This is a genomic window from Pseudomonas salomonii, from assembly GCF_900107155.1.
Taxonomy (GTDB): domain Bacteria; phylum Pseudomonadota; class Gammaproteobacteria; order Pseudomonadales; family Pseudomonadaceae; genus Aquipseudomonas; species Aquipseudomonas salomonii.
The window spans coordinates 113,458-530,390 of sequence record NZ_FNOX01000004.1; the positions used below are offsets into that span (position 1 = coordinate 113,458).

General features: G+C 61.2%; 357 protein-coding genes, 2 tRNA genes, 7 pseudogenes and 1 riboswitch (1 of these 367 running past the window's edge). Of the genes and pseudogenes, 182 read left to right on the top strand and 184 right to left on the bottom strand.

All coding sequences use genetic code 11. The features are described from left to right. Positions 1 to 1,415: the 3' portion of an ArnT family glycosyltransferase gene (locus tag BLV67_RS10580; RefSeq protein ID WP_069786755.1), read on the top strand. The gene continues 193 nt to the left of window position 1, outside the view; 1,415 of the gene's 1,608 nt are visible here — the last part of the coding sequence; its start codon lies off the left edge, out of view; it ends in the stop codon at positions 1,413 to 1,415. Between the two features lie 8 nt (positions 1,416 to 1,423). Here BLV67_RS10580 and BLV67_RS10585 read toward each other — a convergent pair whose 3' ends face one another. From BLV67_RS10585 to BLV67_RS10640, 11 genes and pseudogenes are all read right to left on the bottom strand, one after another. Beyond that, positions 1,424 to 2,098, bottom strand: a complete 675-nt coding sequence (locus tag BLV67_RS10585; protein ID WP_069786756.1) for a hypothetical protein — start codon at positions 2,096 to 2,098, stop codon at positions 1,424 to 1,426. Between the two features lie 277 nt (positions 2,099 to 2,375). Next, complete coding sequence (locus tag BLV67_RS10590; protein WP_244160714.1) at positions 2,376 to 5,954, bottom strand: NACHT domain-containing protein; 3,579 nt, start codon at positions 5,952 to 5,954, stop codon at positions 2,376 to 2,378. A 1,011-nt stretch (positions 5,955 to 6,965) separates the two neighbouring features. Continuing rightward, entirely contained in the window at positions 6,966 to 7,442 is a 477-nt protein-coding gene (locus BLV67_RS10600; RefSeq protein WP_069786758.1) for a Rha family transcriptional regulator, read from the bottom strand. Continuing rightward, positions 7,439 to 7,744, bottom strand: a complete 306-nt coding sequence (locus tag BLV67_RS10605) for a helix-turn-helix domain-containing protein (RefSeq protein WP_069786759.1) — start codon at positions 7,742 to 7,744, stop codon at positions 7,439 to 7,441. The genes BLV67_RS10600 and BLV67_RS10605 overlap by 4 nt, the downstream gene beginning before the upstream one ends. Continuing rightward, positions 7,745 to 7,996 carry a helix-turn-helix transcriptional regulator gene (locus BLV67_RS10610; protein WP_083269344.1) on the bottom strand — a complete coding sequence of 84 codons (252 nt, stop codon included), beginning with the start codon at positions 7,994 to 7,996 and terminating at the stop codon, positions 7,745 to 7,747. Between the two features lie 114 nt (positions 7,997 to 8,110). After that, on the bottom strand, positions 8,111 to 9,106 hold the full coding sequence (locus BLV67_RS10615) for a hypothetical protein (RefSeq protein ID WP_069786760.1): 996 nt from the start codon (positions 9,104 to 9,106) through the stop codon (positions 8,111 to 8,113). A gap of 105 nt (positions 9,107 to 9,211) precedes the next feature. Further along, positions 9,212 to 10,309 (bottom strand): annotated as a pseudogene (locus BLV67_RS10620) (tyrosine-type recombinase/integrase). A gap of 196 nt (positions 10,310 to 10,505) precedes the next feature. Continuing rightward, a tRNA-Phe gene (locus BLV67_RS10625) sits at positions 10,506 to 10,581 on the bottom strand. A gap of 103 nt (positions 10,582 to 10,684) precedes the next feature. Beyond that, entirely contained in the window at positions 10,685 to 10,957 is a 273-nt protein-coding gene (locus BLV67_RS10630; RefSeq protein ID WP_056860676.1) for an oxidative damage protection protein, read from the bottom strand. Then, positions 10,954 to 12,021 (bottom strand): A/G-specific adenine glycosylase, encoded by a 1,068-nt coding sequence (gene mutY, locus BLV67_RS10635; protein WP_069786761.1) that lies wholly within the window; start codon positions 12,019 to 12,021, stop codon positions 10,954 to 10,956. Before mutY ends, BLV67_RS10630 begins: the two co-directional genes overlap by 4 nt. Next, positions 12,018 to 14,234, bottom strand: a complete 2,217-nt coding sequence (locus BLV67_RS10640) for an AsmA family protein (RefSeq protein WP_069786762.1) — start codon at positions 14,232 to 14,234, stop codon at positions 12,018 to 12,020. Before BLV67_RS10640 ends, mutY begins: the two co-directional genes overlap by 4 nt. A 326-nt stretch (positions 14,235 to 14,560) precedes the next feature. Here BLV67_RS10640 and BLV67_RS10645 point away from each other — a divergent pair, with 326 nt between their 5' ends. The 7 genes from BLV67_RS10645 to BLV67_RS10675 all read left to right on the top strand — a co-directional run bounded on the left by BLV67_RS10645 (position 14,561) and on the right by BLV67_RS10675 (position 20,357). Then, on the top strand, positions 14,561 to 16,222 hold the full coding sequence (locus BLV67_RS10645) for an OFA family MFS transporter (protein ID WP_065930809.1): 1,662 nt from the start codon (positions 14,561 to 14,563) through the stop codon (positions 16,220 to 16,222). A gap of 267 nt (positions 16,223 to 16,489) precedes the next feature. Further along, positions 16,490 to 17,083 carry an imidazoleglycerol-phosphate dehydratase HisB gene (hisB, locus tag BLV67_RS10650; protein WP_017138645.1) on the top strand — a complete coding sequence of 198 codons (594 nt, stop codon included), beginning with the start codon at positions 16,490 to 16,492 and terminating at the stop codon, positions 17,081 to 17,083. Continuing rightward, positions 17,083 to 17,721, top strand: coding sequence for an imidazole glycerol phosphate synthase subunit HisH (hisH, locus tag BLV67_RS10655; protein ID WP_069786763.1), 639 nt, complete (start codon positions 17,083 to 17,085; stop codon positions 17,719 to 17,721). The genes hisB and hisH overlap by 1 nt, the downstream gene beginning before the upstream one ends. Then, positions 17,721 to 17,978 carry a DUF2164 domain-containing protein gene (locus BLV67_RS10660; protein ID WP_005783916.1) on the top strand — a complete coding sequence of 86 codons (258 nt, stop codon included), beginning with the start codon at positions 17,721 to 17,723 and terminating at the stop codon, positions 17,976 to 17,978. The genes hisH and BLV67_RS10660 overlap by 1 nt, the downstream gene beginning before the upstream one ends. Positions 17,979 to 18,017: 39 nt before the next feature. Then, on the top strand, positions 18,018 to 18,755 hold the full coding sequence (hisA, locus tag BLV67_RS10665) for a 1-(5-phosphoribosyl)-5-[(5-phosphoribosylamino)methylideneamino]imidazole-4-carboxamide isomerase (RefSeq protein WP_008435688.1): 738 nt from the start codon (positions 18,018 to 18,020) through the stop codon (positions 18,753 to 18,755). A 9-nt stretch (positions 18,756 to 18,764) separates the two neighbouring features. Beyond that, entirely contained in the window at positions 18,765 to 19,535 is a 771-nt protein-coding gene (gene hisF / locus BLV67_RS10670) for an imidazole glycerol phosphate synthase subunit HisF (protein WP_065930807.1), read from the top strand. A 66-nt stretch (positions 19,536 to 19,601) separates the two neighbouring features. After that, complete coding sequence (locus BLV67_RS10675; protein ID WP_069786764.1) at positions 19,602 to 20,357, top strand: substrate-binding periplasmic protein; 756 nt, start codon at positions 19,602 to 19,604, stop codon at positions 20,355 to 20,357. Here BLV67_RS10675 and BLV67_RS10680 read toward each other — a convergent pair. From BLV67_RS10680 to gpmI, 5 genes are all read right to left on the bottom strand, one after another. Further along, the gene (locus tag BLV67_RS10680) at positions 20,310 to 21,599 is read right to left on the bottom strand and encodes a Vps62-related protein (protein ID WP_069786765.1); all 1,290 of its coding nucleotides are present in this window, start codon (positions 21,597 to 21,599) and stop codon (positions 20,310 to 20,312) included. The genes BLV67_RS10675 and BLV67_RS10680 overlap by 48 nt on opposite strands. Before the next feature lie 63 nt (positions 21,600 to 21,662). Next, complete coding sequence (locus BLV67_RS10685) at positions 21,663 to 22,448, bottom strand: divergent polysaccharide deacetylase family protein (RefSeq protein ID WP_069786766.1); 786 nt, start codon at positions 22,446 to 22,448, stop codon at positions 21,663 to 21,665. A gap of 1 nt (position 22,449) precedes the next feature. Further along, on the bottom strand, positions 22,450 to 23,757 hold the full coding sequence (locus tag BLV67_RS10690) for a S41 family peptidase (RefSeq protein ID WP_056860667.1): 1,308 nt from the start codon (positions 23,755 to 23,757) through the stop codon (positions 22,450 to 22,452). Positions 23,758 to 23,787: 30 nt separating this feature from the next. After that, a complete protein-coding gene (locus BLV67_RS10695) occupies positions 23,788 to 25,083 on the bottom strand; it encodes a murein hydrolase activator EnvC family protein (RefSeq protein WP_069786767.1) in 1,296 nt (431 codons plus the stop codon). Positions 25,084 to 25,308: 225 nt separating this feature from the next. Beyond that, positions 25,309 to 26,835, bottom strand: a complete 1,527-nt coding sequence (gpmI, locus tag BLV67_RS10700; protein ID WP_069786768.1) for a 2,3-bisphosphoglycerate-independent phosphoglycerate mutase — start codon at positions 26,833 to 26,835, stop codon at positions 25,309 to 25,311. A 151-nt stretch (positions 26,836 to 26,986) separates the two neighbouring features. Between gpmI and BLV67_RS10705 the strand changes: the two genes are divergently transcribed. Genes BLV67_RS10705 through secB form a run of 3 tightly spaced genes read left to right on the top strand, consistent with a single transcriptional unit; the run spans position 26,987 to position 28,178 of the window. Further along, complete coding sequence (locus tag BLV67_RS10705) at positions 26,987 to 27,400, top strand: rhodanese-like domain-containing protein (protein WP_017138635.1); 414 nt, start codon at positions 26,987 to 26,989, stop codon at positions 27,398 to 27,400. Between the two features lies 1 nt (position 27,401). Then, a complete protein-coding gene (gene grxC, locus BLV67_RS10710; RefSeq protein WP_065930800.1) occupies positions 27,402 to 27,656 on the top strand; it encodes a glutaredoxin 3 in 255 nt (84 codons plus the stop codon). Between the two features lie 42 nt (positions 27,657 to 27,698). Beyond that, positions 27,699 to 28,178 (top strand): protein-export chaperone SecB, encoded by a 480-nt coding sequence (secB, locus tag BLV67_RS10715; RefSeq protein ID WP_012721755.1) that lies wholly within the window; start codon positions 27,699 to 27,701, stop codon positions 28,176 to 28,178. A gap of 132 nt (positions 28,179 to 28,310) precedes the next feature. Here the strand turns inward: secB and BLV67_RS10720 are convergent, their stop codons facing one another. Then, on the bottom strand, positions 28,311 to 28,766 hold the full coding sequence (locus BLV67_RS10720) for a tRNA (cytidine(34)-2'-O)-methyltransferase (RefSeq protein WP_065930799.1): 456 nt from the start codon (positions 28,764 to 28,766) through the stop codon (positions 28,311 to 28,313). On the opposite strand from BLV67_RS10720, the gene BLV67_RS10725 reads away from it, so the two are divergent. Continuing rightward, positions 28,765 to 29,205, top strand: a complete 441-nt coding sequence (locus BLV67_RS10725; protein ID WP_065930798.1) for a hypothetical protein — start codon at positions 28,765 to 28,767, stop codon at positions 29,203 to 29,205. The genes BLV67_RS10720 and BLV67_RS10725 overlap by 2 nt on opposite strands. 538 nt (positions 29,206 to 29,743) lie before the next feature. Here the strand turns inward: BLV67_RS10725 and ntrC are convergent. From ntrC to BLV67_RS10740, 3 genes are all read right to left on the bottom strand, one after another. Continuing rightward, positions 29,744 to 31,180, bottom strand: a complete 1,437-nt coding sequence (gene ntrC, locus BLV67_RS10730) for a nitrogen regulation protein NR(I) (protein WP_017138632.1) — start codon at positions 31,178 to 31,180, stop codon at positions 29,744 to 29,746. Beyond that, the gene (gene glnL / locus BLV67_RS10735; RefSeq protein WP_017138631.1) at positions 31,177 to 32,262 is read right to left on the bottom strand and encodes a nitrogen regulation protein NR(II); all 1,086 of its coding nucleotides are present in this window, start codon (positions 32,260 to 32,262) and stop codon (positions 31,177 to 31,179) included. The genes ntrC and glnL overlap by 4 nt, the downstream gene beginning before the upstream one ends. Positions 32,263 to 32,649: 387 nt before the next feature. Further along, positions 32,650 to 33,186, bottom strand: a complete 537-nt coding sequence (locus BLV67_RS10740) for a chorismate mutase (RefSeq protein ID WP_069786769.1) — start codon at positions 33,184 to 33,186, stop codon at positions 32,650 to 32,652. 450 nt (positions 33,187 to 33,636) lie between these two features. Between BLV67_RS10740 and BLV67_RS10745 the strand changes: the two genes are divergently transcribed. Further along, positions 33,637 to 33,876: a DUF6124 family protein gene (locus tag BLV67_RS10745; RefSeq protein WP_069786770.1), complete on the top strand. Its 240-nt coding sequence runs from the start codon at positions 33,637 to 33,639 to the stop codon at positions 33,874 to 33,876. A gap of 69 nt (positions 33,877 to 33,945) precedes the next feature. On the opposite strand, the gene glnA is transcribed toward BLV67_RS10745, so the two are convergent. Beyond that, positions 33,946 to 35,352, bottom strand: coding sequence for a glutamate--ammonia ligase (gene glnA / locus BLV67_RS10750; RefSeq protein ID WP_065930795.1), 1,407 nt, complete (start codon positions 35,350 to 35,352; stop codon positions 33,946 to 33,948). A gap of 334 nt (positions 35,353 to 35,686) precedes the next feature. On the opposite strand from glnA, the gene thiI reads away from it, so the two are divergent. Next, positions 35,687 to 37,141, top strand: a complete 1,455-nt coding sequence (thiI, locus tag BLV67_RS10760) for a tRNA uracil 4-sulfurtransferase ThiI (protein WP_069786771.1) — start codon at positions 35,687 to 35,689, stop codon at positions 37,139 to 37,141. Between the two features lie 139 nt (positions 37,142 to 37,280). Next, the gene (typA, locus tag BLV67_RS10765; RefSeq protein ID WP_003217997.1) at positions 37,281 to 39,101 is read left to right on the top strand and encodes a translational GTPase TypA; all 1,821 of its coding nucleotides are present in this window, start codon (positions 37,281 to 37,283) and stop codon (positions 39,099 to 39,101) included. A 348-nt stretch (positions 39,102 to 39,449) separates the two neighbouring features. Here typA and BLV67_RS10780 read toward each other — a convergent pair whose 3' ends face one another. Then, positions 39,450 to 39,884 carry a YkgJ family cysteine cluster protein gene (locus tag BLV67_RS10780; protein ID WP_017138625.1) on the bottom strand — a complete coding sequence of 145 codons (435 nt, stop codon included), beginning with the start codon at positions 39,882 to 39,884 and terminating at the stop codon, positions 39,450 to 39,452. Positions 39,885 to 40,120: 236 nt separating this feature from the next. Here BLV67_RS10780 and BLV67_RS10785 point away from each other — a divergent pair, with 236 nt between their 5' ends. The 4 genes from BLV67_RS10785 to BLV67_RS10800 all read left to right on the top strand — a co-directional run bounded on the left by BLV67_RS10785 (position 40,121) and on the right by BLV67_RS10800 (position 48,716). Then, positions 40,121 to 42,571: a glycogen/starch/alpha-glucan phosphorylase gene (locus tag BLV67_RS10785; RefSeq protein WP_069786772.1), complete on the top strand. Its 2,451-nt coding sequence runs from the start codon at positions 40,121 to 40,123 to the stop codon at positions 42,569 to 42,571. Between the two features lie 170 nt (positions 42,572 to 42,741). Further along, positions 42,742 to 46,266 carry a DUF2339 domain-containing protein gene (locus BLV67_RS10790; protein WP_069786773.1) on the top strand — a complete coding sequence of 1,175 codons (3,525 nt, stop codon included), beginning with the start codon at positions 42,742 to 42,744 and terminating at the stop codon, positions 46,264 to 46,266. Beyond that, positions 46,266 to 47,609: a DUF3999 domain-containing protein gene (locus BLV67_RS10795; RefSeq protein WP_069786826.1), complete on the top strand. Its 1,344-nt coding sequence runs from the start codon at positions 46,266 to 46,268 to the stop codon at positions 47,607 to 47,609. Before BLV67_RS10790 ends, BLV67_RS10795 begins: the two co-directional genes overlap by 1 nt. Before the next feature lie 96 nt (positions 47,610 to 47,705). Further along, positions 47,706 to 48,716: a class 1 fructose-bisphosphatase gene (locus BLV67_RS10800; RefSeq protein WP_003237460.1), complete on the top strand. Its 1,011-nt coding sequence runs from the start codon at positions 47,706 to 47,708 to the stop codon at positions 48,714 to 48,716. Positions 48,717 to 48,773: 57 nt separating this feature from the next. On the opposite strand, the gene BLV67_RS10805 is transcribed toward BLV67_RS10800, so the two are convergent. After that, positions 48,774 to 49,097: a type II toxin-antitoxin system RelE/ParE family toxin gene (locus BLV67_RS10805; RefSeq protein ID WP_065930791.1), complete on the bottom strand. Its 324-nt coding sequence runs from the start codon at positions 49,095 to 49,097 to the stop codon at positions 48,774 to 48,776. Then, positions 49,094 to 49,366: a type II toxin-antitoxin system Phd/YefM family antitoxin gene (locus BLV67_RS10810; protein ID WP_065930790.1), complete on the bottom strand. Its 273-nt coding sequence runs from the start codon at positions 49,364 to 49,366 to the stop codon at positions 49,094 to 49,096. Before BLV67_RS10810 ends, BLV67_RS10805 begins: the two co-directional genes overlap by 4 nt. A gap of 221 nt (positions 49,367 to 49,587) precedes the next feature. Here BLV67_RS10810 and BLV67_RS10815 point away from each other — a divergent pair, with 221 nt between their 5' ends. Next, positions 49,588 to 49,842, top strand: coding sequence for a hypothetical protein (locus BLV67_RS10815; RefSeq protein ID WP_017849914.1), 255 nt, complete (start codon positions 49,588 to 49,590; stop codon positions 49,840 to 49,842). Between the two features lie 30 nt (positions 49,843 to 49,872). Further along, positions 49,873 to 50,442: a lipocalin family protein gene (locus BLV67_RS10820; RefSeq protein ID WP_028615380.1), complete on the top strand. Its 570-nt coding sequence runs from the start codon at positions 49,873 to 49,875 to the stop codon at positions 50,440 to 50,442. A gap of 118 nt (positions 50,443 to 50,560) precedes the next feature. On the opposite strand, the gene BLV67_RS10825 is transcribed toward BLV67_RS10820, so the two are convergent. After that, a complete protein-coding gene (locus BLV67_RS10825; protein ID WP_065930789.1) occupies positions 50,561 to 51,925 on the bottom strand; it encodes a formimidoylglutamate deiminase in 1,365 nt (454 codons plus the stop codon). A 147-nt stretch (positions 51,926 to 52,072) separates the two neighbouring features. On the opposite strand from BLV67_RS10825, the gene hutC reads away from it, so the two are divergent. The 22 genes and pseudogenes from hutC to BLV67_RS10935 all read left to right on the top strand — a co-directional run bounded on the left by hutC (position 52,073) and on the right by BLV67_RS10935 (position 78,588). Further along, complete coding sequence (gene hutC / locus BLV67_RS10830) at positions 52,073 to 52,783, top strand: histidine utilization repressor (RefSeq protein WP_017738808.1); 711 nt, start codon at positions 52,073 to 52,075, stop codon at positions 52,781 to 52,783. After that, the gene (locus BLV67_RS10835) at positions 52,780 to 53,340 is read left to right on the top strand and encodes a HutD/Ves family protein (RefSeq protein WP_069786774.1); all 561 of its coding nucleotides are present in this window, start codon (positions 52,780 to 52,782) and stop codon (positions 53,338 to 53,340) included. The genes hutC and BLV67_RS10835 overlap by 4 nt, the downstream gene beginning before the upstream one ends. Before the next feature lie 305 nt (positions 53,341 to 53,645). Further along, complete coding sequence (gene hutU / locus BLV67_RS10840; RefSeq protein ID WP_069786775.1) at positions 53,646 to 55,349, top strand: urocanate hydratase; 1,704 nt, start codon at positions 53,646 to 53,648, stop codon at positions 55,347 to 55,349. Between the two features lie 108 nt (positions 55,350 to 55,457). Further along, positions 55,458 to 56,903: a purine-cytosine permease family protein gene (locus tag BLV67_RS10845; protein WP_017138615.1), complete on the top strand. Its 1,446-nt coding sequence runs from the start codon at positions 55,458 to 55,460 to the stop codon at positions 56,901 to 56,903. A 69-nt stretch (positions 56,904 to 56,972) separates the two neighbouring features. Then, positions 56,973 to 57,938: an ABC transporter substrate-binding protein gene (locus BLV67_RS10850; protein WP_069786776.1), complete on the top strand. Its 966-nt coding sequence runs from the start codon at positions 56,973 to 56,975 to the stop codon at positions 57,936 to 57,938. A gap of 72 nt (positions 57,939 to 58,010) precedes the next feature. Continuing rightward, entirely contained in the window at positions 58,011 to 58,862 is an 852-nt protein-coding gene (locus tag BLV67_RS10855; RefSeq protein WP_017138613.1) for an ABC transporter permease, read from the top strand. Then, complete coding sequence (locus tag BLV67_RS10860; RefSeq protein ID WP_065930786.1) at positions 58,859 to 59,683, top strand: quaternary amine ABC transporter ATP-binding protein; 825 nt, start codon at positions 58,859 to 58,861, stop codon at positions 59,681 to 59,683. Before BLV67_RS10855 ends, BLV67_RS10860 begins: the two co-directional genes overlap by 4 nt. A gap of 131 nt (positions 59,684 to 59,814) precedes the next feature. After that, positions 59,815 to 61,338 carry an HAL/PAL/TAL family ammonia-lyase gene (locus tag BLV67_RS10865; protein ID WP_069786777.1) on the top strand — a complete coding sequence of 508 codons (1,524 nt, stop codon included), beginning with the start codon at positions 59,815 to 59,817 and terminating at the stop codon, positions 61,336 to 61,338. A gap of 18 nt (positions 61,339 to 61,356) precedes the next feature. After that, on the top strand, positions 61,357 to 62,895 hold the full coding sequence (hutH, locus tag BLV67_RS10870; protein WP_141722710.1) for a histidine ammonia-lyase: 1,539 nt from the start codon (positions 61,357 to 61,359) through the stop codon (positions 62,893 to 62,895). A 118-nt stretch (positions 62,896 to 63,013) separates the two neighbouring features. Continuing rightward, entirely contained in the window at positions 63,014 to 64,423 is a 1,410-nt protein-coding gene (locus BLV67_RS10875) for an amino acid permease (protein ID WP_065930784.1), read from the top strand. Positions 64,424 to 64,438: 15 nt separating this feature from the next. Then, positions 64,439 to 65,644: an imidazolonepropionase gene (hutI, locus tag BLV67_RS10880; RefSeq protein WP_069786778.1), complete on the top strand. Its 1,206-nt coding sequence runs from the start codon at positions 64,439 to 64,441 to the stop codon at positions 65,642 to 65,644. A gap of 11 nt (positions 65,645 to 65,655) precedes the next feature. After that, the gene (gene hutG, locus BLV67_RS10885; protein ID WP_069786779.1) at positions 65,656 to 66,456 is read left to right on the top strand and encodes an N-formylglutamate deformylase; all 801 of its coding nucleotides are present in this window, start codon (positions 65,656 to 65,658) and stop codon (positions 66,454 to 66,456) included. Between the two features lie 243 nt (positions 66,457 to 66,699). Further along, entirely contained in the window at positions 66,700 to 67,635 is a 936-nt protein-coding gene (locus BLV67_RS10890; protein WP_068931316.1) for a choline ABC transporter substrate-binding protein, read from the top strand. 92 nt (positions 67,636 to 67,727) lie between these two features. Then, positions 67,728 to 68,657 carry an alpha/beta hydrolase gene (locus BLV67_RS10895; RefSeq protein ID WP_069786780.1) on the top strand — a complete coding sequence of 310 codons (930 nt, stop codon included), beginning with the start codon at positions 67,728 to 67,730 and terminating at the stop codon, positions 68,655 to 68,657. A gap of 104 nt (positions 68,658 to 68,761) precedes the next feature. Continuing rightward, positions 68,762 to 69,733 (top strand): prolyl aminopeptidase, encoded by a 972-nt coding sequence (gene pip, locus BLV67_RS10900; RefSeq protein WP_056860643.1) that lies wholly within the window; start codon positions 68,762 to 68,764, stop codon positions 69,731 to 69,733. Next, complete coding sequence (dtd, locus tag BLV67_RS10905; RefSeq protein ID WP_065930779.1) at positions 69,730 to 70,167, top strand: D-aminoacyl-tRNA deacylase; 438 nt, start codon at positions 69,730 to 69,732, stop codon at positions 70,165 to 70,167. Before pip ends, dtd begins: the two co-directional genes overlap by 4 nt. Positions 70,168 to 70,491: 324 nt before the next feature. Continuing rightward, the gene (locus BLV67_RS10910; RefSeq protein ID WP_170875855.1) at positions 70,492 to 72,180 is read left to right on the top strand and encodes a glucan biosynthesis protein G; all 1,689 of its coding nucleotides are present in this window, start codon (positions 70,492 to 70,494) and stop codon (positions 72,178 to 72,180) included. Then, positions 72,173 to 74,817: pseudogene (gene mdoH / locus BLV67_RS10915) on the top strand (glucans biosynthesis glucosyltransferase MdoH). The gene BLV67_RS10910 and the pseudogene mdoH overlap by 8 nt, the downstream one beginning before the upstream one ends. Positions 74,818 to 74,928: 111 nt before the next feature. After that, positions 74,929 to 75,729: a transporter substrate-binding domain-containing protein gene (locus tag BLV67_RS10920; RefSeq protein WP_065930778.1), complete on the top strand. Its 801-nt coding sequence runs from the start codon at positions 74,929 to 74,931 to the stop codon at positions 75,727 to 75,729. 220 nt (positions 75,730 to 75,949) lie between these two features. Beyond that, positions 75,950 to 76,747 (top strand): transporter substrate-binding domain-containing protein, encoded by a 798-nt coding sequence (locus tag BLV67_RS10925; RefSeq protein WP_065930922.1) that lies wholly within the window; start codon positions 75,950 to 75,952, stop codon positions 76,745 to 76,747. Between the two features lie 154 nt (positions 76,748 to 76,901). Beyond that, on the top strand, positions 76,902 to 77,861 hold the full coding sequence (locus BLV67_RS10930; protein WP_065930777.1) for an amino acid ABC transporter permease: 960 nt from the start codon (positions 76,902 to 76,904) through the stop codon (positions 77,859 to 77,861). Continuing rightward, complete coding sequence (locus BLV67_RS10935) at positions 77,854 to 78,588, top strand: amino acid ABC transporter ATP-binding protein (protein ID WP_017138597.1); 735 nt, start codon at positions 77,854 to 77,856, stop codon at positions 78,586 to 78,588. Before BLV67_RS10930 ends, BLV67_RS10935 begins: the two co-directional genes overlap by 8 nt. Before the next feature lie 67 nt (positions 78,589 to 78,655). On the opposite strand, the gene BLV67_RS10940 is transcribed toward BLV67_RS10935, so the two are convergent. The 12 genes and pseudogenes from BLV67_RS10940 to ubiE form a co-directional block, all read right to left on the bottom strand. Then, on the bottom strand, positions 78,656 to 80,563 hold the full coding sequence (locus BLV67_RS10940; RefSeq protein ID WP_069786781.1) for a methyl-accepting chemotaxis protein: 1,908 nt from the start codon (positions 80,561 to 80,563) through the stop codon (positions 78,656 to 78,658). Positions 80,564 to 80,700: 137 nt separating this feature from the next. After that, entirely contained in the window at positions 80,701 to 81,573 is an 873-nt protein-coding gene (locus tag BLV67_RS33650) for a methyl-accepting chemotaxis protein (protein ID WP_425272305.1), read from the bottom strand. Beyond that, a pseudogene (locus BLV67_RS33655) lies at positions 81,559 to 82,617 on the bottom strand (methyl-accepting chemotaxis protein); the annotation flags it as partial. The pseudogene BLV67_RS33655 and the gene BLV67_RS33650, both read right to left, overlap by 15 nt. A 199-nt stretch (positions 82,618 to 82,816) precedes the next feature. Further along, the gene (locus BLV67_RS10950; protein ID WP_069786783.1) at positions 82,817 to 83,524 is read right to left on the bottom strand and encodes a 16S rRNA (uracil(1498)-N(3))-methyltransferase; all 708 of its coding nucleotides are present in this window, start codon (positions 83,522 to 83,524) and stop codon (positions 82,817 to 82,819) included. Continuing rightward, positions 83,521 to 84,312 (bottom strand): twin-arginine translocase subunit TatC, encoded by a 792-nt coding sequence (gene tatC, locus BLV67_RS10955; protein ID WP_056860635.1) that lies wholly within the window; start codon positions 84,310 to 84,312, stop codon positions 83,521 to 83,523. The genes BLV67_RS10950 and tatC overlap by 4 nt, the downstream gene beginning before the upstream one ends. Then, a complete protein-coding gene (gene tatB / locus BLV67_RS10960) occupies positions 84,309 to 84,710 on the bottom strand; it encodes a Sec-independent protein translocase protein TatB (RefSeq protein WP_069786784.1) in 402 nt (133 codons plus the stop codon). Before tatB ends, tatC begins: the two co-directional genes overlap by 4 nt. Before the next feature lie 10 nt (positions 84,711 to 84,720). Further along, positions 84,721 to 84,999 (bottom strand): twin-arginine translocase TatA/TatE family subunit, encoded by a 279-nt coding sequence (locus BLV67_RS10965; protein ID WP_056860633.1) that lies wholly within the window; start codon positions 84,997 to 84,999, stop codon positions 84,721 to 84,723. A 25-nt stretch (positions 85,000 to 85,024) separates the two neighbouring features. Continuing rightward, entirely contained in the window at positions 85,025 to 85,357 is a 333-nt protein-coding gene (locus BLV67_RS10970) for a phosphoribosyl-ATP diphosphatase (RefSeq protein WP_017138590.1), read from the bottom strand. Positions 85,358 to 85,359: 2 nt separating this feature from the next. Beyond that, positions 85,360 to 85,752, bottom strand: a complete 393-nt coding sequence (gene hisI / locus BLV67_RS10975) for a phosphoribosyl-AMP cyclohydrolase (RefSeq protein WP_065930771.1) — start codon at positions 85,750 to 85,752, stop codon at positions 85,360 to 85,362. A gap of 41 nt (positions 85,753 to 85,793) precedes the next feature. Continuing rightward, the gene (gene ubiB / locus BLV67_RS10980; RefSeq protein WP_065930770.1) at positions 85,794 to 87,398 is read right to left on the bottom strand and encodes a ubiquinone biosynthesis regulatory protein kinase UbiB; all 1,605 of its coding nucleotides are present in this window, start codon (positions 87,396 to 87,398) and stop codon (positions 85,794 to 85,796) included. Next, positions 87,395 to 88,018 (bottom strand): ubiquinone biosynthesis accessory factor UbiJ, encoded by a 624-nt coding sequence (locus BLV67_RS10985; protein WP_069786785.1) that lies wholly within the window; start codon positions 88,016 to 88,018, stop codon positions 87,395 to 87,397. The genes ubiB and BLV67_RS10985 overlap by 4 nt, the downstream gene beginning before the upstream one ends. Continuing rightward, positions 88,018 to 88,788: a bifunctional demethylmenaquinone methyltransferase/2-methoxy-6-polyprenyl-1,4-benzoquinol methylase UbiE gene (gene ubiE / locus BLV67_RS10990; protein WP_003171186.1), complete on the bottom strand. Its 771-nt coding sequence runs from the start codon at positions 88,786 to 88,788 to the stop codon at positions 88,018 to 88,020. The genes BLV67_RS10985 and ubiE overlap by 1 nt, the downstream gene beginning before the upstream one ends. A 145-nt stretch (positions 88,789 to 88,933) precedes the next feature. Here ubiE and BLV67_RS10995 point away from each other — a divergent pair, with 145 nt between their 5' ends. The 3 genes from BLV67_RS10995 to BLV67_RS11005 all read left to right on the top strand — a co-directional run bounded on the left by BLV67_RS10995 (position 88,934) and on the right by BLV67_RS11005 (position 90,721). Then, on the top strand, positions 88,934 to 89,209 hold the full coding sequence (locus tag BLV67_RS10995) for a polyhydroxyalkanoic acid system family protein (protein ID WP_017138585.1): 276 nt from the start codon (positions 88,934 to 88,936) through the stop codon (positions 89,207 to 89,209). Positions 89,210 to 89,314: 105 nt separating this feature from the next. Then, the gene (locus tag BLV67_RS11000; protein ID WP_065930768.1) at positions 89,315 to 89,737 is read left to right on the top strand and encodes a phasin family protein; all 423 of its coding nucleotides are present in this window, start codon (positions 89,315 to 89,317) and stop codon (positions 89,735 to 89,737) included. Between the two features lie 12 nt (positions 89,738 to 89,749). After that, positions 89,750 to 90,721: a phasin family protein gene (locus tag BLV67_RS11005; protein ID WP_069786786.1), complete on the top strand. Its 972-nt coding sequence runs from the start codon at positions 89,750 to 89,752 to the stop codon at positions 90,719 to 90,721. Between the two features lie 109 nt (positions 90,722 to 90,830). Here the strand turns inward: BLV67_RS11005 and BLV67_RS11010 are convergent, their stop codons facing one another. From BLV67_RS11010 to BLV67_RS11055, 10 genes are all read right to left on the bottom strand, one after another. Further along, positions 90,831 to 91,451 (bottom strand): TetR/AcrR family transcriptional regulator, encoded by a 621-nt coding sequence (locus tag BLV67_RS11010; protein ID WP_056860627.1) that lies wholly within the window; start codon positions 91,449 to 91,451, stop codon positions 90,831 to 90,833. A gap of 27 nt (positions 91,452 to 91,478) precedes the next feature. Then, on the bottom strand, positions 91,479 to 93,161 hold the full coding sequence (gene phaC / locus BLV67_RS11015; protein WP_069786787.1) for a class II poly(R)-hydroxyalkanoic acid synthase: 1,683 nt from the start codon (positions 93,159 to 93,161) through the stop codon (positions 91,479 to 91,481). 88 nt (positions 93,162 to 93,249) lie between these two features. Then, the gene (phaZ, locus tag BLV67_RS11020; protein WP_017138580.1) at positions 93,250 to 94,095 is read right to left on the bottom strand and encodes a poly(3-hydroxyalkanoate) depolymerase; all 846 of its coding nucleotides are present in this window, start codon (positions 94,093 to 94,095) and stop codon (positions 93,250 to 93,252) included. 175 nt (positions 94,096 to 94,270) lie between these two features. Further along, positions 94,271 to 95,950 carry a class II poly(R)-hydroxyalkanoic acid synthase gene (gene phaC, locus BLV67_RS11025; RefSeq protein WP_069786788.1) on the bottom strand — a complete coding sequence of 560 codons (1,680 nt, stop codon included), beginning with the start codon at positions 95,948 to 95,950 and terminating at the stop codon, positions 94,271 to 94,273. Positions 95,951 to 96,199: 249 nt separating this feature from the next. Further along, on the bottom strand, positions 96,200 to 96,577 hold the full coding sequence (locus BLV67_RS11030) for a gamma-butyrobetaine hydroxylase family protein (RefSeq protein ID WP_065930764.1): 378 nt from the start codon (positions 96,575 to 96,577) through the stop codon (positions 96,200 to 96,202). 148 nt (positions 96,578 to 96,725) lie between these two features. Then, positions 96,726 to 98,063: an ATP-dependent protease ATPase subunit HslU gene (gene hslU / locus BLV67_RS11035; protein WP_069786789.1), complete on the bottom strand. Its 1,338-nt coding sequence runs from the start codon at positions 98,061 to 98,063 to the stop codon at positions 96,726 to 96,728. A gap of 36 nt (positions 98,064 to 98,099) precedes the next feature. Next, the gene (gene hslV, locus BLV67_RS11040; RefSeq protein WP_010563201.1) at positions 98,100 to 98,630 is read right to left on the bottom strand and encodes an ATP-dependent protease subunit HslV; all 531 of its coding nucleotides are present in this window, start codon (positions 98,628 to 98,630) and stop codon (positions 98,100 to 98,102) included. Between the two features lie 233 nt (positions 98,631 to 98,863). Beyond that, positions 98,864 to 99,565, bottom strand: coding sequence for an SPOR domain-containing protein (locus BLV67_RS11045; protein ID WP_056860622.1), 702 nt, complete (start codon positions 99,563 to 99,565; stop codon positions 98,864 to 98,866). A gap of 1 nt (position 99,566) precedes the next feature. Beyond that, positions 99,567 to 101,303 carry an arginine--tRNA ligase gene (argS, locus tag BLV67_RS11050; protein ID WP_069786790.1) on the bottom strand — a complete coding sequence of 579 codons (1,737 nt, stop codon included), beginning with the start codon at positions 101,301 to 101,303 and terminating at the stop codon, positions 99,567 to 99,569. A gap of 204 nt (positions 101,304 to 101,507) precedes the next feature. Next, entirely contained in the window at positions 101,508 to 103,727 is a 2,220-nt protein-coding gene (locus BLV67_RS11055) for a primosomal protein N' (protein WP_065930762.1), read from the bottom strand. Between the two features lie 228 nt (positions 103,728 to 103,955). On the opposite strand from BLV67_RS11055, the gene rpmE reads away from it, so the two are divergent. Continuing rightward, complete coding sequence (rpmE, locus tag BLV67_RS11060) at positions 103,956 to 104,183, top strand: 50S ribosomal protein L31 (RefSeq protein ID WP_017138574.1); 228 nt, start codon at positions 103,956 to 103,958, stop codon at positions 104,181 to 104,183. Between the two features lie 286 nt (positions 104,184 to 104,469). Continuing rightward, entirely contained in the window at positions 104,470 to 105,738 is a 1,269-nt protein-coding gene (locus BLV67_RS11065) for a malic enzyme-like NAD(P)-binding protein (protein ID WP_056860619.1), read from the top strand. A gap of 213 nt (positions 105,739 to 105,951) precedes the next feature. Here the strand turns inward: BLV67_RS11065 and BLV67_RS11070 are convergent, their stop codons facing one another. Further along, positions 105,952 to 108,414, bottom strand: a complete 2,463-nt coding sequence (locus BLV67_RS11070; protein WP_371919070.1) for a penicillin-binding protein 1A — start codon at positions 108,412 to 108,414, stop codon at positions 105,952 to 105,954. Positions 108,415 to 108,633: 219 nt separating this feature from the next. Here BLV67_RS11070 and pilM point away from each other — a divergent pair, with 219 nt between their 5' ends. The 10 genes from pilM (at position 108,634) to hemE (ending at position 123,096) form a co-directional block, all read left to right on the top strand. Continuing rightward, entirely contained in the window at positions 108,634 to 109,290 is a 657-nt protein-coding gene (gene pilM / locus BLV67_RS11075; protein WP_065930760.1) for a type IV pilus biogenesis protein PilM, read from the top strand. Continuing rightward, entirely contained in the window at positions 109,287 to 109,838 is a 552-nt protein-coding gene (locus tag BLV67_RS11080) for a PilN domain-containing protein (protein ID WP_065930759.1), read from the top strand. Before pilM ends, BLV67_RS11080 begins: the two co-directional genes overlap by 4 nt. Beyond that, positions 109,835 to 110,836 (top strand): pilus assembly protein PilP, encoded by a 1,002-nt coding sequence (locus tag BLV67_RS11085; protein ID WP_069786791.1) that lies wholly within the window; start codon positions 109,835 to 109,837, stop codon positions 110,834 to 110,836. Before BLV67_RS11080 ends, BLV67_RS11085 begins: the two co-directional genes overlap by 4 nt. A 69-nt stretch (positions 110,837 to 110,905) precedes the next feature. Continuing rightward, complete coding sequence (locus BLV67_RS11090; RefSeq protein ID WP_069786792.1) at positions 110,906 to 112,234, top strand: type IV pilus secretin PilQ; 1,329 nt, start codon at positions 110,906 to 110,908, stop codon at positions 112,232 to 112,234. 4 nt (positions 112,235 to 112,238) lie between these two features. Then, positions 112,239 to 112,757 carry a shikimate kinase AroK gene (gene aroK, locus BLV67_RS11095; RefSeq protein ID WP_017138567.1) on the top strand — a complete coding sequence of 173 codons (519 nt, stop codon included), beginning with the start codon at positions 112,239 to 112,241 and terminating at the stop codon, positions 112,755 to 112,757. A 123-nt stretch (positions 112,758 to 112,880) separates the two neighbouring features. After that, a complete protein-coding gene (aroB, locus tag BLV67_RS11100) occupies positions 112,881 to 113,981 on the top strand; it encodes a 3-dehydroquinate synthase (RefSeq protein WP_017138566.1) in 1,101 nt (366 codons plus the stop codon). A gap of 10 nt (positions 113,982 to 113,991) precedes the next feature. Beyond that, entirely contained in the window at positions 113,992 to 115,560 is a 1,569-nt protein-coding gene (locus BLV67_RS11105; RefSeq protein WP_069786793.1) for an AAA family ATPase, read from the top strand. Positions 115,561 to 115,908: 348 nt separating this feature from the next. Then, a complete protein-coding gene (gene gltB, locus BLV67_RS11115; protein ID WP_065930755.1) occupies positions 115,909 to 120,354 on the top strand; it encodes a glutamate synthase large subunit in 4,446 nt (1,481 codons plus the stop codon). Between the two features lie 32 nt (positions 120,355 to 120,386). Then, the gene (locus BLV67_RS11120) at positions 120,387 to 121,805 is read left to right on the top strand and encodes an FAD-dependent oxidoreductase (protein WP_003187920.1); all 1,419 of its coding nucleotides are present in this window, start codon (positions 120,387 to 120,389) and stop codon (positions 121,803 to 121,805) included. 223 nt (positions 121,806 to 122,028) lie between these two features. Next, positions 122,029 to 123,096, top strand: coding sequence for a uroporphyrinogen decarboxylase (gene hemE, locus BLV67_RS11125; protein ID WP_069786794.1), 1,068 nt, complete (start codon positions 122,029 to 122,031; stop codon positions 123,094 to 123,096). 102 nt (positions 123,097 to 123,198) lie between these two features. On the opposite strand, the gene BLV67_RS11130 is transcribed toward hemE, so the two are convergent. Next, positions 123,199 to 124,425, bottom strand: coding sequence for an MFS transporter (locus BLV67_RS11130; RefSeq protein WP_425272306.1), 1,227 nt, complete (start codon positions 124,423 to 124,425; stop codon positions 123,199 to 123,201). A 172-nt stretch (positions 124,426 to 124,597) separates the two neighbouring features. On the opposite strand from BLV67_RS11130, the gene BLV67_RS11135 reads away from it, so the two are divergent. Then, a complete protein-coding gene (locus BLV67_RS11135; RefSeq protein WP_069786796.1) occupies positions 124,598 to 125,491 on the top strand; it encodes a LysR family transcriptional regulator in 894 nt (297 codons plus the stop codon). Between the two features lie 87 nt (positions 125,492 to 125,578). Beyond that, positions 125,579 to 125,974 (top strand): type II toxin-antitoxin system PemK/MazF family toxin, encoded by a 396-nt coding sequence (locus BLV67_RS11140; protein WP_069786797.1) that lies wholly within the window; start codon positions 125,579 to 125,581, stop codon positions 125,972 to 125,974. A 204-nt stretch (positions 125,975 to 126,178) separates the two neighbouring features. Here BLV67_RS11140 and BLV67_RS11145 read toward each other — a convergent pair whose 3' ends face one another. From BLV67_RS11145 to BLV67_RS11240, 20 genes are all read right to left on the bottom strand, one after another. After that, the gene (locus tag BLV67_RS11145; RefSeq protein ID WP_065930749.1) at positions 126,179 to 126,598 is read right to left on the bottom strand and encodes a hypothetical protein; all 420 of its coding nucleotides are present in this window, start codon (positions 126,596 to 126,598) and stop codon (positions 126,179 to 126,181) included. Between the two features lie 26 nt (positions 126,599 to 126,624). Further along, complete coding sequence (locus BLV67_RS11150; RefSeq protein ID WP_069786827.1) at positions 126,625 to 127,851, bottom strand: beta-ketoacyl-ACP synthase; 1,227 nt, start codon at positions 127,849 to 127,851, stop codon at positions 126,625 to 126,627. Continuing rightward, positions 127,851 to 128,579: a 3-oxoacyl-ACP reductase FabG gene (gene fabG / locus BLV67_RS11155; RefSeq protein ID WP_056860606.1), complete on the bottom strand. Its 729-nt coding sequence runs from the start codon at positions 128,577 to 128,579 to the stop codon at positions 127,851 to 127,853. The genes BLV67_RS11150 and fabG overlap by 1 nt, the downstream gene beginning before the upstream one ends. After that, positions 128,576 to 129,037 (bottom strand): hotdog family protein, encoded by a 462-nt coding sequence (locus BLV67_RS11160; protein ID WP_065930748.1) that lies wholly within the window; start codon positions 129,035 to 129,037, stop codon positions 128,576 to 128,578. Before BLV67_RS11160 ends, fabG begins: the two co-directional genes overlap by 4 nt. Beyond that, positions 129,034 to 130,200, bottom strand: coding sequence for a beta-ketoacyl-[acyl-carrier-protein] synthase family protein (locus BLV67_RS11165; RefSeq protein ID WP_069786798.1), 1,167 nt, complete (start codon positions 130,198 to 130,200; stop codon positions 129,034 to 129,036). Before BLV67_RS11165 ends, BLV67_RS11160 begins: the two co-directional genes overlap by 4 nt. Next, complete coding sequence (locus tag BLV67_RS11170) at positions 130,197 to 130,679, bottom strand: hypothetical protein (RefSeq protein ID WP_069786799.1); 483 nt, start codon at positions 130,677 to 130,679, stop codon at positions 130,197 to 130,199. Before BLV67_RS11170 ends, BLV67_RS11165 begins: the two co-directional genes overlap by 4 nt. Beyond that, positions 130,676 to 131,410, bottom strand: a complete 735-nt coding sequence (locus BLV67_RS11175; RefSeq protein WP_069786800.1) for a class I SAM-dependent methyltransferase — start codon at positions 131,408 to 131,410, stop codon at positions 130,676 to 130,678. Before BLV67_RS11175 ends, BLV67_RS11170 begins: the two co-directional genes overlap by 4 nt. Beyond that, a complete protein-coding gene (locus BLV67_RS11180; protein ID WP_074854462.1) occupies positions 131,407 to 132,654 on the bottom strand; it encodes an NAD(P)/FAD-dependent oxidoreductase in 1,248 nt (415 codons plus the stop codon). Before BLV67_RS11180 ends, BLV67_RS11175 begins: the two co-directional genes overlap by 4 nt. Before the next feature lie 33 nt (positions 132,655 to 132,687). Further along, positions 132,688 to 135,000, bottom strand: a complete 2,313-nt coding sequence (locus tag BLV67_RS11185; protein WP_069786801.1) for an MMPL family transporter — start codon at positions 134,998 to 135,000, stop codon at positions 132,688 to 132,690. Further along, positions 134,990 to 135,685: an outer membrane lipoprotein carrier protein LolA gene (locus tag BLV67_RS11190; protein ID WP_069786802.1), complete on the bottom strand. Its 696-nt coding sequence runs from the start codon at positions 135,683 to 135,685 to the stop codon at positions 134,990 to 134,992. Before BLV67_RS11190 ends, BLV67_RS11185 begins: the two co-directional genes overlap by 11 nt. Continuing rightward, the gene (locus tag BLV67_RS11195) at positions 135,682 to 136,107 is read right to left on the bottom strand and encodes an acyl-CoA thioesterase (protein ID WP_065930741.1); all 426 of its coding nucleotides are present in this window, start codon (positions 136,105 to 136,107) and stop codon (positions 135,682 to 135,684) included. Before BLV67_RS11195 ends, BLV67_RS11190 begins: the two co-directional genes overlap by 4 nt. After that, complete coding sequence (locus tag BLV67_RS11200) at positions 136,100 to 137,641, bottom strand: HAL/PAL/TAL family ammonia-lyase (RefSeq protein WP_069786803.1); 1,542 nt, start codon at positions 137,639 to 137,641, stop codon at positions 136,100 to 136,102. Before BLV67_RS11200 ends, BLV67_RS11195 begins: the two co-directional genes overlap by 8 nt. Further along, complete coding sequence (locus BLV67_RS11205; RefSeq protein WP_069786804.1) at positions 137,625 to 138,560, bottom strand: LpxL/LpxP family acyltransferase; 936 nt, start codon at positions 138,558 to 138,560, stop codon at positions 137,625 to 137,627. Before BLV67_RS11205 ends, BLV67_RS11200 begins: the two co-directional genes overlap by 17 nt. Next, on the bottom strand, positions 138,557 to 139,291 hold the full coding sequence (locus BLV67_RS11210) for a glycosyltransferase family 2 protein (RefSeq protein WP_069786805.1): 735 nt from the start codon (positions 139,289 to 139,291) through the stop codon (positions 138,557 to 138,559). Before BLV67_RS11210 ends, BLV67_RS11205 begins: the two co-directional genes overlap by 4 nt. 128 nt (positions 139,292 to 139,419) lie before the next feature. Beyond that, a complete protein-coding gene (locus BLV67_RS11215; RefSeq protein WP_069786806.1) occupies positions 139,420 to 141,090 on the bottom strand; it encodes an acyl-CoA synthetase family protein in 1,671 nt (556 codons plus the stop codon). Beyond that, positions 141,087 to 141,632 carry a COG4648 family protein gene (locus tag BLV67_RS11220; RefSeq protein WP_065930736.1) on the bottom strand — a complete coding sequence of 182 codons (546 nt, stop codon included), beginning with the start codon at positions 141,630 to 141,632 and terminating at the stop codon, positions 141,087 to 141,089. The genes BLV67_RS11215 and BLV67_RS11220 overlap by 4 nt, the downstream gene beginning before the upstream one ends. Further along, positions 141,629 to 141,883: an acyl carrier protein gene (locus BLV67_RS11225; RefSeq protein ID WP_003187949.1), complete on the bottom strand. Its 255-nt coding sequence runs from the start codon at positions 141,881 to 141,883 to the stop codon at positions 141,629 to 141,631. The genes BLV67_RS11220 and BLV67_RS11225 overlap by 4 nt, the downstream gene beginning before the upstream one ends. A gap of 9 nt (positions 141,884 to 141,892) precedes the next feature. Beyond that, on the bottom strand, positions 141,893 to 142,162 hold the full coding sequence (locus BLV67_RS11230; protein WP_069786807.1) for a phosphopantetheine-binding protein: 270 nt from the start codon (positions 142,160 to 142,162) through the stop codon (positions 141,893 to 141,895). Then, positions 142,140 to 142,952: a lysophospholipid acyltransferase family protein gene (locus BLV67_RS11235; protein ID WP_069786808.1), complete on the bottom strand. Its 813-nt coding sequence runs from the start codon at positions 142,950 to 142,952 to the stop codon at positions 142,140 to 142,142. The genes BLV67_RS11230 and BLV67_RS11235 overlap by 23 nt, the downstream gene beginning before the upstream one ends. Continuing rightward, positions 142,928 to 143,647, bottom strand: coding sequence for a beta-ketoacyl synthase chain length factor (locus BLV67_RS11240; protein ID WP_069786809.1), 720 nt, complete (start codon positions 143,645 to 143,647; stop codon positions 142,928 to 142,930). Before BLV67_RS11240 ends, BLV67_RS11235 begins: the two co-directional genes overlap by 25 nt. Positions 143,648 to 143,964: 317 nt before the next feature. On the opposite strand from BLV67_RS11240, the gene BLV67_RS11245 reads away from it, so the two are divergent. Together BLV67_RS11245 and BLV67_RS11250 are read left to right on the top strand one after the other, a co-directional pair. Further along, positions 143,965 to 144,735 (top strand): ParA family protein, encoded by a 771-nt coding sequence (locus BLV67_RS11245; RefSeq protein WP_017138539.1) that lies wholly within the window; start codon positions 143,965 to 143,967, stop codon positions 144,733 to 144,735. Between the two features lie 386 nt (positions 144,736 to 145,121). Next, positions 145,122 to 145,343, top strand: a complete 222-nt coding sequence (locus tag BLV67_RS11250) for a DUF6124 family protein (RefSeq protein ID WP_068937390.1) — start codon at positions 145,122 to 145,124, stop codon at positions 145,341 to 145,343. Positions 145,344 to 145,470: 127 nt separating this feature from the next. Here the strand turns inward: BLV67_RS11250 and trxC are convergent, their stop codons facing one another. Then, the gene (gene trxC, locus BLV67_RS11255; protein ID WP_069786810.1) at positions 145,471 to 145,905 is read right to left on the bottom strand and encodes a thioredoxin TrxC; all 435 of its coding nucleotides are present in this window, start codon (positions 145,903 to 145,905) and stop codon (positions 145,471 to 145,473) included. A gap of 235 nt (positions 145,906 to 146,140) precedes the next feature. Between trxC and BLV67_RS11260 the strand changes: the two genes are divergently transcribed. Then, on the top strand, positions 146,141 to 146,437 hold the full coding sequence (locus BLV67_RS11260) for a type II toxin-antitoxin system HigB family toxin (protein ID WP_069786811.1): 297 nt from the start codon (positions 146,141 to 146,143) through the stop codon (positions 146,435 to 146,437). Beyond that, a complete protein-coding gene (locus BLV67_RS11265) occupies positions 146,434 to 146,835 on the top strand; it encodes a helix-turn-helix domain-containing protein (RefSeq protein ID WP_065930729.1) in 402 nt (133 codons plus the stop codon). Before BLV67_RS11260 ends, BLV67_RS11265 begins: the two co-directional genes overlap by 4 nt. Before the next feature lie 134 nt (positions 146,836 to 146,969). Here BLV67_RS11265 and selO read toward each other — a convergent pair whose 3' ends face one another. The 5 genes and pseudogenes from selO to BLV67_RS33665 all read right to left on the bottom strand — a co-directional run. Further along, positions 146,970 to 148,433, bottom strand: coding sequence for a protein adenylyltransferase SelO (selO, locus tag BLV67_RS11270; RefSeq protein ID WP_069786812.1), 1,464 nt, complete (start codon positions 148,431 to 148,433; stop codon positions 146,970 to 146,972). A gap of 48 nt (positions 148,434 to 148,481) precedes the next feature. Further along, the gene (mscK, locus tag BLV67_RS11275; RefSeq protein WP_065930727.1) at positions 148,482 to 151,820 is read right to left on the bottom strand and encodes a mechanosensitive channel MscK; all 3,339 of its coding nucleotides are present in this window, start codon (positions 151,818 to 151,820) and stop codon (positions 148,482 to 148,484) included. A 56-nt stretch (positions 151,821 to 151,876) separates the two neighbouring features. Next, positions 151,877 to 153,619: a potassium/proton antiporter gene (locus BLV67_RS11280; RefSeq protein WP_058422393.1), complete on the bottom strand. Its 1,743-nt coding sequence runs from the start codon at positions 153,617 to 153,619 to the stop codon at positions 151,877 to 151,879. A gap of 173 nt (positions 153,620 to 153,792) precedes the next feature. Continuing rightward, complete coding sequence (locus BLV67_RS33660) at positions 153,793 to 154,665, bottom strand: methyl-accepting chemotaxis protein (protein WP_370694346.1); 873 nt, start codon at positions 154,663 to 154,665, stop codon at positions 153,793 to 153,795. Between the two features lie 30 nt (positions 154,666 to 154,695). Then, positions 154,696 to 155,472 (bottom strand): annotated as a pseudogene (locus BLV67_RS33665) (MCP four helix bundle domain-containing protein); the annotation flags it as partial. Between the two features lie 223 nt (positions 155,473 to 155,695). On the opposite strand from BLV67_RS33665, the gene BLV67_RS11290 reads away from it, so the two are divergent. Both BLV67_RS11290 and BLV67_RS11295 read left to right on the top strand, forming a co-directional pair. After that, on the top strand, positions 155,696 to 155,926 hold the full coding sequence (locus BLV67_RS11290) for a hypothetical protein (protein WP_017138532.1): 231 nt from the start codon (positions 155,696 to 155,698) through the stop codon (positions 155,924 to 155,926). Then, positions 155,923 to 156,216, top strand: coding sequence for a cell division protein ZapA (locus tag BLV67_RS11295; RefSeq protein ID WP_017138531.1), 294 nt, complete (start codon positions 155,923 to 155,925; stop codon positions 156,214 to 156,216). Before BLV67_RS11290 ends, BLV67_RS11295 begins: the two co-directional genes overlap by 4 nt. On the opposite strand, the gene BLV67_RS11300 is transcribed toward BLV67_RS11295, so the two are convergent. Both BLV67_RS11300 and putA read right to left on the bottom strand, forming a co-directional pair. Further along, positions 156,213 to 158,015 (bottom strand): acyl-CoA dehydrogenase, encoded by a 1,803-nt coding sequence (locus tag BLV67_RS11300; protein ID WP_069786813.1) that lies wholly within the window; start codon positions 158,013 to 158,015, stop codon positions 156,213 to 156,215. The two genes, BLV67_RS11295 and BLV67_RS11300, sit on opposite strands and share 4 nt — an antisense overlap. A gap of 230 nt (positions 158,016 to 158,245) precedes the next feature. Then, a complete protein-coding gene (gene putA, locus BLV67_RS11305) occupies positions 158,246 to 162,199 on the bottom strand; it encodes a trifunctional transcriptional regulator/proline dehydrogenase/L-glutamate gamma-semialdehyde dehydrogenase (protein ID WP_069786814.1) in 3,954 nt (1,317 codons plus the stop codon). Positions 162,200 to 162,280: 81 nt separating this feature from the next. Between putA and BLV67_RS32415 the strand changes: the two genes are divergently transcribed. After that, positions 162,281 to 162,598: a hypothetical protein gene (locus BLV67_RS32415; RefSeq protein WP_141722711.1), complete on the top strand. Its 318-nt coding sequence runs from the start codon at positions 162,281 to 162,283 to the stop codon at positions 162,596 to 162,598. 61 nt (positions 162,599 to 162,659) lie between these two features. Continuing rightward, entirely contained in the window at positions 162,660 to 164,144 is a 1,485-nt protein-coding gene (gene putP / locus BLV67_RS11310; protein ID WP_068931482.1) for a sodium/proline symporter PutP, read from the top strand. A 143-nt stretch (positions 164,145 to 164,287) separates the two neighbouring features. Here putP and BLV67_RS11315 read toward each other — a convergent pair. Beyond that, a pseudogene (locus BLV67_RS11315) lies at positions 164,288 to 164,530 on the bottom strand (DUF2165 family protein); the annotation flags it as partial. 188 nt (positions 164,531 to 164,718) lie between these two features. Between BLV67_RS11315 and BLV67_RS11320 the strand changes: the two are divergent. Both BLV67_RS11320 and BLV67_RS11325 read left to right on the top strand, forming a co-directional pair. Next, on the top strand, positions 164,719 to 166,722 hold the full coding sequence (locus tag BLV67_RS11320; protein WP_069786815.1) for a type VI secretion system Vgr family protein: 2,004 nt from the start codon (positions 164,719 to 164,721) through the stop codon (positions 166,720 to 166,722). 15 nt (positions 166,723 to 166,737) lie between these two features. Next, positions 166,738 to 167,463, top strand: a complete 726-nt coding sequence (locus BLV67_RS11325) for a DUF4123 domain-containing protein (RefSeq protein WP_065930721.1) — start codon at positions 166,738 to 166,740, stop codon at positions 167,461 to 167,463. Here BLV67_RS11325 and BLV67_RS11330 read toward each other — a convergent pair. After that, positions 167,449 to 168,726, bottom strand: coding sequence for an O-acetylhomoserine aminocarboxypropyltransferase/cysteine synthase family protein (locus BLV67_RS11330; protein WP_065930720.1), 1,278 nt, complete (start codon positions 168,724 to 168,726; stop codon positions 167,449 to 167,451). The two genes, BLV67_RS11325 and BLV67_RS11330, sit on opposite strands and share 15 nt — an antisense overlap. 250 nt (positions 168,727 to 168,976) lie before the next feature. On the opposite strand from BLV67_RS11330, the gene BLV67_RS11340 reads away from it, so the two are divergent. After that, positions 168,977 to 169,813 carry a 23S rRNA (adenine(2030)-N(6))-methyltransferase RlmJ gene (locus tag BLV67_RS11340; protein ID WP_017138523.1) on the top strand — a complete coding sequence of 279 codons (837 nt, stop codon included), beginning with the start codon at positions 168,977 to 168,979 and terminating at the stop codon, positions 169,811 to 169,813. A 138-nt stretch (positions 169,814 to 169,951) separates the two neighbouring features. Here BLV67_RS11340 and msrA read toward each other — a convergent pair whose 3' ends face one another. The 4 genes from msrA to aceE all read right to left on the bottom strand — a co-directional run bounded on the left by msrA (position 169,952) and on the right by aceE (position 177,975). Next, positions 169,952 to 170,599, bottom strand: a complete 648-nt coding sequence (gene msrA, locus BLV67_RS11345; RefSeq protein WP_056860574.1) for a peptide-methionine (S)-S-oxide reductase MsrA — start codon at positions 170,597 to 170,599, stop codon at positions 169,952 to 169,954. Between the two features lie 72 nt (positions 170,600 to 170,671). After that, positions 170,672 to 173,365 (bottom strand): putative bifunctional diguanylate cyclase/phosphodiesterase, encoded by a 2,694-nt coding sequence (locus BLV67_RS11350; protein ID WP_069786816.1) that lies wholly within the window; start codon positions 173,363 to 173,365, stop codon positions 170,672 to 170,674. Positions 173,366 to 173,671: 306 nt separating this feature from the next. Beyond that, positions 173,672 to 175,318, bottom strand: coding sequence for a dihydrolipoyllysine-residue acetyltransferase (aceF, locus tag BLV67_RS11355; protein WP_065930718.1), 1,647 nt, complete (start codon positions 175,316 to 175,318; stop codon positions 173,672 to 173,674). A gap of 11 nt (positions 175,319 to 175,329) precedes the next feature. Next, positions 175,330 to 177,975, bottom strand: a complete 2,646-nt coding sequence (gene aceE, locus BLV67_RS11360) for a pyruvate dehydrogenase (acetyl-transferring), homodimeric type (RefSeq protein ID WP_017138519.1) — start codon at positions 177,973 to 177,975, stop codon at positions 175,330 to 175,332. Between the two features lie 383 nt (positions 177,976 to 178,358). Between aceE and glnE the strand changes: the two genes are divergently transcribed. From glnE to BLV67_RS11400, 8 genes are all read left to right on the top strand, one after another. After that, positions 178,359 to 181,298: a bifunctional [glutamate--ammonia ligase]-adenylyl-L-tyrosine phosphorylase/[glutamate--ammonia-ligase] adenylyltransferase gene (gene glnE / locus BLV67_RS11365; protein ID WP_069786817.1), complete on the top strand. Its 2,940-nt coding sequence runs from the start codon at positions 178,359 to 178,361 to the stop codon at positions 181,296 to 181,298. A gap of 229 nt (positions 181,299 to 181,527) precedes the next feature. Then, a complete protein-coding gene (waaF, locus tag BLV67_RS11370) occupies positions 181,528 to 182,562 on the top strand; it encodes a lipopolysaccharide heptosyltransferase II (RefSeq protein WP_069786818.1) in 1,035 nt (344 codons plus the stop codon). A gap of 1 nt (position 182,563) precedes the next feature. Beyond that, complete coding sequence (gene waaC / locus BLV67_RS11375; RefSeq protein WP_069786819.1) at positions 182,564 to 183,625, top strand: lipopolysaccharide heptosyltransferase I; 1,062 nt, start codon at positions 182,564 to 182,566, stop codon at positions 183,623 to 183,625. Then, on the top strand, positions 183,625 to 184,749 hold the full coding sequence (locus BLV67_RS11380; protein WP_065930714.1) for a glycosyltransferase family 4 protein: 1,125 nt from the start codon (positions 183,625 to 183,627) through the stop codon (positions 184,747 to 184,749). The genes waaC and BLV67_RS11380 overlap by 1 nt, the downstream gene beginning before the upstream one ends. Further along, positions 184,746 to 185,552, top strand: coding sequence for a lipopolysaccharide core heptose(I) kinase RfaP (rfaP, locus tag BLV67_RS11385; RefSeq protein WP_069786820.1), 807 nt, complete (start codon positions 184,746 to 184,748; stop codon positions 185,550 to 185,552). Before BLV67_RS11380 ends, rfaP begins: the two co-directional genes overlap by 4 nt. Beyond that, on the top strand, positions 185,552 to 186,286 hold the full coding sequence (locus BLV67_RS11390; protein WP_056860566.1) for a lipopolysaccharide kinase InaA family protein: 735 nt from the start codon (positions 185,552 to 185,554) through the stop codon (positions 186,284 to 186,286). Before rfaP ends, BLV67_RS11390 begins: the two co-directional genes overlap by 1 nt. Continuing rightward, complete coding sequence (locus tag BLV67_RS11395; protein ID WP_056860565.1) at positions 186,283 to 187,035, top strand: lipopolysaccharide kinase InaA family protein; 753 nt, start codon at positions 186,283 to 186,285, stop codon at positions 187,033 to 187,035. The genes BLV67_RS11390 and BLV67_RS11395 overlap by 4 nt, the downstream gene beginning before the upstream one ends. Beyond that, the gene (locus BLV67_RS11400; protein WP_069786821.1) at positions 187,035 to 188,477 is read left to right on the top strand and encodes a lipopolysaccharide kinase InaA family protein; all 1,443 of its coding nucleotides are present in this window, start codon (positions 187,035 to 187,037) and stop codon (positions 188,475 to 188,477) included. The genes BLV67_RS11395 and BLV67_RS11400 overlap by 1 nt, the downstream gene beginning before the upstream one ends. A 122-nt stretch (positions 188,478 to 188,599) precedes the next feature. Here BLV67_RS11400 and BLV67_RS11405 read toward each other — a convergent pair whose 3' ends face one another. Further along, positions 188,600 to 190,699, bottom strand: a complete 2,100-nt coding sequence (locus BLV67_RS11405; RefSeq protein ID WP_074854464.1) for a TonB-dependent receptor family protein — start codon at positions 190,697 to 190,699, stop codon at positions 188,600 to 188,602. Between the two features lie 175 nt (positions 190,700 to 190,874). Here BLV67_RS11405 and BLV67_RS11410 point away from each other — a divergent pair, with 175 nt between their 5' ends. The 8 genes from BLV67_RS11410 (at position 190,875) to BLV67_RS11445 (ending at position 199,562) form a co-directional block, all read left to right on the top strand. Continuing rightward, positions 190,875 to 191,210 (top strand): YceK/YidQ family lipoprotein, encoded by a 336-nt coding sequence (locus BLV67_RS11410; protein WP_065930710.1) that lies wholly within the window; start codon positions 190,875 to 190,877, stop codon positions 191,208 to 191,210. A 197-nt stretch (positions 191,211 to 191,407) separates the two neighbouring features. Beyond that, positions 191,408 to 193,165 (top strand): carbamoyltransferase family protein, encoded by a 1,758-nt coding sequence (locus BLV67_RS11415; RefSeq protein ID WP_065930709.1) that lies wholly within the window; start codon positions 191,408 to 191,410, stop codon positions 193,163 to 193,165. After that, positions 193,149 to 194,279 (top strand): glycosyltransferase, encoded by a 1,131-nt coding sequence (locus BLV67_RS11420; protein WP_069786829.1) that lies wholly within the window; start codon positions 193,149 to 193,151, stop codon positions 194,277 to 194,279. The genes BLV67_RS11415 and BLV67_RS11420 overlap by 17 nt, the downstream gene beginning before the upstream one ends. Further along, positions 194,279 to 195,175, top strand: coding sequence for an antimicrobial resistance protein Mig-14 (locus BLV67_RS11425; RefSeq protein ID WP_069786830.1), 897 nt, complete (start codon positions 194,279 to 194,281; stop codon positions 195,173 to 195,175). Before BLV67_RS11420 ends, BLV67_RS11425 begins: the two co-directional genes overlap by 1 nt. After that, positions 195,172 to 196,587, top strand: a complete 1,416-nt coding sequence (locus BLV67_RS11430) for a PIG-L deacetylase family protein (RefSeq protein WP_069786831.1) — start codon at positions 195,172 to 195,174, stop codon at positions 196,585 to 196,587. The genes BLV67_RS11425 and BLV67_RS11430 overlap by 4 nt, the downstream gene beginning before the upstream one ends. 58 nt (positions 196,588 to 196,645) lie before the next feature. Further along, positions 196,646 to 197,530: a DUF6625 family protein gene (locus BLV67_RS11435; RefSeq protein ID WP_069786832.1), complete on the top strand. Its 885-nt coding sequence runs from the start codon at positions 196,646 to 196,648 to the stop codon at positions 197,528 to 197,530. Next, complete coding sequence (locus BLV67_RS11440) at positions 197,527 to 198,681, top strand: glycosyltransferase family 4 protein (RefSeq protein WP_069786833.1); 1,155 nt, start codon at positions 197,527 to 197,529, stop codon at positions 198,679 to 198,681. Before BLV67_RS11435 ends, BLV67_RS11440 begins: the two co-directional genes overlap by 4 nt. After that, positions 198,678 to 199,562, top strand: a complete 885-nt coding sequence (locus BLV67_RS11445; protein WP_069786834.1) for a glycosyltransferase — start codon at positions 198,678 to 198,680, stop codon at positions 199,560 to 199,562. The genes BLV67_RS11440 and BLV67_RS11445 overlap by 4 nt, the downstream gene beginning before the upstream one ends. A gap of 162 nt (positions 199,563 to 199,724) precedes the next feature. Here BLV67_RS11445 and BLV67_RS11450 read toward each other — a convergent pair whose 3' ends face one another. Then, complete coding sequence (locus tag BLV67_RS11450; RefSeq protein WP_069786835.1) at positions 199,725 to 201,599, bottom strand: O-antigen ligase family protein; 1,875 nt, start codon at positions 201,597 to 201,599, stop codon at positions 199,725 to 199,727. A gap of 159 nt (positions 201,600 to 201,758) precedes the next feature. Between BLV67_RS11450 and msbA the strand changes: the two genes are divergently transcribed. The 3 genes from msbA to BLV67_RS11465 all read left to right on the top strand — a co-directional run bounded on the left by msbA (position 201,759) and on the right by BLV67_RS11465 (position 206,144). Beyond that, on the top strand, positions 201,759 to 203,564 hold the full coding sequence (gene msbA, locus BLV67_RS11455) for a lipid A export permease/ATP-binding protein MsbA (RefSeq protein WP_017138499.1): 1,806 nt from the start codon (positions 201,759 to 201,761) through the stop codon (positions 203,562 to 203,564). Positions 203,565 to 203,791: 227 nt separating this feature from the next. Next, positions 203,792 to 205,216: a bifunctional D-glycero-beta-D-manno-heptose-7-phosphate kinase/D-glycero-beta-D-manno-heptose 1-phosphate adenylyltransferase HldE gene (gene hldE, locus BLV67_RS11460; protein WP_017138498.1), complete on the top strand. Its 1,425-nt coding sequence runs from the start codon at positions 203,792 to 203,794 to the stop codon at positions 205,214 to 205,216. Beyond that, positions 205,209 to 206,144, top strand: coding sequence for an NAD-dependent epimerase/dehydratase family protein (locus tag BLV67_RS11465; protein ID WP_069786836.1), 936 nt, complete (start codon positions 205,209 to 205,211; stop codon positions 206,142 to 206,144). Before hldE ends, BLV67_RS11465 begins: the two co-directional genes overlap by 8 nt. A gap of 72 nt (positions 206,145 to 206,216) precedes the next feature. Here the strand turns inward: BLV67_RS11465 and BLV67_RS11470 are convergent, their stop codons facing one another. Genes BLV67_RS11470 through BLV67_RS11485 form a run of 4 tightly spaced genes read right to left on the bottom strand, consistent with a single transcriptional unit; the run spans position 206,217 to position 209,593 of the window. Next, a complete protein-coding gene (locus tag BLV67_RS11470; RefSeq protein WP_056860552.1) occupies positions 206,217 to 207,176 on the bottom strand; it encodes a hypothetical protein in 960 nt (319 codons plus the stop codon). Between the two features lie 41 nt (positions 207,177 to 207,217). Then, a complete protein-coding gene (locus BLV67_RS11475) occupies positions 207,218 to 208,030 on the bottom strand; it encodes an aldo/keto reductase (RefSeq protein ID WP_069786837.1) in 813 nt (270 codons plus the stop codon). Continuing rightward, entirely contained in the window at positions 208,027 to 209,202 is a 1,176-nt protein-coding gene (locus BLV67_RS11480) for an NAD(P)/FAD-dependent oxidoreductase (protein WP_065930699.1), read from the bottom strand. Before BLV67_RS11480 ends, BLV67_RS11475 begins: the two co-directional genes overlap by 4 nt. A gap of 55 nt (positions 209,203 to 209,257) precedes the next feature. Then, the gene (locus tag BLV67_RS11485) at positions 209,258 to 209,593 is read right to left on the bottom strand and encodes a DMT family transporter (RefSeq protein WP_017138493.1); all 336 of its coding nucleotides are present in this window, start codon (positions 209,591 to 209,593) and stop codon (positions 209,258 to 209,260) included. 102 nt (positions 209,594 to 209,695) lie between these two features. Between BLV67_RS11485 and BLV67_RS11490 the strand changes: the two genes are divergently transcribed. Together BLV67_RS11490 and waaA are read left to right on the top strand one after the other, a co-directional pair. Then, positions 209,696 to 210,586 (top strand): LysR family transcriptional regulator, encoded by an 891-nt coding sequence (locus BLV67_RS11490; protein WP_056860549.1) that lies wholly within the window; start codon positions 209,696 to 209,698, stop codon positions 210,584 to 210,586. Positions 210,587 to 210,609: 23 nt separating this feature from the next. After that, positions 210,610 to 211,887, top strand: a complete 1,278-nt coding sequence (waaA, locus tag BLV67_RS11495) for a lipid IV(A) 3-deoxy-D-manno-octulosonic acid transferase (RefSeq protein ID WP_069786838.1) — start codon at positions 210,610 to 210,612, stop codon at positions 211,885 to 211,887. A gap of 137 nt (positions 211,888 to 212,024) precedes the next feature. On the opposite strand, the gene BLV67_RS11500 is transcribed toward waaA, so the two are convergent. After that, positions 212,025 to 213,464 (bottom strand): TolC family outer membrane protein, encoded by a 1,440-nt coding sequence (locus BLV67_RS11500; protein ID WP_065930696.1) that lies wholly within the window; start codon positions 213,462 to 213,464, stop codon positions 212,025 to 212,027. 196 nt (positions 213,465 to 213,660) lie between these two features. Further along, positions 213,661 to 213,766, top strand: a riboswitch (TPP riboswitch). A gap of 147 nt (positions 213,767 to 213,913) precedes the next feature. On the opposite strand from BLV67_RS11500, the gene thiC reads away from it, so the two are divergent. Continuing rightward, positions 213,914 to 215,803 (top strand): phosphomethylpyrimidine synthase ThiC, encoded by a 1,890-nt coding sequence (thiC, locus tag BLV67_RS11505; protein WP_065930695.1) that lies wholly within the window; start codon positions 213,914 to 213,916, stop codon positions 215,801 to 215,803. A 136-nt stretch (positions 215,804 to 215,939) separates the two neighbouring features. Further along, positions 215,940 to 217,229 (top strand): putative hydroxymethylpyrimidine transporter CytX, encoded by a 1,290-nt coding sequence (gene cytX, locus BLV67_RS11510; protein ID WP_069786839.1) that lies wholly within the window; start codon positions 215,940 to 215,942, stop codon positions 217,227 to 217,229. Here cytX and BLV67_RS11515 read toward each other — a convergent pair. Then, complete coding sequence (locus BLV67_RS11515; RefSeq protein ID WP_068931246.1) at positions 217,198 to 217,944, bottom strand: RsiV family protein; 747 nt, start codon at positions 217,942 to 217,944, stop codon at positions 217,198 to 217,200. The genes cytX and BLV67_RS11515 overlap by 32 nt on opposite strands. Before the next feature lie 194 nt (positions 217,945 to 218,138). Here BLV67_RS11515 and BLV67_RS11520 point away from each other — a divergent pair, with 194 nt between their 5' ends. The 9 genes from BLV67_RS11520 (at position 218,139) to BLV67_RS11560 (ending at position 227,532) form a co-directional block, all read left to right on the top strand. Continuing rightward, positions 218,139 to 218,756: an NUDIX domain-containing protein gene (locus BLV67_RS11520; protein WP_065930692.1), complete on the top strand. Its 618-nt coding sequence runs from the start codon at positions 218,139 to 218,141 to the stop codon at positions 218,754 to 218,756. Beyond that, complete coding sequence (locus BLV67_RS11525; RefSeq protein ID WP_017138485.1) at positions 218,747 to 219,196, top strand: DUF1249 domain-containing protein; 450 nt, start codon at positions 218,747 to 218,749, stop codon at positions 219,194 to 219,196. The genes BLV67_RS11520 and BLV67_RS11525 overlap by 10 nt, the downstream gene beginning before the upstream one ends. 86 nt (positions 219,197 to 219,282) lie before the next feature. Beyond that, entirely contained in the window at positions 219,283 to 220,098 is an 816-nt protein-coding gene (gene cpdA, locus BLV67_RS11530) for a 3',5'-cyclic-AMP phosphodiesterase (RefSeq protein WP_058422425.1), read from the top strand. A 204-nt stretch (positions 220,099 to 220,302) separates the two neighbouring features. Continuing rightward, a complete protein-coding gene (locus BLV67_RS11535; RefSeq protein WP_065930690.1) occupies positions 220,303 to 220,911 on the top strand; it encodes a YqiA/YcfP family alpha/beta fold hydrolase in 609 nt (202 codons plus the stop codon). A gap of 44 nt (positions 220,912 to 220,955) precedes the next feature. Continuing rightward, entirely contained in the window at positions 220,956 to 222,860 is a 1,905-nt protein-coding gene (gene parE / locus BLV67_RS11540) for a DNA topoisomerase IV subunit B (protein ID WP_069786840.1), read from the top strand. After that, positions 222,860 to 223,855, top strand: a complete 996-nt coding sequence (locus BLV67_RS11545; protein ID WP_065930688.1) for an esterase-like activity of phytase family protein — start codon at positions 222,860 to 222,862, stop codon at positions 223,853 to 223,855. Before parE ends, BLV67_RS11545 begins: the two co-directional genes overlap by 1 nt. Further along, a complete protein-coding gene (locus tag BLV67_RS11550; protein ID WP_065930687.1) occupies positions 223,852 to 224,373 on the top strand; it encodes a retropepsin-like aspartic protease family protein in 522 nt (173 codons plus the stop codon). Before BLV67_RS11545 ends, BLV67_RS11550 begins: the two co-directional genes overlap by 4 nt. Positions 224,374 to 224,383: 10 nt before the next feature. After that, a complete protein-coding gene (gene parC / locus BLV67_RS11555) occupies positions 224,384 to 226,648 on the top strand; it encodes a DNA topoisomerase IV subunit A (protein ID WP_069786841.1) in 2,265 nt (754 codons plus the stop codon). A gap of 176 nt (positions 226,649 to 226,824) precedes the next feature. Further along, positions 226,825 to 227,532 (top strand): PqiC family protein, encoded by a 708-nt coding sequence (locus BLV67_RS11560; protein WP_074854465.1) that lies wholly within the window; start codon positions 226,825 to 226,827, stop codon positions 227,530 to 227,532. Positions 227,533 to 227,699: 167 nt separating this feature from the next. On the opposite strand, the gene BLV67_RS11565 is transcribed toward BLV67_RS11560, so the two are convergent. Continuing rightward, positions 227,700 to 229,232, bottom strand: coding sequence for an AhpA/YtjB family protein (locus tag BLV67_RS11565; protein ID WP_069786842.1), 1,533 nt, complete (start codon positions 229,230 to 229,232; stop codon positions 227,700 to 227,702). A 133-nt stretch (positions 229,233 to 229,365) separates the two neighbouring features. On the opposite strand from BLV67_RS11565, the gene serB reads away from it, so the two are divergent. Then, complete coding sequence (serB, locus tag BLV67_RS11570; RefSeq protein ID WP_069786843.1) at positions 229,366 to 230,580, top strand: phosphoserine phosphatase SerB; 1,215 nt, start codon at positions 229,366 to 229,368, stop codon at positions 230,578 to 230,580. Between the two features lie 131 nt (positions 230,581 to 230,711). On the opposite strand, the gene asd is transcribed toward serB, so the two are convergent. The 3 genes from asd to BLV67_RS11585 are packed head-to-tail and all read right to left on the bottom strand — an operon-like array spanning position 230,712 to position 233,996. Next, complete coding sequence (gene asd / locus BLV67_RS11575) at positions 230,712 to 231,572, bottom strand: archaetidylserine decarboxylase (protein ID WP_056860536.1); 861 nt, start codon at positions 231,570 to 231,572, stop codon at positions 230,712 to 230,714. Positions 231,573 to 231,587: 15 nt separating this feature from the next. After that, positions 231,588 to 232,403, bottom strand: coding sequence for a thiosulfate sulfurtransferase (gene rhdA, locus BLV67_RS11580; RefSeq protein WP_069786844.1), 816 nt, complete (start codon positions 232,401 to 232,403; stop codon positions 231,588 to 231,590). A gap of 57 nt (positions 232,404 to 232,460) precedes the next feature. After that, complete coding sequence (locus tag BLV67_RS11585; RefSeq protein ID WP_069786845.1) at positions 232,461 to 233,996, bottom strand: HDOD domain-containing protein; 1,536 nt, start codon at positions 233,994 to 233,996, stop codon at positions 232,461 to 232,463. A 166-nt stretch (positions 233,997 to 234,162) separates the two neighbouring features. Between BLV67_RS11585 and motA the strand changes: the two genes are divergently transcribed. Then, a complete protein-coding gene (motA, locus tag BLV67_RS11590) occupies positions 234,163 to 235,014 on the top strand; it encodes a flagellar motor stator protein MotA (protein WP_017138472.1) in 852 nt (283 codons plus the stop codon). A 3-nt stretch (positions 235,015 to 235,017) separates the two neighbouring features. Beyond that, on the top strand, positions 235,018 to 236,043 hold the full coding sequence (motB, locus tag BLV67_RS11595; RefSeq protein ID WP_069786846.1) for a flagellar motor protein MotB: 1,026 nt from the start codon (positions 235,018 to 235,020) through the stop codon (positions 236,041 to 236,043). 49 nt (positions 236,044 to 236,092) lie between these two features. Here the strand turns inward: motB and rsgA are convergent, their stop codons facing one another. Then, positions 236,093 to 237,124 carry a small ribosomal subunit biogenesis GTPase RsgA gene (gene rsgA / locus BLV67_RS11600; RefSeq protein WP_003171340.1) on the bottom strand — a complete coding sequence of 344 codons (1,032 nt, stop codon included), beginning with the start codon at positions 237,122 to 237,124 and terminating at the stop codon, positions 236,093 to 236,095. Positions 237,125 to 237,231: 107 nt separating this feature from the next. Here rsgA and orn point away from each other — a divergent pair, with 107 nt between their 5' ends. Next, entirely contained in the window at positions 237,232 to 237,774 is a 543-nt protein-coding gene (gene orn, locus BLV67_RS11605) for an oligoribonuclease (RefSeq protein ID WP_056860533.1), read from the top strand. Between the two features lie 184 nt (positions 237,775 to 237,958). Continuing rightward, positions 237,959 to 238,573, top strand: a complete 615-nt coding sequence (locus tag BLV67_RS11610) for a trimeric intracellular cation channel family protein (protein ID WP_056860532.1) — start codon at positions 237,959 to 237,961, stop codon at positions 238,571 to 238,573. On the opposite strand, the gene queG is transcribed toward BLV67_RS11610, so the two are convergent. Then, a complete protein-coding gene (gene queG, locus BLV67_RS11615; RefSeq protein ID WP_069786847.1) occupies positions 238,570 to 239,634 on the bottom strand; it encodes a tRNA epoxyqueuosine(34) reductase QueG in 1,065 nt (354 codons plus the stop codon). The two genes, BLV67_RS11610 and queG, sit on opposite strands and share 4 nt — an antisense overlap. Before the next feature lie 63 nt (positions 239,635 to 239,697). Between queG and BLV67_RS11620 the strand changes: the two genes are divergently transcribed. The 12 genes from BLV67_RS11620 to BLV67_RS11675 all read left to right on the top strand — a co-directional run bounded on the left by BLV67_RS11620 (position 239,698) and on the right by BLV67_RS11675 (position 254,046). Continuing rightward, positions 239,698 to 240,558, top strand: coding sequence for an NAD(P)H-hydrate dehydratase (locus BLV67_RS11620; protein ID WP_069786848.1), 861 nt, complete (start codon positions 239,698 to 239,700; stop codon positions 240,556 to 240,558). After that, positions 240,546 to 241,016, top strand: a complete 471-nt coding sequence (gene tsaE / locus BLV67_RS11625) for a tRNA (adenosine(37)-N6)-threonylcarbamoyltransferase complex ATPase subunit type 1 TsaE (RefSeq protein ID WP_069786849.1) — start codon at positions 240,546 to 240,548, stop codon at positions 241,014 to 241,016. Before BLV67_RS11620 ends, tsaE begins: the two co-directional genes overlap by 13 nt. 17 nt (positions 241,017 to 241,033) lie before the next feature. Then, entirely contained in the window at positions 241,034 to 242,455 is a 1,422-nt protein-coding gene (locus tag BLV67_RS11630) for an N-acetylmuramoyl-L-alanine amidase (protein WP_056860529.1), read from the top strand. Next, positions 242,455 to 244,368 (top strand): DNA mismatch repair endonuclease MutL, encoded by a 1,914-nt coding sequence (gene mutL / locus BLV67_RS11635; RefSeq protein WP_058422430.1) that lies wholly within the window; start codon positions 242,455 to 242,457, stop codon positions 244,366 to 244,368. The genes BLV67_RS11630 and mutL overlap by 1 nt, the downstream gene beginning before the upstream one ends. Further along, positions 244,368 to 245,339 (top strand): tRNA (adenosine(37)-N6)-dimethylallyltransferase MiaA, encoded by a 972-nt coding sequence (miaA, locus tag BLV67_RS11640; protein WP_065930677.1) that lies wholly within the window; start codon positions 244,368 to 244,370, stop codon positions 245,337 to 245,339. Before mutL ends, miaA begins: the two co-directional genes overlap by 1 nt. 93 nt (positions 245,340 to 245,432) lie before the next feature. Then, a complete protein-coding gene (gene hfq, locus BLV67_RS11645; RefSeq protein ID WP_003188059.1) occupies positions 245,433 to 245,693 on the top strand; it encodes an RNA chaperone Hfq in 261 nt (86 codons plus the stop codon). Positions 245,694 to 245,705: 12 nt separating this feature from the next. Continuing rightward, a complete protein-coding gene (gene hflX / locus BLV67_RS11650) occupies positions 245,706 to 247,007 on the top strand; it encodes a ribosome rescue GTPase HflX (protein ID WP_017138462.1) in 1,302 nt (433 codons plus the stop codon). Positions 247,008 to 247,103: 96 nt separating this feature from the next. Further along, positions 247,104 to 248,282, top strand: a complete 1,179-nt coding sequence (gene hflK / locus BLV67_RS11655) for an FtsH protease activity modulator HflK (RefSeq protein WP_017138461.1) — start codon at positions 247,104 to 247,106, stop codon at positions 248,280 to 248,282. Next, on the top strand, positions 248,282 to 249,148 hold the full coding sequence (gene hflC / locus BLV67_RS11660; RefSeq protein ID WP_017138460.1) for a protease modulator HflC: 867 nt from the start codon (positions 248,282 to 248,284) through the stop codon (positions 249,146 to 249,148). The genes hflK and hflC overlap by 1 nt, the downstream gene beginning before the upstream one ends. Positions 249,149 to 249,440: 292 nt before the next feature. Beyond that, complete coding sequence (locus tag BLV67_RS11665) at positions 249,441 to 250,628, top strand: ATP phosphoribosyltransferase regulatory subunit (RefSeq protein WP_017138459.1); 1,188 nt, start codon at positions 249,441 to 249,443, stop codon at positions 250,626 to 250,628. A gap of 54 nt (positions 250,629 to 250,682) precedes the next feature. After that, complete coding sequence (locus BLV67_RS11670; protein ID WP_065930676.1) at positions 250,683 to 251,972, top strand: adenylosuccinate synthase; 1,290 nt, start codon at positions 250,683 to 250,685, stop codon at positions 251,970 to 251,972. Between the two features lie 139 nt (positions 251,973 to 252,111). Further along, entirely contained in the window at positions 252,112 to 254,046 is a 1,935-nt protein-coding gene (locus BLV67_RS11675; RefSeq protein WP_069786850.1) for a methyl-accepting chemotaxis protein, read from the top strand. Between the two features lie 108 nt (positions 254,047 to 254,154). Here the strand turns inward: BLV67_RS11675 and BLV67_RS11680 are convergent, their stop codons facing one another. The 3 genes from BLV67_RS11680 to BLV67_RS11690 form a co-directional block, all read right to left on the bottom strand. After that, the gene (locus tag BLV67_RS11680) at positions 254,155 to 255,708 is read right to left on the bottom strand and encodes an ABC transporter permease (RefSeq protein WP_065930674.1); all 1,554 of its coding nucleotides are present in this window, start codon (positions 255,706 to 255,708) and stop codon (positions 254,155 to 254,157) included. Beyond that, positions 255,708 to 256,733: an extracellular solute-binding protein gene (locus BLV67_RS11685; protein WP_065930673.1), complete on the bottom strand. Its 1,026-nt coding sequence runs from the start codon at positions 256,731 to 256,733 to the stop codon at positions 255,708 to 255,710. The genes BLV67_RS11680 and BLV67_RS11685 overlap by 1 nt, the downstream gene beginning before the upstream one ends. Positions 256,734 to 256,877: 144 nt before the next feature. Further along, a tRNA-Leu gene (locus BLV67_RS11690) sits at positions 256,878 to 256,964 on the bottom strand. 224 nt (positions 256,965 to 257,188) lie between these two features. Here BLV67_RS11690 and rnr point away from each other — a divergent pair. The 13 genes from rnr (at position 257,189) to BLV67_RS11755 (ending at position 275,578) form a co-directional block, all read left to right on the top strand. Next, complete coding sequence (gene rnr, locus BLV67_RS11695; RefSeq protein WP_065930672.1) at positions 257,189 to 259,825, top strand: ribonuclease R; 2,637 nt, start codon at positions 257,189 to 257,191, stop codon at positions 259,823 to 259,825. Continuing rightward, the gene (rlmB, locus tag BLV67_RS11700; protein WP_058422435.1) at positions 259,822 to 260,577 is read left to right on the top strand and encodes a 23S rRNA (guanosine(2251)-2'-O)-methyltransferase RlmB; all 756 of its coding nucleotides are present in this window, start codon (positions 259,822 to 259,824) and stop codon (positions 260,575 to 260,577) included. The genes rnr and rlmB overlap by 4 nt, the downstream gene beginning before the upstream one ends. A 309-nt stretch (positions 260,578 to 260,886) precedes the next feature. Next, positions 260,887 to 261,309, top strand: a complete 423-nt coding sequence (gene rpsF / locus BLV67_RS11705; protein ID WP_003217491.1) for a 30S ribosomal protein S6 — start codon at positions 260,887 to 260,889, stop codon at positions 261,307 to 261,309. Between the two features lie 28 nt (positions 261,310 to 261,337). Beyond that, positions 261,338 to 261,568 carry a 30S ribosomal protein S18 gene (rpsR, locus tag BLV67_RS11710; protein WP_002551829.1) on the top strand — a complete coding sequence of 77 codons (231 nt, stop codon included), beginning with the start codon at positions 261,338 to 261,340 and terminating at the stop codon, positions 261,566 to 261,568. Between the two features lie 36 nt (positions 261,569 to 261,604). Beyond that, on the top strand, positions 261,605 to 262,498 hold the full coding sequence (locus tag BLV67_RS11715; RefSeq protein ID WP_069786851.1) for a hypothetical protein: 894 nt from the start codon (positions 261,605 to 261,607) through the stop codon (positions 262,496 to 262,498). Positions 262,499 to 262,516: 18 nt separating this feature from the next. Beyond that, complete coding sequence (gene rplI, locus BLV67_RS11720) at positions 262,517 to 262,963, top strand: 50S ribosomal protein L9 (RefSeq protein WP_003171376.1); 447 nt, start codon at positions 262,517 to 262,519, stop codon at positions 262,961 to 262,963. Between the two features lie 110 nt (positions 262,964 to 263,073). Beyond that, positions 263,074 to 264,471 carry a replicative DNA helicase gene (gene dnaB, locus BLV67_RS11725; RefSeq protein ID WP_017138451.1) on the top strand — a complete coding sequence of 466 codons (1,398 nt, stop codon included), beginning with the start codon at positions 263,074 to 263,076 and terminating at the stop codon, positions 264,469 to 264,471. Positions 264,472 to 264,661: 190 nt separating this feature from the next. Continuing rightward, positions 264,662 to 266,965, top strand: coding sequence for a YgiQ family radical SAM protein (locus tag BLV67_RS11730; protein ID WP_017138450.1), 2,304 nt, complete (start codon positions 264,662 to 264,664; stop codon positions 266,963 to 266,965). A gap of 220 nt (positions 266,966 to 267,185) precedes the next feature. Then, positions 267,186 to 268,118 (top strand): Ssp4 family T6SS effector, encoded by a 933-nt coding sequence (gene ssp4, locus BLV67_RS11735; protein WP_069786852.1) that lies wholly within the window; start codon positions 267,186 to 267,188, stop codon positions 268,116 to 268,118. Then, positions 268,115 to 268,564, top strand: coding sequence for a hypothetical protein (locus tag BLV67_RS11740; protein ID WP_069786853.1), 450 nt, complete (start codon positions 268,115 to 268,117; stop codon positions 268,562 to 268,564). Before ssp4 ends, BLV67_RS11740 begins: the two co-directional genes overlap by 4 nt. A 187-nt stretch (positions 268,565 to 268,751) precedes the next feature. Then, positions 268,752 to 272,042: a transglutaminase family protein gene (locus tag BLV67_RS11745; RefSeq protein ID WP_069786854.1), complete on the top strand. Its 3,291-nt coding sequence runs from the start codon at positions 268,752 to 268,754 to the stop codon at positions 272,040 to 272,042. A gap of 159 nt (positions 272,043 to 272,201) precedes the next feature. Beyond that, a complete protein-coding gene (locus BLV67_RS11750) occupies positions 272,202 to 274,688 on the top strand; it encodes a circularly permuted type 2 ATP-grasp protein (RefSeq protein WP_069786855.1) in 2,487 nt (828 codons plus the stop codon). After that, entirely contained in the window at positions 274,688 to 275,578 is an 891-nt protein-coding gene (locus BLV67_RS11755) for a transglutaminase family protein (protein WP_065930663.1), read from the top strand. The genes BLV67_RS11750 and BLV67_RS11755 overlap by 1 nt, the downstream gene beginning before the upstream one ends. Positions 275,579 to 275,624: 46 nt before the next feature. Here BLV67_RS11755 and BLV67_RS11760 read toward each other — a convergent pair whose 3' ends face one another. Next, positions 275,625 to 275,807, bottom strand: coding sequence for a hypothetical protein (locus tag BLV67_RS11760; RefSeq protein ID WP_017138444.1), 183 nt, complete (start codon positions 275,805 to 275,807; stop codon positions 275,625 to 275,627). 333 nt (positions 275,808 to 276,140) lie between these two features. Between BLV67_RS11760 and azu the strand changes: the two genes are divergently transcribed. Then, entirely contained in the window at positions 276,141 to 276,587 is a 447-nt protein-coding gene (gene azu, locus BLV67_RS11765) for an azurin (RefSeq protein WP_069786856.1), read from the top strand. 136 nt (positions 276,588 to 276,723) lie between these two features. On the opposite strand, the gene nadE is transcribed toward azu, so the two are convergent. From nadE to BLV67_RS11780, 3 genes are all read right to left on the bottom strand, one after another. Beyond that, positions 276,724 to 277,551 (bottom strand): ammonia-dependent NAD(+) synthetase, encoded by an 828-nt coding sequence (nadE, locus tag BLV67_RS11770; RefSeq protein ID WP_065930662.1) that lies wholly within the window; start codon positions 277,549 to 277,551, stop codon positions 276,724 to 276,726. A 3-nt stretch (positions 277,552 to 277,554) separates the two neighbouring features. Then, positions 277,555 to 278,769, bottom strand: coding sequence for a nicotinate phosphoribosyltransferase (gene pncB, locus BLV67_RS11775; protein ID WP_017138441.1), 1,215 nt, complete (start codon positions 278,767 to 278,769; stop codon positions 277,555 to 277,557). 235 nt (positions 278,770 to 279,004) lie between these two features. Continuing rightward, positions 279,005 to 279,895, bottom strand: coding sequence for a LysR family transcriptional regulator (locus tag BLV67_RS11780; RefSeq protein WP_069786857.1), 891 nt, complete (start codon positions 279,893 to 279,895; stop codon positions 279,005 to 279,007). A 153-nt stretch (positions 279,896 to 280,048) separates the two neighbouring features. On the opposite strand from BLV67_RS11780, the gene amaB reads away from it, so the two are divergent. The 9 genes from amaB (at position 280,049) to BLV67_RS11830 (ending at position 291,128) form a co-directional block, all read left to right on the top strand. Then, the gene (gene amaB, locus BLV67_RS11785; RefSeq protein ID WP_069786858.1) at positions 280,049 to 281,539 is read left to right on the top strand and encodes an L-piperidine-6-carboxylate dehydrogenase; all 1,491 of its coding nucleotides are present in this window, start codon (positions 280,049 to 280,051) and stop codon (positions 281,537 to 281,539) included. A gap of 144 nt (positions 281,540 to 281,683) precedes the next feature. Continuing rightward, the gene (gene amaA, locus BLV67_RS11790) at positions 281,684 to 282,967 is read left to right on the top strand and encodes an L-pipecolate oxidase (RefSeq protein WP_069786859.1); all 1,284 of its coding nucleotides are present in this window, start codon (positions 281,684 to 281,686) and stop codon (positions 282,965 to 282,967) included. Between the two features lie 374 nt (positions 282,968 to 283,341). Then, a complete protein-coding gene (locus tag BLV67_RS11795) occupies positions 283,342 to 284,478 on the top strand; it encodes a branched-chain amino acid ABC transporter substrate-binding protein (RefSeq protein WP_065930657.1) in 1,137 nt (378 codons plus the stop codon). A 201-nt stretch (positions 284,479 to 284,679) separates the two neighbouring features. After that, positions 284,680 to 285,594, top strand: coding sequence for an ABC transporter permease subunit (locus BLV67_RS11800; RefSeq protein ID WP_017136076.1), 915 nt, complete (start codon positions 284,680 to 284,682; stop codon positions 285,592 to 285,594). Between the two features lie 2 nt (positions 285,595 to 285,596). Further along, on the top strand, positions 285,597 to 286,874 hold the full coding sequence (gene livM, locus BLV67_RS11805; RefSeq protein ID WP_065930656.1) for a high-affinity branched-chain amino acid ABC transporter permease LivM: 1,278 nt from the start codon (positions 285,597 to 285,599) through the stop codon (positions 286,872 to 286,874). Further along, on the top strand, positions 286,871 to 287,746 hold the full coding sequence (locus BLV67_RS11810) for an ABC transporter ATP-binding protein (protein ID WP_069786860.1): 876 nt from the start codon (positions 286,871 to 286,873) through the stop codon (positions 287,744 to 287,746). The genes livM and BLV67_RS11810 overlap by 4 nt, the downstream gene beginning before the upstream one ends. After that, positions 287,743 to 288,459 carry an ABC transporter ATP-binding protein gene (locus BLV67_RS11815; RefSeq protein WP_069786861.1) on the top strand — a complete coding sequence of 239 codons (717 nt, stop codon included), beginning with the start codon at positions 287,743 to 287,745 and terminating at the stop codon, positions 288,457 to 288,459. Before BLV67_RS11810 ends, BLV67_RS11815 begins: the two co-directional genes overlap by 4 nt. Before the next feature lie 811 nt (positions 288,460 to 289,270). Continuing rightward, positions 289,271 to 290,035 carry an SDR family oxidoreductase gene (locus BLV67_RS11825; RefSeq protein WP_056860507.1) on the top strand — a complete coding sequence of 255 codons (765 nt, stop codon included), beginning with the start codon at positions 289,271 to 289,273 and terminating at the stop codon, positions 290,033 to 290,035. Positions 290,036 to 290,222: 187 nt separating this feature from the next. Beyond that, positions 290,223 to 291,128 (top strand): cation diffusion facilitator family transporter, encoded by a 906-nt coding sequence (locus BLV67_RS11830; RefSeq protein WP_065930654.1) that lies wholly within the window; start codon positions 290,223 to 290,225, stop codon positions 291,126 to 291,128. A 110-nt stretch (positions 291,129 to 291,238) separates the two neighbouring features. Here BLV67_RS11830 and BLV67_RS11835 read toward each other — a convergent pair whose 3' ends face one another. From BLV67_RS11835 to ureE, 5 genes are all read right to left on the bottom strand, one after another. Next, positions 291,239 to 292,348, bottom strand: a complete 1,110-nt coding sequence (locus BLV67_RS11835; RefSeq protein ID WP_069786862.1) for an AGE family epimerase/isomerase — start codon at positions 292,346 to 292,348, stop codon at positions 291,239 to 291,241. A 184-nt stretch (positions 292,349 to 292,532) separates the two neighbouring features. Beyond that, the gene (locus BLV67_RS11845) at positions 292,533 to 293,105 is read right to left on the bottom strand and encodes a HupE/UreJ family protein (protein ID WP_069786863.1); all 573 of its coding nucleotides are present in this window, start codon (positions 293,103 to 293,105) and stop codon (positions 292,533 to 292,535) included. Positions 293,106 to 293,129: 24 nt separating this feature from the next. After that, positions 293,130 to 293,744, bottom strand: a complete 615-nt coding sequence (gene ureG, locus BLV67_RS11850; RefSeq protein ID WP_028615537.1) for an urease accessory protein UreG — start codon at positions 293,742 to 293,744, stop codon at positions 293,130 to 293,132. Positions 293,745 to 293,753: 9 nt separating this feature from the next. Next, complete coding sequence (locus BLV67_RS11855) at positions 293,754 to 294,428, bottom strand: urease accessory protein UreF (protein ID WP_065930651.1); 675 nt, start codon at positions 294,426 to 294,428, stop codon at positions 293,754 to 293,756. Then, entirely contained in the window at positions 294,425 to 294,925 is a 501-nt protein-coding gene (gene ureE, locus BLV67_RS11860) for an urease accessory protein UreE (RefSeq protein WP_017136794.1), read from the bottom strand. Before ureE ends, BLV67_RS11855 begins: the two co-directional genes overlap by 4 nt. A gap of 339 nt (positions 294,926 to 295,264) precedes the next feature. On the opposite strand from ureE, the gene BLV67_RS11865 reads away from it, so the two are divergent. Continuing rightward, positions 295,265 to 295,753, top strand: coding sequence for a C40 family peptidase (locus BLV67_RS11865; RefSeq protein WP_069786864.1), 489 nt, complete (start codon positions 295,265 to 295,267; stop codon positions 295,751 to 295,753). Positions 295,754 to 295,759: 6 nt separating this feature from the next. Here the strand turns inward: BLV67_RS11865 and BLV67_RS11870 are convergent, their stop codons facing one another. Then, positions 295,760 to 296,392, bottom strand: coding sequence for a TetR family transcriptional regulator (locus BLV67_RS11870; RefSeq protein WP_056860501.1), 633 nt, complete (start codon positions 296,390 to 296,392; stop codon positions 295,760 to 295,762). 154 nt (positions 296,393 to 296,546) lie between these two features. Beyond that, positions 296,547 to 296,957 (bottom strand): hypothetical protein, encoded by a 411-nt coding sequence (locus BLV67_RS11875; protein WP_065930649.1) that lies wholly within the window; start codon positions 296,955 to 296,957, stop codon positions 296,547 to 296,549. Between the two features lie 346 nt (positions 296,958 to 297,303). On the opposite strand from BLV67_RS11875, the gene BLV67_RS11880 reads away from it, so the two are divergent. Further along, the gene (locus BLV67_RS11880) at positions 297,304 to 299,370 is read left to right on the top strand and encodes an AsmA family protein (RefSeq protein WP_069786865.1); all 2,067 of its coding nucleotides are present in this window, start codon (positions 297,304 to 297,306) and stop codon (positions 299,368 to 299,370) included. A gap of 65 nt (positions 299,371 to 299,435) precedes the next feature. Here the strand turns inward: BLV67_RS11880 and BLV67_RS11885 are convergent, their stop codons facing one another. Further along, on the bottom strand, positions 299,436 to 299,966 hold the full coding sequence (locus BLV67_RS11885; RefSeq protein ID WP_017136789.1) for a ferritin-like domain-containing protein: 531 nt from the start codon (positions 299,964 to 299,966) through the stop codon (positions 299,436 to 299,438). A gap of 199 nt (positions 299,967 to 300,165) precedes the next feature. Between BLV67_RS11885 and BLV67_RS11890 the strand changes: the two genes are divergently transcribed. Further along, entirely contained in the window at positions 300,166 to 301,056 is an 891-nt protein-coding gene (locus BLV67_RS11890) for an esterase/lipase family protein (protein WP_065930647.1), read from the top strand. A gap of 113 nt (positions 301,057 to 301,169) precedes the next feature. On the opposite strand, the gene BLV67_RS11895 is transcribed toward BLV67_RS11890, so the two are convergent. Continuing rightward, on the bottom strand, positions 301,170 to 302,057 hold the full coding sequence (locus BLV67_RS11895) for a DMT family transporter (protein WP_069786866.1): 888 nt from the start codon (positions 302,055 to 302,057) through the stop codon (positions 301,170 to 301,172). A gap of 97 nt (positions 302,058 to 302,154) precedes the next feature. Between BLV67_RS11895 and BLV67_RS11900 the strand changes: the two genes are divergently transcribed. From BLV67_RS11900 to BLV67_RS11910, 3 genes are all read left to right on the top strand, one after another. Continuing rightward, a complete protein-coding gene (locus tag BLV67_RS11900) occupies positions 302,155 to 302,943 on the top strand; it encodes an AraC family transcriptional regulator (protein WP_065930645.1) in 789 nt (262 codons plus the stop codon). Between the two features lie 72 nt (positions 302,944 to 303,015). Continuing rightward, complete coding sequence (locus tag BLV67_RS11905) at positions 303,016 to 303,318, top strand: PsiF family protein (protein ID WP_065930644.1); 303 nt, start codon at positions 303,016 to 303,018, stop codon at positions 303,316 to 303,318. A 131-nt stretch (positions 303,319 to 303,449) separates the two neighbouring features. Beyond that, entirely contained in the window at positions 303,450 to 304,463 is a 1,014-nt protein-coding gene (locus BLV67_RS11910; protein ID WP_056860493.1) for an AI-2E family transporter, read from the top strand. Between the two features lie 123 nt (positions 304,464 to 304,586). On the opposite strand, the gene BLV67_RS11915 is transcribed toward BLV67_RS11910, so the two are convergent. Further along, on the bottom strand, positions 304,587 to 305,861 hold the full coding sequence (locus BLV67_RS11915) for an Hsp70 family protein (protein ID WP_017136783.1): 1,275 nt from the start codon (positions 305,859 to 305,861) through the stop codon (positions 304,587 to 304,589). Positions 305,862 to 306,099: 238 nt separating this feature from the next. On the opposite strand from BLV67_RS11915, the gene BLV67_RS11920 reads away from it, so the two are divergent. Beyond that, the gene (locus BLV67_RS11920; protein ID WP_069786867.1) at positions 306,100 to 307,038 is read left to right on the top strand and encodes a DnaJ C-terminal domain-containing protein; all 939 of its coding nucleotides are present in this window, start codon (positions 306,100 to 306,102) and stop codon (positions 307,036 to 307,038) included. Between the two features lie 81 nt (positions 307,039 to 307,119). Here BLV67_RS11920 and ureC read toward each other — a convergent pair whose 3' ends face one another. The 11 genes from ureC to urtA all read right to left on the bottom strand — a co-directional run bounded on the left by ureC (position 307,120) and on the right by urtA (position 317,263). Then, positions 307,120 to 308,820: an urease subunit alpha gene (ureC, locus tag BLV67_RS11925; protein ID WP_065930641.1), complete on the bottom strand. Its 1,701-nt coding sequence runs from the start codon at positions 308,818 to 308,820 to the stop codon at positions 307,120 to 307,122. A gap of 125 nt (positions 308,821 to 308,945) precedes the next feature. Continuing rightward, positions 308,946 to 309,254, bottom strand: a complete 309-nt coding sequence (locus tag BLV67_RS11930; RefSeq protein ID WP_069786868.1) for an urease subunit beta — start codon at positions 309,252 to 309,254, stop codon at positions 308,946 to 308,948. Beyond that, a complete protein-coding gene (locus BLV67_RS11935; RefSeq protein WP_065930639.1) occupies positions 309,251 to 309,784 on the bottom strand; it encodes a GNAT family N-acetyltransferase in 534 nt (177 codons plus the stop codon). The genes BLV67_RS11930 and BLV67_RS11935 overlap by 4 nt, the downstream gene beginning before the upstream one ends. Positions 309,785 to 309,789: 5 nt before the next feature. Then, positions 309,790 to 310,302 carry a GNAT family N-acetyltransferase gene (locus tag BLV67_RS11940; RefSeq protein ID WP_069786869.1) on the bottom strand — a complete coding sequence of 171 codons (513 nt, stop codon included), beginning with the start codon at positions 310,300 to 310,302 and terminating at the stop codon, positions 309,790 to 309,792. Between the two features lie 9 nt (positions 310,303 to 310,311). Then, complete coding sequence (gene ureA / locus BLV67_RS11945) at positions 310,312 to 310,614, bottom strand: urease subunit gamma (protein ID WP_032878149.1); 303 nt, start codon at positions 310,612 to 310,614, stop codon at positions 310,312 to 310,314. Between the two features lie 148 nt (positions 310,615 to 310,762). Continuing rightward, entirely contained in the window at positions 310,763 to 311,602 is an 840-nt protein-coding gene (locus BLV67_RS11950; RefSeq protein ID WP_069786870.1) for an urease accessory protein UreD, read from the bottom strand. A 31-nt stretch (positions 311,603 to 311,633) separates the two neighbouring features. Next, entirely contained in the window at positions 311,634 to 312,332 is a 699-nt protein-coding gene (gene urtE, locus BLV67_RS11955) for an urea ABC transporter ATP-binding subunit UrtE (protein ID WP_065930636.1), read from the bottom strand. A 139-nt stretch (positions 312,333 to 312,471) separates the two neighbouring features. Further along, the gene (gene urtD / locus BLV67_RS11960; RefSeq protein WP_162238858.1) at positions 312,472 to 313,305 is read right to left on the bottom strand and encodes an urea ABC transporter ATP-binding protein UrtD; all 834 of its coding nucleotides are present in this window, start codon (positions 313,303 to 313,305) and stop codon (positions 312,472 to 312,474) included. Further along, a complete protein-coding gene (urtC, locus tag BLV67_RS11965) occupies positions 313,302 to 314,369 on the bottom strand; it encodes an urea ABC transporter permease subunit UrtC (protein WP_056860481.1) in 1,068 nt (355 codons plus the stop codon). Before urtC ends, urtD begins: the two co-directional genes overlap by 4 nt. Then, positions 314,369 to 315,871, bottom strand: a complete 1,503-nt coding sequence (gene urtB / locus BLV67_RS11970) for an urea ABC transporter permease subunit UrtB (protein WP_069786871.1) — start codon at positions 315,869 to 315,871, stop codon at positions 314,369 to 314,371. Before urtB ends, urtC begins: the two co-directional genes overlap by 1 nt. Positions 315,872 to 315,997: 126 nt before the next feature. Beyond that, positions 315,998 to 317,263: an urea ABC transporter substrate-binding protein gene (gene urtA, locus BLV67_RS11975; RefSeq protein ID WP_056860479.1), complete on the bottom strand. Its 1,266-nt coding sequence runs from the start codon at positions 317,261 to 317,263 to the stop codon at positions 315,998 to 316,000. Between the two features lie 417 nt (positions 317,264 to 317,680). On the opposite strand from urtA, the gene BLV67_RS11980 reads away from it, so the two are divergent. Next, entirely contained in the window at positions 317,681 to 323,557 is a 5,877-nt protein-coding gene (locus BLV67_RS11980) for a DUF4329 domain-containing protein (protein ID WP_069786872.1), read from the top strand. Positions 323,558 to 323,559: 2 nt separating this feature from the next. Here BLV67_RS11980 and BLV67_RS11985 read toward each other — a convergent pair whose 3' ends face one another. The 11 genes and pseudogenes from BLV67_RS11985 to BLV67_RS33125 form a co-directional block, all read right to left on the bottom strand. After that, entirely contained in the window at positions 323,560 to 324,570 is a 1,011-nt protein-coding gene (locus BLV67_RS11985) for a FecCD family ABC transporter permease (RefSeq protein WP_069786873.1), read from the bottom strand. Next, positions 324,567 to 325,514, bottom strand: coding sequence for an ABC transporter substrate-binding protein (locus BLV67_RS11990; protein ID WP_069786874.1), 948 nt, complete (start codon positions 325,512 to 325,514; stop codon positions 324,567 to 324,569). Before BLV67_RS11990 ends, BLV67_RS11985 begins: the two co-directional genes overlap by 4 nt. Then, entirely contained in the window at positions 325,511 to 326,299 is a 789-nt protein-coding gene (locus BLV67_RS11995) for an ABC transporter ATP-binding protein (RefSeq protein ID WP_065930631.1), read from the bottom strand. Before BLV67_RS11995 ends, BLV67_RS11990 begins: the two co-directional genes overlap by 4 nt. Positions 326,300 to 326,351: 52 nt before the next feature. Beyond that, the gene (locus BLV67_RS12000) at positions 326,352 to 328,460 is read right to left on the bottom strand and encodes a TonB-dependent receptor (RefSeq protein WP_069786875.1); all 2,109 of its coding nucleotides are present in this window, start codon (positions 328,458 to 328,460) and stop codon (positions 326,352 to 326,354) included. A 153-nt stretch (positions 328,461 to 328,613) separates the two neighbouring features. Beyond that, positions 328,614 to 329,996: a PepSY-associated TM helix domain-containing protein gene (locus BLV67_RS12005; RefSeq protein WP_069786876.1), complete on the bottom strand. Its 1,383-nt coding sequence runs from the start codon at positions 329,994 to 329,996 to the stop codon at positions 328,614 to 328,616. Positions 329,997 to 330,112: 116 nt separating this feature from the next. Next, complete coding sequence (locus BLV67_RS12010) at positions 330,113 to 332,173, bottom strand: TonB-dependent copper receptor (protein ID WP_069786877.1); 2,061 nt, start codon at positions 332,171 to 332,173, stop codon at positions 330,113 to 330,115. 93 nt (positions 332,174 to 332,266) lie between these two features. Then, a complete protein-coding gene (locus tag BLV67_RS12015; protein WP_069786878.1) occupies positions 332,267 to 332,677 on the bottom strand; it encodes a DUF2946 domain-containing protein in 411 nt (136 codons plus the stop codon). 10 nt (positions 332,678 to 332,687) lie between these two features. Then, on the bottom strand, positions 332,688 to 333,170 hold the full coding sequence (locus BLV67_RS12020) for a copper chaperone PCu(A)C (protein WP_068931262.1): 483 nt from the start codon (positions 333,168 to 333,170) through the stop codon (positions 332,688 to 332,690). A gap of 46 nt (positions 333,171 to 333,216) precedes the next feature. Next, positions 333,217 to 333,612: a DUF2946 domain-containing protein gene (locus BLV67_RS12025; RefSeq protein ID WP_068931263.1), complete on the bottom strand. Its 396-nt coding sequence runs from the start codon at positions 333,610 to 333,612 to the stop codon at positions 333,217 to 333,219. A 96-nt stretch (positions 333,613 to 333,708) separates the two neighbouring features. Further along, the gene (locus BLV67_RS12030) at positions 333,709 to 333,996 is read right to left on the bottom strand and encodes an addiction module antidote protein (protein ID WP_069786879.1); all 288 of its coding nucleotides are present in this window, start codon (positions 333,994 to 333,996) and stop codon (positions 333,709 to 333,711) included. Next, positions 333,993 to 334,181 (bottom strand): annotated as a pseudogene (locus tag BLV67_RS33125) (type II toxin-antitoxin system RelE/ParE family toxin); the annotation flags it as partial. The gene BLV67_RS12030 and the pseudogene BLV67_RS33125, both read right to left, overlap by 4 nt. Before the next feature lie 435 nt (positions 334,182 to 334,616). Here BLV67_RS33125 and BLV67_RS12040 point away from each other — a divergent pair. Next, complete coding sequence (locus tag BLV67_RS12040) at positions 334,617 to 334,868, top strand: DUF6124 family protein (protein WP_069786881.1); 252 nt, start codon at positions 334,617 to 334,619, stop codon at positions 334,866 to 334,868. 55 nt (positions 334,869 to 334,923) lie between these two features. Here BLV67_RS12040 and BLV67_RS12045 read toward each other — a convergent pair whose 3' ends face one another. From BLV67_RS12045 to BLV67_RS12060, 4 genes are all read right to left on the bottom strand, one after another. After that, positions 334,924 to 335,412 carry a PIN domain-containing protein gene (locus BLV67_RS12045; RefSeq protein ID WP_069786882.1) on the bottom strand — a complete coding sequence of 163 codons (489 nt, stop codon included), beginning with the start codon at positions 335,410 to 335,412 and terminating at the stop codon, positions 334,924 to 334,926. Continuing rightward, the gene (locus BLV67_RS12050) at positions 335,409 to 335,687 is read right to left on the bottom strand and encodes a hypothetical protein (RefSeq protein WP_069786883.1); all 279 of its coding nucleotides are present in this window, start codon (positions 335,685 to 335,687) and stop codon (positions 335,409 to 335,411) included. Before BLV67_RS12050 ends, BLV67_RS12045 begins: the two co-directional genes overlap by 4 nt. A gap of 126 nt (positions 335,688 to 335,813) precedes the next feature. Continuing rightward, a complete protein-coding gene (locus BLV67_RS12055) occupies positions 335,814 to 336,539 on the bottom strand; it encodes a cobalt-precorrin-6A reductase (RefSeq protein WP_069786884.1) in 726 nt (241 codons plus the stop codon). Beyond that, positions 336,536 to 337,741, bottom strand: a complete 1,206-nt coding sequence (locus BLV67_RS12060) for a bifunctional cobalt-precorrin-7 (C(5))-methyltransferase/cobalt-precorrin-6B (C(15))-methyltransferase (RefSeq protein WP_069786885.1) — start codon at positions 337,739 to 337,741, stop codon at positions 336,536 to 336,538. Before BLV67_RS12060 ends, BLV67_RS12055 begins: the two co-directional genes overlap by 4 nt. A gap of 38 nt (positions 337,742 to 337,779) precedes the next feature. Between BLV67_RS12060 and cobG the strand changes: the two genes are divergently transcribed. The 5 genes from cobG to BLV67_RS12085 all read left to right on the top strand — a co-directional run bounded on the left by cobG (position 337,780) and on the right by BLV67_RS12085 (position 343,128). Then, positions 337,780 to 339,126, top strand: a complete 1,347-nt coding sequence (gene cobG / locus BLV67_RS12065) for a precorrin-3B synthase (RefSeq protein WP_069786886.1) — start codon at positions 337,780 to 337,782, stop codon at positions 339,124 to 339,126. Next, positions 339,119 to 339,745 carry a precorrin-8X methylmutase gene (locus BLV67_RS12070; RefSeq protein ID WP_069786887.1) on the top strand — a complete coding sequence of 209 codons (627 nt, stop codon included), beginning with the start codon at positions 339,119 to 339,121 and terminating at the stop codon, positions 339,743 to 339,745. The genes cobG and BLV67_RS12070 overlap by 8 nt, the downstream gene beginning before the upstream one ends. Further along, the gene (locus BLV67_RS12075) at positions 339,745 to 340,476 is read left to right on the top strand and encodes a precorrin-2 C(20)-methyltransferase (protein WP_065930618.1); all 732 of its coding nucleotides are present in this window, start codon (positions 339,745 to 339,747) and stop codon (positions 340,474 to 340,476) included. Before BLV67_RS12070 ends, BLV67_RS12075 begins: the two co-directional genes overlap by 1 nt. Continuing rightward, positions 340,476 to 342,113, top strand: a complete 1,638-nt coding sequence (gene cobJ, locus BLV67_RS12080; protein ID WP_065930617.1) for a precorrin-3B C(17)-methyltransferase — start codon at positions 340,476 to 340,478, stop codon at positions 342,111 to 342,113. The genes BLV67_RS12075 and cobJ overlap by 1 nt, the downstream gene beginning before the upstream one ends. Positions 342,114 to 342,351: 238 nt before the next feature. Then, positions 342,352 to 343,128, top strand: a complete 777-nt coding sequence (locus BLV67_RS12085; protein ID WP_069786888.1) for a hypothetical protein — start codon at positions 342,352 to 342,354, stop codon at positions 343,126 to 343,128. Here BLV67_RS12085 and BLV67_RS12090 read toward each other — a convergent pair. The 13 genes and pseudogenes from BLV67_RS12090 to BLV67_RS12150 form a co-directional block, all read right to left on the bottom strand. Then, positions 343,125 to 343,721, bottom strand: a complete 597-nt coding sequence (locus BLV67_RS12090) for a MarC family protein (protein ID WP_017136752.1) — start codon at positions 343,719 to 343,721, stop codon at positions 343,125 to 343,127. The genes BLV67_RS12085 and BLV67_RS12090 overlap by 4 nt on opposite strands. A gap of 122 nt (positions 343,722 to 343,843) precedes the next feature. Further along, positions 343,844 to 346,615, bottom strand: coding sequence for a hybrid sensor histidine kinase/response regulator (locus BLV67_RS12095; RefSeq protein WP_069786889.1), 2,772 nt, complete (start codon positions 346,613 to 346,615; stop codon positions 343,844 to 343,846). A 115-nt stretch (positions 346,616 to 346,730) separates the two neighbouring features. Further along, a complete protein-coding gene (gene purD, locus BLV67_RS12100; RefSeq protein ID WP_058419482.1) occupies positions 346,731 to 348,023 on the bottom strand; it encodes a phosphoribosylamine--glycine ligase in 1,293 nt (430 codons plus the stop codon). 125 nt (positions 348,024 to 348,148) lie between these two features. Then, positions 348,149 to 349,756 carry a bifunctional phosphoribosylaminoimidazolecarboxamide formyltransferase/IMP cyclohydrolase gene (purH, locus tag BLV67_RS12105; protein ID WP_065930614.1) on the bottom strand — a complete coding sequence of 536 codons (1,608 nt, stop codon included), beginning with the start codon at positions 349,754 to 349,756 and terminating at the stop codon, positions 348,149 to 348,151. Positions 349,757 to 349,837: 81 nt separating this feature from the next. After that, positions 349,838 to 350,158, bottom strand: coding sequence for a DNA-binding transcriptional regulator Fis (fis, locus tag BLV67_RS12110; protein WP_003221275.1), 321 nt, complete (start codon positions 350,156 to 350,158; stop codon positions 349,838 to 349,840). Next, the gene (gene dusB, locus BLV67_RS12115) at positions 350,155 to 351,168 is read right to left on the bottom strand and encodes a tRNA dihydrouridine synthase DusB (RefSeq protein WP_056860459.1); all 1,014 of its coding nucleotides are present in this window, start codon (positions 351,166 to 351,168) and stop codon (positions 350,155 to 350,157) included. Before dusB ends, fis begins: the two co-directional genes overlap by 4 nt. A 185-nt stretch (positions 351,169 to 351,353) precedes the next feature. After that, positions 351,354 to 352,562: a DUF3426 domain-containing protein gene (locus tag BLV67_RS12120; RefSeq protein ID WP_069786890.1), complete on the bottom strand. Its 1,209-nt coding sequence runs from the start codon at positions 352,560 to 352,562 to the stop codon at positions 351,354 to 351,356. A gap of 30 nt (positions 352,563 to 352,592) precedes the next feature. Continuing rightward, on the bottom strand, positions 352,593 to 353,471 hold the full coding sequence (prmA, locus tag BLV67_RS12125; protein WP_069786891.1) for a 50S ribosomal protein L11 methyltransferase: 879 nt from the start codon (positions 353,469 to 353,471) through the stop codon (positions 352,593 to 352,595). A gap of 304 nt (positions 353,472 to 353,775) precedes the next feature. After that, complete coding sequence (accC, locus tag BLV67_RS12130) at positions 353,776 to 355,137, bottom strand: acetyl-CoA carboxylase biotin carboxylase subunit (protein ID WP_017136745.1); 1,362 nt, start codon at positions 355,135 to 355,137, stop codon at positions 353,776 to 353,778. Positions 355,138 to 355,154: 17 nt separating this feature from the next. Continuing rightward, positions 355,155 to 355,613, bottom strand: a complete 459-nt coding sequence (gene accB / locus BLV67_RS12135) for an acetyl-CoA carboxylase biotin carboxyl carrier protein (RefSeq protein WP_065930611.1) — start codon at positions 355,611 to 355,613, stop codon at positions 355,155 to 355,157. Positions 355,614 to 355,637: 24 nt separating this feature from the next. Continuing rightward, the gene (gene aroQ, locus BLV67_RS12140) at positions 355,638 to 356,093 is read right to left on the bottom strand and encodes a type II 3-dehydroquinate dehydratase (protein WP_056860456.1); all 456 of its coding nucleotides are present in this window, start codon (positions 356,091 to 356,093) and stop codon (positions 355,638 to 355,640) included. Between the two features lie 272 nt (positions 356,094 to 356,365). After that, positions 356,366 to 356,881 (bottom strand): annotated as a pseudogene (locus tag BLV67_RS33670) (methyl-accepting chemotaxis protein); the annotation flags it as partial. A gap of 1,499 nt (positions 356,882 to 358,380) precedes the next feature. Next, positions 358,381 to 360,051 carry a response regulator gene (locus tag BLV67_RS12150; RefSeq protein ID WP_069786893.1) on the bottom strand — a complete coding sequence of 557 codons (1,671 nt, stop codon included), beginning with the start codon at positions 360,049 to 360,051 and terminating at the stop codon, positions 358,381 to 358,383. A 389-nt stretch (positions 360,052 to 360,440) separates the two neighbouring features. Here BLV67_RS12150 and BLV67_RS12155 point away from each other — a divergent pair, with 389 nt between their 5' ends. The 5 genes from BLV67_RS12155 (at position 360,441) to BLV67_RS12175 (ending at position 365,682) form a co-directional block, all read left to right on the top strand. After that, complete coding sequence (locus tag BLV67_RS12155; protein WP_407015981.1) at positions 360,441 to 361,418, top strand: DUF2333 family protein; 978 nt, start codon at positions 360,441 to 360,443, stop codon at positions 361,416 to 361,418. Between the two features lie 2 nt (positions 361,419 to 361,420). Next, positions 361,421 to 361,957, top strand: coding sequence for an NUDIX hydrolase (locus BLV67_RS12160; protein WP_065930608.1), 537 nt, complete (start codon positions 361,421 to 361,423; stop codon positions 361,955 to 361,957). A gap of 183 nt (positions 361,958 to 362,140) precedes the next feature. Then, positions 362,141 to 362,512 carry a translation initiation factor Sui1 gene (locus BLV67_RS12165; RefSeq protein ID WP_012722004.1) on the top strand — a complete coding sequence of 124 codons (372 nt, stop codon included), beginning with the start codon at positions 362,141 to 362,143 and terminating at the stop codon, positions 362,510 to 362,512. 212 nt (positions 362,513 to 362,724) lie between these two features. Beyond that, positions 362,725 to 364,638: an arginine decarboxylase gene (gene speA / locus BLV67_RS12170; RefSeq protein ID WP_056860452.1), complete on the top strand. Its 1,914-nt coding sequence runs from the start codon at positions 362,725 to 362,727 to the stop codon at positions 364,636 to 364,638. Between the two features lie 180 nt (positions 364,639 to 364,818). Then, complete coding sequence (locus BLV67_RS12175; protein ID WP_069786895.1) at positions 364,819 to 365,682, top strand: alpha/beta hydrolase; 864 nt, start codon at positions 364,819 to 364,821, stop codon at positions 365,680 to 365,682. A gap of 8 nt (positions 365,683 to 365,690) precedes the next feature. Here the strand turns inward: BLV67_RS12175 and BLV67_RS12180 are convergent, their stop codons facing one another. From BLV67_RS12180 to BLV67_RS12190, 3 genes are all read right to left on the bottom strand, one after another. Then, positions 365,691 to 366,119 (bottom strand): hypothetical protein, encoded by a 429-nt coding sequence (locus BLV67_RS12180; protein WP_069786896.1) that lies wholly within the window; start codon positions 366,117 to 366,119, stop codon positions 365,691 to 365,693. A 117-nt stretch (positions 366,120 to 366,236) separates the two neighbouring features. After that, positions 366,237 to 367,580 (bottom strand): MATE family efflux transporter, encoded by a 1,344-nt coding sequence (locus BLV67_RS12185; protein WP_069786897.1) that lies wholly within the window; start codon positions 367,578 to 367,580, stop codon positions 366,237 to 366,239. A gap of 3 nt (positions 367,581 to 367,583) precedes the next feature. Next, a complete protein-coding gene (locus BLV67_RS12190; RefSeq protein ID WP_017136733.1) occupies positions 367,584 to 367,877 on the bottom strand; it encodes a hypothetical protein in 294 nt (97 codons plus the stop codon). 154 nt (positions 367,878 to 368,031) lie between these two features. On the opposite strand from BLV67_RS12190, the gene BLV67_RS12195 reads away from it, so the two are divergent. The 5 genes from BLV67_RS12195 (at position 368,032) to BLV67_RS12215 (ending at position 372,487) form a co-directional block, all read left to right on the top strand. Further along, positions 368,032 to 368,340 carry a MazG-like family protein gene (locus BLV67_RS12195; RefSeq protein ID WP_065930604.1) on the top strand — a complete coding sequence of 103 codons (309 nt, stop codon included), beginning with the start codon at positions 368,032 to 368,034 and terminating at the stop codon, positions 368,338 to 368,340. Further along, complete coding sequence (locus tag BLV67_RS12200; protein WP_065930603.1) at positions 368,333 to 369,082, top strand: methyltransferase; 750 nt, start codon at positions 368,333 to 368,335, stop codon at positions 369,080 to 369,082. The genes BLV67_RS12195 and BLV67_RS12200 overlap by 8 nt, the downstream gene beginning before the upstream one ends. A gap of 24 nt (positions 369,083 to 369,106) precedes the next feature. Then, positions 369,107 to 369,709: a DUF4136 domain-containing protein gene (locus BLV67_RS12205; RefSeq protein ID WP_065930602.1), complete on the top strand. Its 603-nt coding sequence runs from the start codon at positions 369,107 to 369,109 to the stop codon at positions 369,707 to 369,709. Positions 369,710 to 369,754: 45 nt separating this feature from the next. After that, positions 369,755 to 370,312: a DUF4136 domain-containing protein gene (locus BLV67_RS12210; protein ID WP_069786898.1), complete on the top strand. Its 558-nt coding sequence runs from the start codon at positions 369,755 to 369,757 to the stop codon at positions 370,310 to 370,312. A gap of 198 nt (positions 370,313 to 370,510) precedes the next feature. Continuing rightward, the gene (locus BLV67_RS12215; RefSeq protein WP_069786899.1) at positions 370,511 to 372,487 is read left to right on the top strand and encodes a pilus assembly protein TadG-related protein; all 1,977 of its coding nucleotides are present in this window, start codon (positions 370,511 to 370,513) and stop codon (positions 372,485 to 372,487) included. Here BLV67_RS12215 and BLV67_RS12220 read toward each other — a convergent pair. Further along, positions 372,484 to 375,213 (bottom strand): PAS domain-containing sensor histidine kinase, encoded by a 2,730-nt coding sequence (locus tag BLV67_RS12220; RefSeq protein ID WP_069786900.1) that lies wholly within the window; start codon positions 375,211 to 375,213, stop codon positions 372,484 to 372,486. The genes BLV67_RS12215 and BLV67_RS12220 overlap by 4 nt on opposite strands. Next, the gene (locus tag BLV67_RS12225; protein WP_065930598.1) at positions 375,210 to 375,650 is read right to left on the bottom strand and encodes a TadE/TadG family type IV pilus assembly protein; all 441 of its coding nucleotides are present in this window, start codon (positions 375,648 to 375,650) and stop codon (positions 375,210 to 375,212) included. Before BLV67_RS12225 ends, BLV67_RS12220 begins: the two co-directional genes overlap by 4 nt. Positions 375,651 to 375,722: 72 nt before the next feature. Between BLV67_RS12225 and BLV67_RS12230 the strand changes: the two genes are divergently transcribed. Together BLV67_RS12230 and BLV67_RS12235 are read left to right on the top strand one after the other, a co-directional pair. Next, a complete protein-coding gene (locus BLV67_RS12230) occupies positions 375,723 to 376,196 on the top strand; it encodes a prepilin peptidase (RefSeq protein ID WP_069786901.1) in 474 nt (157 codons plus the stop codon). A gap of 126 nt (positions 376,197 to 376,322) precedes the next feature. After that, positions 376,323 to 377,105, top strand: coding sequence for a response regulator transcription factor (locus BLV67_RS12235; RefSeq protein WP_065930596.1), 783 nt, complete (start codon positions 376,323 to 376,325; stop codon positions 377,103 to 377,105). 67 nt (positions 377,106 to 377,172) lie between these two features. On the opposite strand, the gene BLV67_RS12240 is transcribed toward BLV67_RS12235, so the two are convergent. Genes BLV67_RS12240 through cpaB form a run of 8 tightly spaced genes read right to left on the bottom strand, consistent with a single transcriptional unit; the run spans position 377,173 to position 384,585 of the window. Continuing rightward, complete coding sequence (locus BLV67_RS12240; protein ID WP_069786902.1) at positions 377,173 to 377,442, bottom strand: DUF3613 domain-containing protein; 270 nt, start codon at positions 377,440 to 377,442, stop codon at positions 377,173 to 377,175. 2 nt (positions 377,443 to 377,444) lie between these two features. After that, positions 377,445 to 378,167: a tetratricopeptide repeat protein gene (locus tag BLV67_RS12245; protein WP_069786903.1), complete on the bottom strand. Its 723-nt coding sequence runs from the start codon at positions 378,165 to 378,167 to the stop codon at positions 377,445 to 377,447. Between the two features lie 10 nt (positions 378,168 to 378,177). Further along, the gene (locus tag BLV67_RS12250; RefSeq protein ID WP_083269349.1) at positions 378,178 to 379,071 is read right to left on the bottom strand and encodes a type II secretion system F family protein; all 894 of its coding nucleotides are present in this window, start codon (positions 379,069 to 379,071) and stop codon (positions 378,178 to 378,180) included. A gap of 1 nt (position 379,072) precedes the next feature. Then, positions 379,073 to 379,954, bottom strand: coding sequence for a type II secretion system F family protein (locus BLV67_RS12255; protein ID WP_065930918.1), 882 nt, complete (start codon positions 379,952 to 379,954; stop codon positions 379,073 to 379,075). 19 nt (positions 379,955 to 379,973) lie between these two features. Further along, entirely contained in the window at positions 379,974 to 381,236 is a 1,263-nt protein-coding gene (locus tag BLV67_RS12260) for a TadA family conjugal transfer-associated ATPase (RefSeq protein ID WP_065930593.1), read from the bottom strand. Then, positions 381,233 to 382,426: a CpaE/TadZ family protein gene (locus BLV67_RS12265; RefSeq protein ID WP_069786904.1), complete on the bottom strand. Its 1,194-nt coding sequence runs from the start codon at positions 382,424 to 382,426 to the stop codon at positions 381,233 to 381,235. Before BLV67_RS12265 ends, BLV67_RS12260 begins: the two co-directional genes overlap by 4 nt. Continuing rightward, positions 382,423 to 383,643: a type II and III secretion system protein family protein gene (locus BLV67_RS12270; RefSeq protein WP_069786905.1), complete on the bottom strand. Its 1,221-nt coding sequence runs from the start codon at positions 383,641 to 383,643 to the stop codon at positions 382,423 to 382,425. Before BLV67_RS12270 ends, BLV67_RS12265 begins: the two co-directional genes overlap by 4 nt. A gap of 15 nt (positions 383,644 to 383,658) precedes the next feature. After that, a complete protein-coding gene (gene cpaB / locus BLV67_RS12275; protein ID WP_069786906.1) occupies positions 383,659 to 384,585 on the bottom strand; it encodes a Flp pilus assembly protein CpaB in 927 nt (308 codons plus the stop codon). 330 nt (positions 384,586 to 384,915) lie between these two features. Here cpaB and BLV67_RS12280 point away from each other — a divergent pair, with 330 nt between their 5' ends. Next, positions 384,916 to 385,122: a Flp family type IVb pilin gene (locus BLV67_RS12280; protein WP_056860433.1), complete on the top strand. Its 207-nt coding sequence runs from the start codon at positions 384,916 to 384,918 to the stop codon at positions 385,120 to 385,122. A 59-nt stretch (positions 385,123 to 385,181) separates the two neighbouring features. Next, the gene (locus BLV67_RS12285) at positions 385,182 to 385,589 is read left to right on the top strand and encodes a response regulator (RefSeq protein WP_065930590.1); all 408 of its coding nucleotides are present in this window, start codon (positions 385,182 to 385,184) and stop codon (positions 385,587 to 385,589) included. Positions 385,590 to 385,716: 127 nt separating this feature from the next. Here the strand turns inward: BLV67_RS12285 and BLV67_RS12290 are convergent, their stop codons facing one another. The 4 genes from BLV67_RS12290 to BLV67_RS12305 all read right to left on the bottom strand — a co-directional run bounded on the left by BLV67_RS12290 (position 385,717) and on the right by BLV67_RS12305 (position 391,806). Continuing rightward, the gene (locus BLV67_RS12290; protein ID WP_058419454.1) at positions 385,717 to 387,399 is read right to left on the bottom strand and encodes a ShlB/FhaC/HecB family hemolysin secretion/activation protein; all 1,683 of its coding nucleotides are present in this window, start codon (positions 387,397 to 387,399) and stop codon (positions 385,717 to 385,719) included. A gap of 183 nt (positions 387,400 to 387,582) precedes the next feature. Beyond that, positions 387,583 to 389,310, bottom strand: coding sequence for a collagen-like triple helix repeat-containing protein (locus tag BLV67_RS12295; RefSeq protein ID WP_244160715.1), 1,728 nt, complete (start codon positions 389,308 to 389,310; stop codon positions 387,583 to 387,585). A gap of 301 nt (positions 389,311 to 389,611) precedes the next feature. Further along, a complete protein-coding gene (locus BLV67_RS12300; RefSeq protein WP_069786907.1) occupies positions 389,612 to 390,460 on the bottom strand; it encodes a MaoC family dehydratase in 849 nt (282 codons plus the stop codon). 2 nt (positions 390,461 to 390,462) lie between these two features. Further along, positions 390,463 to 391,806: a 3-oxoacyl-ACP reductase gene (locus BLV67_RS12305; protein WP_069786908.1), complete on the bottom strand. Its 1,344-nt coding sequence runs from the start codon at positions 391,804 to 391,806 to the stop codon at positions 390,463 to 390,465. Between the two features lie 114 nt (positions 391,807 to 391,920). Between BLV67_RS12305 and BLV67_RS12310 the strand changes: the two genes are divergently transcribed. Together BLV67_RS12310 and BLV67_RS12315 are read left to right on the top strand one after the other, a co-directional pair. Further along, a complete protein-coding gene (locus tag BLV67_RS12310; protein WP_069786909.1) occupies positions 391,921 to 393,198 on the top strand; it encodes an acetyl-CoA C-acetyltransferase in 1,278 nt (425 codons plus the stop codon). 134 nt (positions 393,199 to 393,332) lie between these two features. Next, positions 393,333 to 394,229: a PA4780 family RIO1-like protein kinase gene (locus BLV67_RS12315; protein WP_017134705.1), complete on the top strand. Its 897-nt coding sequence runs from the start codon at positions 393,333 to 393,335 to the stop codon at positions 394,227 to 394,229. 115 nt (positions 394,230 to 394,344) lie between these two features. Here BLV67_RS12315 and cueR read toward each other — a convergent pair whose 3' ends face one another. From cueR to BLV67_RS12330, 3 genes are all read right to left on the bottom strand, one after another. Then, complete coding sequence (gene cueR, locus BLV67_RS12320) at positions 394,345 to 394,746, bottom strand: Cu(I)-responsive transcriptional regulator (RefSeq protein ID WP_017134706.1); 402 nt, start codon at positions 394,744 to 394,746, stop codon at positions 394,345 to 394,347. Next, on the bottom strand, positions 394,743 to 396,959 hold the full coding sequence (locus BLV67_RS12325) for a heavy metal translocating P-type ATPase (RefSeq protein ID WP_069786910.1): 2,217 nt from the start codon (positions 396,957 to 396,959) through the stop codon (positions 394,743 to 394,745). The genes cueR and BLV67_RS12325 overlap by 4 nt, the downstream gene beginning before the upstream one ends. A gap of 65 nt (positions 396,960 to 397,024) precedes the next feature. Next, positions 397,025 to 397,405, bottom strand: a complete 381-nt coding sequence (locus BLV67_RS12330; protein WP_069786911.1) for a hypothetical protein — start codon at positions 397,403 to 397,405, stop codon at positions 397,025 to 397,027. A 147-nt stretch (positions 397,406 to 397,552) separates the two neighbouring features. Between BLV67_RS12330 and BLV67_RS12335 the strand changes: the two genes are divergently transcribed. Beyond that, positions 397,553 to 397,750 carry a heavy-metal-associated domain-containing protein gene (locus BLV67_RS12335; RefSeq protein ID WP_056860425.1) on the top strand — a complete coding sequence of 66 codons (198 nt, stop codon included), beginning with the start codon at positions 397,553 to 397,555 and terminating at the stop codon, positions 397,748 to 397,750. An 87-nt stretch (positions 397,751 to 397,837) separates the two neighbouring features. Beyond that, on the top strand, positions 397,838 to 399,031 hold the full coding sequence (locus BLV67_RS12340) for a multidrug effflux MFS transporter (protein WP_056860424.1): 1,194 nt from the start codon (positions 397,838 to 397,840) through the stop codon (positions 399,029 to 399,031). 8 nt (positions 399,032 to 399,039) lie between these two features. On the opposite strand, the gene BLV67_RS12345 is transcribed toward BLV67_RS12340, so the two are convergent. The 3 genes from BLV67_RS12345 to BLV67_RS12355 all read right to left on the bottom strand — a co-directional run bounded on the left by BLV67_RS12345 (position 399,040) and on the right by BLV67_RS12355 (position 400,700). Continuing rightward, complete coding sequence (locus tag BLV67_RS12345; RefSeq protein ID WP_017134711.1) at positions 399,040 to 399,222, bottom strand: hypothetical protein; 183 nt, start codon at positions 399,220 to 399,222, stop codon at positions 399,040 to 399,042. Between the two features lie 145 nt (positions 399,223 to 399,367). Then, positions 399,368 to 400,381, bottom strand: a complete 1,014-nt coding sequence (locus BLV67_RS12350) for a zinc-binding alcohol dehydrogenase family protein (RefSeq protein ID WP_069786912.1) — start codon at positions 400,379 to 400,381, stop codon at positions 399,368 to 399,370. Positions 400,382 to 400,406: 25 nt separating this feature from the next. Beyond that, positions 400,407 to 400,700, bottom strand: coding sequence for a putative quinol monooxygenase (locus BLV67_RS12355; RefSeq protein WP_069786913.1), 294 nt, complete (start codon positions 400,698 to 400,700; stop codon positions 400,407 to 400,409). Between the two features lie 118 nt (positions 400,701 to 400,818). Here BLV67_RS12355 and BLV67_RS12360 point away from each other — a divergent pair, with 118 nt between their 5' ends. From BLV67_RS12360 to BLV67_RS12370, 3 genes are all read left to right on the top strand, one after another. Next, positions 400,819 to 401,733, top strand: a complete 915-nt coding sequence (locus BLV67_RS12360; protein ID WP_017134714.1) for a LysR family transcriptional regulator — start codon at positions 400,819 to 400,821, stop codon at positions 401,731 to 401,733. A gap of 148 nt (positions 401,734 to 401,881) precedes the next feature. After that, the gene (locus tag BLV67_RS12365; protein WP_065930583.1) at positions 401,882 to 402,568 is read left to right on the top strand and encodes an ArsR/SmtB family transcription factor; all 687 of its coding nucleotides are present in this window, start codon (positions 401,882 to 401,884) and stop codon (positions 402,566 to 402,568) included. Between the two features lie 102 nt (positions 402,569 to 402,670). After that, positions 402,671 to 404,047 (top strand): MFS transporter, encoded by a 1,377-nt coding sequence (locus tag BLV67_RS12370; protein ID WP_069786914.1) that lies wholly within the window; start codon positions 402,671 to 402,673, stop codon positions 404,045 to 404,047. A 60-nt stretch (positions 404,048 to 404,107) separates the two neighbouring features. Here BLV67_RS12370 and BLV67_RS12375 read toward each other — a convergent pair whose 3' ends face one another. Beyond that, the gene (locus BLV67_RS12375; protein WP_017134717.1) at positions 404,108 to 405,061 is read right to left on the bottom strand and encodes an adenosine deaminase; all 954 of its coding nucleotides are present in this window, start codon (positions 405,059 to 405,061) and stop codon (positions 404,108 to 404,110) included. A 194-nt stretch (positions 405,062 to 405,255) separates the two neighbouring features. On the opposite strand from BLV67_RS12375, the gene BLV67_RS12380 reads away from it, so the two are divergent. Beyond that, on the top strand, positions 405,256 to 406,347 hold the full coding sequence (locus BLV67_RS12380) for a calcium:cation antiporter (protein WP_065930581.1): 1,092 nt from the start codon (positions 405,256 to 405,258) through the stop codon (positions 406,345 to 406,347). A 154-nt stretch (positions 406,348 to 406,501) separates the two neighbouring features. On the opposite strand, the gene BLV67_RS12385 is transcribed toward BLV67_RS12380, so the two are convergent. The 3 genes from BLV67_RS12385 to BLV67_RS12395 all read right to left on the bottom strand — a co-directional run bounded on the left by BLV67_RS12385 (position 406,502) and on the right by BLV67_RS12395 (position 409,110). Then, a complete protein-coding gene (locus BLV67_RS12385; protein WP_069786915.1) occupies positions 406,502 to 407,860 on the bottom strand; it encodes an 8-oxoguanine deaminase in 1,359 nt (452 codons plus the stop codon). A gap of 187 nt (positions 407,861 to 408,047) precedes the next feature. Further along, positions 408,048 to 408,734 (bottom strand): SDR family oxidoreductase, encoded by a 687-nt coding sequence (locus BLV67_RS12390; protein WP_069786916.1) that lies wholly within the window; start codon positions 408,732 to 408,734, stop codon positions 408,048 to 408,050. Between the two features lie 25 nt (positions 408,735 to 408,759). After that, positions 408,760 to 409,110, bottom strand: a complete 351-nt coding sequence (locus BLV67_RS12395; protein WP_069786917.1) for a MerR family transcriptional regulator — start codon at positions 409,108 to 409,110, stop codon at positions 408,760 to 408,762. Between the two features lie 83 nt (positions 409,111 to 409,193). On the opposite strand from BLV67_RS12395, the gene BLV67_RS12400 reads away from it, so the two are divergent. Then, the gene (locus BLV67_RS12400) at positions 409,194 to 409,610 is read left to right on the top strand and encodes a hypothetical protein (protein ID WP_069786918.1); all 417 of its coding nucleotides are present in this window, start codon (positions 409,194 to 409,196) and stop codon (positions 409,608 to 409,610) included. A gap of 66 nt (positions 409,611 to 409,676) precedes the next feature. Here BLV67_RS12400 and BLV67_RS12405 read toward each other — a convergent pair whose 3' ends face one another. The 4 genes from BLV67_RS12405 to BLV67_RS12420 form a co-directional block, all read right to left on the bottom strand. Next, positions 409,677 to 410,258, bottom strand: coding sequence for an IMPACT family protein (locus BLV67_RS12405; protein ID WP_065930576.1), 582 nt, complete (start codon positions 410,256 to 410,258; stop codon positions 409,677 to 409,679). 12 nt (positions 410,259 to 410,270) lie between these two features. Next, positions 410,271 to 410,930 carry a TetR/AcrR family transcriptional regulator gene (locus BLV67_RS12410; RefSeq protein ID WP_017134724.1) on the bottom strand — a complete coding sequence of 220 codons (660 nt, stop codon included), beginning with the start codon at positions 410,928 to 410,930 and terminating at the stop codon, positions 410,271 to 410,273. Between the two features lie 87 nt (positions 410,931 to 411,017). Next, positions 411,018 to 412,412 (bottom strand): uracil-xanthine permease family protein, encoded by a 1,395-nt coding sequence (locus BLV67_RS12415; RefSeq protein WP_069786923.1) that lies wholly within the window; start codon positions 412,410 to 412,412, stop codon positions 411,018 to 411,020. A gap of 88 nt (positions 412,413 to 412,500) precedes the next feature. Further along, positions 412,501 to 413,421 (bottom strand): LysR family transcriptional regulator, encoded by a 921-nt coding sequence (locus BLV67_RS12420; protein WP_065930574.1) that lies wholly within the window; start codon positions 413,419 to 413,421, stop codon positions 412,501 to 412,503. Between the two features lie 125 nt (positions 413,422 to 413,546). Between BLV67_RS12420 and aptA the strand changes: the two genes are divergently transcribed. Then, a complete protein-coding gene (aptA, locus tag BLV67_RS12425) occupies positions 413,547 to 414,896 on the top strand; it encodes an omega-aminotransferase AptA (RefSeq protein WP_069786919.1) in 1,350 nt (449 codons plus the stop codon). A 39-nt stretch (positions 414,897 to 414,935) separates the two neighbouring features. Then, positions 414,936 to 416,429, top strand: coding sequence for a CoA-acylating methylmalonate-semialdehyde dehydrogenase (locus BLV67_RS12430; RefSeq protein WP_069786920.1), 1,494 nt, complete (start codon positions 414,936 to 414,938; stop codon positions 416,427 to 416,429). Positions 416,430 to 416,933: the final 504 nt, after the last annotated feature.

Below are 416,933 nucleotides of genomic sequence, written 5' to 3' on the forward strand. Positions count from 1 at the left end.
CCGGCACTGCGACCTTTTTCAGCTTTGTGTTTGCCCGCCTGTTCGGTGCGCCGAACCACCTGGCCAACGTACTGCCGACGGCCCTCGCTGCGGCGGGCATGATCGCCCTGGTCTATCGCCTGCTGGCGCCGTTCAGTCGGCCCTGGGCATTGCTGACGGTGCTGCTCACGCTGCTCACCACCCAACTGCTCGATAAATCGCGCTCGGTCTGCCTGGACCTGATGGTCGCGCTGTTATGCGTAGGCAGCTTCTACCTGCTGCACACGGGCGAGCGTCTCGGCTCATGGCTTCGACAGTTGGCGGTATTCCCGCTGTTTGTGCTGGCCTTCGCGATTCGTGGGCCTTTGGGGCTTATCGAAGTCTGCGGCGTGGTCTGCGTTTACTGGGCGCTGGGCCGGCCGGGTGAGCGGGTCAAGCAGGTGCTGATCCACGGTTTTGTCGGGCTGGTGTTGCTGGGGGCCTGTTGGTGGGCATTGATGAAGCTGGCGCGGGTCAGCGGTGGCGATGCCTTTGCCGACGATGTGTTCAGGATGCAAGTCAGTGGGCGCCTCGATGAGTCCGGCGAGCCTTTCTACTTCTACTTCAAGTTGAGTTTGTACCGCTACTTCCCGGTGGTGCCGTTGGCCTTGGCGGCGATGATCGCGCTGCGGCATCGCTGGTCCGAGCGCTGGGGCAACGAAGACGTGCAAATGGTGGTGCGCTTGGCGGCCTGTGGCCTGATGATTTTGCTCGGGCTGTCGGTGCCGCACTTCAAGCGTGCTTACTACATTCTGCCGATGGTGCCGATGTTTGCCGCTGTCGCCGCCTATGGGCTGCTCCAGGCGCAAAACTGGTTCGTCGGTGTGCGCCGCTGCTACGAATGGCTTGTCGTGGCGCTACCCGCGTTGTGCGTGGTGGTGTTGTTTATCTGCCGGCACACCTGGCAGAAGCACGGTTACTGGCCCGACGTGTCGCTGCCGCCGTTGATCGGCGTGTGGGTGGTGCTGCAAGTGGCGGCGCTGATTGCCTGGCGTCGCCCGTTGCGCCTGGTATGGCTGAGTGTGATCGCCTTGGCGGCGCAATGGGTGCTGCTGGTGGTGGTGATCGACCCGGCCAAGGACCTGCAATATGACACCCGCAAGTTTGTCAGCCAGGTAGAGGCACTGCGCGCGTCGCAGCCGGGGCCATTGGTGTTTGTCGACCTTGGCCGCGACACCTGGGCAATCCGCTACATGATGAACCTGACGCACGATGAGCAGCCGCTGTTCGTCGCCGGTAACGAACCCGAGAAGCTCGCCACCTTGCCGCGCCCATCCTGGGTGCTGGTGCCGCGCAGAGAAGCAGCGCTGCTCAAGGGCACGCCGATGGAGCAGCAGGCACCAGACTTCGAAGGGCGGCTTAACGACAACCCGCTGATGGTGTTTCTACTGAAGTAGGCAGGCGCCTACTTGCACTGGTAGCCCTCGGGCATCGTCACGGTGTAGTTGCGCTGCACGCGGTCCTGGAAGTTGAGGTTCTGCAGGCCCTGTTCGACCAGGAAGGCTTCGATCTTGGCGGCCTGGCAATCTTCGTTGTAGGACATCACCCGCAACACGTACACCGCGCGTCGGCTTGCTTCGTCACGCGCGGTGGCGGTGAAGGTGGTGAGCGTGGTGTAGCCGGTGCGCTCCGAGGTGCCCACCGGGCCGTAGGTGGTGGTCGGCTTGCTGGTGCAGGTCAACTGGTCGGCTTTCTTTTTGTTCTTCTTGCACTCGGTGGTGGTGCTGGTGGGCACCTGGCCGTAATCGGTGGCGGTGTAGCGGTAAGTGACCTGCTTGCTGTCGACATCCAGGATGATGGTCATTTTGATCGGCCCATGGTTCTTGGGCAGGCTGGCATCGGTGTACACCTCGCGAAAGCCCTGGTCCTTCATGGCGCTGACCATGTCCCGCAGGTAGTAGCGGGCATTGAGCGTGTTTTGCGCACTGCCGCCCACGGACGTGGTCACCAGCACCAGCGCCTGTCGATCAAAGTGATAGTCCGGATCGGGTGTTGCGTTGATCGAGACATCCATTTGTGTGGCGCAGCCACTGAGCAACGCCGTCAGCAGCAACAGCGCGCAGAACAAGTACCGGTTCATCCAATAACTACCTTGCAACAGAAAATTCAGTAACAGCTAAACGATCGAGCAGCGGGATAAATAAGCCTCGGGTGTGGATCGGGCGGGGCGTTGGCTCGCGGCCACTAAATCGCAGGCAATAAAAAACCCCAAGGAATCATCTTCGCTTGGGGTTTTTCGGTATTAGTGGTGCCCAGAGACGGAATCGAACCGCCGACACGTTGCATCATCCACCAAGCCCAACATTTAAAGGAGATTGATGCCCCCTTTCGTCGGCTGAGTGTACCAGTATTATGTACTAGGCGGAGCGACTTTCAAGCCCCGGTGGTACTTGGCTCAATTTTTTGAGTACGTGGCTAGCTGCTTCTCGAATGTCCATATCATCATCAGACAGCAGCCGCATGCTCTCAGCTTGTATCAGTTCAACGGGAAGATATGCCGCGTTGAGAATTGGTAATGCGGCATATCGCACGCTTGCAATGTCGCTCAGAAGCAGTCGCATAACCTCGAGTGCTTCTGTATTTGAAAACAGCCCCTCCGTGATCACTGCTCTCAACAGTATTGGATCCAGCGCATTGAGCTCGGTTTCCTGAATTAGTAGCTTTCGTAATGGTGGTGACTCCGTGGCAGCCCTCAAGATAGGCTCTCTGGCCGCAGATCGAACATCAGAGCGGTCGTCCTTCGCCAAAATAATCAAGAACTCATGATCATCCGCGAACCACGTCGTAAGAATGCTGGCGAGTTTATCTCGAGGGCTATCAGGGATGACGCCGCCCTTCTTAGGGTACGGATCTTCCTTAGTCATCCACAGGGTGAAGTAGTCTCGCAGCTCTGTTGCAAGATCGGTGGTATACGGCAGCTTTGCTGCCAGCTCGGCTGCTGCGTTAGCGACATGCGCCAGATTGCACTCGAGGCCTCGTCTCGCGGCATTTAAGTGGCGTACATCAAATGGCGGCTCTAGGTGCTGATATAAATGGCGACATCCGGACGTGATTTCTCCCGTGCAAAGTCTCTTTAGAAGCATCGACTCTCCAGCTTTCTCTGGGAGCGAATGCGTAAGCACTGCAGCAAAGCGCAACGAAACGCCACGCCCATTTGTAACTAGCCGCTCAATCGCTTCAAGGAATTCAGGGCGGTCACGCAACTCGTACAGCAGTAGAGTGGCATTCAAGGGGAAGAATTCACCACCTCCAAGTATGACCTGCTCCAGTTCACGGACCCTTTCAACACCAATCAGAGCAGTTTCGAACTGCGGAGCTACGTCAACGCGAGGTAAATCAAATAGTCCTGTAAGTTCGTTGCAATCTGCATTAAGAATCCGCCCACGGCAGGCCCTTACCTGCAATATCAACCTTCTTAGATCCAAATCGGCAGCTTTAGCAACAGCGTGCATCACCATCCGCCTCAGCTGCAGCGCATCGTTTTCAGAGCATAAGTTCATAGCCTCTGCAGCGGGAGTCTCCCAAAATCTGCTCGCCGTGAGCAAGCCTCCCAACTCCCAGTATTGCGCTAGATCCTCGGCCACCGTTCCTTCGACGTACAGGGATGGATCATCGAGGACATCAAGAAAGTAACAGTCCCTCCGGATCCATTCTTCGCGATTCGGAGCAAGCCAATCTTTGTGTTTTGGCCATAAATTTTGTAACTCTAGAGGAGTATCGAACCCTATCTCTTCAAAGAGCGAGCTTAGTTTTCCGATCGTACTGACACTCAGCGAGCCCGTCTGTTGAGAAAACATGCCCCTCAATGTATCGAGCCCATCCGCATCCGGCCCTTTTTGTAGTATTCGTTTAGTCGCACTCAAAATAAGCTGTTGGCGCACTAGATTGCCATTTGCCCCTAGCCTAAGCCCCCCCCGATAGGACTGCCTTGGCATTAGGTCGCTCAGGTTTCGAAGGATAGCGACCAGCTCTGGAACTGGAAGGTCCTGTTCTTGGCTCACGCTAAGACATGCCCAGGCGACTAGCTTGCTCCAATTGTCTGTGTCCTCACGACGCTCAATCGCGCCGAGCCGCGCTACTTGCCAGTGCGCCTTCGCCATAATGCAAAGGGCTTCGCCCGCTGCAAATCGAGCTCTTGAGGCGTCGTCACCGACGATTTTCCAGCAACATGCCGCAAACCCATTTAACGTGTTGCCTGTGATCGTTACTCCCGATTGAACAACCAATTCCATAGCGTCATCCAGTCCGTGCCCTGCCTCCGGGTCGCCGTCCAGCGCGAGCTCAGTCCATACTTCCAAAATCAACGATGCCAATCCAAGATGACTTGCGAAGGAAAGCGCTTCTTTCCATTCGGTTGTCTGAATTGCACGCGCAACGAGCGTGCGCTGGCTTTCCTCGCTACTTTGAGAGATATACCGTGCCGCTGCGAACTCTCCAAATGTCTTGTGAACAAAGGTAATCGCCTCTTGAGTCAGGGTGCGCACTCGTTCCAAAACGCCCAGACACTCCCAATAGTGGCAACATTCACCGACCCTGGTTTTGCTGGCTAACAAAGTTGTGCCCATCTCCTCAGTCCACCATTTGGCACATCGCTTCAATGTATGGTCTGCGGGTTCGTTTCCGTAGGCCATTAGGGACCATCCTAATAGTTCAAGAAACCTTCTTCGTTCAGGCTCACTTGGGAGATGATCACCCATTCGGGGCGGCGGATGATCCTCAATCAGTTGGAAGAGCTGGCGATACAGGGCAGCTTTTCCACTCCCGGGATCAATACCCTTTGCAGACAACGCAGCTATCAGCGTGAGCATGAGCGGGCTGCGGGATGCAGCTCCTTGGATGCTTCTAGTCCGTAGTTGCTGCTTCGCCAGCGTGATTGCCTTCTCCCGTAATAGCTCGGTTGCAAATGGGATCGCCCGAAGGACTCGCGAGAGCGCCTGCTCTGCCTCTGTATCCTTCAGTGGCTGAAGTTCATAATGCCTCCAGTCCGAGATTTCGCCTGCTCTGTAACCGATCGGGCGGCTTGCGATCACAATCCGAGAGGTCGGATGGGCAATGGAGAAGGCATGCAATGCTGCGGTCACAAGCGGCTGCTGACTCCCGCACTCATCCAGCCCATCGCAAAGAATCACGGCGCCGTCTAAAGACGTCGACGATGCCCTAACTCCAGAGCCGCTCAAAGCTATGTTGACAAGGCTGTCTTCAAACCGGCGGCCCTCCCGCGTGACGAGTGCGACCACTTGTGGTAACCGCACAAGGAGAGTTAAAAATCCGTCCCTTGCGTACTCAAGCGCGAGCTTCTTCAGCAGTGTTGATTTGCCGATACCTGGACCACCCAGGACTACGCACTTGTTGACGAAGCGTCCGATCGTGTGCGAATCGAAGGACTGCTCAGACGAGTGCCTGTAAGAGTATTCGTGGTAGTGCTTGAGAGCCTTGTCCAAATCCTCATGCGCCGTCGGTCCACCCTTCAACAAATGGGCATCGAGAGAAAGCCAACACTCGTCGAACGAAACTCGACTATTCACCCCAAGTATGCTGATCTCCGCGTATGTCTTCTGGAGCCATTCTCTAACGCCTGCTTGGAGTTGTACGCGAGTCTCGATTTCACTCGTCTTCAGTGGAACGCCAGCGAGCGAAAGCTCTCGATATATCTGATCCGGTGTTGCCTTCCCCCGCACCCTGATAAGTTGCCGGCTGTATTCGACGAGCACCTTCCACGCCGCTTGGGGGTCTCGGGCGACGCGACCTAGTCGTTCGCTTGCGTTGGCTTCAGACTCTCGGTTGCTACTCACCGCACTCACAACCACGATGCGGAGGCGGCTGCAAATATGGTTGGTATCAAGTAATTTGGTGGTTAGCCGCGCAAAAAAATCGGAACCAATCCCTCGCAGCCCGTCAGATCGGCCTGTCCCCAAGCGAATGATGTCTTCTGACAAGGCTTCCCTAATCGTTCCGCTGCTATTGGGGCAGACCGCCAAAATGCCAGCATCTATGATCCCTGCGGAGATACCTTCAGCAAGCGACAGAAGAGCATCCCAAAGGTCATCGCCGCGGTGCAACCCACGCTTAGCCTGCAGCTCGACTCGCTCCCCACCCATTGTGAGGAACCGAATGTCGTCACCAGGTCCTCCAGTCTCAGCGTCTAGCTCCGAAGGCGTGTCGTGCAATATACCCTCGAGCCATCCTAAAGGCCGCTCGGCCACCAGGTGGGCCATGACGATCGCGCTCACTCGCCCTTGGAAATCTATTCCCCTCTCCCCGGCGCTACCTCCGACCGTACTCTTTGGGTTCTTGACACTTGGCATTCCCTTTTCCTTCTTTAAGCAATGGTAGGCGCCAACGCCATTGGCTGGGCGGTGAAAATGCGCTAGGTGATCAGATACTAGATTGCATGCTCAATTAGAATTGCTTGAAACATTGGTAGCAGTTGGAACAGTGCTCGACTTGGAGCAGTTTAAGCACTACGCAAGCTAGCGTAACAGTCTCACTCGCGGACCTAATTTTGATTCGGATACGCGAGAGGGCACTGAGCGAAAAGGAGTACGAATCTCCCCCGCGGCGCCCTCTGACACATTTATCAAACTCTTGATGAGGAGCGGGAGTTCATCTCTCGACGGGCTACAGACGCTCCCGCGGCACTCAAGGCCCGAGCAGATTCTGGTGATGCGCAGGCCCAGACCAAGGTGAAGCGTCGCTCACAGAGGCGTGCAGCGGCTCACGCTGTAGGCAATTCCGCCGCTGTACAGGGGGCGAAGGCCAAGGCGGATGGGTACGCCAGTACGATGGCGAATAACATCAAGGCCGCAATGTTCGATCAGTGCGCCTTTTGCTGATCGGGTTACCAAGCCCGGTCGCTGAATTTGCAGCGACGGACAGGCCATACCGATGAGCACGATTGCTTGCAACAAAACTTATCGACCGTTTATCGCTGATCATGAGCGTAGCTGTCATGGACGGAAGTCCTCCAAACCGAGGGGCAGCTTCAGTTGTTCCCTCAGATGGGCGACGTGCGCGTACACACCCGGCTTGTCATAGCGCCAGTGAGCCAGCCGGCGACCACTGTTGCTGGCTTCCTTCTTCCGGGCCTCCAATGTGTGGCAGGCGTGCCCAAACCGTGCTTCGCGGAAAGCCATGATTAGGCTCGCTTTCAGCGCCACAACGCGGTCGGTATTGCGGGTCAGAGACAGCAGGAAGAACGCTTGATCCTCATTGAGCAGGGCGTACTTGAGGTGCTTAGTACCGCGCTGCCCTGGCGCTTTCACTGCCTCCGTTTGAAACGCGAACAATCCGAACTCTTTGAATTTGTCGGTGTAGCGCTCGATCAGCGCGAGGGCGTTTTTGTGCTGATTGCCCAACTGCTCAGCGAGCTGCCGGCTGTCCACGCGGGGTTCGTCACCTACGCGGGTAAGCGGGATGATATTCATGCAGCCACCCTCGCAACTGGTTCAGCGATCAGTGTGTAAACGGCAACTCCGCGGTGGATGCGCCCCCACTCATCCGTCATCGTGATGCGGTTGGTGATGATCTTGTAGCCGGCATTGCGCAAGTCGCAGATACGGGCACCAGGACGGCAGATGTTTAGTTCGCGCATGATGGTGGACGTGTCAGCAGACCCCTTACGAAGGCGCGGAACAAGCCGTACTGGTTGGGCGTGGTTACTGGTATCGTAGAGGTGCGTTTTTTCTGGGCTGGCCTTATTGGGTTGGCCTTTTTTTTGGACGGTCATCTAAGCCTCCTCCGCTCGCAGAGCAATAAGAGATTCGCACCAATTGATAACCTCGGACTCAATCCGCACGGCCGACTTCGGCCCCAGCATTACCTGCTTAGGGAAGCGTCCAGCTGCAATACGACGATAGATCTCTGATGTGGAGAGAGTGGTCAGGGCTTTGACCTCGCTCAGATTGATGAAGCGTCGAGGCTGCTCCCTCGCTTGGGCGGGCTGTTCTGTTTTGCGAATAGGTTTGGCTTGAGTTGCCATCGTCTGCGCCTCCTAGGGCGTTGTTGGTAATCGACGATGCCAATGCTAGAAGGGGCTTTATCCACAGAAAATTAGGTGGATATTTTTAATCTGGTTATAAGTTTTATGCCTAGATTAATTTTTTGATTTTGGAGGGCGACCAGGCAGGCTTGCTCCGTCGGGAATCCCGGTCATTTGCTTCAGCCACCTCACGACAGTCGATGTAAGCTCAGGCATCACACCTGCATGCTCAGGCTCGTTGGCAATCATGTGAATCTTTATGAAGTCTGCCATATCGCCGATACGATAGTCCTTGAAGTCTGGAGACGCCCACAGCCGCGCTGCCATTTCATGCACCGCCACAATCGCACGCGCTTTAGCCGGTTGACGGCGCGGCCCCTTGGTTTGTTCGTTCGAAATCTCTAACTTTTCCTGCAGCTTTTGGATTTCTAATCTTTGGGACTGGATGGTTCGCTCTTTCGCAGAAAGCTCCATCATGCTTAGCCGATCTCTGGATTCCAAAACAGTTACTTCGGCATTTTTGGCGAGAGCGATAGTTTCAGCTTTTTCAGCCCGAGCTAATGCTATTTCCAACTCGATGGTGAGCTTGCTGGCTGACTCGTTTGCCTTTCTCTGATCATTTTGATGCTTGAGCCATTTGCGAAGTTTCTTATAGCCGTCTGCGCTCATCGGCGCAGGTTGGTCAACCCAACTAGCAGCCCGCCACGAATTGACCGCTTGGACGACCGAGAGTGTTTGGTTGGCTGCTGGCTCTCGTAGGGCAGAATTTATGGTCGCTGACTCCGACGCGGCTTCGAGCTGGCTAGATATCCAACTCCTCTCCACAAGAACTCGGCTAGATTCGATTACGCCGTTTTCAGTATGAAGCAGCACCGGAACGTGTTTGCCAGTTGCCGCCATGAGGTATTCGCCAATGTCCTGATATGTGAGGGCAATATCAGGGTTTGGCTTACCGTTCTCGATTACGCAAATAGTGACCTGGTTGAATTGAGATCCGGTGTCTAAAACCCCTAGCACCAGGCGCGCAAACCCCTCCAGCAGCGCTGGGCGCCCTGCTTTGATGGAAACGCAGGCTGCTTCAAGCGATATATATTCCTTGGGTGAAAGCATTCCGCGCCTCTGTCATCCCGTGCCACTAGTGGATAAAATCACAGTGCCAGAATCTTAACAGCAAATTCCAACCAGTCCTAAGCAAACCCGCCCTATGTCGGAACACTAAGCTTTGAGCTTAATACTCACGACATTGGCCCCTGCGCATAGCGCATCTATCGAGTCGGCTCATGACTGCATCATTTCCCTGCGCTGCTCTACATAGGCTGCATGGTTGTAGGTGCCTCGTATTTCGTCGGAATCACCATGGGCAAGCTGGCGCTCTATCCAATCTTTGTTGTGCCCACGGCCATTTAGCTCGGTGCTGAGCAAGTGGCGGTACCAGTGGCCGGTCTGACGTCCTTCATAGCCCATGAGGCGAAGCGCTTTGTTGACGGTGTTCTCACTCATAGGGCGCTGAGGGTTGGCGCCAGCAAAAACTAGCTCATATGGCCCGGTGACCTCTTGAAGCTGGCGCAAGATCGCAACAGCCTGGCGGGGCAGGGGGACGATGTGAGGACGGCGGGCTTTCATGCGTTCTGCTGGAATTGTCCAAGTGACGTGCCCCAGATCGAACTCTGCCCAACGGGCTTGGCAAAGTTCGCCTGGGCGAACGGCCGTGAGCGCCAGCAAGCGGCTGGCGTACCGGGTCAGCGAGTGGAGATTCGCCGCTTCGCACTTTGCCAGCAGCTCTGGGAGTTCAGCAAAGGTGACGTGCGGATGATGGCTGGCAGCCTTCGCAGGCGCTGCTACCACAGTCAGATCCGTAGCTGGATTGGCGTCTACGACCCCCTTGACCAGCCCGTACCTAGCCATTGACGGATCTTGCCAGCGGCATTGAGCGTGCCTCTTGCCTCACCTTACGCACCAGCTCTACCAGATCGGGCCGGGTGATCGCTTTTACAGGGCGAGAACCAATACCTGGAATCAAATCATTCTCCAGGTACAACTTGGCCTTGTAGGTTGTGCTTTCTGCTCGCCGGGGTCGGTGCCTTCAATCAGTAGCTGGCGTGCCCCATCGCGAAGCTGACGAGCCTTCAGTAGGGTGACTGCTGGGTATACGCCGAGCGCCAGCATCTTCGCGCTGCCATTGAAGCGGTAACGATAGCGCCACAGCGTGGAGCCGGTCGGGGTCACTTCTAGGCACAGGCCATTGGCGTCGGTCAGCCGGTACAGCTTGTCCTTCGGCTTGGCGGTACGGATGGTGGTATCTGAGAGTGTCACGCAGCCTCCTTGCAGGCCGCACCCGGCGGACGTATTGCCGTCCTAGTGTGAGTAGGTTTCTAGACCGAATTGGATCTACTCACATATGTTTGGGCTTACAAGGGAACGGTTGGGAACCGTAGAAAGCAAAAAACCCGCACTAGGCGGGTTTCTTGTGTGCTTTCAGGTGTGCTTGGCATCACCTGAAAACGAAAGGTGGTGCCCAGAGACGGAATCGAACCGCCGACACGGGGATTTTCAATCCCCTGCTCTACCGACTGAGCTATCTGGGCAACGGGGCGCATTAAACGGGTTTTTCAGGGGGTCGTCAAGCAAGTTTTCAAAAAATATTTAATTATTACCGTCGCTTACGTGCCGACCCCGGTTTTTGATCAATTATTGAGCAGGCGGCACGTAGCCGTCGGCCTTGGCGTAATCCTCGCCGGAAAAGAACTTGTCCATTTCGCCCGCCAGGTATTTACGGTCTTCGGCGTTCATCATGTTCAGGCGTTTTTCGTTGATCAGCAGGGTCTGGTGTTTCAGCCAGTCGCCCCAGGCCTGGGCGGAGATATGTTCGAAAATATCCTGGCCCTTGGCGCCTGGGTACGGAGGACGTTCCAGGCCTGGCAGTTCTTCTTTGTACTTGCGGCACATTACGGTGCGGGTCATGACGAAACTCCTGCGTTCAATACGTCGGCCGCGCGCTTCAGCAGTTTTTTCACCGGGGCGGCAAGGCCCAGGCGCGGCGGGGTGGCGAGGTTATACCAGAGCCAGTCGGCCTCGGCCACGTGATGGGCGGATTCCTCGACCTGCACCAGCCAGGGTTCGATGGCCAGCTGGAAGTGGCTGAAGGTGTGGATCAGCCCCGGCAGCGCCTGTTGTTCGCCCAGAGCCAGCGCGTGCTGGTTGGCGAGGTGTTCCAGGTCTTGCAGGTCATCAAGTTCCGGCAAGCTCCACAAACCGCCCCACAGGCCCGTGGACGGGCGACGGTAAAGCAGAATCGCGCCCTCGGCGTTGGCCAGCAGTGGCATCAGCGTGCGTTTTTGCGGGATGGTCTTGCGCGGCTTGGGGATCGGGTAACGCGTCTCCAGGCCGAGCATATGGGCTTCGCAGCCTTTTTCCAGCGGGCACAGCAGGCAGCTGGGCTTGCTGCGCGTGCAGAGCGTGGCGCCCATGTCCATCATTGCCTGGGTGTAGGCATTGACGCGATCGTGGGGCGTAAAGCGCTCAGCGGTGGCCCAGAGCTGTTTCGCGACCTTGGGTTCGCCGGGGTAGCCTTCTTGCGCGGTAAAGCGCGCCAGCACGCGTTTAACGTTGCCGTCGAGGATCGGCGCGCGCAGGCCCATGCTCAAGCTGGCGATGGCGCCGGCGGTTGAGAGGCCAATGCCGGGCAGCTCAGTGAGCTTTTGCACATCCTTGGGAAATTCGCCGCCGTATTCAGCGACCACGATTTTGGCAGTCTTCTGCAGGTTACGTGCACGGGTGTAATAACCCAGGCCCGTCCACAGGTGCAGCACTTCATCTTCCGGCGCGGCGGCCAGGGCTTCGACCGTCGGCAAGGAAGCCATGAACCGGTCGAAATAGTTGAGCACCGTGCTCACCTGGGTCTGTTGCAACATGATCTCCGAGACCCACACCCGGTAAGGCGTGATGCCCTGTTGCCAGGGCAGGTCATGGCGACCGTGGCGGTCGTACCAGTCCAGCACCGCCTGTGAAAACTGCTCGTTTCTCATCGTTTGAACAGGCCTTTAAGGGCGTCTTTAAGCTGCGGATTTACCTTGTCGAGCTTCTCTTCGATCTTATCGCTGAGCTTGTTGCCGGCCGCTTTGATGGCGACCTGGGTGAAGCCGTCCTTGTCCAGGCGGCAGGCCTTGGCGCCCAGTTCCAGCGGGCCACGGCAGCGCAGCGGCACTTCGATGTTCTGGAAGTTGGCGCCGACCTGGCAGGCCGGGTCCGGCACGTCGCGCTGGTCGCCTTCGACGATGATGCCGACGCGGTAGTCCATGCCCAGCACACGCAGGTCGACGTCACCGTTGCCGTTGACCGCCAGGCCCGGGATGCGCACTTTGAGGTCCGGGTTGCTCGCTACGCCGTTACGCAAGTTAAGTGTGCCGCGCAGCTCCTGGAACGGTGTGTCCTTGCCCTGTGGCGTGGTGCTCAGTGTTTTGCGATTGAGCAGCGCAATGCCGGTACACAGTTGCTGTTCAATGTTGGCGTTGAGCAGTGCGCCGTTAGTGATCACAAAGCTGGCGGTACCGTTGAGGCTGTCGATCAGCGCCTTTTGGCTGTTGCCACGGCCGCTGAGGTTGCTGTCGAGAGTGACCTGGCCTTTGACCGGCGGGTTTTGCCCCTGGGCTTGCAGGATGCGTTCAACCGGCACTTGCTTGATGTGGGTTTGCAGCGCCAGCAGCGGGATGTCCTGGCGCACATCGAGTGTGCCGTTGGCCTGGAAGGTGCCGTTGTAGAGGCCGCCGCTCAAAGTGTCGAGCTTGAGCTGGCCATCGGCGCCGGAGGCCTTGAGCGCTGCATTCTGGATCGGCAGCTTGCTTAAGGTCAGCTGCCCAAAGGCCAGGTCGGCGTTGACGTCCAGGGCGCGCAGGCGGGTCAGTGGCAGCAGTTTGTCGGTGCTCCACGCGCCTTTGGTCGGGGCTTCCGGCAATGGTGTGGTGCCACCTGCGGCCATGGCGCCGGCTTCGCTGTTCTGCACTTCGGCCTGGCGGGCGGCGGTTGCGCCTTTGGCCGATTCGGACTTGGCCGGCAGGTAGTTATCAGCGTTGAAGGTGTCGCCCTTGAGCTGCACGCGCAGGGCTTGCCTGGCAAAGTCATCCACGGCGATACGACCGGTGAAGGTGCTGCCGTCGAGTTTCAGGTTCAGGTCTTCCAGCGCCACGCTGGTCGGGGTGCCCTTGAGGCGGCTGACCAGCTCGACTTTGCTCAGGCTGCCGTCAGCCATGGGCGGCAGCGGGTGGCCGACGCTGTCGAGGAACTTGGCCAGGTCAAACTGGGCAATCGACAGCGCGCCGCTGACTTGCGGGGTTTTGTTCAGGTCATTGACCTTCAGTTCGCCCAAGGCGCGCAGTTGGTTGGCGGAGAGCTTGAGGTTGGTCCATTCGGCGATGTTGGCCGCCAGGTCCACCAGCAATTGGCCCTGGGTGGAGAAGGTCACGGTCTTGCCTTGCAGCGGCTCGCCGGTGGCTTCGCCGCTGAGTTTCATGTCTTCGAACTGGTAGCGTTGCAGGGCACGCTGGATACGCAGGTTGCCGTTCAGTTCGGTTTTGACACGCATCAGTGGCTGGTTGCTGCCCAGGAAGGCGGTGAGCTTGAGTGGAATGCTCGCGCCTTCGTGCACGGCGCCGGCGCTCAGTTGGATACTTTCGGCGCTGAACTGTTTGCCGGTCTGCTCATCGTTGTATTCAACGCGGGCGTTGTTGATGGTCAGGCTGTCGATGTCCAGGCGGATCGGCTTGGGCGGCTTTTCCGGTTCGGGCTCGGCCGGGGCTTGCGTTGGGGCAGGGGCGCCGGCGGCTTCGGCTGCATCCGGCACATTTTTGCCGATGTCTTCCCAGTTGCCATGGCCTTGCTTGTCACGGTTAAGGCGCAGGTTGAGGCCTTCGACACGCACATCGCTCATCTGCACTTCGCGGCGCAGCAGCGGCAGCACGCGCACCGACAGGCCGAGCATCTGCAAGTCGGCGAACGGTTGGGTCGGGTTGGTCATGGTCGCCACGCTGGCTTCATGCAGCTCAAGGCCCAGCCAGGGGAACAGGCTCCAGCCGATATCGCCATTGAGCGTCAGCTCGATGTGGGCCTTGTCGCGGGCAATCTGGCGAATCTCGTCTTTGTAGTCGTTGGGATCGAAGAGGTGGGTCAGGGCAAAGCCCAGGGCCACAATGATCAGCAACAGCCCGAGGAGTACCAGACCCAGGATTTTGCCGAACGCTTTCATGGGCGAGTCCTTGTATGTCGATTTCAAAATTTAGCCGCAGAGTATAACGCCCGAAGGCCTGCGTCAGTTCACGCATCGTTACATTGTATCTAGCACCGGCAAAGTCGGATTTTGCTGTCAAACACATCAGTTTGAGTAAAAAAGGTGATGTCAGTTTGGTTTTTCTGTCACCCACTGGTGCTAATCTTTGCGGGTTCGTCTGTCGTCTGCGACACAAAGTCGCGCTTAAAAGGAGCTTTACTCAACAACAACGGCCAACGCTCTGCGTGCAAGGTCGAGGGAGAGAGTGCCTGACGGACACATACTAATAACTGGGGGAAACACCAATGAGCACTAGCACTGCGGCCGGTAGTACTGCCGCACAGCCTGCGTTCCTGTCCAAGGAACGCATTATCGCCAAGCCTGGCTTCAACCGCTGGCTGGTTCCACCGGCCGCCCTGGCCATCCACCTCTGTATCGGCATGGCCTACGGGTTCTCGGTATTCTGGCTGCCGCTGTCCAAGGCACTGGGTATCACCGCACCGGTCGCCTGCGCGCCGGACATGAGCTTTATCGCGCAAGTCTTCTCGTCCCAGTGCGACTGGCCCATCTCCATGCTGGGCTGGATCTACACCCTGTTCTTCATCTTCCTGGGCTGCTCGGCGGCCATCTGGGGTGGCTGGCTGGAACATGCCGGGCCACGCAAAGCCGGTGTTGTCTCGGCTTTGTGCTGGTGCGGCGGCCTGTTGATCTCGGCGCTGGGGATTTATACCCACCAGATCTGGCTGATGTGGATCGGCTCCGGTGTGATTGGCGGTATCGGCCTGGGCCTGGGCTACATCTCGCCGGTGTCGACCCTGATCAAGTGGTTCCCGGACAAGCGCGGCATGGCTACCGGCATGGCGATCATGGGCTTCGGCGGTGGCGCGATGGTGGGTGCACCGTTGGCCGCAGCGCTGATGGGCCATTTCGCCTCGCCAACCAGCGTGGGTGTGTGGCAGAGCTTTGTGGTCATGGCCGTCATCTACTTCGTGTTCATGATTGGTGGCGCACTCTCGTACCGCGTGCCGCCGACCGGCTGGAAGCCTGAGGGCTGGACCGCCCCGGCGAAAAAAGCCAGCAACGCGATGATCACCCACCGCCACGTGCACGTGAACGTAGCGTGGAAAACCCCGCAATTCCGCCTGGTATGGCTGGTGCTGTGCCTGAACGTGTCCGCCGGTATCGGCATCCTCGGCATGGCGTCGCCGCTGCTGCAGGAAGTGTTCGGTGGCAAGTTGCTGGGTGTGGATGTGCCGTTTGGCCAGCTGGACGCAGGTCAACTGGCTTCCATTGCGGCCATCGCTGCAGGTTTCACCGGTCTGTTGAGCCTGTTCAACATCGGTGGCCGGTTTTTCTGGGCGTCGTTCTCCGACTACCTGGGCCGTAAAAACACCTACTTCGTGTTCTTCGCCCTGGGCTTTGCCCTGTACGCGCTAATCCCGAACCTGGGGCACCTGGGCAACGTGGCACTGTTTGTGGCGGCGTTCTGCATCATCCTGTCGATGTACGGCGGCGGTTTTGCGACCGTGCCTGCGTACCTGGCCGACCTGTTCGGCACCCAGATGGTCGGCGCGATCCACGGTCGTCTGTTGACCGCTTGGGCGGCGGCCGGCGTGCTGGGCCCGGTGTTGGTGAACTACCTTCGCGAATACCAGCTGAGCATCGGCGTTCCGCGCGCTGCGGCCTACGACATCACCTTGTACATCCTTGCAGGCCTGCTGGTGCTGGGTTTCCTCTGCAACCTGCTGGTGCGCCCGGTGGCCGACAAGTACTTCATGACCGACGCCGAGCTGGCTGCCGAACAGGCGCTGGGCCATGACAAAGGCGCTGATGCCAGCACTTCGCTGGAGTGGAAAGCGGCCCCTGGTACTGTGCCGATGGCGATTGCCGCCTGGCTGGTGGTAGGTATTCCGTTGGCGTGGGGTGTGTGGGTGACCCTGCAGAAGACAGCGGTGTTGTTCCACTAATCCCGCCTGATCGTTCCCACGCTCCCGCGTGGGAATGCAGGCTGTGACGCTCTGCGTCACCATGGCGCAAGGCTTCAGTCGAGCGTCGACAGCGGAACGCGGAGCGTCCCAAGCGGCATTCCCACGCAGAGCGTGGGAACGATCTTTGCGCACCATGCTGGGGCGCATTCATCAACTCGTCAGTCTTATCCCCTTCGATGTTTCTGTTTAGCGCCCGCACCCCTATAATGGCTGCCTTTTTCGCCCAATGATTTTGCGGAGCTGGTGATGGCCGAACGTAAGGTATCCGTCGAGCGCGACACTCTGGAAACCCAGATCAAAGCCTCGATCAACCTGGATGGCACCGGAAAGGCCCGATTTGATATCGGTGTCCCTTTTCTTGAGCACATGCTGGACCAGATCGCCCGTCACGGGCTGATCGACCTGGATATCGTCAGCAAGGGCGACCTGCATATCGACGACCACCACACGGTGGAAGACGTAGGCATCACCCTCGGCCAGGCATTTGCCAAGGCCATCGGCGACAAAAAAGGCATCCGTCGCTACGGCCATGCCTATGTCCCGCTGGACGAAGCGCTGTCGCGTGTAGTCATCGACTTCTCCGGCCGCCCGGGTCTGCAGATGCACGTGCCGTACACCCGCGCTACCGTGGGCGGCTTCGATGTCGACCTGTTCCAGGAGTTCTTCCAGGGCTTCGTCAACCACGCACTCGTCAGCCTGCACATCGACAACCTGCGCGGCACCAACACCCACCACCAGATCGAAACCGTGTTCAAGGCATTCGGCCGCGCACTGCGCATGGCCGTAGAGCTGGATGACCGCATGGCCGGGCAAATGCCATCGACCAAGGGCGTTCTGTAATGCAGACGGTCGCGGTTATCGATTACGGCATGGGTAACCTGCACTCGGTGGCCAAGGCGCTCGAGCACGTAGGCGCCGGCAAGGTGCTGATCACCAGCGATGCCAACGTGATTCGCGAAGCCGACCGCGTGGTGTTCCCCGGCGTCGGCGCGATTCGCGATTGCATGGCCGAGATCCGCCGCCTGGGCTTTGACAGCCTGGTGCGTGAAGTCAGCCAGGACCGCCCGTTCCTCGGCATCTGCGTGGGCATGCAAGCCTTGCTCGACAGCAGTGAAGAGAACGGCGGCGTCGACTGCATCGGCCTGTTCCCCGGCCAGGTGAAGTTCTTTGGTAAAGACCTGCACGAAGACGGCGAGCACTTGAAGGTGCCGCACATGGGTTGGAACGAAGTCAGCCAGACCGTCGAACACCCGCTGTGGCACGACATTCCGGACCTGGCGCGTTTCTACTTTGTGCACAGCTACTACATCAATGCCGGTAACCCGCGCCACGTGGTGGGCGGCGGGCATTATGGCGTCGATTTCGCCGCCGCGCTGGCCGACGGTTCGCGCTTTGCCGTGCAGTTCCACCCGGAGAAAAGCCATACCCATGGCCTGCAATTGCTGCAGAACTTCGCCGCGTGGGATGGTCGCTGGTAATGGCCAAGAAGCCGAAGCCGCCTATCTTGAACCTCACGCCCGAACAGGAGCGTGAGGCAACCGACAAGATCAAGCGTTTCATGGAGGACCGTTTCGAGCTTAAGTTGGGCTCGTTCGAGGTCGCCGAGATTCTTGAGCTGTTCACCACCGAAGTGGCGCCGCACTATTACAACAGGGCGATTTTCGATACGCAGACGCTCCTTAAAGAAAGGTTCGAAAGCATCGAAAGCGACCTGTGGTCGCTTGAGAAACCCTGATTTCCCAAGCATTGCTGAATATCGAATAAGGTTTGCCAGATGCTGATTATCCCCGCTATCGATCTCAAGGACGGCGCTTGTGTACGCCTGCGCCAAGGCCGCATGGAAGACTCCACCGTGTTCTCCGATGACCCGGTGAGCATGGCTGCCAAATGGGTAGAAGGGGGCTGCCGTCGTCTGCATCTGGTGGACTTGAACGGCGCCTTCGAAGGCCAGCCAGTCAATGGCGAAGTGGTGACCGCCATCGCCAAACGCTACCCGAACCTGCCGATCCAGATCGGCGGCGGCATTCGCTCCCTGGAAACCATCGAGCACTACGTCAAGGCTGGCGTGAGCTACGTGATCATCGGCACCAAAGCGGTGAAAGACCCGGCGTTTGTGGCAGAAGCCTGCCGTGCGTTTCCGGGCAAGGTGATTGTCGGCCTGGATGCCAAAGACGGCTTTGTCGCCACCGACGGTTGGGCTGAGATCAGCACCGTGCAGGTCATCGACCTGGCCAAGCAGTTCGAAGCCGACGGCGTGTCCGCCATCGTTTATACCGACATCGCCAAAGACGGCATGATGCAGGGCTGCAACGTGCCGTTCACCGCAGCGCTGGCCGCCGCGACCAGGATCCCGGTGATCGCCTCCGGTGGCATTCACAACCTGGGTGACATCAAGTCGCTGCTGGACGCCAAGGCGCCCGGCATCATCGGCGCCATCACCGGCCGCGCGATCTACGAAGGTACTTTGGACGTCGCCGAAGCCCAGGCTTACTGCGACGCCTACAACGGCTGAGGACTGACCATGGCGCTGGCCAAACGCATCATCCCTTGCCTGGACGTCGACAACGGTCGCGTGGTCAAGGGCGTCAAGTTCGAGAACATCCGCGACGCCGGCGACCCGGTGGAAATCGCCCGTCGCTATGATGAGCAAGGTGCCGACGAGATTACCTTTCTCGACATCACCGCCAGCGTCGACGGCCGCGACACCACCTTGCATACCGTCGAGCGCATGGCCAGCCAGGTGTTTATCCCGCTGACCGTGGGCGGTGGCGTGCGCACCGTGCAAGACATCCGCAACCTGCTCAATGCCGGTGCGGACAAGGTCTCGATCAACACCGCTGCCGTGTTCAACCCGGAGTTCGTCGGCGAAGCCGCGCAGCACTTCGGCTCGCAATGCATCGTGGTCGCCATCGACGCCAAGAAGGTTTCCGCGCCGGGCGAAACCCCGCGCTGGGAGATCTTCACCCACGGCGGTCGCAAGCCCACCGGCCTGGACGCGGTGGAATGGGCGATGAAGATGGAAGCCCTGGGCGCCGGTGAGATCCTGCTGACCAGCATGGACCAGGACGGCATGAAAAACGGTTTCGACCTGGGCGTGACCCGCGCCATCAGCGATGCGCTGGGCATTCCGGTGATCGCCTCCGGCGGCGTCGGCAACCTGCAGCACCTGGCCGACGGCGTGATCGAAGGCCATGCCAGCGCGGTGCTGGCGGCGAGCATTTTCCACTTTGGCGAATACACCGTGCCTGAGGCCAAAGCCTATATGGCCGCGCGCGGTATCGTCGTTCGCTAAACGCTGCTGGACACCCTGGCAGGCGCGGGGCACTCTCTGCGCTTGCCATGGATCCCGGTAGCCTTCATGTTCAAGACCCTTCTGCTTGCTCTCGCCAGTACGTCCATTCTGTTGACGGGCTCGGCTCACGCCGAAGAACCGTCCGACGCCTCCCTGGTGTTGCTGACGGAAAACTTCCCGCCTTACAACATGGCGAAAAACGGCAAGAACTTCGCCAAGGAAGAAAACATCGAGGGCATCGCCGTCGATATCGTGCGCGAGACGTTCAAGCGTGCGGGCATTTCCTACAATCTGACTTTGCGTTTTCCTTGGGAGCGCATCTACAAGCTCGCCCTGGAAAAGCCCGGTTACGGCGTCTTTGTGACGGCGCGTTTGCCGGACCGCGAAGCCCTGTTCAAATGGGTCGGCCCCATCGGCCCGGATGATTGGGTGATGCTGGCCAGGGCCGACAGCAAGATTGAGCTGACAGACCTTGAACAGGCCCATCGATACAAGATAGGCGCCTACAAAGGTGACGCCATTGCGCAGACCCTGGAAAAGCAGGGCCTTAACCCGATCGTTGCGCTGCGTGACCAGGACAACGCGCAAAAACTGGTAGATGGCCAGATCAACCTGTGGGCCACCGGCGATCCTGCGGGCCGTTATCTGGCTCGCCAGGTGGGGGTGACCCAACTGAAAACCGTGCTGCGCTTCAACAGTGCCCAGTTGTACCTGGCGCTGAATAAAGACGTGCCGGATGAGGTGGTGGCCAAGCTTCAGGCGGCACTCGACCAGTTACGGGATGAGGGTGGGGTCGATCAGATCATGGCCCGTTACCTCTAGCTCAGACTGCGCTTGGTGCGTTTGCGCCGCTGGCGGTGGTTCGTCAGGCAGCGGCTCGGCGTTTGGATAATCGCTCAGGTAGATGTTGTCACCATTGGTATAGCTGGCGGTGCTTGAAACCTGGCTACCGTCTTGTCGCAGCAGGCGGTATTCGCTGTGTAGAAGGTAAGCTGCAACGGCTTTCTTTGGCTGAACGTAGGTGATGATTTCCAGCGACGAAGCCTGGTCCCAGCCTTTGGCCGAACGTTGCGTGTGGGTGAAGTCGCGATCCAGGTGCGCCGAAAAATTCAACTCGCAAACCTGTTCGCCGCCTGGCCACTCTTTGCCCAGGTCGATGCTGGTGTTGGCCGCCAGAGCCTTGGCAGTCCCACCTGTTTCACCTTTTGCAGCCGTCCACATGAACGGCTGACGGGTCGCTTCGATGTTGTGCCCAAAACCTACACAAAGGTGGCGGTCTGCGCGTTCCAGGCGATAGGTCGGCGACGACTGAAACTGTTCAATCACGGTCAATTCCGGGTCTTTGACACAGAACCAGGGCAGCTCGCACGCCTGGGGCGTGTGGGCGGTTTCATCAGGTTCCGGGCGTTCGTACCCGCTGAGGGTCGGCGGTGGCAGGTCGTGCAACTGCGCTGTCAATGTCAGGCACAGCGAATAGGCCTCAAGGCTTGGCCTGGCATAGTTGCCAGTGCCGATGAAGGTGCCGGGGGCCAGGTATATTTCGCCGGCGGGTGCATCGGGAGGTGTCACCGACCAGAGGCTCAAATCGCTGGCGGCGCCGCTGCCTTTATCGTCCCAGATCAATTCGCCCGCTTGAGCGGCCATCACCAGGTCTTCTCGCACGCACCGCACGGCATGGCGTGAGGGTTTGTCGTAGTCCACGCCGTACACCAGCCCCATCGCCACATAGCCTTCCGGTGGCAGCGGGCGCCAGATGGACGCATTGCCCAGCGCTCCGGTGCCTTCATCCTGCCACACCAATTGATAATCGACGGGCGCACGCAGGGCTGTGCCATCGACCTTGTTCGCGTCGCTGACCACGGCGACAACGTTGGCGTGGTTGATATTGCGATAGTGGTTCACCGCAATATCACCCAAGGTAAAAAACGGGCTCAGGGCATCGGAGGCGGTGCTCGGCCGCCAGAGGCCGACGGCTTTGTGCGCGCCCGACCCTTTGTCGTTCCACAGTGGCAGAAACTCGCTGGTAAAGCTGATGAGCAGGTCATTGAATTGCAGAGGCTTCATGGAGGGCTCTCCAGTTGATGGGAGCATCAACTATCGAGCAGGGCAGTCAGTACCGAGCGGTAACTATCTACGCGCCGGAAGATACGTACCGTTTTTGCCGTGTGCCGCCATGGCTTGGTTGCTGCGCACACTGATCATCAACTTGATATCAATCCAGTCGATGCCCTGGGCCTTGAGCTTGGGCAACTCACGCTCCAGTACCGCCAGCGTTTGCGGGTAAGGGTGGCCGATCATCACCACCGAGCCCTGTTTGTGCGCCAGCTTGATCGCGGTTTGCAATTGCGTGGCAATCGCCGCCTCGGTGCGTTCGTCATCCAGGAACACATCCCGCGAGACATGCGCCAGGCCGATCTTCTGCGCCTCGGCGGCGGCGACGGTCTGTGCGCTGGTGCGGCTGTCGACAAAGAACTTGTTGCGCCGTTGCAGCTCGGCCATCAACCACGCCATCGCCGCTGGCTGGGCGGTCATGCGGCTGCCCATATGGTTGTTGATGCCGGCGGTGTAGGGCACGGCCTTGAAGGCGGCGTCCAGGCGCTTGCCGAGTTCTTCGATGGGCAGCTCGGGGTGCCAGGCGAACGGGCCGGTGGCTGGGTCCATGGGCATGTGCAGGATCACGACCTTGCCGGCCTTGTGCGCTTCACGGGCGAATTCGGCGGCGTGGGGCGTGTCGGGCATGATCGCCGTGGTCACCGGCCCTGGCAGGCCCAGCACGCGACGGTCCCGGGGCAGGTTTTGCCCCAGGTCGTCGATGATAAGGGTCAGGTAGGCCTTTTGCGGCTCGCCGGCAGGCGTCGCGTGGGCGACGCCTGCCAGGCTGAACAGCAGAGCGATGATCAGGGCAAAACGCATATCAACGGCTGCGCGTAATGCTCAGGCCTTTAAGCAGGCTGAGCGCCTGGGCCAGTTGGTAGTCGTCGTCCTGCGGCATCGGCTTGGCTTTGGTGCCACTGCCGGTCGGCTGGTCGGCGCCGCCGTTGCCATTGCCCAAGTGACCTTGCAGGTCGGCCTCTTTGTAGTACTCGCTGTCGACCTCGTTGGTAATCTTGGCCCGGCGCACCTCGATGTCCGGCACGATGCCCTGGGCCTGGATCGAGCGACCGTTCGGCGTGTAGTACAACGCCGTGGTGATCTTCAGGGCGCGGTCGTTGTTCAGCGGCAATACGGTTTGCACCGAGCCTTTGCCGAAGCTGGTGGTGCCCATCAGCACGCCGCGCTTCTGGTCTTGCAGGGCCCCGGCGACAATTTCCGACGCCGAAGCGCTGCCACCGTTGATCAGCACGGCCAGTGGCACGCCTTCGCTCAGGTCGTTGCCGGTGGCCGAGAAGCGCAACTCGGAGTTGGCGATACGGCCCTTGGTGTACACGATCAGGCCTTTGCTGATGAAGTGGTCGACCACTTCAACCGCCGACTGCAGCACGCCGCCTGGGTTGTTACGCAGGTCGAGCACGATGCCGTTGAGTTTCTTGCCGTTGTCTTTGCGCAGTTTGGCCAGGGCCTTGGCCACTTCGTCGCCGGTCTTGACCTGGAACTGGGTGATACGGATGTAACCGTAGCCCGACTCCAGCAACTGGCTCTTCACGCTCTTGACCGTGATGGTCGCGCGGGCCAGGGTCACGTCAAACGGGTTGCCGCCGTCGCGTACCAGGGTCAGGGTGATTTTCTGGCCGAGCTTGCCGCGCATCTTGTCGACGGCCTCGGTCATGGACTGGCCACGGGTCGGCTGGCCGTTGATCTTCACGATCAAGTCGCCGGCCTGAATGCCCGCCTTGGACGCAGGGGTGTCATCGATCGGCGAGACCACTTTGATCTGGCCATCTTCGGAACCGACTTCGATGCCCAGGCCGCCGAACTCACCGCTGGTGCTTTCCTGCAGCTCGGCAAAGTCTTCCGGCCCCAGGTAAGCGGAGTGCGGGTCGAGGTTGCTGAGCATGCCCTTGATGGCATTTTCCAGCAGGGTCTTGTCGTCTACGGGTTCGACATAGGCTGCCTTGATCCGGTCCATGACCTCGGCAAAGGTACGCAGCTCGTCCAGCGGCAGCGGCGCCTTGGTGGTCGCAGCGGTGGCGGCGGGTGCAGCCTGGTCGGCAAAAGCCAGAGGCGCGCCGATCACCAGGGCGATCGTCAGGGCCAGCGAAGTGAGGCGGGACAAATGCAGCATGTCGAACGAACTCCTAATGTAGGTGCAGCCCTATCCTTGGGAACGGCACCATTGTGCAGGGTCGCTCGGGCGGCCCTGCTGACGAATAGCGAAGTACAGCGCCGGGGTGTCCTGGCCGCCACTGTTACCGACAGTGGAGATGGATTCACCGGCTTTTACAACATCACCTGCCGACTTGAGTAATGTCTGATTGTGGCCGTAAAGGCTCAAATAGCCATTGCCGTGGTCAAGAATCACCAACAAACCGGCGCCGCGCAGCCAATCGGCAAACACCACACGCCCACCGTGAACGGCGTGGACCTGGCTGCCGGCGGCGGCGCTGATCATCACCCCATCCCACTTGGCGCGGGTGTCATCGCCACGGGTTTCACCAAAGCGCGCCAGTAGTCGACCATCAACGGGCCATGGAAGTTTTCCGCGGGCTGAAGCAAAAGGGCCGCCGAAGTTCTCGCCGGAGCTGGAAACCAGCGGCCCAGGCGCTGCGCGCGCCGGTTTACGCGGCGCTGGCGCGTCAGTGGTGGCGGCCAGCTCGGCTTCACGCTGGCGCTTTTTTTCCGCTTCCTGCTGGGCGATCAGCGCTTTTTGCCGCGCTTCTTCAGCCTCACGTGCCTGGCGCGCCAGGGTTTCTTCGATGGTTTTGAGCACTTTGCCCAGGTCAGCCTGGTCTTGCTCGCGGGCCTGGAGCTTGGCGTCGCGGGCTTTCACGTCATCATTGAGCTTGGCCAGGGCTTGCTGGCGTTCTTTGCGCACCTTGTCCAACTGGTCGCGCTGGGTGTCGAGGGCGGTTTTCTGATCAAGCAATTGCGACTGCTGGTCGGCGATTTCCTGCTCGACATTGGCCAACTGGCGCAGGGTTTCATTAAAACCCTTCAATTGCGCCAGGCGGGCCTTGCTCAGGTAGTCGTAATAGGTGAGGGTGCGCGCGAATTTCTCGGGGTTCTGCTGGTTGAGCAGCAGCTTGAGGTATTCCTGGCGGCCGCTCTGGTAGGCGGCGCGGGCCTGGATCGCGATCAGGCGTTGCTGTTCAACGCGTGCGCTCTGGAGTTTTTTTTTCTCAGCGTCGAGTCGCTCCAGTTCCGACTCGCTCTTCTTTAATTCTTTTTGTAGCTCCTGGACCTGCTTCTCGAGCTTGCCCATCTCGGTTTCCGTGCCGCGCAGGTCTTTCTGCACCCCGGATTTTTCTTCCTGGAGCTTGCCGAGCAGTTTTTTCAGCTCGGTAATGTCCTGACGCGTAGCGTCCAACTGTTGTTGGGTTTGTGCGCGCTCATCGGCAAACGCCGGTTGGAGCAAGCAGACTAGAGCGAGGGTAATCAAGGCGCGAAGCATAGAGGCGGGCGACACCAGGGAAAGGGACGGCCTAGTATGCCCGCCAAGCGCCGCAAAAAAAACGCCCAATTCGGGCTGGAGAGCAAGATATCTCACGGACGCCACATGCAGATGTGGGAGCTGGCTTGCCTGCGATAGCGGTGTGTCAGTGAACTGTGTAGTCGACTGGCAGAATGCTATCGCGGGCAAGCCCGCTCCCACACTGGTTTTGTGGTGAGGCTGGGATCAGACCAGAATCGAAGTACCGGTCATCTCTTTCGGTTTCTCCAGCCCCATCAGTTTCAGCATGGTCGGCGCCACGTCCGCCAGTACGCCGCCTTCGCGCACTTTAAGGTCACGCTTGCCGACATAGATGAACGGCACCGGCTCGGTGGTGTGGGCGGTGTGGGCTTGCCCGGTGGATTCGTCGGACATCTGCTCGCAGTTGCCGTGGTCGGCGGTGATCAGCGCTTCGCCGCCGACTTTCTCCAGGGCGTCGACGATGCGACCGACGCACAGGTCCAGGCATTCCACGGCTTTTACGGCCGCTTCCAGGTTGCCGCTGTGGCCGACCATGTCGCCGTTGGCGTAGTTGACCACGATCACGTCGTAACGCTGGTGTTCGATGGCATCGACGATTTTGTCAGTGACTTCCGGCGCGCTCATTTCCGGCTGCAGGTCGTAGGTGGCGACTTTTGGCGACGGGATCAGGATGCGTTCTTCACCCGGGAACGGCTCTTCGCGGCCACCGGAGAAGAAGAAGGTCACGTGGGCATATTTTTCGGTTTCGGCAATGCGCAGCTGAGTCTTGCCGTTTTTCGCCAAATAGTCGCCCAGCACGTTTTCCAGGCTGCCCGGCGCGAATGCCGAAGGGGCCGGGATGTTGGCGGCGTATTGGGTAAGCATGACGAACTCGGCTTTCGGCTGGCGTGCGCGCTCGAAGTCCTTGAAACCGGCGTCAACGAATACGTGGCTCAGCTCGCGCGCACGGTCGGCGCGGAAGTTCATGAACACCAGGGCGTCGCCGTCTTCGACTTTGACCGGCTCGCCGATGGTGGTGGCTTTGACGAATTCGTCGCTCTCGCCACGCGCATAGGCGGCTTCCAGACCTTCCTGGGCGGTGGCGGCGTGAAATTCGCCCTGGCCTTCCGCGATCAGGTTGTAGGCCTGGGCGACACGGTCCCAACGGTTGTCACGGTCCATGGCGAAGTAACGGCCGACCAGGCTGGCGATGCGGCCCTTGCCGAGGGCGGCGAAGGTGGCGTCGAGCAGTTCGATGGACGATTGCGCGCTTTTCGGCGGCGTATCGCGGCCGTCGAGGAAGGCGTGCAGGTAGATTTTTTCGGCGCCGCGCTTGAAGGCCAGTTCGGCCATGGCAACCAGGTGGTCCTGGTGGCTGTGTACACCGCCGTCGGACAACAGGCCCATAAAGTGCACGGCTTTGCCGGCGGCTACGGCTTTATCCACCGCCGCGCAGATGGTCGGGTTCTCGAAGAACTCGCCATCACGGATCGCTTTGGTCACGCGGGTGAAGTCCTGGTATACCACTCGTCCGGCGCCCAGGTTCATGTGGCCGACTTCGGAGTTGCCCATTTGGCCGTCCGGCAAGCCCACATCCATACCGGAACCGGAGATCAGGCCGTTGGGCACGGTGGCGGTCAGGCGGTCGAGTACCGGCTTCTTGGCCGAGTACACGGCGTTGTCGTGGTGGCTTTCACTGTGTCCAAAGCCATCGAGAATTATCAGGACCAAAGGTTTAGGCGTGGTAGTCATAGATCCTCTCGCGGCGCTAATAAAGGAAGACAATTGAAAAGGGAGTAGCAGTCTAAAGCGAAGTTCCGACCACGTCACCGCTTTACGGGGGTTGGCCGCCCCTGACGGCTGTGTATACTTACCGCCATTTTAACGCCCTGGAACCTCCTTGATGGTTGATCACCTGATTGCATTTGCCACTGCCCACTACCTGCTCGCGGGTGCCTTCGTCATCCTGCTGGCGCTGCTGATCGCTCATGAAATGAGTCGCGGTGGCCGCAGCCTGAGCACGTCGGAGCTGACCGCGCTGGTCAACAAGGATGAGGCCGTTGTCGTGGATATTCGCCCGGCCAAGGATTTCGCCGCCGGCCATATCGTCGGCGCCCTGAACATTCCGCAGGACAAGCTGATCGCCCGCTTGCCCGAGCTGGAAAAACACAAGGCCAAGACCATTATTCTGGTCGACGCCCAAGGCCAGCACGCCGGCACCCATGCCCGCGAGATGCTCAAAGCCGGTTTTACCGCCGCCAAACTGTCCGGCGGTATCGGCAGCTGGAAGGCCGATAACCTGCCGCTGGTGAAGTGATATGAGCCAGGTTGTCGTTTACTCCAGCGATTGGTGCCCTTACTGCATGCGGGCCAAGGCTCTGCTTGAGAAAAAGGGCGTTGCCTTCGAAGAGATCAAGGTCGACGGCAAACCCCAGGTGCGCGCCGAAATGGCCCAGAAAGCGGGACGCACGTCCGTGCCGCAGATCTGGATCGGCGACAAGCATGTCGGTGGGTGCGATGACCTGTTCGCTCTGGAGCGCGCCGGTAAACTCGATGCGCTGCTGCTCGTCTGACTCCTAAACCCTAAAAGACCCCAAGATCAAGAAGGATCTGCGATGACTGACCAACAGAACACCGAAGCAGCAGAAGCTCAAGGCCCACAGTTTTCGCTGCAGCGGATCTACGTGCGTGACCTGTCGTTCGAAGCGCCGAAAAGCCCGGCCATCTTCCGTCAGGAATGGACCCCAAGCGTTGCGCTGGACCTGAACACCCGTCAAAAGGCTCTGGAAGGCGACTTCCACGAAGTCGTGCTGACCTTGTCCGTGACTGTTAAGAACGGCGAAGAAGTAGCTTTCATCGCTGAAGTGCAACAGGCTGGTATCTTCCTGATCCAGGGCCTGGACGAAGCGTCCATGAGCCACACCCTGGGCGCGTTCTGCCCGAACATCCTGTTCCCGTATGCCCGTGAGACCCTGGACAGCCTGGTCACCCGTGGCTCGTTCCCTGCGCTGATGCTGGCGCCGGTGAACTTCGATGCCCTGTACGCGCAAGAGCTGCAGCGCATGCAACAGGAAGGTTCGTCGACTGTTCAGTAAGCTGTTCTGAGCAACGACACCGATCAAATGTGGGAGCGGGCTTGCTCGCGAATGCGGTACTTCAGTCGATATCTTCGTTGACTGACACTCCGCTTTCGCGAGCAAGCCCGCTCCCACATTTGTTATGCGGTGTTATTTAAAGCCGAGTTGGCGCCAGCCTTCATAGACAGCGACGGCCACGGTGTTGGACAGGTTCAAGCTGCGGCAACCCTCGCGCATCGGCAGGCGCAGACGATGGCCCTCAGGCAGTGCATCAAGCACCTCCGCCGGCAGGCCACGGCTTTCCGGGCCGAACAGGAAGGCGTCGCCTTCGGCAAAGCTGGCATCATGAAACGGCCGCGAGCCCTTGGTGGTGAACGCGAACAGCCGCGGGTGGCCCAAACTCTCCAGGCAGCTGGCGAGGTCGGCGTGGCGCTTGAGCGTGGCGTACTCGTGGTAGTCCAGCCCGGCGCGACGCAGGCGTTTGTCGTCCATGTCAAAGCCCAGCGGCTCGATCAAATGCAGGTGGCAGCCACTGTTGGCGCACAGCCTGATAACGTTGCCGGTATTCGGCGGAATTTCTGGTTGAAAAAGGATGACGTGAAACATGCACGGCTCCGAAGGCAAAGATGCGCTGCATTCTACCCCTGAAGACGACCCAAGGCCGAAGCTATTGCCACGGGTGATGGGCTCATTGGCAATTGTTGGTTTGATGATCGGGCTGATGATCGGCCGCCTGACCACGCCGGATCCGGTCGAACTGCAGCAGGTAGAAACAGCGGCAGACGGCGTGGTGGTGTGGTTCAACAGCGAACCCAAGCTGCACGGCGAACACGTCGACGGCACCGTTGCAGTGTTGTTCGACGCGCAAGGCAAGGCTGCCAGCGGGCAACTCAAGGTCAACGACAAGGACGTGAACTGGCGGGTTCGCAAAACCGATGGCGGCTTGCTGCTGAACCTGGTGGCGGCTCGGCCGTTGCGCGGGGAGTGGAAAGGCGAGAAGGCTGATGGCCGCTGGCGGCTGGAGATCCATCTCCAAGAGCAATAAAAGAGGGAGTTCCCGGCCTGCCTGTACCAGGGCTCCCAAAACGGGGTGAAGCCATGAAGGCTTCGGTGTTAAAGAGGGAATCCCCGGCCTGCCTGTACCGAGGTTCCCGAAACGGGTGTGGGGCGCGACGCGATGCGCATCAAGCACCCCAGGTGTAAAGAGGGGATTCTCGGCCTGCCTGTACCAAGGTCCCCGAAACTGGGTGATGTAAGGGTTATTGCAGGGCGCGTGCCAGAAGTTGAAATGTGCGCCAAAAAATTACGCCAGAAAGCGCAAAGCCCCGGAATACGGGGCTTTGGTGTTTTTGCGATTTGATGTTTTCTTGATTCGGCGGGTGTTTCAGGCTGGCTGGATGTGCGCGATGCTAGTTCATGGTGCATTGAAGCGGTGCACTCCACCTGATCGTTCCCACGCTCCGTGTGGGAATGCATCGTGTGACGCTCCGCGTCACCAGTGCACAGATCTGAACTTGCGGTGAGGCTCGGACGCGGAGCGTCCGGGGAGGCGTTCCCACGCCGAGCGTGGGAACGATCAGCAGTTAGGCTTCATCACCCTCATCATCATCCCCACCATCGACCTTCATGCCCAACTCCTTGATCTTGCGCGTCAAGGTATTGCGGCCCCAGCCCAGCAACACCGCGGCATCGCGACGGCGGCCGGCGGTGTGCTTCAGGGCAGTTTCGATCATGATCCGCTCGAACGCCGGCACGGCGCTGTCCAGCAGGTTCGACTGGCCGCGTGCCAAAGCCTGGTCGGCCCATTGGCGCAGCGCCTGCTCCCAGTTGGTCACCGGTGCCGAATCCTGCGGCAGGCTCAACAGCTCCGGCGGCAGGTCGCTGATGTGCACTTCGCGCCCGGACGCCATCACCGTGATCCAGCGGCAAGTGTTCTCCAACTGGCGCACGTTACCCGGCCACGGCAGGTTCTTGAGGTATTCCTCGGTCTCGCTTTTGAGCAGCTTCGGTTCCACCGCCAGTTCTTGCGCGGCGCGGCTGAGGAAGTGGCGGGCGAGGGTCGGGATGTCTTCGCGGCGATCGGACATCCGAGGGATGTGGATACGAATTACGTTGAGGCGGTGAAACAAGTCCTCACGGAATTTGCCCGCGTGTACCAACGTTTCCAGATTCTGGTGCGTCGCCGCAATGATGCGCACATCAACCTTGACCGGCGTGTGCCCGCCGACGCGGTAGAACTCACCGTCTGCCAATACGCGCAGCAAGCGTGTCTGGGTATCTGCCGGCATATCGCCGATTTCATCCAGGAACAGCGTGCCGCCGTCAGCCTGTTCGAAGCGCCCGCGACGCAGGTTGGCCGCGCCGGTGAACGCGCCTTTTTCATGACCGAACAGCTCGGACTCCATCAAGTCCTTCGGAATCGCCGCCATGTTCAGCGCGATAAACGGCGAGGCCGCCCGTGGGCTGTGACGGTGCAGCGCGTGCGCCACCAACTCTTTACCGGTGCCCGACTCGCCGTTGATCAACACGGTGATGTTGGAGTGGCTCAAACGCCCGATGGCGCGAAACACTTCCTGCATCGCCGGTGCCTCACCGATGATTTCCGGGGTGCGGGTCAGGGCCGGTGGGGCTTCCTGGCTTTGTTGTTCCTGAGCGTGCTGGTTGGCGCGCTTGACCAGCGCCACCGCCTCGTCCACATCGAACGGCTTGGGCAGGTATTCAAAGGCACCGCCCTGATACGACGCGACAGCGCTGTCCAGATCCGAGTGCGCGGTCATGATGATCACCGGCAAACGCGGGTGCTGCTCGCGGATGCGCGCCAGCAAGTCCAGGCCACTGGCGCCGGGCATGCGGATGTCGGAGATGATCACGTCCGGCTGCTGACGAGCCAGGCGGCTCATCACCCCGTCGGCGCTGTCGAAGCTCTGGGTAGTCATGCCTTCCTGTTGCAAGGCTTTCTCGAGGACCCAGCGGATAGAACGGTCGTCATCGACGATCCAGACAGTTTCACTACGGCTCATGTCGTGGGGGCTCCTTGTTCCAATGGCAGGAAGATCGAGAACGTGGTGTGGCCGGGATGGCTCTCACATTCGATCAGGCCCTGGTGCTGGCTGATGATGTTCTGGGTAATGGCCAGGCCCAGCCCGGTACCGTCCGGGCGGCCGCTGACCATGGGAAAGAAGATGGTTTCCTGCAGTTCCGCAGGAATGCCCGGGCCGTTGTCGATGATCTCGACCTTGGTCACCAGGCGATGGCGCACATGGCCGATGGTGAACTGGCGCAGGGCGCGGGTGCGCAGGCTGATGCGGCCCAGGCGCAGCTCGTTCTGACTGCTGATGGCCTGCATGGCGTTGCGCACGATATTGAGCACCGCCTGAATCATCTGCTCGCGGTCGATCAATACGTCGGGAATGCTTGGGTCGTAGTCGCGCACCAAGGTGATGCAGCCCTGGCTTTCGGCCTCGACCAACTGGCACACGCGCTCCAGCACTTCGTGCACGTTGGTCATCGCCAGGGACGGCAGCTTGTTGGAGCCGAGCATGCGGTCCACCAGGTTACGCAGGCGGTCGGCCTCCTCGATGATGACGTTGGTGTAGTCCTTGAGGTGTTCCTCCGGCAGCTCACGGGCCAGCAACTGCGCCGCGCCGCGAATGCCGCCGAGGGGGTTCTTGATCTCGTGGGCCAGGCCGCGCACCAGCATTTTGCTGGTTTCCTGCTTGGACAGCTGCGCTTCTTCTTTGGTGATGCGCAGCAGGCGGTCGCGCGGGTGCACTTCGAGCAACAGCAAGGTCGCGCCATTGCTCAGGATCGGGGTCACGGCGTAGTCGACCGTCAGGGTCTGGCCGGTGAGGGCGGTGAGCATCGCTTCGCGCTTGGTAAACGGGTGCGCCTGCTCCACGGCCTGGCGCAACGAACTCAAGGCCTCGGCCGACTCGGTGAACAATTCGCTGATGAACTGCCCATGGCTGCGCTGGCCGCTGATGGCCAGGAGCATCTCCGCCGCCGGGTTCATGTACTCAAGACGCAAGTCGTCATTGAGCAGGATGGTCGCGGTGGTCAGGTTGTCGAGTAACAAACGGTGCAGTGCATCGCTGATGGTCATCGGGACCTCTTTTGGAGCAAGGCGCGGGCTTGAGGCACACGCTGATACAAGGAAAATGCAAAAACCAAACCAAGGCTCCGAAAAGAAGCGTTAAACCCCTGAAATAAGGGTTTTAGGCGCGAAACTGTGGCGTTCTGCCAGCGTGATCGAGAAGAATCGAACCAAAATGGGCTGGATGGGTGGGAAGTGTGCAGGCTATCGCACCAATATAGTGCGATTTTGGAAAGTTTGTTCAGGAAGGCGCGGAAGGTACATCTGAATGCGCCCAATCCAAATGTGGGAGCGGGCTTGCTCGCGAAGGCGGTGTGTCAGTTAACACATGTATCGACTGATTCGCCGCCTTCGCGAGCAAGCCCGCTCCCACAGTTTTGATTGGGTTTGCAGGCTTTAACCTTTGAAGATGCACAGCTCGGCGGTGGCGCGGATCATTGCCAGTTGGCGCAGCGGATCATTCAGCGGCTCATGCACGGCGGTGGCCAACCACTGCGGGCACTGTGGATCGGTGCGCTGCGGGGTGAAGTCGGCCAGTTGCTGCAGGAGGGTTTTTTGCAGTTGGTCCAGTTGCGGCCGAATCTGCTTCACCAGATCCGGGCGCGGGTCGTCGGGGGCCTTGCCCTGGAACTGCCAGTCGGACAGGTGGGTGTATTGCACCAGCTTGTTGGCCTCGATCTGCGCCGAAAAAAACTGCTCGGCGGCAGCGGGGTCGAGTTTGTAGCTGGGGGCCTGGGCGGTGACGCTGGCGATCACCTCTTGTTCGCGCTTTTTGTCCTCTACGGGCTTGTGGCTGTCCCATTTGCTCAGGGCTACCTGGTCGGCAATCTCCAGGCGCTCGGCGATGCTGTTGAGCAAGGGCTCCAGAGTGGGCGGTGCCGCGTTGGCTGTGGCGCAGGCGAATAACAGGGCGAATGCAAATCTATGTTTCAACGTAGATCTCCTTGTGGGAGCGGGCTTGCTCGCGAAGGCGGTGTGTCAGTCACCCGATGCATTAACTGATACGCCGCTTTCGCGAGCAAGCCCGCTCCCACATTTTGATTGGGTTTGCAGATTTTGGGCAGTGTCAGCCAGAGGCTACCTTAACTTGCGTGCTTGCCTACAGGTGCGCCAGAATCCGCCGGCTTGTACGGCTGGCTTGTCGTCTCTAAGGTTGCTCGGTCGCTGCTCATCAGCGATCAGGTTTAGTAGCCTGGATTCGAATTGTAGGTCGTGCATTCTCCATCAATCAGATTTCCCAAATCTGTGCTTGATGGTGGCTGTGCGCAGGGCATCCTCGGATGCGCCGGGCTTCTACATTCACCGGTCTACTAACCTGCGCACAGCCGCCACCCTTTCGTTTAGTAGCGAAGCGAAGGCGGCCTCATTAGAGGAATGTAGAAAATGTTCAAACCAACGCCAAATCCGCCTCCGTCCGTCTTCACCATCGACCCTGGCAGCGACGACGAATCCCTGCTGATCAACAGCTTCGAAGCCTTTACCTCGGTCAGCACCTTGTTGCTTGATTTGTCCGAGGCCCTGGAAGGCAAGCACCGCGATACCGTCCTGGCGATTCACCAGCTCAGCGCCCTCGGCACCTTGATGGTGGGCAACATGCTCGACCGCCACGCCCCGGCTCGCTAAACGCCAGGCAAAAAAAGACCTCCCGAAGGAGGTCTTTTTCGTTACGCCACGTTAAGCGGCGCTACCGGATCAGCAGCTGTAGTACAGCTCGTATTCCAGTGGGTGTACGAAGGTGCGTACTTTGATTTCTTCTTCGCTTTTCAGCTCGATGTAAGCGTTGATGAAGTCGTCGCTGAATACGCCGCCTTTGGTCAGGAACGCACGGCCCTTGTCCAGCTCTTCCAGGGCTTCTTTCAGGCTGCCGCACACTTGTGGGATCTCTTTGGCCTCTTCAGGCGGCAGGTCGTACAAGTTTTTGTCGGCGGCGTCGCCTGGGTGGATCTTGTTCTGGATACCGTCCAGGCCAGCCATTACCAGCGCAGCGAAGGCCAGGTATGGGTTGGCTGCCGGGTCCGGGAAGCGAGCTTCGATACGGCGAGCGCGCGGGCTGGACACGTAAGGAATACGGATCGAAGCGGAACGGTTACGCGCCGAGTAGGCCAGCATTACCGGTGCTTCGAAACCTGGGACCAGACGCTTGTAGGAGTTGGTCGACGGGTTGGTGAAGCCGTTCAGGGCCTTACCGTGCTTGATGATACCGCCGATGAAGTACAGGGCAGTGTCGGACAGGCCGGCATAACCTTCGCCAGCGAAGGTGTTCTTGCCATCTTTGGCGATGGACAGGTGAACGTGCATACCCGAACCGTTATCGCCGTACAGAGGCTTAGGCATGAAGGTAGCGGTACGGCCGTAGGCATCCGCCACGTTGTGTACGCAGTACTTCAGGGTCTGAACTTCGTCAGCCTTGGCTACCAGGGTGTTGAACTTCACGCCGATTTCGTTCTGGCCGGCAGTCGCCACTTCGTGGTGGTGAACTTCGATGACCAGGCCCATTTCTTCCATGGCGTTGCACATGGAGGTACGGATTTCGTGGTCGTGGTCGAACGGCGGAACCGGGAAGTAACCCCCTTTGACGCCTGGACGGTGGCCTTTGTTGCCGCCTTCGATGTCCTGGTCAGACATCCACGAACCTTGTTCGGAGAAGATCTTGAACATGGAGCCGGAGATGTCGGACTTGAACTTGACCGAATCAAAGATGAAGAATTCCGGCTCCGGGCCTACGAATACGGTGTCGCCGATACCGGTCGACTTCAGGTACTCCTCGGCGCGCTTGGCGATCGCACGTGGGTCGCGGTCGTAGCCTTGCATGGTCGAAGGCTCGATCACGTCGCAGACAATGATCAGGGTTGGGTCTTCGGTGAACGGGTCGAGTACGGCAGTGCTGTCGTCCGGCATCAGGATCATGTCGGAAGCTTCGATGCCTTTCCAGCCGGCAATGGAGGAACCGTCGAACATTTTGCCTTCTTCGAAGAAAGCATCATCCAGCGCGTCGCGAGCCGGCATGGTCACGTGGTGCTGAGTACCTTTAGTGTCCGTGAAGCGCAGATCAATCCACTTAACGTCATGATCTTTGATGAGTTGAACCGACTTCGACATGGTGTCCTCCGGGTGGCTTCGGGCTGGGGTAGTGGAGTTAGCCCTTAGAATGTGGGTGATGCCGGCGCGAATACTCGACCAAGGCAACCTGCCTCACAAGAGAGCAAATTGCATGCCAGTGCGCCAACATGGCCTTTTTGCCTCAAAATGGCCCCTATAACGGTGCAATCCGCTGAAGCGGAATAAATAACGCACTGCAATGTAGCGTTAATTTGCGCAAATGACCCGTTTTGGTGCGTTGTATCTGTGATGCATATTAACTGGTTAAACCTTGAGCGATTTCCGCTATAATCCGCGCCCCCCTTTTTCAGCAGGCCCGGCGCGCGCTGTTTCCATGAAACTAATCGTAAAAGTCTTCCCCGAGATCACCATCAAAAGCCGACCGGTACGGACGCGTTTCATCCGTCAGTTGGCCAAGAACATCCGTGCCGTGCTCCGCGATCTGGACCCGGCTGTGGTGGTGAACGGCGTGTGGGACAACCTCGAGCTGGAAACCCGTATTACCGACGCCAAAGCCTTGAAGGACATGACCGAGCGCCTGAGCTGCATGCCGGGCATTGCGCATTTCCTGCAGGTGGATGAGTACCCGTTGGGCGACTTCGACGACATCACCGAAAAGTGCAAACAGCACTACGGTGAGTCGCTGGAAGGCAAGATCTTTTCGGTGCGCTGCAAGCGTGCCGGCAAGCACATCTTCAGCTCCATGGATGTGGAGAAATACGTCGGCAGCAAGCTGCGTCGCGAGTGCGGCGCCGCCGGAATTTCCCTCAAAGCGCCGCAAATTGAAGTGCGCATGGAAATTCGCGACCAACGGTTGTTTGTGATCCACAGCCAGCACAACAGCATCGGCGGCTACCCGCTGGGCGCACTGGAACAGACCCTGGTACTCATGTCCGGCGGTTTCGATTCCACGGTGGCGGCCTACCAGATCATGCGCCGCGGCCTGATGAGCCACTTCTGCTTTTTTAACCTGGGCGGGCGTGCACACGAATTGGGCGTGATGGAAGTCGCGCACTTTATCTGGAAGAAGTACGGCAGCTCCCAACGCGTGCTATTTGTAAGCGTGCCGTTCGAGGAAGTGCTGGGCGAAATTCTCGGCAAAGTCGATAACAGTCATATGGGCGTGGTATTGAAGCGTATGATGTTGCGCGCTGCGTCCCGAATCGCCGATCAGTTGCAGATCGACGCGTTGGTGACCGGTGAAGCGATCTCCCAGGTGTCCAGCCAGACGCTGCCAAACCTGTCGCTGATTGATTGCGTCACCGAGAAGCTGGTCTTGCGCCCGCTGATCGCCAGCCACAAGCAGGACATCATCGACCTGGCAGAAGAAATCGGCACGGCCGACTTTGCCAAGCACATGCCTGAATATTGCGGGGTCATTTCGGTGAACCCCAAGACCCACGCCAAGCGCAACCGCGTGGAGTATGAAGAACAACAGTTTGATATGGCGATTCTTGAGCGTGCGCTTGAGAACGCCAAACTGGTCCCGATCGATCGCGTCATCGATGAATTGGACCAGGATGTGCAAATCGAAGAAGTCAGCGAAGCCCTGGCCGGCCAGATCGTCGTCGACATCCGTCACCCGGATGCCGCCGAGGATGAGCCGCTGGAAATCGCTGGCATCGACGTGCAAGCGCTGCCGTTCTACGCATTGAACGCGCGCTTCAAGGAACTGGATAACAGCCGTCAGTACCTGCTGTATTGCGACAAAGGCGTGATGAGTCGCCTGCATGCCCACCATTTGCTCAGTGAGGGGTATGCCAATGTGCGCGTTTATCGACCGAGCTAAGAGCCCGGGGCTGTTTGCCTGTGGCCTGCGTCACCGGCCCCCCGACTCTGCCGTCAAGCTGTAACGGCAAGGCCTGACTCTACTGTTAATCGCTGCCACGACCTGTCAGCACACCGAATCCTCTGATCGAGATACACAAGTGATCGAAAATCTACGTAACATCGCCATCATTGCTCACGTTGACCATGGTAAAACCACCCTGGTAGACAAACTCCTGCGTCAATCCGGCACCCTGGAGCGCAACGAGCTCAACGACGAGCGCGTGATGGACTCCAACGACCAGGAAAAAGAGCGCGGTATTACCATCCTGGCTAAAAACACCGCTATCAACTGGAACGGCTACCACATCAACATCGTGGATACCCCGGGCCACGCCGACTTCGGCGGCGAAGTAGAACGCGTAATGTCGATGGTTGACTCCGTTCTGCTGCTGGTTGACGCCCAAGACGGCCCTATGCCGCAAACCCGTTTCGTGACCAAGAAGGCTTTCGAAGCCGGCCTGCGTCCGATCGTGTGCATCAACAAGGTTGACCGTCCAGGCGCGCGTCCGGACTGGGTTCTGGACCAGATCTTCGACCTGTTCGACAACCTGGGTGCTACCGAAGAACAGCTGGACTTCAAAGTGGTCTACGCCTCGGCCCTGAACGGCATTGCCGGTCTGGAACACACCGACATGGCTGAAGACATGACCCCGCTGTACCAGTCGATCGTCGACAACGTACCGGCACCAAAAGTTGACCGTGAAGGCCCGTTCCAGATGCAAATCTCGGCACTGGACTACAACAGCTTCCTGGGTGTTATCGGTGTTGGCCGTATCGCGCGTGGTAGCGTCAAGCCGAACACCCCAGTTGTCGCCATCGGCGCCGACGGCAAGAAGCGTAACGGTCGTATCCTCAAGCTGATGGGTCACCACGGTCTGCACCGTATCGACGTTGAAGAAGCGTTCGCTGGCGACATCGTGTGCGTGAGCGGTATGGACTCGCTGTTCATCTCCGACACCCTGTGCCAGCCGGACAACGTTGAGGCGATGAAGCCTCTGACCGTTGACGAGCCAACCGTTTCCATGACCTTCCAGGTAAACGACTCGCCTTTCTGCGGTAAAGAAGGCAAGTTCGTGACTTCCCGTAACATCAAGGAACGTCTGGACAAAGAGCTGCTGTACAACGTTGCTCTGCGCGTTGAAGAAGGCGACTCGGCTGACAAGTTCAAGGTTTCCGGCCGTGGTGAGCTGCACCTCTCGGTACTGATCGAAACCATGCGTCGCGAAGGCTTCGAAATGGGCGTTGGTCGTCCTGAAGTGATCATCCGTCAGGTTGACGGCGTGAAGCAGGAACCGTTCGAAAACGTAACCATCGACACCCCTGAAGAATCCCAGGGCAAGGTCATGGAAGAGATGGGCCTGCGTAAGGGCGACCTGACCAACATGGTGCCGGATGGCAAAGGCCGTGTACGTCTGGAATACAACATCCCTGCTCGTGGTCTGATCGGTTTCCGTAACCAGTTCCTGACCCTGACCAACGGTGCTGGCATCCTGACCTCGATCTTCGATCGCTACGACACCATGAAGTCCGGCGACATGTCCGGCCGTCAGAACGGTGTTCTGGTATCGGTAGAAACCGGCAAGGCGCTGACCTACTCCCTGGAAACCCTCCAGGCACGTGGCAAGCTGTTCGTTGAACACGGTCAAGAGATCTACAACGGTCAGATCGTTGGTTTGAACAGCCGTGACAACGACATGGGCGTTAACCCAACCAAAGGCAAGAAGCTCGACAACATGCGTGCTTCGGGTAAAGACGAAACCATCGCTCTGGTCCCACCTGTTCGCTTCACCCTGGAACAGGCCCTGGAATTCATCCAGGACGACGAGCTGTGCGAAGTCACGCCTAAGTCGATCCGCCTGCGTAAGAAGATCCTGGACGAAGGCGAGCGTACCCGCGCTGCCAAGAAAGCCAAGAACTGAGTTAACTCAGGCTGAATGAAAAACGCCCCCGGTCGAAAGGCCGGGGGCGTTTTTTTATGCCTGATCGTTCCCACGCTCTGCGCGGGAATGCCGCTTGGGACGCTCCGCGTCCCGCTTTTAAGGGCGGACGCAGAGCATCCAGGGCTGCATTCCCACGCGGAGCGTGGGAACGATCATCAGAGAACTGAGTTAACTCGGGCTGAATGAAAAACGCCCCCGGTGCCTGATCGTTCCCACGCTCTGCGTGGGAATGCCGCTTGGGACGCTCCGCGTCCCGCCTTTAAGAGCGGACGCAGAGCGTCCAGGGCTGCGTTACCACGCGGAGCGTGGGAACGATCTTCACGATCATCAGAACTTGTCGAGGGTCCGCAAATTGGTCTCGCGCACCACTTCTTTGGGCTTGTACGCGCAATACCCCGGCCGTGGCCCGATTTTCGGGTGGTTGCGGCAGGTATCCGGGCGCTTGTCATAAATAGTGCAGAAGCGCGTCTTACGATCCAGGTACAGGCAGTCGTTGTTGCTCATGCGCTGGAGGGTAAAGATCTCGGATTTGTTGTTGTAGCGCTCGACGATGCCTTCCTTCTGCAAACGCTTGGCGATGTTCTTCGGCGGGTCGCCGCGCTCGAACTCATCGACGATGCCAATGCGGATCAGGTCCTTGATCTTCACCTCGACCGGCAGCGTGCAGCAGCTGGACACGCAGCCGCCGCACATGTGGGCGGAATATTTCTGCCAGGTCTCTAGACGGTCGAGTTCCGCGGCGGCGATCAGTTGAGGCTTCATCAAGGTTCCAAGGTGGGGCTGTATCCGGGCGCGCGATCATACCGGGATTGGTGGTTTTTTGAACAATATTTTGCAGATTTCATCTCCAACGGTGCAGGGGTGAAAAGCAGGCACGGCCCCTGCATCAATTTCCGGCAATGGTGAATGAGTTAAAAAACTGCCGAACCAGCACGTCTACCGTCTGTCAGACCGACTAGGCTCTAGCAACTCCTTCAATCTCGCCCGAGGTCGCACCGATGTCTCAGGAACCGCTTGCACGAGAAGCAGAGGTAGCCGCATTCCGCGATGCTGTCTTGACCAAACTCACTTACGCGGTGGGCAAGGACCCGGATCACGCCTTCGACCACGACTGGTTCGAAGCCATTGCCCTGGCCGCACGCGACCAGATGGTCGACCACTGGATGAACCACACGCGGCGCATCTACCGCAAAGGCCAGAAGCGGGTGTATTACCTCTCGCTGGAATTCCTGATCGGCCGTTTGCTCTACGACAGCCTGAGCAACCTGGGTGTGTTGGAGATTGCCCGCGAAGCCCTGTCCGAGCTGGGCGTGGACCTGGAGCGCATCCGCCTGCTGGAGCCCGACGCGGCGCTCGGCAACGGTGGCCTGGGCCGCCTGGCCGCGTGCTTTATGGAAAGCATGTCGACCCTGGGCATTGCCGGCCACGGCTATGGCATCCGCTATGAACACGGCCTGTTCCGCCAGGCGATCGTCGACGGCTGGCAGCAGGAGCAGACCGAACGCTGGCTGGATTTCGGCAACCCGTGGGAGTTCGAGCGCGCCGAAGTGATCTACCCGATCGGCTTTGGCGGCAGCGTCGAAACCCTGGCGGACGCCTCCGGCAAAATGATCCAGGTATGGACGCCCAACGAAACCGTGCGCGCAGTGGCGTACGACACGCCGGTGGTCGGCTGGCGCGGTGCCAGCGTGAACACCCTGCGCCTGTGGCGTGCCCGTGCGGTAGAAGACCTGCACCTGGAGCGCTTCAACGCTGGTGACCACTTGGGCGCCGTCGCGGAAGTGGCCCGCGCCGAAAGCATCTCCCGAGTGCTTTACCCGGCCGACAGCACCGAAGCAGGGCAGGAATTGCGCCTGCGCCAGGAATACTTTTTCGTCTCCGCCTCGCTGCAAGACTTGCTGCGCCGCCACAAGAACATGCACGGCTCGGTCCTCAGCCTGGGCGAACACGCCGCGATTCAGCTCAACGACACGCACCCGTCCATCGCCGTGGCTGAGCTGATGCGCCAACTGGTCGACCTGCATGACATCCCGTGGGAAGCCGCGTGGGATGTGACGGTTGAAACCCTTTCCTATACCAATCACACCTTGTTGCCCGAAGCGTTGGAAACCTGGCCTGTCGGTTTGATGGAACGCATGCTGCCTCGGCATATGCAGATCATCTACCTGATCAACGCCCAGCACATCGACTCGCTGCGCGCCAAGGGCATCCACGATTTCGACGTATTGCGCGCCGTGTCCCTGATCGAAGAAGACAATGGCCGCCGCGTGCGCATGGGTAACCTGGCGTTTCTGGGCTCCCACAGCGTCAACGGCGTTTCCGGGCTGCACACCCAGTTGATGCGCAGCACGGTGTTCTCTGAAATGCACAAGCTGTACCCGGAGCGCATCAATAACAAAACCAACGGCATTACCTTCCGCCGCTGGCTGTACCAGGCCAACCCCAAGCTCACCGAGATGCTTGTGGAAGCCCTTGGCCCGGACCTTCTCGACAAGCCCGAAGAACGCCTGGTGGAACTGGAGCCGTTCGCCGAGAAGCAGGCGTTCCGCAAAGCCTTCGCCGAACAGCGCCTGCACAGCAAGAGGGCACTGGCCGAGATCATCCACGAGCGCCTGGGCATTTCGGTGAACCCGGCGGCGATGTTCGACGTGCAGGTCAAGCGGATTCACGAATACAAACGCCAGTTGCTGAACCTGCTGCACACCGTGGCCTTGTACCAGGCAATCCGCGCCGAGCCAGGCACCGATTGGGTGCCGCGCGTGAAAATTTTCGCGGGCAAGGCGGCCGCCAGCTATCACCAGGCCAAGTTGATCATCAAGTTGACCAACGACATCGCCCGTACCGTGAACAACGACCCGACCGTGCGCGGCTTGCTCAAGGTGGTGTTTCTGCCCAACTACAACGTCAGCCTGGCGGAAAGCATTATTCCGGCGGCGGATTTGTCGGAGCAGATTTCCACCGCCGGTTTTGAGGCGTCGGGCACCAGCAACATGAAGTTCGGCCTTAACGGCGCGCTGACCATCGGCACCATGGACGGCGCCAACGTGGAGATGCACGAGCGCGTGGGCGCCGAGCATATGTTTATCTTCGGCCTCAGCGCCCAGCAGGTCGAAGCCCGCAAGCACGCCGGTGAGTTCAACGCGGGGCCGGACATTGCCGCCTCCCATCGCCTGAACGATGTGCTGCAAGCGATCCGTGGCGGGGTGTTCTCGCCGGATGATCCGGGCCGCTATGTGGGTTTGGTCGACGGGCTGATCGACTACGACCGCTTCCTGGTATGCGCCGACTTTGACGCCTACTGGGACGCCCAGGCGCGGGTCGAGGCGCATTGGCATGATTCCAAGGCCTGGTGGCGCTCGGCGGTGCTCAATACGGCGCGCATGGGCTGGTTCAGCTCGGACCGTACCATCCGCGAATACGCCACCGAGATCTGGAAAGCCCTCGACTAAACACCGCAAGACAAAGTGTGGGAGCGGGCTTGCTCGCGAACGCGGAGGGTCAGTTAACAAATATGTCGACTGGCACCCCGCTTTCGCGAGCAAGCCCGCTCCCACATTAGCTTTGCGTCGATATACTAGGCCCCGGTTTGCCCGCCTCGGGCTGCTTAGGGATATCGACCATGCAATGGATTTTCATGCTGATTGGCCTGGCGCTCGGTTGGGCGTTCGATGAGTCGTTTTCGGACGCCGGCATCGGTGCATTGCTGGGCTTGGGCATTGGCCAGGCGATTCGCCTGTCCAGGCTGTCGGCCCAGGCGGAGCAACAAGCGCGTCAGTTGGAAACCACGCAGAAGGCGCTGATCGCCCTGGGCGAACGCTTGCGCCAGTTGGAGGTGCCGACGCCGACCCGCAACGAAATCGTCGAACCCCTCATCCCTGAGCCCGCACTTGTTGTTGAAAGGCCCGAGCTTGTCTGGGAGTTGCCCGCCGAACTGGCGCCTGTCGCCATGACGGCCGAGGCCAGCCAGCCGTTGCCGGATGACGTCTGGGCCCAGGCGCCGGCGCCGACGCCGGCCGCCGCGCCGAAAGAACCTGCTATCCCCCGTGGCCCCAACCTGATCGAGCGCGCCATCGGCGGCGCACGCAATTGGCTGTTCGGCGGCAACACTGTGCTGCGCGTTGGCGTGGTGCTGCTGTTTCTTGGCCTGGCCTTTTTGCTGCGTTATGCCACCGAAGGCGTGGTGGTGCCGATTGAACTGCGTTATGCCGGGGTTGCCGCTGCCGCCATCGGCCTGTTGGGCCTGGGTTGGTGGCTGCGGCTGCGCAACAGCAATTACGGCCTGATGCTGCAAGGCACCGGGATCGCCGTGTTGTACCTGACGGTGTTTGCCGCGATGCGCTTGCACCCCTTGATCGACCCGAGCGCCGCATTGGGCCTGCTGGTGGCGGTCACGGTGTTCTCGGCCATCCTGGCGATCACCCAGGATGCCCTCGGCCTGGCGTGCGCCGCAGCGCTGGGTGGGTTTGCCGCGCCGATTCTGACCTCAACCGGCGCCGGCAACCATGTGGCGCTGTTCAGTTACTTTGCCTTGCTCAACGCCGGCATTCTGGCCATCGCGTGGTTCAAGGCCTGGCGCCTGCTCAACCTGATCGGATTTGTCGGCACCTTCGGCATAGGCTTCGCCTGGGGCATGCGCTCCTACACGCCGGAACTGCTGTGGAGCACCGAGCCGTTCCTGATCCTGTTTTTCCTGATGTACCTGGCCATCGGCCTGTTGTTCGCCCGCCGCAAGCTGCAAGAGGTGGGCGATGCGCCCGAAGGCCGTGAGGCGCTGCTGCGCTGGTCGGCGGCCAAGGGTGATTATGTCGATGGCAGCATGCTGTTCGGCCCGCCGTTGGCAGGCTTTGGCTTGCAGCTCGCCGTGGTGCAGCACCTGGAGTTTGCCGCTGCATTCAGTGCACTGGGTTTAGGCCTTATCTACATGGGCCTGGCGCGGCTGCTGAGTGGCGGGCGCGCCTTGCTGCTGGCCGAAACTTGCCTGGCGCTGGGCGTGATCTTTGCCAGCCTGGCGATTCCGCTGGGCCTCGACGCGCGCTGGACGGCGGCGGCCTGGGCGGTGGAGGGGGCCGGTATCTTCTGGCTCGGCTTGCGTCAGCAGCGGCCGTTGGCTCGCGCGTTTGGCCTGTTGTTACAGTTGGGGTCGGCGCTGGCGTTCCTCAGTGAACTGCGCGTTGGCGAGTTGACCCTGCTCGACGGTGCCCCATTGGGCGCGCTGTTGCTGGGCGCAGCGCTGTTGTTCAGCTTCGATCAGTTGCGCAAGGCCTCGACGGAACAAGCCGCGGGCTGGGAGCGCAACGGCCTGCCCGTGCTGGCGAGCCTGGGCCTGACCTTTTTGTACCTGCTTGCGCCGTTGTTGTTGCTGACCCAAGGCACCGCCATCAGTTGGGCAATCGCCGGTCTGCTGACATTGTTTGTCGGCCTGCGCATCGGCTCGCGCACCTTCCTGTTCGCTGCCTTCGGTGTGCAATTGCTCGGCGGGGCGTTGTTCCTCCTGCGTCTTCAAGGCGGTGATGGGGCCGCGGTATTCAGTGCCGGCTGGACCGGCTTGTTGACCGCCTCGTTGATCGGCCTGGCGTTGGTCGGCGGCATGCTGTTGGCCGCGCGCGATGACCTGGTGCGCAGCGATGTGCGGCTGTTGCGCGGGTTGTCGGTGGTGCTGCTGGCCGGCTTGGTGTTGATCAACCTCGCGGTGCTGTTTGTACTGCCATGGGAAAGCGCCAGCGGCGTATGGGCGGCCAGTGGCTTGCTGATCATCTGGTTGAGCCTGTACCTGCAACAACGCGTGAGTTTCGTGTTTGGTTTGCTGCTGCAAATAGTGGGTGGTGCCTCGTTCCTGTTGGCGGTGCCGCAGTTGCTCGGGCCGTTGAGCAGCGAGGGCTTGCGCCCCTTGGCGCACAGCGGTTTCTGGACGCCGATGGTGCTGGGCCTGGCGGCAATGGTGGGCGCCTGGCGCTTGCAACGTGAGCCGCAGGCGCCGGTGTTTGCCGTGTTGAAATTGCAACGCCTGTCCGACCTGCTGCTGGTGTGGGGCGCGGCCTGGTGGGCATTGGCGTTGATCGGCGAAGTGCTGCGGTTTATCCCGCAGGCGCTGCAAGGCGCATTTTTGCTCGGTATAGCGGCGGTGAGCGTGGCGATCTGGGCGCTGTTGGCCGCACGTTTGCGCTGGGCATCTCTGGGCATGCTGTGCGCCTTGCTGATGCCGGCGGCGGGCGTGGTGTTGCTGGTGTCTGCCCATGATTACTACCACCCGGCGGCGCAGTACGGCTGGCTGGCGTGGTTGGCGGTGTTTGGGGTGCATTTCATCGCGCTGCGCCGTTTGGCGGCGGTGGTGCCGGGCACGGTAGTGAGCATCGCTCATGTGCTCGGCTGCTGGATGTTGATCGGTGTGTTGGCGCTGGAGCTGCGTTACGGCCTGTTGCTGCTGTCGAGCGAGTACAACGCCTGGCGTTGGCTGGGTTGGGCGATCCTGCCAAGCCTGTACCTGGTGCTGGCGGCGGCACCGCGCAGCTGGCCGTGGCCGGTGTCGGCCTACCCGCGTGAATACCGTGTGCTGGCCGCGTTGCCGCTGGCGGTATTGATGCTCGGCTGGTTCTGGTTGGCGAACATCTTCAGCGACGGCACGGCGAAACCGCTGCCGTACGTGCCATTGCTCAACCCGTTGGACGTGGGCCTGCTGTTCGCATTGCTGGGTATTTACCTGTGGTCGCGCAGCGTGGCGCCGCAGCGCGGGCCGCGTGCAGAGCTGATCGCCCAAGGTGTCGCGGGGGCTTCGCTGTTTGCCTTCTTCACGGCCTTGGTGATGCGCACCGCCCACCATTGGGTGGGCGTGCCGTTCCAGCTGGAGGCCTTGCTGGCGTCCATGTGGGTGCAGGCCGGCCTGTCGCTGGTCTGGACCCTGATCGCCCTGGGCCTGATGATCGGCGGCCACCTGCGCCATCGTCGCGAAGTGTGGCTGATCGGCGCGGCGTTGATTGCGGTGGTGGTCGCCAAGCTGTTCTTTGTCGAGCTGAGTAACCGTGGCGGGCTGGCGCGGATCGTGTCGTTTATTGGTGTGGGCGGGCTGTTGCTGGTGGTGGGTTACTTTGCACCGCTGCCGCCCAAACGCGTCGAGCCGGTGTTGGAAACTGAAGGAGCATCCTCTTGATCGGTAAGTTGAGCGTGATTGCGTTGGGCATGTGTTCGACGTTGTCGGTGTGGGCGCAAGAGACGCCCGCCGACTTCACCACACAGGTGCCGTTGGCGGTCAGTGGCAACGGGCCGTGGTATCGCCTGGCGTTGCCGCTGTCGGTGCAATTGAGCGCGCGCCAGGCGGATCTTGGTGATGTGCGCGTGTTCAATGCCGCCGGCGAGCCCCAGGCTTACGCGCTGTCGCGCCAGTCCGCGCAACGCACCGAAAGCCGCGACGTGACGGATGTGAAGTGGTTCCCGCTGTACGCCGCCGACACCCGTGAAAGCGTGTCGGATGTGGTGATGAAGTCCACTGCCGAAGGCACCTTGCTGCAAGTGCTGCCGCCTAAAACCGGCGCGCAAGTGTTGCGTGGCTGGGTGCTGGACGCCAGTTCGATCAAGGCGCCGTTGCAGCAGTTGAGCCTGGACTGGAGCCGCGAGCAGGACGGTTTCCAGCGTTTCAGCATTGAAGCCAGTGATGACTTGCAGCACTGGCAGGCGTGGGGCGATGGGCAAGTGGCGCGCTTGTCGTTTGCCGACGAGCGTGTCGAGCAGCATGACGTGAGCTTGCCGGGGCAAACGGCGCGTTATCTACGCCTGGTGTGGCAAGGGCAGGCGGCACCGCAGTTGACGTCGGCCAAACTGGTCAGCGCGACCAGCAGCAGCTTGCCGCTGCCGTTGGTGTGGTCGCAGCCGCTGTCGGGTACGCGGCTCAAGGCCGGTGAATACAGCTGGCAGCTGCCGACGGGGCTGCATGTGGAGCGCTTGCGCGTCGAGCTCAAGCAGCCCAACACGCTGGCGCCCGTGACGTTGGCGGGGCGGCGGGAAGCCAATCAGGCCTGGCAGCCGTTGAGCAATGGCTTGTTGTATCGCCTGACCCAGAATGGCCAGGACGTGGTGCAGGATGAATTGCAATTGCCTGGCGTGGCCGTGGGTGAGCTCAAGTTGCAGGTGGACGAGCGCGGCGGCGGCCTGGGCGTGGAAGCGCCGGCATTGCGTTTTGCTGTGCGCGCCACGCAGTTGGTGTTCCTGGCGCGCGGTGAGCCGCCGTTTACCCTGGCGTTGGGCAACCCGTCGGTAAAGGCCGCTAACTTGCCGCTGTCGACGCTGATTCCCGACTACAGCGCCGAGCGTATCAAGACCTTGGGGCAGGCCACGGTCACAGGCGACGTGACGGTCAAATCGCCTGCGATTGCCGTTTCGCCCGAAGCGGGCACCGACTGGAAGAAACTCGGCCTGTGGGCCGTGCTCCTGCTGGGTGTGGCGGCGCTAGGGGCGATGGCCTACAGTTTGTTGCGTGCACCGGCGGCCAAGCCGTGAACTCTATTGGGGTTAAATCCTCTGATTAGAGGAAATAACCCTCGACTCGCGTTAAACTGCGCGGGTTTTTAAGCCCCCCATTTTCCGGAGCCTTCCATGTCCCGCGTTACCCTGAGTCGCTATTTGATCGAGCAGACCCGCAGCAACAACACGCCTGCCGATCTGCGCTTCCTTATCGAAGTGGTGGCGCGTGCTTGCAAGGAAATCAGCCACGCCGTGTCCAAAGGCGCACTCGGTGGTGTTCTGGGCAGCATGGGCACTGAAAACGTCCAAGGCGAAGTGCAGAAGAAGCTCGATGTGATTTCCAACGAAATCCTGCTCGAAGCCAACGAATGGGGCGGTCACCTGGCCGGCATGGCGTCCGAAGAAATGGACAACGCCTACCAGATCCCGGGCAAGTACCCGAAGGGCGCGTATCTGCTGGTGTTCGACCCACTGGACGGCTCGTCCAACATCGACATCAACGCACCGGTCGGCACCATCTTCTCGGTACTGCGCTGCCCGAATGAATACCTGAGCCAGAACGAAGCCCTGAACGAAAAGGCCTTCCTGCAGCCAGGCACCGAGCAGGTGGCTGCCGGCTACGCCATCTACGGCCCGCAGACCATGCTGGTGCTGACCCTGGGCGACGGCGTTAAAGGCTTCACCCTGGACCGCGAAATGGGCAGCTTCGTGCTGACCCACGAAGACATCACTATTCCGGCTTCCACCCAGGAATTTGCCATCAACATGTCCAACCAACGTCACTGGGAAGAGCCCGTGACCCGCTACGTGGGCGAGTTGATGGCCGGCGAAGAAGGCCCGTTGAAGAAGAACTTCAACATGCGCTGGGTCGCTGCGATGGTGGCGGACGTGCACCGCATCCTGACCCGTGGTGGCCTGTTCATGTACCCACGTGACAGCCGCGAACCTTCCAAGCCGGGCAAGCTGCGCTTGATGTACGAAGCCAACCCGATGTCGTTCCTGGTTGAGCAAGCAGGCGGCGCGTCCACCGACGGCCACCAGCGCATCCTCGACATCCAGCCGGAAGGCCTGCACCAGCGCGTGGCGGTGTTCCTGGGTTCGAAGGAAGAAGTTGAGCGTGTGACGGCTTATCACAAGAAGTAAAAATTTGTGATGATCAAAAAGCCCCGAAATGCTTTCAGCGTTTCGGGGCTTTTTTATTTACTGGATAAGATTTTTCAGCAGCAGTGCCTGCAAGTTTTTTCGAGTGTCGGCGATGATGTGGACATAGATGGTTTGTTCACGGATTTCGTAGATGATCCGGTTCATGCCACTCACCACTTGGCGATACTGGCTCATATTCAGCCGCTCGATTTCTTCCGGTATCGAGCCTGCATAAGGCTGAGTTTCGAGGCGGCGCATAGCTTGTTTCAACGATTCAAAGGTCGTTTGCCAGGTTGACGCAGAGAATTGTCGAATGAGGTATGACTTGATGTCTTTAAGGTCGTTCTTTGCTGAGTGAAGAATCACAACCCTGAACGTCATTGAGCGTCGTCCTTGTCCAGCTCTGCGAATACGTCCTCCATATCCTCAAACTGGCCTGATTCAATCTGTCGATTACCCAAGGCCAAAAGCTTTAACAAGGCCATGGTTTCCGCCTGTTCTTCAAAGCTCTTCACGTCCATCACCACCAGCTTTGCCTCACCGTTTTGAGTGATAACCAGCGGTTCGCGGCTTTCTGTGAGGGTTTTGACGATCTCGGCCGTATGGCTTTTCAGGTAGCTGATCGGTTTTATCTGGGATGAGAATTTCACGGGTAAGCCCTTGCTCGATGTTGGACCGATATTAGTCTTTATTTGGTCTTGTCGTAGCGCTGGACTGATGAAAGGTTGAGGTTTTGCGTTCGAAAAGGCGCTGCAAAGGACCCGTGCGCAGAAAAAAGAAATACCACCCCCTATCGGGAACCAGACACCCCTTTTCCCTTCTAAGCTTCTGGCAGATACCCCAGCTGCTTTGTCTCTCCAGGAGCTTTTCCATGTCTTTACGCCGTCTCGCTTTGCTGGCTTTTTGCGTGCTGTTAGCCGCGTGCAGCAAGGTCAATCAAGAAAATTACGCAAAGCTGTCGGCTGGCATGGCCAAGGCCGAGGTGGAGTCGTTGCTGGGTAAGCCGACCGATTGTTCCGGTGCGCTGGGCATGTCCAGTTGCACGTGGGGCGATAAAAACAGCTTTATCAGCGTGCAGTACGCCGGTGACAAAGTTCTGATGTTTTCCGGGCAAGGCCTGAAGTAAACCGGGGCGCGAGCCTGCGGGAGAAGAAGAATGATGCGTTTTGTTTTGTTTCTTTGCGCCAGTCTGTTTTTGGCGGGCTGCGCCAGCCATTCTGGCGATGATCTGCAACCCAAGACCGCGAGCAACGTCAACCTCAAGCGTTACCAGGGCACCTGGTATGAGTTGGCCCGATTGCCGATGTACTTCCAGCGCAACTGCGCGCAGTCCGAAGCTCGCTACACCCTGTTGCCGGATGGCGACATGTCGGTGTTCAACCGCTGCCTGACTACAGAGTGGAAGTGGGAAGAAGCCAAGGGCACGGCCACGCCGCAAGTGCCGGGCAAGACCGACAAGCTCTGGGTGGAATTCAATAACTGGTTCACGGCGCTGCTGCCGGGCGTCGCCAAGGGCGATTACTGGGTGCTGTACGTGAGTGATGACTACAAGACTGCCATCGTCGGCAGCCCGAGCCGACGCTACATGTGGATCTTGTCGCGCACCCCGACGGTGAGTGCCGACACCCGCGAAGACCTGCTGAGCAGGGCGCGCCAGCAGGGTTATGACACCACGCGGTTGATCTGGCGTACGTCGGACAAACAGATGGCGAAGACTTCGCAATAAACCTGAGAGTACCGCCGATCAAAAATGTGGGAGCGGGCTTGCTCGCGAATACGGAGTGTCAGTCGACAGATAAGTTGGCTGATCCACCGCTTTCGCGAGCAAGCCCGCTCCCACATTTTTAACCGAGCAAGTCTTTCAATACTTGGGTGAACGCCCGGCTGCTGTCTTCTTCGCCGGCATGATGCCCATCGCGCACCACCCACTTGCCGTTGACCAGCACATCGCGCACTTGGCGATCACCACCGGCGAACAGCCAGCGATTGAGAATCCCATCCTCGGTCGCCGTCGCCAGGTACGGGTCATTGCCATCCAGCACAATCCAATCTGCCCGCTTGCCCACTTCCAACCGACCAATCGGCTGCCCCAACGCTTGGGCGCCGCCGTCGAGTGCAGCATCGAACAACGTGCGGCCAACCATCGGCTGATCACTGCGATACAGACGGTTGCGCCGCTGGTCCCGCAGGCGCTGGCCATATTCGAGCCAACGCAATTCCTCCACCACGCTCAGTGACACATGGCTGTCGGAACCGATACCCATGCGCCCGCCTTGAGCGAGGAAATCCACCGCCGGGAAAATCCCATCGCCCAGGTTGGCTTCGGTGGTCAGGCACAAGCCGGCGATTGCCCGGCTCTTGGCCATTTGCGTGACTTCATCGGCGTCGGCATGGGTGGCGTGCACCAGGCACCAACGCTCATCCACTTCCACATTGTCATACAGCCATTGCAGCGGGCGTTTGCCGCTCCAGGCCAGGCAGTCATCGACTTCTTTTTGCTGCTCGGCAATGTGGATATGCACCGGGCACGCCTTGTCACTGGCGGCCAGCACAGCGTTGATCTGTTCGGGTGTGACGGCACGCAACGAGTGGAAACACAGGCCCAACTGCTGCGCTGGCTGCGCCGCCAGAATGGGTTTCAGGCGTGCTTGCAGGTCCAGGTAATCTTCGGTGCTGTTGATAAAGCGCCGCTGGCCGTCATTCGGCGCCTGGCCACCAAAACCGGAGTGGGTGTAGAGCACTGGCAGCAACGTCAGGCCGATGCCACTGCTGGCCGCCGCCTGGCTGATCTGCCGCGACAGCTCCGTGCGATCGGCATACGCCTGGCCGCTGACGTCGTGGTGCACATAATGAAACTCGGCCACCGAGGTGTAGCCGGCCTTGAGCATCTCGATATACAGCTGGCGGGCGATGACCTGCAATTGCTCGGGGTTGATCTTGCCGACCATGCGGTACATCAAGTCGCGCCAGGTCCAGAAGCTGTCATTCGGGTTGCCGGCCACTTCGGCCAAACCGGCCATGGCGCGCTGGAACGCATGGGAGTGCAGGTTGGGCATGCCCGCCAAAACCGGGCCTCTGAGCCGTTCGGCGTGGTCTGCGCTGGCATTGGGCTCAACCTGGGTCAGCACGCCATCGGCGCTGACTTCAAAGCGTACATCGTTGGCCCATCCATTAGGCAGCAGCGCGCGTTCGGCAAAGAAAGCGGACATGATCAAGGCACCCCGGTCGTGTGTTTATTTGTATATACATATACAGACGTTTGCCTGCTCGGTAAACTCCGGCAATCTATGCATCTTTTCCCCCTGCAAGGATTCCCTGTGCCGACTCCGCCCGCCAAGTCTTCGCTGGCTGCCCACATGGACGAAAGTCCGGCGCCCTTGTATGCCCGCGTCAAACAGATGATCAGCCAGCAGATTCTCAACGGCAACTGGCCGCCCCATTACCGCGTGCCGTCCGAGAGCGAACTGGTCAGCCAGTTAGGCTTCAGCCGCATGACCATCAACCGCGCCCTGCGCGAACTCACCGCCGAAGGTTTGCTGGTGCGCATGCAAGGCGTCGGCACCTTCGTCGCTGAGCCCAAGAGCCAGTCGGCGCTGTTTGAAGTACACAACATTGCCGATGAGATCGCCTCGCGCGGTCATCGCCATACCTGCCAGGTTATTCACCTGGGCGAAGAGGCCGCCGGTTCCGAGCGCGCCGTGGCCCTGGAAATGCGTGAAGGCGGGCGGGTGTTTCACTCGCTGATCGTGCATTTTGAAAACGATATTCCCGTGCAAATCGAAGACCGCTTCGTCAACGCCCTGGTGGCGCCGGAATACCTGCAACAGGATTTCACCCAGCAAACGCCGTACGCCTACCTCAACCAGGTCGCGCCACTGACCGAGGGCGAGCATGTGGTTGAAGCCATCCTCGCCGACGCCGCCGAGTGCAAGCTGTTGCAGATCGAGCCGAGCGAGCCCTGCCTGTTGATTCGCCGCCGCACCTGGTCCGGCCGCCAGCCGGTCACCGCCGCGCGTTTGATCCACCCCGGTTCCCGTCATAGCCTGGAAGGACGTTTCAGTAAATGAGTGCAGTGAACGTCTGGCGCGCCACCGATTACATCCGCATGCCGTGGAAAAACGGCGGCGGCAGCACCGAAGAAATCACCCGTGACGCAGGCACTGGCCTGGATGGCTTTGGCTGGCGCTTGTCGATTGCCGATATTACCGAGTCGGGCGGGTTTTCTACCTTCGCCGGCTACCAGCGCGTGATCACGGTGATCAAGGGCGCGGGTATGGTCCTGACCGTAGATGGTGAAGAGCAGCGCGGGTTGTTACCGTTGCAAGCGTTTGCGTTCAAGGGTGAGAGTGAAGTGTCTTGCCGCTTGATCACCGGGCCGATCCGCGATTTCAACCTGATCTACTCGCCAGAGCGTTACCACGCACGCTTTCAATGGATTGATGGCGCGCAGCGGTTTTTCAGCACGGCGCACACGGTGTTGGTGTTCAGCGTGGCGGATGAGGTGAAGGTGCTGGGTGAAAAGCTCGGCCATCACGATTGCCTGCAAATCGACGGTAACACGGGCTTGCTGGATATCGCCGTCAGCGGCCGCAGCTGCATTATCGAACTGACCCAACTCGGTTAAAAAACTGCTCCCACATTTGCTTTTCATTGTTCATAAGAGCTGTTTCCAGCCGCGCACCAATTTGTTACCGAATGCCCCAGCTTGGCGCAATGCCAGGCAATCGTTAGCAATTTCCCCGTCCGCAAACTCCCTCTGTAAGAAATTTCAACAAGCCTGGAAGCCTTAATTTCCAAGGCTTTCACACGCCTCCCCAAAAAATCTCACACGCTCCCTCACCAAGTTGGCCGCTTGATTGCATATGCTTGTACATACAAGTAAAGATGTGTGCGTAAGACTCTCCTTCGCACCATCAATGTTCGCGCACCATGCCGAGGAGTCCAGCTGTGACCGATTTTTCGAAAGCCAAGCCTACTAAATACCGTGACGTCGAAATCCGTGCCGCTCGCGGTAACAAGCTCACCGCCAAAAGCTGGCTGACTGAAGCACCGTTGCGCATGCTGATGAACAACCTTGATCCGCAAGTGGCCGAGAACCCGAAAGAATTGGTGGTGTACGGTGGTATCGGCCGTGCGGCGCGCAACTGGGAGTGCTACGACCAGATCGTCGAGAGCCTCACTAACCTGAATGACGACGAGACCCTGCTGGTGCAATCCGGCAAGCCGGTCGGCGTGTTCAAGACCCACAGCAACGCTCCGCGCGTGCTGATCGCCAACTCCAACCTGGTGCCGCACTGGGCCAGTTGGGAGCACTTTAACGAACTGGATGCCAAGGGCCTGGCCATGTACGGCCAGATGACCGCCGGCAGCTGGATCTACATCGGCAGCCAGGGCATCGTGCAGGGCACCTACGAAACCTTCGTCGAAGCCGGCCGCCAGCATTACAACAGCGACCTCACCGGCCGCTGGGTCCTCACCGCCGGCCTCGGCGGCATGGGCGGCGCTCAGCCGTTGGCTGCGACCCTGGCTGGCGCCTGCTCGCTGAACATCGAGTGCCAGCAGGTCAGCATCGATTTTCGTCTGGCCAGCCGTTATGTCGACGAGCAAGCCACCGACCTCGACGACGCCCTGGCGCGTATCGCCAAATACACCCAGGAAGGCAAGGCCATCTCCATCGCCTTGCTGGGCAACGCGGCCGAAATCCTGCCGGAACTGATCAAGCGCGGCGTGCGCCCGGACATGGTCACCGACCAGACCAGCGCCCACGACCCACTCAACGGCTACCTGCCGGCCGGCTGGACCTGGGACGAATACCGCGCCCGCGCCAAGACCGAGCCGGCTGCCGTGATCAAGGCCGCCAAGCAGTCGATGGCCGTGCACGTCAAAGCCATGCTGGAATTCCAGAAGCAAGGCATTCCGACCTTCGACTACGGCAACAACATCCGCCAGATGGCCCAGGAAGAAGGCGTAGAAAATGCCTTCGACTTCCCGGGTTTTGTGCCGGCCTACATCCGCCCACTGTTCTGCCGTGGCATCGGCCCGTTCCGCTGGGCTGCGCTGTCGGGCGACCCGCAAGACATCTACAAGACCGACGCCAAAGTCAAAGAGCTGATCCCGGACGACGCGCACCTGCACAACTGGCTGGACATGGCCCGCGAGCGCATCAGCTTCCAGGGCTTGCCGGCACGTATCTGCTGGGTTGGCCTGGGCCAGCGCGCCAAGCTTGGCCTGGCGTTCAACGAAATGGTACGCAGTGGCGAGCTGTCGGCGCCGGTGGTGATCGGCCGTGACCACCTCGACTCCGGCTCGGTCGCCAGCCCCAACCGCGAAACCGAAGCCATGCAGGACGGCTCCGACGCCGTGTCCGACTGGCCACTGCTCAACGCCCTGCTCAACACCGCAAGTGGCGCGACCTGGGTGTCGCTGCACCACGGCGGCGGCGTGGGCATGGGCTTCTCCCAGCACTCGGGCATGGTGATCGTCTGCGACGGCACCGACGAAGCGGCTGAGCGCATTGCCCGCGTACTGCACAACGACCCGGCCACCGGAGTGATGCGTCACGCCGATGCCGGTTACCAGATCGCTATCGATTGCGCCAAGGAGCAGGGCCTCAACCTGCCGATGATCAAGTAACGGCTGGCCTGGTTCCTGTGGGAGCCAGCTCCCACATTTGCCCTGCTGTGTACACAAGACATGTTTCACCCGCACCACCGAAAAACAATCCATCAGAGGTTGAACACCATGGCTGCAAATGACACCACCCCGTTGATCGAAAGGCGTTCGATCGACTACATCCCGGAAGCGGAAAGACACGGTCGTCTATTGAGCCAGTTCACCCTGTGGATGGGGGCCAACCTGCAAATCACCGCGATTGTCACCGGGGCCTTGGCCGTGGTGCTCGGCGGTGATGTGTTCTGGTCGTTGATCGGTCTGTTGATCGGCCAACTCATCGGCGGCGGCGTCATGGCGTTGCATGCGGCGCAAGGGCCAAAGCTTGGTCTGCCACAGATGATCTCCAGCCGGGTGCAGTTCGGCGTTTATGGTGCAGCCATTCCGATTGTGCTGGTTTGTTTGATGTACCTCGGTTTCACCGCGACCGGGACCGTGCTGTCGGGGCAGGCGCTGGGCCAGTTGTTCGGGGTCAGCGACAGCGTCGGTATCCTGATTTTTGCCAGCGTGATCGTACTGGTCACCGTACTGGGTTACCGGGTGATCCACTTTATTGGGCGTGTCGCCAGCGTCATTGGCGTGATCGCCTTTGTCTATCTGTTCAGCCGTTTGATGAGCCAGACCGACGTTGGCGCGCTTTTGCAGATTCGCCACTTCAGCTGGAGCAGTTTCCTGCTGGCGGTGTCGCTCGCGGCCTCCTGGCAGATCGCCTTCGGCCCTTACGTGGCGGACTATTCACGTTACCTGCCAAGCAAAACATCTTCGCTGAAAACCTTTTTCGCCGCCGGTGCGGGTTCAGTCATTGGTGCTCAGGTGGCGATGGTCCTTGGCGTGTTTGCCGCGGCCATGTCCAACGGGCAATTTGCCGGTCACGAAGTCGCCTACATCGTCGGGTTAAGTGGTACGGGCGCCACCGCTGCGCTGCTGTACTTCAGCATCGCGTTCGGCAAGGTCACCATCTCTACCCTGAACTCCTACGGCAGCTTCATGTGCATTGCCACCATCGTCAGCGGCTTCCGTGGTCGCCTGGAGGTCACGCGCCTGCAACGTCTGGTGTTCGTGCTGGTGATTGTCGGCACTGCAACCCTGATCGCGTTGCTCGGCCAGCACTCGTTCCTCGGTGCGTTCAAGTCTTTCATTCTGTTTCTACTGGCGTTCTTCACGCCGTGGAGTGCGATCAACCTGGTGGATTACTACTGCATCACCCGCGAGCGCTATGACGTACCGGCCTTGGCCGACCCGAACGGCCGTTACGGTCGCTGGAACCTGCTGGGTATCAGCGTCTATGTGTTCGGCGTGCTGGTGCAGTTGCCGTTCATCTCGACCAAGTTCTACACCGGCCCCCTGGTTGCCGCGCTGGGTGATGTGGATATCTCCTGGATCATCGGCCTGGTACTGCCTGCGGCCCTGTATTACGTGTGTGCGAAAAAATGGCACGGCACAGTGCCCGATCAACTGATCCTGCCAATAGAGCAGGGCGCTGCACCAACGACAAACGGGCTGGCTGCACAAGCCTGATGGGACGTGGACAGGGCAGGATGCCTACTGACTGCCGTAATCCATTTCAAGATTGGGAGCGTCACAACAATGAAGATGAATAAAACCCTGCTGGCCACCGTGTTATCTGCAGGCTTGCTGGCCTCTGCCGGCGCCCAGGCGGCGGGTTGGTGCGAGTTCGGCAAACCGGTGAAATTCGCCGGGCTGAACTGGGAAAGCGGCATGTTGCTCACCGACATCCTGCAAACCGTGCTGGAGAAAGGCTACGGCTGCAAAACCGACAGCTTGCCGGGCAACTCCATCACCATGGAAAACGCCCTGAGCAGCAACGACATCCAGGTGTTCGCCGAAGAGTGGGTAGGCCGCAGCGAAGTCTGGAACAAGGCCGAGAAGGCCGGCAAAGTCGTTGGCGTTGGCGCGCCCGTTGTCGGTGCCGTCGAAGGCTGGTACGTGCCGCGTTACGTGATCGAAGGCGACGCCAAGCGCAAGCTGGAGCCCAAGGCGCCGGACCTGAAAAACATCGCCGACCTGGCCAAATACGCCTCGGTGTTCAAGGACCAGGAAGAACCGTCCAAAGGCCGCTTCTACAACTGCCCGGCCGGCTGGACCTGTGAGCTGGACAACAGCGAGATGCTCAAAAGCTATGGCCTGGAAAGCACCTACACCAACTTCCGCCCTGGCACCGGCCCGGCGTTGGATGCCGCTGTGCTGTCGAGCTACAAGCGTGGCGAGCCGATCCTGTTCTACTACTGGTCACCCACCCCGCTCATGGGCCAGGTTGATCTGGTCAAGCTGGAAGAAAAGCCCGGTGTGGATAAAAGCGTGAGCATCAAGGTCGGCCTGTCCAAGACCTTCCACGAGCAAGCGCCTGAACTGGTAGCGGTGCTGGAAAAGGTCAACCTGCCGATCGACCTGCTTAACCAGAACCTCGGTCGCATGGCCAAAGAGCGGATTGAGTCGCCAAAACTGGCGAAAATTTTCCTCAAGGAACATCCTGAAGTCTGGCACGCATGGGTGAGCGACGACGCAGCCAAGAAAATCGACGCGGCCTTGTAGGTCAAGGGTGTCCGGCTACCCTGAGGGGTTAGCCGGGCACACGGCCACAACCCACTGGATCGAGAGCACGCTATGTTTCCTGAGAGTTTTACGTTTTCCATCGCCGACTGGGTCAACGGTTGGGTGGACTCACTGGTCACCAACTACGGTGATGTGTTTCGGCACATCTCCGACACGCTGTTATGGGCCATCGTCAACCTGGAAGGCTTGCTCCGCGCAGCGCCCTGGTGGTTGATGCTCGCCATTGTCGGCGGCATCGCCTGGCACGCCACCCGCAAGGTGGTGACCACGGCGGTGATCGTCGGTCTGCTGTTCCTGGTGGGCGCGGTCGGCCTGTGGGACAAGCTGATGCAAACCCTGGCGCTGATGATGGTCGCCACGGTGATCTCGGTGCTGATCGGCATTCCGCTGGGCATCCTGTCGGCACGCAGCAATCGCCTGCGTTCGGTATTGATGCCGCTGCTCGACATCATGCAAACCATGCCCAGCTTCGTGTACTTGATCCCGGTGCTGATGCTGTTTGGCCTGGGCAAGGTGCCGGCGATTTTCGCCACGGTGATCTACGCCGCGCCGCCGCTGATTCGCCTTACCGACTTGGGCATTCGCCAGGTCGACGGCGAAGTCATGGAAGCCATCAACGCCTTCGGTGCCAACCGCTGGCAGCAACTGTTTGGCGTGCAACTGCCGCTGGCGCTGCCGAGCATCATGGCGGGTATCAACCAGACCACCATGATGGCGTTGTCGATGGTGGTGATCGCCTCGATGATTGGCGCCCGTGGTCTGGGTGAAGACGTACTCGTCGGCATCCAGACCCTCAACGTCGGCCGTGGCCTCGAAGCCGGGCTGGCGATTGTGATTCTCGCAGTGGTCATCGACCGCATTACCCAGGCCTATGGTCGTCCACGGCATGAGGCGAGCAAATGACTACTGTCAGCAAAATTGAAGTTAAAAACGTCTTCAAGATTTTCGGCAACCGCTCCAAGGAAGCCCTGGCGCTGGTTGGTCAGGGCAAGACCAAGGACCAGGTACTGGCCGAGACCGGTTGCGTGGTCGGCGTGAACGACCTGTCACTGAGCATCGGCACCGGCGAGATCTTTGTGATCATGGGCCTGTCGGGTTCGGGCAAGTCCACCCTGGTACGCCACTTCAACCGTCTGATCGATCCTACCAGCGGCGCGATCCTGGTGGACGGCGAAGACATCCTGCAACTGGACATGGAAGCCCTGCGCCAATTCCGCCGCCACAAGATCAGCATGGTATTTCAGAGCTTCGGCTTGCTGCCCCACAAGAGCGTGCTCGACAACGTCGCCTACGGCCTCAAGGTGCGCGGCGAAACCCAGCAGGTGTGCGCCGAACGTGCGCTGCACTGGATCGAAACCGTGGGCCTGAAGGGCTACGAAAACAAATACCCGCACCAGCTTTCCGGCGGCATGCGCCAACGTGTCGGCCTGGCCCGCGCCCTGGCGGCGGACACCGACATCATCCTGATGGACGAAGCCTTCAGCGCCCTCGACCCGTTGATTCGCGCCGAGATGCAGGACCAGTTGCTGGAGCTGCAAAAGACCCTGCACAAAACCATCGTGTTCATCACCCACGACCTCGACGAGGCGGTGCGCATCGGCAACCGCATTGCGATCCTCAAGGACGGCAAGCTGATCCAGGTCGGCACACCGCGCGAGATTCTGCATTCGCCGGCGGATGAGTATGTGGACAGGTTTGTTCAGCGCCGGGCGGCGGTGGTGTAGCTGATCGTTCCCACGCTCTGCGTGGGAATGCATCCCGTGACGCTCCGCGTCACACCTGACAGCGGGACGCGGAGCGTCCCAGGCGGCGTTCCCACGCAGAGCGTGGGAACGATCAATTCAAGAGGCTCAAGATGTCCCAGGCAACAACAATCATCATCGCCGATGCCCCTCTGCGTTGGCAGGACGTGGTCGCCGTCGCCCGCCATGGCGCCGTGCTCGAACTTTCGGGCCACGCCTGGGCGCGCATCGACAATGCCCAGGCCATCGTGCAGCGCATCGTCACCAGCGGCGAACGCGCCTATGGTGTGAACACCGGCCTGGGCGCGCTGTGCAATGTGTCGCTCAAAGATGAACAACTCAGCCAGCTGTCGCGCAACACACTGCTGAGCCACGCCTGTGGCGTCGGCCCGGTGCTGAGCGACGAACAGACCCGCGCGATCATCTGCGCAGCCATCATCAACTACAGCCACGGCAAATCCGGGCTGCACCCGCAAGTGGTGCATTCGCTGCTGGCGTTGCTCAACCATGGCATCACGCCGCAAGTGCCGTCCCAGGGCTCGGTGGGCTACCTGACCCACATGGCCCACATTGGCGTGGCCTTGCTCGGGGTTGGTGATGTGAGCTATCGCGGCCAGATCGTGACGGCGCAAGCCGCATTAAAAGCCGAAGGTTTACCGCCTGTGGTGCTCGGCGCCAAAGACGGCCTGTGCCTGGTCAATGGCACGCCGTGCATGACCGGCCTGAGCTGCCTGGCCCTGGCTGACGCGCATCACCTGCTGCAATGGGCCGACGTGATCGGCGCCATGAGTTTCGAAGCCCAGCGTGGTCAGATCGACGCCTTCGACGAAGCCATCATCGCCCTCAAGCCCCACCCGGGCATGCAGCAAGTCGGCATCAACCTGCGCGCCTTGCTCGACGGCAGTGAAGTGATCGCCAGCAGCAAAGGCATCCGCACCCAGGACGCGCTGAGCATCCGCTCGATCCCGCAGATTCACGGCGCGGCACGTGATCAGGTTGAACACGCCACACGCCAGATCGAGACCGAACTCAACAGCGCCACCGACAACCCGCTGGTGCTCGGCACGCCGGACAACTACCGCGTGGTGTCCCAGGCCAACCCGCATGGGCAGTCTGTGGCGCTGGCGGCCGATATGCTCGCCATCGCCATGGCCGAAATCGGCTCGGTGGCCGAGCGTCGCCTGGACCGCCTGATCAACCCGCATGTCAGTGGCTTGCCGGCGTTTTTGGTCAGCAACCCTGGGGTCAACTCCGGGATGATGATCGTGCAGTACGTCGCCGCCTCGCTGTGCGGGCAAAACCGCCAGCTGGCCCAACCGGCGGTGCTCGACAATTTCGTCACCTCGGGCCTGCAGGAAGACCACTTGAGCATGGGCACCAACGCCGCGCTCAAGCTGCATCAGCTGTTGGCCAACGTCACCCAGATTCTCGCCATCGAGTACCTGTTGGCGGCCCAGGCGTTCGAGTTTTTGAAGGACCAGCGTTTCGGCGCGGGCACTGACAGTGCCTGGCGTCTGTTGCGTGAAAAGGTCCCACCTTACGAGCAGGACCGCTGGCTGGCGCCGGACATCGCGAGCACCGCCGCGCTGCTCAAGGACACCGCTTTGCTGCACCACGTATTACCTAATTTGCACTAAGAATAATTCACAAGGAGCATGAATGTGACTGCGCTAAATTTGATTCCAGGCCAACTGAGCCTTGCCCAACTGCGGGCCATCTACCAGCAGCCGGTAACCCTCAGTCTGGATGACAGCGCCACGGCGCAGATCGAAGCCAGTGTGGCCTGCGTGGAGCAGATTCTCGCCGAGAACCGCACCGCCTACGGCATCAACACCGGTTTCGGCCTGCTGGCCTCGACCCGCATCGCAAGCGTTGACCTGGAAAACCTCCAGCGTTCCCTGGTGCTGTCCCACGCCGCCGGCGTCGGTGAGCCGATCAGCGACGCGCTGGTGCGGCTGGTCATGGTGCTCAAGGTCAACAGCCTGAGCCGTGGGTTTTCCGGCATTCGTCGCCAGGTGATCGACGCGCTGATCGCACTGATCAACGCCGAGGTGTACCCGCACATTCCGCTCAAAGGGTCGGTCGGTGCTTCCGGCGACTTGGCGCCACTGGCGCATATGTCGCTGGTGCTGCTGGGCGAAGGCAAGGCGCGCTACAAGGGCGAATGGTTGGAAGCCACCGAAGCGCTGAAAGTGGCCGGCCTGACGCCGCTGACGCTCGCGGCCAAAGAAGGCCTGGCGCTGCTGAACGGCACCCAGGTGTCCACCGCCTATGCGCTGCGTGGCCTGTTCGAAGGCGAAGACCTGTTCGCCGGTGCGCTGGCATGCGGCGCGCTCACAGTGGAAGCGGTGCTCGGCTCGCGCTCGCCGTTCGACGCACGTATCCATGCCGCCCGTGGCCAGCGTGGGCAGATCGATGCGGCTGCGGCCTATCGCGACCTGCTCGGCGAGAGCAGCCAGGTGTCCCAGTCGCACCAGAACTGCGACAAAGTACAAGACCCGTATTCCCTGCGCTGCCAGCCGCAAGTCATGGGCGCCTGCCTGACCCAGTTCCGCCAGGCCGCCGACGTGCTGGTGGTAGAGGCCAATGCGGTGTCGGATAACCCGCTGGTGTTTGCTGCCGAAGGCGACGTGATCTCCGGCGGTAACTTCCACGCCGAGCCGGTGGCCATGGCTGCCGACAACATGGCGCTGGCGATCGCAGAAATCGGTTCGCTGAGCGAGCGTCGTATCTCGTTGATGATGGACAAGCACATGTCGCAACTGCCGCCGTTTTTGGTCGGCAATGGCGGGGTGAACTCCGGCTTCATGATCGCCCAGGTCACCGCTGCGGCGCTGGCCAGTGAGAACAAGGCGCTGGCGCATCCCCATAGCGTGGATAGCATCCCGACGTCGGCCAACCAGGAAGACCACGTGTCCATGGCCCCGGCTGCGGGCAAGCGCTTGTGGGAAATGGCTGAGAACACCCGTGGCGTACTCGCCGTCGAGTGGCTGGCGGCGTGCCAGGGCCTGGACCTGCGCGACGGTTTGAAAACTTCGGCCAAGCTGGAAAAAGCCCGCGCGATTCTGCGCGACAAAGTGGCGTTCTATGAAAAGGACCGCTTCTTCGCGCCAGACATCAACGCCGCCAGCGAACTGCTCGCCAGCCGCTGCCTGAACGAGCTGGTGCCGGCCAAGCTCCTGCCGAGCTTGTAACCGATCGTTCCCACGCTCTGCGTGGGAATGCTGCCCTGGACGCTCCGCGTCCGCTTTTAGAGTCGTGACGCGGAGCGTGGGAACGATCTTCTCCTCATAAGAATAATAGGGACGAGAAATGCACCAGCAAGAAAAGGGTTTGAAACGCGGGCTAAGCGCCCGACATATTCGCTTCATGGCACTCGGTTCCGCGATCGGCACCGGGCTGTTCTATGGGTCCGCCTCCGCCATCCAAATGGCCGGCCCTGCCGTACTGCTGGCCTACCTGATCGGCGGCGCTGCGGTGTTCATGGTGATGCGCGCCCTCGGTGAAATGGCCGTGCACAACCCGGTGTCCGGTTCCTTCGGCCAGTACGCCAGCACCTATTTGGGGCCGATGGCCGGGTTTGTGCTCGGCTGGACCTACGCGTTTGAAATGATCATCGTCTGCCTCGCCGACGTCACCGCCTTCGGCATCTACATGGGCTTCTGGTTTCCCGAGGTTGCACGTTGGGTCTGGGTGCTGGGCATCGTGTTTTTGATCGGCGGCCTGAACCTGTGCAACGTCAAAGTGTTTGGCGAAATGGAGTTCTGGCTGTCACTGCTCAAGGTCGGCGCCATTGTGGCGATGATCCTCGGCGGCTTCGGCATCATGCTGTTCGGCATTCATTCGGCAGGCGAAACCCAGGCCAGCGGCCTGAGCAACCTGTGGGCCCACGGCGGCTTCATGCCTAACGGCATCGGTGGCCTGATCGCCTCGTTCGCGGTGGTGATGTTTGCGTTTGGCGGCATCGAAATCATCGGCATCACCGCCGGAGAAGCCAAAGACCCGCAGCGCGTGATTCCCAAGGCGATCAATGCAGTGCCGCTGCGCATCCTGTTGTTTTACGTGCTGACCCTGTTTGTGTTGATGGCCATCTACCCGTGGCCGCAGATCGGCAGCCAGGGCAGCCCGTTCGTGCAGATCTTCAGCAATCTGGGTATCGGCTCGGCGGCGACCATCCTCAATATCGTGGTGATCTCCGCCGCCGTCTCGGCCATCAACAGCGACATCTTCGGCGCCGGCCGCATGATGTACGGCCTGGCCCAGCAAGGGCAGGCGCCCAAGGGTTTCGCGCAATTGTCCAAACACGGCGTGCCATGGATGACCGTGCTGGTAATGGGCGCGGCGTTGCTCGGCGGCGTGGTGCTCAATTACCTGATCCCGGAAAACGTGTTCCTGCTGATCGCCTCGATTGCCACCTTCGCCACCGTGTGGGTGTGGCTGATGATCCTGTTTACCCAGGTCGCCATGCGCCGCTCCATGACCAAGGAACAGGTGGCCGAACTGAAATTCCCGGTGCCTTTCTGGCCCTATGCGCCAGCGGCGGCCATCGTGTTCATGCTGTTCGTGTTTGGTGTGCTGGGTTACTTCCCGGATACCCAGGCGGCTTTGCTGGTCGGCGCCGTGTGGATCGTGCTGCTGGTGCTGGCTTACCTGCTGTGGGTCAAACCCGCCGCCGGGCAAGCGGCCAGGGTCCAATACGACCCGGCTTTGTCTCATCGATAACTTAGGGAGGCGTTGATGAAAACGCTTTGGCAACACTGCCACGTCGCAACCATGGCCCACGGCAAATACTCGATCATCGAGGATGCCGCGATGGTCACTGCCAATTCACTGATTGAGTGGATCGGCCCGCGCAGCGAAGTGCCGACGGCGGACTACGCCCAGGTGCATGACCTGCAAGGCGCGTGGGTCACCCCCGGGCTGATCGACTGCCACACCCACACGGTGTTCGGCGGCAATCGCAGCGGTGAATTCGAGCAGCGCCTTGAAGGCGTGAGCTACGCCGAAATCGCCGCCAAAGGTGGCGGTATTGCCAGCACCGTGCGCGCCACCCGCGCCGCCACCGAAGATGAATTGTTTGCCAGCGCCGAAAAGCGCTTGCGCAGTTTGCTGCGTGACGGCGTGACCACGGTGGAGATCAAATCCGGCTATGGCCTGGACCTGGTCAACGAGCGCAAGATGCTGCGGGTTGCGCGGCGCCTTGGCCAGGTGCTGCCGGTGAGCGTGCGCGCCACGTGCCTGGCGGCTCACGCGCTGCCGCCGGAGTACAAGGACCGCGCTGACGATTACATCGAGCACATCTGCGCCGAGATGCTGCCGGCGCTCGCGGCCGAAGGGCTGGTGGATGCGGTTGATGCCTTCTGTGAATACCTGGCGTTTTCCACCGAGCAGGTGGAGCGTGTGTTCAAGGTCGCCCAGCAGTTGGGCTTGCCGGTGAAACTGCACGCCGAGCAGCTGTCCTCTTTGCACGGCTCCAGCCTCGCGGCGCGTTACCACGCACTGTCGGCCGACCACCTGGAGTTCATGACCGAAGAAGACGCCATCGCCATGGCCGCTTCCGGCACTGTCGCGGTGTTGCTGCCGGGTGCGTTCTACTTCCTGCGTGAAACCCAATTGCCGCCGATGGATGCGCTGCGCAGGCACGGCGTAAAAATCGCCATCGCCAGCGACCTCAACCCCGGCACCTCGCCGGCGCTGTCGGTGCGCCTGATGTTGAACATGGCTTGCACCTTGTTCCGCATGACCCCGGAAGAAGCCCTGGCCGGCGCCACGCAACATGCGGCCACCGCGCTGGGCATGGGCGACACCCATGGCTCGCTGGAAGTGGGCAAGGTTGCGGACTTTGTCGCCTGGCAGATTGATCGCCCTGCCGACCTGGCCTACTGGCTGGGCGGCGAACTGGATAAACGCGTCGTGCGCCATGGCGTCGACGTCACCGTCTGAGGAGTGTTGTTGTGGATAAGGTTCTGAACTTCAAACAAGGCCGCGTGCCGCTGCTGATCAGCATGCCCCACGCGGGTTTGCGCCTGACGCCTGCGGTCGAAGCCGGGCTGATCCCCGAGGCACAAAGCTTGCCGGACACCGACTGGCATATCCCGACGTTGTATGACTTTGCCGAAGCACTGGGCGCCAGTACCTTGTCGGCCGAGTACTCGCGGTTTGTGATCGACCTGAACCGGCCGTCCGACGACAAACCGCTCTACGCCGGCGCCACCACCGGGCTGTACCCGGCGACCCTGTTCGATGGCGTGCCGTTGTTCCGTGAAGGGCAGGTGCCGTCCGAAGAAGAACGCGTAACCTACCTGCAAAAGATCTGGGGCCCGTACCACCGCACGCTGCAAGAAGAGCTGGCGCGGCTCAAGGCCGAGTTCGGCTACGCCTTGCTGTTTGATGCGCACTCGATCCGTTCGGTAATCCCGCACCTGTTCGACGGCAAGCTGCCGGACTTCAACCTCGGCACCTTCAACGGCGCGGCGTGTGACCCCGAGCTGGCCAGCCAGCTGGAAGGCATCTGCGCTCAGCATCCGCAATTCACCCATGTGCTGAACGGGCGCTTCAAGGGCGGGCATATCACTCGCCACTACGGCGACCCGACGCAGGATATTCATGCGGTGCAGTTGGAGCTGTGCCAGAGCACGTATATGGAAGAGGTTGAGCCGTTCCGGTATCGCGCGGATCTGGCTGAGCCGACGCGGGTGGTATTGAAGCAGTTGCTGGAAGGGTTGTTGGCCTGGGGGCAGAGGCGTTACCGATAATTTTCGGTGCTGCTGAAATAGCTTTCGCGAGCAAGCCCGCTCCCACATTTGACCGAGTTTCAGCAGGAGAATGCGGTCCCAATGTGGGAGCGGGCTTGCTCGCGAAGGGGCCCTCACAGTCGCCCCAGTGCAACTGCCGGTCGCCACAGTTCGTGTCAGCAGAGGTCCCGCTAAGTAAGGTTGTGGATACGGCGCACCAGACGCCACTCCCCACAATAAAAGCTGCCGAGTGAGACCTCATCCATGAAAAGACTGTTGTTGACCCTCACCGCTGCCGCTTTGATCAGCGCCAACGCCATGGCCGCCGAACCCGCCTCATGTAAAGCCATCCGCATGGGCGTGGTCAGCTGGACCGACGTGATCGCCACCTCCGGCATGGCCGACGTGCTGCTTACCGGCCTGGGCTACGACAGCAAACAGACCAGCGCCGTGCAGCAGATCATCTTTGCCGGCATCCGCGACAAGCGCCTGGATATCTTCCTCGGCTACTGGAAACCGGCGATGGACAACAACATCGCGCCATTCCTGGCCGCCAGGCAGGTCAAGGTGTTCGACACGCCGAGCCTGGCCGACGCCCAAGCCACCCTGGCCGTGCCGCAATACGTGGCCGATGCCGGGCTGAAGACGTTTGCCGACATCGCCCGCTTCAAGGACAAACTCGGCGGCAAGATCTACGGCATCGAGCCGGGCAGCGGTGCCAATACCGATATCCAGAAGATGATCGACACCAACCACTTCGGCCTCGGTGGCTTCAAGCTGGTCGCTTCCGGTGAAGCCGGCATGCTCGCCGCGGTGCAGCGAGCGGTGAACCGTAAGGAGTTCGTGGTGTTCGTCGGCTGGACCCCGCACCCGATGAACATCAACATGAAAATGGCTTACCTCACAGGCAGTGAAGATGTGTTCGGCCCGGACGAAGGCCGCGCCACGGTTTCCACCGTCACCGCGCCGGACTTCGGCGAGCGCTGCCCCAACGCCAACCGTCTGTTGCAGAACCTGACCTTCACCGCCGCCCAGGAAAGCCAGTTGATGGTGCCGATCATGGAGCGCCAGTCGCCGCAGGATGTGGCCAGGCAGTGGTTGCGTGACCACCCTGAGGATCTGCAGCGCTGGTTGGCCGGGGTTACGGCGTTTGATGGCAGCGACGGTGTGGCGGCGGTGCAGGCCAGCCTCAAACCTTAAGCCGGGCACGGTAGATCAAACAACACAGAGCAACTGTGGGAGCAGGCAAGCCAGCTCCCACCTTTAGATCTCGATTGTCAGGGATATTGCGCATGTATCCGACTTCTCCGCAGCTAGCCGCCTTCATCACCAAAACCGAATCCTTCACCAGTGACGACTCGTCGCTGGCGGGCTTGCGCCACAACTACGACCGTATGTGCCAGGCCTTCACGCCACCGCAGCCTCAAGGGCTGCAACTGTCGGACTTTTCCCTGGGCGGCGTAGGCGTGCGTAGTTACCGACCCAGGGCTCCAGCGCCGACGGAGGGCTGGCCCTGTCTTCTCTATATGCACGGCGGCGGCTGGGCGGTGGGCGGGCTGAACTCCCACGACTTCATTTGCTTCGAACTGGCCAACACGCTGCAAGTGCTGGTGATCGCCATCGACTATCGCCTGGCACCTGAGCATCCGTTCCCGGCGGCCTACCAAGACTGTCGCGCCGTATGGCAGGCACTCCAGGCCGGGCAGGGGCCGCACGCCATCAACCTGCAACGCCTGGTGGTGATGGGCGACAGCGCGGGCGGCAATCTGGCGGCGGCGCTGTGCCTGGGGCTGCGCGACGACGGCCAGCCGCTGCCCGTGGCTCAGGTGCTGATTTACCCCGGCCTGGGCGGCCCGGCCGATTTGCCCTCGCGCCGTGACTGCAGGGACGCGCCCCTGCTCAGCAGCGCCGACACCGACTGCTACCTGGCAATGTACCTGGACGCTGCGGGCACGCCATCGGCCTATGCCATGCCTTTGTTGGCCGAGCATTTCGGCGGCTTACCCAAGGCGTTGATCGCCGTGGCCCAGTTCGACCCGTTGCGCGATGACGGCATGCTCTATGCCGAACGGCTGCAACAGGCCGGTGTGCCCGCCGTGCTGTATTCCGGCAAAGGGCTGGTCCACGGTTGCCTGCGCGCACGCGGCCAAGCCCCGGAGGTGGATCAGCTTTATAACTATCTGCTGCATTACCTCAGGCGCGAAGGGCTGACACAGGTCTAAGTATTCAAGGGCATGCTCATTGCACAATTCGGGTTTATGATGCCAGACGGCAAGAATAATAGACGTCCCCTCAGGGATGAACCCGACACCCTATGGAGCGCGCAATGCAGACTTGGTACCCGCAGATCAAACCCTACGCCCGGCACGATCTGGCCGTCGATGACACCCACACGCTGTACGTCGATGAGAGTGGCTCCCCCGAAGGCTTGCCTGTCGTCTTCATCCACGGTGGCCCCGGCTCCGGTTGCGATGCCCAGAGCCGCTGCTATTTTGACCCGAACCTGTACCGCATCGTGACCTTCGACCAGCGTGGCTGCGGGCGTTCCACACCCCGCGCGAGTTTGGAGAACAACACCACCTGGGATCTGGTCGCCGACCTTGAGCGCATCCGCGAGCACCTGGGCATCGACAAATGGGTGCTGTTTGGCGGCTCCTGGGGCTCGACCCTGTCGCTGTCCTACGCACAAACCCACCCCGAGCGCGTGCATGGCCTGATCCTGCGCGGGATTTTCCTGGCCCGCCCGCAGGATATTCACTGGTTCTACCAGGAGGGCGCCAGCCGCATGTTCCCGGATTACTGGCAGGACTACCTTGCCCCGATCCCGGCGGACGAGCGCCACGACATGGTTGCCGCCTACCACAAGCGCCTCACCGGCAACGACCAGATCGCCCAGATGCACGCCGCCAAAGCCTGGTCCGGCTGGGAAGGGCGCATGCTCGGTCTGTGCCCGAGCCCGCAGCATGTCGAGCGTTTTTCCGAGCCGCAGCGCGCCCTGTCGATTGCGCGTATCGAGTGCCACTACTTTACTAACAACTCCTTCCTGGAGCCCAACCAGCTGATTCGCGATATGCACAAGATCGCCCATCTGCCTGGCGTCATCATCCATGGCCGCTACGATATGATCTGCCCGCTGGATAACGCCTGGGAGCTGCATCAGGCCTGGCCCAACAGTGAATTGCAGGTGATTCGCGAGGCCGGGCATGCCGCGTCCGAGCCCGGCATCACCGATGCATTGGTGCGCGCGACCGGCGAGATGGCACGGCGCCTGCTTGATCTGCCGCCAGAAGAAGCATGAAGGGCCTGTTACAACGGGTGCGTGGCGCCCGGGTTGAGGTTGAGGGCGAAGTCGTAGGCTCTATTGACCAGGGTTTGCTGGTGCTGGTGGCCGTCGAACCTTCAGATACGCCCGAGAGCGCCGACAAACTGCTGCACAAGCTGCTTAACTATCGGGTGTTCAGCGACGACGAGGGCAAGATGAACCTGTCGTTGAAGGATATCGGCGGCGGTTTGCTGCTGGTGTCGCAGTTCACCCTGGCGGCGGATACCAAAAGCGGGTTGCGGCCCAGCTTCTCCACTGCGGCCCCGCCGGCCCTGGGAGCGGCGCTTTTTGAGCACTTGTTGTTACAAGCGCAACAATTGCATGGCAAGGTGGCGTCAGGGCGTTTTGGCGCTGATATGCAGGTGCACTTGGTCAATGATGGCCCTGTGACATTCCTCTTACAGACATGAATGTATTAAAAACGACTTTAATGCCTAAAAACGCAGGGTTTCACTACAAATACTTCGTTGTCCCTGATGCGTTGTATCGCGGGCTACTAGATAATCGCGCGCTATGGGGATCAGCGTAAATTGGTCCATTTTTGACTTAGGTAGAGACTTGTCCGACAAACCATTGGGGAATCATTTTGCCCCAGGGGAGTCGGAACAATGCTCGCCAACCTGGCATATAGATAGCTGGCCGTTGGTTTTTTGATCTGTTTTCGGCGAGGGTTGCTCGTGATTGTTAGTCCCTGTAATGCACCAAAATTGTCTGCTAAGCGGTTACGAAACGCACTGGTAACGGGCTCTGCCCTGTTTTGCCTGTTCGGCGCGGGTCAACTGTGGGCATTCAGTCTGGATGATGTGTCGGCCAAGGCAAAAGAGCTGGCTGGGCAGAAATACGAAGCTCCGCGCAGCAATCTGCCTAACGAATTTCGCGAAATGAAATTCGCCGACTACCAGAAGATTCGTTTCCGCAACGAAAAAGCTGAGTGGGCCGATCAGAACACGCCGTTCAAGCTGTCCTTCTATCACCAGGGCATGCACTTCGACACGCCGGTGAAAATCAACGAAGTGACCGCCGACAGCGTTCAGGAAATCAAGTACGACCCAAGTCGTTTCGATTTCGGCGACGTGAAATTTGATCCTAAAGCCACCGAACAGCTGGGTTACGCCGGCTTCCGTGTGCTGTACCCGATCAACAAGGCCGACAAGCAAGACGAAATCATGACCATGCTCGGCGCCAGCTACTTCCGCGTCGTCGGCAAGGGCCAGTCCTATGGCCTGTCGGCCCGTGGCATGGCGATTGACACGGCATTGCCGTCCGGTGAAGAGTTCCCGCGTTTCACCGAGTTCTGGATCGAGCGCCCTAAACCGGGCGAGAAACAGCTGGTGATCTTCGCCCTGCTGGACTCACCGCGTGCCACCGGCGCCTATCGCCTGACCCTGCGTCCTGGCACCGACACCATTGTCGACGTCAAATCCCAGATGTTCCTGCGTGACAAGGTCAGCAAGCTGGGCATCGCCCCGCTTACCAGCATGTACCTGTTCGGCGCGAACCAGCCTTCCAAGGTGCTTAACTACCGCCGTGAGCTGCACGATTCCAGCGGCCTGTCGATCCATGCCGGCAATGGCGAGTGGATCTGGCGCCCACTGAACAACCCTAAACACCTGTCGGTCAGCAACTTCGCCGTCGAGAACCCGCGTGGTTTCGGCCTGCTGCAACGTGGCCGCGACTTCAGCCACTACGAAGACCTGGACGACAACTACGACAAGCGCCCAAGCGCCTGGATCGAGCCTGAAGGCGATTGGGGCAAGGGTTCTGTCGACCTGGTAGAGATTCCGACCGCCGACGAAACCAACGACAACATCGTTGCGTTCTGGAGCCCGGCCGAGCTGCCGAAAGTCGGCGAGCCGCTGGATGTCAGCTATCGCCTGCACTGGACCATGGACGAGAAAGACCTGCACCCGGCCGACAGCGCCTGGGTCAAGCAGACCTTGCGTTCCACCGGTGACGTGAAGCAATCCAACCTGATTCGCCAGCCTGACGGCAGCGTGGCCTACCTGGTGGACTTCGAGGGCCCGTCCCTGAAGAACCTGCCGCCGGATGCGCCAGTGCGCAGCCAGGTGAGCGTGGGTGACAACGCCGAAATCGTTGAAAACAGCGTGCGCTACAACGAGCACACCAAAGGCTGGCGCCTGACCCTGCGCATGAAGATCAAGGACGCAGGCAAGCCCACCGAAATGCGTGCCGCGCTGGTCGAAGACATCGTGAAAGCTGAGCCTGAGAAGGTCTCGACCCAGGTGCTCAAGGCCGACAAACTGCTGGCCAAGCAACACGAAAAACAGGCCAGGAAAGACGCCAAGGAAGCGAAAGACAAGGACGCCAAGCAGCCAGAGGCTGCCCCCGCCAATCCGGAGCCGGAAAAGACCGAACACGTCCTGACCGAAACCTGGAGCTATCAGTTGCCTGCCGATGAGTAATTCTCAAGCCACGCCAGAGACCCTGTCCGAGTACCTGGCGCACCTCCCGATGACCGCAGAGCAGCGCGCCGAACTGGCGGGCTGCACTTCCTTCAGCGAGCTGCACGAACGTCTGTCTTCGAAGACGTTCGACGCACCCACCGAGGCTGCCCAAGCCTCGGTCGGCCGCCGGTTGACGCTCAATACCGCCGAAGAGCTGCAAGACGCCGAGATGCTGGCGCTTGACGCCAACGGCCGGGTTTGCCTGAAGGCCACGCCGCCGATCCGTCGGACCAAAGTGGTGCCGGAGCCATGGCGTACCAATATCCTGGTGCGTGGTTGGCGCCGGATGACCGGTCGCACCAACCCTCCGGCGCCGCCGAAGGATGAGCGCGTATTGCCGGCAGCACGCTGGCGTACCGTGGGTTCGATCCGTCGCTATATCCTGCTGGTGCTGATGCTCGGCCAGACCATCGTTGCCGGCTGGTACATGAAAGGCATCATGCCGTACCAGGGCTGGTCGCTGGTCGACTTCGACGAAATCCGCAACCAGACCCTGCTGCAAACCGCTACCCAGGTACTGCCTTACGCCTTGCAAACCAGCATTCTGATCATGTTCGGGATTCTGTTCTGCTGGGTTTCGGCCGGCTTCTGGACCGCGCTGATGGGCTTCCTGGAGTTGCTGACTGGCCACGATAAATACCGGATCTCCGGTAAAAGTGCCGGTGACGAGCCGATTCCGAAGGACGCCCGCACCGCGCTGGTGATGCCGATCTGCAACGAAGACGTGCCCCGGGTCTTTGCCGGCCTGCGCGCTACGTTCGAATCGGTGGCCGCCACGGGCGACCTGGACCGTTTCGATTTCTTCGTGCTCAGCGACAGTAACGAAGCCGATATCTGTATCGCCGAACAGCAAGCCTGGCTTGATGTGTGCCGCGAAGCCGGTGGTTTCGGCAAGATCTTCTATCGCCGCCGTCGCCGTCGCGTAAAGCGCAAGAGCGGCAACCTCGACGACTTCTGCCGTCGTTGGGGCGGTGAATACAAGTACATGGTGGTGCTCGACGCCGACAGCGTGATGAGCGGCGAATGCCTGACCAGCCTGGTGCGCTTGATGGAAGCCACGCCGGATGCCGGGATTATCCAGACCGCGCCGCGTGCGTCGGGCATGGACACTCTGTATGCGCGCATGCAGCAGTTCGCCACCCGCGTCTACGGCCCGCTGTTTACCGCTGGTCTGCACTTCTGGCAGCTGGGTGAATCCCACTACTGGGGTCACAACGCCATCATTCGTATGAAGCCGTTTATCGAGCACTGCGCCCTGGCGCCGTTGCCGGGTAAAGGTGCGTTTGCCGGTGCGATCCTCTCCCACGACTTCGTTGAAGCGGCGCTGATGCGCCGTGCCGGCTGGGGCGTGTGGATTGCCTACGACCTGCCGGGCAGCTACGAAGAACTGCCGCCGAACCTGCTGGATGAGCTCAAGCGTGACCGTCGCTGGTGCCACGGTAACCTGATGAACTTCCGCCTGTTCCTGGTCAAAGGCATGCACCCGGTGCACCGTGCGGTGTTCCTGACCGGCGTGATGTCCTACCTGTCGGCGCCGTTGTGGTTCTTCTTCCTGGTGCTGTCGACGGCATTGCTGGCAGTGAACACCTTGATGGAGCCGCAATACTTCATGGCACCACGCCAGTTGTACCCGCTGTGGCCCCAATGGCACCCGGACAAGGCGGTGGCGCTGTTCTCCACCACCATCGTGCTGCTGTTCCTGCCTAAATTGCTCAGCATTATCCTGATCTGGGCCAAGGGCGCGAAAGAGTTCGGTGGCAAGTTCAAGGTGACCTTGTCGATGCTGCTGGAGATGCTGTTCTCCATGCTGCTGGCGCCGGTGCGCATGATCTTCCACACCCGTTTCGTGCTCGCCGCGTTCCTGGGCTGGGCGGCGACCTGGAACTCGCCGCAGCGTGACGACGATTCCACGCCATGGAGCGAGGCGGTCAAGCGTCACGGCCCGCAGACCCTGCTGGGCTTCCTGTGGGCGTTGTTGGTGGTGTGGTTGAACCCAAGCTTCCTGTGGTGGCTGATTCCGATCGTCGGCTCGCTGATGCTGTCGATTCCGGTGTCGGTGATCTCCAGCCGGGTCAAGCTGGGCCTCAAGTCTCGCGACGAGAGCCTGTTCCTGATCCCAGAGGAATACAACCCGCCACAAGCCTTGCTGTCGACCGAGCAATACACCCACGAAAACCGTTGGCACGCCCTCAATGACGGGTTTGTGCGTTCGGTGGTCGACCCGCAGCAAAACGCCCTGGCCTGCGCCCTGGCGACCTCGCGTCACCGTGAGGCGGAGCCGATCGAGCACTTGCGTCAGGAACGTGTGCGCCACGCGATGAAAGTCGGCCCCGCCGGCCTCAACAACGGCGAGCGCCTGGCATTGCTGAGTGACCCGGTAGCCTTGGCTCGCCTGCATCAGCAGGTGTGGAGTGAAGGTCATGCCGAGTGGCTCGGTGCCTGGCGTGCATCGGTGAAGGCTGATCCGCACGCGCCATTGCTGCCGCTGCAACCGCTGTCGTCCCAGGCCCAACCGGCCTGATTCCGACGCCCCCGAGGGCTCACCTCGGGGGCGTTAGATGCGCTGTTCCTACAGCGTTCAGAATATCCTCCTAATACCGCTAACCCCTTGTTATTTCGAAACAAAAGACCTTTGTTCGAAGCGTATTGCCGTGCCTGTCGCTGGGGTAGCATCGCCCCCAAATTGACTAGGTCGCAGGGGGTTTCATGATCAAAAGGTATTGTTCGGCGGTGCTGAGCGGCGTCATCGCATTGATTTACGCAGGCTGGTTGAGTGCTGGTGCCCTCGATGAGGCGGTTCGACGCGGTGTGCTTAAAGTCGGCACCACGCCCACCTATGTGCCCTTTGAAATGAAGGACAAGCAGGGCCGTATCGTTGGTTTTGAGGTCGACTTGCTGCAGGCGATGAGCCGCGCCTTGGGCGTCGAGCTTGAACTGGTCGCCGTGCCTTATACCGAGTTGCTGCCGGGGCTGATGGCGAAGAAGTTCGACCTGATCGGCAGCGGCATGACGGTGACGCAGGAGCGCAACCTCAAGCTGAATTTCAGCGACTCCTTTATCGTGGTCGGCCAGACCGTACTGCTGAACCCCAGCCTTGCCGGCAAGATTGCCAGCATCGAAGACCTCGACGAGGCGGGTTACCGCATCGCTGCGACTGAAGGCACCACCGGCGAAGCGGCTGCGCAGCGGTTTCTGGGCGCCGCGCACCTGAGCAGCTTCGCAACGCCCGAAGAGGGTGTGCGCCAGGTGGTGGAGGGCAAGGCCGACGCCTTTGTCCATGACGCGCCCTACAACCTGATCGCGATGACCAGGCCGGAAAACCATCGGCTCTTCGCCCTTGAGCAGCCATTTACCTTTGAGCCCTTGGCGTTTGGGCTCAAAAAAGGCGACTACGACAGCCTCAATTGGATCAACCACTTCCTCAATCAAATTGCCCAGGATGGCACCTACGATCGGCTGCACGACAAGTGGTTCAAGGAAACCGACTGGATGGCGGAGATCGACTGAACGTCATAACTGCTTACACATCAATCAATTGCCGCGCCGTTGTGCTGATGTGTCTAGTGCCTGCGATGTGCTGCACCGTTGTGGGGCTTTTCCGACATACGCCGATAACATTTACCCGTGAAACCTTTGTGACGGGCAACGAGTGGGTTAGGATCGCACCCCGAATTGGTGCAGCCCTTTTGCGCGCCGGCGTTATAAGAATCTTTCAGGGGACTTGATGATGAAAAAGTATCTTTCGATGCTGATGCTCGGCGTCACCGCGCTGGTCGCGGCCACTGCGGCGCACGCGGGCGCCATCGATGATGCGGTCAAGCGCGGCACGCTGAAAGTCGGCATGGACCCGACCTACATGCCGTTCGAAATGACCGACAAGCGCGGTGAAATCATCGGTTTTGAAGTCGACATCCTCAAGGCCATGGCCAAGTCCATGGGCGTCAAGCTGGAACTGGTATCCACCGGCTACGACGGCATTATCCCGGCCTTCCTGACCGGCAAGTTCGACATGATCGGCAGCGGCATGACCCTGACCCAGGAGCGCAATCTGCGCCTGAACTTCAGCGAACCCTTCATCGTGGTCGGCCAGACCCTGCTGATTCGTAAAGACCTGGAAGGCACCATCAAGTCCTACAAAGATTTGAACGACGAGAAATACCGCCTGACCTCCAAGCTCGGCACCACCGGCGAGATGGTTGCCAGGAAGCTGATCTCCAAAGCCAAGTACCACGGCTATGACAACGAACAGGAAGGCGTGCTGGACGTGGTCAACGGCAAGGCCGATGCCTTTGTGTATGACGCGCCGTACAACGTGGTTGCCGAGAAGAAAGTCGGTAATGGCAAGCTGGTGTTCCTGGAAGAACCCTTCACCTTCGAGCCACTGGCGTTCGGCCTGAAAAAGGGCGATTTCGACAGCCTCAACTACATCAACAACTTCCTGCACCAGATCCGCAACGACGGCACCTACGATCGCATCCATGACAAGTGGTTCAAGAGCTCCGAGTGGCTCAAGGACATGGAATAAGCGCTGACACCGAGTCGATCGTTCCCACGCTCTGCGTGGGAATGCAGCCCGTGACGCTGCGCGTCACAAAGCGGACGCAGAGCGCCCAGTGAGGCATTCCCACGCAGAGCGTGGGAACGATCTCATGCCAGGCGATACATCTTCGGAAAGTGAAATGAAACAGAAAAAAGCCCAATGGCCCTGGCACCTGCTGACCGTGGTCGTGCTGGTCGGCCTGGCCGGCGCGTTGTACTACGCCACCTCGTTGATGTCCTACGAGTGGCGCTGGAACCGCGTGCCGCAGTACTTCGCCTATCAGGCCGAAACGTCCCAGCGCGCCGCCGACATCTCCACCGTCATTGAGCTGGTGCGCAAAGGCGACGTCGCCGAAGTCACCTTGCGCAACGACGCAGGCACCGAGCAAAAGCTGACCGTGGCCGACAACAGCCTGCAAGTGTCACGTGGCGACGACGTGGCCGAAGGCGATGTTATCGGCGTCACCCGGCATTGGGCGCTGGGCCCGTTGATGTGGGGTTTGTGGACGACCTTATGGTTGTCGGTGGTCTCCGGAATCCTGGGTTTGGCGATGGGTCTGGCAACCGGCTTATGCCGTCTGTCGAGCAACCCGACCTTGCGCGATCTGTCGACGATCTACGTCGAACTGGTGCGCGGTACGCCGCTATTGGTGCAAATCTTTATCTTCTACTTCTTCATCGGCACGGTGCTCAACCTGTCCCGCGAATTTGCCGGGATTGCCGCGCTGTCGCTGTTCACCGGCGCTTACGTGGCGGAAATCGTGCGCGCCGGTGTGCAGTCCATCACCCGTGGCCAGAACGAAGCCGCCCGCTCCCTGGGGTTGAGCGCCAGCCAGTCGATGCGCCACGTGGTGTTGCCGCAGGCGTTCAAGCGCGTACTGCCGCCATTGGCCGGACAATTTATCAGCCTGGTGAAAGACACCTCGCTGGTCTCGGTGATCGCGATTACCGAGCTGCTTAAAAGCGGCCGTGAAGTGATCACCACCTCGTTCTCGCCCTTTGAAATCCTGTTCTGTGTGGCAGGCCTGTACCTGCTGATCAACCTGCCGCTGTCGAAAATGGCCAGCCGGCTTGAGCGGAGGCTCGCGCAAAGTGATTGAAGTCCGCGATCTGGTAAAAGTCTTCGACACCCGTGGCCAGGTAGTGCGCGCCGTGGACCACGTGACCACCCAAGTCGCCAAGGGCGAAGTGCTGGTGGTGATTGGCCCGTCAGGTTCGGGCAAGTCCACGTTCCTGCGCTGCCTTAACGGCCTGGAAGAATTCGACTCGGGCTCGGTGAGCATCGACGGCCTGCAACTGGCCGACCCGAAAACCGACGTGAATGCCTACCGCCGTGAAGTCGGCATGGTGTTCCAGCACTTCAATTTGTTCCCGCACATGACAGTGCTGGAAAACCTGTGCCTGGCGCAAAAAGTCGTGCGCAAGCGTGGCAAGCAAGAGCGTGAAGCCAAGGCCTTGGCGCTGCTGGAAAAGGTCGGTATTGCGCAGAAGGCCAACGAGTTCCCGTCGCGCCTGTCCGGTGGCCAGCAACAGCGGGTAGCCATTGCCCGCGCGTTGGCCATGGAGCCCAAGGTGATGCTGTTTGATGAGCCCACCTCGGCGCTGGACCCGGAAATGGTCGGCGAAGTGCTGGACGTGATGAAGACCCTGGCCCTGGAAGGCATGACGATGGTCTGCGTCACTCACGAGATGGGCTTTGCCCGTGAAGTGGCAGACCGCGTGCTGTTCTTCGACCACGGCAAATTGCTCGAAGATGCGGCCCCGGCCGAGTTCTTCGATGCACCGAAAGACCCGCGCGCCCAAGCCTTCCTGCGCCAGGTCCTCTAATGATCGTTCCCACGCTCCGCGTGGGAAAGCCTCCTGGGACGCTCCGCGTCCCGACGTTAGTGACGCCTCAAAGCCTGAATTTACCCACCAACGTCTGCAAATCCAGGCTCAACCGGGTCAACTGAGCGCTCGCCGCGGCTGTTTCCTCACTGGCCGCAGCGGTTTGTTCGGTGACATCCCGCACCTTCAACACACTGCGATTGATCTCTTCCGCCACCGCGCTCTGTTGTTCGGCGGCGGCAGCAATCTGCGGGTTCATTTCCTGGATGATCGACACGGTGCGCGCAATCGCGGCCAGGGCATCGCCCGCATCGCGGGTCAGGCCGACGCTGTTGTCGGTCAGGCTACGGCTGCTGTCCATGATGTCTGCGACCTGCTGGGTGCCGGTATTCAGGCCGAGGATCAAGCCTTCGATTTCTTCGGCAGATTCCTGGGTGCGCTGGGCCAGGCTGCGCACTTCGTCGGCGACTACCGCAAAACCCTGGCCGGCACTGCCCGCGCGCGCCGCTTCAATGGCTGCGTTCAGGGCCAGCAAGTTGGTTTGCTGGGACACTGACTTGATCACGTCGAGCACGCTGCCGATTTTCTGGCTTTCGTGTTGCAGCGCAATCATCGCCTGGCTCGAGCGCGCCATCTCATGGGCCAAGTGGCCGATTTGCTCCATCGCCTGGGTCACCACTTTTTCGCCGGCGCCAGCCTCCTGGTCCGCTTCATTGGCCGCCACGGACGCCTGCTCGGCGTGCCGGGCGACCTCCTGGGCAGTGGCGAGCATTTCATTCATTGCGGTGGCCACCTGATCGGTTTCCTCCTTCTGGTCGTTGACCCCGGCGCGAGTCTGTTCGGTGACGGCGGATAACTGCGTTGCGGCACTGGCGATCTGCCGGGTGCTGTCGCCGATACCGCTGATCAGGTTGCGCAAGTTGCGGGTCATTTGCCCGATGCTCTGCTGCAACTGGCCCAGCTCGTCGCGACGGTCCTCTTCAATGTCCCGGCTCAGGTCGCCGTCAGCAATACGGTGGGCGGCCGTAAGGATTGCGCGCAGAGGCACGACAACTTGCCGAGCGATCCACCAGGCGGCGAGTGCACCGAGCAGCAAGGCCGCCACGGTAACGCTCAGCAGCCGTGTGTGGGTCTGCTCGGCTTCGCTGTCACGCTTGGTGTTCTGATCCACGCTCAGTTGACGGCTTTGCTCACGCAAATCATTGAGCTGCTGTTCAAAGCGGTTTTGCAGGGTCTCGGTGTTGAGCTGTGCTTCCTTGAGCTTGGTCAATTGTTCGCGATAGTTGGCCAGGTCGGCTTTAAGCAGCGCCGCGTCGACGGGCAGTGCGGTTACCGCCGCTTGTGCCACATTCAGGGCGTCGAGTGCCTGAATAAGTGCCTCGGCATAGGCTTGCAGCGACTCCGCGGCCCAGGCCGGGCTCTGAGCGCGATCTTCGGCCTGCTCCATGGCCTGACGCAGGTTTTCGATGGCGTCCAAGGCTTTTTCATCTTCCTGGTTGGGCAAATCGCTGGCGAACTGGGCGAGGCTGTCGCTGGCCTGCAGCGCGGTTTTCTTGAGGTCCGGGCGGATGCGCTCGCGTTGCTCGATCAATGCGGGCAAGTCCGCCAGCGCTGTCTTGAAGCTCGTCACCAAACGTGTCGCTTCCTGCAGTCGCTGCACGTCGGCCGGGTCGTTGAGGCGGCTTGAAAGGTCGGCCAGTCGCTGGTCGATCTTTTCGGTCTGCGCGTGCATTTTGGCCAGGCTGCTGGCATCTGTCAGGGTGCGGTACACGATCCTGTCGGCGCGCATGGCCTCGGCGTCAAGGGCCAGTTGCCCAAGGGTCGTCAGGCTGTTTGAGCGATAAAGCACGTCTTTCAAGGCCTGCCAGCCGGTCGCGGCGATCAGGATGCTTAAGATCAACACTTGGCCGAAACCCAGTGCGAGTTTGAGACGGATGCTGGCGTTGACCAGCAAACGGGTCAGCCGAGGAAACATGGTGAACCTCCAAATCTGGGAAAGCATTTCGCAACAGCTGAAACGCTAAATCGATTCGAGGTCGTGGCGGGCTGATAACTACGTAGGAAATTTCATAAGTTGCGGCGGCCTTGATCCGGCCGCCGCGTAGGTGCGGGTCAGATGCGGAAGCGCCCGACCAGAGACTGCAAGTAGATCCCCAAGCGTGCCAGTTCGGCACTCGAGGCGGCAGTTTCCTCGCTGGCCGAGGAGGTCTGTTCAGACACGTCGCGCACATTCAACACGCTGCGGTTGATCTCCTCGGCCACAGCGCTCTGTTGCTCGGCAGCAGTGGCAATCTGCGAGTTCATCGCCTGGATAGTCGAGACCGTACGCGTGATATTGCTCAGCGCGTTGCCGGCGCGGCGGGTCAGTTCGACGCTGCTGTCGGTGAGGCCACGGCTGTTGTCCATGATGGCCGCCACCTGCTGGGTGCCGTTTTGCAGGCCGACGATCAGTTCTTCGATCTCCTCGGTGGACTTCTGCGTGCGCTGGGCCAGGCTGCGCACCTCATCGGCCACCACCGCAAAGCCGCGACCGGCCTCACCGGCCCGCGCTGCTTCAATCGCCGCGTTCAGCGCCAGCAGGTTGGTTTGTTGTGCCACCGACTTGATCACATCGAGCACGCTGCCGATCTTGTCGCTTTCGCGCTTGAGGTCGCCCATGGCCACCGTGGAATGACCGACCTCGGTCGCCAGGCGCTCAATCTGCGCGATGGCTTCACCCACCACCTTGTCGCCTTCACGGGCTTGTTGGTCCGCCGCCACGGCAGCTTCGGAGGCTTCTTCGGCGTTGCGCGCCACTTCCTGCACGGTGGCGGCCATTTCGTTCATGGCGGTGGCCACTTGGTCGGTTTCGACCTTTTGGCTGTTAACCCCGGCGCTGGTCTGTTCGGTCACGGCCGACAGTTGTTCGGCAGCGCTGGCAATCTGGGTGACGCCGTCGCTGATACCGCCGATCAACTCGCGCAGGCCGACGCTCATGCTTTGCATGGCGCGTTGCAACTGGCCCAACTCGTCCTGGCGGGCGGAGTTGAGGTTATGGCTCAGATCGCCCGAGGCCACGCGCTCGGCGACTTGGAGGGTCTGGTTGAGCGGGATCACGATCTGGCGGGTGATGGCCCAGGCGGCGAAAATGCCGAAGATCAGCGCCAGCACGGTGGCCAGCAGCAACAGCTGTTTAGCGTGGGCGGCATCGGCATCGCGCACGGCGGTCTGGGAGGTGGTGAGTTTTTCGCTGTGCCCCAGCAGGATATCGCCCTGGGCGGTCATGATTTTCAGCGCGGCGGCGCTGGCCACCTGGGAGTCGCGGTACTGGCTGACGGCGGCGCGGTAGGCTTGCAGGGACACGCCGGCCTCTTGCAGGTTGGCCTGGTATTGCTCAGGTAGCTTGCCTTGCAGGTCGGTGATTTTCTTCAGGGCATTGTCGATGGCATCCAGGGCTGGTTGCTCGGCTTCGGTCTTGCCGCTGTAGGTATAACCGCGCACCTGGAAGCGCGACTGCTGGATCAGCTTGCTCAGGTCGACCACGCTGTTGAACTGCGTGACGCTGTCGCCTTGCAGCAGGGCCGCTTCGATTTCGTTGATCTTGGCCACGGCGTTGTCGGCAGTGTCACCGAGCTTGCTGCGTGCGCCCTCGCGCTTGAGGCCGGCCAGGACCATAGTGCCAAAGGCTTTTTTGTATTGGCCCAGGGCTTGCTGCTGTTGCTCGACCAGGGCTTTGTCGTCGGGTTGCTCGATCAGCGTTTCGGCGGTTTTGAGGCCATCGTCCAGTTGCTTCAGCAGGCTGTTGACGGCGTCGGTGCCTTGTTCGCCCCGGCGCATTTCAAAGTCCAGGCGCGCCAGGCGCAGGTCTTTGGTCAGGCCGTTGAGGCTGGAGATAAAGCCCAGCTTGTCGCCACGACTGGTCACGTCGCCCAAGCCGGTCCAACCGGTGAAGGTGGTCACCAGCGTCAGGATCAACACCAAGCCAAAGCCTATGCTCAGCTTGCGATTGACGCTCACATTCCCCAGTTTTTCGGCTAACCAACGATACATACTGCGATCTCCTTTGGAACAAGGCTTGGACTTATTCAGAGGCTATCGGCAGCGCAGGAAAATTCTGTAGGTGTTGATCGTTCCCACGCTCTGCGTGGGAATGCATCCCGGGACGCTCCGCGTCCCAAGAGCGGACGCAGAGCGTCCCTGGCGGCATTCCCACGCGGAGCATGGGAATGATCGGGGGCTGTAGGTCGTGTCAGAACAACCGAGCGAGCAGGGCGGTCACGGCGGTTTCTACGCGCAGGATGCGTGTACCCAGTTGCACCGGTTGCAAGCCGGCCTTGGCCAACAGCTCCACTTCATAGGGAATCCAGCCGCCTTCGGGGCCAATGGCCAGGGTCACCGGCTCATCCAGCCCGCGTGGGCACGCCGGGTAATCGCCGGGATGGCCGATCAGGCCCAGAGTCCCAGCGGTCATGGCCGGCAGGCGGTCTTCGACGAACGGCTTGAAGCGTTTTTCGATAATGATCTCGGGCAGCACCGTGTCCCGCGCCTGCTCCAGGCCGAGGATCAATTGTTCGCGCACCGCCTCAGGCTCCAGAAACGGGGTTTGCCAAAAGCTCTTTTCCACTCGGTAACTGTTGACCAGCACCACCTTCGGCACGCCCATCGCCGCCACGGTTTGCAGCACCCGGCGCAGCATCTTCGGACGCGGCAGGGCCAGCAGCAGGGTCAGCGGCAGTTTGGTCGGTGGTGGCTGGTCGAAGCTCACTTGCAGCTCGGCTTCACCGGTTTGCAGGCGCAGCAGTTGCGCATTGCCCATCAGCCCGCCAATACGGCCGACCCGCAGGTTGTCGCCCACCACTGCGCGGTGGACTTCCTGCATATGCACCAGGCGCCGATCACGCAGGATCACCCGATCGGCCGCGATAAAGTCGGCCTCCTCAAGCAACAGCAGGTTCACGGTTGCGTCGCTGGCGGCTGGTCGTCGTCGGCGGGTTGGTCATCCGGGTGATCGCCACGCTTGCTGATCAGGCTGCCGAACAGGATGCCGATCTCGAACAGCATCCACATCGGCACGGCCAGCAAGGTCTGCGAGAAAATGTCCGGCGGCGTAAGGATCATGCCCACCACGAAGCAGCCGATGATCACGTACGGGCGTACTTTTTTCAGGTATTTGACGTCGACCACGCCGATCCACACCAGCAACACCACGGCCACCGGAATTTCGAAGGCCACGCCAAAGGCGAAGAACAGCGTCATCACGAAGTCGAGGTAGCTGGTGATGTCGGTCATCATTTCCACGCCGGCCGGGGTGGCGGCGGCGAAGAACTTGAAGATCAGCGGGAACACCAGGAAATACGCGAAGGCCATGCCGGTGTAGAACAGCAGGATGCTCGACACCAGCAACGGTACCGCAATGCGCTTCTCATGCTTGTACAGGCCCGGCGCGATAAAGCCCCAGATCTGGTGCAGGATCACCGGGATCGCCAGGAACAGCGAAACCATCATGGTCAGCTTCAACGGCGTCAAAAACGGCGACGACACGTCGGTGGCGATCATTGTCGCGCCGGCCGGCAGGTACTGGCGCAAGGGCGTGGAGACGAAGGTGTAGATCTGCTGGGTAAAGGCGAACAGCCCGGCAAAGATGATGAAGATGGCCGCTACGCAACGCAGCAGGCGGGTCCGCAGCTCGGTGAGGTGCGAGACCAGCGGCATATGCTGGTCGTTTTCCGGTTTATCAGCGCTCATGGGGCTCGCGGCGGCAATGTAGGGTCATGGGGAGCGGGCGACGCAAGGGGCGTCGGCGCTGGCTCAGTCGGGGCGGGCGCGGTTTGCGGTACTGCGGCGACCGGAGCAATGCTGTTTTCGGGCACAGGTTCGGCCGGTTTGGCGGGCTCCTGAACAGGCGACAGAATCTTGCGCGCCTCTTGCTCCAACGACAGGATATGTTCGTTGTGCAGCTGGCGGCGGATCTCGTCGGCGCCGATTTCCCGTTCAACTTCCTGTTTGATGGCGTTGAAACTGCGTTTCAGGCGCCCGATCCACAGGCCGGCCGTGCGTGCGGCACCGGGCAGGCGTTCCGGCCCCAGTACCAGCAAGGCCACGAGGCCGACGAGCAGCAGTTCAGAGAAGCTGATACCAAACATTAGTCAGTGCTCACGAGTCTTTGCGGGTCGGCTCTTGGACTTTCTCAGCCTGCACGTCGAAGGTACGACGCTCGGTGATCGGCTGGGTGGCCTGCGGGTGAACGGGCTGCGCCGGCGGCACTGGGTTGGCCATCGGGTCGGCCGGCTTTTCATCGTCGTTCATGGCTTTACGAAAGCCCTTGATCGACTCGCCCACGTCAGTGCCCAGGTTCTTGAGTTTCTTGGTGCCGAACACCAGTACCACGACCACCAGAATGACGATCCAGTGTTTCCAGTCAAAAATGCCCATGCTGCAATTCCTCTGTAAAAGTTATTCAGGCGGACGGGCGCGAGGCCTTTTCGGCGTGCCCGGACAGGCCGAAGCGACGGTCCAGTTCATCCAACACGGCCTGTGGGTGCTGCCCCAGTTGGGCGAGCATGACCAGGCTATGGAACCACAAGTCTGCGGTCTCGTAGATTACATCGCTGTAATCACCGCTGATTTGCGCATCTTTGGCGGCAATAATCGTCTCGATGGACTCTTCGCCAAGTTTTTCCAGAATCTTGTTCAAGCCCTTGTGGTACAGGCTGGCGACATAGGAGCTGTCGGCATCCGCGCCTTTGCGGTCTTCCAGCACCTGGGCCACACGGTTGAGGGTATCGCTCATGTTCAGTGTCCTGCGGAGTAAATGGCGTGCGGGTCTTTGAGCACCGGTTCCACAACCTTCCACTCGCCGTTCTCGAACACGCGATAGAAGCAGCTGTGACGGCCGGTATGGCAGGCGATATCACCGATCTGCTCGACCTTCAGGATCACCACGTCGGCGTCACAGTCGATGCGCATCTCGTGCAGGGCCTGCACGTGCCCGGACTCTTCGCCCTTGCGCCACAGTTTGCCACGCGAACGTGACCAGTAAATGGCGCGCTGCTCAGTGGCGGTGAGGCTCAAGGCCTCGCGGTTCATCCAGGCCATCATCAATACGCGCCCGGTCTTGTAGTCCTGGGCAATGGCCGGCACCAGGCCGTCATTGTCCCACTTGATCTCGTCCAGCCAGTCTTTCATGTTCGGCTCCGGCAATTTGCGACAGTGTATAACCGGATCGGCTATCGGCGCACGATCAGATAAACACCCACGGCGACCATGATGCCCGCCGGCCAATGGCCCAATTGGTTCAGCGGCCCGCCAATCGCCAGCATCACGCCGCCGACCAAGTGGGCGGCGCCCAGCAGGCGCAGGAACCAGTCGTCCTTGCGCCTGTGCCACGGCGGCGCAGGGTCCTTGGCGTGGGGCTGGGACATGCGCTCCAGCAGGTCGCGGGTCATGTTGGCCAGGTGCGGCAGTTGTTCCATCTGGCTGTGCAGGTTGCCCAACAGGGTTTTCGGGCTGACGCGCTCGCGCATCCAGCGTTCCAGAAAGGGTTGCGCGGTGTTCCACAGGTCCAGGTCCGGGTACAGCTGGCGGCCCAGACCTTCGATATTGAGCAAGGTTTTTTGCAGCAGCACCAGCTGTGGTTGCACTTCCATGTTGAAGCGCCGCGCGGTCTGGAACAGGCGCATCAGCACCTGGCCGAAGGAAATATCTTTTAACGGTTTTTCAAAGATCGGCTCGCACACGGTGCGGATCGCCGCTTCGAATTCGTTGAGCTTGGTTTCGGCCGGCACCCAACCCGAATCAATGTGCAATTGCGCCACGCGGCGGTAGTCACGTTTGAAGAAGGCGAACAGGTTACGCGCCAGGTAATCCTGGTCTTCCGGGGTCAGGCTGCCGACGATGCCGCAGTCGATCGCAATGTACTGCGGGCTCCACGGGTTGACGGTGCTGACGAAAATGTTGCCCGGGTGCATGTCGGCGTGGAAGAAACTGTCGCGGAACACCTGGGTGAAGAAGATCTCCACACCACGCTCGGCAAGCATCTTCATGTCGGTGCGCTGGTCGGCCAGGGTGGCGAGGTCGGTGACCTGCACGCCGTAGATGCGCTCCATCACCAGCACTTTGGGGCGGCACCAGTCCCAATACACTTGGGGCACATACAGCAGCGCTGAACCTTCGAAGTTGCGCTTGAGCTGGCTGGCGTTGGCCGCTTCACGCAGCAGGTCGAGTTCGTCGTAGATGGTTTTTTCGTAGTCGGCGACCACGTCCACCGGGTGCAGCAGGCGCGCATCGGCGGAGAAGCGTTCGGCGGCGCGGGCGAGGATAAACAGCCACGCCAGGTCCTGGCCGATGATCGGCTTGAGGCCGGGGCGAATCACCTTCACCACCACTTCTTCGCCGGTCTTCAATTGTGCGGCGTGCACTTGGGCGACCGAGGCCGAGGCCAGCGGCTCGACGTCGAAACGGCTGAACACCTCGCTGATCTTCTTGCCCAGCTGTTCTTCGATCAGCTTCATCGACTGTTGCGAGTCGAAGGGCGGCACGCGGTCCTGCAACAGCATCAGCTCGTCGGCAATGTCTTCGGGCAGCAGGTCGCGGCGCGTGGAGAGGATCTGCCCGAACTTGATAAAGATCGGCCCCAGGTCCTGCAACGCCAGGCGCAGGCGCGCGCCACGGCTCAACGCCAGCGGTTTGCGCGGGAACCAGCGCCACGGCAACACATAACGCACGGCCAGCAAAAACCACGGCAACGGCAAGGCGAACAGCAGGTCATCGAGGCGGTAGCGGATTACGACGCGCTGGATACGAAACAAACGGCGGACGGCGAGCAGCTTCATGCGTTATCGCTTGGATCAAGGGAACGGCTCAGGCGCTCGAAGCGTGCCTCAAGGCGTTCCAGGTCGATTTTGGCCTTGTCGAGTTCGCGAAAGCGCGCTTGCGCTTCCCGATCTCCGACCAGGGTGCGCGATTCTTCGCTCAGGTATTCGGCAAGGTTCTGGTTGAGGCTGGCGAACCCTTGCTGGTACCAGCGCGAGCGGCTGCGCAGGTGCCCGCTGATCAACTGGGTGGCCACCGGGCCGATCCAGCGTGACAGCTCGTATTCCCAATCCAGTTCCAGGTCTTGCAGCACGGCGGCCAGGTCCATCAGTACCGCGCTGTCGCCTTCCAGCTTCACGTCGGGGCTGTGCAGGATCGCGGTCTTGTTGCGGCTCAGCGCCAGGTGCAACAGGCTCGAGGCGGGTGCGCGCAGGGTGCAGTCGGCCTCGGCGGCCCAATCGCCGGCGAGCAGCAGGCCTTCATCGCTGGGCAGGATATACAGCTGCAGGGCGGGGCTGGTGCAATCGACGGCAATAACCTTGCCGTTCAGGTGCGCAAGCCGCGCCAGGGCGGTGCTGTCCAGGCGCAGAACACGGTTGATGCCATGTTCGACGCTGGCGAGGAGGCCTGCGAACAGCATCAGGGCTTGATGCCGCGGTGCAGGGCGACGATACCCGAGGTCATGTTGTGGTAGGTCACGCGGTCGAAACCGGCCTCCACCATCATCGACTTCAGGGTTTCCTGGTCGGGGTGCATGCGGATCGATTCGGCCAGGTAGCGATAGCTCTCGGCGTCATTGGTGATCAGCTTGCCCATCAACGGCATGAAGGCGAACGAGTAGGTGTCGTAGACCTTGGACATCAGCGCGTTGGTCGGCTTGGAGAACTCCAGCACCAACAGGCGGCCGCCCGGTTTGAGTACGCGCAGCATCGAGCGGATCGCGTCCTCTTTATGGGTCACGTTACGCAGGCCGAAGGCGATGGTCACGCAGTCGAAATGGTTGTCCGGGAACGGCAGCTTTTCAGCGTCGGCCTGCACGAACTCGATATTGCCGGCCACGCCTTTATCCAGCAGGCGATCACGGCCGACCTTGAGCATCGAACCGTTGATGTCTGCCAGCACGACCTGGCCGGTCGGGCCGACCAGCTTGGAGAACTTGGCCGCCAGATCGCCGGTGCCGCCGGCGATGTCGAGAACGCGGTTGCCGGTGCGTACACCCGACAACTCGATGGTGAAGCGCTTCCACAGGCGGTGCATGCCGCCCGAGAGCACGTCGTTCATCAGGTCGTACTTGGCCGCAACGGAGTGGAACACCTCAGCGACTTTTTCCGCTTTCTGGCTTTCCGGAACGTTCTTGAAGCCGAAGTGAGTGGTGGGTTCGGCATCGCTGCCTTTGCGCTGATCAGTCATATCGCTGTCACCAAAAGAGAATGCGGGACATGATAATCCCCACCGCCTGCTTTGTCTTGGCAAGGCTGAAGGTAAGATAGGTGTTCATCGAGACCTTTTGCCGCATGGCAGGTGTTCTGAGTCGATATAAAGAGGAGTCATTGCAATGGCCCGTATTACCGTTGAGCGTGCACATTCCCTGGGTAAAGAAGGCGCACGCGCGAAGGCCGAGAAGTTGGCGCACAAACTCAAGGAGCAATATGGCCTTGAGTCATCGTGGTCGGGCGATAGCCTGAACCTCAAGCGTTCCGGGGTTAAAGGCACGGTGTTAGTCGCCGATGAATCGCTGCGCATTGACGTTGAATTGGGCCTGTTGATGTCGGCCATGAGTGGCACCATCAAGTCTGAAATCGAGAAAGCCCTGGATAAGGCGCTGGCTTGATCGATGTGTTCTTAGGGTGCCGATTCTAATTTTCCAGCCTACTTTGTGCCCAAGCCCTCAACTCCTGCGGGCCGTTCCTCGACCCTGATCTGCGTGAGGTGCACCATGGCCAAAGTTATTTTGAAGAAAAAAATCGACCTTCAGTCCACTGCCCTGAGTGACGTTAAAAGCTACGCCCGCAAGATCTGGCTGGCAGGACTTGGCGCCTATGCCAAGGTCGGCAGCGAAGGCAGCGAGTACTTCAAAGAGCTGGTTAAGACCGGTCAACATGTTGAAAGTAAAGGCAAAAAAGTTGTGGTTGAACAACTTGATGCCGCCAACAGTCAGATTGACCAAGTAAAGAGTAATGTCTCCAGCGTCAGAGGTGTGGTTGAAGTTCAACTGGATAAAGTTGAAAAAGCTTTTGACACGCGTGTTGCAAGTGCCTTGAATCGAATCGGCATTGCGTCTAAACATGACGTGGAGACACTCTCTGCTAAGCTCGAAGAGCTGACGACATTGCTAGAACGTGTCGCGCGTAAACACTAAGGAGACATCGGGATGGCTGTTAAAAAGACTACTCAGAAAGAAGGCAGCTCGTGGATCGGGGAGGTTGAAAAATATTCCCGTAAGATCTGGCTTGCTGGTTTAGGCGTGTACTCGAAGGTTAGCAGTGACGGCGGCAAATACTTCGAGACATTGGTCAAGGACGGCGAAAAGGCCGAGAAGTTGACCAAGACCACGGTTGGTAAAAAAGTTGAAGCGGCCAAGGCTTCTGCCGGCTCCGCCAAGTCGAGCATTTCTGACACCTGGGGCAAGTTGGAAGAAACTTTCGACAAGCGTCTCAACAGTGCCATTTCGCGACTGGGCGTGCCCAGCAAAGCGGAACTGAAGACGCTGCACAGCAAGGTCGATACCCTCACCAGGCAAATCGAAAAACTCACCGGCGCTAAAGTGGCTCCAGCCAAAACCGCCGCCGCTAAACCGGCTGCCAAGCCTGCGGCTAAAACGGCGGCGGCTAAACCGGCTGCTAAAACCGCTGCCAAGCCTTTGGTAAAAGCGGCGGCCAAGCCCGCTGCGAAACCTGCGGCCAAGGCCCCGGCTAAAGCTGCGGCAAAACCGGCTGCAAAAACTGCGGCTGCCAAACCGGCCGCCAAGCCTGCAGCAAAACCCGTGGCCGCTAAAGCCGCTGCCAAGCCTGCGGCTAAGCCAGCGGCCAAAGCGGCAGCGAAACCAGCGGCCAAGCCTGCGGCTAAAACCGCTGCTGCGAAACCTGCTGCCAAGCCAGCCGCTAAAGCTGCTGCCAAGCCTGCTGCAGCAAAACCAGTGGCTGCCAAGCCTGCGGCAAAACCTGCCGCCGCGAAGAAGCCAGCAGCTGCCAAGAAGCCTGCAGCGTCCAAGCCTGCTGTTGCGGCCAAGCCTGCAACCCCAGCGCCAACCGCGTCGACAGCCAATTCGGTGTCCGCGCCGACCCATGCTGCTACCGCCCCGACTGCAACGCCGGTAACTCCGACGCCATCCAGTCAGTCCTGATTTCTTCAGGGCACAAAAAACGCCCGGCCTGTGAAGGTCGGGCGTTTTTTTTTGCACTCTCTCAAGAACACTTAAGGCCAAATGTGGGAGCGGGCTTGCTCCCACATTTTTAATCCGCGTCATCCAGGTATTTGAGCGCAAACCGCTCAGTCGCCTGCCGCGCCGGCAATAGCAGGTGCGGCGCCACCAGCATCATGACCTGGTACACCACCACCCGCACCTCGCCCTCACGGTCGAGAATCCGCTGGTAGTCCAGGGAAAACAGCAGGGTCATGGTGATCTGTTCCACCAATTGCCCCAATGCCTGGGTGTCACTGACCAACTGCCCCGCTGCCTTCAAGCGCGCAAGCAGTGAAGCCAGGGTGCGCTTGAGCGCCGTGAGCAAGTTGCGAATGCCCTTGGCCAGCTTGGGCAGGCGCCCGGCCAGGTTCGACAGGTCCTGGAACAGGAACCGGTAATGGGCCATGCGCTCGATGATCAGGTGCAGGAACAGCCAGTAATCTTCGGGTTTGAGTTGCGCATCCGCCGGCGGGTCGAGCAGGGGCGCCAGTTCATTCTGGAAACGCTCGAACAACCCGAGCACCAACGGCTCCTTTCCATGGAAGTGGTAGTAGAGGTTGCCGGGGCTGATCCCCATTTCATTCGCCACCTCCATGGTCGACACGTTCGGTTCGCCCTTGTGGTTGAACAACTGCAGGGCACATTCAAGGATACGGTCGCGGGTCTTCATCCAGTCTTCTTAATCTGATCGTTGAGCTCAGCGCACCCGCACGTACGTGCCTGGCGCCGCTTCCATCGGTGGGTAATTCTGGTTGCCCAGGGCGGTGAGGGTCTCGCGCTGCACGCCCGACCGTTGCTGGATCCACGCAAGCCACTGCGGCCACCAACTGCCTTCGACGTGACGGGCGTCGTAATACCAGGCGCGGGGGTCGCTGCTCAGCTTCGGGTTCTCGACGTAGTTGGCCTTGGGGTTGCCCGGCGGGTTGAGGATGCTCTGGATATGCCCGCTGTTGGACAGTACAAAGCGCCGCTCGCCGCCCAGCAGTTGGGTGGAGCGATACACCGCGTCCCACGGCGTGATGTGGTCGTTGATGCCGGCCACGCTGAAACTGTCCACGGTGACCTTCTGCAAGTCGATGGGCGTGCCGCACACTTCCAGGCCGCCAGGGTGGCTGAGCGGGTTGTGCTTGAAGAAGTCCAGCAGGTCGCCATGCAACGCGGCGGGCAGGCGCGTGTTGTCGTTGTTCCAGTAGAGAATGTCGAACGCCGGCGGCTCTTTGCCCAGCAGGTAATTATTGATCCAGTAGTTCCAGATCAGGTCGTTGGGGCGCATCCAGGCGAAGACTTTGGCCATGTCGCGGCCGTCGAGCACGCCTTGCTGGTAGGAGCGGCGCTTGGCGGCTTCCAGGGTCTGTTCGTCAGCGAACAAGGTGGCGGGGCTGTCGATCTGGCTGTCCAGCAGGCTCACCAGGTAGCTGGCGCTGGAGATGCGCCGCAGCTGGCGCTTGGCTTGCAGGTGGCCTTGCAGCGCAGCGATGGTCAGGCCACCGGCGCAGGCGCCCATCAGGTTGACCTCACGGGCACCGGTGATTGCCCGGCACACATTCAGCGCTTCCTCCAGCGCCGCCACATAGGTGGACAGGCCCCACTCGCGGTGACGCACATCCGGGTTACGCCAGCTGACCATAAACGTCTGCAGGCCGTTTTTCAGGGCGTACTGCACAAAGCTGTTGGCCGGGCTGAGGTCGAAGATGTAGTACTTGTTGATTTGCGGCGGCACGATCAGCAACGGCTTGGCGTACTGCTTTTCGCTCATGGGCTTGTACTGGATCAGTTCCAGCAGCTCGTTGCGAAACACCACGGAGCCCGCGGTCGTTGCCACCGTTTTGCCCACTTCAAAAGCGTGTTTGCTGACCTGGCTGGGCAGGCCGTTGTTGTGCAACAAATCGCTAAACAAATTACTCACGCCGCGCACCACGCTGTTGCCGCCGGAGTTAAGCAGCTCCTTGATGGCCAGCGGGTTGAGCAAGGTGTTGGAGGGCGAGACCGCATCGTTGATCAGTGAGAAGGCAAAGTGCGCGCGGGCGCGGTCATCGGCGCTCATCGAGCTGTCGTCGATCCAGTCGCGCGTTTGTTTCTGCCAGCTCAGATAGGCTTGCAGGCTGCGCCGGTACAGCGGGTTAAGCGCCCAGGTCGGGTCGGCGAAGCGGCTGTCAGCGGGGTTGGGGGCATGCACGGTTTCACCCAGCAGCACGCGACCGAGTTGGCCGCCCAGGGCCAGGGCGTGCCGAGCGGTGTACAGCGGGTTGCGCCAGCCATGGTTGGCGACACTGCGCAGGGTCGCCAGCAAATCCCGGCCCCGTAGGCCACTGATCGCATTTTGCGCGTTGATGAACGCGGCAGGGGTGGGCGCCGGGTTCGTCACGGGTCTTTCTCGCATGAGCCAACACTCCTTCGTCAAGCCATCAACAGGCACGCCAATTCAGAACCATAGTCGGTTCCTGGCAAGTTGCGCGGCGGCGTAGTCCTTACACCGCCGGTCGTGGGTGAATCACCGCGCGCAGGCGCTCCTCTTCAAGAAACTTCATGATGATCGGCGCCACGGCTTCGGCGCGGGTAATCAGGAACAAGTGGCCATCATCGATGATGTGCAACTGTGCGTTGGGAATGCGCCAGGCGAGCATGCGCATATTGATCAGCGGAATCAGCGGGTCGTCGTCTCCGGCCAGCACCAGGGTCGGTTGGCGGATCTTGTGCAGCCAGTGAATGCTGGTCCAGCCAAGGCCTGCAAACAGCTGCCAGTAGTAACCGAGCTTGCCCGCCGAGCGCACTTTGCTCGCATGTTCGGCGGCCAGTTTGGAATCGCGGCGGAACGAGCCGCCATAAATCATCGGTGCGATGCGCACCACGTGGGACGGTTGGATATAGCGCCTGGGGCTTGCCATCAGCCACAGCACCTTGGGTTTGCCCGGCACCATAAAGGCCCCGGCTGCCGTGGCCGCGAGGATCAGTTTTTTGCAGCGCTCAGGGTAGTCATAGGCAAACTGCTGCGCCAACGCGCCGCCCCAGGACACACCCACCGCATTCACCTGGCCATAGTCCAGGTAATCGAGCATGCGTGCAGTGAGCTTGGCCAAACCGGGAAAGCGATAGGGCACGCTGGGTGTTGAGGAACCCCCCACACCCGGCACATCGAAGGCGATCACTTCCAGGTCCGGGTCCAGCGCCTGGACGAACGGAAACACCAGCTCCAGGTTGGCGCCGATGCCGTTGAAGATCAGCAGCGGCGTCAAGTGAGGCTTGCCCGGGCGTACCGCCGTACGGATGGTCTGGCCATCCAGGTCGATGGTACGGAAGATGAACGGTTGCGGCATGGGCTTACCCTGCGAAATGGCGCGATATTTCCCTGTCGGAACTCGGTCAATGTGGGAGCGGGCTTGCTCGCGAAAGCAGTGTGTCAGTTGATGCATTCGGTGGCTGACACACCGCCTTCGCGAGCAAGCCCGCTCCCACAGTTGACCGCATTCCAGCTACAAAACAGTGTTTCGTTTATCGTTCGTGCACATAAGTACCCGGCGCCGCCTCAGCTGCTGCATAGGCTTTATTACCCAGGCTTGTAGGTGCTTTCTTCAATTTGCCCGACCGCTCGGCCTGCCACACCTGCCAATGCAGCCACCACGAGTCAGTGTGCTTGGTGGCATTCTCCTGCCACTCCAGCGGCTTGCCGGCCAAACCGTCACTGGTCTGGTAACGCGCCTTGGGGTTGCCTGGCGGGTTGAGAATGCTCTGGATATGCCCACTGCTGGACAACACAAACTCCACTTTGCCACCAAACAGTTGCGCCGACTTGTAGCACGACTGCCACGGCGTGATGTGGTCGTTGGTGCCGGCCAGTGAGTAGATATCGGCGGTCACCTGCTTGAGGTCAATCGGCGTGCCGCACACTTCCAGGGCATTGGCGCGCACCAGCGGGTTGTTCTTGAACAGCTCAATCAAATCGCCATGGAAGGCGGCCGGCAGGCGCGTGGTGTCATTGTTCCAGAACAGAATGTCGAACACCGGCGGCTCGTTGCCGAGCAAGTAGTTATTGACCCAGTAGTTCCAGATCAGATCATTGGGGCGCATCCAGGCAAACACCTTGGCCATGTCACGGCCTTCCAGCACGCCGGCCTGGTAGGAGTGGCGCTTGGCCGCCTCCAGGGTCTGTTCGTCGACGAACAGCGCCACCTGGGTGTCCAGCGTGGTGTCCAGCACACTCACCAGCAGGGTCAGGGCGTTGACCTTCTTCTCCCCCAGCGCCGCGTAGTGGCCCAGCAGGGCGGTGCAGGTGATGCCGCCGGAGCAGGCGCCGAGCATGTTCACGTCTTTGCTGCCGGTAATGGCCGTGACCACATCGACCGCTTCCTTGAGCGCTTCGATATAGGTCGACAGGCCCCACTCGCGTTGCGCCTTGGTCGGGTTGCGCCAGCTGACGATAAACGTCTGCTGGCCATTGCGCAGGCAGAACCGCGCCAGGCTCTTTTCCGGGCTCAGGTCGAATACATAGAATTTGTTGATCTGCGGCGGCACCACCAGCAGTGGGCGCTCGTGCACCTGCTCGGTGATGGGCTTGTACTGGATCAGTTCCAGCACGTCATTGCGAAACACCACAGCGCCTTCGGTGGTGCCCAGGGTCTTGCCGACTTCAAAGGCGCCCATGTTGACCTGGCTCGGCATACCGCCGTTGTGCACCATGTCTTTGGCCAAGTGGGACAGGCCATCAAGCAGGCTTTTACCGCCGGTTTCAAAGAAGCGTTTGACTGCCGCCGGGTTGGCCGCGCTGTTGGTGGGGGCCATGGCTTCGGTCATCAGGTTGATCACGAAGTGGCCGCGGCTGATGTCCTGTTCCGACAGGTTGCTGTCGCCGATCCAGTCGTGCAGTTCCTTGCGCCACGCCAGGTAGGTTTGCAGGTAGCGCTTGTAGAGCGGGTTCTGGCTCCACGCCGGGTCGTTGAAGCGACGGTCATCGCCTTCGGGGGTCAGTGCGGACTTGCCGAACATCACGTTCTTCAATTCCACGCCAAAATGCGCGACGTGTTTGACGCTGTGCAACGGTTGCTTGATGGCTTGGGTCAGCACCATCTTCGCTGAGGCCAATAAATCCTTTTTGCGTAACGCGATGATCGGGTTCAGCCCCAGGGTGTTTTCCGAGGCCTGGCGTTTCAAGTCATCGTTATTCTTGTTACTCATCTACGACGCTCCATTGTCCGAAAGACGAGTACCGGCGATTGCTGCGCACCCAATTTCGATACACGACACCAGCCTGGTACTGCGACTCGGGTGACCGTTGATACCGCATCGTCAAATGCAGGGAACTTGCCAGTTCCATTGGTTACCCGAGTTTAATTTTTTTCGCAAGCGGGCCAATCGTTGACCACGCGACAGGGCATTCAAGCAGATGAAATTAGAAAATGCCCTCTAAAGCGCAAGACGCCTGAGTTAGAGCATCAGCCGCACGACCGACTCACTCGGGTCGCGGGTTTTGCCGGCGGCTTTGAGTTCGGCGAGGTAGTCGGCCCACAGGTCTTCCTGGCGCACGGCCAATTGGTAGAGGTAGTCCCAGGTGAACAGTCCGCTGTCATGGCCGTCATCGAAGGTCAATTTCAGTGCGTACTGGCCGGCGGGTTCTATCTTGGTGAGCCGCACGTTGAGCTTGCCGAATTGCAGGATGGGTTTGCCGTGGCCCTGGACCTCGGCGGACGGCGAGTGGGTGCGTAGCAGTTCGGCGCTAAGTTGGTACACCTCGTCCGGCCCGTAGGTGAGGCCGAGGGTGTTGGAGGTTTTGTGCAAATTTACAGCAGTAGGGAATTTCGACATTGGCGATGATCCTGAAGGAACCGGCTTCAAAATGTGGGAGCGGGCTTGCTCGCGAATGCGGTGTGTCAGTCAGCACATCTGATACTGATACACCGCATTCGCGAGCAAGCCCGCTCCCACAGTAAAGCAAAGCGGTCCTGAGTGAGGCTTACAGGATATAACGAGACAGGTCTTCGTTCTGCGCCAATTCGCCCAGGTGGCTATTCACGTACTCAGCATCAATCTTGATCGCTTCGCCATTCTGCGAGCCGGCCATGTCGCCGGCACTGAAGGACACTTCCTCCAGCAGACGCTCAAGCAGCGTATGCAGGCGACGGGCGCCGATGTTTTCAGTCTTCTCGTTGACCTGCCAGGCAATCTCCGCCAGGCGCTTGATGCCGTCCGGCTGGAATTCGATGCCCAACCCTTCGGTTTTCAGCAGTTCGCGGTATTGCTCGGTGAGCGAAGCATGCGGCTCGCTGAGGATGCGTTCGAAGTCGCCCGGGGTCAGCGCCTTGAGTTCCACGCGAATCGGCAGACGGCCTTGCAGCTCCGGCACCAGGTCGCTGGGCTTGCTCAGGTGGAACGCGCCGGAGGCGATAAACAGGATATGGTCGGTCTTGACCATGCCCAGCTTGGTGTTCACCGTGCAGCCTTCGATCAGCGGCAGCAGGTCGCGCTGTACGCCTTCGCGGGACACATCGACGCCGCCGGAGTTGCCGCGCTTGGCCACCTTGTCGATCTCGTCGATAAACACGATACCGTGCTGCTCCACCGCTTCCAGGGCTTTGGCCTTGAGCTCTTCCTCATTCACCAGGCGCCCGGCTTCTTCGTCGCGCACCAGCTTCAGCGCGTCCTTCACCTTGAGCTTGCGGCTTTTCTTCTTGCCCTTGCCCATGTTGGCGAACAGGTTCTGCAACTGGCTGGTCATTTCTTCCATGCCAGGCGGTGCGGAGATGTCGACGCCGGACACTTCGGCCACTTCGATCTCGATTTCCTTGTCGTCCAGCTGGCCTTCACGCAGGCGCTTGCGGAACAGCTGGCGGGTGTTGGAATCCGAGCTTGGCGCGGCGTCTTCGTTAAAGCCCATGCGTGCCGGTGGCAGCAGGGCATCGAGAATGCGTTCTTCGGCGGCGTCTTCGGCGCGGTGGCTGACCTTGGTGACTTCCTGTTCGCGGAACATTTTCAGGGCGGCGTCGGCCAGGTCACGAATGATCGACTCGACGTCACGGCCTACATAGCCCACTTCGGTGAACTTGGTGGCCTCGACCTTGATGAACGGAGCATTGGCCAGTTTGGCCAGGCGTCGGGCGATTTCGGTTTTACCCACGCCTGTCGGCCCGATCATCAGGATGTTCTTGGGCGTTACTTCAACGCGCAGTTCTTCGGGCAGTTGCATCCGGCGCCAGCGGTTACGCAGCGCAATGGCAACGGCGCGCTTGGCATCGTCCTGGCCGATGATATGGCGATTAAGTTCATGGACGATTTCGCGGGGAGTCATGGACATAGTGTTTGGCGGCCTCAAGCGGAATAAGCCTACGGCTTACTCGGCGAGGTCCTGCTCCTCAATGGTGAAGTTGTGGTTGGTGAACACGCAGATATCGCCGGCGATACCCAGGGCGGTCTCGACGATTTCGCGGGCCGACAGGTCGGTTTTCTTCAACAGGGCGCTGGCTGCCGCCTGGGCGTAGCCGCCGCCGGAACCCATGGCGATCAGGCCGTGCTCGGGTTCAACCACATCGCCGTTACCGGTGATGATCAGGGACGCGTCTTTGTTGGCGACCGCCAACATGGCTTCCAGGCGGCTGAGAGAGCGGTCGGTGCGCCATTCTTTGGCGAGTTCGACAGCGGCGCGAACGAGGTGGCCCTGGTGTTTTTCCAGCTGGCCTTCGAAGCGTTCGAAGAGGGTGAAGGCGTCGGCAGTGGCGCCGGCGAAACCGGCGAGCACCTGGCCGTGGTACAAGCGACGCACTTTCTTGGCGTTGCCTTTCATCACGGTGTTGCCCAGGGAAACCTGGCCGTCGCCGCCCATGACGACTTTGCCGTGGCGACGTACTGAAACGATGGTGGTCAAGGGGAGAGTCTCCACGCAGCGGGGCGAAAATGCCCTGATGGAATCTCATATGGGGGTGGCGGGGGGGATTTCAACCGTAGGACGTGTGTGCGGACGAGTGGTGTTTATGCGAAATGATCGTCCCCACGCTCTGCGTGGGAACGCATCCTGTGACGCTCCGCGTCACAAAGCGGACGCAGAGCGTCCGTGGCGGCCTTCCCACGCGGAGCGTGGGAACGATCATGCTCAGAGACTCAACGGCTCTGGCGTTGTTGTAACAACAGATTGCTAAAGCCTGCACCCGCCAGCTGCTTCTGCGCCACGGTCAGCTGTTCACGGTTACTGAACGGCCCCACCAACACGCGATACCAGGTCGCATCCTTCACCGTGCCGGACTCTACCGTCACCGACTGGCCCAACAGAATGATCTGCGCACGCACACGATCCGCATCCGCCTGTTTCGGGAACGAGCCCGCTTGCAGGAAGAACTTGGTTACCGGCGCCGCCTTGGTGGTCGCCACCGGTGGCGGTGGCGGCGGAGTGATACCGGCCAACGCGGCTTGAGCGCGTGCGGTGTCGATTTTCGCCGCTTCCGCTGGTGTCACCGGTGTGGTCGGCACTTGCGGCGTCGGCAGGGTTTTCTCCGGCACGGCGTCCGGAGGCACGATCACTTCCGATTCCGGCAACAGCGTGTAGAAGTCGTATTTCGGCTTCACGGGTGCGGTCGGGCTTGGCGCTGTTTTATTGGCTTCGGCCATTTTCGTGGCTTTCTGCTGTTCTTGCTTGACCCGTTTGACGTCATCGCCCTTACCGGGCTCCAGTTTCATCAGGATCACCACAAACGCGCCGACCGCCAGGCCGATAGCCATCCACAGCCAGCCCGGAATTGGCTTCTTCGCCGGTGCCTGATAGCGGCTGGCGCCGCGCTTGGGTGCAGGTTTTTTCTTGGCAGCCAACTTACATACGCTCCAGGGTTTCCAGGCCTAACAGTTCCAGGCCTTGCTTGAGGGTCCGTCCAGCCAGTGCGGCGAGGCGCAGGCGACTTTGCTTTTGGGCGTCGTCGTCGGCCGTAAGGATCGGGCAGTTCTCGTAGAAGCTGGAGAACAGGCCGGCAACTTCGTACAAATACGTGCAGAGGATATGCGGCGTGCCTTTTTCACCGACGCTGTTGAGCACTTCGCCGAACTGCGCCAGCTTGGCCGCCAGGTCCTGTTCATGCGGGGCATCCAGCACGATCCGTCCTTCAACCTCGCTGAAATCCTTGCCCAGCTTGCGGAACACACCGGCCACACGGGTGTAGGCGTACAGCAGGTACGGCGCGGTGTTGCCTTCGAAGTTGAGCATCAGTTCGAAGTTGAAGCTGTAGTCGCTGGTGCGGTGTTTGGACAGGTCGGCGTACTTCACTGCGCCAATGCCCACTACGCGGGCGATGTTGCGCAGGTCGGCCTCGGCCAACTCCGGGTTCTTTTCCTTCACCAGGTTGTAGGCACGCTCCTGGGCTTCGTTGAGCAGGTCGATCAGCTTCACGGTGCCGCCGTCGCGGGTCTTGAACGGGCGGCCATCGGCGCCGTTCATGGTGCCAAAACCCATGTGTTCCATGTGCATCGGGTGGGTGACGAAGCCTGCGCGGCGCGCCACTTCGAACACCTGCTGGAAGTGCAGGGCCTGGCGTTGGTCGACAAAGTACAGCGCGCGGTCGGCCATGAGCACGCCGCTGCGGTAGCGCACGGCTGCCAGGTCAGTGGTGGCGTACAGGTAGCCGCCGTCGGCCTTGACGATGATCACCGGCAGCGGCTCGCCATCGGCGGTCTTGAATTCTTCGAGGAACACGCACTGCGCGCCGTTGCTCTCAACCAACAGGCCGGCAGCCTTGAGGTCGTTGACCACGTTGATCAGGTCGTCGTTGTAGGCGCTTTCGCCCATCACGTCGGCCATGGTCAGCTTCACGTTGAGCAGCTTGTAGATTTCCTGGCAGTGCGACAGCGAAATCTCACGGAAACGGCCCCACAGCGCCAGGCAATCTTCATCGCCGGCTTGCAGCTTGACCACCAGGCCACGGGCGCGGTCGGCGAACTCTTCGGATTCGTCGAAGCGCTTTTTGGCGGCGCGGTAGAAGTTTTCCAGGTCGGCCAGTTCGTTGCTGGTGATCGGGTTTTCCTGCAGGTAGGCCATCAGCATGCCGAACTGGGTGCCCCAGTCGCCCACGTGGTTCTGCCGGATCACGTCGTCACCCAGAAACTCCAGCACCCGCGCCACGCCGTCGCCGATGATGGTGGAGCGCAGGTGGCCGACGTGCATCTCTTTGGCCAGGTTCGGCGCCGACAGGTCGATGACCACGCGCTGGGCTTCGCCGGCCTTGCGCACGCCAATGTTGGCGTCGGCCAGGGCCGCGTCCAGGCGCGAAGCCAGGGCCTGGGTGTTCTGGAAGAAGTTGATAAAGCCCGGGCCGGCGATTTCGGCCTTGGTCACACTCTCGTCGGTCGGCAGCGCGGCGATGATTTTCTCCGCCAGGTCGCGCGGTTTCATGCCGGCGGGCTTGGACAGCATCATCGCAATGTTGCTGGCAAAATCGCCATGGGTCTTGTCGCGAGTGTTTTCCACCTGGATCGCCGGCGACAGGCCTTCAGGCAACACACCTTCGTTGACGAGTTGGGTGAGGGCTTGTTGGATCAGCTGGCGAATGGTGTCTTTCATGGTGTTCTCTTTCGACCGCAAGCGGCGGCGCGCGATGCGCAGGTGGAAAAACTGGGCATTATCCGTGGCGAGGGCGGGCTTGCCAACCGTTCAGACAGGTTGGTAGACCTGCGGGCCTCATCGCGGGCAAGCCCGCTCCCATATTTAAAGGTGTTCACATTTCAAAATGTGGGAGCTGGCTTGCCTGCGATTGTGATTTTGCAGTCAATACAGGTCTACCGGGTCCACATCCAACGACCATCGCACTTGGCGGCCGCTGGGCATTTGCTCCAGGGCAAGCATCCAGCTACTTAGTAGCCGATGCAGCGGTGCGCGGGAGGTTGCCTGCAAGAGTAGCTGAGCGCGATACCGCCCGGCGCGGCGCTCCATCGGTGCGGGCACCGGGCCGAGCAATTCGATGCCGGTCAGACCCAATTCGCCGAGCAAACGTTCGGCGGCGCTGCAGGCCTCGTCGAGAAAACTTTCGGCCTGCCCTGGCTTGTGCGCTTCAGCGCGCAACAGTGCCAAATGTGCGAACGGCGGCAGGCCGGCGGAGCGGCGTTCGCTCAGGGCCTGTTCGGCGAAAGCGAAGTAGCCCTGTTCTGTCAGCTGAATCAGCAAAGGATGGTCGGCCAGGTGCGTCTGGATAATCACCTTGCCCGGCTCTTCGGCGCGCCCGGCACGGCCTGCCACCTGCACGATCAACTGCGCCATGCGTTCGCTGGCGCGGAAGTCGCCGGAGAACAAACCCCCGTCGGCGTCCAGGATCGACACCAGCGTGACCCGTGGGAAGTGGTGCCCTTTGGCGAGCATCTGCGTGCCGATCAGGATGCACGGCTGGCCTTTCTGGATGGTCGCAAACAGCTGGTTCATCGCGTCTTTGCGCGAAGTGCTGTCGCGGTCGACGCGCAGCACCGGGTAATCCGGAAACAGAATGCCCAGGCGTTCCTCGGCGCGTTCGGTGCCCGCACCCACAGGGCGCAAATCCACTTTGCCGCATTGTGGGCAATGGCGCGGCACGCGCTCCACATGGCCGCAGTGGTGGCAGCGCAGTTCGCCGTGGCGCTGGTGTACGGTCATGCGTGCATCGCAGCGTTCGCACTCGGACATCCAGCCGCAGTCATGGCACAGCAGTGTCGGCGCAAAGCCCCTACGGTTGAGAAATACCAGAACTTGCTGGCCGGCGGCGAGGGTTTGGCCGATGGCTTGCTGCATCGGCCCGGAAATGCCGCTGTCCAGCGGGCGACTTTTTACATCCAGGCGCAGGAAGCGTGGTTGCTTGGCGCCGCCTGCGCGCTCATTGAGGCGCAGCAGGCCATAACGGCCGGTGTAGGCATTGTGCAGGCTTTCCAGGGACGGTGTGGCCGAGCCGAGCACAATCGGGATGTCTTCCTGGCGCGCGCGTACCAGCGCCAGGTCGCGGGCGTGGTAACGCAGGCCTTCCTGCTGTTTATAGGAGCCGTCGTGCTCCTCGTCGATGATGATCAGCCCAGGGTTCTTCATCGGCGTGAACAGTGCCGAGCGGGTGCCGATAATAATGTCGGCCTCGCCGTCCCGCGCCGCCAGCCAGGCTTCCAGGCGCTCACGGTCGTTGACCGCCGAATGCACCAGCGCGATGCGGGCGTTGAAGCGCTGTTCGAAGCGCGCCAGGGTTTGCGGGCCCAGGTTGATCTCCGGGATCAACACCAGTGCCTGCTTGCCGGCTTGCAGGGTTTCGCGGATCAGCTGCAAATACACTTCGGTCTTGCCGCTGCCGGTGACACCGGCCAACAGGAAGGCGTGGAAACTGTCGAAACCTGCGCGAATGGCTTCATAGGCGGCGCGTTGCTCGGGGTTCAGCGGTAATTCCGGCTGGGCCAGCCAATGGTCGTGGCGCGGGTCCGGCGCGTGCTTGCGGATTTCCACCTGCACCAAGCCCTTGGCCAGCAGCAGGTCGAGGCTGTCTTTGCTGAGCATCAGCTTGCTTAACAGTTGGTGGGCCACGCCGTGGGGGTGCTGGGCCAGGGTCGCGAGGGCTTCACGCTGGCGCGGGGCGCGGGCGATGCGCGGGTCATCGAGGCGCGCGCCGGGCACCATCGACCAGAAACGCTCCTGGCGTGCTTCAGCCGGCTCGCCCTGGCGCAGCAGCACCGGCAGCGCCCAGCTCAGGGTATCGCCGAGGCTGTGCTGGTAATACTGGGCGGTCCACAGGCATAGCTTGAACAGCGCGGGCGGCAGCGGTGGCGTGGCATCGAGGATGGCCAGGGCCGGCTTGAGCTTTTCGGCAGGGACTTCGCTGTGATCGGCCACTTCGATCAGAATGCCGATCATCTCGCGACGGCCAAACGGCACGCGCACGCGCATGCCTGGCTGCAACTGCGCCCGCAACACGCCGGCCGGGGCCCGGTAGTCGAACAGGCGGCGCAGGGGCGAGGGCAGGGCTAGGCGCAAAATGGCGTCGGGCACGCGGGGAGTCTCATATAAAGGCAGGCGGTGGCGCAGGGGCGGGAGCCTAGCAGACAGGGGCAGCCTTGGGTATGCCGAGGTTTTTCTGATGAAAGGGGCTTTTATGTGGGTAAACCACGGGAGGCGCCGCTTGCGCGTTTAAAAAGGTCTGGTAGAATCCGCGGCCTAATTACGTGCGGTATTCGACAATAGTGTCGAGTGGCGGCACGCTAGCCCGAGGAAGTCACCATGAAAGCCGATATCCATCCAGCGTACGAAACTATCGAAGTAACCTGCAGCTGCGGCAACAAGTTCGAAACACGTTCGAACCTGTGCAAGCCACTGGGTACTGACGTATGCAACGAGTGCCACCCGTTCTACACCGGTAAGCAGAAAACTCTGGACACCGGCGGCCGTGTACAGCGCTTCGCAGATCGCTTTGGTGCTTTCGGCAAGAAGCCTGCTGCTGCAGAGTAAGGCTCAAAAGCCCTCAGGGTTTTTGCAAGCTGTTAAAAAGGCGCCCCTTGTGGGCGCCTTTTTTGCACCTGCGATTTGATTGTGCTGCACTCAAAGCAATTTTAATAAAAAATTGTAGACATTTTTTATCTCGATTGTGAACAGTTAAACCCTTATATCCCGTGGCTCTTGGCCGAAAGTCTTAGTGCACGGCCCTTGACGGGAGTGACTGACCAGTCTTGTGGGGACTTTCTCACACGCGTATCCTCGGCGGTCCGTCGACCAACAGTAAAAGCGGAATGCCGATATGTCTGATTTGAAAACTGCCGCTCTCGAATATCATGCCCATCCTCGTCCAGGAAAGCTGAGTGTAGAGCTCACCAAAGCCACTGCCACTGCCCGCGACCTGTCGCTGGCCTACAGCCCTGGCGTTGCCGAGCCCGTACGTGAAATCGCCCGCGACCCTGAACTGGCGTACAAGTACACCGGCAAAGGCAACCTGGTTGCAGTGATTTCCGATGGCACCGCGATTCTCGGCCTGGGCAACCTCGGCCCATTGGCGTCCAAGCCAGTCATGGAAGGTAAAGGCGTGCTGTTCAAGCGCTTTGCCGGCATTGACGTTTTCGACATCGAAGTCGACTCCGAAAGCCCACAAGCTTTCATCGACACCGTAAAGCGCATTTCCATCACCTTCGGTGGCATCAACCTGGAAGACATCAAGGCACCTGAGTGCTTCGAGATCGAAAAGGCCCTGATCGAACAGTGCGACATCCCGGTATTCCACGATGACCAGCACGGCACCGCAATCGTTACTGCGGCCGGCATGATCAACGCCCTGGAAATCGCCGGCAAAACCCTGGCTGACGCACAGATCGTCTGCCTGGGTGCTGGTGCTGCCGCCATCTCCTGCATGAAGTTGCTGGTGAGCATGGGCGCCAAGCTTGAAAACATCTTCATGGTCGACAGCAAGGGCGTTGTGCAGTCCGAGCGTACCGATCTGAACCAGTACAAGGCGATGTTTGCCCACGCTACCGACAAGCGCACCCTGGCTGACGCCCTCGACGGTGCCGACGTGTTCGTTGGCCTGTCCGGCCCGAACCTGCTGAGCGCCGAAGGCCTGAAGTCCATGGCGGCCAACCCGATCGTGTTCGCCTGCTCCAACCCGGACCCGGAGATCTCGCCTGAGCTGGCCCACGCCACTCGCAACGACGTGATCATGGCCACCGGCCGTTCGGACTACCCGAACCAGGTCAACAACGTGTTGGGCTTCCCGTTCATCTTCCGTGGTGCCCTGGACGTTCGCGCCAAGCGCATCAACGAAGAGATGAAAGTGGCTGCCGCCAACGCCCTGCGCGAACTGGCCAAGCTGCCGGTACCTCAGGACGTGTGCGATGCCTACGGTGGTGCCCCGCTGGCATTCGGTCGTGAGTACATCATCCCGAAACCAATGGATAAGCGCCTGATCACCCTGATCTCGGATGCCGTGGCCAAAGCCGCCATCGAGACCGGTGTGGCTACCCTGCCGTATCCGAAGCACTACCCGCTGCAAAGCGTGGATGATGTGTTCAACGGCTAAGCCGTTGTAGCGCACCCACAAAAAGCCCCGGCTCTTGCGAGTCGGGGCTTTTTTTGTGGCTGGCTGAATGCGGTCTTCAGGCGCCAGGTAAACCCTGTGGGAGCCGGGCTTGCCCGCGATGGCGGTGTATCAGGGGGTGACTCAGTGGCGGATACACCGCCGTCGCAGGCAAGCCAGCTCCCACATGGGAGCTGTGCCGGGCCACTGATTTCACTAGAACAAATCGATCGGCGCCGCCTCATCCGCCGGCAGCGGGCTGCCCGGTGCAACGCCGTTGCCCAGCTCGTTGACCGACGGCGGCGTGTCTTCGCTCTTGAACAGCTCGAAGTACGCATTCGGCGTGCTTGGCGATGCTGCACGGCCGCTCACCGGGTCGATCCGCAGGCTGAGGATGCCTTCCGGCTCGGCCTGGGTATGCAGCGGCTTGTCCTTCAAGGCCGCGCCCATGTAGCTCATCCAGATCGGCAGTGCGACGGTGCCACCAAACTCACGGCGGCCCAGGCTTTCCGGTTGGTCGTAACCGGTCCACACGGTGGTCACGTAATCGGCGTTGTAGCCGGAGAACCAGGCGTCCTTGGATTCGTTGGTGGTACCGGTCTTGCCGGCGATATCTGCGCGGCCCAAGGCCAGGGCGCGGCGGCCGGTGCCTTTCTTGATCACGTCTTCCAGGATGCTGTTGAGGATGTAAGTGGTACGGCCATCCACCACGCGCTCGGCCACTGCCGGTGCCTGTGGTTCGGTGGGCACGGTGGCATTGGCGGCCGGTGCTGCGCCTGGTGTCGGCTCAATGGTGATGCCACCGTTGTTCGGTGCTGCAATGCCATCGGGTGCAGCCACACCGTTGACCACGTCGCCCGGCACGCGTGGCGGGTTGGCGGTGAACAGGGTATCGCCATTGCGGCTTTCGATCTTGTCGATCAGGTACGGCGTGATCTTGTAGCCGCCGTTGGCAAAGGTGCTCCAGCCGGTAGCGATTTCCATCGGCGTGAGGGTCGCGGTGCCCAGCGCCAGGGACAGGTTAGGCGGCAGGTCCGACTTGGCGAAGCCGAAGCGCGTCATGTAGTCGATGGTCTTGCCCACGCCCATGGCCTGCAGCAGGCGGATCGATACCAGGTTGCGCGACTTGTACAGTGCCTCGCGAATACGGATCGGGCCGAGGAAGGTGTTGGTGTCGTTCTTCGGGCGCCAGACCTTGTCCAGGTACTCGTCGACAAACACGATCGGTGCGTCGTTGACCAGGCTGGCGGCGGTGTAGCCGTTATCCAGCGCGGCGCTGTACACGAACGGCTTAAAGCTCGAGCCAGGCTGGCGCTTGGCCTGGGTGGCGCGGTTGTAGTTGCTCTGCTCGAAGGCAAACCCGCCGACCAGTGCACGGATCGCACCGTTCTGCGGGTCCAGGGACACCAGGGCGCCTTGGGCTACAGGCACTTGGCTGAATTTAAGGCTGTCGTCTTTCTGGCGTTGCACGCGGATCAAATCACCGACCTGCGCCACGTCCGACGGCTGCTTGGGCATCGGGCCCATGCTGTTGGTGTTCAGGAACGGGCGTGCCCACTTCATGCTGTCCCACGACACATGGCCTTCGCCGCTGCGGGTGAGCACTTGCACGCCATCCTTCTTCACCTGGGTGACGATGGCGGGCTCCAGGCCGCTGATCGGGCGCTGTTTGCCCAGCTCGGTGGTCCAGGCGCTCAGGGTCTTGCCCGGCAGGCGCGATTCGGGGCCACGGTAGCCATGGCGCTGGTCGTAGGTCACCAAACCGTCGCGTACGGAATTGTTGGCGATTTCCTGCAGGTTGCTCGGAATAGTCGTGGTCACGCGGAAGCCTTCGGTGTAGGCCTCGCTGCCATAACGGCCAACCATCTCGGCTCGCGCCATTTCAGCGATATATGGCGCATTCACTTCCGGTGTCGGCACGTGGTAGCTGGCGTTCAGCGGCTCGGCCACGGCGCTCTCGTAGGCGGCCTGGTCGATTTTGCCCAGCTTGTACATGCGCCCCAGGATCCAGTCGCGACGCTCCTTGCTGCGCGCCGGGTTGGCCAGCGGGTTGAAGCGCGACGGCGCCTTGGGCAGGCCGGCGATCATTGCCATCTGCGCCAGGCTGGCGTCACGAATCGACTTGCCGTAGTACACCTGCGAAGCGGCCTCGATCCCGTAGGCGCGGTTGCCCAGGTAGATCTTGTTGACGTACAGCTCAAGGATTTCGTCCTTGGTCAGCTGACGTTCGATCTGCAGCGCCAACAGAATTTCGGTGGCCTTGCGCGAAAAACTGCGCTCGCTGGTGAGGAAGAAGTTCTTCGCCACCTGCATGGTGATGGTGCTGCCGCCGGATTGAATGTGTCCGCTTTTTACCAACTGGGTCGCTGCGCGCACCAGGCTGCTTGGGTCGACGCCGTAGTGGTTGGCGAAATTATCGTCTTCAGCCGAGAGCAGGGCGTTGATGAAATTGGGTGGAATGTCGGCGAAACGGATCGGTGTGCGGCGCATTTCGCCGAACTCCGCGATCAGTTTTTCATCGCTGCTGTAGACCCGCAAAGGAATCTGCAACTGGATACTTCTGAGTGCCTCTACGGAAGGCAAACCCGGACTAAGGTAGAGGTAGGCCCCGCTGAGTACGAGCAGCAGCCCGCAGACGATCGCGACAATGGAGTACCCGAAAAACTTCAGCAGACGAATCAAGGCTTTTGGATTTCCAGAGAAAAGAATGAGTTACGCGTCGGGGCATGCATGGCAAACGATGGATCGACCCGAGCAGCAGGAAAAAGCGGGAAAAAACGCTGGGCATTAAAGCATTTTCGGCCTGGGGCGTCATTCGTGGCGGCCAAACAAGTCGACCGAATGCACGATTCCCAGCGGCAATCAGGCGGTATGACAGGCAAAGTTTTAGGGAGTTTTATGCGAAAGGGATTTTTCAGGCGTAAAGCCGACACCCTGTTGGGCGTCGACATCAATGACACCGGTATCAAGCTGATTGAACTGGACCACACCGCCGGCGCTTACCGCGTCAAGGCATACGTCACGCAGGGGCTGCCCGCCAATGCGGTCGTCGACGGCACATTGTTGGACCTTGAAGGGGTGGCCCAGGCGCTGCAACAGGCGTTGTCACGGTTGCACACGTCCGCCCGGCAGGCGGCAGTGGCGGTGTCGGGGCCGTCGGTCATCACGCGGGTGATCGACATGGAGGCGGGGCTCAGTGACGAGGAGATGGCGTGGATGATCCAGATGGAAGCCGACCAGTACATTCCTTACCCACTGGATGACGTTGCCATCGACTTTCAGGTGCGCGGCCCTTCGCCTCAGGACTCGGCGCGGGTCGAGGTGGTGCTGGCTGCGTGCCTTAAGGAGCAGGTCGAGGCCCGCGCCGCGGTTTTGGCCCTGGCCGGGCTGGTTGCGCGGGTGGTGGACGTCGAAGGGTTTGCATTGGAGCGCGCTTGCCGTCAGGATTTCGCCAGCTTCATGCCGGGCCATCGAGTCGATGGCGCACAATGGGCCGTGGATGCTCACGGGATGGGAATTGCTTGCGGGCTGGCCCTGAGGAGTTTCGCTGGATGACACGAATCAATCTTTTGCCTTGGCGCCAGGCGCAGGCAGAACGGCGGCGCAAGTACTTCCTGATATTTCTGCTGGGGTTCGCCGGTGTGGCTCTCGCGGCGGTGTGGCTGGCGGACCAGGTCATCGATCAGGCGATCGACCGGCAAGTGACGCGCAACAGCCAATTGAACAAAAACGTCGCCATCCAGGACTCGCGCCTCAAGACCATCGATGACTTGCAGGAGCAGAGCCAGCAATTGGCCGCGCGAATGAAGGTCGTACAGGACCTGCAGGAATCCCGCTCGGCCGGCGCCCAACTATTGGACCAGCTCGCCCGTGCCGTGCCCGATGGGGTGCACCTGCATGAGGTGGTTGCCAAGGGCAATACGGTGAGTGTCAGTGGCAGTGCCGAGTCCAGCCAGGATATCGCTCAGCTGATGCGCCGCCTCGAAGCCTCTGAAGGTGCCCACGCAACCCGGTTGCAGCATGTGCGTGCGCAGGGCCAAGGGGGCGGCAACGAATTCCAGTTGATGGTGCGCCAAGGGGAATCCACCGAGGCCCAGCCTTGAGCCTGCCCAGGCTCGACTTTTCCACGCTTTCTCACAACGCTGCCAAATGGCCCTTACCGGCCAGGATTCTGCTCGGCTGCGCGTTGGGGGGATTGGTGTGGGGAGTGGGCGATGGTTGGCTGCTGGCCCCGGCACGCGAACAGTTGCACGGGCTGCAAGCGCAGACGCTGACGTTGCAACAGCAACTGACGCAAAAGACCGGCCTGGCCGCCGATCTTGAGGTACGTGCCCATCAGGCCCAGAGAGTGCAGGCGCAGGTTGCCGAGCTGTTACGGCAGTTGCCCGGCGAATCGGACATGCCGGGCTTGCTCGAAGACATGGCGCGGCTGGCGGCGGCCAACGGTTTGGTGGTCGAAGGTGTCACGGTGCTGGATGAACAGGCGCAGCCGTTCTACATCGAGGAACCGGTACAAGTCGGTGTGTTTGGCGCCTACCACGACCTGGCGAGCTTCGTGAGTGCCCTGGGTGGCTTGCCGCGGATCGTCACTGTGCATGATGTGGTGCTTCGGTCTGAAGGGGCGTTATTGCGCCTTGATTTGCTGGCCAAGACTTATCGTGGCATGTCCGCGCGCGGCACGTCCGGGGCGGCTGTCGAGCCGGGGTCGCACTTTGTCTACGACGCTGCGTCCCTGCGTGACCCGTTCCAGCCGCCTGCGGCGCAGGTCGACCACATGCCGGGCCAACCCGCTCTTGCGCCGGACCTGGCGCGCAAGCGCGGCACGCTGGAAGGCCTGGCCGTCGACCAGTTCGAAATGGTCGGCACGCTTTCAATCAATGCGGTGTCGGTCGAAGCACTGCCCCATGGCCTGCAAACCTTCGCCCTGCTGCGCACACCTTCTGGCGTGCACCGGCTGGCGGTTGGCGACTACCTGGGGCCTAACCATGGCCGGGTCACGGCCATTCATTCCGGCCATATCGAACTGGTCGAACTGTTCCCGGACGAACAGGGCGCATGGCTTGCGCGTTCGCGAACCCTGGTGTTAAACGTCAACTCATAACGGAATCAAACAATGAAAAGGACTTTCTCGTCCTTCGGTGTGGCGCTATGGATAGCGTTCACGGCACCGATGGCATTTGCTGTGCCCAATCGCGTCGATCTGATCCAACTGCCGCCTCCTGGCAGCGTGGTTCCCAGTGGCGCCTACAGCGGCGACACGCTGACCCTCAACTTCCAGAACATCGATTTGCGCGCCGTGTTGCAGCAAATTGCGGATGTGGCCGGGCTTAATCTGGTGGCCAGTGATGAAGTGCAAGGCTCGATCACTTTGCGGCTCAAGGACGTGCCCTGGGATCAGGCGCTGGATCTGGTGCTGCAAACCAAAGGCTTGGATAAGCGCGTGAAGGCCGGCGTTTTGCTGGTGGCGCCTGCCGAAGAGTTGGCGGCCCGCGAGCTGCTGGCGCTGGAGTCGCGCAAGCAGATGGAAGAGCTGGCGCCCTTGCGGCGCGAGCTGTTGCAGGTCAATTACGCCAAGGCGGCGGACCTGGCCAAGCTGTTTCAGTCGGTGACAGGCGTTGACGGCTTTACCGATGAGCGCGGCTCGGTGGCGGTCGATGATCGCACCAACAACATCATCGCCTACCAGACCCGCGAGCGAATTGACGAGCTGCGGCGCATCGTGACGCAGTTGGATGTGCCGGTACGCCAAGTGATGATCGAGGCGCGGATTGTCGAAGCCAATGTCGATTACGACAAAAGCCTGGGCGTGCGCTGGGGCGGGCGGCTCAATCGCGGCAACTGGGGCGCGGGCGGTATCAGCAAAGAGTTGGCCGAGGGCGCGGAGCCACCGGAGAATCCGCCCAGTTCGCCGTTTGTCGATATGGGCTCGCTTACCGGTACGGCTGGCCTGGGCATCGCTTTTATTACCGACAACCTGTTGCTGGACCTGGAGCTGACGGCCATGGAAAAAACCGGCAACGGCGAGATCGTCTCACAGCCCAAGGTGGTCACTTCCGACAAGGAAACCGCGCGCATCCTCAAGGGCACCGAGATTCCTTATCAGGAGTCCAGCTCGCGTGGGGCCACTTCGGTGTCGTTCAAGGAGGCCTCGCTGTCGCTGGAGGTGACCCCGCAAATCACCCCTGACGGCTGGGTGATCATGGAGGTCAAGGTCACCAAGGATGAGCCTGACTACCTGAACAAGCTCAACGACGTACCGCCGATCAAGAAAAACGAGGTCAACGCCAAGGTGCGGGTCAAGGATGGCGAGACCATCGTCATTGGCGGGGTTTTCTCCAATACCCAAAGCAAAGTGGTAGATAAAGTGCCATTTTTGGGCGATGTGCCGTATCTTGGCCGCCTTTTCCGGCGCGATGTGCTGGCGGAGAAAAAATCCGAGCTGCTGGTATTCCTGACTCCGCGTATTATGAATAACCAGGCGATTGCTGTGAGTCGTTGATTCTGTGCGAAATTTGATTCTTGTAGGACCGATGGGGGCTGGAAAAAGCACCATCGGCCGTTTGCTGGCCAAAGAGCTGCGCCTGCCGTTCAAAGATTCCGACAAGGAAATTGAATTGCGCACGGGTGCCAATATCCCATGGATCTTCGATAAGGAAGGCGAACTGGGCTTTCGCGACCGCGAGCAGGCGATGATTGCCGAGCTGTGCGGCTGCGATGGCGTGGTATTGGCCACCGGCGGCGGTGCAGTGATGCGCGATGAAAACCGCCGGGCGCTGCATGCCGGGGGTCGCGTGGTCTATTTGCATGCATCGGTCGAGCAGCAGGTAGGGCGTACCGCCCGCGATCGCAATCGCCCATTGCTGCGCACCGCAGACCCGGCAAAAACCTTGCGGGACTTGCTCACGCTGCGCGATCCGCTGTATCGGGAAATCGCCGATCTGGTGGTCGAAACCGATGAGCGGCCGCCTCGAATGGTGGTTCTCGACATTCTTGAGCGTTTGCAGCAGTTGCCACCCCGTTAAAGCCAGGCCCGAAATGCGCTATTCTCGGCGGCGCGCCATCAACCTCCGGGGTATGGCGCAGAGCCATCAGGCGACGAAATTCCGAGCGTTGCCGATCGTACATATTTCTTCACGCGGGGACACATGCAGACACTTAAGGTCGATCTAGGCGAGCGCAGCTACCCAATCCATATTGGCGAAGGTCTGTTGGACCTGCCCGAGTTGCTCGCACCGCACATTGCCGGTCGGCAAGTGGCGATCATCTCCAATGAAACGGTCGCGCCGCTGTATCTTGAGCGTCTGAGCCGCAGCCTTGCGGCCTACTCGGTGATTTCGGTGATCCTGCCTGACGGTGAGGCCCACAAGAACTGGGAAACCCTGCAACTGATCTTTGACGGCCTGCTGACTGCACGGCATGACCGGCGTACCACGGTGGTCGCCCTGGGCGGCGGTGTGATCGGCGACATGGCCGGCTTTGCCGCAGCGTGCTACCAGCGCGGCGTGGACTTTATCCAGGTGCCGACCACCTTGTTGTCCCAGGTCGATTCGTCGGTGGGCGGCAAGACCGGCATCAACCACCCGCTGGGCAAGAACATGGTGGGTGCGTTCTACCAACCACAAGCCGTGCTGATCGACACCGCGACCCTCAACACCTTGCCGCCGCGCGAGCTGTCGGCCGGTTTGGCGGAAGTCATCAAGTACGGGCTGATTTGTGACGAGCCGTTCCTGACCTGGCTCGAAGAACACATGGACGCCCTGCGTGCCCTGGACCAGGTGGCACTGACCGAAGCGATTTCCCGCTCATGCGCCGCCAAGGCGCTGGTGGTGAATGCCGACGAACGGGAGTCCGGTGTGCGCGCCACCCTGAACCTTGGCCACACCTTCGGCCATGCGATCGAAACGCACATGGGCTATGGTGTGTGGTTGCACGGGGAAGCCGTGGCGGCTGGCACAGTAATGGCACTGGAAATGTCGCAGCGCCTGGGCTGGATCAGCGCCCAGGAGCGTGATCGCGGCATCCATCTGTTCCAGCGCGCCGGTTTGCCGGTTATTCCGCCGGAAGAGATGACCGAGGCGGATTTCCTCGAACATATGGCAATCGACAAGAAAGTGATCGACGGTCGCCTGCGACTGGTGCTGCTGCGCCATATGGGTGAAGCGGTAGTGACCGACGATTATCCGAAAGAGATTTTACAGGCCACGCTGGGAGCGGATTACCGCGCCCTGGCCCAGCTTAAAGGTTAATAAGATCCCGATGACTAGTTTGCATGCCGACGAGGCGTTCCTCGGCCACTACCAGTTAAGCCACGACCCTTTTGCTCCACGGGTGCCGGGCTTCAAATTCTTCCCGGCCCAGCGCAAGCCGGTGCTCGGTCAGTTGCACCACCTGGCGCGCTACAGCCAACTGTTGCTGGTAGTGACCGGCCCGTTGGGCAGCGGCAAGACCCTGCTTCGCCAGGCGCTGGTTGCCAGCACCAACAAGCAATCGGTACAGAGCGTGGTGGTGTCGGCCCGTGGTGCCGGTGATGCGGCCGGCGTACTGCGCCAAGTGGCCCAGGCGCTGAACGTTGCCAATGCCGAGCCGAACGCGATCCTCAAGCAGGTTGTGCAGTTGGGTCTGACCGGCCAGGAAGTCTACTTGCTGGTGGACGATGCCGAGCAGCTCGACGAATCTGCCCTGGAAGCGCTGCTGGCGCTGGCTGCCGGTACGCCGGAAGGTCGCCCGCATGTGTTCCTGTTTGGCGAGTCGTCGCTGATCGCTGATCTGGAGCAGATCAGTGGCGAGCAGGAGCTGTTCCACGTCATCGAGCTGCAGCCTTACGAAGAGGAAGAAACCCGCGAATACCTGGCTCAACGCCTCGAAGGCGCCGGTGCCGGTATCGAACTTTTCACGGCAAATCAGATCTCTGATATTCACGAAAGCTCCGACGGCTGGCCTGGCACCATCAACCAGGTTGCCCGCGATGCCTTGATCGAAGCCATGATTGCCAGCCGCTCTGCGGTTAAGCGTCCAAAGATGGGGTTTACTATGCCTAAGAAGCACGTATTGGCGATTTCTGCCGTTGTCGTGGTCGCTGTCGCTGCTGCCTGGTTGATCCCGGGTCGCAGCAAGGCACCCGCCACTGCCGGCGCGCCAACCGAACAGGCGCAGTTGCCACTGGGCAAGCCCACGCCAAATGTCGAATTCGCCAATTCCGGCCAACCGACCAACCTGCCGATGGTCGGCCAGCCGGTGATGCGCGGCCCGCTCGCTGAAGCCGCCGGTGGTATCTCCGAAGGTGATGACGGTGTGCCGGTGGAAGGCTCCAGCGCCACGCCGCCCACCGTGACCACCACCGCACCGCCTGCCGGCGTCCCGGCTGGCCCGGCAGCCGCTCCGGTCGCCAAGCCGACGCCGGCGCCGACCGTCGCCATTGCCAAGCCTGCTCCAGTTGCCAAGCCTGTTGTGCCTGCGCCAGTGGCCAAGCCGGCACCGGCCGCCAAGCCTGCTGAAAAACCTGCCGCCGTTGCCAAGGCCGCTGCGCCTGCCGCCGCCGGTAGCAGCTGGTACACCAGCCAGCCAACGGGTAATTTCGTGGTGCAGATCCTGGGCACCAGCTCCGAAGCCAACGCCCAGGCGTTCGTGAAAGAGCAGGGCGGCCAGTACCGTTATTTCAAGAAAGTGCTCAACGGCAAGCCTCTCTACGTGATCACCTACGGCAGCTTCCCAAGCCGTGCCGCAGCTGATTCTGCGATCAAGGCCTTGCCAGCGAAGGTTCAGGCTGGTAAACCTTGGCCTCGCACTGTCGGCAGCGTTCAACAAGAACTCGCAACAGCTCGCTGAAGACCCGGCGGCCTTACCCAGGCCGCTCTCTCAGCACCTCAAAAAAACAACACAGCGTGCAGCCCTGAAGGCCGCGCGCTTTGTGGTGTCTGCGTCACGTAGCTTTTGAGTCGTAGCAGTCAGAATTAAAAAAGTTTTGACTAGCACAGCATATCGCTTTAAACCTTTCATAAATGCGACATAGATTTGCGACATTTCGTCGCTAAATTTGTGAGCGTTCGTGTCGGTGTGTACAATGACCTCCCTTTTGCCCCCGCTAAGCCGGCGTACGTTCGGCGTGGAAGGTAACCGGTTGAATTGAAAAGAAATTTGCCTCGGTATAAGAGGCAGCCTGGTGAGAAAGTGTCTATGAAAGCAGGTCTGTACCAACCCGATGAATTCAAGGATAACTGCGGTTTCGGCCTGATAGCCCACATGCAGGGCGAGCCCAGTCATACCCTTTTGCAAACGGCCATCGAGGCCCTGACCTGCATGACCCACCGCGGTGGGATCAACGCCGACGGCAAGACCGGTGACGGTTGCGGCTTGCTGATTCAAAAGCCCGACCAGTTCCTGCGCGCTGTCGCAAAAGAGCAATTTGCGGTCGACCTGCCCAAGCAGTACGCCGTGGGCATGGTGTTCTTCAACCAGGACCCGGTGAAAGCCGAAGCCGCTCGCGAGAACATGAACCGCGAGATCCTGGCCGCCGGCCTGCAACTGGTTGGCTGGCGCAAAGTGCCGATCGACACCAGCGTGCTCGGCCGCCTGGCCCTGGAGCGCCTGCCGCAGATCGAACAAGTGTTCATCGCAGGCGATGGCCTCAGCGATCAGGACATGGCGATCAAGCTGTTCACGTCGCGTCGTCGTTCGTCGGTCTCCAACGCCGCTGACACCGACCACTACATCTGCAGCTTTTCGCACAAGACCATCATTTATAAAGGCCTGATGATGCCGGCGGATCTGACCGCCTTCTATCCGGACCTGAGCGACGAGCGCCTGCAAACCGCAATCTGCGTGTTCCACCAGCGCTTCTCCACCAACACCCTGCCGAAATGGCCGCTGGCTCAGCCATTCCGCTTCCTCGCCCACAACGGCGAGATCAACACCATCACCGGCAACCGCAACTGGGCTGTGGCCCGTCGCACCAAGTTCGCCAACGATTTGATGGACCTCGAAGAGCTCGGCCCGCTGGTCAACCGCGTGGGCTCCGACTCCTCCAGCATGGACAACATGCTCGAACTGATGGTCACCGGCGGCATCGACCTGTTCCGTGGCGTGCGCATGATCATTCCGCCAGCGTGGCAGAACGTCGAGACCATGGACCCGGACCTGCGTGCATTCTACGAGTACAACTCGATGCACATGGAACCGTGGGACGGCCCGGCTGGCGTGGTCATGACCGACGGCCGCTACGCGGTGTGCCTGCTCGACCGTAACGGCCTGCGCCCGGCGCGTTGGGTTACCACCACCAACGGTTTTATCACCCTGGCGTCGGAAATCGGCGTGTGGGACTACAAGCCTGAAGACGTGATCGCCAAAGGCCGTGTAGGCCCAGGCCAGATCCTGGCCGTGGACACTGAAACCGGGCAGATCCTCGACACCGACGCCATCGATAACCGCTTGAAGTCGCGTCACCCGTACAAGCAATGGCTGCGCAAGAACGCCCTGCGCATCCAGGCGACCATGGAAGACAACGACCACGGTTCGGCTTTCTACGACGTCGACCAGCTCAAGCAGTACATGAAGATGTACCAGGTCACGTTCGAAGAGCGCGACCAAGTGCTGCGTCCGCTCGGCGAGCAAGGCTATGAGGCGGTCGGCTCCATGGGCGATGACACGCCAATGGCCGTGCTGTCCCAGCGTGTGCGCACGCCGTACGACTATTTCCGTCAGCAGTTTGCGCAGGTCACCAACCCGCCGATCGACCCGCTGCGCGAAGCCATCGTGATGTCGTTGGAAGTGTGCCTCGGTGCCGAGCGCAACATCTTCCAGGAATCGCCTGAGCACGCCTCCCGTGTGATCCTCAGCTCGCCGGTCGTTTCTCCGGCTAAATGGCGCTCGTTGATGACCCTGGATCGCCCAGGCTTCGACCGCCAGATCATCGACCTGAACTACGACGAGAGCCTCGGCCTTGAAGCCGCTGTGCGCAACGTCGCCGATCAGGCCGAAGAAGCTGTGCGCGCCGGTCGTACCCAGATCGTGCTGACCGACCGCCACATCGCGCCGGGCAAGCTACCGATCCACGCCTCCTTGGCCACCGGCGCGGTGCACCACCGCCTGACCGAAAAAGGCCTGCGTTGCGACTCCAACATCCTCGTGGAAACTGCTACTGCCCGCGACCCGCATCACTTCGCAGTGTTGATCGGTTTCGGCGCCTCGGCGGTTTACCCGTTCCTCGCGTACGAAGTGCTCGGTGACCTGATCCGTACCGGTGAAGTGCTGGGCGACCTCTATGAGGTGTTCAAGAACTACCGTAAGGGCATCACCAAGGGCTTGCTGAAGATCCTGTCTAAGATGGGCATCTCCACGGTCACGTCTTACCGTGGCGCACAGCTGTTCGAAGCCATCGGCCTGTCCGAAGAGGTTTGCGAACTGAGCTTCCGTGGTGTGCCGAGCCGTATCAAGGGCGCACGTTTCGTCGACATCGAAGCCGAACAGAAAGCCCTGGCAGCCGAAGCCTGGAGCGCGCGCAAGCCGATCCAGCAAGGCGGCCTGCTCAAGTTCGTACACGGCGGCGAATACCACGCGTACAACCCGGACGTGGTCAGCACCCTGCAAGCCGCTGTGCAGCAGGGCGACTACGCCAAGTTCAAGGAATACACCGCGCTGGTGGATAACCGCCCGGTGTCGATGATCCGCGATTTGTTCAAGGTGAAGACCCTGGATACGCCGCTGGCCATCAGCGAAATCGAGCCATTGGAATCGATCCTCAAGCGCTTCGACTCCGCTGGTATCTCTTTGGGCGCCTTGTCGCCTGAAGCCCACGAAGCCCTGGCCGAAGCCATGAACCGCCTGGGTGCGCGCTCCAACTCCGGCGAAGGCGGCGAAGACCCGGCGCGCTACGGCACCATCAAAAGCTCGAAAATCAAGCAGGTCGCCACTGGCCGCTTTGGTGTGACCCCGGAATACCTGGTCAACGCCGAAGTGCTGCAGATCAAGGTTGCCCAGGGCGCCAAGCCCGGCGAAGGCGGCCAGCTGCCTGGCGGCAAGGTCAACGGTCTGATCGCCAAGCTGCGTTACGCAGTGCCGGGCGTCACCCTGATTTCGCCGCCGCCGCACCACGACATCTATTCGATTGAAGACTTGTCGCAACTGATTTTCGACTTGAAACAAGTCAACCCGCAGGCGCTGGTCTCGGTGAAACTCGTGGCAGAAGCCGGCGTAGGCACCATTGCCGCCGGTGTGGCCAAGGCCTATGCCGACCTGATCACCATCTCCGGTTATGACGGCGGCACCGGCGCTTCGCCGCTGACGTCCATCAAGTATGCCGGCGCGCCGTGGGAGCTCGGCCTGGCCGAAACCCACCAGACCCTGCGCGGCAACGACCTGCGCGGCAAGGTGCGGGTACAGACCGACGGCGGCCTGAAAACCGGCCTGGACGTGATCAAGGCCGCGATCCTCGGCGCCGAAAGCTTCGGCTTCGGTACTGCGCCCATGATCGCCCTGGGCTGCAAATACCTGCGCATCTGCCACCTGAACAACTGCGCCACCGGCGTCGCCACTCAGAACGAGAAGCTGCGCAAGGATCACTACATCGGCACCGTCGACATGGTGGTGAACTTCTTCACCTACGTCGCCGAAGAGACCCGTGAGTGGCTGGCCAAGCTGGGCGTGCGTTCGCTGGAAGAACTGATCGGTCGTACCGACCTGCTCGACATCCTCGAAGGCCAGACCGCCAAGCAACAGCACCTGGACCTGACGCCGCTGTTGGGCAGCGATCACATCCCGGCAGACAAGCCACAATTCTGCCAGGTGGACCGCAACCCGCCGTTCGACAAAGGCCTGTTGGCCGAGAAGATGGTCGAGCTGGCCAGTTCCTCGATCAATGACGCCAGCGGTGGCGACTTTGCCCTGGATATCTGCAACTGCGACCGTTCGATCGGCGCACGCATCTCCGGCGAAATCGCGCGCAAGCACGGCAACCAAGGCATGGCGAAAGCGCCGATCACCTTCCGCTTCAACGGCACTGCCGGCCAGAGCTTTGGCGTGTGGAACGCCGGCGGCCTGCACATGTACCTCGAAGGCGACGCCAACGACTATGTGGGCAAGGGCATGACCGGTGGCAAGCTGGTGATCGTTCCGCCTAAAGGCAGCATTTACAAGACTCAGGACAGTGCCATCATCGGCAACACCTGCTTGTACGGTGCCACCGGTGGCAAGCTGTTCGCTGCCGGTACTGCCGGTGAGCGTTTCGCCGTGCGTAACTCCGGTGCCCACACCGTGGTGGAAGGCACTGGCGATCACTGCTGCGAGTACATGACCGGTGGCTTTGTCGCGGTACTGGGCAAGACCGGTTACAACTTCGGTTCGGGCATGACCGGCGGTTTCGCCTACGTGCTCGACCAGGACAACACCTTCGTCGACAAGGTCAACCACGAGTTGGTCGAGATCCAGCGGATCAGCGGCGAAGCCATGGAATCCTACCGGAACCACTTGCAGCACGTGCTGGACGAGTACGTCGAGGAGACCGGCAGCGAATGGGGCCGTAACCTCGCCGAAAACCTCGATGATTACCTGCGTCGTTTCTGGCTGGTCAAGCCCAAGGCTGCCAACCTGAAATCGTTGCTTTCCAGCATCCGTGCCAACCCGCAGTGATATGCGCCTGAAGAGTTTGATGAGGTTTTAACATGGCTGAACGTCTGAATAACGACTTCCAGTTCATCGATGTCGGGCGCAAAGATCCGAAGAAGAAACTGTTGCGTCAACGCAAGAAAGAGTTCGTGGAAATCTACGAACCCTTCAAACCCCAGCACTCGGCCGACCAGGCCCACCGCTGCCTGGGGTGCGGTAACCCGTATTGCGAATGGAAGTGCCCGGTGCACAACTTCATTCCCAACTGGCTCAAGCTGGTGGCCGAGGGCAACATCCTCGCCGCCGCCGAGCTGTCGCACCAGACCAACACCCTGCCGGAAGTCTGCGGCAGGGTGTGCCCGCAAGACCGTCTGTGCGAGGGTGCCTGCACCCTTAACGACGGCTTCGGCGCGGTGACCATCGGTTCGGTGGAGAAGTACATCACCGACACCGCGTTCGCCATGGGCTGGCGCCCGGACATGTCCAAGGTCAAGCCGACCGGCAAACGCGTTGCGATCATCGGCGCAGGCCCGGCGGGCCTGGGCTGTGCCGACGTGCTGGTGCGCGGCGGCGTGACCCCGGTGGTGTTCGACAAGAACCCGGAAATCGGCGGCCTGCTGACCTTCGGCATCCCCGAGTTCAAGCTGGAAAAAACCGTGCTGAGCCACCGTCGTGAAGTCTTCACCGGCATGGGTATCGAGTTCCGTCTCAATACCGAAATCGGCAAAGACATCACCATGGAGCAACTGCTCGCCGAATACGACGCCGTGTTCATGGGCATGGGCACCTACACCTACATGAAGGGCGGCTTTGCCGGTGAGGACCTGCCGGGCGTGTATGACGCGCTCGACTTCCTGATCGCCAACGTCAACCGCAACCTGGGCTTTGAAAAGTCGCCGGAAGATTTCGTCGACATGAAAGGCAAGAAAGTCGTGGTGCTGGGCGGTGGTGACACCGCGATGGACTGCAACCGCACCTCGATCCGCCAGGGCGCCAAGTCGGTGACCTGTGCTTATCGCCGTGACGAAGCCAACATGCCCGGTTCGCGCAAAGAGGTGAAGAACGCCAAGGAAGAAGGCGTGAAATTCCTCTACAACCGCCAGCCGATCGCCATCGTCGGTGAAGACCGTGTCGAAGGCGTGAAGGTGGTCGAGACTCGTCTTGGCGAGCCGGACGCCCGTGGCCGTCGCAGCCCCGAGCCGATCCCGGGTTCCGAAGAGATCATTCCGGCTGACGCCGTGGTCATCGCCTTCGGTTTCCGCCCAAGCCCGGCGCCGTGGTTCGAGCAGTTCGAAATCCAGACCGACAGCCAGGGCCGCGTAGTCGCCCCGGAACAAGGCCAGTACAAGCACCAGACCAGCAACCCGAAAATCTTTGCCGGTGGCGATATGGTGCGCGGCTCTGACCTGGTAGTGACCGCGATCTTCGAAGGCCGCAACGCCGCCGAAGGCATCCTGGATTACCTGCAGGTCTGATGATCGTTCCCACGCTCTGCGTGGGCATGCAGCCAGGGACGCTCTGCGTCCCGACTGGCGCGACGCGGAGCGTCACAGGAGGCATTACCACGCGGAGCGTGGGAACGATCTTGCGACGGTATTACCGCGACAAATTGACCCGATAGACAAAAGGCACGGCTCACTCCGTGCCTTTTGCGTCGCGCTCTGAGAAAATGCCCGCACTTTTTTTGCGGATGCCGACATGACTGCCCTCAAGAACGACCGTTTCCTTCGCGCCCTGCTCAAGCAACCCGTAGACATCACGCCCGTGTGGATGATGCGTCAGGCCGGTCGCTACCTGCCGGAATACCGCGCCAGTCGCGCCAATGCCGGCGACTTCATGAGCCTGTGCATGAACCCGGAGTTCGCCTGCGAAGTCACGATGCAGCCGCTGGACCGCTACCCACAACTGGACGCGGCCATCCTCTTCTCCGATATCCTCACCATCCCTGACGCCATGGGCCAAGGCCTGTATTTTGAAACCGGCGAAGGCCCGCGTTTCAAGAAAGTCGTCAGCACCCTGGCCGACATCGAAGCCCTGCCGATCCCGGACCCGCACAAAGACCTCGGTTACGTGATGGACGCTGTGAGCACCATCCGCCGCGAGCTTAACGGCCGCGTGCCGCTGATCGGCTTCTCCGGCAGCCCATGGACCCTGGCCACTTATATGGTCGAAGGCGGCTCATCGAAAGACTTCCGCAAGACCAAGGCCATGCTCTACGACAACCCGCAAGCCATGCACCTGCTGCTGGACAAGCTGGCGCAGTCGGTTACCAGCTACCTCAACGGCCAGATCATGGCCGGCGCGCAAGCGGTGCAAATCTTCGACACCTGGGGCGGCAACCTGTCGTCGGCGGCTTACCAGGAGTTCTCCCTGGCCTACATGCGCAAGATCGTCAGCGGCCTGATCCGCGAACACGAAGGTCGCAAAGTGCCGGTGATCATGTTCACCAAAGGCGGCGGCCTGTGGCTGGAAAGCATTGCTGATGCGGGCGCCGATGCACTGGGCCTGGACTGGACCTGCGACCTCGGCGAAGCCCGCCGTCGCGTCGGCAACCAGGTGGCGCTGCAAGGCAACATGGACCCGACCGTGCTCTACGCCAAACCGGAAGCGATCCGCACCGAAGTCGGCCGCATCCTGGCCAGCTATGGCAAGGGCAGCGGGCACGTGTTCAACCTCGGCCATGGCATCACGCCGGAAGTGAACCCGGAGCATGCGGGCGCGTTCCTGCGTGCGGTGCATGAGCTGTCGGCGCAATACCACGAATAAAACGCAAACCAAATGTGGGAGCTGGCTTGCCTGCGATGGCGGTGGTGAATTCACTATTGCTATCGCAGGCAAGCCAGCTCCCACATTAAAAGCAGGACTGCGTCAGGCCTTCACGTGCCCCAGCGGCGGCAATTTTGCCAGCTTCAGCGCCACCAGCAGCGCACCCATCAGCAACGCCACGATAAACCCGCCAATCCCGTTCCACCCGGCAAAGTGCCAGAAGAACCCGCCCGCCGTCCCCGCGACACTCGACCCCACGTAGTAGCAGAACAGATACAGCGACGACGCCTGCCCTTTGGCCTTCACTGCCCGCCGCCCAATCCAGCTGCTGGCCACCGAATGCGCGCCGAAGAAGCCGAAGGTGAAAATCAGCATGCCCGGCACCACCAGCCACAGCGGCGTGAACAAGGTCAGCAGCATCCCCGACAGCATCAAGACGATGGTGCCCCACAGCACGCGACGGCGGCCGAGACGGTCGGCCAGGGAGCCGATTTTGGCCGAGCTGTAGATGCCCGACAGGTACACCAGCGACAGCAGGCCGACCACGGCCTGGCTCAGCTCGTAGGGTGAAGCCAGCAGGCGATAGCCGATGTAGTTGAACATCGTCACGAACGCGCCCATCAGCAGGAAGGCTTCGAGGAACAGCCACGGCAGGCCCGCGTCCTTGAAGTGCATGACAAAACCGTCCACCAGGTTGCGCGGCTTGAGGCTGCTGGCGCGGAAGTTGCGCGATTCGGGGAGGATTTTCCAGAACACCGTGGCCGCGATCAGGGCCAGCGCGCCGATGATCAGCATTGCGGTGTGCCAGCTCACAAAGTCGATCAACACGCCGATGATCAGGCGCCCGCTCATGCCGCCAATCGCGTTGCCGCCGATGTACAAGCCCATGGCCAGGCCGATGTGCTGCGGGTGGATCTCTTCGCTCAGGTACGTCATCGCCACGGCGGCCAAGCCGCTTAACGACAGGCCCACCAGCGCACGCATCAGCAGAATGCCTTCCCAGGTCGGCATCAAGCCGCTGACGATGGTGGCCAGCGCGGCACAGAACAATGCGGCAACCATCACCGGCTTGCGTCCCAAACGGTCGGAAATCGGCCCGGTGATCAGCAGGCCCAGCGCCAGCATCGCTGTAGCGACAGAGAGGATCAGGCTGCTTTGCGCCGCATTGATGGAGAACTCGTGGGACAGCGCCGGCATCATCGGCTGCACGCAGTACAGCAGGGCAAAGGTGGCAAACCCGCCGGAGAACAGCGCCAGCACCGTGCGCATGAACATCGGCGTGCCTTTTTCGATGTACGCGTCATTGAGCTGAGCGACCACCTCATCCAAGGCGGTGGGCGGGACTTCTTGAGCGAATGGCGCGACAGCAGATTTCACGGGGACCTCGGGGAGGAAAAGCCTGCCAGGACTGGCAATACGAAAAAGAATATAGCTGCCTAATGATTCTTTCCAATATATTGTTCGACCTGTTTAAGAGGTTTTACGACCTAATGAGGTTTGCATGGAATTGCGTCACTTGCGGTACTTCATTGCCGTCGCCGAAGAGCTGCATTTTGGCCGCGCCGCGCAGGTGCTGGGCATCTCTCAACCGCCGTTGAGCCAGCAGATCCAGGCGCTGGAACAGGAGGTAGGCGCACGCTTGTTTGAGCGCACCAATCGTCGGGTTGAGCTGAGCGAGGCCGGCCGATTGTTCCTGCACGAGGCGCGTTTGGTGTTGGCGCAGGTGGATAAAGCCGCCGACGTGGCGCGCCGCGCGCAACTGGGCGAGTTAGGCGAATTGAAGATCGGCTTCACCTCGTCGGCGCCATTCAACTCCGGCATTCCACAGGCGATCTTTGCGTTTCGTAAAGCCTTCCCGGCGGTGCACCTGAATTTGCAGGAAATGAGCAGCACCGAGGTGGCCGAGTCGCTGGTGGATGAGTCGATTCAGGTGGGCCTGATGCGCCCGCTGCCGTTGCCGGATTCTCTAAGCGTGATCGAGTTGATGCGCGAGCCTTTGGTCGCGGTATTGAACGCTGGCCATCCGTTGGTGGAAGGCAGCGAGCGCGGCCTGCACCTGGCGCAACTGGCCGAGGAGCCGTTTGTATTTTTCCCGCGTACCTACGGCAGCGGCCTCTACGCTCAACTACTCAACCTGGCCCGCGATGCCGGCTTCAGCCCGCACTTCGCCCAGGAGGCCGGGGAGGCGATGACCATCATCGGCCTGGTGGCGGCGGGGTTGGGGGTGTCGGTACTGCCGGCGTCTTACCAGCGCATCCGCATTGATGGCGTGGTCTATCGCACCTTGCTTGATCGGGAGGCCGTGACGGCGGTGTGGCTGGTGCAGCGCAAGTGCACGCAAACGCCGATGGCCAAAGCCTTTGTGGAGTTGCTGACGCGCCAGGCAGTGGCGTAGGCAGCCTCACATATCAGGTAACGCAACCAGCTTAGTTATTCGCGAGAAAGTTGCGCAGAATCGCTCTTTTCAAAGCGAGTGAAATGGATGGCACTTCTTTACCAGCCCAAGGAGGGCAGCGTGTTGATTTGTGATTTCCGAGGTTATGAGGTTCCGGAGATCATCAAGATTCGACCCGTCATTGTGATACGCAAGCACCGCACCAATAAATTGCTGGTTACCGTAGTGCCCCTGAGCACAACCGCACCTCAAACGCTACTGGAGCATCACCTGCAGCTCGACAGCCATCTTCAAGGCGCACATCCCGTCTGCTGGGCGAAGTGCGACATTGTGGCGACCGTAAGCCTGGGACGACTGGATCGAATCAAAAGCAAGGACCGTCATGGCAAACGAACTTACAAAATCGCGGAGCTCACCAGTGAACAGTTTTTAGCGATAAAAGTGGCGGTGCGCAGTGCGCTGGGGCTGCGTTGGAGGGAATGAAGGGTAGGCGGCGCTTTGCCACCGATTGCAGGCAACCTGTTTTCAGGCATACTGGCCGGGTTCCCGAAAGGGGCTTGTGAGACTCTGAGGATCCTGGGTAACCAGCCATCGCAGAGCCGGGCAGGAAGTGGCGATGACAAGCCGACCTGTTTGTGAAGAGGGCGCCGAAAGGCGCCCTTTGTCGTTTCTGCAGAACGCAAAGCCTCAGTTCTGCTTCAACGCCTCCACGCCATTGATACCCGCACTCTGCAAGCCCGCCATGATGTCGCGGTCCAGCATGCTCACCCAGCGGTTGTAGTTGCGATGGATCTTGCCGTCCTTGTAGCCCAGGTCGCGGCTGTCGCGGTAGGTGATGGCGTAGCTGGTGCGGGTGTAGCGGATATCGATTTCGGCGTGAAATTGGTTACGCACGGTGATTTCGGCCTGCACCAGTTGCGGGCTCAGGCGTTGCACGGTCCACTCGCGTTTTTGCAGGGCCGCGACGATCACCTGTTTGATTTTCTCTTCGCTGAGCTGGGCCGTGGCCGGCAAATCGTGCTGGGTGTTAAGCACGGGTTTGCTGGTGCAACCGGCGGTGGTTAGCAGGGCCAGAGTGATCAGGGTGGCGCGTAGCAAGGAAGACATTCCGTTTTCTCCAATCAATTAAAAAATCAGGACCAGCGGCGAAAGATCAGCGAAGTGTTGACGCCGCCGAAGGCAAAATTGTTGTTCATCACATAGTCGTTGTGCATCTCGCGAAACCCACCTTGCAGGTAATCCAGGTCGCCGCATTGCGGGTCGACAGCATCCAGATTGAAGGTGTGTACGTACTGGTCGCGGTTCATCATTTCGATGCTGAACCACGACTCCAGCGCGCCGCACGCGCCCAAGGTGTGGCCCAGAAAGCTCTTCTGCGAACTGATCGGCATGCGGCTGCCGAACAGGCTGCTGGTGGCCAGCGTTTCGGCGATGTCGCCCTGGTCGGTGGCGGTGCCGTGGCCGTTGACGTAGCCGATGGCGGATGGCTCAAGCCCGGCATCTTCCAGCGCCAGCTCCATGGCGCGGCGCATGGTTTTCTGCTCCGGGCGCGTGGTGTGCTGGCCGTCGGCGTTGCTGCCAAAACCCACCAGTTCGGCGTGGATATGCGCACCGCGTGCCAGGGCATGCTCAAGTTCTTCGAGCACCAGCATGCCGCCGCCTTCGCCGATCACCAGGCCGTCACGGCCGCTGTCGTAAGGGCGTGGGCTGGTTTGTGGCGCGTCGTTTTTCAGGCTGGTGGCGTACAGCGCGTCGAACACCATGGCTTCGGTGGGGCACAGCTCTTCGGCGCCGCCGGCAAGCATCAACGGCAAGCGGCCGAACTTGATCGCCTCGTAGGCGTAACCAATGCCCTGGCTGCCGCTGGTGCAGGCGCTGGAGGTGGGGATCAGCCGCCCGGTGAGGCCAAAGAAGATGCTGATATTTGCCGCCGTGGTGTGCGGCATCATGCGCACATAGGAGTTGGCATTCAGCCCCTCGGCCACCGAGTTCAGCAGCATATTGCCGAACGCCTTGATCTCATCGGTGCTGCCGGTAGATGAGCCACAGGCCACGCCCATGCGCCCGTCCTTGATCGATTCATCGCCGAGCAACCCGGCATCCTGCAACGCCTGTTCCGCCGCCCATACCGCCAGGCGTGAGACGCGGCCCATGCTGCGCAGTTGCTTGCGCGTCCAGTGCGCAGGCACGACGAAATCGTCGATCGGCCCGGCCAGACGCGTGTTCAATTCAGTAAAACGGTCCCACTCATCCATGCGCCGGATGCCGCTGCGGTTGGCGCGAAAGTTGGCGGCGATGGTATCCCAATCGCTGCCCAGGGAGGTCATGCCGGCCATGCCGGTGACGACGACGCGCTTCATCAGCACAAGCCCCCATTCACGGCCAGCACTTGGCGCGTGATATAGCCGGCCTCGGCCGACATCAGGAAATTCACCGCGCCGGCGACCTCTTCCGGGGTGCCCATGCGCTGCGCCGGAATCATCTTCATCAGTTCTTCGACCGGCACGTTTTCATCCAGCATCGCCGTGTCGATCAAGCCTGGGGCCACGCAGTTGACGGTGATCTTGCGCTTGCCCAGTTCAATCGCCAGGGCCTTGGCTGCGCCGATCAACCCGGCTTTGGAGGCACTGTAGTTGACCTGGCCACGGTTGCCGATCAAGCCGGAAACCGAGGTGATGCACACAATGCGTCCGGCCGCGCGACGACGAATCATCGGCATCATCACCGGGTGCAGCACGTTGTAGAAACCATCCAGGTTGGTGCGCATCACCACATCCCAATCGTCTTCCGAGAGGGCCGGGAAAGCGCCGTCGCGGGTCAGGCCGGCGTTGAGCACCACGCCGTAATAGGCGCCATATTGCTCCACGTCGGCCTCAAGGATCTCCTTGCAGCTGGCGCGATCCGCCACATCGAATTGCAGCACCCGCGCCTTGCGGCCCAATGCCTCGACCTCGACTTTTACCGCGTCCGCTTCAGCGCGGCCACTGCGGCAATGCAGCACGATGTCATGCCCGGCCTGGGCCAGGCGCAGAGCAATGGCGCGGCCGATGCCACGGCTGGAGCCGGTGACCAGTACGGATTCAGTCATGGCGTTGCGTCCTTCGGTTCTTCTAAATAGTTGGCCGCCTGGGGCGGTCGAAATACGTTCAAGCGTGCGCTGGCCTGGATACCGTCGCCGGTCAGGTGGCATTCGAACACACCCATGCCGTTGTCGTCTTCCAGCGAGCGCAGGCCGTGGATGCGCAGCTCGGCACCGGCCGGGAAATGCTCCACGTTGCATTCAAACTTGCGCGTGCCGAGCAGGAAACCCAGTTCCACTGCCTCGCCGTTCCGGCGCGCGCGGCAGCCGGCATAGGCGGCGACGCTCTGCGCCATCAGCTCAATGCCGACCCAGGCCGGCAGGCTGCCGTCCGGCCGGTTGAACAGGCCGCCGGGCTTGACGGTGGCGCGGGTGTGAACCTGCTCTTCATCGAACGACAGCACCTGGTCGATCAGGATCATGTCGCCCGCGTGGGGCAGCAGCTCGGCGAGTGGCCAATCGATCATGGGGCCTCCGCGATTATCAGGCTGACGTTATTGCCGCCGAAGGCAAACGAGTTGCTCATCAGGCAGCGTTTTTTCAAGGTGTCGCCGGTCTGTGCCCACTGCAACACGGGCAGCGCCGGGTCGGCTTGGCCGTCCCACACATGCGGCGGTACACGGTCATGCACCAGGCTCAACCAGCAGAACGCCGCTTCCAGCGCGCCTGCGGCACCGAGGGTGTGACCGCTCATGGGCTTGGTCGACGAACAGGCTACGCCTTGAGGAAACAGGCTGGCGACGGCCAGGCTTTCCATGGCGTCGTTGTGTTGGGTCGCGGTGCCGTGCAGGTTCAGGTAACCGATGTGTTCCGGTTCAAGTTTGGCACTGGCCAAGGCCTTGCGCATCGACTGCAACGCACCTTTGCCGGTGGGCTCTGGCGCGGAGATATGGTGCGCATCGCAACTGGCGCCGCTGCCGAGCAAGGCAATCGGCGCAGGTGTTTTGGTCATCAGAAACAGCACCGCCGCTTCGCCGATATTGATGCCGTTGCGGTTCACCGAAAACGGATTGCAACGCTCGCTGGAGACCGCTTCCAGCGCGGTAAAGCCGTTCAGCGTCAGCTTGCACAGGCTGTCGACGCCACCGCAGATCACCGCATCACACACACCCAGGTCGAGCAGGCGCTGGGCGCTCATCAACGCACGGGCGCTGGAAGTGCAAGCAGTAGAAATCACATAGGCCGGGCCGCTGACCTGCAACCAGTCGGCGAGAAAATTCGCCGGTGCGCTGAGTTCCTGTTGCTGGTAGTCATAGTCACCCGGGAACTGCTGCCCACGCAGGTAATGCGCGATGCCGCGACTGGCTTCATCGATGCCCGAGGTGCTGGTGCCCAGCACAATGCCGACCCGCGAGGCGCCGTAGGTGTGGATCGCCCGGCGCAGCTCGCTTTCAATCTGCACGGCCGCTTCCAGCAGCAATTGGTTATTGCGGCTGCTCTGCGGGCGTAGCTCAGCCGGGATTGCCACCAGCTCACTGCGCACGCCGCCCACCGGCAGCACGCGTTCTGGCACCCAACCGCTTTCGGCGCGCATGCCGGAGCAATCGCCGGCAAACAGGTTGCGGCTGACCTCAGCCTGGCCCCGCCCCAGGGCGCAGATCACGCCCAGGGCATTCAGGTAAGCCGTCATCGCGCCGCCCCCAGTGGGGTGATGCGGTAGCTCAACGGCTGGTCGGCCATGTTCACGCTGAACACCTCGGAGGACTGATAGACAATCTGCCAATGCCCCGGCAGCGTGCGCGTCAGGTCCATGGCCTGGGCACGCGGGTACAGCGTGGGCACGTCATCGGCCGAGGTCAGCGCAAACAACAGCGCCGCAAACAGCTCACGCGCCTGCGGATTGGGCGGCAGCAAGCCGTCGGCTTGCCACTGGCCATTGATCAGCTTTTGCCGGGCCTGGGGAATGCCCAACGGGTCCATCATCGACCAACGAATGGCCGTGCCTTCGCGCTGGATCACCAGCAGCCAGTCCTGGGTTTGGCCGTCGGCTCGGCGCTGCACGTGCAGTTGCATGGGCAAGGCCAGGGTCGGGGTTTTTTCGGGCAGCGGCGGCTGGCTGACGCAGGCGCTCAGCAGCAACAGGCAACTTATCAACAGCATGCGAATCATGTTTCGGCGCTCGCTAAAGGTTTACGCGCCACGCAGTTGACCAGGGTTTCTTCGCGTTGGCCAACCGGCGGCGGGTTGCGCAGGCCCCAGCGTTCGAGCAGGCCGAAATCGCTGGAACGGCTCCACCACAAATACGGGTACGACACGTTCTGCGGGCCGAACTCAAAACCCTGCTCGCGCAGCATCTGCAAGTACTCTTCAGCGCTTTTCTGCACATGCATCGGGTGGCGGAACAGCCAGCGAATCACCCAGGTGTCGATATAGGCTTCGGTGGATTCGGCAAACAGCAGATAGCCGCCCGGCTTGAGTACGCGATAGAACTCTTTCAAGGCGCGATGCTGTTCCACCAGATGGTGAAAGGTCTGGTGGCAGAACAGGATGTCGACGCTTGCGTCCGGCACGTCGAGCGTGGCGCAGTCGCTGCCGATCAGCTCGATGGCCAAGCCTTGGCGCTTGGCTTCTGCCTGGCTCAGCTCCAGGCTGTGCGGGTCGGCATCCAGGCCGATCAAGCGCTGTGGCGCGAACACCTGCTGCAAATACTGGAACGACTTGCCCTGGCCGCAACCGGCATCCAGCAACACCGGCGCCACCGGCAGCGGGTCGGTGAACAAGCTGCGCAGGTCGTTGATCGCCACGCGCAATACGTGGTGCTGCCAAGTGTGGCTGCGCAGGAACCAGAAACCGAACCTGGTTTCTTCGACGTAGTTTTTACTCAGGTATTGGCTACTCATACCGGCTCCCCCGCGCAAATTTCCGACAGCATCCGCAGGCGCCGCTTGGGCTCGCTGACAAATGGGTTGCGCTCATCCCAGGCGTAACCGGCGAGGATCGAACTGATCATCCGGCGAATCTCCGGCGAGCTGCCTGGGTGAAAAATCACGTCCTGGAAGGTGCCGGCATACCAGCCTTCGACATAGCAACGGAAGGTGTCGACCCCGCGTTTGAGCGGCTCGGCGAACTCGGTTTGCCAGTCGACGGTTTCGCCCTTGAGTTGGCGGCTGAGCACACCTGCGGCCATGCTCGCCGAGCGCATGGCGATGGTCACGCCGGAAGAGAACACCGGGTCGAGAAACTCCGCCGCATTGCCCAGCAGCGCAAAGCCTGGGCCATGCAGGGTTTTGACGTTGGCCGAATAGCCGCCGAGGGTGCGTGCTGGCGTATCCCATACGGCGTTTTGCAACACGCCGGCGAGGCTTGGCGTCTCAGCGATGAAACCGCGCAGGCAGGCGTTGAGGTCGCTGTCGAGACCGTCGAAATGCTCCTTGGCTGCGACCACGCCCACCGAGCAGCGGCCATTGCTGAACGGGATGGTCCAGAACCAGATATCGCGCTGGGTCGGGTGAGTGGTGACAAGGATTTTGCTGCGATCAAAACCTGGGTGTGTGATGTGATCTTCAACGTGGGTAAACACCGCCTGGCGCACCGGGAAATTCGACGGCGCTTCCAGGTCCAGCAGGCGCGACAACACGCGGCCGTAGCCGCTGGCATCGAGCACGAATTTGGCCTTGAGGTGATACTCGCTGCCATTCTCGCGGCGTACATGCAGGTAGCGGCTTTCACCGGCGAAATCCACACCGACGATGCTTTCGCCGTAGCGAATCTCTACGCCCTGCAAGGCCGCCTGATCGGCCAGCAACTTGTCGAACTCGCCGCGCTGCACCTGGAAGGTGGTGGGCTTGCCGTTGCTGAAGGTGTCACTGAAATCAAACGCACTGTAGCGCTCGCCCCAGGCGAACGCCGCGCCGGTTTTTACCTGGAAACCCGCAGCCTGCACGGCGTCGAGCATGCCGGCCTCTTCGATAAAGTCGATGCAGTGCGACAGCAGGCTTTCGCCAATCGAGAAACGCGGGAAATGCTCGCGCTCGATAATCAATACATCATGCCCGTTGCGCTTTAACAGCGCGGCGGCGATGGCGCCGGATGGCCCGGCACCGATCACCACCACCTGGCGACGTTCCATTTCAACTGTGGGCACGAGGGCTCCTTGCCACTTTGGCGATTAACACATTCATAAGGCGTGCTTCTGATGCCCGGCCCAAGGCGCCAGCATAAAGCTGAACGCCAGGCCAAGGCTGACCGACAGGCCGAAATTACTCACGGCGGGTGTACTCGACACCGCCAGCAGGCCAAACGACAACCAGGTCGTCAGCGCCGCCAGCAGCGTACCTAAAAGACTCACGGCCGCGCCGCCGATCTGCTCGCGCATCAAGATCGCATAGTCGACGCTGATGGCGGTGACCAACAGCAGGCCGAACAGGCTGAACAAGGTCAGCGGCTGGCCCAGCCAACCGAGGCTGGCGAGGCTGCACAAGGCCGCGAGCAACGGCAGGGCGACGATGCGCAACGCACCGCCAAAGCCGAACGGCATGATCAATAACAGCACAATCAGCACACACGACATCAACTTCAATTGCGCCGCGCTGATCTGCGTGTCGGCAAACACCCGGTTCAAGTCACCCAGCCGGTCGACCAGTTGCACGCCGGGTAAATCCAGCGCTTGCACGCGCAACAGCGCCGGGTTGTTCAGGCCTTGCAGGCTGACCATCGCCGCCACGCCGCCGTCCACCGGCCCCAGCCACAAGGTGCGCCATGGCTCAGCCAATGGGCCGATCAGTGCGGCATCGATGTCTTCGGTGGGCAGTGCTTGCAGTTGCGTGACTTCGGCTTGCAGCGCGCTGGCCGGCACGCCCAGGTCCAGCAGCGGCTGCCAGTGCTGTGCGAGGTTGTTCAGCGCATCACGAAGGTGTTGCTGCTCAGCCGGCAGGCTCACCAGTTGGTTGAGCGCCAGGTAGCCTTGCAGCTTGCCCATGTTCACCAACTGATCCAGGCGTTCGCCCAGGGCGGCCTGGCGTTCCAGCAACTGCTGCTGGTTGTCGGCGCGCACCAAGAAAAACTGGCTGGTGGGCTGGAACCCGGTGATACGCGCCACGGCCTGCGCCTCTTGCAGCAATTGCGGCGGGGCGCCGATCCACTGGCGGATATCGTTTTTACTGTTCAAGTGCCACAGGCCGCCCGCGCAAAACAACAGCAGCAGCGCCAGCAATACCGGGCTTGGCACGCGCTTGAGCAGCGCGGCGCGCAATAGCCACAGGCATTCGGCGATGCGCAGCGGCCATTGCGCCGGGCGCAGTTCCACGCCCTTGAGCAGCGCGGGCAGCAGGCACACGGCCGACAGGTAAGCACCGACCAGGCCGGCGGCGGAGAACACCGCGATTTGCGTCAGCGCCGGGAACGGCGTCCAGGCCAGCGCCAGGTAGCCGATGCAACTGGTCGCCAGGCTCAGGCTCAGCCCCGGCAAGGTCAGGCGCAATGCCGGCCAGCTGCGCCAGGGTTGCAGGCTCCAGCTTTTGGACAGGTAATGCAGCGGGTAATCCACCGCCACGCCGATCAGGCTGGAGCCCAGCACCAGGGTCATCACATGCATATGGCCGAACAGCGCCACACAGGCCACCGCGCCGAACAGCATGCCCACCAGCACCGGCACAAACGCCAGCAGCACGCGCCAGCGCCGAAACGCCAGCAACAGCAACAACAGGATGCCCAGCGTGGCGCCGCCACCCACCCAGGTGATTTCCCGCGTGGCTTGTTGCTGCCCGTTGGCGGCGTAAAGCAGGCCGCTGGCAGCGAGCAATTGCGCGCCTTGCTCGCGGGCCTGTTCGCGACCGGCCTGGAGCAGATCCGCCACTTGCAGCGGCAGTTTCATGTCAAAGGCATTGCCGGTGGTGCGCGCACGCAGCAGCACCCAGCTTTTGCCGTCGGCATCGGCAATCAATGCGCCGCTGCCGATATCCAGCTGCACCGAACCGTGCTGCGGCTGGCTGTTCTGGATGCGCCCGGTGAGGCCCAGCCAGTCGTCCTGGCTCGGCACCAGGCTGAACCCGGTAAACGGGTCGAACAAAGCCTGCACGCGCTGCTGGATGAACACGTCGGGCTGTTCGATCAACTGCTCGCGGTCCTTGGCCGAGAGCATTGCCAGCCGCCCGCGCAGCAGTTGTTCACGCAGGGCGGGCAAGTCGGCTTGCAGGTTCCACTGCACTTTTTCAAACAGCCCGCTGGCCTGCCAGCGTTCGCCCATCTGCTGGGCGATGTCCACGGCTTTTTGCCGGTCGGCATGCCCTACCAACACCAGCATTTCGCGGTTCAGCGGTTCCTGCATACGCTGTTCGGCCTTGAGTTCCAGCGCGTCCGGCGTGCTGCCCGGCACCAGCTCCATCAGGTTGGCCGACAACGGCGCGCCCTGGCGCCATTGCCAGCCGGCCAGGGCCAATACCGCCACCAGCAGGATCAAGAACAGGCGCGGCAGCCAGCGCTCACTGGGCAAAGTCGTGTTGCTCCGATTCGCTCAACGGTTGGCCGGCAGTGCTGTCCTGCATGCGCAGCACGGTGCTGTCGCCCTGGGTTTCCAGCAGTTCGATTGTTTGCACCAGCTCGCCGCCGTCGATATTGATCCGGGTGAACACCTGCTTGAGCAGCAGCGAGCGTGGGACCAGCGTCAGCTTCCACTGTTGGGCTTCGCCTTGCAGTTGCAGCTCGAAATCACGCTGCAAGCCACTGCTGTCGCCCTGAAGCACGGCCAGAAACAGGCGATTCTGCTCGGCACCGGCGCTCTTGTTCGGCAGCAATTGCCAGCCATTGGCGTCACGCCGGGCAATGCCTTGGGCGCTGATGCGGTAGTCCTGTTGCAGCGGGGTTTTGAGCAGCCACAGCAGGCCGTGGTCTTTGGCGAGTACGAACGTGCCTTTGCTCACCAAGGGCTGGGGCAGGGCGCGCAGGTGTTTTTCCTGGGTGAAGTTGCCGTGGATGACGGAGGGTTTGGCCAGTTGGTCGCTGAGCTGCTGCAAGTCGAAAGCGTGAGCCAGACCTGGAATACACAACAACAGAACGTACCCGATCAATGTGGGAGCGGGCTTGCTCGCGAATAGCCTGAGTGCGCCGCGTAGTGTCAGGCGACCCACGTTATCGTTGACGACCTTCGCGGGCAAGCCCGCTCCCACAGGGGATCTCATTTCAGGGCTCTCTCTACGGCGTTGGTGAATACTTTTGGCGAGGCCAGCTGCATCTCGCGGCTGGCGATTTCTACCGCCACTTGCACGGTGCTGGCGCGAGTCAGGCGCTCGCCGCTGGCGAGGTCGGTAATCAGGTAGTTCACCTTCAAACGGTTCTCCCATTCCACCAAACTGGCGCGCACGTTGAGGGTCTGGCCGAACACCGCGCCGCGCACATAGCGCAGCTGCATGTCGATCACCGGCCAGGCGTAGCCGGATTCGAGCATCGCCGTGTAGTTGTGGCCGAGCTTGTCCAGCAACGCGCAGCGCGCCACTTCCAGGTACTTCACGTAATGCCCGTGCCACACCACGTTCATGGTGTCGACATCAAAAAACGGCACGAGTATTTGCGTGTCGCAATGCAAAACGCCCTGGCTACGCATGCAGCCTCCAGTGTTGCTCGGCGATACGTTTGAGGCACAGGCGCAGTTCGCCTTCCAGGGCCCGGTCTTCGATCACCGGCGGGAAGTCTTTGGCCAGCTCGATATGCATGGCCGCCAGGGCCGGTGGCAGTGGGCGTGCGTCTTCAGCCTGGGCGCGCAGCCACACGCCCTGGTTGGCGGCGAGCAGCGTGGCGGCGGCGACCTGTTCGGTCAGCTCCAGCACGCGGATTGCGTCGCGGGCAGCGATGGTGCCCATGCTCACCTTGTCCTGGTTGTGGCACTCGGTGGAGCGCGAGAACACGCTGGCCGGCATGGTGTTTTTCAGCGCTTCGGCGGTCCAGGCGCTGGTGCCGATCTGCACGGCCTTGAAGCCGTGGTTGATCATCGCGCGGTCTGCCGGCGCGCCGGACAGGTTGCTCGGCAGGCCATGGTTGTAACGCACGTCTACCAGCAGCGCGAGTTGGCGGTCGAGCAGGTCGGCGACGTTGGCCACCAGGGTCTTGAGGCTGTCCATGGCAAAAGCGATATGCCCGCCGTAGAAGTGACCGCCGTGCAGCACGCGTTCTGCTTCGGCGTCGATGATCGGGTTGTCGTTGGCGCTGTTCAGTTCGACTTCGATAAATGAACGCAGCCAGTTCAAGCTGTCGGCCAACACGCCCAGCACATGCGGTGCGCAGCGCAGCGAATAGCGATCCTGCAAGCGGTGCAGCGGCGCGGTCGGCGCATCGATCGCCAGGTCCTTGCGCAGCCACGCAGCCACTTGCATCTGCCCCGGATGCGGCTTGGCGGCGAACAGGCGCTCGTCGAAGTGTTCCGGGTTGCCTTGCAGCGCCACCACGTTCAACGCGGTGATGCGCGTGGCCAGTTGCAGCAGGTAGTCGGCACGGACGAAGGCCAGGCAGGCAAGGCCGGTCATCACGGCGGTGCCGTTCATCAAGGCCAGGGCTTCCTTGGGGCGCAGCACCAGCGGTTCCCAGCCGAGTTCACGGTGCACGTCGGCAGCCTGGCGGCGTTCGCCACGGAACAGCACTTCGCGCTCACCGGACAGGGTCGCAGCCACATAGGACAGCGGCGTCAGATCGCCGCTGGCGCCCACCGAACCTTCTTCCGGGATCAGCGGCAGCACGTCGTGTTCGAGGAAGGCATGCAGGCGCTCCAGCAACTCCACACGCACACCGGATACGCCATGGCACAGCGACTGCAAGCGTGCGGCGAGCACAGCGCGGGTGGCTTGGGCGTCGAGTAACTTGCCCAGGCCGCAACCGTGGAAGGTGTAGAGGTGGCGCGGCAACGCTTCGACGTGCTGCAACGGCACCGCCACCACGCAGGAGTCGCCGTAGCCGGTGGTCACGCCGTAGATCACGCCTTCCTTGTCCAGCAGCGAGTCGAGGAACTGCGCGCCTTTGGCGATGCGCTGGCGATAAGCGGCGTCAGCCTGCAGTTGCGTGGGCGCCTGGCGGTTGGCCAGGGCCAGCACGTCTTCGATTGGCAGGTGGCGTTCGCCAAAAATTACCGGTTCAAGATGCGGGGTCATCGGTCTTCCAGAAAGGGTAAAAGTTGAACCATTGTTGGGGCGCCTCCAGGCAAAACTGGCCCAGGCGTGCGGCGTAGCGGGCGGTCCACAGGGCAATGACCTGCTCGCGGGTGCTGCGCTTCCATTCGATCAAGGCGGCGAACGGCTCGATGGTCAGGCGATAGCGGCCATTGTGCTTGAGGCACATCAGCAGGTTGACCGGGCATTTAAGCAGGCCGGCCAGCAGCCACGGGCCTTGAGGGAAGGCGGCGGCATGCCCAAGGAAATCCACGCGCACCTTGCGCCCGCCGTGCAGCGGCACGCGGTCACCGGCAATCGCCAGCCACTCGCCCTCGTCCAGGCGCTGGCTGAGCAGCAGCATGGTCGCCGGGTCCAGCTCGCTGACCTGAATCAGGCGCAAATGCGTGGCCCCGGCTTCGCCCAGCAGGCGGTTGAATTGTTCGGCGTGCTTGGTGTGCACCAGCACGTTCATGGTGACTTGCTCGCCGATCTCTGCGAGTGCACGGCACACTTCGAGATTGCCCAAGTGCGCGCCCACCAGCATCTGGCCGCGCTCGCCACGTAACTGCCCGCGCAATTGCGCCGGGTCGTTGATTTCGATCTGTTCGATGCGCAGCTTGCCGTTCCATACGTCGAGCTTGTCGAGCAGGGAGTCGGCGAAGGCCATGAACTGCGCGAACACGCTTTTATGGCTGGGCCGCAACGCGTCGCGCCCGCTCCAGTCGGCCAGGCGCTGCTGGTATTCCCAGGCGCTTTGCCGCGCCGTGCGGCCGAACAGGAAAAAGTACAAAACAATGCCGTACAGCACCGGGCTCAACAGGCGACGGCCCAGCACTTTGGCCGCGAACGCGGTGAGTTTCATCAGCCAGAAGCTGCCGCGTTCTTCACGGTCGGCCCAGTGTTTGGTGCTGTCACTCATGCCTGCCACCGTCGCCACACAATCATCGGCGCGCGCACCAGCATGCCGAAGAACAGCCGGGTGTGCATGGCACTGATGCGCACGTTGTCGCGGAACAGGCGGAAGTGTGACACGCCGTCGGTGGGGTAATGCACCTGGGTCGGCAGCCAGCGCATCGGCTGGTTGCGCCAGGCCAGGCGCACCAGGATGTCGGAGTCGAAATCCATGCGCGTGCCAATGTACGCCGAGTCCATCAACGCCAGGGTGGGCGCCAATGGGTACACGCGAAAACCGCACATCGAGTCGCGAATCTGCAGCGACAGGGTGTTGATCCACACCCACACGTGGGTCAGGTAACGCGCGTAGAGGCGGCCTTTGGGCACGCTGTCGTCGTATTCGGGGTAGCCGCAGATCACCGCGTTTGGGTGCGTGCGCGAGGCGTCGAGGAAACTGTCGACTTCACGCAGGTCGTGCTGGCCGTCGGCGTCTACCTGCAGGGCGTGGGTAAAGCCCAGGCGCGCGGCTTCGCGAAAACCGGCCATGACCGCGCCGCCTTTGCCTTGGTTGTTTGGCAGGGTCAGCAAGATGACGTGATCGAGCGTTGCCAGGTGCGCCAATACCGCCGCGCACGCCGGGCTGCTGCCGTCATCGACCAGCAGGCACGGCAGGCCGCTGTTCAACAGGCTGTGCACCACGGCGGGTACGGCGGTTTCGTGGTTGTAGACCGGGATGAGGGCGCAGGGGTTATGCATGGGCGGGGTCTCCTGAGAGACCGAGTTGCCTGCATCGCAGGCAAGCCAGCTCCCACCTTTGAATGTGCTCACATGTCAAAATGTGGGAGCAGGCTTGCCCGCGATTGAGCGCGCAGCGCTCATTGGGACTATGCATGCGCAGCCACCAATTGAATCCGGCCACTGGAACACGCCGCATCGCCGTTGCGGTACGCGAAGTACAGCTTGCCGCGCTCCGGGTCGAAGCGCAGGTGCAGTTCGATCTGATCACCAGGGCGCACCAGTTGCTGGAACTTGAGTACTTCCATCCCGGCAAAGGTCGTCGGCAAATCCAGCAGTTGCTGGCCGAGGTTGAAGGCCCATTCCACCTGCACCACGCCCGGCAGCACCGGCGTGACCGGGAAATGGCCGCTGAAGTAGGCCAGGTCCGGCGGGATGCTCAGTTGCACAGTCCACTCGCCGTTGGCTTCGACTTGCTCCAACACTTCCGGCGCCTTTGGCCGTGGTGCCAGCAGCAACGCCTCGACGTCGGCCTGGGGCAGTTTGCCCTGGCTGTTCAGCGGCAGCTGGCGCAGCAAGCGCCAGCGACGGGGCAGGGCCAGGGCTTCGCAATGCTGGCTCAAATGTTCGCGCAGGGTTTGGGTGACGGTGCGGCGGCCCTGGTTGCGCAGCGCATGCAGGCCCTCGGTGCTCAACACCACCAGTGCGCCGAGTGAGGCGCGGTTTTCCTGCACCACGCCCAGACGGGTTTCAGCGACCCAGGCGTGGGTCAGCAATGCCTGTTCGAGCATGGGCAGGGAGATACGTTTTTCTTCCAGCTTGACGATGCGGTCCAGGCGCCCGAGCAGCTCGAAGCGGCCATCGCAATGAATGCGCGCCGCGTCGGCGGTTTGTTCGATATGCCCGGTCGGCAGGTACGGCGAGGCAATGCGCAGGGCGCCGTCGGCATCCTGGCTCAGCACGACATCGGCAAATGGCTGCCACGGCTGTGCGCCCTGGCGCCAGGCGATGCCACCGGTTTCCGAGCTGCCGAGGATTTCCGTCGGCCATTGCTGCAAGCGGTCGTACAGGCTGCCGGCGGCTTCCACCGGCAGCGCGCCGCCGGAGGAGAACACTCGCGACACTTGGCTCAGTGCGGGCCAGTCGAGGTTGTCGCCCATGCGCTTGAGCAGCGCGGGGCTGGCGACCCAGGCAAATTGTGCATGCTCGCGGCTGGCGCGCTGCATGTCTTCAGGGAAGGCCAGTTGCTTGCGCACAAACGTGCGACCGGCGCACAGCGGCCACAACACGCGAAACAGCAAACCATAGATATGCTGGGTGGCCACACTGCCGATGATGCAGGCGTCTTTGAGGTCTGCACCCCACAGTGCTTCCAGCGCCGCCACTTCGTTGGCCAGTTGGCGCAGGGTCTTGTCGATGCGCTTGGGTTCGCCGCTGGAGCCGGAGGTGCACAGGCTTAATTGGCAGGCGTCGAGGTCGAGCGCGGCAGGGCTCAACGGCGCTTGATACAACGCGTCCAGATCGGTGGCCTCAACCAGCCAGGCGTCTACGCTGTCGTCCCAGCGTTGACGGGTCTGCGGCTGCAAGTCGGCGGGCAGCAGTACGCTGACCCCGGCCCGCCAGGCGCCCAGCAGGGCAATCACCAGCACACCGGCGTCTTCCAGGTGCACCGCCAAGCGCCGGATGCCGCGCGCCTGCAGGCCCGCCGCCAGGCTCAGGGCCTGCTCGCAAAGTTGCACGTGATTCATCGCAGGTTCGGTGGTGACCGAACGTTGTTCCAGCGCCTCAAGCAGCACGTGCTCAAGTTTCAACCCATTCATACGCGGCCTCGAACCCTTTGTCGTACCAGCCATTCCACGGCAAACAGCAGCCCCATCAGCCCGTAGGCAATGAGGCCGTTGTACAACGTCCACCAGCTCAGCGGCGCCCACAGCGTGAGGGCGGCGGCGAGCAGGCCATTACACAGAAAAAACACGCTCCACACCACGGTGACCTGGCGCGTGTACACAATTGCGTTGGGCGGCAGCTGCGGGTCGGTCATGCGCGCCAGGCGCTCGACCATCGGCGGCCCGTATTTGAGGCTCAAGCCGAACAGCGCCAACATGAACGCGCTGACCAGGCTCGGGTACCAGCGCAGCAACTGCGGGTTGTCGAACCAGGCCAACAGCAGGCAAAACACGATCACCGCCACCGCCATCCAGCGGCTGCCGGGGCGCCGTGCGCCGGTCAGTGCACGCAGCAACCACAGGCTGCCCAGCAGCAGGCCAAATTGCCACGGCGCAAAGTGTTCGGTGCCGTAATACACCGCAAAAGGGTACAGCAGCCCCGCCAGCAACAGGCCAAGGCCGATCAGTCGGCTCATGCGGCAGGCTGGACCAGACGGTACACCGCCTCAACCACGTCGTTGACGGTGCGCACCGCCTTGAATTCTTCAGCGGCGATCTTCTTGCCGGTCTGGCGCTTGATATGGTCGATCAGGTCGACGGCATCGATGCTGTCGATTTCCAGGTCCTGGTACAGGTTGGCGTCGAGGGTGACGCGCTCAGGCGGCAGTTCAAACAGTTCCACCAAGGCATCGCGCAGGGTGTTGAAAATATCGTCACGAGTTTGCATGGTCCGGTCTCAAGCTGCCTGTCTGGCCGTGACGAATGCCGCAAGGCTGGCCACGTTGGTGAAATGATTGCGCGTGTCTTTGGCGTCGGCATCGATCTTGATGCCGTACTTTTTCTGGATCGCCAGGCCTAACTCCAGGGCGTCCACCGAATCCAGGCCCAGGCCTTCGCCGAACAGGGTCTGGTCGCTGTCGATGTCGTCGGGGCTGATGTCTTCCAGGCCCAGGGCCTCGATGATCAGCACCTTTATGTCGTGCTCAAGGCTGTATTGGTTGCTCATCTTCGGCGAGCTCCTTAATGAAATAGTGATGCAGGTAATCGTTGAGCTTGCGTGAAGCCTGGGGCGCGGGCCCCAATGTGGCAAACGCCTGTGGGTCTATATCGGCACCCACGCGCAAACTGAAGTGAAAACGGCGCTTGGGGATGCGATACCAGAGTTCGGCCTTGGTCAGGGTGGTGGGGCTGACCTTGATCACCACCGGGGTGATGATTGTCGCACCACGCAGGGCAATGGCGGCGCCACCGCGATGAAAGGCCGGTGGTGCGCCGGGTGTGGTGCGCGTGCCCTCGGGAAAGATGATCAGCGTCTGGCCTTCGCGCAGCGCATCGGCCGCGGCATCGAGCATATCGGCACTGCCGTCATTGCTGATGTAACCGGCGTCGCGCACCGGCCCACGGGTAAACGGGTTCTGGAACAGGCTCTGCTTGACCACGCAGTTGGTCTGGCGCATCAGGCCGATCAAAAACACCACGTCGATCAGCGACGGGTGGTTGGCGACGATCATTTGGCCTGGGCGCCCGAGTTTTTCTGCGCCTTCAACGCTGTAGGTCAACACCCCGGCGCGTTGCATCAGGCGAATAAACAGCCAGAACAGCTTGCTGATGGTGTGGCGGGCGCGGCGCTGGTGTTTGGCCGCGCTGCCTGGCAGGCAACTGAGCAGCGGGAACACCAGCAAGCGCAGGCACAGCCCGCCGACGCCGAAGCAGAAGAAGCTTGCGGCGGTGGCGAACAGGCGCCAGTAGTAGGCGTCCCGTGGCTTGTCGGTCAGGGCTTGCGTTGCCAGTTCCATACACGGTTCTTCCAGGCATGTTGGCAGGTGGCCTGCTCGGTGAGCAGGGTGCGCAGCAGGTTCAGGGCGTGGGGCCACTGAGTTTGACTGAGTTGGACAGCGCCGCTGTTTAGTTCCAGTTGCCACTCGTCGCCCGGGGTCAGCAGCAGGCCGAGGGCGTAGGGGAAGGGCACATCATGGATCCAGTCGGCGTAAGCCGCAGGCGGTTGTTCTTCGGTGATCACCAGCAATACCGCCGGGGCGCCTTCGTTGAGCAGCGCGGCGGCTTCGAGCATGCCGTGTTCCAGGCCGTCGCCGGCGGCGGCGAGGGCGGTCATTTCGCAGGTTTCATTGCGCAGGATCGACCACAGGCCAATCACCGCGTTATGCACCGACAGGCTGAACTGGGTGGGCGACAGCGGCTCGTCGTTGGCCAGGTCGCTGAGGATGTCGAGGGTGCGCGGGGTTTCGCCGTGCCGGGAAATAAACACCAGCGGCAGGTCCTGCCGGCCCTCGGCCAACGGCCAGCCCACGCTGAACGCCATGCGCGCCAGCCGGCTCAGGCGGCGGCGCTGCATGGCGGGCAGGAAGGACACATCGGGCGACGCATCGCTGGGCGGCACTACCACCGGAGCCTGGCACCAGGCACGCCAGTCTTGCGCAGTCTCCAGGCCCGGAGCCCAGGCGCGCCATTGGTCGATATTGAAAGTGATCACTGAGAAGTTATCCCGCCCCTGCGGGCTTCCATGTGCAGCCGTTGGCCCCGAATACCGGGACAGGGAACCATGGCCGAATGGCGCGCATTATCCCGGTGCCGTGGGGTTCTAGCAAACTTTGGTAAAGAATTGTTCGCGGATGAATACAATTTGCCGGAAAAGATTTACAGATTGTCCTTTACCTGTGCCGTGCGTGGATTGTAGGACTCTTCCTTTTGTGCGACGGCTGATGCGCCAGTGCATGGATGAACGAGGTAGCTAACAGGCGCTTTTGCCCTCTACACTCGGACATTCATTGATACACGGAGGTTTTTTCCATGCGGCGTGTGGTGTTCAATCAAAAAGGCGGCGTTGGCAAGTCCAGCATTGCCTGCAACCTGGCGGCGGTGAGCGCCAGTGAAGGCTATCGAACCCTGTTGGTGGACCTCGATGCACAGGCCAACTCAACCCAGTACCTCACAGGGCTGACCGGCGACGATATCCCGATGGGCATTGCCGATTTCTTCAAGCAAACCCTGTCTTCCGGGCCGTTTTCGAAGAAAAACCAGGTGGATATCTACGAAACGCCGTTCGATAACCTGCACGTGATCACCGCGACCGCCGAGCTTGCAGACCTGCAGCCCAAGCTTGAGGCCAAGCACAAGATCAACAAGCTGCGAAAGCTGCTGGATGAGTTGAGCGAAGATTACGACCGAATTTACCTGGATACACCGCCAGCGCTGAATTTTTATGCGGTTTCGGCGTTGATTGCCGCTGATCGCGTGCTGATCCCGTTTGATTGCGACAGCTTCTCGCGCCAGGCGCTGTATGGGCTGTTGCGTGAAATCGAAGAGTTGAAGGAAGACCACAATGAAGGCCTCGAAGTGGAAGGCATTGTGGTCAACCAGTTCCAGGCCCGTGCGAGCCTGCCGCAGCAGATGCTGGATGAGTTGATTGCCGAAGGTTTGCCGGTACTGCCGGTGTACCTGGCCAGCTCGGTGCGCATGCGCGAGTCGCACCAGGAGAGCAAGCCGCTGATCCACCTGGACCCTCGGCACAAGCTGACGTTGCAGTTTGTGGAGCTGCATAACTTGCTGGAAAATGCCTGATTTTACAGGCGATGCAAGCCCGCTCCCACATTTGTATTGTGTTTCAGCAGGGGATTTGGATTGTTCCTACGGAGGCTGTAGGAAGGGTCTGGCAAATGGGGTTGTGGCTTGTATCGTTGCCTACAGCTAAGCCAGAATCGCCCGGCTTGTGCGTCTGGATGGGCGTCTCTAAGGTTCTCGGGTCACTGAATGTTCAGTGATCGGGTTTAGTAGCCCGTGGTGAGACGTACAGCAAATCATTGATCAGGACTGTCCTGTATTTGATGGTGGCTGTACGGAGGGCGCTTTCGAGCGCGCCGGTGAGTCTCCCCGGTCTACTAACCTGCGTACAGCTGCCACCCTCCGTTTAGTAGCGGCTGGTTGCGGCTCCTGCTCGGAGACGATCCATGGTTAACCTTTATACCGTTGCACCCAACCTCCCTACCGAAGCCCTCGTACTCAACAGCTACGAAACCTTCTCTTCCGTCCGTACGCTGTTACTCAAACTGTCCAACGACCTCACCGGCGAGCACCGCGACGTGGCCCTGGCCATCCATCAATTAAGCGAACTCGGCGTAATGCTGGTCGGCCAGATGATGGACCACGAAACCCCCGTAGCCCGAGCTTAAAACACGGTCAAAATGTGGGAGCTGGCTTGCCTGCGATGCAGGCAATTCGGTCTATCAGTCAGACCAAGGTGATGCCATCGCAGGCAAGCCAGCTCCCACAGTTGACCCCGTTGCTTGAGGGGCTGGTTTACACCCCTTGGCTACGCAACCAGCTCATCAACTGCGGCAACGGAAACGCGCCACTCTGGCGTGCCACTTCGCGGCCGTTCTTGAACAGAATCAAACTCGGAATCGAGCGAATCCCCAACTGCGCGGACAGCTGCTGATTAGCCTCACTATCAAGCTTGGCCAACCGGCACTTGCCCTCCAACTGCCCAGCCGCCTGCTCAAACACCGGCGCAAATGACTTGCACGGCCCACACCACTCGGCCCACACATCCACCAGCAACGGCAGGTCGCCCTTGATCTGGCTGGCGTAGTCGCCTTGTTTCAATTCAAAAGGTTTGTTCAGCAACACAGGCTGCTTGCAGCGCCCGCATTTAGGGGAATCGCTCAGGCGTTCGCCAGGGATGCGGTTGAGGCCGTTGCAATGCGGGCAGGGGATTACAAGAGGTTCGGACATGGTGGGCTCCTTAGGTACGGCCAATAGACTGTATTTGGAGCCAGGTCCGGGGTTTATCAAGATGCACAGGCAATGACGCATCCGCTCACAGTTTGCCCGTGTCGATGCGAGGCCCAGTATCTAGGCTGTTCGAGCGTGTTCTGTTTTGCGCCATCTGTCTGTTTGCGGTTATCGCAAATTGCGATAGTCGGGAATCGGGTTTAACCTTCATAGCAAGATGCGATAAGGATGTTGCATGCGAGTGATCAGCGAGAAAAGGATTTGGGAGGCTAAGGAAAAGTGGCCGCGTTCAGCAACAGCGTTGGACCAGTGGTATCGGCTAATGAGGCGAAACACTCTCAAAGACTTCGCGGCGATGAAAGCCACGTTTCCCGCCACGGATAAGGTTGGGGATTTCCACGTATTCGATATCGGAGGCAACAAGCTGAGGTTGATCGCTAGCGTGGAGTATCGGGCGCAGCGCGTTTACATCAAGTATCTGCTTGATCACCGAGATTATGAGAAAGACAAATGGAAGGAAAAGATAAAATGAGCGCGCTTATGCGAGTAGCGGCCGAACACTGGCAGTTTGTTTCACCCGTGATGCGCAAACCAGAAAACGAGTCGGACTACGACGCGCTGGTGTGTGGCTTGGACGAGCTGTTGAGCCTGATCGGTGAAAACGAAGACAGCCCGCTGATGAGCCTGGTGGATATTCTCAGTGACTGGATCGAGGCCTACGACCATGAACACCGTCCAATGCCGGTTGCCAGTGGTGTTGATGTGCTGCGATACATGATGCGCGAACACGGTCTCACCCAGAGTGACCTACCCGGAGTAGGCGCACAATCGGTCGTCTCTGAGGTATTGAGCGGCAAGCGCCAGCTCAATCTGCGGCAAATTCGTTGGTTGGCCGAACGTTTTGGCGTAACGGTCGAAACCTTTATTTAGTTCCGTTCTGATCGTTCCCACGCTCCGCGTGGTAATGCATCCCGTGACGCTCTGCGTCACCCGTGCGCAGGGCAAAAGGCGGGACGCGGAGCGTCCCAGGCGGCATTCCCACGCAGAGCGTGGGAACGATCATCTTACGACGAGCAACTAATCTCCAAATACTTGCCCCAGTCCGGTGGCCGCTGGGCGTATTGCTCCATCCCAGGCTGTTCTTCAAAGGGTTTGGAAAGCGCTTCATGCAGCCGGCGCACTTCGCTGTAGTCGCCTGACTCGGCAGCCGCGATGGCGTTTTGCGCCAGATAGTTGCGCAGGATGTACAGCGGGTTTACCGCGTGCATGCGTTCACGGCGCTGTGCCTCGCTGTAATCGCCATCCCGTGCGACGCGAGCCTTGTACTGATCAGCCCAGGCATCGAAGCCGCCCAGGTCGACAAAGTCATCGCGCAAGCGCGCCACGGCCAGCGCCGCCGACTCATCACCCAGGCGCCGGAAGAACAGCGTGTAGTCCACGCCACTGTTTTGCATCAGCTTCAGTAAGCGCTCCACCAGTGGCTGGTCATCGTCTTCGGCGGTGGTGAGCCCCAGGCGACGGCGCATCAGGTCCAGGTAGTGCGCCTGATACAGCGGCAGGTACAGGCCAAGGGCTTCTTTTAAGGCATCCACGCTGATAAACGGCGTGAGCGCCTGGGCCAGCGCGCTGAGGTTCCACTGCCCGATCGGCACCTGATTGCTGAAGGAGTAACGCCCTTCATGGTCCGAATGGTTGCAGATGAAGTGCGCGTCAAAGTCATCCAGAAACGCAAACGGCCCGAAGTCGAAGGTGATGCCGAGGATCGACATATTGTCGGTGTTCATCACGCCGTGGCAGAAGCCATAGGCCTGCCATTTGGCGATCATCTCGGCATTGCGCTCGACGATTTCGCGGAACATTGCCAGGTACGGCTCGGGCTGTTCGCGGCACTCGGGGTAGTGCAGATTAAGCACGTGTTCGGCCAGTTCAGCCTGCTGTTCAGGCTTTTTGGTGTAGTAGAAATACTCGAAATGCCCAAAGCGGATATGGCTGTGAGCCAGGCGCAGCACCATGGCGCCACGCTCCTGTTTTTCACGCCATACCGGCGTGTCGGAGCCGATCACGCACAAGGCGCGGCTGCTGGGTATGCCCAGCGCGTGCAGGGCTTCGGAAGCGAGAAACTCACGTATGGAGGAGCGCAACACGGCACGCCCATCGCCCATGCGTGAGTACGGCGTCATCCCGGCGCCCTTGAGGTGCAGGTCCCAATGCTCGCCGGCCTGGTTGTACACCTCGCCCAGCAACAGCCCACGGCCATCGCCGAGTTGTGGGGTATAGCCGCCGAACTGGTGCCCGGAATAGACCATCGCCCGTGGCTCTGCTTCGGCCCACAGTTTGTGCCCGCCAAACAGCTCGGCAAATACCGGCGTTTCGGCCACGGCCGGGTCAAGGTCGAGCAAGGCCATGGCGGCATTGCTCGCCACCACAAGGCGTGGCGCGTCGAGGGGTTCGGGCAGTACGTGGGTTGAGAACGCGTCGCCCAGGCGTGCGAAGCGGTTGTCGAAGGTCAGTTCGTCGAGGGCTTTCACCGGCCATCTCCAGCAGAATGTCCGAGCATTCTGCTGGGGATAGGGCGTTTAGTCGAGTTTGCTCGGCGGTGGCTCTTGCACGCCGCCGTCGTTGGCGGGTTTGGCCGGCGTGTCGACTTCCACCAGTTTGTATTCCTGGCCGTGAAGGTTCTTGAGGTAGACCTCCATCTGGCGGAACGAGATGTTGATGTGGTGGTTCTTGAACTCGCGGTTGATAAAGCGGTTCACCTCGTCGATCACCGGGTTGCGGTCACCCAGGTCGCGCACGTGCATGCGCAGTTCGTGGTCGAGGGTGCTTTCGCCGAAGTTGAGGAAGTACACATGGGGTTCCGGCTCCTTCAGCACACGCGGGTTTTCGCGCGCGGCCTTGAGCAGTAATTCCTTCACCAGATCCAGATCAGAGCCGTAGTCCACGCCCAGCTTCAGCGTCACGCGGGTGATGGTGTCGGTCAGCGACCAGTTGATCAGTTGCCCGGTGATAAACGTCTTGTTCGGGACAATGATGTCCTTGCGGTCAAAGTCGGTGATCGTGGTGGCGCGGATGCGGATCTTGCTCACCGTGCCCGACAGGTTGCCGATGGTGATGGTGTCGCCGATGCGCACCGGGCGTTCGAACAGGATCATGATGCCGGAGATAAAGTTGGCGAAGATCTCCTGCATCCCGAAGCCCAACCCCACCGACAGTGCCGCCACCAGCCATTGCAACTTGTCCCAGCTCACGCCGAGGGTGGACAAGGTGGAGACGAAACCGACGCCGGCGATCACATAGGACAGCAAGGTGGTGGTGGCATAGGCGCTGCCCTGGGCCAGGTCCAGCTTGGACAGCACCAGTACTTCGAGCAGGCCGGGCAGGTTGCGCGCCAGGGCGAAGGTGATGCCGACGATGATCGAGGCGCCGAGCAAGTCGCCGATGCTGATCGGCACCATGCTGATATTGGCGCCGGTGCCGCTGGTGTATTCGTAGAGGGTCACGTTGTCCAGGTAGGAGAACACGGTAATCAGGTCTTTCCACACCCAATACAGCGCGGCGATAAAGCCGCCGAGCAAGGCCAGGCGGATCAGGCGCATGGACTGTTCGTTGACCTGTTCGATGTCCAGGGTCGGTTCTTCGATCACCGCTTCGCCGTCGCCGGCTTCCTTGGCGGCCTGGCGTTTGGCCAGGGCGCGGGCATAGGCCAGGCGCCGAGCAGCAACGCCGAGGCCGCGTACAAAGGTGGCCTCGATGACCAGCCAGAACATCAGCAGGTACAGGGTGTTGATCAGCCGGTCGCTGAGTTTGAGCGCGGTGTAGTAGTAGCCGAAGCACACGGCGATAAACAGCGCGACGGGCAGGGCGGTAAACACCAGGCCCACGGCCTTGCGGAACAATGAGGCTTTTTCGTGGGTCGGGCTGTGCAGCAGCAGGCGACTCAGCAGCCAGGCCATCAGCGCGTAGCAGGTCAGCACCACGGCAATGCCCAGCACGTCGTCGGCCAGCGCGGCCGGCTGGTGTTCGGCGATGGCCACTACGGCGACCAGGGCCAGCACCACCAGCCCGAGCTTGCGGATCCAGCCCTGGAGGAATTCGACTTGTGGCTTTTCCCAGCGGAAATGCAGTTCGGCCACGCCACCCGGCGCGAGAATCCGGTACGCGGTGTAGAACACCAGCCACGCCTGGGCGATCAGCAGCAAGGCCGCGCCCAAGTTGGCGTTTTGCCCACGGGCGTCGATTTGCAGCGCGTAACCGCACAATGCCAGCGCCAGGGCCACCGGCAGCGCCAGCAGAATATTCACCAGGATGGCCACCGGCGTGTGCCATTGGCTGTCGCGCTTGAAGTGGCCAATATCGAGGTGGATCTTTTTCAGGCGCGCGTACAAGGCTTTACGCCGCCACAGCAGTGCCCCAATCAACAGCAGCAACGGCAGGAACAGCAGCGGGCGCTGGGTCAGGCCGTCATACAGTTCGCTGACGCTGGAAGCCCACGGCAGGGTGGTGACTTGCTTGGTCAGGTGGTCCGGCACGGTTTCCAGCCACTCGGTGTCCAGCGGCTTGTTGCTGGGGATCCAGAACATTTGCTCGTCGAGGGTGGCGCGCAGGTTGGTGGCGGTGCTGAGCAGTTGTTTCTGGTTCAGTTGCAGGGTGATGGATTCGTTCAGCAGCGCGCTCAGCTCACGGCTCAGGCGTTCGAGCAGGTCGCTGCGAGTGATCGCCAGTTCCAGCAGGGTGCGGCGCAATTGTGGCGTCACGTCATCCGGCGACTGGTTGGCCAGCAGGTTATCCACATAGGTACTGGGCGTGCTGATCAGTTCGCGTTTCTGGTTGACCTCGAACTGGTACAGGCGAATGTTGGCGATGTCGTCTGCCAGGTTGCGGTCGACGGTCAGACGCGGCAGTGCCTGTTTTTGTTTGTAGAGGATCTTGGAGAGCAGCAGGCTGCCCTTGAGCACGTTGATCTGTTCGTCCAGGGCCGAGTCGCTTTGGGTGACGGTGTCCAGTTGCTGCTTGGTCTGCAGGTTTTTCTGGGTCAGGTCATTGAGGCGGTCAGTGCTTTTGAGCAGGTAGTCGGAGAGCTCAAGGTTGGCCGCGCTTTCGGTCGCGAGCAGGCTGCTGCCGCCGGCCTTTTGCGCTTCGATGGACTGCTGGGTCACGGTCTGTTGGGACTGGGCCAGGCGTTTCTGGTTGATCAGGGTTTGCAGGTCCTGAATCTCTTGCTCCAGGCGCGCGGTCTTTTCCACCACCAGGTCATGCTGGCTGTTGCCCAAATCTTGCAGTTGGCTGTTGCCGGCCAGTTCCTGGCGGCGCAGCGGGATCAGGGCATTAAGGGCCGCAAGTTCGGCATTCAGTTGGTTGCGCTGGTCGCCGCTGAGGGTTTTGCCGTTGTCTTTACCGGCCTTGAGGATCGAATTGATCTGCTGGATGCGCGTCTGGCTGCTGCTGATTTCGGTCTGGGCGCGCTCGGGGCGGGTTTGGGCGGCGATGGTCAAGCTGTTGGCTTCGGCCAACTCTTTTTGCAGGTCGCCTTGCTGGGTGCTGCGCTGCACCAGCAATTGCTCAAGTTGCGGCACGGGCAACGTGGCATAGCGTTGGGCCACGGGGACGATTTTAGTCGCCTTGAGCCGCACCAATTCACGCTGGTTGTCGGTGGTCTGGCGTGGGGCCTCTGCCAGTTGACGCTTGAGGTCGACCAGGCGCTGCTCGTAATCCTGCTTGTTGCCCAGGTACGTCAACGTCTGTTGCAGGATGCTCTGCAACGCCTTCATGTCGGCGTCGGGCAGCTTGCGGTCGGGCAGCTTGTCCAGGCTTTGCTGGATGGCATCGGCGCTGGGCGGGTCGGCGGCGTAAACGTTGCCTACACAGAGGGTCAGGCCCAGCAGGGCAGTGGCTAAAAAGGTGCGCAGTAGGGTCATGGATACCGGTCGAGCAAGCTAAAGAGGCTGGTGGCGTGGCGCCGTAGCCTCGCAGTTTAGAGGAAGAGTCCAGGGCCTGGACGACTTCCTTCGGGAAATTTGACGCCGACTTTTCCGATCTTGTTCCCGTCCATGACCGCGACGGTCCAGATTGTGTTGTTCCACTCCACCTGGTCGCCGACGATGGGCGCGCCACCGACCTTCTGGGTGATGAAGCTGCTGAGCGGCATGTCCGGGTCGATGCCGTCGAGCTTGAGCCCGTACAAGGCCGAGACCGCGCCCAGTTGGGCGTCGCCTTCGAGCACGAAATCGCCGAAGAAGCGCAGGTCGAGGCCGCGCTGCGGCGCCTGGCTGAACAGTTTGCCGAGGGCCGGCAGGTTGTGTTCGTGGCCGATCACGCAGAGTAAATCGTCGACTTCCAGCACCGTACTACCCGACGGATGGAGCAGTTGCTGGCCACGGAACAGCGCCGCGATGCGCGTGCCTTCGGGCATTTTCAGCTCGCGCAGGGCGGCGCCGATGCACCATTTCTCCGCGCCCAGGCGGTAGACGAACAGCTCCCACTCGCTGGTGACGTGCACTTCCAGGGCGGCGCGGGAGATGGGCGCCGGTTCCGGCGGCACGGTGACTTTCAGCAACTTGGCCACCCACGGCAGGCTCGTGCCCTGCACCAGCAGCGACACCAGCACGATGAAGAACGCCAGGTTGAAGTACAGCTGCGCGTGCGGCAGGCCGGCCATCAACGGGAACACTGCCAGAATGATCGGTACCGCGCCGCGCAAACCGACCCAGGCGATAAAGGCTTTTTCGCGTCCGTGGAAGGCCTTGAACGGCAGCAGGCCGACCATCACCGACAGCGGCCGCGCAAACAGGATCATCCACAGCGCCAGGCCCAGCGCCGGCAAGGCGATGGGCAGCAGGTCGTGGGGTGTGACCAGCAGGCCCAGCACCAGGAACATGCCGATCTGTGCCAGCCACGCCATGCCGTCGAGCATATGCAAAATGCCATGACGGCTGCGCACCGGGCGGTTGCCGATCACCAGGCCGCACAGGTACACGGCGAGAAAGCCGCTGCCGTGCAGGGCGTTGGTCAGGGCGAACACTACGAGGCCGCCGGCGATCACCAGGATCGGGTACAGGCCGGTGGCCAGGTTGATGCGGTTGACCATTTGCAGCATCAGCCAGCCGCCGCCCAGGCCGACGATGCCGCCGATGCCGAATTCGCGGATCAGGTGAGTCAGCAGGCTCCAGTGCAGGCCGGTCTGGCCACTGGCAAGCATGTCGATCAGGGTGACGGTGAGGAACACCGCCATCGGGTCGTTGCTGCCGGATTCGATTTCCAGGCTGGCGGTCACCCGTTCGTTCAGGCCCTTGCCGCCCAGCAGCGAGAACACGGCTGCGGCGTCTGTGGAGCCGACAATCGCGCCGATCAGCAAGCCTTGGATAATATTGAGGTCGAACAGCCAGGCCGCCGCCATGCCGGTGAGGCCGGTGGTAATCAACACCCCCACCGTGGCCAGCGACAACGCCGGCCAGAGTGCCACGCGAAAACTCGCCACCCGTGTGCGCAAACCGCCGTCGAGCAGAATGACGGCCAATGCGAGGTTGCCCACCAGGTACGCGGTTGGGTAGTTATCGAAGATGATGCCGCCGCCATCGACGCCGGCGACCATGCCCACGGCCAGGATGATCACCAGAATCGGGATCCCTAAGCGCGAGGAAAGAGAACTCACCAGAATGCTCGCACCCACCAGCAACGCGCCGATCAAGAACAGGCTGTTGATGGTCGTCGCATTCAAAGGCAGTACTCCAGAACTGGGAAGACAGGGCGCAAACTGACCATGCAGTCTGCGTGCCAGCGATTCTAACCTGTTGAATTGCTGTGCTGTCAAAAGATCGTTCCCACGCTCTGCGTGGGAATGCCTCGTTGGACGCTCTGCGTCCGCTGTCAATGTGGGATCGCCGGTGTCTGTTAAAGCCTGAAGCGCCCCACCATCCCGTTCAGGTCCACCGCCAGGCGCGACAACTCACTGCTCGCCGCGCTGGTCTGGCTTGCGCCCGTGGCCGACTGCACCGACAAATCACGAATGTTCACCAGGTTGCGGTCCACTTCCCGCGCCACTTGCGCCTGCTCTTCGGCCGCGCTGGCGATCACCAGGTTGCGTTCGTTGATCTCCACAATCGCCGTGTTGATGGTGTCCAGCGACATCCCTGCGCCCTTGGCAATGTTCAGCGTCGATTCCGCACGTTCGGTGCTGTTGCGCATCGAATCCACCGCATGCTCGGTGCCGGCCTGAATGCTGCCGATCATCCGTTCGATTTCGCTGGTCGACTGCTGGGTGCGATGGGCCAGCGCGCGCACTTCATCGGCCACCACGGCAAACCCACGACCGGCTTCACCGGCACGCGCCGCTTCAATCGCGGCGTTCAGGGCCAGCAGGTTGGTCTGGTCGGCCAGGCCGCGAATCACGTCGAGCACTTTGCCGATATCGCGGGACTCATTGGCCAGGTCGCCAATCAACGTGGCGGTGGCTTGCACGTCGCCGCTCATGCGCTCGATGGCGCTGACGGTTTCCTGCACCAGGTCACGGCCGTCACCGGCAGACGTGGTGGCGTTGCGCGAGGCTTCGGAGGTGCTCACCGCGTTGCGTGCGACTTCTTCGACGGCACTGGTCATTTCGTTGACGGCGGTGGCGGCTTGCTCGATTTCATTGTTCTGCTGGGTCAGGCCACGGGCACTTTCGTCGGTGACGGCATTCAGTTCTTCTGCCGCAGACGCCAGCTGGGTCGCGGAGCCGGCAATGCGTTGCAGGGTGTCGCGCAGCTTGTCCTGCATCTTGGCCATGGCGGCCAGCAGGCGGCCGGCTTCGTCGTTGCCGTCAACCTTGATCGGGCGCGTGAGGTTGCCTTCGGCGACTTCTTCGGCGGCCTCCAGCGCCTGAGCGATGGGCAGCGTGATGCTGCGGGTCAGCAACCAGGCGAACAGCAGGGTCAGCGCCGTGGCAATGATCAGCAGGCCCACTACCAGGTCAAAGGCCATGTCGTATTGGTCTTTGGCTTCTTGGTTGGTGGTGTTGGCCATCTGGTTGTTGAGGTCCAGCAGGCGCGTCAGCACCGCATTGACTTGCTCGGAATTGCTCAGCATTTCGGTGTTGAGCAAGGTGCGCAGCTCATCGATCTGGTTGGCGCGCGACAGGCTCTTCATGCGCTCCTCGATCTGATGGTACTGGCCGAGCAAACGCACGTATTCATCGTAGGCGCTGCGCTCTTCGCGGCTGTCGATGAGTTTTTCGTAAACGCCTTGGGCAGCACGAATCTGCTGGTTACGCAGTTCGAAGGCTTCCAGGGTCTTTTGCTGCACGTCCGGCTCGCGGTTGGTCAGCAAGCGGTACGACAGCACCCGCAGGCGCAGGGTCAGTTGGGTGAATTCGTCGAGGGCGCGGATGCTCGGCACGCTGGCTTGGGTGATGTCTTCGGTGGCTGCGCGAATCTTGCTCATCTGGTTCAAGGCGAACACACCGAGAAACAACATCAGCGCGCCAATAAACGCAAAGCCAAGGAAGGCCCTCGGAGCGATATTCATATTACGAAGAGACATGCGGGAATCCTGGGGAGAAGCGCGATCCGTGCGGCCATGAGACGAGGTGTGCATTACGTATCGGCCATGCGACTAAAGTCTTAAGGAGGCGCGCGCTTTTGTCGCATCTGACCAGGGGTTGCACGGATTCAGGAACCAGATCGGGTAAATGCAGTCACTAAGGCTCGAAAGTGCGGCCCGGCCCTTAAAAATCGGGCTGCGCGCCGGGGATAACCCTGGCATCCGAGGTGAATTTTCTTTATCGTCACCGCCCTTTGAAAAAGCCCGAGAAATCAAAATGTTAGAAGCATCCCTCAGCCAGCTTGAACAGCTGGTCACTGACCTCGTACAACAGAACCAAGACCTGCTCGGCAGCAATGAAGCGCTGAAAGCGGAACTGGCCCGCGCCAAGGACGAAAACGACAGCCTGCAACTGAACCTGATGGAACAGGAAGAAAAGCACGGCGCCACCGCCGCGCGTATCCAGGCGCTGGTTGAGCGTGTGAGCGCAGGGCCTGTCGGCGCATGAATGAAGGGATAAAGGTCGTTTCGATTCTCGGAGAGGATTACTCGATCAAGGCGCCGCAGGGGGAGGATCAAACCCTGATGCACGCCGTGACCATGCTCAAGGCCTCCCTGGCCACCACCAAGAAAAAGTACCCGACCCTGATCGGTGACAAATTATTGGTACTGGCCGCGCTGAACCTGTGCGCCGAGCAGATCGACATGCAAAAGCATCACCAGCAGGAACTCGACCGTTACCAAGAGCAAGTCAGCGCCACGGTCGAAGTGATTTCCAAGGCGATTGGAACGCCTTAGAACCACGCGTCCTGCATGCCCAGGCACGTGTCATCGCGTGCCTCCAGAATCGCCAGTTCATGATGGCAGCTCGGTACTTCCCAGGTCAGGAAGTACCGGGCGGCCTGGAGCTTGCCTTTGTAAAAGGCCACATCGGCCGCATGACCCTTGGCCAAACCTTCCTCGGCGCGAATCGCCTGCTCCAGCCAGCGCCAGCCAATCACCGTGTGCCCGAACACCTTCAAGTACAGTGCCGAGTTCGCCAGGCTGCTGTTGACCTTGCCGTGGGCGAGATCCGTCAGCAGGCCAATCGTCACGCTTTGCAGGCGGTTGACCAGTTGCTCCAGCGGTTCGCGCAGCGCCGTCAGTGACGGATATTCCTGAGCCCGAGCGCCGGTTTCGGCGATCAGGCGGATCAGTTGCTTCAAGCCCGCGCCGCCGTTTTGCGCGAGCTTGCGCCCGAGCAAATCCAGGGACTGAATGCCATGGGTGCCTTCGTGGATCGGGTTCAGGCGGTTGTCGCGGTAGTACTGCTCCACCGGGTATTCGCGGGTGTAGCCGTGGCCGCCGAGGATCTGGATCGCCAGTTCGTTGGCCTTGAGGCAGAACTCCGATGGCCAGGATTTGACGATGGGCGTGAGCAGGTCGAGCAGTTCGTGGGCGTGCTTGCGCTCGGCTTCGGTTGCCAGCGTGGTGGTGTCGTCAAACAACCGAGCCGCGTACAGGCCCAGGTCGAAGGCGCCTTCCACATAGGCTTTTTGGGTCAGCAGCATGCGCTTGATATCGGCGTGCTGGATGATCGAAACCGGCGCGGTGCTCGGGTCTTTGCTGTCGGGCAGGCGACCTTGCGGGCGTTCGCGGGCGTATTCCAGGGAATAGAGGTAGCCGGCGTAACCCAGCATCACCGCACCCATGCCGACGCCGATGCGTGCTTCGTTCATCATCTGGAACATGCAACTCAAGCCTTGATGGGGTTTACCCACCAGGTAGCCGACACAGTTGCCGTTATCGCCGAAGTTAAGCGCCGTGGACGTGGTGCCGCGCCAGCCCATCTTGTGGAACAGCCCGGCCAGCAGCACATCATTGCGTGCGCCCAGGCTGCCGTCTTCGTTGACCAGGAATTTGGGCACGATAAACAGCGAAATGCCCTTCACCCCAGGCGGCGCGTCCGGCAGCTTGGCCAGCACCATGTGCACGATGTTTTCCGACAGCGGGTGGTCGCCGCCGGAGATGAAGATCTTGTTGCCCTTGAGCCGATACGTGCCGTCGGCCGCAGGCTCGGCGCGGGTGCGAATATCCGACAGCGACGAACCGGCATGCGGCTCGGTGAGGGCCATGGTGCCGAAGAAGCGGCCCTCGATCATCGGCTGCAGGAAGCGCTGTTTTTGTTCCTCGGTGCCGAAGCTTTCGATGAGGTTGGCGGCGCCCATGGTCAGGAACGGGTAGGACGTTGAAGCGGCGTTGGCCGACTGAAAGTGCGCGAAACAGGCTTGGGACAGCAGGGTCGGCAACTGCATGCCACCGGCTTCGAAACTGCGGGCAGCGTTCAGAAAACCCGCTTCCAGAAAAGCGTCCACGGCGGGTTTGACTTCCGGGATCAGGATCGCCTGGCCGTCTTCGTAGCGCGGTTCGTTTTCGTCGTTTTTGCGGTTGTGCGGCGCGAAGTACTTCTCGGCAATGCTGCGCGCCGTGCTGATGGCGGCATCGAAGGTTTCGCGGTTGTGTTCGGCAAACCGCTCGCGCTGGGTCAGGCCCTCGGCATCGAGGACTTCATACAGCTCGAAAGCCAGATTGCGGGAACTGAGCAGCATCTCGGACATGGCGGCTTACCTTTGAAGGGAATCGCCTGAGTCTAAGTGCGCGAATAGAGGCTGGATAGCAAGATTGATTTGCGTGATGGAGGGGCAGAACGCGGGCGGAAGGTGGAGCGCGTGAGATCGTTCCCACGCTCCGCGTGGGAATGCCTCTTGTGACGCTCCGCGTCACGCTTTGGGACGCAGAGCGTCCCTGGCTGCATCCCCACGCAGAGCGTGGGAACGATCAGTGGTGGTTAACCGATAGTCATCAGGCTCGCATTACCACCGGCCGCAGCGGTGTTAACGCTCAACGCCCGCTCGATCACCAGGCGTTCCAGCGCAATCGCCGTCTCACCTTGCGACAAACCATGCACCCCAACAATCGCGCCACCGCGCTGCGCCACTTGCTGGCACACCGCACGCAGTTGGTCGGAATCGCCGTGGTGCACGACCGCGTCGAACACCACTTCATCCTTGGTCCAGTCAGCCACACGCTTGATCTTCGCCTGAACTTCCCGCGGCAAGCGTGGGAACAAGGCCTTGGTCAGGTCAGTTTCCGGCCATACCGCCGAACCGCCCACAGCCAATACCGCCGCCAGTTGCGTCAGCAGGTCGCCTTCCACTTCCGCCAGGCACAACACGTGCTCGCGGGGCAGGATGGCGTAGCTGTTGCGCTCGCCGGTCGGGCCGGCCAGTTGGCGGGTGATACCACTTTGCGATTGCGCGGCGAACTGGCTGCACAGGGCGCTCAGGTCGCTGAACTTATTGCTGTCGGCCCAGGTTTTCAGGGCGGTCAGCGGTTGGCTCATGGCATCACGCAGACGCACGTCCGGTGCAGCGAGCTTGTCGCCGCGCACGAAGGATTGCTCGATGGCATCCGTAGGGCGCGTCGACAGCAGGCGGTACAGGTACAGCGGGCCGCCCGCTTTCGGGCCAGTACCCGACAGGCCTTCGCCGCCGAACGGTTGCACACCGACCACGGCACCGACGATGTTGCGGTTCACATAGACGTTACCGGCATGCACGTTGTCGATCACCTTGGCGATGGTCTCGTCGATGCGCGTGTGCACGCCCAGGGTCAGGCCGTAGCCGGAGGCATTGATCTGGCCGATAAGCTGGTCGATCTCTTTGCGCTTGTAGCGCACCACGTGCAGTACCGGGCCAAAGATTTCGCGTTGCAGCTCGTCGAAACTTTCCAGTTCGATCAGGGTTGGCATCACGAAGGTGCCGCGCTTGATCTCTTCGCCGTCGGCGATCGCCACCTGGTACACGTTGCGGCCTTTGTCGCGCATGGCCTGGATGTGTTTCTCGATGCCGGCCTTGGCTTCGGCGTCGATCACCGGGCCGATATCCACCGACAAGCGCTCCGGGTTGCCCAGGCGGCATTCAGCCATGGCACCCTTGAGCATTTCGATCACGCGGTCTGCCGAATCTTCCTGCAGGCACAGTACACGCAGGGCCGAGCAACGCTGGCCGGCGCTGTCGAAGGCCGAGGAAACGACGTCGATCACCACTTGTTCGGTGAGTGCCGAAGAGTCGACGATCATCGCGTTTTGGCCACCGGTTTCGGCGATCAACGGGATCGGGCGGCCCTGGGCATCCAGGCGACCGGCGACATTGCGTTGCAGCAGGCGCGCCACCTCGGTGGAACCGGTGAACATCACGCCTTTGACGCGATCATCACCGACCAGACGGGCACCGACGGTTTCGCCCTGGCCCGGCAGCAGTTGCAGCACGCCTTCCGGGATACCGGCTTCGAGCAGGATGCGCACGGCTTGTGCCGCCACCAGCGGGGTTTGTTCGGCAGGCTTGGCCAGTACCGGGTTACCGGCGGCCAGTGCGGCGGCCACTTGGCCGCTGAAGATGGCCAGCGGGAAGTTCCACGGGCTGATGCAGACCACCGGGCCCAATGGGCGGTGGGCATCGTTGGTGAAATCGTTGCGCGCCTGCACTGCGTAGTAACGCAGGAAGTCCACGGCTTCACGCACTTCGGCGATGGCGTTGGCGAAGGTCTTGCCGGCTTCACGGGCCAGCAGGCCCATCAGCGGCTGGATCTCGCCTTCCATCAAGTCGGCGGCGCGCTCCAGGATTGCGGCACGTTCGGCAGGCGGGGTGGCCTGCCAGATCGGGCCGGCGTTGATCGCGCACTGGATCGCATTGTCGACGTCTTCGACGGTGGCTTCCTGTACATGGCCCACCACGTCACGCAGATCGGACGGGTTCAGCACCGGTGCAGCAGCTTCAGTGCTGGAAGCGCAGCCCAGCATCGGCGTGGCTTTCCAGTTGTTATGCGCGGTGGCCAGCAGCGCGCAAGACAGCGACGCCAAGCGATGTTCGTTGGCCAGGTCGATACCGGCCGAGTTGGCGCGGTCGCTGCCATACAGGTCGCGCGGCAGCGGGATACGCGGGTGCGGCAGGCCGAAGCCGCCTTCCAGCGTGGCCATCTGCTCGATGTTGGCCACTGGGTCGGCCACCAGCTCCTGAATCGAGATGGTGTGGTCGGCAATGCGGTTGACGAATGAAGTGTTGGCGCCGTTTTCCAGCAGGCGACGTACCAGGTACGCCAACAGCGTTTCGTGGGTGCCGACCGGTGCGTACACGCGGCACGGACGGTTCAGTTTGCCATCGGAAACCTTGCCTACAACCTGCTCGTACAGCGGTTCGCCCATGCCGTGCAGGCACTGGAACTCGTACTGGCCAGGGTAATAGTTCTGACCGGCGATATGGTAGATGGCCGACAGCGTGTGGGCGTTGTGCGTGGCGAACTGCGGGTAGATGACTTCCGGTACCGACAGCAGTTTGCGTGCGCAGGCAATGTAGGAAACGTCGGTGTACACCTTGCGGGTGTACACCGGGTAGCCTTCCAGGCCTTCAACCTGGGCGCGCTTGATTTCGCTGTCCCAGTACGCGCCTTTTACCAGGCGGATCATCAGGCGATGGCGGCTGCGGCGTGCCAGGTCGATGACGTAGTCGATCACATACGGGCAACGCTTCTGGTACGCCTGGATCACGAAGCCGATGCCGTTCCAGCCGGTCAGTTGCGGCTCGAAGCACAGGCGCTCGAGCAGATCCAGCGACAGCTCGAGGCGGTCGGCTTCTTCGGCGTCGATGTTCAGGCCGATGTCGTATTGCTTGGCCAGCAAGGTCAGCGACAGCAGGCGCGGGTACAACTCGTCCATCACGCGCTCGTACTGCGCACGGCTGTAACGCGGGTGCAGTGCCGAGAGTTTGATGGAGATGCCCGGGCCTTCATAAATCCCACGGCCGTGGGAGGCTTTGCCGATGGAATGAATGGCTTGTTCGTACGAGGCCAGGTACTTCTGGGCGTCGTGTTCGGTCAGCGCGGCTTCACCGAGCATGTCGTAGGAATAGCGGAAACCCTTGGCTTCGAACTTGCTCGCGTTGGCCAGGGCTTCGGCGATGGTTTCGCCGGTGACGAACTGCTCGCCCATCAGGCGCATGGCCATGTCGACGCCCTTGCGGATCATCGGCTCGCCGCTCTTGCCGATAATGCGGCTCAGGGACGAGGTCAGGCCCGCTTCGTTATGGGTGGCGACCAGTTTGCCGGTCAGCAGCAAGCCCCAGGTGGCGGCGTTAACGAACAGCGACGGGCTGTTGCCCAGGTGCGGATGCCAGTTGCCGGTACTGATCTTGTCGCGGATCAGCGCGTCGCGGGTGCCCTTGTCCGGGATGCGCAGCAGCGCTTCGGCCAGGCACATCAGGGCCACGCCTTCCTGGGACGACAGGGAAAATTCTTGCAGCAGGCCCTGAACAATACCGGCACGGCCGCCGGCGCTCTTCTGATTGCGCAGTTTTTCGGCAATCGAGGCGGCCAGCTTGTTGGTGGCCTCGGCCATTGGCTGCGGCAGGCGGGCCTGCTCGATCAGCATCGGCACCACTTCCGGCTCCGGGCGACGGTAAGCGGCGGTGATCGAGGCGCGCAGTACCGATTGCGGCAGGATGCTTTCGGCAAACTCCAGGAAGCACTGGTGGGCGTGGTCCGGTTGCACTTCGCCGGCGTCTTCAGCGTCCTTGCTGCCCGAGCCATTGAGCTCGGTCAGGGTTGCACCACCCTCGAGTTTCTCCAGGTAATTGAAAATCGCCTGCTTGATCAGCCAGTGCGGCGTGCGATCAATGGAGGTCGCGGCCGCCTTCAGGCGTTCGCGGGTCGGGTCGTCGAGTTTGACCCCAAGGGTGGTCGTTGCCATCTTTTTATCCTCATGGGTGCCACTACCGAGTGGCATCTGCTGGCGGCAAGATTAGCTTTGCGCATGAAGAGGTGCAACCGGGTGCAACCCAAATTGTTCAGGAATTTTTCGATCGTGATCCGGAAAAATTCCGGCCCTCGACTGAATCCGCTGCGTCTTGGTGCATTTGCTTCTGAGATCGGCTGTTCTTGCTCCGAAAAGGAGCAAAAAACCGGTATTTCCGCGAAAACACATCAAGGTGCAACTTATTCTCAAGAAACTGGTTGCACCTTATTTACTTTGTTGAATAGCATTCGCGACCAAGGTGCAACCACCCGCAAGGGTCGGTTCATCGGCTGGCGGCTTTCCTGGGGAAACGCCAGTCATAAATGCGCGGCTCGCCGTTTCGTCTACCCGTAACCAATGGGTGGCCGTCTGCCAGACCGCTGCTACATAAAAACAAAGCCAGGGCGTCACTCCTATGAGCGTTAGCAATCCAACCCTGATCACCTTCGTGATCTACATCGCAGCAATGGTGCTGATCGGCTTCATGGCCTATCGCTCCACCAATAACCTTTCTGATTACATCCTCGGCGGTCGCAGCCTCGGTAGCGTGGTCACGGCCTTGTCGGCCGGTGCCTCGGACATGAGCGGCTGGTTGCTGATGGGCTTGCCGGGCGCGATCTACATGTCCGGCCTGTCGGAAAGCTGGATTGCCATCGGCCTGATCGTCGGTGCCTACCTCAACTGGCTGTTCGTGGCCGGTCGCTTGCGGGTGCAGACCGAGCACAACGGTGACGCCCTGACGCTGCCGGATTACTTCTCCAGCCGTTTCGAAGATAAAAGCGGCCTGCTGCGGATTATCTCGGCGGTGGTGATCCTGGTGTTCTTCACCATCTACTGCGCGTCCGGCATCGTGGCCGGCGCCCGTCTGTTTGAAAGCACCTTCGGCATGTCCTACGAGACAGCGCTGTGGGCCGGTGCTGCGGCGACCATTGCCTACACCTTTGTTGGCGGTTTCCTGGCGGTCAGCTGGACCGACACCGTACAAGCCACGCTGATGATCTTCGCGCTGATCCTCACGCCAATCATCGTGCTGCTGGCCACCGGTGGCGTCGACACCACGTTCCTGGCGATCGAAGCCAAGAACCCCGACAACTTCAACATGCTCAAAAACACCAGTTTCATCGGCATCATCTCGCTGATGGGCTGGGGCCTGGGCTACTTCGGCCAGCCGCACATCCTCGCGCGTTTCATGGCGGCGGATTCGGTAAAGTCGATCGCCAAGGCGCGTCGCATCTCCATGACCTGGATGATCCTGTGCCTCGCCGGCACCGTGGCGGTGGGCTTCTTCGGTATCGCTTACTTCTCGGCGCACCCGGAAGTGGCCGGCCCGGTTAACGAGAACCACGAGCGTGTGTTCATCGAACTGGCCAAGCTGCTGTTCAACCCGTGGATCGCGGGCGTGCTGCTGTCGGCGATCCTGGCGGCGGTGATGAGCACCCTGAGCTGCCAACTGCTGGTGTGCTCCAGCGCGCTGACTGAAGACTTCTACAAAACCTTCCTGCGCAAAAACGCCTCCCAGGTTGAACTGGTGTGGGTGGGTCGCGCGATGGTGCTGTTGGTGGCCCTGATCGCCATCGCCATGGCCGCCAACCCGGACAACCGCGTACTGGGCCTGGTGAGCTACGCCTGGGCAGGCTTCGGCGCTGCGTTCGGCCCAGTGGTGCTGATCTCGGTGATCTGGAAAAACATGACGCGTAACGGCGCACTGGCCGGTATCCTGGTCGGCGCGATCACCGTGATCGTGTGGAAGCACTTCAATCTGCTGGGCCTGTACGAAATCATCCCGGGCTTTATCTTCGCCAGCCTGGCGATCTATTTCGTGAGCAAGATGGGCGCACCGACTGCCGGTATGGTCGAGCGCTTTGATGCAGCGGAAAAAGACTACAACCTCAACAAGTAACTCGGTGGGCGTTTAGCGCCAATTGAGTTAGAAAGAAGGCCCGCATCCTTTGGATGGCGGGCCTTTTTTTGATCGTTCCCACGCTCCGCGTGGGAATGCCACCCCGGACGCTCCGCGTCCCGCTGTCAGTTCAGCCAGCCTCCGGCTGATTGGCCATTGCACTGATGAGATTGCCACATCAGAAACCACTCACCGCCCACCACCATAAAACCAAAGAACCACACCACAAAACCGAGGGTCAGGCTGGCGGTTGCGCCTGCCTTGGCGCGGTTGAAATCGGCGCCGACTGCGTGCCGCGCGCGCCACAGTGACAGCAGCACAGCGGTGAGCGCTTCGCCGAAGATGATCAGCACATAGGCCGCGTGCCACATCCACGGCGTCGTGATCAGACTTTTTCCAGTGATCCGGTGAGTAGGCACTTTACGCTAGCACGGCTTTGGCGTGCCTTCTCCGCCAGCTACATGAAGAATCCGGCACCCAGGTTGTAGGAGCTTACTGATTTGCCTGTGGTGCGCTCTGGTGGGTGAAAAGCTGGTGCAGAATCGCTCACCCACTCCTCGCAGAGAAACACCGGATGTTCGCTCCTGCCAACGAAAGCGCGTTTACCCTGGCCCTCGATGGGAAACCCAGTGATCTAAAAATCTATGGGTTCTCCGGGAGTGAATTTCTTAGCCTGCCCTTTAGCTTTGATCTTGAACTGGTCAGCGAACAAGCCGATCTTGACCTTGAAAGTCTGATGCACCGTCAGGCTTTCCTGGGGTTTGACGCTGATGGCCACGGTATTCACGGCCTGGTGCATAAGGTGGCCCAGGGCGATACGGGCAAGCGCCTTACCCGTTACCAGATCACCTTGGTGCCGCAGTTGGCTTATCTGCATCACAGTACGCACCAGCGGATTTTCCAGAAACAGACTGTGCCCAAGATCATTGCGCAAGTGTTGGAAGCCCAGGCGATCCAGGCTGACACCTTCGCGTTTCAACTGAGCGGCAAGTACCCCGAACGTGAGTACTGTGTTCAGTTCGGTGAAACCGACCTTGAGTTCATTCAACGCTTGTGTGACGAGTCGGGCATTCACTACCACTTCCAGCACAGCCCCGAGCGTCACCTGCTGGTGTTCGGCGACGACCAGAGTGTCTTCATCCAGCAGGATCAAACCACCCCTTACTCGCCCGGTACCGGGATGGTTGCCGATACGCCGGCGATCAAGCGCTTTACCCTGGCATTGGAAACCAGCACGACCGGTGTCGATCTGCGCGACTACGATTTCAAGAAGCCGAGACTTCTATTGGAAAGCGCAGCATCCGGCGAGCAAGGCCCCGCCCTGTGTGAGCAGCTCTACCCCGGTTACTTCACGGATCGCGAGCATGGCAAGTACCAGGCGCAGCGACGGTTGGAACGTCATCGCAGCGATTATCGAAAAGCCAGCGGTTTCAGCGACCAACCGGCGTTGGTCACCGGGCAGTTCCTGAAGATGACCGGTCACCCTCGTCAGGAATGGAATGATTTGTGGCTGGTCACCCATGTGCACCATGTGGGGCATCAGCCTCAAGTATTGGAGGAGTCAGCCCCTGGCGATGAATCGCATCAGGGCTACAACAACGATTTTCATGCAACACCTTGGGACGTGCCGTTTCGATCGCCGCTGATCCTGTCCCGCCCGCAAATATCCGGTTACCAGAACGCGGTGGTCACAGGGCCGGCAGACAGTGAGATCCACTGCGACGAATACGGTCGCGTCAAAGTGCAAATGGCCTGGGATCGCGATGGGGAGCATAACGAGCATTCCAGTTGCTGGCTGCGGGTAGCCAGCGGCTGGGCCCACGACCGTTATGGTGCGGTGCTGATCCCCAGGGTCGGCATGGAGGTGTTGGTAGGTTTCGTGAATGGCGACATAGATATGCCGCTGGTGATGGGCTGCTTGCCCAATGCGGCAAATCCTGTGCCGCTCGACCTGCCGGCAGACAAAACCCGCAGCATCTTTCGCAGCCAAAGCAGCCCAGGTGGCGGCGGCTACAACGAGCTACGCATCGAAGACCGCAAGGGCGCCGAGGAAATCTATCTGCGCGCCCAGCGGGACTGGACCGAACATGTGTTGCATGACCAGCAGGTACAGGTCGATAACCAGCGGCAGGTGAAGGTGGGCGGCGAATCCCGCCATGAGCTGCTGGGTGAAGAGCAGCGCATCACCCATGGCAATCGCCTGACTGAACTCAAGCAGGATGATCATCTGGTCGTCGGTGGCTCGCAGCAGGTGCGGGCCGGGCGGACCATCCAGATCGGCGCCGGGCACAGCGTGGTCATCGATGCGGGCGCCAGCGTGACCATCCAGGCCGGAGGGCAATCGATCACACTGTCGGCCGCCGGGATTTTCAGCAGTGTGCCGATTCAGGTTGGCGGTGCGCCCGCTGCCGTGCCGATGCCGTTGATGCCGGGTGTCACCGATAAGTTGTCAGCGGCTGTTGCTGCACCACTCAGTGGCGTACAGGTTGCCAGCCTCAAGCGCAGTGCGCCGTTTTGCGAAGAGTGTGAGCGCTGCAAGAACGGCCAGTGTGATATCCCGGAACACTCTCACCCTTAAATGGAATTTATCCCGATGTCTCAGCCCATGGTTCCCGGCGCCTGGCTTGCACAGTGGCCGCTACAACCCGAAGAGCAGCTCTACGCGGTGTTGGGCAGCGCCAGCGAAGCCAGGCCGCTTAATGCATGGCAAACCCTGGCGCCGGGGAAATTGCCGCATTCGATATGGGCCGGTACGGCTTACGCCGATTGGGTCGAAGTCATGCCTTATGTGGGCATTGTTGAGCCGGGCAGTGCCTTCCTTGATTGGGTCGCCAGCACCGAGGCAACGGACTGGGGTTGGCTCGCGGTCTCGTCCAGCCCGCCGGAGAAGGTGACTGCGCACCTGCAAGGCTTGACCAAAGTGTTGTTGCCGGATGAGCAGGCGGTGTTTTTGCGTTTTTGGGATGGCGCTCACTGGCTGCCCATTTTGCAGAAGCTGGGCGACGAGGCCGCACGCGTGTTGCCGGTGTTTCAGCGCTACCTGATCAATGGCCAGCCGCTGGCCGTCAGCACCGGCCCGGCCACGGCAGCCAAGGCCAGCCCATGGTGGCAAGTGCCGGCGTCGCTGCTTGAGCACTTGGCCGAGCACTCGCCCCAGGTGCTGATCGGCAACCTGCTGCAATGGCTCGAAGAACAACGCCCGGACCTCTACACCGCGTTTACGCCTGCGACCTTGCAGCACAAGGTCGCCTACTTTTCGCGCAGGCCCGGCGTCAGCCCTCAAGCGCTGGCGGGTTATTTGGCTTCAGAGTTGCGTTGAGGCCAGGGCCTGTTGCAGGTCCTCGATCAGGTCTTCAATCGCCTCAATGCCGACCGACAGGCGAATCATCTCCGGCTTCACGCCGGCCTTGGCCTGTTCCTGCTCGTTCATTTGCCGGTGAGTGGTGGATGCGGGGTGGCAGGCCAGGGATTTGGCATCGCCAATATTCACCAACCGCTTGAAGATTTGCAGCGCATCGTAGAAACGCACGCCCGCGTCATAGCCGCCCTTCAAGCCGAATGACAGGATCGCCGAGGGTTTGCCCTGCATGTATTTCTGCGCCAGGGCGTGGTGCGGGTGGTCCGGCAACCCGGCGTAGCTGACCCATTCCACCTCGGCGTGGCCTTGCAGGAATTGCGCAACCTTCAGCGCGTTTTCGGTATGGCGTTCCATGCGCAAGGCCAGGGTTTCCAGGCCTTGCAGCAACAGAAATGCATTCATCGGCGCCAGCGCAGCCCCGGTGTTGCGCAACGGCACGGTGCGGGCGCGGGCAATGAAGGCGGCGGGGCCGAACTTTTCCGTGTAAACCACCCCGTGATAGGCCGGCTCCGGTTGGTTGAGGCCGGGGAATTTTTCCGGGTATCGGGTCCAGGGGAAGGTGCCGCTGTCGACGATGACACCGCCCAGGGAGTTGCCATGGCCGCCCACGTATTTGGTGACCGAGTGCACCACGATGTCGGCGCCGAACTGAATCGGCTTGCACAGGATCGGCGTGGCCACGGTGTTATCCACCATCAGTGGTACGCCGCGCCCATGGGCGACATCAGCCAGGGCTTGAATGTCGATGATATTGCCCGCGGGGTTGCCGATGCTTTCGCAGTAGACCAGCTTGGTGTTGTCGTCGATCAGTTCGGCGATGGCCTGGGCAGAGTCGTCGCGGGCGAAGCGCACGTCGACGCCAAAGCTTGGCAGCAGGTGGGCGAACAAGGTGTAGGTGCCGCCGTAAAGCTGGGGCGTGGTGACGATATTGTCACCGGCACGGGTCAGGGTCTGGATTGCATAGTGGATTGCCGCGCTACCTGCCGATACGGCCAGGGCGGCGATACCGCCTTCAAGGGCGGCAATGCGCTGCTCCAGCACGTCGTTGGTGGGGTTCATGATGCGTGTGTAGATGTTGCCGGGCACGTCCAGGTTGAACAGGTCGGCGCCATGCTGGGCATTATCGAACTCGAAGGCGACGTTCTGGTAGATCGGCACGGCGACGGCCTTGGTGGTCGGGTCCGACTTGAAGCCGTGGTGCAATGCAATGGTGGCGTCTTTCATGATGCGGGTTGACCTCCTTGGATTCCAGAGTTGCCCCCAGACAATGTGGGAGCTGGCTTGCCTGCGATAGCATCACCGCGGTGTACGGGTAATACCGCGGCGATGCCATCGCAGGCAAGCCAGCTCCCACAGCCGGCATAGATTGTTTTCGGCAGTGCGTCTGCCTTTGCGACATAAGCGCCACCCGACACGCAGCCCTGCACCTTTGCTTGCGTAGAAGGTAAACTTCGCCCCCTGCGCAGGAGCAACCATGAATTATCGTCACGCCTTTCACGCCGGCAACCACGCCGATGTCTTTAAACACCTGACCCTGACCCGCCTCATCGCCCTGATGTCGCGCAAGGAACAGCCGTTCGCCTATCTCGACACCCACGCCGGGATTGGGCTGTACGACTTGCAGGGCGACCAGGCCAACCGCACCGGCGAATACCTGGAAGGCATTGCACGCCTGTGGGGCGAGAGCGACCTGCCGCCACTCACCGCCGACTACATGCGTGTGCTGCACGAGATGAACCCGGACGGCCAGTTGCGCTACTACCCAGGCTCCCCGGAGCTGGCGCGCCGCCTCACGCGGCCCCAGGACCGTGTGTTGCTCAATGAGAAGCACCCGGAAGACGGCGTGCTGCTCAAGGACAACATGAAGGGTGATCGCCGGGTCAAAGTGCACTTGGGCGAAGGCTGGCACGTGCCGCGTGCCTTGCTGCCGGTGCCGGAAAAACGCGCGTTGATGCTGATTGATCCGCCGTTTGAACAGCTCGATGAAATGCAGCGCTGCGCGGCGTCCCTCAAGGAAGCGGTCAGCCGTATGCGCCAGACGGTCGCGGCGATCTGGTACCCGGTGAAAGACCAGCGCATGCTGCGGCGTTTCTACCAGGACCTGGCCGGCACCGGCGCGCCGAAGCTGCTGCGTGTGGAATTGCTGGTGCATCCGTTGGATACGCCCAACACCCTGACCGGCTCGGGCCTGGCGATTGCCAACCCGCCGTGGGGCCTGGAGGAGGAGCTGCGTGAGCTGCTGCCGTGGCTGTCCAAAAAACTTGGCCAGACCCAGGGTGGGTGGCAAATGGATTGGCTCATCGCTGAGTAATCAGGAGGCTGATCGTTCCCACGCTCTGCGTGGGAATGCATCTTGTGACGCTCCGCGTCACGCCTCAAGAGCGGACGCAGAGCGTCCCTGTCGGCATTCCCACGCGGAGCGTGGGAACGATCATCATCGGTCTTGCCCTTAGATAGGGCAGGTCACGCCGGTACCGCCGATGCCGCAATAGCCTTGCGGATTCTTCGCCAGGTATTGCTGGTGGTATGCCTCGGCGAAATACACCGTCGGGGCTTCTTCGATTTCTGTGGTGATCACACCCAGGCCCGCCTTGGACAATTGAGCCTGATAGGCATCGGCGCTGGCCTTGGCCGCCTCCAGATGCTCAGGTTTCACCGCGTAGATCACCGAGCGGTATTGGGTGCCGATGTCGTTGCCCTGGCGCATGCCCTGGGTGGGGTTGTGCAATTCCCAGAACATTTTCAGCAGTTCTTCATAGCTGATCTTGTCCTGGTCAAACACAACCAATACCACTTCGCTGTGGCCGGTCAGGCCCGAGCAGACTTCTTCGTACGTCGGGTTCGGCGTGTAACCGCCGGCGTAACCGACCACGGTGCTGACCACGCCGTCGCGCTGCCAGAACCGTCGTTCGGCACCCCAGAAGCACCCGAGGCCGAAGATCGCGAACTCTACGTTGTCGACAAAGGGGCCGAGCAGCGGGTTGCCGTTGACGAAGTGAGTTTCCGGCAGGTTCATCGGCGTTTCACGGCCAGGCAAAGCTTGTTCTTGAGTCGGCAGCACGTTTTTGTTCACCAGAATTTCCGAGCGCAAGACCATGATCAGTCCTCTCAGTCAGATTGAGTTATGTATTAAGACAGACAGCCAGTGTGCCCGAGTGTTACAGCGCTGTCAGGCGATTGGCCCGCGCGGGTAGCGTTTAAGCTTTTCCAACAGCTCTGCGCCGGGGATCGGCCGGTCGAACAGGTAGCCCTGGCCTACATCGCAGCGGTGGCGGCGCAGGAACGCCAGCTGTTCGGCCGTCTCGATGCCCTCGGCCACCACCTTGAGCTTGAGGTTGTGGGCCATGGCGATAACCGCCGAGGTGATTTCCATGTCGTCCTGGTTGTCCGGGATTTCATGGATAAAGCTGCGATCGATCTTGATGATGTCGATGGGGAATTTTTTCAGGTAGCTCAGCGACGAGTAGCCGGTGCCGAAGTCGTCCATGGCCAGGGTCAGGCCGAAGCTCTTGAGCTGGTCCAGTTGCAGGCGCGTGTCTTCGGTGGCTTCCAGCAGCAAACCCTCGGTCAGCTCCAGCTCCAGCAGGTTGGCCGGCAGTTGCTCTTCCTTGAGGATGGTGGCAATCGACGCCACCAGGTCCGGGTCGGAGAACTGCTTGGGCGACAGGTTGATCGCCACCTGCAGATTACCCATGCCGCCTGCGCTCAATTGTTTGCTCATGCGGCAGGCCTGGCGCGCGATCCATTTGCCGATGGGGATGATCAGCCCGGTTTCTTCGGCCACGCTGATGAACTGGTCGGGGCGGATCATGCCCTTTTCCGGGTGGTTCCAGCGCAACAGTGCTTCCATGCCCAGCAAGCGGCCGCTGCGCAGGCACAGCTTGGGCTGGTAGAACACGTCCAGCTCGTTTTGGGTCAGGGCGCGGCGCAGGTTGTTTTCCACGAACAGCTTGTAGCTGGCTTCGGTGTTCAACGCCTCGGTGAAGACCTGCACCTGATGCTTGCCGTTGGCCTTGGCCTTGTGCAGCGCCAAGCCTGCGTTACGCATCAGGGTTTGCGGGTCGCGGCCGTGCAGCGGCGCGCAGGCCAGGCCCACGGAGCCGGTGACGCTGATCAGCTGGTTGTCGACAAACATCGGCTTGTCGAGGGTGGTCAGCAATTGGCTGGCCACCTGTTGGCCGGTCTCAAGGTCGGTGTCGTCCAGCAGTACCGCGAACTCGTTACTGGCAAAACGCGCCAGGCTGCCGCCGGCACTCAGGCTGTTGCGCAGGCGCCGGGCCAGGCTGATCAGCAGCTTGTCGCCGGTCTGGTGGCCGAGGCTGTCGTTGATCCGCTTGAAGTTGTCGATGTCCACCAGCAGCAGGCTGATCGGGCTGTCGCTGTCGCGGGCGAAGCGCTCATCAAGGTTGCGGATAAACGCCGGGCGGTTGCCCAGGTTGGTCAGGTTGTCGGTGTAGGCCAGGCGCTCGATACGCTGCTGCGCGAGCTTGGTCTGGGTGATGTCTTCGTAGATGCCGATGTAGTGGGTCAACTCACGGTTGTCGCCATACACCTTGGAGATCGACAGCTGGCCCCAATAGGGTTCCAGGTTTTTGCGCCGGCTCTTGAATTCACCTTGCCAGCTGTTGCTCTTGGCCAGGCTCGACGGTGCATCGAACAGCAGTTCGCTGAGGTTTTCCAACGCCGGCAGCTGCGCCAGGCGATGGCCGTGGACTTCTTCGGCGCTGTACTGGGTGATCGCGGTAAAGCTTGGATTGACGTACTCCACCACGCCGTCGCAATTGACCAGCAGAAAGGCGTTGGCGCTTTGCTCAACTGCGCGTTGGAACAGGTGCAAGGCGCTGGTGGCGGTGCGGCGGTTGTGGTTGTTGATCACTTGCGCGAACTGGTCCGCCAACTCGCCGGCAAAGGCGATCTCATCCGACTGCCAGGCACGCGAGCTGCCACTTTGCTCCAGGCACAACACACCGACCACCTGGCCATCCACGCGGATGCTGGCGTCGAGCATGGCGTGGACGTCCTTGGCGCGCAGGCTCTCGGCCATTTCCCGGGTGCGCGGGTCGCGCATCGCGTGGGTGGCGTCGATGGCGCGGCTCGAATGCAGGGCTTCCAGGTAGTCCGGGAAGCCGCTGGCGTCGATCGCTTCGGGCAAGTGGTACTGCTGGTCGTCGCGGTGGTAGGCCGAGATCGGCACCAGGCGCTGGCCTTCGAGGTTCCAGATGCTGGCGCAGTCGATCTGGTAGATATCGCAGGCACTGCGGGTAATCAGCTCGGCGGCTTCTTGCAGCGAATTCGGTGTGGTGTAGCGCTGGCGCGCCAGCAGCAGGATCAGCTCCTGTTGGGCGCGTACCCGTTCAAGGTGTTGCAGTTGTTCCTGCTGGGCACGCTGGTTGAGTTCCAGGGCGATCTGCAGGCGGCTGTTCTGGTTTTCCAGGTCGGCGGTCGGGGCTGCCATCGGGATTTCGCTGAACAGGCCATCGACCACCATCAGGTAGCCGCGCAACAGGTGGCGATTGTGCTGTTTATACGCCTCACCCATCTCCAGCAGGCTCAAGGGCCCATCGTTGGTGTGCAGGGTGTAGCGCACCAGGTAATGCGGGCTATGGGCCAGCTGCTGCTGGATGGTGTCATGCAGTTGATAGCGCGCCTGGGGTTCCATCAGGCTGGCGTAAGGGGTACCGATCAAGGCGCACAGTTCCACCGCCGGCAGGCCGAATTGGCGCTCGCAGTTAGGGTCCAGGTACAGCAGCGCCCAGCTTGCCTCATTAAGCCGCTCGAAACGCAGCATACCGAGGCGCGAAGGCACCGGTAATTGCGTCACTACCTCGGCCGCCATACGGGCGACATCGGGTTGGCTTTTCATGGGGGAAACTCGCTTGGGAAGATGCGCACGGCGCCGGGCTCACGCCCTCTTTACTGTCATTTGCGGCAAGGTTGCATCATGCAGCACGCACTGACAAGAGAGGATGAAGGCTAAGTGCTATAACCCTGTTATCGGCCGCGCGGGGGATTTCTGCAATCGGGGTGATGGAAGGTGTACAAACCTGTTTTGCGTGTTCAACGGGCGCCCAAAAAAAGCCCCGCCAAGTGGCGGGGTTGAGGTACGAGCGTGGCGCTCGGAAATCGGTAGTGCCAGGCCTCCCCGGTGACAGGGAGGCCCGTTGAAGGCTTACAGCAAGATGGTACGGATGTCGTTGAGCAGTTGGCTCAGGCGCTGCGTGAAGCGGGCAGCAGCAGCGCCGTTGATCACACGGTGATCGTAGGACAACGACAGCGGCAGCATCAGCTTGGGCTGGAACGCTTTACCGTCCCACACAGGCTGGATAGTGGCCTTGGACACACCCAGGATCGCCACTTCCGGCGCGTTGACGATTGGCGTGAAGCCAGTGCCGCCAATGTGACCGAGGCTGGAGATGGTGAAGCACGCGCCTTGCATGTCGTCGGCGGTGAGCTTCTTGTCGCGGGCCTTGGCAGCCAGTGCAGCAGCTTCAGCGGCGAGTTGCAGCAGGCTCTTCTGATCAACGTTCTTGATCACAGGAACCAGCAGGCCGTCCGGGGTATCCACCGCGAAACCTACGTTCACGTACTTCTTGCGGATGATCGCCTTGCCGCTTGGTGCCAGCGAACTGTTGAAGTCCGGCAGCTCCTTGAGCAGGTGCGCGCAGGCCTTGAGCAGCAGTGGCAGCACGGTCAGTTTCACGCCGGCTTTTTCGGCCACGGCTTTTTGCGCAACGCGGAAAGCTTCCAGGTCGGTGATATCGGCCTGGTCGAACTGAGTCACGTGCGGGATGTTCAGCCAGCTGCGGTGCAGGCTCGACGCGCCGATTTGCATCAGGCGGGTCATCGGCACTTCTTCGGTTTCGCCGAAGCGGCTGAAGTCCACGACCGGGATCGGTGGAATGCCCGAGCCGCCCGTAGCAGCGCCGGCAGCCGGAGCTTCCTTGGCTTTCTGCATCATGGCCTTGACGTAGACCTGCACGTCTTCTTTGAGCACACGACCGTGCGGGCCGGTGGCCGACACAGCGTTGAGCTCAACGCCGAACTCACGGGCCAGCTGACGCACGGCAGGGCCGGCGTGAACCTTGGCACCGCTTGGCGCAGGCGCAGCAGCCGCAGGGGCCGGTGCGGCCTCGGCTTTTGCAGCCGGTGCGGCAGGTGCAGCAGCGGCCGGAGCAGCTTCAGCCTTGGCAGCCGGAGCAGCAGCCGGTGCTGGCGCAGCAGCAGGTGCAGCGCCTTGTACTTTGAGCTTGAGGATGAAATCGCCAGTGCCGACTTCGTCTTCCAGCTTGACCGCAATGCTTTCCACCACGCCGGCAGCCGGCGAAGGGATTTCCATGGAGGCCTTGTCGGACTCCAGGGTGATCAGCGACTGGTCGGCTTCGACGGTGTCGCCGACCTTGACCAGCAGCTCGATGATCTTGGCCTTGCCCGACGAACCGATGTCCGGAACATGAATGTCCTGAACGGTGGCAGCAGCCGGAGCCGGGGCCGCAGGGGTCTCGGCAGCGGCAGCAGGTTTTTCAGCGGCAGGTGCGGGTGCAGCAGCGGCAGCCGGGGCTGGCGCAGGGGCCGCATCAGCGGCGCCTTCGATTTCCAGTTCCAGCAGTTCGTCGCCTTCTTTGAGGCGGTCGCCCAGCTTCACTTTCAGGCTCTTGACCACGCCGGCCTTGGGAGCAGGAATTTCCATGCTCGCCTTGTCCGACTCCAGGGTCAGGATGCTCTGGTCAGCTTCGACTTTGTCGCCGACCTTCACAAACAGCTCGATTACTTCACCTTCACCGCTGCCGATGTCAGGTACGCGAATGAGTTCGCTCACAAAAAATCTCCTCAGCAGTCCAGTGGGTTGCGTTTTTCCGGGTTGATCCCGAACTTGACGATAGCGTCTGCTACCACCTTGGGTTCGATCTCACCACGGTCAGCCAAGGCTTCCAGGGCTGCCAACACCACGAAGTGACGGTCAACTTCGAAGAAGTGACGCAGCTTCTTGCGGCTGTCACTGCGGCCGAAACCGTCGGTGCCCAGGACTTTGAATTCCTTGGACGGGACCCACTGGCGAATCTGTTCAGCAAACAGCTTCATGTAGTCGGTAGAGGCAATGACTGGACCTTTACGGCCGGCCAGGCACTCTTCGACGTAGCTCTTGGCTGGTTTCTGACCTGGGTGCAGGCGGTTGTTGCGCTCCACCGCCAGGCCGTCGCGACGCAGTTCGTTGAAGCTGGTAACGCTCCACACGTCAGCGCCGACGTTGAACTCTTCACGCAGGATCTTCGCCGCTTCACGCACTTCACGCAGGATGGTGCCGGAGCCCATCAGCTGCACATGGTGCGCCGCTTCCTTGGTGTCTTCTTCGAGCAGGTACATGCCCTTGATGATGCCTTCCTCAACACCGGCCGGCATGGCAGGTTGCTGGTAAGACTCGTTCATCACAGTGATGTAGTAGAAAACGTCCTGCTGCTCTTCGGTCATCTTCTTCATGCCGTCCTGGATGATCACCGCCAGCTCATAGCCGTAGGTTGGATCAAAGGTGCGGCAGTTCGGGATGGTGGCAGCCAGGATGTGGCTGTGACCGTCTTCGTGTTGCAGGCCTTCGCCGTTCAGCGTGGTGCGGCCGGCGGTGCCGCCGATCAGGAAACCACGGGTACGGCTGTCGCCTGCTGCCCACGCCAGGTCGCCGATACGCTGGAAGCCGAACATCGAGTAGAAGATGTAAAACGGCAGCATCGGCTGGTTGTGGCTCGAATACGAAGTACCGGCAGCGATGAAGGAGCTCATGGCGCCCGCTTCGTTGATGCCTTCTTCGAGGATCTGGCCCTTTTTGTCTTCCTTGTAGAACATCACCTGGTCTTTATCGACTGGCTCGTAGAGCTGGCCGACGGAGGAGTAGATGCCCAGCTGACGGAACATGCCTTCCATACCGAAGGTACGGGCTTCGTCCGGGATGATCGGGACGATACGCGAACCGATTTCCTTGTCCTTGACCAACTGCGCCAGGATGCGCACGAACGCCATGGTGGTGGAGATTTCACGGTCGCCCGAGCCGTCCAGGATAGCCTTGAGGGTATCGAGTGGCGGTGTAGGAATGTCGAAGGACTTGGCGCGGCGCTGTGGCACGAAACCGCCCAGTGCTGTGCGACGCTCGCTGAGGTAGCGGGCTTCGGCGCTGTTTGGCTCCGGCTTGAAGAACGGCAGGTTCTCCAGCTCTTCGTCCTTGACCGGGATGTCGAAGCGATCACGGAACAGCTTCAGGCTTTCAACATCCACTTTCTTGGTGTTGTGCGCCGTGTTCTTCGCTTCGCCGGCACCGGTGCCATAACCCTTGATGGTCTTGGCCAGGATGACGGTCGGTTGTTCTTTGTGGTTGACCGCTTCGTGGTACGCCGCGTAGACCTTGTACGGGTCGTGGCCGCCACGGTTGAGTTTCCAGATCTCGTCGTCGGACAGGTCTGCAACCATTGCCTTGAGTTCAGGCGTGTTGAAGAAGTGTTCACGTACGAACGCGCCGTCTTTGGCTTTGTAGTTCTGGTACTCGCCGTCGATGACTTCGTCCATGCGACGTTGCAGGATACCGTCGACGTCTTTGGCCAGCAGTGGGTCCCAGAAACGGCCCCAGATGACTTTGGTCACGTTCCACTGAGCACCGCGGAACACGCCTTCGAGTTCCTGGATGATCTTGCCGTTGCCGCGAACCGGGCCGTCGAGGCGCTGCAGGTTGCAGTTGATGACGAAGATCAGGTTGTCGAGCTTCTCGCGGCCGGCCAGGGAGATGGCGCCCAGGGATTCCGGCTCGTCACACTCGCCGTCGCCCAGGAAGCACCAGACTTTCTGCTTGCCTTCAGGGATGAAGCCACGGGCTTCCAGGTACTTCATGAAGCGTGCCTGGTAGATCGCCTGGATCGGGCCAAGGCCCATGGATACCGTCGGGAACTGCCAGAAATCAGGCATCAGCCAAGGGTGCGGGTACGACGACAGGCCGTTACCGTCCACTTCCTGGCGGAAGTTGTTCATGTGTTCTTCGGTGATGCGGCCTTCCATGAACGCACGGGCGTAAACGCCTGGAGAAGTGTGGCCCTGGAAGTAGATCAGGTCGCCGCCGTGTTCGTCGGTCGGGGCCTGGAAGAAGTAGTTGAAGCCGATGTCATACAGGGTTGCGCTGGAAGCGAAGCTGGAGATGTGACCGCCCAGGTCAGAATCTTTCAAGTTCGTGCGCATTACCATCGCCATGGCGTTCCAACGTACCAGCGAGCGAATGCGGCGTTCCATGAACAGGTCGCCAGGCATGCGTGCTTCGTGGGTAACGGGGATGGTGTTGCGGTATGGCGTGGTGATGGCGTAGGGCAATTGCGAGCCGCTGCGGGTCGCGAGTTCGCCCATACGGGTCATCAAATAATGAGCACGGTCTTCGCCTTCTTTGTCGAGAACCGATTCCAGGGCGTCCAGCCATTCCTGGGTTTCGACGGGATCGAGGTCTTGCATGGCTTGCTCCAGGGCGGAAAGGCTACCAGAATCGGTTGCCTGAAGTTTGCGACTGGCCTTGTGGGCAGACGACATAAATTCTTGGATGGCCGAAGGTTGCTTCGGCGTCCTGTAGTTTTACTACAAATCGTCGGCCATTTCAGCCTTTCGAATGTATATACGAGTAGTAAAACTACACAAGACTGAGCGTATGGCTCGGTCTGGCTGGTGAGCATAATCGTTATTGTTGATCATTTGCGAACAAGAAAAGGTGAAAGTTTGATGTCGGCTGCCAAGATGAAATTAATTTCAGCTATTTCTAACCTTTGTTCGACAGTCCTTCACCAAGCGTGGTTCTTGCCTTCACAACCACACGCCTTTTACGCGCCGATCAAGGATAGACCATGAGCCTTCCAACGCTGGCCGAACTGCCGGCCATTCTCTTGCCTTTTGCCCAGCGGGCCGAGCAGTCATTTCGTGACGCGGTGGCCGCGCTGGACGCCGATCATGGACTTTCTGCGTGGACGCCGCAACGGTGGGCCGACTTTGCCCGGGTGTGCGCCGCCAGTGATTTCGTCATTGAACAGAGTGTTCGTGACCCTTTGATGTTGCTTGAGCTGGTGGCCTGGGGCGAGCTGGACCGCGGCTTTGCGCCCGGTGAGCTGTGCAGCCAGATCGCCGGTGCCGTGCAACAGGCCGAAACAGAAGATGAGTTGGGCCGGCTGCTGCGCCGCCAGCGCACGCGCCAGCAAGTGCGCATTATCTGGCGCGACCTGACCCGACAGGCGGACCTGGTGCAAACCTGTCGCGACCTCTCCGACATGGCCGACGCCAGCATCGACCAGGCTTACCAGTGGCTGTACCAGCGCCACTGCGTGCAGTTCGGCACACCCACCGGCCGGCGCAGCGGCGAAGCCCAGCACATGGTCATTCTTGGCATGGGCAAGCTCGGCGCGGTGGAGTTGAACCTGTCGTCGGACATCGACCTGATCTTCGCCTACCCCGAAGGCGGCGAAACCGTGGGCGTGAAGCGCGCGCTGGACAACCAGGAGTTTTTCATTCGCCTTGGTCAAAAACTGATCAAGGCCCTCGACCCGATGACGGTCGATGGTTTTGTCTTCCGTGTCGACATGCGCCTGCGGCCCTACGGTTCGGCCGGCGCGCTGGTGCTCAGCTTCAATGCGCTGGAGCAGTACTACCAGGATCAAGGCCGCGACTGGGAACGCTACGCCATGATCAAGGCGCGCGTGGTGGCCGGCGATCAAGTGGCCGGTGCGCAATTGCTGGATATGCTGCGCCCGTTCGTTTACCGCCGTTACCTGGATTTTTCCGCGATTGAAGCGCTGCGCACCATGAAGCAACTGATCCAGCAGGAAGTGCGGCGCAAGGGCATGGCCGAGAACATCAAACTGGGCTCGGGCGGCATCCGCGAGGTGGAATTTATCGCCCAGGCGTTCCAGTTGATTCACGGTGGCCGCGACCTGAGCCTGCAACAGCGGCCGTTGCTGATGGTGCTCGGCACGCTGGAAGGCCAGGGCTATTTGCCGCCTGCAGTGATCGCGGAGTTGCGCAATGGTTATGAGTTCCTGCGTTATACCGAGCACGCGATCCAGGCGATCGCCGACCGTCAAACCCAAATGCTCCCGGACAGCCCTGAAGATCAGGCGCGCATTGCCTTTATGCTGGGCTTTGCCGATTGGGCCGCGTTCCATGAGCGCCTGATGTATTGGCGTGGCCGGGTGGACTGGCACTTCCGTCAGGTGATCGCTGATCCGGACGAAGAGGAAGGCGCAGAAAGCGAGCTGGTGGTGGGCGGGGAGTGGTTACCGTTGTGGGAGGAGTCCCAGGACGAAGATGCCGCGTGTCGCCAACTGGCCGAAGGCGGTTTTACCGACGCGCCCAAAGCCCTCAAAGCCCTGGCTGGCCTGCGTGGCAGCCCGCAGTTGCGCGCTATGCAGCGCCTCGGTCGCGAGCGGCTCGACGCGTTTATCCCGCGCTTGCTGGCCCAGGCCGTCGAACACGCCAACCCGGATCTGGTGCTCGAACGCGTGCTGCCGCTGGTGGAGGCCGTGGCGCGACGTTCCGCCTATCTGGTACTGCTGACCGAAAACCCCGACGCCCTGCGCCGCTTGTTGACGCTGTGCGCCGCCAGCCCCTGGATTGCCGAGCAAATCACGCGCTTCCCGCTGCTGCTCGACGAATTGCTCAACGAAGGCCGCCTGTTCAAACCACCGTTGGCGCCGGAACTCGCCGCTGAGCTGCGTGAGCGCCTCACACGCATCCCCGAAGATGACCTTGAGCAACAGATGGAGGCCTTGCGGCACTTCAAACTGGCCCACCGCCTGCGTGTAGCCGCCTCGGAAATTGCCGGTAGCCTGCCGTTGATGAAGGTCAGCGACTATTTGACCTGGCTCGCCGAGGCCATTCTCGAACAAGTGCTGGCCCTGGCCTGGCGCCAGACGGTCGCCCGCCATGGCTCGCCACAGCGGGTGGACGGCAGCCTGTGCGACCCGGGTTTCATTATTGTGGGGTATGGCAAGGTCGGCGGTATCGAGTTGGGGCATGGCTCGGACCTGGATCTGGTGTTCGTCCACGACGGCGACCCGCAGGCCGAAACCGATGGCGCCAAACCCATCGACGGCGCGCAGTTCTTTACGCGCCTGGGCCAGCGGATCATTCACCTGCTCACCACCCAGACCAACTCCGGCCAATTGTATGAAGTGGACATGCGCCTGCGACCTTCCGGCGCCTCCGGTTTGCTGGTCAGCTCGCTTGGGGCGTTTGAGCGCTACCAGGAAAATGAAGCCTGGACCTGGGAACATCAGGCCCTGATCCGCGCGCGGGTGCTGGTGGGCAGCCAGGATGTGGGCCACGCGTTTGAACAGGTACGGGCTAAAGTACTGGGGCGTGAACGTGACTTGGCGAAGCTGCGCCAGGAAGTCAGCGAGATGCGCGCCAAGATGCGCGACAATCTGGGCACCAAGGCTACGGCTGCCGGGACGGGGGCGAATGCCTTCGAGCCGGCGACCGTGTTCGACCTCAAGCAAGACGCCGGAGGTATCGTCGATATTGAATTTATGGTGCAATACGCGGCTTTGGCGTGGTCTGCGCAACATCCATCGTTGCTGCGCTATACCGACAATATCCGCATTCTGGAAGGCTTGGAGCAGGTCGGGCTGATGCCCGCCGCCGATGCCCATCTGTTGCGTGAGGTGTACAAGGCCTACCGTTCCGCCGCGCACCGCCAGGCCTTGCAAAACGAGGCCGGCACGGTAGCCGGGGATCAGTTCGCCGACGAACGGCGCCAGGTGATGCGAATCTGGAATGAACTGGGGTTAAGCTGAAACTCGATTAAATGTGGGATGCCAATCTAATGTGGACACACAGCTTTGTGTGGGAGCCGGGCTTGCCCGCGATGCAGACGCCTCGGTTTATCAGTGATACCGAGTTGATGCCTTCGCAGGCAAGCCAGCTCCCACACAAGCCAGCTCTGACACAAAGTGGCTACCGTGACCTACAGTAAATAACGATGCGGGGAGGCATAAGCCTCCCCGCATCGTTTGTGGAAACTACATGAATATTCTGATCGTTGGGCCTAGTTGGGTCGGTGACATGGTGATGGCGCAGACACTGTTTCAGTGCCTCAAACAGCGCCATCCCGACTGCCAAATCGACGTGCTCGCCCCTGAGTGGAGCCGGCCGATCCTCGAGCGCATGCCCGAGGTGCGCGCGGCCTTGAGCTTCCCGCTTGGCCATGGCGCCCTCGAATTGGCGACGCGCCGGCGCATCGGCAAATCCATGGTCGGCCAGTACGATCAGGCGATTTTGCTGCCCAACTCGCTCAAGTCGGCGTTGGTGCCGTACTTTGCCGGCATCCCTAAACGTACCGGCTGGCGCGGCGAGTTTCGCTACGTGTTGCTCAATGACGTGCGCACCCTCGACAAGGCGCGCTACCCGCTGATGATCGAACGCTTCATGGCGCTGGCCTACGAGCCCGGTGCCGAGTTGCCCACGCCTTATCCGCGCCCGAGCCTGCAGATCGATCCGGTGAGCCGTGACGCAGCGCTGGCCAAGTTCGGCCTGGCGCTTGACCGTCCCGTGCTGGCGCTGTGCCCCGGCGCCGAGTTTGGCGAGTCCAAGCGCTGGCCGTCGGAGCATTACGCCAAAGTCGCCGAGACGAAGATTCGCGAAGGCTGGCAGGTGTGGCTGTTTGGTTCGAAGAAGGACCATCCGGTGGGCGAGGATATTCGCCAGCGCCTGATCCCCGGCCTGCGTGAAGAGGCGGTGAACCTCAGTGGCGACACGTCGCTGGCCGAGGCTATCGATTTACTCTCCTGCGCCGATTCGGTGGTGTCCAACGACTCCGGCCTGATGCACGTGGCCGCCGCGCTGAACCGCCCCTTGGTGGCGGTATATGGCTCGACGTCGCCCGGTTTTACCCCGCCTTTGGCCGATAAGGTTGAAGTGGTGCGCCTGGGCCTGGATTGCAGCCCGTGCTTTGAGCGTACCTGCCGGTTTGGCCATTACAACTGCATGCGTCAGTTGCTGCCGCAGCCGGTGAATGAAGCCTTGCAGCGGTTGCAGGGTTCTGCGGTCGAGGTTCGCTAGTTTGCGCGTATTGGTAGTCAAGACCTCATCCCTGGGCGATGTGATCCACGCCTTGCCGGCACTGACCGACGCGGCGCGGGCGATCCCTGGCATCCGCTTTGACTGGGTGGTGGAAGAAGGCTTTGCCGAGATTCCCACCTGGCACCCGGCCGTGGACAAAGTGATCCCGGTGGCGATTCGCCGCTGGCGCAAGAACATCTGGCAAACCATCAAGAGCGGTGAATGGCGGCGCTTCAAACAGAGCGTGCAGTCGACCAAATACGATTTGGTGATCGATGCCCAAGGGCTGCTCAAAAGCGCCTGGTTGACGCGTTATGTACGCGCGCCGGTGGCCGGCTTTGATAAAAATTCTGCCCGTGAGCCGCTGGCTGCGCGTTTCTACTCGTGCCGGCTGGCCGTGGCCCGTGGGCAGCATGCGGTAGAGCGTTTGCGCCAGCTGTTCGCCGTGGCGTTGGGTTATGACTTGCCCAAAGGCCTGGGCGATTACGGCCTCAGCGTCGACAAGCTGCTCGGCCTGCCGCCGAAAAACCCCTTTGTATTGCTGCTGCACGGCACCACCTGGGACACCAAGCACTGGCCCGAAGCATACTGGCGTGAGCTGGCCGAACGCATGGGCCGCCTGGGGGTGGACGTGAAGTTGCCGTGGGGCAATGCCGCCGAAAAGGCCCGCGCCGAGCGTTTGGCCCAAGGCCTGCAAAACGCCGAAGTGCTGCCCAAACTTAACCTGGCCGGCGTCGCCCGTGTGCTCGCCGGTGCCCGCGCCTGTGTGGCGGTGGACACGGGCCTGGGCCATTTGGCCGCTGCGCTGGACGTGCCGACCATCTCCCTGTTCGGCCCCACCAACCCGGGCCTCACCGGCGCCTACGGCAAGGGCCAGATTCACCTGGCCAGCGACTTCCCGTGCGCGCCGTGCCTGCAAAAAACCTGTACCTATCAACCGACGGCCGACGACCTGCGTCGGTTCGACATCAAGCGCGAGTCGCCCCTGTGCTTCACGCGCTTGAACCCTGAGCGTGTGGCAAGCCGACTGAGCACGTTGTTATTGGCTGAGGAGCTGCACTGATGCAACTGGCTTTTGTTTTGTACAAATATTTCCCCTTCGGTGGCCTGCAGCGCGACTTCATGCGCATCGCCCTGGAGTGCCAGCAACGCGGCCATAAGATTCGGGTCTACACGCTGATCTGGGAAGGCGACATTCCCCCCGGTTTCGAAGTGCTGGTGGCGCCGGTCAAGGCGTTCTTCAACCATCGGCGCAACGAGAAGCTGTTGGCCTGGATGGAAGCCGACCTGGCCAAGCGCCCGGTGGACCGTTTGATCGGCTTCAACAAAATGCCCGGCCTGGACGTGTACTACGCCGCCGACGGCTGCTTTGAAGACAAGGCGCAAAACCTGCGCCACTCGCTGTACAAAAGCTTTGGCCGTTACAAGCACTTTGCCGAGTACGAACGTGCGGTGTTCGCCAAAGACGCCAGGACCGAAGTGTTGATGATCTCCGAAGTGCAGCAACCGCTGTTCATCAAGCATTACGACACGCCGCTGGAGCGCTTCCACCTGCTGCCGCCGGGCATTGCCCAGGACCGCCGCGCGCCGCCGAATGCGGCTGAAATTCGCGAAGGTTTCCGCAAGGAATTCAACCTGCGTGACGACGAGTTGCTGCTGGTGCAAATCGGTTCCGGCTTCAAGACCAAGGGCGTCGACCGCAGCCTCAAGGCCGTGGCCGCTTTGCCTGCCGAACTTAAAAAACGCACGCGCCTGTTTGTAATCGGCCAGGACGACCCCAAAGTATTCCACTTGCAGAGCGCCACCTTGGGGCTGGGCGATAACGTGCAGTTCCTCAAGGGCCGCAGCGATATCCCGCGTTTCCTGCTGGGCGCCGACCTGTTGATTCACCCGGCGTACAACGAAAATACCGGTACCGTGTTGCTCGAAGCCCTGGTGGCCGGGTTGCCGGTGCTGGTCTCGGCGGTGTGTGGTTATGCCCACTACATTGCCGAAGCCGACAGCGGGCTGGTGCTGGATGAGCCGTTTGAACAAGCGCAGCTCAACCAGTACCTCACGCATATGCTCACCGACACTGCACAGCGCGCGGCCTGGGGCCGCAATGGGTTGGCCTTCGCCGAGACGGCCGACCTCTACAGCATGCCGCAGCACGCGGCAGATGTGATTCTGGCGGAGCCGAAACGATGAAGTTGATTCTTGCCGAACCGTTCAAGACGTTATGGGCCGGGCGTGATGCCTTTGCCGAAGTCGAGAAACTGCAAGGCCAGGTATTTCGTGAACTGGCGGCGCGTCGCACCTTGCGTACCGAGGTGGAGGGCCGCCCGTATTTCGTGAAAATTCACCGGGGCATCGGTTGGGGCGAGATCTTCAAGAACCTGATCACCGCCAAGTTGCCGGTGCTGGGTGCCGGCCTGGAATGGTCGGCCATCCACCGCCTGCAGGAACTGGGCGTGCCGACCATGACCGGCGTGGCCTTCGGTGAAAAAGGCAGCAACCCGGCGGACCAGCACTCGTTCATCATCACCGAAGAACTGGCGCCGACCATCAGCCTGGAAGACCTGACCGTCAACTGGGCGGCCGAGCCGCCGGCACCGGCATTGCGCCATGCGCTCACCGCTGAACTGGCACGCATGGTCGGCGACATGCACCGTGGCGGTGTCAATCACCGCGACTGCTACCTGTGCCACTTCCTGCTGGATACGTCCCGGCCGATCGATGCGCGTAATATCAAGCTTTCAGTGATCGACCTGCACCGTGCCCAATTGCGCGCCCATCTGCCGCTGCGCTGGCGCGACAAGGACTTGTCCGCGCTGTACTACTCGGCGCTGGACATCGGCCTGACTCAGCGCGACAAGTTGCGCTTCCTCAAAGGCTACTTCCGCCAGCCGCTGCGCCAGATCCTGGCCGAGCAGTCGGCGTCCCTGAGCCTGTTGCAGCGCAAGGCCGACAAGCTGTATGCGCGCAAGCAACGCCTGGGGGATGCGATCTGATGGCGGGTTGGAACCTGGAACCTGCTTACGCCGCCCTGGCGGATGACTTTGGCAGCCTGGAGGCAGTGTTTGCCTTGCAGGGTGAGCGACTGACGCGCGACCCCTTGTCGGAAGTGATTCGGGTGGAGCGTGGCGGGGTCAATTACTACGTCAAACGCTACGTCGGTGCCGGCAAGGGCCTGCGCCGGTACCTGGGCAAACCTCGGGTGAAGTCCGAATGGCAGAACCTCAAGCGCTTCGCCAAGTGGGGGATTCCCACCGCCGACGTGGTGGCCTGGGGCCTTGAGCGCAAGGGGCTGGCTTATGCGCGCGGGGCGATGATCACCCGCGAGTTGCCCAAGACCGAAGACCTGTCGGTGCTGGCCGATCGTAACGATCCGTGCTTGAAAGACCCCACGTGGGTCAACGTGATCAGCCGTCAACTGGCCGAATATACGCGCACAATGCACGAGCACCGTTTTACCCATAACGACTTGAAGTGGCGCAACCTGCTGGTTGACGATAACCGCACCCTGTACCTGATCGATTGCCCCAACGGCGATTTCTGGCGCGGTTTCTGGCTCAAGTACCGTATTACCAAGGACCTGGCCTGCCTGGATAAAGTCGCCAAGTATCACTTGTCGGCCACCCAGCGCCTGCGCTTCTACCTGCAATACCGCCAACGCACGCACCTGACGGCTTCGGACAAACAGCGAATCCGCCACGTGGTGAAGTTTTTCGAGGGGCGCGAATGACTGATTTTCTGGCGGCCGATGATCGCGCATTGCTTGCGCGCCACGGCCTGGCTGACTTCGATGCGCTGTGGGCCAGGCAACTGGACGCGGTGGATGAACCCAATACCAGCGACGGCGGCTGGAGCAGCGTGTTTCGCCTGGAGCTTGAAGGCCAGGGTTACTACCTCAAGCGCCAGAGCAACTACCTGACGCGCACGCTCAGCAAGCCGTTCGGCGAGCCGACCTTTGCCCGCGAGTTTCGTAATATCAGCCGCTACCGGCAGCTGGGTATTCCGGCGTTGCAGGCAGCGTTTTTCGGTGAGCGCAAGGTTGAAGGCGAGCGCCGCGCGATGCTGCTGACCCGCGCCCTGGACGGCTGGAATGACCTGGACTCATTGCTCGAGCAATGGCCGCAACTGAGCGACGCCCAGCACCGTGCGATTCTGCTGGCCTGCGGTCAGCTGGCGCGCCACCTGCACAGCGTCGGGCAAGTGCATGGCTGTTTTTACCCCAAGCATATTTTCCTGCAACCGCTCGGAGACGGTTATGCCGCGCAGTTGATCGACCTGGAGAAAACCCGCCCGCTGCTGTTCGGCCGGCGTGATCGGGTCAAGGACCTGGAGCCGTTGCTGCGCCGTGCGCCGCAGTGGTCGGATGCGCAAGTGCGGCAACTGCTGGCGGCGTATCTGGACCAGCCTGAAGACAGCGCGCTGGTGGGCGCCTGGTTCGAGCGCCTGACGGCCCGGCGCAGCCACAAGGAGAAGCGCTGATGCGCTTGTCCGAACTGAAAAAAGCCGGCCGCACGCCCGAGCTGCCGCTGACCCTCGAGCTGGCCGACGCCGCAGGCACAGGCCAGCTGCAACTGCTCAACCTGCTGCGCGTGTTGCCGGGCGAACGCTACGTGGGCGCCGCCGTCTGGCGCGGCCGCCCGGTGTTGGCCAAGTTGCTGGTAGGCAGCAAGGCCGCGCGGCATTTTCAGCGTGAACTCAGCGGCGTTCGCCTGCTGGCCGAGCAAGGCCTGACCACGCCACAATTGCTGGCCGATGGCTTACAGGAAGGCGAGGGCGGCTGGCTGCTGTTTGAATTTATCGAAGGTGCCGAAAGCCTCGCCGATGCCTGGCAGGCGGTCGAGGGGTTGCCGCCACTGGCGGACGAGCAAACCGCCGTACTCGCCGAGGCGTTGGGCGCGATTGCGCAGATGCACGCCAAAGGCCTGTGGCAAGAAGACCTGCACCTGGACAACCTGCTGCGCCAGGACGGCAAGCTGTACCTGATCGATGGCGCCGGGATTCGTGTTGAGGAGGCGGGCAAGCCGCTGTCGTGCAACCGGGTGCTGGAAAACCTTGGCGTGTTCTTCGCCCAGTTGCCGAAAAACCTCGAACCGTTTACCGAAGAATTGCTGGTGTACTACCTGCTGAGCAACGGCGAACACGCCTTGCCGCTGCAGGCCCTGGAAAAACAGGTGCGCAAGGTCAGCGCCTGGCGCTTGAAAGACTTTCTGAACAAGGTTGGCCGTGAATGCACGCTGTTCAGCGTGGTGCGTGGCGCCTTTGCCTTGCGTGCGATTCGTCGCGAGGAAGAGGCGGCGATGCTGCCGGTGCTGGAACAGGCCGACGCGTTGCTCGACCAAGGCCATGTGTACAAAACCGGTGGCGCGGCCACGGTTGCCAAGGTCGAAGCGGGCGGGCGGCCGCTGGTGATCAAGCGCTACAACATCAAGGGTTTTGCCCATTGGCTCAAGCGCTTCTGGCGCCCCAGCCGGGCCTGGCATTCGTGGCGCGAGGGCAACCGCCTGGCGTTCCTTGGCATCGCCACGCCCAAGCCGCTGGCGGTGTTGGAAAAACGCTTTTTGTGGCTGCGCAGCCGGGCTTACCTGGTGACGGAATACTTGCCGGGGCCGGACATCATCGAGCGCTTCGCGCCCTATGTTGAGAAAGGCGATGCGCCCGAAAATGAACTGCTGGCCCTGGACCATTTGTTCGTCGAGCTGATCCGCGAGCGCATCAGCCATGGTGATTTCAAGGGCCATAACCTGTTCTGGGCCGAGGATCGCTGGGCGTTGATCGACCTGGACGCCATGTGTCAGCACAGCTCGGTCGCCAGCTTCGCGCCGGCGTTCGCCAAGGACCGCGCGCGGTTTATGCGTAACTGGCCTGAGAGCAGCGCGTTGTACCAGCTGATCGATGCACGTTTGCCCAAACAGGTGCAATGATCATTCCCACGCTCTGCGTGGGAATGCCGCCCCGGACGCTCTGCGTCCCGCTCCTCAAGCCACGTGCAAGGTGACGCGGAGCGTCACGGGATGCATCCCCACGCGGAGCGTGGGAACGATCATCAGAACTGATATTCAGCCCCGGCCCCGGCATACCAGGACCTTCCAGGCGCCGCTTCGTAGTAGCGGAAGTTGCCGTCCCCCACAATCACCGAACCCACATACTGGCGATCCAGCAAGTTATCCAGGCGCACCGTCTGGTGAAAGGTCCAGTGCTCCACCTTCTGCTCAAAGCGCGCCCGCCAGTTGAACACGCTGTAGCCCGGCGCGGCGCGTTGCTGGTTGGTGTCTTCGACGTAGACCTTGCTGCGGTACAGGCCTTCGAGGGCGGTGCTGACCCAGTCGCGGGGTTTCCAGTTCAGCTCGGCGAAGAGGGTGGTTTGCGGCACGCCGGGCAAGTAGTTGCCCTTGTCGATAGCCTTCCCGCTGTTGGTAAAGTCGCTGTTGTAGGTCGCTTGCAGGCGGGTGTAGGCGAGGGTGGTGCTCCACTGTTCGCCGAGTTGGCTTTCCAGGCCCAGCTCGAAGCCTCGGCGCAGGGTTTTACCGGCGTTCTGGTAGGTGGTGCGACCGCCGCTGGATTGCTGCACGACCAACTCGTCGTCAGTCATGATCTGGAATAGCGCAGCGTTGAGGCGCGTGTCCTGGCCAAGCTTGGCTTTCAGGCCGACTTCATACTGTTTGCTGACCGACGGCTTGAGCGCAAAGTTAAAGCCATTGGCGCTACTCGAATACGCCGACTCCGCCTGGGTCGGGGTTTCGAAGCCTTTGCCCGCGCTCACATAGCCATGCAGGTCCGGCGTAAAGGCGTACATCACGCTGACCGAAGGCGTGTTCTTCTGGTAGGTCTTGCTGCCGCTGTCATTACCGTCGCTGGTGAAGTGGTCGTCCACGTCCATCTTCATACTGCTGTGGCGCAGGCCGGCTTGCAGGGTCCAGTCGCCCAGCAGCCAGTTGGCCTGCACGAACGGGTCGAGGCTGGTGGCGGTGTCGATCTCGTCACGGCCCAGGGCGCCTTTGACGCCGTGCACGCCATCCAGGGTGTTGGAATAGCCTTGGCGGTCATCCTGGCTGCGGTCGTAATCGAGGCCGGTGATCAGGGTCAACTCGCCGGGGGCGCTGGTGATGGGTTGCAGCCAGTGGACGGAGCCACCGTAGAACTGGCGGTCGAACGCGACCACGCCGCCGCGAGCGTTTGCCGGGTTGGGCGCGCCACTGGCGAACTTGTCCGGAATCGACAGGTACTGAATCACACTCCTGCGCCCGGTATACGCGTTTACCTGCAACGTCGCATCACCGATATAACGTTCGTAATTCATGCCCAATTGCTGATGATCGATGCTTTTTCGCGTGTTGTACTGCAACGCAGCCGGCGCGACCGAGCGCGGGTCGGCTTTGTAGGCTTCCCAGGTTTGCCCCAGCGGATCCTGCGTGCCGTTCTGTTCCAGGCTGCTATAGATCAGCGCCAACTTGCTGTCGTCATCCGGCTGCACGTTGAGCTTGGCAAAGGTCTGGTCGCGTCGTGCGCTGCTGTGGTCGCGATAGCCATCGGTGTCCATGCGCGAAGCGTCGAGCACAAAACCTGCACCGTTCGCCGCGCCTTCGGCGGTAAGGTGGTTTTTGCTCAGGCCGTCGCTGCCCACCAGGGTTTCGGCGCCGATGCGTGGCGGGCCTTCGCCGTCGCGGGAAAACATCTGGATCACGCCGCCGGCGTTGCTGCCATACAAGGTGGCGGCCGGGCCGCGCAGCACTTCAATGCGCTCGGCGGTGTCGAGGTTGAAGGTGGCCGCCTGGCCCTGGCCGTCCGGAGTGCTGGCCGGGATGCCGTCGGCGATCAACTTGATGCCGCGCACGCCAAACGCCGAGCGCGCGCCGAAGCCACGGGAGGAAATCTGCAGGTCCTGGGCGTAGTTCTGGCGGTTTTGCACCACCAGGCCCGGCACGCGGGACAAGGCCTCGGAGGCGTTGATGCCGAGCTGGCCGTCGCTGATCTGCTCATGGCTGATGCTGTCGACCGAGTACGGCAGGCCGAACGTCGGGCTGGCGCTGCGTGAGCCGGTAACGACGCTGGGGTCGAGGACCAGGGCGGTGTCTTCAGCCACGGCGGTGTCGCACACGGCGAACAGGCCGGGCAGCAGAAGGGTAAAGCGGGCGAGGGTTTTCATCAGTCAGCCGGAATCTGTGGCGCTTAACGCTGTAAACGCGCAAAAGAGGCGAGAGTTTAACCAGTTGGTTAGTGCTGTTGCTCGGGATATTTCCCACGAAACATTGGGACATTGTGATCTGGGGGCTCACAGATCCCGATGCTAGCGTGGCTGACGACTATTCGAGGGGTTGGCGATGGGCACAAAACTGGCGGCTGCACTGGGGGCGTTTTCATTGGCGTTAAGTGGGTGCGGAACCGTTAACACGGTTTTTCGCGATGATCTGTCAGCGACCCGCGAGTTGCGCAAGCAAAAAACCTACTGCGAGTCCATTCCCCGTGCCTATAGCGGCCTGGCATTCAACTTTTGCCTGCTCAACGCGCCCCCGGACATCACGGGCGTACTGGTGCCGGTGATACTGGTGGATATGACCGCCTCGGGTATTGTTGATACCGTGGTGCTGCCCTATACGATCTACCAGCAGGGCACGCTGGGCAATATGGGCATTTACTGGCGCCCCGGTCGCTCGTAGCCACGGGGATCATCATGCGCCGAAGCAAGGACGGCAGCACCGAGACCTACCCGTAACCCGCTTGCCGCTTGCCGCTAACAGCTTCCTGCTGCTTTTAAGTTATAATCCCGCCCTTTAGCTGTTTCTCGCTCAGGCGGGAGGCACACTTTTTTCAGGCGCAACCCGCCTGCATGCAGACTAAAAGAGGCTAGACCCCAGTGGCATTGACGATTCTTGGCCTGTCCGGCGCCCTTAGCCATGATCCTTCCGCAGCCCTGTATATCGACGGCAAGCTGATCGCGGCCGCCGAAGAAGAGCGCTTCGTACGCGACAAACATGCAAAGAACCGCATGCCCTACGAATCGGCGAAGTTCTGCCTGGAACAAGCCGGCATCAAGCCTTCCGACGTTGACGTGGTGGCGATTCCGTTCGCCCCGATCAGCCTGTTCGGCGAGGCGCGCTGGCACTACGCCAAGCGTTACTGGTACGCCCCGGACCGCGCCCTTGACGCGATCCTGATGGGCAACCGTCGCTACAAGCGTTACCGCAACAAGATCGTCTGGTGCCTGGAGCAACTGGGCTTCGATCCGAAGAAAATCAAGATCGAACCGGTTGAACACCACCTGGCTCACGCCTCCAGCGCCTACCACTGCTCGGGTTTCCAGGAAAAAACCGCGATCCTGGGCATCGACGGCAAAGGTGAGTACGCCACCACGTTCTTCGGCTACGGCGAAAACGGCAAGATCCACAAGATCAAGGAATTCTACGACCCGGACTCCCTGGGTGGCCTGTACGGCGCGATCACCGAGTTCCTCGGTTTCGAGATGCTCGACGGCGAGTTCAAGGTCATGGGCATGGCGCCCTATGGTGACGCCAGCAAATACGATTTCTCGCGCCTGGCCTCGTTTGAAAACGGCGAGTTGGTGATCAACACAGACTACGCCAACGTCATCGGCCTGCGCCGTTATAAAGAGAAGGGCAAGGGGTTCTACTTCTCGCCGAAACTGATCGAGTGGCTGGGGCCCAAGCGCGAAGGCGATATCGCCGACGAGCCGTACATCCACTACGCGGCCAGCATGCAGGCGCTGTTCGAAAAACTGGCCTTGCAGATGATCGACCACTACCTGGGCGACATCCTCAAGGACACCGGCAAGCTGGCGTTCGCCGGTGGTTGCGCGCTGAACGTCAAGCTGAACCAGAAGATCATTGCCCGCGATGACGTGAAAGAGCTGTTCGTGCAGCCCGCGTCCGGCGATGCCGGCACCGCGGTTGGCGCGGCGGCCTATGTGTCCCACGCCCGTGGTGTGCCGGTGGAGAAGATGGAGCACGTCTATCTCGGCCCGTCCTACAGCAACGAAGACGTGATTGCCGCGTGCGCCAGGCACGAAAGCAAGCCGGTATGGCGCAAGATCGAAAACATGCCCAAGCGCATCGCCAAGATCATGGTCGACGGCAACCCGGTGGCCTGGTTCCAGGGCCGCATGGAGTTCGGCCCGCGTGCCTTGGGCGGTCGTTCGATCATCGGTTGCCCTAGCGCGACCGGCGTGGCCGACCGCATTAACCACCAGATCAAGTTCCGCGAGCGCTGGAGGCCTTTCTGCCCGTCGATGCTCGACACCGTGGCCCCGCAGATGATCAAGGTCGATCACCCGGCGCCGTTCATGACCTTCACCTTTGAAGTGTCCGAAGAGTGGAAAACCCGCGTACCGGAAGTGGTCCATGAAGATGGCACCTCCCGCGCCCAGGTGCTCAAGCGCGAATACAACCCGCGTTACTACGACATGATGAAAGAGCTGGAAGTATTGACCGGCAACGGCGTGTCGTTGAACACCTCGCTCAACCGCCGTGGCGAGGCGATGATCTGCTCGCCGACCGACGCGCTGAACATGTTCTTCGGCTCCGACCTGCAGTACCTGATCATGGAAGACATCCTGGTCGTCAAAGACGGCGTGGACCCTTATGACTCGGTCGGCTGAGCGCCACGTCCTGCAGTTCTGCCACGGCTATGACGGGCCGTTCCTGGACTGCGCGCGGCAGTACGCCAGCCTGTTCGCAGGCACCGGCTACAAGGTGACCACGGTGTTTCTCACCGGGGTCGCCGACCCCGATGTCGCCGCCGCTTGCGCCTCTGATGAGGTGCTGTTCATGGAGTTCAGCTCCAGGGCCATTCGTGGCCTCAAGCTGGGCGCCATCCGTGAGTTGCGCAAGATCGCCGCGTCGCGCAACTTCAGTTTGTGCATTGCCCACCGCTTCAAGCCGATCTACATCGCCTTGCTCGGTACGCGCCTGCCGGTGATCGGCGTGCATCACGCCTTTGGTGATTATCAGCGCCGCAGCCGCAAGCTGTTTGCTTCGATTTTCAGCAAGCGCCTGAGCCTGCTCGGTGTGTCTGACGCGGTGCGCGACGATATGCGCCGCTGCCTGCCGGCCTGGCCGGCGGCCCGTATCCAGACCTTGTATAACCGCATCGATGTGCAGGCCATGCAAGCGTTGCAGGTGTCGGCCGATGAGGCGCGTGATGCCTTGGGGCTGTCGCCGGATGAGTGGGTGGTCGGCAATGTCGGCCGCCTGCACCCCGACAAGGACCAAGCCACCTTGCTCAAAGGTTTTGCCTTGGCCCTGCCGCATTTGCCGGCGCAGAGCCGGTTGGTGATCCTCGGCACCGGCCGCCTGGAGCAAGACCTCAAGTCGCTGGCCCGCGAGCTGGGCATTGCCGAACAGGTACTGTTCCTCGGCCAGGTGCCGGATGCGCGCCGGTATTTCCGTGCATTCGACGTCTTTGCCCTCAGCTCCGACCATGAGCCGTTCGGCATGGTGCTGCTGGAGGCCATGGCCGCTGGTGTGCCGCTGCTCGCCACCTCGTGTGGCGGCGCGCGGGAAGTGGTTGAAGGCGTGGGCATCCTGTTTCCGTTTGGTGATGCCGACCATTTGGGGCAGGGCCTTCGGCATTTGGCCGCGATGGATCGTCAGCAGCACCAGCAGTGCGCCGAGATGATGCTTGAGCGCCTGCACCAGCGGTTTTCGGATCAGGCTGTGCGCGATACCTTCTGGCAGTTGCCTGCTGTCACCGAACTGACCGCGAGGGCTTGATGCTCAATCGATTCCGAGGCTTTCGCGAGCGCGGTTGGTCGGTGGTTGACGCGCCGACCTACAGCGATGCCTGGCAGCGTTTTGGCGGCAGTGTCGCCACCCATCCGCAGGTGGTCGAGCGTCTGGCCGGGCTGGCCGAAATTCCGGTGCGCTATTTGGCCTGGGAGCACAGCGGTGAGCTTAAAGCCTGCATTGCGACCTGGGGGCGCGACCTGGCGTTGTCCAAGGACGTGCTCAAGCGCAATGGCAAAAAAGGCTTGTTCGACCTCGGCAACGCCGAGTTGATCCTGCCCGCCGCCGTTGATGCCCAGGCGCCGCTGCGCCATCGCGCGCGTTACCTGTCGGCCCTCAATGAAGGCCGTTTTACCGGTATCAAGCTTCAGGCCGAACAGTTGGCCATGGCGCGTACTCCCGAAGAATTGTCGAAAAAGTTTCGCTATAACCAGCGCCGTGAATTGCGCCTGCTGGAAGAGGCGGGCGGTGTGGTGCGGCCGGTGCAGGACTTCTCCAGCGCCGAGCTGGCGGCGATCTACTGCGACCTGTTCCAGCGCCGCTGGGGCTTCGCGGCCACCGGTGCCGCGCACATGGCGCAGGTGATCGAGCTGCTGCGTGAGTGGCTGATCGGATCGGTGATTTTCCTCAACGATGCGCCGATTGCCGTGCAACTGGTGTATCGCGTTGAAGCGCCGCAGTGGGTCAGCGTCGAATACATCAATGGCGGCGTAGACCCCGAAACCCGCGCATTCAGCCCCGGCAGCGTGCTGAGCTTTCTCAATACGCAAAGTGCCTGGGAACAGGCGCGAGACGTGGGCAAGCCCCTGCGTTTTTCGTTCGGCCGCGCGGACCGTGAGTACAAGGACCGCTGGTGCAACCCCGTGCCGGTGTTCACCGTATGAGTGCCTCGACAAGTCGCAAACAGGCGCTGCTCAAGCGCCATCGCCGCAATAAGCGCATCGGGCTGCTGGTCAGCCTGCTGGTGCTGATTGCGGTGGGTGTGCTGGTGGCCTGGTGGTTGCCGCTGCTGTTGGCAGTGCTGGCCTGGGTGGCCCATGAAGCCTGGTTTGCCGACCACTTGTTTTACTCGCCCAAGGACGACTATCAGTATCAATTTGCCGCCGATACCGAACAACCCAAGGTGACCCTGGACAAGGGCCGTTTGGTGCTCGGCCAGGCGCTGGACCTGGCGGGTGATGAGACCTTGATCCTCGCACTGCGGCTCAAGAGCAACCTGCTCGGACGCTTTATCGACCCCTATGTCGCGTTACCGGGCGGCGACCGCCAGGTGTTCGAGCGCGGCGTCAACGGCCTGCGCTATCTCAACCTCACCGGCCAGGCGCAAGCCTTGCTGGCTGGGCAGTTGCTGTTGCGTGGCCGGTTTTGCCGAATACAGGGTGAGCCTGTGCTGTCGGTATTCCGCCAGCCGGATGTGCGTCAGCAGCGGGTGATGGTGATTGCACCGCATGCCGACGACGCCGAACTGGCTGCCTTTGGCCTGTACAGCCAGGCCGCACAGCCCTGGATTGTGACGCTGACCGCCGGTGAGATCGAAGCCGAGCATTATCAGCACATGGGTCTGGGCAAGCCTGAAGCGGCACGCCTCAAGGGCCGGCTGCGAGCCTGGGACAGTATTGCCGTGCCGCGCTGGGCTGGCGTGCCGCAGGAACACTGCGTTCAGCTCGGGTACTTTTGCCTGCAGTTGGCGGCGATGAAAGCTGAGCCTGCGCGCGCCATTGCGTCGCGCGAAGCCGAGTTGAGCGATATTCGCCTGTTTCGCCAATTCAACCCGTTCCCGCTGCCCGCCGATGCCGACGGCCAGCCGACCTGGAACAACCTGCTGGCGGACCTGCGTGCCGTGCTGTTGAGGGCGCGACCTGAGGTCATCGTGTTGCCGCATCCGGTGATCGATCCGCACCCCGACCATATCTGCGCGCAGCAAGCCGTCTTGCAAGCCTTGCAGGGCCTGGAATGGCAGCCGACTACCTTGCTCGGCTACGCCAACCATCTGCATGACAACGACCGCTGGCCGATGGGGGATTCGGGCAATAGTGTCGCTTTGCCGCCATGCTTCGACTCCTCTTACATTTTGCAACCATATTGCCTGCCAGTATCGGAGGAGCGGCAGTGTGAAAAGGCCATGTCGCTGGGCATGATGCATGACTTGCAACCTCAGATGCCGTTCAAACGGCGGGTGCGGCGAGTCATACAGCGTCTGCTGGCTGGAAGGGCCGTCTCGCCGTGGGGTGAGAACGAGTTTTTCCGCAAGGCCATTCGGCGTCATGAACTCTTTTGGTTCATCAAGCACAAGTAACGTTAAGCAACGTGGTGGCGCGTAGCGTGCCCCAGTACCAAATGACAGTGAGTCCCCCTTGAGCAATCCGTGCCCCCGCATCCTTTTCATTATTCCTTACTTTGGCCGCTGGCCATTCTGGATGCCGTTTTTTCTCGAAAGCTGCCGCCACAACGCCGACATTGACTGGTTGCTGTTCAGCGACTGCCCGATGCCGGCCAGTGTGCCGGACAATGTCCGCATCGAAAGCATCACCTTTGCCGATTACTGCACGCTGGTTTCCCAGCGGCTGTACATCAATTTTGCGCCCCAGGCGCCGTACAAGCTGTGCGACATCAAGCCGGCGCTGGGGCATATCCACGCTGACCGCCTCAACGGTTACGATTTTTGGGCGTTTGGCGATCTGGACCTGATCTACGGCAACCTGCGCGAGTATTTCACCGCCGAGCGCTTGGCCAGCTATGACTTGTTTTCAACCCATGAGCGACGGGTCGCCGGGCATTTGTGCCTGATGCGCAACACGCCCCGCAAGCGGCATGCGTTCATGCGCATCAAGGATTGGGAGGCGCGTTTTACCGATCAGGCGCATCATGCGCTGGATGAAGGCGCCTTCAGTCGGATTTTCCTGTGGCGCAAGAATTTCCCCAAGCCGCTGTTCGAGTTGGTCGGCAAGTTAAACCCATGGCGTCGGCGCAGTGAGTTCACCGAGGCGTTCAGTACGCCCGGTGGTGTGATCAAATGGCACGACGGCAGTGATTGCTTCCCGCATCAATGGTTCTGGAACAAGGGCCGCCTGACCAACGACAGGGATGGTGAACGGGAATTTCCGTATTTCCATTTTGTCTGCTGGAAGCGTAATCAATGGCCGTTGCTACCGGAGCCTGACGCCGAGTACGTCGAGACGCTCGCGGCTGAAACAGCCTGGGTGGTTGATGCCACAGGTTTCCATCGAGGAGAGTTATGAGTCGGCGTTTCAAGGTCCTGCAACTGCAGCCTGACTACAATGTTAAATCCCATGACTTTGCCGACCTGGCCGAGCAGATCGTCAAGGCATTGCCTGCCGAGCGCTACGAGGTCACCGCCGCGTTCCTGCGTGGCAAGCCGGCGCCTGGCGAACCGGTCAGCCGGGCGGCCAAGTCGGTCTACTTCGAGTTCTCCGACAAGTCGCTCAAAGGCTTGCGGCTGCGCGCCATGTGGCAACTGTATAAGTTTTGCCGCCGCGAACAGTTCGACGTGGTGGTGTGCAACCGCTTCAAGCCGGTCAACATGATGTTGCAGCTCAACCGTTGGTTGAAGATCCCGCTGTGCATCGGCATCTCCCACGGTTTTGGCGAGTATGACCGCCTGTACCGGCGCAAGCAGGCGCAGCGCTGGATCGACACGCACTGGCGCTTCGTCGGCGTGTCGCCGGCGGTCAAGCAGTACCTGCTCGATTGCCGGTGCGGTTTTACCGACCAGAATACCTACGCCATTACCAACGCCATCGACATCGAACAGGCCGAAGGCTTGCAGCATTCACGCGCGCGCGCGCGCGAGTTGCTGGGCATCGACCCTTCGGTGCGCTTGATCGGTGCCTTGGGCCGGCTGGTGCCGGTCAAGGGCCACACCTATTTGCTGCAAGCGTTCGCGGCGCTCAAAGAAAAATACCCAACCGCGCAGCTGGCGATCATTGGCGCCGGGCGCGAAGAGGCCAACCTGGCCACGCAAATCCAGAGCCTTGGCCTGGATGGGCGCGTGCACTTGTTGGGCTTTAAGGAAAATGCGCTGCAATACGTGCGTGCCTTTGACATTTGGGCAATGCCTTCGCTCGCAGAAGGCCTGGGCCTGGCGCTGCTGGAAGGCATGAGCGGCCGCCTGCCGGTGATTGCCTCCAGCGTGCCGGCCATGTTGCCGTTGATCGAAGGCGCCGGTGGCCTGGCGGTGGAGCCGGCCAACGTGCCCCAGTTGACCGAGGCGCTGGACACTTACCTGGCGCTGTCCGACGAGGCGCTCGGACAAAAAGGCGAGCAGGCCTTCCAGTACCTTCAGGCGCAACACGACATTGAGGTATTCCGCCAGGAGTACCTGGAGCTGATCGATTCAGGCTTGGCTCAAGCACGCGGGAAGAATGTATGAACCAGAGTCAGCCCTTGGTCACGGTGATCATTGCGTCGTATAACCACGCGCCCTACATTGAGGAAAGTATCCTCAGTGTGTTGAACCAGACCTATCCCAACATCGAACTGCTGGTGGTGGATGACGGCTCGACAGACGACAGTGTCGAGCGCATCCGTCGCCTGCAGGAACATCACGCGTTCGACTTTCGTGTGCAGCAGAATCAGGGGCTGACCAACACCCTCAATGGCGCGATTGCCCGGTCCCAGGGGCCGCTGATCGTGCCGTTCGGTTCGGACGACATCATGATGCCCGAGCGCATTGCGACTCAGGTGGCCTATATGGATGGCAAGCCTGAGGTGGGAATCTGTGCGGGCAATATCGAGCTGATCGACTCCCAGGGTGAGTTGTTTCCGGAGAAGCGTCAGCGCCGTGATGTGCCGTTTCGACGCCTGGATTTCGACGACATGTTCCTGGAGCGCAAACCTTACCCACCGGCGCCTACGCTGATGATCCGGCGTGAAGCGCTGGAAAAGGTCGGCGGGTTTGACCCGCAGATTCGCCTGGAAGATTTGTTGATCGAGTTGAAGATTACCCACGCCGGGTACTTCATCGATGGTTTGAACGTGGTGATGGCGCGCTACCGCAAGCACGCCACCAATTCGTACAAGAATCATCGATTCATGATCGATAACATCCTGCGCTCATACGCGTTGTTCAGTGATCACCCGCTGTACGACGAGGTGCGTTACAAATTCCTCAGCTCCATGTTCCTCAAGACCTCCAACCGCAACCGTGCGTTGGCGCGGGAGCTGTTGGCGCAGATCCCGTTTCGGGCCTGGAACAAGAAGACGTGGCGCGGCTTGGGTCGCCTGTATTTTTCCCCGCTGGAAAAAGACTGATACCAAGAGCAGGGCGGTACACCTCTGCTGGGTGTACTGCGATCTAAATGTGGGAGCGGGCTTGCTCGCGAATGCGGTGGATCAGTCGACATCTTCGGTGACTGACACTGCGCATTCGCGAGCAAGCCCGCTCCCACATTTGGCCCAATACAGCCTCAGGGATCAGGTCGGCTGTGAGGCCGTCGGGCGCGTGAGTGTCAGCACCTGTTCGCGGATTTTCTGCGTGGCGTGCGGCGAAGCCACCGAGGCATAGCCCTTGGCCAATTGCTCAAAGTGCGCTTCGAACAACCAATTGCGATCCTGCGCATAGCGTTGCATATGCTTGAGGTTGCGCTGGCGCAGGGTGTTGCGCAGCGCTGATGGATAGATGCGCATATCCGCCACGTCGATCAGGCCGAACTCTCCGTCTTCCAGCAGCAATACATTGCCCAGGTGCAGGGAGCGGAAGTACACGCCGCGTTCATGCAGCTGGGCCATAAACCGGCCAAACCGTTCGATCAGCGATTCGCGCAGGCTGCTGTCCAGGCTTTGCAAGGCCTGGCGCAACGTCAGGCCCGGCAGTGGCTGGTAACGCACGGCGGTGCTGCCGTCGTGCAGGCTGTACAGGTCAAGAATCGGCGGTGACACAATGCCCAGTGCCTGCAGCTGTTCGCTGTTGCAGGCAAACCGTTCCGAATACGGATTGAATGTGCCCGAGGTGTACCAGCGTCGAGCCCTGAACAGCTTGAGGAAGCTGCCATCGCCCAGGCGCAGGACTTTGGGCCCCAGGCCATCTTCCTCGACGATATGAGCGCCTTCGCACAGGGCTTTGAATGCCTGTGGCTTGGGCGTGCTCACCGCAATGCGCAGCAGGCTATGGCGCCGCTTGGCGATGCTCAGGCCGGCGATCAGGGCGAGGGGGATCCACAGCAGGAACCAGTGCTCCTTGGGCCGCGACAGGATGCCACCGCCTTCGGTGAGCCCCGCGCCGATGCCGTAGGCCAGCAGCGAGGAGGTCAGGATAAACAGCGGCTGCGCGCGCTCCTTAAGCCCTGCGTACAGCCCGCGGCCCAGCATGAAGATCCACGGGATAAAGCCGATGATGCCGACGTAATAAAGCACGCCCAAGGCAAAGCTGTGGGGTTCGCGCAGCGGTTCAAAATCGTAGTTGGCAGGTTTCACATACAGTTCGGAGTCGTAGCTGTGGCCGAGCCATGGATGGTCGGAGATGCGGTCGAGGATGATTTGCCAGATTTCGAAGCGGAATGAGCTGCCGCGCTCGGTGATGTGTTGCGGGTAAAACAGCAGCAGGCCGGCGGCCGCCAGCACCAGGGCGGCAATCATCAGCGCCGAGCGCCGATTGCGGCTGAGCAGGCCCATCCAGAGGACGGCCATTACCAGTGCAACCAATGGTGTCCTGGAACCGGTGGCCAGAATTGCCAGGGCCATGACCGCCAGGGCCGGTGCGCTGAGCCACAGTACGCGCAAGCGTTTGGTGGTGACGCAGAGGTACAGCCAATACACGCAGAAAAAGCCGAACAGGTGGGAACTGAGCAGCGGGTTGTCCAGGGCGCCCAGGCCGCCAATCATGCGCATGCTTGGCGCAAAGCCTTTGACGAATGCCACCAGGTTCAACAGCGTCACCACCAGCGCAATCACGGCGGCACTGAAGAAGATCGGCTTGAACAGGTCATTGCGGTAATGCAGCAGCAGCCCGCAGCCGGCAAACAGCATGAACGTCTGCAGCGGGATCTTGAACAGGTTCGAGTCGCCAGTGGGCTCCGGGCTCCAGAGCACCGTGATCATGGCCCATGCGCAAAACGCCGTGAAGGCAAGCACCAGCGGCTCGAGCAGTAACTGTTTGAGTTCCCGTGGGCGCAGGCACAGCAGGAGCAAGGCCGGCAGCGCGAAGAAAATGTAGAAGCCGCGATGCATCACATTGCGATTGTTGACGAAGAACAGCGAACTCAAAAGCAACAGCAAGCCAATGGGCAAAATCCAGAGGACCAGGAAGTCGAAAACGCGATTTGTGCCGTAGGTAAGGCGCTTGGAGTGCATACAGTAAAGCCGTTCCAGAATAGAGAAAGCCGACCATGTTAAGACAGTGGCTATATAATGTCGCCCTTTGGATCCCGCCGGGCCGCGGGTTACGTCGGGTGCAAGTACAACAGAGAAGCTGTGCTAAAGTCAGCCTCCTTTTTCAAAACGCCGCGTGATATGACCGACTCCAGTCCGAGCGCAAGCCCTTCGAGCTTGAAAATATACTTCCGCCTGCTCATGTACGTTAAGCCCTACGCCGGCTTGTTCGCGTTGAGTATCGTCGGATTTCTGATTTTCGCGTCGACCCAGCCTATGCTGGGGTACATCCTCAAGTACTTTGTCGACGGCCTATCCAACCCTGACGCCGTGCTGTTCCCCAGCGTACCCTTCCTGCGTGACATGAAATTGTTGCAAGCCGTGCCGTTGCTGATCATTTTGATCGCTGCCTGGCAGGGCTTGGGTTCGTTCCTGGGCAACTACCTGCTGGCCAAGGTATCCCTGGGCCTGGTCCATGACCTGCGCGTGCAGTTGTTCAACAACCTGCTGACGCTGCCCAACCGCTACTTTGACAACCACAACTCCGGGCACCTGATTTCGCGCATCACCTTCAACGTGACCATGGTGACGGGCGCGGCCACCGATGCCATCAAGGTGGTGATCCGTGAAGGCATGACGGTGATCTTCCTGTTTGCCTCGCTGCTGTTCATGAACTGGCGCCTGACGCTGGTGATGATCGCCATCCTGCCGTTGATTGCGGTGATGGTCAGCACGGCCAGCAAGAAATTCCGCAAGCAGAGCAAGAAAATCCAGGTGGCCATGGGCGATGTGACCCACGTGGCTTCGGAAACCATCCAGGGCTATCGCGTGGTGCGCAGCTTCGGCGGTGAAGTCTACGAAGAGAAACGCTTCTTCAAGGCCAGCCAGGGCAACACCGACAAGCAACTGCGCATGACCCGCACCGGGGCCATCTACACCCCGTTGCTGCAACTGGTGATCTACACCGCCATGGCGGTGCTGATGTTCCTGGTGCTCTACCTTCGTGGTGACGCATCGGCCGGTGACATGGTGGCGTACATCACCTTGGCCGGGCTGTTGCCCAAGCCGATCCGCCAACTGTCGGAAGTCAGCTCGACCATCCAGAAAGGCGTGGCCGGTGCTGAAAGCATTTTCGAACAGCTGGACGAAGAGCAGGAAGTGGATCGCGGCAGCGTCGAGCGCGACAAGGTCAGCGGCCGTCTGGAAGTGCGTAACCTGAACTTCACTTACCCAGGCACCGAGCGCCATGTGCTCAAGGACATCACGTTCACCGCAGAGCCCGGGCAGATGATCGCGCTGGTGGGCCGTTCCGGCAGCGGCAAGTCCACACTGGCCAGCCTGATCCCGCGTTTCTACCACCACGAAAGCGGCGAGATCCTGCTCGACGGCGTAGAGGTCGAAGACTACAAGCTGCTCAACCTGCGTAAGCACATTGCCCAGGTGACCCAGCATGTCACGCTGTTCAGCGACACCGTGACCAACAACATCGCCTACGGCGACCTGGCCGGCGCGCCACGGGCCGACGTTGAAGCGGCGGCTGCGGATGCTTACGCCAAAGACTTCATCGACCAGTTGCCCAAAGGCTTCGATACCCAGGTCGGTGAGAACGGCGTGCTGCTGTCCGGCGGCCAACGTCAGCGCCTGGCAATCGCCCGGGCCTTGCTGAAGAACGCGCCACTGCTGATTCTGGACGAGGCCACCTCGGCCCTCGACACCGAATCCGAGCGGCACATTCAGGCGGCCCTGGACAAGGTCATGCAAGGCCGTACGACCCTGGTGATTGCCCACCGCCTGTCCACCATCGAGAAGGCCGACCTGATCCTGGTAATGGACGACGGCCGGATTGTCGAGCGCGGCAGCCACGCCGAGCTGCTGGCCCAGAACGGCTACTACGCCCGCCTGCATGCCATGGGCCTGGATGCCCCGGTGCCGGCCGACATCACCTGAATTAAAGGTGTGGATGCTTAAGGTGGGAGCGGGCTTGCTCGCGGATACGGTGGATCAGTCGATATCTTCGGTGACTGACACTGCGCATTCGCGAGCAAGCCCGCTCCCACATTTGTTCCTCAGTGGATTCACTGCTGCGTCCTTCATCTTCTGTCACACCCTCCACAAGCCTCCCATAACCCTGTGCTAATATCGCGCCCCTGTTCATTTTGTATGTGGGTTGCTCCATGAAGTTGTCCATGCCGCGATTCGATCAAGCCCCTGTCTTGGTGGTCGGCGATGTCATGCTCGACCGTTACTGGCATGGCGGTACCTCACGGATTTCCCCTGAGGCACCGGTACCGGTAGTCAAGGTCGAGCAAATCGAAGACCGTCCAGGTGGCGCTGCCAACGTTGCCCTCAATATTGCCGCCCTCGGCGCCCCGGCCTCCCTGGTGGGTGTGACCGGCGACGACGAAGCCGCCGACAGCCTGGCCAACAGCCTGCGCGGTGCCGGCGTGCGTGCGCTGTTCCAGCGCATTGCCCACCAGCCGACCATCGTCAAGCTGCGGGTCATGAGCCGTCACCAGCAATTGCTGCGTATCGATTTCGAAGAACCCTTCGCCACCGACGCCCTGGCCCTCAGTGGTCAGGTCGACGCGCTGCTCGAAGGTATCAAGGTGCTGGTGTTGTCCGACTACGGCAAAGGCGCCTTGAAAAACCACCAGATGCTGATCCAGGCCGCCAAGGCCCGTGGCATTCCGGTTCTGGCCGATCCCAAGGGCAAGGACTTCTCGATTTATCGGGGCGCCAGCCTGATCACGCCAAACCTCAGCGAGTTCGAAGCCATTGTCGGCGGTTGCGCCGATGAGCATGAGCTGGTGACCAAAGGCGCGGCGCTGATGGCCGACCTCGACCTGGGCGCCTTGCTGGTCACCCGTGGCGAGCACGGCATGACCCTGCTGCGCCCGGACCACCCGGCGATGCATTTGCCCGCGCGTGCCCGTGAAGTGTTCGACGTCACCGGTGCCGGTGACACGGTCATCTCCACCCTGGCCGCCTCGATTGCGGCCGGTGAAGAACTGCCCCACGCCGTGGCCCTGGCCAACCTGGCGGCGGGCATTGTGGTGGGCAAACTGGGTACCGCGGCTATCAGCGCGCCTGAGCTGCGCCGTGCGATCCAGCGCTCCGAAGGCTCGGAGCGCGGCGTGCTGGGGATCGAGCAATTGCTGCTGGCCATTGACGACGCCCGTGCCCACAAAGAAAGCATCGTGTTCACCAACGGCTGCTTCGACATCCTGCATGCCGGCCACGTGACTTATCTGGAACAGGCGCGCGCCCAAGGCGACCGCCTGATCGTGGCGGTCAACGACGACGCTTCGGTGAGCCGCTTGAAAGGCCCCGGCCGGCCGATCAACAGTGTCGATCGCCGCATGGCCGTATTGGCCGGTCTTGGTGCGGTGGACTGGGTGATCAGCTTCTCTGAAGGCACCCCGGAAAACCTGCTGGCCCAGGTCAAGCCGGACGTGTTGGTCAAGGGTGGCGACTATTCTGTCGACCAGGTTGTGGGGGCCGACATCGTCAGCGCCTACGGCGGTACGGTCAAAGTGCTGGGGTTGGTTGAAAACAGCTCGACCACGGCCATTGTCGAGAAGATCCGCAACAATGAGTAATGCTCAAAAGTGGGTGTTGATCACTGGAGGTGCCGGCTTTATCGGCTCGCACCTGGTCGATGCGCTACTCGCCAAGGGCTATGCCGTGCGGGTGCTGGATGACTTGTCCACCGGCAAGCGCAGCAATCTGCCGCTGGGTAACCCCCGCGTAGAACTGATTGAAGGCAATGTCGCCAATGCCGAGCTGGTGGCGCAAGCTGCCATTGGCGCCACCGCCGTGGTGCACCTGGCCGCAGTGGCCTCAGTGCAGGCTTCGGTGGATGATCCGGTGAGCACGCACCAGAGCAATTTCGTCGGCACCCTGAATGTCTGCGAAGCCATGCGCAAGGCCGGCGTGAAGCGTGTGGTTTTTGCCTCCAGCGCGGCGGTATATGGCAACAACGGCGAGGGCGCTTCGATTGACGAAGAGACCACCAAGGCGCCGCTGACGCCTTACGCGTCGGACAAACTGGCGGGTGAGCACTATTTCGATTTCTATCGCCGCCAGCATGGCCTGGAGCCGGTGATTTTCCGTTTCTTCAACATCTTCGGGCCACGCCAGGATCCGTCATCGCCGTATTCCGGCGTGATCAGTATCTTCAGCGAACGCGTGCAGCAGGGTGTGCCGATCAGCGTGTTTGGCGACGGCGAGCAAACCCGGGATTTCATGTACGTGGAAGACCTGGTGGATGTGCTGGTCCAGGCCATCGAAGCGCCCGAAGCGCCACTGGGCGCGATCAACGTGGGATGGAACCGCACGACCACGCTCAAGCAGGTGTTGCACGCGCTGGAAGAAGTGGTGGGGCGGTTGCCGGTGATTACTTACGGGCCGGCGCGCTCGGGGGATATCCGTCATTCGCGGGCGAATAACCAGCGCTTGTTGGCGAGCTTTGCGCTGCCTGAGCCTACGCCACTGAAGGTCGGCCTGGAGCGGCTCCTAAAGGCTTGATGCATTCCAATGTGGGAGCGGGCTTGCTCCCACATTTGGATCGCAGCACGGCAGCCCAATAAGTAGGTGCCTTTAGCCTTTGGCCTTCTTCTTCGGCACGATCTTGCGCAGCACCCGCTGCGCCAATCGCTTCAACTTCGACTCCTTCTCAGGCTCCGCCAAGCCTTGCTGACGCAGCCAATCCTTCCAGCGAATGCGCTCATCGCGCACCAGCCAGCCTTCCTGCTGGGCGAAGCTTTCCGCCAGGTATAAGCCGCGTGTGCTGGCCGGATACAGCTGGTCTTTCTTCACGGTGTACAGCTCGGCCAGCGGCTGGCCATCCTTCAACGGCATCAGGTACAGGTCGGGTCGCTGACGGTCCAGGCGCGCCACGAGTTGGTCGCCTTCGAGGCGTTCATCCACATGGAACAGGCTCAAGGACTTGGCTTCCTTGGGGACTTCCAGGCGCAAGTCATAAATCAATTGCAACGACGCGGTCGGCAAATGCACATACGCCCGTGGGCGCTCGATCAATTGCATGGTGGCGCAGCGCACCGGGCGGGCGGCGCCGGACAGCGGGCTCAAGCGAAACGGCAGGGCTTCACGGTAATGCAGGGCGGCGGAGTAGGGCGCGGGCAGCCAGGTGTCATTAAAGCGCCCGCCCAGCCAGCCTTCGGGTGTCTCCAGCAGGCATTCTTCGGCAATTTCCTGGATGGCGGTGTGCAATGGCAGGTTCAGTTCGTGGGCGGGTACGTAGCCGGAGATCAGCTTGAGCACTACGTCGCCACGGTCCTGGCGGCGCTGGCGTACCAGCACCCAGTAATCCTTGTTCTGCCAATGCAGGGTCAGGCGCACCGACACGCCGAGGTTGGCCAATTCCAGGGCGAAACGTTCAGAGTCTGCCACCTCCACCGGTTTGCGCCGTTGCAGGGTCTGGGCGAAGTTGAGCGGCATGCCCACGCTCTGGTAACTCAGGCCTTCGGGGGTGGCTTCGACGTGCAGCGGCAGTGTCTTGAAGTTGCTGGGGTTTTTTCTAATCAGCGTTCGCGGCATGTCGGCTCCTTCTTGCGACGGGGTCGGCCGCGTGGGCGGCATCAGAGTTGACGAATGACTTGGGCAGCGGTCGCCACGTTGTGGGCCAGGTGCAGCGGGTTAATGGTCCCGACAATAGCACTGGCGACACCCGTTTGCGCAAACAACAGCATGAAACTGGCGCGAATTGGATCCATTCCTGGCTCAAGACACACGTGGCCGCTGGCCAGGGCCTTTTTCACCAGGATGCCTTTGCCGTGGGCGGCGGCGTAATCGATCACGGCTTTCTCGGCCTGTTCATTCAGATTGTAGGTGACCATCGCGCAATCACCTTGTTCCAGAGCCTTCACGCCACCGTCGACGGTTTTGCCGGAGAAGCCGAAACCACGGATCTTGCCCTCTTTTTTCAGCTGCGCCAGGGTCTCATACACCTCGCAATCGTTGAGGATATGCAAGTCATTGCCATCAGAGTGCACCAGCACCAGGTCGATGAAATCCGTTTCAAGTCGTTTCAAGCTGCGCTCGATGGACATCCGTGTATGCGCGGCACTGAAATCGTGATGGGACACGCCGTCGGCAAACTCTTCGCCGACCTTGCTGACAATCACCCAATCGTTGCGCTGACCGCGCAACAGCGGCCCCAGGCGTTCCTCACTGCGGCCGTAAGCCGGCGCGGTGTCGATCAGGTTGATGCCCAGCTGCCGGGCCTGGCGCAGCAACATCCGGGCTTCGTCATCATTGGGGATCTGAAAACCGTTGGGGTATTTCACCCCTTGATCACGGCCCAGCTTGACGGTGCCCAGGCCCAGCGGCGAAACCAGCAGGCCGGTGCTGCCCAGCGGGCGATGCAGGTCGTGCAGGGTTGGCAGGCTCATGGCAACAGTTGCTCCCAGGCAGGCTGGCCGAGGGCCGGTTTTGGAAATTCAGGCAGCGCGTCGCTGGCGCTTGGGCGGATGCCGTCGCGTTCGAGGGCGTTGATTACGCGATCGGCGAAGTCCGGCGCCAACGCCAGTTTGGTCGGCCAGCCCACCAGCAGGCGGTCCTGCTCGGCGAGGAAGGCGTTGTCGGGGCGGCTCAGGCCCGATTGCAGCGGCTCGGCCCGCTCGACGCGCAGGGTGGCCCATTGGGTCTGGCTCATGTCGATCCACGGCAGTAACTGCCCCAGCTCTTTTTGCGCAGTGGCGATCTGCTCTTGTGGTGTGCGGGCCACGCCATCCGCCTCGGCGATATCGCCGCCCATGTACCATACCCAATTGCCGTCGGCAGCCGGGTGAGTGGTGATGGTGAGGCGCGGCTTGGTGCCGCCGCCCAGGCAGTGCGCATACAGCGGCTTGAGGCCCGGGCCTTTGGCGATGATCATATGCAGTGGCCGGGTTTGCATGGCCGGCTGGCTCAGGCCCAGCGCGCTGAGCAGGTCAGCCGTGCCGCCACCGGCACTCAGCACGATGCGCTGGGCGCGGATCTCGCGGCCATCGACCTTCAGGCCCACCAGCGTGTCGCCTTCCAGCAGCGGTTCGATGTGTTGCCCGGCGAGCAAGCCGTCGCCGGCCAGCTGCGCCAGGCGTTCGATCAGGCTGGGCACATCGATGACCAGTTCGGCCAGGCGATAGACCTTGCCCTTGAAGCGCCGGTCTTGCAGGGCAGGCGGCAATTCGTCACCTTTTACCTGATCGACGCGGCCACGCACGGCTTTACTGGCGAAGAAGCTGGTGAGGTTGCCGGCGATCGTGCCGGGCGACCACAGGTAATGGGCTTCTGAGAGCAAGCGCACGCCGGTCAGGTCCAGCTCGCCGTTACCCGCCAGGGCTTCGCGCCAGCGGCGCGGCATGTCGGCAATGGCTTCGGACGCACCGGTGAGGGCGCCGTGCAGGGCGTATTTCGCGCCGCCGTGGATGATCCCCTGGGACTTCACGCTTTGCCCGCCGCCCAAGGTAGCGCTTTCCACCACCACCGTGGAAAACCCCTGGCGGCGCAGGCGTGCGTTAAGCCAGAGGCCGGCAACCCCGGCGCCGACAATCAGAACGTCGGTGGAAATAACGGATGGCATCGGCGACCTCAGTGTTCAAGACAAGAGGCGCAGTATACAGGCTGTTACGTGGCGGTCAGTGCCCGGCGGTTTTCGAGAACAGCTGAATCACCACCACGCCCAGCACAATCAGGCCCATGCCCAGCATTGCCGGTACATCCAGCTTCTGCCCGTAGATAAACAGCGCGGCGATACTGACCATTACAATGCCCAACCCGGCCCAGACCGCGTAGGCAATGCCCACCGGCACCGTGCGCACCACCAGCGTGAGCATCCAGAAGGCCACGCCATACCCCACAATCATCAGCAGCAGCGGGATGGGTGTGCTCAAGCCTTTGACGGCTTTCATGGAAACGGTGGCGATCACTTCCGAGCAGATGGCAATGGCCAGGTAAACGTAGGCAACATTCATGGTGAATCCTCGGTGTGATACGGGCTTGATTAGGTCCGCATTTTAACCCTTCGCGAGATGAGATAAAGTCATTACCTATCCGATTTAAAGATGGGTTGAGTCATGAGTGTGCAATGGAACCTGGAACAGATGCGCCTGTTTGTCAGCGTCGCCGAGCAGCGCTCGTTTTCGGCAGTGGCACGCGGCCAGCGCAAGGCGCAATCCGCAGTGAGCAACGGGATCGCCCTGCTGGAAGCGGACTTGGGTTTGAGCCTGTTCGAACGCAGCAGCGGCCGTCAGCCACGCCTGACCGAAGCCGGCAGTGTGTTGCTGGAAGAGGCCCGCGAGGTGCTGCGCCAATGTGAGCGCCTCAATGGACGGGCGTTGTCACTGACCCGTGGTGAAGAAGCCTGCCTGCGCCTGGCCCAGGATGAAGCCATGCTGTTCCAGCCGGTGCTCGACAGCCTTGAGGCGCTGGCCCGGCAATACCCGCTGCTGGAAGTGCAACTGTCCAGCGCCGCGCAAGGTGATGTGGCGCGCAAGCTGGTGGAGCGCAAGGCCGACCTGGGCCTGTTGTTCTATCACGACCAGATCCCCGAAGCGCTTGAGCGGCGGGTGGTGGGCAGTGTGGAAATGGTCACGGTGTGCGGTGTGAATCATCCGCTGGCCCAGGACAACTACGTGACCTGCCAGCGCCTGGCGCAGTTTCGCCAATTGCTGATGTCGACCCAGACCAGCGTGTACCCCGGCAGCGAAGCCGCGAGCCCCTTGGTGTGGCGTGCCGACAGCTTCTACGTATTGGCCGAATGGCTGATGAGTGGCCTGGGCTGGGCCTGGCTGCCTCGGCATATCGTGCAGTACCCGGCCTATCAACAGCAGATGGTCGAGCTGGACAGCGAATGGACGCCGCCGGCGCTGGTAGTGGAGTTGGTCTGGCGCCGCGATGAGCATCTGGGCCCGGCCGCGCGCTTCCTGACCGAGCGATTTGCCGAGTGCTTGCAGGCGATCGACTGAAAAAGCCGATAAACTCCGCCGCCATGAATAGAACTCTCTACAGCTGTCTGTTTTACCTGGCGCTGCCGTTGGTGGCTTTACGTCTGTGGCTGCGTGCGCGCAAGGCGCCGGCGTATGCAAAACGTATCGGCGAGCGGTTTTCCTATGGCTTGCCGGTGGTGCAACCGGGGGGGATCTGGGTGCATGCGGTGTCGGTGGGCGAAAGCATTGCCGCCGCACCGATGATTCGCGGGCTGATGGAGCGCCACCCGACGCTGCCGATCACCGTCACCTGCATGACGCCCACCGGCTCGGAGCGTATCCGGGCGCTGTTCGCCAATGAACCGCGCATTCAGCACTGCTACTTGCCCTATGACTTGCCTTGCGCCGCCAAGCGGTTTCTTGATCGTGTACAGCCCAGGCTCGCTGTGATCATGGAAACCGAGCTGTGGCCCAACCACATCCATGCCTGCGCTCAACGCGGTATTCCGGTAGCGCTGGCCAATGCGCGGCTGTCGGCACGTTCGGCCAAAGGTTATGCGCGCTTCACCAAGCTGACCACGCCGATGTTGGCCGAGATGAGCCTGTTTGCGGTGCAGACACACACCGAAGCCCAGCGCTTTCTAAGCCTGGGTGCGCGGCCGGAAACCGTCGAAGTCACCGGCTCGATCAAGTTCGACCTGACCATCGACCCTCAGTTACCGGTACGCGCCGCCGCCTTGCGCGAGCAATGGGGCGCCACCGAGCGCCCGGTGTGGATCGCCGCCAGCACCCACGAAGGCGAGGATGAAGTGGTGCTCGCCGCCCATCGCCAACTGCTGGAAAGCTACCCCAATGCGCTGCTGATTCTGGTGCCGCGTCATCAGGAGCGCTTCGGCCCGATGTTCGAGTTGTGCGGGCAACAAGGCTTTGCCACGGTGCGCCGCTCCAGCGCTGAGCCGGTGACGGCGCAGACCTCCGTGCTGCTCGGCGACACCATGGGCGAGCTGCTGTTCCTTTATGCGCTGGCCGACAGCGCCTTCGTTGGCGGCAGCCTGGTGCCCACCGGCGGTCACAACCCACTGGAGCCGGCGGCGCTGGCCAAGCCTGTGATCATGGGGCCGCACCTGTTCAACTTCCTCGAAATCAGCGCGATGATGCGTGAAGCCGGGGCGTTGCGTGAGGTGGATGATGCGCAAGGATTGGCCGAAGCTGTGCGGCAGTTGTTCGAACTGCCGCAGGATGCGCGCAAGATGGCAGAGGCGGGATTGAAGGTGATGCAGGCCAACCAGGGCGCGCTGAAACGCTTGCTGGATGGTTTGGACAAACTGCTCAATCACTGAACCAACACGGACCAAAATGTGGGAGCTGGCTTGCCTGCGATAGCATCAACTGGGCATGTCTGATGTACCGAGTTGCCTGCATCGCAGGCAAGCTGGCTCCCACACAAGCCAGCTCCCACATTGGTTTTGCTGTGTTGTTAATACCCGGGGCGGGCTTTGAGCTGCTCGGCGGCGGCCTTGGCCAGATCCGGCGGCAGGAAATCCTTGTCCGGGTTGTAATCAGCCTTGAGGTAGCGCGTCAGGTCCTGCAAATCCCCTGGGCTGAGGGTTCCCGCCGCCTGCTTCAAGCGCAGGTTGTCGAGAATGTAGTCGTAGCGGCTGTTGTTGTAGTTGCGCACCGACGAGTACAGCTGGCGCTGCGAGTCCAGCACATCGACGATATTGCGCGTACCCACCTGATAACCGATTTCCGTGGCTTCCACCGCGCTCTGGTTGGAGATGATTGACTGGCGGCGCGCCTGTACCTGCTCCACATCGGTGTTCACCGCGCGGTGCAGGTTGCGGGTGTTTTCCACCACCTGACGGCGCAGGCCTTCGCGTTGCTGTTCGGTCTGGTCGAGGCGTGAATAGGATTCGCGCACCTGCGAGCTGGTCAAACCGCCGCTGTAGATCGGGATATTCAGGCGCAGGCCGATGGTGCGCTGGGACACATCACCGCCGTACGGCACGGGCAACTGGTTCGGGTTGCTGAAACCCAGCGCGTCGTTGTCGCCTTTCTCGTATTGCGCCACGGCGTCGAGGGTCGGCAGGTGGCCGGCCTTGCGCTGGCGCAGGGTTTCTTCGGCTGCGGTCACGGCGTAGTTGCTGGCCAGCAAGTTCAGGTTCTGGCGGCCGGCGGTTTCAACCCAGGACTTGGCGTCGTTCGGCGCCGGTGGCAGCACCGGCAGCGTGTGCACGATGCCTTGGATCGCATTGTACTGACGGTTGGTCAGGGTGATCAGCGCTTCAAAGGCGTCGTCCACCTGGCGCTGGGCGACGATGCGGTTGGCGCGGGCGGTGTCGTAGCTGGCCTGGGATTGCAGCACGTCGGTCTTGTCCGACAGGCCTACATCAAAGCGTTCGTTGGACTGGTCGAGCTGGCGCTTGAAGGCGTTTTCTTCGGCCTTGGTCGAGGCCAGGTTGTCCTGGGCGCGCAGCACGGCAAAGTAGCTTTCGGCGCTTTGCAGGATCAGGTTCTGTTCGGTGGCCGAGAGTTGCAGCGCGGCCTGCTCGTTAACCGCTTCGGCGGCTTGCAGCTGGAACCAGCGATCAGCGCGGAACAGCGGCTGGCTCAAGGTTGCGCGCCAGGAATGCGCGTCACGGTTGACGGTGGCTGCCGGCTGGTCGATCTGGGTGCGCACGTTATTGCTGTCGGCACCAGCCGACAGGTTCGGCAGCAAGCCGGCGCGGGCCTGGGGCACCACTTCTTTTTGCGCGCCGTATTGCGCACGGGCGGCGGCCAGGTCGGCGTTGTTGTTCACCGCTTCCTGGTAGACGCTGACCAAGTCGGTTTTGGCGGACAAGGGCGCTTCAGCTGCCCAGACCATTCCATTGGTCGCACAAGACACGGCAAGAGCCAGTGAGAGTTTGCGCAGCATGAGGCGATCCCTAGTGTGAATATTACGGCTGTAATTAAGCGCCCAAGGCTAAGGCTGGCCATTCCTGGCGTCAAGCATTGTGACGACGCCCGAGTGTAGTGGCGCTGACCCCGCGCAACAATCCCGCAATCACGCCATTCATCACGCTGAATACACGGCTATTGGCAATTTGCCCACGCCATGGTCTAGACTGGCCGCGTTCTTGTCGGGGTGCCTTGTTGGAAGGCTGAGATCGGTAAATACCGGATCCCGTTGAACCTGATCAGGTTAACGCCTGCGTAGGGAACAAGATTTCTCGTCACCCGGCGAGTCCTCTTGTGCTTCGTCCGGGATGTTGTTCGACAATCGAACAGCCCTCGTGCCTTGCACAGCACTGGTTTCAGTGCGTCCATCCGTCACAGGTTCGCTCCGACAAAAATCCACCGCCTGGATAAGTTGGAGAGCCCGTGATGACTACAAAACCAAAAAATACCGTGCACCTGAGTGAATCGGCCAAGGTCGACGCAGGTTCCGTGCAGCCGTTTACCCGCTCGCAGAAAATCTACGTACAAGGCACCCGCCCGGACATCCGTGTGCCGATGCGCGAAATCAGCCTGGACGTGACCCCCACCGATTTCGGCGGTGAAATCAACGCGCCGGTAGTGGTTTACGATACCTCCGGCCCGTACACCGACCCCAATGTCATCATCGACGTGCGTAAAGGTCTGGGCGATGTGCGTTCGCCATGGATCGAAGTGCGTGGCGACACCGAGCGCCTGCCCGGCCTGAGTTCGCACTTCGGCCAACAGCGCCTCAGCGATGCCGAACTCACCGCGCTGCGCTTCGCCCACGTGAAGAACCCGCGTCGCGCCAGGGCCGGCGCCAACGTGACGCAAATGCATTACGCGCGTAAAGGCATCATCACCGCCGAAATGGAATACGTCGCCATCCGCGAAAACATGAAGCTTGAAGAGGCCCGTGCCAGTGGCCTGCTCGACCAGCAGCACGCCGGTCACAGCTTCGGCGCCAGCGTGCCGAAAATCATCACGCCTGAGTTTGTGCGCGAAGAAATCGCCCGTGGCCGCGCGATTATCCCGGCCAACATCAACCACACCGAACTGGAACCGATGATCATCGGCCGTAACTTCCTGGTGAAGATCAACGGCAATATCGGCAACAGTGCGTTGGGTTCGTCCATTGAAGAAGAAGTGGCGAAACTGACCTGGGGCATCCGCTGGGGTTCGGACACGGTGATGGACCTGTCCACTGGCAAGCATATCCACGAAACCCGCGAGTGGATCATCCGCAACTCGCCGGTGCCGATCGGCACCGTGCCGATCTATCAAGCCCTGGAAAAAGTCGGCGGCGCCGCCGAAGACCTGACGTGGGAGCTGTTTCGCGACACCCTCATCGAACAGGCCGAGCAGGGCGTCGACTACTTCACCATCCATGCCGGCGTACTGCTGCGCTATGTGCCGCTGACTGCCAAGCGCGTGACCGGCATCGTGTCCCGTGGCGGTTCGATCATGGCCAAGTGGTGCCTGGCGCACCACAAAGAGAACTTCACCTACACGCATTTCGACGAAATTTGCGAAATCATGAAGGCCTATGACGTCAGCTTCTCTCTCGGCGACGGCCTGCGCCCTGGCTCTATTGCGGACGCTAACGATGCAGCGCAATTCGGCGAGCTGGAAACCCTTGGCGAATTGACCAAAATCGCCTGGAAACACGACGTGCAAACCATGATCGAAGGCCCCGGCCACGTGCCGATGCAATTGATCAAGGAGAACATGGACAAGCAGCTCGAATGCTGCGACGAGGCGCCGTTCTACACCCTCGGCCCACTGACCACCGACATTGCGCCAGGCTACGACCACATCACCTCGGGCATCGGTGCGGCGATGATCGGCTGGTTCGGCTGCGCCATGCTCTGCTACGTCACGCCCAAGGAACACCTGGGCTTGCCGAACAAGGATGATGTAAAAACCGGGATCATCACCTACAAGATCGCCGCCCATGCTGCGGATTTGGCCAAAGGGCATCCGGGCGCGCAGATTCGCGACAATGCCTTGAGCAAGGCGCGCTTCGAGTTCCGTTGGGAAGACCAGTTCAACCTCGGCCTGGACCCGGACACGGCGCGCGCTTATCACGACGAAACCTTGCCGAAAGATTCGGCCAAGGTCGCGCATTTCTGTTCGATGTGCGGGCCCAAATTCTGCTCGATGAAAATCACCCAGGAAGTCCGCGAGTACGCCGCCAATCAGCGCATTGAAGCGGTGGATGTGGACGTGGCCAAGGGCCTGGCCGAGCAGGCGCAGCGGTTCAAGCAGGAAGGCAGTCAGCTGTACAAGAAGGTCTGACACCCACGATCGTTCCCACGCTCTGCGTGGGAATGCATCCCGTGACGCTCTGCGTCACAAAGGCGGACGCAGAGCGTCCTTAGCGGCATTCCCACGCAGAGCGTGGGAACGATCATGTCCCTCAGAGATAACACCCTTGAGCATTCAACCGAGTACTTACTCCCCTGAAACCGCGGTGCCCGCTGACAAGCGCGTGTTCGGCGCCCGCGACCTGTTCTCCCTGTGGTTCTCCCTCGGCATCGGCCTGATGGTCCTGCAAACCGGCGCCCTGCTCGCGCCGGGCCTGGGCTTGTCCGGCTCGTTGCTGGCGATTTTCCTCGGCACGCTGGTCGGCGTAGTGCTGCTGGCTGCCGTCGGTGTGATCGGCAGCGATACCGGCCTGTCGGCCATGGCCGCGCTCAAACTCAGCCTCGGCAGCAAGGGCGCGAGCCTGCCGGCATTGCTGAACCTGCTGCAATTGATTGGCTGGGGCTCGTTCGAGATCATCGTGATGCGCGACGCCGCCAGTTTGCTCGGCACGCGCGCGTTCAGCGAGGGCAGCCTGCTCGCCAGCCCATTGCTGTGGACGCTGTTTTTCGGTGGCTTGGCGACCTTGCTGGCAGTCAGCGGCCCTTTGACGTTTGTGCGGCAAATCCTGCGTAAATGGGGCATTTGGCTGCTGCTCGCCGCCTGCCTGTGGCTGACCTGGAACCTGTTCGCCAAGGCCGACCTCACGGGGTTGTGGGCCAAGTCCGGCGATGGCTCGATGCCGTTTGCGGTGGGCTTTGATATCGCCATCGCCATGCCGCTGTCGTGGTTGCCACTGATCGCCGATTACTCACGTTTCGGCCAGCGCGCCAAAAGCGTGTTCGGCGGGACGGCGTTGGGCTTCTTTATCGGTAATTTCTGGCTGATGAGCCTGGGCGTGGCCTACACCCTGGCGTTTGCGCCCAGCGGTGAGGTCAATGCGCTGTTGCTGGCGCTGGCCGGTGCCGGCTTGGGCATTCCGCTGCTGCTGATTCTGTTGGACGAGTCGGAAAATGCCTTTGCCGATATTCACTCGGCGGCGGTGTCCAGCGGTATGTTGCTGCGCTTGAAGGTCGAGCACCTGGCCTTGGCCATCGGTGTGATCTGCACCTTGATCGCCTGCCTGGCGCCATTGGCGCAGTACCAGAACTTCCTGCTGCTGATCGGCTCGGTATTTGCGCCGCTGTTCGGCGTGGTGCTGGTGGATCACTTTATCCTGCGCCGGCGTGGCCAGGGCAGGGTTGCCAACCTGCATTGGCCGGCGCTGGTGGCCTGGCTGGGTGGCATCGCCATCTATCACGTGCTGGCCAACCTGTATCCGGATATCGGCGCAACCCTGCCGGCACTGGTACTGGCAGGGTTGTTACAGCTGGTGCTGGGGCGTGCGGTCAGTGGCGCGCCGGCATCAGCTCAGGCTTGAGCACGCCGGTGAGGCGCGCATAGGGGATGGTCATTTCGATCAGCCCCAGTGCGTAAGGGGCGATGGTGCTCACGTTGTACTTGAGCACCACACCGGCGCTGGTCAGGGCCACGTTCGGGGTTTTCTGGAACGGCCAGCTCTTCACGAACTCCGGGTCGCGGTCCATCTGCGAATTGATCAGCCAGGTGTTGTGGGCGACTTTCGCGGTGTTCCAGAACGCCTGTTCCTGGCCCGGCAGCAGCATGTCGGCCAGGCTCAGCTCTTTGTGCAGCAGGCGTGAATAGTTGATGAAACCGCGGCCGGGCGCGCCGTGGGCGGTGCCGGTATCCAGGTAACTGGACACTTCAACGATCACCAGTCCGTCATGCTGCTCACGTACCTTGGCTTGCAAGTACATGCTGTTGCGGTTCGGCGACTCACGCAGGAACTTGTCGCGGTAGGCATTCAGGGTCGGCGGCACGCTGGCGCCGGGCATGGTGCGGGTCATTTGCAGCAGGCGTTGCTCAACAATGCTGTCCAGCTGCGGCTCGCTGGGGAAGTGCACGGTGTCGATGTTCACCAGCGGGCATTCCGGGCTGTTGCAGCCGGGTTTGATCTGTTCGGAAGTGTCCGGCCTGGTGTCCAGGGGCTTGAGGTAGCTGGGCTGGAACAGGCTCTGGCAAGCGCCCAGAGTCAAGGCAATACAGGCCACGGAGGCGATTTTTAAAAGCGACATGTGCGTCCTTCGGAAATCGATGGAAAGCGAAAAAGAGTAGCGCTTCGACTGCGAACAAAGCCGTCAGTTCGCCACTAAGCTGATTAGAGTGAGTTTGACGCTCGCCGTCTATCCCGGCAACCGGAAAGGGGCTGCATCAAGGGCCATGGGCGCGTTAGGATGGCGCGAATTGCACCTGCGTAACGAGGAAGGATATGACGGACATTGCCAAATCGACGCCGAACACCATCGAGATCGTTCAGCGCGACAATGCCTACAAGGGCTTCTACCAGCTTGACCGCGTGCAACTGCGCCACGAGAAGTTCGATGGCGGCATGAGCCGGGTGATCAATCGTGAAGTCTTCGTTCGCCATGACGCGGTGTGCGTGCTGCCCTACGACCCGCAGCGCGATGAGGTGGTGTTGATCGAGCAGTTCCGTATCGGCGCCATGGGCCGTACCGGCAACCCATGGCTGGTGGAAATGGTCGCGGGCCTGATTGATAAGGACGAACAACCGGAGGAGGTTGCACACCGCGAGGCCGAGGAGGAAGCTGGCCTTACGTTCTCTGCGCTGTGGCCGATCACCAAATATTTCCCGTCGCCCGGTGGCAGTACCGAATTCGTGCACTTGTATCTGGGCCGTTGCGACAGCTCGGGTGCTGGTGGCGTCCATGGACTGGAAGAAGAAGCAGAAGATATCCGCGTCACCCCTTGGGCGCTCGAAGATGCCCTGCAAGCGGTGCGTGACGGCAAAATTTCCAACGCAGCCAGCATTATCGCCCTGCAGTGGCTTGCGCTTAATCGCGCGGAAGTGAGGGGGTTATGGCAGTAAAGGCACGGGAACGATACCGAGTTGACCTGATCGGGCTGCAAGCGGCCTGCGAGGCCAACTATGCACGCTTGATGCGCTTGCTCCCCGATATGCGTCACGCGCCTGAGGCGCGGCGGATTGCCGTGACCCATGGCGACCAGATGCTGGGCGTGCTGACCCTTGAGGTCATCGTCAACTGCCCGTACACCACCACCTTGCGGGTACGCCAGGAGCACAGCCTGCCCTGGCTGCCGGTGCCGCAACTGGAGGTTCAGGTGTATCACGATGCCCGCATGGCCGAAGTCATCAGCGCCGAACATGCGCGACGCTTTCGCAGCATCTATCCTTATCCGAATGTGTTCATGCACCAGCCCGATGAGAAAGCACAACTGAATGTGTTCCTCGGTGAGTGGCTGAGCCATTGCCTGGCCCTGGGTCATGAATTTGAAGTCGTGCGCTAGATGTGAACTGCGTCTTTCCTCTTTGTGTCCTGCCCCAGCATAATCGCGCCAGTTAACCATTCCTGTGATTGCCTTGGGAGAGCGCCTTGCCGAGCGTATCCACCGTGAACCCTGATGCGCCGGCGCTGCTGGTGCAGTTGTCCGACAGCCACCTGTTTGCCGAGGCCGACGGTTCGCTGCTGGGCATGAACACCCACGACAGCCTGCAGCGCGTGATCGGGTTGGTGCGCGAGCAGCAGCCGCAGATCGATCTGGTGCTGGCCACGGGGGACTTGTCCCAGGACGGCTCGCTGGAGTCTTACCAGCAGTTTCGCGACCTGACCGGGCAGATCGACGCGCCGGCGCGCTGGATACCCGGCAACCACGACGAACCGCAGGTCATGGCCCATGCCGCCGTGCACAGTGATTTGCTGGAGCCGGTGGTCGACATTGGCCATTGGCGCGTCACTTTGCTGGATTCGGCGGTACCGGGCTCGGTGCCCGGTTACTTGCAGGACCAGCAACTGCAATTGCTCGCCCAGGCCCTGAGCGAAGCGCCAAGCCGTCATCATCTGGTGTGTTTTCACCATCATCCGGTCTCCATCGGTTGTGCGTGGATGGAGCCGATCGGCCTGCGCAACCCTGAAGCCCTGTTTGCCGTACTCGACCGCTTCCCGCAGGTAAAGGCGGTGCTGTGGGGCCATGTGCACCAGGAAATCGACCGCGAGCGTAATGGCGTGCGCCTGCTGGCGTCGCCGTCCACCTGTATCCAGTTCGCGCCGGGCAGCGAGGACTTCAAGGTCAGCGAGCAGGCGCCAGGGTATCGCTGGCTGCGATTGCATGCCGACGGACGGTTGGAGACGGGTGTGGAGCGGGTAAAAGGATTCGAATTTACCGTCGACTACGGCAGCAACGGCTATTAACGGCTGTAAACACTGACCAAAATGAGGGAGCGGGCTTGCTCGCGAATACGGTTTAAGAGTCGACAGATGTGCTGGCTGACCCACCGCATTCGCGAGCAAGCCCGCTCCCACATGGGTTCTTTGCCGGCTGGACAATAGGGTACTCACACACCACCCCGATCCCTGTAAACTGCGCCTCTTTGGCTGATGCACGGAGAGCCCGGCATGTCCGCTTCGATTCTATATATCCACGGTTTCAACAGCGCGCCTGCGTCCAACAAGGCCACCCAGTTGACCACCGTGATGGACAGCCTCGGTTTGAGCGACCAATTGCGTGTGCCGGCCCTGCATCACCATCCGCGTCAGGCGATTCCTCAATTGGAAGAGGCCATTGCAGAGCTGGGACGGCCGCTGCTGGTGGGAAGCTCACTCGGCGGCTACTATGCAACCCATCTTGCCGAACGCCATGGCCTCAAGGCGCTGCTGGTGAACCCGGCGGTCAGCCCGCATCGGATGTTTGACGGTTACCTGGGCACCCAGAAGAACCTCTACACCGATGAAACCTGGGAGCTGACCCACGACCACGTCACGGCCCTGGCCGAACTGGAAGTGCCAGCACCCCAGGACGCCGCGCGTTATCAAGTGTGGTTGCAGACCGGAGACGAAACCCTGGATTATCGCCTCGCCCAGCAGTATTACCGGGCCTGTGCCTTGCGCATCCAGGCCGGTGGCGACCATGGTTACCAGGGGTTCGCCCAGCAATTGCCGGCCATGTTGAGTTTTGCCGGCATTGGCGCAGATCAGTATCAATCCTTGGACTTTGCAGCACTGTAAAGTCCAAGGTTACCTTTTAATCGAACGACTCACGACGAGACCCCATGGCCACTCCCAGCGCTAGCTCTTATAACGCCGACGCCATCGAAGTCCTCTCGGGCCTCGACCCGGTGCGCAAACGCCCCGGCATGTACACCGACACCAGTCGGCCGAACCACCTTGCCCAGGAAGTCATCGACAACAGCGTCGACGAAGCCTTGGCCGGGCACGCCAAGTCGGTACAGGTCATCCTCCACGCCGACCATTCCCTGGAAGTGTCCGACGATGGTCGCGGCATGCCGGTGGACATTCACCCGGAAGAGGGTGTGTCGGGCGTCGAGCTGATCCTTACCAAGCTCCATGCGGGTGGCAAGTTCTCCAACAAGAACTACCAGTTCTCCGGTGGCTTGCACGGTGTGGGTATTTCCGTGGTCAACGCCCTGTCCACCCTGGTGCGGGTCAAGGTCAAGCGCGACGGCAACGAGTACCAGATGACCTTCGCCGATGGCTACAAGGCCACCGATCTGGAAGTGATCGGCAGCGTCGGCAAGCGCAACACCGGCACCAGCGTGTACTTCGCGCCGGACCCGAAATACTTCGATTCACCAAAATTCTCCATCAGCCGCCTCAAGCATGTACTCAAGGCCAAGGCGGTGTTGTGCCCTGGCCTGCTGGTCAGCTTTGAAGACAAAGGCACCGGCGAAAAGGTCGAGTGGCACTACGAAGATGGCCTGCGCTCCTACCTGGAAGACTCGGTCAGCGACTTTGAACGCCTGCCCAACGAGCCGTTCTGCGGCAGCCTGGCGGGGAATAAAGAAGCCGTCGACTGGGCGCTGCTGTGGTTGCCCGAAGGTGGCGACAGCGTGCAGGAAAGCTACGTCAACCTGATCCCCACGGCCCAGGGCGGCACCCACGTCAACGGTTTGCGCCAGGGTTTGCTGGACGCCATGCGCGAGTTCTGCGAATACCGCAGCCTGTTGCCGCGCGGCGTGAAGCTGGCGCCGGAAGACGTGTGGGAGCGCATCGCGTTCGTGCTGTCGATGAAAATGCAGGAGCCGCAGTTCTCCGGCCAGACCAAAGAGCGTTTGTCGTCCCGCGAGGCGGCGGCGTTTGTCTCCGGTGTGGTCAAGGACGCGTTCAGCCTGTGGCTCAACGAGCACCCGGAACTGGGCCTGGCCCTGGCGGAGCTGGCGATCAACAACGCCGGCCGTCGTTTGAAGGCCAGCAAGAAAGTCGAGCGCAAGCGCATCACCCAGGGCCCGGCACTTCCAGGCAAGCTGGCCGATTGCGCCGGGCAAGACCCGATGCGCTCCGAGCTGTTCCTGGTCGAAGGTGACTCCGCCGGCGGTTCCGCCAAGCAAGCGCGGGACAAGGAGTTCCAGGCGATCCTGCCGTTGCGTGGCAAGATCCTCAACACCTGGGAAGTCGACGGCAGCGAAGTCCTGGCCAGCCAGGAAGTGCACAACATTGCCGTGGCCATTGGTGTAGACCCGGGCGCGGCGGACATGAGCCAGCTGCGCTACGGCAAGATCTGCATCCTCGCCGACGCCGACTCCGACGGCCTGCACATCGCCACGTTGCTCTGTGCGCTGTTTGTGCAGCACTTCCGCCCATTGGTGGATGCCGGTCACGTCTACGTCGCCATGCCGCCGTTGTACCGTATCGACCTGGGCAAAGAGATTTACTACGCCCTCGACGAAGCCGAGCGCGATGGCATCCTCGACCGCCTGGTAGCCGAGAAGAAACGCGGCAAGCCGCAGGTCACGCGATTTAAGGGCCTGGGTGAGATGAACCCGCCGCAGCTGCGCGAAACCACCATGGACCCGAACACTCGGCGCCTGGTGCAGTTGACCCTGGAAGACTTCGCGGGCACGTCGGAAATGATGGACATGCTGCTGGCGAAGAAGCGTGCGCCGGACCGCAAAGCCTGGCTGGAGTCCAAGGGTAACCTGGCCGAGGTACTGGGCTGATGCGCACAGGCTTCGCCCTGGCGATCCTGATGTTGAGCGGGTTGGTGGCCACCCAAGGGGTGGCCGCGCCCGTGGCTGAGCTTAAGTTGGTCTCCGAACACCCGGTGGACGGCATGCGCGGTGGCAACCTGTCGGGCCTGGCGCTGTGTGGCCAGGACCTGTGGACCGTGTCCGACCGCGATGACGACCAGATCTACCGCCTCGATATCAGCGCGCCGACCTGGAAGGCCGAAACCGTCAAGATCGAGGTGCCGCCGGTGCCCGAGTCCGGTCTGCCTTGGGGGCTGCGCTCGCGCACCAAGGCCGCCTCGTTCATTCGGGGCGGCGACCTGGATTTTGAAGGCATCACTTGTGACGCGGCCGGCAACCGTTACATTGTCAGCGAAGCCCATGCGGCGGTGTTGCAAGTGCCGGTGAGCGGCGCGCCTGAATGGTTGAAGATTGCTCCGGGCATGGTCCGCGAAGCGCGGGCGAGCGGGATGTTGCTGCACTTCAATGCCTTGTTCGAAGGCTTGGCGATCAACCCCGAAGGCAATCAGATCTGGCTGGCGGCCGAGCGTGAGCGACGAGGGTTGATCTCGATCAAGCGTGGCCAGAGCGTGTGGGATTGCGACGGGCCCTGTGTGCTGCTGAGCGAGGCCGGCCAGGAAGTTCAGCCAGCGCAGTTTACTAATGCCAAGGCAGTGTCCAAGGACTTTGCCGACCTGGCGCTGTTTAACGGCAAGCTGTTTACCCTGGAGCGCAATGCGTTCCAGATTTGCCGGCGCGATGGGGTCACGGCCAAAGTCGAGCTGTGCTGGTCGTTTGCCGACGAAACCCTGGCACCGAACCGGCGTTATGCCCAGCCCTATGGCCTGGCCGAAGCCCTGGTGGTGGATGCCGAAGGGGCGTGGTTGGGCATCGACAATAATTTTGGCCCGCGTGCCGACGGTGAAAAACGCCCGGTGGTCTATCGTTTTGCCGCGCCGGCCGGTGGCTGGGGCGCCCAACCATGACGGCAGCGCCGCCCGGCAAACGTGCCGGACGTGTACTGATGTTCGTGGCATGGGGCGCCGGGCTGTTTTTGGCCACGCGTTTTTTTGGGCAGTGGGAAGCGCGTCAGGAAAACCCCAATGCCGTGGTGACCTCGGAGCAGCACGAGGGTTACATCGAAGTGAAACTGCTGGGCAACGGCCAAGGGCATTTTGTCGCCAGCGGCCAGATCAACGGTCAACCGGTGGAGTTTATGCTCGACACCGGCGCGACCGATGTGGCGGTGCCGGCCGAGTTGGCCGACCGCCTCGGGCTCCAACGTGGCCCGCCAGTGACCTTGAGCACCGCCAATGGGCGTAGCCAGGGCTACCGCACCCGCCTTGATCGCCTGAAGCTGGGCGATATCGTCCTGCAGGACGTGCGTGCGCTGGTAGCGCCGGGCCTGGGCGGCGAGCAGGTGCTATTGGGCATGAGTGCATTGAAACAACTTGAATTTACCCAGCGCAGCGGCACCATGCTGCTGCGCCAGACCAAACAATGATGAGGCCCGCATGAGTGACATCCTCGCAGACAGCTTAGATGGCGTAGAACGCCGATCGCTGGCTGACTTCACCGAAAATGCCTACCTCAACTACTCCATGTACGTGATCATGGACCGTGCCTTGCCGCATATCGGCGACGGCCTGAAGCCCGTGCAGCGGCGCATTATCTACGCCATGAGTGAGTTGGGCCTGGACGCAGATTCCAAGCACAAGAAATCGGCGCGTACCGTCGGTGACGTGCTCGGTAAGTTCCACCCCCACGGCGACTCGGCCTGCTACGAAGCCATGGTGCTGATGGCCCAGCCGTTCAGCTACCGCTACACCTTGGTGGACGGCCAGGGTAACTGGGGTGCGCCGGATGATCCCAAGTCCTTCGCCGCCATGCGGTACACCGAGGCGCGTCTGTCGCGTTACTCGGAAGTGCTGCTCAGCGAGTTGGGCCAGGGCACCGCGAACTGGGGGCCGAACTTCGACGGCACCTTGGACGAACCGCTGGTGTTGCCGGCGCGTTTGCCGAATATCCTGCTCAATGGCACCACCGGCATCGCGGTCGGCATGGCCACTGACGTGCCGCCGCACAACCTGCGCGAAGTCGCGACTGCCTGTGTGCGTCTGCTTGATGAGCCAAAAGCTACGGTCGAGCAGCTTTGCGAGCATATTCAAGGCCCGGATTACCCGACCGAAGCGGAAATCATCACGCCGCGTGCCGACCTGCTGAAGATGTACGAGACCGGCAAGGGCTCGGTGCGCATGCGCGCGGTTTACCACATTGAAGACGGCGACATTATTGTCACCGCACTGCCGCACCAGGTATCCGGTGCCAAGGTGCTGGAGCAGATCGCCGCGCTGATGCAGGCAAAGCCGTCGAAATTGCCGCAAGTGGCTGACTTGCGTGATGAGTCCGACCACGAAAACCCCTGCCGCATTGTGATCATCCCGACCAACAGCCGGGTCGACCACGAAGTGCTCATGCAGCATCTGTTCGCCAGCACCGACCTTGAGTCCAGCTATCGGGTCAACGTCAACATCATCGGCCTGGACGGCAAGCCGCAGCTGAAAAACCTGCGCAACCTGCTGGTGGAATGGCTGGAGTTCCGCGTACAGACCGTGCGCCGCCGCCTGCAATTTCGTCTCGACAAGGTTGAGCGCCGCCTGCACCTGTTGGACGGTTTGCTGATTGCTTACCTCAACCTGGATGAAGTGATCCACATCATCCGTACCGCCGAGCACCCGAAAGCCGAGCTGATCGCGCGTTTCGAGCTGAGCGAGATCCAGGCCGACTACATCCTCGACACCCGTTTGCGTCAGTTGGCGCGGCTTGAAGAGATGAAGTTGCGTGACGAGCAAGACGCACTGCTCAAGGAGCAAGCCAAGCTGCAAGCCCTGTTGGGCAGCGAATCCAAGCTCAAGAAGCTGGTGCGCAGCGAACTGATCAAAGACGCCGAAACCTATGGCGATGACCGTCGTTCGCCGATTGTCGAGCGCGCAGAAGCGAAAGCTCTGACAGAAACCGAGTTGCTGCCTAACGAGAAAATTACCGTCGTTCTGTCGGAAAAGGGTTGGGTTCGTTCCGCCAAAGGGCATGATATTGACGCCACCGGCCTCTCGTACAAGGCCGGCGATGGTTTCAAGACCGCTGCGGCCGGGCGTTCCAACCAGTTTGCGGTGTTTATCGACTCCACCGGTCGCAGCTACTCGGTGCCGGCGCACACCTTGCCCTCGGCACGCGGGCAGGGCGAGCCGCTGACCGGGCGCCTTACGCCGCCACCGGGGGCGAATTTCGAGTGCGTGCTGCTGCCGGACGACGATTCGCTGTATGTGATCGCCTCCGACGCGGGTTACGGTTTTGTGGTCAAGGGTGAAGACCTGCAGGCCAAGAACAAGGCGGGCAAAGCGTTGTTGAGCTTGCCGAACAACGCCAAGGTGATCCTGCCGCGTACCGTGGAAGACCGCGAGAGCAATTGGCTGGCATCGGTGACCACTGAAGGGCGTTTGCTGGTGTTCAAGATCAGCGATTTGCCGCAGTTGGGTAAAGGCAAGGGCAACAAGATTATCGGGATTCCCGGGGAGCGCGTGGCCAGTCGCGAAGAGTACGTGACCGACATCGCCGTGATCCCGGAAGGTTCTACCCTGATGCTCCAGGCCGGCAAGCGCACGTTGTCTCTGCGCCCTGACGACCTTGAACACTACAAGGGTGAGCGTGGCCGACGGGGTAATAAACTGCCGCGTGGCTTCCAGCGCGTGGATGCTTTGCTGGTGGAAACGCCTGTTTAAGGCGGTTTAGAGGGCTCGATCTAGGATTTAACGCGTAGATCGACGCTTTCGCGCTGGAGTCAGGGCGCATATTCACGGATGATATGGCCTTTCCAGCGCCGGCGTGGCCGAGCGTGTTTAGGTTATTTTTAGTATTACATTGTGGTTCGCCTTGTGGCAGCCACCTGGATGGGATGATGACTGCTCCACGCCTTCCTTTATTTTTGATGCTCGCTGGCCTTTTGGGGCTGGCGGGTTGCAGCACACACCAGCCGGTGTCGCTGTACCAGCTGGACAGCGGAAGTCCGGCTCAGCCTGCGCAAACCGCAGGCATGGCCGTTTTGCTTGGCCCGGTCGTCGTTGCTGATTACCTGCAACGCGAAACCCTGCTTCAACGTCAGAGCGACGGCAGCCTGCAAGGTTCAACCGATGGTCGTTGGGCGGGTAGTTTGTCGTCCGATATCAACCAGCTGATGTTACGTCAGGTGGCTGGCCATCTCGACAGCCAGCGTGTGGTGCTCGCACCTGGGCCGGCGGGTTTTACCCCGGATGTGCAGGTATTGCTGACCATCACGCGGCTCGATTCGGGTACTTCGCAACCGGCAATTCTTGACGCCCAATGGCGCCTGATCGACCGCCGTGGCCAGGTGCGCGATAACCGCATCGTGCACCTGCAGGAAGAACATACCGGCACCACCGCGTCCCAGGTCCAGGCCCAGGGCGTGTTGTTGCAGCATCTGGCGCAACAGTTGTCGGTGGCGCTCAAGCCATTGGCCAACCAGCCGCCAGTGGCCGAGGCGCCGCGCAAGCAAGCGCCGGCCCAGGCCAAACCGTCAGCTCCGCAGAAGCCTAAGATGCCGATGGCCACGCCGATTCGCACGGATATGGAAGTGTTCAGGTTTTGATCTGAATCGCGCCCAAACAAAAGGCCCGCTTACTCAGCGGGCCTTTTTGGATCGTTCCCACGCTCCGCGTGGGAATGCCTCTTGGGACGCTCCGCGTCCCGCTGCGCAGCAGCGACGCAGAGCGTCACGGAATGCATTCCCACGCGGAGCGTGGGAACGATCAGCCATCAGGGCTTGTTACGGGTCTCGTGCATCCGCGCCAACTGCCGTTCGAGCATCGACGGGTACGGCTCCATCAGCCGCTCCACACAGCTCGCGCCTTCAGGGCTGGCAATCGGACGGATACGTGCGCGCTGGCGGATCAACGCATCTTCACTGATCTTGCGCTCCACCAGCAGCAGGTTGCGGCTGTGTTGGGACAAGGCCAGCGCATCCTGGGCAATCTCGGTAAGCAGCAGGTCGATCTGGCTCATGCCGAACAGATCGTCACCGACGGTCAGGCCAAGTTGCAGCTGCAAAGTAATGCCGCTGTCGGCCACTTCAATTTGCAAGGCATGGCCGAGGGCGCGCAGCAGCTCGCCGCAGCAAATCGCGTTGGTCAGGTAGTCTTCGCCGCTGTCTTCACTGTGGAACAGCATCAACGTGCTGCCATCGTTCAGGGTGTGCAGCTTGCTTTGGTAAAGCGAGGCGGCCTGGTCGAGGCAGTCGCGGTAGCGCTCCAGCAATTCGGTGAGGCGGGCGCGGGGCAGGCGACGCAGTTGGTCCTGCGAGCCCAGTTGCACAGCCAGTACGGCGCTGTGCTGCGGCTCGGTATTTTTCACCGGCGCAGGTTGCGGGGCGACAACGGGTGCGGCGGCCGAGGTGTCGCGCAGGTCGGCGAACGGGTCTTCATCGTCCAGTTCGTCTTCTTCGGCCTTGATCACCTGGCGTGGCGCAGGCTTGAGGGCGGCCACCGGCGCGCTTTCGTCAAAGCCTGGGTCACGCAGGTTGCGCACTTCAAACTCGGGCTCGTCGTCATAGTCGGTGTCGTCGTACTCAGGCTCGGGTTCAACCTCAGGCACCACCGGCTCGGGAGCAAAGCTGGCGTGAAGCTGGCGGGCGAGGTCGCCGATTTCATCCTGGCGGTCGGTGGCCGGGGTGTGTTCGTCGATATCGCGCAGCCAGATGCGCAGTTGCATCAGTGGCGTGGAGATATGCCGACCCAGGCGCAAGCTCAGGGCCAGGGCCAGGGCCAGCAGGATCGCGCTGAGGATGCCCATGCTTTGCAGGCTGATGGTCATAGGCTGCTGGAATTGCTGCATGTCGAGGCTGATGCGCAGTTGCCCCGCCTTCACATCCTGAAACGTAATATTGCTCGAATACAGACCTTCGGCCTCCCCCAACAGGCCGTTTTTCGGGCGCTGCCCGGCTTCGGCCATGATCCGGTTGTCCACGCTGTAGATGGCGGCATGCGCCACCAGCGGGTTCTTGGTCAGGTTATTGAGCAGCACGTTGAGGCTGAGGATGTCGTTGGACACCAGCAACTCAGTCGCCGAGGTGGCGGTCTGGGTCGTCAGGCTCTCGCCCAGGGCGTCGGCTTGCTCGTGCATGGCCTGCTTGAACTGCAAACCCATCACGCAGGCGTAGATCACCAAGGCCAGAGCGACCAGGATCACGTTATGGCTGGCGATGCGTAATGCGATCGGTACACGGCGGTGGCGCAGTGCCCGGAAGATCAGCAGGAAGAAGTTATCGGTTTTTACTGGCGTGGGCCGGTTCACTTGCGCTCGGCTCTTGGTCCGTGAAGTTGACGCGCAGTATAGCGACAGGCCTAGAACCGGCAAAGCGCTCGCTGTGCCCGATGGTCACTGAAAGTGGGTAGAATGCGGTTTTTTTCCAGCCTGGGGGTGCGCTTTGCGCGAAATTGTCCTGATAAACATCACCGGCGAAGACCGCCCGGGTCTCACCGCAGCCATTACCGGTGTTCTGGCCCAGGGTGGTGTGAACATTCTCGACATCGGCCAAGCGGTGATCCACGACACGTTGTCGTTCGGCATCCTGGTGGAAATCCCCAGCACCGAGCAGGCCTCGTCGGTGCTCAAAGACATCCTGTTTACGGCCTATAAGCTTGATCAGCAGGTGCGTTTCACCCCGGTTTCCGAAGCCGATTACCAGCATTGGGTCGAAGGCCAGGGCAAAAAGCGCCACATCGTGACGCTGCTGACTCGCAAAGTAACCGCCGAACAATTGCAGCGGGTCAGCTCGATCACCGCTCAATATGGATTGAATATCGACCACATCGACCGTCTGTCGGGTCGTATGCCATTGGACACACCGGCGGACAAAGGCAAGGGCTGCATCGAGTTCTCCGTACGCGGCGAGCCGGCCGACCCGCAAGCCCTGCGCGCCGAATTCCTCAGCGTGGCCCAGGAACTGAACGTCGACATCGCCTTCCAGGAAGATTCGCTGTTCCGCCGTAACCGCCGCCTGGCGGTGTTCGATATGGACTCCACACTGATCGAAGCCGAAGTCATCGACGAGTTGGCCAAGGCCGCGGGTGTGGGTGAGCAAGTGTCCGCAATCACCGAGCGCGCCATGGCCGGTGAGCTGGACTTTCGCGCCAGCTTCAAGGAGCGCCTGGCGCTGCTCAAGGGCTTGGACGTAAGCGTGCTGGATTCGATCGGCGCGTCGCTGCGCCTGACCGAAGGCGCCGAAACCTTGTTTGCCGAACTCAAGCGCCTGGGCTACAAAACCGCCATCCTGTCCGGTGGCTTCACCTACTTCGCCAAGCAATTGCAGGCCAAGCTGGGCATCGACTACGTGTTTGCCAACGAGCTGGAAGTGGTGGATGGCAAGGTGACCGGCGTGGCGGTCGAGCCGATTGTCGACGCACAGCGCAAGGCGGACCTGCTGAAGGAATTGGCCCACAAGGAGGGTTTGCGCCTGGAGCAGACCATCGCGGTCGGCGATGGCGCCAATGACTTGCCGATGCTGGCGATTGCCGGGTTGGGCGTGGCGTTCCGTGCCAAGCCGTTGGTCAAGCAATCGGCCAAGCAGGCGATTTCGACGCTGGGGCTGGATGGTGTGCTGTATCTGTTGGGCTTTCGCGATCGCGACGGACAGCTGTAAGCGGTTGGCACTGTTGATCGTTCCCAAGCTCCGCGTGGGAATGCCGCCCCTGACGCTCCGCGTCAGCTTCAAGGGCGTGACGCAGAGCGTCACAGGAGGGCGCTCCCACGCAGAGCGTGGGAGCGATCAGGTCAGGCTTTAGGCGCGGCGATACCCTGGCCCATCTGCACCGGCGTACCTGCCACCAGCTCTTCTGCCCACTTCACCTGGTCCGGCCCGAACAGCACGATGGCGGTCGAACCCAGTTTGAAACGGCCCAGCTCAGCGCCTTTCTCCAAGTGAATCGGAGCGCGTGCGGCTTCGTCGTAGCGGAAGGTTTTCAGCTCACGCTTCGGCGGCGTCACCAGCCCGGCCCACACCGTCTCAATCGACGCCACAATCATCGCGCCCACCAACACCACAGCCATCGGGCCGCGTTCGGTGTCGAACAGGCAGACAACACGCTCGTTGCGCGCAAACAGTTCCGGCACGTTTTCGGCGGTGGTCTGGTTGACCGAGAAAATCCGGCCCGGCACGTAGACCATCTCGCGCAGCGTACCGGCCAAAGGCATGTGTACGCGGTGGTAGTCCTTCGGTGACAGGTAGATGGTGGCGAAATCACCGCCCATGAACGGTGCAGCCAGCGCCGCATCGCCCCCCACCAACTCCAGCACGCTGTAGCTGTGGCCCTTGGCCTGGAACACCCTGCCATGTTCGATCGGGCCAAGCTGGCTGACTGCGCCGTCGGCCGGGCTCAGCACCGCGCCTGGGGTTTCATCCAGCGGGCGGGCGCCGTCTTTCAGGGCGCGGGTGAAGAAAGCGTTGAAGTGCTCGTAGGCGGTGAGGTCTTCGACCAGCGCCTGGGACATGTCCACTTGGTAGCGCTTGGCGAACCACGCCGTGAAGGCATTCTTGAACCAGCGCACGCGGCACTCGGCAATGCAGCCGGCCAGGCGCGACAGCAAGTGGTGCGGCAGCAAGTACTGACTGAGGATAAACAACTGCTTTTTCATAACTGTCCTTAAACCTTAAATCTCGACGGGGGTGTCGGGGTGGTTGCCCCATTCGCCCCAGGAACCGGCATAACCTTTGACTCGCGGATAACCGAGCGCCTTGGCCACCAGGTAGGTGAAGCCAGAGCGGTGGTGAGTCTGGCAGTGGGTGATGATTTCTTTGTCGCGGGTCAGCCCGAGGTCTTCGAGGATCTGCGGCATGTCGCGGCGGATGCGCAAGTTGCGCGCCTTGTCCATGCCGGCAGTCCATTCGAAGTTGACGGCGCCGGGGATGTGACCGCCCTTGGCAGCGAGCACTTTCTCGCCGGAATATTCCAGCGGGCCGCGCGCGTCCCAGATGCCCAGGTCGGCTGCGCCAAGACGGCTTTGCAGGTATTCGCGGGTGGCGGTGGGGCCGTCGTGCAGCGTGAGGCTGACCGGGCCGCCAACCGGGGCAGGCACTTCGGTGCTCACCGGGTGTTTTTCGTCCAGCCAGGCCAGCAGGCCGCCATCCAGGTAGTGGTACTTCTGGTGGCCGATCACGTCGAGCAACCAGATAAACCGCCCGGCCCAGCCGCCGCCTTCGTCGTCATAGACGACGTAAGTGGCGTCCGGGGCGTGGCCCAATTCGCCGAACAGCTTTTCCAGGTCGGCCTTGTGCGGCAGCAAGCCGGGTGCAGGCGGCTGGCCCAGTTGGGTGCGCTTGGGGTCAACGAAATGCGCGCCGGGGATATGCCCTTCGGCGTAGCGGGCGGCACTGGTGAGGTCCACCAGAATCAAGTGATCGGCATCCAGGCGACCAAGCAGGTCGCTGGACTCGATCACCAGCGGCAAGCCAGAGAAGTCAGGCATGTGAGGTCTCCTGGGCACAAATGTTGGCGATAAAAGAGCGCGATTGTAGCGCAAGCTTCAGGCGCTGCGGTTGGTAAAGCTGTGCAGCGCTTTCTCGATGCATTGAGCGGTTTTGCCGAAAGCCTGCACGGTGGTTTCCGAGAACGGCCCGCCGCCCTGGTCGGCAACCATCAGCATCACCACGCGGCCATTGCAGCTCAGAGAGCGTAGCAACAGGTGTTCACCGGTAAACCAGCGGCGCAGGATCGGCGGCAGCAACGCGGAAAATTGCGCGTGATTGTCTGGCGTGAGGCGCACCTGGGCGGACTTTTCCAGCAGGCGCTGTAGCAGCGTGCTGTTGACGACGTCCAGGCTCAGGTTGGCAGCGTCCTTGGGCAAGCCATCGGCCTGATGCACACGCAAGGTACTCAAGGCGCGGTCGGCCATAAACAGTAAAACCCGCTGCATGCCACTGGCCACCAAGGCTTCCCTGGCGCAGGTGGTCAAGTGCATGGCGTTGGCAAAGCGGCTCGGCTCGACCAGCAACTCGGTGCAGCGCCTGCGCCATACGGCCAACGCCTCGGCAGTGGGCGGCGGCGCGGGCAGCAGGCCGCGATGGACCTTCTGCACATGCCACGGCCAGATCAGTGACAGCGCCGGGTGCCACAGGTCCGGCATCAAGGTGGTGCGCGCGCTGGTCACCGCTTGTTGGTGAGCCTGCTGCTGCACGTCACACAGCGGCGCTTGCAGGTACAGCGCGGTGAGGTATTGCCAGCGCTCGGTGTGCGGGCAGGTCCAGGATTCCTGGGCCGACATCGCCAGGCCGTTGGCCAGCAGCACGGTATTGGCGGGCTGGTTCAGCCAGCGCCGAAGGTTGGGTTCGGCATCGAGCAATTGCTGCTGGCGCAGTGCGTCGTCTTCGCGGGCGATGTGCAGCGCCTTGACCAGCAAGCGCTGTTCGGTCAGCAGCAGGTTGTAGCCCTGGGACACCCAGATCGGCAGGTGCCAGGCTTCGGTCAAGCCCAGGCACAGGTCGAGCAGGCGTACACCGAACAGTTCCTGCTCGACTTTGCGCGCCGATTGGCCTTTGTGGATGACCCGTAGTTCCCATTCTTCCAGAAGCTTGGGGTAGGCCACGGCCAGCGGCCACAGTGGCGACAGAAACAGCAGGCTGCCCCAATGGATGTCTTGCCACAGCCGCGCCAGGCGGCTGGCGAACAAACCGCTGGCTTGCTGGGAGGCGTGCTGGCTGACCAGCAGCAATTGGCGCAAGGCCACCGGGATGTCTTTTTCCGGCACTGAGGGCAGACGCGTGAGCAATTCTTCGGCGCGTTTGAGGCCCAGGCGATTCAGCGCCACTTCGAGGTTTTCTGCCGGGCCCGACAAACTGCCGTGCGCCTGGCTGTTGGCCTCGCGCATCACACTGAGCACCAGCGCCGGGCTGTTTTGCATCAGCTCGGCAATATCTCGCAAAGAACTACGGCTGTCGCGGATGGCCTTGCACACGCGTTCGTGACTAGCCTGAGGAACAGGCAGCAGCACATCGTCCAGGCGCTTGATCCAAGCGGCGAGGGTGGTGGGTTTTGTATTTGGAACTGTCGTTTCGTTTGCCATGATTGGGGCGCGATCATCACTTGCGTTCAACACGCCCGGAACGGGCCGAATTGGTTTTTCGCCTTAACGGGCTATAGTCTGGCGCAGTTTTGCCGATAAGTAGTACAAGAGTTTTCTGCAGCACCCACTATGTCCATGAACCCGACGGCGCAAGTACCAATCTCCTATGGCTAAAATTATCGGCATCATCGTCGTCATCGCAAGTGTGCTCGGTGGGTACGTCTTGTCCCACGGTAAAATTGCCGCGTTGATCCAACCCTTCGAAGTGCTGATCATCGGCGGCGCCGCGTTTGGTGCTTTCCTGCAGGCCAACCCCGGCTACATGACCATGCACGTGATCAAGAAGTCGCTGGGCATGTTCAGCTCGCGCTTCTCCCACACCTTTTATCTCGAGGTGCTGGGGCTGATCTACGAGATCCTCAACAAGAGCCGCCGCGAAGGCATGATGGCCATCGAAGGCGATATCGAAGACGCTGCCGCCAGCCCGATTTTCGCCAAGTACCCGGCCGTGCTCAAAGATGAGCGCATGACCGCCTACATCTGTGATTACCTGCGCATCATGTCCTCCGGCAACATGGCCCCGCACGAGCTCGAAGGGCTGTTCGACATGGAGCTGTTCAGCCTCAAAGAAGAGCTCGAACATCCCTCCCACGCCGTGACCGGTGTCGCCGACGGCATGCCCGGTTTTGGTATCGTCGCGGCGGTACTCGGCATTGTGGTGACCATGGCATCCCTGGGTGAAGGCGACCAGAAGGCTATCGGCATGCACGTGGGCGCGGCCCTCGTCGGTACCTTCTTCGGTATCCTCGCGGCCTACGGTTTCTTCGGCCCACTGGCCACGTCCCTGGCCCACGATGCCAAGGAAGAAGTGAATTTGTACGAAGCGATCAAGGCCTGCCTGGTGGCATCGGCGTCCGGCATGCCGCCATCGCTGGCGGTGGAGTTCGGGCGCAAGGTGCTGTACCCGAAACATCGCCCAAGTTTTGCCGAGCTGGAACAAGCGGTTCGCGGTCGCTAAGTCATGGAAAACAACCAGCCGATAATCATCAAGCGCGTCAAGCGCTTCGCTGCGGGGCACCATGGCGGTGCCTGGAAAATCGCCTTCGCCGACTTTGCCACGGCGATGATGGCGTTCTTCCTGGTGCTGTGGCTGATGTCGACCGCCACGCCCGAGCAGAAGATCGCCATTGCCGGTTATTTCAAAGACCCGATTGGCTTTTCGGAAAGCGGCACGCCCTTCGTGATCGACCTGGGCGGCTCGCCGCAACTGGCGCCTGAGCGCACCATCAACCCCGAGGTCAAGACCGAGTCGCCGCAGGAAAACATCCCGATCGAGCGCGACACCGTCGAGAGCATGGCCGAACAGGTCGAGAAAGAGCGCCTGGAATTGCTGCTGCAAGAGCTGCAGACCAAGGTCGAAGAAAACCCGCAACTGCTGAAATTCAAGGATCAGATTTCCTTCGAGATCACCCCCGAAGGTTTGCGCATCCAGATCACCGACGCCGCCAACCGGCCGATGTTCGACTCCGGCAGTGCGCGCTTGAAGCCGTACTTCGAAGACATCCTGCTGGCCATGGCCGACACCATCAAGGCGGTGCCGAACAAGATCAGCATCAGCGGTCACACCGACGCCAAGCCTTATGCGGGCCAGGGCGACTTCGGCAACTGGGAGCTTTCGGCCAACCGCGCCAACGCCGCCCGCCGTGCGCTGGTGGCGGGCAGCTATCCCGACCCGCAAGTGGCACGCGTGGTGGGTTTTGCTTCTTCGCAGTTGTTTGACCCCAAAGACCCGTTCAACCCGATCAACCGTCGCATCGATATTGTGGTGCTGACTAAAAAAGCTCAGCGCGCGATTGAAGGTGACCAACCGCCACCTGCGGCACCGACCCGGGGCGAAGGTGCACCGGGTGAAGTGCCGGCCGATCCGAATGCCATTCCGCCAGGTCAGGAGCCGTTGCCGGCCCATGAACTGCGGCAGAAGCTGAACCTGTTTGATGACGGCGGGGTGAAAGACCCTACGGCGCCTGCGCCGGCGCCGGGTTCGTAGTCCAGATACAACAAGGCCGCGATAATCGCGGCCTTGTTGTATCTGCGGTTTAGTAGCTGCTCTCCGGCAAGCTCGCAATAATCGACCGATAGCTGTTCATCCGCTGCTGCTGCACACGCCCGTCTTCCAGGGCCTTGAGCAACGCACAGCCCGGCTCGCGGTCGTGTTTGCAGTCGCGGAAGCGGCAGGTGCCGATCAGGTCGTTGAACTCGATAAAGCCCGCTTCCACATCGCTGCGGCTGACGTGGCCGAGGCCGAATTCACGGATGCCTGGGGAGTCGATCAGCTCACCGCCGCCGGGGAAGTGGAACAGCCGCGCGGTGGTGGTGGTGTGGGTACCCTGGCCGGACAGTTCCGACAGCGGGCCCACGCGCGTGTCGACTTCCGGCAGCAGGCTGTTGACCAGCGATGACTTGCCCACGCCCGACTGGCCGACGAACACGCTGATGCGCCCGTCCAACTGCTGTTGCAGCTGTTCCATGCCATTGCCGTGATGCGCAGACACTTCCAGTACCGGGTAACCCAGGGTGCGGTAGACCGCCAGCAACGCGTTGAGCGCCGGGGCGTTCTGTTCGTCGATCAGGTCGAATTTGTTCAGCAGCAGCAGCGGGCGAATGCCGGCGTGCTCGGCCGCGACCAGGTAGCGGTCGATCAAATTGGCATGCGGCTCGGGCAGCGGTGCGAACACGATCACGATCATGTCGACGTTGGCCGCCACCGGCTTGAGCTGGCCACGGCTGTCGGGGCGGCGCAGTTCGGTGGTGCGCGGCAACTGGGCGACGATCACGCCGATGCCCTGGTTGCCGGCACGCCACACGACCTTGTCGCCGGTGACCAGCGCAGGCAGGTTGGCGCGCAAGTGGCAGCGCGACACCGAACCTGCGAGTTCGCCTTCGAGCGCCTCGACTTCGACCTGCACGCCGAAGTGCGCGATCACCAGGCCCGTTTGTTCAGGGCCCAGGTCGCCGCCCTCGAGCGCTTCCACGGCGGAGGATTCACGTTTGGCGGCGCGAGCGGCGCGTTCGCCTTGAATCTTTTCGATGCGCCAGTTTTGGCGGCGATTGAGCTGGCGTTTGGCCATTGGTGTTCCGTGTCGATAATGCAAAGGTTGGGTAAAACGGTCGCGAGTCTAGCACGCCCCCGCCTGCTAAACTGCGCAGCTAAGCCAAGGGCCAAGAGAATCAAGCCATGCAAAACCCACAGAACCTGATTTGGATCGATCTGGAAATGACCGGTCTGAACCCCGACACCGACGTCATCATCGAGATGGCGACCATTGTCACCGACAGCAACCTCAACACCTTGGCCGAAGGTCCGGTGATCGCCATCCACCACAGCGACGCCGTACTGGCCACCATGGACGAGTGGAACACCCGCACCCACGGCAATTCCGGCCTGACCCAGCGCGTGCGCGACAGCCGCATCAGCATGCGCGACGCCGAAGCTGAAACCATCGCTTTCCTGGAAAAGTGGGTGCCCAAGGGCAAGTCGCCGATCTGCGGCAACAGCATCTGCCAGGATCGTCGCTTCCTTTATACGCACATGAAGGGGCTGGAAAGCTACTTCCACTATCGCAACCTGGACGTGTCCACCCTCAAAGAACTGGCGGCGCGCTGGGCGCCGGAGGTCAAGGACAGCTTCCATAAGGGCAGCACGCATTTGGCGCTGGATGACATTCGCGAGTCGATCGCCGAGTTGCAGCATTACCGCAAGCATTTCATCAAGGCTTGAATCTGTGGCGCCTGCTCTGGCCCTATCGCAGGCAAGCCAGCTCCCACATTTGAATGTGTTCACAAGTCAAAGTGTGGGAGCGGGCTTGCCTGCGATGCTGTCGACACGGTCTTTCGCCATGCGCCCCCTTTTGGTGCCATCACCCAATGATTAGAATGCGCGCCTATTCGCAAGGATCGCCCTCATGCTGTTGATGCTCTACCTCGTCGCCATCACCGCCGAAGCCATGACCGGCGCGCTGTCTGCCGGGCGCCGTGGCATGGACTGGTTTGGCGTGGTGCTGATCGCCTGCGTCACCGCACTGGGCGGTGGTTCGGTGCGCGATGTGCTGTTGGGGCATTACCCGCTGACCTGGGTCAAACACCCGGAATACCTGGTGCTGACCTCAATCGCAGCACTGGTGACGATATTTATCGCGCCGCTGATGCGCCGCCTGCGTTCGTTGTTCCTGGCGCTGGACGCCCTGGGCTTGGTGGCGTTTACCCTGATCGGCTGCATGACTGCGTTGGAGATGGGCCACGGCATGCTGGTGGCTTCGGTCAGCGGCGTGATCACGGGCGTATTTGGCGGCATCCTGCGCGATATCTTCTGCAACGACATCCCGCTGATTTTCCGCCGTGAGCTGTACGCCAGCGTGTCGTTCCTCGCCGCCTGGTTCTACATGCTGTGCCTGTATCTGCAACTGCCCAGCGAGCAGGCGATTCTGCTGACCTTGTTCAGCGGCTTTCTACTGCGCCTGCTGGCAATCCGTTTTCACTGGGAAATGCCCAAGTTCGTCTACAACGACGACGTGCACTAGCGCGTAGCGTGCTGGTTGAGCGCCCATTCCACATGTTCGCGCACCAGCTCGGACGGATAATCGCGGCGTGCTTTCAAGGCTTCGAGCACCGGGATGCTCGACGGCGCATTGCCCAGGCCCACTGCCAGGTTGCGCAGCCAGCGCTCATACCCGGCGCGACGTAGGGGCGAGCCTTCGGTGCTGCTGAGGAATTTATCCTCGTCCCACATAAACAATTCGGCCAGTTCTGCGTTATCCAGATTGTGCCGTGGCTTGAAATCGCTTTCGGCAGTGGGTCGGGCGAAACGATTCCACGGGCAAACGATCTGACAGTCATCGCAGCCGAATACCCGATTGCCGATCAGTGGGCGCAGGTCCTCGGGGATCGCGCTCTTGAGCTCGATGGTCAGGTAGGAAATGCAGCGTCGCGCGTCGAGCACATACGGGCCGACGAAGGCATTGGTAGGGCAGATATCCAGGCAGGCGGTGCAGCGGCCGCAATGCTCGGTGGCGTGGGGCGCGTCCACCGGCAAGGGCAAATCGACAAACAGTTCGCTCAAAAAGAAATAGCTGCCGGCCTTGCGATTGAGCACCAGGGTGTTTTTGCCGATCCAGCCCAGGCCGGCTTGTTCGGCAATGGCTTTTTCCAACACGGGCGCGCTGTCGACAAAGGCGCGAAAGCCAAACGGGCCGATCTGTGCCTGGATGCGGTCGGCCAGTTGCTGCACGCGCTTGCGGATCAGCTTGTGGTAATCGCGGCCCAAGGCGTAACGGGAGATGTAGGCTTTTTCTGGCTTGGCCAGCAACTGCGCCATTTGTGTGTCGCCTGGCAGATAATCCATGCGCAGCGACACCACACGCAGCGTGCCCGGCACCAGTTCCTCGGGGTGCGAGCGTTTGCTGCCATGGGCGCCCATGTATTCCATCTCGCCGTGGTAGCCCGCGTCGAGCCAGCGTTGCAGGTGCTGCTCATGCTCGGCCAGGTCCAGGCCGCTGATGCCGACTTGTTGAAAGCCCAGCTCGCGGCCCCAGTCTTTGATCGATTGGGCGAGGGCGGGCAGATCGGAGGTAATTGCGGGCATGAGACACGGGAAACCACAGGTTAGATGCGTATAATTCTGCCAGACATCGGAGCTTGAAGACGCATGCCGCAGACAAAACACACAATTACCGACGTACAGCCGCTGTTGCACGGCCACTTGCCGCAACTGGCTGCACGTTCCCCGGACGCCCATAAAGGCCAGTTCGGCCACCTGCTGGTCATCGGCGGCGACCATGGCTTTGGCGGTGCTGCGCTGTTGAGTGCCGAAAGCGCTTTGCGCAGTGGCGCCGGCATGGTCTCGCTGGCGACTCGCCCTGAGCACGTGCCAGCCGCACTGGCGCGCTTGCCGGAGGTGATGACCGTCGGCGTGAGTTCGGCCAACCAGTTGATGGGGTTGCTGGAAAAAATGTCGGTGATCGTTATCGGTCCCGGCCTGGGCGCAGCGTCCTGGGGCAAAAGCCTGCTGTCGGTTGCCGCCAACGCCCGGCAGCCGCAGGTCTGGGATGCCGATGCCTTGAACCAGCTGGCCGCAGGCGGTGTAAACCTGCCGGCCAACAGCGTAATCACGCCGCATCCCGGTGAGGCGGCGCGGTTGATGGGCATCACGACAGCCGAGGTTCAGGCCGACCGCCTTAACGTGGCGCGCGCTTTAAGCCAGACATTCAATGCAGTGGCTATCCTCAAGGGTGCTGGCAGTTTGATTGCCAGCCCGGACGGCCGTGTTTCGCGCTGTGACCAAGGCCATCCAGCAATGGCGACGGCCGGTTTGGGGGATGTGCTGAGCGGCTTGGTGGGCGCCTTGCTGGCCCAAGGCATGCCTGCCTATGAGGCAAGTTGCCTGGCCGTGTGGTTACACGCTACGGCAGGGGATCGCCAAGGCACTTATGGTCGCGGCCTGGCCGCCAGCGACCTGATACCTGCCATTCGTCAATTGCTGGAGGAGCAGTCGCCGTGCCTGAAGTAAGCCTTTTTCTGGCTGATGAAGACGCCATGGTCGCGTTGGGTCAGCGTATTGCACAGGTTACGGCCGGCGTGGGGCTGATTTTCCTTGAGGGCGACCTGGGCGCGGGCAAAACCACGCTGTCGCGGGGGATTATTCGTGGGCTGGGCCACACAGGCGCGGTAAAGAGCCCGACGTTCACCTTGGTCGAGCCCTACGAGATCGGTGCAGTTCGCGCCTTTCACTTTGACCTGTATCGGCTGGTCGATCCCGAAGAACTGGAGTACATGGGCATCCGTGATTACTTCGATGAAGATGCACTGTGCCTGATCGAGTGGCCAGATAAAGGCACAGGCTTTTTGCCAAAGCCGGACCTGACCATTACCATTACGCCGCATGAGCATGGACGTCAGCTGAAGTTGTTGCCCCAGAGTGCGCGAGGCCAGTCTTGGTGCGCGGCCCTGGCATTGGAATTCAAATAAAATTGGTGGGGTTAGGTATGCGCTTTCGCGCGATGGTTGCTGTCGTAGGGGTGTTGCTTGCGGCAATGACTTTCAATGCTCTGGCTGCTTCACAGGTGAAAAGTGTTCGCCTGTGGCGAGCGCCGGATAACACGCGACTGGTGTTCGACCTGTCTGGCCCGGTCCAGCACAGTGTCTTTACCCTGACGGCGCCCGATCGCCTGGTGATCGACATCAACGGCGCCACCCTGGGCGCGCCGCTGAAAGTATCCACCGCTAATACCCCGATCACCTCGATGCGCTCGGCCCAGCGCACGCCGACGGACCTGCGCGTGGTCATCGACCTGAAGAAGGCCGTGACCCCGAAAAGCTTTGTACTGGCACCTAACGCCCAATACGGCAATCGGTTGGTGGTCGACCTTTTCGACAACGCCGCCGATGCCAACCCGCCGCCAGCGCCGCCGCCAAGTGTTGCGACCGTGCCGGCCGTGCCGGTCAACCCGTCGCAGCCGCAGGTCAAATTGCCGCCGCCGCCACCTGCGCCTGCGGGCAAGCGCGACATTATCGTGGTGATCGACGCCGGTCACGGCGGCGAAGACCCGGGCGCCTCCGGCTCGCGCGGCCAGCATGAAAAAGACGTGGTACTGGCTATCGCCCGTGAACTGCAGCGCCAGGTCAATGGCATGAAAGGCTACCGCGCCGAGCTGACCCGTACCGGTGACTACTTCATCCCGCTGCGTGGCCGTACCGAAATCGCCCGCAAGAAGGGCGCCGACCTGTTTGTGTCGATCCACGCCGACGCCGCACCGTCGGCAGCGGCCTTCGGTGCCTCGGTGTTTGCCTTGTCCGATCGTGGCGCTACGTCCGAAACCGCACGCTGGCTGGCCGACAGTGAAAACCGTTCCGACTTGATCGGCGGGGCCGGCAACGTGTCCCTCGACGACAAGGACAAAATGCTCGCCGGTGTACTGCTCGACCTGTCGATGACCGCTTCGTTGACGTCCAGCTTGAACGTCGGCCAAAAAGTCCTCAGCAATATTGGCCGCGTGACGTCCCTGCACAAGCAACGCGTGGAGCAGGCCGGGTTTATGGTGTTGAAGTCGCCGGATATCCCGTCGATCCTGGTGGAAACCGGGTTTATTTCCAACTCCAACGAAGCCTCGAAGCTGGCCAGCGCCAGCCACCAGCAGGCGCTGGCGCGTTCGATCAGCGCCGGTATTCGCCAGTTCTTCCAGCAGAACCCGCCGCCGGGCACCTACATTGCCTGGCTGCGTGATTCCGGCAAAATCGCCCAGGGCCCGCGTGACCATCGCGTGCAGCCCGGCGACACCCTGGCCATGCTGGCCGTGCGTTTCCAGGTTTCGGCCGCGACCTTGCGCAGCGCCAATAACCTGAAGACCGATGAGTTGAAAGTGGGCCAGGTGTTGACCATCCCTGGCACTGAATTGGCGGCGCAGTAATGAGCGAATCCTTATTGAACAGCGGCTCGCGTATCGAACTGCTCAGCCCGCGCCTCGCCAACCAGATTGCGGCAGGTGAGGTGGTTGAGCGCCCGGCGTCGGTGATCAAGGAGTTGCTGGAAAACAGCATCGACTCCGGTGCCAAGCGCATTGATGTCGACGTGGAGCAGGGCGGCGTCAAGCTGCTGCGGGTGCGTGACGACGGCAGCGGTATTTCTTCGGATGACCTGCCGCTGGCGCTGGCGCGTCACGCCACCAGCAAGATTCGCGACCTTGAAGACCTCGAGCGGGTGATGAGCCTGGGTTTTCGCGGTGAGGCATTGGCCTCCATCAGCTCCGTAGCGCGCCTTACCCTGACTTCGCGCACCCGCAGCGCCGAGCAGGCCTGGCAGGTGGAAACCGAAGGTCGTGACATGGCGCCTCGTGTGCAGCCGGCGGCGCACCCGGTAGGCACGTCGGTTGAAGTTCGCGACCTGTTTTTCAACACGCCGGCGCGACGCAAATTCCTCAAGGCCGAAAAAACCGAATTCGATCACCTGCAAGAAGTCATCAAGCGCCTGGCCTTGGCGCGCTTTGATGTGGCGTTCCATTTGCGCCACAACGGCAAAACCATCCTCAGCCTGCACGAAGCCCACGATGACGCTGCGCGCGCTCGGCGGGTTTCGGCTATTTGCGGAGCGGGCTTCCTGGAACAGGCGCTGCCGATTGAAATCGAGCGCAATGGCTTGCGCCTGTGGGGCTGGGTGGGTTTGCCGACCTTCTCCCGCAGCCAGGCGGACTTGCAGTACTTCTTCGTGAATGGCCGCGCGGTACGCGACAAACTGGTGGCCCACGCAGTGCGCCAGGCGTATCGCGATGTGCTGTTCAATGGGCGGCACCCGACGTTTGTGCTGTTCTTTGAAGTCGACCCGTCGGTGGTCGACGTCAACGTGCACCCGACCAAGCACGAAGTGCGCTTCCGCGACGGGCGCATGGTGCATGACTTCCTCTATGGCACGCTGCACCGCGCCTTGGGCGATGTACGCCCGGATGATCAACTGTCTGCGCCGATCGTGACGGCGGTGGTAAGGCCGAGCGGTCCGGAGGCCGGCGAGTTCGGCCCTCAGGGCGAAATGAGCCTGGCGGCCAACCTGCTGCAATCGCCGCAGCCGCAGCCTTCCTATACGGCGCCGGGTTCCGGTTCGGGCGCGGGTTACCAGTACCAATACACGCCACGCCCGCAATCGACAGTGCCGGTGGCCGAGGCCCAGGCCGCTTATCGCGAGTTTTTTGCCCCGCTGCCGGGTGCCGAACCGGGCGCTGTGGCGTTGCCAGAGGGCGGCGGTGATATTCCGCCCTTGGGTTATGCGCTGGCTCAGCTCAAGGGCATTTACATCCTGTCCGAAAACGCCCACGGCCTGGTGCTGGTAGACATGCACGCCGCTCACGAGCGGATCATGTACGAGCGCTTGAAGATCGCCATGGCCAGTGAAGGTCTGAGCGGCCAGCCGTTGTTGGTGCCGGAATCCCTGGCGGTCAGCCAGCGTGAGGCCGATTGCGCCGAAGAACACCACAGCGTATTCCAGAAGCTCGGCTTCGAACTGCAACGCCTGGGCCCGGAAACCCTGGCTATTCGCCAGATTCCCGCGCTGCTCAAGCAAGCCGAAGCCAACCGCCTGGTCGCCGACGTACTGGCCGACTTGATGGAATATGGCACCAGCGACCGCATCCAGGCACATATCAACGAACTGCTCGGGACCATGGCCTGCCACGGTGCAATCCGCGCCAACCGCCGCCTGGCGCTGCCGGAAATGAACGGTTTGCTGCGCGACATGGAGAACACCGAGCGCAGCGGGCAATGTAACCATGGCCGACCGACCTGGACCCAAATGGGCCTGGACGACTTGGACAAACTGTTCTTGCGCGGCCGTTGATGAGCGCCTTGCCCCCCGCCATCTTCCTGATGGGCCCTACGGCCGCCGGCAAGACCGACCTGGCCATCGAGCTGACCAAGGTGCTGCCCTGCGAGCTGATCAGTGTCGACTCTGCCCTGGTTTACCGGGACATGGACATCGGTACGGCCAAGCCTTCAAAAGAACTGTTGGCACAGTATCCGCACCGGTTGATCGACATTATTGACCCGGCCGAGAGCTATTGCGCCGCCGATTTCCGTACCGATGCCCTGGCCGCCATGGCCGAAATCACTGCGCGGGGCAATATTCCGCTGCTGGTGGGCGGTACGATGCTCTATTACAAGGCTTTGCAGGAAGGCTTGGCGGATATGCCGGCGGCCGACGCCCAGGTGCGCGGCGAAATCGAAGAAGAGGCTGCACGCCTTGGATGGCAGGCCTTGCACGACCAGTTGGCGGCAGTCGACCCGGTTTCCGCTGCGCGCATTCACCCCAATGACCCCCAGCGCCTCAGTCGCGCCCTGGAAGTCTGGCGGGTGAGCGGCCAGACCATGACTGAACACAGGCTGAAACAAACTGCGCAAAGTGCTGATGCAGGCGCATCTGGACAGTCACAATTGCCCTATACTGTGGCGAATCTGGCCATTGCTCCGGCAAATCGCCAGGTGTTGCATGAACGAATTGCACAAAGATTCACAATTATGTTGGAACAGGGGTTTGTGGACGAGGTCGTAGCACTGCGTTCCAGAGGTGACCTGCATGCCGGGTTGCCTTCGATGCGTGCTGTAGGCTATCGCCAAGTCTGGGAACACCTGGATGGCAAGCTGACGTCAGCCGAAATGCAGGAACGCGGCATCATTGCCACGCGCCAATTGGCGAAGCGCCAGTTCACCTGGCTGCGCAGCTGGAGCGATTTGCACTGGTTGGACAGCCTGGACAGCGACAATCTGTCACGCGCCTTGAAATACTTGGGATCGGTCTCCATATTGAGCTGAGTCCTTGCAATTGCCGTCTATCCTTGGGGGTGTGACGGCCATGAGCTATCTATTTTCCGAATTTTATTATTGATCCTTAAAGGAGTGCGGCACATGTCAAAAGGGCATTCGCTACAAGACCCTTACTTGAATACTTTACGTAAAGAGAAAGTTGGGGTTTCCATCTACCTGGTCAACGGTATCAAGCTGCAAGGCACGATCGAGTCGTTCGACCAGTTCGTGATCCTGCTGAAAAACACCGTCAGCCAGATGGTTTACAAGCACGCTATCTCGACAGTCGTTCCAGTTCGTCCAATCCGTCTGCCTAGCGCAGCAGGTGATGAACAGGGTGACGCTGAGCCAGGTAACGCCTGATAGGAGTCTCCTTTGTTCTTTGAGCGCCACGGTGGTGGTGAGCGAGTAATCCTCGTTCACTTGGATGGACAGGACCCTGAGGCGCGCGAAGATCCGCAGGAGTTTCAGGAGTTGGCAAATTCGGCCGGCGCCGAGACCGTTGCGTTTTTTAACGTACCGCGTCATCGGCCAACCGCCAAATACCTGATTGGCAGCGGCAAGGTCGAGGAACTGCGCGACCTGGTTCACGCCGAAGAAGCCGATCTGGTGATCTTCAATCACACCCTCACGCCCAGTCAGGAACGTAACCTCGAACGTGTTTTCGAGTGTCGCGTGATCGACCGCACCGGTCTGATTCTCGATATCTTCGCCCAACGCGCCCGTACCCATGAAGGCAAGCTCCAGGTAGAACTGGCCCAGCTTGACCACATGAGCACCCGGCTGGTGCGTGGCTGGACTCACCTTGAACGTCAGGGTGGTGGCATCGGCATGCGCGGCCCGGGTGAAACCCAGCTGGAAACCGACCGTCGTCTGCTGCGGGTGCGCCTGCGCCAGATCAAGGGCCGCCTGGAAAAAGTACGCAGCCAGCGCGAACAATCACGCCGTGGTCGCTCGCGTGCCGATATCCCTACCGTGTCTCTGGTGGGCTATACCAACGCCGGCAAATCCACGCTGTTCAACAACGTGACGAAATCGGACGTGTACGCGGCCGACCAACTGTTCGCCACCCTCGACCCGACCTTGCGCCGTCTGGACATCGACGACCTGGGGCCGATTGTCCTGGCCGACACCGTAGGTTTCATTCGTCATCTGCCCCACAAGCTGGTCGAAGCATTTCGGTCTACGCTCGAAGAGTCGAGCAATTCCGACCTGCTGTTGCACGTGATCGATGCGGCCGAACCGGATCGCATGTTGCAGATCGAGCAGGTGATGGTGGTGCTGGGCGAGATTGGTGCACAAGACTTGCCGATCCTCGAGGTCTATAACAAACTCGATTTGCTTGAGGGTGTCGAGCCGCAAATCCAGCGCGATGAAGACGGCAAGCCCCAGCGGGTTTGGCTGTCGGCACGCGATGGCAGTGGCCTGGAGTTGCTTGAACAGGCGATTGCCGAGTTGCTGGGCAGTGATTTGTTTGTCGGCACCTTGCGCTTGCCGCAACGTTTTGCTCGACTGCGTGCACAGTTTTTCGAACTGGGCGCCGTACAGAAAGAAGAATACGACGAAGAAGGTGTCAGCTTGCTGGCCGTTCGATTGCCGCGCTCGGAGCTGAATCGGCTGGTCAGCCGTGAAGGTGTGGTACCGACAGAGTTCATCGAACAACACACTTTGCAATAAAAGCCTCCGAAAGCGGTTGTGCCGCAGTAGCAGGCATTCTGTAGCATTGGTCGGCGCGCCGTGGGTGCGTCTTTGCTTTATCAGATGGAGAGCGCTATGGCTTGGAATGAGCCGGGTGGCAACTCGAATAATCAGGATCCTTGGGGTGGTAAACGCCGCAATAATGGCGACCGCAAGGGGCCACCAGATCTCGACGAGGCCTTCCGAAAGCTGCAGGAAAGCCTGAATGGGTTGTTCGGTGGTGGAAAAAAACGTGGTGGCGGTGACGACGGCGGTCGCACAAGCAAGGGCGGCGGCTATGGCCTGCTGGGCCTCGGGCTTGTCGTGCTCGCAGCCGTGTGGCTGTACAGCGCTGTGTACGTAGTCGACGAGCAGGAGCAAGCCGTGGTGCTGCGCTTCGGCAAGTACTACGAGACTGTCGGGCCAGGCCTGAACATCTATTTCCCGCCGATCGACAAGAAGTACATGGAGAACGTCACGCGTGAGCGTGCCTACACCAAGCAGGGCCAGATGCTGACCGAAGACGAGAACATCGTCGAAGTGCCGCTGACCGTGCAGTACAAGATCAGCAACCTGCAGGACTTCGTGCTGAACGTTGATCAGCCGGAAATCAGCCTGCAACACGCAACCGAAAGCGCCCTGCGCCACGTGGTGGGTTCCACCGCCATGGACCAGGTGCTGACCGAAGGTCGTGAATTGATGGCCAGCGAAATCAAGGAGCGCCTGCAACGGTTCCTCGATACCTATCGCACCGGCATCACGGTGACTCAGGTGAACGTACAGAGCGCAGCGGCACCGCGCGAAGTGCAGGAAGCCTTTGATGACGTGATCCGCGCCCGTGAAGACGAGCAGCGTTCGCGCAACCAGGCTGAAACCTACGCCAACGGTGTCGTACCGGAAGCCCGTGGTCAGGCCCAGCGCATCCTTGAAGATGCCAACGGTTACCGCGACGAAGTGGTCTCCCGCGCCAAGGGTGAGGCGGACCGCTTTACCAAACTGGTTGCCGAGTACCGCAAGGCTCCGGAAGTCACGCGTGAGCGTTTGTACCTGGACACCATGCAGGAAGTCTTCAGCAACACCAGCAAGGTTCTCGTGACCGGCAGCAAAGGTGGGCAGAACAACCTGCTTTACCTGCCGCTGGACAAGATGATCGAAGGTGGTCGTAGCGGCACCAGCGCACCGTCGAGCAGCTCGAATGCCGCTGCCAACGAAGCGAGCGCCCGTGCGGCCGCTGACTTGCTGCAACAGCAAACACGTACCAGGGAGAGTCGTTGATGAGCAATAAATCGCTGACCGCCCTGATTGTGGGCGTCGTCGTGGTCATCGCTGCCTGGAACTGCTTCTACATCGTGTCTCAGACCGAGCGCGCGGTGTTGCTGCAATTCGGTCGTGTGGTGCAGGCGGATGTCCAGCCGGGCCTGCATGTGAAAGTCCCCTACGTGAACCAGGTGCGCAAGTTCGACGGCCGCCTGATGACCCTGGATGCACCGACACAACGCTTCCTGACCCTGGAAAAGAAAGCCGTGATGGTTGACGCCTACGCCAAGTGGCGCGTCAAGGATGCCGAGCGCTTCTACACCGCGACCTCCGGCCTCAAGCAGATTGCCGATGAGCGTTTGTCGCGCCGTCTGGAATCGGGCCTGCGTGACCAGTTTGGTAAACGCACCCTGCACGAGGTGGTATCCGGTGAACGTGATGCGCTGATGGCTGACATCACCCGTTCGCTGAACACGATGGCAGAGAAAGAGCTGGGCATCGAAGTAGTCGATGTTCGGGTCAAGGCCATCGACCTGCCGAAGGAAGTGAACCGCAGCGTGTTCGAGCGCATGAGCACCGAGCGTGAGCGTGAAGCCCGTGAGCATCGCGCCAAAGGTAACGAGTTGGCTGAAGGTATCCGTGCGGATGCCGACCGTCAGCGCCGTGTACTGCTGGCAGAGGCTTATCGCGAGTCTGAAGAGGCACGTGGTGACGGCGACGCCCAGGCTGCGGCGATCTACGCCAAGGCTTACGGCCAGGACCAGGAGTTCTACGCGTTCTACCGTAGCCTGCGTGCCTACCGTGAAAGCTTCGCGAACAAAACCGACGTCATGGTGCTGGACCCAAGCAGCGACTTCTTCCGCTACCTGGAAAAGTCCAAGTAACCAAGCCTGTGACTTTAGGGCGCACTCCGTCGGGCGGCTAAAATGCCTGGCGGGGTGATCCTTTCAGAAAACGGGTGTATGATGCGGCAGCCGGGAAATTCCCGGCTTTTTTGCGTCTGCATGTTTGTTTCGGCAGGCGCCACAGGTTTTTCGAGGAAAGTGCCCGACGAGGCCGCTGGCAGGCCGTTCGTCACGTCGCTCTTGCGCGTGGATTATGCAAAGCGTGGGTATTTTCTGCTTCACTCAAGGCTCGGCCGAGGGCTGGCCGCCCGGATCATAGGGGAATGGCGTAATGGCAACGGTAGACCGCTGGCTGCTGCCAGATGGCATCGAAGAAGTACTGCCACCAGAGGCTGCGCGCATTGAAGTAGCGCGTCGCCAGGTGTTGGATCTGTTCCAGAGCTGGGGTTACGAGTTTGTCGTGACCCCCCATATCGAGTACCTGGAATCCCTGCTGACCGGCGCGGGCCAGGACCTGGATCTGCGCACCTTCAAGGTCATCGACCCGCAATCGGGGCGGCAAATGGGGTTCCGTGCCGACATCACGCCGCAAGTGGCGCGCATCGATGCGCACACCCTGCGCCGTGAAGGCCCGAGCCGCCTGTGCTACGCCGGCAGCGTGCTGCATGCTCAGCCGCGTGCGTTGTCGTCGTCGCGCAGCCCGATCCAGTTGGGCGCCGAGTTGTACGGTGATGCCAGCCCGAGCAGCGACGTTGAAGTGATCAGCCTGATGCTGGCTATGCTGCAACTGGCCGACGTGCCGGATGTGCACATGGACCTGGGTCACGTCGGTATCTACCGTGGCCTGGCCCGTGCGGCCGGCTTGTCCGGTGAAGTGGAGCAACAGTTGTTCGATGCCTTGCAGCGCAAGGCGATCGATGAAGTGATCGCTCTGACCGCAGGCGTGCCTGCGGACCTGGCCGACATGCTGCGTGCACTGGTTAACCTGTGCGGCGGCCGTGAAGTGCTGGTGGCTGCCCGTGAGCGCCTGGCCAATGCGCCGGCGCCGGTCCTGGCTGCGCTGGATGATGTATTCGCGATTGCCGAGCAATTGTCGGCGCGCTTCCCCGAGTTGCCGCTGTATTTCGACCTGGGTGAGTTGCGCGGCTACCACTACCACACCGGTGTGGTGTTCGCCGTCTTTGTACCGGGTGTTGGCCAGGCCATCGCCCAAGGCGGTCGTTATGACGATATCGGCGCCGACTTCGGTCGCGCCCGTCCGGCGACTGGCTTTTCTACCGATTTGAAAACCCTGGTGACCCTGGGGCGTGCTGAGGTCGAGCTGCCGTCTGGTGGCATCTGGATGCCCGACAGTACGGACGCAGCACTCTGGCAGCAGGTTTGCCAGTTGCGCAGTGAGGGTCAGCGTGTCGTCCAGGCTTTGCCTGGGCAGCCATTGGCCGCCGCCCGTGAAGCGGACTGCGACCGGCAATTGATTCTGCAGAACGGGCTTTGGCAAGTATCGCCACTGGCTTCTTGAGTTTTCCTGCCGGCCATCGCCGGCACCAAGTTTGCGCGAATGAGGACAAGTGTTATGGGTAAGAATGTCGTAGTCCTGGGCACCCAATGGGGTGATGAGGGCAAAGGCAAGATCGTTGATCTGCTGACCGAACATGCTGCCGCCGTAGTGCGCTACCAAGGTGGCCACAACGCTGGCCACACCCTGGTCATCGATGGCGAAAAAACCGTCTTGCACCTGATCCCGTCGGGCGTGCTGCGCGAAGGCGTACAGTGCCTGATCGGCAACGGTGTTGTGGTTGCACCTGACGCCCTGTTGCGTGAGATCACCAAGCTGGAAGAGAAAGGCGTACCGGTGCGCGAGCGCCTGCGTATCAGCCCGTCCTGCCCGCTGATCCTGTCCTTCCACGTTGCGCTGGACCAGGCCCGTGAAAAGGCGCGTGGCGAGCTGAAGATCGGTACAACCGGTCGCGGCATCGGCCCGGCTTACGAAGACAAGGTTGCACGTCGTGGCCTGCGTGTGGGCGACCTGCTCAACATGCCGCGCTTTGAAGACAAGCTGCGTGAACTGGTGGATTACCACAACTTCATGCTGGTGGGTTACTACAAAGAGCCGGCCATCGAGTTCGAAAAGACTCTGGCTGAGTGCAAGGAATATGCTGAGCTGCTCAAGCCGCTGATGCTGGACGTGACGGCCGAGCTGCACGACCTGCGTCGCGCCGGCAAAGACATCATGTTCGAAGGCGCCCAGGGTTCGTTGCTCGACATCGACCACGGCACCTACCCGTACGTGACCAGCTCCAACACCACCGCTGGCGGCGTTGCGACCGGTTCGGGCGTTGGCCCGATGTTCCTGGACTACATCCTGGGCATCACCAAGGCTTACACCACGCGCGTGGGTTCGGGCCCGTTCCCGACTGAGCTGTTCGACGAAGTCGGCGCGCACCTGGCCAAGCAAGGTCACGAGTTCGGTGCCACCACCGGGCGTGCCCGTCGTTGCGGCTGGTTCGATGCCGTTATCCTGCGCCGTGCTATCGATGTGAACAGCATCTCGGGCATCTGCCTGACCAAGCTGGACGTTCTCGATGGCCTGGAAGCCATCAATATCTGCATCGGCTACAAAGATGCAGACGGCAAGGACGTTGCACCGACCGATGCTGACAGCTACGTCGGCCTGCAGCCTGTGTACGAAGAAGTGCCGGGCTGGACCGAATCGACCGTGGGCGCCAAGACCCTGGAAGAGCTGCCGGCCAACGCCCGTGCTTACATCAAGCGTGTTGAAGAGCTGATCGGCGCGCCGATCGACATTATTTCGACAGGCCCGGACCGCAACGAGACCATCGTTCTGCGTCACCCGTTCGCTTAATAAGCTGTTGATGTAAAAAGCAAAGGGCTCCTTCGGGAGCCCTTTTTTGTGGCCGGCTGGCAATCGGCACGACCCTTGCTACGGTTCTTTCTTTCGCGGTGCTATCAAATTAATGGCACCCGTGGTGGAGGGATTTACCGTGTCTGCCGTTCTCTCATTGTTACAAAGCCGGCTGTTGCGGCCGGTGTTCGTTACCCTAGGTATCGCTCTTTTGGTGCAAGTGCTGGTGGCCGTTGCCCTGACGCGAAGCACCGTGACGGCGCTGGAAGCGGATTTAAGCAACCGCCTGGGGGCCGACAGCCAGAAACTGTCTGGTGAGCTGGCGCAAGCCGGCAAGGAAGTCACCTCGAGCCTGGACAGCTTGTCTTCGAGCACGCGTCAGCGTCTGACCGCAGGGCTTTCCACGCGCCTGCAAGAGGAGCAGAGGCAACTGCGTGCGACCCTGGAAAAAGACCTGCAGGATTCGGCCAATGACATGGCCCAACTGCTGGCGTCGGTGGCGCCCCGCGCCATGTGGGACAGCGACGTGCCGACATTGTCGGAGTTCGCCCGGCGCGCCCAGCGCAATCCCAACGTGTTGTTCGTGGTGTATGACGACGCGGCTGGCGAGCACCTGACCCGTTACCTCAACCGCGAAAACCCGATCAACCAGGCACTGTTGGACAAGGGCAAGGGCGACCGAGCCTTGGATAAGGTCCTGGATGCGGCTAAAAACGATCCTTCGGTATTCTACGTCGAAGCCTCGATCAGCCCCAACGGCACCGAGATCGGCAAAGTCCGCATGGGCGTCTCGACCAAAGCGGTAGAGGCCGACCTGGCAGCGCTGGACAAGCGCTTTGCTGCCTTGATCGCCAGCAGCGATCAGTTGGTCGGTGACAGCCTCAAAGGCGCCGCCGCCGACAGCGCAGCGGCCATGGGCGCGCGCCTGCAATCGGCGCAAGCCACCGCCACCCAGATGACCGCCAACACCAGCAGCGCCGTACAGGACGCTGCGGGAGCGCTGCGCTGGCGCATCGGTATGGGACTCGCCATTGTCGGGTTCGGCGTATTGCTGCTGATCGCCATCGTGTTGGGGCGCCGTGTGGTCAATCGGCTGAAGTTGTTGATTGCCGCCATGGACGACCTGGCGGCGGGCGAGGGCGATCTCACCAAGCGTGTGCAGATCAACAGCAAGGACGAAATCGGCGACATGGCCTCGGCGGTCAATCGCTTTGTGGATAAGTTGCAGCCGATCGTGCGTGAGGCGGGCGATGTAGCGCAGCGCACCGGTGTCGAAATCGGCGCCATGACTTTACGCAATGCCGGGGCTGACAAGGCGGCCGGTTTGCAGCGCGACGAAGTTGCCGAAAGCCTGCGCGCGCTTTCGCAAATGGCCGATGAGGCCCAGGCCGAAAGCCATGCGATGCAGGCGGCGTTGCAGCAGGTGGTGGATATTCGCCAGGCCACGGATGAAAACTCACGGACCTCGGCAGAGGTCGGCAGCCTGATCGAGGCGCTCGCGGGGCAAGTGCAGGCCGGTTCCCAAGTGATCGAGCGGTTGGCGCAGCAAAGCGAGCAGATCGAGGTGGTGTTGACGGTGATCCACGGGATTGCCGAGCAGACCAACTTGCTGGCCCTGAATGCGGCGATTGAAGCGGCGCGTGCCGGTGAGACCGGGCGAGGTTTTGCGGTGGTGGCAGACGAAGTGCGGGCGCTGGCGAGTAAAACCCAAAGCTCTACCGGCGACATCCAGGCGCATATCGTGGCATTGCAACAGGGTGCACGCGAGGCGGTGGAAACCATCGGCAAGGCCGGGCGCCAGGCGAATGAAGGGTTGTTGGTGCTGCGCGACAGTGTGCGCTTGCAGCAGTCGGTGCAGGCTTCGGTGGAGCAAGTGCATGCGGCGATTGGCCTGGCAACGCGTGCGGCCGAGCATCAAGCCCAGGGCGCGCATGCGGTACGTGGGCGGGTCGAGGTGATCCATGCCCAGGCTGAGCGTGCCGCGCAGGCGGTGGTGGAAACCACGGCCAGTGGCAAGGTGCTGGATGGGTTGGCGGCACAGTTGAAGGCGAGCTTGGGGCAGTTTCGGGCTTAGCGTCGTTTGCGCCGGCCTCATCGCAGGCAAGCCAGCTCCCACATTTGACCGAGTTCCAGCTTTGGAATGCAGTCGAATGTGGGAGCTGGCTTGCCTGCGATAGCGGTCTCAGCGGCTCAAATACATCCGCGTCGTCAGCAGATACACCGGCAGCCCCGACACCAGAATCAACAACGCCGCATACGGCGCCGCCGCCGCAAACTCAACATTCGAGGTATGTGCCCACACGGCAGTCGCCAGGGTATTCAACCCCGTCGGGCTGAGCAGCAAAGTCGCCGTCAACTCCTTCATTGCATCCAGAAACACCAACGCAAACGCCGCCCCTAATGCCGGGAAAATAATCGGCAAGGTCACCCGGCAAAACGCGCTGAATGACGAAGCGCCCAGCGTGCGTGCAGCTTCTTCCAGTTGCGGCGCAGCTTTGTTCAGTGCGGTTCGAATCGGCGCCTGAGCGAGCGGCAGAAACAACAGCGCATAAGCAATCAGCAGCAGCGCCGAGGTCTGATACAGCACGGGCACATAGTGCAGCGCGAAGTACACCAGTGTCAGCGCAATCACCAGACCGGGCAGGGCATGCAACAGGTAGGGCAGGCGCTCAGCCCAGATCGCCAACTGGCCTTTGTAGCGCACCACCAGCAGGCCGACCGGCACAGCCAATGCCAGACAAAGCGCAGCGCCGCCCAAGGACAATGCCAGCGAAGACATCAATGCCTCGCCAATTTCGGCCACCGGGAATGCCGCCGATGAACCCACCGCCAGCCAATAAGCAAGCATTCCCAACGGAATACCGCTACCGATGACCGCCAGCGCCAGGCAGTACAGCTGACCCAAGGTCGACCATTTACCCAGCTTGACCTGTTCCGCATGCCGCGCCGCGCCCTGGCCGATGCGCACATGCCGGCCCTTGCCGCGCACCCGCAGCTCCAGCCACAGCAGCGTCAGGCACATCACCAGCAGTACCGCCGAGAGCATCGCGGCATTGGCGTTGCTGAATTCCAGTTCGAACTGTTGGTAGATCGCGGTGGTAAAGGTTTGCAGGCCGATGATCGACAGCGCGCCGAATTCCACCAGCATATGCAGCGCGATCAGCAGCGCTCCGGCCAGCAGCGAAGGCCAGAGCAACGGCAGTGTAATTCGAAAAAATACGCCCCAGCGATTCAGTCCCAGCGTGCGGGCCGACTCTTCAAGGGATGGATCAAGATTGCGCAATGTCGCCGCCACCGGCAGAAACACCAGCGGGTATTTGGACAGGGTCATCACCAGGATTGCCCCGCCCAGGCCCTCGAAGTTGGCGCTCAGTGAGACCCAGGTGAAGCTGCTGACAAACGCAGGCACGGCGAACGGCAAGCACAGGATCACGCCCCAGATGCGTCGCCCCGGCAGGTTGCTGCGCTCCAGTAACCACGCCAGTGACAGACCGATTACGCCGCACGCCACCGTCACCCCAACCATCAACGCCAGGGTGTTGCGCAGCAGTCCGAATACATACGGCCGCCACAGCAGGTGCACCGCCTCCGCCCAGCCCGCCTGCCAGGCCTTGGTGCCGACATACACCAGCGGCAGCAGGCTCAAGCCCACCAGAAACAGCACGGGCAGCAGCAGCCAGATCGACGGGCGTTTGCGCCGGGGTATGAACCCGGCGGCGGAAAGCGATGGGTTCATCAGTTCAAGCCAACGTCACGTTCAAGGTCCAGGGCTTCTTCGGCATTGCCAAGGTCGGCCGGGGTGACTTTCGGCGGTTGCAGCTCACTGAACGGCTTGAGGCCGCGATTGGATTGCATGCCTTTGCGCAGCGGGTATTCGGCCGAGGTGTTGGTGATCACACGCTGGCCTTCTTCGCTGGCCATGAAGGCGAGCAACTGCTGAGCTTCTTTGGGATGTTTGCTGGATTTCAGCGCGGCAGCGGAAGACACGGTGATCAGGCCACCGGCGTCGCCATCGGTGAAGTAGTGCAGTTGCGAATCCAGGTTGGTTTTTTCTTTTTTCAGGGCGAACCAGTAGTAGTTGTTCACCAGCACGGTAGCGACTTCGCCGTTTTCCACGGCCTTGAGGGCGACCATGTTGTTGCTGTACACCTTGCCGAAGGCGCGCAGGCCGGTCAGCCATTCTTCAGCCGCTTCGCGCCCGTGCAATTTGATGATTGCTACCGCTTGCTCCTGGAATGCGCCGCTGGTGGGCACAAAGCCGACTTTGCCTTGCCACTCGGGGCCGGCGAAATCCAGTACCGATTTGGGCAGGTCCTTTTCGGCGATCAGTTTGGGGTTGAAGGCCACGACGCGGGTGCGAGCGGTTACGCCCATCCAGTCACCGTTGCTGCCGACGTATTCCTTGGGCAACACGTCCAGCGTGTTCGCATCAATTTTGGCCAGCAGGCCTTGCTCGCCGAGTTTGTTCAGCGGCGGCGACTCTTCGGTGTAGATCACATCGGCAGGGGAGCGCTCGCCTTCTTCCACGACCTGGCTGGCGAGCTGGTTGCTGCTGCCTTTGCGCACGTTGACGTGAATGCCGGTCTTGGCTTCGAAGGCCTTGGCGAGTTCATCGCCGACTTCTTTGTGCTGGCCGTTGTACAGGGTCAGGGAAACCTTGTCGGCGGAGTAGGCGGTGGGCGAGAGTAGGGTCAAGCCGAGCAGAGTGAGGGTCAGGCCACGCAGAAGGGATGTCTTGAGACGGTTATCGCGGATCATCATCCGAAGTGTTCCTCGCTTGTATGCAACAAATCATTGCAAGGATAAACGATAAAACTTCTCAAGTGCGGACGAGGGGAGAATCCTTGGGGAAGTTTTCAAACCCCGGAAACGAAAAAACCCGCTTTCGCGGGTTTGATCTGAATTTGGTGCCCAGGAGAAGACTCGAACTTCCACGACCTTGCGATCACCAGCACCTGAAGCTGGCGTGTCTACCAATTTCACCACCTGGGCAACATCAACAACGTTGCCGTCGTCGATGGCGCGCACTATACGGAGACGCTTTTGAGCTGTAAAGCCCTGCCATGAAAAAAGCCTGGAAAATTTCGCCAATGGTCATGCAAGGTGCTTTCCGAGCGCGGCAAAGGCCTTTTAAACACTTGTCGACACCTGAAATTTCCCGTTTCAATACGCGTATGCCAAACTAACCCGCATATAGACAAGGTGAAAACTCTCTAATGGCCGATTGGCAGTCCCTCGATCCCGAGGCCGCTCGTGAAGCGGAAAAATATGAAAACCCTATTCCTAGCCGCGAACTGATCCTGGCGCATCTCGCCGATCGTGGTTCGCCTGCTAGCCGCGAGCAGCTGGTTGAAGAGTTCGGTCTGACCACCGAAGACCAGCTCGAAGCCCTGCGCCGCCGTTTGCGCGCCATGGAGCGCGATGCTCAACTGATCTACACCCGTCGTGGCACCTATGCGCCTGTGGATAAGCTCGACTTGATCCTGGGCCGCATCGCCGGCCATCGGGATGGCTTCGGCTTCCTGATCCCGGATGACGGCAGCGACGACCTGTTCATGAGCCCGGCGCAAATGCGCCTGGTATTCGACGGCGACCGTGCCCTGGCGCGGGTTTCCGGCCTGGACCGTCGTGGTCGCCGTGAAGGCGTGATCGTCGAAGTGGTGTCCCGTGCCCACGAGTCCATCGTTGGTCGTTACTTCGAAGAAGGCGGCATCGGCTTTGTGGTGCCGGATAACCCGAAGGTCCAGCAGGAAGTGCTGATCACCCCGGGCCGCAATGGCGCCGCCAAGGTAGGCCAGTTCGTCGAGGTGAAAATCACCCACTGGCCAACGGCGCGCTTCCAGCCACAGGGCGATATTGTTGAAGTGGTCGGCAACTACATGGCGCCGGGCATGGAAATCGACGTTGCGCTGCGCACCTACGATATTCCTCACGTCTGGCCCGAGGCTGTGCTCAAGGAAGCCGCCAAGCTCAAGCCGGAAGTGGAAGATAAAGACAAAGAAAAACGCATCGACCTGCGCCATCTGCCGTTCGTCACTATCGACGGCGAAGATGCCCGCGACTTCGACGATGCGGTCTATTGCGAAGCCAAGCCTGGCAAGCTGCGCCTGTTCTCCGGCGGCTGGAAGTTGTTCGTCGCGATTGCCGACGTGTCCAGCTACGTGAAGATCGGTTCGGCCCTGGATAACGAAGCCCAGGTGCGCGGCAACTCCGTGTACTTCCCTGAGCGCGTGATCCCGATGCTGCCTGAGCAGCTGTCCAACGGCCTGTGCTCCCTGAACCCGAAAGTCGACCGTTTGGCCATGGTATGCGAGATGACCATCTCCAAAACCGGCGAAATGACCGACTACCAGTTCTACGAAGCGGTGATCCACTCCCAGGCGCGCCTGACCTACAACAAGGTCAGCACCATCCTGGAAGCGCCGAAGACCAGCGAAGCCAAGGCCCTGCGTGGCGAATATGCCGACGTCGTGCCGCACCTCAAGCAGCTCTATGCGTTGTACAAGGTGTTGCTGGGCGCACGTCATGTACGTGGCGCCATCGACTTTGAAACCCAGGAAACCCGGATTGTGTTCGGTTCCGAGCGCAAGATCGCGGCCATTACGCCGACGACGCGTAACGATGCACACAAGCTGATCGAAGAATGCATGCTGGCGGCCAACGTGGCCACCGCAGAATTCCTCAAAAAGCACGAAATTCCTGCCCTGTACCGCGTTCACGATGGCCCGCCGCCGGAGCGTCTGGAAAAACTGCGCGCCTTCCTTGGTGAGCTTGGCCTGTCCCTGCACAAAGGCAAGGACGGCCCGACGCCGAAGGATTACCAGGCATTGCTGGCCAGCATCAAGGACCGTCCGGATTACCACGTGATCCAGACCGTGATGCTGCGCTCTCTGAGCCAGGCGGTGTACAGCGCTGATAACCAGGGCCACTTCGGCCTGAATTACGAGGCGTACACCCACTTCACTTCGCCGATTCGTCGTTACCCGGACCTGCTCACGCACCGGGCGATTCGCAGTGTGATCCACTCCAAGCAGAACACCCCGCACGTCAAGCGCGCCGGTGCCATGACCATTCCGAAGGCACGGATCTATCCGTACGACGAAGCGGCCCTGGAACAGCTGGGCGAGCAGTGCTCGATGAGCGAGCGCCGCGCCGACGAAGCCACCCGTGACGTAGTGAACTGGCTCAAGTGCGAGTTCATGAAAGACCGCGTGGGCGAGTCGTTCCCGGGTGTGATCACCGCCGTGACGGGTTTCGGCCTGTTCGTCGAGCTGACCGACATCTACGTCGAAGGCCTGGTGCACGTCACCGCGCTGCCGGGTGACTACTACCACTTTGACCCTGTGCATCACCGCCTGGCGGGCGAGCGCACCGGTCGCAGCTTCCGCTTGGGCGACACCGTGGAAGTGCAGGTCATGCGCGTCGACCTCGACGAGCGCAAGATCGATTTCGGCATGCCCGACAAGCCGAGCGAAACACCGACTGGCCGTAAAAAACGTGGCAGCGAACCTGCTGCGCCCGCCAGCAAAGGCAAGGGCGCGCCTGCGAAAGCAGCTGCCGCCGAGCCTGCGCCAGCCAAGGCCGGTCGTCGTTCGTCCACCAAGGAAAAGGCCCCCGAGGCCTACCGCCCGAGCGATGCTGCGGCCAAAAACGCCGAAGTGCGCAAGAGCCGTGAGTTGAAGCAGCAGTTGCTCAGCGAAGCCAAAAGCGGTGGTAAAGCGGCGTCTGGGGGAAAGTCCCACGGGGCGGAAAAGCCGTCGAGCAAGCCGAGTAAACACCGTAAAGGCCCGCCTAAAGCGGGCTCGGCCCCCGCGAAAAGCGGCGGGTCGCGCAAACCTAAGGCCAAGTCATGAGTCTGGAAAAAATCTACGGCGTGCACGCCGTAGAAGCACTGCTGCGTCATCACCCTAAACGCGTCAAGCAGGTGTGGTTGGCCGAAGGCCGCAGCGAGCCGCGCGTGCAAGCGCTGGTCGAGCTGGCCACGCAAAACAAGGTTGCTATCGGCCAGGCCGAGCGCCGTGAGATGGACGTGTGGGTTGAAGGCGTTCACCAGGGCGTGGTTGCGGACGTAAGCCCGAGCCAGGTGTGGGGCGAAGCGATGCTCGACGAGCTGCTCGACCGTACCGAAGGCGCACCGCTGTTGCTGGTGCTGGACGGCGTGACCGACCCGCACAACCTCGGCGCTTGCCTGCGTTCGGCCGATGCGGCCGGTGCGCTGGCGGTGATCGTGCCTAAAGACAAGTCGGCAACCCTGACGCCGGTCGTGCGTAAAGTCGCGTGCGGCGCGGCGGAAGTGATTCCGCTGGTGGCCGTGACCAACCTGGCGCGCACGCTGGAGAAACTCCAGCAGCGCGGCCTGTGGGTGGTGGGCACGGCGGGCGAGGCCGAGGTCAGTATTTATGACCAGGACCTCACCGGCCCGACCATCCTGATCATGGGTGCCGAAGGCAAAGGCATGCGTCGCCTGACCCGCGAGCACTGCGATTACCTGGTGAAACTGCCGATGGCCGGTAGCGTCAGCAGCCTCAACGTGTCGGTTGCCACCGGCGTGTGCCTGTTCGAAGCCCAGCGCCAGCGTGGCGTCAAGGCCAAGAGCAAGAAGTAAGTGCTTGGATCGTTCCCACGCTCCGCGTGGGAATGCCTCTTGTGACGCTCCGCGTCACGCTTCGACAGCGAACGCAAAGCGTCCTCGAGCTGCATTCCCACGCAGAGCGTGGGAACGATCGGCAGCGTGCTCGGATATTGTTCAAATAATCACCAATCACCTTGCGCCGTTACTCCCCCTTCTCTACAATTGCGCCCCTTGCCTTCCTGGCAGGCACCTATGTGCCTCCCTGCGGCAAGATCCATAAGTGTCATTCACTCCTTGTCTGACCGTTTTTGAGCGGCAGGCTACAACCCGTAAGGAGCATTCATGCGTCATTACGAAATCATCTTTTTGGTCCACCCGGATCAAAGCGAGCAAGTCGGCGGCATGGTTGAGCGTTACACCAAGCTGATCGAAGAAGACGGCGGCAAAATCCACCGTCTGGAAGATTGGGGCCGTCGTCAACTGGCCTACGCAATCAACAATGTTCACAAGGCTCACTATGTGATGCTGAACGTTGAGTGCACCGGCAAGGCCCTGGCCGAGCTGGAAGACAACTTCCGCTACAACGATGCAGTGATCCGTAACCTGGTCATCCGTCGCGAAGAAGCCGTTACCGGCCAATCCGAGATGCTCAAGGCTGAAGAAAACCGCAGTGAGCGCCGTGAGCGTCGCGACCGTCCTGAGCACGAAGGCGCCGAAAGCGCTGATAGTGATGACAGCGACAACAGCGATAACGCTGACGAGTAATCCACGGACCTTTTAAGGAGCCTATCAAATGGCACGTTTCTTCCGTCGTCGTAAATTCTGCCGCTTCACCGCTGAAGACGTGAAAGAGATCGATTACAAAGATCTCAACACTCTGAAAGCCTACGTATCCGAGACCGGCAAAATCGTTCCAAGCCGTATCACCGGTACCAAAGCACGTTATCAGCGTCAGCTGGCCACCGCTATCAAGCGCGCCCGCTTCCTGGCCCTGCTGGCCTACACCGACAGCCACGGCCGCTGAGACCGGGCAGTCGACAAGTAGTAAGGGATTGAATGCATGCGCGCCTTAGCTGAGTTCATCATGCGCGGTCGCGTGCAGGCCACTCTGGTAGTGGCCGGATGTGCGGCATTGCCGCTGCTTTATTGGTTGGGTGCTGCTGCAGGTTGCCTTGTGCTCCTGCGGCGCGGTTTGAAGGACGCCCTTGGCGTTCTTGCCCTGGGATTGTTGCCGGCCTTGATCTGGTGGCTTCAATTCGGTGATCCACGGGTACTTCTGGTACTGCTGGGGTCATCGAGCCTTGCGTTGGTTTTACGCGCAAGTGAGTCCTGGGTCCGCACGCTGCTGGTCAGCGTGGCATTGGGGTTGGTGTACTCAGTGATGCTTGGCGCGGCTTTCCGCCCGCAAATCGAAGTGCTGTCGCAAGAGATCGTCAAGATCCTGCCGATGGCCCTCGGGGATCTCTACCAGCAATTGTCGGTAGATGAGCGAGCGCGGTTTGCGTCACTGATTGCCCCGGTCCTGACCGGCCTGATTGCGGCTTTGTTGCAGGTCGTCAGCGTGCTGAGCCTGATTGTTGGGCGTTATTGGCAAGCGTTGTTGTACAACCCGGGTGGTTTTGGTCGCGAGTTTCGCAGTATCAGAATCCCAGCGGGGCCGGCGATGTTGCTGCTGGCGTGCATGGTTGTCGGGCCGAACTTCGGCCCACAGATGGCCTTGCTGGCGCCGATTTGCAGCGTACCGCTGGTGTTTGCCGGGCTGGCCCTGATGCATGGGCTGGTAGCGCGAAAGCGCCTGGCCAAGTTCTGGCTGGTGGGGTTGTACGTCACGATGTTGCTGTTTATGCAGCTGATCTATCCGTTACTCGTGGTTTTTGCCATTGTCGACGGCCTGATTGATTTTCGCGGTCGTCTGGCGTCGAAAGACGCCGATAACGCGAACGGTGAAGGTTAAAAGTTAGAGGATTTTCACATGCAACTGATCCTTCTGGAAAAAGTCGCCAACCTGGGCAACCTGGGCGACAAAGTGAACGTTAAGGCCGGTTACGGTCGTAACTACCTGCTGCCATACGGCAAAGCCACCGCTGCAACCGCTGCCAACCTGGCTGCGTTTGAAGAGCGTCGTGCTGAGCTGGAAAAAGCCGCAGCAGACAAAAAAGCTTCGGCCGAAACTCGCGCTGCCCAACTGGCTGAGCTGGAAGTGACTATCACTGCCACCGCCGGTGACGAAGGCAAGCTGTTCGGTTCGATCGGCACCCACGACATCGCTGATGCACTGACCGCCTCCGGCGTTGAAGTGCAGAAGAGCGAAGTTCGTCTGCCGAACGGCACCATCCGCAACGTAGGCGAATTCGACGTAGCCGTGCACCTGCACGCCGAAGTTGAAGCCACCGTACGCGTTGTAGTGGTAGCAGCTTAAGCAGCACCTAACTGACTGGCACCTCGCGTGCCAGGCGGTTAACATCGGGCACGATCCTGTTTACAGGTCGTGCCTTTTGTTTTTCTACACACCCCTAATTCCAAGTGGCCATGAACGATATTTCAGCTCCTGAGCAATACGATCTGCAAACCGCTGCCCTGAAGGTGCCGCCGCATTCCATCGAGGCCGAACAGGCCGTGCTTGGTGGCTTGATGCTGGACAACAACGCCTGGGAACGTGTGCTGGATCAAGTCTCGGACGGTGATTTCTATCGCCATGACCACCGCCTGATCTTCCGCGCCATTGCCAAGCTGGCCGACCAGAACTCGCCGATCGACGTGGTGACCCTGGCCGAACAACTGGACAAGGAAGGCCAGACCTCCCAGGTCGGCGGCCTGGGCTACCTGGGTGAGCTGGCGAAAAACACGCCATCCGTCGCCAACATCAAGGCCTATGCGCAAATCGTTCGCGAGCGCGCCACGCTGCGCCAATTGATCGGTATCAGCACCGAAATCGCCGACAGCGCCTTCAACCCCGAAGGCCGCACCGCCGCCGAGATCCTTGATGAAGCCGAGCGCCAGATCTTCCAGATCGCCGAGGCCCGCCCGAAAACCGGCGGCCCGGTCAGCGTCAACGACCTGTTGACCAAGGCCATCGACCGTATCGACACCTTGTTCAACACCGATAACGCCATCACCGGTATTTCCACCGGCTACACCGACCTCGACGAGAAGACCAGCGGCCTGCAGCCGTCCGACTTGATCATCGTGGCCGGCCGTCCATCCATGGGTAAAACCACCTTCGCGATGAACCTGGTGGAAAACGCCGTGTTGCGCAGCGACAAAGCCGTATTGGTCTACTCGCTGGAGATGCCAGGTGAATCGCTGATCATGCGTATGCTGTCGTCGCTCGGCCGTATCGACCAGACCAAGGTGCGCGCCGGCCGCCTGGAAGACGACGATTGGCCGCGCCTGACGTCGGCGGTCAACCTGCTCAACGACCGCAAGCTGTTTATTGATGACACCGCCGGTATCAGCCCGTCTGAAATGCGCGCGCGTACCCGCCGGCTGGTGCGTGAACACGGCGACATCGCCCTGATCATGATCGACTACCTGCAACTGATGCAGATCCCAGGCTCCAGCGGCGACAACCGGACCAACGAGATTTCCGAAATCTCCCGGTCGCTCAAAGCCCTGGCCAAGGAATTCAACTGCCCGGTGGTGGCGCTGTCCCAGCTCAACCGCTCCCTGGAGCAACGGCCGAACAAGCGCCCGGTAAACTCCGACTTGCGGGAATCCGGAGCGATCGAGCAGGATGCCGACGTGATCATGTTCGTGTACCGCGACGAGGTATATCACCCCGAAACGGAGCACAAGGGCATTGCCGAGATCATCATCGGCAAGCAGCGGAACGGGCCGATCGGCTTTATCCGCCTGGCGTTTATCGGCAAATACACGCGCTTCGAAAACCTGGCGCCGGGCAGCTATAACTTCGACGACGACGAGTAAGTTTCAGCGCCTGTAAGGGCCTCATCGCAGGCAAGCCAGCTCCCACATTTGAAGATACTCACCGTTCAAGTGTGGGAGCTGGCTTGCCTGCGATTGCATCACCACAATTCCGACTACTACCGTCGGAATTGGTCAAAATTTGTGCTATATTCCGCGCCCGCGATTTTTCATCTCAACACCGGTCACCGTCATGCAAACAGCCAAGCCGTTATTTGACTATCCCAAGTACTGGGCCGAATGTTTCGGTCCTGCGCCATTCCTGCCGATGAGCAGGGAGGAGATGGATCAGCTTGGCTGGGATTCCTGCGACATCATCATCGTCACCGGTGATGCCTACGTTGACCATCCGTCGTTCGGCATGGCAATTATCGGCCGGCTGCTGGAGTCCCAGGGCTTTCGCGTCGGGATCATTGCGCAGCCGAACTGGCAGTCCAAAGACGACTTCATGAAGCTCGGCGAGCCGAACCTGTTCTTCGGCGTCGCGGCCGGCAACATGGACTCCATGATCAACCGCTACACCGCCGACAAGAAAATCCGTTCCGACGACGCCTACACCCCAGGCGGCATGGCCGGGAAACGCCCGGACCGCGCTAGCCTGGTGTACAGCCAGCGCTGCAAGGAAGCCTACAAGAACGTGCCGATCGTGCTCGGTGGTATCGAGGCCTCGCTGCGTCGCATCGCCCACTACGACTACTGGCAGGACCGTGTGCGCAACTCGATCCTGATCGATGCCTGCGCTGACATCCTGCTGTACGGCAACGCCGAGCGGGCCATCGTCGAAGTTGCCCAGCGCCTGTCGTGGGGCCACAAGATCGAAGACATCACCGACGTGCGCGGCACCGCGTTCATTCGCCGTGACACGCCTGAAGGCTGGTACGAGGTGGACTCTACGCGTATCGACCGCCCGGGCAAGATCGACAAGATCATCAACCCGTATGTGAATACCCAGGACACCCAGGCCTGCGCCATTGAGCAGGAAAAAGGCCCGGTTGAAGACCCGGAAGAAGCCAAGGTCGTACAAATTCTTGCCAGCCCGCGCATGACCCGTGACAAGACGGTCATTCGTCTGCCGTCCATGGAAAAAGTCCGTGGCGACTCGGTCCTGTACGCCCACGCCAACCGCGTGCTGCACCTGGAAACCAACCCAGGTAACGCCCGCGCCTTGGTGCAGAAGCACGGCGAAGTGGACGTGTGGTTCAACCCGCCGCCCATCCCGATGACCACCGAAGAAATGGACTACGTGTTCGGCATGCCGTACGCCCGCGTCCCGCACCCGGTGTACGGCAAGGAAAAAATCCCGGCCTACGACATGATCCGTTTTTCGGTGAACATCATGCGTGGCTGCTTCGGTGGCTGCACCTTCTGCTCGATCACCGAGCACGAAGGCCGCATCATCCAGAACCGTTCCGAAGAGTCGATCATTCGCGAGATCGAAGAGATCCGCGACAAAGTGCCAGGCTTTACCGGCGTGATTTCCGACCTCGGTGGCCCGACCGCGAACATGTACCGCATTGCCTGCAAGAGCCCGGAAATCGAATCCGCGTGCCGCAAGCCGTCGTGCGTGTTCCCGGGCATCTGCCCGAACCTGAACACCGACCACTCCTCGTTGATCCAGCTGTATCGCAGCGCCCGTGCGTTGCCGGGTGTGAAGAAGATTCTGATTGCTTCCGGCCTGCGCTACGACCTCGCGGTCGAGTCGCCGGAGTACGTCAAGGAGTTGGTGACCCACCACGTCGGCGGTTACCTCAAGATCGCCCCGGAACACACCGAGGAAGGTCCGCTCAACCAGATGATGAAACCGGGCATTGGCAGCTATGACAAGTTCAAGCGCATGTTCGAGAAGTACACCAAGGAAGCGGGCAAGGAGCAGTACCTGATCCCGTACTTCATCGCCGCCCACCCCGGCACCACCGATGAAGACATGATGAACCTGGCCCTGTGGCTCAAGGGCAATGGCTTTCGCGCCGACCAGGTGCAGGCGTTCTACCCGTCGCCGATGGCCACTGCCACTGCCATGTACCACTCGGGCAAGAACCCGCTGCGCAAGGTCACCTACAAGAGCGACGCGGTGACCATCGTCAAGAGCGAGGAACAGCGCCGTCTGCACAAGGCCTTCCTGCGCTACCACGACCCGAAAGGCTGGCCGATGCTGCGTGAAGCACTCACGCGCATGGGCCGCGCCGACCTGATCGGGCCGGGTAAAGACCAGTTGATTCCGCTGCACCAGCCGTCCACCGACAGCTACCAGAGCGCCCGTCGCAAAAACTCGACGCCGGCCGGCAGCCACAAGGTTGCGAAGGAAACCACCACCAGGATCCTCACCCAGCACACCGGTTTGCCACCGCGCGGCAGTGATGGCAGCAACCCGTGGGACAAGCGTGAGCAAGCCAAGGCGGCAGCCCAGGCGCGTAACAAGCAGGCGGCTAAAGAGCGCAGTGATGCGGCGAAGGGCAAGGGCGGCAAGCCTGCGCGCAAGCCGGTCGTACCGCGTTGATCGCAACCTGAATATGCAAAACGCCAGCCTCGTGCTGGCGTTTTGCTTTCTATTCGCTGACGTGCCTGTTTGTTAAGGTGACGCCCATTGAATCGCCTTCGCGAGCAAGCCCGCTCCCACATTTGTCCGATTTCCAACATGAGAATGCGGTCGAATGTGGGAGCGGGCTTGCTCGCGAAGGCGTCAGTTCAGGCACCATTTATTTCAAGGAAGAACACCCATGAGCAACCCCCTGCTCTCCATCGGCATGGACTCCAACCGCTCCCAATTCATGGCGCGCCAGCGCATCGAAAGCCAGATCAACCTGCCACGGTTGTTCGCCGCCATCGATACCGACCCCGGCATTGTCGGCGCCGGTGTGGTGTACATCGACGCCGACTTCAATGTGATCACCCTGCGCGAATTCAAGCCCCTCTGCAGCATCAGGCCCAAGCGCATCATTTTGCGCGAGGCGCAGAAGTACATTTCCCCCGCGCAATTTGTGGAACAGGTGAAGACGGATCCCCGTGAAGGCCGCCTCAGGAAAGAGGCGTTTGATATGGGCTTGTCGTGCACCGCCGCGATTATCGGTTGGCTTGTGGTGTTCAGCGGCAGCGTCGCCGTGCCATTTACGGCGGGCGCCAGCGCGTTCGTGGTGGGCATTGGCGTGACGGCGGCGCTGGCCAGCAGTGCGCAATGCGGGTTCGGCGTGGCACGTACCTACAATGAGGTCCTGGACCCCGAAGCCAACGACCGGATGGATGACGCCGAATGGTACGGCGCTGTTTCAACCATCCTCGATACGGCCTCCCTGGTGGGGATCGGCACCGGCGCGCTGACCACGGTGAAACTGCTCAAGGCCAATAAGGCCGCGGCCCTGGGCAAAAGTTGGTATGAATTGCTCAAGGGCCTGAACCGCCAGGAACGCAAGAAGCTGACCAAGGAGCTGCTAAGCCTGCGCGACCCGAGCCTGACGCCCAAGCTGCTCAAGTTGCAGCAGCGTGCAGGCAAGCTGACCAAGAGCTTCAGCTCCACGGAAATCCGGCATGCCACCCTGACTCAAATGAAAGACGCGCTGGGCGGTATTCTCGGCATCGTCGGCAGCTACCGCACCGGCAGTGTGGGCACCGCCACCACCCTTGCCATCGGCTTGTATGAGGACCTCACCGAATGAAAGGCTTCCCCGACATGGGCAGTTTCCTCGCCCGCTATTTCCCGGTGTTCATGGGCACGATCTTCATGGCGATCTTTTCCGGCGCGTCTGCCGTGTCCCTCGCCGGCGTGACGTATTTGCGTGGTGTCGATCCGTCGCTTAAATCCGACTACTCCGGCCTGGCGATTTTGCTGCTGGTGGCGGTACTGGTCTTTGGCAATGTAATGATCGCGCGCGGGCGCCCTTGGGCAACCGGCCTGGTGGCGGGTTATCTGGGTTGCTGCCTGCTGTTCGTGCTGCCGATGTTTCAGTACCCCATTCCCAAACTGGTCTACGGCTCGGCTGTGCTCTTTCCGCTCCTGGGTTTGTTGCTGCTCAACAGCCAGCGTCACCGCGCAATGCGCCAAAAGCTGCTCGAAGTCCGCCACCTGCGCGAAGTCATGATCGCCCGTCACAAAACGCGCTGACTGGGTAGATTCACCACCCGGCCTCACACGCACGCCACAAATATGTGCAAGCCTTGCACCACGGCACCCCCGTTGGCGCCGTTTTGGTGCTGTACTGCACCGGGTCTTACGATAAAGCGCAATGACGGCCGCTCTGGCATAAGTCTTGCGCGCTTTGTGCTCATGCCCTGGCTCGCAGGAGGCCGCCGTGTCGATTCATGTCGCGTTGCACCACGTTACGCATTACCGCTACGACCGCGCTGTCGAACTCGGCCCACAGATCGTGCGCTTGCGCCCGGCTGCCCATAGCCGCACGCGGATCTTGTCTTACGCGCTCAAAGTGCTGCCTGAGCAGCACTTCATCAATTGGCAGCAGGACCCGCAGGGCAATTACCTGGCGCGTCTGGTGTTCCCGGAAAAGACCGATGAGTTGCGCATTGAGGTCGACCTCGTCGCCGAGATGGCGGTATTCAACCCTTTCGATTTTTTCCTCGAGCCCTACGCCGAAAAAATCCCCTTCAGCTACGCCGCCGATGAGCAGCGCGAGTTGGCGCCGTACCTGGAAACCTTGCCGCTGACGCCAAAGTTCGCCGCCTACCTGGCGGGTATCGACCGCACGCCGCTGCCGGCTGTGGATTTTCTGGTCGGGCTCAATCAGCGCCTGGCGGCGGACATCGGCTATTTGATCCGTATGGAACCGGGCGTACAAACGCCGGAATTCACCTTGGGCGCCGCATCCGGCTCCTGCCGTGATTCCGCCTGGCTGCTGGTGCAATTGCTGCGCAACCTGGGGCTGGCGGCGCGGTTTGTGTCGGGCTACTTGATCCAGCTCACCGCCGACGTCAAAGCCCTTGATGGCCCGTCCGGCACCGAAGTCGATTTCACCGACCTGCACGCCTGGTGCGAGGTGTATTTGCCCGGCGCGGGCTGGATCGGCCTGGACGCTACCTCCGGGCTGTTCGCCGGTGAAGGGCATATCCCATTGGCCTGTAGCCCTGATCCTTCGTCCGCTGCGCCTATCAGCGGGCTGGTGGAACCCTGCGAGTGCGAATTTACCCACGAGATGTCGGTAGAGCGCATTTGGGAAGCGCCGCGTGTCACCAAGCCCTACACCGAAGAGCAATGGCTGGCGATCCAGGCGTTGGGCCGGCAGATCGACGCCGACTTGCTCAAGGATGATGTACGCCTGACCATGGGCGGCGAACCGACCTTCGTGTCCATCGACGATCCCGACGGTGCCGAGTGGAACACGGCGGCCCTTGGGCCGGACAAACGCCGCCTGTCCGCCGAGCTGTTCCAGCGCATGCGCGCACACTACGCGCCCAAAGGCCTGGTGCATTTCGGTCAGGGCAAGTGGTACCCCGGCGAGCAACTGCCGCGCTGGTCGCTCAATTGCTACTGGCGCCGCGATGGCGTGCCGATCTGGCATAACAGTGCGTTGATCGCCGATGAGCAACAGGACTACGGCGCCGATGGCGCGATGGCCGGGCGTTTCCTCGCCAGTGTCGCCGAACGCCTGAAACTGCCGGCACGCTTTGTGTTCCCGGCTTTCGAAGACAACTTCTACTACCTGTGGCGCGAAGGTGCGCTGCCGCAAAACGTCACCGCCCAGGACCCGCGCCTGAGTGATGACCTGGAGCGCGAGCGCCTGCGCAAAGTGTTCAGCCAGGGCCTGGATAAAGTCATCGGCCAAGTGCTGCCGCTGGCGCGCACGCCAGCCAATGACCGCTGGCAGAGCGGGCGCTGGTACCTGCGTGACAACCACTGCCGTCTGGTGCCGGGTGATTCGCCGCTGGGTTACCGCCTGCCGTTGGCCTCGCAGCCATGGGTGACGGCGGCGGAGTATCCGTTCGTGCATCCCACCGACCCGAATCAGGATCAGCCGGAGCTGCCGACCACCGCCCAACTGCAAAGCCACGCCACGCCTGCGCCGAGCGATGAGCGCGTGCCCAAGGTCGACGAGTCCGCCGACTGGCTGACCCGCACCGCCTTGTGTGCCGAAGCGCGGGAAGGGCGTTTGTACCTGTTTATGCCGCCGCTGGAACGCGTCGAGGATTACCTGGAGTTGGTGGCCGCCATTGAGGCCACCGCCGAAGAACTGCATTGCCCGGTATTGCTGGAAGGTTACGAACCGCCATTCGATACGCGCTTGAGCAACTTCCGGGTCACGCCGGACCCCGGTGTGATCGAGGTCAACGTGCAGCCGTCCGCCACCTGGGATGAGCTGGTGGAGCGCACCGAGTTCCTCTATGAAGAGGCGCGGCAAACCCGCCTGACCACCGAAAAGTTCATGATCGACGGGCGCCACACCGGCACCGGCGGTGGTAACCACTTTGTGTTGGGCGGCGCGACGCCGAAAGACTCGCCGTTCCTGCGCCGCCCGGATTTGCTGCGCAGCCTGATCAGCTACTGGCATAACCATCCGTCCTTGTCGTACCTGTTTTCCGGGCTGTTTATTGGCCCAACTTCCCAGGCGCCACGGGTGGATGAAGCGCGTAACGATGCGCTGTATGAGCTGGAAATCGCCTTCGCGCAAATGCCCGAGCCAGGCGAGGAATGCCCGCCGTGGCTGGTCGACCGGCTGTTGCGCAACCTGCTGATCGACGTGACCGGCAACACCCACCGCGCCGAATTCTGCATCGACAAACTCTATTCGCCCGATGGCGCCACCGGCCGCCTGGGCCTGTTGGAACTGCGTGCGTTTGAAATGCCGCCCCATGCGCGCATGAGCCTCACCCAGCAATTATTGTTGCGCGCTTTGGTCGCGCGCTTCTGGCGTGAGCCCTATGCGCCAGCAAAACTGGCGCGCTGGGGCACTGAGCTGCACGACCGCTTCCTGCTGCCGCACTTTATCGAGCAGGATTTTGCCGATGTGATCGTCGAGCTCAACGCCGCCGGTTACCCGCTGCGGGCCGAATGGTTTGCCGCGCACCTGGAGTTCCGTTTCCCCAAGGTCGGCGACTACGCCGTCAGCGGCATCGAACTGGAGCTGCGTCAGGCCCTGGAGCCTTGGCACGTGCTGGGCGAAGAGGGCGCCGTCGGTGGCACGGTGCGTTACGTGGACTCGTCCCTGGAGCGCTTGCAGGTGAAGTTAAGCGGCCTGGCGCCGCAACGTTATCTGCTGACCTGCAACGGCATCCCGGTGCCGTTGCAGCCGACCGGGTGTATCGGCGAGTTTGTCGCCGGTGTGCGTTATCGCGCCTGGCAACCGGCCAACTGTTTGCAACCGACCATCGCGGTGCACGCACCGTTGGTGTTCGATGTGCTCGACACCTGGATGCAACGCTCGCTGGGCGGCTGCCAGTACCACGTCGCGCATCCGGGTGGGCGCAATTACGACAGCTTGCCGGTGAATGCCAATGAGGCGGAGAGCCGGCGCATGGCGCGGTTTTTCCGCTTGGGGCATAGCCCTGGCAAGCTGCCGGTGCCGCCTTTGGTGATTAACGATGAACTGCCGATGACCCTGGATTTGCGGCGTTTTCCCAATAAAAATGACTAAATGAGATCTAAAATGTGGGAGCTGGCTTGCCTGCGATAGCGGTGTACCAGCCAGCCAATCAGGTGGCAGGAAAACCGCTATCGCAGGCAAGCCAGCTCCCACACAAGATCGCGTTGAATTTGAGTTAATCTGAGCCCCCTTGCCTCTGCCGAGCGTTCCATGTCCGACTTGCTCGACCGTTACCCGCTTACCGCGGGCCCCTATCACGAACTGCTCGACGACAGTGGCGCGGTGCGTGCCCATTGGCAGCGCCTGCTCGATCACCTGCAACGCAGTACGCCCGTGCAACTGGCCCAGCGCCAGGCGTTGCTGACGCGCCAGATCCAGGAAAACGGCGTGACCTACAACGTCTACGCCGACCCCAAGGGCGCTGATCGCCCCTGGGAGCTGGATTTACTGCCCCATGTGCTGGCCGCCGATGAGTGGCAGCACCTGTCGGCCGGTATCGCCCAGCGTGCGCGCTTGCTCAATGCCGTGCTGGCCGACCTGTACGGCCCGCAGCGCCTGATCAAAGAAGGCCTGTTGCCGGCCGAACTGGTGTTTGGGCACAACAACTTCCTGTGGCCGTGCCAGGGCATTCTGCCGCCGGACGGCGCGTTTCTGCACCTGTACGCCGTGGACCTGGCGCGCACCCCGGATGGCCGTTGGTGGGTCACCGCCGACCGTACCCAGGCGCCCTCGGGCGCAGGTTACGCGCTGGAAAACCGCACCATCGTGTCCCGTGCGTTCCCGGATCTGTACCGTGATCTGCAGGTTCAACACCTCACCGGTTTCTTCCGCACGCTCCAGGAAACCCTGGCCCGTCAGGCACCCGGTGATGACCAGCCGCCGCTGATCGTGCTGCTCACGCCGGGGCGTTTCAACGAAAGCTATTTCGAACACCTCTACCTCGCACGCCAGCTCGGCTACCCGCTGGTCGAGGGCGGCGACCTCACGGTGCGCGACAGCACGGTGTTCCTCAAGACCCTCAGCGGCCTGCGCCGGGTGCACGCGATCATGCGGCGCCTGGACGACGATTTTTGCGACCCGCTGGAGCTGCGCACCGATTCGGCCCTGGGCGTGCCCGGCCTGCTGGACGCGGTGCGCCAGGGTAATGTGCTGGTGGCCAATGCCTTGGGCAGCGGCGTGCTGGAGTCGCCCGGTTTGCTCGGCTTTCTGCCGAAGATCAACGAGTTTTTGTTTGGTGAAGCGCTGATCCTGCCGTCCATCGCCACCTGGTGGTGCGGCGAGGCGCCGGTACTGGCCGAAGCCTTGGACAAGCTGCCGGAATTGCTGATCAAGCCGGCGTTCCCGTCGCAAAGTTTCGCGCCGGTATTCGGCCGCGACTTGAACGACGAACAACGCTTGGCCCTGGCCGAGCGCATGCGTGCGCGGCCTTACGCCTATGTGGCCCAGGAGCTGGCGCAATTGTCCCAGGCGCCGGTTTGGCACACGGTGGACGACCATCTGCAGCACCGCGCCATCGGCATGCGTGTGTACGCGGTGGCCAGCGCTGACGGCTACCGTGTACTGCCCGGCGGCTTGACCCGTGTGGCGGCCGAGGCGGATGCCGAAGTGGTGTCGATGCAGCGCGGTGGCGCGAGCAAAGACACGTGGGTACTGGGCGACCGCGCTGTCGGTGGCGAGCTTTGGCGTGCGCAACGGGCGATTGGCGTACATGACCTGGTGCGGCGCGACCCTTATCTGCCGTCGCGCGTGGTGGAAAACCTGTTCTGGTTTGGCCGTTACTGCGAACGCTGTGATGACAGCGCGCGCTGGCTGCGTATTGTGCTGGCGCGCTATGTCGATGGCGACGACCCGCAAGCCTTGCAGGCCGCTGTCGAGCTGGGCGAGACCTTGCGCTTGTTGCCGGAGGAGGGCGAGTTGCCCGAGCGCCTGCTTGCCGCTTTGCTTGGCGATGACTGGCCGTCGAGCCTGCGCGCCAACCTGCAACGCTTGCAGTGGGCGGCGTCCCAGGTGCGCGGCAAGTTGTCCCGCGAGAACTGGCAGGCCCTGGTGGAGTTGCAGCGTGAAGCCCTGGAACTGGAAAGCGAGACCCCGGATTTTGGCGAGTTGCTGGACTTCCTCAACCGTCTGGTGATGTCCCTGGCAGCCTTGTCCGGTTTCGCCCTGGACGACATGACCCGAGACGAAGGCTGGCGCTTTTTGATGATGGGCCGGCGTATCGAGCGCCTGCAGTTTCTGAGCAGCAGCCTCGCCGCGTTCCTGCGTGGCGTGGCGGTATTTGATCAGGCCGGGCTGGAATGGCTGCTGGAGCTGGGCAACAGCAGCATCACCTATCGCTCGCGCTACCTGGCAGTGCCGCAGTTGATCCCGGTGCTCGACTTGTTGTTGCTCGATGAACAGAACCCGCATGCGGTGCTGTTCCAGTTGAAGCTGGTCAGCCGCACCTTGCGGCGTCTCAATGATGACTTTGGGGTGCCACGGGAAACCGGCCTGGCGCCGTTGGTGGAACGCCTGTCACGTTTCGACCTGGGCTGCCTGGAGAACCCGTTGTTCGGCGAATCCAGTGTGCGCGCCGCGTTGGACGGCCTGGCGGACCTGCTGCAAGCGGTCGCCGATGAGAGCGGGCAAGTGTCGGACCGCCTGGCGTTGCGCCACTTTGCCCATGTGGATGATGTCAGCCAGCAAACGGTGTCGGTGTGATGAGTGCGCGCTACCAGATTTTCCACGATACCCATTACCACTACGACAGCCCGGTGTCCCTGGCCCAGCAGTTGGCGCACCTGTGGCCGCGGCCGTGCGCGTGGCAGCGTTGCAGTTCCCAGCAATTGGATATCAGCCCGCAGCCGTCGTCGCGCCGCGATGAGCTGGACGTATTCGGCAACCCGATCACGCGGCTGGCGTTCGAACGGCCCCATGATGAATTGCTGGTCAATGCCGGGCTGACCGTGGAAGTGCTGGCGCGGCCAACCCTGGACTTTCAGCAGTCGCCGGCCTGGGACCAGACCCGCGACAGCCTGACCTACAGCAGCCAGGTGCTGTCGTCTGAGATGCTTGAAGCCTGCCGTTATCGCTTCGAGTCGCCCTACGTGCACCTGAAGAACACCTTCGTCGAGTTCTCCGAAAGCTGCTTCCCGCCAGGCGTGCCCTTGTTGCTGGGCGTGCAGGCCCTGATGCAGAAAATCTTCAGCGAATTCACCTTCGATGCCGAAGCCACCCAGGTCGCCACGCCCTTGGTGGAAGTGCTGGAGCGCCGACGCGGTGTGTGCCAGGACTTCGCCCACCTGATGCTCGCGTGCCTGCGCTCTCGCGGCCTGGCCGCGCGTTACATCAGCGGCTACCTGCTGACCCAGCCACCGCCCGGCCAGCCACGGCTGATCGGCGCCGATGCATCCCACGCGTGGGTCTCGGTGTTTTGCCCGGTGGCGGGCTGGGTGGATTTTGATCCGACGAATAACGTGCAGCCGGCACTGGAGCACATCACCCTGGCCTGGGGCCGTGATTTCTCTGATGTGTCGCCGTTACGTGGGGTGATTCTGGGAGGAGGGAACCATGACCCGGAGGTGCGGGTGACGGTGATGCCGCTGGAGTAACAGTGGGTTGTGGTGAGCAGGGAGGGCCTGCTCACCCCAACAAAATTTATTCCGCCGGGTCTTTCGGTGTCTCGGTGTCATCAGCAGCCACTTCACCTTCAGCATCCGGGTTCAGTGCGCCTGCTTCTTCATCTGCAGCGGCTTTCTTGCGTTGCAGCTTTTCCTCTTTCTTCTGCTCCTTGGCCAAGTCTCTCTGACGTTTGGCGAAGGAGTAATTAGGTTTGGCCATGGGCGATCCTCTAGGGTCGAAGGTGAGGGTGGGCGGCGCGCAGCTGCCTTGGGTCGCTATGGTAGCAGCTTAGCAGCGCGATTGGCCTTCACTTACCGCAGGCATACGCGGCCAACAGGCCGTTGAAGAACTGATTGAAGTGCATGGCAGACGCTCCGGTGGGTGATGGAGCGATCATAAGCGGGTGGCTGTTGTTTGGCTGGTAGATTGTGTTGATCAGTCTGATAGCCTAAAGTTGTATACAATCTGTTGATTCAGATCATAAGAATTTCAGCCTGCTTGAGGCACCCTAGTCGCAATACGCGTTTTTTAAACCCTGCCTTGGAGATTCACATGTTTGCCAAAATCGTTGCTGTTTCCCTGCTGACACTGGCGAGCGGCCAGTTGCTTGCTGCAGAGTGCGCGGTCACTGTTGATTCCACCGACCAGATGTCCTTCAACACCAAAGAAATCACGATCGACAAGAGCTGCAAGAAGTTCACCGTGAACCTTGAGCACTCCGGCAGCTTGCCGAAAAACGTCATGGGCCATAACTGGGTGCTGAGTTCCGCCGCCGACATGCCTGGCGTTGCCAGCGACGGCATGGCTGCCGGTATCGACAAGAACTACCTCAAAGACGGCGACACCCGCATCATCGCCCATACCAGGATCATCGGTGCTGGCGAGAAAGATTCGGTGACCTTCGATGTGTCGAAACTGGCGGCGGGTACGGATTACGCGTTCTTCTGCTCGTTCCCGGGCCACATCTCGATGATGAAAGGCACTGTGGTGGTCAAGTAACGCCGCGTTATCGTTCATCGCAGGCAAGCCCGCTCCCACACTTGACCGCATTCCAATATGAGAATGCGGTCAAGTGTGGGAGCGGGCTTGCTCGCGAAGGCGATCTAACAAACACCGCTGGACTAACAGGCTTACCTCACGGCGCGAAGGGCATGACGCGCTTGTGCTCAGTCTTGCGATAGGTGTCGCAGATAATCTTGAACGCTTCCTCACGCACCGGCTCGCCGTGCAGGAACGCATCGATCTCGGCGTAGGTCACGCCGTGTGACGCTTCGTCCGGTTTGCCCGGCGACAGGTCTTCAAGGTCGGCAGTCGGGATCTTCTCGACCAGCGACTCCGGCGCACCAAAGTGCCGCGCAATCGCACGCACCTGGTTCTTCACCAACCCGCTCAGCGGCGCCAGGTCGCAGGCACCGTCACCGAACTTGGTGAAAAAGCCCATCACCGCTTCCGCTGCATGGTCGGTACCGATCACCAGGCCACCGGCTGCGCCGGCGATGGTGTACTGCGCCACCATGCGCATGCGTGCCTTGGTGTTGCCCAGCACAAAATCACGCGACACCGCCGCCTTGCCTTCGAACGCCGCCACTTCATTGGCCAGGGATTTCACTGCCGGGCCGATGTTCACGGTGTGGCGTTCGTCCGGGTCGATAAAGTCCACCGAAGCCTGGGCGTCGTGTTCGTCGAACTGGGTTTCGTAGGGCAGGCGCACCGCGATAAAACGGTAGGCCTCATCACCTGTGCTGGCGCGCAGTTCTTTCATTGCACGCTGGGCCAGCAGGCCGGCGGTCAGGGAGTCGACACCGCCGCTGATGCCCAGCACCAAGCTCTTGAGCCCGGAATTGCGCAGGCAGTCCTGGATAAACCCTACGCGGCGCGCCACTTCGGCCTCAAGGGCGGCCTGGTCGTTGAACGGTGCTTGGACCTTGAGCTGCTGCGCAATCTCACGCTGTACGGCTTGCATGATTCACTCCTTGCTGGAAAGGGCAGGTACTTTGAAAACGTGGCGCAAATAGGCGACAAAATTCGGATCGGTGCAGTGGGTCTTGCCCGCTTCATCGGAAATTTTCGCGACGGGCTGGCCATTGCAGGCGGTCATTTTAAGCACGATGCTCATCGGTTCAACACCCGGAATGTCACAGGTCAGGTTGGTGCCGATACCGAAGCTGACATTAATGCGACCGCGCAATGCGCGGAAAATCTCCAGGGCCTTGGGCAGCGTCAGGCTGTCGGAGAACACCAGGGTCTTGCTCATCGGCTCGATACCGAGCTTGTGGTAGTGGGCGATGGCTTTTTCGGCCCATTGAATCGGGTCACCGGAGTCGTGGCGCAGGCCGTCGAAGAGCTTGGCGAAGTACAGGTCGAAATCGCCCAGGAACGCGTCGGTGGTGATGCAATCGGTCAGGGCGATGCCCAGCAGGCCACGGTATTCGCGTACCCAGCAATCGAGGGCGGCGATCTGGCTGTCGATCAGACGCGGGCCGAGTTGCTGGTGGGCCATGATCCATTCGTGAGCCATGGTGCCCAGGGGTTTCATGTCGAACTCGCGGGCCAGGTGCACGTTGCTGGTGCCGACAAAACGCCCGGGGAAATCGTGCTTGAGCACGCTGACCACTTCTTCCTGCACGCGGTACGAGAAGCGCCGACGGGTGCCGAAATCGGCGACTTGCAGCTCCGACAGTTCCTCGCTGCTGGCATTGGCGGACAGCCAGTCGAACTTGCGGTACAGCTGTTCGCGGGCCTGTTCGAGGATGACGGTCTGGTAGCGGTAGCGGTTACGCACTTCGCTGACGATGGCCAGCATCGGCACTTCGAACAGGATCACATGCAACCACGGCCCGCGCAGGCGGATAAACAACTCGCCGTTTTCGATGCCGGTTTGCACGTAGCGCAGGTTGAAGCGAAACAGCCCCAGAAAGCGCAGGAAGTCCGGCTTCATAAAGCTGATGCGTTCCAGGAAGCCAAGCTGGTCGGGGCTCAGGCTCAGCTCCGCAAGGCGTTCGATCTGGTAGCGGATTTCCGCCAGGTACGGGCGCAGGTCTTCACTGTTGCGGCAACGAAACTCCCATTCAACTTCCACGTTCGGGTAGTTGTGCAGCACCGCCTGCATCATGGTCAGCTTGTAGAAGTCGGTGTCGAGCAAGTTCTGCACGATGCGATCGGCAAACACACTCTCGCTCATAACGGGAATCTCCAGACGGGTCGGCGATGGGCGCCGACCTTTACGCACAATTAAGGAAGGATGCTAGTGGCGCATAGACCTGTGGGGTTTTGCCAGTGTTTTTTCATTTTGGGATTTTTGTTGCGGCCACTGACGCTTTCGCGAGCAAGCCCGCTCCCACATTCGACCGCATTCTCATGTTGGAACTCGGACAAATGTGGGAGCGGGCTTGCTCGCGAAGACAATATCCCTGACGCTAAATAACCTGCTCCATCATCCACTTCACAAACTCACGCACCTTGGGCACCTCCGCCGAATGCTCCGGATACGCCAGGTAATACGCATCCTGGCTGGGCATCGCATGCTGCCAGGGAATCACCAGCTTGCCCTCGGCCAGCTCTTCTTCCACCAGAAAGCGCGGCAACAAGGCCACGCCACAGCCGACCTGCGCCGCCCGAATGCACATATAAAAGGTATCAAAACGCGGCCCGTGGTAGCTGTGTTCGGTCTGGAAACCCTGGCTGGCGAACCAGTCATGCCAGCCCTGCGGTCGCGAAGCGTTCTGCAGCAGCACCAGGTTGCTCAGTTGCGTGGGGTCGGTGAACGGCTGCGCGGGCAGGCTCTCCGGCGCACACACAGGTACAAGCTCTTCGCTGAACAGTTTCAGGCTCTCGGTGCCCGGCCGTGAACCCTGGCCGAAGTAGAAGGCCATGTCGGCCTTGCCTTGCAGCAACTCGTCCGGCGCCTGCTCGTTGCACAGGTCCAGGTGGATCTGCGGGTGGCGCAGGCGCCAACCTTTCAGGCGCGGCACCAGCCAGCGCGCGCCGAAGGTGTAGGGCGTGGACACGCGCAGCACTTCGGTCTCGCCGCCATAGGAGCGCAGGTAGTGAGTGGACATCTCCACTTGTGTGAGAATTTTTCGCACTTCCACCAGGTACAAATCCCCCGCCGGGGTCATTTGCAAGCGGCGGCGTACCCGGCGAAACAACAGGTGTTGCAGCAATTCTTCCAGCTGCGCCACCTGCTTGCTCACCGCGCTTTGCGTGAGGTTCAGCTCCTCGGCCGCGCGGGTGAAGCTCAGGTGGCGGGTGGCGGCTTCGAAACACTGCAGGGCGGTGATCGAGGGCAAATGTCTTTTGTTCAGCACGGCGCGCCTCTTTTTATTCTTTGCATGAGTAAACGGAATGATATCTCGCCTAATCGTCGTTTGTTGGCAAGTCTTGGGCCAGCTACAAATAAGGTCTGGATCGCCGTGTCTGTGGCGGCGCGAATTTTCTGTTTGAGTTTGAAGGAGTGACCCATGGTTGCCGCATTGCTTGATCGTCTCGGGGTGAACCCGGCGCTGTACCAGTCGGGCAAACAGCCCGTGCATTCGCCGATTGATGGCAGCTGTATCGGCAATGTGCACTGGGAAGGTGCCGCGCAGGTGGAGCAGCAGGTCAGTCGCGCCGAGCATGCATTCGAGGCCTGGCGCAAGGTGCCGGCACCGCGTCGCGGCGAGCTGGTGCGCCAATTTGGCGATGTGTTGCGCGAATATAAAGCCGACCTGGGCGAGCTGGTGTCGTGGGAAGCCGGCAAGATCACTCAGGAAGGCTTGGGCGAAGTGCAGGAGATGATCGACATCTGCGACTTCGCCGTGGGCCTGTCCCGTCAGTTGTACGGCTTGACCATCGCCTCCGAGCGCCCTGGCCACCACATGCGTGAAACCTGGCACCCGCTGGGCGTGGTCGGCGTGATCAGCGCCTTCAACTTCCCGGTCGCGGTGTGGGCGTGGAACACCACGCTGGCGCTGGTGTGCGGCAACTCGGTGATCTGGAAACCCTCGGAAAAGACCCCGCTGACCGCCTTGGCCTGCCAGGCATTGTTCGAGCGCGTACTGAAGAAGTTCGACGGCGCCCCCGAATACCTCAGCCAAGTGATCATCGGCGGCCGTGACGCCGGTGCCGCCTTGGTGGATGACCCGCGCGTTGCGCTGATCAGCGCCACCGGCAGCACCCGCATGGGCCGCGAAGTGGCGCCGAAAGTCGCCGCCCGTTTCGCCCGCAGCATCCTCGAGCTGGGCGGCAACAACGCGATGATCCTCGGCCCAAGCGCCGACCTGGACATGGCCGTGCGCGCCATCCTGTTCAGCGCTGTCGGCACTGCCGGCCAGCGTTGCACCACCTTGCGCCGTTTGATCGCCCATGAGTCGGTCAAGGAAGACATCGTCACCCGCCTCAAAGCCGCGTATTCCAAAGTGCGCATCGGCCACCCGCTGGAAGGCAACCTGATCGGCCCGCTGATCGACAAGCACGGCTTCGAAAATATGCATGACGCCCTGGAGCAAGCCTTGAGCGAGGGCGGCAAGGTGTTTGGCGGCAAGCGCCAGTTGGAAGACACGTTCCCGAATGCCTACTACGTGTCGCCGGCGATCGTGGAAATGCCCGAGCAAAGCGACGTGGTGTGCACCGAAACCTTCGCGCCGATTCTGTATGTGGTCGGCTACAGCGACTTCACCGAAGCGTTGCGCCTGAACAACGCCGTGCCGCAAGGCCTGTCGTCGTGCATCTTCACCACCGACGTGCGTGAAGCCGAGCAGTTCATGTCGGCGGTGGGCAGTGACTGCGGCATCGCCAACGTCAATATCGGCCCGAGCGGCGCGGAGATCGGTGGCGCGTTTGGTGGCGAGAAAGAGACCGGCGGCGGGCGTGAGTCGGGTTCGGATGCGTGGCGTGGGTATATGCGTCGCCAGACCAATACTGTGAACTACTCGTTGGAATTGCCGCTGGCGCAGGGCATTACCTTCGACTGACTCGGCTGATCGTTCCCACGCTCCCGCGTGGGAATGCATCCTGTGACGCTCCGCGTCACGAAAAGCGGACGCGGAGCGTCCAGGGCTACGTTCCCACGCAGAGCGTGGGAACGAGCGGTGGTGAACTCATCCCGGAGTCTGGCAATGGCACTGCGCGAAACATGTTTGTGGGAACAACTCACCCCGGGCCGGCCCGATCGCGCCGCGCTCAAGGGCGAGGTCAAGGTCGATGTGTGCGTGATCGGCGCCGGGATTACCGGTTTGTCCGCCGCGATTCACTTGCTGGAGCAAGGTAAAAGCGTCGCCGTGCTGGAGGCTCATCGCACCGGCCATGGCGGTTCGGGGCGTAACGTCGGGCTGGTCAACGCCGGTATGTGGATCCCGCCGGACGAGATCGAAGCGGGTTTCGGCGAAGCGGTGGGCAGCCAGCTCAACCGCATGCTGGGCGCGGCGCCGTCGCTGGTGTTCAGCCTGATCGACAAATACAAAATTGATTGCCAACTGCGCCGTGAGGGCACTTTGCACATGGCGCACAACACCCGTGGCGAGGCGGACTTGCGCAGTCGCGAAGAACAGTGGAAGCGCCGTGGCGCCCCCGTCGAGCTGCTGACGGGCCAGGCGTGCGAACAGGCCACCGGCACCAAAAAGATCGCCGCCGCCCTGCTGGACCGGCGTGCCGGCACCCTGAACCCAATGGCCTACACCACTGGCCTGGCGAATGCGGCTGTGGGACTTGGCGGGCAACTGTTCGATCATTCGCCGGTCACCCAGCTTGAACGCCAAGGTGCAGTCTGGTCGGTGCAGACAGCCCAGGGTTCAGTGCAGGCGGCGCAAGTGGTGATCGCCTCCAACGCCTATACCGAAGGCGAATGGACCGAGCTGCGGCGCAACTTCTTTCCCGGCTACTACTACCAGGTCGCCTCGGCCCCGCTGACGGACGAAGCCGCGCAACACATCCTTCCCGGCGGGCAGGGCTCGTGGGACACACGCCAGGTGTTAAGCAGTATCCGCCGCGACGCGGATGGCCGCTTGTTACTCGGCAGCCTGGGCAATGGCAACCAGAAACCGACGTGGTTCCTCAAGGCGTGGGCCGATCGGGTGCAGCAGCATTACTTCCCGTACCTCAAATCGGTGCAGTGGGAGTGCACCTGGACCGGCTGCATCGCCTTTACCCCGGACCACCTGATGCGCCTGTTCGAGCCGGCACCCGGTCTGGTCGCGGTCACCGGTTATAACGGGCGCGGCGTGACCACCGGCAGTGTGGTGGGCAAGGCCTTTGCCGACTACTTGTGTCACCACAACCCACAGGCGCTGCCGATTCCGTTTGCGCCGATGCAACCGCTGGCCGGGGTGGGCCTGCGCAGTTGCCTGTATGAAGCCGGATTTTCGCTGTATCACGCCGGGCAATGCCTGCGGATCGTGGTCTGATCAGCGAAATAGCTGTCAGAAGCCTGCATTTTCTTAGCAGGCTACTAATCTGTATTGGTGCAAGTCGTAGCAATCACGCACTGTAAATGTGCAGTTCCGTTACGCACATTGTTACAGCTGTAGGAACTGTCGTTTAGGCATCCGGTTGCAGGTGCGACCTGCCAGGGTTTTACTTTTTGGATCCATTGGTTGCACCTTTCGATGCTAGACGGTTGCACGTACTGGCAAAGGGAGTCGAAACGCCTGTAATAACAATGACACCGTGTCTTTTTGAAGAATAAAAAAGTAATGGCACGCGCCTTGCTCTGGGCTTTCCTGTGAAAGTTTGACGCGAATTCGTAGTGCCAATAAACAAAAACCTCGGAGCACCACTCATGTCCCAGACGTTTTACAAGAAAGGTTTTCTGGCCCTCGCCGTTGCAGCGGCGTTGGGTGTTTCTGCGTTTGTTCAAGCTGATGTGAAGATTGGCGTTGCGGGGCCGATGACCGGCGCCAACGCCTCGTTCGGTGAGCAGTACATGAAGGGTGCCCAGGCGGCAGCCGAAGTGATCAACAAGGCCGGCGGCATTAACGGTGAGAAAGTCGTGCTGGTTGCCGGTGACGATGCTTGTGAACCCAAGCAGGCCGTGGCCGTGGCTAACCGTCTGGCGGATCAGGACAAAGTGATCGGCGTGGTCGGGCACTTCTGCTCGTCGAATACCATTCCCGCCTCCGAGGTCTACGACGAAGCGGGCATCATCGCGATCACTCCAGGCTCTACCAACCCACAAGTGACCGAACGCGGCCTGGGCGCCATGTTCCGCATGTGTGGTCGTGACGACCAGCAGGGCATCGTCGCCGGCGATTACATCGTCGACGTGCTCAAGGGCAAGAAAGTCGCGGTCATCAACGACAAGGACACCTACGGCAAAGGCCTGGCCGATGCCACCGCTGCCCAACTGACCAAGCGCGGCGTCAAGCCAGTGCTGGAAGAAGGCCTGACCCGTGGCGAGAAAGACTTCAGCGCCCTGGTTACCAAAATCCGCTCTCTGGGCGCTGACGTCGTGTATTTCGGTGGTCTGCACCCTGAAGCCGGCCCACTGGTTCGCCAGATTCGTGAAGCCGGCCTCAAGGACGTCAAGTTCATGTCCGATGACGGCGTAGTGACTGACGAACTGGTTGCCACCGCTGGCGGCAAGCAATACGTAGACGGCGTGTACATGACCTTCGGCGCCGACCCGCGTCTGCTGCCAGACAGCAAGGCCGTAGTGGAAGAGTTCCGCAAAGCCGGCTACGAGCCAGAAGGCTACACCCTGTATGCCTATGCCTCGCTGCAAGCCCTGGCCGCCGGCTTCAACGGCGCCAAGTCCAACAAAGGCGAGGACGCGGCCAAATGGCTGAAAGCTCACCCGGTGAAAACCGTGATGGGTGAAAAAACCTGGGATGCCAAGGGCGACCTGAAAGTCTCCGACTACGTGGTTTACCAGTGGGATAAAGACGGCAAATACCACCAGCTGGAAAAGCAGAAGTAAGAACAAGCACCACGGAACCAATGTGGGAGCGGGCTTGCTCGCGAAGGCGGAGTGTCAGTCGTTGAATGTGTTTCTGATACACCGCATTCGCGAGCAAGCCCGCTCCCACAGGGGAACTGTGTCGTGATCGATATCTGTCTTTTCCTCCAGAAGCACCGCGCACCCTCCCGTGTGCAGGTGCTCACCGCGTGAGATTGCGTTATGGATGGTATTTTCCTGCAGCAACTGGTCAACGGCCTGACCCTCGGGTCGGTCTACGGCCTGATCGCCATCGGCTACACAATGGTCTATGGCATCATTGGCATGATCAACTTCGCCCACGGCGAGGTTTATATGATTTCCGCTTACCTCGCGGCGATCAGTCTGGCACTGCTGGCTTACTTCGGCATCGAATCCTTCCCGCTGCTCATTCTCGGCACCTTGATCTTCACCGTGGTCGTCACCGGCGTTTATGGTTGGGTCATCGAGCGTGTCGCCTACAAACCGCTGCGCAACTCCACCCGACTGGCACCGCTGATCAGCGCCATCGGTATCTCCCTGATCCTGCAAAACTATGCGCAGATCGCTCAGGGCGCGAAACAACAAGGTATTCCAACCCTGCTGGCCGGCGCCTGGCGCGTTGATATCGGCACGGGCTTCGTGCAGTTGACCTACACCAAGGTGTTTATCCTGGTGGCCGCGTTTCTCGGCATGGGCCTGCTGACCTACATCATCAAATACACCAAGCTCGGCCGCATGTGCCGCGCCACCCAGCAAGACCGCAAGATGGCCTCGATCCTGGGCATCAACACCGACCGTGTGATCTCCTACGTGTTCGTCATCGGTGCCGCCATGGCCGCCCTGGCCGGCGTGCTGATCACCCTCAACTACGGCACCTTCGACTTCTACGCCGGCTTCATCATCGGCATCAAGGCATTTACCGCAGCGGTACTCGGCGGCATCGGCTCCCTGCCTGGGGCGATGTTGGGCGGGATCATCCTGGGTATCTCCGAGTCGTTGTTCTCGGGGTTGATCAACTCTGACTACAAAGACGTGTTCAGCTTCTCCCTGCTGGTGGTGATTCTGATCTTCCGTCCTCAGGGCCTGCTTGGTCGCCCACTCGTGGCTAAGGTGTAAACATGTCTGCTGCCAAATCTATCGATATCAAGAAAAGTGTGGTCGATACGGTCCTTGCCGGGCTGATTTCGTTGATCGTGTTCGGCCCGATCGTCGGCGTGGTGCTCGACGGCTACAGCTTCAACCTGGAACCTGCGCGGGTGGCCACGTTGGTCGCCATTGTGATGATCGGGCGCTTTGCCTTGAGCCTGTTCCTGCAAACCCCCAAGGGCATCAAGGTCCTGCAGGGCTTCGAGAGCAGCGGCTCCGGCGTGCACGTGTTGCCGCCGGACTACAAGTCGCGGCTGCGCTGGATCATCCCGGCATTGATCGTGATCGCCATCGTGTTCCCGATCTTCGCCAACAAGTACCTGCTGACCGTGGTCATCCTCGGGCTGATCTACGTGTTGCTCGGCCTTGGCCTGAACATCGTGGTGGGCCTGGCCGGCTTGCTCGACCTGGGTTACGTGGCGTTCTACGCCATCGGCGCCTACGGCCTGGCACTCGGTTACCAATACCTGGGCCTGGGTTTCTGGAGTGTGTTGCCTCTGGCGGCCATCGCTGCGGCGCTGGCGGGTTGCATACTCGGGTTCCCGGTGCTGCGAATGCACGGCGATTACCTGGCCATTGTGACCCTGGGCTTCGGTGAAATCATCCGCCTGGTGCTCAACAACTGGCTGTCGTTCACCGGTGGCCCCAACGGTATGCCAGTGCCTTCGCCGACCTTTCTCGGCCTGGAATTCGGGCGCAAGGCCAAGGACGGCGGAATTCCGTTCCACGAGTTCTTCGGCATCGATTACAACCCCAACATCAAGTTCATGTTCATCTACATCGTGCTGTTTCTGGTAGTGCTGGCCGTGCTGTACATCAAGCACCGCCTGACCCGCATGCCGGTCGGCCGTGCCTGGGAAGCCTTGCGCGAAGATGAAATCGCCTGCCGTTCCATGGGCCTGAACCACGTGCTGGTCAAGCTCTCGGCGTTCACTATCGGGGCCTCGACTGCGGGCCTGGCCGGGGTGTTCTTCGCCAGCTACCAGGGCTTCGTCAACCCGTCGTCATTTACCTTCTTCGAATCGGCGCTGATCCTGGCCATCGTGGTATTGGGCGGCATGGGCTCGACAGTCGGCGTGGTGATTGCGGCGTTCGTATTGACGGTTGCGCCTGAACTGCTGCGAAGCTTCTCTGAATACCGTGTGCTGCTGTTTGGCGTGTTGATGGTGGTGATGATGATCTGGCGACCGCGCGGCTTGATCCGCATCAGCCGAACCGGTGTGACCCCACGTAAAGGAGTGGCGCCATGAGCAAGGAAGTCGTCCTTTCCGTAGAGCACCTGATGATGCACTTCGGTGGCATCAAGGCCTTGAGCGATGTAAGTCTGCAGGTCAAACGCAACTCGATCTTTGCCCTGATCGGCCCTAACGGTGCGGGCAAGACCACGGTGTTCAACTGCCTCACCGGCTTCTACAAAGCCAGCGGCGGCAAGATCGAACTGAACATTCGCGGCAAACAGACCAATGTGATCCAGTTGCTCGGCGAACGCTTCAAGGCCGTCGACTTCGTTTCGCCAAAAAGCTTCTTCAGCCGCGTGTACTACAAGATGTTCGGCGGCACCCACCTGGTCAACCGCGCCGGGTTGGCGCGGACCTTCCAGAACATTCGCCTGTTCAAGGAAATGTCGGTGCTGGAAAACCTGCTGGTGGCCCAGCACATGTGGGTCAACCGCAACATGCTGGCGGGCATCCTCAACACCAAGGGCTACCTCAAGGCCGAGAGCGATGCCCTCGACCACGCGTTTTACTGGCTCGAAGTGGTGGACCTGGTGGATTGCGCCAACCGCCTGGCCGGTGAGCTTTCCTACGGGCAGCAACGCCGCCTGGAGATCGCCCGCGCCATGTGCACGCGGCCGCAAATTATCTGCCTGGACGAACCGGCAGCCGGCCTCAACCCGCAGGAAACCGAAGCCCTCAGCGCGATGATTCGCCTGCTGCGCGACGAACACGACCTCACGGTGGTGCTGATTGAACACGACATGGGCATGGTGATGAGTATTTCCGACCACATCGTGGTGCTCGACCACGGCAACGTGATCGCCGAAGGCGGCCCGGATGCAATCCGCAACGACCCGAAAGTGATCGCCGCCTACCTGGGCGCAGACGAAGAGGAGCTGGTATGAGTGCGCCTATCCTCGAAATGAAGGACCTGGACGTGTTTTACGGCCCTATCCAGGCCCTCAAAAAAGTCTCGCTGCACATCAACGAAGGCGAAACCGTGAGCCTGATCGGCTCCAACGGCGCGGGTAAATCCACGCTGCTGATGTCGATTTTCGGCCAGCCGCGCGCCGAGTCCGGGCAGATTCTGTACAACGGCGTCGACATTACCCACAAGTCGTCCCACTACATCGCCTCCAACGGCATTGCGCAGTCGCCGGAAGGGCGGCGGGTGTTCCCCGACATGACCGTCGAGGAAAACCTGCTGATGGGCACCATCCCGATTGGTGACAAGTATGCGCAGGAAGACATGCAGCGCATGTTCGAGCTGTTCCCACGGCTCAAGGAGCGGCGCACCCAGCGCGCAATGACTATGTCCGGTGGTGAGCAGCAAATGCTCGCCATCGCTCGAGCGCTGATGAGCCGGCCCAAGTTGCTGTTGCTGGATGAACCGAGCCTGGGCCTGGCGCCCATTGTGGTGAAGCAGATCTTTGCCACACTGCGCGAGCTGGCGGCCACCGGGATGACCATCTTCCTGGTGGAACAGAACGCCAACCACGCGCTGCGCCTGTCGGACCGGGCCTATGTGATGGTCAACGGCGAGATTCGCCTGACGGGCACCGGCAAGGAATTGCTGGTGAATGAGGAAGTGCGCAACGCCTACCTCGGCGGGCATTGATCCCTGCCCCTGATCGTTCCCACGCTCTGCGTGGGAATGCCGCTTGTGACGCTCCGCGTCACGCTTGGGGACGCGGAGCGTCCTTTGCTGCATTCCCACGCGGAGCGTGGGAACGATCATCCAACGATCATCCACATGTGTTTTTGGGGTGTTTTCAGTGCTCCCGCCAAATTGTGGAAAACAAATCCAGCCCACCTCCAAAGCGCGACATATAGCCGCCGCAAATCCCTGTTTTGTCACAGTTTTGACTTGTCCCCATCCGCTGTGGAACCGGCTGTGGGTAACGTGGGAGTAGCTGGCTGCAAGCCTTTAAAACCGTGGCTTGCAGCGTGGTGGTTGTTTATTGATCAGCCGGTTTTTGCTGGCCTGCCGAGGGCTTTGTCAACCTGTTTAAAGACACAGGTATATGACTGATTTATGTCGGATCAGCCTGTGGATAAGTCTGTGACTAAACTCTGGAAAGACCGCCGCAGGGGCCGGAATGACTGGCCTGGAGCCATCGTTCGGATTTTCCCTCTTGCCATTGGGCTACATACGCCCCGGCCAAGGTCAAGCAAAAAACTTTCTAAAACCGTCTGTAAGCCTTGTATAGAGCGGCCTGGGGCTTTTTACACTTGCCCCCAAAGACTGTGGGCGCAGCTGTGGATAACCTGCGTGCATATGGCTGCAAGCCACGTTCTATAAGGCTTTGCTTGGGGTGATCAAAAAACAGCCAGTCGTGCATGAAGTTATGCGCTTAGCGGTTGCCGCAATCGCGGCGTAAGGGCATTCTGCTGGCTGTTTTTTTCCCGATGCCCGCAAGGAGAACACCATGTCCGACACGCTGTTTATTACTGGCGCCACCTCAGGTTTCGGCGAAGCTTGCGCCCGTCGTTTTGCCGACGCCGGCTGGAAACTGGTGCTTACCGGCCGTCGTGCTGAGCGTTTGAATGCCTTGGTCGAAGAGCTTTCCAAGCAGACCGAAGTGCATGGCCTGGTGGTGGACGTGCGTGACCGCAAGGGTATGGAAGAGGCCATCGCCAACCTGCCGCCGTCGTTCGCCAAGCTGCGCGGGCTGATCAATAACGCCGGCCTGGCCGTGGGCACCGACCCTGCGCCCAAGTGCAGCCTCGACGACTGGGAAACCATGGTCGACACCAACATCAAAGGCCTGCTGACCACCACCAACCTGCTGTTGCCGCGCCTGATCGCCCATGGCCGTGGCGCCGGCATCATCAACCTGGGCTCCATCGCCGGTAACTACCCGTACCCGGGCAGCCACGTGTATGGCGGCTCCAAGGCGTTCGTGAAGCAGTTCTCGCTGAACCTGCGTTGCGACCTGCAAGGCACCGGCGTGCGTGTGACCAACATCGAGCCGGGCCTGTGTGAGAGCGAGTTCTCGCTGGTGCGCTTTGGCGGTGACCAGGCGCGTTATGACGCGACCTATGCCGGTGCCGAGCCGATCCAGCCGCAGGACATTGCCGACACGATCTTCTGGGTGATGAATACCCCGGCGCACGTGAACATCAACCGGTTGGAGCTGATGCCGGTGAGCCAGACCTGGGCTGGGTTTGCGATTGAGCGTGGGGCCAAGTAAGGCTTAAGACCGCGTTGCGGCTATCGCAGGCAAGCCAGCTCCCACATTTGATCGGGTTCACTCGGTCAAGTGTGGGAGCTGGCTTGCCTGCGAAGGCGTCAAATCGGCCAAAACAGGACATAAGGTACACTCCACGCCTGAAAACCCCTCCGCACTGTGCGGTTTAAAGGTTTTGACGGGAGGAAATGTGAGTAACCGAGGTGAGCAGGCACTGCTCAAACAATCGACGATTCTGATGTTCGCGGTCGCGATCGCCGGGATTGTCACGGGTGTGATATCCGGCGCCCAATCCATTCTGTTCGACGGCTTTTTCTCGCTGATCGCCACCGCCATCAAGGTGTTGATGCTGATCACGGCCAAGTTGATCGCCAAGAAAAGCAACGAGCGCTTCCAGTTCGGCTACTGGCACCTGGAGCCGATGGTGCTGCTGATCGAAGGCAGCTTCCTGTTGCTGATCGCGATCTACGCGTTTCTCAACGGCGTGTTCGGCATTATCAATGGCGGGCGTGAAATCGAATTGGGGCTGGTGATCGTCTACGCGGCGGTGTTTACCGTGGTCGAGTTCGCCTACTTCTTTTACGTGCGCTATCGCAATCGCACGCTGAAATCTTCACTGATCCAGTTCGACAACATCAGTTGGCTGGTGGACGCGATGCTGTCGGTGGGCTTGCTGATCAGCTTTCTTGCCGCGCTGTTGCTCAAGTCCCAGGGCTATGGCGAGTGGGCGGTGTATGTCGACCCATTGATCCTGATTCTGCTGGCCCTGAGCATGCTGGCGCCGGCGTTCAAGATCCTGCGCCCGGCGTTGCGCGAGGTGCTGGGCATCGCCCCGGACCACCTGGACGACAAGGTGCGTGAAGTGATGGACGCGGCCCAGGCCAGGCATGGTTTCGATGACTACGTGTCCTACGTGCAAAAGCACGGGCGGGCGCGGTTTATCGAGATTCATGTGGTGTTGCCGGCCAATTACCCGGTGGCTAACGTCGCGACGCTTGATGAGCTGCGCGAGGAGATATCCACAGGCTTGGGTACGCCGGATGCGGCGCGTTGGTTGACGATCAGTTTTACCGGGGATCGCAAGTGGGTTGCGTGACAGCCAGGTAGACCGAGGTGAGGCTATCGCAGGCAAGCCAGCTCCCACATTTGACTGTGTTCACACATCAAAATGTGGGAACTGGCTTGCCTGCGATGAGGCACTAAAGGTCAACCCAGATGCTGGATCAGCCCCTGATAGCAGGTCGCCAGGTGATACGGCGTAGTCGACGGCATATCCCGTCGGCTCACCGCGCCTTTGGCATCCAGGCACTCGTGCCAGCCTTTCTCATGCAAAAAGTGCTGTTGCAGCGCCAGCAATTGGCGCTGCAACACCGCCTCACTGCCCGGCCGCAGGGTCAGCGCCCGCAGGTATTCAGCCTGGGCCCAGATCCGTTGCGTGCCGTCGCGCACGCTGCCGTCCAGGGCGAGCATGCCGCTGACTGCGCCACTTAACTTATCCACACCCTTGAGCTCTGCATAGGCAAATGCCCGCGTCAGCGAGGCATGCAAGGGTGTGCCGCGCAGCACGTCTGACGATTCGAGCAAAAAGAACCACTCGAATTGATGCCCCGGCTCAAACCAGTTATCCACCGCGCCCAGCGGTTTTTCCATCATCACGCCGTGCTGGCGGTCGATGAAGCGCTTCTGCAGGGCCGTGGTGAGGTCCAGCAGCGCATCCTGTGTGACCGCGTCTTCACGCACGGCCAGCGTGGCGAGGAAACCTTCGGCCAGGTGCATCAGCGGATTTTGCAGGGGGCCGGACTTGAGGGATGACCAGTTGCGCTCCAGCACCGCTTCGTACAGGCCGTCGCCGGTGGCGAAACGTTCGGCGACCACGGCCAGGGCCGCGTCGAGTACCGACTCCACCAACGGCTCGCGTACCTTGGCCCAATAGTGGGCGCAGGCGAAGATGATGAAGGCGTGGGTGTAGAGGTCTTTGCGCTTGTCCAGCGGTTTGCCGTGGGCGTCGATGCTGTAGAACCAGCCGCCATGCTCGGCATCATGGAAGTGCCGTTGCAGCGAACGAAACAGCGCCGCTGCACGCTCTTCGGCAAACGCTGCACCGGGCTCGCCGATCAGGCTGGCGAACAGGTACAACTGCCGGGCGCAGGCCATGGCGCGGTAGCGTTGCGGGGGCAATGGCTGGTGATCGGCGCCCAGCGCCTCGTAGGGCAGCGCCAGGTCGGCGTTCCAGCCCGGGCCTTGCCACAGCGGCACGATCAGGGTGTGGAAGTGCGTGAGCACGGCATTCAAGGAAGGTTGGGAAGCGATGGGCATCGGCTGGCGTCGTCACGGCAGAGGTGTAGGCGCGCATGGTAGCAGGCTGATCGTTCCCACGCTCTGCGTGGGAATGCATTTCGTGACGCTCTGCGTCAGGCTTTGGGACGCGGAGCGTCCAGGGCTGCATTCCCACGCAGAGCGTGGGAACGATCAAGCATGGGGCCCTTAGCAGCGGCGCCAATCAGCCCGCCAGCAACCACACCCCAGTCGCCGCCGAAGCTGCCCCGGCAATCCGTACCAACGGTGCAGCAGCGGCCGGCAGAAAACGCACCACGGCATACCCAGCCGCATGCAGTGCCGCCGTCGCGCCGACAAAACCGGCGGCGTACGCCCACGGGCTGGACATGTCCGGCAGCTCCAGGCCGTGCGCCACACCGTGGAACAGCGCAAACAGCGCCGTCGCCGCCACCGCCACAAACAGCGGCGGCCGTACTGCCAGCGCCACTGCAAGGCCCAGCGCCAGTACCGAGGCGGCAATCCCGCTTTCCAGCGCCGGCAGTTCCAGGCCTTCAAAGCCGAGCAGGCCGCCGATCAGCATGGTGCCGACAAAGGTGCAAGGCAGTGCCCAGCGCGCCTTGCCTTGTTGCTGCGCGGCCCACAGGCCGACGGCGACCATGGCCAGTAAATGATCAATACCGCCCAATGGGTGGCTGATACCGGCCACCAGCCCATTATCGCCATGCCCTGGGTGAGCGAAGGCAAGGGCCGGTGCCAGCAGCAGGGCAGCGGTAGCGAGAAGTTTGTTGAGACCCATACAGGCTCCTTTTTGGGGGTGGGATCAGGCCGCAGTCAGCAAGCCCTGACGTTCGATAAAGGCGACGATTTCATCCAGGCCGACGCCGGTTTTCTGGTTGCTGAACACAAAGGGCTTACCGTTGCGCATGCGTGTGGTGTCACTGTTCATCAGTTCCAGCGAGGCGCCGACCAGGGGTGCCAGGTCGATCTTGTTGATCACCAGCAAATCGGATTTGCAAATACCGGGCCCGCCCTTGCGCGGCAGCTTGTCACCTGCAGACACATCGATCACGTAGATGGTCAGGTCTGACAGTTCCGGGCTGAACGTGGCCGACAAATTGTCGCCGCCGGACTCCACCAGGATCAGGTCCAGGCCGGGGAAGCGGCGGTTGAGTTGGTCCACCGCTTCGAGGTTGATCGAGGCGTCTTCACGGATGGCCGTGTGCGGGCAGCCGCCGGTTTCCACGCCGATGATGCGCTCGGGCGCCAGGGCCTGGTTGCGCACCAGGAAGTCCGCGTCTTCGCGGGTGTAGATATCGTTGGTGACCACCGCCAGGTTGTAGCGGTCGCGCAGCGCCAGGCACAGCGCCAGGGTCAGTGCGGTCTTGCCGGAGCCCACCGGGCCGCCGATGCCGACACGCAAAGGTTGTGTGTTCATATAGGTCTCCTAGGAACGAAACAGGCGGCTGTATTGGCGCTCATGGGCCATACACGCCAGGGACAGGCCGAACGCGGCGCTGCCGAAATGGATAGGGTCGATGTGTGCGGCGTCCTGCTGGGCTTGTTGCAGCAGGGGCAGCAATTGGCTGGTCAGGCGTTGGGCGGCTTGCTGGCCCAGCGGAAGGGTTTTCATCAGCACCGCCAATTGGTTTTCCAGCCAGCTCCACAGCCACGCGGCCAGGGCGTCATCGGGGCTGATGTGCCAGGCGCGGGCGGCCAACGCCCAGCCCAGAGCCAGGTGCGGCTCATCACGGTGAGCCAGGAAGTCGCGTGCGGCGTCGTCCAGCTCCGGTAAGCCGTTGAGCAGCTGTTGCAGGGAATAGCCCATCTGCCGGCTCTCCTGATACAGCTCGCGCGTCTCGCGGCTGGCGCGGTGCTCTTCGCACAGCTGCGCCAAACGCGGCCAATCCTGTTCGGCGGCGGCGCGGCAATGGGCGAGCAACAACGGCGCCTCAAAACGGGCGAGATTGAGCAGTAACTGATCGCTGATCCAGCGCAGGGCACTGGCTGCATCATTGACGCGGCCGTCATCCACCGCCATCTCCAGGCCTTGGGAATAGCTGTAGCCACCAATCGGCAATTGCGGACTGGCCAGACGCAACAGCGCCCAGGCTGGGTTCATAGACGTACGCCGAACTGGTGGAGCTTGGGCGGGTAGTTGAAGTCTTCGTCGCCATGGCGCGAATGGTGATGGCCGCCGCCATAGGCGCCGTGTTCCGGCTGGAACGGAGCCTCGAGGGTTTGCGTGGTGGCGCCGAGCTGTTCGAGCATGGCCTTGAGCACGTAGTCATCAAGCAGGCGCAGCCAGCCGTCGCCGACTTGCAAGGCCACATGGCGGTTGCCGAGGTGATAGGCCGCGCGGGTCAGTTCGAAGGCATTGCTGCAGGTTACGTGCAGCAGCTGTTCAGGGCGGGCGACCACACGTACCACGCGCCCGTCTTCCGCTTGCAGGCATTCGCCATCGTGCAGCGGCGGCTGGCCACGCTCCAGAAACAGGCCGACGTCTTCGCCGTCGGCACTGAAACAGCGCAGGCGGCTTTTGCTGCGCGCTTCGAAGTTCAGCAGCAGTTCGGCGGCCCAGAGGGCTTGGGGGGCGATTCGGCGGTGGATCACCAGCATCAGGAGGCTTCCAGCTATGAGCGATAAGGGAGCTAGAGCAAGGGGCTTGCCAACCCTGTGTAAGGGCGGAAAACCCTTGTAGGTAATATCTGACATGCCACCGAACAGGGCGTCAGTCGATGCCTGTCGCGCTTCAATTTGGTGCGTTATCGGGTTTATAGCACTGGATGTGGGCGTTTTGCGTTTAGGTCTGTTGCCAGGCGGATGAAACTTCTTTCATCTGTTTCGCACTTGGTTTTTCTCGGAGTTTTCCTACGCGATTGCAGGATTTGCCGTTCAAAAAGTTACGCGCTGTTTCATTACGATGTGCGCCGTGTTTAATCCACTGCGACGCCGATCATGTTCAAGGTATTTTTAGTTTCACTCATTGTCAGCTTGTCCTGCGCGGTCATACCGGCTTCGGCCAATTTAAAAGCGCCTGTGTCCTTCGAGCCCACCGCCACCATCGACAACGTGATCGATCGTGCCCACGAGCTGCTCGGCACGCCCTATAAAAGTGGCGGTACCAAGGTTGACCACGGGTTTGATTGCAGCAGCTTCCTGGTCTACCTGTTCAAGACCGAAGCCAATATCCGTCTGCCGCGCACCACCACAGAAATGCATCGATCAAGCGCCGCAACCGTTCAGCGCGAGGCACTCAAGCCCGGCGACGCGGTATTTTTCAAAGGTAATGGGCGCGGCCAGGTCAGCCATGTCGGCCTTTATATCGGCAAGGGCAAATTCATTCATTCGCCCAGCACCGGCAAACGCGTGCGTATCGATTCATTGAGCAACAGCTACTGGAAAAAGCACTACACCACCGCCAAGCGCTTCCACACCGCGGGCTGACCGGGGTTATTCGGTACTGCCCAGCCCTTGCCAATGCTTGAGGCCGATAAAGATAAAGCGCAGTTGCTGGGTGATTTTCGCCTGGGGCGTAAGGTGCGCAGGCAGGGCCTGGGCCGGAGGGTCGATGATGTCGGGCAGGGTGGCGAACACGCTCTTGACGATCAGATCGGCCATGACGTGCAGGCCGTCGGCATCCAGGTGCTGGAGCTTGGGCATCAAGGTGAGGTCGGCGGCCAGGTCGCGGGTGATGTCTTCGCGCAGGGCGCCGATGGCTTGGCGCACGGCCAGGCAGCCACCGTATTGCTCGCGGGCCAGGAACAGGAATTGCGAGCGGTTGGCCGAAACCACGTCGAGAAAGATCCGCACAGAGGCATCGATGATGCCGCCCATCACGAATTCGTTGTGACGGACCAGGCGAATGGTGGCGCGAAAGGTCTGGCCGACTTCACTCACCAGCACGAGCCCCAGCTGGTCCATATCCTCAAAATGACGATAGAACCCGGTCGGCACGATCCCGGCGGTCTTGGCCACTTCGCGCAGGCTCAGGCTGCCGAACCCACGGCCACACTCCATCAGATGGCGGGCTGCGTCCATCAAGGCGAGGCGGGTCTGTTGCTTTTGTTCGGCGCGGGGCAGCATCGGCGGGCGGGCTTTGTCGGCAAGTACAGCGTTGCACTCTAGCAAAACAGCTTCATCTACGTCGAACTTGGCGGGGTGTTCAGGGTGTGATGCAGTCTAGATAAAAGCAAAAGCCCGATCTTCTGATCGGGCTTTTTTCTCGGCCACCACGGGCTTAGCTCTGTGCTTGATGCAGTTCTTGCAGACGGTCAGCACCGCCTTCAGCAACGCCTTCGGTGTAAGCGCGTTCGTTGGCTTGTTCAGCGCCACCTTCTACCAGGCCTTTCTGTTCCAGGCGATCACGGCCACCTTCAGCAACGCCTTCGGTGTAGGCGCGTTTGTTGGCTTGTTCAGCGCCGCCTTCTACCAGACCTTTCTCTTCCAGGCGGTTGCGACCATTTTCAGCTACAGCGCCTTTGGCGTAGTCACGGTTTTCATCTTCTTGCGAACCGCTGCGGGCCAGGGTCTGGCTCGACTGAACGGCTTGAGCTTTGTTCTGTGGGGTAGCTTGTTCAGCGGCTGGCAGGGCAAATGCGCTGGAAGCCAGGACCGACAGCAGAACAGTAGCGAGTATTTGGCGTTTCATGATGGGTTGCTCCTTGGGAGGGCGATAAAGTGGGTACAGGGCTAATGTTACTCTCGAGAAGTCGATATAAAAGTTCATAAACACAATGGTAATAATCAACAGAATTGATTGTTCCCCGCAGAGGCTCTAGAACGCGCCTCTCAAGCCCGCGCTTTTGCACCGCGGTGGGTATTTTCGACACGAACGTGGGTAACAATGGTGCGCCGTCGATGATGAAAACGGTCTGATCGATCAGGAAAGTGGCTTATTGCGACTAAATCGCTGTTCGGGTTAAACCCCTGGGCGGTTTGCCAGTCGTAGCCTTATAAGCTGTAGTTTTGCTATCTGTGTTGAGGAGTCCTGTGCAATGACGCGCACTCGTAAAATCGTGGTTTGGAGCTGCGCCAGCTTCGCGGTGTTAATCGCCATCCTGGTCTTGGTGCTGGTATTTTTTGATTGGAACCGCATCAAGCCGCCGCTCAATGCCAACGTCTCCGAAGAGTTGCATCGCCCGTTTGCCATTAATGGCAACCTCGCCGTAGTGTGGGCGCGCGAGCCCGATGAAGGCGGTTGGCGGGCCTGGGTGCCGTGGCCCCACGTGATTGCCGAAGACCTGACCCTGGGCAATCCGGACTGGTCAAAAAAACCGCAGATGGTCACGCTCAAGCGCGTGGAATTGCGCATTTCGCCCCTGGCCTTGCTGGCCCAACGCGTGGTGATCCCGCGTATCGACCTCACCGAGCCAAGTGCCGACTTGCAGCGCCTGGCTGACGGTCGCGCCAACTGGACCTTCACGTTCGATCCCAAAGACCCCGACGCCGAGCCTTCCAGCTGGGTGGTGGACATCGGTTCCATCGGCTTCGACAAGGGCCACGTCACCCTCGACGACCAAACCCTCAAGACCCAACTGGACGTGATCATTGACCTGCTCGGCAAGCCGATTCCCTTCGGTGAAATTGTCGGCGACGCGGACGCCAAGAAGGCCCTGGAAAAAGGCTCGGCGCCCCAGGACTACGCATTCGGTCTCAAGGTCAAAGGCCAGTACCACGGCCAGAAACTCGACGGCACCGGCAAGATCGGCGGGCTGCTGGCCTTGCAGGACGCGGCCAAGCCGTTCCCGTTGCAAGCGCAAGTGAAAATCGCCGACACCAGCATCGCACTGGCCGGCACCCTGACCGACCCGCTGAACCTGGGGGCCCTGGACCTGCGGCTGAAACTGTCCGGCAGCAGCCTGGGCAACCTTTACCCGCTGACCGGCGTAACGCTGCCCGATTCTCCGGCCTATGCCACCGACGGCCATCTGATCGCCAAGCTGCATGAGGCCAGCGGCGCGTCATTCACCTACGAAAACTTCAACGGCAAGATCGGCAACAGTGATATCCACGGCAACCTCAGTTATGTCGCCAGCCAGCCACGCCCCAAGCTCAGCGGTACGCTGGTGTCCAACCAACTGCTGATGACTGACCTTGCACCGTTGATCGGTGCCGACTCCAACGCCAAGCAAAAGGCCCGTGGTGGCGAGAGCAAGCAACCGGCAACCAAAGTGCTGCCGGTGGAAGAGTTCCGCACCGAGCGCTGGCGCGACATGGACGCCGATGTGGAATTTACCGGCAAACGCATCGTGCACAGCGCCGACTTGCCGTTCACCGACCTCTACACCCACTTGGTCCTCAACGACGGCGAGCTGAGCCTGCAACCCCTGCGCTTTGGTGTGGCGGGTGGCAAGCTGGATGCGCAGATTCGCTTGAACGGGCGTATCACGCCGATGGAAGGGCACGCCAGGCTGACCGCACGCAACTTCAAGCTCAAGCAGCTGTTCCCGACGTTCGAGCCGATGAAAACCAGCTTTGGTGAGCTCAACGGCGATGCCGATATTTCCGGGCGCGGCAACTCCGTGGCGGCCCTGTTGGGCAGCTCCAACGGTGACCTGAAAATGCTGATCAACGACGGCGCCATCAGCCGCGGCCTGATGGAAATTGCCGGGCTCAACGTGGGCAACTACGTGGTCGGCCGCTTGTTTGGCGACAAGGAAGTGAAGATCAACTGCGCGGCGGCGGATTTTGGCATCAAGACGGGTCTGGCGACGACGCGGCTGTTTGTATTCGATACCGAGAACGCGATCATTTATATCGATGGCACGGCGAACATGGCGACCGAGCAGTTGGACTTGACCATCACGCCCGAATCAAAAGGCTTCCGCCTCTTTTCCCTGCGCTCGCCGCTGTACGTCAACGGCCCATTTATCAAGCCCAATGCTGGTGTGAAAGCGGTGCCGTTGATGTTGCGGGGGGCCGGGATGGTCGCGCTGGGTGTGATCGCCGGGCCGGCTGCCGGTTTGCTGGCATTGGTCGCACCAAGCGGGGATGAGCCCAACCAGTGCGCACCGTTGCTGCAACAGATGAAAGAAGGCAAGGCGCCGAAAACCGTGAAATAACAGAAGGAACGCTAGCCAAATGTGGGAGCGAGCAAGCCCGCTCCCACACTGTTTTGTGGTGTTAGTTACAGGTCCTGCAGAATATCCGCCATGTCATCGGCGTGTTCTTCTTCCTGGGCCAGGATGTCTTCGAAGATTCGACGTGTAGTCGGGTCTTTATCACCGATGTACTGGATGATTTCGCGATAGCTGTCCACCGCGATCCGTTCGGCCACCAGGTCTTCGTAGACCATTTCCTTCAAAGTATTGCCGGCCACGTATTGAGCGTGGGAGTTCTTCGACAGCAGGTCGGGGTTGAACTCCGGCTCACCGCCCAGTTGCACGATGCGCTCGGCCAGTTTGTCGGCGTGTTCGGCTTCCTGAGTGGCGTGCTCCAGGAACTCATCGGCGGCGACACTGGCTTTCAGGCCGCTGGCCATGAAGTAGTGACGCTTGTAGCGCAACACGCAGACCAGTTCAGTGGCCAGCGACTCGTTGAGCAGGCGGATAATTTCCTCACGGTCGGCATCGTAACCTTCGGTCACGGCGCCGTTTTCGACGTGCTGGCGGGCGCGGCTGCGCAGGGTTGCAACGTCGGTCAAGTTTGCTTGGGTCATCTCAATCTCCTGGTGCTAATCCGGTTTTGCGCCACGCTCTGTCGGCGTGATCACTCCAAGTTGTGAGTCCTGGCTGACGCAAAAAGTTTTATCGGATTTCACACCGTCTGACCGGGCACTTCCAAACGGCTTAGTCATGGGGCAGTCATGTCGGCTGGTCTAGGATGGCATTATCGCTTTCCGAACTGGATGCCGGCCCATGCCCGATTCCCTCGCCACGCGTTACCCCTTGGTGCTGGTGCCCGGCATGCTGGGCTTTGTGCGCGTAGGCTTTTTCCCTTACTGGTACGGCATTGTCCCGGCGCTGCGAGCGGGTGGGGCGCAGGTATTTGCCATTCAGGTGGCGCCGCTGGATGCCAGCGAGGTGCGCGGCGAGCAGTTGCTGGCGCACATCGAACAGATCCGCCGCGAGACCGGCGCCGATAAGGTCAACCTGATCGGCCACAGCCAGGGCGCGCTCACCGCGCGTTATGCCGCCGCCCTGCGCCCGCAGTGGGTGGCGTCCGTGACGTCGGTGGCCGGGCCCAACCATGGCTCGGAACTGGCGGACCATATCCACGCCCATTACCCGCCGGCCAGCGTGAAAGGCAGGCTGATGAGCGCGGCGTTTCATCTGGTTGCCTGGGTAATGGGCCTGCTGGAAACCGGCTATCGCGGCCCGCGCTTCAAGGCCGACTTGCAGGCCTCGCATCAATCCCTGACCCGTGACGGTGTGGCCTTGTTCAACCGCCAGTATCCCCAAGGGCTGCCCGAAATCTGGGGCGGGCAGGGCGCCGAGGTGGTCAACGGCGTGCGTTATTACTCGTGGTCCGGCACCTTGCAGCCAGGCAAGACCGACCGTGGGCGCAACCTGCTGGATGGCACCAATCGCAGTTGCCGGCTGTTTGCGCGCAGCTTTGTGCGTGAGCAGGGCCAATGTGACGGCATGGTCGGGCGCTACAGCTCACACTTGGGCACGGTCATCGGTGATGACTACGCCCTGGACCACTTCGATATCGTCAACCAATCCATGGGGTTGGTGGGCAAAGGTGCGGAGCCGATCCGGTTGTTTGTCGAGCATGCCCGGCGGCTGAAGGCGGCGGGGGTTTAACCGGGAGACCGGATTATCGTTCATCGCAGGCAAGCCAGCTCCCACATTCGACCGGGTTCCAGCTTTGGAATGGGGTCGAATGTGGGAGCTGGCTTGCCTGCGATAGCGATCTGTCAGGCGACGCCAACCTCACGACGCACCGGCGTAATCCAACGCTCCGACAAAATCACCCCACCCAAGGTCAGCAAGCCACCGACCAAGTGATACGGCGCCAACTCTTCCTTCAGCACCACCGCCGCAATCAAGGCGGTAATCAACGGCAGCAAGTTGAAAAACAGTGTGGTGCGGCTTGGCCCCAGGTGTTTCACCGAGTGCATCCACGCCAGTGGCGCCAGCATCGACGCCAGCAGGCACGCGTACAGCACCAGCGGGATATTCGCCCAGCCCAAGCCGGCTTTGGCCGAGAACAGGAACAGCGGAAACAGCACCACCACCGCCACCAGTATCTGCAAATACAGCAACACCAGCGGCGGCAGGCGCAATTGCCATTTTTTCAGCAGGGTGCTGTAGACCGCGTAGGCCAGGGTAGCGAACAGCATCATCGCGTCACCCAGGTTAAGCCCGTGTTGCAGCAATGCGCCGAGGTTGCCGGCCGAGACCACCACGACCACGCCCGCGAACGACAGCACCGCACCGGTCAACGCGCCGAAGGTAAGGCGTTGGCCGAGGCTGATGATGGCGGCCGTGAGCGACATCAAGGGCATCAGCGACAGGATGATGCCCATGTTGGTGGCGCTGGTCAGCGTCGCGGCGTAGTAGGCCAGGCTTTGATACACCGCCATGCCCAGTACGCCGAGGATGAAAATCTTGCCCAGGTTCGGGCGGATCAGCGCCCAGTTGGCCAGCACCGGCTTGAGCATGAACGGAGTAAACAGCAACGCCGCCAGCAACCAGCGGTAAAAGCCGATTTCTGCGGGGAAGATCGAGCCCACCGCCAGTTTGTTGACCACGGTGTTGCCGGCCCAGATAAAGATGGCCAGCAGGGGATACGCGTATTGCATCGAAAGAAACCAGGTGTGTTGATGAGCCGGGATTATCCCCTGTCTGGATAGAAGCCTATACTGCGATCCAGACAACCGACCTTTGTATCCAGACAATATGGCCAGACACACCGTACGCCTCGCGGACTTTCGTAGCCTGCCGAGCCCCGTCTACTTCCGCTACTCCGAATTCGCCCCCGACACCGAGTGCACGCCGCACCGGCATGGTTGGGGCTCGCTGGACTATTCGGCCAATGGCGTGATGCGCATGGAAGTGGCCGGCAACCGCTTTATGTCGCCGCCGCAGTACGCGGTATGGATCCCCCCCAATACCGAGCACAGTTCCTACAATGCCCAGGCGATTGTGTATCGCTCCGTGGGCCTGGTCCCGGAGCTCTGCGCGCAACTGCCGCAGGCGCCGTGCACCTTGGCGATCAGTGACATTCTCAAGGCCATCCTCAGCGACTTTGCCCAGCGTGACGTCAATATCGCGCAGACCGAGGCCGACATACGCCTGGCCCAGGTGCTGGTGGACCAGCTCAAGCAAGCGCCGATGCATGATTGCTTCCTGCCTTACGCGCGCCACCCCGGCTTGCTCGGCGTACTTGAGGGCATGCAGGCCGAGCCTGGCGACAATCGCCCGCTGGCGCAGTGGGCCGAGCAAGTGCATGTGAGTGAGCGGACGTTGGCGCGCCAATTTGTGCGCGAGCTGGGCATGAGCTTCGGTGAATGGCGCCAGCGCCTGCGTTACCTCGCCGCCATCGAAGCCCTGGACAGCGACCGCAGTGTGCAACACGTAGCCTTTGACTTGGGCTACAGCACCGCCTCGGCGTTTATCGCCATGTTCCAGCGTCACGCCGGCTGCACCCCGGAGCAGTACCGCCGGTCGAATATCCGTGGGCGCTGAAGATGTAACAGGTTTTGACTACACTGCTGCGTAGGCCGTGCCCCTTTGGTACGGCAACAGGGAGAAAACTCCATGAAGATGCTGCGTATTCCGTTGTTGATGATGGGCCTGCTGCTGTGTTCCCAAGGCTTCGCTGCCACAGCCCAGCAAAATAAAATGACCACCTGCAATGCCCAAGCCTCCACCAAGACGCTCAAGGGCGATGACCGCAAGGCTTTTATGAAGACCTGCCTGTCGGCGCCGGCCGCCAACGATGCCAAGACCCTGACTCCGCAGCAGCAGAAAATGAAAGACTGCAATGCCACGGCGAAAACCAAGGCGTTGGCCGGCGATGCGCGTAAAACCTTTATGAGCACCTGCCTCAAAGGCAACTGATAGCGCCTATCTCCTGTGGGAGCGAGCAAGCCCGCTCCCACACTGCCGGTGTTCGCCATTCAGACCTCTCGCTTGATTCCCTCAAGGCTGGCAGACTGCCCATCCTTTAGCGCCGTTCGTTTTGAGGCTGTATGCCAACGTTTTCTCAGCGTCACGTGTTGTTGCTGGTCAGTTGCATCATCATTTTCGGCGGGCTCCTGCTGGTGCTGCCACTCAAGCTGCTGCCCAGCCTGCTGGCCGGCCTGTTGGTTTATGAACTGGTCAACATGCTCACCCCGCAGTTGCAGCGGTTGATCGAAGGCCGGCGTGCGCGTTGGCTGGCGGTGGCCTTGCTGGGCACCTTGATCGTCAGCGTGCTGACCCTGATCTTTGCCGGCGCCATCAGTTTCCTGCTCCACGAGGCGGAAAACCCCGGGGCTTCGCTGGACAAATTCATGGGCGTGGTCGACCGCGCGCGCGGGCAACTGCCGCCGTTCGTCGACGCCTACCTGCCCGCCAGTGCCGCCGAGTTCCGCGTGGCCATCGGCGATTGGTTGAGCAAGCACCTGAGCGAGCTGCAACTGGTCGGCAAAGACGCCGCCCACATGTTCGTCACCCTGCTGATCGGCATGGTGCTCGGCGCCATCATTGCCTTGCAGCGTGTGCCCGACCTGACCAAACGCAAACCCCTGGCTGCGGCGCTGTTCGACCGCCTGCACCTGTTGGTCCAAGCGTTTCGCAATATCGTCTTCGCCCAGATCAAGATTGCCGCGCTTAATACGGCCTTCACTGCGATTTTTCTCGCCGTCGTGTTGCCGCTGTGCGGTATCCACCTGCCGCTGACCAAAACCCTGATCGTGCTGACCTTCCTGGTCGGCCTGCTGCCGGTGATCGGCAACCTGATCTCCAACACCCTGATCACCATCGTCGCGCTGTCGCTGTCGATCTGGGTGGCGGTGGCGGCGTTGGGGTATTTGATCGTGATCCACAAGGTCGAGTACTTCCTCAACGCGCGCATTGTCGGCGGGCAGATCAGTGCCAAATCCTGGGAGTTGCTGCTGGCGATGCTGGTGTTTGAAGCCGCGTTCGGCCTGCCGGGTGTGGTGGCGGGGCCGATTTATTATGCGTATTTAAAGAGTGAGTTGAAGCTGGCGGGGATGGTTTAACTGGCCCGTTAGCTCGTTCCCACGCTCTGCGTGGGAATGCTGCCCTGGACGCTCTGCGTCCGCTGTTGAAGTCGTGACGCGGAGCGTCACAGGATGCATTCCCACGCGGAGCGTGGGAACGATCTACTCCATTGCGCCGTAACGCTTGCTCGCCTCAATCGCCAGACCACTGCCGATACTGCCGAAGATATTACCTTCCACATGCCGTGCATTCGGCAGCATGGCCGAGATGCTGTGGCGCAGTGCCGGAATGCCGCTGGAGCCGCCGGTGAAGAACACCGTGTCCACCTGGGCCACGCTCACCGAGGCATCGTTAAGCAGTTGGGTGACGCTGTTGCGCACACGCTCCAGCAACGCGTCGATGGACGACTCGAACAATGCTCGGCTGAGGTCGACGCTCAGGCCTTTTTCGATGCGGTCCAGGGCCACGTGGCGGTTGTCTTCGTGGGTCAGCTGGATCTTGGTTTCTTCCACTTCCATGGCCAGCCAGTGCCCGGCGCGCTGTTCGATCAGCTTGAACAGGCGGTCGATGCCGCCGGTGTCTTCGATGTCGTAGCGCATGCTGCCCAGGGCCAGCTGGGATTTTTGCGAATACACCGAGTTGATGGTGTGCCAGGTGGCCAGGTTCATGTGGTGGCTGGTGGGCATGTAGGCGCCGCTTTTCATGCGGCTGCCGTAGCCGAACAACGGCATCATGCCTTGCAGGCTTAGCTGTTTGTCGAAGTCGGTGCCGCCGATGTGCACGCCGCCGGTGGCGAGGATGTCGCTCTGGCGGTTGTCGTTGTGACGGCGGTCCGGCGACAGGCGCACCAGCGAGAAGTCTGAAGTACCGCCGCCGATGTCGACGATCAGTACCAGCTCTTCTTTCTCGATGGTCGACTCGTAGTCAAACGCGGCCGCGATCGGCTCGTACTGGAACGAGATGTCCTTGAAACCGATCTTGCGCGCCACATCCACCAGGGTGTTTTCCGCTTCCTGGTCGGCCATGGGGTCGTCATCGACGAAGAACACCGGGCGGCCCAGCACCACTTCTTCGAACTCGCGACCGGCGTTGGCTTCGGCGCGGCTCTTGAGCTGGCCGATAAACAGCGCCAGCAGGTCGGTGAACGGCATGGCCGTGCCGAGCACGCTGGTGTCGTGCTTGATCAGCTTGGAACCCAGCAGGCTCTTGAGCGAGCGCATCAGCCGGCCTTCGTAGTTCTCCAGGTATTCGTGCAGCGCCAGGCGACCGTACACCGGGCGGCGCTCCTCGAAGTTGAAGAACACCACCGACGGCAACGTGATCTTGTCGTCCTCCAGCGCGATAAGCGTCTCCTCGCCGGGGCGGATCCAGCCGACGGTGGAGTTGGACGTGCCGAAGTCGATGCCGCAGGCACGGGCTGGGGATGTGTTGTTCATGTCTTCCAGGTTCCGGTTAAAAAACGGCCGCGCAGTGTATGCCACTCGAGGGCGGATGCGTAGGCCGACTATCCGCTAAATCGTGCTTGAAAGTTGGGTATTTGCCCCCACATCTGTTGCATACGGCTAGCGCCGATAACACTTTGACGCACCCCCAGGCCACACCACTCAACAGGTGCAAAGCAGCGCACGTTGTGCCCCGGGCTGTGCGATCTCGATTAAGGATGGTGAACCGCCGATGGATTTCAAAGACTATTACAAGATTCTGGGTGTCGAGCCGAGCGCCGATGACAAGGAAATCAAGGCCGCCTATCGCAAGCTCGCACGCAAGTATCACCCGGACGTGAGCAAGGAAAAGGACGCCGAAGAGAAATTCAAAGACGCGTCCGAAGCCTACGAAGCGCTCAAAAGCGCCGACAAGCGCGCCGAGTACGATGAGCTGCGCAAATATGGCCAGCATGGCCAGCCGTTTCAGGGGCCGCCGGGCTGGCAGAGCCGTGGCGGTTTTGGCGGTGGCCAGGACGCGGGTGATTTCTCGGACTTCTTCAGTTCGATCTTCGGCGCGCGCGGCGATGCTTTTGGTGGCGGCCAGCGCCGTCCAACCGGGCGCAAGGGCCAGGACGTGGAGATGCAGCTGTCGGTGTCGCTTGAAGAAACGCTGTCCACCGAATCCAAGCAGATCAGCTTTCAGGTGCCGCAGTACGACGCCTCCGGCCGGCATGTCAGCAACACCGTCAAAAGCCTGAATGTGAAGATTCCGGCCGGTGTGGCCGATGGCGAGCGTATCCGCCTCAAGGGCCAGGGGGCACCGGGCGTCGGCGGCGGTGCCAATGGCGATCTGTACCTGATCATCAAGTTTGCGTCGCACGCCAAGTTCGAAGTCGATGGCGAAAACCTGATCATCAACCTGCCGCTGGCCCCGTGGGAGCTGGCGCTGGGCACGGAAGTCGCAGTGCCGACCCTTACCGGCAAGATCAACCTCAAAGTGCCGGCCGGCAGCCAGAACGGCCAACGCATGCGCGCCAAGGGCCATGGGTTGTTGAACAAGGCCGGTGAACGCGGTTTTCTGTTCATCCAGCTCAAAGCCGTGATGCCCAAGGCGGCAGACGATGAGGTCAAGGCGTTGTGGCAAGCCCTGGCGGAAAAAGCCGCGTTCGACCCCCGCGAGCACTTCTGAGCGGGCAGCCTACGTAGACCGGTAATGCACCGCACGCCCCGGAACGCAAGATAACCCGGGGCGTCGGCACGCTTGCCTGGGTTAAAACAAAAAGTAGCGCTGGGCCATGGGCAATACATCCGCCGGTTCGCACCACAACAACTGGCCGTCGGCCTTGACCTGATAAGTCTGTGGGTCAACCTCGATCTGCGGCAGGTAATCGTTGTGGATCAGGTCGGTTTTCTGCACATCGCGACAGCCCTTGACCACCGCAATCTGCTTCTTCAGCCCCAGCGCCTCGGGCACGCCTGCGTCCTGGGCGGCCTGGCTGATAAAGGTCAGGCTGGTGGCGTGCAGCGAGCTGCCGAAGCTGGCGAACATGGGGCGGTAGTGCACCGGTTGCGGCGTGGGGATCGAGGCGTTGGCGTCACCCATCAGGCTTGAAGCAATGGCGCCGCCCTTGAGGATCAAGGTCGGTTTGATGCCAAAGAACGCCGGACGCCACAGCACCAGATCAGCCCACTTGCCCACTTCAATCGAGCCGACGATATGGCTGACGCCGTGAGTGATCGCCGGGTTGATGGTGTACTTGGCGATGTAGCGCTTGGCGCGGAAGTTATCGTTGCCGGGGCCGTCGCCGGGCAGGGCGCCACGCTGCTTTTTCATCTTGTCGGCGGTCTGCCAGGTGCGCGTGATCACTTCGCCGACACGGCCCATGGCCTGACTGTCGGAGCTGATCATCGAAAAGGCGCCGAGGTCGTGCAGGATGTCTTCGGCGGCGATGGTCTCGCGGCGGATGCGGCTTTCGGCGAAGGCCACGTCTTCGGCAATGCTCGGGTCCAGGTGATGGCAGACCATCAGCATGTCCAGGTGCTCGTCGATGGTGTTGCGCGTGAACGGCCGCGTCGGGTTGGTCGAGCTGGGCAGCACGTTGGCGAAGCCGCAGGCCTTGATGATGTCCGGCGCATGGCCGCCACCGGCGCCTTCGGTGTGGTAGGTGTGGATGGTGCGGCCTTTGAGCGCGGCCAGGGTGGTTTCGACGAAGCCGGATTCGTTGAGCGTGTCACTGTGGATCGCCACCTGCACGTCGTACTGGTCGGCCACGTTCAGGCAGTTGTCGATGCTGGCGGGGGTGGTGCCCCAGTCTTCATGCAGCTTTAAACCGATGGCGCCGGCCTTGACCTGCTCGATCAGGGGCTCGGGCAAACTGGCGTTGCCCTTGCCGGTGAAACCGATGTTCATCGGGAACGAATCGCTGGCTTGCAGCATGCGCGCCAGGTGCCACGGGCCGGAGGTGCAGGTGGTGGCGTTGGTGCCGGTGGCCGGGCCGGTGCCGCCGCCGATCATGGTGGTGACGCCGCTGGTCAGCGCTTCTTCGATCTGCTGCGGGCAAATGAAGTGCACGTGGCTGTCGATGCCGCCGGCGGTGAGGATCATGCCTTCACCGGCAATCACCTCGGTGCTGGCGCCGATGGCCATGGTCACGCCGGGCTGGATATCCGGGTTGCCGGCCTTGCCGATCGCATGAATGCGGCCGTTTTTGAGGCCGACGTCGGCCTTGACGATGCCCCAGTGGTCGATGATCAGCGCATTGGTGATCAAGGTGTCGACCACTTCATGGGCGAGCAGTTGGCTTTGGCCCTGGCCGTCGCGGATGACTTTGCCGCCGCCGAACTTGACCTCTTCGCCGTAGACGGTGAAGTCCTGTTCGACTTCGACGAACAGGTCGGTGTCGGCCAGGCGCACCTTGTCACCGACGGTGGGGCCGTACATGTCGGCGTAGGCTTGTCTGGAAATCTTCATGTGCGTATTCCTTGATCGTTCCCACGCTCTGCGTGGGACTGCATCCGGTGACGCTCTGCGTCACGACTTTAAGGGCGGGGCGCGGAGCGTCCCAGGCGGCGTTCCCACGCGGAGCGTGGGAACGATCAGTCGAGGTCGCCCATGATCCGCCCGGCAAATCCAAAAACTCGCCGCCCGCCGCTCAAATCCACCAACTCGATGTCGCGACTTTGCCCCGGCTCGAACCGCACGGCCGTCCCGGCCGGAATATTCAAGCGCGTGCCCCGGCTGGCGGGGCGATCAAAGGTCAGCGCGTCGTTGGTCTCGAAAAAATGGTAATGCGAGCCCACCTGGATCGGCCGGTCGCCGCTGTTGGCCACGCTGAGGGTGACGGTGCGCCGGCCGACGTTGAGTTCGATGTCGCCAGGCTGGATCTGATATTCACCAGGAATCATGCAGGTTGCCCCAGGGTCTTGAAGTAGATGGCGGTCGGGGTGTAGCGCCCGTCCGGGCTTTGGCAGTAGTCGGGCAGCTCCCCGATCTTGGTGTAGCGCAGCGACTGGTAAAAGGCTTCGGCGCCGGAGCCGGCCTCGGTGTCCAGATACAGCAGGCCGCGCTTGTGCTGGCGTGCGGCGAGTTCCAGGGTGTTCATCAACTGTTGGCCCAGGCCATGGCGGCGGGCGCTGCTGTGTACCAGCAGCTTTTGCACTTCGGCGCGGTTCAGGCCGTTGGCTTTCAGGCACAGCGCCAGTTGCACGCTGGCGATCACTTGCTCGTCGCGCACCACCACCCACAGCAGCAGGCTGCCCTCTTCGATACTTGCCTGCACGCCGCTCAAATAGGTGCGGGCCTGGGCTTGATCGAAGTCAGCCATAAAACCGACAGAAGCGCCGTGCTTCACCGCGTCCAGCAACAGCTCAATCAAACCCAGGCGGTAGTGGGCAAAACTTTCAGCATTGACTCGACGCAGGTGCGTAGCGCTCATCGATCTCACTCCTTGGGCGGTTCGGCGCCCGGATTCAATGTCAGTTGCATAAAGGTCAGGTCCAGCCAGCGGCCGAACTTGATGCCCACTTGCGGCATATGCCCGGTGCTGATGAAACCCAGGCGCTCGTGCAGGCGGATCGACGCCTGGTTGCCGCTTTCAATGGCCGCGACCATCACGTGTTTGCCGCAGGTTGCGGCGCGTTCGATCAGGGCATGCATCAGGCGCGGGCCGAGGCCTTTGCCGCGTTGGTCATTGCGCACGTACACCGAGTGCTCAACGCTGTAGCGAAAACCCTCGAAAGGGCGCCAGTCGCCGAAGGAGGCGTAGCCGGTGACTTCATCGTTTTCCACCGCCACCAGAATCGGGTACTGCTGCGCCTGGCGTGCACTGAACCAGGCCTGGCGGTTGGCCAGGTCCACCGGTTGCTCGTTCCAGATGGCCGTGGTGTTGAGCACCGCATCGTTGTAGATGTCGCGGATCGCCGGCAGGTCTTGCTCGGTAGCATCACGAATCATGGCCGGGCCTCACGCGATTGGCTGGTGGACGGTCACCAGCTTGGTGCCATCGGGGAAGGTGGCTTCCACCTGGATATCCGGGATCATTTCCGGGATGCCTTCCATCACTTGCTCGCGGCTGAGCAAGGTGGTGCCGAAGTGCATCAACTCGGCCACGGTGCGGCCATCGCGGGCGCCTTCCATCAGCGCGGCCGAGATATAGGCGATGGTTTCCGGGTAGTTGAGCTTCACGCCGCGCGCCAAGCGGCGCTCGGCCACCAGGCCGGCGGTGAAGATCAGCAGTTTGTCTTTTTCCCGTGGGGTCAAATCCATGGTTCAAGGTCTCTCATAGCAAGCATTCTTAACTACATCAGAGGTCAACATGTGGGAGCGGGCTTGCTCGCGAAAGCGGTAGATCAGTTAAAGATGCGCCGACTGACACGCCGCATTCGCGAGCAAGCCCGCTCCCACATGTTGATCTTCATGTGCTCCAGATTCGTGGTGCGACGGCTTCTCGCCCCAGCACTGCCGGGCGCAACAGCCGCCATAAATCAATCAACCAGCCCCGTGCCAGCAGCGCCTCACTGGCCAGACAGCGGGCGACCAGCAAGCCGGGCAGTTGGGTCAGGTCGCCGCGCACGGCATGGGGCAGAGCGCGGCAGGTTTCCATTAATTGCGGGTCTATATCGCCGGTCAGCAGCAACGTCGCAAACACCGGCTGCCCATCCAGCCCGATGGGCGAATCGAGCAAACCGTCGGCGCCTACAATGCGCTGGCGCTCATGCCAGAGCAACTGGCCGTCGCGGCGAATATCCAGGTGCGATTGAAAGTGGCCCAGGTCAAAACGTTCTCCACTGGCCGGGCGGCCGAGGGCCACCACGTCCCAGTAAAACAGCCGGGCATCGCCGTGTAGATCAATGCGCGTGCTGAGTTCGGCCTGGGCGGCGCTGAACACGATGGTTTCCTGGGGCAGCCATTCCAGGGTCGCACCGGCCTCTACGGTCAATTCGAGCCGTTGAAACGCAGGGCCGCTGGCGCGATACCACTTGGCTGCGCCGGGGCTGGTCAGTTGCGCCCAGGCGCCATTGGCCACATGGGCGCGGATGTCCAGGCGGTCGCCACCGGCAATCCCGCCGGGCGGGTGCACGATGATGTGCTGGCACACCTCGGGGCCTTCGGCGTACAGGTGCTTTTGCACCCGCAGCGGGCCAAGGTGGCGGCGCATCACCGGGCGCGTGGTGTCGCCGAAACGCGCGTAGCCGAGTTCCAGCTCGGCATGCCAGCTGGGGGTGAACAGGGCAGGAGTAACGGGCAGGTTCATATTTTCGGGCTTATCGTCAGGACGCTACAGATTAAATCGTAACCAGCCCGCGTACACCTTCGCTTTCCATATTTTCACCGCGGCCCTGCTGCACAATTTCACCGCGTGACATCACCAGGTATTGGTCGGCCAGTTCGGCGGCAAAATCGTAGAACTGTTCCACCAAGAGGATCGCCATATCACCGCGTGCCGCGAGCTTTTTGATCACCGCACCGATCTCTTTGATGACGGACGGCTGGATGCCCTCGGTAGGCTCGTCGAGAATCAACAGGCGCGGGCGGCTGGCCAGTGCGCGGCCAATTGCCAACTGCTGCTGTTGACCGCCGGACAAGTCGCCACCGCGCCGATGTTTCATTTGCAGCAGCACCGGGAACAGTTCGTAGATAAATGCCGGGACTTCCTTGGCTTCGGAGCCTGGGAAGCGCGAGAGCCCCATCAACAGGTTTTCTTCCACCGTCAGCCGTCCGAAAATCTCCCGACCCTGGGGCACGTAGGCGATACCCGCGTGCACGCGCTGGTGCGGCTTGAAGCCGGTGATGGCCTTGCCTTCCCAATTCACCGCGCCGTCTTTGGCCGGCAGCAAACCCATCAGGCATTTGAGCAAGGTGGTCTTGCCCACGCCGTTACGGCCGAGCAGGCAGGTGACTTCGCCGATCTTCACGTCGAATGAGAGCCCGCGCAGGATGTGGCTACCGCCGTAGTACTGGTGCAGCTTGTCGACTTGCAGCATGTTCAAAACCTCCTCAATTGATCGTTCCCACGCTCTGCGTGGGAATGCTGCACTGGACGCTCTGCGTCCGCTGTGTGACGCGGAGCGTCACCGAATGCATTCCCACGCGGAGCGTGGGAACGATCAGTTCGCGTCAGCGTCAGCGACCGAGGTAAACCTCGATGACGCGCTCGTTTTCCTGCACCTGTGCAAGCGACCCTTCGGCCAGCACGCTGCCCTGGTGCAACACGGTCACGTGGTCGGCAATCGAACCGACGAAGCCCATGTCGTGTTCCACCACCATCAGCGAATGCTTGCCCGCCAGGCGTTTGAACAGCTCGGCGGTGAACTCGGTTTCGGCGTCGGTCATGCCCGCCACCGGTTCGTCCAGCAGCAACAATTGCGGGTCTTGCATCAGCAACATGCCGATTTCCAGGAACTGCTTCTGCCCGTGGGACAACAACCCCGCCGCGCGTTGTGCCGAGGTGGTCAGGCGGATGGTATCGAGCACTTCCTCGATGCGGTCTTTCTGCTCACCGCTCAGACGCGCGCGCAGGCTGGCCCACACGGACTTGTCGGTCTTCTGCGCCAGCTCGAGGTTTTCAAACACGCTCAGGGCTTCGAATACCGTGGGCTTCTGGAACTTGCGGCCGATGCCGGCCTGGGCGATCTGCACTTCGCTCATGCTGGTCAGGTCCAGGGTTTCACCAAACCAGGCCTTGCCATGGCTGGGGCGGGTTTTGCCGGTGATCACGTCCATCAGCGTGGTCTTGCCCGCGCCGTTGGGGCCGATGATGCAGCGCAATTCGCCGACGCCGATGTACAGGTTCAAGTCATTGAGCGCCTTGAAACCATCGAAGCTGACGCTGATGTCTTCCAGGGTCAGGATGGTGCCGTGGCGGGTGTTCAGGCCCTTGCCGGCGGCCTGGCCAATGCCGATGGCATCGCGGCCGCTGCCTGCGTCGAAAATAGGTTCCAGCATGACGTTCCTCATTTCTTCAGCAGGCCGATGATGCCCTTGGGCAGGTACAGGGTGACGATGATGAACAGCGCCCCAAGGAAGAACAGCCAGTATTCCGGGAAGGCCACGGTGAACCAGCTCTTCATGCCATTGACCACGCCGGCGCCCAGCAGCGGCCCGATCAAGGTGCCGCGCCCGCCCAGGGCCACCCACACGGCGGCTTCGATGGAGTTGGTCGGCGACATTTCGCTGGGGTTGATGATGCCCACTTGCGGCACATACAACGCGCCTGCCAACCCACACAGCACTGCACTCAACACCCACACAAACAGCTTGAAACCGCGCGGGTCGTAGCCGCAGAACATCAGGCGGTTCTCGGCGTCACGCAACGCCGTGAGCACGCGGCCGAACTTGCTCTGCGCCAAACGCCAGCCGGTGTACAAGCTGGCGACCAGCAACAATACGGTGGCCACAAACAGCACGGCCCGGGTGCCTGGCTCGGTGATGCCAAAGCCTAGAATGCTGCGAAAGTTTGTGAAGCCGTTATTGCCGCCAAACCCGGTTTCATTGCGAAAAAACAGCAGCATCCCGGCAAAGGTCAGCGCCTGGGTCATGATCGAAAAATACACGCCCTTGATCCGCGAACGAAAGGCGAAGAACCCGAACACCAAGGCCAGCAAACCGGGCGCCAAGACCACCAGGCACATGGCCCACAGGAAGTGTTCGGTGCCGACCCAGTACCACGGCAATTCGGTCCACGACAGAAAGGTCATGAACGCCGGCAGCTCATCGCCGGACGCCTGGCGCATCAAGTACATGCCCATCGCATAACCGCCGAGGGCAAAGAACAAACCGTGGCCGAGGGATAACATCCCCGCGTAACCCCACACCAGGTCCAGCGCGAGGGCGACGATGGCGTAGCAGAGAATCTTGCCCACCAGCGTCAAGGTGTAGGCCGAGACGTGAAACGGATTTTCCGGCGCCAGCAGCGAACACAACGGCAGCGCCAGCAGCAGGATCAAAATGACCGCGCCCACCGCTATCGTGACCTTGGGGCCGGCCTTTTGCGCGGCGGTAAGCATCAATGGCTGGTTCATCAGTCGATCACCCGTCCTTTCAGTGCAAAGAGTCCTTGCGGGCGTTTCTGGATAAACAGAATGATCAGCGCGAGGATCAGGATCTTGCCGAGCACGGCGCCGATCTGCGGTTCAAGAATCTTGTTGGCGATGCCCAGCCCAAAGGCGGCCATCACGCTACCGGCCAACTGGCCGACGCCGCCGAGCACCACCACCAGGAACGAGTCGATGATGTAGCTCTGGCCCAGGTCCGGGCCGACGTTGCCGATCTGGCTCAGCGCCACGCCGCCCAACCCGGCGATGCCGGAACCGAGGCCAAAGGCGAGCATGTCCACACGCCCGGTGGGCACGCCGCAGCAGGCGGCCATGTTGCGGTTCTGGGTGACGGCGCGCACGTTGAGGCCCAGGCGCGTCTTGTTCAGCAGCAGCCAGGTCAGCACCACCACGCACAACGCGAAGGCGATGATCACGATGCGGTTGTACGGCAGCACCAGGTTGGGCAGCACTTGAATGCCGCCGGACAGCCATTGCGGGTTGGACACTTCGACGTTCTGCGCACCGAACACCAGGCGCACCAGCTGGATCAGCATCAGGCTGATGCCCCAGGTGGCCAGCAGGGTTTCCAGTGGTCGCCCGTAGAGGTGGCGAATCACCGTGCGCTCCAGTGCCATGCCGATGGCCGCCGTGACAAAAAACGCCACCGGCAGTGCAATCAACGGGTAGAACTCGATGGCCGCCGGCACATAGCGCTGCATCATCAGTTGCACGACGTAGGTGGAATAGGCGCCGAGCATCAGCATCTCGCCGTGGGCCATGTTGATCACGCCCAGCAGGCCGAAGGTGATCGCCAGGCCCAGGGCCGCGAGCAGCAGGATCGAACCCAGAGACATGCCGCTGAAGGCCTGGCCGAGGATCTCGCCGAACATCAATTTGCGTTTGACCTGGGCCAGGCTGGTCTCGGCGGCGGTGTGCACGGCGGCGTCGGTTTCGACACCGGGCGCCAGCAGCGCCTCAAGGCGTGTGCGTGCCAGCGGGTCGCCGGTGCCGCCCAACAGGCGCACGGCGGCGAGGCGAATGACCGGGTCGGGGTCGACCAGTTGCAGGTTGGCCAGGGCGAGGCTCAACGCGGTGTGCACGGCCTCATTGGTCTCGGCGGCCACTTGCTGGTCAAGGAATTTGAGCTGCGCAGGTTGTGCGCTTTTCTGCAGGGTTTGTGCTGCGGCCAGGCGCACCTTGGGGTCGGCGGCGAGCAGTTGCTGGCTGGCTTGCACGTTGTCGATCAGGCCGCGCAGGCGGTTGTTCAGGCGTAGGGTTTTGGTTTCACCGTTGACGTTCAGTTGGCCTTGTTGCAGCGCGTCCACCAGCTCGATGCGCGCCGGGTCGGGCTGGGCAGCCCAGTCCTGGAGCAGCTTGGCTTGTTGCATCGGGTTGGCGTTGATGAAGTCTTCGGCGTCGCTGGCGTGTGCGGCAAAGGGCAGCCACAGCAGGGCGGCGAGGATGAGGCGGTAAAGGGCAGTGGGCATAAAGGTTTCCTATAGATCGTTCCCACGCTCTGCGTGGGAATGCCGCCTTGGACGCTCTGCGTCCGCGTTGTGACGCAGAGCGTCACGGGATGCATTCCCACGCGGAGCGTGGGAACGATCAGCGGATCAGTTGCTCTTCACGGCATAGTCCGGCTTCTTGTCGTTGCCCGGAATGAACGGGCTCCACGGCTGGGCGCGGATCGGTTTTTCGGTCTGCCATACCACCGAGAACTGCCCGTCGGCCTGGATCTCGCCGATCATCACCGGCTTGTGCAGATGGTGGTTGGTCTTGTCCATGGTCAGGGTGAAGCCCGACGGCGCGGCGAAGGTCTGGCCGGCCATGGCTTCGCGCACTTTGTCGACGTCGGTGGACTTGGCTTTCTCAACCGCTTGGGCCCACATATGGATGCCCACGTAGGTGGCTTCCATCGGGTCGTTGGTCACGGCTTTGTCCGCGCCCGGCAGGTTGTGCGCCTTGGCGTAGGCCTTCCAGTCCGCAACGAACTTCTTGTTCACCGGGTTCTCCACGGACTGGAAGTAGTTCCAGGCCGCGAGGTTGCCCACCAGCGGCTTGGTGTCGATGCCGCGCAGTTCTTCTTCACCCACGGAGAACGCCACTACCGGCACGTCGGTGGCCTTCAAGCCCTGGTTGGCCAGCTCCTTGTAGAACGGCACGTTGGAGTCGCCATTGACGGTGGAGATCACTGCGGTTTTGCCGCCGGCCGAGAACTTTTTGATGTTGGCGACGATGGTCTGGTAGTCGCTGTGGCCGAACGGGGTGTAGACCTCTTCGATATCTTTATCGGCTACGCCTTTGGAGTGCAGGAACGAGCGCAGAATCTTGTTGGTGGTGCGCGGGTACACATAGTCGGTGCCGAGCAGGAAGAAGCGCTTGGCGCCGCCACCTTCTTCGCTCATCAGGTATTCCACGGCCGGGATCGCCTGCTGGTTCGGCGCCGCACCGGTATAGAACACGTTCGGCGACATCTCTTCACCTTCGTACTGCACCGGGTAGAACAGCAGGCCGTTGAGTTCTTCGAACACCGGCAGTACCGATTTACGCGACACCGACGTCCAGCAGCCGAACACCACGGCCACCTTGTCCTGGGTCAGCAGCTGGCGACCTTTTTCGGCAAACAGCGGCCAGTTCGACGCCGGGTCCACCACCACCGGCTCCAGCATCTTGCCGTTCACACCGCCCTTGGCGTTGATCTCGTCGATGGTCATCAAGGCCATGTCTTTAAGCGAAGTTTCGGAGATCGCCATGGTCCCGGACAGCGAGTGCAGGATGCCGACCTTGATGGTCTCGGCGGCCTGGACGGTCCAGGTCAAACCCATGGCGGCAATGGATGCCGACAAAGTGAAAGCCTTGATCAAGCTACGACGCTTCATGGTGCGATCTCCGTAAACCGAAAGTGTTGTGGGGCAGATACGCAGGTCTTTGCAAAGGCTGTGCCTGCGGCGGCAAACACCGATGCCGGTGAGTGGTTGTTGCGGACATTGGCACGGGGGTGCACCAGCTTGGCGCTGCAATTGCCGTCAGGTGCAGGTGTGGCGCTAAAACAGGGCGAAGCGTTAGATAGGCAGCGCAAACGCTGTGCAGGGATGTTCCGGGATGAACGCTCAACCAATGCGTGTTGCGTGAGTTACGCAAAACCAATCGTTCCTGAGGCGCGGCCTGTCCTGCTCAAGCCCATGACTAACTATTCACCTCTTGGGTGATGGGTGACCTGTTGAGAATGGCATCAGAACCCTGTGCCCAAGAGTCCTTGGGCACTGAGGCGGTTCTCACTATTCAGGGACGTTGCCATGACCATCAATTTGTCGCGCGAGGAGCGCGCAGCCAGTTCAAACCGAGGGACTACCCGTTTACCCGCCGTCAGCCCAGGATTCATTAACGAAGCCGACGCCGCTTATTGGGCGCACAAAAAAATAGGTGCGCGCAGAGACAAGGAGTACGGCGGGGTTATTTTGAGGAAATATACGGGCAGGTATCATGCTACCGAGCCTGTGCCCGGCAAGGGGTTGCAGTTTGATCTGCGCGAGGTACTGACGGTCAGCGCCGATGGTCAATTTGAGCAACCCAAGGGTTACACCTGTGTGGCCTCCTACCATTCGCATCCTGCGGACCATGAGCTGACTCAGAAGGCCAATCCGAACTTTGATAGTAAGACGGTCAAAGCGTTTTTGAGTTTTTTTTCCGATGGCGACTTTTGGCATGGGGTTAATAACCGAGATTTCTTCCCGGCCGCGTATTTGTCCGGCCCCGACGGCTCGCTGATCCGATACGCTTCAAGTGGCTCCGTTGAAGAGCGCAGCTTTGCGCTCTGGATAAAAGCAGGAAGGCCCCGCAATAACAAAGTTGCCCTGTTTGGTCCGTTCAGCACTTTTGTCAAAAAACTCTCGACGCTGGGTACCTTGAGCCTGATTGTTCCCACGGCACTGTGGGGCGGCTCGGCAGGCGACGTGCCCGCAGATTGGGTGGTGTTCCAACCCTTCAGCAGCGGTGCGCCAACCCCTCAGCCTTTGTTTACCGGCGTATTCACCGAAGTTCAGGCAGCGATTAACGTTTGTGAACCCGTTGCCGCGCCCGCGCGCCAAATCGGTATCGTGATCAAGGCGCAAGGCGAAGGCCGGGCTGAGTATGCGGTTTCTCAGCCGGAGCCTGCGCAGGTGCTGGGGTGGCTGGCCGGTGATGCGTTGCCGGTACTGCCGGCCGGATGGGAACTGCACGGCATGTACGTTGATTCAAGTCCTGTACCCGAGCCTTTCCCGCCTATGCAAGCCTGGCTGTACCAGTGTTTTATCAGCCCGCTGGACTTGGCAACGCACATCGCTGGTTACCGCAGGTTATCCAAGACGCTATCTGTTGCCGCTGCCGGTTCGTTGTACATCCGCACAAGTGACGCAGCCGTTTTACGCTATGGCTTTTCTGGCTCCGACGCCGAGTCTCAACTTTTCGCTCAGGCGGCGGACGGTAGCGTCACGGATAACGGCATACAGGCGCTGCTGCAGGCGGGAACACTGCTGCCACAGGGGTTGGTAAAACAGGTGGCCGAGGCGGGCCAATTGAGTGTGGAGCGCACCAGCGATATTTGGGACAAGAAAGGTGCTGTGGACAAAATGTGGCGGCCTTTTTCCAAAATTCCCGAGCCGCAATTGAGCCCGGCTTTTATCACTGCCGACGACGCTGCCCGCTGGGCGCACGAGATGATTGGCACGCGCCGCGACCTCGAATATGGCGGAGTCATACTCAAACGGGGTTATCGCTACTATGCCACCCATCCGATACCGGACCGCCGAGCGGTGTTCGAACATGGGCTCCTCTTGGCCAGGGACAGCGACGGTAACTTCGTCGCCCCTGATGATTACAGCGCCGAGGCGTTCTACCACTCCCATCCCGTCACTAATATCGCGCAAGCAAGGATCAACTACCCCGACGACAGTGATGATCAGTTGTTGCTGCGTGGCAACTTCTATTCAAGGCCGGACCTACGCTTCAGCATCCGAAACCGGGCTTTCGCCAGGGCTCACTATCTCTCAGGACCGGATGATGCACTGATCAAATACGTCAGCAGCGGCTCGGCGCTCGAAAGCGCGTATTACCAGGAGCTGCATGGCGTGGAGGACAAGACCTCCAGTGATTTCGAGTCCAAGGTTGTCTGGAAACTGGCCGAAGCCGGCGAGCTGTCGGTGGTGATCCCCAACCCGGTTTGGGGTGGCGTTCGTGGACTTATCTCCAAGGGCTGGCGCATCAGGACGCCCGCGACAGCACAGCAGCAGCAACCCTTTTTCACCGAAGCCTACTCGCGGCCGGAGCATGCCGTGATGCGTGCGCTTGTACTTGCCGGTCCCGAGAACATTGGCACTAAGTTCGGGGTTGTACTCAAACATAGGCAAGAGAATATCTATGCGGCGACGTTGGCACTGCCCAGAAGTGTTCCCCTGTTTTCGCCCGCTGTGCTGTTTCCAAAACGCCAGGATGGCGGGGTGTGGCTACCTTCCCAGTACCGGCTGGAGGCTATCTACTTCAGCAGTTGGTATGAAACCAACGAAATTGCCGCTCGGGAAACCTGGTTGGCCAGTGCCTTCTTTACGCCGTCGCAGGTGGTCGCCGCCGCCCGCCAGGCACGGGCGACTCTGGCCATCCAGCACCGCACCCGTGGCTTGACCTTGTACATGCAGGCCTCTGATTCAGCGCTGCTGGCACTTAAAGTGCCCGAGGCCACGGCCACCTCCGAGCTGGTGCAGGAATCCAGCACCGGCGAGCTGCACGATAACGGTGCGCAAGCCGGCCTGCTCGATGGCACGCTAAGCCCGCGGACTTATGTACGTCGGGTTATTAGCGCGACCGCACTGTCGGTGGTCGAGGCGGGCGGTTTGTGGCGATACGTAGGGCCGGTGGATAACCGTCTGCTGGTGTCGTTCTACACGGCGACACTGAGCCGTTCGTTTCTCTCTGCACGCGATGCGGCGGTGTATGCCCATGAGCAAGTCGGTAGTCGACGCGATCGTTACTATGGGGGTTACGTGCTCAAGGGCGAAGACGGTCGCTTTGTGATTACCGAGCCTATAGAAAGCCGCGAAAATCCATTTTTGTACACGCTGTTTTTCCCTTCCAGTAACCACGGCCCGCTGATCCCGCCGGAACCTTATGTGTTGCACGGGCGATACGGCTCTCATCTCGAATTGTCCATGGCCGACCCTGTTCCGATCCTGCGGCGCGGCTGGACACGGGACGAGGCGCTGATCAATCAGCAGGTGTTCTCCTGCAATGAAATGTACGCCATCATCCCGGCCGGGCGAGTGGCCTATCTCTCGGCGGCACCGAATTGTTTATTGGAATACACCCCAAACAAGTCTTCTGCAGAAACAACGCTCCTGGCTAATCTCAGCCCTCAAGCCGGGGATAACAGCTTTCAGGCGCGACTTGACAGAGGGGACATCAAGCCCGCCGATTGGGTGTGGCGAGTGGCCGAGACGGGGGATTTGAAGATCATTCAGGGCAACCGGCTTTGGGGGCCGCGCTCGGTGGTCTACCGCGACTGGTCGGCCAATTACAACTACGCCCCAAGATCCGGCCCGCTTGACTACGTCACCTACGGCGCGGTGTTTACCAGCGCCGATGATGCGGCCAGTGACCTTCATGGGCGGGTGCATGGGCGTCATTTTCCCGAGGAGGCGTGCTATGCATTTATCCTCAAACACAAGGACAAGGACCAGTACATTGCGAGCGAGGTGGTCGGTGCCACCCGTACGGATGAGCTGTTCAATCGCTACCTTGTGTTTAAACGCATTACTCAAGACCAGTACCAGCTCCCAGATGGTTTTGAACTGCATGGGCTGTTTCGCTCGCAGCAATGGCTGCGTAAAAGGCTGAGACCTTCGAACGAATGGCTGGCTCGGTTTTTTGTCCAGCCTGATGTTCTGTACGCCGCTATCTATGAAGCCAAGGGTGGGAGTGCCGATAGCCTGCCGATTTATTTTTCAACGCATGATGGTGCGCTGTTGCGCTATAGGCCCTCACCGATTGACGTAACGTCCGGCGGTACGGCGGATACGTTGTTGGGTGACGCACAACGAGCGTTGGATTCCGGGATTAAGAGGCCCGTTGAATTCGTCAGGGAGTGGTCGCTGAGGGGGCAGCTTCAAGTGGTCCGTATCAGCCAGCTCTGGGATAAAGCCGGGTTGGTCAGTAATACCTGGACCAGTTACGCAACCTTGATGCCGCGACATTTAAGCCCCGCCTTCGCCAGCCCCGATGACGCGGCCCGCCACATAACAACATTGACGGGCAACGGACATCGCCGCACTTATGGCGGGGTAATTCTCAAGCTGGTCAGCGGGTTATATGCCGCAACGGAGCCCTTGGCCATACCGCCCCAGGGGCTTGCTTTAAATTGGATCTACCCTGACCACGCGGTTTCAACAGGACTTTATCCGGGAGGCAGCACGATTGTGGCGCGCTATCGGACTCTGCTGGATCAAGAGGTGCCGCTGCTGCTGTCCAGCACTCAGAAAGCCATCTACAAAAGCATGATTCCGAGCACGGTGCTGGCGAGTTTGTTGAACCGGGATGCCGACATCATGGGTGAGTATGTGTTCGGCGCTAATGGTTCGATCCTGAGTTATCAACTCTCGAACTCCATTGCGGAGAACTCGCTTAAAAACCGTCTGGCGGTACAGAGCCTGGCCAAAGACGACTACGTTGACAACCTTATCGAACAGCAAATCCGCAGCGGGGTTCTCACGCCGCTGGAGTTCGTCACGTTGGTGGCGAAGGCGGGTAAGCTGAGTGTGGTGAAAAATGATCGTTTATGGGGGCAGGCCAGACAGATAACGGGAGAGTTTGCGACGTCTAACGCTACGCCCAACCCCGGGGATATTCGCCAGGTATTGTTCGACTCAGCCTGTGGCCCGATCTTTACCCGGGCGTTCGATGCCGTCCGCTACGCCCAGCGTATGGCGAAGCCGCAAACCGACGTATCGTTCGGTTACGTACTCAAAACCGTGAAAAAGTCGCTGTACATGACGACCCTGCCACTTGTCAGGGAGAAATTTGACGATTTCAGGCGGGTTTTTATCAACGGCCAGTTGCCCCAAGGTTATGTGCTGGAGGGCATGTACCTCTGTGCTTCGACGGTGGCGATTGCCCCGGCCGGCGATGAAATGGCGCATAGCTTTTTCCCCCCTCAAGACATTGGCAAAGCGTTGAACTTTCTCATCTACGCAAGCAACGGCAAGGCTCTGCCGTTGTACCTGATGTGTGGCGACGGGGCATTACTTAAATACCTGGTTCAAAAGACGGCGCAGTTATACGACTGGACGAAGAATGCAGTCTTGGAACGCTCCCAATTGTTAAACGGTACCCTCAAGGTGCGCGAATATGTGCGCCGCTTGGCCGCCATGGGCGAACTGGAAATACGGGTGACCAGTGTAGTCTGGGGCAGGAAAGAGCGGGTGATGGCGCAATGGACACCGAAAAAAGCCCCCCATGCGTTTGCCGATGACCCGCATTTTCATTCGTTCTGTGGGCCGTTGTTTCTTTATCCCGACGATGCGGCGCGTTATGCCCAAGGCTTGGTGGCCCCTTTCCAGGACAAGCAATATTTGGGCGCGGTATTGATGCCGGATCAAATCCAGGGCTATGTCGCGATTGACCCGGTGGAGGACCAGGGCACGGGAGGTACGAGTACCCGAGAGCTGCTGTTTTGGATCGATCATGCCGGGTTCGATATCCCCGCCGGTAATGTCCTGAGCACCTACAAAATCGCCGCCGTGCACGCGTTCTACAAAGCGATACCGTCGACTGTCAGCCGTGAGCCGAGAGAGCAAAAATTGCTGACCCACTTCGTCTCCAAGGATGACCTGCGCGGCTATCTGGCGGTGATCCGGAGTAATGCGCCCTATGCCAAGAGTTGCTACCTGTCCAGCCGAGGCGGCGCCCTGCTCAAATATGTACCGGCGTTCACGCAGGCTGAAACCACCTTGCTCAGTCCTGGTGATGCACCAGACCCTAGTGTGCTGGTCAGTCAATTGCGCGCTCAAGGCAGCCTGTCCGTATTGGTCGCCGATGCTTTCTGGATGCGCGTGGGCGTATTGGGTGCAGAGTGGAACGGGGGCGAAGCGCCGTCCGAGCCGCAAGTCGGCAAGTTTTGGTATGAGGGTGAAAGGGATGAACTCTGACTCTAGCGCTTGCGCATCAACCCGATAAAAAACAGCCCGCCAATCGCTGCCGTGGCCACGCCAATGGGCAAGTCTTCGGGGGCGATCAGGGTGCGCGCAGCGACGTCAACCCACACCAGAAACAGGCTACCCAGCAGTGCACACACCGGCAATAAACGCCGGTGTTCGGCCCCCACAAGGCGCCGCGCAATATGCGGCACCATCAGCCCGACAAAGCCGATGGAACCGCTGATGGACACCAGCACGCCGGTCATCAATGACGCCACCATAAACACTTTGAGGCGCACATTGCGTGCGTTGAGGCCCAGGGTCACGGCGGTCTGTTCGCCGGCCATCAACGCGTTCAGCGGCCGCGCCATGCCCACCAGTACCAGCAAGCCTAGAAAAACGGTTGCGGTGGGGATCGCCAGCAGCTCCCAGCGCGCCAGGCCCAGACCGCCCAGCATCCAGAACATCACCGCCGAGGCGGCGCGATGGTCGCCCATGAACAGCAGCAGGTTGGCCGCTGCCATCATCACGAAGGACACGGCTACGCCGCACAACAGCAGGCGATCACTTTCCAGGCGGCCGTTACGACTGGCCACCGCCAGCACCACCAGCATGCTCAGCAAGGCGCCGATAAACGCTGCGATGGGCAGCGTCAGCAGCCCGACGATTTTACCCACATGCAGCACCACGATCACCGCGCCCAGGGTGGCGCCGGAGGTCACGCCGAGCAGGTGCGGGTCGGCCAGCGGGTTGCGCGTCACCGCCTGCAACACGGCACCGATCAATGCCAACCCGGCGCCGACCAGCGCACCGAGCAACATGCGCGGCACGCGGATCAGCCACACGATATGTTCCTGGCCAGTGCTCCAGTTGGCCTCGCCGAGGCCGAAGGCCTTGTTGAGCAAAATCCGCCACACCACGTCCGCCGGTACCCGCGCCGAGCCAAACCCCAGCGAGATCACGCAAGAGACCAGCAACAACGCGCCAAGCGCACTCAACAGCAGGGCATAGCGGCGGCTGATCATTCGCCGTGGAACCCTTTGGCCAGGGTTTCCACCGCCAGCACGTTGTCGATGCCCGGCGTGGCCTGCACATACGGGATCACGATAAAGCGCTGGTTCTTGATCGCGTCCACCGACTGCAACGCCGGGTTATCCAACAGGAATTGCTCTTTCTGTGCGGCGGTGGTTTCGCTGTAGTCGACGATCACGATCACCTGGGGGTTGCGCTCCACCACGGTTTCCCAATTGACGCGGGTCCAGCTGGCGTCGATGTCATCGAGGATATTGCGCCCGCCGGCAGCGGTGATCAGTGCTTGCGGCATGCCCAGGCGGCCGGAGGTCATGGCGCGGTCTTCGCCGCTGTCATAGAGGAACACCCGAGGCTTGTCGGCGGGCAGGTGCTGTTGCACCTCGGCCACTTGCGCCTGCATCTGCGCGATCAAGGCCGTGGCGCGCTCCTGCACATCGAAGATCTTGCCCAGGTTGCGCAGGTCGTTATAGGTGTCGTCCAGGGTCGCCGCCGGGCGCTTCATCACGAAAGCGCAGGACTCGGTCAACTCGTAGACGTTGATGCCCAATGGCTGCAAGGTTTGCGGCGTAAGGTCACCGCCCACGCGCATGCCGTAATCCCAACCGGCGAAGAAGAAATCCACGTTGGCGTTGAGCAGGGTTTCCACCGACGGGTACTTGCTCGCCAGTTCCGGCAGGCCGTCGAGGATTTCGGCCATTTGCGGCGTGACCGACTTCCAACCGGTGACGCCGCTGTAGCCGGCCATGTGATCCTTGAGGCCCAGGGCGAGCATCATCTGGGTCATGTTGATGTCGTGGCTGACCGCGTGTTTCGGCGCTTCCTGGAAGGTCACGTCGCGGTTGCAGCTTTTGACGGTCACCGGGTAATGGGTCGCATCGGCAAACGCTTGGGCCGTGCCGAGCAACAACGCGAGAGACAACAGGGCGCGCAGGATCATGGTTGGGTTATCCAGGTGATTCGGGGGTAGCCGGCCAATGGGTGAGCGTCGATCAAGGCTTCGACGCCGAAGACATCACGCAGCAACTCGGCGGTCAGCACTTGGTGAGGCGTGCCGCTGGCGACAATGCGCCCGTGGTTGATCACGTACAAACGATCACAGAAAGCCGCAGCCAGGTTCAGGTCGTGAATGCTGGCCAGGGTGCCAATGTTCAAGCGCTTGACCAGCCGCAGCAACTCCAGCTGATAGCGCGGGTCGAGGTGGTTGGTCGGCTCATCGAGGATCAGCAGTTGCGGCTGCTGCGCCAAGGCGCGGGCGAGGATCACGCGCTGTTTTTCGCCGCCCGAGAGCGTGGCGAACGCGTGGTCGTCGAAGCCGTGCATGCCGACCGATTCCAGTGCCTGCCGGATGAGATGCTGGTCGTGCAGTGTGTCGCCGTCGAACAACCCCTTGTGGGGTGTGCGGCCCATGGCGACCACTTCGTCCACGCGCAGGCCGAAGGTGTCGGGGAATTCCTGCAGCACCACAGCGATGCGTTGTGCGCACCACTTGGCGCTTTGCTTCCAGATATTCTGGTGTTCGAGCAGCACGTCACCGCGTTCGGGTTTGCTGAAGCGATAAGCGCAGCGCAACAGGCTGGTCTTGCCACTGCCGTTGGGGCCGATCAGCCCGACAAACTCCCCCGCGCCGACCTGCAGGCCGGCATCCCGCAGCTGGAAGCGGTGGTTGCAGTGGTCGTGGCCGGGTGGAGTCCAGCCAAGGTCGGTGAGGGTGAGTGAGGCCATCAATATTCTCAAGGTCAACGCAAAGCGAAAATGTGGGAGCGGGCTGTTTCAGTTAGAAGGTGTAGTCCGCCGTGACGAAGAACGAACGCGGCTCACCCAGTATCCACTGTTGACCATTGTTGTACTGGCTGACGGCGTAGGTGCGGTTGAACAGGTTGTTCAGCTCAAGGCCCAGGGTGGTATTGCGCATGGCTTTCCACGATACGGTGGCGTCGGCCACGGTGTAGCTCGGCACTTCGCTGCTGTTGGCGGTGTCGGCATAACGGGCGCTGACGTAGCGCACACCGGCACCGGCGCGAATGTCATCGGTCAACGCCTTGCTCAACCACAGGTTGGCGGTGCGGTTGGGCACGTCCACCGGGCGGTTGCCGTCGCGGGAAACGGCCTGGCCGTTGACCACTTCGGAAAAGTCGTCGTACTGCGCCCGCACAATGGCCGCGTTGGCTTGCAGCTGCCAGGCGTTGGGCAGTTGCAGGTCGAGGCTGGCTTCCAGGCCGTTGGAGGATTGCTGGCCGACTTGCTCCTTGAGCGTGGTGCCGGGGATGCTCACCAGCAGTTTCTTTTTGACGATGCGATAGGCCGCCAGGGTCCACTCGCCACGCGAGTCCCAGAACGCTTGCTTGAAGCCGATTTCGGCCTGTTTGGCGGTGGACAAGCCAAACTGCTGCTGGCTCGGGCTCAGGCTGATCAGGCTGCCAACGCCATCGGTGCTGGTGGCGTACTGGCCGTAAACCGAGGTGTTCGGAGTGATCGCGTAGACCAGGCCGGCTTTCCAGTTGTTGCCGGTCAGGGTCTTGTCGGAGTCTTGGTTCACGGTTGTCAGGTCATTGCTATCGATGTGCAGGTAGTCGCGGCGCGCGCCAGTGATCAACGACAGTTTATCGGTCAGTTGCAGGCGGTTTTCGGCGAAGGCCGCGAGTTGTTTGGTGGTGCTGACCGACTGGGCCATAAAAGGGCTGTCGCTCACAAACGGTTGCGGCACCGGATGCTGAATGTCCACCGGCTGGCCGCCGCCTGGCACGTCGTTAAACGGCGCATTGCTGGCCAGGCGGAAGCGAATGCGGTTGTACTCGACGCCCGTCACGGTCTGGCTGTCGAGGCCCAACAGCGTGTGTTTGAAGGTGAAGGTCTGGCGGTCACCGACCTGTTCCTGGTTGTGCTTGATGCCCAGGTAGTCCTGGCGCACCAGGCCGCCATTCACATAGTTGTAGCTCTCGGCGTTCTGCCAGCGGCGTTGGTTTTTCAGGTACGACAGCTCGTTGGTGGCGGTGACGTTGTCGTTGATCTGCCACTCGCTGGTCAGGCGCATCCACTGGTCGTTGTAGTGCTGTTTGTCGTTGCTGACGTTGTAGTTCTTGTCGCGCAGGCCTTTGTGCAACTGGCCGTTGATCAGCGGCGTGCCGTAATAGTTCTGCGGGCTCTGGTCGCCGTAGTCGTGGGCCAGGGTAAAACTCAGGTTATCGGCCGGCTGCCAGCGCAGCGCGCCGCTGACGAAGTCGCTGGCGGAGTCGCCGCGTGCGATAAAGCCGTTGCTGCGCAGGCGGTTGACGTTCAGGCGGTAGCTCAGGGTGTCGGTCAGCGAGCCGCCGCTGTCCAGCGCTTGCTGCTGGCGGTCATCGGAGCCATAGCCCAGGCGCACATGGTTTTCGATTTCGCCGCTGAACGGCTTCTTCGCAATCGTATTGATCACCGCACCGGTGGCGCCCTGGCCGTACATCACCGAGGCCGGGCCGCGCAGCACATCCACGCGCTCAACCGACCAGGTATCCACCGGGAAGGTGGAGGTGCCTGCGCCATCGAACATGCGCTGCCCGTCGTACAGTTGCAGTACCGAACTCTGCCCGGTAAAACCACGGGCCTGCAACGACGTGCCGCCGTCGCCCGGCGAACCGGTGCGGCTGATGCCGGTGGCGCGGGAGATGGCGTCCTGCACACTGACGTCGCCGCGTTCGCGGATCTTCTCGCCGGTTTGGCTCTCGACACTGCCTGGGGTTTGCAAGGCGGTGAGGTTCAGGCGCGAACCGGCGGTGGTCGGGGTGTTCAGGTCGACGCGCTCGTCATCCACGGCGGGCGCGGTCACGGGGCTGGCGGGCAGGGTCAGCGCCTGGGCAGTGTTGTGCAAGGCGAGCAGGCATACGCCGCACGCAAGGTACTTGTTCATCGGTCGATCAATCGCTTCTTGAAAGGGTGTGCTCGCCGCAGGGCGCGGCGAGCAACGATAACGCAGAAAGTGTTATAAGTTAACACTTATTGGCTGCGCGACAAAAGTCGCGCAAGGCTACAGAAGGCCTCTGCCGTGGGCATCTCACCTGCCTCATGCAGAACCTGAGGCAGATTCACGTTGGTTGAAAAGGCGCGCCAGCACCAAACGATCCAATGCCCACACCACGACCAGCGACGCGCCCACCAGCGGAAAAATAATCGCCAGTGCGAGCATGATCACCATCGCGGTTTTCCACTTCGGCAGGTCATGGCGCAACGGCGGAACCCCCAGCCCACCGTGTGGCCGACGTTTCCACCAGATCACCACGCCACTCACCGCACTGAGCAGAATCATCAAGCAGATCACCAGCACGATCAGCTGATTGACCCAGCCGAACATCTTGCCCTCATGCAGCATCACGCCGGTTTCGGTGGCGCGTGCGACGAGGTTGTAGTGTTCCCAGCGCACGTCGGCCAGCACTTTGCCGGTGTACTGGTCCACATGCAGGGTCGCGTCATTGCGCGGGTCGTTGGCGAACACTGCGACGGTGAATACGCCTTCGGCGGTGGTGGGGAACGTGATGCTATAGCCGGGTTCGACCTTGCGCGCGTTGGCCAGGTCGACCACTTGTTGCAGGCGCACCGTCGGCGCGGCAGGACCTGAATGCATGGCGCCGTGATTCATATGCTCAGCGTGGTCGCCGGACATCGGCATCGGCGTGTTTTCCATCGCCCACGGCACGGTCTGCTGGCTGGCGGTATTGAGGCTGCGTGCTTGCTGGTCGGACTGCGGCACGTTGTTCCACATTGCCGCCGGAAACTTATTCCACAGCTCGGCGTATTGCTTGCCCCAGAAGCCGGTCCAGGTCATGCCGCTGAGCAGCATCACCAGCAAAAAAGCCGCGCCCCAGAAACCGGCGACCGCATGCATATCGCGCCAGAACACTCGGCCGCGGCTGTTGAGCCGTGGCCACAACACACCCGCCGAAGACTTGCCACGCGGCCACCACAGGTACACGCCGGACACCACCAGCATCACGCCCCAACCGGCGGCGAGTTCTACCAGGCGATCACCCACGGTGCCGATCATCAGCTCGCCATGCAGTGCGCGGGCGATGGCTTGCAGGTTGTATTGGGCATCCTGTTCGCCGAGGACAGTGCCGCGATACGGGTCGACGAATACTGTCACTTCGCGGCCATCGTTGTGCATCACGAACTGCGCGCTGCTGGTGGCGTCGGCGGGTGGCAGGTATTTGCTGATTTTGCCTTGGGGAAAGGCTGCCTGGGCGCGTTGCAGTTGTTCGTCGGCGCTCAGGGCGTGCTCGGCGCTTTGCACCTTGAGCAGGTTGCCGTACATCAGCGGGTCGAGCTGGGGTTTGAACAGGTAGATGATGCCGGTGAGGGCCAGCAGCACCATGAACGGGGCGACGAAGAGGCCGGCGTAGAAGTGCCAGCGCCAGGCCAGGTTGTAGAAGGAAATTTTTTGGGTGGTCATCATTAGGCTCCGCAAGGCTTTAGATATTTTTTGTCTGTCAGGCCGCTATCGCAGGCAAGCCAGCTCCCACATTTGGAATGCATTCCTCTGTGGGAACGGGCTTGCCCGCGATGCTCTTAGAAGCTCATGTCCACCTTGGTCCAGAGCGTACGCCCCGGCTCCTTGATGGCTTGCGGGTCGTTGGCCGGGTAGCCGAAGCCTGCGTTACCGGCCAGGTTCAGATGCTCGGCATAGGCTTTGCCGAACAGGTTGTCGACGCCGGTGCTGACCTTGAAGTTTTTATTGATGCGGTACGCCGCGTTCAGCGAGAACACGCCAAAACCGCTGCTTTTGTCGAAGTCCTTGCCGACCACGTTACCCTTGTTCTGGTCGATGCGGTTTTGCGCCGCGACCACACGCCACAAGGCGCCGGCGCTCCAGTCGTCCTGGCTGTAGGTGAGGCCCAAACGCGCGTCCAGCGGTGGCATTTGCGGCAGCGCCTTGCCGTCGCTGGTGTTCTTGCCCCAGGCGTAGGCGAGGCTGGCGTCGGCTTTCCAGTGCTGGGTCAGCTTGTACGCCGCGCCCAATTCACCGCCCATGATGCGGGCGTCGACGTTACGGGCCTGGGACGTGGTGCCCATCATCCCGGGCTTGTAGTCGAACAGGATAAAGTCCTGCACCCGGCCGATATAACCAGAGGCCCAGGCTTCCAGGTCGGCGGTTTTGTACTGCGCGCCGACGTCGAGTTGGGTGGTTTTCTCCGGCTTTACGCCGTCAAAGGCATTCACCGAACCCACCGCGCCGGTGTTGGGCGAAAACAGCTCCCAGTAATCCGGAAAACGCTCCGAATGGCCGAGCCCTGCGTAGACCGTGGTGGGCGTGTCGGCCAGGTCATGCTCATAACGCACAAAGCCCGAGGGCAACGTGTCGGCGCGGGTGTCGTTGGCGGTCGGGTTGGGGCGCGACATCATTCCCGAGCCCGTGCGCTGGCGAAAATCCTTGGCCGAGGCGCGGTCCAGGCGGGCGCCGGTGATCAGCCGATCGCGGTCGGCGGCGTACCAGGTCAGTTCGCTGAACACGCCGTAGTTATGGAAGTTGGCGTCCTTGACCCGTGGCAGATCCTTGTAGGTGTCGATGCCCATGCTGCTGCGCTGGCGATGTTCGTTGGTCTGCGCGTCCAGGCCGCTGATCAGTTGCACATCGGCCCAGCGCCAGGTCGCCTTGATGCGTGCGCCAAGGGTGCGGCGGTCGACGTTGGAAGCCATCGGCCCGGCCATCATGCCGGTGCCCGACGGCGTACGCAGGCTGTAGTTGTCCATCACATGGTCGGCGTAGTTGTAGTAGACCTGCGCTTGGACCTTATCCAGTACCTCACCGATATTGGATTTTTCAAAGCGCAGCCCCAGGCTTTCGCGCAGAAACTGCGAACCATCCATGCCGCGCCCGGCGTAGCGCGCTTCGCCATCGCCACGGCCGGCGGTGAGCTCCAGCAAGGTGTCGGCGTCGGGGGTGAAACCGACGGCCACGTCGCCATTCCACTTGTCGTAGCGCGAGGCGACGGTGTCGTTATTGCCGTCCTTGTAGTCATCGGCGTGGGCCTGGTTGCCGATCACCCGCACATAGCCCAAAGGCCCTCCGGCGGCGGCATCGACCACCTTGTCGAAGCGCCCGTTGGAGCCGGCCAGCACACTGGCGTTGACCCGCGTGCCCAGCTCGCCGAAGTGCTCGGGCTCACGCTCGAACAGGATGGTACCGGCCGACGCGCCAGGCCCCCAGAGCACGGTTTGCGGGCCTTTGATCACGGTGAGCTTGTCGTAGGTTTCCGGCGAGATATACGAGGTAGGCGCGTCCATTCGCCCTGGGCAGGCGCCGAGCATCATGCCGCCGTTGGTGAGGATATTCAGGCGCGAACCGAACATGCCGCGCAGCACCGGGTCGCCATTGGTGCCGCCGTTGCGCACCAACGCGAAGCCGGGGATGGTCTTGAGGTAGTCGCCGCCGTCGCTGGCGGGCACCGGTTGGCGTGGGTCTTTGGGGTTGGTGACAACGGTCAGCGGCGAGCTGGGGGCGATCGCGGTGATTACCGTGGGGCTCAACTCATGCTCATCGGCGTGGGCCTGTGGCACCAGCAACGCGCCGCACAGAACAGCGAAAACGGGGGTACATCCCAAACGGGAGTCAGCAGAAAACCTGGACATGACAAATTCCATCAATCAATCGTAAACAACACGGCCAGCAGCCTGCGGCTGTCTGTCTAAAGTCGGCCGGTGTGAAGTGATGCTGTGAAGTGCTTACGAAGCGATGGGCGGAGCGCGGCTGCGGGCGCCGGGGAAGATGCTCTGCCGGGCGTGGCCAAGGCGAGTGGCGGGCGTCAGGGCATTAGCCGGTGGCGGTGTGCCGAGGCTGGCATAGGACACGCTGCCGGGCAGGGCCGGGCAACTGAAGAGCAGGTCGCAATAACCGCACTTTGCCCAGAGGGCGTGGTGTTCGCTGGGGGCTTGCTGGTGTTCGCCATGGCCGCTTGACGGCATGTCCATGGACATTTCCATCGACATACCGGCGTGATGGTCCATCGGCATCGCTTGGGAAATCAGCGGACCGATAAAGATCATCAGCATGGCGAACAGGCTGATCCAACTGCCGCGCGTCAGGCTCATGGGCCTGCGGCGGTGTGGCGACAACCTGGCGCGAGGGGCGCCCATCTACGTTGGCCTATTGGGCGTGCATATGCTCGTGGCCGGCCATCGGCGGCGCTTTTTGTACCGAGACTTCAACCTGCACCGGACCGGCTTTTTCGAAGTTCAGGGTGAGTGGGAAGTGTTGGCCGTCGCGCAGTTGGCTGCGGTCTTTCAGGCCCAGCAGCATCACGTGGTAGGCCATTGGTGCGAAGGTCAGATCACCCTTGGCCGGTATGGCAACGGTGTCCACCTTTTGCATCTTCATCAAGTCACCCTGCATCACATGCTCATGCAGCTGGGCTTCGGCAGCCACGGGCGTATCGACGCTAACCAGGCGATCCGCGCTGTCACCTTGGTTATGAATCACAAAATAGGCGGCGACTGTCGGCGCATTTGGCGGCAATTCCTGGGACCAGGGATCGCTGACCAGCAGGTCGCCGGCCTTGTAGTCGTCGGCATTGGCAGCACTGAACACCGGCAGCAACAACGCGGCCAGCAGCAGGGAAGATTTAAGCATGGCAGTTCTCCAGAACGGTTCTAAACGCAGTTCACTTGCGAACGAATCAAACCGTTGGAGAGGCGCGGGGGTTAAGGCTAGGCCATTGCTGGCGCGGGGTCGGGGCTTGCAGTGCGGGCGGCGACAGGCCCGGCACCGCATCAAAACGCGTCACATACAGCTGCGGCACATGCCCCGGCAACGCCACCAGCGGCGGCGAGCCCGAGCAACACCAGCAATGCTGCATGGCGGAATGATCTTCCTGGGGCGGTGTTGGGATATCCAACTTGCCCAAGGCAATGGTCTTGAGGCTGGCGCCATTGGAAGAACAGAAACTGCCCCACAGCAATTGTTGCACGGGGTCTTGCGACTGTTGCATCGCGCTGGCCAGCGGCATGGCAAAGGCGTTGAACAGCACTGCAAAGCAGGCGATCCACACAATTGCAAAGCGTTGACGGGCCATGGCGGACAATCCGTAGGGTTAAGCGATCAGGTGGGTATTTAGCCTGATCGGGGGGCATAAGTAAAAAGCGGCGGTGTGGTTTGGTGTCGCACCGGGTCAGACCGCTGTGGCGTGAAGCTTGAGGCCCAGCGCTTTCATGACTTTCATGATAGTCGCGAACTCAGGATTGCCAGCACTGGAAAGGGCTTTGTACAAACTTTCTCTTCCAAGGCCGGCGTCGCGGGCTACTTGGGTCATGCCTTGGGCGCGTGCGATGTTGTTGAGGGCTGAACGAATCAGTAAGCCGTCACCAGAGTCTTCTTCGAAAGACGCTTCAAGGTACTCGGCCATGTCCTCCGGGGTTTTGAGGTGCTCAGCTACGTCGAAATCTCTAAATTCAGTCATGGTTCACTCCTTTTGCCAAATTCAGCTGCAATCTGTTTAGCGCGCTGTATGTCGCGCTTTTGCGTTGATTTATCGCCTCCGATCAACAGCAGGTAAACCACCTCACCGATGCGCGTAAAGTAAACCCGATACCCAGGGCCATAGTGGATGCGCATTTCCGATACGCCATTTCGTACGGTTTCGCATGCTGATGCAAAACACCGAGAGGGGAGGTTAGGGCGAGGGCTTTTGGCTGTGCCAGCCAGATGGTTCGGAAGTATTTGTAGGTAGATTCGACTTTGGGCGGAGAAGCTAAATAGTTGGCCGTCCGGCTGGTTATTCGTGCAAACAGAAACGTCTTACAAGTCTTTGAGGTTGTCCCTAGGACACTCAATCTCTAGTCTCCATACACCGCTGCACAGGCAGCGGTCGGGCGTCGCGGCCCGGATTGATTAAGCATTGCCTCCTTTCAGTTGACGCTTTTTTATCGTCTACTGTGCGGCGCTATGGTGGCTGTGCGCGGGATACCTTCGGGTATGCCGGTTTCCTTAATCTCCGGTCCGCGAACCTGCGCACAGCTGCCACCCTCTTTCGCATCGCGGCGATCAGTGGCGGCTCCACTTAGATTAAGGAAATTCACAATGATCAAACCCACCCCCAATCCCCCCATTTGCCTATTCACCGTAGCCGACGGAATCAGCACCGAAGACCTGCTGGTCAACCTCAGCGAAACACTCGCCTCGGCCAATGCGCTGAGTTGCGACCTTGCGTTTGACCTGGATGGCCCGAAGCGAGAGGAGTTGCTGGGTGTTGCGCAGTTGATTGAGCTGGCGCGATTGCTGGCTGACAGGGTGCAGGAAGGTGCAAGACGGCCGACAGTCGCGAGTAGTTAACAGTCCTATGACCGATCGTTCCTGCGCTCGTGCGTGGGACTGATCGTCTATTGGTTTAGAACTCCCAACTTGCTTCCCGTATATGGTTGAAATTCACAACATCGACGCACTGTTGGTGAGCAAAGCCGGCGACTCTAAGGTCATCAGTCAAAACTAGATAGTTATCTTTAGCGAGTGCGATAATTCCTACGTCAGTAAGGCCGTAGGGCGACAGCTCATAATCGCGACTTATGCCCAAGGCTGGGGTGTGAGTTTCAATAATTGTTGAAAGTGAACTTTTTAATGTCGCGTAAACATCGTGCAACTTTCTCCCGTACAATCCATTTGTCAGGTTGCTGACTTCTGCGAGAATGTGAGGCGTGGAAACAAGTTTTTCGAACTGATCAATCATTGTGAGCAAAAGGCGGTAGTCTTCATTGGTATAGCCCCGGGTTCTCTTGAACTCTACAACGCTGGGCGTTCCACCTATCAGTGCCAGGAGTAGCAAGTTGGTGTCGACTATGATTCCCTTTCTTCGGTACTGCTTGATATAGGCATCTATCATACTTCGCGGATCTTCATGGAGCGAAACTCACCTGTCTCCGCGTCAATGATGAATGTTTTGTATTTCCTTGTCTGCATTCGTCCGGCTAAGGACGCGCCTAACCTTTCATACTTATCAGGGGCTGGAACATTAAAACCCAACGTGATTGCCCATGTTTTACCGCTCGAATTTAGCTCGACTTCCTCAAGCATGAGGTCTTGCAATTCCGTTTCTTGCCCGAGGAAGTCGTTTGCTGCAGCCTTGGCGACTTGTACGGCCTCTTTAACTTCTATCATGTCAGCTCCTGAATATAATTGAGTCTGGCTTGAATTATTCTTGGAGTGTAGCACTTCGTGTTGTTGGTTCATCGCCGTCCCTTGAGGTAACAAATAGAATTGCCAGAGGCTGCGAATGATCCTGATCTATCGAATGAAATCTGCCAATGAATCGATTGTTTCTGCGGGCGTCAAAAGCTCTCTATCCACCAGCGCCAACACCGGCCGCTTCAACACCAATACCGGCACGCCACGCTCGCGTGCCACTTCCAGCTTCGGCTCGGTCGCCGCACTGCCGCTGTTCTTGCTGATCAACACATCAATCCCACGCCGTTCAAACAACGCGCGCTCGTCCTCAATCAGAAACGGCCCACGCGCGCCGATGACTTCACAGCGCTCATTGCCCGGATACACATCCAGTGCGCGCAGCGTCCAGAACTGATCGGCGGGGATTTCATCCAGATGCTGCAAGGGCTCGCGCCCCAAGGTGAACAACGGACGTTTGAAGGGCTTCAAGGCTTCGATCAGTTCAGCCCAATCTCCCACCTCGCGCCAGTCATCCCCCGCCTGCGGCTGCCACGCCGGGCGCCGCAACGCCCAGCAGGGAATGCCGCACACTGCTGCCGCCGTGGCCGCGTTCTGGCTGATCTGCGCCGCGTACGGGTGGGTCGCGTCGAGGATCAGACTGATCTGCTCATCGCGAACAAATTGCGCCAAGCCTGCATGCCCGCCGTACCCGCCTACACGAACTTGGCAGGTGAGGTCAGTGGGCACGCGCCCAACCCCAGCCAGGCTATAGATATGTTCCGGCCCCAGCGTGCGGGCGATGGCCAGCGCTTCGGTGACGCCGCCCAACAACAGGATGCGTTTCATAGCGGCTTGACCACGTCCAGCAAGGTGATCGGCAGCGCCTGGCGCCAGGTGTCGAACTCACCCAGCGGCTGGGCCTGGGCCACATGGATGCGCGTAAGCTCGCCGCCGTGTTGCGCGCGCCAGGCCATCAAGGTCATTTCGCTTTGCAGGGTCACCGCATTGGCGACCAAACGCCCACCGGGGCGCAGGTGTTGCCAGCAGGTGTCGAGCACGCCGTCGCGGGTGACGCCGCCGCCGATAAAAATAGCGTCCGGTGCTTCCAGGCCGAGTAACGCCTCAGGCGCCTTGCCGCGAACCAGTTGCAGGCCGGGCACGCCGAGGGCATCGCGGTTATATTCGATCAGCCCTTGGCGACCTGCGTCGGCTTCAATCGCCAGTGCGCGACAACTCGGATGCGCGCGCATCCACTCGATGCCGATAGAGCCGCTGCCCGCGCCCACGTCCCAGAGCAATTCACCGGGCATCGGCGCGAGGCGGGCGAGGGTCATGGCGCGTACATCGCGCTTGGTCAGTTGGCCGTCGTGGTTGAAGGCCGAATCCGGCAGCCCGGCGAGGCGTGACAGGCGCGGGGTGTTGGCGTCGGCCAGGCAGTCGATGGCAACCAGATTCAAGTCCGCAACCGAGGCGTGTGGCCAATCAGCAGCCAGCCCGTCGAGGCGCTGTTCGGTTGCGCCGCCCAAGTGTTCAAACACGCTCAGCCGGCTGCGCCCGAAGCCGGACTCGGCTAACAGCGCGGCAATCGCCGCAGGGCTGCGCCCATCATTACTCAGCACCAGCAACCGCGCGCCACTGGCCAGGTGCGCATTAATTGCCGCCAATGGCCGCGCCACCACGGATAAGGTCACCACCTCCTGCAACGGCCAGCCCAAACGCGCCGCGGCCAACGACACGGAGGACGGCGCCGGTAAAATCAGCAATTCCTCAGCGGCCACCTGTCGCGCCAGGCTGGCACCTACGCCATAGAACATCGGGTCGCCGCTGGCCAGAATGCAGACCGGCTCGCCACGACTAGCCAGCACCGGCTCCAGGGAAAACGGGCTTGGCCACAGCTGGCGCTCGCCACCAATACACACGGGCAGCAGGTCCAACTGGCGCTGGCCGCCTATAATCCGGGTGGCGCGCAACAGGGCGTGCCGGGCGTTTCTGCCCAGGCCTTTGAAGCCGTCTTCACCGATGCCTACAACCGTCAGCCAGGGCGACATAAGAATTCCTTGAACGACATCCGACGGGCAGGCTTTTCATGCCGCCGGACAAAGCAGGCATAATACCGCGCCTTTACCCGTCAACCGGTAGCCCCGTGAACCCAACGTCTGCTCTGAATACCTTGCGCCCCTCGGCTTGTCCGGGGTTGCTGCGTATCGTCCAGGCGCTGGATGGCGGGATTTGCCGGATCAAATTGGCCGGCGGTTCTATCACCGCCGCCCAGGCGATTGCCGTGGCGGACGCGGCGCAGGCCTATGCGGGCGGGGTGATCGAAGCCACCAACCGCGCCAACCTGCAGATTCGCGGGATTGGCACCGAGCAGGATGCATTGATCGCGATGCTGCTGGCCACAGGGCTTGGCCCCAGCAACGCCGCCGGCGACGATGTGCGCAACCTGATGCTCAGCCCAAGCGCCGGTATAGACCCGCAGATGCTGTTCGACACCCGCCCACTGGCGGATCAGGTCCTCGCCACTCTGCAAAATCATCCACGCTTCCATGAATTGTCGGCCAAATTCGCCGTGCAACTCGATGGCGGTGAAGCCCTGGCGATGCTCGAGCATCACCATGATCTGTGGCTGTCGGCGTTTGAGCAGGCGGGCGAGACACTTTTGGCTTTCGGCCTGGCCGGTTGCCCAGGCTTGGATGCACCCTTGGCCGCTGTGCCGCTGGAGCAAGGCCATGCCCTGGTCGTGGCCGTGCTGGAAGCGTTTCTCGACCTGGCGACACCGACGCAAACCCGCATGCGTCATCTGGCTGTGGATAACTTACTGGCCCATCTGAGCCTGCCGTTACTGCCGGTGGGTGGGCTCAAGCGCCCGGCCAGCGGGGCTTTGTTGCACCTGGGCACTTATCCACAGCGGCAAAAAAACCTGTTCTACGTCGCCGCCGTTGCGCCGCTGGGGCGTCTGGACTCGAGCATGCTTAGAGGCGCCGCGCAGTTGGCCAGTGAGTTTGGCGACGGCACGTTGCGTTTCACGCCGTGGCAGGGCGTACTGCTGCCCAACCTTAACAACCATGGCGCCGTGACAGAAAGGTTGGAGCAATTGGGCTTCCTCTGTTCAGTCGACCAACCGCTGGCACGCATGATCGCCTGCACCGGCTCAAGCGGCTGCGGCAAAGGCCTGGCCGAGACCAAGGCCGATGCCCTGCAACTGGCCGCGCTGCAACCTGGCGCCGAGGTGCACCTGTCCGGCTGCCCACGCTCCTGCGCCGCCGCACACACCGCGCCGGTCACCTTGCTGGCGGTAAGCCCCGGCCACTACGACGTCTATTTTCGCGAGGCAGCCCAACCCGGTTTCGGCCGGCTGCACGCACGCACTCTTTCCATTGAAGCGGCGGGCGCCCTGTTACGCGGCCGCACACGGAGCAACACCGATGATTGATTACATCCGCGACGGTCAGGAGATCTATCGCAACTCCTTCGCCATTATTCGCGCGGAAGCCAAGTTGGAGCGCATCCCGGCCGACTTGGAAAAACTCGCGGTGCGGGTGATTCATGCCTGCGGCATGGTCGACGCCATCGACGGCCTGCAGTTCTCCGAAGGCGCAGGCAAGGCCGGGCGCGATGCGCTGGCGGCCGGCGCGCCGATTTTGTGTGATGCGCGCATGGTCTCCGAAGGCGTGACCCGCGCGCGCCTGCCGGCCAATAACCCGGTGATCTGCACCTTGCGCGACGACAGCGTGCCGGCGCTGGCGCGGGAGCTGGGCAACACCCGTTCGGCTGCCGCGCTGGAACTGTGGCGTCCGCACCTGGAAGGCAGCGTGGTGGTGATCGGCAACGCACCGACCGCGCTGTTCTACCTGCTGGAAATGCTCGACGCCGGCGCGCCGAAACCTGCGTTGATCCTCGGTTTTCCGGTGGGCTTTGTCGGCGCCGCTGAATCCAAGGCGATGCTGGCGGCCGACAGCCGTGGCGTGCCGTTTGTGATTATGCAAGGCCGCCTGGGCGGCAGTGCGATGGCCGCCGCAGCAGTCAACGCCTTGGCCACGGAGGTCGAATAATGCCGGCACGCGGACGTTTGATTGGTCTGGGCGTTGGTCCCGGTGACCCCGAACTGATCACCCTCAAGGCACTGCGCCTGCTGCGCGAGTCGCCGGTGGTGGCGTATTTCGTGGCCAAGGGCAAGAAAGGCAATGCTTTCGGCATTATCGAAGACCACTTGGTGGCACAGCAGACCTTGATGCCGCTGGTGTACCCGGTAACCACCGAAGTGCTGCCGGCACCGATGTCTTACGAGCAGATCATCAGCGACTTCTACGACAACGCCAGCCTCGACGTGGCCGCGCACCTGGACGCTGGCCGTGATGTGGCGGTGATCTGCGAAGGCGATCCGTTCTTCTACGGCTCCTACATGTACCTGCACGACCGTTTGGCCGAGCGCTATGAAGCCGAGGTTATCCCCGGCGTCTGCTCAATGCTCGGTGGCGCCTCGGTGCTCGGCGCGCCGCTGGTGTATCGCAATCAGAGTTTGTCGGTGCTCTCCGGCGTGCTGCCCCACGACGACCTCAAACGTCGGCTGGCGGATGCCGATGCGGCGGTGATCATGAAGCTGGGGCGTAATTTCCCCAAGGTGCGCCAGGTGCTGCAAGAGCTCGGCTTGGCCGAACGTGCGCTCTACGTTGAGCGTGCAACCATGGCTAATCAGAAAATAGTGCCGCTGGATCAGGTCGACCCGGCGTCTTCGCCGTACTTCTCGCTGATCATCGTGCCGGGCGAAAGGTGGCAAGGTTGATGCGTCCGGCGATTGTGATTCTCGGCCAGGGCAGCCTGGCGACGGCGCGCAAGATCGCGCAGGTTTACCCTGGCGCGCTGATCCACGGCTTGGCCGGGCGGGTTGAAGGGGCGGACCAGGCTTACAGTGAATTCGGCGCGACCCTGCGTCAGCTTTACCAACAAGGCACGCCCCTGATTGCCCTGTGTGCTGCGGGTATCGTGATCCGCACGCTGGCGCCGCTGCTGCTGGAAAAAGGCGAAGAGCCCGCCGTGTTGGCCGTGGCTGAAGATGGCAGCGCCGTGGTGCCGTTGCTCGGCGGCCTGGGCGGTGTGAACCTGATGGCGCGAGAGATTGGCGCGGCACTGGGCGTCGCTGCGGCGATCACCACCAGCGGCGAGCTGCGTTTTGGCACTTGCCTGCTCAACCCGCCTGCGGGTTATGCGTTGGCGGACCTGGAACTGGGCAAGCGGTTTGTCTCGGACCTGCTGGCCGGCGAAAGCGTGCGCATCGAAGGTGTGGCGCCTTGGCTGGACCAGGCGAATTTGCCGCAGGATCAGCATGCACGTCTGGCGATTCACGTGGGCAGTGCCGAGCGCATGCCGGCAGCCAATGAATTGCTGATTTATCCGAAGACGGTGTGTGTCACCTGTAAGCCAGGGGTGGATTTGGCTGGGCGGGTACGAGCGGCTTTGCATGACGCGGGCATCGCCGTGCAATCCCTGGCCTGCCTGTTGGCCAGCGACACGCAGATGGCCGACGCCTCGTTGCAGCAAGCTGCATTGGCGCTGGGTGTGCCGTTGCGTTTTGCACAGGTGGCGCAAGACGCGGACATCGTGATCACCGTGGCAGAGCAACCGCTGGACCTGTCGCACGTCGGCCGTGCCCGTGGCCGCCTTGCCGTGATCGGCCTGGGCCCTGGCGCGGCCGAGTTGATGGTGCCGGCGGTGAAGGCCGAGCTGGCGCGTTGCACCGATGTGCTGGGTTACGAAACCTATGTGCGCATGGCCGGGCCGTTCCGCGACGATCAGGTGCAACACTGCACCGACAACCGCGAAGAAATGCAGCGCGCTCGCCATGCCTTCGAGTTGGCCGCCCAGGGCCGTTCGGTGGTGGTGGTGTCGTCTGGCGACCCTGGCGTATTTGCCATGGCGGCGGCGGTGCTTGAGGCCTTGCATGAATCCAGCGACCCGGCCTGGCATCAGGTCGAACTGGAGATCCTGCCGGGCGTCTCAGCCTCGCTGGCCACGGCCGCGCAGGCGGGTGCGCCATTGGGGCATGACTTCTGTGTGATGTCGCTGTCGGACAACCTCAAGCCCTGGTCGATCATTGAAAAACGCCTGGACCTCGCGTCCCAGGCCGACCTGGCGCTAGCGTTCTACAACCCGATCTCGCGTTCGCGGCCGTGGCAATTGGGGCGCGCCCTGGAAATCGTCGCGTTGCACCGCACGCCCGAAACACCGGTGGTGCTGGGACGTGATATTGGCCGCCCGGGCCAGACCCTGCGTGTCACTACGCTGGGGCAGTTGACGCCTGAGCAAGTGGATATGCGCACCATGGTGCTGATCGGCTCGTCCACCACCTGCGTATTCCCCCGCACCGGTGGCGGCGAATGGGTGTACACGCCGCGCTGGTACGGCGAGAAACCGGCGTCCTGAAAACAGCCCGCGACAGGTAAGAAAGCTCCGAGTAACGCTGGGTGAAAACCTGCTGTTGTTCGGGGCTTTTTCTTTTTTTGTCGATGAAAAAAGGAAGGTCTACCGGTATGCCGCGTTATTGCTGGGGGACGTTTTTTCGACGCGTGCGCCAAGCGATGTTTGTCGTCTGGAAAGCGCGCCAGCGGCTGGACTAGTGTGAAGACAAGCCCCATGTGGGGTGCTTGTGGAGAACTGAAAAATGGAGCGACATCACAAAAGGATCATCAGTGCTAAAAGGCGCAAGTTGATTGCCGCCTACAAGCTGCCGGGGGCGCCGGGAGCCAAGCGCCCGGCGCCGCTGGACGCGGAAGATGACAGCAATGCCGCCGTGGTGAACAACGGCGTGATCTCGTTTATCGAGGGCATGTCGGCGCTGAACCGTGAATACATCCGTAAAAGCTACCTGCTGGCCAGCAGTTATGTGAGTGATGTGTTGAAGGTTCAACGAGGCAGCGAGGCGTGGTATGACGAATTTATCAAGGTGATGGTCAGCCTGGGCTGGTTGCCGGTGCGCAGCGCTTTTGAGCGGGTCTCAAGCTCCGGAAAAGGCCTGACGGTGCAAGTGGCGGCGCTGAATATCATTGCCGCGCTGGCGGCGGCCTCACTGGCAGGGCCATTGCTGGCGGCGCTGCCGAAACTGGCGGCGGATGCGTTGCAGGCCTTGAAGCAACAACCTGCGTCGTTTGAGCTGTTCAAGCGCAACAGCACGGTGCACCAGGGCGGCGATTTCGGCCTGGCGTCCTGTGCTGAAACGGGCGGTGAACTGATGATGGTGCTGGCGACTTACAGCACCCACGGTGTGAGCAAACAGATGGGCCTGCCGTTTCTGGAGTGGGACAGCTCTTCGGTCGAGGCTTTCAGCGGCCAGACTTGCCTGGTGCTCAATACCTCAGTGGTCAACGAAAAAACCATCCAGCTGATGCGCGAGAGCGCCGGTGACAAGGTGCAACTGGCGATCGCGAAGTACCGGATTTAAGGCACCAGGTAACCGCGCACACCGGTAAAGATGATCTGCGCGGCCAACGCACACACGAACAACCCCATCAACCGACTGACAATCTGCAAGCCCTGGTCACCCAGTATGCGTTCGATACGGTTGGACAAATACAGCACCACACCGACCGTGAAGCTGGCCAGGGCAATGCTGACGATTGCCATGAACTTGTCATCCCAGTGGGGCTGGCTCACGCCCATCACCAACAGCGCACCGATGGTGCCGGGGCCGACCGTGAGCGGGATGGTCAGCGGTACGATGGTCACGTCCTGCTGCACATTGTCGGTCTGCACCGCGGACTTGCCCTGGGCCATGCCCAGCGCCGAGATAAACAGCACGCTGCCGGCGCCGATGCGAAAGGCATCCACGGTGATGCCGAACACACTGAAAATCACCCGGCCGAACAGGTAGAGCAACACGCTCGACACCAGCGTGGCCAACGCGACCTTCCAGGCCAGGCGCCGCCGCTCTTTACTGGAGTAGCCACGGGTCAGGCTGATAAAGCAGGACAGCACAAAGAACGGGCTGTAGAGCACCAGCATTTTCAGGTAGACGCTGAATAACACGTGGAGCATGGGCGCGGCTCGCGGGCGGGGGAGGTGGGGAGAGTCTATCAGGCGACGCAGATCAAATGTGGGAGCTGGCTTGTTGTGGCAAGCCTGCTCGCCACAGTAGCCTGCTCCCACGTGTTCCAGGTTCAAGACGGGGCGTGTTCGGGGCGTTGCTGACGCTGCGCCACCCAAAACTCCACCAGCTCACGCAACTGCGACAATTCCACCGGCTTGGCCATATGCCCATCCATGCCGGCCTGGCGTGCGCGTTCTTTATGTTCCGAGAGGATGTGCGCCGTAAGCGCCACCACCGGCGTGCGGATACGTTGGTGGCTGACTTCCCACGCACGCAACTGCTGGGTCGCGGAGAAACCATCGAGGATCGGCATTTCGCAGTCCATCAACACCAGGTCATAACGCTGGGCCTTCATCGCCTCCAACGCTTCTTCGCCGTTGCTGGCGGTGTCCGGGTTGAGGTTGAGCTTGCCGAGCATGCCGCGAATCACTTTGGTGGAGATGCTGTTGTCTTCAGCCACCAGGATCTTGAAATCACTCGGCACGGTCACTGCTGCCGGCGCGTTGAGCACAGGGCGCGGCGCAATTGCGCCTTTGCTGCGCTGAGTCAGTTCGTCGGCCAGGGTGGTCTTGAGTGTGTAGCCGGCCACCGGCTTGGCGAGGATGCGTTTGATCCCGCAGTTGCGCGCGATGATCTTGCTCGGCGCATTGCTGATGCCGGTGAGCATGATCAGCAGGATGTCGTGGTTCAGGCTCGGGTCTTCCTTGATCTTCGCCGCCAGTTGCATGCCGGTCATGCCGGGCATGTTCTGGTCCAGCAGCACCACGTCGAAGTAGTCGCGCAGGTGCGCTTTGGTGCGCAGCAGCGCCAGGGCTTCTTTGCCGGACGGCACGGCACTGACGTTCAGGCCCCAGGCGGTGCATTGCTGCACCAGCACTTTGCGGCAGGTGTCGTTGTCATCGACCACCAGCACACGCGCGCCTTTGAGCGGCCCGTCGAGGTCGGAGGTCGGGTGTTCCAGGCGTTCCGGGTCCAGTGGCAGGGTCAGCCAGAGGGTGCTGCCCTGGTGGCTGCCGCTCTTGATGCCGAACTCGCCGTTCATCAACAGGATCAACTGGCGGGCGATGACCAGGCCCAGGTGGCCGCTCAGGCGCGTGGCCGAGAGGAAGTTCTTGCTGTGCAGTTCGCTGTGCAGCAGCGCGTCGCGTTCGGCGGCGTCCATCGGCAGGCCGCTGTCTTGCACGGCGATGCGCAGGCGCGGCTTGGTGCTGCGTTCGTCGAGGGCGACCACGATCAGCACTTCGCCTTCATCGGTTTTTTGCAGGGCGTTTTCCAGCAGGCTCAACAGCGCCTGGCGCAGGCGTGTGGGGTCGCCGCTGATCACGCGGGGCACCTGCGGCTGGATAAAGCTGATCAGTTCGACGTTCTGCTGCTCGGCCTTGGCGCGGAAGATACTCAAGCAGTCATCGATCAGCGCGTTGAGGTCAAATTGCACATCGTCCAGTTCGATCTGCCCGGACTCGAGCTTGGAGATATCGAGGATCTCGTTGATCAGCGTCAGCAGTTCATTGCCGGCGCTGTGGATGGTCTGCACATAGTCACGCTGCTTCACCGACAGCGGCGTGCCCAACAGCAACTCGGTCATGCCCAGCACGCCGTTCATGGGGGTGCGGATTTCGTGGCTGATCTTGGCCAGGAATTCGGCCTTGGCGGCGATCTCGGCGTTGCTGGCTGCCAGGTCGCGGCTGAGGCTGAAGCGTGCTTCGACAATGGCGCGCTGGCGTTCGCCCAGGGCCAGGCTCATCAGCAGGCCGCTCAGGCAGATAAAGCTCAGCAGGGTCACGATCAGGCCTTGCGGCGCCACCAGCGTCAGTCCCAGCAGGGCGGGCAGGATGATCAGGGTGCCGATGTTGAACACCACCATCGCCACCACAAACAAGCGCGCCGGCCGGTAGCCTTTCTGCCAGTGGTAGGCCGAGACAAACAACATGCTCAAGCCCGCCAGGGCGACCAGCGCATAGGTGATGATGTTCAGCGGCAAGGTGTTGACGAACAACAGCAGCAGGCCACACAGCACGATCAGCAGGATGTCGGCCATCAACAGCTTGTTCAGCGGGTGCGGGCCCAAGGGCATGAAGAAGCGGTAGGCAAACATCAACCCGCACGGTGCAGTCAGCAGCAGCGCGAGGTAGGCGCCCGGGGTTTGTACCGCGTGCCAGTTCGGCAGCCACGGCCCCACCAGGTTGAGCAACAGCGCCAGGCTCAGCACCAACAGCACTTCGCAGGCCGCCAGCCACAGGCTGCTGCGCGAACGGTGATAGGCGAAGCGTGTAAGGTTGTGCAGGATCAGCATCAACAGGCAGCCGAACAGCAGGCCGTAGATCAACGTCTGGGTCTGGTCGGCGGCGGCGAGCACGGCCGGTTCCAGGGTGATGTAGGGGCGCAGTTCGTGTTCCGAGACCAGACGCAGGTACACCTCAAGGGGCTTCTGGCTCTGGGGCATCGGCAGCATGAAATCGCTGCTGGGCAGCGGGCGTTCCGCCTGGGGCTGGCGCGTGCCGGTGCTTTGCTGCTCCACCAGCATGTCGCCGTCGAGCACATACAGGTTCAGGTGCGAGAGGTCCGGGGCGAATACGCGCAGCACTTGTTCGTGCTTGCCGGGTTGCAGCTTGAAACGTACCCACAACGCACCGTCCGGCTGCGCAGCGGTAATCCGGTCGAGTTCGATGGGGCTGAATTGATTGGTGTAGCGGGCGGAGCGGATGTCGCTCAGCTGCAGGTCGGCCTGTTCATCAAGCAATACTGCCCAGCCACTGCCTTGTGCGGCGGCCTGGGCCGGGAACAAGCAGAGCAGGGTCAGCAAGCTGACGGTAAAACCTATGGCGATCCTGAGCCAGCGCACGGCGAAATCCCTTCGTAGGTTGATGCACGGGTTAACTATGCGCGGGGCGACATGGGTACGGCAAGGGCCAGAGGCCCTTACCTAGCCGAACGGATAGCTACGCAAGCGTAGCTGTTCAGTTGTTCTCGCCGCGTTCACGGGCAATGGCGCGATAGCCGATGTCCGTGCGGTAGAAGCAACCTTTCCAGTCGATTTTGGCGGCCAGTTTGTACGCCTGCTGTTGCGCGGCGTCGACACTGGCACCCATTGCGGTGGCACACAATACACGGCCACCTGCGGTTACAACTTTGCCGTCCTTGAGCGCGGTGCCCGCATGGAACACCTTGCCTTCCAGCGTAGCAGCCGCGTCCAGGCCTTCAATGATATCGCCCTTGGCGTAGTCGGCAGGGTAACCACCGGCCGCCAGTACGATGCCGACGCTCGGGCGCGGATCCCACTGTGCTTCAACCTTGTCCAAGGCCTGGGCCAGAGCGGCTTCCACCAGCAGCACCAGGCTCGATTGCAGACGCAGCATCACCGGTTGGGTTTCCGGGTCGCCGAAGCGGCAGTTGAACTCGATCACTTTCGGGTTGCCGGCTTTGTCGATCATCAGGCCTGCGTAGAGGAACCCGGTGTACACATTGCCTTCGTCGGCCATGCCGCGCACGGTTGGCCAGATCACCAGGTCCATCACGCGCTTGTGCACGTCTGCGGTGACGACCGGAGCAGGGGAGTAGGCACCCATGCCGCCGGTGTTCGGGCCGCTGTCGCCATCGCCAACCCGTTTGTGGTCCTGGCTGGTGGCCATCGGCAATACGTTTTTGCCATCGACCATCACGATGAAGCTGGCTTCTTCGCCGTCGAGGAACTCCTCGATCACTACACGCGAGCCTGCATCACCAAACGCGTTACCGGCGAGCATGTCGCGCACGGCGTCTTCGGCTTCCTGCAAGGTCATGGCGACGATCACGCCTTTACCGGCGGCCAGGCCGTCGGCCTTGATCACGATCGGTGCGCCTTTTTCACGCAGGTAAGCCAGGGCCGGCTCGATCTCGGTGAAGTTCTGGTAGTCGGCCGTCGGGATCTTGTGGCGCGCCAGGAAGTCCTTGGTAAAGGCTTTCGAACCTTCCAGTTGGGCGGCTCCGGCGGTAGGGCCGAAGCAGTCCAGGCCACGGCTGCGGAACAGGTCCACAACGCCGGCAACCAGTGGTACTTCCGGGCCGACGATGGTCAGGGACACATTCTTTTCAGCAAAATCGGCCAGTTGCTCAAGGGCCAGCACGTCGATAGCGACGTTTTCGCACTTGGCTTCAATGGCGGTGCCGGCGTTGCCGGGGGCGACGAAAACCTTCTGGACGCGTGGGTCCTGGGCAACTTTCCAGGCCAGGGCGTGTTCACGGCCACCGCTGCCAATGATCAAAACATTCATTTCAAAAACCTCGTTAGGATGATCGTTCCCACGCTCTGCGTGGGAATGCCTTTACGGACGCTCTGCGTCCGAGGGACGCGGAGCGTCCCTGGCTGCGTTCCCACGCGGAGCGTGGGAACGATCAATCAGTGGCGGAAGTGGCGCATGCCGGTGAAGACCATCGCGATGCCCGCTTCATCAGCGGCCGCGATCACTTCAGCATCACGCATCGAGCCACCCGGTTGGATCACGGCGGTCACACCGGCTTTCGCGGCGTTGTCCAGGCCATCACGGAACGGGAAGAACGCGTCGGAAGCCATCACCGAACCCACAACCTGCAAGCCTGCGTGCTCGGCCTTGATCGCGGCGATACGCGCCGAGTTCACGCGGCTCATCTGGCCGGCGCCGACACCGATGGTCTGGCGGTTCTTGGCGTAGACAATGGCGTTGGACTTAACGTACTTGGCCACTTTCCAGGCGAAGATCAGGTCGTTGATCTCTTGCTCGGTCGGCGCGCGTTTGGTCACGACTTTGAGGTCTTCGCTGCCGATCATGCCGATGTCGCGGCTCTGCACCAGCAAGCCACCGTTGACACGCTTGTAGTCCCAGGCAGCGGCGCGGTCAGCCGACCACTCGCCGCAGGCCAGCAGGCGCACGTTGGCTTTGGCGGCGACGATGGCGCGCGCTTCTTCACTGACGGAAGGGGCAATGATCACTTCAACGAATTGGCGCTCAACGATCGCCTTGGCGGTCTCGGCGTCCAGTTCGCGGTTGAAGGCAATGATGCCGCCAAACGCGGATTCAGTGTCGGTGGCGTAGGCCAGTTCGTAGGCCTGGCGAATCCCGCCTTCAGCGTCCGGGCTTACGGCCACGCCGCACGGGTTGGCGTGCTTGACGATCACGCAGGCCGGCTTGACGAAGCTCTTCACACATTCCAGCGCAGCGTCGGTGTCGGCCACGTTGTTGTAGGACAGTTCTTTACCTTGCAGCTGGGTCGCGGTGGCGATGCCGACTTCGGCAGGCTTGGCCTCAACGTAGAACGCCGCGCTTTGGTGCGGGTTCTCGCCGTAGCGCATTTCCTGGGCCTTGATGAACTGGCTGTTGAAGGTGCGCGGGAACTGGCTGCGGCCTTCGGTGCTCAGGGTTTCAGCCGCTTGATTCACGGTGCCCATGTAGTTGGCGATCATGCCGTCGTAGGCAGCAGTGTGTTCGAACGCCTTGAGCATCAGGTCGAAACGCTGGGCGTAGGTCAGGCCGCCGGCTTTCAGGCTTTCCAGTACGTTGGCGTAGTCGCCGGCGTTCACCACGATGGCCACGTCTTTGTGGTTCTTGGCTGCCGAGCGCACCATGGTCGGGCCGCCGATATCGATGTTCTCGATGGCGGTCGGCAGGTCGCAGCCTGGCTTGTTGATGGTGGCTTCGAACGGGTAAAGGTTAACGGCCACCAGGTCGATCGGCTTGATGCCGTGTTCGCTCATGATGGCGTCGTCGATACCGCGACGACCGAGGATCCCGCCGTGAATTTTCGGGTGCAGGGTCTTGACCCGACCGTCCATCATTTCCGCGAAACCGGTGTAGTCCGCGACTTCTACTGCGGCCACGCCGTTGTCCTGCAGCAGTTTGAAGGTCCCGCCTGTGGAGAGGATTTCCACGCCAAGGGCTTCCAGCTCCCGGGCAAATTCGAGGATCCCGGTCTTGTCGGAGACACTGATCAAGGCGCGGCGGATCGGCAGGCGGGTGGTCTGGTCGGTCATTTCAATTTCCATCAAAAGCAAAGGAGTCAGCAAAAAAGGCGACCGTTTTTACGCGGGCGCCTTTCTGGTTTGATTGAATGCTTACAGCAAATCGTACTGCTTGAGCTTTTTGCGCAAGGTGCCACGGTTGAGGCCCAGCAGCTCACTGGCTTTGGTCTGGTTGCCCTTGACGTAGTTCATCACGCTTTCGAGCAACGGCGCCTCGACTTCGGAGAGCACCAGGTTGTACACGTCCGTGACGGAAGCGCCCTCAAGGTGGGCGAAATAATTGTGCAGCGCCTTCTCGACACTCCCACGAAGGGTCTGACCTTCTTCGCTCGGCGTGTTGAGGTGCTGTTTCAAATTGACGTTGTCGCTCACGGGTGCTGTTCCACTCACTAAAGTCTCGGTCATCATCGTCATGCGGCCACCCCCTCTCCATCCCCTGTTCCCAGGCTCTTGTCACGTTCGGCGAAGAACTCACGAACGGTGGCGACCTGTGCCTGCGTTTCATCCAAACGATTGAACTGAGCGCGGAATTCCTTGGCGCCCGGCAAGGTGGCGAGATACCAGCCGACATGCTTGCGGGCAATGCGTACTCCCATCACGTCTCCATAGAAGGCGTGCAGGGCGGCCAGATGCTCTAGCAGAATACGTTCCACCTCGATCAACTCCGGTGCCGGCAAGACGTCGCCGGTACGCAGAAAATGTTCGATCTCACGAAAAATCCATGGCCGCCCCTGGGCGGCCCGGCCAATCAACAAGCCATCGGCACCGGTGGCGTGCAGCACGCGCCGGGCTTTCTCGGCTGAGTCGATATCGCCATTGGCAAAGACCGGCATCGACACCGCCTGCTTGATCGCGGCAATGGTGTCGTACTCGGCTTCACCGGTGTAAAGGTCGGCGCGGGTGCGGCCATGCACCGCCAGCGCTGTAATCCCGGCCTGTTCAGCGATCTTCGCCACTGTCAGGCCATTTTTGTTGTCCCGGTCCCAGCCGGTACGAATCTTCAGGGTGACCGGCACATCCACTGCGGCGACAACGGCCTGCAGGATCTCGGCTACCAACTGCTCATCTTTCAACAATGCGGAACCGGCGGCCTTGTTGCAGACCTTCTTGGCCGGGCAGCCCATGTTGATGTCGATGATCTGTGCGCCCAACTCCACGTTGGCTCGGGCCGCATCCGCCAGCATTTGCGCATCACCCCCGGCGATCTGCACCGAGCGGGGCTCGGGATCACCTTCGTGGATCATGCGCATCCGCGATTTGCGGGTGTTCCACAAGCTCATGTCGCTGGTGACCATTTCAGAGACTACTAGACCCGCGCCCAAACGCTTGCACAGCTGACGAAAGGGCTGGTCGGTGACGCCCGCCATCGGGGCGAGGATCAAGCCGTTTGGCAATGTGTATGGGCCGATGCGTACCGCCGACATAGGACTTCCCTGTTGTGGGGCCGGATCATTAGAGTTCGAAAAAGGGTTGGCATGATACCCGCTCTCGATGACTGGATAAAGGCTGAATTGGATAAAATCTGAACAGTTATTTCTTTATCGCCGCTGGTTTGGTTGCGCAGCGCAAAGTCAATAATTTGCCGTCAAACCTCGGAGCCTGAGCCGGCTCACTCGGGCGAGTGAAAACTCAGGCTGTAATTCACGGCTTTATTGCCTGGGTCAAGGATGTCCAGGGAAATGTGGATCGGTGTCTGCGATGGCATTTCGCTCACGCCGGCCAATTCACCGCTCAGGTATTCGCCGGGCTTGAAGCGGCGACTGGCGATCAGACTGCCGTTCATGTCGGCAAAACGCAGTTCCAGCAACGGGAAGGGCTGGGAGAACGTTGCCCGGTTATAGATGATCGCATCCACCACCAGCGCCCCGGCAAACTCCGGGTTGCTGCGCACCACCAGGTTGCTGCTCTTGATATGGGCGATATCGACCCGCGATGGCACCGTGCAACCCAGTGACGGGCACAGCTGCTGGAACCATGGGCGGTAGGCATCCTGGCGGGCCAGGTCGTCGAATTGATAAGCGATGTACTGGCCTGCCAGGCCGGCGGCGGCGATCAGCACCAGCAGCATCCAGATCAGGCGGCGGCCCCAGCCGGATGGACGCTTTTGTGCGTAAAGGTGCAGCGGGTCGTCTTCCAGGTCCTGGAGCACGTCATCGTGAACACTCACCTCGGGGCGCGGGCGTTTGCGACGCGGTTGCGGGCGATCGTCGGGTTCCGGTTCGTCCAGGGCCTGGGTCAAGGGCGTGAACGGCGGGTCGATATCGTCATCTTCAACGTGGGGTGCTGAGCGCAGTGGCGGTTCATCGTCGATGTCGTCAAGGCGAAACGACATGGAGGGTTCGGTGCGCTGACGTGTCGCAGGGGCCGGTTCCGGCTCGTCCTCGGGCGCTGGGGTGCGTTCCTCGGGCGGTTCACTGAACAGGCTGGCGGCCCACTGTTCTTCTTCGGCCTTGGCGGTGCCGCGGGTGGCGCTCAGGGCATCTTCCGGCTGGCGACGGTCGGCGGGTGCCTGGCGACGCTCCAGCTTGGCCAGTTCTTCATCCAGGTCCAGGTTGTCCAGGTCCAGTTCTTCGGCGTTCCACTGCTTCTGGCTGATGGCCCGTGGGGCCTCGGCGCTCGGCTCGGCGGCTTTCTCGGCGGCGGCCGGCTGCTCAGGCGCAGGCGCCTGGCCGCGCTGCTCCAGCAACTGGCGAGCGGCGTTGAACACTTGCAGGCACGAGCCACAGCGCACCACGCCACGGGCCACACTCAGTTGTGCGTGGCTGACGCGAAAACGGGCTTGGCAGTGTGGGCACTGGGTGACGAAACTGTCGGTCATGCGGCCATCCGATTCAGGCAAGCGCTCATTCTAGCGCCGACGACCACTGATGCGTACCCAGCCATCACGGTTGGCGATCGGGTCCAGCTCGAAATCCTTGGCGTAGGCAGCGGCCACGTCTTCGCCTTGCTCGGCGAGGATGCCCGACAGCGCCAGGCGGCCGCCCGGCTTGACCAGGCTCGACAGCTGAGGCGCCAACGACACCAGCGGGCCGGCGAGGATATTGGCCACCAGCACATCGGCCTGCACCTGGGGCAAATCTTGTGGCAGGTAGAGTGGGAATTTGCCTTCAGCAATGTTATTGCGCCCGGCGTTGTCTCGGGAAGCTTCCAGGGCTTGCACGTCGATATCGGTGCCGACGGCTTCCTTGGCGCCCAACAGCAGCGCGGCAATCGCCAGAATCCCCGAGCCGCAGCCAAAGTCCAGGACGTTGCAGTCGCTCAGGTCCTGGCCGTCCAGCCATTCCAGGCACAGCGCGGTGGTAGGGTGAGTACCCGTGCCGAACGCCAGGCCCGGGTCCAGCAGCAGGTTGACGGCATTCGGCTCAGGCGCGGCGTGCCAGCTTGGCACGATCCACAGGCGCTGGCCGAAACGCATCGGTTGGAAGTTGTCCATCCAGCTGCGTTCCCAGTCCTGGTCTTCGATTACTTCGCTGTGATGCTCCGGCAGCGGGCTGCCAGTGAGCAATTGCATATGGGCCAGCACGGCGGCGGCATCGGTGCCGTCTTCGAACAGGGCCAGCAGGTGGGTGTGGGACCACAGCGGCGTGGTGTTGAGTTCCGGTTCGAAGATCGGCTGGTCTTCGGCATCCATGAAGGTCACCGACACGGCGCCGACTTCAAGGAAAGCGTCTTCGTAGGTTTCGGCTTGTTCTGGGCTGATGGCGAGACGGACTTGCAGCCAAGGCATGGCGGGCACCTTTGAAAAAATGAGTGTGCGACGGCAGGGTCGCGAAAGCGCGCAAGTTTACGCGAGCGGCGAGTTTGTGGCGAGCGGGCTTGTGTGGGAGCTGGCTTGCCTGCGATGCAGTCGCCGCGGTCTGTCTATGGCGATCGTTCCCACGCTCCGCGTGGGAATGCCGCCCAGGACGCTCTGCGTCCGTGACGCGGAGCGTCACAAGATGCATTCCCATGCGGAGCGTGGGAACGAGCATAAGAACAGGTGTGCCACAAACAACAAAGCCGCCCGAAGGCGGCTTTGTTGGGTGGAGCACTTACTGGTTGGCCAGCTTGTGTTCCAGGTAGTGAATGTTCACACCACCTTCGCAGAAGCCTTCATCGCGGACCAGATCCCGATGCAGCGGGATGTTGGTCTTGATGCCGTCAACCACGATTTCGTCCAGGGCATTGCGCATACGGGCCATGGCCTCGTCGCGGGTGGCGCCCCAGGTGATCAGCTTGCCGATCAGCGAGTCGTAGTTGGACGGAACCTTGTAGCCGCTGTACAGGTGCGAATCCACACGCACGCCGTTGCCGCCCGGCGCGTGGAAATGCTTGACCAGGCCAGGGCTTGGGATAAAGGTTTTCGGGTCTTCGGCGTTGATCCGGCACTCCAGGGAGTGGCCGTGGATCTTCACGTCGTCCTGGGTGAAGGACAGCACGTTGCCGGCGGCGATGCTCAGCATCTCCTTGACGATGTCGATACCGGTGACCATCTCCGAAACCGGATGCTCTACCTGCACACGAGTGTTCATCTCGATGAAGTAGAAGCGGCCGTTCTCGTAGAGGAACTCAAAGGTACCGGCGCCACGGTAATTGATGTCGATGCACGCCTTGACGCAGCGAGCCAGGACTTCCTGGCGCGCGGTTTCGTCCAGGCCCGGTGCCGGTGCTTCTTCCAGCACCTTCTGGTGACGACGTTGCAGCGAGCAATCGCGGTCGCCCAGGTGGATGGCGTGGCCCTGGCCGTCGGACAGTACCTGCACTTCCACGTGACGTGGGTTGGTCAGGTACTTCTCCAGGTAGACCATCGGGTTGCCGAACCAGGCAGCCGCTTCGGAGCGGGTCTGCTTGGCAGCTTCGATCAGGTCTTCTTCCTTGTGCACCACACGCATGCCGCGACCACCACCGCCACCGGCGGCCTTGATGATCACCGGGTAACCGACTTCGCGACCAATGCGCAGGGCGGTTGCCTCGTCTTCCGGCAGTGGGCCGTCGGAACCTGGAACGGTTGGCACGCCGGCTGCGATCATGGCGTCCTTGGCCGACACCTTGTCGCCCATCAGGCGAATGGTTTCGGCTTTAGGGCCGATGAAGGCGAAGCCGGATTTTTCCACCTGTTCGGCGAAATCGGCGTTTTCCGCGAGGAAGCCGTAGCCTGGGTGGATGCCATCAGCGCCGGTCACTTCAGCGGCTGCGATGATGTTCGAGACTTTCAGGTACGAGTTCGTGGCCAGTGGCGGGCCGATGCAAATGCTTTCGTCCGCCAGTTTCACGTGCATCAATTCGGTATCGGCCGTCGAGTAAACAGCGACGGTCTTGATGCCCTCTTCCTTACAGGCGCGCAGGATACGCAGCGCGATCTCGCCGCGGTTGGCGATCAGGACTTTTTGCAGTTTCTTCGCAGGTTTCAACATCGAAGGCGCTCCGCGGTTCAAACGATGGTGAACAGCGGCTGGTCGTACTCAACCGGCTGACCGTTTTCTACCAGGATGGATTCGATGACGCCGGCTTTTTCAGCCGTGATGTGGTTCATCATTTTCATCGCTTCAACGATGCAGATGGTGTCGCCCACTTTCACGGTTGCGCCGACTTCAACGAAGGCTGGCGAGGTCGGTGCCGGGGTGCGGTAGAAGGTACCGACCATTGGCGACTTGACCACGAAGCCGTTCAGCGCAGGCGCGGCCGGGGCGGCCGGTGCAGCAGCAGCCGGGGCGGCGGCAGGTGCGGCAGCCGGAGCAGGTGCTTGCATCTGTGGCGCGTAGAACTGTTGAGCCGGGGTCTTGCTGTGGCGGCTGATCCGTACGGATTCTTCGCCTTCCTTGATTTCCAGCTCGTCGATACCGGATTCTTCCAGCAGTTCGATCAGTTTCTTAACTTTACGGATATCCATGAATCATCAACTCCCAAGGGTCGGTCAGGGGCGCTTGGCCGGTTGTTCAAGTTGTTCCAGGGCGGCCTCCAGGGCCAGTCGGTAACCGCTGGCGCCAAGGCCGCAGATCACACCTACCGCTACGTCGGAGAAGTAGGAGTGATGGCGGAAAGCTTCGCGTTTGTGCACGTTCGACAAATGCACTTCGATAAATGGGATGCTCACCGCCAGCAGCGCGTCACGTAATGCAACACTTGTATGCGTAAAAGCGGCGGGATTGATCAGGATAAAGTCCACGCCTTCGCCACGCGCGGCATGGATGCGATCAATCAATTCGTACTCGGCATTGCTTTGCAGGTACAGCAAATGGTGGCCGGCTTCACGCGCCCGGCGTTCCAGATCAAGGTTGATCTGTTCCAGGGTCACCGCCCCGTAGACGCCCGGTTCGCGGGTGCCAAGCAGGTTCAGGTTGGGTCCGTGAAGAACCAGAAAGGTCGCCATCGGCTGTTCCTTGTTATTGATGTGGGTGCGTCAGAACCCGGCGACTATGCCGCAAAGCCTTTGTGACTGTCCAGTTCTATGCAGTAGGCGGCACGATTAGCGATGATTGCACAAAATTTGTGACTGTGAGGCTGGATTTGGTCAGTGATTGATCGTTCCCACGCTCCGCGTGGGAATGCCGCCCCGGACGCTCCGCGTCCCGCTCTGAAGTCGTGACGCGGAGCGTCACAGGATGCATGACCACGCAGAGCGTGGGCACGATCTCGATCGCATTAGACGCGAAACGCCTGCACCGCAGTGTTCAGCTGCCCACCCAGTTCCAGCAAATGCTCACCCTGGCTACGTCCTTGGCCGATGCGCAGCAAATTATCCTCGCCCAGCTGGTGAATCCGCTCGCTGTTGTCACGAATCTCACTGACGGCGCCACTCTGCTGCGCGGTCACATCGGCGATGCGCACGGCAGTGTCGGAGATGGTCTGGATCGCCCCGACGATTTCATCCAGCGCGCCGTCGGCCGCCTGGGCCTGCTGGGCGGTGGCCTCGGCGTGTTCGACCTGGGCGCGCATGCCCTGCACCGACTGATGGGCGGCGCTTTGCAGGCCGGTGATCAACCCCTGGATTTCAGCAGTGGCGCCCGCCGTGCGTTGGGCCAGGGTGCGCACTTCGTCAGCCACCACGGCAAACCCGCGCCCGGCTTCCCCGGCGCGGGCCGCCTCGATGGCGGCGTTGAGGGCCAGCAGGTTGGTCTGGTCGGCAATCGAGCGAATCACGGTGAGCACGCCGCCGATGGTGGCGGATTCTTCCGCGAGTTTCTCGATCATCTGGGCGTTTTGCTGCACTTCACCCACCAGCGCATGCAAGCCGGTGAGGCTCAGGCCGATCACCCGTTGGCCTTGTTCCACGGCCAGGCCCGCACTGCGGCTGGCACCCGCAGCTTGGCTGGCGTCGCCGGCCACTTGCTGGATGGTGGCTTCCAGCTCGCCCAAAGAGTCGCGGATCTGTGCGGTATCACCCGCTTGGCGCTGCGCACCATCATGCAAGCCACTGCTCAGCTCGGCCAGGGCGCGACTGCTACCGGCGACTTCTTCGGCATTCCCGCGAATGGTGCCCACCAGGGCCACCAGATACGCGCGCAAGCGGTTCAGCGAGGCTTCAATATCGTGCAGTTCGCGGTTGGTCTTGCCCAACGCAATCGGCTGGCTGAAATCACCTTCGGCCCAGGTCGACAGCGCCGGCGCAAGGTTGGTCAGCACCCGCGCCAGGCGCCGTTGCAGGGTGTCGATCAGCAGGGCAATCAACAGGATCAGGCCGATCATCACGCCTTGCAGCAGGCGGACTTCACCCTGGATCCTGGCGTGTTGGGCGCGCACCACCGGCTCCAGGCCGGAGATGGCCTGTTGCACGGCGGCGATTTTCAGGTGGGTCGCGGCGGCCAGTGCGGTGCGTTGCTGGATTTGCTCGCGGGTACGCTGGAGTTCGGCGGGGTAGCGGGTCAACAGGCTGTTGAGTTCGCGCTTGAGGTCGACGCCAGTGTCCTGGGCTTCGGTTTTTGTGGTGTTTTCAAGGCCCATCATGGCGGAAAAATCATCGGCGCCGGATTCGCTGCTGGCCTTGACGCCCAGCAATGGCAATGCGGCCAACAGGTCCGCCTGGGTACGGATACTGGCGACTTCGCGTTCCACGTCATCGGCCAACTCCGCGCGCCCGCTGCTGACCAGCTTGTCGCGGGCCAGGGACAGTTTGCCCAGGTGCTGGGACGCAGCCAGCAACGGCGGCAGGTAGCGAGCGGCGTCCGGTGCGTTGGCGCCCGTGGCGTATTGGCTCAGTTGCTCCAGGTTCGCGCCCAGCTCACGTTCGGCTTGCAGCAACAGGGCTTGCGGGTCACCCGCCAGTTTGCCGGCGGCGAGCAGCTCGGTTTTGCTGAAGGTATCCAGATCCACCAGGCTGGGGCGCAGGTTTTGCGCAAGGTCTTGCGGCAACTCGTCCAGATGCTGCAACAGGCTTTCCAGGCTTTGACTGGCGCTGCTCAAGCGCAGGGCATCGCCGCTGGACAGGTAGTCGTCAATGTTGCGCGCGGCCTGGTTCTGAAAGGTCTGCGACAGGCTCAGGTAGCGTTCCATCAGCAGATAAGGCCGTTCCAGTGCGCGTTGCGACCACCAAAGCGTGGCCCCAAGGGCCAGGCACACGGCCACCAGCAGAAGGGTATTGAGATTGGTCAGCAGCTTCAGGCGCATGCGTGGTTTCAACCGACAGCAAAAGATAAGTGCCTGAAGTTATTGCGTTTTCATTACAAAGTTATGACGGATTCGGTGAATTCCGGTGAAAAGGTGGCACTTTGCTTTGATGTGCGCGCGGCTTGCACGCGGTTGCGTCCTGCGTTCTTGGCGCGGTACAGCGCCTCGTCGGCCTGGGCAGCCATCATCAGGCTGTCGGAATCGTCGCACAGCTCCACCAGCCCGGCGCTGAAGGTGCACCACAAATCCTGCGGCTGGGCCGGGTAGTGAATTTCGGCAAAGCGCCCACGGATTTCGTCCAGCACCTTGCAGGCCGATTCCAGGTCGGTGTCGGGCATCACAATGGCGAACTCTTCGCCGCCGTAGCGGCCGATGTAGTCGGTCTTGCGCAGGCGCTGCTTGAGAAACAGCGCCAGGCTCTTGATGACGCGGTCGCCCATGGGGTGGCCGTGGCTGTCATTGACGCGCTTGAAGTGGTCGATGTCGAGCATTGCAAAGCTCAGCGGCTTGTTCTCGCGGCGGGCGCGGAAGCTGCAGTCTTCGAGCAATTGCAGGATGTGAGTGTGGTTGTACAGCCCGGTCAGGCTGTCGCGTACCATCCGCGCCTTGAGGTTGCGCGCCCGCGCCGCGCGGTTGCGCACGGTGGTGATCAGGTGGCGCGGCTTGATCGGCTTGGTGAGGAAGTCGTCGCCGCCTTCGCTCATGGCGTCCAGTTGTTTATCCAGATCGTCTTCGGCCGACAGGTAGATGATCGGCACACTGACGTAACGGTCGTTGTGGCGAATCACCTTGGCCAGCTCGGTGCCGGTACAGGCGGGCATATACATGTCGAGGATGATCAGGTCCGGCTGGAAATCCGCCAGTTCGGCCATGGCCTGGATCGGTTCGATCAAGGTGCGCGTGACGATGCCGGCGCTGTTGAGCAGGCGCTCGGTGTGCAGCGCCTGGGCCCGTGAGTCATCGATGATCAGTACTTTATAGGGTTCGTACTGCGCGACGCAGGTCAGCACTTCGATCTTTTCCAAGAGGCTCGACGCTTCCAGGGTGCCGGTGAGGAACTCCTGGCCACCGGCGCGCACCGCGGCCAGGCGCGTTGGCGTGTCGGTTTCATGCAGGCTGAAAAACAGCAGCGGCAGCTTTTGCTCGAGGCCTTCCTGGGCTTCGGCGGCCAGCTTGAGGCCCAGGCCCGCGCCGCAGAAGTCCACATCCATCACGATCGCCGAGGGCAGGCGCTCGGCCAGGGAGGCGCGAAACGCCGCCACACTGTCCAGGGACTGGGCGCTCATGCCGAAGAATTCCAGTTGCTTGGCCAGGCGTTCGGCGCGGTCGTGATCGGCGAGCATCACGTAGATGGGCTTGCGCATCGGTGGCAGAAAGGTTTGTTCCAACTGGTCGCCCTGACGCAGGCCGGTGCGGGACAGGCGTTGCATCAGGCGGTTGAGTTCGGTGATGACCTGGCTGCTCAGGCGGCCGCGATTTTCGTCCACCACCTTGAGCGATTCGCCGATGTGCCGCGCCAGTTGGCCGTGTTCCGGCTGTTCGAAACGCTCGGCAAAGCGCAGCAGGCGCAGGTTGGCTTCGCTGAGTTCGGACAAGTCGGTATTCGACCATTCGCTGCGTTGCAGGCGTTGCCAGATCTCAAGAATTTGACGTGCCTGATGAATTACCCGCTGGGCAAAATGGTGCTTGAGACGCTCACGGCTGGGGTCTTCTGGCTCGGTCATATCCTGACTACTAGTGAGGGTGCATGCTGAGGTCGACTGATGGCTCTATGCTAGCACCTCTTTTCTGTTGCATGAGTGTCATACGTCAATTAAGTACACGTCTTGGGTATTCATTTATCGACTCAATGGTCGCGCTGCGTAAAAAGCGTGCATCCTTTATAGTCGAACGCCTCCCACCTGCCACGTTCGGTTAAAAGCCCCGCGCCGATGGGCACGATGGGGTAGGGTTGTGGTCGGAGTGTTTGACCGCACCCGGACAATTGACGTGCATGAACTCAAGTGATTGAAAGGATATCGCCATGCTGGACTGGAAAAACCGTGCAGGCAGTGCCAAAGGCCCCGCCCCTGAGCCAAAGTCGACCCAACGCGGCTACTTTCGCAACCTGCTGATGAGCAAAGCGCTGCTCAGCGTGCTGGCCTTGTACCTGTTGGTCACCGGCGGCCTGGGTTGGTACTGGAGCGAAGAGCCGGCGCTGTTCCCGGTCCAGCAAAACGCCCAGCTTGCCGCCGAGAAGGAAGGCAAGCAGATGGTGATTGGCTACACCACCGTCGAAACCCTCAAGACCGTGGTCGGCACCTTGCTGAACAAGCCCGGTGGCTACATTTCCAACGACCGTTTCCCGCCAGGCCTGTGGATGGACAACATGCCGAGCTGGGAATACGGCGTGCTGGTGCAAGTGCGCGACCTGACGCGCGCCCTGCGTAAAGACTTTGCCCGTTCGCAGTCGCAGTCGGCTGAAGACGCAGATTTGGCCAAGGCCGAGCCGCGCTTCAACTTCGACAACAAGAGCTGGGTGCTGCCGTCCAGCGAGTCGGAATACCAGGAAGGCATCAACTCCCTGAGCCGCTACGAAGCGCGCCTGTCCGACCCGAACCAGAGGGGCGCGCTGTTCTATGCCCGCGCCGACAACCTGAACAACTGGCTGGGCGATGTCGCCACGCGCCTGGGGTCGTTGTCGCAACGTCTGTCGGCCAGCGTAGGCCGGGTAAAATTGAACACCGCACTGAAAACCGAAGCCCTGGCGCCGGGTGAAGTGCCGCAGGTCGATGAAGAAGTGGTGGAAACCCCATGGATGCAGATCGACAACGTGTTCTACGAAGCCCGTGGTCAGGCGTGGGCCTTGTCGCATTTGCTGCGTGCGATTGAAGTCGACTTCGCCGACGTGCTGGCCAAGAAAAACGCCACCGTCAGCGTGCGTCAGATCATTCGCGAGCTGGAAGCCTCGCAGGAACCGGTATGGAGTCCTATGATTCTTAACGGCAGTGGCTTTGGCATCCTCGCCAACCACTCGTTGGTCATGGCCAACTATATTTCCCGGGCAAACGCTGCAGTTATAGATTTGCGTCAGCTCCTCAACCAGGGGTGATGATGGACGCTACTCCCAACGAGGCCGCACACCGTGTGGCCTCTGATGCTGAACTGATCTGCTGGGTCGACGAGCAGGACAACCTGCTCGGTCACCTCGTCAGGTCCGACCTGCGCCAGCGCGGCCTGATCGGCCGGTGCACCTTTATCTTTCTGTTCAACACCGCCGGTGAGCTGTGTGTGCACCGACGCACCCTGAGCAAAGCCCTGTACCCCGGTTTTTGGGACACGGCGGCAGGTGGCATGGTGGCGGCGGGCGAGAGCTACGCGGTGTCGGCTGCTCGTGAGTTGGAAGAAGAACTCGGGGTGGGCGGTGTGGAATTGGTCGAGCATGACCATTTTTACTTTGAGGACGGTGATAGCCGGTTGTGGTGCACATCTTACTCGGCAGTGTGGGATGGCCCGCTGTGCTTGCAGCCCGAAGAGGTCATGGAAGCGCGGTTTTTGCCCCTTGAAACGGTCCTGCAGGAAGCTGAACTCAAGCCTTACTGCCCGGATGCTCAAGAGGGCCTGCGGCGCTATCTGGCCTCACGTCGCTAAAGTTGCATAAATTGGCGCTATTTGGCCCTTAGCAATCGGGCTTTTTGCCGTTACACTGCGCGCCTTTTCACCCGAACCGCCTTGGCGTTTCGGTAGCGCTGCCCCTGCCTGAGTGGGGCTTCGCGGTCGGTAAGTTGCCTTAGCGAATACCGATCAGTCTTTGTCCTCCCAAGAGGATTGCCGGTGGCCAAAAAAGCCGCATCCTTCGCCGCCCTTGGTGGCCTGGTATTTTCCACCGACGCAGGTCGACACTGCCCGGACTGTCGTCAGCCCGTGGATTCGTGTACCTGTAAACAGACCCTGATCCCTGAAGGCGACGGCATTGCCCGCGTACGACGCGAGAGCAAGGGCCGTGGCGGCAAGACGGTGACCACCATCACCGGCGTGCCCCTGGCCGAAGAGGCCCTGAAGGAACTCGCTACCACGCTGAAAAAGCGCTGTGGCACCGGTGGCGCGTTGAAAGACGGCGTCATCGAGATCCAGGGCGATCACGTCGAGTTGCTGTTGGCCGAGCTGATCAAGCTGGGTTACAAGGCGAAGAAATCCGGCGGCTAGCCGCCTCTGTGAAACCCACCCCGATGACCGCTTTGCTGAACGCGAACGCTCGTCTCCATGGTTTTCACAGAGCCTGTTCCTGACCGGTGTCTAAACTCTGCCCTGCGAGTGGGGTCTACCTTCCTTACAGGCAAATCGTCATTTTCATTCTTTAGACTTCGCCAGCCTTGCAACAAGGCGTGGTGATCTTCGACTTTATATAGGGGACTTCGATGTCCGTACGACGCACACGCAAAGACGATGGCAGCCAATGGACAGTTGCGGACAGCCGCAGTGTTTATGGGATTCGCCATTGGGGGGCCGGGTATTTCGCGATCAATGATGCCGGTCGCGTTGAAGTCCGTCCGAACGGCCCGAACAGCACGCCGGTTGATCTGTACGAGCAAGTCGACGAGCTGCGCAAAAGCGGCCTGTCCTTGCCGCTGCTGGTGCGTTTCCCCGACATCCTGCAAGACCGTGTACGCCAACTGACCGGCGCGTTCGATTCCAACATCGAGCGCCTGGAATACCAGAGCAAGTACACCGCGCTGTACCCGATCAAGGTGAACCAGCAGGAAGCGGTGATCGAGAACATCATCGCCACCCAGAACGTGTCGATCGGCCTGGAAGCCGGCTCCAAGCCTGAGCTGCTGGCCGTGCTGGCCCTGGCGCCGAAGGGCGGCACCATCGTCTGCAACGGTTACAAAGACCGTGAGTTCATCCGCCTGGCGCTGATGGGCCAGAAGCTTGGTCACAATGTGTTTATCGTGATCGAGAAAGAATCCGAAGTCGGCCTGGTGATCGAGGAGGCTGCAAGCCTCAAGGTCAAGCCGCAGGTTGGCCTGCGTGTGCGTTTGTCGTCGCTGGCGTCGAGCAAATGGGCGGACACCGGTGGCGAGAAATCCAAGTTCGGTTTGTCGGCGGCGCAATTGCTGTCGGTGGTCGAGCGCTTCCGCGCTGCCGGCCTGGACCAGGGCATCCGCCTGCTGCACTTTCATATGGGTTCGCAGATCGCCAACCTGGCCGACTACCAGCACGGTTTCAAGGAAGCCATTCGTTACTACGGCGAACTGCGCAACCTCGGCCTGCCGGTCGACCACATCGACGTGGGCGGCGGCCTGGGTGTGGACTACGACGGCACGCACTCGCGTAACGCCAGTTCGATCAACTACGACATGGACGATTACGCCGGTGTGGTCGTGGGCATGCTCAAGGAATTCTGCGACGCGCAGAGCCTGCCGCACCCGCACATCTTCTCCGAAAGCGGCCGCTCCCTGACCGCCCACCACGCCATGCTGGTGGTGCAGGTCACCGACGTTGAAAAACACAACGACGAAATCCCGCAGATCGAGAACAAGGAAAGCCTGCCGGAAACCGTGCAGTGGCTGGTCGACCTGCTGGGCCCGACCGACATCGAAATGGTCACCGAGACTTACTGGCGCGCCACTCACTACATGAGCGACGTGGCCACCCAGTACGCCGACGGCAAGCTGACCCTGGCGGAAAAAGCCCTGGCCGAACAGTGCTACTTCGCCGTGTGCCGTCGCCTGCACAACTCGCTCAAAGCCCGTCAGCGCTCGCATCGCCAAGTGCTGGACGAACTCAACGACAAGCTGGCCGACAAGTACATCTGCAACTTCTCGGTGTTCCAGAGCCTGCCGGACACCTGGGCGATCGGCCAGGTGCTGCCGATTCTGCCGCTGCACCGTCTCGACGAAGAACCGCTGCGCCGCGCCGTGCTGCAAGACCTGACCTGCGACTCCGACGGCAAGATCAAGCAATACGTCGACGAGCAGAGCATCGAGACCAGCCTGCCGGTGCACGGTTTGAACGAAGGCGAAGACTACTTGCTGGGTATCTTTCTGGTCGGCGCTTACCAGGAAATCCTCGGTGACATGCACAACCTGTTCGGTGACACCGACTCGGTGAACATCTACCAGCGTGAAGACGGTTCGGTGTACAGCGCCGGGATCGAGACCCACGACACCATCGAAGACATGCTGCGCTATGTGCACTTGTCGCCGGAGGAGTTGATGACGCACTACCGTGACAAGTGCGCCAGCGCGAAGATCAGTGCCAGCGAGCGTACGCAGTTCCTGGATGCGTTGCGTCTGGGTTTGACGCGTTCGTCCTACCTGTCCTCATAAGTACACTGCTCCCAGGCTGACAAGATCTCAAAGTGACAGAGATCCAGTGTGGGAGCGGGCTTGCCCGCGATAGCGGTGTATCGGTCAGCACCTTCAGGGCTGACACACCGCCATCGCAGGCAAGCCCGCTACCACATTTGGATTTTCGTTTGGTCGTACCTTCTGTGTGAGGTCTGAACGATGTCGAGCAAATGGCTGCAAGCGTTAACCCTGGCAGTCGCCGCATTCCTCTCGGCCTGCTCTCCGATCAAAGTGCTCAACGCACTCACCCCTACCAACACGTTCACCAAAACTTCATCCATTGCCTACGGCCCTGACCCGCGTCAGCAGCTCGATATCTATCGCCCCGTCACCGCCTTGCCAAACGCCCCGGTGGTGGTGTTCTTCTACGGCGGCAGCTGGAACAGCGGCTCCAAGGATGATTACGGTTTTGTCGGCGAAGCCCTGGCCTCTCGTGGCATTGTGGTAGTGATCGCGGACTACCGGCTTTACCCGCAAGTGCGTTACCCCGCTTTTCTCCAGGACGGCGCCCAAGCGGTGGCCTGGACTCACCAACACATCGCCGAGTACGGCGCCGACCCCAAGCAGCTCTACCTGATGGGCCATAGCTCCGGTGCCTATAACGCCTCGATGCTGGCACTGGATGCGCGTTGGCTGAACGAGGTCAAGCTGTCACCCTCGATGCTCAAGGGCTGGATCGGCCTGGCCGGGCCCTATGACTTCCTGCCGATTGAAAACCGCGATGTGCGCCCGGTGTTTTTCTTCCCGGACTCACCGCCCGATTCCCAGCCCATCAACCACGTCAGCCATGACGCACCGCCGAGCCTGTTGATCGCCTCGGTGAGCGACACGCTGGTCAACCCCACGCGCAACACGGGCGGGCTGGCGAAGAAACTGCTCGAAGCGGGTGTGCCGGTCGAGACGTTTTACTTCACCAGAACCAGCCACGCGACATTGGTGGCATCCATTGCCAAGCCGTTGCGCTGGCTGGCGCCGGTGCTGGATCAGGTCACGGCGTTTATCCGCTCCACTCCAGGCCGGTGAGGCTGGCTTTACCGGACTATCAGGGTGTACTTGGCCGAGCTTTCGGGGCTGCTTTTCTCCATCGCGACAGACTGCAGCGTGTTTTGCGCTGAAGGGCTGACTGTCCAGCCATCGTCATTCTCCATCAGTGTTCGACCCTGTGGGGGTACCGTCGTTGTTATGCCTAGTCGTGTCACGACGATGTGATAGTTCGTTTGATTCACAATCTCCACGCCGGCCGGGATGACGGGCTGCGTGGGGAGTGCTGACGGATCGTCATCCAGTTTGAACGACCATTCGGCCGTGTCCGGAGTGACTGGCGCAACCTGAACAGGCGGTTCGGCGACGGTTTCGGTTGGAGGCCTGGCTTTTTTCTTCTTGGACTTACGAAGCACCGCGACAGCTATCAAGACGACCACTATCAACGCGCCGATAATCCAGTAGGTGTTGTTGCTCATGGGGTTCTTCCTTGAGTTGAAAGGTGATCGCAGCCTGAGGCCAAAGACTCTTCAGGCGCGATCTCCATTCAACGCCGGAACGTCAGCGTTGTAACCTGTGAGAACTGACAGGGCCAATTACCCCAGCCATTGATTACGTTTGTTCAGCCGCCAGGCGATTGCACACAGCGTGAGGCTACGCAGGGCCATGAACACCAGGAAACTTATCCACAGCCCGTGGTTGCCGTAGCCCTGTAACAACCACGCGAAGGGCAGCAGTATCACCACGGTCAGCAGCATGCCATTGCGCATCTCGCGCGCGCGGGTGGCGCCGATGAACAGGCCGTCCAGCAGGTAGCTCCACACCGCAATCAACGGCAGTACGGCCAGATAGGGCAGGTAAGTATCGGCGGTTTCACGCACGCTCGGGATGTCGGTTTGCATGGCGATAAACAGGTGCCCGGCGAAGGTGAACAGCAGCGCGAACCCCACACTGGCAATCAATGACCAACCACAGGCAACCACCAGCGAGCGGCGCAACGCCTGGCGGTCATGCGCACCGATGGCGTGCCCGCACAGGGCTTCCACTGCGTGGGCCAAACCGTCGAGGGCGTGGGCGGTCAACAGCAGGCCGTTGAGCAACAGCGCATTGGCCGCCACGGTGGCATCGCCCAGACGGGCGCCTTGCACGGTGATCATGAAAAACACCGATTGCAGCGCCAGGCTGCGCATAAAGATATCGCGGTTCACCGCCAGCAGTGGGCGCCAGCGTTGCCAGCGCTTTAATGCCGCCCAGGCGATATGCCCGGGATACGCGCGCAGGGCTTTTTGCGTGAGGGCCAGGCCGAGCAGGGCGCCGGTCCATTCGGCGATAACGGAGGCGCGTGCGGAGCCGACCACACCCCACTCCAGGCCGAGTACAAACCACAGGTTCAAGGCGATGTTGACCAGGTTGGTAGTCAGCAGGATAGCCAGTGGTGCGCGGGCATTTTGCGTGCCGAGGAACCAGCCGACCAAGGCGTAGCTGGCGAGCGCGGCGGGCAGGCCGAACAAACGCGTGTGGAAAAAATCGCGAGTCAGCTGGTTCAGCTCGGGCGAGGGCTGCATCCACTCCAGGGCCAGATGGCTCAGCGGGATGCCCACGGTGCCCAGCAGCATCGCCAGCCCCAGCGCCAGCAGCAAACCTTGCAGCAGGATTTGCCTGAGTGCCGCGCCATCCTCGCGCCCGGCGGCTTGTGCTGCAAACCCGGTAGACCCCATGCGCAGAAAGCCCATGGCCCAGGCCAGGAAGGTATACAGGCTGGCGCCCACCGCCACGGCGCCGAGTTGATGGGCGTGGGGCAGGTGGCCGATGACCATGCTGTCCACCAGGGCCACCAGCGGCACCGAGATGTTCGACAAGATCATCGGCGCCGCCAATGCCCAGACGCGGCGATGGGTGGAGCGGTCGCGCCAATCCGTCAGCAGGGTGAGTGTTTTCAAGTATTAATGCACAACCCAACTGAGCAACCACAGCCCCAGCATCAACCAGATAATCCCCATAATGATGGACGCACGCATAAACGCACGCACCGCCGAGTACAGCAACATCAACCCGATGATCAGGGCGGCGATGCTGATGATCGAGGTGTCCATGCCCAATGTGCGCGACAGGCCTTCAATAAAGTTGCCGCCTGCGTGGGTCAAGGCGCCGAACAACCCGCTGAGCCCGTCGACGATAAAGCGGATGACGGAACCCAGTGCCTGGCCCAACCATTCGAAAAAGCTTTCTACCTGCATGTGTGTGTCCTGATGAAGAGGGGGGCGTCGCTGAGCCTTTGGTCGTTATTACACCAAGCGAGTTCCCTTTTAGCATAGAGGTTGATGCGTTACAGGGATTCACTTGCCTTCGCCCGGCATCCGCCCGAAGCTATACACCTTCAGGAGCCCCCGCATGAACCTCGAACACCTCACCGAACGCTTGCACCGTATTCGCGATACCAACGACTGGAAGCGCTTCCACAGCCCAAAAAACCTGGCCATGGCCGCCAGTGTGGAAATGTCCGAGCTGGTGGAAATCTTCCAGTGGCTGACCGAAGACCAGTCGCGCCAGCTGCCGGCTGACAAACTCGCCCACGCCGGGCAGGAAGTCGGCGATATCGTGCTGTACCTGCTGTTGCTGTGCAGTGAGCTGGGCCTGGACATGAACGAAGTGGTACGCGCCAAACTGGCCGACAGCGAACGGCGGTTCGCCCATGAGTGACCGTCACTTCGACCAGTTGGCCACGCGCTTTGCCGAGAAGATCTACGGCGGCGCCAAAGGCGCGATTCGTCTGGCGGTGTTGCAGGCCGACCTGACTGAAGCCTTGCCCGAGCGACCGCTGCGCGTGCTGGATATCGGCGCGGGCCTGGGGCATATGTCGTTGTGGCTGGCCGAGCGTGGTCATCACGTGACCCTGGCCGAGCCCGCCGAGCCGATGCTTGAAGGCGCCCGTCAGCGGTTTGCCGAGGCGGGGCAGACCGCGACCTTTATCCACGCGCCCTGGCAGCAATTGCTCGGCCAGCTCACTGAGCCTTACGACCTGGTGTTGTGCCACGCCGTGCTCGAATGGCTGGCCGAACCTCACGCGATTCTGCCGGTGCTGCACCAGCTCACGGTGCCCGGCGGCTGGCTGTCGCTGGCGTTCTACAACCGTGATGCGCTGATTTACCGCAACCTGCTCAAAGGCCACTTCCGCAAAATGCGCAAGAACGACATGGCCGGCGAGAAGCAAAGCCTTACCCCGCAACAGCCGCTCGACCCACGGGAACTGGCGGCGCAACTCGAAGGGCTTTGGCAGGTCGAAAGCCAAAGTGGCGTGCGGGTGTTCCACGACTACATGCCGGTGGAATTCCAGGCCCGCGCCGATCTGCAGGACTTGTTGGAGATGGAACTCGCTCACCGTCGTCACCCAAGCTTTGCCGGGCTTGGGCGTTATTTGCACTGGATCTGCCGTCCGGTTTAAGCGGCCCAGTCTGCGGAGGTCGAAATGCGTCGTCTCTGTTTGATCCTGTTATCGCTGGGCGTGAGCGCTTGCTCCACGCCCAACCCCTACGTGGCCGCCTCGACCCCGATGCCGCCGGCTCCGGCCCAGGCGGCCAATACCTTTGATGCCAGTGCCTACCCGGCGCCGGTGCGCGACTATGGTGCCTACCGCAGTTGGGGCTGGCTCAACGGCCAACTGCCGGCGGGCACGGCCTGGGCCGATTCGGCGCAAATCGCCGAAGCGGTCAGCGGTGCCCTCGACCAGCGCGGCTTGCGCCCCTTGCATGACAACCGCGCTCCCGACCTGCTGGTGAGCGCCGATGTGCGCCTGGAAAAACGCCTGCGCCAGGTGCAGGACGACTATGGCTACGGCTACGGCGGCTATAACCGCTATGGCAATGGCTACGGCATGTACAACACGGTGCCGGTGGTACGCACGTATGAGGTGACGGTGGCGGTGGCGCGCGTGAGCCTGTTCGATGCCCGCACGCGCCAGCCGGTATGGAGCACCAGCGCCGAAACCACCAGCCAGGGCAGCCTGAGCGAACGCGCTGATGCATTGCGTGAAGCGATGCAAAAGGCAATGAGCGCTTATCCACCCAGTTAGCAGCTATTCTCATCTCAGGCTGATTCCGTCTTTTGGAGAACACCCATGCTTCGTCGCCTTGCTGCACTAGCCGTACTGGTCTTGTTGAGTGGCTGCCAGACCAGCCAGGTCAACCACGACTTTGATGCCAGCCGCGATTTTGGCGCCTACCGCAACTGGGCCTGGAAAGACCCAGCGCTGCAATACCGCCCGGATGATCCTCGGATCAAGAGCGACCTCACCGAGCAACGCATCCGCCAGGCCGTGGGTGAGCAACTCGACCAACGCGGCCTGCGCCCCGCCGCCGCGGGTGCCAAGGCCGACCTGAATGTGCAGGCCTACCTGATCGTCGAAGACCGCCAGCAACAAGTCACCACTAACTACGGCGGCGCCTGGGGCGGCCCGTGGAATGGCTACTGGGGCGGGCCGATGTACAACGAAACGCGCAACATCACTTACAAAGTGGCGACCATCCAGATCGACCTGCTCGACGGCAAGGACGGCAAACTGGTATGGCGTGGCAGCGACGAGCAGATGATGGCCAGCACGCCGAACCCACAGGATCGCAGTGATGCGATTCGCAGCACAGTGAGCAAGATCCTCTCCAACTACCCGCCGCACTAACGACCACCGCCAAAACCTGTGGGAGCGGGCTTGCCCGCGATAGCGATCTGTCAGTCAAGGACGTATTGACTGATCTCTAGTCATCGCGGGCAAGCCCGCTCCCACATTTTTGGTCTTCACCACCTTCAGCCCTTGTCTACACTCAATTGCATCCCAGGAGAGTAAGCGCTCGGCAACTCGCCGGCACAGGAGTGCTCGATGTCTCCCCGACTTGGTTCCAGGCAACGTGGCGCAATCGGCCTGATGGCCGCCGGCGTGTTGGCGGTGGTGCTGGCCTTTACTTTGCTGATGATCGACAGCGGCCGCCTGTACCTGGAGAAGCGCAAGCTGCAAGGCGTGGCGGACACGGCGGCGCTGGAAGCGGTGAGCCGCAGCGGCACGTGCCTGAGCGGTTTGAGCGCGGCGGCGTTTGCCGGGCAGAGTGTGGCGCGCAATCATTTTGTGGTGGGCAGCGGCAATACCCTGGTGACCCAATGCGGCAACATAACCACCGCCGCGTCGGGCCGGCGCATCTTCAGTGCCAACCCTGCGGTGTCATCGGCGATTCAAGTGGTGGTGAGCAAAACCGTGACCACCAGCGTGGCCGCCGGGGTGTGGGCGTTGTTCTCCGGCAACCCGGTGAGCCTCAATACCGTATTGACCGCGACCGCCGTGGCGGCGGTGCCCACGCCGCCTTCGGCCCAACTGACCCTCAACAGCAACCTGGCCAGCGTCAACACGGCAAGTGCGAGCCTGTTGAACCCGCTGTTCAGTGGCTTGCTCGGCGGTAACGTCAACCTGACGGTCGCCGGGTGGAATGGTTTGCTCACTACCAATATCAACCTGCTCAGTTACCTCAACCAACTGGCGATCAACCTCAACGTGACCGCCGGCAACTACACCCAGTTGCTCAACACCAACGTCACCGCCGCGCAGTTGATCCAGGCCGCGGTCACCGTACTGACCGCCAACGGTGCAACGGCGGACGTGATCACCGCCCTGGGCAGCTTGCAAGTCGCCGCGATCAACCAGACGCCGTTGACCGTTGGGCAGATCCTGCAATTGCAGACGGGCACCACTTCTGCAGCGCTGAATGCCAATTTGCAGGTGTTTCAACTGATCCAGGGCGTTGTGCAACTGTCCAACAGCAAAAGCGCGGCGGCGGCGACCTTGCCCGTGAGTGTGCTGGGGCTGGCCAATATCACCACCCAGGTCAAAGTGATCGAACCGCCGCAGTTGTCGGCCATCGGCAACCCGGTGCTGGCGGCGGCCAACCCTACAGGGCCAAATAAAATTTACGTACGCACCGCCCAAGTGCGCACGCAAGTGACCGTGAGCTTGCCGGTATTGAGTGCGTTGTCGGGGCTGAACACCGCGGTCAACGACTTGTTGGGGCCGCTGACGCCGGTGCTCGGCAGCCTGCTGAGCCTGAACCTGGTGAGCACGATCAACTCGGCCTTGTGTTTGCTGGGCGCCGGTTGCCAGCAGGCGGATTTGCTGGTGCTGCCCGGCAACCTGCCGATTAACATCGTGCTGGATGCCGGCGCCGCGAGCAGTTACGTCACTGCCTACAGCTGCCCGACCGGCAATGCCGGCACCAAGAGCCTGACGGCGTACACCACCACCTCGCTGGCGTCGTTGAATGTGGGCAGTATCACCAATGCGTTTTCCAGCACCTTACCGATGACGGTAGCGCCGTTACCCCTGATCGATATTGGCACCAAGACCTGCCACAAGATCCTCGGCATCGGCAGCTGTGACCCGCGCGTGCCGTTTGCCGGTGGCGGTATCGCGATCAAGGTGCAAAGCCCGATTGCGGCAAGTAATCAAACCCTGGTGTTCTCCAGTACCACGCCATTTGCCACACCACCGAATGTGGGGCTTACACCGACTTACAAGGCCGCGACGCCGGCCACCAATGTGGTGAGCAGCCTTTCAACCACGCTCAATGGCGTGGGCATCACGGCGTACCAACCGTCCGGAGCAAGCCCGCTGGGCATTCTGGCGCCTACGGTCACAGCGCTGCTCGGTGGTGTCAGCGCCATCGTCACTCCCGTCGTGGATGGCCTGCTCGGCCCGCTGCTCAACCCGATCCTCAACAACCTGCTGAGCATGCTGGGCATTAGCCTGGTGAATGTGAACGTCGGCGCCAACCTCACCTGTGGCCAGACCGGCGAGGCCTACCTGGTGATTTAAACGTCGGTGGCCCTGGGCAGTTCCACGCAGAACCGTGCGCCGTGTTCGCCATTGCTGACGCTCAGGCGCCCGCCCATGTTCTCGACAATGCCGTAACTCACCGACAGGCCTAAGCCTGTGCCCACGCCAATCGGCTTGGTGGTAAAAAACGGCTCGAAGATGCGCTCCAGCAAGCGTGGGTCGATGCCGCCGCCGTTGTCTTCGACCCAGATGCGCACGTGGCGGCTGTCGTGTTCGGTGTGCAGGGCGATCCAGGGGCGCAGTTCGGGGTTCTTCTCGCGTTGGCTCAACAGCGCATCGCGGGCGTTGACCATCAGGTTGATCAGCACTTGCTCCAGCTGGTCGACGTAGCCTTTGACCTGCACCGGGATATCCGCCTGGGTCAGGCGCACTTCAACGCCTTTGCCTCGCAGGCCTTCACTGAGCAACGACAAGGTGCCCTCCAGTGCCTGCGCCGGGTCGAAAGGTTGCTGCTCGACCTCCGAACGGCGGCCGAACACGCGCATATGGTCGACCACCCGCGCCGCACGCTGCACCTGGGCGTCGATGCGCTGGAGCTTTTCGGTCAGATAATCGATCTGCACATCGCCAGTGCTCAGGCGCTTGAGCACATTGACGATGGCCATGCGCATCACGTTCAGCGGCTGGTTGATCTCATGGGCCAGGCCGGTGGCCATTTCGCCGAGGGTGGCCATTTTTGCACTTTGCGTGAGTTGCTGCTGGGAGCGCCGCACTTCGGTGTTGTCGCGGCCCACGGCCTGCACTTCGACCAGGGCGCCGTGCTCATCGAAGACGCCTCGGTCCGACCACACCCACCAGGCATGTTCGCGGCCGGGCAATTGCAGGCTGATTTCCGCCGTGCTCACCGGGAACTCCGGCGTCAACTGCTGGATGCGTTGCACAAACGCTTCGCGCTGTTCGGTCGACAGCCATTCTCCCAGGTTCACCCCGCGCAACTGCGCAGGCGGGCACTCCAGGTAATTGGCCAGCGGCGTGTTGCCGAAGGTCAGGGTCAGGTCCGGGCGATAGCGGCAGATCATCGCCGGGGAGTCTTCGACGAGGATGCGGTAACGCTCCTCGCTGTCCTTGACCTGCTGGGCGGCCAGCGTCGCTTCGGTCACATCCAGCCACAGGCCGACGGCTTCGACCGGCACGCCCAGGTCGTCGCGCAGCAGCTTGGCTTCGTCGAGCAGCCAGTGGTAATCCCCGTGGGTGTCTTGCACGCGGTAACGGCTGCGCACGCTGCCTTCACGCAGCAGTTGGCGGGTGCGCTGGAAGTACAGGTCGCGGTCGTCCGGGTGTACCCATTGCACCAGGCTGTCATGGGTGCATTCGGCGAGGGTGCGACCGAGCAAGGGCAGCAGGCTGTGACTGAAAAACACCGGTTGCAGCGCGCCATTCATATAGCGCTGCACATAGATCACCGCCGGTGAGCTGGCGATCAGGTTGTCCAGGCGCGCGCGGGCGGCGTCGGCTTGCAGTTGCTGGTTCTGGATGTCGCTGATGTCGAGCATAAAGCCGACCCAGCGCCGCTGTTCACCGGCGCCCAGCACCTGGCCCTGCACGCGATACCAGGTCGGCGTGGCGCCGTCGCCACGGTTCAGGCGCACGCTGGCGAGCAAGGGTTTGCCGAGGGTTTGCAGGTCGCGCAGGCGGCTGTGCAGCTCCTGGCGGTCGGCCGGGTGGATGTGGTTCAGCCACGCCTCGAGGGGTTGCCGGGTCGGGCCGTCTTCCGGGTCGAGGTTGCGCATCAATTGGGCGGCAAGCTGGATTTCGTCGCTGGCGGGCAACAACTCAAACCAGCCCGTGCCCAACAGGCCTTGCAACGCTTCCTGGCGTTCGAGTTGTTGATGGTGACGGTGTTCGCGCAGGCGGCTGAGCAAGGGCGCGGCGAGGGCGGCGGCGAGGTTCAGCCAGTCGCGGTCGTTGCTGTGTGGCTGGCCGCTGTAGGCGCCGCACAGCAGCCAGGCGGCGATACCTTGACCGTCGCGATAGGGCACGAGGAAGCCATCGGCATTGCCGAAAATGCTGTGCAAACGCGGGTGCTCGCCGCGCCCATAAGGGGCTTGCAGGCTCAGCGGCGTGGTGCCGTTGAGGCTGTCCAGGCAGGTGCCCAGGCGCTGGCCGGTGTGCCAGAACAGCGGCGCGTCATGATTGGCGTACTGGCTGTAAATCACCCAGCCCTGGTCTTCTTGATCGAGCAGGGCCAGGGCCACACAGGGAATACGCCAGCGTTGCGCCACACTGCACAACTGTTCGTTGAACACCTCGGGCAGGCGGCTGAGGCTGCACACGCGCAGTTGCTCACTGACGCGGCTGGTCAATTGGTGGTTCTGTTCGCGCTGCTCGGCCAATTGCCGGCTGCCGAGCAAGTCGCCAATGTCTACGGCGTGCAGCAGCCAGCCATTGTCATAGGGTTCAAGCGTGCCGCGGGTGTGCAGGATTTGCCCGGCGATCCCGTGGAAATCCAGGTCGAGGCTGTGGCGCTGCCAGTCGGCGGGCACGCCTTCAACCGTCACGGCGCTATGGGTACTCAGCAGCGCTTGCAAGCGCGGCGAGTTAACCAGTGGCGGCAACTGTGGGCGCAGCGTGCCGTTGAGGTCGAGCACGCGGCCCTGGCTGTCCAGGTGCACGTGCAGCCCGGCAGACGGCGGCGCGGGCGGGTCGATGTCCAGCGCACCATTGCGACCGAGCAGGCGCCCGAACAACCTGTCCCCCGAGGTCAAAACTGCAGGCTCGACTGGGCCTGCAATGTCGTCGGCAGTTGCGGCACGGTGCCGATGCCCGGCAGGACAATAAAGGGCAGCACCGCCTGGAGGTTGGCCGACGGGTAGTTGATCTGCACCAGCAACAGTCCACCGGTAAAGGTGGTGGTGACGTGTGCGGCTGCGTTGAATTTGTAGGCGTCAGGAATCCACCCCAGGCGGGTAGCCACCGCTGATTTGGCAGTGGCCTGTACGGCGGCGGGGTAGCCTTGCATATTCGGGTCCAGCCCTACGCTCAGGCGCACGGCTTCGGCGGTGGCCTGGTTGAACGACTGCAACAGCAGCAGCGGCAGGCTATAGCTGACCGTGCCGTAGAACACGGCAAAAAAAATCACGAACACGGCAATGAACTCGATGGCTGCCGTGCCTTTTTGCTTCTCGGGGAGGCTTGTTTTCATCACCGCGTCTACCCTGACGGCTACTACTTGATATCAGCATAGAATCAATCGGCGAAAAGGGATGTTTTTTACGTGATCCATAGCGCAGTGGTGCTGTTGTGGTTGGGGCTGTGTGCCGTGCAGGACGTTCGCCAGCGCTTGCTCGCCAATCGCCTGACGCTGGGCGCGGCCTTGCTGGCGCTGATCTACCTCGTGTGGACGGGCCACACCTGGCTGGGCGCTTCCGTCGGGCAGGGCCTGTGGGCGTTTTTTCTGGCGCTGCTGCTGACCTTGCCCGGTTACGCCCTGGGCCGCCTGGGCGCCGGTGATGTAAAGCTGCTCGCGGCCCTGGCGTTGGCCTCCAATGCCGATTACCTGCTGGGTTCATTTGTAGGGGCCGCCGTCGCCAATCTGCTGTGGCTTTTGGCAGCGCCAAAGCTTTGGCCGCTTATGAGTCAAGGGGTTAAAAACCATCTGGGTTATCTGGCACTTGATCCGTCAAGAAAACTGCCTTTTGCGCCGTTTTTGCTTGTGGGTTTTATAGTCGCGTGGTTTTGGATCCATTAATCGTTTGAGGGTATTAACGCTATGTACATAGTCGGAAAGTGCGTCTACGTTTAATACGTGGCTGTACAGGAAAATTCGTGGTGAAGGATTAGTCAAACTTTTGGCTTGCAATGCATGGAGTAGCGCGTGAACAAGCTTACCTCTGCAGTAAAAGTGCTCGTGGTCGACGATCAGCCGCTGATCGTGGAAGAGCTCTGTGAATTTCTTGAAAGCAGCGGTTTCCGCTGTGTCCCGTGTGAATCCAGCCAGCAGGCCTTGAAGCGCTTTACCGAAGACGCCGAGATTGGCCTGGTGTTGTGCGATCTGCATATGCCGGACATGGACGGCATCGAGTTGGTCCAGGAGCTGCAGAAGGTTGCGGGCAAGCAGCGCGCCTTTGAGGCGATCATGTTGACCGGCCGCGCGGACAAGCAGGATGTGATCAAGGCGCTGCGCGCAGGCATCGCGGATTACTACCAGAAACCGATCAATCTCGATGAACTGCTCGAAGGCTTGCAGCGCCAGGAAGCAGCGTTGGAGGAGCGTAAGAAAGAGCTGCAACTGGGGCGCTTGAACCAGAAGCTGCAATTTCTTTCCGAGTCCATCAACGACCTGTACCAGGACCTCGACAAGGCACGCCGCAGCCCGCCAGGGCATGAGGGTGACGAGGTGCCTGCAGAGGAGGCCGGGACGCTGGAGATTCCGGCGATCTTCAACCAGCTGTCCCCACGTCAGCTGGATGTTGCGCGGCTGGTGGGCAAGGGGCAGACCAACTACCAGATCGCCTGCGAGTTGGGGATTACCGAGAACACCGTGAAGCTGTATGTGTCCCAGGTGCTGCGCCTGACGCACATGCATAACCGCACGCAGTTGGCGCTGGCGTTGTCGCCCAGCAACTCGGCGATGCGTCAGCGAGTCACGGCCCACTGATCACCTGTGGGAGCGGGCAAGCCCGCTCCCACAGGTGACCGAGTTCGACTTCAGCGATGTGGTCCTATCAATTACCGCTCTTTACCGTCCCGCCTGCCTTCTGATCGAAGTACTCCGGAATCGTGTGCTTGTAGCTTTCCAGCAAGCGTTGCGCCGCCAGGTCACGTTCGGCGGCGGAGGCTTTTTGCCGGGTGCTTGATGCGGCTTTCCCGCTGGACTGCAAGGTCAGCCAGCTTTCGGTCACCGCCTGCTGCGGCGATGACGGGCCGGGCTCAATGGCCATGACCGTGAGGGGCAACGCCAGCACGGCGAAGCTGGCGAGATAGGGCATTTTCATGATCAATTCCTCGGGGTGCTGGCGGCATCACTCACGGTCGCCACTGGGTCTTTGGCCTTGGCGACGGGAATGCTGGCGCCCTTGAGTTTCTCGGCGCGGGCCTGGGCGTCGGTGACTTGTTCGGGGCTCAGGTTCATTTGGCTGGCCACTTGTGCGGCCTGCTTCCAGTTGTCCTGATAGATCAGCAGGGTGACCAGGTTGATCGCCGCCAGCGGGTCGCTCTGCTTGAGCTCCATGGCGGTCATGAATTCGAAGCGCGCGTCTTCCAGGCGCAGTTGGTCGAGATACACCACGCCCAGGTCATTGCGGATTTTTTCATCGGTCGGCGCCAGCCGCGCCGCACGTTGCAGGTGCGCCATGGCTTGGCTGTTGTCGCCCTTGGCCGAAGCCAATTGGCCCAGGCCGTGCTCGCCTTCGGCCGCCATGCAGGTGCCGATCAGGCTTTGATAAAGCCCCTGTGTCTCGGTGCGTCCGAGCAGGCGATACGCCTTGGCCTGGCGCAGGCGTACCTGGGGCAAGTTGGCCGGCAGGTTTTGCAGGTTGGCCAGGCTGGCGTGCAGCTTACCGTCGCCGGCCATTTCATCGGCCAGGTTCAGCGCCAGTTTCTGGTCAGACCCAGGTTTGGGGCAACTGCCGCCCGCTGTCAACGCCGCCCACGGCGTTTGGCCGTTGGTGGCGCAACCCCCGAGCAGCAACAGGCTCAAACCGGCAATCAAGGCTTTCATCGGGCGGTCCTCATAAGTGACTCAAGGCCCGGGAGATGCCGATGAACGCCGGCCCCCCGAGCACGATCAGCAGGGCGGGAAACAGGAACACCATCATCACCACCGACATCTTTGCCGACATCTTCGACACGAATTCCTGAATGCGTGTGAGGCGGCGGTCGTCGAGCAATTGCTTGAGCGCCAGCAGCGATTTCATCGCGCCGCCGCCTTGCAGGACCAGTTGCTGGAGGATGGTGCAGGTGTCGGTGAATTCATCCACGGCCAGCATTCGCGCGGTCTTGCCCAGCTCTTCGCTCAGTTCCAGACCGGAGTCGACACGCGTCAGGATCAGGCGCAGTTCATAAGTCAGGTCCGGCAGCAGGCGCTGCGCTTCGATGCTCAGCACGCGCAGCGCTTGTTCAACCGCCATGCCGGACTCGAAGAGGATGCGCAGCAGCGGAATGAAGGTCGAGACCTCACGGGAAATGCGCTGCTGACGGGCCTTGGCGGCCCAGGCCAGGATGCGTTTGGGCAACAGGTAGCCGATACCCATACCGATTGCGGGCGCCAGCCACGGCGAGGCCGTGTGGGGAAACAGCAACTGCTGGCCCACCAGCACCACGCCCAGCGCCAACAACGGCGTGCCGACCTGCAGGGCGGCGAACATGGAGCGTTGGCTGGCCTGGCGCCAACCGACGCGGCTGAGCAGCAGCTGGGTTTCGTTGTCCAGGCTGACCGAGCGTTGCGCGATAGGGCTGTTGCCCAATTGGCGCATCAACGTACTGAGCGTGCGTTCACGCCCCATCTGGCCCTGCAAGCGCTGGGCGACCAGGCGCTGGCCGCGCCGGTGTTTGAGCAGGTTGGCCAGCACCAGCGCCAGGGCGGCCAGGAGCAATACGGCGCTGATCAGCAGTGGGATAGCCATCTCATACGCTCCGCAGCATGCGCCACAAGGCGAAACAGCCCAGCAACTGCATGCCGAGTGCCACGAACAACAGCATGCGCCCGGTGCCGTCGTTCCACATGGTCATCAGGTAAGCCGGGTTCACCGCCAGGAAGTAGCCGATCATCGAAATCGGCAGGGCGCCGAGCACGTAGGCGGTCACGCGGGTTTCGCCGGTCAGGGCGCGCAATTGGCGGGCGGCCTGCTCGCGCTCGCGGATCATCTTGATCAGGTTTTCCAGCAGTTCGCTGGCGTTGCCGCCATAGCGATGGTTGATCTTCAAGCCCAGCGCAAACAGACGAAACTCATCACGCTCGTAGAACTCGGCAAAGTCGTGGGTCGACTCCGGCAGGCTTACGCCCAACTGCACGTTGCGCTGGATGCGGCCCATGGCCTGTTTCAGCGGGTCTTCGGTGATCTCGATGCCGCCGAGCACCGAGTCGGCCAGGGTGCGCCCGGACTTGAGGCTGCGCACGGTGTGGTCGAGCAATTGCGGCAGCTGTTCGATCATGCGCTTGATGCGCCGTTGGTAGCGCCAGGCAATGTACAGGCGCAGCAGCAACGGCGGCAGCACCAGCATCACCAGCAGGCCGAGCCAGCCGGCCACCAGCAGCCCCAACGCCACGCCCAAGGCCCAGATCGCCAGCCACAGGCCCAGGCTGTCCGTGGGTTTGCCCAGGCCTGCGCGCAGGAACATCCGTTCCACGCCACTCCACTGGTTGGCTTGTTCGCCGGACTGCGGCTGGCCCTCGGCGAGCCGGCTCAGTACCCGCTCGGTCTGGGCACGGCGCAGGCCGTTCTGGAAGGAGCGGACCGACAGGCCGATCAGGATCAGGCAGATGAGTAGCAAAATGGCCCCGGTCATGGTCATGTCCCTTTCAAGGCTAAGCCGGTTCGCGGCGCAGTTTATCGCCGGCGGGGTTGACCGCTTCGCGCAAGAAACCGAAGCCGGTGCGCCGGTCATGGCGGAACAGGGTATTGGTCACGTACACGTCTTCGCGGATACCCACCACCTCAACCACTTCGCTGACGCAACGACGCCCGTCCGGCAAACGGGTCAACTGGATCACCACATCGAGCGCCGCGCAGATCATTTGCCGCAGGGTTTTCTCCGCCACCACGCGGCCGGTCAAACCCACCAGGGTTTCCAGGCGCAGCAGCGCATCGGCGGCGTTGTTGGCGTGCACGGTACTCATGGAACCGTCGTGGCCGGTGTTCATGGCGGTGAGGACATCAAGCACTTCCACGCCACGGATCTCGCCAAGGATGATGCGGTCAGGGCGCATCCGCAGGGCGTTGCGGATCAGGTCGCTGGCCTTGACCTCACCGTGGCCCTCGGCATTCGGCGGGCGGGTTTCCAGGCGCACCACGTGGGGGTGGCCCAGTTGCAGCTCGGCCACGTCTTCGATGGTGACCAGGCGTTCATGGGGGTTGATCAGTTGGCTGAGAATGTTCAGCAGCGTGGTTTTACCGGTGCCGGTACCGCCGCTGATCAGGATATTGCAGCGCTTGCCCACGGCTTCCTGGAAGAAGTCGAAAATGTTCTGGTCGATGGTCTGCATTGCCACCAGGTCGCTGCTTTTGAGCATGTCCTTGCGAAACTTACGAATCGACAGGCACGGCCCGTCCAGGGCAATCGGCGGGATGATCGCATTGACCCGGCTGCCATCCGGCAGGCGCGCATCGACCATCGGCGACGACTCATCCAGGCGCCGCCCCAGCGGTGCGAGGATGCGTTGCATCACGCGTTCAACGTGGTGCGAATCAATAAAGCGCAGGTCGCTTTGATGCAGCAAACCGTCACGTTCGATAAACACCCGATGCGGGCCGTTGACCAGGATTTCGGTGACGGACGGGTCGCGCAGCAACACTTCCAGCGGGCCGAAACCGGTCAGCTCATCGACGATCTCTTCGGCCAGGCGTTCCATCTCATACCGGGAAATCGCCAGGTGCATGCGGTTGATGTATTCGGCCACTTTGTCGATGACAAACTGCGCCAACAGCGGGCGTGAACCCTCCAGCAAATTTTTCCCCGACTCCTCGATGGCATCGATGATGTAGCGATGCAGCACCAGCTTGAGCCCGTCGTGGTCAGTGTTGCCACCCAGGCTGCGGGCGGGGGCGCCGAAGAGTTTTTCACCGTTCATTTTCCAGCCCTCAGCAGGCGTTCAAACCAGGTGTGCGAGGGTTGCTTCATACCTTCGGAGCGCTTTGCCAGGCGCTCGCCCAAGGTTTTGAGGTTGTGGGTCAGGGTTTCGCGCGGGGCCAGGGCGAACAGGGTTTGCCCTTGGTTCTTGGCATTCAGGCGTACCTCCGGGCTCAGCGGCAGCACCGCGATCACCTCCAGGCCATAGCTTTTGCTCAGGGCTTCGGCGTCGGGCGCGCAGCCTTTGATGTAGCGGTCCACCAGCAGCTTGGCGTGTTCCAGCTTCATGCCTTTTTCGCGCCACTGGTTCAGCACGCCGAGGTTGCGACGGCAGTCCAGCACGCTTTGGTCGGTGCACCACAGCAGCTTGTCGCAGTGGCTGACAAAGGTGCGCAGCGCTTCGCTGTCGGGCTGGCCGGCGAGGTTCACCACGATGTGCTGGAAGTGCTGGCGCAAGGCACTGAGCAGCATGTACAGCTCGGCCGCGCTGGTCTGTTCCAGAGGCTCGTCATTGGGGGCGTAGGCGAGAATGCGCAGGCCGTCTTCAGCGCAGGTAAACGCGCTGTTGATCAAGGTGGTGTCCAGGCGCCTGAGGTGGCGCAAGGCGTCGCCGAAATTGAACGAGCTTTCCAGCCCCAGCAACGCCAGGCTGTCACCGCGCGGCAGGCCCAGGTCGAGCAACAGGGTTTGCTGGCCGCTCTTTTGCACCACCAGCGCCAAGTGGCTGGTCAGCAGCGCGCCGTCGGCGTTGCTTTGGGTGCCGTAGAGCACGGTGAGGCCACCCAGTTGAGTGTTGGTGGCCACCGGCGGCAGGCGTTTGCTCAAACGGCGCACCAGCCCGGCGACTTCGCTGGAGCGCGAGCCATAGGCGACAAAGTCGCGGGCGCCGGCGCGCATGGCGTTGAGCACCAACTGGTTGTCCATGCCGTCGCCGAGGGCGACGATGGCGAGCATCGGTTTGGCCTCCAGCGCGCCTTCGATCAGCGCGCTTTGGGCCACCACGTGTTCGCGGTCGAGGCCGATAAACACCAGGTTGGCGAAGGTCACGTCCACCAGCGCGAGCAACTCGTCGAGGGTGCCGCTGCCGGCACTGACCACTTGGCCAAGCGGTGCCAGGGCGCCCTGCAGCCATTCCAGGTCGGTGGTGTTGCGGGTGATTGCCAGAAACGTCTGGCTCAGGCTATCGCTCATTGAGACAACCCATTAAGTCGGTCGAAATTGCCGTTTTCCAGGAAGTACAGGCGGTACCAGTTCGGGTCGTAGTTGCGCAGCTTCTCGCCGGGCAACGACGGCAGTTGGGCATTGGCGGCCAGCGGCTGCACCAGGTGCGGGGTGACGATCATCAGCAGCTCTTTGTCCTGGCGGTTGACCGAGGAATCGCGAAAGAACGCGCCGAGAATCGGGATATCGCCCAGGCCTGGAAACTTGCTGATAGTGGTGGTGTTGGTGCTGCTGATCAGGCCGCTGATCACGAAGCTTTCGCCGTCGGCCAGTGACACGCTGGTGTCGGTGCGGCGGATGGCCAATGCCGGCACCTGGACGCCTTGGATGGTCACGGCGTTGGTGTAGTCCAGCTCGCTGACTTCCGGCGCCACCTTGAGAGAAATACGGTTACGGTCGATCACTGTCGGCGTGAGTGTCAGGCGAATGCCGAATTCCTTGTACTCAATCGAGATGTTGTTGCTGGCGCTGCTGGGTACCGGGATCGGCACTTCGCCGCCGGCCAGGAACGTCGCGCTTTGCCCGCTCATGGCCACCAGGCTTGGGCGGGCCAGGGTGTAGGCAAAACCGCTGCTTTCCAGTGCGTTGATCATGGCCGACACACGCCCGCCACCGAAGCCGATATTGAAGTTACTGTCGCTCACCGGCAGTCGAAAGGTGCCAGGTGTCGGGGATACCAGATTAGGACTGCCGAGGAAAAAGTTGCTGCCGATGCCGAGGATCTTGGTGCTGGCTTCCTTGAGTTTGGAGCGGCTGACTTCGACGAAACGGATGTCGGTCTGCACCTGGCTGGGCAGCGTCGGGTCGTCCGACGGCGACAGCGACAGGCTGGTCAATGCCGAGGTGGCCTTGCCTTTGACGAACACCATGCTCTGGCGCGGCGTTGTCGAACAGGCGGTCCAGACCATCAGGCTGGTGGTACCGGAGGCGATGCCGGTGAGCAGGAAGCCGCGATCACCGTTCAGATGTACGTCGGCGATTTTCGGGTCGCCGATGGCCAGGCGCGTGATCGCGACGGGGGATTGCAGTTCCTGTTGCAGGCCCTCGCCCACGGAGAGCGCTGCGGGTAATTGGCCCAGGCTGCCGCAGTTGCCCGGCGCGGCTGCAACGAGCCCCACAGACAGGTTCGACAGCATCAGGGCACAGGCGATTTTCAGCGTGAACACCGGTGCGAAACGTCGGTTCATGCACAGCATCCTTGTTCAGTCGGGCGTTTGTTGGGTGGCTTGATTGCCGCGTATCACCTTGACACCGGTGCGGCGCGCGGGGCCACCCTGGGCGACTTTTTTGGGCGCCTGGACGAAGGCCAGTTGGGTGAATTGGTAGAGGTCGCGGTTGGCGCTTTGCAGCTTGCCCGGTGCATCGCTTTCACCGGCCCAGTAGTGGCTCAGCAAGCGCTCATCGGCGCTGCGCACGGCCAGGCGCAAAGTGCCGGCCTGGGTCGCCAGCATCAGTTGGCTCAGCAGTTGTTCGGGCACCGCCAGCACCACGGTGCGGGAGGGCGCGTGCCGTTGGGCTTTTTCTTCGGCGGTCATTGCCGGCGGTGAAGCGGGAACGCCGTCGTTGGTCAGGCCCATTTGATCGCCGACGCTGAGCAGGCGCATGGCGGGGATCACCACTTGGGCGGATTGTTCGACGTTGGCGACGTCCTGGCGCAGGTACAGCAGCACGTCCACATAGTCGCCAGGGCTCAACTGGCCGGCAGCGCCAATCACTTCATCCACGGCCACCGCCAGCGCGCGTTCGTTTGGGCGAATCATCCGTGCCAGTGGGCCACCGGGGCTGAAGCTTTCGTCGTTGAGCCAGGTGCCGGCCTGCAGGGCGCGCCACGGTGTGCGGCCGATGGCCTGGTCCACGCTGGTCATGCTGCCAGCGGGCGCCGTGCGCAGTTTTTCGATGCTCAGGTCGGCGGCGGTCAAGGCAATAAAGGGCGGGACATCGTGGGCCAGTACCACCACCGATTGGCGGGTCTGGTCCTCGACCACGGCGACGGCTTTTTCTACAGGTGCGGTTGGCGGCGGTGGCGGCGCCGGGGCAGGTTCGCGACTGAGCACCCACCCCCAGTAACCGGCAAACAGCGCACCGACCAAAAGCACACCGGCCAGTACCATGCTCAGACGCGTGTTCATGACGGCTCTCCTTTTCCTGTTGGACTAAAACCCGTCGATCCGAACAGGCTAATTCCGCAACCTGGCTGCTATGAACAGTGACTAACTATTTCGCTATTTGAAGGTAGTTCAGCTAGGACAAAATGCCATTACTGACAGAAAGATTTCTTCGCGGCGAGCCTGGATAGCCTTGAAAACAAGGGATTCAGGCGCCAGCAAAATGACCACTACTTTGTGATTAATCAGTTCTTACAGTTGTGAGGGTGGGGTTTGTTGACAATGCTCAGGTGGCACATGGCAATTACTGTGCAGCACCGAGCTAGGGCGCCCAGCCGCCATAGGAGACGTATTATGATCCTTGATCTGTTAATGAAAGTTCACGTCCAACTTCAGTCGCTTTTTCACCGCAAGGACGGTGCGACCGCGATTGAGTACCTCATTCTCGTGGCGATTGTTGCGTTGGTGATATTGGCAGCCGGGACTACTCTCGGGCCGCAGATCACCGCCTTCTTTACCAGGATTGGGGCCGCGATTTCTCCGGCTGCTACAGGTGGTTGAGTTTCAGGCAGTATGCTGTGAGTACAGACGTCACTGATTGGCAACGCCAGGTCGTACCCATGAACGCTGCCGCTAAACCTTATCGCCAGCAGATCCTGTTGGTGGACGACGAAGAAGATGCCCTCGTAGAACTGGCGGAGTCGCTGGAGAACGAGGGCTTCGTTTGTTTTACCGCGAACTCCGTGACTTTCGCCTTGCAGGAGCTGACCCTGAACCCTGACATTGCCCTGGTCATCACTGACCTGCGCATGCCGGAGGAAAGTGGCATCTCCCTGATCAAGCGCCTGCGCGAACACACCGATCGCCAACACCTGCCGGTGATTGTGATGTCCGGCCATGCCGAGATGGATGATGTGAGCGACATGCTGCGCTTGCAGGTGCTGGATCTGTTTCGCAAGCCCATTTATCTGGTGCGGTTGATTGATACGCTTAACAGTCTTTTTCCTCTGCAGAAATCTCGCCCGTAGCAGAGAGTTGGGTTAATACAATTGTGTGGGAGCTGGCTTGCCTGCGATGGCATCAACTCGGTACGTCAGGTGCACCGGGTTGATGCCATCGCAGGCAAGCCAGCTCCCACTTTTTGATTGCGCAGACTCACAACTGATAACTGAAACTCAAGGTATACCGCGGCCGCCGGTTAAAGCTGTCCAGGGCGATGTCCGACATCGGCTTGGCCGCTTCCAGGGCGATGTTGTAGTACTTGTTATCGCCAAAGCGCAGGCCCACAGCCGCCGAGGACATGTCGTTGCCTTTGACCGGCAGCTCGTTGAACCAGGTCTTGGCGCGGTCAAGCACCACATAGGGTTGCAGGATCTTCACCCAGTCGCCCGCGCGGTTGAAGCTGTAGTTGACCTCGTACGCCACGCCCCAGCCCTTGTCGCCCGAAGCTTGATCATCGGGGTAGCCGCGGCCGAAGTTCTGCCCGCCGAAGGTGGCGCGCTCGCTGTCGGGCAAGGTGGCGTCGCTCCAGTAGAACGCACCCGAAAGCACGCCTTGCCAGTTGTCGAAGAACTTGTCGCTCTGCACCCCGGAGAGGCGCAGGCGGAAGAAATCCAGATCAGGTTTTGCCGTGCCCAGGTCGCTGTGAGCTCTGGCACCCAGGCCATTGATGCCTTGGTACAGGCCGGCACTGACAATGCGCAATTGACGGGTGTCGGACTTGCGCCAGTCACCCTCGAACGCAAGGGCGCGCAGGTCGCTTTCGATGTCGAAACGGTTGGGGTAGCCCACCAATTGATAGCGCGTGGTCTGGTCCACCGCATACAGGCGTGTGGCCAGGGTCAGCGATTCATTGGGCGAGGCAATCAGCGGGTGGCTGAGGCCGATGGTGTAGCGGTCGATCGACTGGTGCGGCTTGAGCTCGAAGCCGCCGTCCAGCTGGATATTGCTGCTGGGGTCGGCGCGATAACGCTCGGCACCCAGTATCAACTGGCTGCCCTCGGCATTGATAAATTGGCTGTAGCCCACGCGGTAGTAATGTTCTTTGTCGTCGCCCGGCGGGAACAGGCCGCTGACGTAGAGTTGCTCGCCCATGGACGTCTGGGAATTGCTGGTGGCGGTGAGCAACGCCTGCGTGCCATTACGGTTGTTGTCGACCAGGCTCATGCTGGTGGTAAACGGCTTGCGCGAAGCCTCGATCTTCATGTGCGTGGCGCCGTCGGTGGTGCCCGGCGGCGGCACTTGGGCCTGCAGGGTCACGCCGGGGATACGCCCCATCAGCGTGGTATAGCGCTCGAACGTCTTGCGCGTGAGCGGGCGCTCGGCCAGCAGCTTGTTTGCCAGCTTGTCGACGTAGGCCGAGACTGAACCGATGTCGCCGCTTTGCTCGTAATCCTTGATGTAACCCTCCACCAATACCACGCGCACCAGGCCATTTTCGAAGGTCTGTTGCGGCAGGAACGCGTAGGACAACAGGTAGCCGTCCTGCTGGTAGCGACGCGTGATCGTGCGGGTGGCTTCGATCAGTTGCGCAAGGTTGGTTTCACGGCCAATCAACGGCGCGTAGGCCTTGGCCGTTTCGTCCAGCGGGTAGATCGTACCGCCCTCGATCTGCAGCTTGCGGATGGTGACTTTGGTGTCCATCAGCAACGGCTGTTTCTGGGTGGCGGGCGCTTGCGGCAACTGGGTCTGGGGTGTGTTCGGCCGATAAGCATCGGCGGGTAGGTTGGGCACCGGCAGGTTGCGGATGGTGTCGTTGCTGTTGAGGAAGCTGGGAAGGGTCTCGGCCTGAACGTAGGCACTGAGGGTGAGCAATAACAACGGCGTCAACACGCGCATAGGACACTCCATGGTCAAACTGCAGCAGCGTTTCGGGCCCGCCGGGTTCTGGGACGCGGTTCGGGAGGGCGAGGTTTTTTAGACAAGACCGGCCCATAAAAAAGACGAGAGACTTATAAGGGTCTCTCGTCTCAACCAAGCGTAGGCGCTGTAGGGGAGGCCGTCTAATCGGCCAGGTGCAATTTATTTTTTGCCGGTAAGGCCATTCAGTAAACCGCCCAGACCGCCGCTTGTGCCCGTGGTTGTGGTGCCACTGCCCGATGTGCTGGCGCCGGTGCCGCCGGTGAGGCCGCCGAGCAAACCACCGCTGCTGCCACCGGTGCCACCGGTGACCAAACCACCTACCGAGCCTACGGTGTTGCCGACTGTGGTGACGGTGGTGCCTACCGCGTTGGTGACTGGGTTGGCATTGGCGGCGGTCAGGTTAGTGCCGAGACTGCTCACCGCACCGCCGACTTGGGTTACCAGGCCGTTGACTGGCGCGCCGACGCCTGTGGTGGTGCCGACGTTTTGGGTCAGGGTGGCCACACCGGACGTTACTGGGTTAAGCGCCGCGCCGACGTTAGTGGCCAAGCCTGCGACCGGCGCCGTGGCGGCGGTGTTGGCGACGCCAGTGCCACCGATAACAGTGCCGAGTGAGGCGACTGTGTTGCCCACTGCGCCACCGGTGACACCGGCAGCACTCACAGTGCCGTTAGTGTTGCCGGCATTCAGGCCGTTACCCACGTTGGCCACCAGGCCGCCGACCAGTTCAGGCAGGCCGGGTGCTGCGGCACCGCTGGCTGGAGCCACATAGCCGCCGGATTTATCGAGTGTGCCGCCTACGCCCGTCAGGGCGCTGCCGACGATGGTGGTAACAGGGTTGCCCGTACCGCCAGCACTGGCGACTTGAGTGCCCAGGCCGGTGACGGTGCTGCCGACTTTATCCAGCAGCCCATTCACAGGAGTGCCCAGGCCGGTTGCCTTGCCGAGGTTGCCGGTGGTGTTTTCCACCAGCGACACCACAGGCACCAGTATTTTGCCGCCCACTGTGTTGGTTAACGAACCCAATGGGCCAGTGGTGCTGGCCGTGCTGACGGTATTGCCGAGCATGGTGACGGCCTCGCCGACTTTATCCACAACACCACCTACCGCGCCACCCACGCCGCTGGTCAAGCCGCCCACCACGGGCACGCCGCCAAGGGTGGTCGACAGCGATTTCCCGGTGGTCGACAGACCAGTGCCCAGGTCGGCGACGCCATTACCGACACCTGCAACAGTGATGCCCAGGGAGTTGCTGTTAGTGCCCAGCGAACCAAGGCCGCTGGTGACGCCAGTGCCGATGCTGGTGACCGCAGTGCCGGTGGCCGTGACCAGGCCGCCTGCCGTTGTGCCGACAACAGGCACATTGTTCAAGGTCGAACCCAGGTCACCGACTGCTGCGCCTACGTTAACGACAGTGCCGCCCAGGGTGCCGGCAATCTGGCCGGTAACCAGAGGTGTGGTGGTCGAACCTGTGCCACCGCCGGTTCCGCCACCTGTACCGCCGCCAGTTCCGCCACCTGTGCCACCGCCAGTACCACCACCGGTTCCGCCACCTGTGCCGCCGCCAGTACCACCACCGGTTCCGCCACCTGTGCCACCGCCAGTACCACCACCGGTTCCGCCGCCAGTGCCGCCATCTGTACCGCCGCCAGTGCCACCACCGGTTCCGCCATCTGTGCCGCCACCAGTGCCACCACCGGTTCCGCCACCAGTACCACCGCCGGTTCCACCACCAGCGCCGCTACCTGCACCTGCATCAGGCGAAGAGGCCGCCACACTGCTGTGATGCCCGCCACCACCGCTGCTGCAGCCGCCGAGGCTCATCGCCATGACCAGGGCCAGCGCGGTACTTGCTTTCCAAAGCACTACTTGAGTTTGAGTTTTCATGATGAGTTCCCTTGCACCTGTACAACCTTGGTTGTTTTCAAACGCTCGCTATTTCTTGGGATAGCGATACGTTTGTCCGTGTTGTCATCACAGACCCGGGCACTCTTTCGCGCAACGCTCAACTTGGTATTAACGATTTATATACACCAGGCCGTGGTCGGCTTAATGACTAATGCGAAGGGTGTAATCGAGAGATGTATCAAGATGTTTATATGTTTTAATTCATGGGTTTGAATAAAAAAACGGACGCCGAGGCGTCCGCTATAACTTAAGGTGTATATATACAATTAATGTGCATGTTTCAGGCGATGGGCCGCCACTTGCCGAGCATATGTTGAATATCGCCGGGGCCTTTTAACTGTAACTCTCCGCTCGAGCCTGCGGCACTGCTGAGCAATATCACTTCACTGGGCAGGCGTACCGGTTTCTTGAACTCGACTTCTATTTCTACATTGGCGGCAGGCAAATGCTCATTCAGCGCGGCCAATGTGCGCGCGGTATTCCACAGCCCATGGGCGATAGCCTGGGGAAAGCCGAACAGCTTGGCCGTCAGCGCGCTCAGGTGGATCGGGTTATAGTCGCCGGATACCCGCGCATATCGGCGACCGATATCGGCGGGCGCCTTCCACCGCGCGACTTCGCTGACAGTGCCGCAGACGGTTAAAGGCGCCTCTTGCGCTTCGCCCTCCAGCTTCACGCCTCGACACAACATACGGCTGTCGGCTTCCCACAACAGCCCCAGCGCGTCCTCCACCGTGGTCACAATGTCAAAGGTCGCCCCCTTGGCGTGGGGCTGCAGATTGTGCGCGTATACGCCAACTATCAGGTTATTCACGCCGCCCAATGGCCGGTGGAGGCGGATACGATTGCTCAGGTGAATCAGCCCCAGCAGCGGAAAGGGGAAATGTTTGTCGGTGAGCAACTGCATCTGCAAACCGAACGCAAGGATATGCGGATAAGTACCCGGCAGCACCGGGCTGTCGGCGAAACCGCAGACCTTGCGATAGGCCGCGACGTGCTCAGGGTTCACGCGTACATGGCAGCGCAATCCGCCATCAGGCAAGGTGCTGCCGCTGATCTTGCGCTTGAGCGCCGCGCGCCAATACAGCGGCAACAGAAACGGGGTGCTGTCCAATGTCTGCCACTGCATAGTCACGCTCCCAGCAGGCTTTGCCCACACACCCGCAACGCCTGGCCGCTGACGGCCCCGGAGCCCGGCTGGCCGAGCCAGGCGACGGCTTCTGCCACGTCTTGCGGCAAACCACCCTGGCCCAAAGAACTCATGCGCCGCCCGGCTTCACGCAGGGCGAAGGGAATGTGCGCGGTCATCTGGGTTTCGATAAAACCCGGCGCGACCGCGTTGATGCTGATGCCGCGCTCGCCCAGCATCGGCGCCCAGGCCTGGGCCAGGCCAATCAGACCGGCCTTGCTCGCGGCGTAGTTGGTTTGCCCGCGATTACCGGCAATCCCGCTGATCGACGCCAGCAGCACCACGCGGCCGTTGTCGTGCAGGGTGCCGCTGTCGAGCAGGGCTTTGGTCAGCACTTGCGGCGCGTTGAGGTTGACCGCCAATACCGCGTCCCAATATTCCGGGGTCATGTTGGCTAGGGTTTTATCGCGAGTGATGCCGGCGTTGTGCACCACGATATCGATGCCGTCCGGCAAGTGTTCGATCAACTGCGTGGCCGCGTCTTCGGCGCAGATATCCAGCACCACGGTGCGCGCGCCGAGGCGAGCGGCGAGGGCTTCGAGGTCGGCCTTGGCCTGGGGCACATCCAGCACGATCACCTCGGCACCGTCGCGTGCCAGGGTTTCGGCAATGGAGGCGCCGATACCACGCGCAGCACCCGTGACCAACGCCTTGCGCCCAGCCAGCGGGCGCGTCCAGTCTTCAACCGGGGTGGCGCAGGCTTGCAGGCGAATGACCTGGCCAGAGATGTACGCACTTTTCGGCGACAGGAAGAAACGCAGCGTACCTTCCAGCTGGTCCTCGGCACCGTCGCCCACATACAACAGTTGCAGCACGCCGCCGCTGCGCAGTTCCTTGGCCAGTGAGCGGCTGAAACCTTCGAGGGCGCGTTGGGCACTGGCGGCGAACGGATCGCTGAGGCTTTCCGGCGCGCGTCCCAGAATCACCACGTGCGCGCTGTGATCGAGATTTTTCAGCAAGGGCTGAAAGAATTCGCGCAGTTGCTTGAGCTGGTCGGTGTGCTGCAAGTCGCTGGCGTCGAACACCACGGCCTTGAGCCTGGGGCCGTGGCCCGGGATCCAGGTCGACGACTCGGCGCCGTAGGTGTAAATCGCGTCGGTCAGTTTGTGCGCAAACTCCTGCACCTTGGCGGTCAGCGCCCCACCGCCCAGCAGCAGTGCACCCTCTACCGGGCGCAGGCGTCCGGCCTGCCAGCGTTCCAGGCGTACCGGTGACGGCAGGCCAATGGCGGCGACCAGGCGATGGCCGAGGCTTGAGTTGGCGAAGTCGATATAACGGTCAGACATGGAACGCTCTCCGAGTGCTGGGGTTCAAACGGTGGACCATCAATAGGTGAAAGTCGTTCGATTGAGCCTAGGCTAGGCTTGATGATTCCACTCACAACCTTCAGGGAGCTTTCCATGACTCAATTGCGCCGTGTAGCGATCATTGGCGGTAACCGCATCCCCTTCGCCCGTTCCAATGGCCCATATGCCACGGCGAGTAACCAGGCGATGCTCACCGCTGCCCTCGAAGGCTTGATCGAGCGCTACAACCTGCACGGCCTGCGCATCGGTGAGGTGGCGGCCGGTGCGGTGCTCAAGCATTCGCGCGACTTCAACCTTACCCGCGAATGCGTGCTGGGCTCGCGCCTGTCGCCGCAAACCCCGGCCTATGACATTCAGCAGGCGTGCGGCACCGGGCTGGAAGCGGCGTTGCTGGTGGCCAACAAGATTGCCCTGGGCCAGATCGAGTGTGGGATTGCCGGCGGCGTCGACACCACCTCCGATGCGCCGATTGGTGTGAATGAAGGGCTGCGCAAAATTTTGCTGCAAGCCAACCGCAGCAAATCCATGGCGGATAAATTAAAAGTCCTGTTACAACTTCGTCCCCATCACCTTAAGCCGCAGCTGCCGCGCAATGGCGAGCCGCGCACCGGCCTGTCCATGGGCCAGCATTGCGAACTGATGGCGCAGACCTGGCAGATCCCGCGCGCCGAGCAGGATCAACTGGCGTTGGAAAGCCATCAGAAAATGGCCGCGTCCTACGCCGAAGGCTGGCACAACGATTTGCTCACCCCGTTTCTGGGCCTCACCCGCGACAACAACCTGCGCCCCGACCTCACCCTGGAAAAACTCGCCAGCCTTAAACCGGCGTTCGAGCGCAGTGAAAAGGGCACGCTCACTGCCGGTAACTCCACGCCACTCACCGACGGCGCCTCCTTGGTGCTGCTGGGCAGTGAAGCCTGGGCCAAGGAGCGCGGCTTGCCGATTCTGGCTTACTTGCGCGATGGCGAAGCGGCGGCGGTAGATTTCGTCAACGGCGCCGAAGGCCTGCTCATGGCGCCGGTCTACGCGGTGCCACGCTTGCTGGCGAGAAATGGCCTGACGCTGCAGGATTTTGACTACTACGAGATTCACGAGGCTTTTGCTGCCCAGGTTTTGTGCACACTCAAGGCCTGGGAAGACCCGGAATATTGCAAGAGCCGCCTGGGGCTGGATGCGCCGCTGGGCGCCATTGACCGCAGCCGGCTCAACGTCAAAGGCAGTTCATTGGCGGCCGGGCACCCGTTTGCCGCCACGGGCGGGCGCATCGTCGCCAACCTGGCCAAACTGTTGGACGCGGCGGGCGAGGGCCGAGGGCTGATTTCGATCTGCGCCGCCGGTGGTCAGGGTGTGACGGCGATCATTGAACGCTGATTGCCGACTAAATTGGCATATTGAGTGCATTCTTCAGTGGTCAGAGGTCGGTAGCCCCTCCCACCGGCGCGCCGATTGCCGTATAACGAGTGCCATACGCGTATTTGGTAATAAAGGACCCACAATAAAAGCTGATGAAGACTCCTAAACGCATTGAACCCCTGATCGAAGACGGTCTGGTCGACGAAGTGCTGCGCCCTCTCATGAGCGGTAAAGAAGCAGCTGTTTATGTGGTGCGCTGCGGCAATGAATTGCGTTGCGCCAAGGTTTACAAGGAGGCGAATAAACGAAGTTTTCGTCAGGCATCCGAATACCAGGAAGGCCGTAAGGTTCGTAACAGCCGTCAGGCCCGGGCCATGGCCAAAGGCTCCAAGTTCGGCAAGAAAGAAACCGAAGACGCTTGGCAGAACGCTGAAGTGGCGGCGTTGTTCCGCCTCGCCGGTGCGGGCGTTCGCGTGCCTCAGCCGTTCGACTTCCTGGAAGGCGTACTGCTGATGGAACTGGTGGCTGACGAGTACGGCGATGCAGCGCCGCGTCTTAACGACGTCACGCTGGAGCCGGACCAGGCGCGCGAATACCACGCCTTCCTGATTTCCCAGATCGTGCTGATGCTGTGTACCGGCCTGGTGCACGGTGACCTGTCCGAGTTCAACGTACTGCTCACGCCAACCGGCCCGGTGATCATCGACCTGCCCCAGGCAGTGGATGCGGCGGGCAACAACCACGCGTTCAGCATGCTGGAGCGGGATGTGGGCAACATGGCTTCCTACTTCGGGCGTTTTGCCCCGGAGTTGAAGAAGACCAAGTACGCCAAGGAAATGTGGGCGCTGTACGAAGCCGGCACCTTGCACCCGGCCAGCGTGTTGACCGGCGAGTTTGACGAGCCTGAAGAGCTGGCGGACGTGGGCGGTGTGATCCGCGAAATCGAAGCGGCGCGGCTGGATGAAGAGCGCAAGCAAGCGGTTCGGGCGGCGGATGACGCGCCACCGAGCAAGACCGCGGAAGAACCGCCGCCGCCTTGGATGCAGTGATCTCCCGGCAATTGGAGAGCTAAAAAATGTGGGAGCTGGCTTGTTGTAGGAGCCAGCTCCCACATAAAGCAGCCCCACACGACCCGGCTCCCACATTTGTTTTGTGCAGACCTGATCAGGCGCAACAGCTGCCCGACGCCAACTCCTTGAGAATCGGGCAATCCGGCCGATGGTCACCCTGGCAGTGTTCAACCAGGTCCTGCAAGGTATCGCGCAATTGCCCCAGCTCCAGAATCTTCTGGTTCAGTTCCTCGATATGCTGGCGCGCCAAGGCTTTTACATCGGCGCTGGCCCGCTGGCGGTCTTGCCACAAGGTCAGCAGCTTGCCGACTTCTTCCAGCGAAAACCCCAGATCCCGCGAGCGTTTGATAAACGCCAACGTGTGCAAGTCATCGCTGCCATACACGCGGTAGCCGCTGTCGGTACGATGCGCGGCTTTGAGCAGGCCGATGGATTCGTAGTAGCGAATCATCTTGGCGCTCAGCCCGCTCTGGCGGGCGGCCTGGCCGATGTTCATGGGCGTTGATCCTCCAAATGCTCTGGTTTCCAAGTGCTCGGTTTCCAGGTTTTTAACAGTAACGCATTACTCACCACGCTGACGCTGGACAAGGCCATGGCCGCACCCGCCAATACCGGGTTGAGCAGGCCGAATGCCGCCAGGGGAATGCCGATCAAGTTATACACAAAGGCCCAGAACAGGTTCTGGCGGATTTTCGCGTAGGTCTTGCGGCTGATCTCCAGCGCCGCCGGCACCAGGCGCGGGTCGCCGCGCATCAACGTGATACCGGCGGCATGCATGGCCACATCGGTGCCGCCGCCCATGGCGATGCCAATGTCGGCGGCGGCCAGGGCCGGAGCGTCGTTGATGCCATCACCGACCATGGCGACGACGCCGGTCTTTTTCAACTCGGCCACGGTGGCGGCCTTGTCGGCCGGCAGCACTTCGGCGTGTACATCATCGATGCCCAGTGCCTCGGCCACCACGCGGGCACTGCCGCGATTGTCGCCAGTGAGCAAATGGCTGCTGATGTGCTGAGCCTTGAGTTGTTCCACGGCTTGCAATGCGCCGGGCTTGAGGGTGTCGCCAAACGCAAACAGCCCCAGCACGCGTGGGTGTGCCCCTTGTTCAATCAACCACGACAAGGTGCGGCCTTCGGCTTCCCAGGTTTTGGCAGACTCGGCCAGATCACCTGCGCTCAAGCCGTTCTCTTCGAGCATGCGGCGGTTGCCCAAGGCCAGTTGCCGGCCGTCCAGCGTACCGGCGATGCCACGGCCGGTCAGGGACTGACTGGCACTCACGTCCGTCACATTCAGCCCTTTTTCGCTGCACGCATCCAGCACAGCCTTGGCCAGTGGGTGCTCGCTGCCGCGTTGCAAGGCGCCGGCCTGTTGCAGCAAGAGGTCTTCATTGCCGTCCAGCGCCGCCAGGTGCGCAATTTTTGGCGCGCCGGAGGTGAGTGTGCCGGTCTTGTCGAACACCACCGCGCTGACGGCATGGGCACGTTCCAGCGCTTCGGCGTCCTTGATCAGGATGCCGTAGCGTGCGGCAACGCCGGTGCCGGCCATGATTGCGGTCGGCGTGGCCAGGCCCAGGGCGCATGGGCAAGCGATTACCAGGACCGCGACGGCATTGATGATCGCCGTTTCCAGCGAGGCGCCGTACAACCACCAGCCCACCAGCGTAACCAAGGCCAGCACCAACACGGCTGGCACAAAGACCTGGCTGACCTTATCCACCAGTTTCTGAATCGGCGCTTTGGCGGCCTGGGCGTCTTCGACCAGGCGGATGATCCGCGCCAACACGCTCTCTGCGCCCAGCGCCTGGGTGCGGACCAGCAAACGGCCTTCGCCATTGATGGCGCCGCCGGTGACTTTGTCGCCCGGCTGTTTCGGTACCGGCAGGCTTTCGCCGCTGATCAAGGCCTCGTCGGCATGGCTTTGGCCGTCCACCACTTCGCCGTCCACCGGGAAGCGCTCGCCGGGTTTGACCAGCACCAGATCGTCGAGCTTCAGCGCGGTGATAGCGACGTCTTCTTCACGGCCTTCAAACACGCGAATCGCGCGTTCCGGGCGCAGGGCTTCGAGGGCACGGATGGCGCTGGCGGTCTGGCGCTTGGCGCGGCTTTCGAGGTATTTGCCCAGCAACACCAGGGCGATCACCACGGCTGAGGCTTCGAAATACAGGTGAGGCATAGTGCCCACGGGCGCGGTGAGCCATTCATAAATGCTCAGGCCATAACCGGCGCTGGTGCCGATGGCCACCAGCAGGTCCATATTGCCGGCGCCGGCGCGGACGGCTTTCCAGGCGGCTATATAGAAACGTGCGCCAAAGATGAATTGCACCGGAGTGGCCAACGCGAATTGCACCCAGGCCGGGAGCATCCAATGCAGGCCGAACGGCTCCACCAGCATCGGCAGCACCAATGGCAGCGCCAACGCGATGGCCAACAACAACGACCAGCGCTCGTGGTGCAGACGCTGGGCCTGTTTAGCGTCGGTGACGGTCTCGCTTTGCGGCAGGGTGGCGGTGTAGCCGGCCTTGTCGACGGCGGCGATCAACACGCCGGGGTCCATCTGGCCCAGCACTTCGACGTGGGCACGTTCGTTGGCCAGGTTGACGCTGACGCTTTGCACCCCCGGCACCTTGCCCAGCGCGCGCTCCACACGCCCGGCACAGCTGGCGCAGGTCATGCCGCTGATGGGCAGGTCAAAGGTGGTGGATCCATTCATGGGGCAGTCCTCCAGAGAAGTTGCCCCCAGCATCAACCTTGACCTGTGGGGAAGGTCAAGCGTGTTCAGTAATCCAGTGCGGCGTTCTTCAGGTACATGCCGTCCGGGCCTTGGGCGATGCGTACTTTGCGCACGTCGCCGGCTTTAAGCGTGATGTTCTGCGCAGGCGGTGCGAGCATGCCCGGCAGGCAACCTGGCGATTGGCCCGGCAGCAGCTTGAGGCGCAGCGATACATTGCCCGCCGGCAAGTTGAACGAGGTGGCCTGCTCCTGGAACAGACGCCCGGCCAACTGGTCCTGGATATACAGGCCGATTTCGCAATTGGTCGGCACTTCCAGGCGCTCGCGGGAAATGATCAACACTGCATAATCTTGATCCGCATAGGCCATGGGCGCAGCGGCGGACAAGCTCAACAGGCCGATAAGGCTAAAAAACGACCAGCGCATGGCGAATGCTCCGTGGTTCAAATCCAAGATGCGTGAAGCTTGGCCGAGGCAACGCCGGAATACCAGCCCAGCCGCAATTTTGAGCGCTTGACCTTGCCATCGTGGCAAGGTCGAGACTGGCCCCAACCTCATCAAAGGAGTCATGTCATGCAAGTATTCAGTGTTGAAGGAATGACCTGCGGCCATTGTGTTAGAGCGGTCACTCAAGCGGTACAGAGCCAGGACCCGGCGGCGAGCGTCAACGTCAACCTGGCCGCCAAGGAAGTCGGGGTTGAAAGCCGACTGTCCGCCGAGCAGGTTATCGCGCTGATCACCGAAGAAGGCTACAGCGCCAAGCTCGCGTAAATTTTCCGATAGTTAGCGAGCTATCGTAATGTTCATCACACCCAAGCGCGGCTAGACTGTCGGGCTGCCGACTCACTTGGGTGTCTGATGAACCTGCGCATAATCCTGATTCTGGGCGCCTTGAGCGCCTTCGCGCCGTTGGCGATCGATTTTTACCTGCCGGGCTTTCCGGCGATGGCCACCGCCTTTGCCACCGACGAAAAACACATCCAACTGACCCTCGCCGTGTACTTCGGCGGCCTGGCCATCGGCCAGTTGATCTACGGGCCGCTGGCGGATCGTTTTGGTCGGCGTGTGCCGCTGCTCAGCGGCGTGACCCTGTTTACCCTGGCGTCTTTCGCCTGTGCCTACGCGCCGTCCCTGGACTGGTTGATCGGCGCGCGCTTTGTGCAAGCCCTTGGCGGCTGCGCGGGCATGGTGATTTCGCGGGCAGTGGTCAGCGACAAATGTGATGCCGTGGGTTCGGCCAAGGTTTATTCGCAGTTGATGCTGGTGACCGGTCTGGCGCCGATCCTCGCGCCGTTGGCAGGTGGGGTGATGGTCGGGCTGTGGGGCTGGCAGTCGATTTTCCTCGCGCTGTCGATCTTCAGCGTGATGGCCGCCATCGCTGTTGCGGTCGGGTTGCCGGAAACCTTGCCGGCCGACAAGCCGCGTCAACCGCTGTCCGGCTCGCTGAGCCGCTATGTCAGCCTGTTGTCGGACCGGGTTTATCTGGGTTACGCCCTCACCGGCGGTATCTCGATTGCCGGGATGTTTGCCTACATCGCCGGTTCACCGTTCGTCTTTATCAAACTCTATGGCGTGCCCGCTGAGCATTACGGCTGGGTATTTGGCTCCAACGCCGCCGGCTTCATTTTGGTTGCGCAGCTCAATGCGCGGTTGCTGGCCAAGCGTGGCCCGGCGTTTTTGCTGTCGCGCACCGTGTGGGTCTACGTGGCAGCGGCGTTGACGCTGTTGGGCATTGCCGCCCTGCGCACCGAAGCGTTGTGGCCATTACTGGTGCCGCTGTTTATCTGCATCGCCAGCCTTGGCTGCATTTTGCCCAACACCTCGGCGTGTGCCATGGCCGGGCAGGGCGCACGGGCCGGCAGCGCCTCGGCGCTGCTTGGTTGCATTCAGTTTGGTGTGGCGGCAGGTGCGGCATCGTTGGTCGGCGTGTTGCACGACGGCACGGCGATGCCGATGGCGATGGTCATCAGCTTGTGCGGTGTATTGGCGGTGACGATTGCAGTGTCGACCCAGCGCCTGCAACGGGCGAGGGCCGCGCAGGCGCAGGTCTGAAGTGCGGATCAGCCGGCGGCGGAACGTTGCTGGCTGAGGGGAATGCGGTGGGGCGCCTGGATGCGCGCTTGCAGGGTGTCGGCAAAGGCTCGGGCCTCGGCCTCACTGCGGAAGGTGAAGGCGTCGCCGTCGAGGCTGACCTGCCATTTGTTGCCTGGGGATTTTGCTAACGCTCTTATCAGGATCTTCATTGCTGACTTCCTCACGTAAAAGAATCGTGGCAAAGGCGGCCAATATAAACCCGAATGCGTTCGCAAATATGACAAAGATCAACTCTCTGACTAGCGGTGTCGTCCATTACTTACATGAATAATGGACGACGCTGACAGACCTTTTTTAGAACCCTTCCAGCACGATCTTGCCCTTGGCCTTGCCGCTTTCCAGCAACGCATGGGCGCGGCGCAGATTTGCCGCGTTGATCACGCCGAAGTGCTCGCCCACCGTGGTTTTCAGGGTGCCGGCGTCGATCAGTTCGGCCACCCGGTTGAGCAGGTTGTGCTGTTCGATCATGTCCGGCGTCTCGAACATCGAGCGTGTGTACATGAACTCCCAGTGCAACGACAGGCTCTTGCGCTTGAGTTTGCTCACATCCAGCACCTTGGGGTCGTCGATCAATGCCAGCTTGCCTTGCGGCTGCAGGGCTTCGACCAGTTCGTCCAGGTGATGGTCGGTCTGGGTCAGGCTGGCGACGTGGGTCACTTGGGGCTGGCCGGCGTTTTTCAGGGCTACGCTCAGCGGCTGGCTGTGATCGATCACCACATCGGCGCCGAGCGCCTTGGCCCATTCCTGGGTTTCCGGGCGTGAGGCGGTGCCGATAACGTTCAACGCGGTGAGCTGTTTGGCCAGTTGGGTCAGGATCGAACCCACACCACCGGCGGCGCCGACGATCAGCAGGCTCTGGCCTTCATCTTCCTTACCTTCACGCACTTGCAGGCGCTCGAACAGCAATTCCCAGGCGGTGATGGCGGTGAGTGGCAGTGCGGCGGCTTCGGCAAAACCCAGGCTCTTGGGCATATGGCCGACGATGCGCTCATCCACGGTGTGCAGTTCGCTGTTGCCGCCTGGGCATACCAGGGAGCCGGCGTAGAACACCTTGTCGCCGGCCTTGAACAGCGTCACTTCGCTGCCGACCGCCTTGACCACGCCAGCCACGTCCCAGCCCAGCACCTTGGCGGCGCCGGTTTCCGGGGCGACGTTCTGGCGCACTTTGGTGTCCACCGGGTTGACCGAGATGGCTTTGACTTCCACCAGCAGGTCACGGGGGCCGGCGACCGGCTCCGGCAGTTGGATGTCTTGCAGGGATTTTTCATCGCTGATCGGCAGCGAGGCGTAGTAGGCAATGGCTTTCATGGTGGCTCCGGGAAAAGGGGGATGATCAGGCAAGAAATTTCAGGCGCTTGAGTTCGAAGTGTTCGAGCACATCCGCAGCCTTGGCGCGGAAGTTTTGGATATGCGCGCTCTGGTCGTGATCGGCCAGCGCCGCGTCGTCGCTCCAGCGCTCGAGCATGTAGAAGGTTTCCGGGTGTTGCAGGTCCTGGTGCAGGTCGTACTGCTCGCAACCGGCTTCCAGGCGAGTCGGTTCCAACAGGCCGCGCAGCAGGGTTTCCAGCTTGGCCTGCTGGCCAGGCTTGGCGATCAGCGTGGCAATGACGTTAAAGGCAGCGGACATATTCAACTCCAGACACGTGATGAACGGGATGGGCAGATGATTAGCTATTTCCAGCGCCGATAAAAGCGGCTAAAACAGCAGTCTGTTTCAATAAAATTTTGATAATGGGCGAGGGTAGATGCTGCGTTTTGATGATTTGCAGTTGTTTGTGCGGGCGGCGGACCTCGGCAGTTTGTCGGCCGCCGCGCGCATCATGGACCTCTCGCCTGCCGTGGCCAGCGCGGCGCTCAAGCGTATCGAACAGCAACTGGGCACGCGCTTGCTGGCGCGCTCCACCCGCAGTTTGCGCCTGACTGCCGAAGGCGAGGGTTTTTTGGAATATGCCCGCGCGGCGCTGAGTTCGCTGGACGAAGGGCGGCGCCTGTTGGCCAGCGGCCAGGACCATGTCAGCGGCGTGCTGCAACTGTCGGCGCCGTCGGATTTCGGGCGCAACCAACTGTTGCCGTGGCTCGATGAGTTTCAGCTGGAGTACCCGCAATTGAACATCCGCCTGCTGCTGGGCGACCGCATCGCCGACCTGTTCCGCCAGCCGGTGGATATCGCCCTGCGCTACGGCGAGCCTGAAGATTCCAGCCTGGTCGCGCTGCCCATCGCCCCGGACAACATTCGCGTGCTGTGCGCCGCGCCCAGTTACCTGGCACGGCATGGCGAGCCCCGACATCTTGAGCAACTGGCGCAACACAATTGCCTGCTGTACATGCTGGGCAGCCGCGTCCACGACCACTGGGGTTTTTACGACGGCAAGCGCGAGGTCGGCCTGACGGTCAGCGGTGACCGCTTCAGTGACGACGCCGATGTGGTGCGCCGCTGGGCAGTGGCGGGTGTCGGCATTGCCTACAAGTCGTGGCTGGATGTGAGCACCGACGTGCTCGCAGGGCGCCTGCGCCTGGTCTTGCCGGAGCTGCGCGGTGAGCGCACGCCGCTCAACCTGCTGTGCGCCCACCGTGCGCAGTTGAGTAAACCGATCAATCTGCTGCGGGAAATGCTCGTGTCCCGTTGTGCGGCTTTGACCGCCCAAAGGCCGGGGCGATAGAGCGTTAGGCAATAGCCTCCACCAAAGCCGGAAATTTCACTCAGAGCCTGTCCCCATTCGCGCTGTCGGACGCCGCGGAATGGGCGGTTTGCGCCCCTATACTTTGGTTCCAACCGCAGCAGACAAATGATTTACAAGGAGTGAATACATGGAAGAAGCACCTTGCATCAGTCAGATCGCCAGCTTGCTCGCTGAGCCCAAACGCACCGCCATGCTCTGGTCACTGATGGACGGTTCGGCGAAAACCGCAGACGAACTGGCGATGCTCGCCGGCCTTTCCGCCGCCTCGGCCAATGCGCATCTGGCGCGCCTTATCGGCAGCGGTCTGCTGCGCAGCGAGGCCAAGCGTGGCAAGCGCTGGTTTCGCGTGGCCGCCGCTGATGTCAGTGCTGCCGTCGACGCATTGGCCTGTACCACCCTGGCCTGTGCCGCACGCAGTGCGCCGCAGGTTTGCCCGCGTGTATCCCTGGCACCGCCACCGTTGCGGCGCGCGCGTTTATGCCAGGGGCATCTGGGCGGTGAGCTGGCGGCGGGGCTTTATCAGCGCATGCTGGAAGCCGGCTGGATCGACCGCTACGAACAGCGTACCGACGTGACCGTCACCGGCGCGCAGCACTTCGCGACCCTGGGCATTTTTACCCAGGCGCTGTCTGCGCCGCTGGCCTGCGACTGTTTTGACTGGAGCCAGCAGCAGCCGCACCTGGGGGGCGCATTGGGCGCCGGGTTGTTGCAGTTGTTTTTGCAGTGCGGCTGGATCAACGCGGTCAACGAATCGCGGGCCTTGCTGGTGACGGACCTGGGGCTTGCGGAAATCAACCGTCTGGCCACGGCGTAGGCGCGTGCGTCGTTCAGAGTTGCAGTCAGGTCGTATCCAGCAATAACCGGGTAAAACGATGCCGCACACTCGCCTTGGGGATTTTCACACAGGGGGTGCGGCATGGGTATGCAAGGCTATAGCGCGGCAGAGCGGCTGGAACGGTTGCCCATCAGCGGTTACCACCGAATCATCTTCATCATCATCGCCCTGGCGTTTTTTTTCGACTCCATGGACCTGGCGATGATGACCTTCCTGTTGGGCTCGATCAAAACCGAGTTCGGCCTGAGCACGGCCCAGGCCGGCTTACTCGCCAGTTCGAGTTTTTTCGGCATGGTGGTCGGCGCATCCTTGTCCGGCATGTTGGCCGACCGCTTCGGGCGCAAGCCGGTGTTTCAGTGGAGCATCGTGTTGTGGGGCGTCGCCAGTTACCTGTGCTCCACGGCGCAGACGGTGGAAACGCTGACGCTGTTCCGCATCCTGCTGGGAATCGGCATGGGCATGGAATTCCCGATTGCGCAGTCGATGCTCTCGGAGCTGATTCCCGCCAAGGGCCGTGGGCGTTACATCGCCTTGATGGATGGCTTCTGGCCGTTGGGGTTTGTGGCGGCGGGTGTGCTGTCCTACTTTTTGCTGCCGGTGATTGGCTGGCGCGACATCTTCCTGGTGTTGGCGGTGCCGGCGGTGTTTGTGCTGGCGATTCGTTTTTTTATCCCTGAGTCGCCACGCTGGCTGGAACAGGCCGGGCGGCATGAGGCGGCGGACAAGGTGTTGCTCGGCATTGAGCAGAAAGTACGCGACTCGTTGGGGCGTGCGGACTTGCCGGAGCCGATCGCCTTGCCGCGGGTTGAGAGCGTGCCGGGCACGTTTTTCTCGGCGTTCCAGCAGTTGTGGTCGGCGCAGTATCGCCAGCGCACGATGATGATCTGGAGCGTGTGGTTTTTTGCCTTGCTGGGTTTCTACGGGCTGACCTCCTGGCTGAGTGCGCTGTTGCAGCAGTCGGGTTTTGCCGTGACGCAATCGGTGTATTACACGGTCATTATTTCCCTGGGCGGGATACCAGGGTTCTTGATGGCGGCCTGGCTGGTGGAACGTTGGGGCCGTAAACCGGTGTGTGTGGTGACATTGCTGGGCGGCGGGGTGATGGCGTTTGTGTATGGGCAAAGCGCGGTGTTTGGCGGCAACGTGGGGCTGCTGATTACCTCGGGGCTGTTGATGCAGTTCTTCCTGTTTGGCATGTGGGCGGTGCTGTACACCTACACGCCGGAGCTTTATCCCACGTCTGCGCGGGCCACCGGTTCCGGGTTTGCCTCGGCGATTGGCCGGGTCGGGTCATTGCTGGGGCCGTTGGTGACCGGGCTGGTGTTCCCGATTACCGGGCAGGGTGGGGTGTTTGCCTTGGGGGCGCTGTGTTTTGCGGTGGCGGCGCTGGTGGTGTGGGTGTTTGGGATGGAAACCAAGGGCAAGACCCTGGAAGAACTGACCCAATCTCAAGGCTGATGAGGTCAATGTGGGAGCTGGCAAGCCAGCTCCCACATTATTTGAACTGCGTTTATGCAGTTATGGCTTTACAAGCCGCGCATCCAGGCTGTTCTGCGCCAGGCGTTTGGCCTGGTCCTGGGTCATGCCCAGGGAGGTGTACAGCGCGTGGAAGTTCTCGGTGACATAGCCGCCGAAGTACGCCGGGTCATCCGAGTTCACCGTCACCTTCACGCCACGCTCAAGCATGTCGAGGATGTTGTGCTGGGCCATGTCGTCGAACACACAGAGCTTGGTGTTGGACAGCGGGCACACGGTCAGCGGGATTTGCTCGTCGATGATGCGCTGCATCAGGCGTTCGTCTTCGATGGCGCGCACACCATGGTCGATACGCTGGATTTTCAGCAGGTCGATAGCCTCCCAGATGTACTCGGGCGGGCCTTCTTCACCGGCGTGGGCCACGGTCAGGAAGCCTTCATGGCGGGCACGGTCGAACACGCGCTGGAACTTGCTCGGTGGGTGACCCATTTCCGAACTGTCCAAGCCTACGGCTACGAATGCATCGCGGAACGGCAGCGCCTGGTCGAGGGTTTTCTCGGCTTCGGCTTCGCTCAGGTGGCGCAGGAAGCTCAGGATCAAACCGCTGGTAATGCCCAGTTGCTGCTCGCCATCTTTAAGCGCAGCGGCGATGCCGTTGAGCACCACTTCGAATGGCACGCCACGGTCGGTGTGGGTTTGCGGGTCGAAGAACGGTTCGGTGTGGATCACGTTCTGTTCTTTGCAGCGCAGCAGGTAGGCCCAGGTCAGGTCATAGAAATCCTGGGAAGTGCGCAGCACATCGGCGCCCTTGTAGTACAGGTCGAGAAACTCTTGCAGGTTGTTGAAGGCGTAGGCCTTGCGCAGGGTTTCGACGTCATTCCACGGCAGTGCAATCTTGTTGCGTTCGGCCAGGGCGAACAGCAACTCAGGCTCCAGCGAGCCTTCCAGGTGCAGGTGTAATTCAGCCTTGGGCAGGGCGTTGAGCCAATCGTACATGTTCTAAATTCTCATCAGGTGCAATGGCGGCATTCTACAGGCCATGACGGAAATAATCGGCAAAACCTGACCAGCAGGAGAGTATTGGTTTTATTCGCACAAGAGTCCTCTGAACTAAGATGTAACGAAACGTTAGCGAAGTGGCGCAGTCTGTACCCCATCAATGACTGATTTGCTGCACAAAAAGGCCCGGAATGCTCACATCCCTCAAGCAAGAAAAATTCATGTGGCTGGCGTTGATCGCTGCCATCGCCGCCTACCCGTTGGAGCACTGGATGCTGCACAGCGGGCAGATGGTCGCCCTGCTCGGCGGCATGGCGCTCATCGCTTTTATTGTCATGGCGTCGATGCGCGTCGCCCACCACGCCGAGCAACTGGCGGAAAAGGTCGGTGATCCTTACGGCACCATGATTCTCACCCTCGCCGCCGTGCTGGTGGAAGTGGTGATCCTGGCGATCATGATGAGCAACGAGCCCTCGCCGACGTTGGTACGTGACACGATCTATTCGGCGGTGATGCTCGATATCAACGGCATCCTTGGCCTGGCCGCGCTGATGGGCGGCATCAAGCATGGCGAACAGTCCTACAACGATGATTCGGCGCGCAGTTACAGCGTGATGATCCTCACCGCCATGGGCGTGTCGATGGTGGTACCGGAATTTATCCCCGAAGCCGATTGGAAAATTTACTCAGCCTTCACCATCGGCGCGATGGTGTTGCTCTACACCCTGTTCCTGCGCATGCAGGTGGGGCCGCACAGTTATTTCTTCAGCTACAGCTACCCGGAAAAACGTCGCAAGAAGCAGCCGGAAGAACAGCAGGAGCCGCCGATCAACCTGGCGTTTTCCATCGGTACGTTGGTGTTTGGCGTGATTGTGATTGGCGCATTGGCCGAGGTGATGTCCAAGACCCTGGACCTGGGCCTGGAAGGCACGGGCGCACCGCCGGTGATTACCGCGATTGTGGTGGCGGCGATTTCGGCCGCGCCGGAAATTCTCACAGCGTTGCGTGCCGCCTTGGCTAACCGCATGCAGTCGGTGGTCAACATCGCACTGGGTGCATCGTTGTCGACGGTGATTTTGACGGTGCCGGTGATGGAAGCCATGGCGCTCTACACGGGTCAGCCGTTCCAGATGGCGATGACGCCGGTGCAAACCGTGATGGTGTTGATCACGCTGGTGGTGAGTGCGATCAACCTCAACGATGGCGAAACCAATGCCATCGAAGGGATGACGCACTTTGTGTTGTTTGCGACCTTTATCATGTTGTCGTTGCTTGGGGTGTAAGCGGCCCTTAAGCACACCCTGGAAACTAATGTGGGAGCGGCGGTGCGACGATTCGACTTGCTCGCGAATGCGGTGTGTCAGTCAACTGATGCATCGACTGACACACTGCTTTCGCGAGCAAGCCCGCTCCCACATTTTGATAGTGTTTCCTCAGTTAAGCCCGGTTGATCAGTTCCCGCGCCGCCTGGCTGTGATCGGCAATCAGGCCTTTTAGGTCCAGCCCTTCAACCTGCCCATCGATCACCCGCCATTTGCCGCCGATCATCACCCGGTCCGCGCGGTCGGCGCCGCACAGCAGCAGCGCCGAGATCGGGTCATGGCTGCCGGAAAAACGCAGCTCATCGAGCTTGAACAGCGCCAGGTCAGCCTGTTTGCCCACGGCCAACTCACCGATATCCGTGCGCCCCAGCAACTGCGCCGAGCCTTTGGTGGCCCAGCCCAGCACGCCTTCCGGGGTGATCTTTTCCGCGCCGTAACGCAGGCGCTGGATGTACAGGGCCTGGCGCGCTTCGAGGATCATGTTCGAGGCATCGTTGGAGGCCGAACCGTCGACGCCCAGCCCAATCGGCGCGCCGGCGGCGAGCAGGTCCAGGGTCGGGCAGATGCCGGAAGCCAGGCGCATATTCGAGCTTGGGCAATGGCAAATACCGGTGCCGGCCGCGCCGAGGCGGGCGATCTCGTCCGGGTTGAAGTGAATGCCGTGGGCCAGCCAGGTGCGCGGGCCAAGCCAGCCGACACTGTCGAGGTAGTCCACCGTGCGCAGGCCGAAACGCTGCAGGCAGAAGTCTTCTTCGTCGAGGGTTTCGGCCAGATGCGTGTGCAGGCGCACGTCGAGGCTGTTGGCCAGTTCGGCGCTGGCTTGCATGATTTCCGGTGTGACCGAAAACGGCGAACAGGGCGCCAGGGCGATCTGGATGTGCGCGCCGTCGCCGCGCTGGTGGTATTCGCGGATCAGGCGCTGGCTGTCTTCGAGGATCACCTGGCCTTGTTGCACGGTTTGCTGGGGCGGCAGGCCACCATCGGCTTCGCCCAGGCTCATGGAGCCGCGAGTAAGCATGGCGCGCATGCCCAGTTCGCGCACGCTTTCTACTTGTACATCGATGGCATTTTCCAGGCCGTCAGGGAACAGGTAATGGTGGTCTGCCGCCGTGGTACAGCCAGACAGCAGCAACTCTGCGAGGGCGACTTTGGACGCCAGTGCGAGTTTTTCCGGGGTCAAGCGTGCCCAGACCGGGTACAGGGTTTTCAGCCAGGGGAATAAAGGCTGGTTGACCACCGGCGCCCAGGCGCGGGTCAGGGTTTGGTAGAAGTGATGGTGGGTGTTGATCAGGCCGGGAAGCACCACATGCTCGCGTGCATCGAACACTTGTGCACAGGGCACGGCGGGTTCTTTCTCCCAGCCCAGCACTTCGGTGATCACACCGTCTTGCAGCACCAGGCCACCACGGGCGTCGAGGCCATTGGCGGTGAAAATCGCGAGGGGGTTTTTTAACCAGATACGGGTCGCAGGCATTGGCCGGCTCCTCTGAATGATGGGTTCAGGTTTGCCAGCTCAGTGTTGCCCTGTCTGCTGATCCAGGGTCGCCGGTGAGGGCGAGGAGCAGAGTTTACGTGTAGTCCATGATCAGGTCTATCTGCAGGAGCGAGGTGCTCTTGAGACCATCGCGGGCAAGCCCGCTCCCACAGGTTGAACCGAGCTGTTACCAGGCGATGGTGTCGCCTTTGTAGTCCACGAAGTGATGGCCGCCTTTGCCGGTGTAGGCATTCACCTGATCCACCAGGCCGCGCACGCTGGTGTCGACGTCGATGTGCGCGTTTTCGCCGCCCATGTCGGTCTTCACCCAGCCCGGATGCAGCGACAGCACCGTGAGTTTAGGGTCACTCAGTTGCGTGATAAAGCTGTTGGTCATGGAGTTCAGTGCAGCCTTGCTGGCCTTGTACAGCGCCAGGTCGGAGCCATCGGGAATCGTCACGCTGCCCAGCACCGAACTCATGAACGCCAGCACGCCGGTGTCTTTGCGGATCTGCCCGACAAAGCGCTGGGCCAGGTTGATCGGCGCCACGGCGTTGGTGAAAAACAGTTGGCCGACTTCCGCCAGGGTGGCGTGGCCCGGCTCCTGGTTGGCAGGGCCTTTGACCCCGGCGTTGACGAACAGCAGGTCGAAGGTGCGCGCTTTCAGGCGTTGGGCCAGGGCGATCACGGCTTGTTGATCGTCCATGTCCAGCTTCTCGATCTGCACCTGGCCCACGGCTTTGAGCGCATCGGCCTTGTTCGGGTCACGCACGGTGGCGGTCACCTCCCAGCCGTCCTGCAGCAGTTGCTTGACCAGGCCAAGGCCCAGGCCGCGCGAGGCGCCGATGATCAGTGCGGTTTTTGGCGTAGACATGAAAGGCTTCCTTTGAAATGGAGGTTCACGGATTTAATGGACAACGTTGCCCGAGCCTTTGCTGCAACTCCTGGCGCAGATGGCCGAGTTCAGTGATGCGGGTGTCGATCAGGTTGAGCTTGTCTTGCAGCAATTGTGTGACGGCAGCGTCGGGATCGGGCGCCTGCCATAAGGCGGCGACGCTGGTGCCGATCTCGCCGAGGCTGAAACCCAGGCGCTGGGCAGTCTTGATATAGAGCACCAGTTGCAGCATGTCCGGCGGGTAGTCGCGGTAACCATTGGCGCTGCGTTGCGCGGCGATCAACCCGCGCTGCTCATAGAAGCGCAAGGTGTCGCGGCTGACCTGGCTGGCCTGGGCTAATTCGCCGATACGCATGGGACGGGCTCGAGAGGGCTTGACCCTGGAGCATACTCCAGGCTTTAGCCTGCTGGCTTCTTGAATTGAAGGAGCTTGCTGCTATGTGGACACCAAAACACTACCGAACACTGGTGCGGGCCAGCGCCTGGTATGACTTGATCATTACCGCGGCGTTTGTCACGCCGTGGAGTTTTGCATTAGTGCACGGCCTGTTGCAGGGCTTGAACCTGCCGGGCGAGCTACCGCCGTTTCTGCCTGCGCATGTGCTGATGGCCAACCTGCTCGGTTCGATTGTGTGCGTGTGGGCAGTGCTGCGTATTCGCGACCCTCAACGCCAATTCGGGCTGTATGACGCGGTCGGCCGTGGGCTGTTTGCGACCTGGCAGCTGTACGCGCTGATGCAGGGCGCCACGTCGGTGCTGTGGATAATTCTGCTGTTGGAAGTGCTGTGGGGCGTTGCGCAATTACTCCCGGTGAATACTGATCAAAAAATGATCGGCGCCCGTAAGCCCTTATGACAGAAGGGTTACAGGCGGGTGTGCTCAGGTTATCCACAGGCAGGTGCACAGTAGATGTGGGCAGTTTCAGCGTTCGAGCAGGATGCGCCCACGGCTGAGGTCGGCGAGCTGGGTTTGCAGCGTGTCGATGTGCGCCTCGCCGAGTGCGAGCTGTAGCTCGACGCCATTGGCGGTGAAGGTTTCTTCCACCACCAGCCCGCCCAGTTCGGCCACGCGCAGTTTCACCAGGTTCAATTCCGAGAAACTGCAGGCACAACTGAGCGGCACGCGGCTGATCAGCTCGATGCGTTCGGCATTCTGCAGGCATTTGTTGGCGCCGCCGCCGTAGGCGCGGGCCAGCCCGCCGGTGCCCAACTGGATGCCGCCGTACCAGCGAATCACCAGCACGGCGACCTGATCAAAGCCTTGGGCTTCAATGGCGGCCAGGATCGGCCGCCCGGCCGTGCCGCCGGGTTCGCCATCGTCGTTGCTGCGGTACTGGTCGGCGAGCTTCCAGGCCCAGCAGTTGTGCGTGGCGTTGAGGTCGCTGTGCTGCTCGAAAAACGCCTGGGCGTCTTGCGCGCTGGTGATCGGCGCGGCCAAGGTGATAAAGCGGCTTTTGCGTATTTCTTCACGAAATTCGCAAAGGCCGGTCAGCGTGAAAGGCATAAGTCGCTTCGTTTATAGGGCCGGCTTGATGCCGCAGCCTTTGAGGATGATATGGATCAGGTTGGTGCCGGCGTCTTCCATGTCCTGCTTGGTCAGCTTGGTGCGACCGGTGACGCGACAGATCTGGGTGGCGAAGTCGGCGTAATGCTGGGTACTGCCCCACAGCAGGAAAATCAGGTGCACGGGGTCGATGGGGTCCATCTTGCCGGCCTCGATCCACGCCTGGAACACCGCTGCGCGGCCACTGAACCAGGCGCGGTAGTCCTGGCTGAAATATTCGGTCAGGCATTCGCCGCCGCTGATGATCTCCATGGCGAAGATCCGCGAGGCTTGCGGGTGGCGTCGGGAGAATTCCATCTTGGTGCGGATGTAGCGTGTCAGCGCGACGGCGGGGTCGTCCTCGGCGGTCAGCGCGTTGAAGGTGCTGTCCCACAGTTCGAGGATATTGCTCAGTACCGCAATGTACAGGCCGAGTTTGTTGGTGAAGTAATAATGCAGGTTGGCCTTGGGCAGCCCGGCACTCGAGGCAATGGTGTTCATGCTGGTGCCTTTGTAGCCATGGCGCGCGAATTCGTCTTCAGCCGCCTGGAGAATCGCTTGTTCATTCTTTTGCCGAATACGGCTGGCAGGTTTACCGGCGTGGTTGCTGTGGGCAGGAACTTCGAGGCTCATGGAGGTTTCCGTGCTGATCGATAGAGACGACGTGTGCACAGATAACCCACCCTCAAGCCTCAGACAAGTCCCGATGCAATAAAACCGTCAAAGCGGTTCCAGTGTGTCGCTTTCCGGGGTGTGGTTTGCGCCAACGTTAGTCGCCTTGGCCTCGGGCAATAACAGGCACAACACGATGGCCGTCAGGCCGCCGCTGGTGATGGCCGAGTCAAACAGGTTTTGTACCAACGGCGGCATCAAGTGCAGCAACTGAGGTTGGGCGGCAATGCCCAGGCCAACACCAAAGGAGGTGGCGATGATCAGCATGCTGCGTCGGTCCAGCGGCGCCTGGGCCAGAATGCGCACGCCGGCGGCGGCCACGCTGCCGAACATCACCAGGGTTGCGCCGCCCAAAACCGGTTTGGGGATTTGCTGCAGCACCGCGCCGATCAGTGGAAACAAGCCGAGACAAAACAGCAGCACGCCAATGTATAAGCCGACGTAACGGCTGGCCACGCCGGTGAGTTGGATCACGCCGTTGTTCTGCGCAAACGTGGTGTTGGGGAATGCGCTGAAGGTGGCGGCGATCATGCAACTGACGCCATCACCCAACACGCCGCTTTTGAGTCGGCTTATATATGAAGGGCCGCTGATGGGCTGGCGGGCGATCATGCAGTTGGCAGTCAGGTCGCCGACGGTTTCGATACTGCTGATCAGATAAATCAGCGCGATGGGCAGGAAGGCGCTCCAGTCGAAGTTGAAACCAAAGCGAAACGGCATCGGCACGCTGATCAATGGCAAGTCGGGCAAGGCTTGGGGCACCAGCTTGCCGCTGAACCACGCGGCCAGGCTGCCGAGGGCCAGGCCGATGATGATTGCCGAGAGGCGCACCCACGGCGTGTTCGAGCGGTTGAGCAAGATGATCGTCAACACGACGAACAACCCAAGCGCCAGATTGGTTGGGGCGCCGAAGTCGGGTGCATTGAAACCGCCGCCCAGGTCGGTGATGCCGACTTTGATCAGGCTGATGCCGATCAAGGTAATGACGATGCCGGTGACCAGGGGCGTGATCACACGGCGCAATTGCCCGATAAAACGGCTCAACACGATCTGTACCGCCGCGCCGAAAAAACACACGCCGAAGACCATCGCCATGATGTCTTCCGGGCTGCCGCCGCGTTGTTTCACCAGAAAGCCTGCTGACAACACCGCACCGAGAAACGCAAAGCTGGTGCCTTGCAGGCAGATCATCCCGGCACCGATACCAAATGGCCTGCGTGCCTGAATGAAAGTGCCCACGCCGGACACCATCAACGCCATGCTGATCAGGTAGGGCAGGTGGGCGGTAAGCCCTAAAGTCGAGCCGATGATCAGTGGCGGGGTGATGATGCCGACGAAGGCGGCCAGCACATGTTGCAAGGCTGCCAGTAGGGCGGGCAGCGGTTTCGGGCGGTCGTTCAGGCCGTAGATCAGGTCGTTGGGGCTCAGGGTTTCTGGTGGCATGGCGGGCAAACTCAGGGCGGACGGTTCAAGGTCCAGGTTCTCTTGCAAAAAGCTGTCCAGTTGCTCAGCTTTTAGCGATAGGCCCGAGTTAGCGCGTTGCCGCCAGACTCTCCAGAAAGCTTTCCAGCACCAAATGAGGGCGGCGGCCCTTGCGCGTGACCGATGCGAGGCTTAAATCGTAAAAACGTGTAGCCGGTTTCAGCGCGCGCAGTCGGCCTTGTTGTACCCACAGGCTGGCGTAGTGGTCGGGCAGGTAGCCGATATAGCGGCCAGTGAGGATCAGGAACGCCATGCCTTCGCGGTCCGAGGCGCTGGCGGTGCAATTGAGTGCCTGGTAATGGGCCTGGATGTCGGCGGGCAAGCGGAAGGTCGGGGCGATGGCGTCCTGGCTGTCGATACGTGGGTCGTCCAGTTGCTTGTCTTCCGCGTAAAACAACGGGTGGCCGACCGCGCAGTAGAGTAACGAGCGTTCGCTGTACAGGGGTTGGTATTCCAGACCCGACAAGGCACTCGCCTGGGGCACTACGCCGACATGCAGGCGGCCATCGAGTACACCTTGTTCCACTTCATTCGGGGCGATCATGCGGATCTGGATCTGCACGTCCGGGCCGCGCTCCTTCAACTGTGCCAGGGCGTGGGTGATGCGCATGTGGGGCAGGGTGACCAGGTTGTCGGTGAGGCCGATGATCAGTTCGCCGCGCAAGTGCTGGTGCAGGCCGTTGACCTCGGTGCGAAAACTTTCCAGCGCACTTAATAGCTGCAAGGCCGATTGGTAGACCTCGCGGCCTTCTTCGGTCAGGGAGAATCCCGCGCGCCCGCGTTGGCACAGCCTTAACCCCAGACGTTGCTCGAGGTCGCTCATTTGCTGGCTGATGGCCGAGCGGCCGATGCCGAGCACGGTTTCTGCCGCCGAGAAACCACCGCATTCCACCACGCTGCGAAAGATACGCAGCAGGCGGATATCGAAGTCGCTGACTTGGGCAAGGGGATCGGGTCGACGGCTGCTCATAGTTTAGTGACGGCCTGACTAAAGGTTAGAAGAGTTGAATTTCATCGACTTTATCGCCGTGGCAATTTAGCTGCAACAACGCTTTTCAATCCCGACGCTGCCTTTTGCCCTGCGAGGTTTTGCTGATGAACATGCCCGAAAACGCCCCATCGTCCCTGGCCAGCCAACTGAAATTGGATGCGCACTGGATGCCTTACACCGCCAACCGCAACTTCCAGCGCGACCCGCGCCTGATCGTCGGCGCTGAAGGCAGCTGGTTGATTGATGACAAGGGCCGCCGGGTGTACGACTCGTTGTCGGGCCTGTGGACCTGTGGCGCCGGGCACACCCGTAAGGAGATTCAAGAGGCCGTCTCCAAGCAATTGGGCACCCTGGACTACTCCCCGGGCTTTCAATACGGTCATCCGTTGTCCTTCCAACTGGCGGAAAAAATCACCGACCTGACCCCAGGCAACCTGAACCACGTGTTCTTCACCGACTCGGGCTCTGAGTGCGCCGATACCGCAGTGAAGATGGTGCGTGCCTACTGGCGCCTGAAAGGCCAGGCCACCAAGACCAAGATGATCGGCCGCGCACGTGGCTATCACGGTGTGAACATTGCCGGGACCAGCCTGGGTGGCGTGAACGGCAACCGTAAGCTCTTTGGTCAGGGCCTGATGGACGTGGACCATCTGCCGCACACGTTGCTGGCGAGCAATGCGTTCTCCCGTGGCATGCCGGAGCAGGGCGGTAGCGCCTTGGCCGATGAGCTGCTCAAGCTGATCGAACTGCACGACGCGTCGAACATCGCAGCGGTGTTTGTTGAGCCGATGGCCGGTTCCGCGGGCGTGCTGGTGCCGCCACAGGGTTATCTCAAGCGTCTGCGTGAGATCTGCGACCAACACAACATCCTGCTGGTGTTCGATGAAGTGATCACCGGTTTCGGCCGTACCGGCTCGATGTTCGGCGCCGACAGCTTTGGTGTGACCCCGGACCTCATGTGCATCGCCAAGCAAGTTACCAACGGCGCGATCCCGATGGGCGCGGTGATTGCCACCAGCGAGATCTATCAGACCTTCATGAACCAGGCGACGCCGGAATACGCGGTGGAATTCCCCCACGGCTACACCTACTCGGCGCACCCGGTGGCTTGCGCGGCCGGCTTGGCGGCATTGGACCTGTTGCAGAAGGAAAACCTGGTGCAGAGCGTAGCCGAAGTCGCCCCGCACTTTGAGAATGCGCTGCACGGGTTGAAGGGCAGCAAGAATGTGATCGACATCCGTAACTACGGCCTGGCCGGCGCGATCCAGATTGCCCCGCGTGACGGCGATGCCATCGTGCGGCCATTCGAGGCCGGCATGGCCTTGTGGAAAGCCGGTTTCTACGTGCGCTTTGGCGGTGACACCCTGCAGTTCGGGCCAACCTTCAACAGCAAGCCGCAGGACCTGGATCGCCTGTTCGATGCGGTCGGCGAAGTGCTGAACAAAATCGACTGATTTCTCCTTCTATATAGAACAACTTTTCAGGAGCCCTGCATGAGCCTTATCCAGCATTTGATCAACGGTGAGTTGGTCAATGACAGCGGCCGTAGTGCCGACGTGTACAACCCGTCCACCGGCCAGGTGATTCACCAGGTGCCATTGGCCAGCCGTGAAACCATTCAACAGGCGATTGACGCGGCCAAGGCGGCGTTCCCGGCCTGGCGCAATACGCCGCCGGCCAAGCGTGCCCAGGTGATGTTTCGTTTCAAGCAATTGCTGGAGCAGAACGAAGCGCGTATCTCGCAGTTGATCAGCGAGGAGCACGGCAAGACCCTGGAGGACGCCGCGGGTGAATTGAAGCGCGGCATCGAGAACGTCGAATACGCCTGCTCGGCGCCGGAGATTCTCAAGGGCGAGTACAGCCGTAACGTGGGGCCCAACATTGATGCGTGGTCGGACTTCCAGCCGCTGGGTGTGGTGGCGGGTATTACCCCGTTCAACTTCCCGGCGATGGTGCCGCTGTGGATGTACCCGCTGGCGATCGTGTGCGGTAACTGTTTCATCCTGAAACCATCGGAGCGTGATCCAAGTTCCACGCTGCTGATTGCGCAGCTGTTGCAGGAAGCCGGTCTGCCCAAAGGCGTGCTGAGCGTGGTGCACGGAGATAAGGGCGCAGTGGATGCGCTGATTGAAGCACCGGAAGTCAAAGCCCTGAGTTTTGTGGGTTCGACGCCGATTGCCGAGTACATCTATTCCGAAGCGACCAAGCGCGGCAAACGCGTGCAGGCGCTGGGCGGTGCGAAGAACCATGCGGTGCTGATGCCGGATGCGGACCTGGATAACGCGGTCAGCGCTTTGATGGGCGCGGCGTACGGTTCCTGCGGTGAGCGTTGCATGGCGATTTCGGTGGCCGTGTGCGTGGGTGACCAGGTGGCGGATGCGTTGATCGCCAAGTTGGTGCCGCAGGTCAAGGCACTCAAGATTGGTGCGGGCACCTCTTGCGGCCTGGATATGGGGCCGTTGGTGACAGGCCAGGCGCGGGACAAGGTCAGCGGCTATATAGAAGACGGTGTGTCGGCGGGTGCCGAACTGGTGGTCGACGGCCGTGGTTTGAGTGTTGCCGGGCATGAAGAAGGCTTCTTCCTGGGTGGCAGCCTGTTTGATCGCGTGACGCCTGAGATGCGCATCTATAAGGAGGAGATCTTCGGGCCGGTGCTGTGCGTAGTGCGGGTGGATAGCCTGGAAGCGGCGATGCAGCTGATCAACGATCATGAGTATGGCAACGGCACCTGCATCTTTACCCGTGACGGTGAAGCGGCGCGGCTGTTTTGTGATGAGATCGAAGTGGGTATGGTCGGTGTGAACGTGCCACTGCCGGTGCCGGTGGCCTACCACAGCTTTGGCGGCTGGAAGCGTTCGCTGTTTGGCGACTTGCATGCCTATGGGCCGGATGGGGTGCGTTTCTATACCCGTCGCAAGGCGATTACCCAGCGTTGGCCGCAACGGGCCAGCCATGAAGCGTCGCAGTTCGCCTTCCCGAGTCTGTAAGGCGCTGCAGGTGAAAGCCGGCCCCTTGGGGCCGGCTTTTGTGCTTTTACGGCCTTTTTGACCGATATGACAGAAATGTGAACGAAAGGGATTGACGGAGAATTATATCTGTCTATAATTCGCCCCACTTCCGGCGCAGTCGAAACGGAAAACTCCTTGGTAAACAAAGAGTTACGAAGTTTTCGGCAGCAAGTCGCTTCAGTTCATCGAAGCCAAAAGGGAGTTGAAAAAGAGGTGTTGACAGCAGCGTGTAACGCTGTAGAATTCGCCTCCCGCTAACGAGAGATCGTAAGCGCAAGTGGTTGAAGTTGTTGAAGAATTCTTCGAAAACTTCTGAAAATAATCACTTGACAGCAAATGAGGCTGCTGTAGAATGCGCGCCTCGGTTGAGACGAAAGATCTTAACCAACCGCTCTTTAACAACTGAATCAAGCAATTCGTGTGGGTGCTTGTGGAGTCAGACTGATAGTCAACAAGATTATCAGCATCACAAGTTACTCCGCG

What these genes read in the sequence shown, in the direction of transcription:
- BLV67_RS10720 (WP_065930799.1), bottom strand. Translation starts at nt 28,766, where the DNA reads ATGTTTCACGTCATCCTTTTTCAACCAGAAATTCCGCCGAATACCGGC.
- BLV67_RS11410 (WP_065930710.1), top strand. Translation starts at nt 190,875, where the DNA reads ATGGGCACAAAACTGGCGGCTGCACTGGGGGCGTTTTCATTGGCGTTA.
- BLV67_RS11105 (WP_069786793.1), top strand. Translation starts at nt 113,992, where the DNA reads ATGACTAGTTTGCATGCCGACGAGGCGTTCCTCGGCCACTACCAGTTA.
- argS (WP_069786790.1), bottom strand. Translation starts at nt 101,303, where the DNA reads ATGAAAGACACCATTCGCCAGCTGATCCAACAAGCCCTCACCCAACTC.
- BLV67_RS12265 (WP_069786904.1), bottom strand. Translation starts at nt 382,426, where the DNA reads ATGAGCGATAGCCTGAGCCAGACGTTTCTGGCAATCACCCGCAACACC.
- hutI (WP_069786778.1), top strand. Translation starts at nt 64,439, where the DNA reads ATGAAAACGCTTTGGCAACACTGCCACGTCGCAACCATGGCCCACGGC.
- BLV67_RS12310 (WP_069786909.1), top strand. Translation starts at nt 391,921, where the DNA reads ATGACTCAATTGCGCCGTGTAGCGATCATTGGCGGTAACCGCATCCCC.
- BLV67_RS10605 (WP_069786759.1), bottom strand. Translation starts at nt 7,744, where the DNA reads ATGACCGTCCAAAAAAAAGGCCAACCCAATAAGGCCAGCCCAGAAAAA.
- BLV67_RS11395 (WP_056860565.1), top strand. Translation starts at nt 186,283, where the DNA reads ATGACTGATTTTCTGGCGGCCGATGATCGCGCATTGCTTGCGCGCCAC.
- BLV67_RS10695 (WP_069786767.1), bottom strand. Translation starts at nt 25,083, where the DNA reads ATGCTTCGCGCCTTGATTACCCTCGCTCTAGTCTGCTTGCTCCAACCG.
- BLV67_RS12300 (WP_069786907.1), bottom strand. Translation starts at nt 390,460, where the DNA reads ATGCAGTGGCAGACATTGGACAGCACCCCGTTTCTGTTGCCGCTGTAT.
- BLV67_RS12330 (WP_069786911.1), bottom strand. Translation starts at nt 397,405, where the DNA reads ATGCGCTGGTCGTTTTTTAGCCTTATCGGCCTGTTGAGCTTGTCCGCC.
- BLV67_RS12335 (WP_056860425.1), top strand. Translation starts at nt 397,553, where the DNA reads ATGCAAGTATTCAGTGTTGAAGGAATGACCTGCGGCCATTGTGTTAGA.
- nadE (WP_065930662.1), bottom strand. Translation starts at nt 277,551, where the DNA reads ATGCAAGCCGTACAGCGTGAGATTGCGCAGCAGCTCAAGGTCCAAGCA.
- BLV67_RS11005 (WP_069786786.1), top strand. Translation starts at nt 89,750, where the DNA reads ATGGCTGTTAAAAAGACTACTCAGAAAGAAGGCAGCTCGTGGATCGGG.
- pip (WP_056860643.1), top strand. Translation starts at nt 68,762, where the DNA reads ATGCAGACTTGGTACCCGCAGATCAAACCCTACGCCCGGCACGATCTG.
- tatB (WP_069786784.1), bottom strand. Translation starts at nt 84,710, where the DNA reads ATGTTTGGTATCAGCTTCTCTGAACTGCTGCTCGTCGGCCTCGTGGCC.
- urtB (WP_069786871.1), bottom strand. Translation starts at nt 315,871, where the DNA reads ATGCCCACTGCCCTTTACCGCCTCATCCTCGCCGCCCTGCTGTGGCTG.
- BLV67_RS12195 (WP_065930604.1), top strand. Translation starts at nt 368,032, where the DNA reads ATGAACCTCGAACACCTCACCGAACGCTTGCACCGTATTCGCGATACC.
- BLV67_RS11915 (WP_017136783.1), bottom strand. Translation starts at nt 305,861, where the DNA reads ATGAACAACACATCCCCAGCCCGTGCCTGCGGCATCGACTTCGGCACG.
- BLV67_RS12190 (WP_017136733.1), bottom strand. Translation starts at nt 367,877, where the DNA reads ATGCAGGTAGAAAGCTTTTTCGAATGGTTGGGCCAGGCACTGGGTTCC.
- BLV67_RS11560 (WP_074854465.1), top strand. Translation starts at nt 226,825, where the DNA reads ATGACTGCTCCACGCCTTCCTTTATTTTTGATGCTCGCTGGCCTTTTG.
- BLV67_RS11490 (WP_056860549.1), top strand. Translation starts at nt 209,696, where the DNA reads ATGAGTGTGCAATGGAACCTGGAACAGATGCGCCTGTTTGTCAGCGTC.
- aceE (WP_017138519.1), bottom strand. Translation starts at nt 177,975, where the DNA reads ATGCAAGACCTCGATCCCGTCGAAACCCAGGAATGGCTGGACGCCCTG.
- BLV67_RS33660 (WP_370694346.1), bottom strand. Translation starts at nt 154,665, where the DNA reads ATGGCCAAGATGCAGGACAAGCTGCGCGACACCCTGCAACGCATTGCC.
- BLV67_RS11980 (WP_069786872.1), top strand. Translation starts at nt 317,681, where the DNA reads ATGACCATCAATTTGTCGCGCGAGGAGCGCGCAGCCAGTTCAAACCGA.
- phaZ (WP_017138580.1), bottom strand. Translation starts at nt 94,095, where the DNA reads ATGCCGCAACCGTTCATCTTCCGTACCATCGACCTGGATGGCCAGACC.
- BLV67_RS12315 (WP_017134705.1), top strand. Translation starts at nt 393,333, where the DNA reads ATGAAGACTCCTAAACGCATTGAACCCCTGATCGAAGACGGTCTGGTC.
- hslU (WP_069786789.1), bottom strand. Translation starts at nt 98,063, where the DNA reads ATGTCCATGACTCCCCGCGAAATCGTCCATGAACTTAATCGCCATATC.
- urtD (WP_162238858.1), bottom strand. Translation starts at nt 313,305, where the DNA reads ATGAGGAACGTCATGCTGGAACCTATTTTCGACGCAGGCAGCGGCCGC.
- rlmB (WP_058422435.1), top strand. Translation starts at nt 259,822, where the DNA reads ATGAGTCTGGAAAAAATCTACGGCGTGCACGCCGTAGAAGCACTGCTG.
- BLV67_RS11140 (WP_069786797.1), top strand. Translation starts at nt 125,579, where the DNA reads ATGGCACTTCTTTACCAGCCCAAGGAGGGCAGCGTGTTGATTTGTGAT.
- BLV67_RS12340 (WP_056860424.1), top strand. Translation starts at nt 397,838, where the DNA reads ATGAACCTGCGCATAATCCTGATTCTGGGCGCCTTGAGCGCCTTCGCG.
- BLV67_RS12420 (WP_065930574.1), bottom strand. Translation starts at nt 413,421, where the DNA reads ATGAGCAGCCGTCGACCCGATCCCCTTGCCCAAGTCAGCGACTTCGAT.
- BLV67_RS12160 (WP_065930608.1), top strand. Translation starts at nt 361,421, where the DNA reads ATGGACGCTACTCCCAACGAGGCCGCACACCGTGTGGCCTCTGATGCT.
- BLV67_RS12215 (WP_069786899.1), top strand. Translation starts at nt 370,511, where the DNA reads ATGTCTCCCCGACTTGGTTCCAGGCAACGTGGCGCAATCGGCCTGATG.
- BLV67_RS11865 (WP_069786864.1), top strand. Translation starts at nt 295,265, where the DNA reads ATGTTCAAGGTATTTTTAGTTTCACTCATTGTCAGCTTGTCCTGCGCG.
- BLV67_RS11500 (WP_065930696.1), bottom strand. Translation starts at nt 213,464, where the DNA reads ATGCTGCGCAAACTCTCACTGGCTCTTGCCGTGTCTTGTGCGACCAAT.
- aroB (WP_017138566.1), top strand. Translation starts at nt 112,881, where the DNA reads ATGCAGACACTTAAGGTCGATCTAGGCGAGCGCAGCTACCCAATCCAT.
- BLV67_RS10865 (WP_069786777.1), top strand. Translation starts at nt 59,815, where the DNA reads ATGTCCCAGGCAACAACAATCATCATCGCCGATGCCCCTCTGCGTTGG.
- BLV67_RS11420 (WP_069786829.1), top strand. Translation starts at nt 193,149, where the DNA reads ATGACTCGGTCGGCTGAGCGCCACGTCCTGCAGTTCTGCCACGGCTAT.
- phaC (WP_069786787.1), bottom strand. Translation starts at nt 93,161, where the DNA reads ATGCGAGAAAGACCCGTGACGAACCCGGCGCCCACCCCTGCCGCGTTC.
- rpmE (WP_017138574.1), top strand. Translation starts at nt 103,956, where the DNA reads ATGAAAGCCGATATCCATCCAGCGTACGAAACTATCGAAGTAACCTGC.
- BLV67_RS11950 (WP_069786870.1), bottom strand. Translation starts at nt 311,602, where the DNA reads ATGAACCTGCCCGTTACTCCTGCCCTGTTCACCCCCAGCTGGCATGCC.
- BLV67_RS11480 (WP_065930699.1), bottom strand. Translation starts at nt 209,202, where the DNA reads ATGCCATCCGTTATTTCCACCGACGTTCTGATTGTCGGCGCCGGGGTT.
- BLV67_RS10970 (WP_017138590.1), bottom strand. Translation starts at nt 85,357, where the DNA reads ATGAGCGATACCCTCAACCGTGTGGCCCAGGTGCTGGAAGACCGCAAA.
- BLV67_RS11325 (WP_065930721.1), top strand. Translation starts at nt 166,738, where the DNA reads ATGTCTCAGCCCATGGTTCCCGGCGCCTGGCTTGCACAGTGGCCGCTA.
- BLV67_RS11900 (WP_065930645.1), top strand. Translation starts at nt 302,155, where the DNA reads ATGGCCAGACACACCGTACGCCTCGCGGACTTTCGTAGCCTGCCGAGC.
- BLV67_RS10600 (WP_069786758.1), bottom strand. Translation starts at nt 7,442, where the DNA reads ATGAATATCATCCCGCTTACCCGCGTAGGTGACGAACCCCGCGTGGAC.
- BLV67_RS12355 (WP_069786913.1), bottom strand. Translation starts at nt 400,700, where the DNA reads ATGTCCGCTGCCTTTAACGTCATTGCCACGCTGATCGCCAAGCCTGGC.
- BLV67_RS12015 (WP_069786878.1), bottom strand. Translation starts at nt 332,677, where the DNA reads ATGGGCGCCCCTCGCGCCAGGTTGTCGCCACACCGCCGCAGGCCCATG.
- motB (WP_069786846.1), top strand. Translation starts at nt 235,018, where the DNA reads ATGGAAAACAACCAGCCGATAATCATCAAGCGCGTCAAGCGCTTCGCT.
- BLV67_RS10875 (WP_065930784.1), top strand. Translation starts at nt 63,014, where the DNA reads ATGCACCAGCAAGAAAAGGGTTTGAAACGCGGGCTAAGCGCCCGACAT.
- BLV67_RS10630 (WP_056860676.1), bottom strand. Translation starts at nt 10,957, where the DNA reads ATGACCCGCACCGTAATGTGCCGCAAGTACAAAGAAGAACTGCCAGGC.
- BLV67_RS11585 (WP_069786845.1), bottom strand. Translation starts at nt 233,996, where the DNA reads ATGGCAAACGAAACGACAGTTCCAAATACAAAACCCACCACCCTCGCC.
- rsgA (WP_003171340.1), bottom strand. Translation starts at nt 237,124, where the DNA reads ATGGCCAAACGCCAGCTCAATCGCCGCCAAAACTGGCGCATCGAAAAG.
- BLV67_RS11400 (WP_069786821.1), top strand. Translation starts at nt 187,035, where the DNA reads ATGCGCTTGTCCGAACTGAAAAAAGCCGGCCGCACGCCCGAGCTGCCG.
- BLV67_RS33650 (WP_425272305.1), bottom strand. Translation starts at nt 81,573, where the DNA reads ATGCAAAGCATGAGCGTCGGCCTGCGCGAGTTGATCGGCGGTATCAGC.
- BLV67_RS11135 (WP_069786796.1), top strand. Translation starts at nt 124,598, where the DNA reads ATGGAATTGCGTCACTTGCGGTACTTCATTGCCGTCGCCGAAGAGCTG.
- putA (WP_069786814.1), bottom strand. Translation starts at nt 162,199, where the DNA reads ATGGCAACGACCACCCTTGGGGTCAAACTCGACGACCCGACCCGCGAA.
- BLV67_RS10995 (WP_017138585.1), top strand. Translation starts at nt 88,934, where the DNA reads ATGGCCCGTATTACCGTTGAGCGTGCACATTCCCTGGGTAAAGAAGGC.
- hfq (WP_003188059.1), top strand. Translation starts at nt 245,433, where the DNA reads ATGTCAAAAGGGCATTCGCTACAAGACCCTTACTTGAATACTTTACGT.
- hisB (WP_017138645.1), top strand. Translation starts at nt 16,490, where the DNA reads ATGGCCGAACGTAAGGTATCCGTCGAGCGCGACACTCTGGAAACCCAG.
- BLV67_RS11535 (WP_065930690.1), top strand. Translation starts at nt 220,303, where the DNA reads ATGTCCGCTTCGATTCTATATATCCACGGTTTCAACAGCGCGCCTGCG.
- BLV67_RS11235 (WP_069786808.1), bottom strand. Translation starts at nt 142,952, where the DNA reads ATGGAACTGGCAACGCAAGCCCTGACCGACAAGCCACGGGACGCCTAC.
- BLV67_RS11485 (WP_017138493.1), bottom strand. Translation starts at nt 209,593, where the DNA reads ATGAATGTTGCCTACGTTTACCTGGCCATTGCCATCTGCTCGGAAGTG.
- msbA (WP_017138499.1), top strand. Translation starts at nt 201,759, where the DNA reads ATGACCGACTCCAGTCCGAGCGCAAGCCCTTCGAGCTTGAAAATATAC.
- BLV67_RS10660 (WP_005783916.1), top strand. Translation starts at nt 17,721, where the DNA reads ATGGCCAAGAAGCCGAAGCCGCCTATCTTGAACCTCACGCCCGAACAG.
- hflK (WP_017138461.1), top strand. Translation starts at nt 247,104, where the DNA reads ATGGCTTGGAATGAGCCGGGTGGCAACTCGAATAATCAGGATCCTTGG.
- BLV67_RS12290 (WP_058419454.1), bottom strand. Translation starts at nt 387,399, where the DNA reads ATGCGCGTGTTGACGCCGTTGTTATTGCTCACCCTCAGTGCCTACGTT.
- purD (WP_058419482.1), bottom strand. Translation starts at nt 348,023, where the DNA reads ATGAATGTTTTGATCATTGGCAGCGGTGGCCGTGAACACGCCCTGGCC.
- aroQ (WP_056860456.1), bottom strand. Translation starts at nt 356,093, where the DNA reads ATGGCGACCTTTCTGGTTCTTCACGGACCCAACCTGAACCTGCTTGGC.
- BLV67_RS12025 (WP_068931263.1), bottom strand. Translation starts at nt 333,612, where the DNA reads ATGGCCCGTCAACGCTTTGCAATTGTGTGGATCGCCTGCTTTGCAGTG.
- BLV67_RS11090 (WP_069786792.1), top strand. Translation starts at nt 110,906, where the DNA reads ATGGCATTTGCTGTGCCCAATCGCGTCGATCTGATCCAACTGCCGCCT.
- BLV67_RS11680 (WP_065930674.1), bottom strand. Translation starts at nt 255,708, where the DNA reads ATGAACCCATCGCTTTCCGCCGCCGGGTTCATACCCCGGCGCAAACGC.
- BLV67_RS11390 (WP_056860566.1), top strand. Translation starts at nt 185,552, where the DNA reads ATGGCGGGTTGGAACCTGGAACCTGCTTACGCCGCCCTGGCGGATGAC.
- BLV67_RS12370 (WP_069786914.1), top strand. Translation starts at nt 402,671, where the DNA reads ATGGGTATGCAAGGCTATAGCGCGGCAGAGCGGCTGGAACGGTTGCCC.
- BLV67_RS11795 (WP_065930657.1), top strand. Translation starts at nt 283,342, where the DNA reads ATGTCCCAGACGTTTTACAAGAAAGGTTTTCTGGCCCTCGCCGTTGCA.
- fabG (WP_056860606.1), bottom strand. Translation starts at nt 128,579, where the DNA reads ATGACTGAATCCGTACTGGTCACCGGCTCCAGCCGTGGCATCGGCCGC.
- BLV67_RS12060 (WP_069786885.1), bottom strand. Translation starts at nt 337,741, where the DNA reads ATGTCGCCCTGGCTGACGGTTGTAGGCATCGGTGAAGACGGCTTCAAA.
- BLV67_RS11685 (WP_065930673.1), bottom strand. Translation starts at nt 256,733, where the DNA reads ATGATGATCCGCGATAACCGTCTCAAGACATCCCTTCTGCGTGGCCTG.
- BLV67_RS12325 (WP_069786910.1), bottom strand. Translation starts at nt 396,959, where the DNA reads ATGAATGGATCCACCACCTTTGACCTGCCCATCAGCGGCATGACCTGC.
- BLV67_RS11260 (WP_069786811.1), top strand. Translation starts at nt 146,141, where the DNA reads ATGCGAGTGATCAGCGAGAAAAGGATTTGGGAGGCTAAGGAAAAGTGG.
- rplI (WP_003171376.1), top strand. Translation starts at nt 262,517, where the DNA reads ATGCAACTGATCCTTCTGGAAAAAGTCGCCAACCTGGGCAACCTGGGC.
- parE (WP_069786840.1), top strand. Translation starts at nt 220,956, where the DNA reads ATGGCCACTCCCAGCGCTAGCTCTTATAACGCCGACGCCATCGAAGTC.
- BLV67_RS11845 (WP_069786863.1), bottom strand. Translation starts at nt 293,105, where the DNA reads ATGGGTCTCAACAAACTTCTCGCTACCGCTGCCCTGCTGCTGGCACCG.
- BLV67_RS11895 (WP_069786866.1), bottom strand. Translation starts at nt 302,057, where the DNA reads ATGCAATACGCGTATCCCCTGCTGGCCATCTTTATCTGGGCCGGCAAC.
- ntrC (WP_017138632.1), bottom strand. Translation starts at nt 31,180, where the DNA reads ATGAGCCGTAGTGAAACTGTCTGGATCGTCGATGACGACCGTTCTATC.
- hemE (WP_069786794.1), top strand. Translation starts at nt 122,029, where the DNA reads ATGACTGCCCTCAAGAACGACCGTTTCCTTCGCGCCCTGCTCAAGCAA.
- BLV67_RS11715 (WP_069786851.1), top strand. Translation starts at nt 261,605, where the DNA reads ATGCGCGCCTTAGCTGAGTTCATCATGCGCGGTCGCGTGCAGGCCACT.
- BLV67_RS12240 (WP_069786902.1), bottom strand. Translation starts at nt 377,442, where the DNA reads ATGAAAATGCCCTATCTCGCCAGCTTCGCCGTGCTGGCGTTGCCCCTC.
- urtC (WP_056860481.1), bottom strand. Translation starts at nt 314,369, where the DNA reads ATGAACCAGCCATTGATGCTTACCGCCGCGCAAAAGGCCGGCCCCAAG.
- BLV67_RS11010 (WP_056860627.1), bottom strand. Translation starts at nt 91,451, where the DNA reads ATGAAGACCCGCGACCGTATCCTTGAATGTGCCCTGCAGTTGTTCAAC.
- BLV67_RS11910 (WP_056860493.1), top strand. Translation starts at nt 303,450, where the DNA reads ATGCCAACGTTTTCTCAGCGTCACGTGTTGTTGCTGGTCAGTTGCATC.
- BLV67_RS11295 (WP_017138531.1), top strand. Translation starts at nt 155,923, where the DNA reads ATGAATGAAGGGATAAAGGTCGTTTCGATTCTCGGAGAGGATTACTCG.
- BLV67_RS10930 (WP_065930777.1), top strand. Translation starts at nt 76,902, where the DNA reads ATGAAACAGAAAAAAGCCCAATGGCCCTGGCACCTGCTGACCGTGGTC.
- putP (WP_068931482.1), top strand. Translation starts at nt 162,660, where the DNA reads ATGAGCGTTAGCAATCCAACCCTGATCACCTTCGTGATCTACATCGCA.
- BLV67_RS11930 (WP_069786868.1), bottom strand. Translation starts at nt 309,254, where the DNA reads ATGATTCCTGGTGAATATCAGATCCAGCCTGGCGACATCGAACTCAAC.
- pncB (WP_017138441.1), bottom strand. Translation starts at nt 278,769, where the DNA reads ATGAGCGAGAGTGTGTTTGCCGATCGCATCGTGCAGAACTTGCTCGAC.
- cobG (WP_069786886.1), top strand. Translation starts at nt 337,780, where the DNA reads ATGCCGCCGGACAAAGCAGGCATAATACCGCGCCTTTACCCGTCAACC.
- BLV67_RS10680 (WP_069786765.1), bottom strand. Translation starts at nt 21,599, where the DNA reads ATGAAGCCTCTGCAATTCAATGACCTGCTCATCAGCTTTACCAGCGAG.
- BLV67_RS12150 (WP_069786893.1), bottom strand. Translation starts at nt 360,051, where the DNA reads ATGACCGAGCCAGAAGACCCCAGCCGTGAGCGTCTCAAGCACCATTTT.
- BLV67_RS11000 (WP_065930768.1), top strand. Translation starts at nt 89,315, where the DNA reads ATGGCCAAAGTTATTTTGAAGAAAAAAATCGACCTTCAGTCCACTGCC.
- BLV67_RS11515 (WP_068931246.1), bottom strand. Translation starts at nt 217,944, where the DNA reads ATGTCGCTTTTAAAAATCGCCTCCGTGGCCTGTATTGCCTTGACTCTG.
- BLV67_RS11940 (WP_069786869.1), bottom strand. Translation starts at nt 310,302, where the DNA reads ATGATTCGTGATGCTACCGAGCAAGACCTGCCGGCGATCCGCGACATC.
- BLV67_RS11160 (WP_065930748.1), bottom strand. Translation starts at nt 129,037, where the DNA reads ATGATCGATTGGCCACTCGCCGAGCTGCTGCCCCACGCGGGCGACATG.
- mutL (WP_058422430.1), top strand. Translation starts at nt 242,455, where the DNA reads ATGAGCGAATCCTTATTGAACAGCGGCTCGCGTATCGAACTGCTCAGC.
- BLV67_RS10965 (WP_056860633.1), bottom strand. Translation starts at nt 84,999, where the DNA reads ATGGGCATTTTTGACTGGAAACACTGGATCGTCATTCTGGTGGTCGTG.
- BLV67_RS10890 (WP_068931316.1), top strand. Translation starts at nt 66,700, where the DNA reads ATGAAAAGACTGTTGTTGACCCTCACCGCTGCCGCTTTGATCAGCGCC.
- msrA (WP_056860574.1), bottom strand. Translation starts at nt 170,599, where the DNA reads ATGGTCTTGCGCTCGGAAATTCTGGTGAACAAAAACGTGCTGCCGACT.
- gpmI (WP_069786768.1), bottom strand. Translation starts at nt 26,835, where the DNA reads ATGACTACCACGCCTAAACCTTTGGTCCTGATAATTCTCGATGGCTTT.
- BLV67_RS10805 (WP_065930791.1), bottom strand. Translation starts at nt 49,097, where the DNA reads ATGACGTTCAGGGTTGTGATTCTTCACTCAGCAAAGAACGACCTTAAA.
- BLV67_RS12280 (WP_056860433.1), top strand. Translation starts at nt 384,916, where the DNA reads ATGATCCTTGATCTGTTAATGAAAGTTCACGTCCAACTTCAGTCGCTT.
- BLV67_RS10815 (WP_017849914.1), top strand. Translation starts at nt 49,588, where the DNA reads ATGTCTTTACGCCGTCTCGCTTTGCTGGCTTTTTGCGTGCTGTTAGCC.
- BLV67_RS11755 (WP_065930663.1), top strand. Translation starts at nt 274,688, where the DNA reads ATGAGTGCGCGCTACCAGATTTTCCACGATACCCATTACCACTACGAC.
- asd (WP_056860536.1), bottom strand. Translation starts at nt 231,572, where the DNA reads ATGAAAAAGCAGTTGTTTATCCTCAGTCAGTACTTGCTGCCGCACCAC.
- BLV67_RS12075 (WP_065930618.1), top strand. Translation starts at nt 339,745, where the DNA reads ATGCCGGCACGCGGACGTTTGATTGGTCTGGGCGTTGGTCCCGGTGAC.
- BLV67_RS11825 (WP_056860507.1), top strand. Translation starts at nt 289,271, where the DNA reads ATGTCCGACACGCTGTTTATTACTGGCGCCACCTCAGGTTTCGGCGAA.
- BLV67_RS10940 (WP_069786781.1), bottom strand. Translation starts at nt 80,563, where the DNA reads ATGTTTCCTCGGCTGACCCGTTTGCTGGTCAACGCCAGCATCCGTCTC.
- BLV67_RS12390 (WP_069786916.1), bottom strand. Translation starts at nt 408,734, where the DNA reads ATGTCTACGCCAAAAACCGCACTGATCATCGGCGCCTCGCGCGGCCTG.
- BLV67_RS11870 (WP_056860501.1), bottom strand. Translation starts at nt 296,392, where the DNA reads ATGCTGCCCCGCGCCGAACAAAAGCAACAGACCCGCCTCGCCTTGATG.
- hutC (WP_017738808.1), top strand. Translation starts at nt 52,073, where the DNA reads ATGGACGAAAGTCCGGCGCCCTTGTATGCCCGCGTCAAACAGATGATC.
- BLV67_RS11150 (WP_069786827.1), bottom strand. Translation starts at nt 127,851, where the DNA reads ATGAAGCGCGTCGTCGTCACCGGCATGGCCGGCATGACCTCCCTGGGC.
- BLV67_RS11030 (WP_065930764.1), bottom strand. Translation starts at nt 96,577, where the DNA reads ATGTCGAAATTCCCTACTGCTGTAAATTTGCACAAAACCTCCAACACC.
- rhdA (WP_069786844.1), bottom strand. Translation starts at nt 232,403, where the DNA reads ATGCCTGACTTCTCTGGCTTGCCGCTGGTGATCGAGTCCAGCGACCTG.
- BLV67_RS12250 (WP_083269349.1), bottom strand. Translation starts at nt 379,071, where the DNA reads ATGGCTATCCCACTGCTGATCAGCGCCGTATTGCTCCTGGCCGCCCTG.
- ubiB (WP_065930770.1), bottom strand. Translation starts at nt 87,398, where the DNA reads ATGAAGCTGCTCGCCGTCCGCCGTTTGTTTCGTATCCAGCGCGTCGTA.
- BLV67_RS10745 (WP_069786770.1), top strand. Translation starts at nt 33,637, where the DNA reads ATGTTCAAACCAACGCCAAATCCGCCTCCGTCCGTCTTCACCATCGAC.
- BLV67_RS11340 (WP_017138523.1), top strand. Translation starts at nt 168,977, where the DNA reads ATGAATTATCGTCACGCCTTTCACGCCGGCAACCACGCCGATGTCTTT.
- BLV67_RS12090 (WP_017136752.1), bottom strand. Translation starts at nt 343,721, where the DNA reads ATGCTCCACGTGTTATTCAGCGTCTACCTGAAAATGCTGGTGCTCTAC.
- BLV67_RS12345 (WP_017134711.1), bottom strand. Translation starts at nt 399,222, where the DNA reads ATGAAGATCCTGATAAGAGCGTTAGCAAAATCCCCAGGCAACAAATGG.
- parC (WP_069786841.1), top strand. Translation starts at nt 224,384, where the DNA reads ATGAGTGACATCCTCGCAGACAGCTTAGATGGCGTAGAACGCCGATCG.
- BLV67_RS11885 (WP_017136789.1), bottom strand. Translation starts at nt 299,966, where the DNA reads ATGACCCAAGCAAACTTGACCGACGTTGCAACCCTGCGCAGCCGCGCC.
- BLV67_RS10640 (WP_069786762.1), bottom strand. Translation starts at nt 14,234, where the DNA reads ATGAAAGCGTTCGGCAAAATCCTGGGTCTGGTACTCCTCGGGCTGTTG.
- BLV67_RS11165 (WP_069786798.1), bottom strand. Translation starts at nt 130,200, where the DNA reads ATGACGGCTTACCTGAATGCCCTGGGCGTGATCTGCGCCCTGGGGCGG.
- BLV67_RS11215 (WP_069786806.1), bottom strand. Translation starts at nt 141,090, where the DNA reads ATGAATGGGTTGAAACTTGAGCACGTGCTGCTTGAGGCGCTGGAACAA.
- tatC (WP_056860635.1), bottom strand. Translation starts at nt 84,312, where the DNA reads ATGAGCGCTGATAAACCGGAAAACGACCAGCATATGCCGCTGGTCTCG.
- ureC (WP_065930641.1), bottom strand. Translation starts at nt 308,820, where the DNA reads ATGAAGATTTCCAGACAAGCCTACGCCGACATGTACGGCCCCACCGTC.
- glnE (WP_069786817.1), top strand. Translation starts at nt 178,359, where the DNA reads ATGAGCCTTCCAACGCTGGCCGAACTGCCGGCCATTCTCTTGCCTTTT.
- BLV67_RS11810 (WP_069786860.1), top strand. Translation starts at nt 286,871, where the DNA reads ATGAGCAAGGAAGTCGTCCTTTCCGTAGAGCACCTGATGATGCACTTC.
- BLV67_RS12410 (WP_017134724.1), bottom strand. Translation starts at nt 410,930, where the DNA reads ATGAGCCTCGAAGTTCCTGCCCACAGCAACCACGCCGGTAAACCTGCC.
- livM (WP_065930656.1), top strand. Translation starts at nt 285,597, where the DNA reads ATGTCTGCTGCCAAATCTATCGATATCAAGAAAAGTGTGGTCGATACG.
- mscK (WP_065930727.1), bottom strand. Translation starts at nt 151,820, where the DNA reads ATGACCCTACTGCGCACCTTTTTAGCCACTGCCCTGCTGGGCCTGACC.
- BLV67_RS10675 (WP_069786764.1), top strand. Translation starts at nt 19,602, where the DNA reads ATGTTCAAGACCCTTCTGCTTGCTCTCGCCAGTACGTCCATTCTGTTG.
- BLV67_RS11890 (WP_065930647.1), top strand. Translation starts at nt 300,166, where the DNA reads ATGCCCGATTCCCTCGCCACGCGTTACCCCTTGGTGCTGGTGCCCGGC.
- BLV67_RS11205 (WP_069786804.1), bottom strand. Translation starts at nt 138,560, where the DNA reads ATGAGTGACAGCACCAAACACTGGGCCGACCGTGAAGAACGCGGCAGC.
- BLV67_RS12350 (WP_069786912.1), bottom strand. Translation starts at nt 400,381, where the DNA reads ATGAAAGCCATTGCCTACTACGCCTCGCTGCCGATCAGCGATGAAAAA.
- BLV67_RS11405 (WP_074854464.1), bottom strand. Translation starts at nt 190,699, where the DNA reads ATGAAAACCCTCGCCCGCTTTACCCTTCTGCTGCCCGGCCTGTTCGCC.
- BLV67_RS10610 (WP_083269344.1), bottom strand. Translation starts at nt 7,996, where the DNA reads ATGGCAACTCAAGCCAAACCTATTCGCAAAACAGAACAGCCCGCCCAA.
- BLV67_RS11880 (WP_069786865.1), top strand. Translation starts at nt 297,304, where the DNA reads ATGACGCGCACTCGTAAAATCGTGGTTTGGAGCTGCGCCAGCTTCGCG.
- aptA (WP_069786919.1), top strand. Translation starts at nt 413,547, where the DNA reads ATGAACATGCCCGAAAACGCCCCATCGTCCCTGGCCAGCCAACTGAAA.
- BLV67_RS11990 (WP_069786874.1), bottom strand. Translation starts at nt 325,514, where the DNA reads ATGATCCTGCGCGCCCTGTTGTCTCTCGCGTTGTTGCTCGGCACGGCC.
- BLV67_RS12200 (WP_065930603.1), top strand. Translation starts at nt 368,333, where the DNA reads ATGAGTGACCGTCACTTCGACCAGTTGGCCACGCGCTTTGCCGAGAAG.
- BLV67_RS10820 (WP_028615380.1), top strand. Translation starts at nt 49,873, where the DNA reads ATGATGCGTTTTGTTTTGTTTCTTTGCGCCAGTCTGTTTTTGGCGGGC.
- BLV67_RS11610 (WP_056860532.1), top strand. Translation starts at nt 237,959, where the DNA reads ATGCTGTTGATGCTCTACCTCGTCGCCATCACCGCCGAAGCCATGACC.
- BLV67_RS11210 (WP_069786805.1), bottom strand. Translation starts at nt 139,291, where the DNA reads ATGCATAACCCCTGCGCCCTCATCCCGGTCTACAACCACGAAACCGCC.
- BLV67_RS11265 (WP_065930729.1), top strand. Translation starts at nt 146,434, where the DNA reads ATGAGCGCGCTTATGCGAGTAGCGGCCGAACACTGGCAGTTTGTTTCA.
- BLV67_RS11620 (WP_069786848.1), top strand. Translation starts at nt 239,698, where the DNA reads ATGCCGCAGACAAAACACACAATTACCGACGTACAGCCGCTGTTGCAC.
- BLV67_RS10825 (WP_065930789.1), bottom strand. Translation starts at nt 51,925, where the DNA reads ATGTCCGCTTTCTTTGCCGAACGCGCGCTGCTGCCTAATGGATGGGCC.
- BLV67_RS12380 (WP_065930581.1), top strand. Translation starts at nt 405,256, where the DNA reads ATGCTCACATCCCTCAAGCAAGAAAAATTCATGTGGCTGGCGTTGATC.
- BLV67_RS12045 (WP_069786882.1), bottom strand. Translation starts at nt 335,412, where the DNA reads ATGATAGATGCCTATATCAAGCAGTACCGAAGAAAGGGAATCATAGTC.
- accC (WP_017136745.1), bottom strand. Translation starts at nt 355,137, where the DNA reads ATGTTGAAACCTGCGAAGAAACTGCAAAAAGTCCTGATCGCCAACCGC.
- BLV67_RS10685 (WP_069786766.1), bottom strand. Translation starts at nt 22,448, where the DNA reads ATGCGTTTTGCCCTGATCATCGCTCTGCTGTTCAGCCTGGCAGGCGTC.
- BLV67_RS11445 (WP_069786834.1), top strand. Translation starts at nt 198,678, where the DNA reads ATGAACCAGAGTCAGCCCTTGGTCACGGTGATCATTGCGTCGTATAAC.
- BLV67_RS11835 (WP_069786862.1), bottom strand. Translation starts at nt 292,348, where the DNA reads ATGCCCATCGCTTCCCAACCTTCCTTGAATGCCGTGCTCACGCACTTC.
- BLV67_RS11760 (WP_017138444.1), bottom strand. Translation starts at nt 275,807, where the DNA reads ATGGCCAAACCTAATTACTCCTTCGCCAAACGTCAGAGAGACTTGGCC.
- urtE (WP_065930636.1), bottom strand. Translation starts at nt 312,332, where the DNA reads ATGCTGCAAGTCGACAAGCTGCACCAGTACTACGGCGGTAGCCACATC.
- glnL (WP_017138631.1), bottom strand. Translation starts at nt 32,262, where the DNA reads ATGACCATCAGCGATGCACTGCACCGTTTGTTACTCGACAACCTGACC.
- ureG (WP_028615537.1), bottom strand. Translation starts at nt 293,744, where the DNA reads ATGAACACACAACCTTTGCGTGTCGGCATCGGCGGCCCGGTGGGCTCC.
- BLV67_RS11320 (WP_069786815.1), top strand. Translation starts at nt 164,719, where the DNA reads ATGTTCGCTCCTGCCAACGAAAGCGCGTTTACCCTGGCCCTCGATGGG.
- BLV67_RS12175 (WP_069786895.1), top strand. Translation starts at nt 364,819, where the DNA reads ATGTCGAGCAAATGGCTGCAAGCGTTAACCCTGGCAGTCGCCGCATTC.
- BLV67_RS10790 (WP_069786773.1), top strand. Translation starts at nt 42,742, where the DNA reads ATGCAATGGATTTTCATGCTGATTGGCCTGGCGCTCGGTTGGGCGTTC.
- BLV67_RS12010 (WP_069786877.1), bottom strand. Translation starts at nt 332,173, where the DNA reads ATGTCCAGGTTTTCTGCTGACTCCCGTTTGGGATGTACCCCCGTTTTC.
- BLV67_RS10785 (WP_069786772.1), top strand. Translation starts at nt 40,121, where the DNA reads ATGTCTCAGGAACCGCTTGCACGAGAAGCAGAGGTAGCCGCATTCCGC.
- BLV67_RS12180 (WP_069786896.1), bottom strand. Translation starts at nt 366,119, where the DNA reads ATGAGCAACAACACCTACTGGATTATCGGCGCGTTGATAGTGGTCGTC.
- BLV67_RS11245 (WP_017138539.1), top strand. Translation starts at nt 143,965, where the DNA reads ATGCGGCGTGTGGTGTTCAATCAAAAAGGCGGCGTTGGCAAGTCCAGC.
- BLV67_RS11550 (WP_065930687.1), top strand. Translation starts at nt 223,852, where the DNA reads ATGACGGCAGCGCCGCCCGGCAAACGTGCCGGACGTGTACTGATGTTC.
- BLV67_RS11750 (WP_069786855.1), top strand. Translation starts at nt 272,202, where the DNA reads ATGTCCGACTTGCTCGACCGTTACCCGCTTACCGCGGGCCCCTATCAC.
- BLV67_RS11380 (WP_065930714.1), top strand. Translation starts at nt 183,625, where the DNA reads ATGCAACTGGCTTTTGTTTTGTACAAATATTTCCCCTTCGGTGGCCTG.
- BLV67_RS12395 (WP_069786917.1), bottom strand. Translation starts at nt 409,110, where the DNA reads ATGCGTATCGGCGAATTAGCCCAGGCCAGCCAGGTCAGCCGCGACACC.
- BLV67_RS11730 (WP_017138450.1), top strand. Translation starts at nt 264,662, where the DNA reads ATGCAAACAGCCAAGCCGTTATTTGACTATCCCAAGTACTGGGCCGAA.
- BLV67_RS11190 (WP_069786802.1), bottom strand. Translation starts at nt 135,685, where the DNA reads ATGAGATCCCCTGTGGGAGCGGGCTTGCCCGCGAAGGTCGTCAACGAT.
- BLV67_RS11220 (WP_065930736.1), bottom strand. Translation starts at nt 141,632, where the DNA reads ATGAGCCGACTGATCGGCCTTGGCCTGTTGCTGGCGGGGCTGCTGTAC.
- ssp4 (WP_069786852.1), top strand. Translation starts at nt 267,186, where the DNA reads ATGAGCAACCCCCTGCTCTCCATCGGCATGGACTCCAACCGCTCCCAA.
- BLV67_RS11875 (WP_065930649.1), bottom strand. Translation starts at nt 296,957, where the DNA reads ATGAAACGCCAAATACTCGCTACTGTTCTGCTGTCGGTCCTGGCTTCC.
- BLV67_RS11905 (WP_065930644.1), top strand. Translation starts at nt 303,016, where the DNA reads ATGAAGATGCTGCGTATTCCGTTGTTGATGATGGGCCTGCTGCTGTGT.
- trxC (WP_069786810.1), bottom strand. Translation starts at nt 145,905, where the DNA reads ATGTCCGAACCTCTTGTAATCCCCTGCCCGCATTGCAACGGCCTCAAC.
- BLV67_RS11465 (WP_069786836.1), top strand. Translation starts at nt 205,209, where the DNA reads ATGAGTAATGCTCAAAAGTGGGTGTTGATCACTGGAGGTGCCGGCTTT.
- BLV67_RS12040 (WP_069786881.1), top strand. Translation starts at nt 334,617, where the DNA reads ATGATCAAACCCACCCCCAATCCCCCCATTTGCCTATTCACCGTAGCC.
- BLV67_RS10895 (WP_069786780.1), top strand. Translation starts at nt 67,728, where the DNA reads ATGTATCCGACTTCTCCGCAGCTAGCCGCCTTCATCACCAAAACCGAA.
- BLV67_RS10705 (WP_017138635.1), top strand. Translation starts at nt 26,987, where the DNA reads ATGGTTGATCACCTGATTGCATTTGCCACTGCCCACTACCTGCTCGCG.
- hisA (WP_008435688.1), top strand. Translation starts at nt 18,018, where the DNA reads ATGCTGATTATCCCCGCTATCGATCTCAAGGACGGCGCTTGTGTACGC.
- BLV67_RS12030 (WP_069786879.1), bottom strand. Translation starts at nt 333,996, where the DNA reads ATGACTGAATTTAGAGATTTCGACGTAGCTGAGCACCTCAAAACCCCG.
- BLV67_RS12155 (WP_407015981.1), top strand. Translation starts at nt 360,441, where the DNA reads ATGAGCAAAGCGCTGCTCAGCGTGCTGGCCTTGTACCTGTTGGTCACC.
- urtA (WP_056860479.1), bottom strand. Translation starts at nt 317,263, where the DNA reads ATGAAGCGTCGTAGCTTGATCAAGGCTTTCACTTTGTCGGCATCCATT.
- BLV67_RS11170 (WP_069786799.1), bottom strand. Translation starts at nt 130,679, where the DNA reads ATGATTCGCATGCTGTTGATAAGTTGCCTGTTGCTGCTGAGCGCCTGC.
- BLV67_RS12295 (WP_244160715.1), bottom strand. Translation starts at nt 389,310, where the DNA reads ATGAAAACTCAAACTCAAGTAGTGCTTTGGAAAGCAAGTACCGCGCTG.
- BLV67_RS12000 (WP_069786875.1), bottom strand. Translation starts at nt 328,460, where the DNA reads ATGAACAAGTACCTTGCGTGCGGCGTATGCCTGCTCGCCTTGCACAAC.
- BLV67_RS11290 (WP_017138532.1), top strand. Translation starts at nt 155,696, where the DNA reads ATGTTAGAAGCATCCCTCAGCCAGCTTGAACAGCTGGTCACTGACCTC.
- dtd (WP_065930779.1), top strand. Translation starts at nt 69,730, where the DNA reads ATGAAGGGCCTGTTACAACGGGTGCGTGGCGCCCGGGTTGAGGTTGAG.
- hisF (WP_065930807.1), top strand. Translation starts at nt 18,765, where the DNA reads ATGGCGCTGGCCAAACGCATCATCCCTTGCCTGGACGTCGACAACGGT.
- ubiE (WP_003171186.1), bottom strand. Translation starts at nt 88,788, where the DNA reads ATGACTGATCAGCGCAAAGGCAGCGATGCCGAACCCACCACTCACTTC.
- cpaB (WP_069786906.1), bottom strand. Translation starts at nt 384,585, where the DNA reads ATGAACACGCGTCTGAGCATGGTACTGGCCGGTGTGCTTTTGGTCGGT.
- BLV67_RS12210 (WP_069786898.1), top strand. Translation starts at nt 369,755, where the DNA reads ATGCTTCGTCGCCTTGCTGCACTAGCCGTACTGGTCTTGTTGAGTGGC.
- BLV67_RS11250 (WP_068937390.1), top strand. Translation starts at nt 145,122, where the DNA reads ATGGTTAACCTTTATACCGTTGCACCCAACCTCCCTACCGAAGCCCTC.
- BLV67_RS12270 (WP_069786905.1), bottom strand. Translation starts at nt 383,643, where the DNA reads ATGAACCGACGTTTCGCACCGGTGTTCACGCTGAAAATCGCCTGTGCC.
- BLV67_RS11740 (WP_069786853.1), top strand. Translation starts at nt 268,115, where the DNA reads ATGAAAGGCTTCCCCGACATGGGCAGTTTCCTCGCCCGCTATTTCCCG.
- motA (WP_017138472.1), top strand. Translation starts at nt 234,163, where the DNA reads ATGGCTAAAATTATCGGCATCATCGTCGTCATCGCAAGTGTGCTCGGT.
- BLV67_RS11855 (WP_065930651.1), bottom strand. Translation starts at nt 294,428, where the DNA reads ATGAACCCAGCCTGGGCGCTGTTGCGTCTGGCCAGTCCGCAATTGCCG.
- hisH (WP_069786763.1), top strand. Translation starts at nt 17,083, where the DNA reads ATGCAGACGGTCGCGGTTATCGATTACGGCATGGGTAACCTGCACTCG.
- thiC (WP_065930695.1), top strand. Translation starts at nt 213,914, where the DNA reads ATGACTACAAAACCAAAAAATACCGTGCACCTGAGTGAATCGGCCAAG.
- BLV67_RS10800 (WP_003237460.1), top strand. Translation starts at nt 47,706, where the DNA reads ATGTCCCGCGTTACCCTGAGTCGCTATTTGATCGAGCAGACCCGCAGC.
- BLV67_RS12365 (WP_065930583.1), top strand. Translation starts at nt 401,882, where the DNA reads ATGGAAGAAGCACCTTGCATCAGTCAGATCGCCAGCTTGCTCGCTGAG.
- BLV67_RS12260 (WP_065930593.1), bottom strand. Translation starts at nt 381,236, where the DNA reads ATGAACGGTGAAAAACTCTTCGGCGCCCCCGCCCGCAGCCTGGGTGGC.
- BLV67_RS12305 (WP_069786908.1), bottom strand. Translation starts at nt 391,806, where the DNA reads ATGTCTGACCGTTATATCGACTTCGCCAACTCAAGCCTCGGCCATCGC.
- BLV67_RS10725 (WP_065930798.1), top strand. Translation starts at nt 28,765, where the DNA reads ATGCACGGCTCCGAAGGCAAAGATGCGCTGCATTCTACCCCTGAAGAC.
- hldE (WP_017138498.1), top strand. Translation starts at nt 203,792, where the DNA reads ATGAAGTTGTCCATGCCGCGATTCGATCAAGCCCCTGTCTTGGTGGTC.
- BLV67_RS12005 (WP_069786876.1), bottom strand. Translation starts at nt 329,996, where the DNA reads ATGACCACCCAAAAAATTTCCTTCTACAACCTGGCCTGGCGCTGGCAC.
- BLV67_RS11935 (WP_065930639.1), bottom strand. Translation starts at nt 309,784, where the DNA reads ATGAGCGCTACGCACCTGCGTCGAGTCAATGCTGAAAGTTTTGCCCAC.
- BLV67_RS12375 (WP_017134717.1), bottom strand. Translation starts at nt 405,061, where the DNA reads ATGTACGATTGGCTCAACGCCCTGCCCAAGGCTGAATTACACCTGCAC.
- hflC (WP_017138460.1), top strand. Translation starts at nt 248,282, where the DNA reads ATGAGCAATAAATCGCTGACCGCCCTGATTGTGGGCGTCGTCGTGGTC.
- BLV67_RS10585 (WP_069786756.1), bottom strand. Translation starts at nt 2,098, where the DNA reads ATGAACCGGTACTTGTTCTGCGCGCTGTTGCTGCTGACGGCGTTGCTC.
- BLV67_RS11225 (WP_003187949.1), bottom strand. Translation starts at nt 141,883, where the DNA reads ATGCAAACTCGTGACGATATTTTCAACACCCTGCGCGATGCCTTGGTG.
- BLV67_RS11920 (WP_069786867.1), top strand. Translation starts at nt 306,100, where the DNA reads ATGGATTTCAAAGACTATTACAAGATTCTGGGTGTCGAGCCGAGCGCC.
- dusB (WP_056860459.1), bottom strand. Translation starts at nt 351,168, where the DNA reads ATGTCGGCGGTACGCATCGGCCCATACACATTGCCAAACGGCTTGATC.
- orn (WP_056860533.1), top strand. Translation starts at nt 237,232, where the DNA reads ATGCAAAACCCACAGAACCTGATTTGGATCGATCTGGAAATGACCGGT.
- BLV67_RS10850 (WP_069786776.1), top strand. Translation starts at nt 56,973, where the DNA reads ATGAAGATGAATAAAACCCTGCTGGCCACCGTGTTATCTGCAGGCTTG.
- BLV67_RS11995 (WP_065930631.1), bottom strand. Translation starts at nt 326,299, where the DNA reads ATGGCCTCACTCACCCTCACCGACCTTGGCTGGACTCCACCCGGCCAC.
- azu (WP_069786856.1), top strand. Translation starts at nt 276,141, where the DNA reads ATGTTTGCCAAAATCGTTGCTGTTTCCCTGCTGACACTGGCGAGCGGC.
- BLV67_RS11230 (WP_069786807.1), bottom strand. Translation starts at nt 142,162, where the DNA reads ATGAGCAACCAATACAGCCTTGAGCACGACATAAAGGTGCTGATCATC.
- BLV67_RS12020 (WP_068931262.1), bottom strand. Translation starts at nt 333,170, where the DNA reads ATGCTTAAATCTTCCCTGCTGCTGGCCGCGTTGTTGCTGCCGGTGTTC.
- miaA (WP_065930677.1), top strand. Translation starts at nt 244,368, where the DNA reads ATGAGCGCCTTGCCCCCCGCCATCTTCCTGATGGGCCCTACGGCCGCC.
- BLV67_RS11145 (WP_065930749.1), bottom strand. Translation starts at nt 126,598, where the DNA reads ATGTCTTCCTTGCTACGCGCCACCCTGATCACTCTGGCCCTGCTAACC.
- BLV67_RS12430 (WP_069786920.1), top strand. Translation starts at nt 414,936, where the DNA reads ATGAGCCTTATCCAGCATTTGATCAACGGTGAGTTGGTCAATGACAGC.
- BLV67_RS11470 (WP_056860552.1), bottom strand. Translation starts at nt 207,176, where the DNA reads ATGCCGCGAACGCTGATTAGAAAAAACCCCAGCAACTTCAAGACACTG.
- ureE (WP_017136794.1), bottom strand. Translation starts at nt 294,925, where the DNA reads ATGCTGGTGATCCACCGCCGAATCGCCCCCCAAGCCCTCTGGGCCGCC.
- BLV67_RS12055 (WP_069786884.1), bottom strand. Translation starts at nt 336,539, where the DNA reads ATGAAACGCATCCTGTTGTTGGGCGGCGTCACCGAAGCGCTGGCCATC.
- rpsR (WP_002551829.1), top strand. Translation starts at nt 261,338, where the DNA reads ATGGCACGTTTCTTCCGTCGTCGTAAATTCTGCCGCTTCACCGCTGAA.
- BLV67_RS11330 (WP_065930720.1), bottom strand. Translation starts at nt 168,726, where the DNA reads ATGAAAGACGCCACCATTGCATTGCACCACGGCTTCAAGTCGGACCCG.
- BLV67_RS11120 (WP_003187920.1), top strand. Translation starts at nt 120,387, where the DNA reads ATGGCTGAACGTCTGAATAACGACTTCCAGTTCATCGATGTCGGGCGC.
- BLV67_RS10690 (WP_056860667.1), bottom strand. Translation starts at nt 23,757, where the DNA reads ATGCTGCATTTGTCCCGCCTCACTTCGCTGGCCCTGACGATCGCCCTG.
- hutH (WP_141722710.1), top strand. Translation starts at nt 61,357, where the DNA reads ATGAATGTGACTGCGCTAAATTTGATTCCAGGCCAACTGAGCCTTGCC.
- cueR (WP_017134706.1), bottom strand. Translation starts at nt 394,746, where the DNA reads ATGAACATCGGCCAGGCCGCCCGCCAGAGCGGGCTGAGCGCCAAGATG.
- BLV67_RS10860 (WP_065930786.1), top strand. Translation starts at nt 58,859, where the DNA reads ATGACTACTGTCAGCAAAATTGAAGTTAAAAACGTCTTCAAGATTTTC.
- BLV67_RS11545 (WP_065930688.1), top strand. Translation starts at nt 222,860, where the DNA reads ATGCGCACAGGCTTCGCCCTGGCGATCCTGATGTTGAGCGGGTTGGTG.
- BLV67_RS11175 (WP_069786800.1), bottom strand. Translation starts at nt 131,410, where the DNA reads ATGAGTAGCCAATACCTGAGTAAAAACTACGTCGAAGAAACCAGGTTC.
- BLV67_RS10615 (WP_069786760.1), bottom strand. Translation starts at nt 9,106, where the DNA reads ATGCTTTCACCCAAGGAATATATATCGCTTGAAGCAGCCTGCGTTTCC.
- queG (WP_069786847.1), bottom strand. Translation starts at nt 239,634, where the DNA reads ATGCCCGCAATTACCTCCGATCTGCCCGCCCTCGCCCAATCGATCAAA.
- BLV67_RS12120 (WP_069786890.1), bottom strand. Translation starts at nt 352,562, where the DNA reads ATGACCGACAGTTTCGTCACCCAGTGCCCACACTGCCAAGCCCGTTTT.
- rfaP (WP_069786820.1), top strand. Translation starts at nt 184,746, where the DNA reads ATGAAGTTGATTCTTGCCGAACCGTTCAAGACGTTATGGGCCGGGCGT.
- BLV67_RS10780 (WP_017138625.1), bottom strand. Translation starts at nt 39,884, where the DNA reads ATGAAGCCTCAACTGATCGCCGCCGCGGAACTCGACCGTCTAGAGACC.
- BLV67_RS11815 (WP_069786861.1), top strand. Translation starts at nt 287,743, where the DNA reads ATGAGTGCGCCTATCCTCGAAATGAAGGACCTGGACGTGTTTTACGGC.
- BLV67_RS11670 (WP_065930676.1), top strand. Translation starts at nt 250,683, where the DNA reads ATGGGTAAGAATGTCGTAGTCCTGGGCACCCAATGGGGTGATGAGGGC.
- BLV67_RS11440 (WP_069786833.1), top strand. Translation starts at nt 197,527, where the DNA reads ATGAGTCGGCGTTTCAAGGTCCTGCAACTGCAGCCTGACTACAATGTT.
- BLV67_RS12255 (WP_065930918.1), bottom strand. Translation starts at nt 379,954, where the DNA reads ATGACCGGGGCCATTTTGCTACTCATCTGCCTGATCCTGATCGGCCTG.
- gltB (WP_065930755.1), top strand. Translation starts at nt 115,909, where the DNA reads ATGAAAGCAGGTCTGTACCAACCCGATGAATTCAAGGATAACTGCGGT.
- glnA (WP_065930795.1), bottom strand. Translation starts at nt 35,352, where the DNA reads ATGTCGAAGTCGGTTCAACTCATCAAAGATCATGACGTTAAGTGGATT.
- BLV67_RS11430 (WP_069786831.1), top strand. Translation starts at nt 195,172, where the DNA reads ATGAGTGCCTCGACAAGTCGCAAACAGGCGCTGCTCAAGCGCCATCGC.
- BLV67_RS12245 (WP_069786903.1), bottom strand. Translation starts at nt 378,167, where the DNA reads ATGAAAGCCTTGATTGCCGGTTTGAGCCTGTTGCTGCTCGGGGGTTGC.
- BLV67_RS12085 (WP_069786888.1), top strand. Translation starts at nt 342,352, where the DNA reads ATGGAGCGACATCACAAAAGGATCATCAGTGCTAAAAGGCGCAAGTTG.
- BLV67_RS12205 (WP_065930602.1), top strand. Translation starts at nt 369,107, where the DNA reads ATGCGTCGTCTCTGTTTGATCCTGTTATCGCTGGGCGTGAGCGCTTGC.
- BLV67_RS12415 (WP_069786923.1), bottom strand. Translation starts at nt 412,412, where the DNA reads ATGCCACCAGAAACCCTGAGCCCCAACGACCTGATCTACGGCCTGAAC.
- phaC (WP_069786788.1), bottom strand. Translation starts at nt 95,950, where the DNA reads ATGAGTAACAAGAATAACGATGACTTGAAACGCCAGGCCTCGGAAAAC.
- amaB (WP_069786858.1), top strand. Translation starts at nt 280,049, where the DNA reads ATGGTTGCCGCATTGCTTGATCGTCTCGGGGTGAACCCGGCGCTGTAC.
- BLV67_RS11450 (WP_069786835.1), bottom strand. Translation starts at nt 201,599, where the DNA reads ATGCACTCCAAGCGCCTTACCTACGGCACAAATCGCGTTTTCGACTTC.
- BLV67_RS12225 (WP_065930598.1), bottom strand. Translation starts at nt 375,650, where the DNA reads ATGAAAACAAGCCTCCCCGAGAAGCAAAAAGGCACGGCAGCCATCGAG.
- BLV67_RS11665 (WP_017138459.1), top strand. Translation starts at nt 249,441, where the DNA reads ATGGCAACGGTAGACCGCTGGCTGCTGCCAGATGGCATCGAAGAAGTA.
- rpsF (WP_003217491.1), top strand. Translation starts at nt 260,887, where the DNA reads ATGCGTCATTACGAAATCATCTTTTTGGTCCACCCGGATCAAAGCGAG.
- BLV67_RS12050 (WP_069786883.1), bottom strand. Translation starts at nt 335,687, where the DNA reads ATGATAGAAGTTAAAGAGGCCGTACAAGTCGCCAAGGCTGCAGCAAAC.
- secB (WP_012721755.1), top strand. Translation starts at nt 27,699, where the DNA reads ATGACTGACCAACAGAACACCGAAGCAGCAGAAGCTCAAGGCCCACAG.
- BLV67_RS11065 (WP_056860619.1), top strand. Translation starts at nt 104,470, where the DNA reads ATGTCTGATTTGAAAACTGCCGCTCTCGAATATCATGCCCATCCTCGT.
- hutU (WP_069786775.1), top strand. Translation starts at nt 53,646, where the DNA reads ATGCCGAGGAGTCCAGCTGTGACCGATTTTTCGAAAGCCAAGCCTACT.
- BLV67_RS10855 (WP_017138613.1), top strand. Translation starts at nt 58,011, where the DNA reads ATGTTTCCTGAGAGTTTTACGTTTTCCATCGCCGACTGGGTCAACGGT.
- waaF (WP_069786818.1), top strand. Translation starts at nt 181,528, where the DNA reads ATGAATATTCTGATCGTTGGGCCTAGTTGGGTCGGTGACATGGTGATG.
- BLV67_RS10920 (WP_065930778.1), top strand. Translation starts at nt 74,929, where the DNA reads ATGATCAAAAGGTATTGTTCGGCGGTGCTGAGCGGCGTCATCGCATTG.
- ureA (WP_032878149.1), bottom strand. Translation starts at nt 310,614, where the DNA reads ATGGATTTGACCCCACGGGAAAAAGACAAACTGCTGATCTTCACCGCC.
- waaA (WP_069786838.1), top strand. Translation starts at nt 210,610, where the DNA reads ATGAATAGAACTCTCTACAGCTGTCTGTTTTACCTGGCGCTGCCGTTG.
- rnr (WP_065930672.1), top strand. Translation starts at nt 257,189, where the DNA reads ATGGCCGATTGGCAGTCCCTCGATCCCGAGGCCGCTCGTGAAGCGGAA.
- grxC (WP_065930800.1), top strand. Translation starts at nt 27,402, where the DNA reads ATGAGCCAGGTTGTCGTTTACTCCAGCGATTGGTGCCCTTACTGCATG.
- amaA (WP_069786859.1), top strand. Translation starts at nt 281,684, where the DNA reads ATGGCACTGCGCGAAACATGTTTGTGGGAACAACTCACCCCGGGCCGG.
- BLV67_RS11475 (WP_069786837.1), bottom strand. Translation starts at nt 208,030, where the DNA reads ATGAGCCTGCCAACCCTGCACGACCTGCATCGCCCGCTGGGCAGCACC.
- BLV67_RS12385 (WP_069786915.1), bottom strand. Translation starts at nt 407,860, where the DNA reads ATGCCTGCGACCCGTATCTGGTTAAAAAACCCCCTCGCGATTTTCACC.
- BLV67_RS11350 (WP_069786816.1), bottom strand. Translation starts at nt 173,365, where the DNA reads ATGAAAAGCCAACCCGATGTCGCCCGTATGGCGGCCGAGGTAGTGACG.
- BLV67_RS11630 (WP_056860529.1), top strand. Translation starts at nt 241,034, where the DNA reads ATGCGCTTTCGCGCGATGGTTGCTGTCGTAGGGGTGTTGCTTGCGGCA.
- BLV67_RS10835 (WP_069786774.1), top strand. Translation starts at nt 52,780, where the DNA reads ATGAGTGCAGTGAACGTCTGGCGCGCCACCGATTACATCCGCATGCCG.
- BLV67_RS10925 (WP_065930922.1), top strand. Translation starts at nt 75,950, where the DNA reads ATGAAAAAGTATCTTTCGATGCTGATGCTCGGCGTCACCGCGCTGGTC.
- BLV67_RS11200 (WP_069786803.1), bottom strand. Translation starts at nt 137,641, where the DNA reads ATGACCCCGCATCTTGAACCGGTAATTTTTGGCGAACGCCACCTGCCA.
- BLV67_RS11425 (WP_069786830.1), top strand. Translation starts at nt 194,279, where the DNA reads ATGCTCAATCGATTCCGAGGCTTTCGCGAGCGCGGTTGGTCGGTGGTT.
- accB (WP_065930611.1), bottom strand. Translation starts at nt 355,613, where the DNA reads ATGGATATCCGTAAAGTTAAGAAACTGATCGAACTGCTGGAAGAATCC.
- BLV67_RS12360 (WP_017134714.1), top strand. Translation starts at nt 400,819, where the DNA reads ATGCTGCGTTTTGATGATTTGCAGTTGTTTGTGCGGGCGGCGGACCTC.
- hisI (WP_065930771.1), bottom strand. Translation starts at nt 85,752, where the DNA reads ATGAAAGACTGGCTGGACGAGATCAAGTGGGACAATGACGGCCTGGTG.
- prmA (WP_069786891.1), bottom strand. Translation starts at nt 353,471, where the DNA reads ATGCCTTGGCTGCAAGTCCGTCTCGCCATCAGCCCAGAACAAGCCGAA.
- BLV67_RS11520 (WP_065930692.1), top strand. Translation starts at nt 218,139, where the DNA reads ATGACGGACATTGCCAAATCGACGCCGAACACCATCGAGATCGTTCAG.
- BLV67_RS10645 (WP_065930809.1), top strand. Translation starts at nt 14,561, where the DNA reads ATGAGCACTAGCACTGCGGCCGGTAGTACTGCCGCACAGCCTGCGTTC.
- speA (WP_056860452.1), top strand. Translation starts at nt 362,725, where the DNA reads ATGTCCGTACGACGCACACGCAAAGACGATGGCAGCCAATGGACAGTT.
- BLV67_RS11525 (WP_017138485.1), top strand. Translation starts at nt 218,747, where the DNA reads ATGGCAGTAAAGGCACGGGAACGATACCGAGTTGACCTGATCGGGCTG.
- BLV67_RS11300 (WP_069786813.1), bottom strand. Translation starts at nt 158,015, where the DNA reads ATGTCCGAGATGCTGCTCAGTTCCCGCAATCTGGCTTTCGAGCTGTAT.
- mutY (WP_069786761.1), bottom strand. Translation starts at nt 12,021, where the DNA reads ATGAGAAACGAGCAGTTTTCACAGGCGGTGCTGGACTGGTACGACCGC.
- BLV67_RS10845 (WP_017138615.1), top strand. Translation starts at nt 55,458, where the DNA reads ATGGCTGCAAATGACACCACCCCGTTGATCGAAAGGCGTTCGATCGAC.
- fis (WP_003221275.1), bottom strand. Translation starts at nt 350,158, where the DNA reads ATGACGATGATGACCGAGACTTTAGTGAGTGGAACAGCACCCGTGAGC.
- thiI (WP_069786771.1), top strand. Translation starts at nt 35,687, where the DNA reads ATGAAACTAATCGTAAAAGTCTTCCCCGAGATCACCATCAAAAGCCGA.
- BLV67_RS12400 (WP_069786918.1), top strand. Translation starts at nt 409,194, where the DNA reads ATGTGGACACCAAAACACTACCGAACACTGGTGCGGGCCAGCGCCTGG.
- purH (WP_065930614.1), bottom strand. Translation starts at nt 349,756, where the DNA reads ATGACCGACCAGACCACCCGCCTGCCGATCCGCCGCGCCTTGATCAGT.
- BLV67_RS12285 (WP_065930590.1), top strand. Translation starts at nt 385,182, where the DNA reads ATGAACGCTGCCGCTAAACCTTATCGCCAGCAGATCCTGTTGGTGGAC.
- pilM (WP_065930760.1), top strand. Translation starts at nt 108,634, where the DNA reads ATGCGAAAGGGATTTTTCAGGCGTAAAGCCGACACCCTGTTGGGCGTC.
- BLV67_RS11080 (WP_065930759.1), top strand. Translation starts at nt 109,287, where the DNA reads ATGACACGAATCAATCTTTTGCCTTGGCGCCAGGCGCAGGCAGAACGG.
- BLV67_RS10985 (WP_069786785.1), bottom strand. Translation starts at nt 88,018, where the DNA reads ATGCTGTTCGCAGGCCTCCTCGCCAGCGTCGAACATGGCATCAACCGT.
- BLV67_RS11985 (WP_069786873.1), bottom strand. Translation starts at nt 324,570, where the DNA reads ATGATCAGCCGCCGCTATGCCCTGCTGTTGAGTGCGCTTGGCGCGTTG.
- BLV67_RS12070 (WP_069786887.1), top strand. Translation starts at nt 339,119, where the DNA reads ATGATTGATTACATCCGCGACGGTCAGGAGATCTATCGCAACTCCTTC.
- cobJ (WP_065930617.1), top strand. Translation starts at nt 340,476, where the DNA reads ATGCGTCCGGCGATTGTGATTCTCGGCCAGGGCAGCCTGGCGACGGCG.
- dnaB (WP_017138451.1), top strand. Translation starts at nt 263,074, where the DNA reads ATGAACGATATTTCAGCTCCTGAGCAATACGATCTGCAAACCGCTGCC.
- BLV67_RS11195 (WP_065930741.1), bottom strand. Translation starts at nt 136,107, where the DNA reads ATGCGTAGCCAGGGCGTTTTGCATTGCGACACGCAAATACTCGTGCCG.
- BLV67_RS12405 (WP_065930576.1), bottom strand. Translation starts at nt 410,258, where the DNA reads ATGCCTTTCACGCTGACCGGCCTTTGCGAATTTCGTGAAGAAATACGC.
- BLV67_RS11800 (WP_017136076.1), top strand. Translation starts at nt 284,680, where the DNA reads ATGGATGGTATTTTCCTGCAGCAACTGGTCAACGGCCTGACCCTCGGG.